This is a genomic window from Actinomadura flavalba DSM 45200 (assembly GCF_000374305.1).
GTDB lineage: Bacteria > Actinomycetota > Actinomycetes > Streptosporangiales > Streptosporangiaceae > Spirillospora > Spirillospora flavalba.
This window is the reverse complement of the sequence record NZ_KB894093.1, coordinates 226,792-688,164: the sequence shown is the minus strand read 5'-3', so window position 1 is coordinate 688,164 and position 461,373 is coordinate 226,792. Positions and strand designations below refer to the sequence as shown.

398 protein-coding genes, 3 tRNA genes, 1 other RNA gene, 4 pseudogenes, 1 CRISPR repeat array and 1 riboswitch (2 of these 408 cut by a window edge) are annotated in these 461,373 nt (G+C 73.4%); of the genes and pseudogenes, 255 read left to right on the top strand and 151 right to left on the bottom strand.

The window, feature by feature from the left end; all coding sequences use genetic code 11:
* Window positions 1-66, top strand: partial view of a TSUP family transporter gene (locus tag C229_RS0103090; RefSeq protein ID WP_018653615.1) — the end only. Its footprint begins 699 nt before the window's first position; the window shows 66 of its 765 coding nt (coding positions 700-765); its start codon lies off the left edge, out of view; its stop codon occupies window positions 64-66.
* Between the two features lie 2 nt (window positions 67-68).
* On the opposite strand, the gene C229_RS0103085 is transcribed toward C229_RS0103090, so the two are convergent.
* Window positions 69-1,526 (bottom strand): glycoside hydrolase family 15 protein, encoded by a 1,458-nt coding sequence (locus C229_RS0103085; RefSeq protein ID WP_018653614.1) that lies wholly within the window; start codon window positions 1,524-1,526, stop codon window positions 69-71.
* Between the two features lie 280 nt (window positions 1,527-1,806).
* Between C229_RS0103085 and sucC the strand changes: the two genes are divergently transcribed.
* The 5 genes from sucC to C229_RS0103060 all read left to right on the top strand — a co-directional run bounded on the left by sucC (window position 1,807) and on the right by C229_RS0103060 (window position 7,231).
* Complete coding sequence (gene sucC, locus C229_RS0103080; RefSeq protein ID WP_018653613.1) at window positions 1,807-2,985, top strand: ADP-forming succinate--CoA ligase subunit beta; 1,179 nt, start codon at window positions 1,807-1,809, stop codon at window positions 2,983-2,985.
* Between the two features lie 2 nt (window positions 2,986-2,987).
* Window positions 2,988-3,878, top strand: a complete 891-nt coding sequence (gene sucD / locus C229_RS0103075) for a succinate--CoA ligase subunit alpha (protein ID WP_018653612.1) — start codon at window positions 2,988-2,990, stop codon at window positions 3,876-3,878.
* 89 nt (window positions 3,879-3,967) lie between these two features.
* Window positions 3,968-4,495, top strand: a complete 528-nt coding sequence (locus C229_RS0103070; RefSeq protein WP_018653611.1) for a DUF4240 domain-containing protein — start codon at window positions 3,968-3,970, stop codon at window positions 4,493-4,495.
* A gap of 76 nt (window positions 4,496-4,571) precedes the next feature.
* Window positions 4,572-6,068, top strand: a complete 1,497-nt coding sequence (locus C229_RS0103065; protein WP_018653610.1) for a cell division protein PerM — start codon at window positions 4,572-4,574, stop codon at window positions 6,066-6,068.
* Between the two features lie 89 nt (window positions 6,069-6,157).
* Entirely contained in the window at window positions 6,158-7,231 is a 1,074-nt protein-coding gene (locus tag C229_RS0103060; protein WP_155884564.1) for a hypothetical protein, read from the top strand.
* Here C229_RS0103060 and C229_RS0103055 read toward each other — a convergent pair.
* Window positions 7,228-7,665, bottom strand: coding sequence for a hypothetical protein (locus C229_RS0103055; RefSeq protein WP_018653608.1), 438 nt, complete (start codon window positions 7,663-7,665; stop codon window positions 7,228-7,230). The genes C229_RS0103060 and C229_RS0103055 overlap by 4 nt on opposite strands.
* A 154-nt stretch (window positions 7,666-7,819) precedes the next feature.
* Here C229_RS0103055 and purN point away from each other — a divergent pair, with 154 nt between their 5' ends.
* From purN to C229_RS0103040, 3 genes are all read left to right on the top strand, one after another.
* Window positions 7,820-8,491 carry a phosphoribosylglycinamide formyltransferase gene (purN, locus tag C229_RS0103050; protein ID WP_018653607.1) on the top strand — a complete coding sequence of 224 codons (672 nt, stop codon included), beginning with the start codon at window positions 7,820-7,822 and terminating at the stop codon, window positions 8,489-8,491.
* Complete coding sequence (gene purH, locus C229_RS0103045; protein ID WP_018653606.1) at window positions 8,472-10,037, top strand: bifunctional phosphoribosylaminoimidazolecarboxamide formyltransferase/IMP cyclohydrolase; 1,566 nt, start codon at window positions 8,472-8,474, stop codon at window positions 10,035-10,037. Before purN ends, purH begins: the two co-directional genes overlap by 20 nt.
* 112 nt (window positions 10,038-10,149) lie before the next feature.
* On the top strand, window positions 10,150-10,359 hold the full coding sequence (locus tag C229_RS0103040) for a hypothetical protein (protein WP_155884563.1): 210 nt from the start codon (window positions 10,150-10,152) through the stop codon (window positions 10,357-10,359).
* Between the two features lie 13 nt (window positions 10,360-10,372).
* Here the strand turns inward: C229_RS0103040 and C229_RS0103035 are convergent, their stop codons facing one another.
* The 3 genes from C229_RS0103035 to C229_RS0103025 are packed head-to-tail and all read right to left on the bottom strand — an operon-like array spanning window position 10,373 to window position 12,665.
* The gene (locus C229_RS0103035; RefSeq protein WP_018653604.1) at window positions 10,373-11,392 is read right to left on the bottom strand and encodes an ABC-2 transporter permease; all 1,020 of its coding nucleotides are present in this window, start codon (window positions 11,390-11,392) and stop codon (window positions 10,373-10,375) included.
* A complete protein-coding gene (locus C229_RS0103030; protein ID WP_018653603.1) occupies window positions 11,389-12,276 on the bottom strand; it encodes an ABC transporter ATP-binding protein in 888 nt (295 codons plus the stop codon). The genes C229_RS0103035 and C229_RS0103030 overlap by 4 nt, the downstream gene beginning before the upstream one ends.
* Window positions 12,273-12,665, bottom strand: a complete 393-nt coding sequence (locus C229_RS0103025) for a GntR family transcriptional regulator (RefSeq protein WP_018653602.1) — start codon at window positions 12,663-12,665, stop codon at window positions 12,273-12,275. The genes C229_RS0103030 and C229_RS0103025 overlap by 4 nt, the downstream gene beginning before the upstream one ends.
* A gap of 80 nt (window positions 12,666-12,745) precedes the next feature.
* A riboswitch (ZMP/ZTP riboswitch) is annotated at window positions 12,746-12,828 on the top strand.
* A gap of 20 nt (window positions 12,829-12,848) precedes the next feature.
* Between C229_RS0103025 and C229_RS0103020 the strand changes: the two genes are divergently transcribed.
* A complete protein-coding gene (locus C229_RS0103020; RefSeq protein ID WP_018653601.1) occupies window positions 12,849-13,700 on the top strand; it encodes a bifunctional methylenetetrahydrofolate dehydrogenase/methenyltetrahydrofolate cyclohydrolase in 852 nt (283 codons plus the stop codon).
* A 114-nt stretch (window positions 13,701-13,814) separates the two neighbouring features.
* Here C229_RS0103020 and C229_RS0103015 read toward each other — a convergent pair whose 3' ends face one another.
* Window positions 13,815-14,543: an FHA domain-containing protein gene (locus C229_RS0103015; protein WP_018653600.1), complete on the bottom strand. Its 729-nt coding sequence runs from the start codon at window positions 14,541-14,543 to the stop codon at window positions 13,815-13,817.
* 350 nt (window positions 14,544-14,893) lie between these two features.
* Between C229_RS0103015 and C229_RS0103010 the strand changes: the two genes are divergently transcribed.
* The 7 genes from C229_RS0103010 to C229_RS32255 all read left to right on the top strand — a co-directional run bounded on the left by C229_RS0103010 (window position 14,894) and on the right by C229_RS32255 (window position 23,306).
* The gene (locus C229_RS0103010; RefSeq protein ID WP_018653599.1) at window positions 14,894-15,211 is read left to right on the top strand and encodes a DUF3017 domain-containing protein; all 318 of its coding nucleotides are present in this window, start codon (window positions 14,894-14,896) and stop codon (window positions 15,209-15,211) included.
* Window positions 15,212-15,345: 134 nt separating this feature from the next.
* Entirely contained in the window at window positions 15,346-16,563 is a 1,218-nt protein-coding gene (locus tag C229_RS0103005; RefSeq protein WP_018653598.1) for an NADP-dependent isocitrate dehydrogenase, read from the top strand.
* Window positions 16,564-16,747: 184 nt separating this feature from the next.
* Window positions 16,748-17,737 carry a malate dehydrogenase gene (locus tag C229_RS0103000; protein WP_018653597.1) on the top strand — a complete coding sequence of 330 codons (990 nt, stop codon included), beginning with the start codon at window positions 16,748-16,750 and terminating at the stop codon, window positions 17,735-17,737.
* Window positions 17,738-17,867: 130 nt separating this feature from the next.
* Window positions 17,868-19,631, top strand: coding sequence for an HSP90 family protein (locus C229_RS0102995; RefSeq protein ID WP_018653596.1), 1,764 nt, complete (start codon window positions 17,868-17,870; stop codon window positions 19,629-19,631).
* Window positions 19,628-22,333, top strand: coding sequence for a hypothetical protein (locus tag C229_RS0102990; RefSeq protein ID WP_018653595.1), 2,706 nt, complete (start codon window positions 19,628-19,630; stop codon window positions 22,331-22,333). Before C229_RS0102995 ends, C229_RS0102990 begins: the two co-directional genes overlap by 4 nt.
* On the top strand, window positions 22,330-22,809 hold the full coding sequence (locus tag C229_RS35690) for an ADP-ribosylglycohydrolase family protein (RefSeq protein WP_476691996.1): 480 nt from the start codon (window positions 22,330-22,332) through the stop codon (window positions 22,807-22,809). Before C229_RS0102990 ends, C229_RS35690 begins: the two co-directional genes overlap by 4 nt.
* On the top strand, window positions 22,797-23,306 hold the full coding sequence (locus tag C229_RS32255; protein ID WP_476692002.1) for an ADP-ribosylglycohydrolase family protein: 510 nt from the start codon (window positions 22,797-22,799) through the stop codon (window positions 23,304-23,306). Before C229_RS35690 ends, C229_RS32255 begins: the two co-directional genes overlap by 13 nt.
* 399 nt (window positions 23,307-23,705) lie before the next feature.
* On the opposite strand, the gene C229_RS33965 is transcribed toward C229_RS32255, so the two are convergent.
* Together C229_RS33965 and galE are read right to left on the bottom strand one after the other, a co-directional pair.
* Window positions 23,706-25,001, bottom strand: coding sequence for a galactokinase (locus C229_RS33965; RefSeq protein ID WP_155884562.1), 1,296 nt, complete (start codon window positions 24,999-25,001; stop codon window positions 23,706-23,708).
* Window positions 24,998-25,960, bottom strand: a complete 963-nt coding sequence (gene galE / locus C229_RS0102970) for a UDP-glucose 4-epimerase GalE (protein ID WP_018653592.1) — start codon at window positions 25,958-25,960, stop codon at window positions 24,998-25,000. Before galE ends, C229_RS33965 begins: the two co-directional genes overlap by 4 nt.
* A 296-nt stretch (window positions 25,961-26,256) precedes the next feature.
* On the opposite strand from galE, the gene trpS reads away from it, so the two are divergent.
* From trpS to C229_RS0102945, 5 genes are all read left to right on the top strand, one after another.
* Window positions 26,257-27,300: a tryptophan--tRNA ligase gene (gene trpS, locus C229_RS0102965; RefSeq protein WP_051108910.1), complete on the top strand. Its 1,044-nt coding sequence runs from the start codon at window positions 26,257-26,259 to the stop codon at window positions 27,298-27,300.
* A 145-nt stretch (window positions 27,301-27,445) separates the two neighbouring features.
* The gene (locus tag C229_RS0102960; protein WP_018653590.1) at window positions 27,446-27,949 is read left to right on the top strand and encodes a 2'-5' RNA ligase family protein; all 504 of its coding nucleotides are present in this window, start codon (window positions 27,446-27,448) and stop codon (window positions 27,947-27,949) included.
* Window positions 27,950-27,982: 33 nt separating this feature from the next.
* Window positions 27,983-28,996 carry a YihY/virulence factor BrkB family protein gene (locus C229_RS0102955; protein WP_018653589.1) on the top strand — a complete coding sequence of 338 codons (1,014 nt, stop codon included), beginning with the start codon at window positions 27,983-27,985 and terminating at the stop codon, window positions 28,994-28,996.
* A 59-nt stretch (window positions 28,997-29,055) separates the two neighbouring features.
* The gene (locus C229_RS0102950) at window positions 29,056-29,298 is read left to right on the top strand and encodes a hypothetical protein (RefSeq protein WP_018653588.1); all 243 of its coding nucleotides are present in this window, start codon (window positions 29,056-29,058) and stop codon (window positions 29,296-29,298) included.
* Window positions 29,295-29,708 (top strand): PIN domain-containing protein, encoded by a 414-nt coding sequence (locus C229_RS0102945; RefSeq protein WP_018653587.1) that lies wholly within the window; start codon window positions 29,295-29,297, stop codon window positions 29,706-29,708. The genes C229_RS0102950 and C229_RS0102945 overlap by 4 nt, the downstream gene beginning before the upstream one ends.
* Here the strand turns inward: C229_RS0102945 and C229_RS29195 are convergent.
* Window positions 29,705-30,871: a D-alanyl-D-alanine carboxypeptidase family protein gene (locus C229_RS29195; protein WP_018653586.1), complete on the bottom strand. Its 1,167-nt coding sequence runs from the start codon at window positions 30,869-30,871 to the stop codon at window positions 29,705-29,707. The two genes, C229_RS0102945 and C229_RS29195, sit on opposite strands and share 4 nt — an antisense overlap.
* 370 nt (window positions 30,872-31,241) lie before the next feature.
* Here C229_RS29195 and C229_RS0102935 point away from each other — a divergent pair, with 370 nt between their 5' ends.
* From C229_RS0102935 to C229_RS0102900, 8 genes are all read left to right on the top strand, one after another.
* Entirely contained in the window at window positions 31,242-32,408 is a 1,167-nt protein-coding gene (locus C229_RS0102935; RefSeq protein WP_018653585.1) for a glutamate--cysteine ligase, read from the top strand.
* A 112-nt stretch (window positions 32,409-32,520) separates the two neighbouring features.
* A complete protein-coding gene (locus tag C229_RS0102930) occupies window positions 32,521-33,789 on the top strand; it encodes an amidohydrolase (RefSeq protein ID WP_240487149.1) in 1,269 nt (422 codons plus the stop codon).
* Window positions 33,790-33,997: 208 nt separating this feature from the next.
* Window positions 33,998-35,053: a BMP family lipoprotein gene (locus tag C229_RS0102925; RefSeq protein ID WP_240487060.1), complete on the top strand. Its 1,056-nt coding sequence runs from the start codon at window positions 33,998-34,000 to the stop codon at window positions 35,051-35,053.
* An 82-nt stretch (window positions 35,054-35,135) separates the two neighbouring features.
* Complete coding sequence (locus tag C229_RS0102920) at window positions 35,136-36,665, top strand: ABC transporter ATP-binding protein (protein WP_018653582.1); 1,530 nt, start codon at window positions 35,136-35,138, stop codon at window positions 36,663-36,665.
* Window positions 36,662-37,843 (top strand): ABC transporter permease, encoded by a 1,182-nt coding sequence (locus tag C229_RS0102915; protein ID WP_018653581.1) that lies wholly within the window; start codon window positions 36,662-36,664, stop codon window positions 37,841-37,843. Before C229_RS0102920 ends, C229_RS0102915 begins: the two co-directional genes overlap by 4 nt.
* A complete protein-coding gene (locus tag C229_RS0102910) occupies window positions 37,840-39,168 on the top strand; it encodes an ABC transporter permease (RefSeq protein WP_018653580.1) in 1,329 nt (442 codons plus the stop codon). The genes C229_RS0102915 and C229_RS0102910 overlap by 4 nt, the downstream gene beginning before the upstream one ends.
* Window positions 39,169-39,172: 4 nt before the next feature.
* A complete protein-coding gene (locus tag C229_RS0102905) occupies window positions 39,173-39,580 on the top strand; it encodes a cytidine deaminase (protein WP_018653579.1) in 408 nt (135 codons plus the stop codon).
* Window positions 39,581-39,594: 14 nt separating this feature from the next.
* Window positions 39,595-40,872, top strand: coding sequence for a thymidine phosphorylase (locus C229_RS0102900; RefSeq protein ID WP_018653578.1), 1,278 nt, complete (start codon window positions 39,595-39,597; stop codon window positions 40,870-40,872).
* Between the two features lie 53 nt (window positions 40,873-40,925).
* On the opposite strand, the gene C229_RS0102895 is transcribed toward C229_RS0102900, so the two are convergent.
* On the bottom strand, window positions 40,926-41,306 hold the full coding sequence (locus C229_RS0102895; protein ID WP_018653577.1) for a VOC family protein: 381 nt from the start codon (window positions 41,304-41,306) through the stop codon (window positions 40,926-40,928).
* Between the two features lie 246 nt (window positions 41,307-41,552).
* On the opposite strand from C229_RS0102895, the gene C229_RS0102890 reads away from it, so the two are divergent.
* On the top strand, window positions 41,553-42,182 hold the full coding sequence (locus C229_RS0102890; RefSeq protein ID WP_018653576.1) for a TetR/AcrR family transcriptional regulator: 630 nt from the start codon (window positions 41,553-41,555) through the stop codon (window positions 42,180-42,182).
* A gap of 201 nt (window positions 42,183-42,383) precedes the next feature.
* Here C229_RS0102890 and C229_RS0102885 read toward each other — a convergent pair whose 3' ends face one another.
* Window positions 42,384-42,917: a ferritin-like domain-containing protein gene (locus C229_RS0102885; protein WP_018653575.1), complete on the bottom strand. Its 534-nt coding sequence runs from the start codon at window positions 42,915-42,917 to the stop codon at window positions 42,384-42,386.
* 170 nt (window positions 42,918-43,087) lie between these two features.
* Between C229_RS0102885 and C229_RS29190 the strand changes: the two genes are divergently transcribed.
* Together C229_RS29190 and C229_RS0102875 are read left to right on the top strand one after the other, a co-directional pair.
* Complete coding sequence (locus C229_RS29190; protein ID WP_018653574.1) at window positions 43,088-44,164, top strand: FUSC family protein; 1,077 nt, start codon at window positions 43,088-43,090, stop codon at window positions 44,162-44,164.
* A 59-nt stretch (window positions 44,165-44,223) separates the two neighbouring features.
* Window positions 44,224-45,270: a glucose 1-dehydrogenase gene (locus C229_RS0102875; RefSeq protein WP_018653573.1), complete on the top strand. Its 1,047-nt coding sequence runs from the start codon at window positions 44,224-44,226 to the stop codon at window positions 45,268-45,270.
* A gap of 249 nt (window positions 45,271-45,519) precedes the next feature.
* Here the strand turns inward: C229_RS0102875 and C229_RS0102870 are convergent, their stop codons facing one another.
* Both C229_RS0102870 and C229_RS0102865 read right to left on the bottom strand, forming a co-directional pair.
* Window positions 45,520-46,467, bottom strand: a complete 948-nt coding sequence (locus C229_RS0102870) for a lytic polysaccharide monooxygenase auxiliary activity family 9 protein (RefSeq protein ID WP_018653572.1) — start codon at window positions 46,465-46,467, stop codon at window positions 45,520-45,522.
* A gap of 126 nt (window positions 46,468-46,593) precedes the next feature.
* Window positions 46,594-47,913, bottom strand: coding sequence for a sensor histidine kinase (locus C229_RS0102865; RefSeq protein WP_026313398.1), 1,320 nt, complete (start codon window positions 47,911-47,913; stop codon window positions 46,594-46,596).
* Window positions 47,914-47,963: 50 nt separating this feature from the next.
* Between C229_RS0102865 and C229_RS0102860 the strand changes: the two genes are divergently transcribed.
* Complete coding sequence (locus tag C229_RS0102860) at window positions 47,964-48,476, top strand: hypothetical protein (RefSeq protein ID WP_018653570.1); 513 nt, start codon at window positions 47,964-47,966, stop codon at window positions 48,474-48,476.
* 377 nt (window positions 48,477-48,853) lie between these two features.
* Here C229_RS0102860 and C229_RS0102855 read toward each other — a convergent pair whose 3' ends face one another.
* Entirely contained in the window at window positions 48,854-49,531 is a 678-nt protein-coding gene (locus C229_RS0102855; protein ID WP_026313397.1) for a response regulator transcription factor, read from the bottom strand.
* 98 nt (window positions 49,532-49,629) lie between these two features.
* Between C229_RS0102855 and C229_RS0102850 the strand changes: the two genes are divergently transcribed.
* Window positions 49,630-50,724 carry an adenosine deaminase gene (locus tag C229_RS0102850; protein ID WP_018653568.1) on the top strand — a complete coding sequence of 365 codons (1,095 nt, stop codon included), beginning with the start codon at window positions 49,630-49,632 and terminating at the stop codon, window positions 50,722-50,724.
* Between the two features lie 7 nt (window positions 50,725-50,731).
* Window positions 50,732-51,370: a PH domain-containing protein gene (locus tag C229_RS0102845; RefSeq protein WP_018653567.1), complete on the top strand. Its 639-nt coding sequence runs from the start codon at window positions 50,732-50,734 to the stop codon at window positions 51,368-51,370.
* Between the two features lie 739 nt (window positions 51,371-52,109).
* Here the strand turns inward: C229_RS0102845 and C229_RS0102840 are convergent.
* Window positions 52,110-52,937: an enoyl-CoA hydratase/isomerase family protein gene (locus C229_RS0102840; RefSeq protein ID WP_018653566.1), complete on the bottom strand. Its 828-nt coding sequence runs from the start codon at window positions 52,935-52,937 to the stop codon at window positions 52,110-52,112.
* Window positions 52,938-53,003: 66 nt separating this feature from the next.
* Between C229_RS0102840 and C229_RS0102835 the strand changes: the two genes are divergently transcribed.
* Window positions 53,004-53,582, top strand: a complete 579-nt coding sequence (locus tag C229_RS0102835; protein ID WP_018653565.1) for a TetR/AcrR family transcriptional regulator — start codon at window positions 53,004-53,006, stop codon at window positions 53,580-53,582.
* A 34-nt stretch (window positions 53,583-53,616) separates the two neighbouring features.
* A complete protein-coding gene (locus tag C229_RS0102830) occupies window positions 53,617-54,126 on the top strand; it encodes a GNAT family N-acetyltransferase (protein ID WP_018653564.1) in 510 nt (169 codons plus the stop codon).
* A 13-nt stretch (window positions 54,127-54,139) separates the two neighbouring features.
* Here C229_RS0102830 and C229_RS0102825 read toward each other — a convergent pair whose 3' ends face one another.
* Genes C229_RS0102825 through C229_RS0102815 form a run of 3 tightly spaced genes read right to left on the bottom strand, consistent with a single transcriptional unit; the run spans window position 54,140 to window position 57,063 of the window.
* Window positions 54,140-55,777: a phospho-sugar mutase gene (locus C229_RS0102825; RefSeq protein ID WP_018653563.1), complete on the bottom strand. Its 1,638-nt coding sequence runs from the start codon at window positions 55,775-55,777 to the stop codon at window positions 54,140-54,142.
* A complete protein-coding gene (locus tag C229_RS0102820) occupies window positions 55,774-56,589 on the bottom strand; it encodes a purine-nucleoside phosphorylase (RefSeq protein ID WP_026313396.1) in 816 nt (271 codons plus the stop codon). Before C229_RS0102820 ends, C229_RS0102825 begins: the two co-directional genes overlap by 4 nt.
* A gap of 21 nt (window positions 56,590-56,610) precedes the next feature.
* Window positions 56,611-57,063, bottom strand: coding sequence for a gamma-glutamylcyclotransferase (locus tag C229_RS0102815; protein ID WP_018653561.1), 453 nt, complete (start codon window positions 57,061-57,063; stop codon window positions 56,611-56,613).
* Window positions 57,064-57,123: 60 nt separating this feature from the next.
* Between C229_RS0102815 and C229_RS0102810 the strand changes: the two genes are divergently transcribed.
* A complete protein-coding gene (locus C229_RS0102810; protein ID WP_026313395.1) occupies window positions 57,124-58,509 on the top strand; it encodes an NAD(P)H-quinone dehydrogenase in 1,386 nt (461 codons plus the stop codon).
* Between the two features lie 24 nt (window positions 58,510-58,533).
* Here C229_RS0102810 and C229_RS0102805 read toward each other — a convergent pair whose 3' ends face one another.
* The 4 genes from C229_RS0102805 to C229_RS0102790 all read right to left on the bottom strand — a co-directional run bounded on the left by C229_RS0102805 (window position 58,534) and on the right by C229_RS0102790 (window position 64,074).
* Window positions 58,534-59,634, bottom strand: coding sequence for a hypothetical protein (locus C229_RS0102805; RefSeq protein ID WP_018653559.1), 1,101 nt, complete (start codon window positions 59,632-59,634; stop codon window positions 58,534-58,536).
* A gap of 133 nt (window positions 59,635-59,767) precedes the next feature.
* Window positions 59,768-61,072 carry a hypothetical protein gene (locus tag C229_RS0102800; protein ID WP_018653558.1) on the bottom strand — a complete coding sequence of 435 codons (1,305 nt, stop codon included), beginning with the start codon at window positions 61,070-61,072 and terminating at the stop codon, window positions 59,768-59,770.
* Window positions 61,073-61,147: 75 nt separating this feature from the next.
* Window positions 61,148-62,239, bottom strand: coding sequence for an SUKH-4 family immunity protein (locus C229_RS0102795; protein ID WP_033423900.1), 1,092 nt, complete (start codon window positions 62,237-62,239; stop codon window positions 61,148-61,150).
* Between the two features lie 74 nt (window positions 62,240-62,313).
* Entirely contained in the window at window positions 62,314-64,074 is a 1,761-nt protein-coding gene (locus C229_RS0102790) for an acetyl/propionyl/methylcrotonyl-CoA carboxylase subunit alpha (RefSeq protein WP_018653556.1), read from the bottom strand.
* A gap of 184 nt (window positions 64,075-64,258) precedes the next feature.
* On the opposite strand from C229_RS0102790, the gene C229_RS0102785 reads away from it, so the two are divergent.
* Together C229_RS0102785 and C229_RS0102780 are read left to right on the top strand one after the other, a co-directional pair.
* Window positions 64,259-65,245, top strand: a complete 987-nt coding sequence (locus C229_RS0102785; RefSeq protein ID WP_033423899.1) for an SPFH domain-containing protein — start codon at window positions 64,259-64,261, stop codon at window positions 65,243-65,245.
* A gap of 10 nt (window positions 65,246-65,255) precedes the next feature.
* Window positions 65,256-65,543 (top strand): hypothetical protein, encoded by a 288-nt coding sequence (locus C229_RS0102780; RefSeq protein WP_018653554.1) that lies wholly within the window; start codon window positions 65,256-65,258, stop codon window positions 65,541-65,543.
* A 48-nt stretch (window positions 65,544-65,591) separates the two neighbouring features.
* Here the strand turns inward: C229_RS0102780 and C229_RS0102775 are convergent, their stop codons facing one another.
* Window positions 65,592-65,837, bottom strand: coding sequence for a type B 50S ribosomal protein L31 (locus tag C229_RS0102775; protein WP_018653553.1), 246 nt, complete (start codon window positions 65,835-65,837; stop codon window positions 65,592-65,594).
* A 162-nt stretch (window positions 65,838-65,999) separates the two neighbouring features.
* Between C229_RS0102775 and C229_RS0102770 the strand changes: the two genes are divergently transcribed.
* Entirely contained in the window at window positions 66,000-66,542 is a 543-nt protein-coding gene (locus tag C229_RS0102770; RefSeq protein WP_018653552.1) for a hypothetical protein, read from the top strand.
* A 180-nt stretch (window positions 66,543-66,722) separates the two neighbouring features.
* Window positions 66,723-66,992 (top strand): WXG100 family type VII secretion target, encoded by a 270-nt coding sequence (locus C229_RS0102765; RefSeq protein ID WP_018653551.1) that lies wholly within the window; start codon window positions 66,723-66,725, stop codon window positions 66,990-66,992.
* Between the two features lie 70 nt (window positions 66,993-67,062).
* On the opposite strand, the gene C229_RS29185 is transcribed toward C229_RS0102765, so the two are convergent.
* Window positions 67,063-67,767, bottom strand: a complete 705-nt coding sequence (locus tag C229_RS29185) for a hypothetical protein (protein ID WP_155884560.1) — start codon at window positions 67,765-67,767, stop codon at window positions 67,063-67,065.
* Between the two features lie 152 nt (window positions 67,768-67,919).
* Between C229_RS29185 and C229_RS0102755 the strand changes: the two genes are divergently transcribed.
* A complete protein-coding gene (locus C229_RS0102755) occupies window positions 67,920-68,288 on the top strand; it encodes a hypothetical protein (protein ID WP_026313392.1) in 369 nt (122 codons plus the stop codon).
* 29 nt (window positions 68,289-68,317) lie between these two features.
* A complete protein-coding gene (locus C229_RS0102750) occupies window positions 68,318-68,677 on the top strand; it encodes a roadblock/LC7 domain-containing protein (RefSeq protein WP_018653548.1) in 360 nt (119 codons plus the stop codon).
* On the opposite strand, the gene C229_RS0102745 is transcribed toward C229_RS0102750, so the two are convergent.
* Window positions 68,674-73,173: an FtsK/SpoIIIE domain-containing protein gene (locus C229_RS0102745; RefSeq protein WP_018653547.1), complete on the bottom strand. Its 4,500-nt coding sequence runs from the start codon at window positions 73,171-73,173 to the stop codon at window positions 68,674-68,676. The two genes, C229_RS0102750 and C229_RS0102745, sit on opposite strands and share 4 nt — an antisense overlap.
* A 331-nt stretch (window positions 73,174-73,504) precedes the next feature.
* On the opposite strand from C229_RS0102745, the gene C229_RS0102740 reads away from it, so the two are divergent.
* The 10 genes from C229_RS0102740 to C229_RS29180 all read left to right on the top strand — a co-directional run bounded on the left by C229_RS0102740 (window position 73,505) and on the right by C229_RS29180 (window position 82,922).
* Window positions 73,505-74,344, top strand: a complete 840-nt coding sequence (locus tag C229_RS0102740) for a hypothetical protein (protein WP_033423898.1) — start codon at window positions 73,505-73,507, stop codon at window positions 74,342-74,344.
* A 2-nt stretch (window positions 74,345-74,346) separates the two neighbouring features.
* On the top strand, window positions 74,347-75,204 hold the full coding sequence (locus C229_RS0102735) for a CpaE/TadZ family protein (RefSeq protein ID WP_018653545.1): 858 nt from the start codon (window positions 74,347-74,349) through the stop codon (window positions 75,202-75,204).
* On the top strand, window positions 75,205-76,503 hold the full coding sequence (locus C229_RS0102730) for a TadA family conjugal transfer-associated ATPase (protein ID WP_018653544.1): 1,299 nt from the start codon (window positions 75,205-75,207) through the stop codon (window positions 76,501-76,503). It abuts the gene before it with no gap.
* Window positions 76,504-76,510: 7 nt separating this feature from the next.
* Window positions 76,511-77,482, top strand: coding sequence for a type II secretion system F family protein (locus C229_RS0102725; protein WP_018653543.1), 972 nt, complete (start codon window positions 76,511-76,513; stop codon window positions 77,480-77,482).
* On the top strand, window positions 77,479-78,396 hold the full coding sequence (locus tag C229_RS0102720) for a type II secretion system F family protein (protein WP_018653542.1): 918 nt from the start codon (window positions 77,479-77,481) through the stop codon (window positions 78,394-78,396). Before C229_RS0102725 ends, C229_RS0102720 begins: the two co-directional genes overlap by 4 nt.
* Before the next feature lie 40 nt (window positions 78,397-78,436).
* A complete protein-coding gene (locus tag C229_RS0102715; protein ID WP_018653541.1) occupies window positions 78,437-78,649 on the top strand; it encodes a hypothetical protein in 213 nt (70 codons plus the stop codon).
* The gene (locus C229_RS0102710; protein ID WP_018653540.1) at window positions 78,646-79,086 is read left to right on the top strand and encodes a TadE family protein; all 441 of its coding nucleotides are present in this window, start codon (window positions 78,646-78,648) and stop codon (window positions 79,084-79,086) included. The genes C229_RS0102715 and C229_RS0102710 overlap by 4 nt, the downstream gene beginning before the upstream one ends.
* A complete protein-coding gene (locus C229_RS0102705; protein ID WP_240487058.1) occupies window positions 79,083-79,499 on the top strand; it encodes a TadE/TadG family type IV pilus assembly protein in 417 nt (138 codons plus the stop codon). The genes C229_RS0102710 and C229_RS0102705 overlap by 4 nt, the downstream gene beginning before the upstream one ends.
* A complete protein-coding gene (locus C229_RS0102700; protein WP_018653538.1) occupies window positions 79,496-79,930 on the top strand; it encodes a TadE/TadG family type IV pilus assembly protein in 435 nt (144 codons plus the stop codon). Before C229_RS0102705 ends, C229_RS0102700 begins: the two co-directional genes overlap by 4 nt.
* Before the next feature lie 100 nt (window positions 79,931-80,030).
* Window positions 80,031-82,922, top strand: coding sequence for an AfsR/SARP family transcriptional regulator (locus tag C229_RS29180; protein WP_155884559.1), 2,892 nt, complete (start codon window positions 80,031-80,033; stop codon window positions 82,920-82,922).
* A 386-nt stretch (window positions 82,923-83,308) separates the two neighbouring features.
* Here C229_RS29180 and C229_RS0102690 read toward each other — a convergent pair whose 3' ends face one another.
* The 4 genes from C229_RS0102690 to C229_RS0102675 form a co-directional block, all read right to left on the bottom strand.
* On the bottom strand, window positions 83,309-84,430 hold the full coding sequence (locus C229_RS0102690; protein WP_155884558.1) for a YncE family protein: 1,122 nt from the start codon (window positions 84,428-84,430) through the stop codon (window positions 83,309-83,311).
* A 64-nt stretch (window positions 84,431-84,494) separates the two neighbouring features.
* Window positions 84,495-85,532, bottom strand: a complete 1,038-nt coding sequence (locus C229_RS0102685) for an NYN domain-containing protein (protein ID WP_018653535.1) — start codon at window positions 85,530-85,532, stop codon at window positions 84,495-84,497.
* Between the two features lie 153 nt (window positions 85,533-85,685).
* Window positions 85,686-85,913 carry an acyl-CoA carboxylase subunit epsilon gene (locus tag C229_RS0102680; RefSeq protein WP_018653534.1) on the bottom strand — a complete coding sequence of 76 codons (228 nt, stop codon included), beginning with the start codon at window positions 85,911-85,913 and terminating at the stop codon, window positions 85,686-85,688.
* A 20-nt stretch (window positions 85,914-85,933) separates the two neighbouring features.
* A complete protein-coding gene (locus tag C229_RS0102675) occupies window positions 85,934-87,532 on the bottom strand; it encodes an acyl-CoA carboxylase subunit beta (protein WP_018653533.1) in 1,599 nt (532 codons plus the stop codon).
* Between the two features lie 119 nt (window positions 87,533-87,651).
* Here C229_RS0102675 and C229_RS0102670 point away from each other — a divergent pair, with 119 nt between their 5' ends.
* Window positions 87,652-90,276: a phosphoenolpyruvate carboxylase gene (locus C229_RS0102670; RefSeq protein WP_018653532.1), complete on the top strand. Its 2,625-nt coding sequence runs from the start codon at window positions 87,652-87,654 to the stop codon at window positions 90,274-90,276.
* Window positions 90,277-90,298: 22 nt separating this feature from the next.
* On the opposite strand, the gene C229_RS0102665 is transcribed toward C229_RS0102670, so the two are convergent.
* Together C229_RS0102665 and C229_RS35195 are read right to left on the bottom strand one after the other, a co-directional pair.
* Window positions 90,299-91,072, bottom strand: a complete 774-nt coding sequence (locus tag C229_RS0102665; RefSeq protein ID WP_026313391.1) for an enoyl-CoA hydratase/isomerase family protein — start codon at window positions 91,070-91,072, stop codon at window positions 90,299-90,301.
* Between the two features lie 85 nt (window positions 91,073-91,157).
* A complete protein-coding gene (locus C229_RS35195; RefSeq protein ID WP_018653530.1) occupies window positions 91,158-91,577 on the bottom strand; it encodes a hypothetical protein in 420 nt (139 codons plus the stop codon).
* 88 nt (window positions 91,578-91,665) lie between these two features.
* On the opposite strand from C229_RS35195, the gene C229_RS0102655 reads away from it, so the two are divergent.
* The gene (locus tag C229_RS0102655) at window positions 91,666-92,541 is read left to right on the top strand and encodes a biotin--[acetyl-CoA-carboxylase] ligase (RefSeq protein WP_026313390.1); all 876 of its coding nucleotides are present in this window, start codon (window positions 91,666-91,668) and stop codon (window positions 92,539-92,541) included.
* Between the two features lie 47 nt (window positions 92,542-92,588).
* Window positions 92,589-93,596 (top strand): adenylate/guanylate cyclase domain-containing protein, encoded by a 1,008-nt coding sequence (locus tag C229_RS0102650; RefSeq protein WP_033423897.1) that lies wholly within the window; start codon window positions 92,589-92,591, stop codon window positions 93,594-93,596.
* Here the strand turns inward: C229_RS0102650 and C229_RS29170 are convergent.
* On the bottom strand, window positions 93,560-94,459 hold the full coding sequence (locus C229_RS29170) for a LysR family transcriptional regulator (RefSeq protein ID WP_033424037.1): 900 nt from the start codon (window positions 94,457-94,459) through the stop codon (window positions 93,560-93,562). The two genes, C229_RS0102650 and C229_RS29170, sit on opposite strands and share 37 nt — an antisense overlap.
* A 92-nt stretch (window positions 94,460-94,551) precedes the next feature.
* Here C229_RS29170 and C229_RS0102640 point away from each other — a divergent pair, with 92 nt between their 5' ends.
* Window positions 94,552-95,757: an MFS transporter gene (locus C229_RS0102640; protein WP_018653526.1), complete on the top strand. Its 1,206-nt coding sequence runs from the start codon at window positions 94,552-94,554 to the stop codon at window positions 95,755-95,757.
* Here C229_RS0102640 and bfr read toward each other — a convergent pair.
* On the bottom strand, window positions 95,717-96,214 hold the full coding sequence (gene bfr, locus C229_RS0102635) for a bacterioferritin (RefSeq protein WP_018653525.1): 498 nt from the start codon (window positions 96,212-96,214) through the stop codon (window positions 95,717-95,719). The two genes, C229_RS0102640 and bfr, sit on opposite strands and share 41 nt — an antisense overlap.
* Before the next feature lie 109 nt (window positions 96,215-96,323).
* The gene (locus tag C229_RS33325; protein WP_018653524.1) at window positions 96,324-96,665 is read right to left on the bottom strand and encodes a (2Fe-2S)-binding protein; all 342 of its coding nucleotides are present in this window, start codon (window positions 96,663-96,665) and stop codon (window positions 96,324-96,326) included.
* 166 nt (window positions 96,666-96,831) lie between these two features.
* Between C229_RS33325 and glgX the strand changes: the two genes are divergently transcribed.
* The 5 genes from glgX to C229_RS0102605 all read left to right on the top strand — a co-directional run bounded on the left by glgX (window position 96,832) and on the right by C229_RS0102605 (window position 105,366).
* Entirely contained in the window at window positions 96,832-98,943 is a 2,112-nt protein-coding gene (gene glgX, locus C229_RS0102625; protein WP_018653523.1) for a glycogen debranching protein GlgX, read from the top strand.
* Window positions 98,936-101,146 carry a malto-oligosyltrehalose synthase gene (gene treY / locus C229_RS29160; RefSeq protein WP_018653522.1) on the top strand — a complete coding sequence of 737 codons (2,211 nt, stop codon included), beginning with the start codon at window positions 98,936-98,938 and terminating at the stop codon, window positions 101,144-101,146. Before glgX ends, treY begins: the two co-directional genes overlap by 8 nt.
* A complete protein-coding gene (treZ, locus tag C229_RS0102615; protein ID WP_018653521.1) occupies window positions 101,143-102,882 on the top strand; it encodes a malto-oligosyltrehalose trehalohydrolase in 1,740 nt (579 codons plus the stop codon). The genes treY and treZ overlap by 4 nt, the downstream gene beginning before the upstream one ends.
* A gap of 358 nt (window positions 102,883-103,240) precedes the next feature.
* Window positions 103,241-103,912 (top strand): response regulator transcription factor, encoded by a 672-nt coding sequence (locus C229_RS0102610; RefSeq protein WP_019629095.1) that lies wholly within the window; start codon window positions 103,241-103,243, stop codon window positions 103,910-103,912.
* Window positions 103,913-104,088: 176 nt separating this feature from the next.
* Complete coding sequence (locus C229_RS0102605; RefSeq protein ID WP_018653518.1) at window positions 104,089-105,366, top strand: ATP-binding protein; 1,278 nt, start codon at window positions 104,089-104,091, stop codon at window positions 105,364-105,366.
* On the opposite strand, the gene C229_RS29155 is transcribed toward C229_RS0102605, so the two are convergent.
* On the bottom strand, window positions 105,350-105,928 hold the full coding sequence (locus C229_RS29155; RefSeq protein ID WP_155884557.1) for a GtrA family protein: 579 nt from the start codon (window positions 105,926-105,928) through the stop codon (window positions 105,350-105,352). The two genes, C229_RS0102605 and C229_RS29155, sit on opposite strands and share 17 nt — an antisense overlap.
* 161 nt (window positions 105,929-106,089) lie before the next feature.
* Here C229_RS29155 and C229_RS0102595 point away from each other — a divergent pair, with 161 nt between their 5' ends.
* Together C229_RS0102595 and purE are read left to right on the top strand one after the other, a co-directional pair.
* The gene (locus C229_RS0102595) at window positions 106,090-107,268 is read left to right on the top strand and encodes a 5-(carboxyamino)imidazole ribonucleotide synthase (protein ID WP_276203296.1); all 1,179 of its coding nucleotides are present in this window, start codon (window positions 106,090-106,092) and stop codon (window positions 107,266-107,268) included.
* Window positions 107,265-107,759 carry a 5-(carboxyamino)imidazole ribonucleotide mutase gene (gene purE, locus C229_RS0102590; protein WP_018653515.1) on the top strand — a complete coding sequence of 165 codons (495 nt, stop codon included), beginning with the start codon at window positions 107,265-107,267 and terminating at the stop codon, window positions 107,757-107,759. The genes C229_RS0102595 and purE overlap by 4 nt, the downstream gene beginning before the upstream one ends.
* Here purE and C229_RS0102585 read toward each other — a convergent pair.
* The 4 genes from C229_RS0102585 to C229_RS0102570 form a co-directional block, all read right to left on the bottom strand.
* Entirely contained in the window at window positions 107,756-108,163 is a 408-nt protein-coding gene (locus C229_RS0102585; protein WP_018653514.1) for a CoA-binding protein, read from the bottom strand. The two genes, purE and C229_RS0102585, sit on opposite strands and share 4 nt — an antisense overlap.
* A 43-nt stretch (window positions 108,164-108,206) precedes the next feature.
* Window positions 108,207-108,458 carry a hypothetical protein gene (locus C229_RS0102580; protein ID WP_026313388.1) on the bottom strand — a complete coding sequence of 84 codons (252 nt, stop codon included), beginning with the start codon at window positions 108,456-108,458 and terminating at the stop codon, window positions 108,207-108,209.
* Between the two features lie 4 nt (window positions 108,459-108,462).
* Window positions 108,463-109,044: a Uma2 family endonuclease gene (locus C229_RS29150; RefSeq protein WP_018653513.1), complete on the bottom strand. Its 582-nt coding sequence runs from the start codon at window positions 109,042-109,044 to the stop codon at window positions 108,463-108,465.
* 121 nt (window positions 109,045-109,165) lie between these two features.
* The gene (locus C229_RS0102570) at window positions 109,166-110,500 is read right to left on the bottom strand and encodes a UDP-glucose dehydrogenase family protein (protein ID WP_018653512.1); all 1,335 of its coding nucleotides are present in this window, start codon (window positions 110,498-110,500) and stop codon (window positions 109,166-109,168) included.
* Window positions 110,501-110,575: 75 nt separating this feature from the next.
* Here C229_RS0102570 and C229_RS0102565 point away from each other — a divergent pair, with 75 nt between their 5' ends.
* Entirely contained in the window at window positions 110,576-111,745 is a 1,170-nt protein-coding gene (locus C229_RS0102565; RefSeq protein WP_026313387.1) for an acyl-CoA dehydrogenase, read from the top strand.
* A 90-nt stretch (window positions 111,746-111,835) separates the two neighbouring features.
* Here the strand turns inward: C229_RS0102565 and C229_RS0102560 are convergent, their stop codons facing one another.
* Window positions 111,836-112,135 (bottom strand): tyrosine-type recombinase/integrase, encoded by a 300-nt coding sequence (locus C229_RS0102560; RefSeq protein WP_018653510.1) that lies wholly within the window; start codon window positions 112,133-112,135, stop codon window positions 111,836-111,838.
* Between the two features lie 105 nt (window positions 112,136-112,240).
* Here C229_RS0102560 and C229_RS0102555 point away from each other — a divergent pair, with 105 nt between their 5' ends.
* Complete coding sequence (locus C229_RS0102555) at window positions 112,241-112,474, top strand: hypothetical protein (protein WP_018653509.1); 234 nt, start codon at window positions 112,241-112,243, stop codon at window positions 112,472-112,474.
* A gap of 1,022 nt (window positions 112,475-113,496) precedes the next feature.
* Here the strand turns inward: C229_RS0102555 and C229_RS0102545 are convergent.
* From C229_RS0102545 to C229_RS0102525, 4 genes and pseudogenes are all read right to left on the bottom strand, one after another.
* On the bottom strand, window positions 113,497-114,021 hold the full coding sequence (locus C229_RS0102545; RefSeq protein WP_018653507.1) for a type II toxin-antitoxin system VapC family toxin: 525 nt from the start codon (window positions 114,019-114,021) through the stop codon (window positions 113,497-113,499).
* On the bottom strand, window positions 114,014-114,913 hold the full coding sequence (locus C229_RS0102540; RefSeq protein WP_018653506.1) for a hypothetical protein: 900 nt from the start codon (window positions 114,911-114,913) through the stop codon (window positions 114,014-114,016). The genes C229_RS0102545 and C229_RS0102540 overlap by 8 nt, the downstream gene beginning before the upstream one ends.
* 594 nt (window positions 114,914-115,507) lie before the next feature.
* Window positions 115,508-116,092 (bottom strand): annotated as a pseudogene (locus C229_RS32525) (DUF2637 domain-containing protein); the annotation flags it as partial.
* A 230-nt stretch (window positions 116,093-116,322) separates the two neighbouring features.
* A complete protein-coding gene (locus C229_RS0102525) occupies window positions 116,323-117,006 on the bottom strand; it encodes a hypothetical protein (protein WP_018653503.1) in 684 nt (227 codons plus the stop codon).
* 127 nt (window positions 117,007-117,133) lie between these two features.
* On the opposite strand from C229_RS0102525, the gene C229_RS33960 reads away from it, so the two are divergent.
* The 3 genes and pseudogenes from C229_RS33960 (at window position 117,134) to C229_RS0102510 (ending at window position 119,840) form a co-directional block, all read left to right on the top strand.
* Window positions 117,134-117,307, top strand: a complete 174-nt coding sequence (locus C229_RS33960) for a CopG family transcriptional regulator (RefSeq protein WP_155884556.1) — start codon at window positions 117,134-117,136, stop codon at window positions 117,305-117,307.
* Between the two features lie 100 nt (window positions 117,308-117,407).
* A pseudogene (locus tag C229_RS36000) lies at window positions 117,408-117,479 on the top strand (acyl-CoA dehydrogenase family protein); the annotation flags it as partial.
* A 141-nt stretch (window positions 117,480-117,620) separates the two neighbouring features.
* Window positions 117,621-119,840, top strand: a complete 2,220-nt coding sequence (locus C229_RS0102510) for an ATP-binding protein (protein ID WP_155884555.1) — start codon at window positions 117,621-117,623, stop codon at window positions 119,838-119,840.
* Here the strand turns inward: C229_RS0102510 and C229_RS0102505 are convergent.
* A complete protein-coding gene (locus C229_RS0102505) occupies window positions 119,837-121,474 on the bottom strand; it encodes an LCP family protein (RefSeq protein ID WP_018653499.1) in 1,638 nt (545 codons plus the stop codon). The genes C229_RS0102510 and C229_RS0102505 overlap by 4 nt on opposite strands.
* A 327-nt stretch (window positions 121,475-121,801) precedes the next feature.
* On the opposite strand from C229_RS0102505, the gene C229_RS0102500 reads away from it, so the two are divergent.
* Entirely contained in the window at window positions 121,802-122,761 is a 960-nt protein-coding gene (locus C229_RS0102500; RefSeq protein WP_026313385.1) for a glycosyltransferase family 2 protein, read from the top strand.
* Window positions 122,762-122,835: 74 nt separating this feature from the next.
* On the top strand, window positions 122,836-123,519 hold the full coding sequence (locus C229_RS32520; protein ID WP_051108848.1) for a hypothetical protein: 684 nt from the start codon (window positions 122,836-122,838) through the stop codon (window positions 123,517-123,519).
* Here C229_RS32520 and C229_RS0102490 read toward each other — a convergent pair.
* Complete coding sequence (locus C229_RS0102490) at window positions 123,516-124,271, bottom strand: glycerophosphodiester phosphodiesterase (RefSeq protein ID WP_018653497.1); 756 nt, start codon at window positions 124,269-124,271, stop codon at window positions 123,516-123,518. The genes C229_RS32520 and C229_RS0102490 overlap by 4 nt on opposite strands.
* Window positions 124,268-124,975: a 2-C-methyl-D-erythritol 4-phosphate cytidylyltransferase gene (gene ispD / locus C229_RS0102485; RefSeq protein ID WP_018653496.1), complete on the bottom strand. Its 708-nt coding sequence runs from the start codon at window positions 124,973-124,975 to the stop codon at window positions 124,268-124,270. Before ispD ends, C229_RS0102490 begins: the two co-directional genes overlap by 4 nt.
* An 85-nt stretch (window positions 124,976-125,060) precedes the next feature.
* Between ispD and C229_RS35685 the strand changes: the two genes are divergently transcribed.
* The 7 genes from C229_RS35685 (at window position 125,061) to C229_RS0102450 (ending at window position 131,243) form a co-directional block, all read left to right on the top strand.
* Window positions 125,061-126,527 carry a CDP-alcohol phosphatidyltransferase family protein gene (locus C229_RS35685; RefSeq protein ID WP_051108847.1) on the top strand — a complete coding sequence of 489 codons (1,467 nt, stop codon included), beginning with the start codon at window positions 125,061-125,063 and terminating at the stop codon, window positions 126,525-126,527.
* A 71-nt stretch (window positions 126,528-126,598) separates the two neighbouring features.
* A complete protein-coding gene (locus tag C229_RS35680) occupies window positions 126,599-127,225 on the top strand; it encodes a DUF5941 domain-containing protein (protein WP_018653494.1) in 627 nt (208 codons plus the stop codon).
* Complete coding sequence (locus C229_RS0102470; protein ID WP_018653493.1) at window positions 127,222-127,953, top strand: phosphocholine cytidylyltransferase family protein; 732 nt, start codon at window positions 127,222-127,224, stop codon at window positions 127,951-127,953. The genes C229_RS35680 and C229_RS0102470 overlap by 4 nt, the downstream gene beginning before the upstream one ends.
* A gap of 84 nt (window positions 127,954-128,037) precedes the next feature.
* Window positions 128,038-129,093, top strand: a complete 1,056-nt coding sequence (locus C229_RS0102465) for an iron-containing alcohol dehydrogenase family protein (protein ID WP_026313384.1) — start codon at window positions 128,038-128,040, stop codon at window positions 129,091-129,093.
* Window positions 129,083-129,955 carry a CDP-alcohol phosphatidyltransferase family protein gene (locus C229_RS0102460; RefSeq protein WP_018653491.1) on the top strand — a complete coding sequence of 291 codons (873 nt, stop codon included), beginning with the start codon at window positions 129,083-129,085 and terminating at the stop codon, window positions 129,953-129,955. The genes C229_RS0102465 and C229_RS0102460 overlap by 11 nt, the downstream gene beginning before the upstream one ends.
* A gap of 23 nt (window positions 129,956-129,978) precedes the next feature.
* Window positions 129,979-130,815, top strand: a complete 837-nt coding sequence (locus C229_RS0102455) for a glycosyltransferase family 2 protein (protein ID WP_051108907.1) — start codon at window positions 129,979-129,981, stop codon at window positions 130,813-130,815.
* Between the two features lie 167 nt (window positions 130,816-130,982).
* Window positions 130,983-131,243: a hypothetical protein gene (locus tag C229_RS0102450; protein ID WP_018653489.1), complete on the top strand. Its 261-nt coding sequence runs from the start codon at window positions 130,983-130,985 to the stop codon at window positions 131,241-131,243.
* Window positions 131,244-131,271: 28 nt separating this feature from the next.
* Here C229_RS0102450 and C229_RS32515 read toward each other — a convergent pair whose 3' ends face one another.
* Complete coding sequence (locus C229_RS32515; protein WP_051108846.1) at window positions 131,272-134,670, bottom strand: hypothetical protein; 3,399 nt, start codon at window positions 134,668-134,670, stop codon at window positions 131,272-131,274.
* A gap of 28 nt (window positions 134,671-134,698) precedes the next feature.
* Window positions 134,699-135,775, bottom strand: a complete 1,077-nt coding sequence (locus tag C229_RS0102440; protein WP_018653488.1) for an epoxide hydrolase family protein — start codon at window positions 135,773-135,775, stop codon at window positions 134,699-134,701.
* 134 nt (window positions 135,776-135,909) lie between these two features.
* Here C229_RS0102440 and C229_RS29130 point away from each other — a divergent pair, with 134 nt between their 5' ends.
* Window positions 135,910-136,092, top strand: coding sequence for a hypothetical protein (locus tag C229_RS29130; protein ID WP_033423896.1), 183 nt, complete (start codon window positions 135,910-135,912; stop codon window positions 136,090-136,092).
* Here C229_RS29130 and C229_RS0102430 read toward each other — a convergent pair.
* The 5 genes from C229_RS0102430 to C229_RS29125 all read right to left on the bottom strand — a co-directional run bounded on the left by C229_RS0102430 (window position 136,083) and on the right by C229_RS29125 (window position 142,180).
* Window positions 136,083-138,497: a HelD family protein gene (locus C229_RS0102430; RefSeq protein ID WP_018653486.1), complete on the bottom strand. Its 2,415-nt coding sequence runs from the start codon at window positions 138,495-138,497 to the stop codon at window positions 136,083-136,085. The genes C229_RS29130 and C229_RS0102430 overlap by 10 nt on opposite strands.
* A 71-nt stretch (window positions 138,498-138,568) precedes the next feature.
* Window positions 138,569-139,060 (bottom strand): SRPBCC family protein, encoded by a 492-nt coding sequence (locus C229_RS0102425; RefSeq protein ID WP_018653485.1) that lies wholly within the window; start codon window positions 139,058-139,060, stop codon window positions 138,569-138,571.
* A gap of 9 nt (window positions 139,061-139,069) precedes the next feature.
* Window positions 139,070-139,645: an HD domain-containing protein gene (locus tag C229_RS0102420; RefSeq protein WP_018653484.1), complete on the bottom strand. Its 576-nt coding sequence runs from the start codon at window positions 139,643-139,645 to the stop codon at window positions 139,070-139,072.
* Between the two features lie 52 nt (window positions 139,646-139,697).
* A complete protein-coding gene (locus C229_RS0102415; RefSeq protein ID WP_026313382.1) occupies window positions 139,698-140,804 on the bottom strand; it encodes a glycosyltransferase family 4 protein in 1,107 nt (368 codons plus the stop codon).
* A 116-nt stretch (window positions 140,805-140,920) separates the two neighbouring features.
* The gene (locus C229_RS29125; protein WP_018653482.1) at window positions 140,921-142,180 is read right to left on the bottom strand and encodes a nucleotide sugar dehydrogenase; all 1,260 of its coding nucleotides are present in this window, start codon (window positions 142,178-142,180) and stop codon (window positions 140,921-140,923) included.
* Window positions 142,181-142,395: 215 nt separating this feature from the next.
* Here C229_RS29125 and wecB point away from each other — a divergent pair, with 215 nt between their 5' ends.
* From wecB to C229_RS0102390, 4 genes are read left to right on the top strand one after another with little or no spacing between them, the layout of a single operon-like run.
* A complete protein-coding gene (gene wecB / locus C229_RS0102405; protein ID WP_051108906.1) occupies window positions 142,396-143,466 on the top strand; it encodes a non-hydrolyzing UDP-N-acetylglucosamine 2-epimerase in 1,071 nt (356 codons plus the stop codon).
* Window positions 143,456-144,184, top strand: coding sequence for a hypothetical protein (locus tag C229_RS0102400; RefSeq protein ID WP_018653480.1), 729 nt, complete (start codon window positions 143,456-143,458; stop codon window positions 144,182-144,184). The genes wecB and C229_RS0102400 overlap by 11 nt, the downstream gene beginning before the upstream one ends.
* Entirely contained in the window at window positions 144,151-146,307 is a 2,157-nt protein-coding gene (locus tag C229_RS0102395) for a glycosyltransferase (RefSeq protein ID WP_018653479.1), read from the top strand. Before C229_RS0102400 ends, C229_RS0102395 begins: the two co-directional genes overlap by 34 nt.
* A 40-nt stretch (window positions 146,308-146,347) precedes the next feature.
* Window positions 146,348-147,877 (top strand): glycosyltransferase family protein, encoded by a 1,530-nt coding sequence (locus tag C229_RS0102390; protein WP_018653478.1) that lies wholly within the window; start codon window positions 146,348-146,350, stop codon window positions 147,875-147,877.
* A 7-nt stretch (window positions 147,878-147,884) separates the two neighbouring features.
* On the opposite strand, the gene C229_RS0102385 is transcribed toward C229_RS0102390, so the two are convergent.
* The 4 genes from C229_RS0102385 to C229_RS0102365 form a co-directional block, all read right to left on the bottom strand.
* On the bottom strand, window positions 147,885-148,889 hold the full coding sequence (locus C229_RS0102385) for a CDP-alcohol phosphatidyltransferase family protein (protein WP_018653477.1): 1,005 nt from the start codon (window positions 148,887-148,889) through the stop codon (window positions 147,885-147,887).
* 215 nt (window positions 148,890-149,104) lie between these two features.
* Entirely contained in the window at window positions 149,105-150,268 is a 1,164-nt protein-coding gene (locus C229_RS0102375; protein ID WP_018653475.1) for an acyltransferase family protein, read from the bottom strand.
* An 82-nt stretch (window positions 150,269-150,350) separates the two neighbouring features.
* Window positions 150,351-151,778: an LCP family protein gene (locus C229_RS0102370; RefSeq protein ID WP_018653474.1), complete on the bottom strand. Its 1,428-nt coding sequence runs from the start codon at window positions 151,776-151,778 to the stop codon at window positions 150,351-150,353.
* A 53-nt stretch (window positions 151,779-151,831) separates the two neighbouring features.
* The gene (locus C229_RS0102365; RefSeq protein WP_018653473.1) at window positions 151,832-152,695 is read right to left on the bottom strand and encodes a TIGR03089 family protein; all 864 of its coding nucleotides are present in this window, start codon (window positions 152,693-152,695) and stop codon (window positions 151,832-151,834) included.
* Window positions 152,696-152,940: 245 nt separating this feature from the next.
* Between C229_RS0102365 and C229_RS0102360 the strand changes: the two genes are divergently transcribed.
* From C229_RS0102360 to C229_RS0102350, 3 genes are read left to right on the top strand one after another with little or no spacing between them, the layout of a single operon-like run.
* Complete coding sequence (locus C229_RS0102360; protein WP_018653472.1) at window positions 152,941-154,965, top strand: hypothetical protein; 2,025 nt, start codon at window positions 152,941-152,943, stop codon at window positions 154,963-154,965.
* Window positions 154,966-155,013: 48 nt separating this feature from the next.
* Window positions 155,014-156,015, top strand: coding sequence for a glycosyltransferase family 2 protein (locus tag C229_RS0102355; protein WP_018653471.1), 1,002 nt, complete (start codon window positions 155,014-155,016; stop codon window positions 156,013-156,015).
* Between the two features lies 1 nt (window position 156,016).
* Window positions 156,017-157,105, top strand: coding sequence for a glycosyltransferase family 4 protein (locus C229_RS0102350; RefSeq protein ID WP_018653470.1), 1,089 nt, complete (start codon window positions 156,017-156,019; stop codon window positions 157,103-157,105).
* Between the two features lie 9 nt (window positions 157,106-157,114).
* Here the strand turns inward: C229_RS0102350 and C229_RS29120 are convergent, their stop codons facing one another.
* On the bottom strand, window positions 157,115-158,077 hold the full coding sequence (locus C229_RS29120; RefSeq protein ID WP_240487054.1) for a lysylphosphatidylglycerol synthase domain-containing protein: 963 nt from the start codon (window positions 158,075-158,077) through the stop codon (window positions 157,115-157,117).
* Between the two features lie 56 nt (window positions 158,078-158,133).
* Between C229_RS29120 and C229_RS0102340 the strand changes: the two genes are divergently transcribed.
* From C229_RS0102340 to C229_RS0102330, 3 genes are read left to right on the top strand one after another with little or no spacing between them, the layout of a single operon-like run.
* On the top strand, window positions 158,134-158,838 hold the full coding sequence (locus tag C229_RS0102340; RefSeq protein ID WP_155884552.1) for a class I SAM-dependent methyltransferase: 705 nt from the start codon (window positions 158,134-158,136) through the stop codon (window positions 158,836-158,838).
* A gap of 10 nt (window positions 158,839-158,848) precedes the next feature.
* Window positions 158,849-159,916 carry a mannose-1-phosphate guanylyltransferase gene (gene manB, locus C229_RS0102335; protein ID WP_018653467.1) on the top strand — a complete coding sequence of 356 codons (1,068 nt, stop codon included), beginning with the start codon at window positions 158,849-158,851 and terminating at the stop codon, window positions 159,914-159,916.
* 41 nt (window positions 159,917-159,957) lie between these two features.
* The gene (locus C229_RS0102330; RefSeq protein WP_018653466.1) at window positions 159,958-160,860 is read left to right on the top strand and encodes a DNA-3-methyladenine glycosylase family protein; all 903 of its coding nucleotides are present in this window, start codon (window positions 159,958-159,960) and stop codon (window positions 160,858-160,860) included.
* Between the two features lie 655 nt (window positions 160,861-161,515).
* Here C229_RS0102330 and C229_RS0102325 read toward each other — a convergent pair.
* Complete coding sequence (locus C229_RS0102325; RefSeq protein WP_018653465.1) at window positions 161,516-161,740, bottom strand: hypothetical protein; 225 nt, start codon at window positions 161,738-161,740, stop codon at window positions 161,516-161,518.
* A gap of 143 nt (window positions 161,741-161,883) precedes the next feature.
* Here C229_RS0102325 and C229_RS0102320 point away from each other — a divergent pair, with 143 nt between their 5' ends.
* Together C229_RS0102320 and C229_RS0102315 are read left to right on the top strand one after the other, a co-directional pair.
* The gene (locus C229_RS0102320) at window positions 161,884-162,831 is read left to right on the top strand and encodes a LysR family transcriptional regulator (protein ID WP_018653464.1); all 948 of its coding nucleotides are present in this window, start codon (window positions 161,884-161,886) and stop codon (window positions 162,829-162,831) included.
* Window positions 162,832-162,944: 113 nt separating this feature from the next.
* Window positions 162,945-165,527 (top strand): bifunctional FO biosynthesis protein CofGH, encoded by a 2,583-nt coding sequence (locus C229_RS0102315; RefSeq protein ID WP_018653463.1) that lies wholly within the window; start codon window positions 162,945-162,947, stop codon window positions 165,525-165,527.
* A 634-nt stretch (window positions 165,528-166,161) separates the two neighbouring features.
* Window positions 166,162-166,849: direct repeats of the CRISPR family, unit length 30 nt; unit sequence GTCCCCATCGCCCCTACGAGGGGTCGCAAC.
* A gap of 12 nt (window positions 166,850-166,861) precedes the next feature.
* Here C229_RS0102315 and C229_RS0102310 read toward each other — a convergent pair.
* Window positions 166,862-168,145 (bottom strand): coenzyme F420-0:L-glutamate ligase, encoded by a 1,284-nt coding sequence (locus tag C229_RS0102310; protein ID WP_018653462.1) that lies wholly within the window; start codon window positions 168,143-168,145, stop codon window positions 166,862-166,864.
* The gene (gene cofD / locus C229_RS0102305) at window positions 168,142-169,080 is read right to left on the bottom strand and encodes a 2-phospho-L-lactate transferase (protein ID WP_018653461.1); all 939 of its coding nucleotides are present in this window, start codon (window positions 169,078-169,080) and stop codon (window positions 168,142-168,144) included. Before cofD ends, C229_RS0102310 begins: the two co-directional genes overlap by 4 nt.
* A gap of 250 nt (window positions 169,081-169,330) precedes the next feature.
* Here cofD and C229_RS34810 point away from each other — a divergent pair, with 250 nt between their 5' ends.
* The 4 genes from C229_RS34810 to C229_RS32510 all read left to right on the top strand — a co-directional run bounded on the left by C229_RS34810 (window position 169,331) and on the right by C229_RS32510 (window position 175,451).
* Complete coding sequence (locus tag C229_RS34810) at window positions 169,331-170,308, top strand: hypothetical protein (RefSeq protein ID WP_026313379.1); 978 nt, start codon at window positions 169,331-169,333, stop codon at window positions 170,306-170,308.
* Between the two features lie 201 nt (window positions 170,309-170,509).
* Window positions 170,510-170,776: a WhiB family transcriptional regulator gene (locus tag C229_RS0102295; RefSeq protein WP_018653460.1), complete on the top strand. Its 267-nt coding sequence runs from the start codon at window positions 170,510-170,512 to the stop codon at window positions 170,774-170,776.
* Window positions 170,777-170,946: 170 nt separating this feature from the next.
* Window positions 170,947-174,063 (top strand): glycosyltransferase family 2 protein, encoded by a 3,117-nt coding sequence (locus C229_RS32245; RefSeq protein WP_018653459.1) that lies wholly within the window; start codon window positions 170,947-170,949, stop codon window positions 174,061-174,063.
* Window positions 174,060-175,451 (top strand): DUF5719 family protein, encoded by a 1,392-nt coding sequence (locus C229_RS32510; RefSeq protein ID WP_018653458.1) that lies wholly within the window; start codon window positions 174,060-174,062, stop codon window positions 175,449-175,451. The genes C229_RS32245 and C229_RS32510 overlap by 4 nt, the downstream gene beginning before the upstream one ends.
* Here the strand turns inward: C229_RS32510 and C229_RS0102280 are convergent.
* Window positions 175,448-175,864 carry a metallopeptidase family protein gene (locus C229_RS0102280; RefSeq protein WP_018653457.1) on the bottom strand — a complete coding sequence of 139 codons (417 nt, stop codon included), beginning with the start codon at window positions 175,862-175,864 and terminating at the stop codon, window positions 175,448-175,450. The genes C229_RS32510 and C229_RS0102280 overlap by 4 nt on opposite strands.
* A 196-nt stretch (window positions 175,865-176,060) precedes the next feature.
* Between C229_RS0102280 and C229_RS0102275 the strand changes: the two genes are divergently transcribed.
* The 7 genes from C229_RS0102275 (at window position 176,061) to C229_RS0102245 (ending at window position 182,843) form a co-directional block, all read left to right on the top strand.
* Window positions 176,061-176,414 (top strand): DUF3499 domain-containing protein, encoded by a 354-nt coding sequence (locus C229_RS0102275; RefSeq protein ID WP_026313378.1) that lies wholly within the window; start codon window positions 176,061-176,063, stop codon window positions 176,412-176,414.
* Window positions 176,415-176,568: 154 nt separating this feature from the next.
* On the top strand, window positions 176,569-177,918 hold the full coding sequence (locus C229_RS0102270) for a phosphomannomutase/phosphoglucomutase (RefSeq protein ID WP_018653455.1): 1,350 nt from the start codon (window positions 176,569-176,571) through the stop codon (window positions 177,916-177,918).
* Entirely contained in the window at window positions 177,915-178,097 is a 183-nt protein-coding gene (locus C229_RS0102265) for a Trm112 family protein (protein ID WP_018653454.1), read from the top strand. Before C229_RS0102270 ends, C229_RS0102265 begins: the two co-directional genes overlap by 4 nt.
* Entirely contained in the window at window positions 178,094-179,230 is a 1,137-nt protein-coding gene (locus C229_RS0102260) for a bifunctional phosphoglucose/phosphomannose isomerase (RefSeq protein ID WP_018653453.1), read from the top strand. The genes C229_RS0102265 and C229_RS0102260 overlap by 4 nt, the downstream gene beginning before the upstream one ends.
* Window positions 179,231-180,226, top strand: a complete 996-nt coding sequence (locus C229_RS0102255) for a cation diffusion facilitator family transporter (protein WP_018653452.1) — start codon at window positions 179,231-179,233, stop codon at window positions 180,224-180,226.
* A 379-nt stretch (window positions 180,227-180,605) separates the two neighbouring features.
* Entirely contained in the window at window positions 180,606-182,162 is a 1,557-nt protein-coding gene (locus tag C229_RS0102250) for a sensor histidine kinase (RefSeq protein ID WP_018653451.1), read from the top strand.
* Between the two features lie 12 nt (window positions 182,163-182,174).
* Window positions 182,175-182,843 (top strand): response regulator, encoded by a 669-nt coding sequence (locus tag C229_RS0102245; RefSeq protein WP_018653450.1) that lies wholly within the window; start codon window positions 182,175-182,177, stop codon window positions 182,841-182,843.
* Here the strand turns inward: C229_RS0102245 and C229_RS0102240 are convergent.
* Window positions 182,840-183,178, bottom strand: a complete 339-nt coding sequence (locus C229_RS0102240; protein WP_018653449.1) for a MerR family transcriptional regulator — start codon at window positions 183,176-183,178, stop codon at window positions 182,840-182,842. The two genes, C229_RS0102245 and C229_RS0102240, sit on opposite strands and share 4 nt — an antisense overlap.
* 113 nt (window positions 183,179-183,291) lie before the next feature.
* On the opposite strand from C229_RS0102240, the gene ahcY (C229_RS0102235) reads away from it, so the two are divergent.
* Together ahcY (C229_RS0102235) and ahcY (C229_RS0102230) are read left to right on the top strand one after the other, a co-directional pair.
* Window positions 183,292-184,722, top strand: coding sequence for an adenosylhomocysteinase (gene ahcY / locus C229_RS0102235; RefSeq protein WP_018653448.1), 1,431 nt, complete (start codon window positions 183,292-183,294; stop codon window positions 184,720-184,722).
* Window positions 184,723-184,792: 70 nt separating this feature from the next.
* Window positions 184,793-186,049: an adenosylhomocysteinase gene (gene ahcY, locus C229_RS0102230; protein WP_018653447.1), complete on the top strand. Its 1,257-nt coding sequence runs from the start codon at window positions 184,793-184,795 to the stop codon at window positions 186,047-186,049.
* A 19-nt stretch (window positions 186,050-186,068) separates the two neighbouring features.
* Here the strand turns inward: ahcY (C229_RS0102230) and C229_RS0102225 are convergent, their stop codons facing one another.
* Window positions 186,069-186,737 carry a hypothetical protein gene (locus C229_RS0102225; protein WP_155884550.1) on the bottom strand — a complete coding sequence of 223 codons (669 nt, stop codon included), beginning with the start codon at window positions 186,735-186,737 and terminating at the stop codon, window positions 186,069-186,071.
* Window positions 186,738-187,061: 324 nt separating this feature from the next.
* Window positions 187,062-188,210: a S8 family peptidase gene (locus C229_RS0102220; protein ID WP_018653445.1), complete on the bottom strand. Its 1,149-nt coding sequence runs from the start codon at window positions 188,208-188,210 to the stop codon at window positions 187,062-187,064.
* 203 nt (window positions 188,211-188,413) lie between these two features.
* On the opposite strand from C229_RS0102220, the gene C229_RS0102215 reads away from it, so the two are divergent.
* Window positions 188,414-188,989 carry a hypothetical protein gene (locus tag C229_RS0102215; protein ID WP_018653444.1) on the top strand — a complete coding sequence of 192 codons (576 nt, stop codon included), beginning with the start codon at window positions 188,414-188,416 and terminating at the stop codon, window positions 188,987-188,989.
* A gap of 4 nt (window positions 188,990-188,993) precedes the next feature.
* Here the strand turns inward: C229_RS0102215 and C229_RS0102210 are convergent, their stop codons facing one another.
* Entirely contained in the window at window positions 188,994-189,947 is a 954-nt protein-coding gene (locus tag C229_RS0102210) for an RDD family protein (protein ID WP_018653443.1), read from the bottom strand.
* Window positions 189,948-190,032: 85 nt separating this feature from the next.
* Between C229_RS0102210 and C229_RS0102205 the strand changes: the two genes are divergently transcribed.
* The gene (locus tag C229_RS0102205) at window positions 190,033-191,028 is read left to right on the top strand and encodes a stage II sporulation protein M (RefSeq protein WP_018653442.1); all 996 of its coding nucleotides are present in this window, start codon (window positions 190,033-190,035) and stop codon (window positions 191,026-191,028) included.
* Between the two features lie 38 nt (window positions 191,029-191,066).
* Here the strand turns inward: C229_RS0102205 and C229_RS0102200 are convergent, their stop codons facing one another.
* Window positions 191,067-191,633: a hypothetical protein gene (locus C229_RS0102200; RefSeq protein WP_018653441.1), complete on the bottom strand. Its 567-nt coding sequence runs from the start codon at window positions 191,631-191,633 to the stop codon at window positions 191,067-191,069.
* A 687-nt stretch (window positions 191,634-192,320) separates the two neighbouring features.
* Between C229_RS0102200 and C229_RS0102195 the strand changes: the two genes are divergently transcribed.
* Complete coding sequence (locus tag C229_RS0102195) at window positions 192,321-192,905, top strand: hypothetical protein (RefSeq protein WP_018653440.1); 585 nt, start codon at window positions 192,321-192,323, stop codon at window positions 192,903-192,905.
* 9 nt (window positions 192,906-192,914) lie between these two features.
* Here the strand turns inward: C229_RS0102195 and C229_RS0102190 are convergent, their stop codons facing one another.
* The 5 genes from C229_RS0102190 to C229_RS0102170 are packed head-to-tail and all read right to left on the bottom strand — an operon-like array spanning window position 192,915 to window position 198,001.
* Window positions 192,915-194,207: a DUF58 domain-containing protein gene (locus tag C229_RS0102190; RefSeq protein WP_018653439.1), complete on the bottom strand. Its 1,293-nt coding sequence runs from the start codon at window positions 194,205-194,207 to the stop codon at window positions 192,915-192,917.
* Complete coding sequence (locus tag C229_RS0102185) at window positions 194,207-195,196, bottom strand: AAA family ATPase (RefSeq protein ID WP_018653438.1); 990 nt, start codon at window positions 195,194-195,196, stop codon at window positions 194,207-194,209. The genes C229_RS0102190 and C229_RS0102185 overlap by 1 nt, the downstream gene beginning before the upstream one ends.
* On the bottom strand, window positions 195,193-196,362 hold the full coding sequence (locus C229_RS0102180; RefSeq protein ID WP_018653437.1) for a DUF4350 domain-containing protein: 1,170 nt from the start codon (window positions 196,360-196,362) through the stop codon (window positions 195,193-195,195). Before C229_RS0102180 ends, C229_RS0102185 begins: the two co-directional genes overlap by 4 nt.
* On the bottom strand, window positions 196,356-197,024 hold the full coding sequence (locus C229_RS0102175; RefSeq protein WP_018653436.1) for a DUF4129 domain-containing protein: 669 nt from the start codon (window positions 197,022-197,024) through the stop codon (window positions 196,356-196,358). Before C229_RS0102175 ends, C229_RS0102180 begins: the two co-directional genes overlap by 7 nt.
* Window positions 197,021-198,001, bottom strand: coding sequence for a hypothetical protein (locus C229_RS0102170; protein WP_033423894.1), 981 nt, complete (start codon window positions 197,999-198,001; stop codon window positions 197,021-197,023). Before C229_RS0102170 ends, C229_RS0102175 begins: the two co-directional genes overlap by 4 nt.
* A gap of 297 nt (window positions 198,002-198,298) precedes the next feature.
* Here C229_RS0102170 and mtrA point away from each other — a divergent pair, with 297 nt between their 5' ends.
* The 8 genes from mtrA (at window position 198,299) to C229_RS0102130 (ending at window position 207,945) form a co-directional block, all read left to right on the top strand.
* Entirely contained in the window at window positions 198,299-198,976 is a 678-nt protein-coding gene (mtrA, locus tag C229_RS0102165; RefSeq protein WP_018653434.1) for an MtrAB system response regulator MtrA, read from the top strand.
* Window positions 198,977-199,006: 30 nt separating this feature from the next.
* Entirely contained in the window at window positions 199,007-200,614 is a 1,608-nt protein-coding gene (mtrB, locus tag C229_RS0102160; RefSeq protein ID WP_018653433.1) for an MtrAB system histidine kinase MtrB, read from the top strand.
* Entirely contained in the window at window positions 200,611-202,395 is a 1,785-nt protein-coding gene (locus tag C229_RS0102155; protein WP_018653432.1) for an LpqB family beta-propeller domain-containing protein, read from the top strand. The genes mtrB and C229_RS0102155 overlap by 4 nt, the downstream gene beginning before the upstream one ends.
* A 290-nt stretch (window positions 202,396-202,685) precedes the next feature.
* A complete protein-coding gene (locus C229_RS0102150) occupies window positions 202,686-202,964 on the top strand; it encodes a ComF family protein (protein WP_018653431.1) in 279 nt (92 codons plus the stop codon).
* Between the two features lie 502 nt (window positions 202,965-203,466).
* The gene (locus C229_RS32240; RefSeq protein ID WP_081639698.1) at window positions 203,467-203,961 is read left to right on the top strand and encodes a ComF family protein; all 495 of its coding nucleotides are present in this window, start codon (window positions 203,467-203,469) and stop codon (window positions 203,959-203,961) included.
* 1,100 nt (window positions 203,962-205,061) lie between these two features.
* Window positions 205,062-205,733 carry a ribosome hibernation-promoting factor, HPF/YfiA family gene (gene hpf, locus C229_RS0102140; protein ID WP_018653430.1) on the top strand — a complete coding sequence of 224 codons (672 nt, stop codon included), beginning with the start codon at window positions 205,062-205,064 and terminating at the stop codon, window positions 205,731-205,733.
* Between the two features lie 227 nt (window positions 205,734-205,960).
* Window positions 205,961-206,713 carry a response regulator transcription factor gene (locus C229_RS0102135; protein ID WP_018653429.1) on the top strand — a complete coding sequence of 251 codons (753 nt, stop codon included), beginning with the start codon at window positions 205,961-205,963 and terminating at the stop codon, window positions 206,711-206,713.
* Between the two features lie 65 nt (window positions 206,714-206,778).
* The gene (locus C229_RS0102130) at window positions 206,779-207,945 is read left to right on the top strand and encodes a winged helix-turn-helix domain-containing protein (RefSeq protein ID WP_033423893.1); all 1,167 of its coding nucleotides are present in this window, start codon (window positions 206,779-206,781) and stop codon (window positions 207,943-207,945) included.
* 55 nt (window positions 207,946-208,000) lie between these two features.
* Here the strand turns inward: C229_RS0102130 and C229_RS29110 are convergent, their stop codons facing one another.
* On the bottom strand, window positions 208,001-208,339 hold the full coding sequence (locus C229_RS29110; protein ID WP_033423892.1) for an HGxxPAAW family protein: 339 nt from the start codon (window positions 208,337-208,339) through the stop codon (window positions 208,001-208,003).
* A gap of 182 nt (window positions 208,340-208,521) precedes the next feature.
* Between C229_RS29110 and secA the strand changes: the two genes are divergently transcribed.
* Window positions 208,522-211,380, top strand: a complete 2,859-nt coding sequence (gene secA / locus C229_RS0102120) for a preprotein translocase subunit SecA (RefSeq protein ID WP_018653426.1) — start codon at window positions 208,522-208,524, stop codon at window positions 211,378-211,380.
* Between the two features lie 153 nt (window positions 211,381-211,533).
* Entirely contained in the window at window positions 211,534-211,968 is a 435-nt protein-coding gene (locus C229_RS29105; protein ID WP_155884549.1) for an Rv3235 family protein, read from the top strand.
* 16 nt (window positions 211,969-211,984) lie between these two features.
* On the opposite strand, the gene C229_RS0102110 is transcribed toward C229_RS29105, so the two are convergent.
* Window positions 211,985-213,268 carry a PTS transporter subunit EIIC gene (locus C229_RS0102110; protein ID WP_018653424.1) on the bottom strand — a complete coding sequence of 428 codons (1,284 nt, stop codon included), beginning with the start codon at window positions 213,266-213,268 and terminating at the stop codon, window positions 211,985-211,987.
* 294 nt (window positions 213,269-213,562) lie between these two features.
* Between C229_RS0102110 and C229_RS0102105 the strand changes: the two genes are divergently transcribed.
* The 6 genes from C229_RS0102105 to C229_RS35185 all read left to right on the top strand — a co-directional run bounded on the left by C229_RS0102105 (window position 213,563) and on the right by C229_RS35185 (window position 219,346).
* The gene (locus tag C229_RS0102105; RefSeq protein WP_018653423.1) at window positions 213,563-214,606 is read left to right on the top strand and encodes an SIS domain-containing protein; all 1,044 of its coding nucleotides are present in this window, start codon (window positions 213,563-213,565) and stop codon (window positions 214,604-214,606) included.
* A 20-nt stretch (window positions 214,607-214,626) separates the two neighbouring features.
* Window positions 214,627-214,860 (top strand): PTS sugar transporter subunit IIB, encoded by a 234-nt coding sequence (locus C229_RS0102100; protein WP_018653422.1) that lies wholly within the window; start codon window positions 214,627-214,629, stop codon window positions 214,858-214,860.
* A gap of 1,143 nt (window positions 214,861-216,003) precedes the next feature.
* Complete coding sequence (locus C229_RS0102095) at window positions 216,004-216,453, top strand: PTS sugar transporter subunit IIA (RefSeq protein ID WP_018653421.1); 450 nt, start codon at window positions 216,004-216,006, stop codon at window positions 216,451-216,453.
* Window positions 216,444-217,106: an HAD family hydrolase gene (locus C229_RS0102090; RefSeq protein WP_033423891.1), complete on the top strand. Its 663-nt coding sequence runs from the start codon at window positions 216,444-216,446 to the stop codon at window positions 217,104-217,106. Before C229_RS0102095 ends, C229_RS0102090 begins: the two co-directional genes overlap by 10 nt.
* A gap of 13 nt (window positions 217,107-217,119) precedes the next feature.
* Complete coding sequence (locus C229_RS0102085) at window positions 217,120-217,392, top strand: HPr family phosphocarrier protein (protein WP_018653419.1); 273 nt, start codon at window positions 217,120-217,122, stop codon at window positions 217,390-217,392.
* Window positions 217,385-219,346: a phosphoenolpyruvate--protein phosphotransferase gene (locus C229_RS35185; protein WP_018653418.1), complete on the top strand. Its 1,962-nt coding sequence runs from the start codon at window positions 217,385-217,387 to the stop codon at window positions 219,344-219,346. Before C229_RS0102085 ends, C229_RS35185 begins: the two co-directional genes overlap by 8 nt.
* Window positions 219,347-219,574: 228 nt before the next feature.
* On the opposite strand, the gene C229_RS0102075 is transcribed toward C229_RS35185, so the two are convergent.
* Window positions 219,575-221,188 (bottom strand): glycoside hydrolase family 3 protein, encoded by a 1,614-nt coding sequence (locus C229_RS0102075; protein ID WP_018653417.1) that lies wholly within the window; start codon window positions 221,186-221,188, stop codon window positions 219,575-219,577.
* Between the two features lie 100 nt (window positions 221,189-221,288).
* On the bottom strand, window positions 221,289-222,362 hold the full coding sequence (locus tag C229_RS0102070) for an N-acetylglucosamine kinase (protein ID WP_240487049.1): 1,074 nt from the start codon (window positions 222,360-222,362) through the stop codon (window positions 221,289-221,291).
* A gap of 61 nt (window positions 222,363-222,423) precedes the next feature.
* Here C229_RS0102070 and C229_RS0102065 point away from each other — a divergent pair, with 61 nt between their 5' ends.
* The 7 genes from C229_RS0102065 (at window position 222,424) to C229_RS0102035 (ending at window position 230,199) form a co-directional block, all read left to right on the top strand.
* Window positions 222,424-223,389: a MurR/RpiR family transcriptional regulator gene (locus tag C229_RS0102065; RefSeq protein WP_420804627.1), complete on the top strand. Its 966-nt coding sequence runs from the start codon at window positions 222,424-222,426 to the stop codon at window positions 223,387-223,389.
* Window positions 223,386-224,282: an N-acetylmuramic acid 6-phosphate etherase gene (locus C229_RS0102060; protein WP_018653414.1), complete on the top strand. Its 897-nt coding sequence runs from the start codon at window positions 223,386-223,388 to the stop codon at window positions 224,280-224,282. The genes C229_RS0102065 and C229_RS0102060 overlap by 4 nt, the downstream gene beginning before the upstream one ends.
* 114 nt (window positions 224,283-224,396) lie before the next feature.
* Window positions 224,397-225,035 (top strand): HAD family hydrolase, encoded by a 639-nt coding sequence (locus tag C229_RS0102055; protein ID WP_033423890.1) that lies wholly within the window; start codon window positions 224,397-224,399, stop codon window positions 225,033-225,035.
* 13 nt (window positions 225,036-225,048) lie between these two features.
* Entirely contained in the window at window positions 225,049-225,561 is a 513-nt protein-coding gene (locus tag C229_RS0102050) for a DUF6912 family protein (protein WP_018653412.1), read from the top strand.
* An 83-nt stretch (window positions 225,562-225,644) separates the two neighbouring features.
* The gene (pruA, locus tag C229_RS0102045; protein WP_018653411.1) at window positions 225,645-227,273 is read left to right on the top strand and encodes an L-glutamate gamma-semialdehyde dehydrogenase; all 1,629 of its coding nucleotides are present in this window, start codon (window positions 225,645-225,647) and stop codon (window positions 227,271-227,273) included.
* Window positions 227,274-227,436: 163 nt separating this feature from the next.
* Window positions 227,437-228,147: an HAD family hydrolase gene (locus C229_RS0102040; RefSeq protein WP_018653410.1), complete on the top strand. Its 711-nt coding sequence runs from the start codon at window positions 227,437-227,439 to the stop codon at window positions 228,145-228,147.
* A 96-nt stretch (window positions 228,148-228,243) separates the two neighbouring features.
* On the top strand, window positions 228,244-230,199 hold the full coding sequence (locus C229_RS0102035; protein ID WP_018653409.1) for an acetoacetate--CoA ligase: 1,956 nt from the start codon (window positions 228,244-228,246) through the stop codon (window positions 230,197-230,199).
* Here the strand turns inward: C229_RS0102035 and C229_RS0102030 are convergent.
* On the bottom strand, window positions 230,183-230,782 hold the full coding sequence (locus C229_RS0102030; RefSeq protein WP_018653408.1) for a hypothetical protein: 600 nt from the start codon (window positions 230,780-230,782) through the stop codon (window positions 230,183-230,185). The genes C229_RS0102035 and C229_RS0102030 overlap by 17 nt on opposite strands.
* Before the next feature lie 17 nt (window positions 230,783-230,799).
* Window positions 230,800-231,456 carry a C40 family peptidase gene (locus C229_RS0102025; protein ID WP_018653407.1) on the bottom strand — a complete coding sequence of 219 codons (657 nt, stop codon included), beginning with the start codon at window positions 231,454-231,456 and terminating at the stop codon, window positions 230,800-230,802.
* Between the two features lie 393 nt (window positions 231,457-231,849).
* Between C229_RS0102025 and C229_RS32505 the strand changes: the two genes are divergently transcribed.
* Together C229_RS32505 and C229_RS0102015 are read left to right on the top strand one after the other, a co-directional pair.
* On the top strand, window positions 231,850-233,373 hold the full coding sequence (locus tag C229_RS32505) for a serine/threonine-protein kinase (protein WP_018653406.1): 1,524 nt from the start codon (window positions 231,850-231,852) through the stop codon (window positions 233,371-233,373).
* A gap of 407 nt (window positions 233,374-233,780) precedes the next feature.
* Window positions 233,781-238,631, top strand: a complete 4,851-nt coding sequence (locus tag C229_RS0102015) for an NAD-glutamate dehydrogenase (protein ID WP_018653405.1) — start codon at window positions 233,781-233,783, stop codon at window positions 238,629-238,631.
* Between the two features lie 164 nt (window positions 238,632-238,795).
* Here the strand turns inward: C229_RS0102015 and C229_RS0102010 are convergent, their stop codons facing one another.
* The 3 genes from C229_RS0102010 to prfB all read right to left on the bottom strand — a co-directional run bounded on the left by C229_RS0102010 (window position 238,796) and on the right by prfB (window position 241,268).
* Window positions 238,796-238,978 (bottom strand): hypothetical protein, encoded by a 183-nt coding sequence (locus C229_RS0102010; RefSeq protein WP_018653404.1) that lies wholly within the window; start codon window positions 238,976-238,978, stop codon window positions 238,796-238,798.
* Window positions 238,979-239,101: 123 nt separating this feature from the next.
* Window positions 239,102-240,049 carry a DUF8094 domain-containing protein gene (locus C229_RS0102005; protein ID WP_018653403.1) on the bottom strand — a complete coding sequence of 316 codons (948 nt, stop codon included), beginning with the start codon at window positions 240,047-240,049 and terminating at the stop codon, window positions 239,102-239,104.
* Between the two features lie 103 nt (window positions 240,050-240,152).
* A complete protein-coding gene (prfB, locus tag C229_RS0102000; RefSeq protein WP_018653402.1) occupies window positions 240,153-241,268 on the bottom strand; it encodes a peptide chain release factor 2 in 1,116 nt (371 codons plus the stop codon).
* 119 nt (window positions 241,269-241,387) lie between these two features.
* On the opposite strand from prfB, the gene C229_RS0101995 reads away from it, so the two are divergent.
* Window positions 241,388-242,461, top strand: a complete 1,074-nt coding sequence (locus C229_RS0101995; protein WP_018653401.1) for a DUF8094 domain-containing protein — start codon at window positions 241,388-241,390, stop codon at window positions 242,459-242,461.
* A gap of 3 nt (window positions 242,462-242,464) precedes the next feature.
* On the opposite strand, the gene C229_RS0101990 is transcribed toward C229_RS0101995, so the two are convergent.
* Complete coding sequence (locus tag C229_RS0101990; protein ID WP_018653400.1) at window positions 242,465-242,650, bottom strand: hypothetical protein; 186 nt, start codon at window positions 242,648-242,650, stop codon at window positions 242,465-242,467.
* A 561-nt stretch (window positions 242,651-243,211) separates the two neighbouring features.
* Here C229_RS0101990 and ftsE point away from each other — a divergent pair.
* The 5 genes from ftsE to ssrA all read left to right on the top strand — a co-directional run bounded on the left by ftsE (window position 243,212) and on the right by ssrA (window position 248,292).
* The gene (gene ftsE / locus C229_RS0101985) at window positions 243,212-243,901 is read left to right on the top strand and encodes a cell division ATP-binding protein FtsE (protein WP_018653399.1); all 690 of its coding nucleotides are present in this window, start codon (window positions 243,212-243,214) and stop codon (window positions 243,899-243,901) included.
* A gap of 123 nt (window positions 243,902-244,024) precedes the next feature.
* Entirely contained in the window at window positions 244,025-244,930 is a 906-nt protein-coding gene (ftsX, locus tag C229_RS0101980) for a permease-like cell division protein FtsX (protein WP_018653398.1), read from the top strand.
* 203 nt (window positions 244,931-245,133) lie between these two features.
* Window positions 245,134-245,607 carry an SsrA-binding protein SmpB gene (gene smpB, locus C229_RS0101975; protein ID WP_018653397.1) on the top strand — a complete coding sequence of 158 codons (474 nt, stop codon included), beginning with the start codon at window positions 245,134-245,136 and terminating at the stop codon, window positions 245,605-245,607.
* 9 nt (window positions 245,608-245,616) lie between these two features.
* Entirely contained in the window at window positions 245,617-247,557 is a 1,941-nt protein-coding gene (locus C229_RS0101970) for a penicillin-binding transpeptidase domain-containing protein (RefSeq protein WP_033424024.1), read from the top strand.
* Window positions 247,558-247,919: 362 nt separating this feature from the next.
* Window positions 247,920-248,292: a transfer-messenger RNA gene (gene ssrA / locus C229_RS33300) on the top strand.
* Window positions 248,293-248,421: 129 nt separating this feature from the next.
* Here the strand turns inward: ssrA and C229_RS29095 are convergent.
* The 6 genes from C229_RS29095 to C229_RS0101940 form a co-directional block, all read right to left on the bottom strand.
* A complete protein-coding gene (locus C229_RS29095) occupies window positions 248,422-249,303 on the bottom strand; it encodes an SAM-dependent methyltransferase (RefSeq protein WP_018653395.1) in 882 nt (293 codons plus the stop codon).
* A gap of 88 nt (window positions 249,304-249,391) precedes the next feature.
* Window positions 249,392-251,704, bottom strand: coding sequence for an arylsulfatase (locus C229_RS35675; protein ID WP_018653394.1), 2,313 nt, complete (start codon window positions 251,702-251,704; stop codon window positions 249,392-249,394).
* Window positions 251,701-253,302: a dipeptide ABC transporter ATP-binding protein gene (locus C229_RS0101955; protein WP_018653393.1), complete on the bottom strand. Its 1,602-nt coding sequence runs from the start codon at window positions 253,300-253,302 to the stop codon at window positions 251,701-251,703. Before C229_RS0101955 ends, C229_RS35675 begins: the two co-directional genes overlap by 4 nt.
* Window positions 253,299-254,153: an ABC transporter permease gene (locus C229_RS0101950; RefSeq protein WP_018653392.1), complete on the bottom strand. Its 855-nt coding sequence runs from the start codon at window positions 254,151-254,153 to the stop codon at window positions 253,299-253,301. Before C229_RS0101950 ends, C229_RS0101955 begins: the two co-directional genes overlap by 4 nt.
* Window positions 254,150-255,109 (bottom strand): ABC transporter permease, encoded by a 960-nt coding sequence (locus tag C229_RS0101945; RefSeq protein ID WP_018653391.1) that lies wholly within the window; start codon window positions 255,107-255,109, stop codon window positions 254,150-254,152. Before C229_RS0101945 ends, C229_RS0101950 begins: the two co-directional genes overlap by 4 nt.
* Window positions 255,110-255,116: 7 nt before the next feature.
* On the bottom strand, window positions 255,117-256,679 hold the full coding sequence (locus tag C229_RS0101940; protein ID WP_018653390.1) for an ABC transporter substrate-binding protein: 1,563 nt from the start codon (window positions 256,677-256,679) through the stop codon (window positions 255,117-255,119).
* A gap of 173 nt (window positions 256,680-256,852) precedes the next feature.
* Here C229_RS0101940 and C229_RS0101935 point away from each other — a divergent pair, with 173 nt between their 5' ends.
* Complete coding sequence (locus tag C229_RS0101935; RefSeq protein ID WP_018653389.1) at window positions 256,853-257,782, top strand: TauD/TfdA dioxygenase family protein; 930 nt, start codon at window positions 256,853-256,855, stop codon at window positions 257,780-257,782.
* Window positions 257,783-257,800: 18 nt separating this feature from the next.
* Here the strand turns inward: C229_RS0101935 and C229_RS32500 are convergent, their stop codons facing one another.
* Both C229_RS32500 and C229_RS0101925 read right to left on the bottom strand, forming a co-directional pair.
* Window positions 257,801-259,165 carry an extracellular solute-binding protein gene (locus tag C229_RS32500; protein ID WP_018653388.1) on the bottom strand — a complete coding sequence of 455 codons (1,365 nt, stop codon included), beginning with the start codon at window positions 259,163-259,165 and terminating at the stop codon, window positions 257,801-257,803.
* Window positions 259,162-261,135 (bottom strand): vWA domain-containing protein, encoded by a 1,974-nt coding sequence (locus tag C229_RS0101925; RefSeq protein WP_018653387.1) that lies wholly within the window; start codon window positions 261,133-261,135, stop codon window positions 259,162-259,164. Before C229_RS0101925 ends, C229_RS32500 begins: the two co-directional genes overlap by 4 nt.
* A 218-nt stretch (window positions 261,136-261,353) precedes the next feature.
* On the opposite strand from C229_RS0101925, the gene C229_RS0101920 reads away from it, so the two are divergent.
* The 4 genes from C229_RS0101920 to C229_RS0101905 all read left to right on the top strand — a co-directional run bounded on the left by C229_RS0101920 (window position 261,354) and on the right by C229_RS0101905 (window position 265,753).
* A complete protein-coding gene (locus C229_RS0101920; protein WP_155884548.1) occupies window positions 261,354-261,992 on the top strand; it encodes a Crp/Fnr family transcriptional regulator in 639 nt (212 codons plus the stop codon).
* A 67-nt stretch (window positions 261,993-262,059) separates the two neighbouring features.
* Complete coding sequence (locus C229_RS32495; protein WP_018653385.1) at window positions 262,060-262,806, top strand: hypothetical protein; 747 nt, start codon at window positions 262,060-262,062, stop codon at window positions 262,804-262,806.
* A complete protein-coding gene (locus C229_RS0101910; protein ID WP_018653384.1) occupies window positions 262,803-265,007 on the top strand; it encodes a hypothetical protein in 2,205 nt (734 codons plus the stop codon). The genes C229_RS32495 and C229_RS0101910 overlap by 4 nt, the downstream gene beginning before the upstream one ends.
* Window positions 265,004-265,753 (top strand): putative protein N(5)-glutamine methyltransferase, encoded by a 750-nt coding sequence (locus C229_RS0101905; protein ID WP_018653383.1) that lies wholly within the window; start codon window positions 265,004-265,006, stop codon window positions 265,751-265,753. The genes C229_RS0101910 and C229_RS0101905 overlap by 4 nt, the downstream gene beginning before the upstream one ends.
* Here C229_RS0101905 and C229_RS0101900 read toward each other — a convergent pair.
* Window positions 265,738-266,508 (bottom strand): AraC family transcriptional regulator, encoded by a 771-nt coding sequence (locus C229_RS0101900; protein ID WP_018653382.1) that lies wholly within the window; start codon window positions 266,506-266,508, stop codon window positions 265,738-265,740. The two genes, C229_RS0101905 and C229_RS0101900, sit on opposite strands and share 16 nt — an antisense overlap.
* A gap of 64 nt (window positions 266,509-266,572) precedes the next feature.
* Here C229_RS0101900 and C229_RS0101895 point away from each other — a divergent pair, with 64 nt between their 5' ends.
* The 10 genes from C229_RS0101895 (at window position 266,573) to C229_RS29075 (ending at window position 280,518) form a co-directional block, all read left to right on the top strand.
* Entirely contained in the window at window positions 266,573-267,151 is a 579-nt protein-coding gene (locus tag C229_RS0101895; protein ID WP_018653381.1) for a TIGR03086 family metal-binding protein, read from the top strand.
* Between the two features lie 45 nt (window positions 267,152-267,196).
* The gene (locus C229_RS0101890) at window positions 267,197-268,075 is read left to right on the top strand and encodes an SDR family NAD(P)-dependent oxidoreductase (RefSeq protein WP_018653380.1); all 879 of its coding nucleotides are present in this window, start codon (window positions 267,197-267,199) and stop codon (window positions 268,073-268,075) included.
* Window positions 268,072-268,881 (top strand): EI24 domain-containing protein, encoded by an 810-nt coding sequence (locus tag C229_RS0101885; RefSeq protein WP_018653379.1) that lies wholly within the window; start codon window positions 268,072-268,074, stop codon window positions 268,879-268,881. The genes C229_RS0101890 and C229_RS0101885 overlap by 4 nt, the downstream gene beginning before the upstream one ends.
* Window positions 268,882-268,956: 75 nt before the next feature.
* Window positions 268,957-270,201 (top strand): flagellar basal body-associated FliL family protein, encoded by a 1,245-nt coding sequence (locus tag C229_RS0101880; RefSeq protein ID WP_026313373.1) that lies wholly within the window; start codon window positions 268,957-268,959, stop codon window positions 270,199-270,201.
* Window positions 270,202-270,252: 51 nt separating this feature from the next.
* Window positions 270,253-272,316 carry an acyl-CoA dehydrogenase family protein gene (locus tag C229_RS0101875; protein ID WP_018653378.1) on the top strand — a complete coding sequence of 688 codons (2,064 nt, stop codon included), beginning with the start codon at window positions 270,253-270,255 and terminating at the stop codon, window positions 272,314-272,316.
* A 22-nt stretch (window positions 272,317-272,338) separates the two neighbouring features.
* A complete protein-coding gene (locus C229_RS0101870; RefSeq protein WP_026313372.1) occupies window positions 272,339-274,030 on the top strand; it encodes an MmpA family trehalose lipid delivery protein in 1,692 nt (563 codons plus the stop codon).
* Window positions 274,030-274,161: a hypothetical protein gene (locus C229_RS35670; protein ID WP_018653376.1), complete on the top strand. Its 132-nt coding sequence runs from the start codon at window positions 274,030-274,032 to the stop codon at window positions 274,159-274,161. The genes C229_RS0101870 and C229_RS35670 overlap by 1 nt, the downstream gene beginning before the upstream one ends.
* A 28-nt stretch (window positions 274,162-274,189) precedes the next feature.
* The gene (locus C229_RS0101860; RefSeq protein WP_018653375.1) at window positions 274,190-274,966 is read left to right on the top strand and encodes a glycosyltransferase; all 777 of its coding nucleotides are present in this window, start codon (window positions 274,190-274,192) and stop codon (window positions 274,964-274,966) included.
* Complete coding sequence (locus C229_RS0101855) at window positions 274,963-276,330, top strand: glycosyltransferase family 4 protein (protein WP_018653374.1); 1,368 nt, start codon at window positions 274,963-274,965, stop codon at window positions 276,328-276,330. The genes C229_RS0101860 and C229_RS0101855 overlap by 4 nt, the downstream gene beginning before the upstream one ends.
* A 15-nt stretch (window positions 276,331-276,345) precedes the next feature.
* Entirely contained in the window at window positions 276,346-280,518 is a 4,173-nt protein-coding gene (locus C229_RS29075) for an alpha-(1->3)-arabinofuranosyltransferase domain-containing protein (protein WP_051108844.1), read from the top strand.
* Here the strand turns inward: C229_RS29075 and C229_RS29070 are convergent.
* Genes C229_RS29070 through C229_RS29065 form a run of 3 tightly spaced genes read right to left on the bottom strand, consistent with a single transcriptional unit; the run spans window position 280,449 to window position 283,915 of the window.
* A complete protein-coding gene (locus tag C229_RS29070; protein ID WP_018653373.1) occupies window positions 280,449-281,693 on the bottom strand; it encodes an acyltransferase family protein in 1,245 nt (414 codons plus the stop codon). The two genes, C229_RS29075 and C229_RS29070, sit on opposite strands and share 70 nt — an antisense overlap.
* On the bottom strand, window positions 281,690-282,484 hold the full coding sequence (locus C229_RS0101840; RefSeq protein WP_018653372.1) for a glycosyltransferase family 2 protein: 795 nt from the start codon (window positions 282,482-282,484) through the stop codon (window positions 281,690-281,692). The genes C229_RS29070 and C229_RS0101840 overlap by 4 nt, the downstream gene beginning before the upstream one ends.
* Before the next feature lie 33 nt (window positions 282,485-282,517).
* Window positions 282,518-283,915, bottom strand: a complete 1,398-nt coding sequence (locus C229_RS29065; RefSeq protein WP_018653371.1) for an MFS transporter — start codon at window positions 283,913-283,915, stop codon at window positions 282,518-282,520.
* 116 nt (window positions 283,916-284,031) lie between these two features.
* On the opposite strand from C229_RS29065, the gene pgfA reads away from it, so the two are divergent.
* Window positions 284,032-285,141, top strand: coding sequence for a cell envelope lipid trafficking protein PgfA (gene pgfA / locus C229_RS0101830; RefSeq protein ID WP_018653370.1), 1,110 nt, complete (start codon window positions 284,032-284,034; stop codon window positions 285,139-285,141).
* Between the two features lie 41 nt (window positions 285,142-285,182).
* Window positions 285,183-286,292 carry an NAD(P)H-dependent flavin oxidoreductase gene (locus tag C229_RS0101825; protein ID WP_018653369.1) on the top strand — a complete coding sequence of 370 codons (1,110 nt, stop codon included), beginning with the start codon at window positions 285,183-285,185 and terminating at the stop codon, window positions 286,290-286,292.
* Between the two features lie 13 nt (window positions 286,293-286,305).
* Here C229_RS0101825 and C229_RS29060 read toward each other — a convergent pair whose 3' ends face one another.
* Together C229_RS29060 and C229_RS0101815 are read right to left on the bottom strand one after the other, a co-directional pair.
* Window positions 286,306-287,070: a TetR/AcrR family transcriptional regulator gene (locus tag C229_RS29060; RefSeq protein WP_018653368.1), complete on the bottom strand. Its 765-nt coding sequence runs from the start codon at window positions 287,068-287,070 to the stop codon at window positions 286,306-286,308.
* A 53-nt stretch (window positions 287,071-287,123) separates the two neighbouring features.
* A complete protein-coding gene (locus C229_RS0101815; RefSeq protein WP_018653367.1) occupies window positions 287,124-288,077 on the bottom strand; it encodes an acyl-CoA desaturase in 954 nt (317 codons plus the stop codon).
* Between the two features lie 410 nt (window positions 288,078-288,487).
* On the opposite strand from C229_RS0101815, the gene C229_RS32490 reads away from it, so the two are divergent.
* The 12 genes from C229_RS32490 to C229_RS0101755 all read left to right on the top strand — a co-directional run bounded on the left by C229_RS32490 (window position 288,488) and on the right by C229_RS0101755 (window position 300,934).
* Complete coding sequence (locus tag C229_RS32490; protein WP_018653366.1) at window positions 288,488-289,762, top strand: hypothetical protein; 1,275 nt, start codon at window positions 288,488-288,490, stop codon at window positions 289,760-289,762.
* Window positions 289,763-289,863: 101 nt separating this feature from the next.
* A tRNA-Gln gene (locus C229_RS0101805) sits at window positions 289,864-289,934 on the top strand.
* 218 nt (window positions 289,935-290,152) lie between these two features.
* Window positions 290,153-291,598 (top strand): bifunctional UDP-N-acetylglucosamine diphosphorylase/glucosamine-1-phosphate N-acetyltransferase GlmU, encoded by a 1,446-nt coding sequence (gene glmU, locus C229_RS0101800; protein WP_026313371.1) that lies wholly within the window; start codon window positions 290,153-290,155, stop codon window positions 291,596-291,598.
* Between the two features lie 52 nt (window positions 291,599-291,650).
* A complete protein-coding gene (locus tag C229_RS0101795) occupies window positions 291,651-292,631 on the top strand; it encodes a ribose-phosphate diphosphokinase (protein ID WP_026313370.1) in 981 nt (326 codons plus the stop codon).
* A 296-nt stretch (window positions 292,632-292,927) separates the two neighbouring features.
* Window positions 292,928-293,584: a 50S ribosomal protein L25/general stress protein Ctc gene (locus C229_RS0101790; protein ID WP_018653363.1), complete on the top strand. Its 657-nt coding sequence runs from the start codon at window positions 292,928-292,930 to the stop codon at window positions 293,582-293,584.
* Window positions 293,585-293,665: 81 nt separating this feature from the next.
* Window positions 293,666-294,259, top strand: coding sequence for an aminoacyl-tRNA hydrolase (gene pth / locus C229_RS0101785; protein WP_205624410.1), 594 nt, complete (start codon window positions 293,666-293,668; stop codon window positions 294,257-294,259).
* 182 nt (window positions 294,260-294,441) lie between these two features.
* Window positions 294,442-295,926, top strand: coding sequence for a sugar transferase (locus C229_RS0101780; RefSeq protein ID WP_018653361.1), 1,485 nt, complete (start codon window positions 294,442-294,444; stop codon window positions 295,924-295,926).
* A gap of 62 nt (window positions 295,927-295,988) precedes the next feature.
* A complete protein-coding gene (locus C229_RS0101775) occupies window positions 295,989-296,849 on the top strand; it encodes a 3'(2'),5'-bisphosphate nucleotidase CysQ (protein ID WP_033424013.1) in 861 nt (286 codons plus the stop codon).
* A 90-nt stretch (window positions 296,850-296,939) separates the two neighbouring features.
* Entirely contained in the window at window positions 296,940-297,854 is a 915-nt protein-coding gene (gene cysD, locus C229_RS0101770) for a sulfate adenylyltransferase subunit CysD (protein WP_018653359.1), read from the top strand.
* Window positions 297,854-299,146, top strand: coding sequence for a sulfate adenylyltransferase subunit 1 (locus C229_RS0101765; RefSeq protein ID WP_018653358.1), 1,293 nt, complete (start codon window positions 297,854-297,856; stop codon window positions 299,144-299,146). Before cysD ends, C229_RS0101765 begins: the two co-directional genes overlap by 1 nt.
* 86 nt (window positions 299,147-299,232) lie before the next feature.
* Window positions 299,233-300,129: a glycosyltransferase family 2 protein gene (locus C229_RS0101760; RefSeq protein ID WP_026313367.1), complete on the top strand. Its 897-nt coding sequence runs from the start codon at window positions 299,233-299,235 to the stop codon at window positions 300,127-300,129.
* A gap of 91 nt (window positions 300,130-300,220) precedes the next feature.
* Window positions 300,221-300,934 (top strand): hypothetical protein, encoded by a 714-nt coding sequence (locus C229_RS0101755; RefSeq protein ID WP_018653356.1) that lies wholly within the window; start codon window positions 300,221-300,223, stop codon window positions 300,932-300,934.
* Here C229_RS0101755 and C229_RS0101750 read toward each other — a convergent pair.
* The 8 genes from C229_RS0101750 to C229_RS0101715 form a co-directional block, all read right to left on the bottom strand.
* Complete coding sequence (locus tag C229_RS0101750) at window positions 300,931-302,244, bottom strand: RCC1 domain-containing protein (protein WP_018653355.1); 1,314 nt, start codon at window positions 302,242-302,244, stop codon at window positions 300,931-300,933. The genes C229_RS0101755 and C229_RS0101750 overlap by 4 nt on opposite strands.
* Window positions 302,241-303,557 carry a ParB N-terminal domain-containing protein gene (locus tag C229_RS0101745; protein WP_033423889.1) on the bottom strand — a complete coding sequence of 439 codons (1,317 nt, stop codon included), beginning with the start codon at window positions 303,555-303,557 and terminating at the stop codon, window positions 302,241-302,243. The genes C229_RS0101750 and C229_RS0101745 overlap by 4 nt, the downstream gene beginning before the upstream one ends.
* A complete protein-coding gene (locus C229_RS0101740; protein WP_018653353.1) occupies window positions 303,541-305,142 on the bottom strand; it encodes a polysaccharide biosynthesis C-terminal domain-containing protein in 1,602 nt (533 codons plus the stop codon). The genes C229_RS0101745 and C229_RS0101740 overlap by 17 nt, the downstream gene beginning before the upstream one ends.
* The gene (locus C229_RS0101735; RefSeq protein ID WP_018653352.1) at window positions 305,129-307,012 is read right to left on the bottom strand and encodes a polysaccharide biosynthesis tyrosine autokinase; all 1,884 of its coding nucleotides are present in this window, start codon (window positions 307,010-307,012) and stop codon (window positions 305,129-305,131) included. Before C229_RS0101735 ends, C229_RS0101740 begins: the two co-directional genes overlap by 14 nt.
* A gap of 137 nt (window positions 307,013-307,149) precedes the next feature.
* Window positions 307,150-308,553, bottom strand: a complete 1,404-nt coding sequence (locus C229_RS0101730) for a YveK family protein (RefSeq protein WP_155884544.1) — start codon at window positions 308,551-308,553, stop codon at window positions 307,150-307,152.
* Entirely contained in the window at window positions 308,550-309,413 is an 864-nt protein-coding gene (locus C229_RS0101725) for a sulfotransferase domain-containing protein (protein WP_018653350.1), read from the bottom strand. Before C229_RS0101725 ends, C229_RS0101730 begins: the two co-directional genes overlap by 4 nt.
* The gene (locus tag C229_RS0101720; protein ID WP_018653349.1) at window positions 309,410-310,606 is read right to left on the bottom strand and encodes a protein kinase family protein; all 1,197 of its coding nucleotides are present in this window, start codon (window positions 310,604-310,606) and stop codon (window positions 309,410-309,412) included. Before C229_RS0101720 ends, C229_RS0101725 begins: the two co-directional genes overlap by 4 nt.
* Window positions 310,606-312,003, bottom strand: coding sequence for a hypothetical protein (locus C229_RS0101715; protein WP_018653348.1), 1,398 nt, complete (start codon window positions 312,001-312,003; stop codon window positions 310,606-310,608). Before C229_RS0101715 ends, C229_RS0101720 begins: the two co-directional genes overlap by 1 nt.
* A gap of 386 nt (window positions 312,004-312,389) precedes the next feature.
* On the opposite strand from C229_RS0101715, the gene C229_RS0101710 reads away from it, so the two are divergent.
* Entirely contained in the window at window positions 312,390-315,236 is a 2,847-nt protein-coding gene (locus C229_RS0101710; protein ID WP_051108842.1) for a PKD domain-containing protein, read from the top strand.
* Window positions 315,237-315,340: 104 nt separating this feature from the next.
* Here C229_RS0101710 and C229_RS0101705 read toward each other — a convergent pair whose 3' ends face one another.
* The 9 genes from C229_RS0101705 to C229_RS0101665 all read right to left on the bottom strand — a co-directional run bounded on the left by C229_RS0101705 (window position 315,341) and on the right by C229_RS0101665 (window position 325,942).
* Window positions 315,341-316,168 (bottom strand): phosphatase PAP2 family protein, encoded by an 828-nt coding sequence (locus C229_RS0101705; protein WP_018653346.1) that lies wholly within the window; start codon window positions 316,166-316,168, stop codon window positions 315,341-315,343.
* 190 nt (window positions 316,169-316,358) lie between these two features.
* On the bottom strand, window positions 316,359-317,969 hold the full coding sequence (locus tag C229_RS32485) for a CBM96 family carbohydrate-binding protein (RefSeq protein WP_026313366.1): 1,611 nt from the start codon (window positions 317,967-317,969) through the stop codon (window positions 316,359-316,361).
* Between the two features lie 209 nt (window positions 317,970-318,178).
* Window positions 318,179-319,462 carry a hypothetical protein gene (locus C229_RS0101695; RefSeq protein WP_018653345.1) on the bottom strand — a complete coding sequence of 428 codons (1,284 nt, stop codon included), beginning with the start codon at window positions 319,460-319,462 and terminating at the stop codon, window positions 318,179-318,181.
* 113 nt (window positions 319,463-319,575) lie between these two features.
* A complete protein-coding gene (locus C229_RS0101690) occupies window positions 319,576-320,379 on the bottom strand; it encodes a WecB/TagA/CpsF family glycosyltransferase (protein WP_018653344.1) in 804 nt (267 codons plus the stop codon).
* 76 nt (window positions 320,380-320,455) lie between these two features.
* Complete coding sequence (locus C229_RS0101685; protein ID WP_033424009.1) at window positions 320,456-321,361, bottom strand: sulfite exporter TauE/SafE family protein; 906 nt, start codon at window positions 321,359-321,361, stop codon at window positions 320,456-320,458.
* A 77-nt stretch (window positions 321,362-321,438) separates the two neighbouring features.
* Window positions 321,439-322,977, bottom strand: a complete 1,539-nt coding sequence (cysC, locus tag C229_RS0101680) for an adenylyl-sulfate kinase (protein ID WP_018653342.1) — start codon at window positions 322,975-322,977, stop codon at window positions 321,439-321,441.
* 57 nt (window positions 322,978-323,034) lie between these two features.
* Window positions 323,035-323,727 carry a class I SAM-dependent methyltransferase gene (locus tag C229_RS0101675; RefSeq protein WP_018653341.1) on the bottom strand — a complete coding sequence of 231 codons (693 nt, stop codon included), beginning with the start codon at window positions 323,725-323,727 and terminating at the stop codon, window positions 323,035-323,037.
* A 74-nt stretch (window positions 323,728-323,801) separates the two neighbouring features.
* Window positions 323,802-325,361 (bottom strand): MFS transporter, encoded by a 1,560-nt coding sequence (locus C229_RS0101670; protein WP_018653340.1) that lies wholly within the window; start codon window positions 325,359-325,361, stop codon window positions 323,802-323,804.
* Window positions 325,358-325,942 carry a TetR/AcrR family transcriptional regulator gene (locus C229_RS0101665; RefSeq protein WP_018653339.1) on the bottom strand — a complete coding sequence of 195 codons (585 nt, stop codon included), beginning with the start codon at window positions 325,940-325,942 and terminating at the stop codon, window positions 325,358-325,360. The genes C229_RS0101670 and C229_RS0101665 overlap by 4 nt, the downstream gene beginning before the upstream one ends.
* Before the next feature lie 200 nt (window positions 325,943-326,142).
* Between C229_RS0101665 and mfd the strand changes: the two genes are divergently transcribed.
* The 7 genes from mfd to C229_RS0101630 all read left to right on the top strand — a co-directional run bounded on the left by mfd (window position 326,143) and on the right by C229_RS0101630 (window position 335,329).
* Window positions 326,143-329,652 carry a transcription-repair coupling factor gene (gene mfd, locus C229_RS0101660; protein ID WP_026313365.1) on the top strand — a complete coding sequence of 1,170 codons (3,510 nt, stop codon included), beginning with the start codon at window positions 326,143-326,145 and terminating at the stop codon, window positions 329,650-329,652.
* Between the two features lie 40 nt (window positions 329,653-329,692).
* The gene (locus C229_RS0101655) at window positions 329,693-330,346 is read left to right on the top strand and encodes a SurA N-terminal domain-containing protein (RefSeq protein WP_026313364.1); all 654 of its coding nucleotides are present in this window, start codon (window positions 329,693-329,695) and stop codon (window positions 330,344-330,346) included.
* A complete protein-coding gene (locus C229_RS0101650) occupies window positions 330,343-331,308 on the top strand; it encodes a nucleoside triphosphate pyrophosphohydrolase (RefSeq protein ID WP_018653336.1) in 966 nt (321 codons plus the stop codon). The genes C229_RS0101655 and C229_RS0101650 overlap by 4 nt, the downstream gene beginning before the upstream one ends.
* Window positions 331,309-331,444: 136 nt before the next feature.
* Window positions 331,445-333,664, top strand: coding sequence for a transglycosylase domain-containing protein (locus tag C229_RS0101645; protein WP_155884543.1), 2,220 nt, complete (start codon window positions 331,445-331,447; stop codon window positions 333,662-333,664).
* Between the two features lie 84 nt (window positions 333,665-333,748).
* Window positions 333,749-334,693 (top strand): NADP-dependent oxidoreductase, encoded by a 945-nt coding sequence (locus C229_RS0101640; protein ID WP_018653334.1) that lies wholly within the window; start codon window positions 333,749-333,751, stop codon window positions 334,691-334,693.
* A 16-nt stretch (window positions 334,694-334,709) separates the two neighbouring features.
* Window positions 334,710-334,913 (top strand): hypothetical protein, encoded by a 204-nt coding sequence (locus tag C229_RS0101635; RefSeq protein WP_018653333.1) that lies wholly within the window; start codon window positions 334,710-334,712, stop codon window positions 334,911-334,913.
* Window positions 334,914-334,972: 59 nt separating this feature from the next.
* On the top strand, window positions 334,973-335,329 hold the full coding sequence (locus C229_RS0101630) for a tetratricopeptide repeat protein (protein WP_018653332.1): 357 nt from the start codon (window positions 334,973-334,975) through the stop codon (window positions 335,327-335,329).
* Between the two features lie 49 nt (window positions 335,330-335,378).
* On the opposite strand, the gene C229_RS0101625 is transcribed toward C229_RS0101630, so the two are convergent.
* Window positions 335,379-336,044 carry a TetR/AcrR family transcriptional regulator gene (locus C229_RS0101625; RefSeq protein ID WP_018653331.1) on the bottom strand — a complete coding sequence of 222 codons (666 nt, stop codon included), beginning with the start codon at window positions 336,042-336,044 and terminating at the stop codon, window positions 335,379-335,381.
* A gap of 118 nt (window positions 336,045-336,162) precedes the next feature.
* Between C229_RS0101625 and C229_RS29045 the strand changes: the two genes are divergently transcribed.
* The 7 genes from C229_RS29045 to C229_RS0101590 all read left to right on the top strand — a co-directional run bounded on the left by C229_RS29045 (window position 336,163) and on the right by C229_RS0101590 (window position 343,817).
* A complete protein-coding gene (locus C229_RS29045; protein ID WP_081639695.1) occupies window positions 336,163-337,752 on the top strand; it encodes a carboxylesterase/lipase family protein in 1,590 nt (529 codons plus the stop codon).
* A gap of 65 nt (window positions 337,753-337,817) precedes the next feature.
* The gene (locus C229_RS0101615) at window positions 337,818-338,666 is read left to right on the top strand and encodes an oxygenase MpaB family protein (RefSeq protein WP_018653329.1); all 849 of its coding nucleotides are present in this window, start codon (window positions 337,818-337,820) and stop codon (window positions 338,664-338,666) included.
* A 287-nt stretch (window positions 338,667-338,953) separates the two neighbouring features.
* On the top strand, window positions 338,954-341,104 hold the full coding sequence (locus C229_RS29040) for a sensor histidine kinase (RefSeq protein WP_051108841.1): 2,151 nt from the start codon (window positions 338,954-338,956) through the stop codon (window positions 341,102-341,104).
* The gene (locus tag C229_RS0101605; RefSeq protein ID WP_018653328.1) at window positions 341,101-341,508 is read left to right on the top strand and encodes a roadblock/LC7 domain-containing protein; all 408 of its coding nucleotides are present in this window, start codon (window positions 341,101-341,103) and stop codon (window positions 341,506-341,508) included. The genes C229_RS29040 and C229_RS0101605 overlap by 4 nt, the downstream gene beginning before the upstream one ends.
* 6 nt (window positions 341,509-341,514) lie before the next feature.
* A complete protein-coding gene (locus C229_RS0101600; RefSeq protein ID WP_018653327.1) occupies window positions 341,515-341,910 on the top strand; it encodes a DUF742 domain-containing protein in 396 nt (131 codons plus the stop codon).
* Window positions 341,888-342,466 carry a GTP-binding protein gene (locus tag C229_RS0101595; protein ID WP_018653326.1) on the top strand — a complete coding sequence of 193 codons (579 nt, stop codon included), beginning with the start codon at window positions 341,888-341,890 and terminating at the stop codon, window positions 342,464-342,466. Before C229_RS0101600 ends, C229_RS0101595 begins: the two co-directional genes overlap by 23 nt.
* Window positions 342,467-342,560: 94 nt before the next feature.
* Window positions 342,561-343,817 (top strand): PucR family transcriptional regulator, encoded by a 1,257-nt coding sequence (locus C229_RS0101590; RefSeq protein WP_018653325.1) that lies wholly within the window; start codon window positions 342,561-342,563, stop codon window positions 343,815-343,817.
* 7 nt (window positions 343,818-343,824) lie between these two features.
* On the opposite strand, the gene C229_RS32480 is transcribed toward C229_RS0101590, so the two are convergent.
* A complete protein-coding gene (locus tag C229_RS32480; RefSeq protein ID WP_081639693.1) occupies window positions 343,825-345,285 on the bottom strand; it encodes an RNA polymerase sigma factor in 1,461 nt (486 codons plus the stop codon).
* A gap of 296 nt (window positions 345,286-345,581) precedes the next feature.
* Here C229_RS32480 and C229_RS0101580 point away from each other — a divergent pair, with 296 nt between their 5' ends.
* Window positions 345,582-346,394, top strand: coding sequence for an SAM-dependent methyltransferase (locus tag C229_RS0101580; protein WP_018653324.1), 813 nt, complete (start codon window positions 345,582-345,584; stop codon window positions 346,392-346,394).
* Between the two features lie 4 nt (window positions 346,395-346,398).
* Here C229_RS0101580 and C229_RS29030 read toward each other — a convergent pair whose 3' ends face one another.
* Both C229_RS29030 and C229_RS0101570 read right to left on the bottom strand, forming a co-directional pair.
* On the bottom strand, window positions 346,399-346,833 hold the full coding sequence (locus C229_RS29030) for a hypothetical protein (RefSeq protein WP_155884541.1): 435 nt from the start codon (window positions 346,831-346,833) through the stop codon (window positions 346,399-346,401).
* Window positions 346,834-346,868: 35 nt separating this feature from the next.
* Entirely contained in the window at window positions 346,869-347,996 is a 1,128-nt protein-coding gene (locus tag C229_RS0101570; protein ID WP_155884540.1) for a S1 family peptidase, read from the bottom strand.
* Window positions 347,997-348,741: 745 nt separating this feature from the next.
* Here C229_RS0101570 and C229_RS35995 point away from each other — a divergent pair.
* Both C229_RS35995 and C229_RS0101565 read left to right on the top strand, forming a co-directional pair.
* Window positions 348,742-349,203 carry an RHS repeat-associated core domain-containing protein gene (locus C229_RS35995; protein WP_081639692.1) on the top strand — a complete coding sequence of 154 codons (462 nt, stop codon included), beginning with the start codon at window positions 348,742-348,744 and terminating at the stop codon, window positions 349,201-349,203.
* 300 nt (window positions 349,204-349,503) lie between these two features.
* Window positions 349,504-349,932 (top strand): polymorphic toxin-type HINT domain-containing protein, encoded by a 429-nt coding sequence (locus tag C229_RS0101565; protein WP_155884539.1) that lies wholly within the window; start codon window positions 349,504-349,506, stop codon window positions 349,930-349,932.
* 969 nt (window positions 349,933-350,901) lie between these two features.
* Here the strand turns inward: C229_RS0101565 and C229_RS0101560 are convergent.
* Window positions 350,902-350,976: transfer RNA gene (locus C229_RS0101560), tRNA-Arg, on the bottom strand.
* Window positions 350,977-351,104: 128 nt separating this feature from the next.
* Here C229_RS0101560 and C229_RS0101555 point away from each other — a divergent pair.
* From C229_RS0101555 to C229_RS0101450, 22 genes are all read left to right on the top strand, one after another.
* On the top strand, window positions 351,105-351,467 hold the full coding sequence (locus C229_RS0101555) for a response regulator transcription factor (RefSeq protein ID WP_018653320.1): 363 nt from the start codon (window positions 351,105-351,107) through the stop codon (window positions 351,465-351,467).
* A gap of 21 nt (window positions 351,468-351,488) precedes the next feature.
* Window positions 351,489-352,115, top strand: coding sequence for a DALR anticodon-binding domain-containing protein (locus C229_RS32475; RefSeq protein ID WP_155884538.1), 627 nt, complete (start codon window positions 351,489-351,491; stop codon window positions 352,113-352,115).
* A gap of 25 nt (window positions 352,116-352,140) precedes the next feature.
* Window positions 352,141-353,532, top strand: coding sequence for a diaminopimelate decarboxylase (lysA, locus tag C229_RS0101545; protein WP_026313363.1), 1,392 nt, complete (start codon window positions 352,141-352,143; stop codon window positions 353,530-353,532).
* Complete coding sequence (locus tag C229_RS0101540; RefSeq protein WP_033423888.1) at window positions 353,529-354,830, top strand: homoserine dehydrogenase; 1,302 nt, start codon at window positions 353,529-353,531, stop codon at window positions 354,828-354,830. The genes lysA and C229_RS0101540 overlap by 4 nt, the downstream gene beginning before the upstream one ends.
* A 67-nt stretch (window positions 354,831-354,897) precedes the next feature.
* On the top strand, window positions 354,898-355,965 hold the full coding sequence (gene thrC / locus C229_RS0101535) for a threonine synthase (RefSeq protein ID WP_018653316.1): 1,068 nt from the start codon (window positions 354,898-354,900) through the stop codon (window positions 355,963-355,965).
* A gap of 173 nt (window positions 355,966-356,138) precedes the next feature.
* Window positions 356,139-357,062 carry a homoserine kinase gene (gene thrB, locus C229_RS0101530; RefSeq protein WP_018653315.1) on the top strand — a complete coding sequence of 308 codons (924 nt, stop codon included), beginning with the start codon at window positions 356,139-356,141 and terminating at the stop codon, window positions 357,060-357,062.
* Between the two features lie 440 nt (window positions 357,063-357,502).
* Complete coding sequence (gene rho / locus C229_RS0101525; RefSeq protein ID WP_018653314.1) at window positions 357,503-359,875, top strand: transcription termination factor Rho; 2,373 nt, start codon at window positions 357,503-357,505, stop codon at window positions 359,873-359,875.
* 252 nt (window positions 359,876-360,127) lie between these two features.
* Window positions 360,128-361,000, top strand: coding sequence for a nucleoside hydrolase (locus C229_RS0101520; protein WP_018653313.1), 873 nt, complete (start codon window positions 360,128-360,130; stop codon window positions 360,998-361,000).
* Window positions 361,001-361,137: 137 nt separating this feature from the next.
* On the top strand, window positions 361,138-362,427 hold the full coding sequence (locus C229_RS0101515) for a sensor histidine kinase (RefSeq protein ID WP_018653312.1): 1,290 nt from the start codon (window positions 361,138-361,140) through the stop codon (window positions 362,425-362,427).
* Window positions 362,428-362,436: 9 nt separating this feature from the next.
* Window positions 362,437-363,087 carry a response regulator transcription factor gene (locus C229_RS0101510; RefSeq protein ID WP_033423887.1) on the top strand — a complete coding sequence of 217 codons (651 nt, stop codon included), beginning with the start codon at window positions 362,437-362,439 and terminating at the stop codon, window positions 363,085-363,087.
* Between the two features lie 156 nt (window positions 363,088-363,243).
* Window positions 363,244-363,456 carry a 50S ribosomal protein L31 gene (gene rpmE, locus C229_RS0101505; protein WP_018653310.1) on the top strand — a complete coding sequence of 71 codons (213 nt, stop codon included), beginning with the start codon at window positions 363,244-363,246 and terminating at the stop codon, window positions 363,454-363,456.
* 98 nt (window positions 363,457-363,554) lie between these two features.
* Window positions 363,555-364,622: a peptide chain release factor 1 gene (gene prfA, locus C229_RS0101500; RefSeq protein ID WP_018653309.1), complete on the top strand. Its 1,068-nt coding sequence runs from the start codon at window positions 363,555-363,557 to the stop codon at window positions 364,620-364,622.
* Window positions 364,619-365,479 carry a peptide chain release factor N(5)-glutamine methyltransferase gene (gene prmC / locus C229_RS0101495; protein WP_018653308.1) on the top strand — a complete coding sequence of 287 codons (861 nt, stop codon included), beginning with the start codon at window positions 364,619-364,621 and terminating at the stop codon, window positions 365,477-365,479. The genes prfA and prmC overlap by 4 nt, the downstream gene beginning before the upstream one ends.
* A 12-nt stretch (window positions 365,480-365,491) precedes the next feature.
* The gene (locus C229_RS29015; RefSeq protein WP_155884537.1) at window positions 365,492-366,397 is read left to right on the top strand and encodes an L-threonylcarbamoyladenylate synthase; all 906 of its coding nucleotides are present in this window, start codon (window positions 365,492-365,494) and stop codon (window positions 366,395-366,397) included.
* An 82-nt stretch (window positions 366,398-366,479) separates the two neighbouring features.
* Entirely contained in the window at window positions 366,480-366,854 is a 375-nt protein-coding gene (locus tag C229_RS0101485; RefSeq protein WP_018653306.1) for a PadR family transcriptional regulator, read from the top strand.
* The gene (locus C229_RS0101480; protein WP_018653305.1) at window positions 366,851-367,579 is read left to right on the top strand and encodes a hypothetical protein; all 729 of its coding nucleotides are present in this window, start codon (window positions 366,851-366,853) and stop codon (window positions 367,577-367,579) included. The genes C229_RS0101485 and C229_RS0101480 overlap by 4 nt, the downstream gene beginning before the upstream one ends.
* Window positions 367,580-367,688: 109 nt before the next feature.
* Complete coding sequence (locus C229_RS0101475) at window positions 367,689-368,033, top strand: hypothetical protein (RefSeq protein ID WP_018653304.1); 345 nt, start codon at window positions 367,689-367,691, stop codon at window positions 368,031-368,033.
* A gap of 79 nt (window positions 368,034-368,112) precedes the next feature.
* Window positions 368,113-368,772, top strand: coding sequence for an ABC transporter ATP-binding protein (locus tag C229_RS0101470; protein WP_240487044.1), 660 nt, complete (start codon window positions 368,113-368,115; stop codon window positions 368,770-368,772).
* The gene (locus C229_RS0101465; protein WP_018653302.1) at window positions 368,769-370,916 is read left to right on the top strand and encodes a hypothetical protein; all 2,148 of its coding nucleotides are present in this window, start codon (window positions 368,769-368,771) and stop codon (window positions 370,914-370,916) included. Before C229_RS0101470 ends, C229_RS0101465 begins: the two co-directional genes overlap by 4 nt.
* A gap of 95 nt (window positions 370,917-371,011) precedes the next feature.
* Entirely contained in the window at window positions 371,012-371,746 is a 735-nt protein-coding gene (locus C229_RS0101460) for an AfsR/SARP family transcriptional regulator (protein ID WP_018653301.1), read from the top strand.
* Window positions 371,747-371,857: 111 nt separating this feature from the next.
* Window positions 371,858-372,340 (top strand): RNA polymerase sigma factor, encoded by a 483-nt coding sequence (locus tag C229_RS0101455; RefSeq protein WP_018653300.1) that lies wholly within the window; start codon window positions 371,858-371,860, stop codon window positions 372,338-372,340.
* 122 nt (window positions 372,341-372,462) lie between these two features.
* The gene (locus C229_RS0101450; protein WP_155884536.1) at window positions 372,463-373,500 is read left to right on the top strand and encodes a TolB-like translocation protein; all 1,038 of its coding nucleotides are present in this window, start codon (window positions 372,463-372,465) and stop codon (window positions 373,498-373,500) included.
* 70 nt (window positions 373,501-373,570) lie between these two features.
* On the opposite strand, the gene C229_RS0101445 is transcribed toward C229_RS0101450, so the two are convergent.
* Window positions 373,571-374,005, bottom strand: a complete 435-nt coding sequence (locus tag C229_RS0101445; protein ID WP_018653298.1) for a hypothetical protein — start codon at window positions 374,003-374,005, stop codon at window positions 373,571-373,573.
* A 170-nt stretch (window positions 374,006-374,175) separates the two neighbouring features.
* Here C229_RS0101445 and C229_RS0101440 point away from each other — a divergent pair, with 170 nt between their 5' ends.
* From C229_RS0101440 to C229_RS0101370, 15 genes are all read left to right on the top strand, one after another.
* Complete coding sequence (locus tag C229_RS0101440) at window positions 374,176-375,150, top strand: DUF2207 domain-containing protein (RefSeq protein WP_169513804.1); 975 nt, start codon at window positions 374,176-374,178, stop codon at window positions 375,148-375,150.
* Between the two features lie 124 nt (window positions 375,151-375,274).
* Window positions 375,275-376,432: a glycosyltransferase family 4 protein gene (locus C229_RS0101435; RefSeq protein WP_018653296.1), complete on the top strand. Its 1,158-nt coding sequence runs from the start codon at window positions 375,275-375,277 to the stop codon at window positions 376,430-376,432.
* 310 nt (window positions 376,433-376,742) lie between these two features.
* On the top strand, window positions 376,743-377,096 hold the full coding sequence (locus C229_RS0101430; RefSeq protein ID WP_155884535.1) for a Cg1360 family ATP-synthase-associated protein: 354 nt from the start codon (window positions 376,743-376,745) through the stop codon (window positions 377,094-377,096).
* 157 nt (window positions 377,097-377,253) lie between these two features.
* Window positions 377,254-377,406, top strand: coding sequence for an AtpZ/AtpI family protein (locus C229_RS35175; RefSeq protein WP_018653294.1), 153 nt, complete (start codon window positions 377,254-377,256; stop codon window positions 377,404-377,406).
* 99 nt (window positions 377,407-377,505) lie between these two features.
* Window positions 377,506-378,306, top strand: a complete 801-nt coding sequence (atpB, locus tag C229_RS0101420) for a F0F1 ATP synthase subunit A (RefSeq protein WP_026313358.1) — start codon at window positions 377,506-377,508, stop codon at window positions 378,304-378,306.
* A 67-nt stretch (window positions 378,307-378,373) separates the two neighbouring features.
* The gene (gene atpE / locus C229_RS0101415) at window positions 378,374-378,616 is read left to right on the top strand and encodes an ATP synthase F0 subunit C (RefSeq protein ID WP_018653292.1); all 243 of its coding nucleotides are present in this window, start codon (window positions 378,374-378,376) and stop codon (window positions 378,614-378,616) included.
* 38 nt (window positions 378,617-378,654) lie between these two features.
* Window positions 378,655-379,218: a F0F1 ATP synthase subunit B gene (locus tag C229_RS0101410; RefSeq protein WP_018653291.1), complete on the top strand. Its 564-nt coding sequence runs from the start codon at window positions 378,655-378,657 to the stop codon at window positions 379,216-379,218.
* Window positions 379,215-380,033: a F0F1 ATP synthase subunit delta gene (locus C229_RS0101405; protein ID WP_033423886.1), complete on the top strand. Its 819-nt coding sequence runs from the start codon at window positions 379,215-379,217 to the stop codon at window positions 380,031-380,033. The genes C229_RS0101410 and C229_RS0101405 overlap by 4 nt, the downstream gene beginning before the upstream one ends.
* A 42-nt stretch (window positions 380,034-380,075) precedes the next feature.
* Entirely contained in the window at window positions 380,076-381,710 is a 1,635-nt protein-coding gene (gene atpA / locus C229_RS0101400; protein WP_018653289.1) for a F0F1 ATP synthase subunit alpha, read from the top strand.
* Window positions 381,711-381,716: 6 nt separating this feature from the next.
* Window positions 381,717-382,610 carry a F0F1 ATP synthase subunit gamma gene (locus C229_RS0101395; RefSeq protein WP_018653288.1) on the top strand — a complete coding sequence of 298 codons (894 nt, stop codon included), beginning with the start codon at window positions 381,717-381,719 and terminating at the stop codon, window positions 382,608-382,610.
* Between the two features lie 2 nt (window positions 382,611-382,612).
* Window positions 382,613-384,043 (top strand): F0F1 ATP synthase subunit beta, encoded by a 1,431-nt coding sequence (gene atpD / locus C229_RS0101390; protein ID WP_018653287.1) that lies wholly within the window; start codon window positions 382,613-382,615, stop codon window positions 384,041-384,043.
* Between the two features lie 67 nt (window positions 384,044-384,110).
* Window positions 384,111-384,497: a F0F1 ATP synthase subunit epsilon gene (locus C229_RS0101385; protein ID WP_018653286.1), complete on the top strand. Its 387-nt coding sequence runs from the start codon at window positions 384,111-384,113 to the stop codon at window positions 384,495-384,497.
* Window positions 384,498-384,508: 11 nt separating this feature from the next.
* On the top strand, window positions 384,509-384,973 hold the full coding sequence (locus C229_RS0101380) for a DUF2550 domain-containing protein (protein ID WP_026313355.1): 465 nt from the start codon (window positions 384,509-384,511) through the stop codon (window positions 384,971-384,973).
* Window positions 384,974-385,106: 133 nt separating this feature from the next.
* Complete coding sequence (locus C229_RS0101375; RefSeq protein WP_018653284.1) at window positions 385,107-386,609, top strand: M28 family peptidase; 1,503 nt, start codon at window positions 385,107-385,109, stop codon at window positions 386,607-386,609.
* A 141-nt stretch (window positions 386,610-386,750) separates the two neighbouring features.
* Window positions 386,751-388,337 (top strand): serine/threonine protein kinase, encoded by a 1,587-nt coding sequence (locus C229_RS0101370; protein ID WP_018653283.1) that lies wholly within the window; start codon window positions 386,751-386,753, stop codon window positions 388,335-388,337.
* Here C229_RS0101370 and C229_RS0101365 read toward each other — a convergent pair.
* From C229_RS0101365 to C229_RS0101320, 10 genes are all read right to left on the bottom strand, one after another.
* Window positions 388,331-389,437 (bottom strand): TRAFAC clade GTPase domain-containing protein, encoded by a 1,107-nt coding sequence (locus tag C229_RS0101365; RefSeq protein ID WP_155884533.1) that lies wholly within the window; start codon window positions 389,435-389,437, stop codon window positions 388,331-388,333. The genes C229_RS0101370 and C229_RS0101365 overlap by 7 nt on opposite strands.
* Entirely contained in the window at window positions 389,434-390,543 is a 1,110-nt protein-coding gene (locus C229_RS0101360; RefSeq protein ID WP_155884532.1) for a hypothetical protein, read from the bottom strand. The genes C229_RS0101365 and C229_RS0101360 overlap by 4 nt, the downstream gene beginning before the upstream one ends.
* 14 nt (window positions 390,544-390,557) lie before the next feature.
* Entirely contained in the window at window positions 390,558-391,106 is a 549-nt protein-coding gene (locus tag C229_RS0101355) for a hypothetical protein (RefSeq protein ID WP_018653281.1), read from the bottom strand.
* The gene (locus C229_RS0101350; RefSeq protein ID WP_018653280.1) at window positions 391,103-392,221 is read right to left on the bottom strand and encodes a hypothetical protein; all 1,119 of its coding nucleotides are present in this window, start codon (window positions 392,219-392,221) and stop codon (window positions 391,103-391,105) included. Before C229_RS0101350 ends, C229_RS0101355 begins: the two co-directional genes overlap by 4 nt.
* Window positions 392,218-394,767: a hypothetical protein gene (locus C229_RS0101345; RefSeq protein WP_018653279.1), complete on the bottom strand. Its 2,550-nt coding sequence runs from the start codon at window positions 394,765-394,767 to the stop codon at window positions 392,218-392,220. The genes C229_RS0101350 and C229_RS0101345 overlap by 4 nt, the downstream gene beginning before the upstream one ends.
* Window positions 394,764-396,059 (bottom strand): ATP-binding protein, encoded by a 1,296-nt coding sequence (locus tag C229_RS0101340; RefSeq protein ID WP_155884531.1) that lies wholly within the window; start codon window positions 396,057-396,059, stop codon window positions 394,764-394,766. Before C229_RS0101340 ends, C229_RS0101345 begins: the two co-directional genes overlap by 4 nt.
* 2 nt (window positions 396,060-396,061) lie before the next feature.
* A complete protein-coding gene (locus tag C229_RS0101335; protein ID WP_026313352.1) occupies window positions 396,062-397,096 on the bottom strand; it encodes a hypothetical protein in 1,035 nt (344 codons plus the stop codon).
* Between the two features lie 192 nt (window positions 397,097-397,288).
* The gene (locus C229_RS0101330) at window positions 397,289-398,053 is read right to left on the bottom strand and encodes a DUF4097 family beta strand repeat-containing protein (RefSeq protein ID WP_018653278.1); all 765 of its coding nucleotides are present in this window, start codon (window positions 398,051-398,053) and stop codon (window positions 397,289-397,291) included.
* Window positions 398,053-398,964 (bottom strand): DUF4097 family beta strand repeat-containing protein, encoded by a 912-nt coding sequence (locus C229_RS32470; protein WP_018653277.1) that lies wholly within the window; start codon window positions 398,962-398,964, stop codon window positions 398,053-398,055. The genes C229_RS0101330 and C229_RS32470 overlap by 1 nt, the downstream gene beginning before the upstream one ends.
* Before the next feature lie 138 nt (window positions 398,965-399,102).
* Entirely contained in the window at window positions 399,103-399,708 is a 606-nt protein-coding gene (locus tag C229_RS0101320) for a cob(I)yrinic acid a,c-diamide adenosyltransferase (RefSeq protein WP_018653276.1), read from the bottom strand.
* A gap of 81 nt (window positions 399,709-399,789) precedes the next feature.
* On the opposite strand from C229_RS0101320, the gene C229_RS0101315 reads away from it, so the two are divergent.
* Window positions 399,790-401,379, top strand: a complete 1,590-nt coding sequence (locus tag C229_RS0101315; protein ID WP_018653275.1) for a GMC family oxidoreductase — start codon at window positions 399,790-399,792, stop codon at window positions 401,377-401,379.
* Between the two features lie 344 nt (window positions 401,380-401,723).
* On the opposite strand, the gene C229_RS0101305 is transcribed toward C229_RS0101315, so the two are convergent.
* The 4 genes from C229_RS0101305 to nucS all read right to left on the bottom strand — a co-directional run bounded on the left by C229_RS0101305 (window position 401,724) and on the right by nucS (window position 405,502).
* The gene (locus C229_RS0101305) at window positions 401,724-403,226 is read right to left on the bottom strand and encodes an aldehyde dehydrogenase family protein (RefSeq protein WP_018653273.1); all 1,503 of its coding nucleotides are present in this window, start codon (window positions 403,224-403,226) and stop codon (window positions 401,724-401,726) included.
* A 118-nt stretch (window positions 403,227-403,344) separates the two neighbouring features.
* Window positions 403,345-404,133, bottom strand: a complete 789-nt coding sequence (locus C229_RS0101300; RefSeq protein WP_026313351.1) for a site-2 protease family protein — start codon at window positions 404,131-404,133, stop codon at window positions 403,345-403,347.
* Window positions 404,134-404,208: 75 nt separating this feature from the next.
* The gene (locus C229_RS0101295; RefSeq protein WP_018653271.1) at window positions 404,209-404,793 is read right to left on the bottom strand and encodes a TetR/AcrR family transcriptional regulator; all 585 of its coding nucleotides are present in this window, start codon (window positions 404,791-404,793) and stop codon (window positions 404,209-404,211) included.
* A 19-nt stretch (window positions 404,794-404,812) separates the two neighbouring features.
* Entirely contained in the window at window positions 404,813-405,502 is a 690-nt protein-coding gene (gene nucS, locus C229_RS0101290) for an endonuclease NucS (protein ID WP_018653270.1), read from the bottom strand.
* A gap of 59 nt (window positions 405,503-405,561) precedes the next feature.
* Between nucS and C229_RS0101285 the strand changes: the two genes are divergently transcribed.
* Together C229_RS0101285 and C229_RS0101280 are read left to right on the top strand one after the other, a co-directional pair.
* Window positions 405,562-406,092: a GNAT family N-acetyltransferase gene (locus C229_RS0101285; protein WP_155884530.1), complete on the top strand. Its 531-nt coding sequence runs from the start codon at window positions 405,562-405,564 to the stop codon at window positions 406,090-406,092.
* Between the two features lie 51 nt (window positions 406,093-406,143).
* Window positions 406,144-406,530 carry an SCO5389 family protein gene (locus tag C229_RS0101280; RefSeq protein WP_018653268.1) on the top strand — a complete coding sequence of 129 codons (387 nt, stop codon included), beginning with the start codon at window positions 406,144-406,146 and terminating at the stop codon, window positions 406,528-406,530.
* A 44-nt stretch (window positions 406,531-406,574) separates the two neighbouring features.
* Here the strand turns inward: C229_RS0101280 and C229_RS0101275 are convergent, their stop codons facing one another.
* Complete coding sequence (locus tag C229_RS0101275; protein WP_018653267.1) at window positions 406,575-407,363, bottom strand: DeoR/GlpR family DNA-binding transcription regulator; 789 nt, start codon at window positions 407,361-407,363, stop codon at window positions 406,575-406,577.
* 73 nt (window positions 407,364-407,436) lie between these two features.
* Here C229_RS0101275 and C229_RS0101270 point away from each other — a divergent pair, with 73 nt between their 5' ends.
* From C229_RS0101270 to C229_RS35170, 15 genes and pseudogenes are all read left to right on the top strand, one after another.
* Window positions 407,437-408,324: an SIS domain-containing protein gene (locus tag C229_RS0101270; RefSeq protein WP_240487042.1), complete on the top strand. Its 888-nt coding sequence runs from the start codon at window positions 407,437-407,439 to the stop codon at window positions 408,322-408,324.
* Entirely contained in the window at window positions 408,317-409,432 is a 1,116-nt protein-coding gene (nagA, locus tag C229_RS0101265) for an N-acetylglucosamine-6-phosphate deacetylase (protein ID WP_018653265.1), read from the top strand. Before C229_RS0101270 ends, nagA begins: the two co-directional genes overlap by 8 nt.
* An 8-nt stretch (window positions 409,433-409,440) precedes the next feature.
* The gene (locus C229_RS0101260) at window positions 409,441-410,337 is read left to right on the top strand and encodes a 1-phosphofructokinase family hexose kinase (RefSeq protein ID WP_240487041.1); all 897 of its coding nucleotides are present in this window, start codon (window positions 409,441-409,443) and stop codon (window positions 410,335-410,337) included.
* Window positions 410,325-411,191: a class II fructose-bisphosphate aldolase gene (locus tag C229_RS0101255; protein WP_018653263.1), complete on the top strand. Its 867-nt coding sequence runs from the start codon at window positions 410,325-410,327 to the stop codon at window positions 411,189-411,191. The genes C229_RS0101260 and C229_RS0101255 overlap by 13 nt, the downstream gene beginning before the upstream one ends.
* A 36-nt stretch (window positions 411,192-411,227) precedes the next feature.
* Window positions 411,228-411,863, top strand: a complete 636-nt coding sequence (locus C229_RS0101250) for a GNAT family N-acetyltransferase (RefSeq protein ID WP_081639689.1) — start codon at window positions 411,228-411,230, stop codon at window positions 411,861-411,863.
* 238 nt (window positions 411,864-412,101) lie between these two features.
* Window positions 412,102-412,698: a divisome protein SepX/GlpR gene (sepX, locus tag C229_RS0101245; RefSeq protein WP_018653261.1), complete on the top strand. Its 597-nt coding sequence runs from the start codon at window positions 412,102-412,104 to the stop codon at window positions 412,696-412,698.
* 43 nt (window positions 412,699-412,741) lie between these two features.
* A tRNA-Ala gene (locus C229_RS0101240) sits at window positions 412,742-412,815 on the top strand.
* A gap of 177 nt (window positions 412,816-412,992) precedes the next feature.
* A complete protein-coding gene (locus tag C229_RS0101235; protein WP_155884529.1) occupies window positions 412,993-413,652 on the top strand; it encodes an alpha/beta hydrolase family protein in 660 nt (219 codons plus the stop codon).
* A gap of 126 nt (window positions 413,653-413,778) precedes the next feature.
* Entirely contained in the window at window positions 413,779-415,335 is a 1,557-nt protein-coding gene (locus C229_RS0101230) for an ABC transporter substrate-binding protein (RefSeq protein ID WP_018653259.1), read from the top strand.
* Window position 415,336: 1 nt separating this feature from the next.
* The gene (locus C229_RS0101225) at window positions 415,337-416,281 is read left to right on the top strand and encodes an ABC transporter permease (protein WP_018653258.1); all 945 of its coding nucleotides are present in this window, start codon (window positions 415,337-415,339) and stop codon (window positions 416,279-416,281) included.
* On the top strand, window positions 416,278-418,029 hold the full coding sequence (locus tag C229_RS0101220) for a dipeptide/oligopeptide/nickel ABC transporter permease/ATP-binding protein (RefSeq protein WP_018653257.1): 1,752 nt from the start codon (window positions 416,278-416,280) through the stop codon (window positions 418,027-418,029). Before C229_RS0101225 ends, C229_RS0101220 begins: the two co-directional genes overlap by 4 nt.
* Window positions 418,026-418,868: an ATP-binding cassette domain-containing protein gene (locus C229_RS0101215; protein WP_018653256.1), complete on the top strand. Its 843-nt coding sequence runs from the start codon at window positions 418,026-418,028 to the stop codon at window positions 418,866-418,868. The genes C229_RS0101220 and C229_RS0101215 overlap by 4 nt, the downstream gene beginning before the upstream one ends.
* Window positions 418,865-420,628 (top strand): sulfatase, encoded by a 1,764-nt coding sequence (locus C229_RS0101210; RefSeq protein ID WP_018653255.1) that lies wholly within the window; start codon window positions 418,865-418,867, stop codon window positions 420,626-420,628. Before C229_RS0101215 ends, C229_RS0101210 begins: the two co-directional genes overlap by 4 nt.
* Before the next feature lie 20 nt (window positions 420,629-420,648).
* Window positions 420,649-420,768, top strand: a pseudogene (locus tag C229_RS35990) (hypothetical protein); the annotation flags it as partial.
* Window positions 420,756-422,114 (top strand): sulfatase-like hydrolase/transferase, encoded by a 1,359-nt coding sequence (locus C229_RS35170; RefSeq protein WP_420804639.1) that lies wholly within the window; start codon window positions 420,756-420,758, stop codon window positions 422,112-422,114. The pseudogene C229_RS35990 and the gene C229_RS35170, both read left to right, overlap by 13 nt.
* Window positions 422,115-422,130: 16 nt before the next feature.
* Here the strand turns inward: C229_RS35170 and C229_RS0101200 are convergent, their stop codons facing one another.
* The 3 genes from C229_RS0101200 to C229_RS33950 form a co-directional block, all read right to left on the bottom strand.
* Window positions 422,131-423,702 (bottom strand): arylsulfatase, encoded by a 1,572-nt coding sequence (locus tag C229_RS0101200; protein ID WP_018653253.1) that lies wholly within the window; start codon window positions 423,700-423,702, stop codon window positions 422,131-422,133.
* Window positions 423,703-423,717: 15 nt separating this feature from the next.
* Entirely contained in the window at window positions 423,718-424,629 is a 912-nt protein-coding gene (locus C229_RS0101195) for a formylglycine-generating enzyme family protein (protein WP_026313349.1), read from the bottom strand.
* Between the two features lie 175 nt (window positions 424,630-424,804).
* On the bottom strand, window positions 424,805-425,176 hold the full coding sequence (locus tag C229_RS33950) for an SAVED domain-containing protein (RefSeq protein ID WP_240487141.1): 372 nt from the start codon (window positions 425,174-425,176) through the stop codon (window positions 424,805-424,807).
* A 308-nt stretch (window positions 425,177-425,484) separates the two neighbouring features.
* On the opposite strand from C229_RS33950, the gene C229_RS0101180 reads away from it, so the two are divergent.
* From C229_RS0101180 to C229_RS0101145, 8 genes are all read left to right on the top strand, one after another.
* Window positions 425,485-427,671, top strand: coding sequence for a TIGR03986 family type III CRISPR-associated RAMP protein (locus tag C229_RS0101180; protein WP_018653249.1), 2,187 nt, complete (start codon window positions 425,485-425,487; stop codon window positions 427,669-427,671).
* Between the two features lie 154 nt (window positions 427,672-427,825).
* Complete coding sequence (locus C229_RS0101175; protein ID WP_420804638.1) at window positions 427,826-429,436, top strand: Cas10/Cmr2 second palm domain-containing protein; 1,611 nt, start codon at window positions 427,826-427,828, stop codon at window positions 429,434-429,436.
* The gene (locus C229_RS0101170; protein ID WP_018653247.1) at window positions 429,433-431,766 is read left to right on the top strand and encodes an RAMP superfamily CRISPR-associated protein; all 2,334 of its coding nucleotides are present in this window, start codon (window positions 429,433-429,435) and stop codon (window positions 431,764-431,766) included. The genes C229_RS0101175 and C229_RS0101170 overlap by 4 nt, the downstream gene beginning before the upstream one ends.
* Window positions 431,763-433,358 carry an RAMP superfamily CRISPR-associated protein gene (locus C229_RS0101165; RefSeq protein ID WP_018653246.1) on the top strand — a complete coding sequence of 532 codons (1,596 nt, stop codon included), beginning with the start codon at window positions 431,763-431,765 and terminating at the stop codon, window positions 433,356-433,358. Before C229_RS0101170 ends, C229_RS0101165 begins: the two co-directional genes overlap by 4 nt.
* The gene (csx19, locus tag C229_RS0101160; RefSeq protein ID WP_018653245.1) at window positions 433,358-433,903 is read left to right on the top strand and encodes a type III-D CRISPR-associated protein Csx19; all 546 of its coding nucleotides are present in this window, start codon (window positions 433,358-433,360) and stop codon (window positions 433,901-433,903) included. Before C229_RS0101165 ends, csx19 begins: the two co-directional genes overlap by 1 nt.
* Window positions 433,900-436,047 carry a TIGR03986 family type III CRISPR-associated RAMP protein gene (locus C229_RS0101155; RefSeq protein WP_018653244.1) on the top strand — a complete coding sequence of 716 codons (2,148 nt, stop codon included), beginning with the start codon at window positions 433,900-433,902 and terminating at the stop codon, window positions 436,045-436,047. Before csx19 ends, C229_RS0101155 begins: the two co-directional genes overlap by 4 nt.
* Window positions 435,977-438,247 (top strand): hypothetical protein, encoded by a 2,271-nt coding sequence (locus C229_RS0101150; protein WP_155884525.1) that lies wholly within the window; start codon window positions 435,977-435,979, stop codon window positions 438,245-438,247. Before C229_RS0101155 ends, C229_RS0101150 begins: the two co-directional genes overlap by 71 nt.
* Before the next feature lie 189 nt (window positions 438,248-438,436).
* Window positions 438,437-439,483: a hypothetical protein gene (locus C229_RS0101145; RefSeq protein WP_018653242.1), complete on the top strand. Its 1,047-nt coding sequence runs from the start codon at window positions 438,437-438,439 to the stop codon at window positions 439,481-439,483.
* On the opposite strand, the gene C229_RS0101140 is transcribed toward C229_RS0101145, so the two are convergent.
* Complete coding sequence (locus C229_RS0101140) at window positions 439,416-439,700, bottom strand: hypothetical protein (RefSeq protein WP_155884524.1); 285 nt, start codon at window positions 439,698-439,700, stop codon at window positions 439,416-439,418. The two genes, C229_RS0101145 and C229_RS0101140, sit on opposite strands and share 68 nt — an antisense overlap.
* Window positions 439,701-440,748: 1,048 nt before the next feature.
* On the opposite strand from C229_RS0101140, the gene C229_RS0101135 reads away from it, so the two are divergent.
* Window positions 440,749-441,258 (top strand): CRISPR-associated endoribonuclease Cas6, encoded by a 510-nt coding sequence (locus C229_RS0101135; RefSeq protein ID WP_240487040.1) that lies wholly within the window; start codon window positions 440,749-440,751, stop codon window positions 441,256-441,258.
* 585 nt (window positions 441,259-441,843) lie between these two features.
* Here C229_RS0101135 and C229_RS33945 read toward each other — a convergent pair.
* Window positions 441,844-442,383: a hypothetical protein gene (locus C229_RS33945; protein WP_155884523.1), complete on the bottom strand. Its 540-nt coding sequence runs from the start codon at window positions 442,381-442,383 to the stop codon at window positions 441,844-441,846.
* Window positions 442,384-443,051: 668 nt separating this feature from the next.
* On the opposite strand from C229_RS33945, the gene C229_RS0101130 reads away from it, so the two are divergent.
* A complete protein-coding gene (locus tag C229_RS0101130) occupies window positions 443,052-443,867 on the top strand; it encodes a GNAT family N-acetyltransferase (RefSeq protein WP_018653239.1) in 816 nt (271 codons plus the stop codon).
* 140 nt (window positions 443,868-444,007) lie between these two features.
* On the opposite strand, the pseudogene C229_RS0101125 reads toward C229_RS0101130, so the two are convergent.
* The 4 genes and pseudogenes from C229_RS0101125 to C229_RS0101110 all read right to left on the bottom strand — a co-directional run.
* A pseudogene (locus C229_RS0101125) lies at window positions 444,008-444,139 on the bottom strand (IS5/IS1182 family transposase); the annotation flags it as partial.
* A gap of 112 nt (window positions 444,140-444,251) precedes the next feature.
* Window positions 444,252-444,917: a pentapeptide repeat-containing protein gene (locus C229_RS0101120; protein ID WP_018653237.1), complete on the bottom strand. Its 666-nt coding sequence runs from the start codon at window positions 444,915-444,917 to the stop codon at window positions 444,252-444,254.
* A gap of 721 nt (window positions 444,918-445,638) precedes the next feature.
* Entirely contained in the window at window positions 445,639-449,061 is a 3,423-nt protein-coding gene (locus C229_RS29000) for a bifunctional glycosyltransferase/CDP-glycerol:glycerophosphate glycerophosphotransferase (RefSeq protein ID WP_018653236.1), read from the bottom strand.
* Window positions 449,062-449,084: 23 nt separating this feature from the next.
* Window positions 449,085-450,224 carry a glycosyltransferase gene (locus C229_RS0101110; protein WP_018653235.1) on the bottom strand — a complete coding sequence of 380 codons (1,140 nt, stop codon included), beginning with the start codon at window positions 450,222-450,224 and terminating at the stop codon, window positions 449,085-449,087.
* A gap of 175 nt (window positions 450,225-450,399) precedes the next feature.
* Between C229_RS0101110 and C229_RS28995 the strand changes: the two genes are divergently transcribed.
* Complete coding sequence (locus C229_RS28995; RefSeq protein WP_169513802.1) at window positions 450,400-451,920, top strand: stealth family protein; 1,521 nt, start codon at window positions 450,400-450,402, stop codon at window positions 451,918-451,920.
* On the opposite strand, the gene C229_RS28990 is transcribed toward C229_RS28995, so the two are convergent.
* Window positions 451,908-453,386, bottom strand: coding sequence for a glycosyltransferase family 39 protein (locus C229_RS28990; RefSeq protein WP_018653233.1), 1,479 nt, complete (start codon window positions 453,384-453,386; stop codon window positions 451,908-451,910). The genes C229_RS28995 and C229_RS28990 overlap by 13 nt on opposite strands.
* The gene (locus C229_RS0101095) at window positions 453,383-454,918 is read right to left on the bottom strand and encodes a CDP-glycerol glycerophosphotransferase family protein (RefSeq protein WP_155884522.1); all 1,536 of its coding nucleotides are present in this window, start codon (window positions 454,916-454,918) and stop codon (window positions 453,383-453,385) included. Before C229_RS0101095 ends, C229_RS28990 begins: the two co-directional genes overlap by 4 nt.
* 140 nt (window positions 454,919-455,058) lie before the next feature.
* On the opposite strand from C229_RS0101095, the gene C229_RS28985 reads away from it, so the two are divergent.
* Complete coding sequence (locus C229_RS28985; RefSeq protein ID WP_018653232.1) at window positions 455,059-455,229, top strand: CsbD family protein; 171 nt, start codon at window positions 455,059-455,061, stop codon at window positions 455,227-455,229.
* Window positions 455,230-455,246: 17 nt separating this feature from the next.
* Here the strand turns inward: C229_RS28985 and C229_RS0101085 are convergent, their stop codons facing one another.
* The 4 genes from C229_RS0101085 to C229_RS0101070 form a co-directional block, all read right to left on the bottom strand.
* Window positions 455,247-456,479, bottom strand: coding sequence for an acetyl-CoA hydrolase/transferase family protein (locus C229_RS0101085; protein ID WP_018653231.1), 1,233 nt, complete (start codon window positions 456,477-456,479; stop codon window positions 455,247-455,249).
* Window positions 456,480-456,527: 48 nt separating this feature from the next.
* Window positions 456,528-456,923, bottom strand: a complete 396-nt coding sequence (locus tag C229_RS0101080) for a DUF779 domain-containing protein (protein ID WP_018653230.1) — start codon at window positions 456,921-456,923, stop codon at window positions 456,528-456,530.
* Window positions 456,923-458,440 carry an aldehyde dehydrogenase gene (adh, locus tag C229_RS0101075; RefSeq protein WP_018653229.1) on the bottom strand — a complete coding sequence of 506 codons (1,518 nt, stop codon included), beginning with the start codon at window positions 458,438-458,440 and terminating at the stop codon, window positions 456,923-456,925. Before adh ends, C229_RS0101080 begins: the two co-directional genes overlap by 1 nt.
* A 67-nt stretch (window positions 458,441-458,507) precedes the next feature.
* A complete protein-coding gene (locus C229_RS0101070) occupies window positions 458,508-459,707 on the bottom strand; it encodes a helix-turn-helix domain-containing protein (RefSeq protein WP_018653228.1) in 1,200 nt (399 codons plus the stop codon).
* Between the two features lie 252 nt (window positions 459,708-459,959).
* Between C229_RS0101070 and C229_RS0101065 the strand changes: the two genes are divergently transcribed.
* The gene (locus C229_RS0101065) at window positions 459,960-460,829 is read left to right on the top strand and encodes an alpha/beta hydrolase family protein (RefSeq protein ID WP_018653227.1); all 870 of its coding nucleotides are present in this window, start codon (window positions 459,960-459,962) and stop codon (window positions 460,827-460,829) included.
* 36 nt (window positions 460,830-460,865) lie between these two features.
* Here the strand turns inward: C229_RS0101065 and C229_RS28980 are convergent, their stop codons facing one another.
* Window positions 460,866-461,373, bottom strand: the 3' portion of a protein-coding gene (locus C229_RS28980) for a hypothetical protein (RefSeq protein WP_018653226.1). Its footprint extends 332 nt past the window's final position; only the last 508 of its 840 coding nucleotides appear in the window; the start codon falls outside the window, past its right edge; it ends in the stop codon at window positions 460,866-460,868.

Genomic DNA, 461,373 nt, shown 5'->3' with positions numbered 1-461,373 from the left:
CGGGCCGTCCTGCTCGTGGTGGTCACCGGCATGGTGATCCGCCTCGGCATCGAGCAGTTCGGCTGACGTCAGCGGTTCGGCACAGGGAGGGGTTCGGCGCCCGGAACCGGCAGCGGCTCCTCCAGCGCGCTGAGCGCCAGCACCACCAGCGACGCCGTCCAGCCGAGCGGCGCGACCGCCGCCGGATCGCCGTTGCCGTCCACCTTCTCGGGCAGCGCGCCGAGCGTCGTGCGGTGCCGGGCGAGCCAGTCCAGCCGCGCGACGGCGGCGGCGGAACGGCCCGACGCCGCGTCGGCGAGCGCGAACAGCGCGACCTCCGGCGTCCACGCGATCTTCTTGTTCCCGCGCCACTTCTCGCCCGGCAGGACGCCCCCGTTGGGCAGCGTCTGCTTCCGGACGGCGTCGGCCGTGGCCGCCGCGACACCGGGGTGCGGCGGCGCGAACGGCGGCGCGAGGAACGTCACGGACGTGTCCATCAGCCCGCCGCGCACGGGTGAGCGCGGGTAGCCGTGCGGCGCGAACCGCCTCTCGACGGCCGTGTGCATCCGGTCGGCGGCGCCCTGCCAGCGGGACGCCTCGTCGGTGCGCCCGGTCTCGCGCGCGAACGCGGCGGCCGACCGCAGCCCGGCCAGCACCGGCCCGGCGACGCCGAGCGTCGGGCTGTCCGGGTCCTCCTCGGAGCCGGGGTCGCGCTCGAAGTAGTCCGAGGACGGCGGCGGCAGCCCGTCGCGGCGCAGCGACGCGGCGAGCCGGTCGGCGGCGCGCCGCACCATCGGCCACAGCTCCCGCATCTGCGCGGCGGCCTCGGGGTTCTCGTGCCGGACGAGCCAGCTCGCCCACAGCACCCAGCCGAGCGAGTCGAGCTGCGGGTCACGGCCGTCCACGACGGGCGATCCGTCCGGCTTGTACCGGGCCGCCCACAGGCCGCCGTCGGTCTGCACCCGCGCCAGGAACCGCAGGACGCGCCGTGCCTCCTCCGGATGGCCCGTGCGCACGAACGCCGCCGCCGTGAACGCCGAGTCGCGCGGCCACGCGTACCGCCACGCCCCGTACCAGGACGCCAGCGACGCGCCGTTGGGCCGCGTCAGCAACCGCAGGTCGAGCAGCGCCCGCGCGGCCATGTCCCGGTAGACCGCGCCGGACGCGGGCGGCGCGACGCCCAGCCCGGGAACGGTCCCGCGGTTCAACCAGGCGTTGTCCGCCAGAACGGCCGCGTTGACGCGCGGATCATCGATCTCGACGGTGATGGCGGAGCGGCCGCCGAACGGGACCAGCCGGACGGTTCCGTCGGCGAGCCGCACGACGGAACTGTCCGGCAGGTAGACGGCGTCCTCGGCGTCCACGGGAGGCAGCGGCACCCCGGCGAACGGCCAGCCGCCACCGCCGACCAGGCCGGGGCTCGACCAGCGCGGCACGCCGGACTCGGGCCCGGCGGTGGCGCCGCAGGTGGCGACCAGCGCGGCGGCCAGCGTCAGCGCGGCGACGCGCCGCACCCGCCGCCAGCGCGCGGCACGGACCGTCGGCACCCGCCTCGTCACCGCTGTTCGTCCCCCTGTCAATTTCCGGCGTGACCAAGTACACCCAACATCATCAAATACCACCTCATTCCAAAGCATTTCAGCGGCCTCCGTCGTACCGCCCGGACGTCCGCGCCGACCTGCGGCCATGACGGGGACGTACCCGAAGGCGCGACCATGAAGGCAGGAGGACTAGGCTGCATCGACGGAGCGGACCGCGATGTGGCGACCGCACGGACACCGTGCACCACTCGTGGTCATTGGCTGTCGATCCGTATAAGGACGCCTCGTGGACCTGTTCGAACATCAGGCGAAGGAACTCTTCGCCGAGTACGGGGTACCGGTGCCTACCGGCAAGGTCGCCCGGACACCCCAGGAAGCGCGTGCCATCGCGGCGGAACTGTTCGCCGCGGGCAGCAAGAAGGTCGTCGTCAAGGCCCAGGTGAAGACCGGCGGCCGCGGCAAGGCCGGTGGCGTGAAGCTCGCCGACGACGCGGACGAGGCCGAATCCCTCGCCGGTCAGATCCTCGGCATGGACATCAAGGGCCACACGGTCCACAAGGTCCTGGTCGAAGAGGGCAGCGCGATCGCGGAGGAGTACTACTTCTCCTTCCTGCTCGACCGCGCGAACCGCACCTTCCTGTCCATCTGCTCCGTCGAGGGCGGCATGGAGATCGAGGAGGTGCCGCACGACCGGCTGGCGCTCGTCCCGGTCTCCCCGCTGACCGGCATCGACCGGGCCGCCGCCCGCGCCATCGCCGAGCAGGGCCGGCTGCCCGAGCAGGCGCTCGACGGCGCCGCCGAGCTCATCGAGAAGCTGTGGGCCGTCTTCACCGACGAGGACGCCACCCTCGTCGAGGTGAACCCGCTGATCCTGACGGCGTCGGGCGAGGTGAAGGCGCTCGACGGCAAGGTCACGCTGGACGACAACGCCGGGTTCCGCCAGGAGCACGCCAAGTTCGAGGACAAGGACGCCACCGACCCGCTGGAGGCGGCGGCGCAGGCCAAGGACCTCAACTACGTCAAGCTCGACGGCAGCGTCGGCATCATCGGCAACGGCGCGGGCCTGGTCATGTCCACGCTCGACGTCGTGTCCTACGCCGGTGAGGCGCACGGCGGGCAGAAGCCCGCCAACTTCCTCGACATCGGCGGCGGCGCGTCGGCCGAGGTCATGGCCGACAGCCTGGAGATCGTCCTGTCGGACCCGTCGGTGAAGTCGGTGTTCGTCAACGTCTTCGGCGGCATCACCGCCTGCGACGCGGTCGCCAACGGCATCGTCGCGGCCTACAAGCTGCTGGCCGACCGCGGCGAGACCGTGGACCGCCCGCTGGCCGTCCGGCTCGACGGCAACAACGCCGAGCTGGGCCGGCAGATCCTGACCGACGCGGCGCTGCCCGGCGTCCAGCAGGTCGACACCATGGACGACGCGGCCGAGCGCGCCGCCGAACTCGCCGCGGCAGGTGCATGAACATGGCCATCTGGCTGACCGAGAACAGCAAGATCATCGTCCAGGGCATGACCGGCTCGGAGGGCATGAAGCACTCCCGCCGCATGCTCGCCTCGGGCGCGCAGGTCGTCGGCGGTGTGAACGCCCGCAAGGCCGGGCAGAGCGTCGACTTCGACGGCACCGAGCTGCCGGTGTTCGGCACCGTCGCCGAGGCGATGGAGCGGACCGGCGCGGACGTCTCCGTCGTCTTCGTCCCGCCGAAGTTCACCAAGGACGCGGTCGTCGAGGCCGTCGACGCCGGCATCCCGCTGTGCGTCGTCATCACCGAGGGCATCCCGGTGCACGACACCGCCTACTTCTGGGCGTACGCCACGGAGAAGGGCAACGCGACCCGCATCATCGGGCCGAACTGCCCCGGCATCGCGTCCCCGGGCAAGTCGAACGCGGGCATCATCCCGGCCGACATCACGACGCCCGGCCGCATCGGCCTGGTGTCGAAGTCGGGCACGCTGACGTACCAGATGATGTACGAGCTGCGCGACATCGGCTTCTCCACCTGCGTCGGCATCGGCGGTGACCCGATCATCGGCACCACCCACATCGACGCGCTCCAGGCGTTCCAGGACGACCCGGAGACCGACGCCATCGTGATGATCGGCGAGATCGGCGGCGACGCCGAGGAGCGTGCCGCGGCCTACATCGCCGAGCACGTCACCAAGCCGGTCGTCGGCTACGTCGCGGGCTTCACCGCCCCCGAGGGCAAGACGATGGGCCACGCTGGCGCCATCGTCTCCGGCTCCGCCGGTACCGCCCAGGCCAAGAAGGAAGCGCTGGAGAAGGTCGGCGTCCGCGTCGGCAAGACTCCGAGCGAGACGGCCGTGCTGATGCGCGAGCTGATGCAGACGATCGGCTAGACCGGTCCGGACGCGCGGGACGCCCGCGCCGCCTCGGCGGCGCGGGCGTCCTTCCGTTTCTGTCGGAGGCGGCTGGCAGGCTGCGTGCCGTGGACGAGAACGAGTTCTGGAAGCTGATCGACGAGGCGCGGGCCGAGGGCGGGTCCGACGAGGCGACGGTCGAACGGGCCGTGACGCTGCTCGCCAGACGGACGCGCGCGGAGATCGTCGCCGCGCAGCAGGTGCTGTGGAACCTGCTCGCGGCCTCGTACCGGACGCCGCTGTGGGCCGCGGCGTACCTGATCAACGGCGGGTCGTCCGACGACGGGTTCGACTACTTCCGGGGCTGGCTGCTGCTCCAGGGCCGCGAGACCTACACCGCGGCCGTGGCCGATCCGGACGCGCTCGCGGTGCACCCCGCCGTCCGGGCCGCCGCCGAGACCGGCGAGGAACTGGAGTGGGAGCCCGCGCTCGGCATCGCGTGGGACGCGCACCGGCGCGCGTTCGGCGAGGTGATCCCCGCCGACGCGTGGACGATCGACTATCCGGCCCTCGAACCCTTCTGGGACTTCGACGACCGCGCCGAGAACGGCCGCCGCCTGCCGCTCCTCACCGGGATGTTCCTCACCGCCCCGTGACGGCCGCCGCGCCGACAAAGGCGACACGCCGGGCGCGCGGGCCGTCGCGGGGTCGCGACGGTGCCAGCATGGGACGGTGAGCGACGAGACGCGGGAGCAACGACCGGCCGACCCCGGCGAGGAGGACGAGCGCCCGGCCGCCGGACCGCCGCGCCCGCTGTTCGTCACGGGCCTGGTCGGCGCCGTGTGGTGCGCGGGCATCGGGCTCACCCTGCTGCTGACGATCACGCTGGTCGGCTGGATCGCCGCACCGCGCGCCGCCGTCGGCCACGGGCTGCCGGGCGTGTTCCGGACGGCGGTGAACTTCTGGCTCGTGGCGCACCACGCGGGGTTCTCGCTGCCCGGCGGGCGCGTGGGGCTGCTGCCGCTCGGCCTGCTCGTGCTGCCCGGCACGCTGCTGTACCGGTGCGGCGGGTGGATGATCCGCGCGTGCGGGCCGTCGCGCCGTCCGCGCCGGGGCGTGGCGCGGGTCGCGCTGGCGCTGGCCGTGCCGTACGCGGTGCTCGGGGCGCTGCTGGCGCTGGCCGCCGAGTCGCCGCGCATCCGGCCTTCGGCGTGGCAGGCGCTGACGGCGTGCTTCCTGGTGGCGCTGGCGGCGGGCGGGCTCGGTGCGGCGCGGGCGCTGGTCGCCGCGCGGGGGCACCGCGTCCGTTCGGGTCTGGGCGCGCTGCTGCGGCTGCTGCCCGGCCGCGCCCGGTCGCTGGTGGTGGGCGTCGCGGGGGCGCTGGCGGTGCTGCTCGGGACGGGGGCGCTGCTGGTCGGGGCGTCGCTGGCGATGCATCTGCCCGAAGCCGTCCGCGAGTACGACATCCTGGCGCCCGGCGTCATCGGCGGCGTGCTGCTCCTGCTGGTGGAGCTGGCGTTCCTGCCGAACGCGATCATCTGGGGCATGGCGTACGCGGTCGGTGCCGGGTTCTCGGTGGGGGCGGGCACGAGCGTGTCGGCGAGCGGCGTCTTCCTCGACATGGTCCCGGCGTTCCCGCCGCTGGCGGCGCTGCCGGAGCCGGGCCCGGCGCCGCTGGTGTCGCTGCCCGCGCTGGCGGCGCCGTTCCTGGCGGGCGCCGTCGGCGGGACGCTGACCGTCCGCGCGATGCCGACCCGCGCCTATGAGGTCGCGCCGCTGTGGGGTTTCCTGACGGGCGCGCTCACCGGCGTCGCGGCGGCGGTGCTGGCGGCGGCGTCCGGCGGGCCGCTGGGCGGCGGGCGCATGGCGACGGTCGGGCCCTCGGCGTGGCAGGTCGGTCTGCTGGCGGCGCTGGAGGTCGGCATCGCGGCGGCGATCGCGGCGTGGCTGGCGAACTGGCGGGCGCTGCGCCGTCCGGCCGAACCGAAGCGGAAGCCGCCCCGGCCGCACCGGCGTCCGCCCGAGCCCCGTCCGCCGCTGCCGCCGGTTCCGGAGCGGGGTCCGGCCGAGCCGGAGTCGTCGGGCAAGCCGACGCCGCACCGCCCCGATCCCGTGGAGTTCGAGGACGCCGACACCGTCCTGCCGTCTCGTCGCCGGGCCGCCCGGGACGACCGCACCGAGAACCGGGGCGGTGCCATCTACGTCCTGCGGGACGAGGACCAGCCTTAGACACGGTTGTCTTTTTGGGCCTTGCCGGGCCCGTCCTCCCTCTATACGTTGCCAGTGAACACTGGAACGTTGGAGGTCTCGTGCGTGGAGTGAAACGAGTTCTGTTGTCGGCCGTGCTGGCCGCCGGGGTCGTCGCCGTCCCGGCCCCCGCCCAGGCCGCGCCCCCGGCCGGGTGGCGGGAGGTCGAACCCCCGTTCCTGTGGCCGCGCCGGACGCTGGAGTTCGTCGAGGCGGCCGGGGCCGCCGACGTCTGGATCGCCGGAGCGCAGGGCAAGGTCGGCGTTCCGCTGCCGACCGGCGGATACCACTGGACGTTCGGCAACCCCGTCGTCCGCCGTCTCAAGGACGGCCGCTGGCACGAGTACCCGCTCGACGGCTGGCCCGGCGTCAGCTACCTGACCGGCCTCGCCCAGCACGGGGACGACGTGTTCGTCACCGGCGCCCCCGACCTGCCCTACGTCGCCAGATTCGACGGGACGCGGTTCAAGCGCGTCCCGCTGCCCGCCGACGTGCGGCGAGTGGACGTGCGGACCGGCCCCGGCGGCACCTGGGCGGTCGCGGGCCAGTGGCACGACCGGTCCCTCCTGCGGCTGGTCGGCGGAGCCTTCCAGAAGGTGCCGCTGCCCGCGGGCTACCTGCTGCACGACGTCGTGGCCGCCGGGCCGAACGACGTCTGGGCGGTCGGCCGCCGCGGCGAGGGCGACGCGACGGTCCCCGCCGCGGTCCGCTGGAACGGCAGCGCGTGGCGGGACGTCCCCGTCCCCGCGCTGCGGCTCAACGACTCGCTCTACCAGGTCTCCGTCACCACGTCCGGCGAGGTGTGGGCGACCGACGCGACCCGCGGCACGGGCAGCGTCGACAACCTGCTCCGTTGGACGGGCTCGGCCTGGGCCAAGGTGACGCCGCCGCAGGAGGGGTACGGCACGCTCACCTCCGACGGGTCCGGGCGGCTGGTCATCCGGGGCAACACCCCGTGGAACCCCGCCACGGGCGCGCGCAACGGCGCCGTGTTCCGCTGGACCGGCTCGGGCTGGCAGACCACCGAGTTCCCCTCGTCGCCCGACACCCGGCTGTCCGGCGTGGACGGCGCCCCAGGCACCGCCGCGCTGTGGGCGGTCGGCCACCGGGACCTGACGCCCGTCCTGCTGACCAGTGCTCCCTAGTTCTGCAACATCGGGAACGGGACGTCGCCGGGGATCTTGCGTTCGATCGCCTTGCGGAAGTCGTCGTTGCAGATCTTCTCGTCGGCGTGGGTGTTGGCCCGGTCCATGCAGTCGGAGTAGGCGGACTGCTCCGGGTTGAGCCAGACCGAGACGCCGACGGCGAGCGCCCCGAACAGCGTCGTCAGGACGCCGAGCGTGATCCCGGCCGTCGCGGCGGGGGACGGCACGGGGCGGGTGTCCCGCCGGGCGCGGACCCCGACGACGACGGCGGCGACGCCGAGCAGCAGGCCGAGCGGCCAGAACGGGAGGAGCATCAGCAGACCGCCGATCCCGAGCCACAGCGCGCGGCGCGGGGCGCCGGGGTCGGGGGTCTTCCCGGGGCCGGGAGAGGGCGGGGTTCCGAGGCTGCTCCCGGGGCCCGGCTGCTCACTCACGTCGTTCCTCCAGATGTCGTCAGATACCGCCACGAAGTGGACGGAGTCGCGGTCGGTGACCCGCGGCGGGCCGGATAGGCTGCGTGCGGCGGACCGGCGCGACGCGTGCCGTGACCCGCCACGACCCCACATGTCGAACGTTCAGCAGGGAGTCATGGTGCCCGCCCGCCTCGTCGTCCTCGTCTCCGGCGCGGGGACCAACCTACAGGCGCTCCTCGACGCGTGCGCCGATCCCGCCTACGGCGCCCGGGTCGTGGCGGTCGGCGCCGACCGGTCCGGCATCGCGGGCACCGAACGCGCCGAGAGGGCCGGGCTGCCCGCCTTCACCGTGCGCATCCCCGACTTCGCCGACCGCGCCGCCTGGGACGCCGCGCTCACCGACGCCGTCGCCGCCCACGACCCCGACCTCGTCGTGTCGGCCGGCTTCATGAAGATCCTCGGGCCGCGCTTCCTGGAGCGGTTCGGCGGGCGCACCGTCAACACCCACCCGGCGCTGCTGCCGTCCTTCCCGGGCGCGCACGCCGTCCGCGACGCCCTGGCGTACGGGGTGAAGGTCACGGGCTGTACCGTGCACTTCGTCGACGAAGGCGTGGACACCGGACCCGTCATCGCCCAGGAGACCGTCAAGGTCGGCTGGCATGACGACGAAGACTCCCTGCACGAGCGCATCAAGCAGGTGGAGCGCCGCCTCCTGGTCGACGTCGTCGGGCGGCTCGCCCGTGACGGCTGGACCGCCAAGGGGCGGCGGGTCTCCATGAAGTGCCGAACCTGTAACACGTCCGCGAACGACGAGGGGAGTCCGACCGGTGAGCCGGGTCGCGATTAAGCGTGCGCTGATCAGCGTGTACGACAAGACGGGGCTGGAGGAGCTGGCCCGCGGCCTGCACGCCGCCGGGGTGGAGATCGTCTCGACCGGCTCCACGGCGGCGCGGATCGCCGCCGCCGGCGTGCCGGTGATGAAGGTGGAGAAGCTGACCGGCTTCCCCGAGTGCCTGGACGGCCGCGTGAAGACGCTGCACCCGCGCGTCCACGCGGGCCTGCTCGCTGACCGCCGCAAGCCCGACCACCTCCAGCAGCTCGACGACCTGCACGTCGACCCGTTCGACCTCGCGGTGGTGAACCTGTACCCGTTCGCCGACACCGTCGACTCGGGCGCCCTTCCCGACGAGTGCGTCGAGCAGATCGACATCGGCGGGCCGACGATGGTGCGCGCCGCCGCGAAGAACCACGCGAGCGTCGCCGTCGTCGTCGATCCGGCCGCCTACGGGTCGGTGCTCGCGGCCGCCGCGCAGGGCGGGTTCACGCTGGAGGAGCGCCGCCGCCTGGCGGGGCTGGCGTTCGCGCACACCGCGTCCTACGACGTCGCGGTGGCCTCCTGGTTCGCGTCGGCCTACGCCAAGGACGAGCAGGCCGAGGAGAGCGGCTGGCCCGACTTCCTCGGCGCCACCTGGCAGCGCTCGGCCGTGCTGCGCTACGGCGAGAACCCGCACCAGAGGGCCGCGCTGTTCACCGACACCGGCCACACGCGCGGCCTCGCCGGAGCCGAGCAGCTCCACGGCAAGGAGATGTCCTACAACAACTACGTGGACGCCGACGCCGCGCGCCGCGCCGCCTACGACTTCACCGAGCCCGCCGTCGCGATCATCAAGCACGCCAACCCGTGCGGCATCGCCGTCGGCGCGGACGTGGCCGAGGCGCACCGCAAGGCGCACGCGTGCGACCCGCTGTCGGCGTTCGGCGGCGTGATCGCGGTGAACGCGCCGGTGACGGCGGCGATGGCCGAGCAGGTCGCCGAGGTGTTCACCGAGGTGCTGGTGGCGCCCGCGTTCGACGACGCGGCGCTGGAGATCCTGACGCGCAAGAAGAACATCCGGCTGCTGCGCTGCCCGGACGGCCCCGCGAACGCGGCGGAGTTCCGCCGGGTGGACGGCGGCGTGCTCGTCCAGCAGGTCGACCGCGTGGACGCCCCGGGCGACGACCCGTCGTCGTGGGAGCTGAAGACGGGCACGGCGGCCGACGAGGCGACGCTGCGCGACCTGGCGTTCGCGTGGCGGGCGTGCCGGTCGGTGAAGTCGAACGCGATCCTGCTGGCGGCCGACGGCGCGACGGTCGGCGTCGGCATGGGCCAGGTCAACCGGGTCGACTCGGCCAAGCTCGCGGTGACGCGGGCGGGGGCCGAGCGGGCGGCGGCGTCGGTGGGCGCGTCGGACGCGTTCTTCCCGTTCCCCGACGGACTCGAAGTGCTCGCGCAGGCGGGCGTCCGGGCCATCGTGGAGCCGGGCGGTTCGGTGCGGGACGCCGAGGTGATCGAGGCGGCGGAGAAGGCCGGGGTCGCGCTCTACTTCACCGGGGTCCGCCACTTCTTCCACTGAAGATCGTTAAACGTCCCCGGCCGATTTTTACCTTCGACCGGGGACGTTTTGCGTGAGTGCGTTGATAGCCTCGGCGTCGTTGCCACGCCTTGGTCCTGTGTTCACTCGTCGCGTGGCCGATCACTTTCACTCGGGAGGCACGATGGACGCGGTCACCGGCTACACCCTGAGCCTGCTCATGCAGACCAACCTGCTGCTGTCGGACGGACGCCAGATCATCGGCGTCGTCGCGGCCCTGCTCGCCGCGTTCATGGCCGCCACCATCGGCTGGCACGGCACCGACCGCATCATCGCCTGGCGCCAGCGCGCCGACGAGGAGTGATCCCCGCGCGGGGTCACGAGATCCGGCGGCGCAGCCAGAAGAACGTGAACCCCGCCAGCCCCGCCGACACCAGGAGATACAGCCCGGTCTCGATCCCCTGGAGGGGCCAGAACCGGTCGGCGGTCAGATAGGTCGTCCGCTGCCGGTAGCCCAACCGGTCGATCATCTCGAAGCACTGCGCCGACGGCGCGGGCGGACTGCCCTGCGGCGCGCACGGCCCCTCGTCCAGGGAGACGTCCACCCCCTTCACGACCGTCCCGGAGCCGTCGATCGTCTGCTCCGCGAGCGTCCACGCGCCCGCCGGCTTGCTCATCTCCAACTGGACGGGCTCGCCCGGTCCCTCGCTGAAGATGCCCCGCAGATTCCCCGGCGTGAACCGCGCCTCGACCGTCGTGGACGGCAGCAGGTGCGGGCGGACGACCAGCGGCACCGCGATCTGCACGGCGGTGAACACCGCGAGCGTCACGGCCATCGCGGGCAGCGGCCGCCGGAGCACCGTCCCGACCGCGACGCCGAGCAGGAACGCCAGCAGCGCGTACGCGAACGGGACGACCCCGCGCACCCCGAACAGCAGCGGTTCCATCCGCGCGTGCTGCGGCGCGGCCCGTTGCAGCGGCTCGGACCACCAGCTCACGAGCGCGACCGCGAGACCGCTGGTGAGCGCCGCCGCGACACCGCCGAGGGAGAGCCGCGTCGCCAGCCAGCGGCCCCGGGTGACGCTCTGGTTCCACACCAGCCGGTGCGTCCCGGCCTCCAGCTCGCGGCTGATCAGCGGCGCGCCCCAGAACAGCCCGATCACCCCGGGCAGCACCAGCACGAGGACGCTCAGCGCGGTGAACGAGAGCTGGTGGTCGAGGAAGAACGTCTGCGCGAACCGCACGCACGCCTCCTCGCCGCCGCACCCGGCGCTGCCGCGCGCGTAGGCGTCGGCGAGACCGGGGCCGGTGAGCGCGACGTAGAGCGCCAGCGCCGCGAGCGCGCCGGCGGTGAGCGCCGCGTGTACCCGGAACTGCCGCCAGGCCAGCCAGATCATCGCAGGACCTCCAGGGCCGGGCGGCCGGTCTGGCCGCCGGAATCGAGATAGGCCAGAACGAGGTCTTCCAGCGTGAGCCGGGCGACGGTCCAGGCGGGGTCGTGGATCGGGCCGTCCGCGCGGACGACCAGCGTGCTCTGCCGGTCGGTGTGGCTCGCGGTGACGACGTCCTGCCCGGACGGCAGCCGCGCCGGGTCGCGGCGCGGGCCGGTGAGACGGTGGTGGGCCGCGAGCAGGTCGTCGACCTCCCCGGCCACGCGGACGCGCGAGTCGACCAGGACGATCAGGTAGTCGCAGGCGCGCTCGACGTCGGACAGCAGGTGCGACGACAGCACGACGCTCAGGCCGTGCTCGGCGGTGGCCTCCAGCAGGCCCTGGAGGAACTCGCGGCGGGCCAGCGGGTCGAGCGCGGCGACGGGTTCGTCCAGGATGAGCAGTTCGGGGCGCTTGGCGATGCCGAGGGTCAGGGCGAGCTGCGCGCGCTGCCCGCCCGACAGCTTCCCGGCGCGGGCGCCCGGGTCCAGGCCGAGGCGGGCGATCCGGTCACGGGCGAGGGCGTCGTCCCAGCGGGGGTTGAGGCGCGCGCCGAGCCGCAGGTGCTCGGCGACGGTGAAGCCCGCATAGGTGGGGGTGTCCTGCGCGACGAAGCCGACCCGGGCGAGCTGCCCGGCGCCGGAGGCGGGACGGCCCCCGAGGACCTCGATGTCCCCGGTCGTGGGGGTGAGCTGACCGGCGGCCAGATTGAGGAGGGTCGTCTTCCCGGCGCCGTTCGGGCCGACGAGGCCGACGACGTGCCCGGCGGGGACGTCCAGCGTGCAGTCCGACAGCGCCCAGCGGCGGCCGTAGCGTTTGCCGAGGTCCCGCGCCCGGATGACCGCGCTCACGCTACGTCCTCCGCAGCGGCGGACCGAAAGGTCGTCCGGAACAGGGCCTCGATGCTCTCGTCGTCCAGCCCGGCGCGGCGCGCGCGGTCGAGCCAGCCGCGCAGCTCGCGGCGGAGCGGTTCGTGCGCGGCGAGCGAGCCGTCGGCGAGCGTCGCGGTGACGAACGTGCCGACGCCCGGGCGGGGGCTGACGATCCCGTCGCGCTCCAGCTCGCGGTACGCCTTCAGCACGGTGTTCGGGTTGATCGCCAGGTGGGCGACCACCTCCTTGACCGTGGGGAGCTGGTCGCCCTCGCGCAGCATCCCGAGGCGGCACGCCTGGCGCACCTGCCGGACGATCTGCTGGTAGGGCGAGACGCCGGACCCGGCGTCCAGATGGAACTCGATCATCCCTAAGTCCATTCAACTAGTGTCCTAGTACAATGGCTGTGGACGGTCTCCGCTGTCAAGGAACGGGTTGGCTAGCATGGGGCCTTCACGCGACTGGCGCGGTCAAGGTGGGGCACCACCGGGGAGCGACGATGGTCCGGCACCGCGCGCCTGGGTGGCCGGACTTCCTTCGCGGAGGTAGCTATGACGGCACAGGTTCTGGACGGCAAGGCCACGGCCGCCGAGATCCGCTCCGACCTCAAGGTCCGGGTCGAGGCGCTGCGCGAGCGCGGCGTCACCGTGGGGCTCGGCACCGTCCTCGTCGGCGACGATCCCGGCAGCCAGGCCTACGTCGGCATGAAGCACCGCGACTGCGCCGAGGTCGGCATCGAGAGCATCCGCCGCGACCTGCCCGCCGACGCCGCCCAGGACGACGTCGAACGCGCCGTCGCCGAGCTCAACGCCGACCCGTCCTGCACCGGCTACATCGTGCAGCTCCCGCTGCCCCGGGGCCTGGACGAGCAGCGCGTGCTGGAGCGCATCGACCCCCTCAAGGACGCCGACGGCCTGCACCCGATCAACCTCGGCCGCCTGGTCCTCATGCAGCCCGCGCCGCTGCCGTGCACGCCGAAGGGCATCGTGGCGCTGCTGCGCCGCTTCGACGTCCCGCTCAAGGGCGCCGAGGTGACGGTCGTCGGGCGCGGCCTCACCGTGGGCCGCTCGCTCGGCCTGCTGCTGACGCGCCGCAGCGAGAACGCCACCGTCACCCTGTGCCACACCGGCACCCGCGACCTGGCCGCCCACACCCGAAACGCCGACATCGTCGTCGCCGCCGCGGGCGTCCCCGGCCTCATCACCGGCGACATGGTCAAGCCGGGCGCCGCCGTCCTCGACGTCGGCGTCTCCCGCGTCGACGGCAGGCTCACCGGCGACGTCGCCGACGACGTCCGCGAGGTGGCGGGCTGGGTCGCCCCCAACCCCGGCGGCGTCGGCCCCATGACCCGCGCGATGCTGCTGGCCAACGTCGTCGAGGCCGCCGAGGCCACCCTGGCCTGAGCCCGGACGCGGTGGTGGGCGGGCCGCCACGCTCCCCGTACCGGGGGTGGCGGCCCGCCACGCGGGAGACGGCCGCCCTCACGCTGCCCGGGAGAGGACGGCCGCTCGTCTCGCTCAGCTCGCTCTGCGGCCCACCCCCGTCGCGGTGCGGCCGGTGCCCGGGAGGTGACCGGGACGGCCCTGTGCGGGGGCGGGCGCGCCGGGACGGCGCACCGGGCCCGGGGACGGACCGTCCACCGGGCGGTTCTGCTGCGGCACGTGCACCGGCGGCAGCGGGCGGACGAGCCCCATCGCGATGACCTCGTTGGCCAGCCGCGTACGGCGATTCGCCCCTTCGGGGATGCGGAACTTCTGGTAAAGGCGCAGCAGATGCTGCTTGACGGCGGCCTCGGTGACGACCAGCTCCTCGGCGATGTGGCGCGCCGTGGCCGGGGCCACGAACGCCTCGTCGGACAGGGCGGGACGGCACAGCGACGTCAGGACGTCCACCTCGCGGCGTGTGAGCTCGGGCGCCACCGCCCGGCGCAGCTCGACGTCGGGATCGACCTCCTCGCGGGGGATGCCCCCCATCCGGACGCGCGCCGTGCCGAAGCTGACGACGTCACCGTCCTCCAGCACCCGGCGCGCGATCGGCCGGCCGTTGACGCGCGTCCCGTTGCGGGACAGCCCCATGTCGACGACGTACACGTACGGGCCACGCCGAACGATCTCCGCGTGCAGTCGGGACACACTCGGGTCGTCGAGGCGGACGTCCACTCCTCTCCCTCGGCCGACCGTCGTGACGTCGGGGCGCAACGGCATCACCACGCCGCTGTCCTCGATCCGCATGAACGGCCCCTCCACGGCAGTCCTCCCAGCTAGTTAGCGACCCCTGTCCAGCGGGTTACCCGGCGGCGGCACCGTCACACCCTCCTACCCGCGAGTAGCCCCGATGGGACAAGGGATTTCATGCCCCGGGCATCCGCTGTGCCGTGCTTGTCCGGGAAGGTCCCCCTCCGCTGTCCACACATGACGGGCATGCTGCATGGGTAGGACGAGAGGTTGAATGTCCGTTCCGGGATGTCATGACAAGGGCTTTCACCCACTAACGTTGTGAGGTGGGCCGACACCGCCGCCGGCCGCGTCCGGCGAGCGGCGCGCCCGAACGGTTTTCGGCGGCGCGGGCCGGGCGGCCCCGGTCGAAGGGGTGAGGCATGAGCACGCAGGTGCACCGGCGGCGGCGACGCGCCCCGCGCGGCCGCGGCGCGACCCCGCACTGGCTCGGCCAGCTTCCTTATCTCATCGTGCTCGCCGGAGTCGCGGGCGGGCTCGCCCTGTGCGCGTTCGACTACTTCCGCAAGGGCTCGGGGCTCATGGCCGCCGCGGTGTTCTTCGGCGCGCTCGCCCGCCTCGTCCTGCCTCCGAGCCAGGTCGGGATGCTGGAGACCCGGAAGAAATGGGTCGACGTGCTGACGATGGCCGGGATCGCCGTCGCGATCGCCGTCGTCGCCTGGGTGGTGCCGCATAGCTAGGGGCACGTCACCGCCACGACATGCGGAAACATCTGAACGGACAGGGCGAGGTCTAGACCTCTGACCTCGCTCGGATAGCCTCCAGTTGAGCCTTACAAGGACTGCTGGCCGGTGTAGGAAAGGGACAGCAACACATGCCCAAGATCAAGGTAGCGGGCCCGGTCGTCGAACTCGACGGCGACGAAATGACCCGGATCATCTGGAAATTCATCAAGGACCAGTTGATCCTGCCCTACCTCGACGTCGATCTGAAGTACTACGACCTCGGGATGGAGCACCGCGACGCCACGGACGACCAGGTCACCGTGGACGCCGCCAACGCCATCAAGGAGCACGGCGTCGGCGTCAAGTGCGCGACCATCACCCCCGACGAGGCGCGCGTCGAAGAGTTCGGCCTGAAGAAGATGTGGCGGTCCCCCAACGGGACGATCCGCAACATCCTCGGCGGCGTCGTCTTCCGCGAGCCGATCATCGCCCGCAACATCCCGCGCCTGGTCCCGGGCTGGACGAAGCCGATCATCATCGGCCGCCACGCCCACGGCGACCAGTACCGCGCGACCGACTTCGTCGTGCCGGGCCCGGGCCAGGTGACGATCACCTACACGCCCGAGGACGGCTCCGAGCCGATGGAGTTCGAGATCGCGAACTTCCCCGGCGGCGGCGTCGCGATGGGGATGTACAACTACGACGACTCGATCCGCGACTTCGCCCGGACGACGATGCGGTACGCGCTCGACCGCGAGATGCCGCTGTACCTGTCCACGAAGAACACGATCATGAAGGCGTACGACGGCCGCTTCAAGGACATCTTCGCCGAGATCTTCGACGCCGAGTTCAAGGCCGACTTCGACGCCAAGGGCCTCACCTACGAGCACCGGCTGATCGACGACATGGTCGCCGCCGCGCTCAAGTGGGAGGGCGGCTTCGTCTGGGCGGCCAAGAACTACGACGGCGACGTCCAGTCCGACACCCTGGCGCAGGGCTTCGGCTCGCTGGGCCTGATGACGTCGGTCCTCATGACCCCCGACGGCAGGACCGTCGAGGCCGAGGCCGCGCACGGCACGGTGACCCGCCACTACCGGCAGCACCAGCAGGGCAAGCCCACCTCCACGAACCCCATCGCGTCGATCTTCGCGTGGACCCGGGGCCTGGAGCACCGCGGCAAGCTCGACAACACCCCCGAGCTGATCAACTTCGCCCGCACGCTGGAGAACGTCTGCGTCGAGACGGTCGAGGGCGGCCAGATGACCAAGGACCTCGCGCTGCTCGTCTCGCGGGACACCCCCTGGCTGACCACCCAGGAGTTCCTGGAGGCGCTGGACACCAACCTCCAGAAGAAGGTCAACGCCTAGCGGCACGTGTGCGCGGGCCGTCCCGGTGATCCCGGGGCGGCCTTCGTCGTTCCCGCGCGCACCTGGGCGCGAGCCCGGAGCCCGCGCGCGATAGCCTGGCCGCAGATATCTTGACGGCGAGAGACTCGATCTTCGCCGACACGAACCGCCGCATGCCCGCTCGGGCGAGGAGATGAAACAGGCAATGACGCGCACCCCAGTCAACGTCACCGTCACCGGCGCCGCGGGCCAGATCGGCTACGCGCTGCTGTTCCGCATCGCGTCCGGCGCCCTGCTCGGCCCGGACGTACCCGTGCGGCTGCGGCTGCTGGAGATCCCGCAGGCCGTCAAGGCCGCGCAGGGCACCGCGATGGAACTGGACGACTGCGCGTTCCCGCTGCTGTCCGGCATCGACATCTTCGACGACGCCGTCAAGGCGTTCGAGGGCACCAACGTCGCGCTGCTCGTCGGCGCCCGCCCGCGCACGAAGGGCATGGAGCGCGGCGACCTGCTGGAGGCCAACGGCGGCATCTTCAAGCCGCAGGGCGAGGCCATCAACGCGGGCGCGGCCGACGACGTCAAGATCCTCGTCGTCGGCAACCCGGCCAACACCAACGCGCTCATCGCGCAGCAGCACGCGCCGGACGTCCCGGCCGGGCGCTTCACCGCGATGACCCGCCTCGACCACAACCGCGCGCTCGCGCAGCTCTCGAAGAAGGCCGGCGTGTCCGTCTCGGACATCAAGAAGCTGACGATCTGGGGCAACCACTCCGCGACGCAGTACCCGGACATCTTCCACGCGGAGATCGCCGGCAAGAACGCCGCCGCGACGGTGAACGACCAGGCGTGGCTGGAGAACGACTTCATCCCGACCGTCGCCAAGCGCGGCGCCGCGATCATTGAGGCGCGGGGCGCGTCGTCGGCCGCCTCGGCCGCGTCCGCCGCGATCGACCACGTGCACACCTGGGTGAACGGCACGGCGGCGGACGACTGGACGTCGATGGCCGTGGTGTCCGACGGCTCCTACGGCGTGCCCGAGGGCCTCATCTCGTCCTTCCCGGTCACCACCCGGAACGGCGAGTGGGAGATCGTCCAGGGCCTGGACATCGACGACTTCTCGCGCGCCCGCATCGACGCGTCGGTGGCGGAGCTGTCCGAGGAGCGCGACGCGGTCCGCAAGCTCGGCCTGATCTGATCCGCACGCCAACGCCCCCGCCTGGTTCCTTCCAGCGCGGGGGCTTTGTCATGGCGGGTTGAATAACCTCGGCGGACTGTCGGTGGCCGTCGCTAGGCTGCCGCCGTCGGGTTTTCGGGGGAGGCGCGTGATGGAGGAACGGACGTTCCAGGTCGATCTGCGGGGCGTGGTCGACCTGCTCAGCCGTCACCTGTACTCCAGTCCGCGCGTCTACCTGCGCGAACTGCTCCAGAACGCCGTCGACGCGATCACCGCGCGCGGCGGCGACGGCCACGTCCGGGTGGAGACGTCCGGCGGGGTGCTGCGCGTCAGCGACGACGGCATCGGCCTCACCGAGGAGGAGGTGCACCGGCTGCTGGCGACGATCGGCCGCTCCGGCAAGCGCGACGAGCTGGGCTTCGCCCGGCACGACTTCCTCGGCCAGTTCGGCATCGGCCTGCTGTCGGCGTTCCTCGTGGCCGACGAGATCGAGGTCGTGACGCGTTCGGCGTCCGGCGCCCCGGCCGTCCGGTGGACGGGCCACGCCGACGGCGGCTACGCGGTCGAACCCGGCGAACGCGACGCTCCCGGCACCACGGTGACGCTGCGGGCGCGTCCCGGCTCGGGGGAACTGCTGTCGCCGCCGGTCGTGCGGGAACTGGCGGGCACGTTCGCGTCGCTGCTGCCCGTCGAGGTCACGGTGGACGGCGAACCCGTCACCGGGGGCGGGCCGCCGTGGCGGGCGTCCCACCCCGATCCGGCGCGGCGCCGCCGCGCGCTGGAGGAGTACTGCCGCGACGTGTACGGGTTCGCGCCGTTCGACGTGATCGACCTGGACGTCCCGGAGGCGGGGCTGAACGGCGTCGCGTTCGTCCTCCCCCGTGAGGTCACGCCGGGCGCGCGGCGGGCGCACCGCGTCTACCTCAAACGGATGCTGCTCGCCGAGAACGTCGAGGGGCTGCTGCCCGAGTGGGCGTTCTTCGTCCGGTGCGTGATCGACGCGGGCGAGCTGCGGCCGACCGCGTCCCGCGAGGCGCTCTACGAGGACGATCTGCTCGAAGCGACCCGGACGGCCCTCGGTGACCAGGTACGGCAGTGGCTGGTGCGCCTCGCCGAGACCGACCCGTCCCGCATGCGCGGGTTCCTGCGGCTGCACCACCTCGGCGTGAAGGCGATGGCCGTCACCGACGACGCGATGCTCGCCGTCGTCGACCGGCTCCTGGAGTACGAGACGTCCGCGGGCCCGATGCCGCTGAGCGAGTTCCGGCGGCGGCACCCCGGCGCCCGGTACACCGCGAGCGTGGAGGAGTTCCGGCGGCTGTCGGCGGTGTCGGCGGCGCAGGGCGTCGGGCTCGTCAACGGCGGCTACGTGCACGACGCCGAGATCCTGGAGCGGCTGCGCGCCACCGACCCCGACGCCCCGCGCCCGCTGGACGCGGCCGAGCTGTCCACCCGCCTCGGCGCGCTGCCCTCGTCGGACGAACTGGAGCTGCGGCCGTTCCTGGAGGCGGCGTCCCGCGTCCTGGAACCGCTCGCCTGCGAGGTCGTCGTCCGCTCGTTCGACCCGGCCTCGCTGCCCGCCCTGTACCTCACCAGCCGCGACGCGCAGCACCGCGCCGACCTGGAGGAGGCCCGCGACGGCGCCGACCCGCTCTGGGCCGACGTCCTCGGCGCGCTGCGCGGCGCCGTCCCCGACGAACGGCCCCAGCTCGTCCTGAACCACCGCAACCCGCTGACCCGGCGCATCACCGCCCTCACCCCGGACGGACCGCTCGAACCGGCCGTCCAAGCCCTCTATGGACAGGCGCTCCTCCTCGGCCACCACCCGCTGCGGCCCGCCGACACCGCCGTCCTGAACCGCGCGTTCCTCGGCCTGCTCGATTGGGCCGTCCACACCCCGGAGGATGAGCGATGAGTGTCGAGCACGTGTACGAGCTGATGGGGCGCGCCGGCGCGCTGGCGTACGGTGAGGCGCGCTCGCTGCTGGTCGAGGAGGCGTTGCGGCACGCCGAGCAGCACGGCGACGCCTCGCTGGCGTTCAACGTCCGGATGGAGCTGGGCACCGCGTACCAGTTCGGCGGCGAGCCGATCAAGACGTTCACCACGTTCAGCCGCGCCCTGGCCGACTTCGACCGGGCGCCCGGCGACCTCGACGGCGACGCCGAGCACCGGCTGCTGTGGCAGTTCAAGTGGATCTCCACGTCGCTGACGCTGTTCCCCGAGGTCCCGCTCGACCGCACGTACGCGGTCCTGGACGACATGGAGCGCCGCTATCGCGACGGCGGGCACGGCCTGCACGCGGTGTACTCGCGGCGCGCGCGCGTCGCCCGGCATCTCGGTGACGCCGACGCCGCCGACCACTGGTTCGGGCTGTGGAGCGCGGCGCCGCACGACGACCTGTCCGACTGCGCGGGCTGCGACCCGAGCGGCAAGGTCGCCCACCTGATCTGGCGCGGTCACGACCGGGAGGCGCTGGCGCTGGCCGCCCCCTACCTGGAGGACGAGCCGCCCTGCACGGAGCAGCCGCAGGGCCTGCTGACGGCGCTGCTGCCCGCGTACACGCGGCTGGGCCTCCGCGAGGAGGCGCGTAGCGCGCATCTGCGGGCGTACCGGGCGCTGCGCACGCAGTCGGGCGGTTTCTCCTCGATCGACGAGCACGTCCTGTTCTGCCTGCGCAGCGGGAACGAGGCGCGCGGCCTGGAGATCGTCGCCCGTCATCTGGACCGGCTGGAGCACCCGCCGAGCCCGCACGCCGAGATGTCCTTCTCCGCCGCGGCGGCGGCCCTGCTGCGCCGGATCGACGAGGCCGGGCACGGCGACCGCGAACTCGGCGGCACGACCGTGGCCGAACTGCACCCCGTCCTGGCCGAGCGGGCACTGGCGCTGGCGGCGCGGTTCGACGCCCGCAACGGCACCGGCGAACAGTCCGCCCGGACGCGGGCCCGGCTGGAGACCGCTCCCGGAGCGGAACACGTGCCGCTGACCGCGCCCGTGCGGCCCGCCCCGGTCGTCCCGCCCGCGCCTGAGCCGATCACCGACCCGGACGCGGCCCTCGACGGCGCCGAGCGGGCGTGGCGCGACGGCGACCCGGCGCGGGCCGTCGCCGCGTGGGCGCGGTTCGACGAGCTGACGGCCGGTACCGAACCGTCGCCGGTGCGGCGCGCGCGGCGCCTGGAGGGCACGGGCCTGGAACGGCTCATGGCCGGGCGGCCCGGCGAGACCGCCGAGATGTGGCGGCGCGCGGCGGACGAGCTGGACGGCTGCGACGAGCCCGAACGCGCCGCGACCGTCCGCAGCCGGCTCGGCCTGCTGCACGCGCGGTCCGGGCGTCCGGCCGAGGCCGAGACCCTGCTCACCGAGACGCTCGCCTGGCTCGACGCACACGCCGCCGACCGGCGCCGCGCCCTCACGGCCCGGCTGCGGCTGGCGGAGTTCCTGATCGAACAGGAGCGTGCCCCGGAGGCGTCGCTCGTGCTGGGGGCGGCCGTCCCCGCCGACGAACGCGACGTCGCCGCCGCCGAACTGCTGCGCGGGCGGCTGCTGCTCGGTGAGGGGCGCGTCGAGGACGGCGCGGCGGCGCTGCGCGCGTCGCTGACGGCGGCCCGCGCGTCCGGCGCCGAGCCGCTGCGCGCCGAACCCGGCCTGCTGCTCGCGCGGGCGCTCACGCACCTCGCGCAGGACGACCTCGGCCGCGCCGCGCACGGCGGCGAGGACGCGGACGACACCGACCCTCCGGACACCGAGCGCGCGGAAGCGCTGCTCGATGAGGCACTGGACGCGCTGGACGACGCGGTGACCTTCGGGCGGCACATCCTCGCCGGGTTCGCCGCCCTCGCGCACGCCGAACGCGGCGGCCTGCTGCTGCGCCGGGGCCGCCCGGCGGACGCCGCCGCCGACCTGGGGGAGGCCGTCGCCGCGTTCGCCGCGCTCGGTGACCCCTGGCAGGCCACCTACGCGCGGATCGACCTGGCCGCCGCCTACCTGGAGGCGGGCCGCGCGCTGGAAGCGGCCGAGGTCGCGGAAGAGGCCCTGGCCGGCGTCCCCGACCTGGACGATCCGGACGCCGACCGCCGCTGCCGCCTCGTCATCGCCTACGCGCGCAAGGAACTGCGCGAACGCGAGGCCGCCGAGGCGTTCGCCGACCTCGCAGAACTGGCCCGCGCGGCGGGTGACACGCTCCCGGCGGCGCACTTCCTGGAGGAGTCGGCCGAAGCCCTCACCGCACACGACCGCGACGAGGACGCCGCCGTCCGCTTCGTCGCCGCCGCCGAGACCTACGCCCTCGCCGGTGAGCCCTTCGCCGTCGTCCGCACCCGCCGCCAGGCGGCGCTGTGCCGCTGGTGGTCCGGCGACGAGGACGGCGCCGTCACCGGCCTGGACGACGCCCGCGCCGCCCTCGCAGACCTCCCCGACGACGACATCCGCGCCGTGACCTGGGAGACGGCCGTCCTCGACTTCGACACGGCGCGCCTCTTCTCCCGCGCCTCCCGCCCCGCCGAGGCCCTGGGCTTCGCGGAGTCCGCCGTCCGGGGCTTCCTCGCCCTGGACGACCAGCTCGCCGCCGCCGAGGCGACCACCCTCCGCGACGAGATCACCGCCGCACTGGACACCCGTTGACGTCCACCGGCCGCAGGTCGCGCGTCGTCGGGACGGTGCTCGGCGCGGCGGTCGGAGACGCGCTCGGAGCGCCGTTCGAGTTCGGCGCCGCGGGCGCCTTCTCCACGGGATACCCGCCCGGCCACGGGGACGAGATGCGCGCCGGCGGCGGCTGGGACACCGGCGAGGCCACCGACGACACGCAGATGGCGGTCCTGGTGGCGACGTCGCTGCTGGAGCGCGGCGGACTCGACCTGCCGGACATGTTCGCCCGGTTCCAGCGGTGGGCGGCGGCCGAGCCCAAGGACATCGGCATCCAGACCGAGACCGTCCTCAACAGCGGCGACCCGTGGGACCTGGCCGCGCCCCGGCACTTCCGGACGAGCGGGCGCGCTGCGGGAAACGGCTCCCTCATGCGGGCCTCGACGGCGGCGGTGTACTTCGCGCCCGGCGGCAGCCGGGCCACCAGCAGGCGGCGCACCGGATCGCCGCGCTGACGCACGGCGATCCGGCGGCGGGGGAGGGCACCGCGATCTTCCACGACCTGGTCCGGGTCGCCCTCGACGGCGCCGACCCGCTGGCGGCCCTCCCCGACGTGCTGACCCGCGTGCACCCCGCCCACCGCGCCAGGTACGCCGCGATCCTCGACCCGCGCTGGCATCCCGACGACGCGACGGAGTTCAACGGGGCCGTCTGGCCGTGCCTGGCGTCGGCCGTGTGGGCGGTCAGGACGACCCGCTCCTTCGAGGACGCCCTTCGCGCGGCCGTGGACCTCGGCGGCGACACCGACACCGTCGCGGCGGTGACCGGCGGGCTCGCCGGTGCGATCTACGGCGAGGCCGCGATCCCCGCGCGGTGGACCGCGCCACTGCACGTGCCGGTGCCGGGCTGCGCCCAGGTCCTCCGCCCACGCGACCTGCGCGAACTCGCACTCAACCTCGCGACGGCAGCCGCGGAGAACGGCGAACACGCGACGAACTCCCCCGGCTCCTGACGAGGAGGTCCCATTCCACGCCCCCGAACCGCCGCCGTCCGTGCGCAGCGGCCGGGCACGCACCGGGAACACCATCGCAGGCCCAGCACATCACTGACGTAGCGAGACCGCAGCGTGGCGGAGACGGTCACACGGGCGTCGGTGGCGGGCGTGAGGGAACGGCGAGGCGTAGCGATACTGCGGCGCGGCGGAGGCGGTCAGGCGGGCGTCGGTCGCGAGCGGGGGAACGGGCGAGGCGTAGCGACCTGCGGCGTCGCGGGGCGGTCACACGGGCGTCGGTGGCGGGCACGGGGAACGGCGAGGCGTAGCGACCTGCGGCGTCGCTGGGCGGTCACACGGGCGTCGGTGGCGGGCGCGGGGAACGGCGAGGCGTAGCGATACTGCGGCGTCGCGGAGCGGTCAGGCGGGCGTCGGTGGCCCGGTCGGTGTCAGGGGAGTGAGTGTCGCCCGGGGGACGGCGCGGGTGACGGTGTCTCGCACGGCGTCCGCGCGGGCGGCGGGGACGAGAAGCAGGACGCGGCCGTCGGTGATCCGGGCGCCGCGTGCGCCCGCGTGGACGGCGGCGTTGACGGCGGCGTCGGCGTCCGGCCAGGAGGCGCGTTCCTGGTCGCGCAGGGAGAGCTGCGACGCGTTGAGCATCGCGCCGAACTCGGCGAGCGCACCCGCTCGCAACAGCCCCGCCGCCGCCTCCACCCGATGCTTCTCGGTGACCGCGTGCTGAAGACGTCCGCGCAGCCGAGGCTCGCGCAACCGAGCCAGCGCCGCCGCAAGATCCTCCACATCACCAAGACGGGCCACCCCCAGAACCGCAGCAGCACGCTCGCGCTCAGCCCCGTCCCGCGCACCATCGCCCCCAGCCCGCCCACCCTGGAGCGGTGAGCCGGTGTCGACGAGCAGGGCGGTGAGGTCGGCGGTGGCGAGGTCGAAGGGGAGTGGGGGGCCGGTTGTTCGGCCCTCTCGCACGAGGCGGGCGTGTCCCTCGACGGCGTCCAGGACGGACGTGTCGGGCACGTGGCGTGCCAGTTCTGCTGTCGTCCAGTCGGGTCGATACAGATCGCGTAGTACGAGCGCCACTCCGGTCGTCAGCGCCGCGTCGGCGCCCACGCACTCGCCGCGCACCGTGATCGTCCCGCCGCCCGCTCCGAGCCGCCGGGCGATCTCGGCGACGTCCGCCGCCCACGGGACGATCACCGTTCCGGCGTCCCGGCGTCTCCGACGCCACCAGCCCAGTCGGCCACCGACGCGGCCTGCGGCCTGACCGCCGATGGCGGGTGTCTCGGTGCCGGTTGTGTGTGCGGTGCGCGGGGTGGGCCGGAGCCAGCGCCCCAGTCCGCCGCCGACGCGGCGTGCGTCCTGGCCTTTGGTTGTGCGCGGGGTGGGCCGGAGCCAGCGTCTCGGTCGGCTGCCGCTGCGGCGTGCGTTCTGGCCTTCGGTTGTGCGCGGGGTCGGCCGGAGTGGGCGTCCCGGTCGGCTGTCGGCGTTGCCCGTGTTCTGGCGGTCGGTGGTGGGTGTGTGCGCGTCGGGCGGGGTGAGGTCGATGGTGGTGACGGTGCCGTTGTGGTCGATCTCCAGGGCGTCGTCGGCTCGCGGCGTGGCCTCGACGGTGAGGGTGCCGGGGATCGTGACGGTGAGGGCGAGGGTGGACGGGTCGCCCAGGAGGGTGAGGCGGCCCGGGACGCGCCAGGCGGCGGTCATCGCGTGGCGAAGCTCCAGGCGTCGGCGACCATGCGGTGCAGGTCGCGTTCGGGCTTCCAGCCCAGGGCGGAGCGAATCCTGTCGGAGGAGGCGACGAGGACGGCCGGGTCGCCGGGGCGGCGGCCGCGCATCTCGGCGGGGATCGCGTGGCCGGTGACCTCGCGGCACACCGCGACGACCTCGTGCACCGAGTACCCGGTGCCGCTGCCCAGGTTGAAGATCTGGTGGGCGCCGGCCGCGCACGCGTCGAGCGCGAGCAGGTGCGCGTGCGCGAGGTCGACGACGTGGATGTAGTCGCGGACGCAGGTGCCGTCCGGGGTGGGGTAGTCGTCGCCGAAGAGCTGCACGGCCTCGCGCTCGCCGAGCGCGACCTTCAGCACGTTCGGGACGAGGTGCGTCTCCACGGTGTGCCGCTCGCCGAGGGCGATGCCCTCCTCCAGCAGCGCGCCCGCGACGTTGAAGTACCGCAGTGACACCGCGCCGAGCCCGTAAAGCCGGGCGAACTCGGTGAGCGCCGCGTCGATCGCGAGCTTGGACGCGCCGTAGGGGTTGGTGGGGCGCGTCGGGTCGGTCTCCAGGATGGGCGTGGACTCCGGCTCGCCGTAGGTGGCGGCGGTGGAGGAGAACACGATGCGGCCGACGCCCGCGCCGCGCATGGCGTCGAGCAGGGCGAGGGTCTCACCGAGGTTCTTGTCCCAGTACAGGCCGGGCTTCTCGACGGACTCGCCGACGAGCGACTTGGCGGCGAAGTGCAGCACCGCGTCGAATCCGGCGCCGGTGAGCACCTCGGCGGCGGCCTCGCGCAGCGTGCCGCGCACGAACGTCGCCCCGCCCGGCACGGCGTCGGCGTGGCCGGTGGACAGGTCGTCCAGTACGACGACCTCGTGCCCGGCCCCCAGCAACCGCGCCGCGACGACACTGCCGATGTATCCCGCTCCGCCCGTGACGAGCAGCTTCACGACCCGACCTCCCACCCCGACGCCTGCGAACGCCCCAGGCTAGCGCGGCACGCCCACCCCGCGCGGCGCACGCCGCAGCCTGTGGAAAACCGATCGGAGGGGCGCTGGGACGGTGAATAGGATGACCCGGAAGACGCGTGGCACCGCAGGGTCCGCCGGTCACCGCCTCGGCCGGGACGCGGGTCGCCACGTGCCGATCGCACGCCCACCGTCCTCGTGCGGCCGGTGTCGTCCGCCGTTCGCGGTCACGCGGCGGCGCCGTCCGGAACGGGGCCTGAGAGAATCGACCCGTGGACATGTCCGAAACACCGTCCGGAAGCACGCTACCGCGCGTCCTCTCCGGCATCCAGCCCACCGGCGACTCGTTCCACCTCGGGAACTACCTGGGCGCGGTCCGCCAGTGGGTGGCCATGCAGGAGACGCACGACGCCTTCTACTGCGTCGTCGACCTGCACGCGATCACGGTCGAGCACGACCCGAGGGCCCTGCGGCGGCGCAGCCGCGTCGCGGCGGCGCAGTGCCTGGCGATGGGCCTCGACCAGGACGTGTCGACGCTTTTCGTGCAGAGTCACGTGCCCGAGCACGCCGAGCTGGCGTGGGTGCTGGGCTGCCTCACCGGGTTCGGCGAGGCCGGACGGATGACGCAGTTCAAGGACAAGTCCACCAAGTACGGCTCGTCCGCCACGACGGTCGGGCTGTTCACCTATCCGGTGCTCATGGCCGCCGACATCCTGCTCTACACCCCCGGCCACGGCGGCGCGCTAGAGGTCCCCGTCGGGGAGGACCAGCGCCAGCACCTGGAGCTGACCCGCACGCTCGCGCAGCGCTTCAACCACCGGTTCGGCGAGACGTTCGCGGTACCGGAGGCGTTCATCCCGAAGGACGCGGCCAAGATCACCGACCTTCAGGAGCCGACGGCGAAGATGAGCAAGTCGTCCTCCTCGCCGCAGGGCATCGTGGAGGTCCTGGAGGAGCCCGGCCCGCTGCGCAAGAAGTTCATGCGCGCGGTCACCGACACGGGCTCCGACGTCCGCTACGACGAGACCGAAAAGCCCGGAATCTCCAACCTTGTCCGCATCTATGCGTCGTTGGAGGGCATCTCCTACGACGAGGTCGAGCGCAAATACGCCGGAAGCGGGTACGGCACCTTCAAGAAGGACCTCGCCGCGCTCGTCGCCGACACGTTCACGCCGATCCGGGAACGGACCCACCGGCTCCTGGCCGACGAGGAACAGCTCGACCGGCTGCTCGCCGTCGGCGCCGAGCGGGCGGGCGCCGTCGCGGCCCGGACGATGGAGGTCGTGCGCGACCGCGTCGGCTTCGTGGCGCGGGGCCGCTGAAAGGGCGGCGGGACGGGCGGCGCGGCCGGGCAGGTGAACGCTGAGGGGGGCGGACGTGACGGGGGGAGCACCATGCGAACCGGGATCGCCGCGCGCCGCGTCCACCCGCCCCGGCGGGCCGCCGCCCGGCTGCCGCACGATCGGCGTGGCGATCCCCATCCCCGACCCGTACGGGGGTTTCCTCCAGCGGGTCCGCTCGGCGCTCGGTGACCCGCTGGCGACGGCGATCCCCACGCACATCACGCTGCTGCCGCCGACGGAGGTGGCCGAGGCGTCCCTGCCGGACATCACCCGGCACCTGGCGGACGTCGCCGCGTCCGAGCGGCGGTTCGCCATCCGGCTGCGCGGCACCGGCACGTTCCGTCCGGTGTCGCCGGTGGTGTTCGTGGCGCTCGCCGACGGGATCGGGCACTGCGAGCGGCTTCAGCGCCGCGTCCTGGAGGGGCCGCTGGAGCGGGAGCTGTCGTTCCCCTACCACCCGCACGTGACGGTCGCGCACCATCTTCCCGACGACGTGATGGATCGTGCCTTCAAGGATCTCGCCGACTACCGCGCCGACTTCGAGGTCGGCGGCTACGCGCTCTACGAGCACGGCGCCGACGCGGTGTGGCGTCCGCGCGACCGTTTCGCGTTCGGCGATCCGCGCTGACATCGAGCGCTTTCAAGTGGGTACGCCGCGTACATGCCGCAGGTGATCGACAAAACGCGCGACAAGGCGCAGAGCATGACGCAGTCCGCGAAAGACCTGCTGGCGCGGGTCCGGGCGCGGTTCGGTCCCGTCGACCATCTCTTCCGCTCCTACACCCGTTACCAGGACAAACGCGGCGACCGGCTCGCCGCCGCCCTCACGAACTACGGCTTCCTCTCGTTCTTCCCGATCCTGGCGCTGGCGTACGCGCTGCTCGGCTACCTGGTCTTCGTCAGCCAGAGCGCCCGCGACCTCTTCCTCGACGCGATCAACTCGCTGCTGCCGGGACTGGCCGACCAGATCCAGGTCGAGCAGATCGCCCAGTCGCGGACGGCCGCCGGCCTCATCGGCCTCGCCGGTCTGCTGTTCACGGGCCTGGGCTGGGTGCAGGTGCTGCGCGAGTCGCTGCGTGAGATGTGGGGGAACCCCCCGAAGCCGGAGCGCAACTTCGTCGTCAACAAGCTGATCGACGCGGGCGTCCTGCTCTACCTCGGCGTCATGCTGATGCTGAGCGTCGCGGTGTCGGCGCTGGCGGGCACGGCGACGCACGCGGCGCTGTCGTTCGTCGGCCTTGACCACGTCACCGGCCTCGGCACGCTGCTGCGGGGCCTGTCGCTCGCGGTCGCGATCTTCTTCGACACGCTGATCTTCCTGATGTTCTTCGCCCGCCTCTCGGGCACCCGCGCGTCCTGGCGCAGCATTCTGCGCGGCGCGCTGTTCGGCGCGATCGGCTTCGAGATCCTGAAGCAGATCGCGTCGCTGCTGCTGGCGGGTACGACGGCCAATCCGGTCTACGCGGGCTTCGCGGTCCTGATCGGGCTCGTCGTCTGGATCAACTTCGTCTCCCGCTACATTTTGTACGCCGCCGCCTGGACCTCCACCCGCACCGAGGTCCTGCGCGCCGACACCGACCGCCCCGTCCCCCCGGAAACGGCCCAGGCGGTCAGCGCCCTCCCGGCCGAACCCCAACCGCAGGACGACACCAAACCCGCAACCGCCGGTTCCTGACCGCACTCCTTCGCGACACGTACCTCACCGTTTCATGCCACCTGCGGTAGCATAATCAGATGAGCGAACCGACGCGTAAGTACTCGGTCACCCTGCCGCGTGACATTGCCGAAGAGGCGCGGACGCGCGGCGGCGGGGCGGGTCTTTCCGCGTACGTGACGGCGGCCGTGAAGCGGCAGCTCGAACGGGACGCGTTGCGGGAGCTGGTCGAGGCGGCCGAGGCGGAGCACGGCCCGATCACCGAGGAGGAGGTCGCGGCGCGGCGTGCGGCGCTGGCCGCGGCGCGCACGGACGCGGCGTGACGCGTCGCGCGGCGGCGACCGGCGGCACCCTCGTCCTCGACTCGGAAGGGCTGGCCAAGGCGGTCGGGCGTGATCGCGAACTGACCGCGTGGCTCGCTCTGGCGCAAGCGGACGACTTGCGCGTCGTCACGAGTGCGGTGACCCTCGTCGAGGTCGTGCATCCCAAGCTCGACCGGGCGGCGCTGGAGTGGACGCTCTCCCGGCTCGTGGTCGAGCCGGTGGGCACGGAGATCGCGCGGCGGGCGTCGGCGCTGTTGCGGGACGCGCGCGTCCACGGTCACAGGCATGCGCTCGACGCGCTCGTGGCGGCGACCGCACTGGCGGCACCCGGACCCGTCACCGTGCTCACGTCCGATCCCGATGATCTGAGGATGCTGTGCGGGCCGCGGGTCGGGGTGGTGAAGGTCTAGGCGTCGTCGGTGGGGTTGCGGCGGCGGAGGACGAGGGTGAGGGCGCCGCCGGCCAGGGCCACGCCGGTGGCGCCGCCGCCGATGAGCCACCATTCGCGGGAGCCGTCGCGGGCGGCGAGGGCCGGGGGGAGGAGTCCGGCGGAGGGGTGGGAGACCTTGCGCTCCAGGGAGCCGGGCGGGACGAGGACGCCGACCGGCTTGGCCGTCCCGGCGGCGGCGAAGCCCCAGTTCAGGAGCTTGGCGGCGTAGGGCGACGGCGGCAGGTCCGCCTTCATCAGCGCGATGATGATCGTCTTGTCGCCGCGCTTGGCCGACGCGACGAACGTCTGCCCCGCCGCGATCGTGTATCCGTTCTTGCCGCCGAGCATCCCGTCGTACTCGTGCCGCTGGCCCGGCAGCATCCGGTTGTGCGTGTAGATCGGGTAGCCGCCGGTCTTCTTGCCCTTCTTGCGCTCCTTCTTCGTCGGCGGCGCGGGGAACGGGTGCGTCAGCTTGGACGTGTACGTGACGTACGCCGGGTTCCGCATCGCCTCGCGGTGGATGAGCGCCAGGTCGTACGACGACGTGTGCTGCGTCTTCACCGTCAGCCCGAGGTCGACGTCGAGCCCGTTCGGCGACCCGGCGAGCGTGTCGCGCGCGTTGATGCGCCGCGCCTCGCCGTTCATCAGGTCGAGCGCGGGCCGCATGCCCCCGGCCGCCTCGGCGAGCGTGACGGCCGCGTCGTTGGCCGACATCATCATCAGCGCGTGGAACAGGTCGGACACCTTGTACTGCATCTTCGGCGTCATGCCGACCTTGGTGCCCTCGACGTCGCACGCCGCCCGCGACGGCCGCACCAGGCGGTTCGCGTCCAGCTTGGGGATGAGGGCGAGGGCCGTCAGCGTCTTGAGCGTGCTGGCGGGCAGGTACTGCCCGTGCGGGTTCTTGGCGGCGAGGACGTCGCCGGTGTCACCGTCGGCGATCACCCACGACTTGGCGTTGATCTTGGGGAGGGGCTTGAGGCCGGGGACGGCCTCGACGATCGTCCCGGTCTCACCGAGCCGTCCGCCGCCGACGGGCTCCGCGGGCGCGGCGGACGCCGCGACGGCCCCGGGCCCTGCGGCGAGGCAGAAGGCGGCCAGCGGCGCGCCGAGTGCGGCGGCGCGGCGGCGAAGGTGTCCCATGGTTCCCCGAAACGGTTCAGTCGAGCGGTCCGGAGGAAACCGTACCCACGGAACAGACCGCCGATCTATCCCGCTTCGCACGAACACACCATGATCAGGTCGAGACGGGGCGGCGGAGGGCTAGTCACATAGGATGGCGTCGACCCCCGCCGACATGGCCGATCGCGGTGACGGGGCATGGCCCGCCGACGCCTGAGCGGACCAAATGACCGGTAAAGGCCGGGGTTTCCGTGGTCCCGGGCGTCCCTGCCGTCACAATGGTGGTGAGGGACGCGCCCGTACCCGCGTTTGTGCGGCCGGGAGATCCACTGACGGAATCACGTCACGTGCCACGCACCGGCCTGCGAGGATTGTGGACGGAGGTCGGACCGTGGCCATTGACTTCAGCCCGTCCCGTGGCGCGACGCTGGGCGTCGAGTGGGAGCTCCAGCTCGTCGACACCGGGACCAGGCACCTGCGGCAGGACGCGCGCGAGGTGCTGGCCGACCTGCCCGCCCTGGGGGAGGGTGCGCCGTTCGCCAGAGTGCGGCACGAGCTGATGGAGTCCACCGTCGAGATCGTCACCGGGATCAGCGACACGGTCGGCGAGGCCAAGAGCGACCTCGCCGCGACGCTCAGCGCCCTGCGCACGGTCGCGGGCGCCCGGGACATCGCGCTGGCCTGCACGGGCGCGCACCCCATCAGCGACTGGCGCGACGCGGTGATGGCGCCGATGCAGCGCTACGCCGACCTGGTCGAGAACATGCAGTGGCTGGCCCGCCGCATCCAGACGTTCGGCGTGCACGTCCACGTCGGGGTGACCGACGCGAACAAGGCGATCCCGATCGTCAACGCGCTGGCGGGGTATCTGCCGCACTTCCTGGCGCTGACGGCGTCCAGCCCGTACTGGAGCGGCGGCGACACGGGGCTCGCGTCGAGCCGGGCGGTGGTCTTCGGGCAGCTTCCGACCGCCGGTCCGCCGCACCTGCTCGACGACTGGCCCGCCTTCGAGGACTACATGGAGACGCTGCTGCGCGCGGGGACGATCCGCAGCATCAAGGAGGTCTGGTGGGACATCCGCCCCCATCCGGACTTCGGCACGGTCGAGATCCGCATGTTCGACGGGATTCCGACGTTGCGTGAGGTGGGGATGGCGGCGGCGCTCTGCCAGAGCCTCGTCACGCTCTTCGAGCAGCAGCTCGACCGCGGTTACACTCTGCCGCGACCGGCGGCGTGGGTCGTGCGCGACAACAAGTGGCGCGCCACCCGGTACGGGCTCGACGCGATCGTCATCACCGACGACTCGGGGAACACGGCCCCGCTGCGCGACGAGGTCTACGAACTCATCCGTGAGCTGGAACCGGTCGCCGACCGGCTCGGCTGCGCCGAGGAGCTGAAGATCGCGGGCGAGGTCCTCGACCAGGGGGCCTCCTACGAGCGGCAGCGCGCGATCCGGGCCGAGGGCGGCACGCTGGAACACGTGGTCGACGCGGCGATCCTGGAGCTCGCGCAGGACCGTTTCGTCACCTTCGGGGAGGTCGCGCATGCCGCGCCATGACGGCCCCGCCGAGCCGGACGAGGGGTCCGGTCCCGATCCGACCATCCGGCGGGCGCCGTGGGGGCCCGCACTCGCGCAGGGGGCGCACATGACCCATCCAGGACCCGGCGTCATGCCCGGTCTCGCACCGCACGCGGCGCCCGAGGCGCCTGCGGCGCTGGAACCGCAGCTCGACGTCTTCCTCGCCCGCCACGAGGACGAGCTGATCGGTTTCCGCCGGGATCTGCACATGCATCCCGAGCTGGGCTTCGCCGAGCACCGCACGACGGCGCGCATCGCCGAGCGGCTGCGCGCGGTGGGACTGCACCCGGTGATCCTGCCGGGCGGGACGGGCCTGTTCTGCGACATCGGCCCCGAGGACGGCTACACGGTCGCGCTCCGCGCCGACATCGACGCGCTGCCGCTCCAGGACGAGAAGGAGGACGTCCCGTACCGCTCGACGGTGCCGGGCGTCGCGCACGCGTGCGGCCACGACGTGCACACCACGATGGTGCTGGGCGCGGGCCTGTTCTTCGCGCAGCAGGCGGCGGCGGGGCTGCTGCCGGGCCGGGTGCGGCTGCTGTTCCAGCCCGCGGAGGAGACGCCGGGCGGCGCGCTGGACGTGATGGCGGCGGGCGGCATCGTCGGGGTCGACCGGGCGTTCGCGCTGCATTGCGACCCGCGCATCGAGGTGGGGCAGCTCGGGCTGCGCACGGGGGCGATCACGGCGGCGTGCGACAAGGTGTACGTGAAGGTGAAGGGGCCGGGCGGGCACACGGCGCGCCCGCATCTGACGGCCGATCTCGTCTATGCCCTCGCCAAGATCGTCACCGAGCTTCCGGCGGCGCTGTCGCGCCGGGTCGACCCGCGTTCCAGCCTGTCGCTGGTGTGGGGCCGGGTGTCGGCGGGGTCGGTGGCCAACGCGATCCCCGACGACGGCATCGCCGAGGGCACGGTCCGCTGCCTGGACGACGAGGCGTGGCACCGGGCGCCGGAGATGATGAAGTCGCTGCTGGCGTCGGTCGCCGCCGCCTACGACGTGGAGGCGTCGCTGGAGTACGCGCGCGGCGTCCCGCCGACGGTGAACGAGGCGACGAGCGTGCAGATGTTCCGCGACGCGGCGGCGCTGGTGCTGGGCGAGGAGGGCGCGGTGCCGACGCCGCAGAGCCTGGGCGGCGAGGACTTCGGCTGGTACCTGGAGTCGATTCCGGGCGCGCTGGCCCGGCTGGGCGTGAAGCGCCCGGGTTCGGCGGACGACTACGACCTGCACCGCGGCGACTTCGACGTGGACGAGGCGTGCATCGCGGTCGGCGTCCGCGTCCTGACCGCGACGGCCCTCACGGCCCTGTGGGACGGCAACCGCCCGGCCGCCGAGCCGGTGGAGGGCGCGCCGCTGGCCTGACCGCGCGGAACGCCCGGGATGAACCGTGGCAACACGTCCGAAACCCCTGCCTGACCTGTGTGGACGGGTTGGACACCACTCTGGTAACGGACGCGTTGCGTTTCGGTGCATCCTGGGCGTTTTTACTTTTTTGGCAAGGTAGCTTCTCTTCGATTCCAGTGGCCGGAATCGCCGCTGCCGCGTGGGCGGGGAACGAGAGGAGCGCAGAGTGCGCTTGGGAGTGAAGAGCACGCTCGTCGCTGTGACGGGTGCCGCGTTGATGCTCGGCGCGTCCGCGTGCGGAGGGGCCAAGACCACCTCCGGCGGGGACGACGGCGGGGACAAGAAGACGATCAAGGTCGGTCTGGCCTTCGACATCGGCGGGCGCGGCGACCAGTCGTTCAACGACTCGGCGGCGGCCGGACTGGACAAGGCGAAGGCCGACTTCAACGTCCAGACCGAGGACATCTCCGCCAAGCCCGACGAGCCGGACGCCGACAAGGAGGCCCGCCTCAAGCTGCTGGCCGGCAAGGGCTACCAGGTCGTCATCGGCGTCGGCTTCGCCTACACCAACGCGGTCAACAAGGTCGCCAAGGACTACCCGAACACCAAGTTCCTTGTGGTGGACGCCGACCAGTGCAAGGTCGAGGGCGCCAACGTTCTCGGCGCCTGCTTCGCCGAGGCCCAGGGCTCCTACCTGGTCGGCGCTGCGGCGGCGCTGAAGAGCAAGACCGGCACGGTCGGCTTCATCGGCGGCGTGAACGTCCCGCTGATCCACAAGTTCTACGCGGGCTACAAGGCCGGTGCGGAGAAGGCCAAGCCGGGCATCAAGGTGCTCCCGGCCAAGTACCTGACCCAGCCGCCGAACTTCGAGGGCTTCCAGAACCCCGCCCTCGGCACCGAGGCCGCCAAGGGCCAGCTCGACCAGAACGCCGACGTGATCTACCACGCGGCGGGTGGCGCGGGCATCGGCGTCATCAAGACCGTCGCCGCGGCCAAGAAGTGGGCCATCGGCGTCGACTCCGACCAGTACAACCAGCCCGCGGTGGCCGAGGCCAAGGAGCAGATCCTGACCTCCATGCTCAAGCGCGTGGACGTGGCCGTGTACGACTTCATCAAGTCGGTCGGCGACGGCACGTTCAAGTCGGGCACCAAGCAGTTCGACCTGAGCAACGACGGTGTCGGCTACGCCCCGACCGGCGGCAAGGTGGACGACATCAAGACCCAGCTCGACGACCTGAAGAAGCAGATCGTCGACGGCAAGATTCAGGTGCCGGCCAAGTAACCGGACCGTTGTCGCGCCCGTCCGCGCGCCCCGCAGGGGGACGCGGGCGGGCGCGACGCCCCTTCACCCCTGGAGCGTTTCCGTGCCTGACGAGGCGCCGGCCGTACGCCTGTCCGGGATCACCAAGCGGTTTCCGGGCGTTGTCGCCAACCGAGACATCAACCTGACCATCGAGCGCGGCGAAGTACACGCCCTGTGCGGCGAGAACGGCGCCGGCAAGTCCACGCTGATGAAGATCCTGTACGGGATGCAGCAGCCGGACGAGGGCTCGATCGAGATCGACGGCGCCGCCGTGTCGCTGCGCAGCCCGGCCGACGCGATCGGGCTCGGCATCGGCATGGTCCACCAGCACTTCAAGCTGGCCGACAACCTGACCGTGCTGGAGAACGTGATCCTGGGCGCCGAACCGCGCCGCCGCGGCCGGATCGACTTCGCCGCCGCCCGCGCGCGGATCGCCGAGATGTCGGCCCGGTACGGGCTGCACGTCGAGCCGGACGCGCTCGTGGAGACGCTCGGCGTCGGTGAGCGGCAGCGCGTCGAGATCCTCAAGGTGCTGTTCCGGGGGGCGCGCGTCCTCATCCTGGACGAGCCGACCGCCGTGCTCGTCCCGCAGGAGGTCGACGAGCTGTTCGGCAACCTGCGCGAGCTGCGCGCCGAGGGCCTGACCGTCCTGTTCATCTCGCACAAGCTGGACGAGGTGCTGTCGGTCGCCGACGCGATCTCGGTGATCCGGCGCGGGACGACGGTCGCGACGTGCCTCGACCCGGCGGAGGTGACGTCGCGGCGGCTGGCGGAGCTGATGGTCGGGTCGGAGCTGCCGACGCCGGAGCTGCGCGAGTCCACGGTCACCGACGAGGTGCAGTTGGAGATCGAGAAGCTGACGGTGCTGACCCCGAGCGGGCGTCCCGTCGTCGAGGACGTCTCGCTGCGCATCCACCGGGGCGAGATCGTCGGGCTGGCGGGCGTCGAGGGCAACGGGCAGAGCGAGCTGATCGAGACCGTGATGGGGCTCGTGTCGGCCGATGCCGGGTTCGTCCGGTTCGGCGGCGAGGACATCACCGACTGGACGACGCGGCGCCGCCGCGAGGCGGGCATCGCCTACATCCCCGAGGACCGCCACCGGCACGGGCTCGTGCTGGAGGGCTCGCTGTGGGAGAACCGGATGCTCGGCCACCAGACCGAGCGCCCGAACGTGCGCGGCCCGTGGGTCGACAAGCGCGGCGCCAAGCGCGACACCACCCGGATCGTCCAGGAGTACGACGTCCGCACCCCCGGCATCGACGTGCCCGCCTCGGCGCTGTCGGGCGGCAACCAGCAGAAGCTGATCGTCGGCCGGGAGATGTCGGGCGAGCCCAAGCTGCTCATCGCGGCGCACCCGACGCGCGGCATCGACGTCGGCGCGCAGGCGGCGATCTGGGAGTACCTGCGGCAGGCCCGGGCGGCCGGGCTCGCCGTGCTGCTGATCAGCGCGGACCTGGAAGAACTCATCGGCATGTCCGACACGCTGCACGTGATCCTGCGCGGCCGGCTCGTCGCCGAGGTCGATCCGGCGCGCGTCACCCCCGAGGAGCTGGGTTCGGCGATGACCGGCGCGACCGAGGACACCGCATGACCGACACCAAGGACACCTCCGCGCAGCCCCCGGCCTGGCAGGCGATCCTGCGCGGCCTCGGGCCGCGCGGCCTGCTGCCCAAGATCGGCGCGCCGCTGCTGGCGCTGGCGATCTCCCTGCTCATCACGATGGGCCTGCTGCGGCTCACCGGAGCCGACCCGATCAGCGCCATCCAGGGCATGATCGACTACGGCACGACCGAGAACTCGATCGTCGACATCCTCAACCGCGCGACCCGGTACTACCTGTCGGCGGTCGCGGTCGCCATCGGCTTCCGCATGGGGCTGCTGAACATCGGCGTGGACGGCCAGTACCGCCTCGCCGCGATGCTCGCCGCCGCGCTCGGCGGCGCCGTCGTGCTGCCCGCCCCGTTCGGGCAGATGCTCGTCATCGTCGCCGCGATGCTCGTCGGCGGCCTGTGGGCGGCCATCGCGGGCATCCTCAAGGTGACGCGCGGCGTCAGCGAGGTGCTGTCGACGATCATGCTGAACGCGATCGCGACCGGCCTCATCGCCTACCTGCTCAACGACCAGCGGCTCGCGGAGGAGCGTCCGGGCAGCAACAACGTCGCGACGGCGGCGATCCCCGAGTCGGGTCGCGTTGGGCCGCTCAACGGGTTCCTGTCGTCGCTCGGCATCGACCTGCCCGGTCAGGTGTACGGGCTGCTGCCCGTCGCGATCGTCGTCGGCGTCGTGTTCTGGGTCGTCATCAACCACACCCGGTTCGGGTTCGACCTGCGGATCTCGGGGCTGTCGCCGTCGGCGGCGCAGGCCAGCGGCGTCAGCGCCAAGCGGATGGTCGTCGTGACGATGATCGCGTCCGGCGCCGTCGCGGGCCTGATCGGGATGCCCGAGCTGCTCGGCGCGTCCTACGAGTACTCGCTGAACTTCCCGGCCGGGCTCGGCTTCACCGGCATCACGGTGGCGCTGCTCGGCCGCAACCACCCGCTCGGCATCGCGTTCGCCGCGCTGCTGTTCGCCTTCCTGGACCAGACCTCCGACGTGCTCCAGGAGGTCGACGTGCCCAAGGAGATCGTCGGTGTGATGCAGGGCATCGTCGTGCTCACCGTCGTCATCGTCTACGAGCTGGTGCGCCGCTGGGAGATCCGCTCCCAGCAGCGCGCGGTGGCGAGCGAGCTGGCCACCGGCCACGACCTCGCGAAGGAGGGGACCTCGTGAGCGCGGTCGCCAAGGTCACGCGCCGGCTGCGCTGGCCGCACTACCTGATCATCGCCGCCGGGCTGCTGGTGCTGCTGTCGCTCGTCCGGGTGATCGACGGGGCGAACGACGTCACGTCGTCCGGCACGACGAGCGCGGCGCTGCGGCTCGCGGTGCCGATCTTCCTGGCGGGGCTCGGCGGCCTGTGGGCCGAGCGGTCCGGGATCATCAACATCGGTCTTGAGGGCATGATGATCCTCGGGACGTGGACGGGCGCCTGGGCGGGCTACCAGTGGGGACCGTGGATCGGCGTCCTCGCGGGCATCATCGGCGGCGCCCTCGGCGGCCTGCTGCACGCCATCGCGACCGTGTCGTTCGGCGTCGACCACATCGTGTCCGGCGTCGCGATCAACATCCTCGGGCTCGGGCTCACGCAGTTCCTCGCCGGGCTGCTGTTCAACACCGGCGAGGCCAAGGCGCTGGGCGGCGGCCCCCGGCAGTCGCCGCCGATCGAGTCGATATCTACGGTCAGCCTGCCCGTGTTGTCAGGTGGTGAGATCTTCGGGTGGAAGAGTCCCGACCTGCTCGGTTCGCTGGAGAAGCACCACTGGTTCTTCGTGTCGGACGTCGCGGGCATTCTGCGCGGCCTCACGCACGGGCTGTCGCTGCTGACGGTCGTCGCGCTGCTGCTCGTCCCGGCGACGTACTACATCCTGTGGAAGACGCCGTTCGGGCTGCGGGTCCGGTCCGTCGGCGAGGACCCGTACGCGGCCGAATCGCTCGGCGTGTCCGTCTACCGGATGAAGTACGTGGCCGTCACCATCTCCGGCGCCCTCGCGGGGCTGGGAGGCGCGTTCCTGGTGACCGTCGCCGCCCCGCTCTACCAGGCGGGCCAGACCGGCGGGCGCGGGTTCATCGGCCTCGCCGCGATGATCTTCGGCAACTGGCGTCCCGGCGGCCTCGCGGCCGGGTCGCTGCTGTTCGGTTACACCGACGCGATGAACGTGCGCGGCGGCGGCGAGGCGGTGCACGCGCTGCTGCTGTTCCTGACGATCCTGCTCGCCGGTGTCGTCGTCTGGCAGCTCCGGCGCGGGACGAAGCTGCGCCCGCTGGTCACGACCGACCTGGACCGCCGCGCGGTGCGCAACGCGTTCGTGGGCGCCGCCCTGTCCGCCGTGGCGGCCGTGGGGTTGTTCGTCTGGTTCCTGATGAGCGACACCGTTCCGGGGGAACTGGTGTCGTTCACGCCGCACCTGACGACGCTGCTCGTGCTCGCGCTGGCGTCGCAGCGGCTGCGGATGCCCGCCGCGAACGGCATGGTCTACCGGCGCGGTGAGGCACGCTAGGCCCATGACGAACGAGATCGACTGGCCCGCGCTGCGCGACGCGGCGCGGGCCGCCATGGAACGCGCGTACGCCCCGTACTCGGACTTCCCGGTCGGCGCGGCGGCGCTGGTGGACGACGGCCGGATCATCACCGGCTGCAACGTCGAGAACGCCTCGTACGGCGTGGGGCTGTGCGCGGAGTGCTCGCTGACGTCCGCCCTGTACGGCCCGGACGTCGTGGGCCGCCCGCGCCTGGTCGCGGTGTCGGTGGTGGGCCGTGACGGCGCGCCGCTGATGCCGTGCGGGCGCTGCCGCCAGCTCCTGTGGGAGCACGGCGGCGCCCCGCTGCTCATCGAGACCGTTTCCGGCATCCGCCCCATGTCGGAGGTGCTGCCGGACGCGTTCGGCCCCGACGACCTGATCCAACGCTAGAGGGGAGTCCGCAGATGGATGCCATCGACGTCATCCGCGTGAAGCGGGACGGGGGCGCGCTCAGCCCCGGCCAGATCGACTGGGTGATCGACGCCTACACCCGCGAGGCCATCGCGGAGGAGCAGATGTCGGCGCTCGCCATGGCGATCCTGCTCAACGGCATGACGCGGGACGAGGTCGTCCGCTGGACCGACGCGATGCTCCGCTCCGGCGAGCGCATGGCGTGGTCGGCGCTGGACCGTCCGACGACCGACAAGCACTCCACCGGCGGCGTCGGAGACAAGATCACGTTGCCGCTGGCGCCGCTGGTCGCGGCCTGCGGCGCGGCCGTCCCGCAGCTCTCCGGGCGCGGCCTCGGCCACACCGGCGGCACGCTGGACAAGCTGGAGTCGATCCCCGGCTGGCGCGCGTCGCTGAGCAACGCCGAGATGCTGGACGTGCTGGCGTCGGCGGGCGCGGTGATCTGCGCGGCGGGGTCGGGCCTGGCGCCCGCCGACCGGAAGCTGTACGCGCTGCGCGACGTCACCGGCACCGTCGAGTCGATCCCGCTGATCGCGTCGTCGATCATGTCGAAGAAGATCGCCGAAGGCACCGGCGCGCTCGTCCTGGACGTGAAGGTCGGCTCGGGCGCCTTCATGAAGACGGCGGACACGGCGCGCGAACTGGCCGAGACGATGGTCGCGATCGGCACCGACCACGGCCTGCGCACGGTCGCGCTGCTGACGGCGATGGACCGTCCGCTGGGCCTCGCGGTCGGTAACGCGCTGGAGGTCGCGGAGTCGGTCGAGGTGCTGGCGGGCGGCGGTCCGTCCGACGTCGTGGAACTGACCCTCGCGCTGGCCCGCGAGATGCTCGACGGCGCGGGCATCACGGGCAAGGACCCGGCGGACGCGCTGCGCGACGGCTCGGCCATGGACGTCTGGCGCCGCATGATCACCGCCCAGGGCGGCGACCCCGACGCCGCCCTCCCCACGGCGGCGGAGACGCACGTGGTGAAGGCCGAGACGTCCGGCGTCCTGACCGGCCTCGACGCCTACGGCGTGGGCGTCGCCGCCTGGCGCCTGGGCGCCGGCCGCGCCCGCAAGGAGGACCCCGTCTCCTTCGGCGCGGGCGTCACCTGCCACGCCAAGCCCGGCGACAGCGTCCGCGCGGGCGACCCCGTTCTCACCCTCCACGCCGACGACCCGTCCCGCTTCGCCCGCGCCCTGGACTCCCTGGACGGCGCCGTCACCATCGAGGAATCCGGCACCCCGGACCTCCTCCCCCTCCTCATCGACCGCATCGCTCCGTGACCCGCGCCGCCGATCCACCGGCATGACGCGCGGGCCCGGTGCCGGTCGGTGGGTCAGGCGGCCGCCCACTCGACGAACTGGACGATGACGCCGTTGGGGTCGGTGACCTGGAAGAGGCGTTCGCCCCAGGGCTCCTCGCGCAGCGGCATCGTGATCGGGACGCCCGCCTCGCGCAGGCGCGTCTCCTCGTCCTGAAGCCCTTCGGCGACGGTGAAGGCCAGGATCAGCCCGGCGGCGTGCCGGTCGCGCTGGTCGGCCGGGAGAACCTCGATGCCGACGGCGAGCAGGACGATGTCCATCGCGTCGGGGCGGGTGAGCGAGGCGAAGCCGTCGGCGGACGCCTGCACCGTGTAGCCGAGGTGGGTGGTGAGGAACTTCTCCGACGCGGTGACGTCGGCGACGGTGAGGGAGACGGTGGAGGCGGTGAACTGCACGAAGTGCTCCTGTTTCGGTGGTGCGGACGGGCGGAGGGAGCGTCAGTAGGCGCGGCGGCGGGGGATGTTGCGCGGGACGGGCGGCGTCGACGTCGGGGCCACGGGGGCGGTGCGAGCGCTGGGGAGGTGGTGGATGCGCAGGGCGTGCTCCTTCGTTCGTCCGTCGCAAACTTGCGACGGACGTAAATTTAGCCGACGCACGACGGGGGTGTCAACGTAAAAATACGTTCGGGGTAAGATTCTTCTGTGACCACCGACACCAGCACGCCCCCCGGCCTCCGCGAGTCCAAGAAGCAGGAGACCCGGCAGGCCATCTCCGACCACGCCACCCGTCTCTTCGTCGAGCAGGGCTTCGAGGCGACGACCATCTCCGAGATCGCCGCCGCCGCACGCGTCGCCAAGAAGACCGTCACCAACTACTTCGCCCGCAAGGAAGACCTGGCGCTCGACCACCAGGACGCGTTCGCCGCCTCGCTCGCCCGCGTCGTCTCCGGGCGCGCGCCGGGCGAATCCGCGCCAGCCGCGCTGCGCCGCGCCTTCGCCGCCGCCGTCGAGGCCCGCGACCCGGTCGCCGGATTCGCCCCGGAGCCGTTCGCCCGCATGATCGCCGACAGCCCGACGCTCACCGCCGCACTGCGCGTCCTGCACGACCGCCGCGAGGCGGAACTCGCGCGCGCCCTGGCCGACGCCACCGGCGCCGCCCCCGACGACATCACCGTCCTGACCACCGCGACTTTGCTCGGCGGCGTGCACCGCGTCCTGTTCCAGCGCATCCAGGACCACATCCTGGCGGGCCGTTCCGCCGACGAGACCGCCCGCCTGGTCGCCGCCGACGCCGCCCGCGCGTTCGATCTCGTCGAACCCGCGCTCGCCTGACGCCCGGAGGCGTCCCCGAACGGCGCCATGCCGAAAGCCTGCTCGGTGTTCACCGCCGGGATGACCGGCGCTTTCAAGCCCGACTCGCGCGCCGGCTCGGCCTCGCACCCGCCGACGTCATGACGGTCGCGTCGCACACGTACGACCTGCGCGCGGCGGGGGCCCTCGGATTCCGCACGGCGTTCGCGGCCCGGCCGCTGATCAGATGCCGAGCAGGTCGACCAGGTCGTCGGCGTGGTCCTCTTCCTCCTCCAGGATCGACTCGATGAGCCGCCGGGTGGTGGGGTCGCCGTCGCCGAGCCAGCGGACGATCTCCTGGTAGATCGCGATGACGATGCGCTCGGCCTCCAGGTTGTCCCGGAGCATCTGGTCCAGGTCGTCGTCGGGCGGCGTCGTGTAGTCGGTGTGGGAGCGTTCGGCGAGCTTGCTCGGGTCGAGCGCGGGGGCCCCGCCGAGCTGGTTGACGCGTTCGGCGGCGCGCAGGGCGTGGTTCATCTCCTCCTTGGCGTGCTCGGTGAACTCGGCGGCGACCTGGGCGCGGTCGATGCCGGCGGCGACGATCGCGTGCCGCGTGTACCGCAGCCAGCACACGACCTCGGTCGCGACGACCTCGTTGAGCACGTCGATGACGCGCTGCACGTCGTGGCCGTAGGTCTCGGTGACGGGCCCCTCGTTCATCTTCTGGCGGACCTGGTCGCGGATGCGGCTGACGTCCAGCACGAAGTTGTCGGACACGGCGGAACACTCCTGACGCGAGCGAAGATGCGAACGCCTCGGTGATGCCCGCCCCCGTCCCAACGGACGGGCGACGTCGCGTAAAGCATGATCACGTTTCCGGGCCGGCGGCCGGTTCGCCACCCTTGACGCGGGCTTCACCAGGGCAGAGACCTGACCTGGGAGGGCCGATGCCGGACGGGCAGGACATCGCGGGACGTGCCGGACGCCGGGTGGCACGCGGCGTCCGGGCCGCGTGGCGGCGGGTGCGGGCGCAGGCGTGGCCGATCGTGCAGTCGACGGCGGCGGCGACGCTCGCGTGGTACGTCGCGGGCGGGTTCATCACGGGGCACGAGCCGTTCTTCGCGCCGATCTCCGCCGTCGTCGCGCTGAACGCCACCGGCGGCGAGCGCGGCGCCAACGCGCTGCGGCTGCTGCGCGGCGTCCTCATCGGCATCATCGTCGGCGAGTTCGCGACCACGCTGTTCAACGGCGGGAACGGGACGCTGGCGTTCGCCGTCGCCGTGGCGGCGACGGTCGCCGTGGCGATCGGCGCGCAGCGGATCGTCATCGCCCAGGCCGCCGCGGGCGCGATCCTGACCGTGACGACGGGGGGCCACAGCGTCGGCGCCGGGCGGCTCGTGGACGCGCTGATCGGCGCGGGCGTCGCGCTGGTGTTCAGCCAGATCCTGTTCCCGGTGCGGCTCGTGGCGCTGCTGCGCCGCGCGGAGGCGGCGGCGCTCGGGGAGATGACCACGATGCTGCGGCAGACCGCGCGGGAACTGGAACGCGACGGCGAGGTGGCCGCGCAGCGGACCGTCCGGCTGCTCGGCGACCTGTCCGCGCCGCTGGCCGAACTCGGTGACGTGCGCCGCGTCAGCCACCACGCGGTGCGCCGGACGATCAACCGGTGGGGCGATCGGGCGCCGCTGATGGCCGAGGACGAGAAGATCGACCGGCTGATCATGCTGGGGGAGAGCTGCCTGTCGCTGGTCCGCACGGCGACGGCGATGAGCCCGGAGGAACGGCACCACCTGGGCCCGGTCGTGCGGGAGATGGCCGAGGCGCTGGACGACCTGGCCCCGTCCCGGCCGGACCCGGCCCGCAACCGCGCCGCGTCCGCGCGGGCGCTGAAGGCCGCGCATCCGTTCGGCGAGCGCGACGCGGGCGGCACCGACTCGCTGACCGTCGCCGCGTACGTGTCGGTGCAGATGGTCGCGACCGACATCATGCTGTACGCCGGTATTGACCCTGATGACGACCCATGACGTGAAACACGTAGTAAGTCGCGTCACGGTGGGTAACCACCTGGAAAGGGGAGGCGATCATGCGTGCGTTGACGGTCACACCGGGGGAAGCGGGCTCGGTCCGCGTCGAGGACCGGCCCGAACCGCATAACGGGCCGGGAGAACTGCTCGTGGACGGCGTCGCGCTCGGCGTCTGCGGCACCGACAGGGAGATCGCCGACGCGGTCTACGGCACCGCCCCGCCGGGAGCCCGCGACCTCGTCCTCGGGCACGAGTCGCTCGGCCGCGTCCGCGAGGCGCCGCCCACCAGCGGATTCGCGCCCGGCGACCTGGTCGTCGGCGTCGTCCGGCGCCCCGACCCCGAACCGTGCGGGGCGTGCGAGCGGGGCGAGTTCGACATGTGCCGGAACGGGAAGTTCGTCGAGCGCGGCATCAAGGAACTCGACGGCTACGGCGCCGAGCAGTGGACGGTCGAGTCCGAGTACGCCGTCCGGCTGGACCCGTCGCTCGCCGACGTCGGCGTCCTCATGGAGCCGACCACCGTCGTCGCCAAGGCGTGGGACCAGATCGAGCGCATCGGGGCGCGCTCCTGGTTCGCGCCGCGCCGCGTGCTCGTCACCGGCGCCGGGCCGATCGGGCTGCTCGCCGCGCTGCTCGGCGTCCAGCGGGGGCTGGACGTGCACGTCATGGACCGCACCGACCAGGGCCCCAAGCCCGGGCTGGTGAAGGCGCTCGGCGCGACCTACCACTCCGGGACGGTCGGCGACGCCGTCAAGGGCGGGCTGCCCGACATCGTCGTCGAGACGACCGGCGCCGCGCCCGTCATCCACGACGTCGCGGCTGCGGGGGCCAACGCGGGCATCGTCTGCCTGACGGGGCTGCCCTCCGGTACGTCGGAGCTGGGCATCGACGTCGGCCGCTTCGGCGGCGACCTCGTCCTGCGCAACGGCCTGCTGTTCGGCTCGGTGAACGCGAACCTGCGGCACTACGAGCTCGCGGCCGACGCCCTGGCCAAGGCCGACGCGGACTGGCTGGCGCGTCTCATCACCCGCCGCCTGCCGCTGGAACGCGCGGCCGAGGCGTTCCAGGTCGAGCCCGACGACGTGAAGGTCGTCATCGACCTCTGACGGAGATCACCCGCCGAACTCATCCCTTCGGCGGACACGATCTGCCACCGGTGGCGGTGCGGGAAATCCTCCCCGCGACGGTGACAGAGAGTCGCGAGGCGGGTGCATTCTGAAGTCGTGCCTCTTCGACCGGGGAGGCGGGACTTCGAGGAGGCATCCATGAGCGCGGGCATCCTGACGTGGGCAATGGCGCGTGCGGGCCGTCGCCGCCGGGGCGGCCGGGTGGTCCGGCCGCCCCGGCGGGTGGCGTCAGCGACGGGTGTGCTGGCCCGCCGCGCGACGGCGGCGGCCGGTCAGCAGCAGCCCGCCGACGCCGCCCATGGCGAGCCCGGCGGTCGCGGTGATGAGGAACGTGCCGAACGGGTCGGCGCCCTGCTCGGCCGTGCTGCCCGCCGCCGGAGACGCGTTGAGCGTGACGTCGTCGTGGTGGGCGTGCGCGGCGGCGGGGGCGCAGGGCTCCTTCGTCGGCTCGGCGCTCGGCCTCGGCGCGGACGTCTTCGTCGCGACGGGCTTGGCGGGCGCGGGCTGCGCCGCACCGCCGCCGGTGGAGGCGCCGCCGAACGTCACGTCCGAGCAGGAGTAGAACGCCTCGGGGCTGTCGGTCCGCTGCCAGATCGCGTAGATCAGGTGGCGGCCCGTCTTCCCGGCGGGCACCGTGCCGGGCATCGTGTAGGCGCCGTTGACGACGGCCGGATCGGCCTTGGTGAGGAACGGCGTCGTCTCCAGGTCCGACCACGTGAGCGGCTTGGACGCGTCGTAGCCGTTCCTGGTGATGTAGAGCTGGAAGCCGCCCCGGTGCTGCGCGGTCGCCTTGAAGCGGAACGTCGTGCTCGCGCCGGAGGTCAGCGCCGTGGACGGCCAGTCGGCGCGGGCCAGGTCGAGCCCGCGGAAGGCGGGGTCGCCGGCGCTGCACAGCTTGCCGTCGGGGATGAGCTGCCGGTGCCGGCCGTCCGCGTTGCCGATCCGCACGCCGTTCCAGTCGTAGAACGCCTGGGTGCCGCCTGCGGCGACGGCGGCCTTGCAGGCGGCCGACGTCGGCGACTCGGGGTTCTCCAGGCGGCAGGCGAGCACGCGGCTCACCGGGTTCTCCATCGAGCCGTGCGCGTCGGCGGGTGCGGCGGCCAGGGCCAGGCCCCCGGCCGGAGCCAGGGCGAGAAGGCCGAAGCCGGTGCGGCGGAGGGCGGTGCGGGGTTTCATCGGACTCCCAGGTGGACGGGGGTGGTCGTTGGGAATGCCCGAACGGTAACCCGGAATTCGCGGCCGGAATGGGTTCTTAATCAGTCCATAAGGAGTCCATCAGCCCTTCATAACGGCTATTCGGCGTCATTTGCGGCGGGCGGCGCGGCGGCCCCCGGGTTTGGCGGCCGTCCGCAGCCAGAGTTCGATCTGCGCCCCGCCGAGCGGCGCCGCCCCGACCTTCAGCGACCCGCCCGTGACCTCCGCGAGGCGCCGCGCGATGTCCAGCCCGAGGCCGGTCGATCCGGCACCGGACGTCCCCCGCGCGAGCGCGGCCGGGACGTCGGCGATGCCCGGCCCGGCGTCACCGACGAGCAGGCCCGTCGAGTACTGGCCCCGGTGCACGGTCACCGTGAACGCCGTGCCGTGCGGGGTGTGGCGGAAGACGTTGCCGAGCAGCGCGTCCACGGCGGCGGCCAGCTCGTCCCCGGCCACCGGCACCGGCGCCGGACCGCCGGGCACGGCGAGGTCCCAGCGGCGGTCCTGGTCGTCTGCGAGCGCCGACCAGAACTCCAGCCGCTCCCGGACGACCCGCGCTGCGTCGCATCCGGCCCGCTCGGGTGGTCGGCGCGCCGCCTGGATGACCTCGTCCACCGCGTGTTCGAGCCGGTCCAGCGCGTCCTTGCTCTGGCCGAGCCGGGTCGGGTCGGACGGATCGGCGGCCAGCCCGTGCAGGTTCAGCCGCAGCGCGGTGAGCGGTGTGCGCAACCGGTGCGACAGGTCGGCGGCGGCCTCGCGCTCCGCCGCGAGCAGCCGGGCGAACCGGTCGGCCATCTGGTTGAACGCCTCCCCGGCGGCGCGCAGCTCCGCCGGGCCGCCCGGCCGGACGCGCGCCCCCAGCTCACCGCCGCCGACGCGGGTGACGGCGTGCGCGAGGCGGTCGGCGGCCCGGACGACGCGCAGCGCCAGCCGGTCGGCCATCGCCACCGACACCAGCACCAGCGCGAACGCGACCAGCGCGAGGATCGTCCACGACCGCGCCACGCCCCGCGTCAGCTCGGCGTCCGGCACGTGCACCTCCACGACGGCGACGCGGCCGCCCTCCAGCAGCACCGGGCGGAGCAGCACCGTCCCGTCGCCCGCCTCCACGGTGAAGGTGCGCCGCAGGTCGCGGGCGCGGTCCAGGTCGGCGGCGGTCGCGCGCGGGACGCCGATCGGCCCGCCGTCCGGCAGATGCAGCGCGAGCGTGCCCGCCGTGCCCGCCGGGACCGAGCCGACCGCGGCCTCCAGCGCGGCCGGGTCGGTCGTCACCGCGAGCGCCGGCACGAGCGACGCCGCCTGCCGCTCGGCGGCCGTCAGCGCGCGGTCCCGCGCGATCTGCCCGTTCAAGAGGCCGAGGGGGAGCACGAACGACAGCGCCACCATCGCCGTCACGGCCGTGGCGACCCGAGCCAGCGCGACTCTCATCGGAACTCCCACGCAATTGTCGGGGTGGAATGTGCGAAACTCGCCGCATTATGAAAACACGTCTGCTGTTCGCGGCGGTGTGGACGGCGACGACCGTCGCGGGCGCCACCGTGAGCTGGTTCGGCGTCGGCGACGCGCTGCGCGGCACCGCGCTCGCCGTCCCGGACGTCGCGGCGTCGGCACCGGTGCGGCAGGGCCGCCCGCCCGAGCCCGCACCGGCGGAGAGCGCGCCGCAGTCGGCGGAGAAGGTCCGCCCCGAACCGCCCGCCCGCTCTCCGCACCCCACCGCGACCCCGGCGGCGTCGCAGTCTCCTCCGTCCCGCGCCCCGTCCCGCCCGGGCGAGGAGATCCGCACCTACGTGGTGAAGTCGGGCCGCGTCGTCCTGGCCCTCACCCCGACCTCCGCCCGCCTGGTCTCGGCGACCCCCGACCCCGGCTCCCACGTCCGCCAGTGGCGCCGCGACGGCTGGCTCCGCATCGACCTCACCAACGACACCCACGGCTCCGCCGTAATAGCCGTCTGGCACGACCGCCCCACCAACGTAGAAATCTACGAGTACTAACCCCACGGCCTTGCGCGTCACGGCCTTGCGCGTCACGGCCTTGCGCGTCACGGCCTTGCGCGTCACGGCCTTGCGCGTCACGGCCTTGCGCGGTGCAGCCTCGCGTTCGCGGGGCGGCCTCGGGCGGGTGGCCCTGCGTCCAGTGCGGGGCGGCCTTGTGTGGCGCGCGCTGTGCGTGGCGGCATTTTGCTGGGTGGGCTGCGTGGCGCGATACGGGCGGTGCCTGGTGTGGGCTGCTTGGCGCGATACGTGCACGGCGTGGTGTGGGCTGCGTGGTGCGGGCGGTGCGGGCGGGTCGTGTGGGGCGGGTTGGTAAGAGGCCAGGGGAGTGGCTGGGTGGGGGGCAGGCTTGGTCTGGGAGAGGCGGTCGGGGGCGGTCAGGGTGGGGTGGTGAGCATTAGACCTACGCCTCGGATGGTGTGGAGGTAGCGGGGGGAGGCTGCGGATTCGCCTAGTTTGCGGCGTAGCCAGGAGAGGTGGACGTCGATGGTCTGGTCGTCGCCGTAGGACTGGTGCCAGACCTCGGCGAGGAGTTCCCTGCGGTGGACGACGCGGCCGGCGTTGGCGGCGAGGAAGGACAGGAGGTCGAACTCGCGGCGGGAGAGCTGGAGCGGGACGCCGTCCAGGGTGGCCTGGCGGCGGTCGGTGTCCACGTGGAGGCCGCCGACGACGAGCGGCTGCGGGCGCGGGTCCGTCCGGACGCGGCGGAGCAGGGCCTCGATGCGGGCGTGCAGGTGATCGGCGGAGAACGGCTTGACGACGTAGTCGTCGGCGCCCGAGCGCAGCAGGCGGATGATCTCGCGTTCGCCGTCGCGCGCCGACGCCACGATCACCGGCACCGCCGACACGGCACGCAGCATCTTCAGGGCCTCGCCGCCGTCGAGGTCGGGCAGCCCGAGGTCGAGGACGACGACGTCCGGGGCGCTCGCGGTCACCTCGCGCAGCGCGTCCAGCGCCCGTCCCACGCTCCGCACGCCGTGCCCGAGGTCCCCCAGTTCACGCACCAGCGCCTGCCGCACATGATCGTCGTCCTCGACGAGCAGAACCGTAGCCACACCGGGACACTAAGCCACAGACCCGCTGTTCGTGCCCCAAACGGGGCACCGGCTCGCGGGCCGTGCCGCTGAGGTGGGAAAAGAGCTAGATTCGTGAGATGAACGAGCGTCCCACACTCGCCGCGATCCGGCGGGCCCCCAAGGTGCTGCTGCACGATCATCTGGACGGTGGGCTGCGACCCGAGACCATCGTCGACCTCGCGCGCGAGGGCGGCTACGACGGGCTGCCGACGACCGATCCGTCCTCGCTCGGCGGCTGGTTCGCCGAGATGTCCAACTCCGGGTCGCTGGAGCGGTATCTGGAGACGTTCTCGCACACCGTGGGCGTGCTCCAGTCCGAGGAGGCGCTGACCCGCGTCGCCTACGAATGCGCCGAAGACCTCGCGCGCGACGGCGTCGTCTACGCCGAGGTGCGGTACGCGCCCGAGCTGCATACCGCCGAGGGCCTGAGCCTGGAGCAGGTCGTCGAGGCCGTCCTGGCCGGGTTCGAGCGGGGCGGGCGAGAGCACGGCATCCGCGTCGGCGCGCTGGTGACGGCGATGCGGCACCAGGCGCGCAGCATGGAGATCGCCGAGCTGGCCGTCCGCTACCGGGACGCGGGCGTCGCCGGGTTCGACATCGCCGGGGCCGAAGCCGGTTACCCGCCCACCCGGCACCTCGACGCGTTCGAGTACCTCCAGCGCGAGAACTCGCACTTCACGATCCACGCGGGCGAGGGGTTCGGCCTTCCCTCGATCTGGCAGGCGATCCAGTGGTGCGGCGCCGACCGGCTCGGGCACGGCGTCCGCATCATCGACGACATCGAGGTGGAGGACGGCCAGGCGCCCCAGCTCGGGCGGCTCGCCGCCTACGTCCGCGACAAGCGGATTCCGCTGGAGATGTGCCCGACGTCCAACATCCAGACGGGCGCCGCCAAGTCGATCGCCGAGCACCCGATCGGGCTGTTGCGCGCCCTCAACTTCCGCGTGACGGTCAACACCGACAACCGGCTCATGTCGGGTACGTCGCTGTCGGAGGAGTTCGCCAAGCTCGTCGAGGCGTTCGACTACACCTGGGACGACCTCCAGTGGTTCACGGTGAACGCCATGAAGTCGGCCTTCCTGGACTTCTCGCAGCGGCTCGAACTGATCAACGGCGTCATCAAGCCGGGTTTCGCGCAGCTCAAGTGGAGCGGCGCCCGTCCCCTGGCATGATCGGGGCATGACCCCGCAGCTCACGATCCGCTCCACCCCGGCCCGCGTCGTGGCGTGGGCATGGCTGGCGTTCGCCGTGCTCACGCTGCTCGACCTCGCGATCGGCATCACCGGCACGGCCGTGCACGACCGGACGTCCGGCGTGATCGCGCTCGCCGTGCTGTTCGGCTGCGGCCTGGCCTACGCGATCGGGTTGCGGCCCGCGATCCTCGCCGGGGACGAGGGCGTGACCGTCCGCAACCCGCTGCGCACCACGCACGTGCCATGGCGGGCCGTCCGTGAGATCAAGGGCGGCGCCGCGGTGACGGTGCGGTTCGCCGCCGCCGAGGGGGAGCGGCTGACGCGCGCCTGGGTGCACCAGACGTCGCCGCGCGCGCAGGCCCGCGCCGAGCGCCGCGCCGCGCACGATCCGTCGCGCGCGGCCGTCCACGCCAAGGGCCGCACCCCGGCGGGCTACGCCGCCGAACGCCTGAACGAGATCGGCGAACGGCACCGTCCCCGCACCCGCTCGGGCGCCCCCGACCGCGCGGCCGAGGCCGCCCGCGACGCGGCCGTGCCGGTGGCGGGCACGGTCACGTGGTCGTGGCCGACGCTGATCGCGCTCATCGTCCCGCCGGTGCTGATCCTGGTACTGGCACTGGCCTAGGCCCAACCGGCCGACCGGTGCTGCCGGAGCCGCGCCGTTGCGCTGATGCGCGCGGCCATCCGATGGCGTGGCTGGGGCCGTGCCGCCCGCTGATGCGCGTGGTCTTCTGACGGCGCGGCCGGGGTCCGTGCCGCTGTGCTGATGCGCGTGCCTTTTCGGCGGCGTGGCCGGGGCCGTGCTGATGCGCGCGGTCTTCTGGCGGTGTGGCGGGCGCCGTGCCGTTGCGCTGATGCGTGCGGCCTTTCGGCGGCGCGGCCGGGGCGTGCTGCTGTGCTGATGCGCGCGGGTTTCCGATGGCGCGGCCGGGGTCCGTGCCGCTGTGCTGATGTGCGCAGCCTTCTGGCGGTGTGGCCGGGGCCGTGCCGTTGCGCTGATGTGGGCGGCCGTTCGGCGGTGCGGTCGGCGCCGTGCCGTAGCGCTGATTCGCGCGATTCGCGCGACCTTCCGGTGGCATGGCCGGGGCGGCGCCGCTGCGCTGATGCGTGCGGCTTTCGGCAGCGCAGCCGGGGGCCGTGCTGTCGTGCTGATGTGGGCGTTCTTTTGGCAGCGCGGTCGGGGCCATGCCGTAGTGCTGATGTGCGCGGTCTTTCGGCGGCGTGGCCGGGGGCCGTGCTGTTCTGCTGATGCGTGCGGCCCTGTGGACCCGGGTGTGCCCATCGCCGTCTCGGAGATGTCCGTGCTGTTGTGCTGATGTGGGCGGCCTTTTGGCGGCTCGGGCGGGGGCGGGCTGTGGTGGGAGCTAGTGCAGTTTCTTTATGGCTTGGGCGAAGTCGCTTGTGGTGAAGCAGTTCGGTTCGGCGAACTCTTCCATTGTCAGTGCCTGCTCCCAGGTCATTCCGGCTGCCTGGCGCAGTAGGGGGAGGGTCATGAGCTGGGCGTGCTCGGGTGTGGCCATGGCGCGTTCGCACCACCGGCGGGCGCGGTCGAGCAGGGTTTCGTGCGGGACGACCTCGTTGACGAGTCCGAGGGCGAGCGCCGTGGCGGCGTCGATGTGCTCGCCGGACAGGTAGTACTGCACGGCCCGCTGGTAGCCGAGGCGGTGCGTGAGGTGCCAGCTCGTCCCGACCTCGGGCAGCAGCCCGAGCCGTCCGAACGCGGGCACGATCATCGCGCGCTCGGACGCCACGACGAGGTCGGACGCGAACGCCAGCGCCAGCCCCACCCCGGCCGCCGGGCCGTTCAGCGCCGACACCACGAGCGTGTCGGCGCCCGCGATGAGCCGGACGCAGGCGCCGAACTGGTACCGAATCCACCGCCAGGGGGTCGTGGAGCCCGCTTCGTCCTCGGGGTCGGCGAGCTGCTCGACCACCTCCGCCATGAGGCCGAGGTCGCCGCCCGCGCTGAACCCCGGGTCGGCGCCCGTCAGGACGATCGCGCGGATCTCCGGTTCGGCCGTCAGCCCGGCCAGATGGTCGTGGAGCTGGACCGTCAGCGCGGCGCTCAGGATGTTGAGCTTGGCCGGATCGGTCAGCGTGACGACGGCGTACCCGTCGTGGCGCTCCACCTGGACGAGCGTGCGGGTGTCCGCGCGGGCGCGGGCGACGAGGCCGTCGTAGGTCAGCGGCATGCCTGCCTCCTAGAACATTGTTCTGCTGTCCTCGATGAAGCTACTGCACTGACATACTTTCCGTCCATGGACGCCCGCTCCGGCCGCGACCGCATCCTGCGCGCGGCCCTCACCTGCTTCGCCCGCGACGGCGCCGCGACGACGACGCTGACCGCGCTGCGCGCGGAGGCGGGTGTCAGCGTCGGCAGCTTCTACCACCACTTCCAGAGCAAGGAGGAGGTCGTCGCGGCGCTGTTCACCGACGCCCTGGCGGGCTACCACCGGGCGTTCCTGGCCGAACTGCGCCGTCACCCGGCCCCCGGCGACGCGGTGGCGGCGGGCGTGGCCCTGCACGTCCGCTGGTGCCTGGACCATCCGCAGGAAGCCCGGTTCCTCCTGATGGAGCGGCCACCCCAGCGCGACGAACCGGGCGCCGAGGCCCTGGCCGCGCAGAACCGGGACTTCTTCACCGAGATCCGCGCCTGGTGGCGCATCCACGAACACCACGGCGCCCTGCGCCCCCTGGACCTGCCCACCGCCGCCGCCCTCTGGCTCGGCCCCGCCCAGGAACTCTGCCGCTCCTGGGCCACCGGCCGCCTCCCCGAACCCACCACGGCCCAGCTCGACGTCCTGGCCGACGCCGCCCGCCGCGCGCTGTGCCGCTGAGGCCGGGCCGACCGGCCGCGATACGGTGAACCGCATGACCGTCTGGACCACGCGACCCGAGACCGCCGACGACGTCGCGGCCGTGCGCGCCGTCAACCTCGCCGCCTTCCCCACGGCCGAGGAGGCCGATCTCGTCGACGCGCTGCGCGCGGACACCGGGGCGTGGCTCGACGGACTGTCCATGATCGCCCTCGACCCCGGGGGCACCGTGGCAGGACACGCGCTGCTCACGCGGTGCCACGTCGGCGGCGCTCCCGCGCTCGCGCTGGCGCCGACGGCCGTCCTGCCGTCGGTCCAGCGGACGGGCGCCGGATCGGCGGTCATCCGCGCCGTCCTGGACGCCGCCCGCGCCAGGGGCGAGCACCTGGTCGTCGTCCTCGGGCACGCGGACTACTACCCGAGGTTCGGGTTCTCCCGCGCCTCCCGGTTCGGCATCCGCGCCCCGTTCGAGGCCCCGGACGAGGCGCTGATGGCCCTCGCCCTGGACGACACCCGGCCCGTCCCCGGCGGCACCATCGCCTACGCCGCCGCCTTCGGCGTCTGATCCCGGCGACGCGTCAGGCGAGCGCCAGCAGGGCGGACAGGTCGTCGCGGAGGGCGGTGAGCGCGCGCTCGGCCTCCGTGCGGACCGGGGCGACGTCGCCCGCCACCGGGCGGACGACCTGGAGGTAGCACTTCAGTTTCGGTTCGGTGCCAGACGGGCGGATCACGACGCGGGTGCCGCCGTCCAGGCGGAGGCGCAGGCCGTCGGTCGGGGGGAGGCCGGCCGCGCCGGTGGACAGGTCGTCCAGGGCGGTGACGGCCAGCCCGGCCAGGCGGGCGGGGGGTGCGGCGCGGAGGCGGTCCATCGCCGCCGTGATCAGCGCGCGGTCGGTGACGCGGACGGAGAGCTGCGCGGTCGCGTGCAGGCCGTGGCGGCGGGCTTGGTCGTCCAGGACGTCCAGCAGCGTGCGCCCCTTCGCGCGTTCGGCGGCGGCCAGGGCCGCGACCGCCAGCGCCGCGCCGATGCCGTCCTTGTCCCGGACGGGCGGGCCCGCGTCGCCGCCCAGGCAGTAGCCGAGCGCCTCCTCGTAGCCGAGGACGAGCCGCCCTGCACCGGCCTTCACGATCCACTTGAAGCCCGTCAGCGACTCGGCGAACCGGACGCCGTGCTCGGCCGCCAGCCGCCCGGCCAGCGACGACGACACGATCGTCGTCACCACGAGCCGGTCGTCGCCGGACGTGTGCGCCAGCGCGTGCTCGGTGAGCAGCGCGCCCACCTCGTCGCCGGTGAGCGCGCGCCAGCCGTCGCCGGTGGGCACGGCGACGGCGCAGCGGTCGGCGTCCGGGTCGTTGGCGATCACCAGGTCGGCGCCGCGCTCGGCCGCCAGCGCGAGCGCCAGGTCCATCGCGCCCGGTTCCTCCGGGTTCGGAAAGGCGACGGTCGGGAAGTCCGGATCGGGCTCGGCCTGCTCGGGCACGACGGCGGGCTCGGCGAACCCGGCCCGCGCGAACGCCCGCAGCGCCACGTCCCGGCCGACGCCGTGCAGCGGCGTGTACACGACCGACAGCTCCCGCGCCCCGCCCAGCGGCAGGCCGGTGACGGCGTCGAGGTAGGCGTCCACCGCGTCGTCACCGAGGACGGTCCAGCCGGTGCCCAGCGGCAGTTCGTCCACGGGCCCCACGGCGTCGATGGCGGCGGAGATCTCCGCGTCCAGCGGTGGGACGATCTGCGCCCCGTCGCCCCAGTAGACCTTGTATCCGTTGTCCTGCGGCGGATTGTGGCTCGCCGTCACCATCACCCCGGCGGCGGCCCCCAGGTGCCGGACGAGGAACGCCAGCACCGGCGTCGGCAGTGCCCTCGGCAGCAGCCACGCCCGCAGCCCGGCCCCGGTCGCGACGGCCGCCGTGTCCCGCGCGAACCGCTCCGAACCGTGCCGCGCGTCGTAGCCGATGACGATCCCCGGTGCCTCCCCGCCGTCGGCCGCCACCCGCGCCGCCAGGCCCGCCGCCGCGCGCATGACCGTCACGCGGTTCATCCGGTTCGGCCCGGCGCCCAGTTCACCGCGCAGCCCCGCCGTGCCGAACTCCAGCCGCGCGCCGAAGCGGTCGGCCAGCGCGGCGGCGTCGCCCGCGTCCAGCAGGGCGCGAAGCTCCGCGCGGGTCGCCGGGTCGGGGTCCTGCGCGAGCCAGGCGCGCGCCGCCCGCTCGATCACAGCTTGGGCAGGATCGTGGCGAGCAGCGACCCCATCCGGTGCGCCGCCGCGCGGCCCGCCTCCAGCACCTCTTCGTGGTCGAGGTGGCGGTCCGACAGGCCCGCGCCCAGGTTCGTCACCAGCGAGAACGCCAGCACCTCGGCCGTCTCGCCGGACGGCAGGCCGCGCCGCGCCGCGATCGTCTCCAGCGCCGTGGACATGCCGACGAGGTCGGCGCCGAGCGTGCGCAGCATCCTGATCTCGGCCGGGGTCTCGTACGTGGGGCCGCGCAGCGCCGCGTAGACGCCCTGCTTGAGGCCCGGGTCGGTCTCCAGCGCCAGCGCGCGCAGCCGCGCCGAGTACGCCTCGGTCATGTCGACGAACGTCGCGCCGACCAGCGGCGTCGCCGCCGTGAGGTTCAGGTGGTCGGTGATCAGCACCGGGTCGCCGACCTGCTGCGTCTCCGGGCGCAGCCCGCCCGCCGCGTTCGTCAGCACCACCGCGCGGACGCCCGCCGCCAGCGCCGTCCGGACGCCGTGCGCGACCGCGTCGGCGCCGTGCCCCTCGTACAGGTGGGTGCGGCCCAGGAACACCAGAGCGCGCCGCCCGCCGACCTCCACCACGCGAATCCGGCCCGCGTGCCCCTCCACGGCGGGCGGGGCGAACCCCGGCAGATCGGTCACCGGGATCTCGGCGGCGGGTTCGCCGAGGACGTCCGCCGCGGGCACCCAGCCCGAGCCCATCACGAGGGCGACGTCGAAGGAGTCGAAACCGGTGCGGGCCTTCAGCCGGTCGGCGGCCTCGGCGGCAAGGGAGAAAGCGTCATCGCTCAGTGAACTACGCACGGATAGACATTAGCCGCCCAATGACGTGCACGGACGCTGCCGCAGCTCCTTGACGTAGTCGTCCGGGGCGCCGGCCGCCTCCGCCGCGTCGGCGAGGATGCCCACGTAGCGGGCCGACGGGAGGCCGCCCTCGTAGTCGTCCAGGACGTACAGCCAGCACAGCGCGTCGCCGTCGAGCGTCTGCACCCGCACCCGGATCTTGCGGTAGACGCCGAGCGCCGCGCCCTCCCAGGCGTCCAGCTCGGACTCGTCGAACGGGGGCACGTCGTACAGGACGACGAACACCTGCTCGCGCCGGTCCTCGACGACGGTCGCGAGCGCGCCGTCGAACCCCTTGTCCTGCCCGCCGAACGTCAGGCGCCAGCCGGTGAGCCAGCCCGTTCCGTGCACGGGGGAGTGGGGCGCCCGGGCCGCCATCTGCTCGGGGTCCATGTTGGAGGCGTACGCCGCGTACAGAGCCACGCGGGCCAGCGTAGCGGCCCGGCGGCCGGGTCACCCCCCGGCAGGGGACACAATGGAGGGGTGACGCGCATTGTGATCATCGGAGGAGGCCCGGGCGGCTACGAGGCCGCGCTCGTGGCGGCGCAGCTCGGCGCCGACGTGACGGTCGTCGAGCGCGACGGTCCCGGCGGGGCGTGCGTCCTCACCGACTGCGTGCCGTCCAAGACGCTGATCGCCACCTCCACCCGCGTCGCCGTCATGAAGGAGTCCGCCGCCCTCGGGCTCCGGTTCAACGGCGGGCCGGACGGCATCGTCGGCGCGCTGGAGGCCGACATGGCCAACGTGAACAAGCGCGTGAAGGAGCTGGCCCGCGCCCAGTCGTTCGACGTGGCCGAGCGGCTCGCCTACGAAGAGGTCAAGATCGTCCGGGGTGAGGCGCGGCTGACCGAGCCGCACGTCGTCTCCGTGGGCGACCGGCACATCCGCGCCGACATCGTGCTGCTCGCCACCGGCGCCACCCCGCGCGTCCTGCCCGGCTCCGAGCCGGACGGCGAGCGCATCCTGAACTGGCGCCAGCTCTACGACCTGCCCGCGCTGCCCGAGGAACTGATCGTCGTCGGGTCGGGCGTGACGGGCGCCGAGCTGGCCGGGGCGTACCTGTCGCTCGGCTCGAAGGTCACGCTGGTGTCCTCGCGCGACCGCATCCTGCCCACCGAGGACGCCGACGCCGCCGCCGTCCTCCAGGACGTCTTCCTGCGGCGCGGCATGAACGTCATGTCGCGGTCCCGGGCCGCCGGGGTGGAGCGCAGCGGCGACGGCGTGATCGTGTCCCTGGAGGACGGCCGCAAGGTCGAGGGCTCGCACTGCCTGATGACGGTCGGCATGGAGCCCAACACGCGCGGCATCGGGCTGGAGAAGGCCGGGGTGCGGCTGAGCGCGCGCGGGTTCGTCGACGTCGACAAGGTGTCGCGGACGAGCGTCCCGCACATCTACGCCGCCGGAGACTGCACGGGCATCTTCATGCTGGCGTCCGTCGCGGCGATGCAGGGCCGCATCGCGATGTGGCACGCGCTCGGCGAGGCGGTGCAGCCGCTCAAGCTCGGCTGGGTCGCGTCCAACATCTTCACCGACCCGGAGGTGGCGTCGGTGGGCGTCACGCAGCAGATGGTCGACTCCGGCGAGGTCAACGCCCGTACCGTGATGCTCCCGCTGTTCACCAACGCGCGCGCCAAGATGCAAGGCTTCGAGGACGGTTTCGTCAAGGTCTTCTGCCGTCCGTCCACGGGCATCGTGCTCGGCGGCGTCATCGTCGCGCCGCGCGCGTCCGAACTCATCCTCGGCGTCTCCATCGCCGTGCAGCAGCACCTCACGGTCGACCAGGTCGCCCACACCTTCTCGGTCTATCCGAGCCTGTCGGGCAGCATCACCGAGGCGGGCCGCCGCCTGATGACCGAGCACACCTACTGAGCGCCCGGCCCGCCCCGGCGGCGGTCAGGGCGTCGTGGTCACCGCGACCGGCTGCTCGCCGTTGCGCAGGCCCACGCCCCACAGGTGCGACGTCCCGGGGACGCCGGTGACGCCCGCGAGGAACGCGGGCGCGTCGGGCAGCCGCGTCCAGCCGGTCCCGGTGCGGCGGAACAGGGTGGTGGGGAAGTAGTTCGCCTGGCGTTCGGCGGTGAGGACCGGGACGCCGGTGCCGTCGGCGAGGAGGCGGAGCGGGCGGACGTCGGTGTCGGCGGGCGGCGTGACGCGCGTCCAGGCGTCGCCGGTGCGGCGCAGGACGGCGGTGACGCGCACGTTGGAGTCGGCCGGACCGGCCGTCGCCCACACCTCGCCGCCCGCCGTCGCCGCGAGGCTGGACAGGCCGCGTGCCCCGAGGTCGGCGGGCAGCGGGACCTCCGTCCAGGCGCCGTTGCGCCAGCGGAGCGCGAGCGGGACGCCGCCGACGCCGTCCACGAGCCGCGTTCCGCCCGTCCACGCCTCGGCCGCGCCGGTCGCGACGACGTCCGCGAGGGCGTGCACGCGCGGCGGGAGCTGCTGCCGGACGAACGCGCCGCCCTGCCACCGGTACAGGGCCGTGCCGCCGCCGTCGAGGCCGCCGGTGAGCCAGGTTCCCGCCGCGCCGGTGTGGACGCTCGGGACGGAGTCGTCCAGTTCGGCGGGGGCGGTGACGCGCTGGAACGCGGTGCCGTCGAAGCGGCCGACGTAGGGCGCGCCCTGCGCGGAGCCGGTCACCCACGCCTCCTGGCCGGAGGCGGCGACGTCGCGGATCGCGCCCGAGCCGCCGTAGCCGTTGAGGGCGTGTTCGCGCCAGCGGGAGCCGTCCCAGCGGCGGACGACGGGGTTGCCGTCCGTCCAGACGACGGTGTTCAGCGGGGGAGCGAAGATCGGCAGGCTGCCCTGCTGGCCGCCGATCCAGACGTTCGCCGGGGAGGCGGCGGCGACGTCGTTGAGGCGGAAGCGCGGCCAGAAGTACGGCAGCGGCACCTCCCGCCAGGTCTCCTCCGCCGCCGACGCGTCCCGCGTGACCGCGCCGGAACCCGCGACGACCACTCCCGCGACGACGACGGCGAACCACCGCACAGCGACCATGACGCCTCCTTCAGTAACAATGCCACTTTATGGTGGCAAGGTGGCGTCAAGGATACGCACGCGGCCCGGCCGGGGCCATGTGCGGGAACGACAAAGGGCGGGCACCCGAAGGTGCCCGCCCTGCGCCGTGGCGTCAGAAGCCGAAGTCGCCGAACCCGCCACCGCCGCCGAAGTCGCCGCCACCGGCGTCCCAGCCGCCCATGTCGCCGCCGCCCATGCCGCCCATGTCTCCGCCGGCGTAACCGCCGCCGAAGCCGCCCGACATCATCGAGCCGAGCATCGTGCCGATGAGCATGCCGGAGACGAGGTCCATGCCGCCGTACGAGCGGTAGTAGCCGCCCGCGTAGGGGCCGTAGGCGGGGCCCGCGTCCCAGTAGGGACGGCGGCTGTCGCCCGCCGGGACCATCCGGATGTCGGGGGCCTGGCCGTTGAGGACGCGGTGCGCGTCCGCCGCGCACGCCGGGACCGAGCGGGCCATGCCGCCCGGCGGCGCCCACACGACGTCCTGCGCGGACGGGCCGTGCTGCGGGTTGAAGAAGCACGGCGCGCGGCGCTCGGGCACCGGCTCGCCGGACAGGCGGGCCCGCGTCGCGAGCATGTGGTAGCGGCCGTCCTCCAGGGCGGTCGTCACCTTGGTCATGTCGTCGGGGCGCTGGGCGCGCTCGGTCGCCGTCTTGGCCTCGTCGTAGGAGTTCATGGCCCGCTCGTAGTCGGAGCGGATCTGCGGGTCGAGGTCGTGGTCGAGGACGGGCAGGTCGAGACGGGCGATGTCCTCGCCGAGCAGCGTGACGTCCTCCTCGACGCCCTGCTTCAGCTCGGCCATCTGCCGGGCGTCACGCTCGCGGCGGCGCTTGCGCACCACGAGGAACGCCCCGCCCGCGAACGCCGCGACGACGAACAGGAACCCGAGCGTCGCGTAGGCGCCGAGGGCGCTCTGCCGCTTCTCCTCCTCGGCCTTCTCCTCGGCGCGGTCGACGAACCCGACGAGCTGGTCGGCGGCGGACGCGCCCGGCGTGCCCCGCACCTGGAGCTGGTTGATCTCCGTGGCGGACAGCTTGCGCGAGACGGCGTACAGCTCGGAGCCGTCCGCGCTGACCGACACGTACGTGTCGCCCTTGCCGACGGCGTTGGCGACCTGCCGGAGCATGGCCTGCGTCTGCGCCGCCGGAACGTCGTTCTTGATCACGACGGCGCGGATGTCGGCGGCGTCGGCGCGGTCGAGCGCGGCCAGCATGCGGGCGCGGTCGGCGGCGGACACGTTCCCGGCGGCGTCGGTGACGTGCAGCCGCGAGTCGACCAGGGCGTTCGCGATCTGCGGCGGTGTCTCGTCGGCCTGGGCTGGGGTGGCGAGGCCGAACAGCAGCAAGGCGATGGCGGCGAGGACGCCCGCGAGCGCACCGCCTCGGGCCGCGCGACCGGAACGAAGGTCGGATCTCATGAGTTCTGTCTGCCCTCCTTACCAGGTAAGACGCTTATCGCCGCCGATCCGTTCCCGGCGTGTCGCCCGGACGCGTCACAGGACGCCGCCCGCCTCGTCGTGGAACGCCTCGGGCCAGTAGCGGAAGTCGTCCTCGTCGGCGGCGTGGCAGGCGACCGGATCGACGGCGCCGAGCACCCGCACCATCGCGTGGGCCGTGACCGTGTACCAGTCGTGGTTCAGGTGGTCGCGCAGCTCGGACTCCCGCTCGCGGTGGTGCATCCACACGGCGAAGACCAAAGTGGACACGTCCGCGTTGACTGCGCGGAGCACGCCCTCGGCGGCGTACCGGCCGTGCACGGCGCCGGTCTCGCCGTCCACGACCAGGGCGATGTCGTGGACGAGGTCACCGAGCCGGATCAACCGGCCGCCCGGCGACCCCGCGAGGACGGACGGCGGTTCGCCGCCGACGAGGAACATCGGGTTCGCGGCGGGCAGCCCGACGTCGCGCAGGAACCGGCGCGTCGGGGCGTGGACGAGCTGCGGCGGGAGGTCGGCGTCGTCCCAGCGGCGGACGTCGTCCGCGCCGAACTCGGCGTCGAGCGCGGCGGGCGCGATGTCCAGGACGAGGTCGGTGCCGCGCGGCGCCAGCAGCGCCAGCGGGCCCACCACGGCCTGCGCCGCCCAGAACGGGACGGCCGGGTCGTCGTCCTCGTCCGGATCGCCGAAGACGTCGAGCAGCAGCCGCGTCGCGGCGTCGACCGCCGCCACGCCCGACGCGCCGCGGAACGCCGAGAACGCCCCGGCGCGCCGCTCGAACGCCGACAGCGCCGCGAGGTTGCGCGCGAGCACGTCGAGCGACGCCGCGATCGGCAGCATCTCGCACAGCGCGGGGTCGAGCCCGAGGTAGACGTGCCCCACGGCGCCGGTGGCCCCGTCGAGCACGACCGCGTCGTCGTCATCGTCGCCCGCGAGGTGCCCGATGACGAGCAGGTCGCCGAGCCCGTCCGCCCGGCCTCCGGTTCCCGGGACGAGCCGCCCGACCGTGCGCACCGGCCCCCGCACCAGCGGCCCGAACCGCATCACCCGGCCGTCCACGGGCAACCGCCCGCCGGTCAGCACGTCGCGCGCCCCGGAGTCCGTCACCCCGGCGGGCACGTCCCCTGCGGCCATCCGGATCCTCTCCATGAGGCGACCCTAGACCGCGCGTCGGACACCCGCCGCCCCGGAGGATCAACGTTCCCGGGGCGGCGGGCGGGGGGTCAGGCGTCCTTGATCTCGCAGATCACGGCGCCGGAGGTGACGGTGGCGCCGACCTCGGCCGTGAGGCCGGTGACGGTGCCGCCCTTGTGGGCGGTGAGGGGCTGTTCCATCTTCATCGCCTCCAGGACGACGATCGTGTCGCCCGCGGCGACCGCCGCGCCGTCCTCGGCCACGAGCTTGACGATCGTGCCCTGCATCGGGCTGACGAGCGCGTCGCCGGACGTCTGGGCGCCGCCGCCCTTCTTGGCCGCGCGGCGCTTGGCGGGGGCGCCCGCCGCCGGGGCGGCCGACAGCGCGCCCAGGCCCGCCGGGAGGACGACCTCGATGCGGCGCCCGCCGACCTCGACCGTCACCGGCTCGCGGCCCGCGTCCTCGGACTCCTCGGCGGGCGCGCCCGCGTACGGCGGGATCGTGTTGTCGAACTCGGTCTCGATCCAGCGGGTGTGGACGGTGAACGCCGTGTCGTCGGCGGGCACGAACGCCGGATCGTCCAGGACGGTGCGGTGGAACGGCAGCACGGTCGGCATGCCGTCGAGCGTGAACTCGTCCAGCGCGCGCCGGGCACGTTCCACGGCCTCGCGGCGGGTGCGGCCGGTCACGATGAGCTTGGCGATGAGCGAGTCGAACTCCTGCGGGACGGTCTGCCCGGCGACGTAGCCGGAGTCCAGCCGGACGCCCGGCCCCGACGGCGGGTCGAACGCGGTCAGCGTGCCGACGGCGGGCAGGAAGCCGCGCCCCGCGTCCTCGGCGTTCAGCCGGAACTCGATCGAGTGCCCGCGCAGCGCCGGGTCGTCGTAGCCGATCGCCTCGCCCGCGGCGATCCGGAACATCTCCCGGACCAGGTCGACGCCCGCGACCTCCTCGGTGACCGGGTGCTCGACCTGGAGCCGGGTGTTGACCTCCAGGAACGAGATCGTGCCGTCCTGCCCGACCAGGAACTCGCACGTCCCCGCGCCCGCGTAGCCGGCCTCGCGCAGGATCGCCTTGGACGAGGTGTACAGCAGCTCGACCTGCGCGTCGGTCAGGAACGGCGCGGGCGCCTCCTCCACGAGCTTCTGGTGCCGCCGCTGCAACGAGCAGTCGCGGGTGGACACCACCACCACGTTGCCGTGGGTGTCGGCGAGGCACTGCGTCTCGACGTGGCGGGGCTTGTCCAGGTAGCGCTCGACGAAGCACTCCCCGCGTCCGAACGCGCCGACGGCCTCGCGGACCGCCGACTCGTACAGCTCGGGGATCTCCTCCAGCGTCCGCGCGACCTTCAGGCCGCGTCCGCCGCCGCCGTAGGCGGCCTTGATGGCGATCGGCAGCCCGTGTTCGCGGGCGAACGCGACGACCTCGTCGGCGCCCGACACCGGGTCCTTGGTGCCGGCGACGAGCGGCGCGCCGACCTTCTGCGCGATGTGGCGGGCCTGGACCTTGTCGCCCAGCGCCACGATCGCGGCGGGCGGCGGGCCGATCCAGGTCAGACCGGCGTCCTGGACGGCGGCCGCGAAATCCGCGTTCTCCGCCAGGAAGCCGTAGCCCGGGTGCACCGCGTCGGCGCCGGACTCGTTCGCGATCTTGAGTAGTTTGCCGATGTCCAGGTAGCTTTCGGCCGCCGAGCGGCCGCTGAGCGAGTACGCCTCGTCCGCGACCCGCACATGCAGCGCGTCCAGATCCGGCTCGGCGTACACCGCGACACTGGTGAGCCCGGCATCGCGACAGGCACGGGCGATTCGGACCGCGATCTCACCGCGGTTGGCGATCAGGACCTTGCGCACGTTGGGTCTCCTCCCTCAACCTCGCAGGCAGTCTAGATAATCGACGCTGCCCGGTTGCGTAAGCCCCTCTTTAAGTGCGGACGTCGCGATGCGCGGTTCCTCCGCGATGTGCGGAGCCTCCCGGCCACTCCCGCCGTCTGATCATCGAGGACCCGGAAGGCCGGGTCTCGGCGGAGGAGTGTGCATGGCTGAGAGGACGTCCCGTATCCGGGCTCCCAGGCGCGGGACGGCGATCGTGCTGGCCGTTCTGCTGGTCGTCGTCGGCATCCCGGTGCTGTCGGCGCTGTTCGGCGGATTCGAGCGGACGGGCGGCGGCGAGGTCGCGGTCGTCCGCAACGGCGGGTTCTTCGACAACAACCGCATCCGGCAGATCATCGACCCCGGTTCCAGCCGCACCTGGATCGGCTTCTACTCCAAGGTGCACAAGTACCCGGCGCAGCAGCGCTTCTACACGATCACCTCGCAGAAGGGCCGCAGCACCGGCGGCGGCGTGGACGCGGTGACCGTGCCCAGCTCGGACGGCGTCAACATGGGCATCGAGGGGACGCTGTACTTCACGCTCAACCTCGACCACGCGGCCCTGCGGGCGTTCGACGACAAGTACGGCACCCGCAAGTTCCGCGGCCCGGACGGCGGCTCCTACAACGTCTGGGAGGGCGACGAGGGCTGGACGGCGTTCCTCGACCAGATCATGCGGCCGGTGATCGACAACGCGCTGCGCAGCCAGGTCAACGGGTTCCGGTGCGCGCAGCTCGTCTCGTCGTGCGCGCTGGTGCAGAACACGTCGAACCCGGCGCAGGGCGCGCAGGCGCAGAGCAACAACGCCAACATCGCCAAGGTGCAGCAGGCGATCAACGCGAGCCTGGCGACCGACCTGGAGTCGACGCTGGGCGGCCGGTTCATCATGAACCTGCACTTCAACCTCGTGAAGATCAACCTGCCGCAGCGGGTGCAGGAGGCGGTGGACCGCGCGCAGGCCGCGTTCGCCCAGGTCAGCGAGGCGCAGGCGAAGGTGGCGGCGGCGCGGGCCGAGGCGGCGGCGAACAAGGCCCGGCAGGACGGCTACAACAAGTGCCCGACGTGCGCGAAGATCGAGGAGCTGAAGGCCCTGCCGCAGGGCATCACCGTCTACGCGCCCGGCAACCCCGGCGGGGCGCTGCTGAGGGACTGACGGAGGCCGCATGCGATTCGTGATCATCCTGGCGGCGCTGGCGCTGCTGGCCGTCGTCGTCGTGCTGATCGTCTACGCCGCGCGCGGGGCGGGGGCCGTGGCCCCGGCCGGGTGGCGGGCGGTCACCGAGTCGGACGACGGGCGCACCCGCGTCCTCGTCCGCGAGACCGGCGCCCGCGCCGGGGGCCAGCTCGTCGCGGAGATCCCCGACGACGCCCCCGACTGGGAGGACCGCCTGCACGCGGCCATGGCGCAGGCGCGCTCCCGCATCGCCGCCCTGGAGAGCCAGCGCGACTGAAACGCCGCCGCCTCGCGTGGGGCGAGGCGGCGGCGTTCTCCGTTCGGGCTACTTCTTGCCGAAGCGGCGGTTGAACTTCTCGACGGCGCCGGTGGTGTCGAGGACGCGGCCGCGGCCGGTGTAGAAGGGGTGGCTGGCCGACGAGACGTCGACGTCCACGACCGGGTAGGTGTTGCCGTCCTCCCACGCGATCGTCTGGTCCGACGTGGCGGTCGAGCGGGTCAGGAAGGCGAAGTCGGCGCTGCGGTCGCGGAACACCACGGCGTGGTAGTCGGGGTGCAGGTTCTTCTTCATCAGGTCCTCCCGGTGGGGCGTGGGGCGGCGGGCTCGAAGTGCCGTCACCCGCGTCCAACCAGGCGACAACCGTTTTCATTCCCACTCGGGGCAAAGCCCGTTCCCGCAGGCCGTCACGCCGGTGTACATTCGCGATTGCGGGAGATCGACGAGGGACGGGACATGGCGCGCTACCGGAGCATCCTCGCGCCGGCGATCGTGCTGGCCGGCTGCGCGGCGCTGGCGTCCGCGGCCTCGCCCCCGGCGGGCAGCCCCGTCCTCGACGCCGAGACCACCCGCCAGCTCACCGCCGCCGCGGGCACGCTGCTGGAGCAGCGCAGCGCGGCGCTCGTCCGCCAGTCCCGCCGCGACCGCCGCCCGCCCGCGCAGGTGCTCGGCGTGCGCATCTCCCCGGAGGTCGCGCGCGGCCAGGAACGCGCCGTGCGGGCGCTGGAGAACCGGGGCCGCGCCCCGGTCGAGGGCGGTCCCGCCTACACCGCCGCCAAGACGCGGCTGGAGCGGGCGCGGGCCGTGCGCGAGGGCGGGCTGATCGTGCTGGAGGCCGTCGAGAACACCGAGATGCGGTTCGGGGAGGGACGGCTCGTGCAGTCGGTCCGCCGCCGTTTCGAGTTCACGACGACGCGCGAGCGCATCGTCCTCGTCCGGGAGGGCCTGCTCGACCCGGGCGACCGTCCCCTCAACGATCCGCCGAACCCGTCCCGCTGACTCCCGTCCCTGACCGGTTCCGGACAGGAGAACCGGGGCGAAACGGACCGGTTCGGGTCCATTGAGCCCCCCGCACGTCTGGCTTTACGCGATCGGTGCGGCGTAGGCTGACGCCATTCTGCACACGGGCAAGACCTGAGAGAACGTTCCCGCGAAGAGGCGATCGAAAGGGTCGAGGCGATGAGCGACAGGCGCGGAGCCAGCATCGGTGAGCTGGAGGAGCTCTCCCGCATCTTCAGCAAGCACGCCAAGAACCTCGACGCGCTGATCAAGGACCTCAACGGCCGCACGGTCAGCAGCACGAACAGCTGGTGGGGCCCCGGCGCCGACCGCTTCCGCTCGACGTGGGCCGAGGCCAAGGCGTCCTTCGACAAGATGGCGGTCGCCCTGGAGCAGGGCAGCCAGGACATCAAGCGCTCCCAGCAGAACATCGAGGCGGCCACCCGCTAGACGCGAACCGCCCCACCGACGGCGGGTCCCGGCCCATCCCCCCGAGGCCGGGGCCCGCTTTTTTCGCGTCTCAGCGGCCGGGCGGGCCGTGGGCGACGAAGCCGTCCCGGGCGAGGTCGGCCAGGTCGGTGAGGACGGCGAACAGGCCCCGGCCGAGGGTGAAGGCCAGGTCGCGGGCGGTGCGGCGCCCGTTGAGCCGGTCCAGCAGCTCGCGCCGCTCCGGCCGCAGCGGACGGTCCGGCGGATCGGGCGCCGGGACGGGCCGGGCTCGCACCGTGAGACCCCGCGCGGCCCAGACGTCGGCGGCCTCCAGCCTCCGGACGGTCTCGCGGGCGAGGTGGTCGCCGTCCAGGCCCGGTTCGGCGGGCAGGACGAGGTCGGGTTCGCTGCCGTCGAACGGGCGCGCGGTGCAGGTGCGGACGCCGTAGAGGGCCATCGCGAACACGGCGTCGGCGGCGGCCGCGCGGGCGACCACCTGGACGCCCGCCGCTCCGACGAGCCCGCGCGCGACGAGTTCGGCGGCGAGCCGCCCGTCGGGCGCGCCGGCGGTGAAGGCGCGCGTCCAGTCCTCGGCGGTGACGTGTCCGGAGCGCAGCAGCAGGGATTCGGGGCCGGGGGAGACGGGCGTGGTGGCCGCGACGACGAGCCCGTCCCGCATGGTCACGGTTCCGCCGGGTTCGCCGTCCAGGTGGAGGGTGCCGTCGAAACGCTGCGCGGCGCGGCGGTGCAGGGCGGAGCCGAGCACGCCGTACACGGGCGGAAGAACGGCCGTCATGTCACCCCTGCGCCGAAGGAGGCCGATAAGTCCGAGAAAGGCACGATAGCGTGTCCCCGTCCCGACAGGACGGGCTTACCGGACGCCCTCGCAGGAGCGCATCCACCGCCGACCGAAGCATCTGTAGCCGCGTGAAGGGTGAACAGCGGAAGATGAACATCGAATCCGCCCTCAAGGAAGCCATGGCGATCGACGGAGCGCTGGGCGTCGCCCTCGTCGACTACGACAGCGGCATGTCGCTCGGCTCCCTCGGAGGCGGCGGCGGTGTCGACCTGGAGGTCGCCGCCGCGGGCAACACCGAGGTGGTCCGGGCCAAGGTCCGCACGCTGGAGTCGCTGAACATCGACGACGCGATCGAGGACATCCTCATCACCCTGCACCGGCAGTACCACCTGATCCGGCTCATGCAGCGCGGCGGCGTCCACCGCATCTTCCTCTACCTCGCACTGGACCGGGAACGCGCCAATCTGGCGCTCGCCCGTCACCACCTGCGCAGGATCGAGGGGGAACTGAGCATCTGACGGCGGACGGGGCGGACGAGGGGGGCACGATGCGGGAAGCGGTTCTGGACGAGCTGAAGACGCTCCGCGACCAGGTGGTCGGCGTGACCGACGCGGCGGTGGCGTCGGTCGACGGCCTGCTCATCGGCGCGGACACCGACGGGGTCCGCCCGGACGTGCTGGCGGCGCTCGCCGCCGCCGCGCTCGGGCTCGGCAAGAGCACCGGCGAGGAGGTCGGCATGGGCGAACTCCGCGAGGTCGTCACCCGCTGCGAACGCGGCCACATCGTCGTCTACGCCCTGGCCTCCAAGGCCCTCCTGGTCGTCCTCGGCGACGAGGGCCTCGACGTCCCCCGCCTCCACCTCCGCTCCCGCCCCACGGTGGAACGCCTGTCGCAACTCTTCGCCTAACCGTCGCGGTCGCCGCTGACGGGTGGGGGGAGGGCCACCTGGATCTGGGTGGTGGTGGCTGTGGCGACGAAGAGGCCGCGGCCGGTGGGGCCGCCCAGGGGGGCGTTGCGGGGGAGGCGGAGGCCGAAGAGGTCGCCGTCCTCGGGGGAGTCGACGGAGAGCAGGAGGCCCGAGCGGGAGCGGCGGGCGTCGGGGAGGAAGCCGCGGTAGCCGCGGGCCAGGTCGGCGGTGGTGCCGCCGAGGACGACGGCGTGCTCGCCGTCGCGGGCGGTGCGCAGGACGTCGCGCAGGGCGTCGTCGAAGTCGGTGTCCTCCAGCATCTCGGCGTCGTCCACGACGACGACGTACCGGTGCTCGGCGCGGACGGCCGCCTCCAGCTCCCCGGCGTCGGCGTCGGCGCCGAGGACGGCGAGGACGCCGGGCCGCCCGGCCAGCAGCCGCAGCGGCGAGCGGCGCGGCGTGACGAGCACGACGGGCACGAGCCCGCCCGCGACGGCCGGATCGAGCAGTGAGTGCACGATCGTCCGCAACGTGGTGGACCGTCCCGACCGGGGCGGTCCCGCGACGACGAAGCCCGGCCCCTCGTTGAGCAGGTCAATGCCGACGGGCGCGAGCGTGTCGCCGCCGACCCCGGCCAGCGCCCACAGCGCCGACGGCGCGAGGAAGTCGGGGTCGAGCGCCATCGCCTCGCGGTAGGTGACGCGGACGGGCAGCTCGTCCACGTGCAGCGGCCGCTGCCGCCGGGGCAGCTTGCCGTACCGGGCGACCGAGATCCGCGCGATCTCCTGCAACGCCGTGACCTGCGCGGTGCCGGACGCGTCGTCGCCGAGCAGCCCGATCTGCGACTCGCGCAGCGGGATGCCGGGCGCGACGGCCTCCAGCGCGCGCCCCGGCGGCATCGACGCCGGGATCTGCTTCTCCTGCAACCCGGCGTAGCCGTAGTCGTTGGGGTCGCCCATGCGCAGGATGAGCCGCCGGTCGAACACCGTCGACACCTGCCCGGACAGGCCGGTGCGGTCGCCGGTGAACACCGCCCGCAGCCCGACCGACGCGCCCTCGCGCAGCAGCCGGAGCGTCTGGTCGACCAGGCGCCCGTAGTCGTAGTGCTCGAACGCCGCGACGAATCCCTCCCACCGGTCCAGGAGCAGCACCATCCACGGCAGGCGGTCGGTGGTGGCGACGGCGGCGCGCTGCTCGGCCAGCGACGCGAACCCGGCCCCGGCCAGGAGCTGCTGCCGCCGCGCGACCTCGGCGGCCAGCGCCGACAGCAGCCGCTCGCACCGGTCGACCTGCTCGCGGGTGACGACGGCGCCGCAGTGCGGCAGCGCGACGAGCGGCCGCAGCGCGCCCGCGCCGCAGTCGATCGCGTACAGGTGGGCGTCGTAGGGCGAGCAGGCCCCGGCGAGCGATCCGGCCAGCGACCGCAGCGCCGTGGACCGCCCCGATCGTGCCGCCCCGGCGATATAGAGGTGTCCCCCCGAGGCCAGGTCGAGCAGCAGCGGTTCGCGCGACTGGACGGCGGGCAGGTCGGTGATGCCGAACGGGATCGGCGGGACGTCCACCACGGACCCGCCCGCCGCCGTGCGCGGCGTCAGCCGGATCTGCTCGGGCAGCGGCGTCAGCCACGGCGACGGCTGCCGCGCGATGCGCAGCCGCCGCGCGGCCTCGTCGACGGCCTGCACGAGGACGGCGAGGTCGGTGACCATCGTGCCGTCGTCGGCGGGCTCGGCGGGGCCGGGCAGCCCGCGTCCCAGCTCGTCCCACGGCACCGGCCGCACCGACGGGCCCGACGACGGCCCGGCCCCGGGCCGCCGCCCGCCGATCCGCGCCGACTGCACGAGCCGCACCTCACCGGCCCCGGACCGGACGTAGCAGCGCCCCGGCGTGGCCTTGGCGAGCGACGCCGCGTCGGGCGCGTCGATGACGTCGGTGGACTCCTCGGCGTCGGTGACGCGCAGCGCGATCCGCAGGTTGGTGTTGGCGCGGATGTCGGCGGTGACGACCCCGGCGGGCCGCTGCGTGGCCAGCAGCAGGTGGACGCCGAGCGACCGGCCGCGCCGCCCGATGTCCACGAGGCCGGTGACGAAGTCGGGCAGTTCGGTCACCATGGCGGCGAACTCGTCGATGACGAGCAGCAGCCGCGGCACCGAGGGCAGCGACGCGTCGGAGGCCCGCAGGTCGTTGTGGTCGTCGAGGTCCTTGGCGCCGGCCGCCAGGAAGATCTCCTCGCGCCGCCGCAGCTCGGCGGCCAGCGACTCCAGCGCGCGTTCGGTGGCGTGGCCGTCCAGGTCGGTGACCATGCCGACCGTGTGCGGGAGCTTGGCGCAGTCCTGGAAGGCGGCGCCGCCCTTGTAGTCGATGAGGACGAACGTCAGCTCGTCGGGCCGGTTCGCGACGGCCAGCGACGCGATGAGCGTCTGGAGCAGCTCGGACTTGCCCGCGCCGGTGGTGCCCGCGATGAGGCCGTGCGGCCCGTCGGCGCGCAGGTCGAGCCGGTGGACGCCGTCCAGCCCGGCGCCGATGGGGACGCGGGTGGTGCGCCCGCCCGTCGCCGACCAGGAGCGCAGCACGTGCTCGGCGGTCGGGTCGGGCATGTCGAGCAGGTCGAGCAGCCGGACGTCGGCGGGAATCGCCTCGGCGGCGTCCTCGCGGGACACGTCGCGGACGGGCGCCAGCGCCCGCGCGACCCGCTCGGCCCACGCGGGCGAGACGCGCTCGGCCAGCACCGGGCCGACGACGTCGAGGCCCTCGCCGCGCAGCCGCAGCGTCTCGGGGGCGTCGCCGTCCCAGGCGGCGACGGCGGCGCACTCCTCGGGCAGCAGCCGTTCCTCGTCGTCGACGCAGATCGCGTGGATGCCGAACTCGGGGCCGCGCGCCAGCAGCATCGGCATGCCGGGGACACGGCGCAGCGCCCGCGCGCCGTCCAGCACGAGCAGGACGTCGAACGGCGGCGGCGTGCCCTGCGGGGCGCGGCGCCGCTCGGTGAGGTGGATGGCCAGCTCGGTGACGCGGTGGGCGACGGACTCGGGGTCGGCGCCGACGAGCACCGTGCACTCCTCGCCCGCGCGGGGCACGGCGTGCGGCAGCCACCGCACCCAGTTCCACGCCTCGTCGGCGCCGGGCACCGACGACAGCACGACGATCTGGAGGTCGCGCGGGCTGTGCAGCGCCGCCGACTGCGCGACGAGCCACCGCGCCAGCCCCTGCGACGCCTCGCGCGGCCCGGTGACGCCGAGGACGCCCAGCTCCCGCAGCGGCAGCGCGACCGGCACCAGCCGCGACACCGGCACCCGCACGGCGCCCAGCTCGCCGTCGGGGACGTCGTTTCCCTTCAGCTCGATCCGCGCGGGCAGGTCGGCCAGGCCGAGCCGCAGGTGCAGGGCGTCGGGGTCGGTGGCGCGGCGCTCCCACAGGCGGCGGCGCGGCCCGGTGGCGGTGAGCAGCACGTCGGCGGGGTCGGGGTGGGCGGCGCGGCGGCCGGTCTCGTCGGCGGCGCGCAGCCGGTCCAGCTCGCCGCCGAACGCGGCGGCGCGGCGCTGGTACTCCTTGAGCGCCTTCTTGTACGACTTGCGGCCGTGCAGCCGGTCGCCGAGCCACTCGCCGATCGTCATCAGCGGCCACGCCAGCGCGAACAGCGCCCACCACCACTGCCCGAGCCCGAACGCCATGACGAGGCCGAACGCGGAGAACAGCAGCGCGCCGAGCAGCCGCAGCCGCTCGCGCGGGTTGCGCTCGGGACGGCGTGGGACGGCGAGCGTGCGGTCGTGCTCGGCGGGCCGCAGCCGGGGCGGCCGGTTGAACGCCAGCCCGCCGCCGGGCAGCGGCTCCAGGTGGGTGTCGGGCGCGGCGGACGGTGTCTGCGTCAGCACGGTGGCGCCGACGCTGAGCGGCGCCCCGGCGGGCCAGAGCGCCCGCGTGGTGAGGGGTTCGCCGTCGAGGAGGGCGCGGGTGCGCGACGACGGCTCGACCAGCACCTCCTCGCGTCCGACGGTGATGCGCAGCGACGCGGGCGGGATCGCGGGGTCGGCGACGGTGATGTCGACGGAGGTGCCCGAGCCGAGCGTGCCGATGCCGAGCCCGAGCCGGTGCACGCTCCCGGCGGCGGGTCCGCCGACGACGCGGATCTCGGCGAGGCCGGTGGGCTCGGTGAGGACGGTCGCGGCGGCGGTGCGCTCCTCGACGGTGACCACGGCGCCGTCGCGCAGTTCGCGGACGGCGAGGGCCTGCGGGTCGAGCATGCGCCCGTCGGTCCACAGGGTGACGCGCTCGGCGGTGACGGTGCCGCCGCCGGTGCGCGGGGAATCGGCGGTGAGCGCGTCCTTGGTGAAACGGGGCGCCGGAACGGTGCCGCCCGAAACCGGGGATTCGGCGGCCGGAACCGGTCCGAGTGCGCCGCGAAGTGATCGCGCGACGGCGTCGACCGTCATTTCGGCATCGACGGTGAGGACGACGTCGCGCGGTCCGCGGGCGGTGAGCGCCGTGAACGAGATCCGCATTCGAGCTCCTTCTGCGCGCGGTGGCCCAGGGCGGCCCGGCCAGCTTAATCGCCTACGGTGACAGTGGCGCGCGGTCGCGCGCGGCACCGGACACACCGGTACTTTTCACCGAAGATTAGTCCCGGATGTCAGTGGATCAAGTGACTTAGCGTCAGAACGTCAGTGATCAACAAATTTACTGGTCATAGCACTACGTAACGTCACATCCCGGCCTCACATTCGGCAATCCATTGACGCGACCTGACAGAGGCCGCGAGCATGGATCGCTCGACGGATGGGAGATCTCGCACGGCGGTGCGCCCGTCGCGCGTGAAGGAGCGGTGCCAGCGCGATGAAGTCCAATTCTGTGCCCGTCTCCGGTGAGACCGGAACCGGGCGGGGCGGCGCCGGAACCGCACCCGGAGGCGCGGCGCTCCGGCCGGGTCTCGGCGGTAACGGCGGCCAGCGCCTGCCCGTGGCGCCGCGCGAGCGCAAGCCCGCGCTCGCCGCGCTCGCGGTGCTGCTCATCCTGGGCGGCGCGCTCACCAGCGCGTACCTGGTGACGGCCAGCGGCCAGCGCGTCTCGGCGATCCGCATCGCCGAACCCGTCGCCGCCGGGCAGCGCATCCCCGCCTCCGCCCTGGAGGAGGTCCGCGTCGGCGACACCGGCGAGGGCTACTTCATCGCGTGGTCCGAGCGGGCCAAGGTCACCCGGGCGTTCGCGGCGGTGCCGCTCGTCAAGGGCGCACTGCTGAGCAACCAGATGGTCGCCGCGCAGGACGACGCCGCGCGCGGCCGCGTCGTCGTCGGCCTCGCCGTCAAGCCCGGCCAGTACCCGTCCGCCGACCTCACCACCGGACGGCACGTCGGCCTGTACGCGGTCACCGGCGGCAACCAGGGCGCGTCCGGCCGCGCGGGCACGCTGCTGTCCGGCGACGCGATCGTCGTGGCCGTCCGTGCGGACGGCGAGGAGGGCGTCCGCGCGCCCGGTGACGCCACCACCCTCGACGTCGCGGTCCCGCCGAACGAGGCGGCGCAGGTCGCGCAGGCCGCGGCGGCCGGGGCGGTCGCCGTCGTGCTGCTGCCCGAGGGCACCCGGCTGAGCAAGGGCGGCACCGAGCCGCCGCCCGTCCGGGAGAGCCCGGAGACCCCCACGTCGCCGCGCCAGCCGCAGACGCCGGGCGGTAACTGACCGTGGCCCTCATCGCTCTCGCCGCCGACAAGGGAGCGCCCGGCGTCACGACGGCCGCCGTGGCGCTCGGCGCCGTCTGGCCGCGCCCGGTGCTGGTCGCCGAGTGCGACCAGGCCGGCGGCGACCTGGTCTACCGGCTGCCCGCCGAGCAGGGCGGCGACGGCGGCACCGGCATGCTCAACCCGTCGCGGGGCCTGCTCAGCCTCGCCGCGACGGCCCGGCGCGGGCTGCGGCCCGAGCAGATCGGTGAACACAGCCAGCGGCTCACCGGCGGGCTGGACGTCCTCGTCGGCATCACCGGCGCCGAGCAGGCGCAGGGCATGACGTGGCTGTGGGGCCCGCTCGGCCGCGCGTTCGCCGGGCTCGGCGGCGTCGACGTCCTGGCCGACTGCGGACGGCTCGGCGCGGCGAGCCCGCTGACGGGCCTGCTGCGCGAGGCCGACATGGTCGTGCTCGTCACCCGCGCGACGCTGGAGCAGGTCGCGCACCTGCGCGAACGCGTCAGCGTGCTGGAGGACGAACTGCGCGGCGGCCCGCCGATCGGCGTCCTGGTGCTGGCCGACCCGCGCGACTTCCGCCCCTCGGTGAGCGAGGTCGAACGCATCCTGGCAACCCGCGACCGGCAGGCGGGCGACCGCGCGCCCGGCACCCCGCCCGTCGGCGTCCTCGGCGGGCTCGCGCTCGACCCGAAGGGGGCGGCGCTGCTGTCCGGCCAGTGGGGCGGGCGGCTCGACCGCTCGCTGCTCGTCCGGTCGGCGCGGGAGGTCGCGGGCGACCTGCTCCGGCGGCTGCCGCAGCGGCCCGCCGAACCCCCGGCGCCGCCGCGATCGGCGCCCCTGACGACCGAGCGGAGGCCGTAGATGGACCACTCGCTCGTCAAGCGGCTGCGCCAGGAGGTCGGCGACCGGCTCGCCCAGCAGCGCCGCCTGGACGCCGCCAACGGCCTGCCCGTCATGTCCGGCGAGGACGAGCGGCAGTTCGCCCGCGCCCTCATCGGCCAGGTGCTGGAGGAGTACGCGCGCGGCGAGCTGACCGCCGGGCGGCGCCCGCCCAACGCCGAGGAGGAAGAGGCCCTGGCCGCCGGGGTCCACGCCGCGCTGTTCGGCGTCGGACGGCTCCAGCCCCTGCTGGAGGACCCCGAGATCGAGAACATCGACATCAACGGCTGCGACCGCGTGTTCATCGGCTACGCCGACGGCCGCGAGGAGATGGGCGAGCCCGTCGCCGAGACCGACGAGGAACTGGTCGAGCTGATCCAGATCCTCGCCGCCTACAGCGGCCTGTCGTCGCGGCCGTTCGACACCGCCAACCCGCAGCTCGACCTGCGCCTGCCGGACGGGTCGCGGCTCTCGGCCGTCATGGACGTCACGCTGCGCCCCGCGCTGTCGATCCGCCGCGCCCGCCTCGGCAAGGTCTTCCTCGCAGATCTGGTCGGCACGGACACGTTCTCCCCGGAACTGGGCCGGTTCCTGCGCGCGGCGGTCCGCGCCCGCAAGAACATCATGATCGCCGGGGCGACGAACGCGGGCAAGACGACCCTGCTGCGCGCCATCGCCAACGAGATCGGCCCCGAGGAACGGCTGATCACCGTGGAGCGGGCGCTGGAACTCGGCCTGGACGCGTTCCCCGAGCTGCACCCCAACTGCGTCGCGTTCGAGCAGCGGCTCCCCAACTCCGAGGGCCAGGGCGAGATCACCATGGCCGAGCTGGTGCGCCGGTCGCTGCGCATGAACCCGTCCCGGGTGATCGTCGGCGAGGTGCTGGGCGACGAGATCGTCACGATGCTGAACGCGATGACGCAGGGCAACGACGGGTCGCTGTCGACGATCCACGCGAACTCGTCAATTGAGGTGTTCAACCGCATCGCCACGTACGCGATCCAGTCCGAGGAGCGGCTTCCCGTCGAGGCGACGCACATGCTCATCGCGGGCGCGATCGACTTCGTGGTGTTCATCGAGAAGCGCAACGAGTACGCCGGCGGTGGGCGGCTGCGCCGGTTCGTCGCCAGCGTCCGCGAGGTGACGGGCGTCGACCAGCGCGTGCTGTCGTCGGAGGTGTTCGCGCTCGGCCCCGACGGCGTCGCGCACCCGGCGGCGCCGATCGCGTGCGCGCAGGAACTGGCCGAGTACGGCTACGACCCGTCGCTGGCCGCGTGGTGAGGCCGCGATGATCCATCCGGACGTGCTGCTCGCCGTCGTCGCCGGCGCCCTGGTCGGCGGCGGGATTCTGCTGCTGGCCGCCGCGCTGCGCGGGATGCCGGTCCGGCGGGCGCCCGCCAAGCGCCGCGAGAACCTGCTGCGCACGCTCACCACCCGCACCGGCGTCGCGGTGATCGTCGGCGTGGTCGTGCTGGTCGTGACGCGCTGGCCCGTCGCGGCGCTCGGCGTCGGCGTGCTCGCGCTGGCCTGGCCGAGCCTGGCGGGCGGCGCCGCCGAGGAACGCGCCGCGATGGCGCGGCTGGAGGGCCTGGCGGGCTGGACCGAGTCGCTGCGCGACACGATCGCCGGGGCCGTCGGCCTCGAACAGGCCATCCCGGCGTCGCAGCGCGCCGCCGCCCCGGCGCTGCGGCTGCCGCTGCGCGAACTGGTCGACCGGATGCACACCCGCGTCCCGCTGCCCGACGCGCTGCGCCGCTTCGCCGACGACCTGGACGACCCGTCCGCCGACCTCGTCATCGCCGCGCTCATCCTCAACGCCAAGCTGCGCGGGCCGGGCCTGCGCGACATGCTGGGCGCGCTGTCGCGGTCGGCGCGGGAGGAACTGGACATGCGCCGCCGGGTCGAGGCCGACCGGCGCGCCACCCGCCGCAGCGTCCGCATCGTCGTCGGCGTCTCGGTGGGCACCGCGATCCTGCTGGCCGTCTTCAACCGCTCCTACGTCGAGCCCTACGACGACTTCCTCGGGCAGCTCGTCCTGTGCGTGATCGTCGGCCTGTACGCGGCGGGCTTCCTGTGGCTGCGGCGGCTGTCCCGGTACGAGCTGCCGGGCCGGTTCCTCACCCGCGCCAAGGAGCGGCCCGGCGTGCCCGAGCAGGTGCCGTCCACGGTCGCGTCCTGGCAGGGCACCGCGAACCGGCTCCCGCTGCGCGGCCGCCACGCCACCGACGCGGGCACCGGAACCGAGGGGGGCGCCTCGTGAACGCCGCGCTGCTCGCCGGGGCCGCCGCCGGACTGGGCCTGCTCGTCCTGCTGCGGGCGCTGTTCCCGCCGCGTCCGGGCCTGTCGGCGCGGCTGGCCGCGTTCGACGCGGCGCGGCGCCGGGACGCCGAGACCGCCCAGGCCGGGCGCACCGCCCAGGCGGGCGAGCGCGTCGGCGGCCTGCGCGCGCGGGTCGGCCGGGAGCTGGCCCGGACGGCCGACCGGCGCGGCTGGAAGCTGACGTCCGTCCGCGCCGACCTGGCGATCACCGACCGGTCGCTGGAGGCGTACCTGGCGACCAAGTTCCTGCTGCCGGTCGGCGCCCTGCTGTTCATCCCGGTGATCATCGCCTACTTCGCGCTGATCGGCGTCGGCGCCTCGCTCCAGGTCCCGGTCTGGGTGGGGCTGCTGTTCGCGGCCGTGTTCTTCTTCTTCCCCGACATCAACCTGCGGCAGGAGGCCGCCGCGCGGCGGCAGGACTTCCGGCACGTCGTCGGCGCCTTCCTCGACCTGGTGTCGATGAACCTGGCGGGCGGGCGCGGCGTCCCCGAGGCGCTGATGACGGCGTCGTCGGTGGGCGAGGGCTGGGCGATGCAGCGGCTGCGCGACGCGCTGTCCAACGCCCGCATCACCGGCCAGACGCCGTGGCAGGCGCTCGGCCGGCTCGGCGAGGAACTCGGCATCGCCGAACTGCGCGACCTGGCGGGCGCGCTGACGCTCGTCGCCGACGACGGCGCGCAGGTGCGCAAGTCGCTCGCCGCGCGGGCGGCGTCGATGCGCAGCCGCGAACTGTCGGAACTGGAGGGCAAGGCCGGTGAGCGGTCCCAGTCGATGCTGGTGGCGCAGCTCTTCCTGTGCGGCGCCTTCCTGATCTTCCTGTCCTATCCCGCGATGATGCGGGTGATGGGCGCATGAACGTTCCCCGCCGTTTCCACCGAATCCCTATGGAGCGGAAATGAATCTCTTCACCGAACCGACCGTGCTCTACCTGCGCACGCTGCTCGCCGTCCGGCTCGACCGGATGCGTTCGGAGGACGAGCGCAGCGCCGGCGCGTCCGCGATCGAATGGGCGATCATCACGGCGGTCCTGGCGGCCATCGCGCTCGCGATCGGCGTCATCATCCGCGACCGCATCGTGTCCAAGGCCGAGAGCATCAACACGGGGTGAACGCCAACGCCCCGCAGCGGGCGCGTCCGCGCGGCGACCGCGGCGCGTCCGCGATGGAACTGGCGATCCTCACGCCGGTCCTCATCCTCGTGCTGCTCGCGGCCGTGCAGTTCACGCTGGTCTACCACGCCCGGCACGTCGCCCTCGCGGCGGCGCAGTCCGGCGCGCGCGTGGCCCGCACCGACGCGGGCGGCGGCTGGCAGTCCGCCGCCGAGGCCAAGGCGGCGGCGAACGTCCGGCAGATCGGGCCGCGGCTCATCGAGGGCCTGAGCGTGCGGGCGGGGCAGAGCGGCGACGAACGCTGGGTCGAGGTGCGGGGCAAGGCCGTCCAGGTCATGCCCGGCATGAAGATCAACGTGACGCAGCGGTCGCAGGGGCCGATCGAGTGCTTCCGGCCCGACGTCGGCTCCGGCACGGGCTGCCAGGGGGCGCCATGAGACGCGACGACGGCTCGATGTCGCTGGAGATGGTGCTGGCCACGCCGCTGTTCGTCATGTTCCTGCTGCTCCTGGCGGGCGCCGGGCGGCTCGTGGACGCGCGCAGCCAGGTGGACGGCGCCGCCCGCGACGCGGCCCGCGCCGCGTCCGTCGCGCGCAGCGCGGGCGGGGCGCAGTCGATGGGACGGGCCGCCGCGAACGCGAACCTCGGCGCGAAGAACTGGTGCTCGGGCGGGCCGGGCGTCAGCATCGGCGGCGACTTCCGGGCGGGCGGCGAGGTCGTCGTCACGATCACCTGCGACGTCGACCTCGGCGAACTCGGCTTCGTCGGATTCCCCGGCACCAAGCGGATCGAGGGCCGCGCCGTCGCGCCCGTGGACGAGTACACCTACCGGGGCGGAGGCGAGCGGTGAGGACCTGGCACGGACCCGGCGGCGACCGCGGCACGGTGTCGCTGTACGTCGTCATGTTCGCGCCGATCGTCCTCATGCTGGCCGGGCTGCTCGTGGACGGCGGCCTCGCCATCCACGCCCGGCAGCGGGCCGCCGACGTCGCCGAGCAGGCGGCGCGGGCGGGCGCGAACCAGATCGACGAGGCCGCGCTGCGCCGCACCGGCGACCCCGTCCTCGACACAGGCCGGGCCCGGTCGGCGGCGTGCGCACTGGTCCGGCGCTACGACTCCGAGGCCGTGCCGGTCTCGTGCACGGCGACGACCGACCGGGTGGACGTGACCGTCCGGCTCACCGTGCGGTCCCAGATTCTCGGCATCATCCCCGGTCTCGGGCAGTTCACCATGACCTCGGCGGCGACCGCGCACCCGGTCACCGGGGAGGGGGCGCCATAATCCACGACTTGCCGTCATTGATCGGACGAGAACCGCGTTTACGATGGCGATGGGCTCGGGACCCGTCAGGCCGGAGGCGCGACCCTAGGGCAGGGGCAGGATGGCGACAGGGCAGACAGATCGGCGGACGGGCCACGGACAGGCCCACCGCCGGGTCAAGCGACGGCGGACGCCCGGCGACGTGCTGGCGGGCCTCGGCGCGCTCGCCGCGCTGGTGGCGGTGCTCGGCGGCGTCCCATGGGCGCTGCTGGCGTTCTTCGGGTCACCGTTCCCCGACCGCGCGCCGACCTTCGACGACCTGACCGGCACGCTCGGCGAGAGCGCGCTGCTGACCGTGCTCGTCGCCGTCGTGTGGCTCGCGTGGCTCCAGTTCGCCGTGTGCGTGCTGGTCGAGGTGTGGGCCGGGGTGCGCGGCGTCGGAGTGCCGCTGCGGGTGCCGCTCGCGGGCGGCACGCAGTCGCTCGTGCACAAGCTCGTCGTCGCGGTGCTGCTGCTGTTCACGGCGACGACGTCGGTGATGCCCGCGTTCGCGTCCACCGGCCTCAGCCGCACCGCGCCCGTCACCGCCGCGCAGCCGGTCGCCTACACCGCGCCGCTGGCCGCGCCCGAGCAGCCCGCCGCACCGCTCGCGGCCCCGGCCGCCGCCGCCGAGACCACCACCGGCGCCACCACGAAGATCTACCGGGTGCAGCCGCCCGAGGGACGCCACCACGAGTCCCTCTGGGAGATCGCCGAGAAGTGCCTGGGCGAGGGCCGCCGGTACAAGGAGATCTTCAAGCTCAACGAGGGGCACGTCCAGCCCGACGGCACCAAGCTCACCATCGCGAGCCTCATCCGGCCCGGCTGGGTGCTGGAGATGCCCGCGGACGCCAAGCACGCCAAGGTCATCGCCGTCTCCGACCTGGACGACTACTACGCCACCGGAAAGCCCGCGCCCGACCCCGAGCCCCCGGTGGAGAAGCCCGTCGAGAAGCCGCCGGAGCGGCCCGTCGAGCAGGCCCCCGAGCCGCCCGCCGAGACGCCGCCGCCCGCGCCCGTCGCGCCGCCCGTCCAGACGCCCGCGCCGACGCCGCAGGTCACCGCGCCCGGCAACGACGGGCACCGCAGCTCCGAGTCGCCGCTGTCGGTCGACCTGGAGTGGCCCGAGGGCCTGGCCGCCGCCGCGCTGCTGGCCGCCGGGCTGCTCGCCGCGCTCGGGCGCCGCCGCCGCGCCCAGATGTGGAACCGCGCGTTCGGGCACCGGATCGTCCGCCCGACCGGGCTCGCCGCGCATACCGAGGCCGCGCTGCGGTTCGGCGCCGACGACGACGCCGCGCGGCTCCTGGACGTCGGCCTGCGGCACCTGTCCAAGTCGATGGCGGCGGGCGGGCGGCCCCTCCCGACCGTCTACGGCGTCCACCTCGGGCACGGCAGCCTCGACCTGTGGATCGCCCCCGCCGACCGCAACCCGCCCGCCCCCTGGCAGACGTTCGACGACGGCCAGGTGTGGCGCCTCGGCGCCGCCGCCATCGCCTCCCTCGACGCCGCCGACCTGGACGACGTCCTCGCCCCCTACCCGGGCCTGGTGTCGCTCGGCACCAACCCCAACGGCCGCATCCTCGTCGACCTGGAGGCCGCGCACGGCCTCATCGCCGTGCGCGGACCCGACGAGCAGCGCCGCGCGATGCTCGCCGCGCTCGCCCTCGAACTCGCCACCAACCGCTGGTCGGACCACATGCGCGTCACGCTCGTCGGGTTCGGCGGCGAGATGGCCGAGAACATGACCGCCATCGCCCCCGACCGGATCCGCTCGGTGTCGTCGCTGGACGAGACCCTGCCCGAGCTGGAGGGCCGCAGCGAGGAGGTCCGGCAGGCGCTCGCCGCGTCCGGCGTCGACTCGGTGCTGACCGGGCGGTCCCGGGGGGTCTTCGGCGAGGCGTGGATGCCGCACTACCTGATCATGGCGGACGCGCCGACGCCCGAGGAGGCCGACCGGCTCGTCGCGCTGGCCCGCACCGGCACCCGCATGGCCGCCGGGTACATCGTCCCCGGCGACGTGCAGGGCGCGACCTGGGTGTGGGACCTGGACGAGGCCGGACGGCTCCAGGCGGGCGTCCTCGGGTTCGAGGTCGACGCGCAGCTCGTCCGCGAGGAGCAGTACCGGGGCGTCTTCGACCTGTTCCGCACCGCCGCCGAGGCCGAGTCGGTGCCGCTGCCCGAACCCGAGGGCGGCGCCGAACCGCCGCAGGCGCGGGAGTCCAGCGTCGACATCCGGCTGCTCGGCGGGCTGGAGGTGGACGCGCCCGGCCCGATGGACGAGTCGCGCCGCGACGTGTGCACCGAGGTGCTCGTCTACCTGGCGACCCACCCGAACGGCGTGCACCCGACCGTGCTCGGCGGGGCGGTGTGGCCGCGCGGCGTCACCACGGCCCTGCGGGACGCGACCGTCGCGCGCGTGTCGGACTGGCTCGGCCGCGACGCGCGGGGGCGCCCGCACCTCTACTACGACGACCGGGGGCGCATCCGGCTCGGGTCGGAGGTCCGCATCGACTGGGCGGTGTTCCGCTGGCTGCTGTGGCGGTCGGCGGCCGAGCCCGGGTCCGAGGCGGCGTACCTGTCGTACGCGCTCGACCTGGTGCGCGGGCCGCTGCTGGCGGGACGTCCGCGCGGCCGGTACGGCTGGCTCGCCGACGCCGACCTGGAGTACGAGGCGACGGCCCGCATCATCGACGTCGCGCACCGCCTCGTCACGCTCCGCCTGGACGACGGCGACGCGCCCGGCGCCGTCACCGCCGCCCGCGCCGGCCTCCGCTTCGCGCCCGACGAGGAGTCGCTGTGGCGTGACCTGCTCCGCGCCGCCCACGCCGAAGGCGACCACACCCACGTCCGCGCCGTCGTCGACGAACTCCGCCACCGCTTCGGCCGCGACCCCCGCTTCGACCAGCTCCACCCCGAAACCGACGCCCTGATGGAAGAACTCGTCCCCGAATACCACCACGTCCCCGCCCGCTAACCCAACTCAACGACGACCCGGACGATGCAATCCGGTCCCGAGTTTCAACGCGTGGCCCCCTGCTGACCCGGCTCAATGGCGGCCCGGATGACGGTGGTACTCAGTCGCGAGTATCAGCGCGAGGCTGCCCGCTGACGCAGGTCGGCGGTGGAGACCGGGGTTGCGGGAGTGGTGGCCCGCGTGATGGTGAAACTCGGTCCCGAGTATCAACGCGTGGCCCCCTGCTGAGCCGGGTCAGCGGCGGCCCGGATGATGGTGGAATCCGGTCGCGGGTATCAGCGCGTGGCCGCCTGTTGACCCGGGTCGGTGTTGGAGGCCGGGGTTGCGTGCGTGGCGGCCCGGGTGGTGGTGGCATTCGGTCCCGGGTATCAGCGCGTTGGCGCAGGTCAGCGGTAGAGGCCGGGGCCGAGGGAGTGGTGGCCCGGGTGGGGGTGGATGCGGGGGGCGCGGGGGTGGCCGCCGAGGGGGAGGCGGTGGATCTGTTCGCCGGTGGTGGTGTGCAGGGCGAAGACGGCGCCGGAGGTGGGGGAGGCGAGCCAGAGGAGGGAGCCGTCGGCGGTGACGTCGCCCGCCTCGGCGGGGAGGCCGCCGGGCAGGGGCCAGGGCGGGGCCGGGCGTCCGGTGGCGAGGTCCAGGGGGACGACCGAGCGGGCGCCGACGACGAAGACGCGGCGGGCGTCGCGGCTGAGCGTGAGGGAGCGGGCGCCGGGGCTCGTCGGGGTGAAGCGCGCCGGGCGGAGCGTCGCGGCGTCGAGCGTCCAGACGCCGCCCCTGGCGCGGTCGGCGACGAGGAACGCGCGGCCGTCCGGGGCGAGCCGCAGCGCGGCCGGGCGCGCACCGGGCAGGCGCTGCCGCGCCGTGACGGCCGAGCGCGCCGCGTCCACCCGGACGACCGCACCCGCCGGGCAGGCCAGCACGAGCCCGGCCCCGTCGGCGGTGAAATCGCCCGCGCGCGCCGCGCACGGCAACCGCACCGCGCCCCGGTAACGCAGCGTGCCCGGCTCGCGGATCTCGACGCGCCGCTCCGCCGGAACGGGCACCAGCGCCACCGACCCGTCCGGCGCGAAGTAGACGGTGTCGCCATCCGTCGGCACCGCTTGCCCGGCCCGCCCGGTACGCGGATCGACGGGCGTGAGCCCGGCGGCGTCGCGCGTCCACAGCCGCCGTAGATCGTGCCCGGCGACCACGGCGGCGGCGCCCGGCAGCGGCAACCACGCCACGGGCCGCAGCGTGCCCTGGTCGAGTACGCGCAGCGCGGACCCGTCGGGCACGTACAGCCGCGCGGGCGCCCGTCGCACGACCTTCCCCGCCCCCGCGTACACGTTCGGGGTCTGCACTGGATCGGCGTCGCGCGGCGACGCGACCGGCGTCACGCGCGGCCCCGGCCCGCCCAGCGACACCGGCGGCTCCACCCCGCCCTCGCCGGGCTTGTAGAAGGCCACCGGCGCCCCGCACGCCGTCACCGCCGCGACGACCAGCGCCGCCACGATCCCGAACCACATCCTCACGCCACGTGACCCTACCCGGACGTGACGTGACGCGCCGCCCTACTTCCGAGCCTGTGGATAACTCTCAGGCTTTGCCGTAGCCGATGCCGAACTCGCGGTAGACGCGTTCCCAGAAGCCGTCGCGGAGCCACGTCCGCGCCTCCTGGTACGGCCGCAGGGACGAGCCCAGTTCCTTCTCCGCCTCGATCAGCAGTTCCTTGTCGATGACGGGCGGCAGGATCGGCCCCGGCAGCAGGTCGCGGATGTTGTCGCTGCCGCGCTCGAAGATCCACTTCTGCGCGACGTGCTCACCGATCTCCAGCATGTGGTCGTGGTTGGGCCCGAGCCGCCCTTCGGCGGACGCGGACGCCGCCGCGTTGACCGCCGTCGCCACCGTCGCGGGCGTCGGCGTCCGCACCGAGTTCGCGGCGGCGGGCACCGCCCGCACCGACGGCACGCGCCCCGCGAACACCTCGGCGGGCGACGGCACGCCGCCGGGCCCGGGACGCGTGGCCGGCGCGTCCTGGACGGGCGGCGCGGCGGGCGGCACCGTCAGCACCTTCGTCTTCGTGAAGTACGGCCGCAGGAACTCGGCGTTCAGCACCTCGACCGTGTCGGACTCCCACACCAGCCACTCGGCCTGGTTCGACCCGTGCGTCGGCTCCACGCCCCACAGGTGCACCCGGACGCCGTACCGCTGCGCGGCCTCCACGGCGGGCAGCATGTCCTCGTCGCCCGCGAGCAGCACCGCGTCGGTGATCGCGCGGTGCCGGGCCAGCGCCTCCAGGTCGGCGCGCAACTGCGCGTCCACGCCCTTCTGCTGCCCCTGCGCGTTGAGGTTGCCGAGCCGCAGCTTCACCAGCGACAGGTTCGCGATGACGCGCTGGTCGACGGTCGGCTGCCGCTTGGGCGCCGCGTCGAACCAGTACAGCCGCAGCAGCTCACCGAGCAACTGCTCGTCGGCGTGGTCGGTGAGGGCCTTGATCAGCTTCTCGGCCGCGACGCGGTACTCCCGCCGCGATCCGCAACCGAGCAGCAGCGCGCCGGAGGCCGCGTAGAGGTACCCCGCGTCGACGAAAATCGCGAACCGCGCGGGCTGTGGGACGAACTCCGAAGTGGCCATGGCCTTTCACCTTATTCGTGCCAGGCCCTGTCAGGGCGCGAACCGCGGGTTGCCTACGCAGACAGCATCTCCCGCCGGACGCGCCCCACACCTTCGCCGTCAGCGGAAACAACGCCGGTCTCCACCCCGCCGCGCACCCCCGTGCGCGGCGTGTCAGCGGGGCTGCGCGGACGCCCGCCAGGCCCCCGGCCCGGACGGACGCGGCGCGGCCCCGCGCACCAGCCGGGACCGGTCGCTCCACCGCGACACCGGGCGTGGCGCGTCGTCGGCGCGCGCGGCGGCGGCCGCCCGCGCCCGGGCGGTCAGCACCGCGACGAGCGCAGCGACCTCCTCGGGCGTCGGGTCGCCCTTGACGATCCGCAGGAACGCTTCTCCGGCCACGGCCGTCCCTCCTCGTGCCGTCACAGCGGGATGTTGCCATGCTTCTTCGGCGGCAGCGTCGCGCGCTTCTCCCGCAGTGCCCGCAGTGCCTTGACGACCTGCCCGCGCGTCTCCGACGGCTTGATGACCGCGTCGACGTAGCCGCGCTCGGCCGCGATGTACGGGTTCGCCAGCGTGTCCTCGTACTCGGTGATCAGCTCGGCGCGGCGGGTGTCGGGGTCGTCGGAGGCGGCCAGCTCGCGGCGGTACAGGATGTTCACCGCGCCCTGCGCGCCCATGACCGCGATCTGCGCCGTCGGCCAGGCCAGGTTCACGTCGGCGCCGAGGTGCTTGGAGCCCATGACGTCGTACGCGCCGCCGTACGCCTTCCGCGTGATCACGGTGACGAGCGGCACCGTCGCCTCCGCGTACGCGTACAGCAGCTTGGCGCCGCGCCGGATGATGCCGTTCCACTCCTGGTCCGTTCCAGGCAGGAAGCCCGGAACGTCGACGAACGTCAGCACCGGCACGTTGAACGCGTCGCAGGTGCGGATGAACCGGGCGGCCTTCTCGGACGCGTGGATGTCGAGCGTCCCCGCGAACTGCATCGGCTGGTTCGCCACGATGCCGACCGGACGGCCCTCCACGCGCCCGAACCCGACGACGATGTTCGGCGCGAACAGCTCCTGGACCTCCAGGAAGTCGCCCTCGTCCACGACCGCCTCGATGACCCGGTGCATGTCGTAGGGCTGGTTCGGCGAGTCGGGGATGAGGGTGTCCAGCTCGGGCACCAGGTCGGCCGGGTCGGCGGGGGCGTCGAACGCGGGCGGGTCCGACAGGTTGTTGGACGGCAGGTACGACAGCAGCGACTTGACGTAGTCGATGGCGTCCTGCTCGTCGGAGCCCTGGTAGTGCGCCACGCCGGACCGGGTGTTGTGCGCGTTCGCGCCGCCCAGCTCCTCCATCGTGACCGACTCGCCGGTGACCGTCTTGATGACGTCCGGGCCGGTGATGAACATGTGCGACGTCTGGTCGACCATGACGACGAAGTCGGTCAGTGCCGGGGAGTACACGTGCCCGCCCGCCGCCGCGCCCATGATCAGCGAGATCTGCGGGATGACGCCGGACGCGTGCACGTTCCGCTTGAAGATCTCCGCGTACAGCCCGAGCGCGACCACGCCCTCCTGGATGCGCGCGCCGCCGCCCTCGTTGATGCCGACGATCGGGCAGCCGGTCTTCAGCGCCAGGTCGAGCATCTTGACGATCTTCTCGCCGTACACCTCGCCGAGCGACCCGCCGAACGCCATCACGTCCTGCGAGAACACGCACACCGGGCGCCCGTCCACCGTGCCGTGCCCGATGACGACGCCGTCGCTGTAGGGCCGCTTCTTCTCCAGCCCGAACATCGTCGACCGGTGCCGCGCGAACTCGTCGAACTCGGTGAACGAACCCTCGTCCAGCAGCGCGTCGACCCGCTCGCGCGCCGTCATCTTCCCCTTGGCGTGCTGCTTCTCGACCGCCGCCGCCGACCCCGCGTGCACGGCCTCGTACCGCCGCCGCTCCAGGTCCGCGATCTTGCCCGCGGTCGTGTGAATGTCGATCTCGCCGTCCGCCAGGGGTTCAGGAGCTTCCATCGCCATGCGGGCCAGCGTAGCCACCGGCCGATCCCCGCGTGACCCGCGGGGTCACGCCGATTCAGCGACGCGGCGGTGTGATCCCCGTGCTATTGCCGGGGGAGTGGAGTCAATACGCTTGGGGGGTGGCTACCAAGACGCGTGATCTGCTCCGGCACGACCTGCCCGATCCGCTGCGGCGGGACGTCCGGCTGCTCGGAGGGCTGCTCGGGGACGGGCTGGTCGAGTACGGCGGGCAGGGGTTGCTGGACGACGTCGAGCGGCTGCGGCACGCCGTCATCGCGGCGCGGCGCGGGGAGATCCCCGGCGAGGAGGTCACCGCGCTGGTGGACGGGTGGTCGCTGGAACGTGCCGGGCTCGTCGCGCGGGCGTTCACCGTCTACTTCCACCTGACGAACCTGGCCGAGGAGCACCACCGCATCCGGACGCTGCGCGAACGCGACACCGGCGAGGTCGTGCCGTCGTCGGTCGCCGCCGCCGTCGAGGAGATCCGCGCGTCCACCGGCGACCGGCTCGCCGAGGTCCTGGACGGGCTGGAGGTGCGGCCCGTGTTCACCGCGCACCCCACCGAGGCGCGGCGCCGCGCCGTCGTCACCGCCATCCAGCGCATCAGCGACCTGCTCACCGTCCTCGACCGCGGCCCCGGCGTCGCCGAGCGCGCCGACACCGAACGGCGGCTCCGCGAGGAGATCGACCTGCTGTGGCGCACCGCGCTGCGCCGCACGACCCAGATGGACCCGCTCGACGAGGTCCGCACCGCCATGGCCGCGTTCGACGAGACGATCTTCCGCGTCGTCCCGCGCATCTACCGGGCGCTCGACGCCGCGATCGACCCCGAGGGCACCGGCGCCGTCCCGCCGCACGTCCGCGCCTACCTGCGGTTCGGGAGCTGGATCGGCGGCGACCGCGACGGCAACCCGTTCGTCACCGCGCAGACCACCCGCGACGCCGTCGGCATCCAGGCCGAGCACGTGCTGCGCGCCCTGGAGAACACCTGCGCGCGGATCGGCCGCGAGCTGACCGTCCACGAGACGACCACGCCGCCGTCGGACGCCCTGCTCAACGCGCTCGCCGCCGCCCGTACCGCCCACCCCGAGCGGATGGCCGCCATCGACCGGCGCTCGCCGGGCGAGCCGCACCGGCGGCTGCTCATGCACGCCGCCGAGCGCATCGCCGCGACCCGCGAACGCAACGCCGACCTGGCCTACGCGTCGCCGGACGAACTGCTCACCGACCTGCGCACCGTCCAGGACTCCCTCGCCGCCGCCGGGGCCGCCCGGCAGGCTTGGGGACGCGTCCAGCACCTCGTCTGGCAGGTCGAGACGTTCGGGTTCCACCTCGCGGAGCTGGAGATCCGGCAGCACTCCGAGCTGCACGAGAAGGCCGTCGAGCAGGTCCGCGCGGGCGGTGAGCGCGACGAGATGACCGACGAGATCCTGGAGACGCTGCGGGTCGTGGCGTGGATTCAGCGGCGGTTCGGGGTGGCGGCCTGCTCCCGCTACGTCGTGTCGTTCACCCGGTCCGCGCAGGACATCGCGAACGTGCACGAACTGGCCGCCTCGCTCGGTGAGAACGCGCCCGTCCTGGACGTCATCCCGCTGTTCGAGACCGGCGAGGACCTGGAGCGCGCCCCGTCCGTCCTGGCCGGGATGCTGGAGCTGCCCGCAGTGCGGCGGCGGCTGGACGCGACCGGCCGCCGGCTGGAGGTCATGCTCGGCTACTCCGACTCGGCCAAGCAGCTCGGCCCCACCAGCGCCACCCTGCGCCTGTACGACACGCAGGAGGCGCTGGCCGAGTTCGCCGCCGCCCACGACATCGTCCTCACGCTGTTCCACGGCCGGGGCGGGTCGCTGGGACGCGGCGGCGGCCCGGCGAACCGGGCGATCCTCGCGCAGGCCCCCGGATCGGTCGCCGGACGGTTCAAGGTGACCGAGCAGGGCGAGGTCATCTTCGCCCGCTACGGGCACCCGGAGATCGCGCGACGGCACGTCGAGCAGGTGACGAACGCCGTGCTCATGGCGTCCACGGACGCCGTCCAGGACCGCGCCCGCGCCGCCGCCGCGCGGTTCCGCCCGCTCGCCGACAAGATCTCCGAGGCGGCCCGGTCGTCGTTCCGGTCGCTCATCGAGGCCGACGGCTTCGCCGCGTGGTTCGCGCAGGTCAGCCCGCTCGGCGAGATCGCCGACCTGCGCATCGGCTCCCGCCCGGCCCGCCGCAAGGCGGCGCGCGGCCTGGAGGACCTGCGGGCCATCCCGTGGGTGTTCGCCTGGACGCAGACCCGCGTGAACCTGCCCGGCTGGTACGGCCTCGGCAGCGGCCTGGCCGCCGTGTCGTCCGACGGCGCGGCCCTCACCGAACTCCAGGACGCCTACGCGTCGTGGCCGCTGTTCCAGACGCTGCTGGACAACGCGGAGATGAGCCTGGCCAAGTCCGACCGGTCGATCGCCGCGCGGTACCTGGAGCTGGGCGGCCGTCCCGAACTCACCGAGACCGTGCTGGCCGAGTACGACCGGACGCTGCGGCTCGTCCTGGCCGTCACCGGGCACGACCGGCTGCTGGAGAACCGCAAGGTGCTGTCGCGCGCCGTCGAACTCCGCAACCCGTACGTGGACGCGCTGTCGCACCTGCAACTCCGCGCGCTGACCGCGCTGCGCGCCGGCGTCGAGGACGAGACCGAGCGCGGCCACCTGGACGACCTGCTGCTGCTGTCCGTCAACGGCGTCGCGGCGGGCCTCCAGAACACCGGCTGACCCCGTCCCGCCGGGAAGCGCGTCAGGACGGCCAGTCCGGGTCGCGCTTCTCGGCGAACGCGGCGATGCCCTCGCGCCGGTCGGGGGAGAACGCGGCGGTGCGCCAGGCGGCGTCCTCGACGTCGAGGGCGGCGGCCAGGTCGAGCCCGTGCCCGTGGCGCAGGGCCCGCTTGGCGGCGCGGACGGCCGCGGGCGAGTTGCGGGCGATCGTGCGGGCGACGTCCATCGCCTCGTCCCGCGCGGACCCGGTGGCGACGAGCCGGTCGACGAGCCCGATCCGCGCCGCCTCGTCGGCGGGGACGCGGCGTCCCGTCAGGACCAGGTCGGCGGCCCGTCCGGCGCCGAGCCGCCGTAGCGCGAGCTGCGTCCCGCCCCCGCCCGGCACCAGCCCGACGGTCACCTCCGGCAGCCCGAACACGGCCGACTCGTCGGCCACGACGAGATCGCACGACAGCGCGAACTCGCACCCGCCCCCGAGCGCGAACCCGTGCACGGCCGCGACGGTCGGCTGCGGCAGGTCGAGCACGCCCCCGAACGCCGCCCGGAACAGGGGCCGCTGCGCGAAGATCTCCGCATCGCTCATGGCGTTGCGTTCCTTGAGATCGGCGCCAACGCAGAACGCCCGCTCCCCGGCGGCCGACACCACGACCGCCCGCACGGAGGCGTCCGCCGCGACCTCTCCGCACACCTCCGCCAGCCGCCGTGCCATCCCCGACGACAACGCGTTCATCGCCTCGGGCCGATCGAACACGACCTCCGCGACATGCCCCTCGCGCCGCAACACCACACCGTTCATGCGAGCACTCTAAGCACGACGCCCCTCCGAGCCTCCGGCCACCCTGACGATGACCGGAGACTCGGAGAGGCGTCTCAGGCGCGGTTCAGTGACGGGGCGCGAAGACGTCTTCGGCCGTGTGGGCGGTGAGCGCCCGCGCGAACCACGTGTCGAGCTGCTCCGGGTCGGTGGTGTCCAGCACCATCTGCCGCAGAGAGTCGGACAACTTGACGTTGCGGGTCTCGAGCACCTGGAGAAGGTACTGGACCTTGCCCATGGCCTGGCCCTCGGCCTGGGCGTTGCGGAGGACGGCGCTGTAGTAAGGCGTGTCGTTCATCAGGTTTGCCAGCCTTTCGCGGAAGAGCGTGCCCACGACCGCTACCACGTGGTCATAGTACCGCTTGCCGAGATCCTTGTTCTGGTCGTACAGGACGCCGGTGGCCTGGCACGCGGCGTCGAGGAAGGCGTCGGAGTCGGGGCCGTCGGCTAGGGATTTGACTGGCGTCCGAACTGGTGTTCGGAGCATTGTGGGCATAATTCCCGTTCGAGGCGGAGGAAATGTCGGGGAAGTGGGGCGGGGGCGCGGCGGGGCTCGGGTGGGGTTGGATGGAGGGGTGAGTGAGTCGGCGTATGGGGATCTGGAGCGGCCGCCGTTGAGTGAGCGGGGGCTGAGGCGGGTGCTGGTGGACGGGGAAGGGCTGTGGACCGACGTGCGCGTCGTCCGGGAGACCGGGTCGACCAACGCCGATCTCGCCGAGGCAGCGCGGGCGGGGGCGCCCGAGGGGGCGGTGCTCGTCACCGAGGAGCAGACGGCCGGGCGGGGACGGCTCGGACGGAGCTGGGCGGCGCCCGCGCGGTCGGGGCTGATGTTCTCGGTGCTGGTGCGTCCGCGCGTGCCGGTGGCGCGGCTCGGGTGGGCGCCGCTGCTCACGGGGGTCGCGGTCGCGACGGCCGTCCGGCGCGTGACCGCGTTCGGCCAGCAGGGCGAGCGGTTCTTCGAGGGCGCGGGCGGCGACGCGGCCGTGGACGCGCGCCTCAAGTGGCCCAACGACCTGCTCGCCGGTGACCGCAAGCTCGCCGGCATCCTGGTCGAGAAGGTCGAGGACGCGCTGGTCGTCGGCGTCGGGCTGAACGTGGGCCTGCGCGCGGACGAGCTGCCGGTGCCGACGGCGACGTCGCTGGCCGTCGAGGGCGCCCCGCTGACCGACCGGGCGCCGCTGCTGCGCGCGATCCTGCGCGAGTTCGCCACCTGGTACCACGCGTGGACGGCCCTGGACGGCGACCCCGAGCGGTCCGGGCTCCGCACGACCTACAAGGGCCTCTGCGACACCCTCGGCCGCCCGGTACGGGTGGAGATGCCCGGCGGCGGCACGTTGACGGGCACGGCCCGCGACGTGGACGCGTCGGGTCGTCTCGTCGTCGCGACGGCCACCGGGGACGAGGCGCTGAGTGCGGGCGATGTGGTGCATGTCCGCCGCACCGGGATGTGATCTGTCACGATATGTCCGCGCACGCACCGGGCGGAGGGGGCAGGGAGATGTCACCGGAGTTGCCGGACCCCCGGCAGGTCGAGGAGTTGCTTCTCGGCGGTGAGCTGCGCTACACCCGGGTGGACGCCGTCCGCCTGTCCGGTGTCGGCCGCGAGTTCGCCGGCCGGGTCTGGCGCGCCTTCGGCTACCCGACGATGCCGGACGACACCGTCGCCTACACCGCGGGCGACGTCGCCGCCCTCAGCCGCATCCGCAGCCTCATCGACGACGGCGTGCTGGACGAGAACAGCGCGATCCGTCTCGTCCGCGCCTTCGGCCAGACGATGGCGCGGCTGGCCGAGTGGCAGGTCAACCTGCTCGTCACCGTGATGGCCGCCGACCCCGAGGACCTGCCGACGGCCGAGTCCGTCGACCGCATCCTCACGATCGCGGAGAAGTACATCGGTGACTTCGAGCCCCTGGTCGTGCACGCCTGGCGCCGTCAGCTCGCGGCGGCGGGCACGCGCGGCATGGCCGCCGCGACGGCCGGCACGGGCGAAGGGGGGCCGCTGCGCCCCGACATCGTCGTCGGCTTCGCCGACATGGTGTCGTTCACGCAGATGAGCCGCGAGGTCGACGAGATGGAACTCGCCCGCGTCGTCGAGTGGTTCGAGGAGACGGCCGCCGACATCATCGCGGGCTGCGGCGGGCGCCTGGTCAAGACGCTCGGCGACGAGGTGCTGTTCAGCGCCGCGACGCCCCGCGTGGGCGCGGAGATCGCGCTGACGATCGCCGCCGAGATCAAGGACGAGACGGAGATTCCCGACGTCCGGGTCGGCGTCGCCTACGGCCCCGTCCTGGCCCTCATGGGCGACGTGTTCGGCAACACCGTCAACCTCGCCGCCCGCCTGACGTCGCTCGCCCGCCCGGGCGCCGTCGTCGTCGACGAACACCTCGCCGAGCACCTCGACGACGACCCGGCGTTCCGCACCACGAGCATCGTCCGTCGCCCGGTACGCGGCCTCGGCATCATCCAGCCCTACGTCCTGCGCCGCGCCGCCACGGCACCGGAGTGAGCCCCCAGGACGGCCGCGAAGGCGCGTAGCCGGGCGGTGACGGCGTCCGGGTGCCAGACGAGGGTGAGAGCGGAGTCGGGCATTCCAGTCACGGGTACGGCCGCGAGGTCGTCGCGGCGGTGGTGCCGGGCGGTCGCGGCGCACAGCAGCAGCCCGCCGTGGCCGAGGGCGGCGGAGGTCAGGGCCTCCTGGAGCGTGGCGGAAAGCGGGCCCCGGGGGATGGGGCGTCCGGCGGAGGTCGCGGTGGGCGCCTGCGCCTCGCGCCAGTAGCGGGGCGCCGGTTCGGTGACGCCGACGAGGGGCACCCCGGCCAGGTCGCCGGCGTCCAGCGAGCAGCGCGCGGCCAGGGGATGACCGGCCGCCAGCACCAGCACCGGCGGGTGCCGCGAGAAGACGGGCCCGCTCACCAGGTCGGGTTCCCGGACGGGCGTGAGGACGATCGCGCCGTCCACGTCCCCGCCACGGACCGCGCCGAACGGGTCGGACAGCGGCAGCTCGACGATGTGCGTCCGGCAGTCCGGATGGGCCTCGCCGAAGGACGCGACGACGCGCATCAGCTCCTCGTCGAGCGTCCCGGCGAAGCCGATGCGCAGCACGCCGGTGACGCCGCGCGCGTCGCTGCGGGCCCCGGCCACGGCCGCCGACAGAGCCGCGTAGGCGGGACGCAGCTCCGCGAGAAAGCGTTCGCCGAGCGGGGTCAGCGCCACCCGGCGGCTGGTGCGTTCCAGCAGCCGTCCTCCGATGCGCGTCTCCAGCGCGCGCAGGAGCTGGCTGACGCGTCCCTGCGAGAGGTAGAGCCGCTCGGCGGCGCGGCCGAAGTGCAGTTCCTCGCTGAGCACCAGGAAGCACTCCAGTTCCCGCATGTCCACGCCGCCTCCCGTCGATGAGTCCCGCTAATGCAAGCATGCGGACTTCGGCGTTGTTCCGGGCACCGTCGCGCCCGGAGGCTTGGGCCATGCCAAAGACGACATTCGGCGCGGGGCTGCCCGCCGTCCTCGCGGTGGCCGCCGCGACGTTCACCGTGGTCACGACCGAGATGGCGCCCGTGGGGCTGCTGAGCGGCGTGGCCGGAGAGTTCGAGGTGTCGGAGGGCGCCGCCGGGCTGACGATGACGGTCCCGGGCCTCGTCGCGGCGGTCGCCGCGCCGCTGGTGGCGTCACGCACCGCCGCGCGTGACCGCCGGACGGTCCTGCTCGCGCTCGCCGCCCTGCTGCCGGTCGCGAACCTGGTGACGGCGTGCGCGCCGTCGTTCGCCGTCCTGCTGGTCGCACGGACGCTGGTCGGCGTCGCGATCGGCGGCGTCTGGGCGCTGGCGGGCGGGCTGGCGGGACGGCTGGTGCCCGCCCCGGCCGTCCCCGCCGCCACCTCGACGATCTTCAGCGGTATCGCGGTCGCGTCCGTGCTCGGCGTCCCGGCGGCGACGCTGGCGGGCGAGCTGGCGGGGTGGCGGTGGGCGTTCGGCGCGCTGGCCCTGCTGTCGGCGGCCGTCCTCGCCGCGCTGGCGCTGCTGCTGCCGGCGCTGCCGCCGCGCCGGGAGCCGGGCGGCCCGGTCCGGGAGGTGCTGCGGCTGCCGGGCGTCCGGGCGGGGCTCGTGGTGACGGCTCTGCTGGTCCTCGGCCACTTCGCCGCCTACACCTACGTCCGTCCCGTGCTGGCCGGGCGCGTGGACGCGGAGATGGTCGGTGTCGTCCTGCTGGCGTTCGGCGTCGCGGGCGTCGCCGGGACGTTCGCGGCGGGACTCGCGGCGGGCCGCGATCCGGTGCGGACGGCGGCGGTGCTCGGCGTCGTGCTGGCCGGGGCGCTGGCGCTCGTCCCGTGGGCGGGCGGCTGGGCGCTCGTGCTCTGGGGGCTGGCCTACGGAGGCGTGTCGGTGACGATGCAGACGTGGCTCGTCCGGGCCGTGCCGCAGGCGCCGGAGGCCGGTTCGGCGCTGTTCGTGCTGGTCTTCAACGTCGCCATCGCGATCGGCGCGCTGGCGGGCGGACGCGTCGTGGACGCCGCCGGGACGCCGGCCTTGCTGGGCGTGGCGGGCGTCACCGTGCTCGCCGCCGCCGTGACGGCTGTGGCGAGCCGGCCCGGCGGCCGCGTGCGCGGGGCCGGGCCGGTGCGGCGGACGGGCGTCAGTTGGCGCTCGGAGGGTCCTCGCCGGGAGACGCGGTGAGGCGCAGGAGGTAGTTCTGCTCGCCGAGGGCCTCGACCAGGGAGAGTTCGGTCTCCAGGAAGTCGATGTGGTTCTCCTCGTCGGCCAGGATGTACTCGAAGAGGTTCGCGGACGTGATGTCGCCGCGCGAGCGCATCAGGTCGATGCCGGGCCGCAGCCGGGCGACCGCCTCCAGTTCGATGGCCAGGTCGGCCTTGAGCTGCTCGACGACCGTCTGCCCGATCCGCAGGGTGCCGATCTTCTGGTAGTTCGGCAGCCCGTCGAGGAACAGGATGCGGTTGGTGAGCCGCTCCGCGTGCTTCATCTCGTCGAAGGACTCGTCCCGGGTGTACTTCGCCAGCCGGGCGTAGCCCCAGTTCTCCTGCATCTTGGAGTGCAGGAAGTACTGGTTGATCGCGGTCAGTTCCGCGGTGAGCTGCTCGTTGAGCAGCGCGATGATGTCGGTGTCGCCTTCCATATCGGCCCATGCTCGCATGCCCGGCCGGTTTTGGACAGCACAAAGTCCCGCCTGGCGCGTGTCGTTCCCCACTCCGGGGTGCGCCGCGGGTCTCCGCGAGGTTCGGGTGTCAGGCGGCCGAGACGGACCCCCTCTCGGCGGGCGACGGCGTCAGCCAGCGTGAGACGGGCATCCGCGCCGGAGCCGGCATCGCCAGCGGGGCCGGAGCGGGGACGGCCGGAGCCGCGTCGGGCACGGCCGACGGCAGGATCGCCGGACCGGCGATCGCGTCGACCAGCTCGCTCGCCGTGCGCACCTCGCTGATCAGCCCGTACAGCCGCCGGGTGCACGAGCCGCAGCCCGGCTTCAGCCCGCACGCGGCCTTGACGTCCCGGGCCGAGACGGCGCCGCCGTGCGTCATGCAGGTGCGCACGTCGTCCTCGGTGACACCGTGGCAGACGCAGACGTACATGGGGCGGGGACCTCTCGTGGGGGCGGGACGCCGGGTTAGGCACGCCTCAATAAGGTAAGGCTCCCCTAACATAGCTGACGCGGCCGCGTTCTGGCCAGTGGCCCCGGTTCGGTGTGAGCGTCCCGCCACGGGGAAGCACTCCCGGCGACGACGGGAGGTCCGTACTGTGGTGCAGGTATGGCCGGGAGACGCCTATCCGCTGGGCGCGCACTTCGACGGTGCCGGAACGAACTTCGCCCTCTACGCCGAGGCGGCCGAGCGTGTGGAGCTCTGCCTCTTCGACGACTCCGGCGGTGAGGACCACATCGACCTGACCGAACGCGACGCGTTCGTGTGGCACGGCTACATCCCGAGCGTCATGCCGGGGCAGCGCTACGGGTTCCGGGTCCACGGCCCCTACGACCCGGCGCGCGGCCACCGCTGCAACCCGGCCAAGCTCCTGCTCGACCCGTACGCGCGGGCGGTCGAGGGCGAGATGGACTGGGATCCGGCGTGCTTCGGCTACCACTTCGGCGATCCGGAGTCCCGCAACGACGACGACTCGGCCCCGCACACGATGCGGTCGGTCGTCGTCAGCCCCTACTTCGACTGGGGCGACGACCGTCCGCCGCGCACCCCGTACGCCGACACGGTGATCTACGAGGCGCACGTGAAGGGCATGACGGCCCGGCACCCCGAGATCCCGGCGTCGCTGCGCGGCACGTACGCGGGGTTCGGGCATCCGGTCGTCATCGACCACCTGAAGGGGCTGGGCGTCACCGCCGTCGAGCTGATGCCGGTGCACCAGTTCGTCCACGACGACGTGCTCGTCCAGCGGGGCCTGCGCAACTACTGGGGCTACAACACGATCGGGTTCTTCGCGCCGCACAACGGCTACGCGTCCGGCGGCGGGCGCGGCGAGCAGGTGCTGGAGTTCAAGGCGATGGTCAAGAGCCTGCACGAGGCGGGCATCGAGGTCATCCTGGACGTCGTCTACAACCACACCGCCGAGGGCAACCACCTCGGGCCGACGCTGTCCTTCCGGGGCATCGACAACGCCCAGTACTACCGGCTCGTCGACGACGACCCGCGCTACTACATGGACACCACGGGCACCGGCAACAGCCTGCTCATGCGGTCCCCGCACGTGCTCCAGCTCATCATGGACTCGCTGCGCTACTGGGTCACCGAGATGCACGTGGACGGGTTCCGCTTCGACCTGGCCTCGACGCTGGCCCGCGAGCTGCACGCCGTCGACCGGCTGTCGGCGTTCTTCGACCTCGTCCAGCAGGACCCGGTGATCTCCCGCGCCAAGCTCATCGCCGAACCGTGGGACATCGGTGAGGGCGGCTACCAGGTGGGCAACTTCCCGCCGCTGTGGACGGAGTGGAACGGCAAGTACCGCGACACCGTCCGCGACTACTGGCGCGGCGAGCCGGGCCTGCTGCCGACGTTCGCGTCCCGGCTGACCGGTTCGGCCGACCTGTACGCCGACGACGGACGCCGCCCGCTGGCGTCGATCAACTTCCCGACCTGCCACGACGGCTTCACCCTCACCGACCTCGTCTCGTACAACGGCAAGCACAACGAGGCCAACGGCGAGGACAACCGCGACGGCAGCGACGACAACCGCTCGTGGAACTGCGGCACCGAGGGCGAGACGGACGATCTCGACATCCTGGCGCTGCGCGAGCGGCAGAAGCGCAACTTCCTCACCACGCTGTTCCTGTCGCAGGGCGTGCCGATGCTGTCGCACGGCGACGAGCTGGGCCGCACGCAGGGCGGCAACAACAACGGCTACTGCCAGGACGACGAGATCTCCTGGATCGACTGGGAGGCGGCGGCGCACGAGTTCCCGCTGCTGGAGTTCACCCGCAAGCTGGCCCGGCTCCGCAAGGACCATCCGGTCTTCCGCCGCCGCCGGTTCTTCAAGGGCGCGCGGCTGCGGCCGGACGACATGCCCGACCTGGTGTGGCTGACGCCGGGCGGCGACGAGATGGTCGAGGCCGACTGGAACGCCGGGTTCAGCAAGTCGGTCATGGTGTTCCTGAACGGCGACGCGATCGGTGAGCCCGACCCGCGCGGCCGCCGGCTCCGCGACGCCTCGTTCCTGCTGCTGTTCAACGCGCACGACGGCGACCTGGACTTCGAGCTGCCGTCCGACCGCTTCGGCGGAATGTGGCGGAAGGTCCTGGACACCGCCGATCCGCTGCTGGCCGAGGAGGAGTCCCCGGCGGTCAAGGCGAGCGCGACGGTGCCGTGCGAGGCCCGGTCGGTGCAGGTGCTGCGCCGTGTCTGACGCACCCTTCCCCGCCGGAACGTACCGGCTCCAGCTCAACGGCACCGACGAGGGCGACTTCGGGTTCGCGGAGGCGGCCCGGCTCGCGCCGTACCTGTCCGATCTCGGCGTCTCGCACGTGTACCTGTCACCGATCCTGCGGGCGGCGCCGGGGTCCACGCACGGCTACGACGTGATCGACCACGACCACATCGCGCCCGAACTGGGCGGCATGGACGGGTTCCGGGCGATGGCCGACGTGTTCGCGCGGCACGGGCTGCGCGTCCTGGTCGATCTCGTGCCGAACCACATGGCGGTGCCGTCGCCGGTGGCGCTGAACCGCCCGCTCGATTCGGTCGTCGCGGACGGTCCCCGCTCGGAGTACGCGTCCTGGTTCGACGTCGACTGGGAGCGCGGCGGCGGAAAGATCGTGCTGCCGGGCGAGGGCGAACCGAACTACCGGCGGTTCTTCGACATCTCCGGGCTGATCGCGCTGCGCCAGGAAGACCGGGACGTCTTCGAGCGCACGCACCGGCTCGTCCTCGACCTCGTCGCCGAGGGCCTGGTGCACGGGCTGCGCATCGACCACCCCGACGGGCTCACCGACCCGCGCGGCTACCTGGAGTGGCTGAGCGACGCGTCCGGCGGCGCCTGGACGCTCGTCGAGAAGATCACCACGGGCGAGGAGCAGGTGCCCGCCGACTGGCGCTGCGCGGGCACCACCGGCTACGACGCGCTCGGCATGGCGGGCGGCCTGTTCGTCGACCCCGCCGGGGAGGGGCCGCTCACCGAGGCGTACGCGGCGTTCACCGGCGGCCCAGCCGATTTCGGCCCGGTCGAGGACGCCGCGCGCCGCGACGCCGCGTCCGGCAGCCTGCGCCCGGAGGTCGAGCGGCTGCTGCGGTCGCTCACGCCCGAGCCGGAGCGCCGGGCGGCGTGGGCGCCGGTGCTGCTGGAACTGCTCGTCGCGGTGCGCGTCTACCGGGCGTACGTCGTGCCGGGGGAGGAGGCGCCGCCGCAGGCCGCGGCGGTGCTCGCGCAGGCCGCCGACCGGGCCCGCGCCGCGCTGCCCGCCGACCGGCACGACGCCCTCGCCGGGCTGGTGCGGCTGGCGCTCGGGCTGGACGCGGCGCCGCCGGAGTTCGTCGTCCGGTTCCAGCAGACGACGGCGCCGCTGGCCGCCAAGGGCGTCGAGGACACCGCGTTCTACCGGTGGAACCGGCTCGCCGCGCTGAACGAGGTCGGCGGCGACCCCGAGCGGTTCGGCGTCGAGCCGGACGACTTCCACGCGTACTGCGTGCGGTCGGCCGCCGAACGGCCCGCCACGATGACGACGCTGTCCACGCACGACACCAAGCGCCAGGAGGACGCCCGCGCCCGGCTCGCCGTCCTGGCCGAGCTGCCCGGCGCCTGGGCGGACGCGGCGGCGCGCTGGCAGGCGTGGTTCGGGCCGGGGGACTCCCCGCTGGAACCCGACCTGGCGTACCTGTTCTGGCAGACGCTCGTCGCGGCGTGGCCGCTCACCGGCGACCGCCTCACCGGGTTTCTGACGAAGGCGATGCGCGAGGCCAAGACCCGGACGAACTGGATCGAGCCGGACGCCGGTTACGAGGAGGCCGTGCTCCGGCACGCGCACCGCGTGCTGGCCGACGACGGCCTCACCGCCGACGTCGGCGCGTTCGTCGCCGCGCTCGACCCGCACGCGCGGGCGGTGACGCTCGGGCAGAAGCTCGTCCAGCTCACGATGCCGGGCGTGCCGGACGTCTACCAGGGCTGCGAGCTGGTCGGCCGGTCCCTCGTCGATCCGGACAACCGCCGCCGCGTCGACTACGACCTGCGCCGCACCCGGCTGGCCGCCCTGGACGGCGGCGCCCCGCCGGGCGACCTGGACGACGAGAAGCTCCTCGTCACCTCGCGCGCCCTGCGCCTGCGCCGCGAGCATCCCGAGTGGTACGGCGCCGAGGGCGGCTACACGCCGGTCGGCGCCACCGGCCCGGCGGCCGGGCACGCGGTCGCCTTCGCGCGCGGCCCGGCGATCACGGTCGCCACCCGTCTCCCGGCCGGGCTGGCCGGGTCCGGCGGCTGGCGCGACACGGCGCTGGTGCTGCCGCCGGGCCGCCGCCGGGACGTCCTCACCGGCCGCGTGGTCGAGTCCGCCGAGCTGTCGGCGCTGCTCGCTGAGCTGCCGGTCGCGCTGCTCGTCCCCGCCGAGGAGGGCGCATGACGGAGTTCGCGGTGTGGGCGCCGGACGCGGAGCGGGTCGAGGTCGCGCTCGGCGCCGCGCTGGACCGGTATCCGCTCGCGCCGGGCGAGGGCGGCTGGTGGTCGGCGGACGTGCCCGGCGCCGGGCACGGCACCGACTACGGATTCGCCGTGGACGGCGGCGACGTGCGGCCCGACCCCCGGTCGCCGTGGCAGCCCGCCGGGGTGCACGCGCCGAGCCGCGTCTACGAGCACGCGCGGTTCGCGTGGTCGGACGGCGGCTGGCACGGCCGCCCGCTCGCCGGAAGCGTGCTGTACGAGCTGCACGTCGGCACGTTCACGCCGCAGGGCACCTTCGACGCCGCCGCCGACCGGCTGCCGCACCTGGTCGACCTCGGCGTCACCACCGTCGAGATCATGCCCGTCGCGGCGTTCCCCGGGAAGCACGGCTGGGGCTACGACGGCGTCCACCTGTGGGCGCCGCACGAGCCCTACGGCGGCCCCGACGGCCTCAAGCGGTTCGTGGACGCCGCGCACGCGCACGGCGTCGCCGTCGTCCTCGACGTCGTCTACAACCACCTCGGCCCCAGCGGGAACTACCTCGGGCAGTACGGCCCGTACTTCACCGACACCCACACCACGCCGTGGGGACCGGCGGTGAACTTCGACGCGCCCGGCTCGGACGAGGTCCGCGCGTTCGTCGTCGGCAACGCGCTCATGTGGCTGCGCGACTACCACCTGGACGGCCTGCGGCTGGACGCCGTGCACGCCATTGCCGACGACCGCGCCGTGCACGTCCTGGAGGAGCTGGGCGTCGCCGTCGCGAACCTGTCGGCGCACCTGGGCCGCACGCTGACGCTGATCGCCGAGTCCGACCTGAACGACGCACGCATGGTCACCCCGCGCGAGGCGGGCGGCCTCGGCCTGGACGCCCAGTGGGACGACGACGTCCACCACGCGCTGCACGCCGCCCTCACCGGTGAGCGGCAGGGCTACTACGTCGACTTCGGCGCCACGGACACGCTCGCGCACGCCCTGACGCGCGTGTTCGTGCACGACGGTGCGTACTCGACGTACCGGGGCCGCCACCACGGCCGCCCGGTGGACGTCACGCGCGTCCCGGCGAGCCGTTTCGTCACGTTCCTCCAGAACCACGACCAGATCGGCAACCGAGCGTCCGGCGACCGGATCACCGCGACGCTGAGCCCCGGACTGCTCCGGGTCGGCGCGGCGCTGCTGCTGCTCGGCCCGTACACGCCGATGCTGTTCATGGGCGAGGAGTGGGGCGCCCGCACGCCCTGGCGCTACTTCACCGACCATCGGGAACCCGAGCTGGCGCGCGCCGTGAGCGAGGGGCGCCGCCGCGAGTTCGCCCGCTACGGCTGGGCCGACGAGGTCCCCGACCCGCAGGACCCCGAGACGTTCCGCAGCTCCGTCCTGGACTGGGACGAGGCGTCCCGGCCCGAGCACGACGCCCTGCTGGACTGGCACCGCACGCTGATCGCGCTGCGCGGCGCGCGGCCCGACCTGACCGACGGGCGGCTCACCGAGGCGCGGGTGGAGGCCGGGGACGGGTGGCTCGTCCTGGAGCGCGCCGCGACGGTCGTCGCCGCCAACCTCGGCGGCGCCCCGGCGACGGTTCCCGTGCGGGCGGCGGCGCTGCTGCTGTCGTCCGACGAGGGCATCACGTTCTCTCCAGAAGGACAGACTTCCCTTACCTTGCCGCCGGAGTCCGTCGCGGTGCTCACCCGCTGCTGACATGAAGGGTCATATCGCCCCAAAGTATGTCCCGGGCGCTCGGTGATCACGTGTCAGGAAACGGGCAGTACGCCGCATCCCTCCGGACGGACCGAATCGCGCCCATCGCCCGGCTGCTCCCCGCGCCATCTCCGGCGACTCGCCATCGTCCACCCGGTAAGGGGTGTGGCCGCCCGTGTCCGGAAATGGCGCCGGGCGGGCCGGGGCCCCGCAGCGCCGAGGGAAGCGCCCTCTTGTCGGCCCGTTTCCCCTTTAGTCGGCTATCAGCGTGTTCGGGGTTGTACTACGAGTGGCAAACCGCAGGTCAAAGGTGCGGGGGACGCCAGGAAACGTTCATGAATGGCCATACGATCGGTTCATGACCTCAGTACTGCTCGCCGAGGACGACACGTCCATCTCCGAGCCTCTCGCCCGTGCGCTGCGGCGCGAGGGGTACACCGTCGAAGTCAGCCCGGACGGGCCCCAGGCCCTGGAGCGGGCGCTCGGAGGCGGCGTGGATCTCATCGTCCTCGATCTCGGGCTGCCCGAACTCGACGGGCTGGAAGTGGCACGCAGGGTCCGTGCCGAGGGCCACGGTGTGCCCATCCTGATCCTCACCGCCCGCGCCGACGAGGTCGACACCGTCGTCGGGCTGGACGCCGGTGCCGACGACTACGTCACCAAGCCCTTCCGGCTCGCCGAACTGCTCGCCCGCGTCCGCGCCCTGCTGCGGCGCGGCAGCACCGAGACGCCCATCGTCCAGGGCGTCCGCATCGACGCCGAGTCGCGCCGCGCCTGGATGGGCGACCAGGAACTCCAGCTCACCACCAAGGAGTTCGACCTGCTGCGCGTCCTCGTCCGCGACGCGGGCAAGGTCGTCACCCGCGAGCAGATCATGCGCGAGGTGTGGGACACCAACTGGTGGGGTTCCACCAAGACGCTCGACATGCACATCTCCTGGCTGCGCCGCAAACTCGGCGACGACGCCGGCAGCCCCCGCTACATCACCACCGTGCGGGGCGTCGGCTTCCGGTTCGAACGCGGCGACTGACACGCGGGCTCCCGCCGCGGGCGCGCACCGCGCCCGCGGCGACGGCCGCGAAAACCTCAAAGGGCTACCCCCCGGCCATACGGACGAGCACTCCCCATCTGTACGCGCCCCCGAGCACGGCCGCCGCGCGGCGGCCTGCCGTGGCGGCGCGGCTCGAACGCGAAGGAGCCCCCTCGATGAGGCGCCGACTGCTGCTGTCGACGCTCGGCGTCGCGGTCGTGGCGACCCTGCTCCTCGGCGTCCCCCTCGCCTTCGCCGTCCACGGGCTCATCCACAAGGAGGCCCGCGAGTCCCTGGATCGGGAGGCCGCGTCGATCATCGGCGGCGTCGCGCTCAACCTCGACGCCGGTGACGAGCCCGCCCCCGACAAGATCGCCCGCGCCTTTCCCGGCCGCCACATCGTCATCACCCTCCCCGACGGCCGCGTCGTCACCGCCGGTCCCCGGCCCGCCCGCCGCGCCGCCGTGCTGGCGGCCGTGCAGGGCGGCGAGGGCGTCCGCGTCCGGATCGAGCAGCCCGCCGCCGACGTCCGCGCCGAGGCGCTGCGGCAGATCCTGCTCGTCGGCAGCCTCACCGCGCTCGGCGTCGCCGTCGCGATAGGGCTCGCCCTGCTCCAGTCGCGGCGGCTCACCCTGCCCCTGCTCGACCTCGCCGAGACCGCCGACCGGCTCGGCAGCGGCAACGCCCGGCCGCGCCGCCGCCGATACGGCGTCCCCGAGGTCGACCGCGTCGCCGAGGTGCTCGACCGCAGCGCCGTCCGCATCGCCGACCTGCTCGCCGCCAGCCGCGAGTTCGCCTCCGACGCCAGCCACCAGCTCCGCACGCCGCTCACCGCGCTCACGATGCGGCTGGAGGAGATGATCGAGGCCGCCGACTATCCCGATGTCGTCCGCGAGGAGGGCGCCGCCGCCATCGCCCAGGCCGAACGGCTCGTCGCCGTCGTCGAACAGCTCCTCGCCCGCGCCCGGCACGACCGCACCGGCGACGCCGTCGCCGCGCCCCTCGACCGCATCCTCGCCCAGCAGATCGAGGAATGGCGGCCCATCTTCCGCCGCTCCGGCCGCGACATCGAGATCACCGGGGAACCCGGCCTCGTCGGCATGACGAGCCCCGAAGGGCTCTCGCAGATCGTCGCGACGCTGCTCGACAACTCGCTCGTGCACGGCGCCGGAACCGTCACGATCGCCACCAAGATCGGCGCCGGATCGGTCGTCGTGGAGGTCGGTGACCAGGGCGGCGGCGTCCCGCCCGGCCTCGAAGCCCGCATCTTCGAACGCAGCGTCAGCGGCGGCCGGGGCACCGGTCTCGGCCTCTACCTCGCCCGGTCGCTCGCCATCGCCGACGGCGGACGGCTCGAACTGCTCACCGCCCGGCCCGCCGCGTTCGGCGTCTTCCTCCGCCCGGCGGCCGACGCGCGGCTCGCCGCCGCGCGCGTCGTCAGCGGCCCGGCGTGAGCGGCGAGGCCGTCCCGGACGGCGGCGCGGAAAACTCGGCCGTGCCCGGCGCCTGCCGTCCCTCGGCGAAGCCGCCGCGCGCCCGCGGCGCGTCCGGGCCCATCTCGCCCACCGCGGCTGGCTCGGGCGGCGGCAGCGGCAGGAACACCCACTTCTTGTACGACCAGTAGCGGAACAGCGTCGCCGCCGCCGTGCCCACGATCAGCGACGCGTTGTAGGCCAGCGGGCCGCGCAGCTCCAGCCCGAACTTCACGACGCCCTGCACCAGCCACGTGATCAGCAGGCCGACGCCGTTCAGCGCGAAGAACAGCACGTACTCGCGGCCCATGCCCGACTGGTCGCGGTTCCGGAACGTCCAGTACCGGTTGGCCAGATAGGCGAACGTCGCCGCGACGACCGTCGCGATGCCCGTGGACGTCAGCTCGCCCAGGTCCAGCCCGACGTGCAGCAGGTTGCCCGTGCCGATGGTGATCAGGAAGGCGATGGCGCCCACGCTGCCGAACTTCGCCAGCTCGTGCACGATGTGCGCGAAGCGTCGGTACAGCGAAACGAACAAGCTCACGAAGGGTGACCGTCCTTCCGGACCAGGTGATGCCACGGCACATCGAGGATAGACCTGCCCCGGGCGTGTGACGGGTTATCCGCGATTCCGCGCCGTTCGTGACTAAGACGGCGCCGGGCGGCCGTTCGTTCCCGGCCGCGCGGCCGATAACCTTGCTGACCGTGACAGACGGTGCAAGTGAGGGAACGCGCATGCCGGTCGTCGGCATGGTCGGCGGCGGGCAGCTCGCCCGCATGACGCAGCAGGCCGCGATCGCGCTCGGCGTGCCGCTGCGCGTCCTCGCCCGCGACCCCGGCGAGTCCGCCGCGCTCGTCGTCGCCGGAGCCACGCTCGGCGACGACCGGTCGGCCGCCGACCTCGCCGGATTCGCCAAGGGCTGCGACGTCGTCACCTTCGACCACGAGCACGTCCCCGGCGCGCACATCGCCGCCGTCGAGGTGTCCGGCACGCCGTGCCGTCCCGGCGCCGCCGCGCTCGCCTTCGCCCAGGACAAGCTGGCCATGCGCGAACGGCTCTCCGCGCTCGGCGCGCCCTGCCCCGCGTTCGCCGCCGTCCCCACCGACGACCCCGCCGCGTTCCTGGAGTCGTTCGCCGCCGAACACGGCGCCCGGTTCGTGCTCAAGGCGACGCGCGGCGGCTACGACGGCAAGGGCGTCTGGGTCACCGACGACGTGACGCTCGCGGCGCGGCTCCAGGCCGAGGGGCTGACGCTGCTCGTCGAGGAACTCGTCCCGTTTCGGCGCGAACTGGCGGCGCTGGTGGCGCGGTCGCCGTACGGGCAGGGGGCCGCGTACCCGATCGTCGAGACCGTCCAGGAGGGCGGCGTCTGCGTCGAGGTGCTCGCGCCCGCGCCCGGCCTCTCCGACGACCTGGCCGCCGAGGCGCAGCGGCTCGCCCTCGACATCGCCGACAGGCTCGGCGTCACGGGACTCCTCGCCGTCGAACTGTTCGAGACCGGGTCGGGCCTGCTGGTCAACGAACTCGCGATGCGTCCGCACAACTCGGGGCACTGGACGATCGACGGCGCCGTCACCTCGCAGTTCGAGCAGCACCTGCGGGCCGTCCTGGACCTGCCGCTCGGTTCCACCGAGCCGACCGCCGAGTGGACCGTCATGGCGAACGTGCTCGGCGGGTCGTCGCCGGAGATCTACCCCCGGTACGTGCACGTCATGGCGCACGATCCGGCGGTGAAGGTCCACTTCTACGGCAAGGACGTCCGGCCCGGCCGCAAGATCGGCCACGTCACCGCCACCGGCTCCGACCTTGCGGCCGTCCGCGAACGCGCCCGGCACGCCGCCGACTACCTCCGCTGGGGGCCCGACATGAAGGACATGCGATGACGTCTCCCCAGGTCGGCGTGGTCATGGGCAGCGACTCGGACTGGCCCGTCATGAAGGCCGCCGCCGAGGCCCTGGACGAGTTCGGCGTCCCCTACGAGGCCGACGTCGTCTCCGCGCACCGGATGCCGCACGACATGATCGCCTACGGCGCGGGCGCCGCCGCGCGCGGCCTCCGGGTGATCATCGCCGGGGCGGGCGGCGCCGCGCACCTGCCCGGCATGCTGGCGTCGGTGACGCCGCTGCCCGTGATCGGCGTGCCGGTGCCGTTGAAGTACCTGGACGGCATGGACAGCCTGCTGTCGATCGTGCAGATGCCCGCGGGCGTTCCCGTCGCGACGGTCGCGGTGGGCGCCGCCCGCAACGCGGGGCTGCTCGCCGTCCGCGTCCTCGCGGCGGCGGACGAGCCGCTGCGCGCCCGCATGGAGCTGTTCCAGAAGGACCTGTACGCCCAGGCGAAGGCCAAGGGCGAACGCCTGCGCGACTCCCGCTAGCGCCGCCGGGCCCACTCCACGGCCGGGCACCGATCCATCACCACGTCGACCCCGGCGTCCCGCGCCCGCCGGCCCGCGTCCTCGTCCACGACGCCGAGCGGCAGCCAGACCCCCTTGGCCCCCCGCGCGACGGCCTGATCCACGAACGCCCCGGCCGCCTCGGACCGCCGGTAGACCCCGACGACGTCGACGTCCCCCGGCACCTCGTCCAACGACGCGTAGGCGACCTGCCCGAACACGCTCTCCCGCTCGGGATGCACCGGCACGACGACCTTCCCGCGCTCATGCATCAACCGAGCCTGCCGCCACACCTCCCGCGACGAATCCCCACCCAACCCCACGAACACCCACACCCGAGCATCGAGCAACCGCCCGATCACGTCGTCCTCAGCGAACCCACCCATACACCAACCCTACGCACGAGAGCCGAGCACCGACCCGTCGGCGTCAGGGCATCAGCGAGGCAAGCGAAACCTTGATCGGAAACGGCGCCTCCACTTCGAGAACGCCGTCGCCGCGCGAGATCGTCAGATGTGCAGGTGTGTGAGGGGTCAGGACGCGGCGCAGGGCGTCGGTGACGAAGGCTCGGCGAGGGCTCGTCGGTCGTTCGATGAGGTGGCCGCTGACCAGCTCGACGCGTCCGCTCTCGCCTGTGAGCGCGTCCAGGTCGGCGATGTTGTGAGGGCCGCGGTGTGTCACGGGGTCAGGCGAGGAGGTCTGCGGGGGTGAGTGCGATCGGGAACGGGGCTTCTGTGGTGAGGGCTCGGTCGCCGGTGACGTGGTGGGTGAGGGTATAGGTGATGTCGCCTTCGTCCAGGTGGTAGACGGTGATGGACGGGACGTCCTCCAGGTCCACGATCCAGTAGTGGGGGACGCCGGCGGCGGCGTAGTCGCGGACCTTCTCGTGGTGGACCTTCTTCCAGCTTCCGCTGGACGGGCGCTGGACCTCGACGACGAGGAGGGCGTCCTCGCCGGTGAGGGCGCGGCGGTCCTCGTCCTTGGCGCGGCGCACGGCGGCGGCGTCGAGGATCGCGACGTCGGGGGAGTAGAGAGAGCCGTCCGGCATGCGGAGGTCGTACGGGCCCCGCAGCAGGTAGCCCGCGGGGAGGCCGGGACGCAGGGCCTCCTTCACCGCTTCGGCCACCTCGTCGTGCAGCACGCTAGGCGACATCTCGATCAGGTGCCCGTGCACGAGCTCGTACCGCTTGCCCTCCTCGGGCAGCGCATCCAGATCCGCGATCGTGTAGGGGCCATGCTCGGGACTGTAGCCACTTGTGACGCTCACGACCCGCCCTTTCGCAATCCGTGACCTTTGCCTGCTCACGCGGCGTTCACAGGTGTAAACGCAGTCTCCAGCGTAGGTGAGAGAGCGCCGGTGGGGGGTCGGTACGGGGTAAGGGTTCGGGTCAGGGGCGGCCCAGGGCTCGGTAGTTCCAGCCTGCGGTGCGCCAGGTTTCGGGGTCGAGGGCGTTGCGGCCGTCGACGATGTTGCGTTCGGCGACCGATTCGGCGAGGGCGTGGGGGTCCATTTCGCGGAACTCGGGCCACTCGGTGAGGAGGAGGACGACGTGGGCGTCGCGGACGGCGGTGAGGGTGTCGTCGGCGTAGCCGAGGTCGGGCTGGGCGCGGCGGGCGTTCGCGTTGGCCTGCGGGTCGTAGACGGTGACCTCGCCGCCCTGGGAGCGGATGGACGCGGCGACGTCGAGGGCGGGGGAGTCGCGGACGTCGTCGGAGTTCGGCTTGAACGCGGCGCCGAGGACGGCGACGGTGCGGCCGATGAAGGAGCCGCCGAGTTCGTGCCGGGCCAGGTCGACCATGCGGATGCGGCGCCGGATGTTGATCTCGTCGACCTCGCGCAGGAACGTCAGGGCCTGGTCGACGCCGAGTTCCCCGGCGCGGGCCATGAAGGCGCGGATGTCCTTGGGCAGGCAGCCGCCGCCGAAGCCGAGCCCGGGGCCGAGGAACTTGCCGCCGATGCGGTCGTCGTAGGACAGGGCCTGGGAGAGCTTGGTGACGTCGGCGCCCGCCGCCTCGCACACCTCGGCCATCGCGTTGATGAAGGAGATCTTGGTGGCCAGGAACGCGTTCGCCGACACCTTCACCAGCTCGGACGTCGCGTAGTCGGTGCACAGGAACGGGGTCTGGTCGGCGAGCATCACCGCGTACACCTCGCGCAGCACCTTCTCGGCGCGGTCGGCGGCGGCCTGCTCGGTGGGCAGCCCGACGACGATCCGGTCGGGGTGCAGCGTGTCCTGGACGGCGAAGCCCTCCCGCAGGAACTCGGGGTTCCACGCCAGCAGCGCGTCGCCGCCCGCGGGGGAGAGCCGCGCGAGCCGCCGCGCGAGCCGCGCCGCCGTGCCGACCGGCACCGTGGACTTGCCGACGACGACGCTCGGCCGCCGCAGCAGCGGGGCGAGCGCGTCGATGGCGTCGTCGACGTAGGTGAGGTCGGCGGCGTACTCCCCGGCCTTCTGCGGGGTGCCGACGCAGACGAAGTGGACGTCACCGAACTCTGCGACGTCCTCGAACGACGTCGTGAACCGGAGCCGTCCGCTCTCCAGCCCGCGCCGCAGGACGGGTTCGAGCCCGGGCTCGTAGAACGGCAGGTCGCCCGCGGCGAGCCGGGCGATCTTGCGCTGGTCGACGTCGAGGCCGAGGACCTCGAAGCCGAGGTCGGCCATGCACGCCGCATGGGTGGCGCCGAGGTACCCGGTGCCGATGACCGTCAGGCGGAGCGCCAACGCGTCGTTCCTTTCTCGATCCACGCCGGGACCTGCTCAGTTCCGCGCAGTCTACTGGCGGGTAGCATTCGTTCTATGAGTCCCGACTTTCCTGCCTACGCTCCGTCCGAGGACCACGAGCTCCTCCGGCAGACGGTGCGCGCGCTCGCCGACGCCAAGATCGCCCCGTACGCCGCGGAGGTGGACGAGGAGTCCCGCTTCCCCCAGGAGGCCCTGGACGCGCTGGTGCAGAACGATCTGCACGCGGTGCACGTCCCGGAACAGTACGGCGGCGCCGGGGCCGACGCCCTGGCGACCGTGATCGTCATCGAGGAGGTGGCCCGCGCGTGCGGTTCCTCGTCGCTGATCCCGGCGGTCAACAAGCTGGGCACCGTGCCGGTGCTGCTGTCCGGCTCGGATGAGCTGAAGAAAAAGTATCTGACTCCGGTGGCCCGCGGCGAGGCGATGTTCTCGTACGCGCTGTCGGAGGCGGAGGCGGGTTCGGACGCGGCGGGCATGAAGACCCGCGCGGTGCGCGACGGCGACTCCTGGGTGCTCAACGGCACCAAGATGTGGATCACCAACGCGGGCGTGTCGGAGTACTACACGGTCATGGCCGTGACCGACCCGGAGAAGGGCGCGAAGGGCATCTCGGCGTTCGTCGTGGAGAAGTCCGACCCGGGCGTGTCGTTCGGGGAGAAGGAGAAGAAGCTCGGCATCAAGGGCTCACCGACCCGCACGGTGATCCTGCAGGACGTCCGCATCCCCGCCGACCGGCTCATCGGCGCGGAGGGCTCGGGCTTCAAGACGGCGCTGGCCACCCTGGACCACACCCGCATCACGATCGCGGCGCAGGCCCTCGGCATCGCGCAGGGCGCGCTCGACTACGCGATCGGGTACGTCAAGGAGCGCAAGCAGTTCGGCAAGCCGATCAGCGACTTCCAGGGCGTCCAGTTCATGATCGCTGACATGGCGATGCGGCTGGAGGGCGCCCGCCAGCTCACCTACCACGCGGCGATCAAGTCCGAGCGCGCCTTCCACGGCGAGAAGGTCCCCGACCTCACGTTCGTCTCGTCGGCGTGCAAGGCGCTCGCGTCCGACGTCGCGATGGACGTCACGGTCGACGCCGTCCAGCTCCTCGGCGGCTACGGCTACACCCGCGAGTTCCCGGCCGAGCGCATGATGCGCGACGCCAAGATCACCCAGATCTACGAGGGCACCAACCAGATCCAGCGCATGGTCATCGCCCGCCAGCTCCTGAAGTAGGCCGCTGAGCTGGGATTCTCCAGCAACGAAGGGGCCGCCGCCGGTTCTTCCACGGACCGGCGGCGGCCCCTTCGGTATCCCGGTTCTGCCTCAGTTCTGGCCGACGACGAGCCGGGGCCGCCGCATCCTCCTGTCGATCGCCTCACGGGCGCGCTCGAACGAACCGACCTGCATGTGGGCGTAGTAGCGCAGCGTGAACGCCGGATCGGCGTGCCCGAGGTACTCCGCCAGTTCGTTGATGGAGACGCCGGCCGGGAGCGTGACACTTGCGAAGTAGTGGCGGAGCTGGTGCGTGCCCTCGCGGCGCGTGGTGGCGAACCGGAGCCGTGAGCGGCCCCGGGCGTCCTTCACCCTCACGGGCGGCGGGATGACGCCGACCTTGGCGAGCACCGGCTTTCACACCGTTTCGGTGCCGGGACTGCGGGCTCGCGCCCGCCGATAGGTGGCGACGGTTCGGGGTGTCGTACCTGCGAAACGAGCGGGGAGAACGGCGCGATGAACGACCGAACCGCCGTGCGCATCGACCCGGAGACGCTGGGCTACGTCTACCCCGTCGGCCACGACCGCCAGTTCTTCCCGGCCGAGATCAACACCTTGAACCTGCGCTGCCCGAGATGCCAGGCGCCCGCCAGCGTCGCCTCGGTCCCGGTCGAAAACCTCGCGCAGATGCACGCCGAGGTGTTTCAGCTCGGACGGTGGCGCCGCTCGAAGATTTGCAAGCCCTCGTGACCAACGAAGACGAGACGACCCGGACCGTCACCGCGTCTGCGCAGAACCTCAAGCGTGGCGGCGCCATAGGGGGCTTCGGGCTCGGCGTGAGGTCCATCCTCGCCGTCGCGGACAACGCCGACGAGCTGCGGGGGCGGGGCGCGTTCGGCCTACGAGGCGACCCGTCGAGAGCGGAGAGCGTCACCGTCCGGCACCGGCTCGTGGGGAGCGCACGCCTCCCGGTGTCGGTGGCGATCCACGTCGCGCCGCCCCCTCGGCCCCGGTTATGACGCGCCTCGTCAGCATCGACGAGGCCCTGAAGCACACCGCCACCGCACGCGTGTGGATCATCCACGCCCTGACCGACACCCGCACTCTCGCCCGCTGCGCCCCAGCACCACGGACGCGTGGTCGCCCCTTGACCCAGGACGCGACGTGGTGGAGCAACGCGCCCGCGAGCAGCGGCCCGCGAGCCCTCGCATGGTCAATCGCCCGCTGGTACGCCGCGCACCCCTCGACGCCCGTCACACCCGGTAACGTTCACCGTGGGTCACATCGAGGTTCGCGCGATGGTGGCCCCATCGTGACAACCGAGCCGGACCCTGGGCCGGCACCGCACGGAGTGACATCGAACCGCGTGAGCGATCCAGTGTCACAGACGGTGCCGAGCGGCCCGCAGAGCGCACTCAGTGCGGGGGTCATGGCCCCGGCCCGCGCATATGCGGGGAGGGCGGGGTGATTCGATCCCGCGCAGGTCAGGAGGCCACGTGACCACAAGCCTCCCGTTTCTTGTCCGTCACTCAAAGTGACGACCCCATTGGGCTTTAGGTGATTTAGCGACGAATGATCTTGCACAAGTGTGCAGTCCCATTCCGGCGCTTGTCTCTTCGACGATTTAGTGGGAGGTTGTGATCATGGGCTCGATCGTCGTGTGTCGGTCTACAGCACCCCCATGCCCGGACGTCCGGCGCATGCTGGCCCGGTAGCCGTCACGCACCTCGCGCGTCCAGCGCTCTCCTCGGAGGACGGCGGGGCGCTCTTCGTCATGTCGACGGCCTCGGGAATAGGGCCTGGTCCCACTCAGCGCGGGGGTAACACACCTTCAGCTTCTTGCCCACGGTATGACCAATGGGCAGGCCGCCGTCGTAGCTCATGAAGAAGTCACAGCCCAGTCGCACGGCTGCGGCAAGATGAACAGCATCGGCGCCGCCGAAAGGTCGTTTGCCGGGTCGATGAAGGTGGCCGTACTCATCGCGCAGTCTCGCCGCATCTCGTGAGATGAAGCGGTCGATGTCAGTCCACCGCATCTCCGGCGCCTGGAACCAGCTATGAAGCCGCTCTTCGGCGTGCGATGAGCGCTTCCGCTTGTCCGTGGACTTGCAGAACACCTCCGCCTCGACAAGCGGACTGGTCGCCAAGCGAATGCGGTTGTCGAGCCACGCCTCGAACAAGGCGGCGCCAGCCTTCCACCTCGGTTCGTTCGTCTCGGGGTGGGGAGTCTCGTCGCGGGTGATGACGTCGAGGTAGACGCAGGTGTCGGGGTAGATCAGGGGGGTCCGGTCAGGCACGCCGCGCCTCTCGCACGAACTCGTCGACGGTCATGTCCCCAGTCCAGTCAGGGTCGGCGCCGAGAACATCGGCTACGGACGCGCGCTTGTCTGCACCGCTGGGGAGACGCTCGATATGATCGATCTTTATTCTGATCACTTGGCCGCGATCGTTGCGCTTGAGTTCTCCGCGCGCGAGAACGTGTGCCTGCCAGAAATCGCCATGGACAGCGCTTGCGAGATCTTCGGGGATCTCTCCGACCACCGAGCTGCGAGTGTGGGGGTCGAAGATGCCGACGCGGAGATTGCCGCCGCGGGCGCTAACGGTGTCCAGTAAGCCGCTCACCGAGCCGAGCGATGTCTGGGTGCCCGTGAGCGCGCGACTGGCGTGCTGGCGCACGGGTTCGCTGATGACGCGGCGCGGTCCGGGCTTGCCGTTCACCGCGGCGAGCGACACCTCTTGGACGCCGCGGCCTGGCGTGCCGAGCTTCAGCAGCCGTTTGATGACGGCCTCTGTGTAGAAGTCGGGAACCTCGGGCTCCTCGGCGAGGTGAGCGACGCCGGCAACGAGGGCGTCGACTGGGGCGAGCAGCGAAGCTCGGGGGCGCTGCGTCGAGTCTGCGGCAGTAACGCGTACAACCAGCTCATGATCCTGCTGGTCAACGAGATCGACGACCCACCTGGCACGTGTGGTACCGCGCTCGATCAACAGGCGTTCGATGTCCGCGAGCGCTAGACGCAGTTCGTTCAACGCTGCGGTGAGACGTTGAAGTTCGACACGTTCGGCGCCTTGTTGGACTCGCACTTCCAACGCCGTGGTGCCCATGTACTCACCGTAGCCGCGTTGACCCCTCATGGGAAAGACGTTGCTGTCCGCCACGCCCACCTCCCAGATCGTCAGTTCGTTGACCATGACATGGCTCGCGCGTCGGCGTCATTGCGTTGGCCGGATCGGGTCACACCCCTACCCTGACCTGCATGCCCGCCGCGCCCCCGCCGAACGCGCTGCGAGCGAGGGCTTGCGTCCGGCCGCCTGCTGGATCGCGTCGTCGCGGGCGACGATCCCTCCAAACCCTCGGCGGGCTCGAAGCTCGCCTACGTAGCCGGACGGCAGCGGACTCGCCAACTCCCGTCGTCGAGCCGTACGCCGGACATGAGCACGCGCCCGGCCTCGGTGGCGATGAACGTCGTCCCGTCACCCTGAATGCGGTAGTCGGTCATGTCGGCCTCCCGCCCAAGACGCGGCGGCGCCACCTGGGGACGATAGGGGACGCCGCCGCACCTTCTCGGGTGCGCGGCCCGAGCGCCGTGGGGGCTCGGGCCGAGCGTGCCGGACGCCCCCGCATGGAGATCCCGGAAGGCCCTCAATCGGATCGGTACACCCGCGCGCGAGGCAGGCGCAGGTGAATACCCTCTCGCGGGGTATTGCCGTCCGGTGCGTGCGTGCGTGCGTGCGGGAGTGGGAGACCTGCGTTGCGATGAGCGCAACGCAGATCCCGTCAGCGTTTCACCCGACCCGGACGCGGTCCTCGGCAGCCGACTGCGTGAAATTACGCACCTCTTCGGCGAGCGCGTGGCGCATCCGGATGGCGCGCGGGTGCCCGATCCGCGATTCCGGCCGTAGCACCCGGATCGAGGGCGTGGCTCCGGTCGCAAGGAATTCGGCGAACCGGTCGCGGGCGGTCGCGGTCAGCGGGTCGGCGGGCTCGACCTTGAACAGGGCGTGGTCCTCGTTCGCGGGGTCCTTCGGGGGCGGCGCCCGGCGGGGCGTCCGGCTTGATGACGTCCCACACCTCGTACCCGACCGGGCGGTCAGGGGGATCGAATCGTCCGCCTCGGTGACGGCGCGCGGGTGCGTGCTCGCGACCGTGAGGGCCTGCGTGAGCGCCTCGTCGAGCGGGTCTGTAGTCACGACGTGGATACCCTTCGCCTGCCCGTGGGCACCGGTCGCGAGCAGCGCGAGACCCGCGACCACCATGAGCCCGTCGACCGCAAGCGGTCCGATCATGGTCGTGGTGCGGTCCTCGCCGAACGTCGTCAACAAGTCCGACATGTGTCGGTAGCTCACGACGGCCGCGACTACCGCGACGAGACCGGCGCCGGCGAACCGGACCGCTCCCCACGATGCCTAGCGCGGCCACCGCACCCGCGCGAGCACTAGACCGTGACGAGCAGGGCGACCGGGAAGAACACCGCGGCGAGCATCGCACCGACCGGCGCACGGCCGGTCGGAGCCAGGTCCTACCAGACGTGTCCGACGTTGCCCGTGACGGAGACCAGCACCCGAGGACGAACCGGCCATGGCCCACTCGGGTCCGGCGCTCACTGCTGCACTTGCGCGAGCCGGGCCAAGGCCGCCGAGTTGTCGCCGTCGTGGACGACCGGGCGGACGATGGCGCGAGTCTCGGCGTCGTCGAGCTGGCCCGCCACACGGGCTCGGATCACGCGGAGGAACACCTCGCCAGCGTCCTGCCCGTGCTTGCGGACGACGTGCTCGAAGCGGTCACGGACCTCGGCCATGACCGCCCGCGACAGGCCCGCCCGTTTCGCAGCGTCGGCCGTGGCGTCCACACGGGCCAGCCGCTCATGGACCAGGTCGAGTGAACCCGATCGGAGCGTGTCCATGAGCTTGTCGTACGCTTGCTCGTCCATGTTGCCGTCGAGCCGGTGGAACGCCATGCGCAGCAGCAGTGCGTGCCCGGCGGCGGCCCGGTTGCCGAGCAGCACGACGGCGATGCGGTTGAGGACCGGCAGCAGGGAACCGATGATCTCGGCGCCCTCGGAGTCGCCGTCGGTCAGGGCCTTGATGCGCTTCGTCTGCTCGGCGACGATGGCGCCCGCGTCCGCGCAGACGACGCACGCGAACACCTGGCCACCGTCAACGACGGCCACGGGCACGCTGCGGATCTCGAACTTGCCGTAGGCGACGCGGCAGATCACGCAGGCCGCGCCCTTGCGCTGCGCGGGCGACAGCCGCGACAGGTCGAGCTGTGTAGCGTCGTTCATGGGTCGGAGGTTCCTTCCGATCAAGGCCCCGGCCGGTGTTGCAGTCACCGCGTCCGGGGTCGTTTTATTGTATTACAGAAAATCATCCTCTCGGTGTCGAGACAAGGGCTCCGCTACGGTTTCTTGTATGACAGAAAAACGGAAGCGCGGACGGCCTGCGACCGGGCAGGTGCCGAACCGGTCGGTGCGTGTGCCGGACGAGGTGTGGGACGAGGCGAAGCGGCTTGCCGAGGTGGAAAACAAGACCGTCAGCGACGTCGTCAACGAGGCGCTACGGCGCCACGTCGTACGCCGACAGTAGGCCGCCTAGTTCTGCCTCAGTTCTGCCAGGGAGTCGGAAGGCGCGGGGAAGGATGGGAGCTGGTGGGGTATATCTGCCCAGGTGGGCGACTGGCGTACCGAAGATCACCCAGATCTACGAGGGCACCAACCAGATCCAGCGCATGGTCATCGCCCGCCAGCTCCTGAAGTAGGGGCGGGACGCGCAGGGGCCGTCCCCGTCCGGAAGCGGACGGGGGCGGCCCTTCGGCGTTCCCGGGGGCGGCGTTGAGCGGGGCTCGCTTTGGGTACTCGCGGGGGGAGTGGCCGGTGACCCGATGCGAGGAGTGAGGAGAGTGGGCGGGGACTCGTTCGTTGGGCGGGAGAGGGACGTCGCGGATGTGGTGCGGTTGTTGCGGCGGGCGCGGCTCGTGACGTTGCTGGGGCCCGGAGGGATCGGGAAGACGCGGCTGGCCGGGGAGGTCGCCGCGCGGATGCGGGACGTCGGTGACGTCCGGGTCGTGGAGCTGGCGGTGCTGCGGCAGGCCGACCTGCTGCCCGAGGCCGTCGTGGCGGGGCTCGGGCTGCCGGAGGTGACGGCGGGCGGCGACGCGGTCGGCCGGGTGGCCGAGCACCTGCGCGACCGGGAGATGCTGGTCGTGCTGGACACCTGCGAGCATCTCGCCGAGGCGTGCGCGGTGTTCGCGGAGCGGCTGCTCGCGGGCGCGCCCGGCGTGCGGGTGCTGACGACGAGCCGGGAGGCGCTGAACACCTCGGCCGAGCACGTGCGCGTCGTGCGTCCGCTGCCGGAGAGCGACGCCGTGCGGCTGTTCGAGGAGCGGGCCGCGGCCGCCCGGCCGGGGACGACGTTCCCGGACGGCGCCGTCGCCGCGATGTGCCGCAGGCTCGACGGCATTCCGCTGGCGATCGAGCTGGCCGCCGCGCGGCTGCGCGACCTGCCGCCGGACGAGCTGCCGCACCGGCTCGACGACCGGTTCCGCGTCCTGGCGGCCGGGCGCACGCCCGTCCCGCGCCACCGGGCGCTGCGCACCGCGCTGGACTGGAGCCACGATTTGCTGAGCCCGGCCGAGCGGCGGCTGTGGGCGGCGCTGTCGGTGTTCGCGGGCGGCTTCGACCTGGCCGCGATCCGGGACGTGTGCACCGGCGGCCCCGTCGCCGCCGACGACCTGGACGGGCTGCTCGCGGACCTGGTCGGCAAGTCGATCCTCCAGCACGACGACGGCCTGTACCGGATGCTCGACACGCTCCGGCAGTACGGCCACGAGCGCCTGGAGGCGTCCGGCGGGCGGGACGCCTGCCGCCGCCGCCACCGCGACCACTACCTGCGGGCCGCCGAGCGGTTCGCGGCACGCTGGACGACCGGCGAGCAGCGCGACGCGGTCGACGACCTCGACGCGCAGCGCGCGAACCTGTGGGCCGCGCTGGAGTACTCCTACGAGACGCCCGGCGAGGAGGCGGCGGGCCTGCGCATGGCGACGGCCCTGCGCGGGTTCTGGCTCTGCACGGCCCGCTTCGTCGAAGGCCGCTTCTTCCCCGACCTGACGCTGGAGCGTCACCCCGGCCCGTCCCGCGAGCGCGCCGAGGCGCTGCTGGTGACGCACTGGTTCGGCATGGGCCAGGGCGCGTACGGGCAGGCGGCGCAGGGGCTGGCCGAGGCGCGCGCGCTGGCCCGCGACCTGCGCGACGACCGGCTGTACGCGGCGGCGTCGCAGCTCCACGCCGCCGTCCTCACCTTCCGCGACGACACCGACGGGGCGCTGGACGTCTGGACGCGGACCCGCGAAGCCGCCCTGACCTGCGGCGACCCCGTCGTGGAGATCCACAGCCACGGCTACGGCGCGCTGCTGCACGCCGTGCGCGGCGACGACGCGACGGCGCTGGCGCTGAGCCGCCAGGCGGTCGGCGTGTTCGCGGGCACCGGGGAGCGCTACTTCCAGGGCTGGGCGCACTGCATGCGGGCGCTCACGCACTTCCTCGGCGGGCGCGGCGTCCGCGCGGCCGCGCACCTGCGCACGGCGGTGCGGCTCAAGCACGACGTGGAGGACCCGTCCGGGCTGGCGTCCTGCCTGGAGATGCTGGCGTGGGTCGCGGCCGGGGAGGGCGAGGCGCGCGGGACGGCGTGGCTGCTCGGCGCCGCCGAGGCGCAGTGGCGCCGCATCGGGGTGCCGCTGTTCGGCATGCGGGCGCTGCGCGACGTGCACGACCGGTCGGCCGCCGAGGCCCGCGCCGCGCTCGGCGGCGACCTGTTCGACGAGCTGTTCACGCGCGGCCTGCGCCTCCCGCAGGACCGCGTCGTCGCGGCGGCGGCCGTGGGCGCGTTCCCCGAGCCGGACGAGCGTCCGGGCTCGCGCGACGAGGCGCTGTCACGGCTGACGCCGCGCGAGCGGGAGGTCGCGAAGCTGGTCGCGGCCGGGCTCACGAACCGGGAGATCGCGGAACGGTTCACGCTCTCCAAACGCACCGTGGACGCGCACGTCGAGCACATCCTCGCCAAGCTCGGCGCCCCCGGACGCGAGGCCGTCACCGGCCTGGTCGAGGAGAGCCCCCTCGGTTAGGTGCAGAGCTTCCTGGTCGCGGTGTCGGTCTCGATGCCGTCCGGCTCGGTGGCCGGGGTCGCGGCGCCGGACGGCGTCACCTTGACCTTCTTGGCGCCGTCCCAGTCCTCCCCGACGAGGACCTGGACGGTCGAGCCGAGCGCGGCGACCTTCTTCAGCTTCGCGCCGGGGATCGCGGCGGCCAGGGTGCGGGCGGAGTCCTCGCGGTCGGGCCCGTACTGGATCAGCGTGGTCGCCAGCCCCCGGCGCGCGATGCCCGGCACGACCGACGAGCGGAACCCCGCGTCGGCCAGCTCGCCGCCCGCGCGCCGGGCCAGGCCGGGCGTGCCGACGGCGTTCAGCACCCGGACCGAGATGTCCGACGGCGGCACCGTCAGCGCGTCCTCGGGCGGCTGCGACGGCGACGGCTTGGGCGCGGGCGGCTTGTCGTCCTTGAGCGGGCGGTCCTCGCGCAGCCGCCCGAACAGGTCGGTGGTGCGCCGCTCGTCCCACAGGACGGTGGACTGCGGCGTCGGGGCGTTCCAGAGCATCACGTTGTGCGCCGGGTCCTTCAGGGGGACCTTCGCGAACGTGATCTGGTCGGTGGACAGGTCCTTCATCTGCTGGGCGAGGCCCGGCAGGTTCTTGGCGAGCTTGGAGTCGACGCGGAGCGACTTGAGCGCCGCGTTGAGGAACCGCGTCGACTTCACCGGGTCGCTGAGGGTGCGGCTGGACATGGCCTGCTTCATCATCGCGGCCATGAACTGCTGCTGCCGCTCGATGCGGCCGAGGTCGCTGCCGCCGGTGAGCGTGTACCGGGCGCGGGTGAACCCGAGCGCCTTGAGCCCGTCCAGCCGGTTCTTGCCCGCCGGGAGGTTCAGCCCGCTGCGGCGGTCGTTGATGGGCTGCTCGGTGCACACCTCGACGCCGCCGAGCGCGTCGACCATGCTCACGAACCCGTAGAAGTTGACCTCGACGTAGTGGTCGATGGAGACGCCCGTCGCCTCCTTGACGGTCTTGACCGTCAGCTCTGGCCCGCCGAACTGGTACGCCCACGTCAGCTTGCCCGGCCGGGCCCCGACGCGCTGCCCCTTGGCGCCCTCGGTGCCGTTGGAGCGGTGCGACGGGATCGTCACGTACGAGTCGCGCGGCAGGTTCACGATCGAGACGCGGTCGTGGTCCTTGGAGATCTGGACGAGCATCATCGTGTCCGACCGCTCGCCCGCCTCGTGCCCGAGCGCCGCCGCGCGCTGCTGCGCCTTGGTCAGCCCCTCGCGCCGGTCGACGCCCGCGACGAGGATCGTCATCGCGCCCGACGACCCCTCGCCGAGCCCGCCGATCGACACCGAGTCGATCGCGCCGGTGACGTAGCTCTGGAACGCCCACGCGCCGCCCGACGTCAGCAGCACCACCGCCGACGCCGCGCCGGTGACCATGAGCGCGCGGCGCTGCCGCCGCGCCGCGACGGCCGCGCGCGGGCTCAGCTCGGGCGACGGGCGGCGCGGCCCGCGCGGCGTCTCGACGCTGACGCGGGGCGCCGGGGCGCCCTCGACGGTGACGCCGTCCACCCCCGCGCCGGGGTCGCCCGCCGGCGCGCCGCCGGGGCGCGGCCGAAAGTAGCGCTCCAGGGGATCGGCGTCGTGCCCGTCCGTCATGGCGCCCCCGCCTCCAAAGATCGTCCGGCCTGGGTCCGTTCGCGAGTCTTCCCCACTCTAAAGTGGAGGACACCGGATGCTTCGCTACCTAGGGCTCGTGTCCTTGCAGTAACGTGGCGCCGTCTTGACCTCAGCCCCGGTGCCCCGCCTCCGGGCAGCGCCGCATTCCGTGAGCCGAGAGAGGAAATGGGCACCCGTCCGGCCGCCGCGCCGGGAGCGCCCGCGAGTATGAATCCGTCTCCCCATGCGCAGGGCGCGGGCACCGGCCGTGAGCCGGGCGCGCAGCCCGCGGCCACCGCGCGCACCTGGCCCGCCGTGTCCGTCGTCATGCCCGTCCTCAACGAGGAACGGCACCTGACCGACGCCGTCCGCGCCATCCTCACCCAGGACTATCCGGGCGAGCTGGAGCTGGTGCTGGCGATCGGCCCGTCCCGCGACCGCACCGAGGAGATCGCGGCGCGGCTCGCCACCGAGGACCCGCGCATCGTCGCCGTCGCCAACCCGACGGGACGCACGCCGCAGGGCCTCAACATCGCGATCGCCAAGTCGCAGTACTCCATCATCGTCCGCGTGGACGGGCACTCGCTGCTGCCCGCCGACTACGTGCGCGCCGCCGTGGAGACGATGGAGGAGACCGGCGCCGACAACGTCGGCGGCATCATGGCCGCCGAGGGCACGACGGCGTTCGAGAAGGCCGTGGCCCGCGCGATGACGTCGCGGCTCGGCGTCGGCAACGCCCGGTTCCACACCGGCGGCCAAGCGGGCGAGGTCGAGACCGTCTATCTCGGGACGTTCCGCCGCTCGGCGCTCGACCGCGTCGGCGGCTACGACGAGACGTTCGTCCGCGCGCAGGACTGGGAGATGAACCACCGCATCCGGCAGAGCGGCGGGCGGATCTTCTTCACGCCCCGGATGCGCGTCACGTACCGGCCCCGGCCGAACCTGCGGGCGCTGGCCAAGCAGTACTACCACACGGGCCGCTGGCGCCGGGTCGTCGGCCGCGAGCACCAGGGCACGCTGAACCTGCGCTACCTGGCGCCGCCGCTGGCCGTCGTCGGCATCCTCGCCGGGACGGTCGCGGGCGTGCTCGGGTTCTGGCCCGGCTGGGTCCTGCCCGGCGGGTACGCGGTCGCGATCCTCGCGGGCGGGCTGGTGGAGGGGCGCGGGCTGCCGTTCGGCGCGCTCGTGCGGTTCCCGCTGGTGCTGGCGACGATGCACCTGTCGTGGGGCGTGGGGTTCCTGACGAGCCCGCCCGGCCTCGGGCAGCCCGTTCCGCCGAAACCCTGAACCTTCGCGACCTTCCGGGCGTCTGACGGGTGGGCGGGCTCTCGTCCCGCCCACCCCGCCAAGGAGGTCCCGCCATGTCCAACGGAGCCCGGCACGGGATCGGCGCGCTCGCCGGACTGATCGCGTCCCCGGTGCTGTTCGCGCTGCTGCTGTTCGCGGGGAACCGCGCCGAACGCGTCTACCGGCAGGTCGCCATCCGGTACGCCGACTCCGACCCGGCGACGACGGCCCTCGCCCTCGGCGCGTTCGCCGCGCTGGGGATCATCGTCGCGCTGCTGGCCGGGTCGCGCGTGTCGCCGCTCGCGGCGCTGCTGCCCGGACTGGCGTTCACCCTTTTCGGCGGGCTGTTCCTGCTGTGGCCGGTGCGGTTCGGCCACGAGCTGATGGACGTGCTCGGCCACCGCCTCACCTCGCTGCTGACGATGGGCAGCCTCGGCGTCCCGTTCCTGCTCGGGGTGATCCTGGTGGTGTCGGCGCTGCCGCCGTCGCGGTGGCGGAGCCGTCGCCCCGCGGCCGTGCCGCCCGCCCCGATGCCGGGCGCCCCGCCCGGCCCGGTCGGGCCGCAGGCGCGGTTCGGCGCGCCGCAGTTCGGCGCGCCGCAGTTCGGCGAGCAGCGCCCGCCCGCGCGGCAGGAGCCGCCGCCCTACGCGCCCCCGCCCGCGCCGCCGCGCGAGCCGGAGCGCTCCCCGGACGCCTGGCGCCGCGACGACGACGAGCCCGGCGAGTGGACCCGCAAGTTCGGCGGCGAGGGCCGCTAGCGTCCCAGCGCGGCCAGCACGCCGGGGATCTCGTTGACGACCATCGCGTCCACGCCCGCGTCGGCGTAGGCGGCGGCGTCGTCGGCCTTCGGGCACCACACCATGAAGTCCAGCCCGGCCTTGTGCGCGACGTCCACGTTGTGGTCGATGGCGCGGAGCCGGGAGTCGCCGGGCTCGGACCGCACCGACGCGGTGTGCAGGCCGATGGCCTGGAGGCCGAGCCCGGCGGCGGCCGGGACGCCGTGCCACAGCGGGAAGCGCAGCCACGTCAGCAGCCCGGCCGGGACGCCCGGCAGCTCGTCGCGCAGGTGGACGAGCAGCGACGGGTCGAACGACGTCACCAGCAGTTCGCGCCGCCGGGCCTCGCGGCGCAGGATCGGGGTCAGCAGCGCGGCCGTGCGGCGGTCGGGAGGGTCGACGGCGTCCTCCAGGATCGTCTTGACGTCCACGTCCACCGCGACCTCGGGCGGCAGCGCGTCGAAGATCTCCTCCAGCAGCGGCAGGCCGCCCGCCGCCGCGTCGGTCTCGATGAGGTGGACGCCGTCCGGGCCGGTCGGGTCGTGCCGCAGGACGAGCCTGTCGTCGGCGGTGCGCGTCACGTCGATCTCGACCCACGACAGCCCGGCCGCGACGGCCGCCAGGATCGAGTCCAGGGTGTTCTCCGCGACGGTCCGTCCGGTGCCGGGGACGGGCAGGTCGCCCGAGCCGTAGCCGCGGTGCCCGATGACGACGGGCGTGTCGGTGAAGATCACGGTGCCTCCGGGGCGAGGAGTCCGGCCGCCAGGTGCTCGGCGACGACGATGTCCAGCGGGTGGGTGACCTTGAAGTTGTGCTCGCCGCCCTCGACCACCCGGATCGGGACGTCCGGCGCGTACCGGTGCACGATGCCGCAGTCGTCGGTGGCGCGCAGCGCGGGGTCGGCGAGGGCGCGGTCGTAGGCGGCGCGCAGGACGCCGAGCCGGAAACCCTGCGGGGTCTGGAAGCGGATCAGCGTCTCGCGGGGTGGCATGGCGGTGACGGTTCCGTTCCGCACCTCCACGATCGTGTCCGAGGCGGGCAGGCCGACGGCGACCGCGTCGGCGTCGTCCAGGGCGGCCAGCACGCGGTCGATGATCTCCGCGTCCACGAAGGGGCGGGCCGCGTCGTGGAACAGCACGCGCGTGTCGGCGGGCGCGGCGGCGAGGGCGTCCAGCGCGGCGACGGTCGAGGCCGTCCGCGTCGCGCCGCCCTCGATTACGCCGCCGACCTTGCCGAACGCGGCCGTGAGCGCGGCGGCGGCGCGCAGGTGCCCGGCGGCCATGACCACCAGGACCTCGTCCACGCCGGGGTGCGCGTCGAACGCGGCGACGGCCAGGGCCAGGATCGGCCGGCCGCCGACCTCGATGAGCTGCTTGGGCCGCCCGGCGCCGGCGCGCTGCCCGACGCCGCCCGCGAGCACCACCGCGACCGTCCGCATCCGACCTCCTCGATGTTCCGGTCCGGGCCAGGGAACCGTTACGCTTCGTGTACGACCAGTGACGTTCCGGACCGGGGAGGCGCCGATGACCGTCGCGGTGATCGTCGCGACCGCCGCCGGCCGGGGCGGGCCCGAGCCCGCGGCGGCGCTGCCCTACGGCGACGCCACCGTGCTCGACGGCCTGTGCGACCGGCTCGCCACGCTCAACGTACCGGACCTCCACGTCCTCGCCCGCCCCGAGTCGGCCACCGCGCTGCGCACCCCCGGCGCCGAGGTCACCGAGACGCCCGGCCCCGCCGACGAGCTGCGCGCCGTCGCCGCCGTCGCGCGCGAGGCGGCGCGGGCCGAGCGGCCCGTTCTCGTGCTCCCGGGCGATCTGGCCGTCGGGGAGGAGCTGCTGCGCCGCCTCGTGCACGACGGCGACTGCACCGCCGCGCTCGTCGCGCCGCCGGCCACCGCGCCGCCCTGCGGATACGCCGTCCGCACCCGGCACGGGCGGGTGGTCGCGGCGGCGTCCGCCACGCACCGCGTCAACGGGCCGGACGCGCAGTTCCCCGGCGCGCTGCGCGTCGCGGCGGGCGCCGTGCCGCTGCTGGCCGAGACGGCCGAGCGGCTGGCCGCCCTCATGGAAGACGACACCGCCCTGCTCCCCGCCCAGGACCCGCTTCCGCTGCTGCTCGTCGGGCTGGTGCGCGCCGGGGTGCCGGTGCTGGCGCGCGGCACCGGGCCGCTGCCCGTCCGGCGACCGGGGTCGGAGTTCGAGGCGCGCGTCGCGCACACCGCCGTCACCGGCGCCGACGAGGACTCCGCCCGCCTGGTCGCCGCCGTGAAGACCGGCGACGGCCCGTTCGCCACCTACGCCGTCAGCCGCTACTCGCTGCGGCTGGTGCGGTGGGCGCGGCGGCGCGGGCTCACCCCCAACATGGTCACGCTGATCTCGCTGGGGCTCGCGGCCGTCGCGGCGTTCTGGTTCGCGGCGGGCACCCGCGTCGGCATGGTCGCGGGCGCGGTGCTGTTCTTCCTGGCGTTCGCGCTCGACTGCGTGGACGGGCAGCTCGCCCGCTACACGCGCCGGTTCTCGGTGCTCGGGTCCTGGCTCGACGCCATGGCCGACCGGGTGAAGGAGTGGGGCGTCTATGCGGGGCTGGCCGTCGGGTCGCTCGCCGCCGCCGGGGCGAGCCTCGTCCACGCCGGGAACGTGTGGCCGCTCGCGGTCGCGGCGCTGGCCGTGCTGGCCGTCCGGCACATGATCGCCTTCGCGTGGGACGCGCGGGGCCGCACCGCGCCGCCGCCCCGCGCCTGCTCCCTCACCGACCCCGGCGACCTCGGCGTCTCCCTCCCCGAGCGCCGCACCCCGCGCGACCGCGCCGTCTACTGGGCGCACCGCCTCGCCGCCCTGCCGATCGGTGAGCGCACCGCGCTCATCGCCGTCACCGCCGCGCTCGCCAACGCCGCCGTGACGTTCTGGTCCCTCATCGGGTGGGGCTGCCTGGCCGCCGTCGTCACCCTCACCACCCGCCTCGCCCGCTCCGTCCGAACGGCCCGCCCATGAACCCCGCACCCCAGGCCCCGCCGCCCGCGCCGTCGCTCGCGGCGAGACCGGTGAGACAGCCGGACGAACCCGTGATCGACCGGCCCATCGACGCGGCCGAACCGACGATGCTCCAGGTCTACCGGGACGACGGCGCCCTCGGGCAGGCGCTCGGCCGGTTCACGCGCGGGCAGCTTCCGCCGCTGCCGGGGGCGCTGGTGGCGCTGGCCGTCACGACGGTTCTGCTGTTGACCGGCATGGGGGAGCAGCGGTCCCCGGCGATGTTCGCGCCGGTCGTCGCGCTGCTGCTGTCGGGGCCGACCGCTCTGCACCCGCACGGCGGCCGCTTTGACTGGCTTGTCCCGCCCATCATCCGCGCGATCGAGTATGGTTACCTCGCTGTCCTGGGGTTCGCGCAGGGCGTCGCGGAACCGCTGGTGTTCGTGCTGATCGCCGTGCTCGCGTTTCACCACTACGACACGGCGTACCGCACCCGGCAGGGCCTCCGGCCCCCGGAGTGGATCTTCCGTGCCGGGCTCGGCTGGGAAGGCCGGATGCTCATTGTGGCGTTCGCGGGTCTCTTGGGATTCCTCCCGCTCGCGTACGCTGCGCTCGCCGCCTACCTCGGCGTCTTGTTCGCCGGTGAGTGCGCCCGCACCTGGGCGCGGACCGAACGCGACAGCGGCATGATGGTCGATCTGGAGGAAGAGGAAGCATGATCGGGATGGTGCTGGCCGCCGGAGCGGGCCGGAGACTCCGGCCGTACACCGACACGCTGCCCAAGGCCCTGGTGCCCGTGGACGGCGACACGACCATCCTCGACATCGCCCTCGGCAACCTCGCCGAGGTCGGCCTGACCGACGTCGTCATCGTCGTCGGCTACTGCGCGAACGCCGTCGAGGAGCGCAAGGCGGCCCTGGAGGAGCGCTACGGCGTCTCCCTCACGCTCGTCCACAACGACAAGGCCGAGGAGTGGAACAACGCCTACTCCATGTGGCTCGCCCGCGAGTACTTCTCGCGCGGCGTCCTCATGGTCAACGGCGACACCGTCCACCCGGTCTCGGTCGAGAAGACCCTGCTGGCGAACCGTGGCCCGGACATCCTGCTCGCGGTCGACGACGTGAAGAAGCTCGCGGACGAGGAGATGAAGGTCATCCTCGACGACGACGGGCACCTGAGCCGCATCACCAAGCTCATGGACCCGGCCGACGCCGCGGGCGAGTACATCGGCGCCACGCTGATCGAGCCCGCCGCCGCCGAGGCCCTGGCAGACGCCCTGAAGGCGACGTGGGAGGCGAACCCCGACCAGTACTACGAGGACGGCTACCAGGAGTACGTCAACCGGGGCGCGAAGATCTCCGTCGCGCCGATCGGTGACGTGGCCTGGGTCGAGGTCGACAACCACGACGACCTGGAGAAGGCCCGCACGATCGCCACGACGTACTGACCGTCCGCCCGCAGATCTCCGGGTTCCCCGCCCCGGCAGGGCCGGACGACCTCGAAAGGGGGGCATATGCCCCTGCTGACCCGCATGCTGACCGCGCCGCTGTCGATCGACGTGCGCCGCGGCGCGGTGTCCGCCCTCGGTGAACTGCTCGCCGACCGGCGCATCGTCACCGAGGGCCGCGTCGCCATCGCCGTCGGCCCCGGCCAGGGCGAGAAGATCGCCGAGCACGCCCGCGAGTCGCTGACCGCGTGCGAGGTGTTCCAGGTCGAGGGCGGCACGGTCGACGCCGCCGTCGCGCTGGGCTCGCGACTGCGGGCCGGTTCGTACGAGGCCGTCGTCGGCATCGGCGGCGGCCGGACGATCGACGCCACCAAGTACGCGGCGACGCTGTCGGGCATCCCGATGGTGTCGGTCGCGACGAACCTCTCGCACGACGGCATCTGCTCGCCGGTCGCGTCCCTGACCCACGAGAAGGGCAAGGGCTCGTTCGGCGTCGTCATGCCGCTGGCGATGGTCGTCGACCTCGACTACGTGCGTGCGGCGCCGCCCCGGCTCGTCCGGGCCGGGGTGGGCGACGTCGTCAGCAACTTCTCCGCCGTGGAGGACTGGCTGCTGGCGTCCGAGCACGTCGGTGAGAAGGTCGACCGGATGGCGCTGACGGTCGCGCGCACCGCCGCCGAGGCGCTGCTGCACCAGCCGGGCAGCATCGACGACGACCGGTTCCTCACCGTGCTGGCCGAGGGCCTGGTGCTGTCGGGGCTGGCGATGTCGTTCGCGGGCGACTCGCGGCCCGCGTCCGGCGGCGACCACGAGATCCTGCACGCGATCGACCAGCTCTTCCCCGGCACCGCCAACCACGGCGAGCTGGCGGGCATCGGCGCCGCGTTCTGCTTCCACCTGCGGGCGCTGCACCTGAACGAGGGCACCGAGCGGCTGACCGAGATCCTGACCTGCCTGGACCGGCACGGGCTGCCGCGCTTCCCGGCGGACGTCGGCCTCACCGTGGAACAGTTCACGCAAGCCGTGCAATACGCCCCGCGCACCCGGCCCGGCCGCTATACGATCTTGGAGCACCTCGACCTCGACGAGGCTGCGACCCGCAAGGCGGTGGAGGAGTATGTCCAGGCCCATGGAGGCTGACCGGCCCGGAGACGCCCCGCCCCCCGGCGGCGGCGTCCGCCCCGGTGACGACGTGCGTCCCTCGCGCGGCAGCGCCAAGGTCGCCGACGTCCGCCGCCACGGGCAGCCGCCCGGCCTGAAGGACCGCCGCAACGAGGAGCACTGGGCGGGCCGCCTCTACATGCGGTCGCTGTCGCCGTACTTCTCGCTGGTGGCGCTGCGGCTCGGCTTCTCCCCGAACCAGCTCACCTACCTGATGATGATCAGCGGTGTGCTCGCGGGCGTCGTCGTCGCGCTGCCGGTGACGGGCACGGCGACGCTGTGGACGGCGCTCGGCGCCGCGTTCCTCATCCAGGTCTACCTGCTGCTCGACTGCGTGGACGGCGAGGTCGCCCGCTACCTGCGGCAGACGTCGGTCGCGGGCGTCTACCTCGACCGCATCGGCCACTACCTGTCGGAGGTCGCGCTGCTCGTCGGCCTCGGCTTCGCCGCGCAGGGCGGCTGGGAGACCGGCGGCTACGTCGAGCTGGGGCTGCTGGCCGCGCTCGGCGCCGCGCTGATCAAGGCCGAGACCGACAACGTCGTGGTGGCGCGTGCCAAGTCGGGCCTCGCGGCCGACCCGGCGGGCGGCGACCGCGCGCTGCGGCCCCGCTCGACGCGGATCGCGCTGGCGCGGCAGGCGGCGTCCATGCTCAAGCTCCACCGCATCATCGGCGCGGTGGAACTGTCGCTGCTGATCCTGGCCGCGACCGCGCTGGACGTCCTGCTGGGCACCGAGACGCCCGCCGCGATCCGCGTGCTGACCGTCGCGGTCGCGTTCGTCGCGGTCGTGCAGACGCTGCTGCACCTGATCAGCATCATCGCCTCGCGGAGGCTGAAGTGAAACTGTCCGTGATCGTCCTCACCATGGGCAACCGGCCCGTGGAGCTGGAGCGGGCGGTGCGCAGCGCGCTCGAACAGGAGCACGTGGACGTCGAGGTCGTGCTCGTCGGCAACGGGATCGACCCGTCGGCCGGGATCGACGACGAGCGGATCAAGGTGCTCGCGCTGCCGAAGAACCTCGGCATCCCGGGCGGGCGGAACGAGGGCGTCGCGGTGTCGTCCGGCGACGTGCTGCTGTTCCTGGACGACGACGGCTGGTACCGCTCGAACCGGCTGGGCGTGCACCTGCGCGACCGGTTCTCGGCCGACCCGAGGCTCGGCGTCGTGTCGTTCCGCGTCCGCGACCCCGAGGGCGGGCGCGGCGAACGCCGGCACGTCCCCCGGCTGCGCGCGGGCGACCCGGAGCGCTCGTCGGCGGTGACCACGTTCCTCGGCGGCGCCTGCGCGATCCGCCGGGCGGCGTGGGACGCGGCGGGCGGCCTGCCCGAGGACTTCTTCTACGCCCACGAGGAGACCGACCTCGCCTGGCAGATCCTCGACGCGGGGTACACGATCGTCTACGACGCGTCGGCCGTCATGTACCACCCGGCGGTGCTGCCGACGCGGCACTCCATGTTCTACCGGTACAACGCGCGCAACCGCGTCTGGCTGGCGCGCCGCAACCTGCCGTGGCCGATCGGGCTGACGTACCTGGCGGTCTGGGTGGGGATGACGCTGCTGCGCGAGCGCAAGCCGAGCGCGTTGAAGCCGTGGTTCAAGGGCTTCGCCGAGGGCTGGCGCAAGCCCGCCGGGCCGCGCCGTCCGATCTCGTACCGCACGGCCTGGCGGATGACGCGGACGGGCCGTCCGCCGATCATCTAGGGCGATCCGTTCCCGGCGGGCGTGACCATCCGTGCTCGTTCGTCTGCACCGCGTGGAGTGATCTTCCGAAATCTTTGTTTCGGCAAGGTCGAATCCACATCTCGGAGTACTTCCGCTTTATCCGGAAATGTACTTAGGCGAGATAGGTACAGTGAAAGGTGCAGAGCATGGGGATCATCGCAACGACCGTGGTGCTGGCCGGATTGCTGTTCCTGGCCGCACTCGTCTACGTCATCGCGTTCGGCATCGAGTCGCGGCGCGGCAAGCTGCGCGGCTCCAGCGGCCCGAGCGGCGTGCTGCGGCGCCGCTCCGTCGCGCTCTACTCCACCGCCCGGACGCACCGGCCCCGCCGCCGCCGGGCCGTCGCCGTCCCGGCCGCCGCCGGAACCCCGGCGCCTCCCGTCGACGACGTCCAGCCGCTGACCTGACCCTCTGATCGCCGGGCGGCGCGGGGCGTCAGCCCAGGTCGTCCCAGCCCCACGGCTCCGACGGGGTTCCGTCGGGTTCGCGGCCGTGGGGCGGGAGCGGGGGCGGTTCGCGGGCGTCGAGGATCTCCGCCGCGACGCCGAGGGCGGCGCAGCGGTCGCGGAGGCGGCCCAGGTCTTCGTCGTTATAGAACGTCGCGTCCCGGGCGGCGCGTTCCGCCAAGCGGCGGGCGGCGGCCTGGTCGCCCGCCGCCGCGAGGACGTCGATGAGCCGTCCCGCGTTGTCGGCGTTCGCCACGTCGGCGTGGGCGGCCGGGTCGCGGGCCAGCAGGACGGCGCGCGCGTCCGGGTCGTCCGCGAGCGCGTCGATCAGCGTGGCCACGCCCGGCCCCTCCCGCAGGGAGCAGTGCTCGGCGGCGCGGGCGCCCAGCAGAGCGGCCTGGTCGTCGCGTCCGGCCGCCCGCAGGGCCCCGCGCAGGTAGGCGGCTTCGGAGGAGTGGCGCGGGTCGGTGTGCGCGGCGGGCTCGCGGTCGAGCAGGACGGCGGCGTCGTCGGCGTCGTCGGCGTCCAGCGCGCGCAGCGCGGCCGTGACGTCGGACGGGTGGTCGAGCGGCAGCTCCGCCGCGAGCCGGGCGGCCAGCGCCGCCGCCAGGTCGTCGCGCGCGGAGAGCCGCATCTGCCGCAGCAGGTCCGCGACGCCGTGCGCGTGGCCGAGCCCGACGGTGGCGGCGACGTCGCGCGCCCACAGCACCGGAAGGTGCTCGTCCACCCCCTGGGCCCGCAGGATCTGGACGATCCGCGCGACGACGCCGGACCGATCGAGCGGCACGTGCCGCGCGAGCGCGGCGGCGATCGGCGCACGCCAGGCCGCCTCGAACACCAGGCGGTGGTCGGCGCGCTCCGCCGTGCGCCGCAGGAGCACGTCGATCGCCGCGTCCGCGCCCGCGCGGCGGAACGCGTCCAGCAGCTTCTCGTGCCCGGACCCCGGCACGGTGATCTGCGCCGCCGCCCGCTCCGCGAAGACGGCCGCCGCGTCGTGCGCCGCCGCGTCCCGCAGGGCGTCCAGCAGCGCGGCGGCGCCCTTGACGTCCGCGACGACGACCTGCCGTTCCGGGCGCCGGGCGAGCAGCCGCGCGAGGGCGCCCGGATGCTCGGCGCGCAGCACGCCGATCAGTTCGGCGACCCCGGCCGCGTCCCGCAGGGCGGTCACGTCGGCGGCCCGTTCCGCGACCGCCACCCCGCGCTCGGCGCCGAGCGCGGCGACGACGCCTGCGGCGGCGGCCGGGTCACCGACCGGAAGGCGGGCGACGTGCGCGCCGAACAGGTCGTCGGCGGGGGCGGGCGTCCTACCGCCGAACAGGTCCCCGGCGGGATCGGCGCTGCCCGCATCGCGGGCGCGCATGAGGAGCAGGGCGACGTCGAGTGCGTGGGCGGCGGTGAGCGGGGCCGTGCCGAGACGGCGGAGCAGCGTCGCGGCCGCGGCCTCGGCGCCGCGTAGTTTCGTCAGTTCGTGCAGGAGGTCGGCGGCGCCGCGCAGGTCGTCCAGCCGGACGCGGGCGGCCGGGTCGCGCGCGAGGAGCGCGCCGATGGCCGGGCCGGGGTCGATGTCGTGGAGCCGGACCCGGCGGTCACTCGCGATGTCGGCCGTGACCATCGCCTCGCCGTCGTGCCAGGCGTGGACGGACAGGTGCGAACGCTTCCGGCCGAGGGCGGCGGCGAGCCGTTCGCCGGGTCCGGTGGCAGTCCAGAGCGCCTTGATCAGTTCGGTGACCGCGCCGGGGTCGTCCAGGGGGCAGTCGCGGGCGGCGCGGGCCGCGAACGCCGCGACGGCCGCCGGGTCGGACGACGGGTACCCGACGCCGACGAGGAAGGCGATGTACCGCACGTCGTCCAGGGGCGCGTGCGCGGCGACCCAGCGGGCCGGGCGGGGGTCGGCGGGCGCGACGTGGGCCGTGACGCCCAGCAGGACGTCGCCGCTGTGGGCGTCGCGGGGCAGCGCGCGGCGGGCGAGCCGCGCGGCGTGCCGGAGCAGGCCGAGCCGCGCGGCCTCGCGGGCACCGGACCGGAGCGCGTGGACGTCGCCGGAGTTCTCCAGGGCCGTCCAGAACGTGGCCGGGGGGAGCGCGTCGGCGCGGGTCCTCCGGCCGGTCTGCGCGAGGTAGTCGGCCAGGCGGAGCCCGTCGCCGGGCGCGAGCGGCGCCGTCCGGCCGTGGACGGGTTCGGCCAGCTCGGCGAAGGCGGCGTCGAACCCGTCCGGCCGCCGCCGCTCCGGCGCCGTCAGGTAGCCCGGCGCGGCGTGTTCCAGGAAGGCGCGGGACGGGGCGTCGTGGTCGATGCGGGCGGCGTCCATGGCGGCGTGCAGCAGGGCGCGGGCGCGCGGCGTCGCGTTGCGGTGGCGGGCGAGGAGGGCGGGGGCGCCCGCGAGGTACTGGGCGATCTCGCCGTCCTCGGCGCGGTCGAGGGCGGTGGCCCAGCGGGGGTCGCCGCGGGCGGCGGCGCGGAGCCGGGCGCGGTCGGCGGTGACGTCGAACGCGTCGGGGACCGGGATGTCGTAACCGGTCAGGAGCTTGCGGGCCTGCTCGTGGGCGTCGTCGTCCGGTCGGGTGAGGGCGCGCCAGTGGTCGGGCCACAGGGTGCCCAGCACCAGCACCGGGCCGCGCGCGGGGTCGGCGAGGAGGGTGCGGAGTTCGGCGGCGGCCTGCGGCGTGTGCAGGTAGTGCTGCGCCTCGTTGAGCCACAGGACGGTGCGCGGCGCGACGGCGGGAAGCCCGTCCAGCAGCGCGTCCGGACGCGTCGGCGCATACGGGTGCCAGAGCCGCCACCCCCGGCCGCGCAGCGGGGCGAGGGCCTCCCAGCACGCGCGCGTCTTCCCGGTGGACGAACCGCCGACGAGCACGGCGAGGCGGCTCGTCCCGTCCCGGGCGGCGGCGACGATCCGCGCGAGGTCGGCGTCGTGGTCGCGGGGGACGTACCGGGGGAGCGCGTCGGCGCCGTCGAGGGGCGTGGCGGCGTGCACCTCCAGGTGCTCGACGGGGTCGCGGTAGTCGTCCAGCGGACGGCCCGGAGCGTCGGGGGCGAGCGCGGCCGTGGCGCGGGCGGCCTCGGCGGCGGTGGTGGCGGCGGCGATCCGGCCGTGCAGGACGGCGTCGTGGACCTGCGTCCAGCGGGCGGCGTCCAGGGCGGGCGCGACGCGCGGATCGTCGGCCAGCCCCGCCGCGCGCGCCTCGGCGGCGACCGCCGCGACGATCCTGAGCAGCCCGTCCGCCCGCTGCGGCACGACCGTCCCGCGCAGCCAGTTGCTCACCGTCGTCGGCGCCACCCCGGCGGCCCGCCCGAGCCGCCGCAACGACGGCCGTCCGTTCAGCATCGTCCGGTACACGTGCTCCAGCCGCTCCCGCTGAAGCCCATAAGCCTCCCGCGCGGTGTCCACCGCCCCATCATGGACCCCCGCGCCCGGTTCACTCCTCCGGCTCCAGGAAGAAGGCGCGGACGTCGGCGGACAGGAGGTCCGGGACCTCCAGGGCGGCGAAGTGGCCGCCGCGCGGGAACTCGGACCAGTGGCGGACGTCGTAGAGGCGTTCGGCCAGGGGGCGGACGGACTGGGTGATGTCGTGCGGGAGGACGGCGACGCCGACGGGCACCGGGCAGGGCTGGCCGCCCCGGGGGGCGTCGTGGTGGAGGCGGGCCGAGGAGGCGGCGGTGGCGGTGAGCCAGTAGAGGGAGACGCCGGTGAGCAGGCGGTCGTCGGTGATCGTGGAGGCGGGGTCGGTCCAGTGCGCGAAGCGTTCGGCGATCCAGACGAGCTGGCCCACGGGGGAGTCGGTGAGGGCGTAGCCGATGGTCTGCGGGGTGAGGGCCTGGAGTGTCTGGTACGGCGGGCGGTTCGCCATCAGGTGCTTGATCTTGTCGACGCGGGCCGCGTCCGTCGCGGACAGCTCGACGGCCGGGTCCGGGCGGGTCGGCAGGTAGTTGACGTGGACGCCGACGACGCGATCGGGGGCCGCCGCGCCGAGCGCGAGGGAGATGCCCGAGCCGAAGTCGCCGCCCTGCGCGCCGTAGCGGTCGTAGCCGAGGCGGTCCATCAGCTCGGCCCAGGCGCGCGCGATGCGGGGGACGTCCCAGCCGCGTTCGTGCGTCGGCCCGGAGAAACCGTAGCCGGGGATCGACGGGACGACCACGTGGAAGTCGCGCGACAGCGGCTCGATGACGTCGAGGAACTCCAGGAACGAGCCGGGCCAGCCGTGGGTGAGGATCAGCGCGAGCGCGTCCGGGTTCGCGGACCGGACGTGGACGAAGTGGATGTTCTGCCCGTCGATCTCGGTGGTGAAGTGCGGCAGCTCGTTCAGCTCGGCCTCGTGCGCGCGCCAGTCGTAGCCGGTGCGCCAGTACTCGGCCAGCTCCCTGAGCCGCGCCAGTGGGAACCCGTAGTCCCATCCGGCGTCGGTGACCTCGTTGGGCCAGCGGGTGCGGGCCAGGCGGTCGGTGAGGTCGTCGAGGTCGGCTCGCGGGACGGCGATGCGGAAGGGCTTGATCATGGTCGCGCTCCGGGGAATATTCGTTGGTGGAGCAAACGATACATGAAATCGTTGGTCGCGCCAACGATTAGGGACCGTCCAATTTGGGCGGCGAAGGTCGTTGGACGGGGCCTTGGACGGCGAACGTCGGGGGCATGACGACGACACAGGTGCTCAGCCTCCTGCTCGCCCTGTCCACCGCGCTCAACGTCGCCGGTGGAGCGGCGGCGGTGGCGCGGTGGAGCGGGCAGAGCGTGCCGAACGCGATCCTCACCGGCGGTGCGGCGGCCGGGGCCGTCGTGACGCTGTTCCTGGCCGCCGTCGGGGTCTACGGCTGACCGGACAGGGTCCGCCGCCACCCCTCGTCCGTGGTGAGGACGTGCAGGTGCTGCGTCGCCCGCGACACCGCGACGTACAGAACGCGCAGGCCGCGCGGCGACTGGGCCGCGACGGTCTCCGGGGCGACGATGACGGCGGCGTCGAACTCCAGGCCCTTGGCCTCCAGGACGTCGAGGACCTGCACCCGCTCCGGGAACCCCTCGGCCAGCGCGGCGCGGGCCTCGGCCGTCCAGGACGAGCCCTCCGGAAGCGGGACGATGACGCCGATCGTGCCGTCCACGGCGTCCAGCAGCTCCTCGACGGACGCCCGCGCGGCGGTGGCCGGGTCGGGCACGACGCGGATCTCCGGCTCGATGCCCGACGTGCGGACGGCCCGCGCCGGGCGCGCCTCGGGCAGCGCCTCGGCCAGGACGCGCGCCGACACGGCCGCGATCTCGGTCGAGTTGCGGTAGTTCGTCGTCAGCTCGTACTCGTGCCGGACGCGCCGCGCCGGTTCCCTGCGGGGCTTGCGGCCCCGCCGGGCGCGCGGCGGCGGGCCGTTCAGCGCCGCGTCCATGGCGGCGCGGGCGGCGGGCAGGTCCTCCCAGGCGCTCTGCGCCGGGTCCTCCACGATCGTCCACGACGCCTGGCGGCCCCGGCGGCCGAGCATGCGCCACTGGAGCGGGGAGAGGTCCTGCGCCTCGTCCACGACGATGTGGGCGTACTCGGGGTGTTCGTCCACGACGCCGTCGTCCACGCGGCGGGACCGTTCGATGCGCTCGATGGACGTGGTCAGCTCGCGCATCTCGGTGTCGGGGTCGTCGTCGTCCTCGACCTCCTGGCCGGTGAGGATGTTGACGCCGTCCACCACGTACGGGTCGTCGTCGGCGGGGCCGCGACGGCGGGCGGCGCGGGGGGCGGGGCCGAGCAGCGCGTCCAGTTCGTCCAGGAGGGCGACGTCCTGGTAGGACGCGCGGGCGGGCAGGTCGGCCCAGGACGCGGCCAGCTCGTCCACCGGGTCGGTGCGGCGGGCCGCGCGGCGCAGCCGGGCCGGGTCCGACAGGGCCGCCAGCACGTCGACCGGGCGGCGGATCGGCCACCACGCGACGAGGAAGTCGGTGAACGCGCGCTGTTCGCGGACCCGGGCGTCGAAGTCGGCGCGCGTGCCCGCGCCGGGGCCGTTCACGGGGGCGGGGCCGTCGATCTCACCGAGCCCCTCGGCGGCGAGCATCGCGCCCCACAGCGCGGAGCCGTCCTCCTCGGCGGCCTCGCGGGCGGCCTGCCGTCCGCCGGACTGGGAGAACACCGACCACAGGGCGTCCAGCAGCGCGTCCGCGACGCGGCCCCGGGCGTTGTTCACCGAGCCGCGGTTGCGGCGGTGCAGGTCGGCGCGGAGCCGTTCCACCCGGGCGCGGTCGAGGCGCACGACGATGCCCCGGTACACGACGCGCAGCTCGTCCGGCGCGCCCGGCGGATGGTCCGCGACGGCCCGGCGCAGGAGCTGGATCATGTCCTCCGCGCCCTTGACGGCGGCGAGCGCGGGCGTGTCGTGGACGGTCGCGGTGACGCCGGGGACGAGATCACCGAGCGACCGCAGCGCCGCCGACCCCTCCCCGAGCGACGGCAGCACGCGCTCGATGTAGGCGGTGAACCGCCGGTTCGGCCCGACGACGAGCACGCCCCGCGTCCCGAACCGGCGGCGGTGCCGGAACAGCAGGTACGCGACGCGGTGCAGCGCGACGGCCGTCTTGCCGGTGCCGGGGGCGCCGCGCACCAGGACGGTGCCGTCGGCGGGCGCGCGGATGACCTCGTCCTGCTCGCGCTGGATGGTGGCGACGATGTCGCGCATCGCGCCCTCGCGGGTGCGGGCGAGCGAGGCGATGAACGCGCCGTCGCCGACGATGGTGAGCCCGTCGGCGGCGTCGGGGTCGAGGAGGTCGTCCTCCAGGTCGATGACGGCGTGCCCGCGCGAGTGCAGGACGCGGCGCCGGATGACGCCGCGCGGGTCCTCGGGGGTGGCGCGGTAGAAGTCCTCGGCGGCGGGGGCCCGCCAGTCGATGACGAGCGAGTCGTGCTCGCTGGTCCGGACGCCGACGCGCCCGACGTACCGGACCTCGCGCCCGTTCTCGATGCGTCCCGGCGCGCCCTGCTCGCCGGGGACCGGCGCGGTGTCGCGCGGCACCAGGTCGAGCCGCCCGAACACCAGGCCGTCGTCAGCGACGTCCAGGGCCTGCGCCCGCAGCGCCGCCTGGTGCACCATCGCGTCCCGGTCGACCAGCGACGCCTTGGTGCCCGCGAGCGACTGCCGGAACCCCTCCTTCAGCAGCGCCTGGGCGTCCGCCCGCATCTCCTCCAGCCGCGCGTACGCCAGGTCGACATACCGCTGCTCGGCGGCGATCTCCTGCTCCTTGACCGGCGACGACATGCAGGCGGCTCCTCAACGAAAAAGGGAAGCGACCAGCTTATTCGCTGCCGGCGACGATCAGCGCGCGGCGGCTACTCGCGGCCGAGGGCGGTGCCCGCCTCGATGGTCGTCTTGATGCGGTGCAGGGTGGCGCGCATGCCCGCGCGGTTCAGGTCCGCGCGGTTCTGCGCGCGGACGCCGGTGAAGACGCGGCCGAGGACGGTGACGAGGCGGGAGCCGCGGTGGTCGCGGCGCAGGTCCTCCCAGTACTCCGCGAGCCGGACGGTGCCGTCGCCGATGTCCTCGATGCGGTAGCCCCAGACGGCGACGGGGATGCCGAAGCTCGTCACGCGGAACGCGAAGTTCCGGCCGGGGACCGCCGACGTCACCCGTCCCTCGGTGAACCACACGTACAGGCCGCGCCGGTTGAAGCCGACGAAGCGGCGGCCGTCCTTCCAGGCCAGGACGGCGAAGACCTCGGGGCTCCACTCCTTCATCCGGCGGGGGTCCGACAGCGCCGTGTAGACGGCGTCGGCGGGCGCCGCGACGACGACGCTCTCCTCGACGGTCCATTCGCGTTCCACGGGGGCTCCTTACGGCAGTGAGGCGTAGCGGGCGCTCCACTGCGCGAACCAGGGCTCGTAGAACGGATCCCCGGCCGCCAGCGGCACGATGTAGGTGACGGTCTCGGCGTGGTAGCGGCGCTGGAAGTCGGGGGGCATGACGTCCAGGGACTGCACGTTGCTGAGCCGGTCCGCGAGCTTGACCAGGATCGCGCGCGGCGGCGCGTCGCGCAGCCGCCGCAGGTAGGCGGCCTTGGCGGCGCGCTTGGCCTGCCGTCCGCCGTCGACGGGCGGTTTGGTCACCCAGTCGACGAGTTCTGCGACGTCCGCGCCGAAGTCGCGTTCGACGTCGGCCAGGGTCGCGGAGGTGTCCTCGACGACGTCGTGCAGCAGCGTCGCCGCGAGCACGCCGGTGTCGGTGACGCCCCGGCCCCGCACCTGGGCCTCCAGCGCCTCCAGCAGGTGGTGGGTGTAGGGGGCGCCGGTCGGGCGGGTCTGGTCGCCGTGCCAGCGGGCGGCGGCGTCGGCGGCGGGAGCGAGCGCGGCGCGCAGGTCGGGCGGGAGGTCGGCGTCCGCGAACGTCCGCCAGTGGTCGAACGTTTCCATGGGGCGGCTCCGGCGGTCACGGTGTCGGTCACCGCCACCGTAACGGTGCCGCTCAGTGCTCGGTGGCGGCGGGCACCCGTCCCGCCCAGCCTTCGAGCGCCGCGACGAACGCGGCGGCCTGCGCGGGCCAGTGGTAGCGGGCCCGCGCGACGGCGTGGCCGCGCTTGCCGCAGGACGTGCGGAACTCGGCGTCGTCGCGGAGCCGCCGGACGGCGGCGGCGACGGCCTCGGGGTCGCGGTAGGGGACGACGATGCCCGAACCGGCGTCGGTGACCAGCGCGGACGCGGCCGGGTTCGGCGTCGTGACGACGGGCAGCCCGCGCGCCATGTACTCGATGACCTTGGTCGGCATGGAGTGCCGGTGGTTGGGGCCGTCGTGCAGCAGCGACAGCCCGGCGGTGGCGCCCTCGGCGATGCGCAGCGCCCGGTCGTTGGGCACGAACCCGTACCAGCGCAGGATGCCCTCGCGCTGCGCGTCGCGCAGCGCGGGCCGGACGGCGGGGTCGGCGGCGCCGATCAGCTCGACGGTGACGCCCTCGGGCGCCAGCAGCCGCGCCGCCGCGATGATGTCGAACGCGCCGCGCGCCTGCGACAGGTGCCCGACGTAGACGACGCGGCGGTCGCCGGGCGGGGCGGGCGGCCCGTCGGGGACGGCGGTGGTGTTGGGCACGACGGGGTGCGCGTCGCGGAACCGCGCCTGATAGGAGTCCTCGGCGAGCAGCAGCCGGTGCCGCCGCTCGGCGCGGTCCTCGATGCGGCGGACGAGGGGCCGCAGCAGCGGCGCCAGCGGCGCGGGCAGCCAGCCCTTGGCGGCCAGCGCGGCGGCGGTGTCCTCGTGGACGTCCCACACGACGGTGCGGCGCCGCACCGAGCGCGGCAGCCGGACGAGCAGTTCGGGGTCGTGCAGCAGGACGACGTCGGCGTAGGGCGCGTGCTCCTCCAGCGCGCGGTGCGCGGCGCGGACGGCGGCGAGCCGGCGGCGGCCGGTGGCGCGCGGCACGTCCACCGGGCTGATCTCCCGCCACGGGGTCACGTTGCACGCGCGGAACGGCGCGATGTAGGTGATCTCGTGGCCCGCGTCGAGGAGGGCGCGGATCTGCCGGTGCAGAATCCGGGCGTCCTCGGGGTGGTGGACCACCGTGCACACACAAACGCGCATTCGCCGCACTCCGGATACGTCGTTCTCGACCGTCACCGGGGACTCTGCGCCCGGTGCGGAACGCCCGGGGAGCCGCGAGGTGTCCGCCCGGTGGACACGCCGGGAAACCCCCGCGCTCACAGCAGCTCCACCGTCGGACGCGGCAGGGCGCGGGTGCGGCCTCGGGTGTCGAACAGGAGGCGGGCGTGCCCGGTGAGCAGGGCGGGGTCGTAGTCGGCGTGGTCGGCCAGGACGATGGCCAGGTCGGCGTCCGCGAGCGCGGCGGCGAGATCGTCGGCGCGCGGGACGTCGGCGTCGTCCACGGTCCAGTACGGGACGTGCGGGTCGTGGTAGGTCAGCTCGGCGCCCAGGCGCCGCAGGCGGCGGGCGACGGGACGGGCCGGGGATTCGCGCTGGTCAGCGATGTCGGGCTTGTACGTCACGCCGAGCAGCAGCACGCGGGCGCCCTTCAACGCGCGGCCTTCGCGGTTCAGGAGTTGCTGGGCGCGTTCGGCCACATACCGGGGCATCCGGTCGTTGATCTCTTGGGCCAGTTCCACGAACCGGAACGGGTAGCCCAGGGAACGGACCTTGTACGACAGGTAGTTCGGGTCGATCGGAATGCAGTGCCCGCCCACCCCCGGACCCGGACGGAACGCCTGGAACCCGAACGGCTTGGTCGCCGCGCAGTCGATCGCGTCCCACAGGTCGATGCCGAGTTCGTTGCAGAAAACGGCCATCTCGTTGACCAATGCGATGTTCACATGCCGGTAGGTATTCTCCAGCAGCTTGGCCATCTCGGCCTCACGCGTGCCCTTCGCCTGCACCACCCGCTGGATGAACTTCCCGTAGAACGCCGACGCCGCCGACGCGCACGCCGGGGTCAGACCGCCGACGATCTTGGGCGTGTTCGCGACGCCGTACACGGGGTTGCCCGGGTCGATCCGCTCCGGCGAGAACGCCAGGTGGAAGTCGCGCCCCGCGACCAGCCCGCTCTCCTCCAGGATCGGCCGCACCACCTCCTCGGTCGTGCCGGGGTACGTCGTGGACTCCAGCACGACGAGCGTCCCCGGCGCCAGGTGCTCCGCCACCGCCCGCGACGCGCCGCGCACGGCCGACAGGTCCGGGCCGCCCTCGGGCGACAGCGGTGTCGGCACGCAGATCACGACCGTGCGGGCGCCGTCCAGCACGGACGCGTCCGTGCTCGGCGTGAAGCCCGCCGCGAGCATCGCGGCGACCTGCGCGGCGCTGACGTCGTCCACGTGCGAACGGCCCGCCGCCAGTCCGGCGACGACCTTCGCGTCCAGGTCCAGCCCGGCCGTGGCCAGTCCCGCCGAGCACGCCTCGCGCACCAGCGGAAGGCCGACGTAGCCGAGCCCGATGACCACCAGATCCACCCCGGTGGCTCCTTTCCGAAAGATGCTGTTGACCCCGGCAAGGAACCGGTGTCCTGTTCCGGACGTTAGATCACTCGGCGCCGGATTCAGGGCCCTGACCGGCGATTTCGGAAGCTGTTCACGCGCCCGCCACCTGCGGTTTCGCGACTTTCCCGGCTGTTCCTGGCACAAATGGCAGTGTGGAAAAGACCGCTCATCAGACCGGACCGGCCGTGCTGCACGTGCTCGGCGCGCGGCCGAACTTCGTCAAGGCCGCGCCCGTCGTGCGGGCCCTCCAGGCACGGGGGGCCGCGCAGACGGTCGTGCACACCGGCCAGCACTACGACGAGCGCATGTCGGCGGTGTTCTTCGACGAGCTCGGCCTGCCCGAGCCCGACGTCAACCTCGGCGTCGGCTCCGGCGGCCACGCCGCGCAGACGGCGGCGCTCCTCGTCGGCCTGGAACGCGAGTTCCTGGACCGCGCGCCCGCGCTCGTCGTCGTGTACGGCGACGTGAACTCCACGGTCGCCGCCGCGCTGGCCGCCGCCAAGATCGGCGTGCCCGTCGCGCACGTCGAGGCGGGGCTGCGCAGCTTCGACATGTCGATGCCCGAGGAGGTGAACCGGCGCCTCACCGACCAGCTCGCGGACCTGTGCCTGGTCACGAGCCCCGAGGCGGTCGGGCACCTGGCGAACGAGGGCGTGCCCGTCGAGCGCGTCCACCTCGTCGGCAACCCGATGATCGACACGCTGCTCGGCAACCTGGCCCGGTTCGACGTGGGCCGCGCCCGCGCCGCGCACGCGCTGCCGGACCGGTACGTCCTGGCGACGCTGCACCGGCCCGCCAACGTCGACGACCCCGCCACCGCCGCGACGCTCGTCGGCCACCTGCACGGCGTCGCCGACCTCGCCGACGTCGTCATCCCGGTGCACCCGCGCGGCCGGGCCGCGCTGCTCGCCGCCGGGCTGGACGACCACCCGGGCGTGCACGTCCGCGAACCGCTCGGCTACCTGGACTTCCTCGCCGCCGTGCGCGGCGCCGCCGCCGTCGTCACCGACTCCGGCGGCCTCCAGGAGGAGACGACGGTGCTCGGCGTGCCGTGCCTGACCGTGCGGCCCAACACCGAACGGCCGATCACGATCACGCACGGCACGAACCGGCTCGTCACCCCGGCCGACCTCGTCCCGGAGACCCGCAAGGCGCTCGCGGAGCCGCCGCCGCCCGCGTCCCGCCGCCCGCCGCTGTGGGACGGCCACGCCGGACCCCGCGGCGCCGACGTGATCATGGAGTTCCTGAATGGGCGCTGAACGCGACGACAGCTCGGTCGAGGCCGCCCGCGCCCAGCACCAGGCCGCCCGGCTCCGCGCCGCGCTGCGCGACCGCGAGAAGCGCCTGGAGGAGGCCGAACGCCGCCTGGTCGCGCTGGAGGCCAGCACCACCTACCGCTTCGGCCGCCTGGTCGCCTCGGCCGCCCGCCGCCCCGGACGGCGCGGCGCCCGGCTGCCGCGCGAGCTGTACCGGCTGTGGAAGGACCGGCACGCGCCCGCGTCCGCGCCGGACGGCAACGGCCGCACGGCCCGGTTCGACGAGCCCGAACGCACCGAGGACCGGCTGCTCGTCGCCGGACCCGGCCCCGGGCCGATCGTCGCGGGCGTCCTGTCCCGCGACACCGCCGCCCGGCTCGCCGGGCACGCACGTCTCGTCCCGGTCTATCCCCACGACGCGCGGACCGTCCTCTCGCACGCCGACCTGGACGTCCTGCTCGTGGACGCCCGCGCCGGCGACCCCGGCGGCCCCTGGGCCTACCTCGGCGTCCCCGGCCAGTTCGACCGGGACCGCGCCCTGCACGAACTGCGCCGCGCCGCCCGCGCGCGCGGCCTGCCCGTCGTGCTGTGGGGGGAGAACCCGCCGCCGTCCCTGGCCGCGCTGGACTGGGACGCCATCCTGACCGGCCCCGAGGGGCTCGCTGACTACGATCCGGAGGAGACCCGTTGCGCGCCCTCGTCTACGGCGACGTCGATCTGAACCTCATCGACGGTTCCGCCGTCTGGGCCCAGGGCATGGTGCAGGCGCTCGCCCGCGCCGGCTGCGCGGTCACGTTCGTCCTGAAGGCCCCGATCCGCACCGGACGGCTCGTCGACCCGCTGCGCGACCTGCCCGGCGTCACCGTGCACAGCCCGCACGCGACCGGCCGCATCGCCGCGCAGGTCCCGCTGCCGCCCCGGTGGGCCGCGACGGTCCTGTCCGAGCTGGACGAGGCCGAGCCGTTCGACCTCGTCGTCGTGCGGGGCCGCCGCCTGGCCGCCAAGCTCGCCGCCGGGCGCCTGGCCGGACGGCTCTGGACGTACCTCACCGACATCCCGCAGGCCGCCGGGGACATGACGCACCGCGACGCCGCCGAACTCGGACGCGTCGCGGACGCGTCCCGGCTGCTGCTCTGCCAGACCGAGGAACTGCGCGGCTTCCTGGAGGCGGCCGTCCCGGCGGCGTCCGGCAAGGCCGTGCTGTTCCCGCCCGTCGTCGCCGTCCCGGACGGAATCGAGCCCGCGCCGCGCGACGGTGGACCGCTCCGGCTCGTCTACACCGGCAAGTTCGCGCCGCGCTGGAACACCCTGGAGATGACGCGGCTCCCCGCGCGGCTCGCCGCGCGCGGCGTCGACGCCGAACTCCACATGGTCGGCGACAAGATCCACGACGATCCGGACGACGCGTCCTACGCGGGCCGGATGGGCGCCGCGCTGTCGGCGTCCGGCGTCGTCGCGCACGGCGGCCGGTCCCGCGCCGAGGCGATGGCGATCACGGCGGGCTGCGACGTCGGCGTCTCCTGGCGGCACCCGTCGCTGGACGCCAGCCTGGAACTGTCCACCAAACTGCTGGAGTGCGGGCTGCTCGGCGTGCCCGTCGTCCTCAACCGCACCCCGATGCACGAGCGGCTGTTCGGCGCCGACTACCCGCTGTTCGCCGCCACCGAGGACGACGTCGTGGACGTCCTGGCCGCGCTCGACCCGCCCCGGCTGGCCCGCGCCGCCGAACGCTGCCGCGCCGCCGCCGAGGGCTACACCCTCGACGCCGCCGCCGGGCGGCTGCGCCGCTACCTCGCGCAGGTCTTCCCCGCGCCCTCGCTCGGCCGCAAGATCAGGGTCGGCGTCGCGGGCCACGACCTGAAGTTCTTCACCCGCCTGCTCGACTACCTGAAGTCCCACCCCGACGTCGAGGTCCGCGTCGACCACTGGTCCGCGCTCAAGGCGCACGACCCCGCCAAGGGCGAGGCGCTGCTGGACTGGGCCGACGTGATCATCTGCGAGTGGTGCGGCCCCAACGCCCTCTGGTACGCCGAACGCAAGCGCCCCGGGCAGCGGCTCGTCGTCCGGCTGCACCGGTTCGAGCTGTACGCCGACTGGCCCAAGCGGCTCGACATCGACGCCGTCGACCAGGTCGTCTGCGTCAGCCCGCACTACCGCGACCTCACGCTGGAGAGGACCGGCTGGCCCGCCGAGAAGGTCACGGTCATCCCGAACTGGGTGGACGACGACCAGCTCGACCGCCCCAAGCTCGCCGGGGCCGAGCACCACCTCGGCATGATCGGCATCGCGCCGTCCCGCAAGCGCCTCGACCTCGCGCTGGACGTCGTCGCCGAACTCCGCCGCGACGACCCGCGCTTCACGCTGTTCGTCAAGTCCAAGCTGCCGTGGGACTACTGGTGGATCTGGCAGAAGGCCGACGAACGCGCCCACTACGAGAAGGCGTTCCGCCGCATCCGCCGCGACCCGCTGCTGTCCGGCGGCGTCGTCTTCGACCCCTACGGACGCGACGTCGCCGCCTGGCTGCGCCGCATCGGCTGGGTGCTGTCCACCAGCGACGACGAGAGCTTCCACCTCGCCCCCGCCGAGGGCATGGCGTCCGGCGCCGTCCCCGCCCTGCTCGACTGGCCCGGCGCCGACACGATCTACGACCGGCGCTGGATTCACGCGGGCCCCAAGGCGATGGCCGCCGAGATCGCCGCGTCGGTGAGCACCGGCCGGTGGGAGCACGACCGCCTCGACGCCCGCGACCAGGTGCGCGGCGCCTACGGCCTGGACGAGGTGTGCCACCGCTACCTCGACCTCGTCGCCGGCGCCCGGACCGTCGTCGCGCCGGGCATCGGGTAAAGCGGCCTTGGCCTGGCCTCCCGATCGGTAAAGTCGTGCCGTGCGGCTCCGTCTTCGGCGCCCGGTCTCCTGGAGCGCGGCGCCGCGTGGCGTCCTCCTGCGGCACGGGCCCTTCCTCCTCCTGCTCGTCCTCGCCGGGTCCGTTCGCGCGCTCGCCCTCGCCGGTTACCCCGGGCCGCTGTGGTTCGGGGACTCGCCCGGCTACCTGCGGTCCGGGATCGACCTGTCGCCGGGGGAGCTGCGGCCGAGCGGCTACCCGTTCCTGATCTGGCTGCTGCGGCCGTTCGAGAGCTTCACCGTGCTCGTCGCCGTCCAGCACCTCATGGGCCTGGCGACCGGCGCGCTCGTCTACGCGCTGGTGTACCGGGCGGGCCGCGCGGCGTGGCCGGGACGCGCGTGGGCGCCGGGGCTCGTCGCGACCGCGCTCACCATGCCGGTGCTGCTGCCGACGTTGCAGATCTCGCTGGAGCACATGCTCATGGCCGAGGCGCTGTTCACGTTCGTGCTGCTGGCCGCGTTCGCCGTCGTGCTGTGGTCGCCGGGGCGGATGCCGTGGTGGGCGGGCGTCCTGGCCGGGTTCCTGATGGGGTACGCCGCGCTGACGCGGTCGGCGGGGCTGCCGTTCATCGCGCTGCTGCTGCTGGCGATGCTGGTGCGCCGCGCCGGATGGCGGGCCGTCACCGCCGCCGTCGCGGCGTTCGCCGTCCCGGTCGTCGGCTACATGTTCTGGTTCCAGTCGGTGTACGGCCAGTTCGCGATGGCGTCGTCGAACAACATCTGGCTGTACGGGCGCGTCGCCGGCTTCGCCGACTGCTCGATCATCAAGCCGGACCCCGAGCTGGCGGTCATGTGCCCCAAGCGGACCGACCCGCGCTACTCCGCCGCCTTCGCCGCGATGTGGACGGCCGACTCCCCGTTCCGCGCGATGGACGGCTGGGTCTACGGCGCGGACGCCGACCGCCTCGCCGGGGAGTTCACGCGGGCCGCGATCCGCGCGCAGCCGGGCGACTACGCGGCCGTGATCGTCCGCGACACCGTCCGGTCGTTCGCGTGGGAGCGCGAGCTGTACCCCAACCCGTTCACGCAGCTCCAGTACTTCTTCCAGGACGGCGAGCGGTGGCCCGACGCCCGCCGCCTCCTGGCCGAGGACTACGCGCCCGACGGCAGCGGCGAACCGCTGATCGTCGACCCCTACGCGCGCTGGATGCGGGCGTACCAGGCGCACGCCGACATGCCCGGCACGATCCTCGGCGTGCTGCTGCTCGGCGGCCTGGCGGGCGGCGCCGTCGCCCTGGCCCGTCCGGGCCCGCGCCGGGTGCGGCGCGCGGTGCTGCACTGGGTCCGGTCGCCGATGGTGCCGTGGGGGGTGAGTCTCGCGCTGCTCGTCGTCCCGGCCGCCACCGCCGACTTCGACTACCGCTACATCCCCCCGGCGACGCCGTTCGCGTGCCTGGCGCTGGGGCTCGCGCTGCTCGTCCCGCGCCGCGCCGCCGCCGGGGAGACGGCGACGCCGCCTCCCGTGGACCTGGTGAAGGCCCCCCGGGAGACGGCGTCGGAACCCGCCGGGTGAGGCGGGGTCAGCTCGGGTGCGCGACCGGCTCGACCGCCGCGGCCGGAAGCTCGGCGCGGGCCGCTTCGACGCGGCGCTCCAGCTTGGCCATCGACCGGCTGTAGTCGCGGGTGGACAGCCAGAACTTGTAGATGATGATCAGTTCGAAGGCGAGCATCCCCGCCGCCGACAGCGCCACCACCGGGATGATCGCGCCGGGGATCGCGGCGGCGGCCACCGGCGCGACGATGAACACGCCCATCTGGAACTCGATGCCGCTGATCAGGTGCGGGCGGATGCGGCCGCGCAGCAGCGCGTTGCGGACGCGCGCGTACCAGGGGAACTTGCGGGTGAACTCCTGCTGGAGGGCGACGTTGGGGTTGTCGCCGACGACCTGTTCCTCCAGGTCGGCCTCCGGGTCGTGGCCGAGCGCGTCGCCCGCGGCGTCCGGCTCGACGGCCGGGGACGAGACGTCCTCGCCGCGGTGGCGGCGGGCGGCCAGCTCCAGTTCGGCGGCCTCGGCCTGCATGGCGCGCATCTTGCCGCGCATCTGGTTGCGGACCTTGTAGATCTCCAGCGCGTCCATGTACCGGAGCATGTCGAGGAAGACGACGGCGACGGCCGTCCACACGTACGCGACGTTGTCGGTCTTGACGTACATGCCGCCCATCAGCAGGACGGCGCAGGCCAGCACGCGCACGCGGTCGAAGATGTAGTCGAGCCAGGCGCCGAAGATCGAGCCCGTGCCCTTGAGGCGGGCGATCTTGCCGTCCATGCAGTCGAGCGTGAACGACAGGTGGTACAGCAGGGCGCCCAGCAGCAGGTACGGCCATGTCGCCACGGCGAAGCACGCGCCGGCCGCGAGCCCGAGGATCAGCGCGCCGACCGTGAGCTGGTTCGGGGTGATCCGGGTGCGGTTGGCGGTGAACCGGACGAGCCGCGAGGCGAGCGGATCGACCAGCAGCACCGTCCACCACGCGTCACGCGCCTTGTACGTCCGTTGCCGGACGTCCGTGAGCGTGAAGTCAGCCATGGAATAGTCGTCCTTTCTCTGTGCCGGAGGCATCCCCGGCCGCGCGATCGGCGAATCTCAAGATTGCGCACGGTCTCCGGCGTCCAGGGCCTCTCGTGCGCGCTCGCCTGCTCCAAGGCGCCCGCCGATGCTATCGGCTGGCCGGATCGCGCCATGGTCACCGACGCCGAGTTGTAACTAAACGAACAACTCGCGCGAAACGGGAGAACGGCCGATCAGGCGTTCACCCGCTCCTTGCCCGGCGCGTGCTTCCCGGTGACCTTCTGCGCGGGCCGCCGCAACCCCGTGAACGCCCACGGCACCCTCGGCTCCAGCGCCCAGCTCATCGACCGCACGACGATCCGCGAGCACAGGAACGTCGCGACGACCAGCGCCCCCGCCGACACCGCCAGCACGCCCGGCACCGTGTGCATCCAGTCGGCGCCCCACCAGCCGGTGAACTTCAGCAGCCGCGTCACGAACCCGTGCAGCAGGTACGCGTACAGCGTCGTCGCGCCGAGCGCGGTGAACCACGTGCGGCGCTTGGGCACCAGCGTCAGGAACGCCGCGACCAGCACCACCGCGCACACCATCATCCCGAGCCGCATCCCGGTGCCGGTCAGGTTGTCGACGTTGAAGTGCGAGTGCGGGTTCTTCCAGTAGATCCAGGCGCGGGACATGCGGTCCTTGGCGAACCACGCCACCGCGAACCCGGTGATCATCACCGCGATGCCGATCACCCGCGCCGACGGCCGCTTCAGCAGCTCGAAGTGGTCGGGCCGCAGCATCAGGCCGAGCACGTAGAACGGCAGCAGGCCGAGGACGCGGTGGATGTCGAACGTGCCGCCGAGCGGGCTCATGTACGACAGCAGCGAGAACACCAGCGCCACCGCCAGCGGCCACCGGATCTGCTGCCACACCGGCGTGGACAGCCGCCACATGAACAGCGCGCACAGGAACCAGGTGAGGAAGTACGGGTCGAGCAGGCTGATCTCCAGCGCGTTGCGCCCCGCCAGCCAGTCGAACAGCGAGTACGCCACCTCGAAGATCACGTACGGGACGCCGACGTTGGTGATGAGCTTGCGGGCCTTGCCGCCGGAGAACGTCCAGTTCCGCGAGAAGTAGCCGGTGACCACGATGAACATCGGCATGTGGAACATGTAGATGAACGTGTACATGCCGTTGGCGAGCGGGACGTCCAGCAGGTTCGCCAGCGAGTGCCCCACCACGACCAGCAGGATCGCCAGGAACTTCGCGTTGTCGAAGAACGGGTCGCGTTCGCGGCGCGGCGCGGGCTGCGGGGCCGGCTCGGGCTCGGCGGGCCGCGGCGCCGCGGCCGTCTCCCCGGGCCAGGACGGGCTGGGCTGCGGGACGGCCGGTGGCCTGATGTCGTAGCTCATGGCGCGGGGAGCCTGGTCTCCTGGTGCGTTACGGCCGTCGCCGCGCCGCCCTCCCCGGTGTCACCCCGGGACGCGCCGCGGGTCATGCCTCCTTGCAGATGTCGTCGTCGGCCCGGACCTCGCCCTTCTGCTTGGGAATCCCGGCCTGGCTGTTCTTCAGCCCCGGCCAGTCCCGGCCGATGACGAGGTCGACCTTTCCGGGAACGCCGTTGGCCCGCTCGACGGGCGGCTTGGCGTCCGGGATGATGCCGTTCAGCGTCAGCGCGTGCTGGTCCGCTCCAGCACCGTACATGACCTTCGTGGCCGGTGTGGCGGACGTCGCATTGCCGCCGAGTTCCACCTGGAAGCCGCGGGCCTCCAGCTCGCGCATGACCCGTCCCGCCTGGCCGTTGATGCCGCTGCCGTTGTAGACGCGGACGCGGACCTGCGTGGCGGGGATCTTCGGCGTGGTCTTGGAGCCGGGCTTGGTCTCGGCCGGCGGCGTCTTGTCGTTGCGCACCGAGCTGAAGAACGGATCGGCGTCCTGGGTGAGCGCGACGCGGTTGGTGTCCATCGGGTCGGGACCGGACGGCGCCGTCACGAACCGGATCTTGCCGGAGCTGATGCCCTGCATGCTGCCCGCGAGCTGCACCATCACGTCGGGCGTCAGCTCGGTGTCGGTCTTGATCGACTTGGACACGGCGTTGATCAGCGGGAGCATCTTGGACGGGTTGCTCAGCGTCCCCTTGCTCAGCGTCTTGTTGGCGAGCGCGCCGATGAACCGCTGCTGCCGCTTGATGCGGTCGGTGTCGGAGCCGTCGCCGAGGCCGTAGCGCAGCCGGACGTAGCCGAGCGCCTTCTCGCCCTTGAGCACCTGCTTGCCGGCCGGGAGCCGCAGCTTGGCCTTGGAGTCGTTGACGGGCTTGGGCAGGCAGACGGGCACGCCGCCGATGGCGCTGGTGATCTGCTTGACGCCGGTGAAGTTGATCTCGACGAAGTGGTCGATCTTGATCTGGCTGATCGACTCGATCGTGCGGATGACGCAGGACGCGCCGCCCGTGGTGAACGTGGAGTTGATCTGGCCGCGGGACTGCGGCGCGGACCGTCCGCCGTCACGGGTGCGGCAGGACGGCAGCGGGACCATCAGGTCGCGCGGGAACGTGATGCCGAGCGCCGAGCCGCCGCCGGGCGACAGGTGCAGCAGGATCATCGTGTCCGAGCGCGGCAGCTCGTTCTGCATCCGCCGCCCGTACTTGGCGTTGGAGCCCTCGCGCGTGTCCGATCCGATGATCAGGATGTTCATCGCGCTGTTGAGCTTCTTCGGGCGGTTCGGGCCGATGGCCGCGTTGACGTCCTCCTTGGCCATGTTGCTCAGGGCGTTGCGGTAGACGCCGTAGGACGTCAGCGCACCGGCGACCATCACGGCCGACACGCCGACGGACACCCAGCCGAGGACGCGCCAGCCACGTCGACGCGCCGGTTGTTCGTCGGCGTCGTCGACGTACTCCATGTACATCGGGTCGTTGTTCATCGGCTCCGAGAGGGACAGGCCCGCGTCCGGGGGTCGGGGAGTCTGAGCGTAGGTCAGGCGAGCCGCCGTACGGACCCGGATGCGTCATCGCGTCCGGGGAGTCCGGCGACCGCCGTCACATGCTCCAGGGCCAGGCGGCGCTCCATCTGCGTTTTGTCGAAGTTCCGTTGGATTATGACGGAAGCTCCTGAGACTAGTGGGGCCAGAAGGCCCGCAAGAACCCCGTCGAGTGTGGCGAAGGGCATGGCAACCAGCACCCGGTCAGAGGAGTCGAACCCCCATTTGTCAGCGGATTCCCCCGCCGCCCGGACCAGTCCGGCGAAGTTCAGTGTGACCTTTGTCACAGTAAGCGCGGGGTCGTCGGCGGCAACCCCGGGCGGTGGCGCGAACCGGTCCCCGTGCGAGCGGACCTCCAGCGCGTAGTCGGTGACGTCCGGCGGCGCGTCCGCCAGCGGGCCGCCGAGCGCGTGCAGCGACAGCCCCACGATCGCGTCGGCCTGCCGGGCCAGTTCCCCGCCGAGCACCACGTCCAGCACCTCCTCCGCCACCGCCAGCAGGTACGGCTCGGCGGACGGCCGCGGTTCGCCCGTGCCGTCCCCGGACCGGATCGCCGACGGGTCCACGACCTCGGTCTCGACCCCGGCCGCCCAGCACGCCATCAGCCACGCCGCCGTCTGCCAGTGCTGCGGCAGCACCAGCACCGCGCGGCGGACGCCGTCCGGGCCCGCGTCCAGCTCGTCCACCAGCAGGTTCGCGGTCTTGGCGACCCAGTTGTCGAACGTGCGCGCGGACAGCTCGACGCGCTCGCCGGTCGCGTCGTCGTAGAACGTCACCAGCGGCCGGGACGGATCGGCCGCGACCCGGGCGCGCAGCAGGTCGGCGGGCAGGCGGGACGCGTGCGTCGATGGGTCGGTCATGGCCGAAGCGTACGGGCCGCGGCCCCGCCCGCCGGTGATCTTCCGCGCTTGCGGCAGGTCACCGGCGCGAACTACGATCAGCAGCCGATCGAACGCCCGGTCGCCGGGCGACCCGTCCGACCTGCGCGGACGGCCTCGCCACCGGCGGCCGGACCCGCTCCCAGGCCGGGACGACGGGCCGGAAAAAGGGCGTCGCGGCGGCCCCGCCCCGCGCCCGAACACGACGCCAACCCCCGGGGGGAAATGTGAGCGCCGGACGGCTGCTCGCGCGGCTCACCATCGCCCCCGCGCTGCTCATCGTCGCCTGGTTCGCGGTCGCGCTGCCGCTGCTCTTCGCGGGGATGCTCCGGCCCGGACCCGCGATCATCCTGTTCGTCCCCGTCGCGGTGCTCGTCCTGTGGGTCGGCCTGCGCCGCGCCGCGCCGGACGAGGACGTGCGGCCCGTGCCGTGGTGGTCGGCGCTCGGCGTCCTCGGCGTCGCCCTGGTCTTCCTCGGCGTGCAGATCGCGATGGCGTCCGAGCAGCTCATGGTCAGGCGCGACCCGGCGTCGTACATGCAGTTCGGCATCTGGCTCGCCGACCACGGCTCGCTGCCCATCCCGCGCATGGAGTGGGCGTTCGGCGGCCCCGACCCGCACCTGCGGTTCAACAGCCCCGCCTTCTACTCCTACACCTCCGACGACGTCATCACGCCGCAGTTCATGGCCGGGCTGCCGCTGCTCATCACGCTCGGCGTCTGGATCGGCGGCGTCAAGGGCGGGCTGCTGATCGCGCCCGTCCTCGGCGCCTGCGCCGTGCTGGCGTTCGGCGGGCTCACCGCCCGGCTGATCGGCCCCCGCTGGGCACCCGCCGGGGCGCTCGCGCTCGCGCTGACACTGCCGATGATCTGGGCGTCCCGGTCCACCTACAGCGAACTTCCCGCGCTCGTGCTGCTGCTCGGCGGGCTCGCGCTGCTGCACGACGCCCGGCACGGACGCGCCGTCCCGCGCGCGTTCCTCGGCGGGCTCGCGCTCGGGCTCATCCTGCTCGTCCGCATCGACGCGCTGCGCGACCTGCTGCCCGTCATCGCCGTCGCGGGCCTGTACATCGGGCTGCGCCGCCCGTCCGGCGCGCCGCTGGCCGCCGGGCTCACCCTCGGCGCCGGAGCCGGGCTCGCCGAGGGCTTCCTGCTGTCGCGCCCCTACCTGCGCTACCTGAACGCCTCGCTCGACCCGCTGCTGCTGCTGGTCGCCGTCCTCATCGCCGCGACCGCGCTGCTCATCGCGCTGCTGCGATGGTCCCGCACCCGCGCCGGGCTGGGACGGGCCGGAGCGGCCGTCGCGCGCGGGCCGCTGCCCGCCGTCGCCGCGGCGCTGACGGTGCTCGCCGCCGCCGCGTTCGCCGCGCGCCCGCTGTTCCAGACCGTCCGGCGCGTCCCCCGCACCCCCGACGACCAGTCCAACGCCCAGTTCATCGAGCAGGTCCAGCGCTCCGAGGGCCTGCCGATCGACGGGGCGCGCCAGTACTCCGAACTGTCGCTGCACTGGGTCGTCTGGTACCTGGGCATTCCGCTCACGCTGCTCGCCGTCGTCGGCGCCGCGCTGCTCGCCCGGCGGCTGCTGCGCGGCGACGCCCCCGAATGGCTGCTGCCGTTCGCCCTCATCGCCTTCGTCACGTTCACGACCCTGCTGCGGCCCGCCATCACCCCCGACCATCCGTGGGCGTCGCGGCGGCTGCTCGGCGTCGTGATCCCCGGCGCGATCCTGCTCGGGCTGTGGGCGGCGGCGTGGGGGATGCGGCGCGTCCGGCGGGCCGGATACGGGCCGTGGACGGTCCGGGTCGTCGCCGTCGTCACCGCGCTCGTCCTGCTCGTCCCCCTCCCGCTCGCCTCCGCCGGTGTCGCCACGAAGACCACCGAGAAGGGGGAGCTGGCGGCACTGAACAGGATGTGCGCAGGGCTGGGCGGCGCGGGCCGGTCGGTCATCGTCGTCAGCGGCACCGCCGCCAACCGCTACCTCCAGGTCATCCGCGGCATGTGCGGCCTGCCCGCCGCCCGCGTCGCGGGCGGTCTCAGCTACGGCGACGTCCGCCTCCTCGCCGAGAGGGTCTGGGCGGCCGGGCGCCGTCCCGTCATCCTCGGCGAGGAGGCCCGGCAGGTCGCCCCGTACGGCACCCCGGTGCAGATCATGCGCCTGGACTCGCGCCAGGACGGCCGCACGCTGACCACCCCGCCGACGTCCACCTGGGGCCTCGGCGGCAACGTCTGGATCAGCGAGCCCGCGCGTCCCTGACCTGGCGGATCACCCGTAAGTAGAGCGGGACCGGTATCCTCGCGCTGCGTGAGCACCGAATCCGCGACCGAGACCGTGACCGCGCCCGCGACGGTCACCGAGACCGAACCCGTGCCCGAGATCACGCCCGACCCGTCGCCGGAGGGCTTCGCCGACGGTTCCGGCGTGCACGTGACGATCGTGCTGCCGTGCTACAACGAGCAGGACCACGTCATCGCCGAGGTCGAGCGCATCTGCGCCGCGATGGACGCCTCCGGCAAGACCTACGAGCTGCTCGCCGTCGACGACCGCTCCACCGACGAGACGCTCGCCCGCCTCCGCGAGGCCGCGCCGCGCTTCCCGAACATGCGCGTCGTCGCCTTCCAGCACAACAGCGGGTCGGGCACCGTCCGGCGCATCGGCAGCCAGCAGGCGCGCGGCGAGATCGTCGTGTGGACCGACGCCGACATGAGCTACCCCAACGAGCGCATCCCCGAGTTCGTGGAGATCCTCGACACCGACCCGTCCGTCGACCAGGTCGTCGGGGCGCGGCGCACCGAGGAGGGCACGCACAAGGTCCTGCGGGTGCCCGCCAAGTGGTTCATCCGCAAGACCGCCGAGCGGCTCACCAACTCCAAGATCCCCGACCTGAACTCGGGGCTGCGCGCGTTCCGCCGGTCGGTGTCGCTGCCGTACCTGCGGCTGCTGCCGCCCGGGTTCTCCTGCGTCACGACGATCACGATCGCGTTCCTGTCGAACCAGCACCCGGTCCGGTACGTGCCGATCGAGTACGCCAAGCGGGCGGGCAAGTCGAAGTTCCACTTCACCAAGGACGCCTACCGGTACATCCTCCAGGTGCTGCGCATGGTGATGTACTTCAACCCGCTCAAGGTGCTCATGCCGCTGGCGCTGACGCTGCTGCTCGTCGGGTTCGTGAAGGGCATCTACGACAACGTGATCAACTTCGCGTACTTCGCGAACAACACGATCATGATCTTCGTGTCTGGGTTGATCATCGCGTCGCTGGCGCTGCTCGCCGACCTCATCGTCCGATCACGCGGCGACGTCTAGCATGCGCGTCGCGATCGTCGGCCCGGCGTTCCCCTACAAGGGCGGCGGCGCCCACCACACCACCGAGCTGGCGCACCGGCTGGCGGCGGCGGGGCACTCCGTCGTCATCGAGTCGTGGCGCGCGCAGTACCCGTCGTTCCTGTACCCCGGGCAGCAGACGATCGACGCCCCCGAGGGCGAGCCGTTCGAGCCGACGCGGCGCGCGCTCGACTGGCGCCGCCCCGACGGCTGGTGGCGCACCGGCCGCGCGCTGCGCGCCGCCGACCTCGTCGTCCTCGCCGTGCTCAGCCCGGTGCAGGTGCCGTCCTACCTCGGCATCCTGCGCGGCCTCGGGCGGGCGACGCCTTCGGTGGCGCTGTGCCACAACGTCCTCCCGCACGAGAGCAAGCCCTACGACCGGCCGCTCATGCGGGCGCTGCTGCGCCGGACGGACGGCGTCCTCGTCCACTCCGAGCCCCAGGCCGAGCTGGCGCGGACGCTGACGGGGCGGCCGGTGCGGGTCGCGGAGATGCCCGCGCACCTGCCGTCGCCCAAGGCGTCGTCCGCCGGGGCGGACGGGGTGCGGCGGCGGCTGCTGTTCTTCGGGATCGTCCGGCCCTACAAGGGCCTGGACGTGCTGCTGCGGGCGCTGGCCGCCGGGCCGCCGGACGTCGCGCTCACCGTCGCGGGGGAGTTCTGGGGCGGGCTGGACGAGACGCGGGCGCTGATCGCGTCGCTCGGCCTGGCCGACCGGGTCGAGCTGCGGCCCGGGTACGTCCCGGCCGCCGACGTGCCGGAGCTGTTCGCCGCCGCCGACGCGCTGGTGCTTCCGTACCGCACCGCCACGGCGTCGCAGAACGTCTGGATGGCCCACGAGTACGGCATCCCGGTCATCGCCACGCGCGTCGGCGGGTTCCCCCGGCAGGTCCGCGACGGCGAGGACGGCCTGCTCTGCGAGCCGGACGACGTCGCGTCCCTCACCGCCGCCCTCGAACGCCTCTACGCGCCCGGCGAGGCCGAGCGGCTGCGGGCCGCGATCAAGCCCGTCGACCACGGTCCGCTCTGGGACGCCTACGTCGCCGCGCTCACAGATGCGGTTCGAGAACCTTGAGCATGCGTGTCACTCCTTGCCGGGGGGCGTACCGGTGACGAGTTCCGGTTCGGCGTCCGCGTTCCCGGCCGTCAGGGGCGGGCGGCCCAGCAGCAGCGTCGCGCCCGCGTAGGCGAGGTCGGCGAGCGTCAGCAGCACCCGCGACGCCAGCGCGATCACGATCGGGGCCCCCGCCGGGAGCACCGGCGTCAGCACCGCCACCATCACCGCCTCGCGGGCGCCGAGGCCGCCCGGCGCGATGAACACCAGCAGGCCCGCCACGAACGCCAGCGCGTACGCGCCGACCGCGACGAACACCAGGCGCGGCCCGCCGCCCACCGACAGGCACAGCAGCCACAGGTGCCCGCCGAACAGCAGCCAGCCGAGGACCGTCCACGCCACCGCGCGCGCCATCGCGCCGAACCCCACCGCGTGCTCCAGCGGACGCTGCCGCGCCAGCCGCAGCAGCGTGTTCAGGGCCCACGTCACGAACGGCGGATACAGCGAGCCGATCAGCACCGGCGCGAACAGGAACAGCCACCAGTACTCGGCGCGGGCCGCCGCCGACGTCAGCGGCAGCGTCACCGCCGCCACCGCCAGCCCGCACGCCGTGGACGTCGCCACCGCCAGCACCGACGCGCTGAAACTCCGCGCCCGCGGCACCTGGTGCGCGCGCGACAGCTCGACCTGGCTGACGACGACCCACACCATGCCCGGCACGTACTTGCCCAGCCCCGAGATCGCCGCGATGCGCAGCGCCGCCGGAATCGGCAGCCGCGAACCCAGGCCCGTCATGAACGCGCGCCAGCCGAACGTCCACGCGACCAGGCCCGCCACCCCGAACGCGAACGCGCCGACGAGCCCCGGCCAGGACAGTTCGCCGAACGCGCGCCGCGCCTCGTCCCACTGCGAGGCCAGGCTCCACACGCAGAACACCAGCGCGAGCACGATCAGCAGCAGGCGCAGCGCCCGCACGAGGGCGGCTCTCGACATCACCCGCACAGCGTAGGCGAACGCCGGGCGCGGGCGGCATCGGTAGGGTGTCGACGATGAAACTCTCGGATGTGGTCGCCTTCATGGGGCACCAGGTGCATGTCTGCCGGTACCGCGAGGCCGGGACGCTGCTCGACTGGATGGGCCGCGACCTGCGCGGGAAACGCGTCCTCGACGTCGCCGGCGGCGACGGCTACTGGGCCGGGCGCACCCGCAAACGCGGTGCCGACGCCGTCTCGATCGACCTGGCGCGCGGCAAGATGATCTACGGCGCGGGTCTCGCCCACGCGCCCGCGCTCATCGAGTGCGACGCGCTGCGGCTCCCGTTCGCCGACGCCGCGTTCGACGCGATCCTGTCGGTCTGCGCCATCGAGCACTTCGACGACGGCGGCAGGTCCCTCGACGAGATGGCGCGCGTCCTCGCGCCCGGCGGCGAGATCTTCATGTCCGCCGACGTGCTGTCCCGCGCCGACGCCTGGCCCAAACTGCGCGAAGCGCACAAGGCCAAGTACCACGTGCAGCACACCTACACGCACGAGTCGCTGCGCGCCCTGCTGGACGCCCGCGGCCTCGACCTCGTCCGCCACTCCTACCAGTTCCGCACCCCGGCGGCCGAGCGCCTCTACCTGTCGCTGTCCACCTACGGCGGCAAGGTCGGCTTCAACGCGGCGGCCCCGCTCGCCCCCCTCGTCGCCCTCACCGACCGCCGGGCCCCGAACGAGCGCGGCAGCATCGTGCTCGTCCACGCCCGCAAGCGCTAGGAACCCCCCGTTGGAAGCGATTCTCCTCGTCGGCGGCCGGGGCACCCGGCTGCGCCCGCTGACGATCTCCACCCCGAAGCCGCTGCTGCCGACCGCCGGGGTCGCGTTCCTCGCGCACCAGCTCGCGCGCGCCGGGGCGCTCGGCGTCGAGCGGATCGTGTTCGCCACGTCGTACCGGGCCGAGATGTTCGAGGCCGCGTTCGGGTCGCGCGCCTACGGCGTCGAACTCGCCTACGTCAGCGAGCGCGAGCCGCTCGGCACCGGCGGGGCGATCCGCAACGCGGCGACGGCGCTGCGGTCCGGCGGCGACGACCCCGTCCTCATCCTCAACGGCGACATCCTGTCCGGGCACGACGTGGCCGCGCAGGTGAGACTGCACGAGGACGCCGGGGCCGAGGTCACGCTGCACCTCACCGAGGTGCCCGACCCGTCCCGGTTCGGCGTCGTGCCGACGGACGAGCAGGGGCGCGTCACCGCGTTCCTGGAGAAGGCCGCGCGGCCCGTCACCAACCAGATCAACGCCGGATGCTACGTGTTCCGGCGCGCGGCGATCGACACGATCCCCGAGGGCGAGGTCGTGTCCGTCGAACGGGAGACGTTCCCCGGGCTGATCGCGTCCGGGGCGCTCGTGATGGGGCACGTCGAGTCGGCGTACTGGCTCGACGTCGGGACGCCCGAGGCGTTCGTGCAGGGCTCGCGCGACCTGGTGCTCGGGCGGCTGGAGTCCCCGGCGATGCCGGGGCCCGCCGGGGAGCGGCTCGTCCTGGAGCGTGCGGTCGTCGCGCCCGGCGCCGTGGTGCGCGGCGGCACGACGGTGGGGCGCGGCGCGGTCGTGGAGGCCGGGGCGACCGTCGTCGGGAGCGTCCTGCTCGACGACGCGTTCGTCGCGGAGGGCGCCACCGTCCGCGACTCGGTCCTGTCGCGCGGCGCCCGCGTCGGGCCCGGCGCCACCCTCGACGGCGTCATCCTCGGCGACGGCGCCATCGTCGGGCCCGGCAACGAACTCCGGGACGGCCTGCGCGTCTGGCCCGGCATCGACCTGCCCGCGACCGCCATCCGGTTCTCCACCGACGCCTGACGGCCGCCGGTCCCGAGCACGGGGCCGGGCGCCGTACGGTGATGCGCGTGCCGGGAGGTCAGAGCGCGGGGGAGCGGACGTGGGCGCCGCCGTGGCCGCTCGACGTCCGGCGGACGCTGTTCCCGCACCGGCGCGGCAAGGGCGATCCGGCGTTCCGCGTCGACGCGGACGGGTCGGTGTGGCGGGCGTCGTTCACGCCCGACGGGCCCGGGACGGTGCGGATCGCCCACGGCTCCGGGGTCGTCCGGACGTCGGCGTGGGGTCCGGGCGGCGCGTGGCTGCTGGACCGGGTTCCCGCGATGCTCGGCGCGGACGACGCCCCCGAAGGGCTCGTGACGTCCGACCCGATCGTGGCGGACGCGGTGCGGCGGTTGCCCGGCCTGCGGATCGGGCGGACCGACCGGGTGTTCGAGGCGCTCGTCCCGGCCGTCCTGGAGCAGAAGGTGCTCGGCCTGGAGGCGTTCCGCGCCTGGCGCTACCTGCTGCGCCGCTTCGGCGCGCCCGCGCCGGGCGCGCCCGGCATGCGCGTCCCGCCGCCGCCGGACGTCTGGGCCCGCATCCCGTCCTGGGAGTGGCACCGCTCCGGCGCCGAGGCGGTCCGCGCCCGGACGATCGTCCGCGCGGCCCGCGTCGCGTCCCGCCTGGAGGAGGACTGCGCCGACGAACGCCTGCGCTCCCTCCCCGGCATCGGCGTCTGGACGTCGGCCGAGATCCGCCAGCGCGCCGCAGGCGACCCCGACGCCCTCTCCCTGGGCGACTACAACCTCCCGTCCCTCGTCGGCTGGACCCTCCTGGGCCGCAAGATCGACGACACGGAGATGCTCACCCTCCTCGCGCCCTACACCGGCCACCGCCACCGCGTAACCCGCCTCCTGACCACCACCGGCCCCACCCCACCCCGCCACGGCCCCCGCCTCCCCCTCCGCGACTACCGCTCCTTCTAACACCGCCCGCCGAGATCCGACCGCACGAGGTCAGCGAAGGCGAGCGGCGACCGCCTCCGTCGACGGCGGGGCCGTGCGAACCGCCCGAGGAAGGCATTGCGGTGCTCGCCCACCGCCTCTTCGACGGCGAGGCCGCCGAACACCGGCTGCACGCTGTCGGCACCCGAGGCGAGCGGCTACCGCTCTGGACGGCGGGGCCGCCCAAGCCGGGCGTGAGATCGCTTTCGCGGTGAGCGGCTACCGCTTCTGTTGACGGTGAGGCCGCTCAGAGCGGGCTGCGCGAGGGTGGCGTCGCGGTGAGCGGCTGTCACGTCTCTTGGCGGCGGGGCCGCTGTGCGGGTTACCCGAGGTCGGCATTGGGTTGGGCGCCCATCGTCCCTCCGGACGGCGGGGCCACTGAGGATCGGCTGCACGATGTCGTCGTCGCGGTGAGCGGCTATCGCTCCGTCGGACGGCGGGGCCGCCCAGGCGGGCGTGGGGTCGGTTTCGCGGCAGGCGGCTACCGCCTCTGACGGAACGGCCCCGTCCCTGGGCTCGGGTGGGACGGGGCCGTTGGCGCCGGTGCGGGGAGTGGGTGGGCTTCGGGATAGTTGCCGGATCGGCGGGTGGGCCTTGTGGATGCGGCCCGGCAGGCGTTCGGTGTCACCTGGGCGGGTCAGCGGGCCGGGGCCATGGTGTGGCGGGGGCCGCGGGCGGGGGCGGGTTGGTCGGAGCGCGCCGGGGTGGTCTCGGGGGTGCGTTCGTCGCGCCAGGTGAGGTCGGGCGGGGTGGGGTGGTCGCTGGGGGTCCAGTCGCGGCCGTCCCGGGTGTCGGCGCCGAAGAAGTGGCCGAGGACACCGAAGAGGGCGATGGTGAGGAAGAGGGCGAGAAGGGTGAACATGGGGAACCGTCCTTGACCTGGTGAAGTCGGTGGGCCCTGGCCGGGGCCCGGGGTCGTTTCCCGCGGGTAAGTCCAGTGTGGGGCCCTCGACTCTTCAGGTCCAGCGACCTTTGCTGCACCGAATGTGTAAGGATCGCTTCACGATGTTGGATCTGGGTCGTCTCCGCGTCCTGCGGGAACTGAAGCAGCGCGGCACCGCCGGGGCGGTCGCCGAAGCGCTCGGCTACAGCCCCTCGGCGGTGTCGCAGCAGCTCGCGCAGTTGCAGCGCGAGGTCGGCGTGCCGCTCGTCGAGCGGGCCGGCCGCCGGTTGCGGCTCACCGAGGCCGGTGAGGTGCTGGCCGAGCGGGCGGGTGCCCTGCTGCTCGACGCCGAGCGCGCCGAGGAGGCCGCGCACGCGGCGAGCGGCCGGGTCGGCGGCGTCGTGCGCGTCGCCGGGTTCCAGACGGCGCTGCTGCACGTCCTCGCCCCGGCGCTGCCCGGACTGGCCCGGGAGTACCCCGACCTGACCGTGGAGATCGTGGACGAGGAGTTCAACCGCGTCCTGCGGGAGCTGGTCTCCCAGGAGATCGACGTGGTCATCACCGACGAGTACTCGCACCTGCCGCGTCCGGAGCGTCCCGAGCTGCACGCGGAGGTGCTGATCACCGAGCCGATGCGGGTCGCGTTCTCCGAGCGGCATCCGCTCGCGGCGAGCGGCGCGCCCGTCGCGATGGCGGAGCTGGCCGGGGAGAACTGGATCACCGGCCATGTCGGTACGAACCACACCGACCTGCTGGAACGCGCGGGCGTGGAGTTCGGCGGATTCCGGCCCCGCATCCGGCACCGGTCCAACGACCTGCTCGTCATCCTCGCGGTGGTCGCCCACGGCGGCGCGGTCTGCCTCGTCCCCGACCTGGCCCTCGCCGAACGCACGGACGGCGTCGTCGTCCGCGACCTGGCCGACGCGGCCCTGCACCGCCGCATGGTCCTCTGGCGCCGCTCCGGCTCCGACGTCCGCCCCTCCGTCCGCGTCCTCCTCGACGCCCTCCGCGCCCAGGCCGAGACCCTGCTCCACTCCCGCCCCGGCCTCCACCGCGACCCCACCCCCTGATCCGCCCCGCACCACGGGGCGGCGCGGGAATAAGCGAGGTCGCGCGGCGGCTGGGGAGGGTGGGAGTGACCCTGGGGCGGTCGTGAATATGACGATTGGCATAGGGTGCCCGCATGGATGACCTCGACCGACCGAACGGTGTGACGGAGTCCGCGATGCGTCGGGCGCTCGCCCGCGTGCGTGACGGTAAGACCCTGGACCGATCCGAGGCCACGACGCTGCTGCACGCCCGGGGCGAGCAGCTCGAACGACTGCTGACCTATGCCGCCCGGACGCGCGACGCCGGGCTGGAGGCCGCCGGGCGGCCGGGAATCATCACCTACAGCCGCAAGGTGTTCATCCCGCTGACGCGCCTGTGCCGGGACCGCTGCGGCTACTGCACGTTCGCGACCGTGCCGCACCGGCTCGAATCCCCCTACCTCTCCCCGGACGAGGTGCTGGAGATCGCCCGGCAGGGCGCCGCGATGGGCTGCAAGGAAGCGCTGTTCACCCTGGGCGACCGGCCCGAGGACCGGTGGAAGCCCGCGCGGGAATGGCTCGACGCGCACGGCTACGACGACACGCTCTCGTACGTGCGGGCGATGGCCGTCAGGGTGCTGGAGGAGACCGGGCTGCTGCCGCATCTGAACCCGGGCGTGCTGAGCTGGCGGGACTTCCAGCGGCTCAAGCCCGTCGCGCCGTCGATGGGCATGATGCTGGAGACGACCGCGACCCGGCTGTTCACCGAGAAGGGCGGCGCGCACTACGGCTCGCCCGACAAGGACCCGGCCGTCCGGCTGCGGGTGCTGGAGGACGCGGGCCGCACCAACGTCCCCTTCACGACGGGCATTCTCATCGGGATCGGGGAGAACGTCGCCGAACGCGCCGACGCGATCTTCGAGATCCGGCGGACGATGCGGGAGTACGGCGCGATCCAGGAGGTGATCGTGCAGAACTTCCGCGCCAAGCCCGACACCAAGATGCGGAACACGCCCGACGCCGAGCTGGCGGAGCTGGCCGCGACGATCGCCGTGACGCGCGTCGTGCTCGGCCCGAAGGCGCGCGTGCAGGCACCGCCGAACCTGGTGGCGGAGGAGTACGCGCTGATGCTGCGCGCCGGCATCGACGACTGGGGCGGCGTCTCGCCGCTGACACCCGACCACGTCAACCCCGAGCGGCCCTGGCCGCAGATCGACGAGCTGGCCGCGCGGACCGCCGAAGCGGGCTTCACGCTGCGCGAACGGTTGACGATCTACCCCGAGTACGTGCGGCGCGGCGAACCCTGGCTCGACCCCCGGCTGAACGCGCACGTCGCCGCGCTCGCCGACCCCCGCACCGGCCTGGCCCGCGAGGACGCGACGCCGCAGGGCCGCCCGTGGCAGGAGCCGGACGGCGGCTTCGCCGCGTCCGGACGGACGGACCTGCACGTGGAGATCGACACGTCCGGGCGCACGAGCGACCGCCGCGACGACTTCGACGAGGTGTACGGCGACTGGGACGCCCTCCGCGACCGGATGAGCGCCCCCGCGCGGTTCGACGCCGACGTCCGCACGGCGCTCGCGCACGCCGAACGCGACCCGGCGGGCCTGTCCGACGACGAGGCGCTGGCGCTGCTGCACGCCGACGGCCCCGAACTGGACGCGCTCACCCGCATCGCCGACGACCTGCGCCGCGACGCGGTCGGCGACGACGTCACCTACGTGGTGACGCGGAACATCAACTTCACCAACGTCTGCTACACCGGCTGCCGCTTCTGCGCGTTCGCGCAGCGCCGCACCGACGCCGACGCGTACACGCTGTCGCTGGAACAGGTGGGCGACCGCGTGGACGAGGCGTGGGCGGCGGGCGCGACCGAGGTGTGCATGCAGGGCGGCATCCACCCCGACCTGCCGGGCACGGCGTACTTCGACCTGGCGCGCGAGGTGAAGCGCCGCGCGCCGGACATCCACCTGCACTCCTACAGTCCGATGGAGGTGGTGAACGGCGTCGCGCGCGCGGACCTTTCGATCCGCGAGTGGTTGCAGGAGGCGAAGGCCACCGGCGTGGACTCGCTGCCGGGCACGGCGGCCGAGATCCTGGACGACGACGTGCGCTGGGTGCTGACGAAGGGGAAGCTGCCCGCCGACCAGTGGGTGGAGGTCGTCACGACGGCCCACGAACTGGGCATGCCGACGACCTCGACGATGATGTACGGCCATGTGGACACCCCGGCGCACTGGGTGGCGCACCTGAAGCTGCTGCGCTCGATCCAGGCGCGGACGGGCGGCTTCTCGGAGTTCGTGCTGCTGCCGTTCGTGCATCACAATTCCCCGATCTACCTGGCGGGCCTGGCGCGGCCGGGCCCGACGGTGCGCGAGAACCTCGCCGTCCACGCACTGGCGCGCATCCTGCTGCACGGCTCGATCTCCAACATCCAGACCTCGTGGGTGAAACTCGGCGACGAACTGTGCACGCGCGTGCTCCAGGGCGGTGTCAACGACCTGGGCGGCACGCTCATGGAGGAGACGATCAGCCGCATGGCCGGCTCCGACAACGGATCGTTCAAGCCCATCAGCTCCCTCGAGGCCATCGCCGCGGCGGCGGGCCGCCCGGCCCGCCAGCGCACGACGCTCTACGGCGAAGTCCCGGCGGAACGCCTGGAGGCGTCCCGCCGCACGGACGGCATCGGCCACTTCGGCCGCCCGACCCGACGGACGCTACCCCTGACCAACGCCTAACGAAGCACCCTGCCGAAGCCTGTGGATAACTTCTTCCGAAGGGCCTTGAGGCAACTCGACAAGGGGGTCCGCAACCCGCATGGGGACCCCCTTGACGTAATCCTCCCGCGTTAAGGGCATCGCGCGCGGCCGTCGCCGCTGCCTGTGGATAACACTCCTACCGAACTCGGAGGCAGCCCGAACAGGGGCGTCGCGGCTAGGCGCGCTTCTTCGGCTCGCCGCCGGTCTTGGTGTCCCCATCGCCCGTGGTTGCGGTCGGGGCGCGTCGCGCTGGGCGTGCGTGGTGCGGGCGTGAGTCTCGATCGAGGCTGTGGGTCGCGCGATGCGGGCTGGTGGTCTGCTGGGCAGTTGCGGGGTGTTCTCTGCGTTCGTGCTGGGGTCGTGTTGTGGTGGCCTTGCGCGTGGTTGACCGGCGCTGGACCAGGTGGTGTCGGCTGTGTTCTTTGGCCGGGAGTCGGTTCGGTCTGAGGCGTCCGGGTCGCTGCGGAACGCGCCGGGACCGGCGTACGCTGGGTACGGATTTGAGCCTTGGTTTCAGCGACACGCCGGGGTTGACGACACGACCGGAGGCTCGCTGAAGATCTCTTCAAAAACCGGGGGTTAGCGGTTGGCCGACCTGCGGCTTTACTGTGGGGTCCCCATCGCCCCTACGAGGGGTCGCAACCGGTCGCCCACGATCGGCGCCACGGCGCACCCGCACGTCCCCATCGCCCCTACGAGGGGTCGCAACTGGTGGACCAGATCGGGTGGGGCGGTGACGGCGAGGTCCCCATCGCCCCTACGAGGGGTCGCAACCGTCGCCGCAGTAGAGGGCCTGCTGCGGGGCGAGTCCCCATCGCCCCTACGAGGGGTCGCAACAGGCCCTCGCCAACGTGCGCCGCGTCGAGATGGCCGGGTCCCCATCGCCCCTACGAGGGGTCGCAACAGGCCCTCGCCAACGTGCGCCGCGTCGAGATGGCCGGGTCCCCATCGCCCCTACGAGGGGTCGCAACCGGCGGCGGCCAGCTCACGCACCCGCGCGGCAGCAGTCCCCATCGCCCCTACGAGGGGTCGCAACGTGCTCGGGCTTTTCACTGACTTGGACCCACCCGGTCCCCGTCGCCCCTACGAGGAGTCGCAACATCCCCAGCGGCGCCCGGTAGACCTGCACCTTCACCCGCGTCCCCATCGCCCCTACGAGAGGTCGCAACCGGTCCAGCAGTTCGGCCGCGCGCTCCCGCGTGAGGTCCCCATCGCCCCTACGAGGGGTCGCAACACGCCGCAGCGGCCGGACGACGCCGCGCGAACGCCACGTCCCCATCGTTCCTACGGGGGGTCGCGACGATGGGTGGTTCTCAGCGGGTGACTAGGAACGTTTCGGGGTCGCGTGGGGGGCGGTTGGGGGGTGGGGATGCTGCGTGGCCTATGCCTACTGTGCCCATCGGGTCCCAGTCGGGGGGGAGGGTGAGGGCGTCGCGGACGACGTCTCGGCAGAACATCGTGCTGGAGACCCAGCAGGAGCCGAGGCCCTGGACGGCGAGCTGGACCAGGAGGTTCTGGACGCCCGCGCCGGTGGCGACGACGAACATCTCGCGTTCGGCCGAGGCGCGGCGTTCGTCCGGATAGGGGTGCGAGCCGTCCATGACCAGGCACGGCACGACCAGGTACGGCGCGCGGCGCAGGACGTCGCCGCGGCGCAGGCGCTTGGCGATGGACTCGGCGGAGAAGCCGTCGCGGCGCAGGTCGGCCTCCCACGCGTCGCGCATGGCGTCGAGCAGGCGCACCCGCGACTCGGGGCTCTCCAGCAGGACGAACCGCCACGGCGTCGTGTGGTGCGGGGCGGGCGCGGTGATCGCGGCGGCGACGGCGCGGCGGACGGCCGCGCCGTCCACGGGCTCGTCGGTGAACTCGCGGACGGTGCGGCGCGCGTAGAGGACGTCGGCGGAGCCGTGGCGGAACATGTCCTCGTGCGGCGGCCGGATCAGCGCCCGCGCGCCCGGCCCGTCGGCGTCGGTGACGAGCGGCGCGAGGCCCCGCACGACCGCGACGGGAACCCCGGCGAGCTTGCCCTTGACCAGTTCGGCGGCGGCGGCGATCTCGTCGGCGACGGCGGTGACCGTCGCCTCCAGGACGTTGCCGCGCGCGTCGGCCCGGCCGCGCAGGTCGTCGAGCGGGTCGAGCCCGGCGACGCCGATGGCGGCGTCGGTGAGGCCGTTGCGCCACGGCCGCCCGAACGTGTCGGACACGATGACCGCGACGTCGCGGCCCCGGGCGCGCAGCCCGGTGCGCAGGGCGCGCGCGGACGCGTCGGGGTCTTCGGGGAGCAGCAGGACGGTGCCGGGCTCGGTGTTGGACGCGTCGACCCCGGCGGCGGCGAGCACGAGGCCCTGCCGCGTCTCCACGATGCGCGTCACGCCGCGGGCGTGCTCGCGCCGGGCGACGAGCCGGACCGTCTCGGCGTCGATGGCCTTCTCGCGGTCGGCGGCGGCCAGCACCCGCCCCTCGGCCTTGCTGACGATCTTGGACGTGACGACGAGCACGTCCCCGTCCTCGACGAGGTCGAGCGGGACGAGCGCCGCCAGATCGTCACCGGCGACGACCTCGGGCAGCCCGGGAATCCCGAAGATCTGGAGGTTCATGCCAGCTCGCGGGCGAGGTCGAGCGCGGCCCCGGCCAGCGCGGCGGTGCTCTCGGCGTCGGACATGAGCAGCGGGCGCGCCCGCACGGTGACGCCGGGGACGTCGGCGGCGGCGTCCTCCTCGGCGACGAGCCAGCCGTCGAGGAGGCCGGCGCCGTAGTGCCGCCCGACCGCCTCGGCGGTGGTCTCGACGCCGATCGCGGTGAGGCAGGCGTCGGCCATGCCGCGCACCGGCGCGGCGCCGATGATGGGGGAGACCCCGACGACCGTCTTGGCCGCGAACGCCTCGCGCAGTCCGGGGACGCCGAGGATCGTGCCGATGCTCACGACGGGGTTGGACGGCGGGAACAGCACGACGTCGGCGGTCTCGATGGCCTTGAGCACGCCGGGCGCGGGCTTGGCGTCGTCGGCGCCGATCGCGGTGATCGCGACGGCGGGCAGCGACGCGCGCAGCCGCACCCACCACTCCTGGAAGTGGATCGCGCGGCGCCCGTGCTCGGGGTCGTCGACGACGACGTGCGTCTCGACCTGGTCGTCGGTCATCGGCAGCAGCCGGACGCCCGGTTCCCACCGGTGGCACAGCGCCTCGGTGACGGCCGACAGCCGGTACCCGGCCGCGAGCATCTGCGTGCGGACGATGTGGGTGGCGAAGTCGCGGTCGCCGAGCCCGAACCAGCTCGGCCCGGCCCCGTAGGCGGCCAGCTCCTCCTTGACGGTGAAGGTCTCGGCGGCGCGGCCCCAGCCCTGTTCCTCGTTGATGCCGCCGCCGAGCGTGTACATCACCGTGTCGAGGTCGGGGCAGACGCGCAGCCCGAACAGGGAGATGTCGTCGCCGGTGTTGCCGATGACGGTGATCTCCGCCTCGGGTGCGGCCTGCCGCAACCCGCGCAGGAAGCGGGCCGCGCCGATTCCGCCCGCCGGCGCCACGATCTTCATGCGTCCACCCTAGAACGCCCGGAGAGCGCCCGTGGCCTGCGGGAGCCGGGTTTGGGGCGTCATGAGGGCCTGCGGGGGGAAGAGACGTCAGGGACCGCGATGTGCGAAGCTCTACGCAGTCATCCGGTCGCCGACGACGGAGATCGCTTCCGCCGGGACGGGGTGACGCCCGCCCGCGGGCGGGAACCGTCTGGAGTACTGGCGCCCTTCCGCCGGGACGGGCGAGACCGCAACGTCTGGAGAGATCGTCGTGAACAAGGAAGCCGTCCAGCGCCTGCGCGAGCCGGCCGCCTGGATTCTGCTGGGTGCCGCCGGACTGCAACTGCTGGCGGGTCTCATCGTCCTCGCGTTCGGGCGGGGGGACTTCACCATCCGGGCGTTCAGCGAGACGGGGGATGGCTTCTTCACGCAGGTCGTGACGGCCGGTCTGCTGGCGCTCGCGGTCACGCTGGTGACGTGGGGCGCGACGCCGACCAAGTCCGCGCGGATCATCGTCATGGGCGCGCTGGGCGTGCTGGGCGGCATCCTGCTGCTGGGCGCGCTGGCCTGGCTGGCGGGCATGTTCGCCGACATCGGCGTGCCGACGATCGGCGGCGGCAGCACCGGCGCGGGCGTGGCGAAGCTGAGCACGTTCCTGTACGGCGCGTCCAAGCTCGCCGTGGCCGCCGCGGCGGCCTGGTACGCGTTCTCGCTGTTCCAGGGTCTTCCGTCCGCGCCGAAGCCGGCGCCGCAGGGCCAGGTCGGCGGCTACCCCGACTACGGCTACCAGCAGGGCCAGCAGGGCTACGGCCAGCAGTACGGGCAGCAGCAGGGCTACGAGCAGCAGGGCCAGCAGGCGTACGGCCAGCAGTACGGCCAGCAGCAGTACGGTCAGCAGGCGGGCCAGGAGTACGGCCAGCAGGGCCAGCAGGCGTACGGGCAGCAGCCCGCGCAGCAGCAGGACTACGGCCAGCAGTACGGGCAGCAGCAGGGCCAGCAGGCCGACTACGGGCAGCAGCAGTACGGCCAGCAGGCGTACGGGCAGCAGGCGTACGGCCAGCAGGAGGGCCAGCAGGCCCAGCAGCCCGCCCAGCAGGCCGAGGACGAGAGCGCGGGCGAGTGGACGCGCGCCTACGGCGGCTCGGGCGAGCAGAACCAGGGCCAGCAGCAGTACGGGCAGCAGCAGGGCCAGCAGGGCGAGCGCCGTGACGAGAGCGACTGGTACCGGGACAACCGTCCGCCGCAGTGACGCCCCGTTTAACTGATCTCTTCGCCAAAGGCAGGCGCGGCTCGCGGAAAAGCTTCCGGTTCGTCCCGGCAGAAAGCCGTTCCGCTTGACGGAACGGGCACTACACGCGTGTAATTTCAGATGTGTAGTTCGCTGCCTTCTCAGGGGGACGGAGCTACAGGAAGGCATTGACCGGGGGCTCCATGGGCTAGGAGGTGCGCTGTGAGCGAGGTGGTCGTCCCGCTGGCGCACGGCACAGACGAGGGTGAAGAGCTGGGCTGGCAGGAGCGCGCGCTGTGCGCTCAGACCGACCCGGAGGCGTTTTTTCCGGAGAAGGGCGGCTCGACCCGCGAGGCCAAGAAGGTCTGCCGGGCATGCGAAGTGCGGGCGGAATGCCTGGAGTACGCGCTCCAGCATGACGAGCGCTTCGGCATCTGGGGCGGGCTGTCCGAGCGGGAGCGTCGCAAACTGAAGCGTCAGGCGGTCTAGAGGTCCGCCACGGCTCCGGTCCGCGGGTACGCGGGCCGGAGCCGTTCGCATGTCCGGGCGAGTCTGATATGCCGTGTTTGCGGGCGCTCGGGCGGGGACGTGCGTACAGTAAGCGCCGTGCCGATCGCGTCGGCGCACCCCCCAACCCCGCGACAGAACGAGCGGAAGCGTTGTCCCCCACAACCGATCCCCGCACGGCCGGACCGGCCGCCCGCCCGGCCGCGCCCGCGGGCGCCCCCGTCACCGACCGGCACGTCGTCACCGCCGTCCTGGTCGCGCACGACGGCGCCGCGTGGCTTCCCGCGACGCTCAAGGCGGTGCTGACGCAGACGCGTCCGGTGCAGCGCCTCGTCGCCGTGGACACCGGCAGCCGCGACCGGGGCCCGGCCGTGCTCCGCGAGGTCGTCGGCCCCGGCAACGTGCTGACGCTGCCCCGCACGACGGGCTTCGGCGAGGCGCTGGCCGAGGGCCTGCGGCATCCGGCGGCGACGCTGCCCGTGCCCGACGACGATCCGGGCGCCGGGGCTCGCAGCGAGTGGGTGTGGCTGCTGCACGACGACTCCGCGCCCGCCCCCACCGCACTGGACCGCCTGCTGCACGCCGCGACCCGCGACCCGGGCCTGACCGTCCTCGGCCCGAAGGTCCGCGACTGGGACGACCGCCGCGTCCTGCTGGAACTGGGCGTCACCGTGGACGGCGCGGGACGCCGCGACACCGGCATCGACCCCGGCGAGTTCGACCAGGGCCAGCACGACGGCGACCGCGAGGTCCTCGCGGTCGGCAGCGCCGGGATGCTCGTCCGCCGCGACGTGTGGGAGCGCCTGGGCGGCTTCGACCTGGCGTTCGGGCTGTTCCGCGACGATCTGGACTTCTGCTGGCGCGCGCACGCGGCGGGCGAGCGCGTCATGGCGGTGAGCGACGCCGTCGTCCACCACGCCGAGGCGGCCCGGCGCGGGCTGCGGCGCATCGGCATGGCGGCCGACTCGCCGCGCCGCCGCGACCGCCGCAACGCCCTCTACACGCTGTTCGGCAACCTGCCCGCCCGCGCGCTGCCCGCCGCGCTGCTGCGCAACGTGCAGGCGTCGGCGGTGCGCGCGGCGCGGCTCGTCGCGACGAAGCGGACGGCGGAGGCGCGCGCCGAGCTGGCCGCGCTCGCGGACGTGCTGCGCTCGCCGTGGCGGCTGCGCCGGATGCGCGCGGAGCGCTCGGGCGGCCGGATGCACGTGTACCGGACGGTCCGCCGCCACCTGGCCAGCGGCGTCGCGCGGCGGCGGCTCGCCGAGTCCCTGTCGGACCGGTTCGCGGCCCGCGACGCGCGCCGCCGCGCCGCCGCCGAGCGCCGCGCCGCGTCCGACGAACCGGGCTGGGCGCGCCGGACGCTGACGCGCCCGCCCGTCCTGCTCGGCCTCGGCCTGACGGCCGTGACGCTGGCCGCCGCCCGGTCCCTCCCGGCGGCCGGGACCGAGCTGGGCGGCGGCGCGCTCGTCCCCGCCCGGGGCGGGGCGTCCGACCTGTGGACCGCGTATCTGGCGGGCGAGCCGCCGTACGTGGGCTTTCTCGCGCTGCTGTCGACGGTCACGTTCGGCAAGCCGTGGCTGGCGGTCACGCTGCTGCTGTTCGCGGGCGTCCCGCTGGCCGGGCTCGCCGCGTACCGCGCGTCCCGGCTGCTGGGTTCGCCGCGCCGCCCGGCCCGGCCCGCCGAGCGCGCCTGGTTCGCGACCGCGTACGCGCTGCTGCCGACCGCGACGGGCGCCGTCGCGCAGGGCCGCGTCGGAACCGTGACGGTGCTCGTGGTGCTGCCGCTGTTCGCCGCGCGGGTCGCCCGCATGACGGGCCTGCCCCGGCACGGCGCGGTGCCCGAGCCGGTCCGGCGGGCGCGGGCGGCGTGGGGCGCGGCGCTGCTGCTGACGGTGGCGCTGGCGTTCGTGCCGCTGACGTGGGTGCTCGCGCTGCTGGCGGCGGGCGCGGCGTGGCTGCTGCTGGACCGGCCGGGCGGCGCGGCGCGCCGTCACCTGGTCCTGGTGGTCGCGGTGCCGCCGCTGCTCCTGCTGCCCTGGACGCTCGGCCTGCTGCGCCACCCGTCGCGGTTCCTGCTGGAGGCGGGCGTGCACGCCCCGGTCCGGGGCACGACGCCGGACGGGGTCCTGCTGCTCAACCCCGGCGGCCCCGGAACGCCCGCCGCGTGGGCGATGGCGGGCCTCGCCGCGGCCGCCGCGTCCGCGCTGCTGCTGCGGACGCGCCGCACGACGGTGCTGGCGGGCTGGCTGATCGCGCTCGGCGGGCTGCTCGTCGCCGTCCTGGCGGGCGCCCTCACCGTGACGAACGGCGCCGACCGGGCCGCCGTCTGGCCGGGCACGGCGCTCGCCGTCGCGGCGGCCGGGCTGCTGCTCGCGGCGGCGACGGCCGTGGCCCGCGCCGCCGACGCGCTGACCGGCCCGGGACGTCTCGCCCGCATCGGCGGTGCGCTCGTGGTCGCGGCGGCCGTCAGCGCACCGGCCGTCGCCGCCGTGACGTGGGTCGTGCGGGGCGTGGACGGCCCGCTGGGCCGCGTCCCCGCCGGGACGGTCCCCGACTTCCTCGCCGGACCGCACGCCCCCGGCACGCTCGTCCTGCGCACCCGCGACGGCCGCGTCGGCCACACCGTGCTGCGCGACGGCGCTCGCCCGGCGCTCGGCGACCCCGCGCCCGTGCCGGAAGCCGCCGCGCGCAGGCTGGACGGGCTCGTCGCCGCCCTCGCGGGCGCGCGGCCCGGCGACGACGCGGCGCCGCTCGCCCGGATGGGCATCGAGTACGTCCTGGTCCCCGACCCCGGCCGCGACCCGCTGACGGCCGTGCTGGACGCGTCGCCGGAGCTGACCCGGGAGAGCCGCGCGGCGGCGTTCGGCGTGTGGCGGCTGCCCGTCCCGGCGGGCCGCCTGATGCTGCTCGACGGGCCGTCCGCGACGCCGCTCCCGGCCCGCGACGCCGTCGCGGTCCCGCCGGGGGCGCCCGGCCGGACGCTGCTCGTCACCGACCCGTCCGGCGCGACCCACGCCACCCTCGGCGGCCGCGACGTCGAGGCCCGCACCGTGGACGGCTGGGCGCGCGGCTACCCGGTCCCGGCGGCGGGCGGCACGCTGCGCCTGTCCGGCGGCTCGGTCGTCCGGCAGGCGTGGACGGGCGCGCAGGCCGTCGCGCTCGCCGTCCTGCTCGTCCTCGCGCTGCCCGGCGCGCGCCCCGGCCCGGGCGCCGATCCGCGCCGGGGACGGCGCCGCCGCAGCCCCGCCCTCACCCCGGACGCCGCATGAGTCCGCGCAGCCGCCGCCGGACCCCGAACGCGCGCGTCGTCGGCCTCGCCGGGTCGCGCGGCGCGACCGCGCTGCTCGTCGGCGTCGCCGTGCTCGCCCTGGCGGGCGTCGCGCGGCTCGTGCCGCTCGGCGCGGCGCCGGAGGCGCGGGCCGGGACGCGCGTCCCGGTCACGTCCGCGCTGCTCGCCTGCCCCGCCGGGGACGTCGCCGTGCAGCCGTGGCCCGGCGCCCGCGACGGCCGGATCACCGTCGCCCCCGTGACCGGCGGCGCGCCGCTGTCGGACGGCGGCGCCGCCTGGTCGGCGAGCCCCCGCGCCGACGTCGCCGTCCGCGCGGCGGGCGGCGCCGCCGCCGGGCTCGCCGCCGAGCAGACCCGCGACGACGTCGGCCTGGCCGGGACGCGCTGCGCCGAACCCGCCGTCGAGCACTGGTTCACCGGCCCCGGACCCGGCGCCGCCGAACGCGTCGAGGTGCACCTGACCAACCTCGACCCCCGGCCCGCCTCGGTCGACCTGCACGCCTACTCCGGCGACGGCCCGCTGGACGGCACCGACGGACGCGGCATCACCGTCGAGCCCGCCACCACCCGCGTCGTGCGGCTCGGCGCGTCCGCCGAAGGGCTCGGCGACCTGGTGCGCACCGCGCGGGAACTGACGCTGCGCGTGGTCGCGACGACCGGCCGCGTCGCCGCCGCCGTCCACGTCCGCGCCGACGCGGGCGCCGACTGGCTGCCCCGCGCCGCCGCCCCCGCGCGGGAGATCATCGTGCCGGGCGTGCCCGGCGGCTCGGGGGAGCGGCGGCTGCTCGTCGCGGTCCCCGGCGGCGAGGACGCCCGGCTGAGGATCGAGACGATCACCGCGCAGGGCGTGGTGACCCCCGGCGGGCGGGGCACGCTGGAGGCGTTCGCGGGCACCGTCACCGCCGTGGACCTGCACCCCTCGCTCGCGGCCCGGCCCGCCGCCGTGCGCGTCACCGCCGACCGGCCGGTCGTCGCGGGCGTCGCGGTCCGGCGCGGCAGCGACGTCGCCTACGGCGCCTCCGCCGGGCCGGTCGGCGGCGGCGCGCTGCTGCCCGCCTCCCGCCGCGACGCGTGGCTGACGCTGACGGCCCCGCGCGCCGGGGCCACGGTCGTGCTCACCCCCGTCGGCGGCGGCGCGCCCCAGCGCCTCACGGTGGCCGCCGGGCGCACCGCCGAGACGCGGATCGCCGCCGGGACCGGGGCGCTGCTCGTCCAGCCCGAACGCGGCTCGGGGCCGGTGTACGCGGCGCGGCTGCTCACGGCGGGCGGCGGCTCGGACGTCCGCCTCACCCTGCTCCCGGTGCCCGAGGCGGCCCGCACGACGGCGCTCCCGCCGGTGGGCGGCACGCGGCGGGTGCTGATCCCCTAGTCGTCGGGCGAGTCGTAGCTCGGATCGACCGATTCGGGGGAGAGACCGAGCAGATCCGCGATCTCCTCGACCAGCAGATCGCGGACGAGGCGCGTGGTCTCGGCGTCGTCGTCGGCGCGGGCCTCCACGGGCCGCCGGTAGACGACGATGCGGACGGGCTCGCCGGGTTCGCCGGCCTCGGTGGCGCTGAGCGGGACGGGGCCCTCGTCGTCGTCACCGATGAGCGGGACGTCCTCGACGGCGAACTCCACCTGGGCGAGTTCGCGGTCCCACCGGCGGCCGAGGCGGCGGACCTCGTCGGCCACCAGGTCGTCGAAGCGCTCGGCGCGGGTGCGGCTGATCGGCGCCCGCGGGGGAGTCAGCGGGCCGCGCAGGCCCCTCCCCCGCCGGTCGCGGCGCCGGACGCCTGCCACACGGGATCGCACCCCCTCAGCTTACCGTCCGTCCTCCGGCATCGCCCCGGACCCGGGCACAAGCCTTCCGTCCGGTGACGGCTCGTGGTGCATACCTTCGGGTGCGTGACGAAAGACGGGGAATTTGTGCGGTAACGGCGACACGTACCTCAGGGGTGGTGGCGGACGGGGCGGCCGAGGGGTACGGTCGGCCATCGTGAGCCCCGTCCGGATCTGTTCCCGCACCGCCTGCAAGGCGCCTGCGGTGTTCACGCTCACGTACGTCTACCGAGACTCCACCGCGGTCCTCGGGCCGCTGGCCACGTACGCCGAGCCGCACTGCTACGACCTGTGCGCCGAGCACTCCGAGCGGCTCACCGCCCCGATGGGCTGGGAGCTGGTCCGCCTCCCCGTCGAGGACGACGCCGAACCGTCCTCCGACGACCTCGAAGCCCTCGCCGACGCCGTCCGCGAGGCCGCCCGCCCCGCCCCCGCCGGGCACGAACCGGTCGGCCAGGGCACCGAGGTCGGCCGCCGCGGCCACCTCCGCGTGCTGCGCTCCACCGACTGACCCGCCCCCTCCTTTCGCAGACATCGCGCACCGCCGCCCGCGACTCTGCATTCGGCTGAGCACTTCTGCCCGACCGCGCTCATCGCGCGTCGGGCGGGTGCCCCGGCGGCGGTAGGCTCGGGTGCCGCAAATCGCGACACCGATCGGAGCACGAGTGGGCGACCTCGCCAAGATCTTCAAGGCGTACGACATCCGCGGCGTGGTGCCCGCCGAACTGGACGCCGCGACGGCCGAGGCCATCGGCGCCGCCTTCGTCCGGGTGACCGGCGCGACCGCCGTCGTCACCGCCCACGACATGCGCCCGTCCTCCGGCCCGCTCGCCGCCGCGTTCGCGCGCGGCGCCGCCGCCCAGGGCGCCGACGTCGTCCAGGCCGGGCTCGGCTCCACCGACCTGCTGTACTACGCGAGCGGCATCCTCGACCTGCCCGGCGTCATGTTCACCGCCAGCCACAACCCCGCGCAGTACAACGGGATGAAGCTGTGCCGCGCCGGGGCCCGGCCGATCGGCCGCGACACCGGCCTCGCCGACATCCGCGCCCTCGTCGAGCAGGGCGTCCCCGCCTTCGACGGCGCCCCCGGCACCGTCACCGACCGCGACGTCCTCCAGGGCTACGCCGACCACCTCAAGACCCTCGTCGACCTGTCCGGCATCCGGCCCCTCAAGGTCGTCGTGGACGCGGGCAACGGCATGGCCGGGCACACCGTCCCGCCCGTGTTCGCGGGCCTGCCCCTCGACCTGGTGCCGCTCTACTTCGAGCTGGACGGAACGTTCCCCAACCACGAGGCCAACCCAATCGAGCCGGAGAACCTGCGCGACCTCCAGGCGAAGGTCCGCGCGACCGGCGCCGACCTCGGGCTCGCCTTCGACGGCGACGCCGACCGCTGCTTCGCCGTGGACGAACGCGGCGAGATCGTCTCCCCGTCCGCGATCACCGCGCTCGTCGCCGCCCGCGAACTGGCCAAGCACCCCGGCGCCCCGATCGTCTACAACCTCATCAGCTCCCGGGCCGTGCCCGAGGTCATCGCAGAGCACGGCGGCGACGGCGTCCGCACCCGCGTCGGGCACTCGTTCATCAAGCAGACGATGGCCGACACCGGCGCCGTCTTCGGCGGCGAGCACTCCGCGCACTTCTACTTCCGCGACTTCTGGTTCGCGGACTCGGGCATGCTCGCCGCGCTGCACGTGCTGGCCGCGCTCGGTGAGGGCGCCGCGCCGCTGTCGGAGCTGCTGGCCGCCTACGACCGCTACGCCGCGTCCGGCGAGATCAACAGCACCGTCGCCGACGCCGCCGCCGCGACCGAGCAGGTCCGCGCGGCGTTCGGCGCCCGTCCCGGCGTTACGATCGACGAACTGGACGGGCTCACCATCGCCACCGACGGCTGGTGGTTCAACCTGCGCCCGTCCAACACCGAACCGCTGCTGCGCCTGAACGCCGAGGCGTCCGACGCGGCCACCATGGCGGCGGTCCGCGACGAGGTCCTGAGCATTGTGAGGGAGAAGTGACCGTGAAGATCGACTCCTGGCTGCTGGAGGTCCTCGCCTGCCCGAACTGCGGCGGGCGGCTGGAGCCCGACGAGGCCGCCGCCGAGCTGGTGTGCACGGGCACGTGCCACTACGCCTACCCCGTGCGCGACGACATCCCGGTGCTCCTCGTGGACGAGGCCCGCACCCCGGCTCCGTGAAAGTCGCCGTCGACACCGGCCGCCTCGACGACGCCGCGCGCATCGAGGCCGCCGACCCCGGCGGGATGCTCCCGCAGGTCGCCTCGTCGGCGGCGCAGATCCGCGAGGCCGCCCGGCGCACCGCCGAGTCCGGCGCCGTCGAGCTGACCGCCCGCGACGGACGGCCCCGCGCGATCGTCGTCACCGGCATGGGCGGCTCGGGCATCTCCGGCGACGTCCTCGGCGCCGTGGCCGGGCTCGGCTGCCCCGTCCCGATCATGACCGTGCGCGGCTACCGGCTGCCCGGCTGGGTCGGCGCCGCCGACCTGGTGATCGCGGTGTCGTGCTCGGGCTCCACCGAGGAGACGATCGCCGTCGCGGCCGAGGCCGCCCGGCGCGGCTGCCGCCTGCTGTTCGTCGGCGGCGACGACTCGCCGCTGGCCGACCTCGGCGCGCGGACGCGGGCCGCGTTCGTGCCCGTCCGGTCGGTGGGGCAGCCCCGCTCGACGCTGTGGGGCCTGACGATCCCGCTCGTCCTGGCCGCGCGCGGCCTCGGGCTGCTCGACGCCCCCGACGCACTGCTGGAGGCCACCGCCGCCCGGCTGGAGGACGTCGCGCACCGCTGCCGCCCGTCCAGCGAGACGTTCCTGAACCCCGCCAAGCGGGTCGCCGCGTCGCTCGCCGGGGACGTCCCGATGGTGTGGGGCGGCTCGGAGATCGCCGCGACCGCCGCGTACCGGTTCTGCTGCCAGCTCAACGAGAACGCCAAGTACCCGGGCATCGCGGGCGCGCTCCCGGAGGCGAACCACAACCAGGTCGTCGCGTTCGACGGCCTGTTCGGGCGGCCCCCCGCCGACCCCGACGACTTCTTCCGCGACCGCCTCGACGACGCCGAGCACGGGCTGCACCTCGTCGTCCTCAGCGACACCGACGAGCATCCCCAGACGCGCAAGCGCCGCGAGGTCTCCGTCGAACTGGCCCGCGACCGGGGCGTCACCGTCACCGAGCTGGCCGCCGAGGGCGAGCATCCGCTGGAGAGAATCGCGACTTTGATCGCGCTCGCCGACTACGTCACGGTTTACTTGGCCATCGCGCTCGGCGTCGACCCGACGCCGGTCGCGACCATCCAGGAACTGAAGACGAGGATCTCGTAGATGAGTGCAGAAGCGGGGACGAAGGCGATCGTCGCGGCGCTCGCGGCGAACCTAGGCATCGCGGTGTCGAAGTTCGTCGCGTGGGTGTTCACCGGTTCGTCCTCCATGCTCGCCGAGTCGATCCACTCCGTGGCCGACTCGGGCAACCAGGCGCTGCTGCTGCTGGGCCGCAAGCGCTCGCAACGGGTGCGCACGCCGCAACACCCCTTCGGATACGGCCGCGAACGGTACTTCTACGCGTTCGTCGTCGCCGTCGTGCTGTTCACCGTGGGCGCGCTGTTCTCGCTGTACGAGGGCATCCACAAGATCCAGGACCCGCACGCGGTGAAGTCGCCGGCGTGGGCCTTCGCCGTGCTGAGCATCGCGATCGTGCTGGAGATCTTCTCGTTCCGCACCGCGATCGTCGAGTCGAACCAGGTGCGCGGCGACCGGTCCTGGTGGCAGTTCATCCGCCGGTCCAAGGCGCCCGAGCTGCCCGTCGTCCTCCTGGAGGACCTGGGCGCCCTCGTCGGCCTCATCCTGGCGCTCGGCGGCGTCACGCTCGCCGTGCTGACCGGCAACGGCGTCTGGGACGGCGTCGGCACGGTCGCGATCGGCGTCCTGCTCGGCCTCATCGCGGTCATCCTCGCGATCGAGACCAAGAGCCTGCTCATCGGCGAGGGCGCCGACCCCGAGCAGGAGACGAAGATCGTCGCGGCGCTGGAGTCCACCGAGGACGTCGAGCGCGTCATCCACATCCGCACCCAGTTCATCGGCCCGGAGGAGATGCTCGTCGCCGCCAAGATCGCGGTCGACCACGACGACACGGCCGAGCAGGTGGCCCGCGCCATCGACCGCGCCGAGGCCAACGTCCGGGCGGAGTTCCCCGAGGCCCGGATGATCTACCTGGAGCCCGCCCTGTTCGGCCGCGAGAACCTCGCCGAACGGCCCGAGGGCTCGGCCGCCACGTCGGCGGCCAAGGCGGCGCCCGCCGCCGAGGAGGAGCACGCGTCCTGAACGACGCCGAGGGGGCCGTCCGCACGCGGACGGCCCCCTTCGCCGTTCCCCGACGCTTCCTCGCGGGCCGCCGGTCACATCCGGTCGTACCCCAGCCCAGGCGTCGCCGAAGGGCGGCCCGCAAGGAGCGGTCGTGCACCGTCCGGCACCCCTGGGGCCGGACGGTCCCCGGTGCGGTCGCGGCGCCCTCCCGGAAAACCCCCTGATCCGGGCGGATCGCCGTTGTCGCGACCACGTTCTCAACGGTAGGCCGCCCGGACCGCGCCGCGCGTCGGCCAAAGGTAGGGAAACGGCGTCGTCCTCCAGAGGGATGCCGGGTCCTCCGAGAGGGCTCCGCACGGTGAGGTGAGGGACGGCCGTGAGCGGACAGTATGGAGGGGTGAGCAGCGACGACCGACCTCCCGCGCCCGCCCCGCCGTCCGGCCCGCCGGGCGGCGCGGCGCCCACCGCCTTCGGGCCCGCCGTGGCGCACCACGCGTGGCGCCTGTCCGGCCGGATCGTCGCCGGCGTCGGCCAGCTCCTGCTGTGGCTCCTCACCGGCGTCGGGACGCTGCTGCGGCCGGTCGGCCGCCGCGTCGCCGCCCGGCTGACGAGCCCGTCCCGCCAGGCCGCGCCCGGCGGCGACACCGCCACCGCGCCGCTGCCCCGCTGGATCAACCTGTGGGGCGAGGTGACCGGCGCCTGGTACTTCGCGCCGCTCACCGGGTTCTTGCTGGCGCTGGCCGCGCTGGCCGAGCTGGTGCCGCGCGTCCCGTCGCCGTTCGGCGTCGCCGGGGCGCTCGTCGTCGCGGCGACGCTGCCGCTGGTGTGGCGCCGCGAGTACCTGCGTCCCGTCGCGGCCGTCGCGCTCGGCGCGGTCGCGGCGAGCCTGCTCACCGGCCAGCCGCTCCTGGTCACCACCACGCTCGCCGCGTTCTACACGCTGTACGCGCTCGGGCGCGAGCTGCCCCGCCAGTCCACCGGCATCCTCGCCGTCGGCAGCGTCGTCACCGTCGTCGTCGTGTACGTCGCCACCGCCACCCTCGACGAGATCCCGTGGCCCGCCGCGATCGTCGCCGTGCTCGCCGCCATCGGCCTCGGTGACGCCCGCACCGTCGTGGAGAGCGCCGGGCGCACGCAGGCCGCCGCGCAGGAGCGCAACAACGAGACGCTCACCCGGCTGTCGGTCGCGCAGCGCGAGCAGGCCGTGATGCGCGAACGCGCCCGCATCGCCCGCGAGCTGCACGACGTCGTCGCGCACTCCGTCTCCATGATCGCCGTTCAGGCGGAGACCGCGCCGTACACGATGGACGCGCTGTCCCCGCAGGCCCGCGAGGGCTACGCCGAGATCGCCCGGACGGCCCGGGAGGCGCTGGTGGAGATGCGGCGGCTGCTCAGCGTGCTGCGCGCCGACGCCAGGCCCGACCAGTCCGACTCGTCCCCGCAGCCGCGCCTCGACCGGCTCCCCGAGCTGATCGACCAGCACCGCGGCGCGGGCGGCCGGGTCGAGATGGACGTCCGCGGCGACCCCCGCGCGCTGTCCACGACGGTCGAGCTGTCGGCCTACCGCATCGTGCAGGAGGCGCTGACGAACGCGCGCCGCCACGCGCCCGGCGCCGAGGTCCACGTCGACCTGGTCTACCTGCCCGACCGGCTCGCCGTCCGCGTCCGCGACGACGGCGCCGCCGCGCCCACGACCGTCCTGAACCCGGGCGCCGTCCCGTCCCGTACCGGGGGCGCGGACGCCACGGTCACCCTGCCGGACGGCCGGACCCGCGTCGAGCCGGGTCCGGGCGGACACGGTCTGGTCGGCATGCGCGAACGTGCGACCATGCTGGGCGGACGGTTCTCCGCCGGTCCCGCCGCGCACGGCGGGTTCCAGGTGGAGGCCGAGCTTCCGCTGACCAGGAGGGAGAACCCTGCCCGTGAGCCCGGTTCCGAGGTGCCGCCCCGCTGAGGCCGCCCCGCGATGATCAACGTGGTGATCGTCGACGACCAGACCATCGTCCGCGCGGGGTTCGCCGCGCTGCTGGGCGCGCAGCCCGACATCACGGTCGTGGGGGAGGGCGGCGACGGCCGGGAGGCGGTCGCGCTGGCCGAGCGGCACCGGCCCGACGTCGTCGTCATGGACATCCGGATGCCGCACATGGACGGCATCGAGGCCACCCGCCGCATCCTGGCCGAGCCGTGGGCGGCGGCGACGCGCGTGCTCGTCCTGACGACGTTCGACGTGGACGAGTACGTCTACGAGGCGCTGGCCGTCGGCGCGAGCGGCTTCCTGCTCAAGGACGCCACCGCCGACGAGCTGACGTCGGCCGTCCGCGTCGTGGCGCGCGGCGACGCGCTGCTCGCCCCGCAGGTGACCGGCCGCCTCATCCGCGAGTTCGGCCGCCAGCGCCGCACCCGCCCGCAGGCCCCGGCCGAGCTGGCGACGCTGACGGCCCGCGAGAGCGAGGTGCTGGTGCTCATCGCGGGCGGCCTGTCCAACGCCGAGATCGCCGCGCGCCTGTTCGTCAGCGAGCACACCGTCAAGACCCACGTCGCCCGCGTCTTCACCAAGCTCGGCCTGCGCGACCGCGCCCAGGCCGTCATGCTCGCCTACGAGGCGGGCGTCGTCGTCCCCGGCGGCGACGCCTAGCGGCGGCGCAGCAGGCGCAGGGCCTTCTCCTTCTCGAAGTCCAGGTAGCGGGCGGGCGGGGCGGACAGGCGGCCGATGCGCTCGCCGAACTCGCGGACGCGGGCCTGCACCTCGGGTTCGGCCAGGACGCGCAGGCCGAACGCCAGCTCGGCCGGGCCGATGTCGAAGCGGCGTTCCAGCGTCAGGCCGAGGGCGACGGCGCGCAGGTCGGCGTCGGTGAAGCGGCGGTGCCCGGGGCCGTCCTCGCGGGTGGCGGGCAGCAGCCCCAGGGCCTCCCGGTAGCGGAGCATCCGGGGCGAGGTGCCGAGCCGGCGGGCGGCCTCCGAGATACGCATGGCGGTAAATCTAACAAATCTGTGTCAGGAACAGCCGCTCGACCGTGCCCTGTGGCCCGTTCCGTGCCTAGACTCGCTCCCGAACCCACGCGGACCCAAGGAGCAAACCCAGCATGGACTACAAGGTCGCCGACCTTTCCCTGGCCGACTTCGGGCGCCGGGAGATCCGGCTCGCCGAGCACGAGATGCCCGGCCTCATGGCCACGCGCCGCGAGTACGCCGAGGCCAAGCCGCTGCGCGGCGCGAAGATCATGGGCTCCCTGCACATGACGATCCAGACCGCCGTGCTCATCGAGACGCTGGTCGAGCTCGGCGCCGACGTCCGCTGGGTGAGCTGCAACATCTTCTCCACCCAGGACCACGCCGCCGCCGCGGTCGTCGTCGGCCCGGAGGGCACGGTCGAGAACCCCGCCGGCGTCCCCGTCTTCGCCTGGAAGGGCGAGACGCTGGAGGAGTACTGGTGGTGCACCGACCAGGCCCTGCGCTGGCCCGACGGCAGCACCCCCAACATGATCCTCGACGACGGCGGTGACGCCACGCTGCTCGTCCACAAGGGCGCCGAGTACGAGAAGGCCGGGGCCGTCCCCGCCGCCACCGACGACGACCCCGACGAGTGGCACGTCATCATCGACACCCTCACCCGGACCATCGCCGACCAGCCCGGCCGCTGGACCGAGACGGCCGCGTCCGTCAAGGGCGTCACCGAGGAGACCACGACCGGCGTCCACCGCCTGTACGAGATGCACAAGGCGGGCACGCTCGCGTTCCCGGCGATCAACGTCAACGACTCGGTCACCAAGTCGAAGTTCGACAACAAGTACGGCTGCCGCCACTCGGTGCTGGACGGCCTGAACCGCGCCACCGACGTCCTCATCGGCGGCAAGGTCGCGCTCGTCGCCGGGTACGGCGACGTCGGCAAGGGCTGCGCCGACGCGCTGCGCGGCCAGGGCGCCCGCGTCATCGTCACCGAGGTCGACCCCATCTGCGCGCTCCAGGCCGCGATGGACGGCTACCAGGTCGCCACGCTCGACGACGTCGTCGGCCAGGTCGACATCTTCGTCACCACCACCGGCAACTTCAACATCATCACCGCCGACCACATGGCGCAGATGAAGCACCAGGCAATCGTGTCCAACATCGGGCACTTCGACAACGAGATCGACATCGCCGGGCTCGCCCGCGTCCCGGGCATCGAGAAGATCGAGATCAAGCCGCAGGTGCACGAGTGGCGCTTCCCCGACGGCCACTCCATCCTCCTGCTGGCCGAGGGCCGGCTGATGAACCTGGGCTGCGCCACCGGCCACCCCTCGTTCGTCATGTCGAACTCGTTCACCAACCAGGTGATCGCGCAGATCGAGCTGTTCACCAAGACCGAGGAGTACCCGCTCGGCGTCTACGTGCTGCCCAAGCACCTGGACGAGAAGGTCGCGCGCCTGCACCTGGACGCGCTGGGCGTCAAGCTCACGACGCTCACCAAGGAGCAGGCCGACTACATCGGCGTGCACGTGGAGGGCCCGTACAAGCCCGACCACTACCGCTACTGATCACCCGCTGATCGCACCGGCGCCGCCGCACGCAACCCGTGCGGCGGCGCCGCCGCCTCTGGAGGAGTCCGTGAGCGACATCGCCGACGCCGCGCTGGCCTACGACGGCGTCAAGCGGATCGAGTGGGCCGACCGGAGCATGCCGGTGCTCGGGCAGATCCGGGAGCGGTTCGCGCGGGACCGTCCGCTGGCCGGTCTCACGGTGGCGGCGTGCATGCACGTGACGACGGAGACGGCCGGGCTGATCCGGACGCTGCGGGCGGGCGGCGCGGAGGTGGCGCTGGCCGCGTCCAATCCGCTGTCCACGCAGGACGACGTCGCGGCGGCGCTCGTCCACGAGTACGGCGCGGCCGTGTTCGCGCGGGCCGGGATCGACCGCGAGGGCTACTACCGGCACATCCACCAGGCGCTGGAGATCGGCCCGGACCTGGTGCTGGACGACGGCTGCGACCTGGTCAACACGCTGCACCTGGAGCGCCGCGACCTGCTCGGCGGCGTCAAGGGCGGCTGCGAGCAGACGACGACGGGCGTGATCCGGCTGCACCAGATGGTGCGGGAAGGCGTGCTGGAGTTCCCGGTCGTGGCCGTCAACGACACCGACACCAAGCACATGTTCGACAACCGGTACGGCACCGGTCAGTCGACGCTCGACGGGATCATCCGGGCGACGAACACGCTGCTGGCGGGCAAGACGGTCGTCATCGCCGGATTCGGTTACTGCGGGCGCGGCCTGGCCGAGCGGGCGCGGGGGCTCGGGGCGCGCGTCGTCGTCACCGAGATCGACCCCGTCAAGGCGCTCGACGCCGTCCTCCAGGGGTTCGCCGTGCAGCCGATGGCCGAGGCGGCGCGGCACGGCGAGGTGTTCATCACCGTCACCGGCAACCGCGACGTGATCGCCGCCGAGCACCTGGCCGCGATGCCGGACGGCGCCATCCTCGCCAACTCCGGGCACTTCGACGTCGAGATCGACGTCCGCGCCCTCGACGAGCTGGCCGCGACGGTCCACCGGGGCGTCCGCCCGCACTGCGACGAGTACGTCCTGGCCGACGGCCGCCGCCTGCTGCTGCTGGCCGAGGGACGCCTGGTCAACCTGGCCGCCGCCGAGGGCCACCCGGCCGCCGTCATGGACATGTCCTTCGCCGACCAGGCCCTCACCTGCGCCTGGCTCGCCGCCTCGCACGCGTCGCTGCCCGCCGCCGTGCACGAGGTCCCGGCGGAGATCGACACCGAGGTGGCGGGGCTCAAGCTCGCGTCCATGAACGTCGGCATCGACACCCTCACCCGCGACCAGGCCGACTACCTGCGCTCCTGGCGGCTGGGCTCCTGACGCGTCCCGCGACGGCTCGTCACGGGACGGGGGTGCCCGCCGCCTGGCGGCACCGGTGGGCCGGGGTGCTGAGGCAGAGCAGCGGGCGCGCGCCGTCCACGCCGAGCGGGTGCAGGCTCGGGAACAGCGGGCCGGTGCGCAGCGCCAGCCGCAGGCGCGGCACCGGATGGACGCGGCGGCGGCCCCGGGTCTCGATGCGGGTGCGCAGCCGGACGCCGTCCAGGTCGGTGCAGGTGATGAGGTCGCGGGCGGCGGCGGGCAGGCCCGGACCGGGCACGCCGGTGAGGGCCAGGACGCGGCCGGCGGCGACGCGGACGGTCCCGCCCGTCCAGGACATCTCGACCGGAGCGGTGATCGCCGTCCGGCCCCAGACCTCCTCGGCGGCGGCGCGGGCCGCGTCCGTGCTGAACACCGAGACGAGCGGATGGACGGCCGTCACGCGGCGGTGCGCGCGGCGGCGGACCTCCGTCCAGACGCGGCCCGGATCGGGGTCGCGGACCACCACGCCGAGCGTCACCTCCCGGTGCCGCCCGTGCTCGGCGGCGTGCACGACGGCGAGGGCGCGGCGCCCGCCGGCCGTCCGGACGCCGGGCGGCAGCAGGGCGTCGGCGCCGCCGGGCGCCAGCGCGAAGTACGCGGTCAGCGCCGTCCCCCCGCCGCACACCACCGGCCCCTCATACGCGCGCAACCGTTCCTCCAGGGGCCGGGCGGGTCGTGGCCGAGGCTCGCGACGTGGCGTCACTCACCGTAGTGGACGGGATACCGACGAGGGTGTCGCCACCGAGCGCATGAGTATTGCCCCTCCGGGCCATGACGGGCTGACCCCCAGGTGACGGGCGCGGGCGGCAGAACGTCCCGTGGAGGACGGTCACCCGGATATCGCACCGGCTTCCCGCGCACGAAGACCGGCGCCCCGGTCCGCGTGATGCGGGCCGGGGCGCCGGTGGGAGCGACCCTCTGGTGGAGGACCTGGGTCCGGCCGCCCCGGCGGGGGAGGGGCGGCCGGAGCGGGTCAGAGGTTGCGCTTGTTGAGCAGGCGGTTCGGCGTCCCGGACGGGTTGCCGGTGATCACGTTCGGCGTGGCGTTGTTGATGATCCACGTCCGGATCGTGCTGAAGGACGCGTCGCCGTACGTGGCCTTGTACAGCGCGCCGACACCGGCGACGTGCGGGGACGCCATCGAGGTGCCGTTGATGGTGTTGGTCCCGCCGTTCAGCCAGGCGGAGGTGATCCCGGAGCCGGGCGCGTAGACGTCCACGCAGTTGCCCCAGTTGCTGTACGACGCCTTGGCGTCGGTGCTCGTGCTGGCCGCCGCCGTGGTGGCGTTCGCCGCGCTGGCGGGCGAGACGTTGCAGGCGTTCTGGTTCTCGTTGCCGGCCGCGACCGCGACGAACACGCCGCGCGAGGCGAGGTTGTTCACGGCGCTGTTGACGGAGGAGTTGAAGCCGCCGCCGAGCGACATGTTGGCGACGGCGGGCTTGACGTGGTTGGTCGCCACCCAGTTCATCCCGGCGATGATGCCGGAGAAGCTGCCGCTGCCGGAGCAGTTGAGGACGCGGACGCCGCGCAGGTTGACGCGCTTGGCGACGCCGTAGTTGTTGCCGCCGACGGTCCCGGCGACGTGCGTGCCGTGGCCCTGGCAGTCCTGTCCGTTGCCGCCGAACGAGTCGTAGACGTTGGTGGCGCGCCCGCCGAAGTCGGGGTGGGCCGTCGCGATGCCGGTGTCGATGATGTACGCGTTCACCCCGGCGCCGGTGGCGTTGTAGGTGTAGCTGCGCGACAGCGGCAGGTTGGTCTGGTCGATGCGGTCGAGCCCCCACGAGGGCGGGTTGCTCTGGGTGGCGCTGGCGTAGGCGATGCCGTCCTGCTCGATCGAGGCGACGCCGGGGGTGCGGCGAAGCTGCTTGAGCTGGCCGTCCGACAGTTTGGCGGCGAACCCGTTGAGGGCCTTGCCGTAGCGGTACTTGGTGCTGATACCGCGCTTGGCGACGGTGTCGCCGATCGAGACGCCGGCCTTCAGCGTCACGATGTACTCCCCGGCGATACCGGCTCCGGGTGCGGCCAGTGTCAGCGGGGCGGACGGGGTCGCGGCCTGGGCCGGGGTCGCCAGCACGCCCACGAGCGGGGCGGCGGCCAGGACCGCGAGCAGGGCTTTTCTCATCAGAACTCCGTTCGAGCGGGGGAGACGAAGCTGCTGAGAATGCTTGTGAAAAGCGGCAAATAGGTCAATGCCTTCGACAGTGACTGAAATCAACTGTGAACGCCCGGATAATTCGATAACGCACCGGAATGTTTCCCCCGTTACACCCCCGTAGCGCCACGGCGCGGGCGCAGCGCCGCGTCCGGCTGCGGTACCGTCCGGGCATGCCGCGCGGAACGTACCTGCATCTGGACGACGACCTCGAAGAACGCTTCCAGTGCGCGCCGGGGCCGGGCGGCTGGCGCTACGTCGGCGAGCGTTCCGACGGCCTGCGCACCGATCTCGTCGTCGACGCCCGCTGGCGGCAGATCCGCGTCGAGATCCGCACCGGCGATCTCTGGCTGCGCGGCGGTTTCTCCGGCACCGGACTGGCGTGGGTGCGCGGCGCGGACGACGACGCCGCCGAGCACGGCGAGCGCGCGGCGGGCTTCCTCGGCGACTCGCCGGGCTTCCTCGTCGCGGTGGCGCGCGCGCTGCGCCTGGCCGACGGGCAGCACACCGGGCTGCGGCTCGTCCACGTCGGCGGCCCGGCGCTGGCGGCGCTGACGGTGGGCCGCTCGTGGCGCCGCGCCGCGACGGACGAGCACGCCACCGACACCGGCCCGCTGCTGGTCGAGCGCTACGAGGTCACCGACCGCGACACCGCCGAGACCCACGTCGTCCACCTGGCCGGAGACGTCGTCCTGGACGCGCCCGGCATCGAGTTGACGTCCCTGGAGTCGCCGCCGAACCGGGCGTGACCGGTCACCGCCCGCCGAGCACGTCGCGGTACGGGCCCGCCGGGTAGTGCTGTGGCGGTAGGAACCGCGGCTGCCCCGGCCCGGGGTCGCTGAACGGCGGCGGCGCCGGCGGACGCGGCGGGGGAGGCGGCGGCCCGCCCGCGGGCGCCCACGGCGGCGCGGCGGGCGGCTCGGGCGGCAGCCCGCGCAGCCGCCGCAGGTAGGCGCGCTGCGCGGCGAGCCGCCGTTCCTCGCGCGTCCGCCGTTCGGCCAGCACCGCCGACAGCACCAGTTCCGGCCGCCACCCCGGCGGCGGAGGCGGGCTGATCACGGCGGCGACCTCGGCGACGATCCGGTCGCCCAGCTCGTCGCGGACCTCGGGCAGCAGCTCCCAGAACCGCGCGATGTACTGCCGCGCGGTCATCGCCAGCCCGTCGGACACACCGGACAGTTCGAGCCGCGACGCCCACCCGGCCAGCCCGGGCGGCATGACGGCGATCGGCCCGAAGTGGGCGGGGCCCGACGCGCGTTCCTGGATGACGATCGTCCCGGCGAAGACGTCCCCGAGCCGCTTGCCGCGCGAGCTGCACAGGGACGCGATCAGCGCGGGGATCGCGAGGAACGTCCAGAACTCCAGGAATCCGGCGAGGGCGCGCAGCAGCGTCTGCCGGAACCGGACGGGCCCGCCGTCGTCGGACACGACGCGCAGCCCCAGCAGCATCTTGCCGAGCGTGTGCCCGCGCGTCGCCGTCTCCATGACGCACGGGTAGCCGACGACGACCGCGACCAGGCTCAGCAGCGTCAGCCCGGCGACCCAGGCCGGATCGGCGACGGCGGCGATCGGCCCGATGACGTTGGTGACGATGCCGAAGAGCGTCATCTGGATCAGCAGGTCGACCAGGAGCGCGCAGCCCCGGCTGGCGAGCCGGGCGACCCGCAGGTCGAGCGCGACGGCCTCACCGCTGACGAGTTCGGCCATCGACGGGGGCTCCTCGGCGTTCGGGTGGTTCGGGCGGGGGCTCCCATCTTGCCCTGTCCGGACGCGGACGCGTTACGCTCCCCGGGTGGACGTCGACGCCTACGTGGCCGCGCATGACACCGAGTGGCGGCGTCTGGAGAAGCTGATCAACTCCAGCCGCAAGCTGACCGGGCCGCAGATCGACGAACTGGTCGAGCTGTACCAGCGCACGGCGACGCACCTGTCGGTGGTGCGGTCGAGTTCGCCCGACCCGCAGCTCGTCGCGCGGCTGTCCGCGCTGGTGGCGCGGGGCCGCGCCGCCGTCGCGGGCGCGCAGGCGCCGATGTGGCGCGACGCGCGCCGCTTCGCGACGGTGTCGTTCCCGGCGATCGCCTACCGGCTGCGCTGGTGGTGGCTGGGCGTGACGGTGCTCGGCAACGTGTTCGCGCTGGTGCTGGCGGTCTGGGTGGCGCGGAACCCGGAGGTGCAGGCGGCGATGGGGTCGCCGTACACGATCCGGCGCCTCGTCGAGGAGGACTTCGCGAACTACTACACCGACCATTCGGCGGCGTCGTTCGCGTTCCAGGTGTGGATCAACAACGCGTGGGTGTCGGCGGTCGCGTTGATCTTCGGCATCCTGCTCGGCATCCCGACGCTGTACGTGCTGCTGCTCAACCAGGCCAATCTGGGCCTGACGGCCGGGCTGATGTTCGCGCACGGCAAGGGCGACGTGTTCTTCGGCCTGATCCTGCCGCACGGCCTGCTGGAGCTGACGGCCGTCTACCTGGCGTGCGCGGCGGGCCTGCGGCTCGGCTGGACGGTCATCGACCCGGGCCGCCGCCCGCGCGGCCGCGCCCTGGCCGAGGAGGGCCGCGCGACGGTCGCCGTCGCCCTCGGCCTGATCGCCGTCCTGTTCGTCTCCGGCCTCATCGAGGGCTTCGTGACGGGCTGGGTCCACATCACCTGGCTCCGCGTAGGCATCGGCGTCGTCGCCGAGATCGCCTTCCTCACCTACGTCATCGTCCTGGGCCGCCGCGCCGTCCACGCCGGCGAAACAGGCGAATCCGACCTCCGCCCCGACACCCTCCCGGTGTCGGCCTAGAGGCGGCCCGCCCGAGCGCCCGGACGGAGACGCTCGCGTCAGGGCGCCTCGGACCGATCGCACAGCCGCAGCCCCGGCGGCGGTTCGTCCCCGGTCTTTCCCGGGAGGTCGGTGTAGACGTCGCTGATCCAGCTCCCGTTGCCGAGCCGGTTCCAAGCGTCCACCGTGCGCTGGGTGCGGCCCTCTCCCGGGTGCGTCACCGGCTCTCCGTCCCTGATCTGGCAGGTCAAGACGACGGTGTCGCCGTTGATGTAGTACGGGCGTTCAGTGAAGAGGGTGCCGCGCGCGGGCTGCCGGTACGCCTTGACCCGGTGCCCCTCGGAGCGCGCGGTGTTGGTGATCGTCACCGTCATCGGAGCGCGGTTGCCGGGCGAGGCCTTGCGGGTTCCGCTCAGCATGATCAGCGGTGCGATGAGGGGAGCCAGCGTGATGAGCGCAGACAGCAACGTCGCAAGCGCGGTGAGCAGGCCGATCCAGTCAACCGCGACCCTGGCGTTCGCGCGCAGGCCCGCGCCGCGACGGAAGACGAAGAGTCGGCGAATACGGCCGGGCGGGCGGGCGTGCCGCCGCGCGTCCTCATGGTGCTCGGGCGGCTCATTGCTCATGGAATTCCTAGAGGCGGTGGACGGAACCGTGATCGGTACCCGCAGCGGGGGGCCGCCGGGTGAGGTCGCCGTCTCGGTTAGAGGCCGACCGTGTAGTTGATCCTAATGGCGGAAACCTGTCGCTATCCGACGCCGTCTCGCCCACAACGACACATAAGTGTCATATAGGGCAGATCTTTACGGCTGTGCAAGCTGGAGGGAGTCCGTGGTGGCTCTGTAATTCCGAATGTTATTCTAGAATCGGACTCATGAACATTGCCATTCATGTGCCGACCTGCACCTTGATCGACCGGGTCCGGAGTAGGGGATGATTGCGGCAAGATCATCGCAAACGTTTCATTTGAATGTGATTTACGTCACGTAGCGACGTCGAGTTGCTGTTTTGACAGACTGGTTTGAGGTGTAAATAGGAGCGTCTGGACTCGACGCACGTGCATCTCCTGTGCTTTTGCGTCGCGAACCCCGCAGGGATGGGGGAAGGCGCGCCATGTCGACGAACGATCTTGGGGCAGACGGAGGGGTGGCGCGACGCGTATGGTCGGACTGTTCGGCGATGGTGTGTGATCTCTGGGCGCTATGTCTGATCTTCACGTATCGGAATCTTGCCGGTCGCCCTAGCTGACCAAGCGTGCGGAGGCGGGGACTGAGCGTTGTCGGTTCTAGTGCCCCGGATCGGAGGGAACCGACATGACCGCAGAGACTCCTGCTATCCCGCCCCGTCCCCCCTCCGGTATCGCCAACCTCCGCAAAACCGCGCTTCTGCTCGCCCTACTCGTGATCGCTTATCTCGGTATCAGCCTGACCCGAGGGGATTGGACGCCTCCGCTCTGGTTCGCGATCGGCGCGGCCGTCTTCGTGCTCTTCACCGCTCTCGACATCGCCGTCGGTGTGACCAGGGGCGTAACCGGCAGGATCAGGCCGGACAGCGAGTACATCGAGGCGATCACGAGAGCCGTCATCGTTCAGACGCGTGCGAATCCACGTCGCCCCGCCGCGGCCGTCGAGGTACGCGCGGTCGATCCCGCGCCCTTCGCTGGCTATGTGTACACGGCGCTCGTCGCCGAACCGCAGCCGACGGCCAAGGACGGCGGCTCGGTACACGTACGGCATGGGCAGGGATGGTCACTCGGCTACGGCGGCGCTTGGCGAAAGGCCTACCGGTTGGCAGGAGCGGGCGTCTCCACGGTGCGGGAGGCGATGCCCGAACTGGCCGTCAGCCCGCCGCGGCCCGGCCACGCGTCGTTTGCGCTCCTGATCCGCGATCACGGCTGAGCACGGCGCTCAGAGGCGGCCCGCCGCCTTGAGGGTGAGGTAGGCGTCGGCGAGGGCCGGGGCCAGGTCGGACGGGGGTGCGTCGACGACCTCGACGCCGAAGGCGCGGAGTTCGGCGGTGAGGCGGGTGCGGTCGGCGCGGGCGCGTTCGGCGGCGGCCGCGTCGTAGACGCCGACGAGGTCGTCGCGGGCGGCGGCCATCTCGGTGAGGCGCGGGTCGGTGACGGCCGCGACAAGGACGAGGTGCCGCGCCGTCAGTCGGGGCAGCAGCGGCAGCAGCCCCTCCTCGATCGCCGCCGGGTTGAGTTCCGTCAGCAGCACCACCAGGCACCGCTGCCGGACGCGCGACAGCAGCGCCGACACCATCCCGGCCGCGTCCGACTCGATCAGCTCGGGCTCCAGCGGCGCCATCGCCTCGACCATCGACGTCAGCAGGTCGGTCCGCGACGACCCCTCGACCCGGGCCCGGACGCGACGGTCGTAGGCGAGCAGGTCGACGCGGTCGCCCGCCCGGGACGCCAGCGCGCCGAGCAGTAGCGCCGCGTCCATCGAGCAGTCCAGCCGGGGCACGTCCCCGACGCGCCCCGCCGAGGTGCGGCCGGTGTCCAGGACGAGGTAGATGCGCCGGTCGCGTTCGGGACGCCACGTCCGCACGACGACGTCGCCGCGCCGCGCCGTGGCCCGCCAGTCGATCGACCGCACGTCGTCGCCCGCGACGTACTCGCGCAGCGAGTCGAACTCGGTGCCCTGCCCGCGCACCAGCGCGACGTTGGACCCGGTCATCTGCCGCAGCCGCGCCAGCTTGGCGGGCAGGTGCCGCCGCGACGGGAACGCGGGCAGCACCCGCACCCGCCACGGCGCCGGACGCGACAGTTGCCGCGCCGCGAGCCCGAGCGGCCCCCGCGACCGGACGACGACCGCGACGGCCTCCCGGTCGCCGCGCCGCGTCGGCGTCAGCGTGATCTCGACGCGGCGCCGCTCCCCGGCCGGGACGTCGACGCGGGTGAGGCGCGGCGCGGCGCCCGCGCTCGGCGGCCACGCGTCCCGCAGTAGCGCGCGGACGCGCCGCCGCCCGGTGTTCTCGACGGTCAGCACGACCGTCGCGGACTCACCGAGCCGGACCCGTGTGTCGCCGGACCGGTGCAGCGCCAGCGCCCGGACGTTCCCGGCGAACGCCAGGTCGACGGCGACCCCGAGCAGCAGCGCGCCCCAGACGAGCAGGAGCGTCAGCCCGCTCGGCAGCAGCAGCGGCAGCGCGGCGGCCAGCAGCGCCAGCAGGCCCAGCCGCCCGGTGAGCGCCATCAGCGGGGCGCGGGGACGTGGGCCAGGATGCCGTCCAGGACGCCGTCGGCCGTGGCGCCCTCCAGTTCGGCCTCGGGCCGGAGCTGGACGCGGTGCCGCAGCGTCGGCCGGGCGAGGGCCTTGACGTCGTCGGGGGAGACGTAGTCGCGTCCCGACATCCACGCCCACGCCCGCGACGTCGCCAGCAGCGCGGTCGCGCCGCGCGGCGACACCCCGAGCGCCAGCGACGGCGACTGCCGCGTGGCGCGGCACAGGTCGACGACGTAGGCGGCGATCTTGGCGTCGACGTGCACGGTGCGGACCTGCTCGTGGCCCTGCGCGAGGTCGCCGGGCCCGGCGACGGGCCGCACCTCCGACAGGTCGCGCGGGTCGAACCCGGCGGCGTGCCGCTGGAGCATGGAGATCTCGTCGTCGCGTCCCGGGACGGGCACGTTGAGCTTGAGCAGGAACCGGTCGAGCTGCGCCTCGGGCAGCGGATAGGTGCCCTCGTACTCGACGGGGTTCTGCGTCGCGCACACCACGAACGGCTCGGGCAGCGCCCGCGCGGTGCCGTCGACCGACACCTGCCGCTCCTCCATCGCCTCCAGCAGCGACGCCTGCGTCTTGGGCGGCGTCCGGTTGATCTCGTCGGCCAGGAGCAGGTTCGTGAAGACGGGCCCCCGCCGGAACTCGAACTCCGACGTGCGGTTGTCGTAGACGAGCGAGCCGGTGACGTCGCCCGGCATCAGGTCGGGTGTGAACTGGACGCGCTTGAACTCCAGGTCGAGCGCCCGCGCCAGCGTCTTGATCAGCAGCGTCTTGGCGGTGCCGGGCACGCCCTCCAGCAGGACGTGCCCCCGGCACAGCAGCGCGATGACGAGGCCGGTCACCACGGGCTCCTGCCCGACGACGGTCTTGGCGACCTCGCCGCGCAGCGCCGTCAGCGCGGAGCGCGCGCCGGACGCGGCCCCGGGGACGTCGTCCTTGTCGAGGTCGACGGGATGGTTCACGACTGGCGTACCTGCCTTTCCAGGTCGTTCAGGAGGTCGGAGAGCGCGACGAGCGCGGCGTCGCCGGCCGGTTCGGGACCGTACAGGGCGAAGCCCGCGGTGCCCTGGTCGAGGGTGGTGCGCGCGGCGACGGCCGCGACGACCTCCACGGAGAAGCGGGGATCGTCGGCGGCGGAGCGGGGCAGGCCGAGCAGCGGCATGAGGCGCGCCCGCGTCCCGGCGCGGAGCGCGTCGGCGGCGGTGCCGCGCGCGTGGTGCGCGCGGTAGAGGCGGGCGCGGCCCTCGGCGGTCTCGGCGGACCGGACGACGACGGGCAGCGGCTCGGTCACGACGGGCCCGAACCGGCGCCCCCGCCACAGCGCCACCAGCACGACCGCGACGACGAGTTGCAGCGCGAACAGCGTGACCCCCGGCGGCACGAGGTCGAGAAGGCCCTGGTCGCCGTCGTCGGCGCCGGGCGCGGGCAGGTCGGGGACGAGCCACACGACGGCGGACCGCGCGCCGATCAGGTTGAGCGCCAGCGCCGCGTTGCCCTGGTCGGCCAGGTACTCGTTGGTGAGCGGGGCGCCGCTGCCGAGGACCGTCACCGTGCGCCCGCCGACGGGGAGCTGCACGAGCCGCGCCGCCTCCTCCTCGCGGTAGCAGCCGGTGGCGCCGGACGGCACCGTGTACGTCGCGCCGCTCTGGAACCCGACGCGCCCCGCGAGCTGCGCGGCCGGGACGGCGCAGCCGGGCTCGACGGCGTCGCGGTAGGCGCCGCGCGCCTCCTCCACGCCGGGCGCCAGCGCGGTCAGGACCCGCTGCCCGGGCTCGACGAGCAGCACGTCGCCGGGCGCCGTGCGCAGCAGGTCGAGGTCGGCGCCGGTGAGGCGGTCGGTGCGGGTCACGACGAGGACGGTGTCGGACGTGCTGTGCTGCGCGGCGTCCCGCGCCGACCGCCGCACCGACGGCGGCGTCCCGCGCTGCGCGAGGAGCTGTGCGAGCGCCCGCGCGCCCTGCTGCGAGGCCGACGCCGGGTCGAGCCGCTGCGGCGAGGCCGCCGGGCGCAGCGCCGCCAGCGCGAGCGCGGCGATCAGCGCGACGAGCAGGAACGCCACGACGCCCCGCGCCGCGCGGAACCGGCGGCCCGCGACGTCGCGCGCGGTCGGCACGGCCCCGGTCACCATCGGCCGCTCCCACCGGACGGGACGTCCCCGGCGGCCTCCAGCCGCTTGGGGCGCGTCTTCTGCACGCGTTCGTCCAGCGCCTTGAGCTGCGCGTAGTGCTCGGCGCTGCCGGGACGGTCGCCGTACCAGACGTCGTCGAAGACCCGGACGCCCGCGCGCAGCGGCGCGGCCAGGTCGGGCAGCGCCGCGCCCGCCTCGGTGGCCAGCTCGTCGGCGGTGCGGCCGGGCCGCGGTTCCACGATCGCGCGTTCCTCCAGGTCGCGGGCGAGGGCGCGGAGCCGTTCGCGGATCGCGTCCCGCCAGCGTCCGGCGGCGGCGTGCCGCTCGGCCTCGACGCGGTGGTCGACGGCGGTCGCGGCGCGTCCGGCGTCGAGCAGGGCGTCCCGCTCGGACCGGACGTTGCGGCGCCCGCGCAGCAGCCACACGACGAGCACGACGACGATCGCGAGCACGACCAGGACCACGCCGAGCGAGAACCAGCCGCTGCCGTCCGACGGCGTGCCCGGCTCCTGCGCGCGCTGCATCAGGTCGCCCAGCCACTCGGAGAAGCGCCGGAACGTCCGCTCGGCCCACGACGGGTCGTCCTGGTGGTAGAGCGGCCTGTCCAGCTCGCGGCGGGCCAGCTCGGCGGCCTCGTCCCGGCCGATGGGGTCGACGGTCACGGAGCCCGCCCGGGGATGCCGAACCGCCAGAGCCGGAAGAAGCCGACGTCGTCGGCGTCGGGGCGGGTGCGCAGGTCGAGGTCGAACCCCTCGCGGCGCATCCGGCGGTCGAGGTAGAGCAGGACGACGACGGCGGCGTCGAACGGCAGCGCGACCGACCAGCCGACGATCCGCACCAGCGCCGCCACGACCAGGCCGATCCGCGTCGCGCCGTCCTGCGGATCGGCCGCCGCCCCCGCCACCTGCGAGATCAGGAACGGCAGGAACACCGCGACGAACAGGGTGAGCAGCGACGCCAGCAGCAGCGCGCCGAAGGTGCGCCACCAGCCGCGCCGCGTCAGCGTCCGCGCCCGGGCGAGCGCCGCGCCGAAGCCGCGCCGCTCCAGCACCAGCGCCGGAACGGCCTGCACCAGCAGCACGTACAGCCAGGTCATCGCGGCGAGCCCGAGCGGCACCCCGAGGATTCCGCACGCCACGATGAGCGGCGGTTCGCTCTCCGCGACCAGCGCGGCGACGAACGGCGCGGCGGGCACCAGCAGCCCGGCCAGCGCCGCGAGCACGACGACGGACGCGACGGCGAGCAGCGCGGGCGTCCGGCGGACGGTCGCGCTCCACGCCGGGCGCGGCCGTCCCGTCATCGCGCCGCCCAGCACGGGCGCGAGCAAGCCCGCAAGGATCAGCACCGCCAGCGCCGACAGCACCACCGTGAGCGTGCTGAGGACGAGCTGCGCCCCCGCCGACTCCAGGACCGCCGTGGCGGCCTCGCCGTCGTCGCGCAGCAGCAGGGCCGTGGCGACGGCGGCGGCGAGCTGCACGGCCGCGGCGGCCGGGACGGCGAAGCCGAGCGTCAGCCGGGGCGCCGTGCGCAGGACGGCGATCGCGTTGTCGAGGATCTCGGCGACCGACGCCGGGCGGAACGGGACGGCGCCGCGCAGCAGCGCGGCGGGATCGTCGTCCCGCCGGTCCGTTCGCGGCATGGTCACTGTGTCTTCCCCCTGGGGCGCCCGGGTCGCAGGGTCATCCTGTCACGCGTGCGGCGTCCCGATTGCCGTATGGCGTCCGGTGGGTCACGATGTGCCCGATGCCGGTTTTCGGGTCAAGTACTCGTGGCCGCCGCGCGACCGTGTCTAGAATCCCGCGTTCAGGCCGCGATCGGCGGGCGGGTCGAGGTTGGCCCGGAACCACGTAGAGTCATGTATCAGGTAAGCGCGGGTAACCTGGCATCCCAAGGTGCCCGTTCCATGCAGAACCCGAACTTTGTGACGATGAGGGCCATGAGAGGACGTGTACTGGTCGTCGACGACGACCTCGCACTCGCCGAGATGCTCGGCATCGTGCTGCGCGGCGAGGGCTTCGAGCCCTCCTTCGTGCACGACGGCGACAAGGCGCTCGAAGCGTTCCGGGAGACGCGGCCCGACCTGGTGCTGCTCGACCTGATGCTCCCCGGCGCCGACGGCATCGACGTCTGCCGGCAGATCCGCGCCGAGGCCGGCGTGCCGATCGTCATGCTCACCGCCAAGAGCGACACCGTGGACGTCGTCCTCGGCCTGGAGTCCGGCGCCGACGACTACATCGTCAAGCCGTTCAAGCCGAAGGAACTCGTCGCCCGCGTGCGCGCCCGGCTGCGCCGCACCGACGAGCCCGCCCCCGAGACGCTCCAGATCGGCGACATCACCATCGACGTCGCCGGGCACTCGGTCAAGCGCGCCGACCGCCACATCCCGCTCACACCCCTGGAGTTCGACCTGCTGGTCGCGCTCGCGCGCAAGCCGCGCCAGGTGTTCACCCGCGAGGTCCTGCTCGAACAGGTCTGGGGCTACCGGCACGCCGCCGACACCCGCCTGGTCAACGTGCACGTCCAGCGGCTGCGCGCCAAGATCGAGAAAGACCCGGAACGCCCCGAGATCGTGGTGACGGTCCGCGGCGTCGGCTACAAGGCGGGCCCGGCCTGAGCCGGGCGGTGAACCGCCCATGACGGTCCGATGAACGCGGCACGGCGCGCGGCCGGCGCGGTCCCCGCCGCGCTGCGCCGGCTCGTCCGCGGCGGCTACGCGCGGTGGCGGCGCTCCATCCAGGTGCGCGTCGTCACCTCGACGCTGTGCATCTCGGCGATCGTCGTCGCCATCCTCGGCGCGTTCCTCACCCAGCAGATGTCCAACGCGCTGATGGACGGCAAGGTCAAGGCCGCCCGGCTCCAGCTCGACGAGGGCCTGTCCCTCGTGCAGCGCGACCTCGGCAGCCAGCCCGACAACGGCAGCCGCCTCGACAACGTCATGGCCGGGCTCAAGGCGCGCAGCGGCCCGTCCGGACTGTACGAGGTGTACATCCGCGACACCCGCGACTCGTCCTTCGACGGCTACAGCACCAACGAACTGCGCGTCGAGTCGATCCCGCAGCGGCTCCGCCAGGAGCTGGGCGACGGCCCCGCCGACGCCACCGCCTACACGTTCGGCAAGCTCTCCTACGTCGGACGCCCCTCCGAACGCGGCCTCATCGTCGGCGGCAAGACCGGGCAGTTCGAGCTGTACTACCTGTTCCCCCTCACCCAGGACCAGCACACCCTGACCATCGTCAGCCGCGCCCTCGCCGGCGTCGGCGTCGTCCTGGTCCTGCTGCTGGCCGCCATCGCCTCGCTCGTCACCCGGCAGGTCGTCATCCCCGTCCGGCTCGCCGCCCAGGGCGCGCAGCGGCTGTCGGCGGGCAAACTGGAGGAGCGCATGCGCGTGCGCGGCGAGGACGACCTCGCCCGCCTCGCCCGCTCCTTCAACGAGATGGCCGCCAACCTCCAGGACAAGATCATGGAGCTGGAGGACCTCTCCCAGGTCCAGCGCCAGTTCGTCTCCGACGTCTCGCACGAGCTGCGCACCCCGCTCACCACCATCCGCATCGCCGCCGACATGCTCTACGAGCACCGCGACACCTTCGACGACCCCGCCGTCGGACGCTCCGCCGAACTGCTGCAAAGCCAGCTCGAACGGTTCGAGTCGCTGCTCGCGGACCTGCTGGAGATCAGCCGCCACGACGCCGGCGCCGCCACCCTCGACGCCGACCCGCTCGACATGCGCGACCTCGTGCTCCGCGCCGTCGGCGACATCCAGAACCTCGCCGAGCGCAAGGGCAGCAAGGTGCTGCTCCAGCTCCCCGGCGAACCCTGCATGGCCGAGGTCGACCGCCGCCGCGTCGAGCGGATCATGCGGAACCTGCTCGTCAACGCCGTCGAGCACGGCGAGGGCGAGGACATCGTCGTGTCCGTCGGCGCCGACCGCGACGCCGTCGCCGTCGCCGTCCGCGACCACGGCGTCGGGCTGCGGCCCGGCGAGGGCCAGATGGTCTTCGACCGGTTCTGGCGCGCCGACCCCGCCCGCGCCCGCACCACCGGCGGCACCGGGCTCGGCCTGTCCATCTCCCGCGAGGACGCCCAACTGCACGGCGGCTGGCTCCAGGCGTGGGGCGAACCCGGCGCGGGCTCGCAGTTCCGGCTGTCGCTGCCGCGCGTCGCGGGCAGCGAACTGCGCGGATCGCCGCTGCCGCTCGTCCCGCCGGGCGCCGGCGGGCGTCCGCTCTTCGCCGAGCTGGAGGTGAGCGAATGAGGTGCCGCCGCTCCCTGCTGGCGTCCGTCGCGCTGCTCGTCCTCGGCGTCACCGGCTGCGCCACCGTGCCTAGCGGCGGGCGCGTCATCAGCGGACGGCCCGCCGAGTCCGCCGAACAGGCCGACGACCCCTACGTCCGGCTCATCCCCGTCCGTCCCAAGGCCGAATGGGGGCCGGGGCAGCTCGTCGCCGGGTTCCTCGCCGCGTCCGCCGGGTTCGACGACGGGCACAAGGTCGCCCGCGAGTACCTGGCGGGCGGCGCCTCGTCGTGGAACCCCGGGCCGCGCCCGTCCGTCACGGTCTTCGACGACCGGCCCCGGCTGGAGGTCGCCGAGCAGGGCACCGGACGCGCCGTCGTCAGGGCGTCCGGATCGCGGCTCGGGTCCATCGGCGCCGACGGCCAGTACCTCGCCGACCCCGACGCCGTCGAGGTCACCTTCGAGCTGACCAAGACCGCCAGCGGGCCCTGGCGCATCACCGGCCTGCCCGACGCCGCGCACAACGGGCTGCTGCTCAGCAAGAGCGACGTCGAGCGCGCCTTCCGCACCGTCAACCTGTACTTCTTCGCCGCCGGGCGGCCCGCGCTCGTCCCCAACGGCGTGTTCCTGCCGCTCGTCAACCGGCAGAACCTGCCCGCGCAGCTCGTCCGGGCGCTGCTCGAAGGCCCGACGTCGTGGCTCGGCCCCGCCGTCGAGTCGGCGTTCCCGTCCGGGACGCGGCTGCGGCGCATCGGGCTGGAGAACGACGTCATCGTCGTCGACCTCACCGCCGAGGCGCGCGGCGGCAGCGCCGAGCGCATGTCGGCTCAGCTCTCCTGGACGCTGCGGCAGCTCTCCGAACTCGGCCGGTGGAAGCTCCAGATCGACGGCCGGACGGTCACACCGAACGGCTCCGGGTCCGTGCAGGCCGTGCGGTCGTGGTCGGCCAACGCCCCCGACGGCCCCGGCTCCGACGAGGGCCGCGGCGACCAGGCCGCCTACGTCGTCGGGTCGTCCGGGCACCTGTCGCGGCTCGCGGGCGACCAGCCCCAGCCGATCGACTCCGGCGAGCAGCGGCTCGCCCGCCCCGCCGTCTCCGGCGACTTCCAGGAGGTCGCCGGGCTCAGCTCCTCCGGCGACCGCGTGCTGGCCGGGCCGCTCACCGCCACCGGCGCGCAGGTCCGCGCGCTGCTGACCCGCCGCGACGACCGCACCCGCTTCACCGCCCCGCACTTCGACCGCGACGGCACCCTGTGGACCGTCGAGACGTCGCGCGACCGGTCCTGGCTGTGGATGCGGCCGCGCGGGCAGGCGCCCGTCCGCGTCTCGCAGTGGGGCCTGGCCGGGCGCGAGATCCTCGCGTTCCGGCTGTCCCGCGACGGCGCCCGCGCCGCCGTCATCGCGCGCGTCGACGGCAGCGCGCAGGTGCAGCTCGGCCGGATCGTCCGCGACAAGGGCGGCGGCACCGAGGCCGGGTCGTTCCTGCCGGTCAGCTCCGAACTCGTCGACGCGATCGACCTGTCGTGGCGCGACTACGGCACGCTGGCCGTGCTCGGCCGCAAGGGCAACGACACCCGCGTCCTGCCCTACCTCATCCCCGTCAGCGGCGGCGCGATCAGCTCCCTGGGCGTGGGCGCCCTCGGCGTCCCCCGCACGATCGCCGCCGCCCCCGGCGCCCCCGTCCTCATCGGCACCCGCGACAACGGCTCCGGCGGCCAGGTCTGCCGCCAACGCGCCCCCCGCGACCTCCTGAGCGAATGGATCTGCCCCATCCCCGGCTCAGACCCGACCTACCCGCACTGACCCGCGTCCCCGTCGGCGCCCAAGCCGCTTTTCGCCGCCGTCGTGCCAGCTTCCGGTGCCACGGCCGTCGCCGAGCCCGCTGAGCCGCAGGCCGCGATGCGGCGGAAGTTATCCACAGGTTGCAGCGGCGGCCACGCAGGCACTCCTTGACGCGGGAGAATTAATCAAGGGGGTCCCCAGGAGGGTTGCAGACCCCCTGGTCGAGCTGCCGTGAGACTCCGCCGAGAAAAGTTATCCACAGGTTCCGGCGCCGGGTGGCGGGGGTGTCGCCGGGGGGCGACGATCAGGGCATGGAACTCTTGCGTGAAGCCTTCGACCTCGTTCTGCCCCGGCACTGCGCGGGCTGCCGCGCGCCGGGCACCGACCTGTGCTCCGCCTGCGCGATGCCGCTGACGCTCCCGCCCCGGCCCGACCACCGCCGCGACGTGCCCCGCCTCTGGACGGTCGCGACCTACGACCATCCCGTCAGCGACATCGTCAACGCCTACAAGGAGCAGGCGCGCACGTCCCTCGCCATCCCGCTGGGCCACGCTCTCGCGGCAGGCGTCAGGTCGGCCCTCCCTCCCTGACCCCTCCTGCGCGCCCCTGAGCCCGCCCCAGCGCCCCCGCTGTGCTCTCATCCATCTCCCGGGCACCTCGCGCGGCGCCGGGTCGCTGCCGGGCCAACGAGAGCGGCGCCGCGCCGGTCGGGGACGGTGTGCGCGGTGGTCCGCATGGGTGAACGCGGACACGTCGGTGCAGGGGCCGCAGGCATGAACGGGCGCGTCGGTACAGGGATCGCGTGAGCTGGCGAAGTGCGGCGATGCGTGGGGTTTGCGTGAGGTGGCGACGTGTAGCGGTGCGTTGGGTTGCTTGAGGTGGCGACGTGTGGCGGTGCGTGAGTTGGCGAGGGGGCGGTGCGTGAGGTGGCGACGTGCGGCGGTGTGTGGCGGTGTGAGGTGGTGCGTGAGGTGGCGAAGAGGGGCGTGCGTGGGGTTTGCGTGAGGTGAGGTGCTGAGGGAGCGGCGGGGTTGCGATCGGTGCGCCGCATGCGGATCGGGGGAGCGGTGCGCGGAGTCGGGGGAGCGGTTGATGGGGGCGGGGCTGCGGTGGCCGCCGTCGCGGGAGCTGGTGCCGCGATGGCGGTGGGCGAGGACGGTGGCGGCGCCGGAGGTGCCGGACGGGTGGGTCGTGGTGGTGCCGATACCGTCGCACCGTCGGGCCGTCCGGCGGCGCGGCCACGACCCGCTCTGGGAGATCGTCCGCGTCGCGGTGCAGGAGTTGCGTGGCGCGGGGGAGCACGTGTTCGCCGTCGACGCGTTACGCCAGACCCGCCCCGTCGCCGATCAGGCGGGCCTCGGCCGCACGGCCCGCGCCGCCAACCTGCGCGGCGCGCTGGAGGCACGCTTCCCACTCCCGGGCTGGCGCGTCGTCCTCGTAGACGACGTCGTCACCACCGGCGCCACCCTCGCCGAAGCCACCCGCGCCCTCCACCACGCAGGCGCCACCGTCCAAGCCACCGCCACCATCGCCGCCACCCCCGCACCCCGAAGACCTGACGGGCCTAGCGAAGACCTGACGGGCTAACACAGGACCGCGACGCCGAAAACGCGCGCTGGCGAGCACGGCACCGGAGGGGGCGTTGGCCGGTAGGCGCCAGCGACGCGCGCGCCGCCGGAGAAACGCGCGCTGGCCAGCTCAGGCCCAGGCCCAGGCCCGGGCCGGGGCCGGGCCGGGGCCGGGGCCGGGGTCGGGGTCGGGGAAGAGCGTGGTGGCGGGCGCGGCGCCCGGTGACGCGCGAAGGCGAGCACGGAACCGAGAGATGAGCGTGGTAGCGGGCCGACGCTGGGAGGAGGAGGCCGTGGTGGCTGGGGGTGACAGCACCGGACGCGGTGAGAGGGCGCGCTGGTGACGCGCGTGCAGGCGGGCGCGGGGCCGGAGAAAGGCGTGGTGCCGCGGGCGCGGGGCCGGAGGGGGCGTGGTGGCTGGGTGGTGAGGAGCGTGGGTGGGTGGTGAGGGTGCGGTGTTGGGAGGCGTGGGGGGTGTTCGGAGGCTTGCGGGATTCGTTGGTGATGGGGCGGTGCCGGGGGCCACAGGGGGTGGCGGGGTCACGGGGTTGGTGGGGTTCGGTAGAGATTCTTTGCGGTGGGTGGGGGTGGCTGGGTGGTGGGGGCGGGGTGGTGTGGGGGCGGAAGGTCTTGTGGGGGTGGGGTTTGGAGGGGCGCTGGGGTGGAAGAGGGTGGGCACGGAAAGGGGGATGATGACACAACGTGACGAGTTCCTCGGCGTCACCCCCCTGACATTCGAGGATTTAAGGGTTAGCGTTCATGACATGGCACCCGCCCGGGTCCGTGGTTGCGTCGGATCGCCGTGCTCGTCAGGAGCACGAACGGTGATCCGGCTAGCCGATGCCAGGCGCAGGCGAAACGGCCCACGTAAGGCGACTTCTCGTCGACCGATCACGGTGCGCCTTAGAAGTAAGTCCTGCCCCGCCGAGGGATCAGATATCGCTCGTAGCGGGAGAAGGGCAGTAGTGGCGAGAGCGCCGCGAGCCCCTCAGCAGGCGAATGTGGGGACGAAGACCAGGTCGGCCGGGCGGGTGCGACCCACCGAGCTGTGGCGTCCTTCCGGGGCGTACCGGGCCCCGGAGCGGACCAACATCGCAACCGGGAGAAGGGGGGTCCCACGTGGACATCATCGTGCGGGGCCGGCACACCGAGGTCAACGAGCGGTTTCGGCGGCACGTCGACACCAAACTCGGCAAGATCGGCCGGCTGGATCAGAAGGTCATCCGCGTTGACGTGGAGGTGTCCGAGGATCAGAACCTGCGTGTCCCCGACGAGCGCGAGCGCGTCGAACTGACGATCCGCTCCCGCGGTCCCGTCATCCGGGCCGAGGCCGCCGCCGAGGACCGCTACGTCGCGCTCGACCTCGCGCTCGACAAGCTGGAGGGACGGCTGCGCCGCGGCGCCGACCGTCGCAAGCACCACCACAACGGCAAGGCCGGCGCGAAGCTGGCCACCATGGAGACCATCCCCGACGCCGAACTGCCCGAAGCGCTCCAGGTGCCCATCGGCGGCGCGGCGGCGAACGTCGCCACCGCGGAGCGCGCCGAGACCGAGACCGAGATCGGGACCGCCGAGAACCTCGTCCCGATCCCGATGGAGGGCGACGGCCCGGTCGTCGTCCGCGAGAAGCACCACATCGCCGAGCCGATGGGCATCGAGCAGGCCCTGTTCGAGATGGAGCTCGTCGGCCACGACTTCTTCCTCTACCGCGACAAGGAGACCGGCCGCCCGTCCGTCGTCTACCGCAGGCGCGGCTGGGACTACGGCGTCATCCGCCTCGTCGAGGAGTGATGCGCCGAAGAGTGATGCGGCACTTGCGTCACGTCACCGCCCGAAGCGTGTCATGATCTAAAAAGGCGTTTCCTGCAAGGCCGCGGACACGGTGGTCCGGGCCGGAGACGGCGTCCCTCGCGGGGCGCCGTCTCCGGCCCGTCCGCCCGTCGGCGGAACCTCCCCAGGACCTCGACATCACGAACAGTGAAGGGGGGAAGCGGCGTCTCCTCCGCGCCGCGACTCAGGTGAGCGAGAAACACCAGGCTCGCGGTCCCGCGCCGGTACCCCGCCAGGCCGCGCCCCCCGCGGCCGGCCGGGACGGTCCCGGCCCGGCCGACCCCATCCGTGTCCTCATCGTCGACGACCACGCCCTCTTCCGCCGCGGCTTGGAGATGGTCCTCCAGGACGAGGACGACATCGAGGTCGTCGGGGAGGGCGGCGACGGCCAGGAGGCCGTCGAGATGTCCCGCGACCTGCTGCCCGACATCGTCCTCATGGACGTGCGGATGCCCCGGCGCGGCGGCATCGAGGCGTGCACGGCCATCAAGGACGCCGCCCCCAGCGCCAAGATCGTCATGCTGACGATCAGCGACGAGGAGGAAGACCTCTTCGAGGCGATCAAGGCGGGCGCCAGCGGCTACCTGCTCAAGGAGATCTCGATCGACGAGGTCCCGCAGGCGGTGCGGGCGGTCCACGGCGGTCAGTCCCTGATCAGCCCGTCGATGGCCTCCAAGCTGATCACCGAGTTCGCGGCGCTGGCCAAGCGCAGCGAGGAGCGGACGCAGCAGGTCCCGGCGCCGCGGCTGACCGACCGGGAGATGGAGGTCCTGCGCCTGGTGGCGCGCGGCCTCGGCAACCGGGAGATCGCCCGGGAGCTGTTCATCTCCGAGAACACGGTGAAGAACCACGTCCGCAACATCCTGGAGAAGCTCCAGTTGCACTCGCGGATGGAGGCGGTCGTCTACGCCGTCCGCGAAAAGCTGCTGGAGATCACCTAGGGCCGCGACGGCGGCGCGACACCTTTCACTGCGTTTTGTCGGTGTCGTGTCGTAGCATCGCGGCCGTGACCGATGCAGCGCCGCGCGTGGAGACCGAACTGTCCGCCGACCAGGTGCGACGCCTGCAACTGCGGGCGCAGGGCCTGCTGGGCGCGGGCGCGCGCCGCGGCGGCGTGCCCGGGATGCTGCGCCGGCTCGGCGCGGTCCAGCTCGACACGATCTCGGTGCTGGCCCGCTCGCACGAGCTGATCGCCTACGCGCGCCTGGGCGCCGTCGGCCGCGACGCGGTCGAGGCGGGCTACTGGGGCGGCCACCGGACGTTCGAGTACTGGGCGCACGCGGCGTCGATCCTGCCCATGGAGGACTGGCCGCACTTCGCGTTCCGCCGCCGCGCGTTCCTGCGCCGGGGCTGGCGGTGGCACAAGGTCTCGCCGTCCGTCTGCGACGACGTGCGCGCCCTGCTGCGGTCGAGCGGGCCGCTGACCACCCGCGACCTGGGCGGCGCGAAGGCCGGCGGCGACTGGTGGCAGTGGAGCGACCACAAGATCGCGATCGAGTGGCTGCTGGACACCGGCGAGGTCGTCTGCACCGAGCGCACGGGCTGGCGCCGCCGCTACGACCTGGCCGAACGCGCCGTCCCCGGCCGTCTGCTCGCCCAGGACCCGGACGACACCGCCTGCCTGACGCATCTCGTCCGCGAGGCGGGCCGGGCGCTGGCCGTCGGCACCCGCGCCGACCTGGCCGACCACTACCGGCTGCGCGGCGACCAGGTCGACGCGGTGATCGGCGAGACGGGCCTGGTGCCGGTGGCCGTCCGGGGCTGGAAGCACCCCGCGTGGGCCGACCCGGAGGCGCTGGCGTCCGAGCCGCGCGGACGGCACGCGACGACGCTGCTGTCCCCGTTCGACTCCCTGGTGTGGGACCGCGCCCGCACCTCGCGGGTGTTTGGGTTCGACCACCGGCTGGAGGCGTACGTGCCGAAGGCCAAGCGCGTCCACGGCTACTTCGTGATGCCGCTGCTGGCGGGCGGACGGCTCATCGGCCGCGTCGACCCGGCCCGCGAGGGCCGCACGCTGGTCGCGAAGCAGGTCTCGTTCGAGCCGCACGCGGCGACGCCCGCCCGCGCCGAGCGGTCGATGGCGGCGCTGCGCGAGGCGCTGGAGACGGCTGCGGGCTGGGTCGGCTGCGACGACGTCCGCATCGAGCGGATCGTCGCGCCCGGGGACCTCTGACCACGGTGCGGGCGGGGGCGCCCGCCCCCGCCCCGCCACCGGCCGTCAGGGCACTTCAGCCGTGCGGCGTGTTCTGCGAGTCGGTCTTGACCGGCTTGTCCTGCGTCTCGCCGGAGGTGCCGCCACGCCGCTTGTCGGTCCGCTTGCCGAAGGCCGAGTAGTCGACGATCTCCGGGATGACGCGCGGGGCGTCCACGACGACGTCCGAGAAGACGTGCACGAGGCCCGACACGACGACGCCGACCAGCGTGATCGCCACGCCGATCCAGAACAGGAGCCAGGCAGGGCCGAGGCACAGCGCGACACCGCCGACGGCGAAGCCGACGAACACGATCGACACGGCCACCCAGCTACTGGGCCTCCCGGCGTGCTTGCCGAGCGATTCATCCGACATGGGGCTCCCCCTCAAGGTGCATCCAAGGATATTTCCGCGTCCCCGGGGCCGAAGCCGACCCGCGTGGATTGCGTCGCAGGGTGACCTAGACCATTCTGGGTCTCGCCTACGATGGCAATCGTACGTGTGGTGTGCGCGCCGCCCTCAGGCGGTGACCCACGATCTGCAAGGAGCCTCCTAGAGTGCCGCCAGTCATCGACAAGATCCTTCGTGCGGGCGAAGGCAAAATCCTGCGCAAGCTCAAGAAGCTCGCGGATCAGGTCAGCTCGATCGAGGAGGACTTCCTCGAGATGAGCGACGCCGAGCTGCGCGAGCTCACCGACAAGTACCGGGAGCGCTTCGCCGACGGCGAGAGCCTCGACGACCTGCTGCCGGAGGCGTTCGCGACCGTCCGCGAGGCCGCCAAGCGCGTCCTGGGCCAGCGCCACTACGACGTTCAGATCATGGGCGGCGCCGCCCTGCACCTCGGCAACATCGCCGAGATGAAGACCGGCGAGGGCAAGACGCTGACCTGTGTGCTCCCGGCGTACCTCAACGCGCTGTCGGGCGACGGCGTGCACGTCGTCACGGTCAACGACTACCTGGCCAAGCGCGACGCCGAGTGGATGGGCCGCGTGCACCAGTTCCTCGGCCTGGACGTCGGCGTCATCCTCCCGCAGATGACGCCCGAAGAGCGCCGTGCCGCGTACGCGTGCGACATCACCTACGGCACGAACAACGAGTTCGGCTTCGACTACCTGCGCGACAACATGGCCTGGAGCCTGGAGGAGTGCGTCCAGCGCGGCCACAACTTCGCCGTCGTCGACGAGGTCGACTCCATCCTGATCGACGAGGCCCGCACCCCGCTGATCATCTCCGGCCCGGCCGAGCAGAACTCCAAGTGGTACGGCGAGTTCGCCAAGATCGTCCCGCGGCTGAAGCGCGCCGAGCTGGTCAGCAACGCCGGCGCGGTGGACGAGTACGGCCCCGGCGACTACGAGGTCAACGAGAAGAAGCGCACGGTCGGCATCACCGAGTCCGGCGTCGAGAAGGTCGAGGACTGGCTCGGCATCGACAACCTGTACGACTCGGTCAACACGCCGCTGGTCAGCTTCCTCAACAACGCCCTCAAGGCGAAGGAACTGTACAAGCGCGACAAGGACTACGTCGTCATGAACGGCGAAGTGCTCATCGTGGACGAGTTCACCGGGCGCATCCTGCACGGCCGCCGCTACAACGAGGGCATGCACCAGGCGATCGAGGCCAAGGAGGGGGTGGCGATCAAGGACGAGAACCAGACGCTCGCCACGATCACCCTCCAGAACTACTTCCGCCTCTACAAGCGCCTGTCCGGCATGACCGGAACCGCCGACACCGAGGCGGCGGAGTTCAACAAGACCTACAAGATCGGCGTCGTGCCGATCCCGACGAACAAGCCGATGATCCGCAAGGACGTCGCCGACGTCGTCTACAAGACCGAGCAGGCCAAGTTCGAGGCCGTCGTCGACGACATCGCCGACCGCCACGAGAACGGCCAGCCGGTCCTGGTCGGCACCACGTCGGTCGAGAAGTCCGAGCGGCTGTCGCGGATGCTCAAGCGGCGCGGCGTCCCGCACCAGGTGCTGAACGCCAAGCACCACGAGCAGGAGTCGGCGATCATCGCGGAGGCGGGCCGTCGCGGCGCCGTCACGGTCGCGACGAACATGGCCGGTCGCGGCACCGACATCATGCTCGGCGGCAACCCCGACTTCCGCGCCGACCTGGAGCTGCACCAGCGCGGCCTGTCCCCGCTGGAGACGCCCGAGGAGTACGAGTCGGCGTGGCCGGAGGCGCTGGACAAGGCCAAGGAGGCCGTCAAGGGCGAGCACGAGGAGGTCGCGGACGCCGGCGGCCTGTACGTCCTGGCGACCGAGCGGCACGAGTCGCGGCGCATCGACAACCAGCTCCGGGGCCGGTCGGGCCGCCAGGGCGACCCGGGCGAGTCCCGCTTCTACCTGTCCCTTGAGGACGACCTGATGCGGCTGTTCAACTCCGCCCGCGTCGAGTCGATCATGACGCGGCTGAACATCCCGGACGACGAGCCCATCGAGTCCAAGATCGTCACCAGCGCGATCAAGTCGGCGCAGAGCCAGGTCGAGCAGCAGAACTTCGAGATGCGCAAGAACGTCTTGAAGTACGACGAGGTCCTGAACCGGCAGCGCAAGGTCATCTACGCCGAGCGCCGCAAGGTCCTGGAGGGCGCCGACCTTAAGGACCAGATCGCGGGCATGGTCGACGAAGTCGTCAACGGCTACGTCGCCGGCGCCACCGCCGAGGGCTACGCCGAGGAGTGGGACCTCGACAAGCTCTGGAAGGCGTTCAAGCAGCTCTACCCGATCTCGCTGACGGTCGACGGGCTGGTCGAGGAGGCGGGCGGCGACATCTCCGACCTCGACGCCGAGACCCTCGCCGAGAAGATCCGCGAGGACGTCCACGCGCAGTACGCCCAGCGCGAGGAGGAGCTCGGCGAGGAGGTCGTCCGCGAGCTGGAGCGCCGCGTCGTGCTGTCCGTCCTGGACCGCAAGTGGCGTGAGCACCTCTACGAGATGGACTACCTCCAGGAGGGCATCGGCCTGCGGGCCATGGCGCAGCGCGACCCGCTGGTCGAGTACCAGCGCGAGGGCTACGACATGTTCAACGCGATGCTCGACGGCATCAAGGAGGAGTCGGTCGGCTACCTGTTCAACCTCAAGGTCGAGGTCGAGGAGCAGCCGGCGGCCAAGGTCGGCGCGAACCCGGTGGCGCTCGGCAAGGTGAGCGACACCGCCGACGCCGACACCGACGACGTCGAGGAGCCCGCCGAGGCCGACGACACGCCGATCGTGCACGCGCCCGGCCTGGACGAGCCCAAGCGCCCGGCCAAGCTGGAGTACAGCGCCCGCACGGTCGACGGCGAGGGCGGCGTCGAGCGGCACAGCGAGGAGACGCCGGACGAGTACGCCGGGGTGTCCCGCAACGACCCGTGCCCCTGCGGTTCGGGCAAGAAGTTCAAGCGCTGCCACGGTGATCCGCGCAACCGCTGATCCAAGGCGTCGCACGCGGCCCCCCGAGCTACGGCTCGGGGGGCCGCGGCCTTTTACCGTTCCGTTCCCGCGCCGGGCGTATCCGTTGGCCGGGCGCGGCCCTCTGGTGGGTGAGTGGCGGGCGTGCCGCCTCCGGAGGCAGGGAAGTGCGCGGTGCGGGAGAGTTCAGGGCAGGTCGTCCGGGTGTCGTCGGGCGGCGCGGGGGCGGTGCGGGCCGTTCCCGAGGAGGGCCGGTCGGCCGACGACGTGGCGCGTATCGCGCGGAGCGTGCTCGTGCTGGTGGCCGAGGTGCTGGCGGGCGCGTGCCCGCCGTCGCGGGCGGACCGCCGCGTCCGGGCGGACGTGCGGCGGACGCTGGCCGAACAGGCGGGCGGACTGCGCGGGGAGGGCCCGTCGCTGCCGCCGCGCGTCCTCGCGACGTGGCTCCAGCAGCCCGCGCCGGGTGCGGCCGAGACGGGCGCCGTCCTGCGGCTGGGCGACCGCGTGCAGGCCGTCGCCCTCCGCTTGGAGTACGGCCGCGGGCGCTGGCGCTGCGTCGTCCTGGAGACGACCCGCGTGATCCGCGCGGCCCACCGCCGCGCGGCGTGAGCGCCGGGCGGGGGCGTCAGTCGTCCAGCAGCATGCGGCCGGGGGTCGCGATGTTGAAGCGACGGATGATCACGCTGAAGATCACGTAATACAGGACGAAGTAGACGATCCCGACGAGGATCACCAGGGGGAGCCCACGGGTGTTGCTCTTGGTCGCGTTGAGGACCATGTCGAAGAACCCGGCCGAGAACGTGAAGCCGAGCCGGGTGTCCAGGGCGGCGAGCAGCGACAGCGAGATGCCGGTGAGCACGACGTGGACGCCGTAGAGGACGGGCGCCACGAACATGAACGAGAACTCGATCGGCTCGGTGACCCCGGTGAGGAACGCCGTCAGCGCCGCCGAGATCATCAGCCCGCCGACTCCGGCGCGGTTGTCGGGCAGCGCCGACCGCCAGATCGCCAGCGCCGCGCCGGGCAGGCCGAACATCAGCACCGGGAAGAAGCCGGTGAGGAACGCGCCCGCGCCCGGTTCCCCGGCCAGGTAGCGGCCGATCTCGCCGTGCACGACGCCCCGGGGCCCGTCGTAGGTGCCGAACACGAACCAGACGAGCGAGTTGAGCAGGTGGTGCAGCCCGAACGGCAGCAGCAGCCGGTTCGCGACGCCGTACAGGCCCGCCCCGATCGTGCCGAGCCCGGTGAGCCAGTTGCCGAACGCGTCGAGCCAGCCGCCCGCCAGCGGCCAGACGACGCCGACCACCACGGCGAGTGCGAGCGCCGCGGCGGCCCCGGCGATCGGCACGAAACGCCGTCCACCGAAGAACGCCAGCCACGACGGCAGCCGGATGCGGTGGTAGCGGTCGAACAGCAGGGCGACGATGAGCCCGATGACGATCCCGCCGAGGACCTGCGTCGGGTTGCGCAGCCCGAGGTCGACGATTTCGCGCAGCGAGCCGTCGTCTTCGCGGACGGTGCGGACGACGTCGTCGTGCAGCACCTTGGAGTGGGCGAACAGCGTCCGGGTGACGCGGTCGAAGACCAGGTAGGAGACGACGGCGGCGAGCGCCGTGGAGCCGTCGGAGTCGCGGGCGAAGCCGATGGCGACGCCGACCGCGAACAGCATCGGCAGGTTGTCCAGCAGGGCGCCGCCGGCCGCGCCGCACACCTCCGCGACGCGCGACCAGCCGAGCCCGTCCGCGCCGAGCAGGTCGGGCTGGCCCAGCCGGAACAGGATGCCAGCCAGCGGCAGGATCGCGATCGGCAGCATGAGGCTGCGGCCGATGCGCTGGAGCACGCCGAACACCCGCGCCCAGGCGGCGCGCAGCGGGCCGGGGCCGGTGGCCTCTCCGGTGGCGGTCGTCATGGGCGCGTGGTCAGGGCCGGCATCTGTGCTCTCTCCAGGTCGGTGCAGTAGGGTCATACTGGTCTAGTCCGGACTAGACCAGAGGCGACTCATCGTCCGTGATCGACCACGAAGAGTGTGCGTGACATGGCAGCACGACCCGTCGCGGTGAACCGCAGAGATCGTTCCCCTGACGCACGTCGTACCCGCCACACCGGTCCGGGACTCGCGCGGACCGCTCGTCCGGCCGCGCCGCGTCCCGTCACCGGCGCGTACAGACCCGGAACAACGGGCAGAAACCACCCAAGGGGAATCATGACCACCAGCCGGATGCGCGCCGAGATCGGCGAGCAGCCCGCGGCGCTGCGCCGCACCATCGACGCCCTGCTGCCCCGCGTGCCCGATCTCGCGGCACTCGCGGCCGAGACGCGCCAGGTGCTGTTCATCGCGCGCGGATCGTCCGACAACGCCGCCGTCTACGGCCGCTACCTCGCCGAGGCCCGCGCCGGGCGGCTCGCGACGCTCGGCGCCCCGTCTATCGCGACCGCGTACCGGCGGCGCGTCGACCTGTCGGGCGTGCTCGCGGTCGCGATCAGCCAGTCGGGCAAGACCGAGGAGATCGTGCAGACGATGGACTGGGCGGCCGATTGCGGCGCCCGGACCGTCGCCGTCACCAACGGCGCGGGCTCGCCGCTCGCCGAGGCCGCCGAGGTCGCGCTCGTGACCGACGCCGGGGACGAACTGGCCGTTCCCGCCACCAAGACCTACACGACGCAGCTCGCCGCGCTCGCGGTGCTCGGCGTCGGCCTCGGCGCCGACGTGGACGCGGCCGAGCTGCGCCGCGTCCCCGACGAGGTCGAACGGCTGATCGCCCGCACCGAGGAGTCCGCTGCGCTGCCGGAGATCGTGGCGGCGCTCGCGGCGGTGCCGGGCGTCGTGGTGTCCGGCCGGGGGCTGGCGTTCGGCACCGCGCTGGAACTCGCGCTCAAGATCAAGGAGGCGTGCTACCTGCACGCGATGGGCCTGTCCTACGCGGACCTGCTGCACGGGCCGATCGCCGTCGTGGACGCCGAGACGCCCGCGCTGCTCGTCGCGGCCGACGACGGGCCCACGCTGCCGGGTACCGTCGCGTTGGCGGAACGGGTGCGGAGCGCGGGCGCGCAGGCGTTCACGGTCGGCGGCGGCGCGCGGCTGGCCGAGGCGGGCGACGCGGCGCTGCCCGGCCCGGCGCTGCCGGAGTGGGTCGCGCCGCTCGGGCTGATCGTCCCGGGGCAGATCCTGGTGGAGAATCTGGCCCGGAGGCTCGGGCTCGACCCGGACGTCCCGCGCGGACTGAACAAGGTGACCCAGACCGACTGAGACCGGAGGCGGGGACGGGCATGGACAAGGCCGAGGCGATCGTCGCGGCACTCGGCGGCGCTCGCAACATCATCGAGATCGCGCCGTGCCTCACCCGCCTGCGCTCGGAGGTCACCGACCCGTCCTTGGTCGACGAGCCCGCACTGATGGCGGCAGGCGCCTTCGGCGTCCTGACCGTGGGCGCCGCCGTCCAGATCGTCGTAGGGCTCGAAGCCGAACCCCTGTCCTCCGAAATCCAGGACCTCCTCCAATGACCCCGCCCCCGGGAACGCTCCAACCCACGACCAGCCCCGGCCCCACACCCTCCGACAAACCACACCACGACACACCTCCGACCCCCGCCCCCGAGCAAAACCCACACCCAACCAAGCCCCCACCCGCGCGCCCACCCGCACACCCCGCCACACGCCCACCCGCACCCCGACCGCGCGTCCGCTCGCGCAACTACGCATGCGCCCGTCCGCGCGCATGACCGCGCCCGACCGCGCGTCTGCTCGCGCCGTCGTGCGTGCACCTCGCCGCACGTCCGACCGCGCGCCCGACCGCACGTCCGACCGCACGTCCGACCGCACGTCCGACCGCACGTCCGACCGCGCGCCCGACCGCACGTCCGACCGCACGTCCGACCGCACGTCCGACCGCACGTCCGACCGCACGCCCGACGGCGCGTCTGCTCGCGCCGCCGTGTGCGCGCCTCGCGTTGCACACGGCCGTGCGTCTCGCCGCGTGCCCGCCCGCGCTCCGATCGCGCCACGCGTGCGCCTCACCGCGCGCACGACGGCGCCCGATCGTGTGTCCGCTCGCACCGTCGTGCGTGCGCCTCGCCCCACGCACGATCGCGCACCCAGCCGTACGTCCGACCGCGCGTCCGCTCGCACCGTCGCGCGTGCGCCTTGCCGCGTGCCCGCCCGCGCCCTGATCGCGTTACGCGTGCGCCTCACCACATGCCCGACGGCGCCCGATCGTGCGTCTACTCGCGCCGCCGTGCGTGCGCCTCGCCGCGCGCCCAGCCGCACGTCCGACTGCGCGTCTGCTCGCGCCGCCATGTGTGCGCCTCGCGTCGCACACGACCGCGCGTCTCGCCGCGCGCCCGCCCGCGCCCCGATCGTGCGTCTGCTCGCGCCGCCACGCGTTCCCATCCGCGCACATGGCCGTGCGCCCATCCGCACGCACGATCACGCGCCCCAGTGGGCGCCCGGTCGCGCCGGAATGCGTGCGCCTTGTCGCGCGCATGACCGCTCCCGCGACGGTGCGTCCGGCCGTGCGGCCATGCTTGCGCCCAGCCGGGTGCATGTCCGTGCCGACACGCGTGGGCCGGGTCGTGCGGGCGACTGCGCGCACGGTCGTGGTCCCAACGGGGCGCTCGGGCGTGCGTATGACCGGGCGGGTGGAAGTCGGTGAGCCGGGTTTTGTCGCCGGTGGCGGGGCGTGTGGTCGGGCTTGCGGGGGTGCCCGATCCGGTGTTCGCGCAGGCGCTCGTGGGGCCCGGTACGGCCGTCGATCCCGTGCGCGCGGCCGGGCGGGCGGTGGCGCCCGTGGCCGGGCGGGTCCTGCGGATGCAGCCGCACGCGTACGTCGTCGTCGATGACGAAGGTCACGGCGTGCTCGTGCATCTCGGGGTCGGGACCGTGGAACTCGAGGGGCACGGGTTCACGCCGCTGGTCGGGCAGGGGGACCGGGTGACGGCCGGCCAGCGGGTCGTGGCGTGGGACGCGCGGGGTGTCGAGGCGGGCGGGCGTTCACCCGTCTGTGCGATCGTCGCCCTGGACGCGTCACGCGACGCGTTGAGCCGCGTCCGTGCGGACGGAGTCGTCGAGCAGGGAACGGAGTTGTTCAGATGGGAGTGATCCCCGTCGCCGGGGTCGCCTTCGACCTCGACGGCACGCTCGTGAACACCGAACCGCGCAACCGGGCCATGTGGACGCGGCTGTTCCGCGATCACGACGCCCCGCACGACGATGCGCTCATCGCCTCGTTCGCGGGCCGCCGCGCCGTGGAGGTGCTCGGTGAGCACGTCCACCTGTTCCCCGGCCGCACCGCCGAGGACCTGTTCGCGCAGGCGGGCGCGTACGAGATCGAGGAGGCGGCCGGTCCGGTCGCGGGCGCGGCCGAGCTGGTGCGCGGACTGCATGCGCTGGGCGTCCCGCTCGCGGTCGTCACGTCCGGCGTGCGCGACTACGCCGAAGGGCTCCTGGCGGGCCTGGGCGTCCGCGACCTGCTCGCGCACGTGATCACCGCCGAGGACGTGACGGAGGGCAAACCGCACCCGGAGGGGTTCGCGGCTGCGGCGCGCCGACTCGGCGTGCCGCCGGGCGCGATGGTCGCGTTCGAGGACGCGCCCGCCGGAGTGGCCGCCGCCAAGGCGGCGGGTATGACCTGCGTGGGGGTGACCACGACGCAGCCCCCGGCGGCGCTCGTGGACGCCGACCGCGTGGTGGTGGATCTGACGGAGATCGAGTTGCTGCCGGGCCCCGCGCTGCGGGTGACCGGCGTCAGTTGAGGAGAGACCAGTAGTGACCGAGCGCACGGTGAAAGTCATGTCGAGGGCGGGCCTGCACGCGCGCCCGGCCGCGTTGTTCGTCCAGACGGCGGCGCGCGCCTCCCAGGACGTGACCGTGTCCAAGCGCGGCAAGGACCCGGTGAACGCCAAGAGCATCCTGGCGGTCCTCGGGCTGGACGCCCACCACGGCGAGGAGATCACGCTCGCCGCCCGGGGGGAGGGCGCGGACGACCTCCTCGACGAGCTGGAGCACATCCTGTCCCAGGAGGAGCCGCAGCGTGCGTGACACCGGCCCGTTGCGCGGCACCGGAGTGAGTCCGGGCGTCGCGTACGGGCCGGTCCGCCGGTTGTCGGGCACGGTGCCCGAACCCCCGGCCGGTGCCCGGCACGACGGCGACGGCGACGCCGAGACCGCCTTGGCGCTCGCCGCGCTGGAGGCGGTGGCGTCCCGGCTGGACGCGCTGTCCGAACGTGCCGCGACGGCCGAGGGCCGCGACGTGCTGGCCGCCCAGTCGCTCATGGCCCGCGACCCGGGCCTGTCCGACGACGTCGCGGCCCGCGTCGCCCTCGGCCTGGCGGCCCCGCGCGCCGTGTACGAGGCGTGCGGCGTGCACCGGGCGGTGTTCGCGTCGGGCGGGGCCTACCTGGCGGCCCGCGTCGCCGACCTGGACGACGTCCGTGACCGCGCCGTCGCCGAGCTGCTCGGCGTCGCCCTGCCGGGGCCGCCCGAGGAGGGCGAGCCGTTCGTGCTCGCCGCCCGCGACCTGGCCCCCGCCGACGCCGTGCTGCTCGACCCCGCCCGCGTGCTCGCGCTCGTCACGGCCGAGGGCGGCCCGACCAGCCACACGGCCATCGTCGCCCGCGCGCTGGGGGTGCCCGCCGTCGTGGCCCTGCCCGGGGCCGACGAGCTGGCCGAGGGTATCGCCGTGGTGGTGGACGGCACCGCGGGCACGCTCGTCGTCGACCCGCCCGACGCGGTGGTCGCCGCGGCGCGGGCATGGTCGGACTCACGTGCGCGGCACGTCGAGGCGGCCCCCGGCCCCGGCGCCACGGCCGATGGGCACCGGATTCCGCTGCTGGCCAACATCGCCGGCCCGGAAGACCTGCCCGCCGCCCGCGAGCACGGCGCGGAGGGCGTGGGCCTGTACCGCACGGAGCTGCTGTTCCTGGGCCGCGAGGAGGCTCCCTCCGAGGAAGAGCAGGCCGCCGCCTACCGCGAGGTGCTGGAGGCGTTCCCCGACGGAGAGGTGGTGATCCGCCTCCTGGACGGCGGCGCGGACAAACCCCTCCCGTTCCTGCCCGCACCCGCCCCCGAAGGCAACCCGGCCCTAGGCGAACGCGGCCTCCGCATGCTCCAGCACCACCCCACGGTCCTCGCCACCCAGCTACGCGCCCTGGCCCGCGCCTGCCACCCCGCACCCCCCTCCACCGAAGAACCACGACAGAACGACCCCCTCGCGAAGACCCACGACCCGCCCCACCCGGGAACCTCCACCGTGTCGCCTGTGACCCGGCTCGCGGAGAGCCAGAATCCGTCGCACCCGGCCCGCCCGGACGCACATCCCGAGGTGGCTGTGGCTCGGCTTGCGGAGGGAGGCGATCCTTCGCGTCCGGCTCGTCCGGATGCTCCCTCCGAGGCGGGCGCGGCTCGGCTTGTGGGGAGCCGGGATTCGTCTTCTCCGGCGGGGTCGGGTGCCGCCTCGGGGGCGGGTGTGGCTCGGCTTGGAGTGTTGGCGCCGATGGTGACGGGGGCGCAGGACGCGTGGGAGTTCGCTGAGGCGTGTCGTGCCGTCGGGCTGGTGCGTCCGGGGGTGATGGTGGAGATTCCGTCGGCGGCGCTGCGGGCGCGGGACGTCGCCGCGCAAGTGGAGTTTCTGAGTGTCGGCACCAACGATCTCGTCCAGTACGTGTGCGCCGCCGACCGGCAGTCGGGCGCGCTCGCCTCACTCCAGGACCCGTGGCTTCCGGCCGTCCTGGATCTGGTGCTGCTGGCGGCGCGGGCGGGCGTGCCGTGCGGAGTGTGCGGCGAAGCCGCCGCAGACCCCGATCTGGCGTGCGTCCTGACGGGACTGGGCGTGACGTCGCTGTCGATGGCCCCCGCCGCCCTCCCGGCCGTCCGCGCCGCGCTGGCGGCGCACACCCTGGCCCAGTGCCGCGCCGCCGCCGACGCGGCCCGCGCGGCCACCACCGCCACAGCGGCCCGCAAAGCAGCCCGCAAAGCGCTGGCCACACCCCGCTGATCGCCCACGTCCCCATCGTCGGCCCCCTCAGATCGCCTGGGCACCCAGTCTTCGCCGACGCGCAACCCAACGAGAGACCGAACGGGATTCTGTGGATAACTTTTCGGGCGGAGTCTCACGGCAGCTCGATCAGAGGGTCCGCAACCCCTCTGGGGACCCCCTTAACTAATTCTCTCGCGTTAAGGGGGTTCCGCGCGGGCGCCGCCGTGGCCTGTGGATAACTCCGGGTCAGCAGGTGAGGCCGTAGCCCGGCTTGTGGCCCGCGACGGGGACGGGGAGCTTCGCCGTGGGCTTCACCTTGCCCGCCAGGACGCGGGCCGCCGCGTGCAGCGCGACCGGACGCGGGGAGTACGTGGCCACCAGGGCCTTCGCCCCGGCGGCGCGGTTCAGGTCGTAGGGACGGCCGAGAGCCACGACGATCGCCGGACGGCCGGACGGGACGACCGGGGCCGAGTCCCGCGCGGTCACGACGGTGACGTCCGCCGCTGAAGCGGTCCCGACCGTCCGGACGCCCTGCGCCGTCAGCGCCTCGCGCAGCGCCGCGCTCAGCGGGCCGGTGACGAAGACCTTCCGGTCGCGCAACGGCAGCACGCCGCCGGTGTTGCGCACCAGCGTGACCGCGTTCTCCGCCACGGTTCGCGCGGCCCGCTTGTGCTCGGCGGTGCCCACGATCGACGCCGCCTTCGCCGGGTCCACCTGGGTGTTCCCGTACAAGCCGCGCCGCTGCTTCATCTTCAGGATGCGCGTCACGGACTCGTCCAGCCGCGCCTGGCTGATCCTGCCGTTCCGTACCGCCTTGAGCACCGCGTTGTACGCCTTCGGCAGGCTCGGCGGCATGAGGAGCTGGTCGGCGCCCGCCCGCACCGCGCGCACGGCCGTCTCGCCGTCGCCGTACTTGGCGCGCGCCCCGGCCATCTGGAGCGAGTCGGTGACGATCACGCCGGTGAACCCGAGACGTTCGCGCAGCAGCCCGGTCAGCACCTTCTTGGAGAGCGTGGACGGGTCGCCCGACCCGTCCAGCTTCGGCACCACGATGTGCGCCGACATGATCGCGTCGACGCCGGCGGCGATGGCCGCGCGGAACGGCGGCGCGTCGATCCGCTCCCACCGCTCGGGTGTGACGTTGATGACGGGGAGCCCGGTGTGGCTGTCCGTGGCGGTGTTGCCGTGGCCGGGGAAGTGCTTGGCCGTCGCCGCCACACCGCCCTCCTGGAACCCGGCGATGGCCGGGCCGAGCAGGGCCGACACGCGCGCGGGGTCGGCGCCGAACGAGCGCACGCCGATGACCGGGTTGGCCGGGTTGACGTTGACGTCCGCGACGGGCGCGTAGTCCTGGTTGATGCCGACCGCCCGCAGCTCGGTCGCGGTGACGCGGGCGGCGGTGCGGGCGTCGTCGGCGCGGCCGGACGCGCCCAGCGCCATGTTGCCCGGGAACCGCGTCAGGTAGGGGGCCCGCGTGACGATGCCCTGTTCCTCGTCGACGGCCAGCAGCAGCGGCGTCTTGGCGGCCTTCTGGAGCGTGTTGGACAGCCGCGCCGTCTGCTCGGGGGTCTTGAGGTCGCCCGGGAAGTAGATCAGCCCGCCGACGTGGTACTTGGTGATCTTGGCGCGGGCGTCGGCCGCGCCGGAGAACGTCGGGACGAACAGTTGCCCGACCTTCTCCCGGACGCTCATCTGCCGCACGTGCCCGGGAATCCACGCGTCGGGGGACGGCGTCGGCGAAGCGGACGGCGCGGGCGCCCCGGACGGCGCGGCGCCGCTCCCGCCCGCGCTGTCGCACGCGCTCAGCGGCAGCACGACGGCCGCCGCGGCGAGGAACGGCAGGGAGCGGGGTACACGCACGGTCCAGGCCCTCCGACATGGGCTTCGTTACGGGCTCGTGATCCGACGCCGCGACGGTAGCCGCTCGTTCCGCGCCTGTCGAACCGATCATCGGCGGTGGTCACGGGGGTACCGGATACCCCAGTCTGCGCAGCGCCATGCCGGCCGCGCCGACCGCTCCGTCGCCCGCGCTGCGCGGATCGGCGGCGAACCGGTCGCGCAGCCCGGCCCGTACCGCGTCGGCGACGGGGCCGTCCCGCAGCACCGAACCGTGCATCACGACCGGGGCCAGCAGGCCGCCGAGCGCCGGACGCACCGCGTCCACGTCGCGCAGCAGCACCTCGGCCGCCTCCGCCGTGATCCGCCGCGCCACCTGGTCTCCGGCGGTCGCGGCGGCGGCGACCACCGGCCCGAGCCGGCCGAGCGCCGCGACCGGCAGCCGGTAGACCTCCTTGACGATCGCCTGCGCGACGCGTGGATCAGGCTGGGCCTCGGCCAGGCGGTGTTCCAGGACGGCCGTCCCCCCGCGCAGTGCCGCCGGGGACGCGCCCGCCATCGCGAAGGTCCGCCGCTGGCGGTGTCGGCACCGGGACGCCTCCAGCTCGGCGGTGATGCCCGGCGGCAGCAGCGCCCGGGGGACCGACTCGGTGAGCACGGTGGGCGATCCCCGGCCGTCGTAGGCGGCCAGCGCCGCCCGCACGGCCTTCTGCCCGAGCCACACCGCCGAGCCCTCGTCGCCGACGAGCCAGCCGTAGCCGTCGGCGCGGCGTACGATGGCCCCGTCGTTGATGACGGCGGCGCCCGCGCCGGTACCGGAGAAGACGACGATGCCCTTGGGCGCCGACGTCCCGGCCGCGAACGCGACGGCGATGTCGGTGACCACCGCGGGGGAGCCGCGCAGTCCGGCGGCCTGCCACGCCTGCCGTGCGGCGGCGACTGCGGCGGGGCGTCCGGCCGATCCGGCTCCGGCGATTCCGAAGACGCCCCCGAGGACATGGTTACGGTCGAGGGTTCCGAGCGCCTCCCGCAGGGCCGTACCGAGGGCCCCCGCGGTGTCGCCCCCGGAGTTGGGGTTGGCCCCCGGACCGGTGCCGGTCCCGGCCAGGGCGCCTCCGAGCGTGAGTACGACACAGCGGGTCTTCGTGCCACCCGCGTCGATGCCGATCACGAAAGGACCGGCCAAATGGGTCAACACATGGCGACCGTAGCCTTTTCTACCGTTGACGTGACATCCGACAAGTAAGAAAATTTCTTCCATGAGGAAACCCACCGGCACAGAGCCGGGGAGTGCGACAGGGGAGGCGGGCGCGCCCGCAGGTGACGCGGTGGCCAAGGAGATGACACCGCTGAGCACTGTGGTGCGGGTGCGTTCTCTGCTGCCCTCGCTGCCCCCCGCCGAGCGACGCGTCGCTCAACGCGTGATCGACGACCCCGAGGGGGTCGCGAACTCGACCATCACCGAACTCGCCCAGACGTGCGGAACCTCGGAGACCACGGTCATCAGGTTCTGCCGGGCGATCGGCTTCCATGGTTACCCCGAGCTCCGGCTGACCCTCGCCACTGAGGCGGGCCGCGCGCAGAGCGCGAGCGGCGGACGGGTCATCGGCTCGGACATCAGTCCCGACGACTCCCTGGAACAGATCGTGGAGAAGGTCACCTTCGCCGACGCGCGCGCCGTCGAGGAGACCGCCTCCCAGCTCGACATCAAGATGCTGGAGCAGGTCGTCGACGCCATCGTCGGCGCCGACCGCGTCGACGTCTACGGCGTCGGGGCCAGCGCGTTCGTCGCGCTGGACTTCCAGCAGAAGCTGCACCGCATCGGACGGGTGTGCAGCGCCTGGTCCGACGCGCACATCATGCTGACCAGCGCCGCCGTGCTCGGGCCCGGCGACGTGGCGGTCGGCATCTCCCACACCGGTTCCACGGTGGAGACCATGGACGCCCTGGCGGTGGCGGCGCAGCGCGGCGTCACCACCGTCGCACTGACGAACTTCCCGAAGTCCCCGATCGCGGAGGCGGCCGATCTCGTGCTGACGACCGCCGCGCGTGAGACCACGTTCCGTTCGGGGGCGACCGCGAGCCGGCTGGCACAGCTCACCGTCGTCGACTGCGTTTTCGTCGGCGTCGCGCAGCGTACGTTCGGCTCGACCCGTGATGCCCTGGAGGCCACGTTCGAGGCGGTCCGCGGGCGGACCGTGAGACCTGACCGGAGGCGCCGGTGATCGACGTCGACCTGCCCACCGAGGGCCGCAACCCGCGGACCCTCGACCTCGACACTCTGCCCACACTCGACGTCCTACGCATGATCAACTCCGAGGACGTGACGGTGCCGCTCGTGGTGGCCGCCGTGCTGCCCCAGGTCGCCGAACTGGTCGATCTCGCCGTGGAGTCGCTGCGCCGGGGAGGGCGGGTGCACTACTTCGGCGCCGGCACGTCCGGTCGGCTCGCGGTCATCGACGCGGCCGAGCTCCCGCCGACCTTCGGCGTCTGGGGCCGGGTCGTCGCGCATCACGCGGGCGGCCCGGGCGCGCTCCAGCAGGCCGTCTCGGACGTGGAGGACGACGCCGACCTCGGCGCCCGCGACGCCGCCGACGTCGCGTGCGGCGACATCGCCATCGGCATCGCCGCCAGCGGCAGGACGCCGTACGTCCTCGGGGCGCTGCGCGCCTCGGCGGCGCGGGGCGCGCGCACGGCACTGATCAGCTGCAATCCGCACACGCCGCACGGCGGCGATGTGGACGTCCACATCGGACTCGCCACCGGACCGGAGGTGATCAGCGGTTCGACCCGGATGAAGGCGGGCACGGCGACGAAGCTGGTGCTCAACTCGTTCTCGACCACGTTGATGGTCCGCCTCGGGCGGACGTACTCCAACCTGATGGTCAGCGTGAACGCGCTGAACTCCAAGCTGCGGACGCGGCTCGTCCGCATCCTCACCGAGGCGACCGGCATGGACGCCGCGACCTGTGAGGCGGCGCTGAACGAAGCGGGGGGGAACACCCGCGTCGCGCTCGTCTCGCTGCTCGGTGAGGTGCCGGCGGCGCGCGCCACCACGGCCCTGGAGGAAGCCGACGGCGGAGTCCGCGAAGCCTTGCAGCGCCTCCGCACCGCCTGACGACGGCCCGGCCCCCGGAGCCCGCACCCGGGGTCCGGGCCCGTCTCTTCGCTCCTCCGGAACACCGGGCCCTCCGAGGCCGAACGGTGTTCGGGGCGGGGTTACCATCGTCGGATGACCCCCAAAGCCGTGATCACCGACTGGGGCGGGGTGCTCACGTCGCCGCTGCGCGACGCCGTGGCCCTGTGGCTGGAGCGGGACGGGATCGACGCCGTCCGGTACAAGGCCGTGATGCGGGCCTGGGTGGAACAGGCGTACGACGGCGGTGCCTTCAACCCCATCCACGGGCTGGAGGACGGCTCGCTCGCGACGGACGAGTTCGAGCGGCTGCTGGCGGCCGAACTGACGACCGTGGACGGCGGCCCGGTCGCCCCGGCGGGACTGATCTCCCGCATGTTCGCCGGGTTCGCGCCGGTGGAGCCGATGTACGCGACGCTGCGGCGGGCGCGTGCGCGCGGTGTGCGCACGGCGCTGCTCTCCAACTCGTGGGGCAACGACTACCCCCGGCACCTGTTCGCGGACCTGTTCGACGACGTGGTGATCTCGTGCGAGGTCGGGATGCGCAAACCCGACGCGGAGATCTTCCGGCTCGCGGTGGAGCGGCTGGGCCTGGAGCCGGGCGAGTGCGTGTTCATCGACGACATCGTCCACAACATCCGCGCCGCCGAGAGCGTGGGCCTGCACGGGGTGCACCACACCGAACCCGGCGCCACCGAGGCGGCGCTGCGCGACCTCGGCCTGCTCACCGCATAGGCTGCCGGACGACATGCGCGTATATCTTCCGTCCACGCTGACCGCCCTCGCCGCCGTCCACGCGGCCCGCGAGGCCGGCCCCGCCCCGCTCACCGCGTACGCGGTCACGCCCGACCTGCGCGAGTGGTACGCCGGGGGCGACGAGGAGGAGCTGGAGTACGCCGCCATGTCGGCGGCGGCCCGCGCCTCCCTGCGGCTGCTCGCGGCCGACCCGGCGGCGCCGCCGCGCCGCGTGGTGCTCGCCGCCGAGATGCCCGAGACCGACGTCGCCCGCCCGTCCGGCCACGCGGAACTGGACGGCCCCGGCCGCGCCGCGGTCGAGCTGACCGGCGCGGTTCCGTGGCGGCGGATCGCCTCGGGCCACGTCGACGAGGCCGCCGCCGAGGACGACGTCCGCGCGGCCGTGGCGGCCCTGCCCGCCGCCGACTCCGGCGACGACGACGCCGCGTTCACCGTCGACGGCGCGGAGGGCCACGACCTCCTCTGGTACGCCACCCAGGAACTCGCCCACCTGCTCGGCCCCTGATCGCGCGCACCGTGGCCGCGCCGCGCCGGAAGATCGCCGGGAAGCGGGTGTCTCGCCCCGGGGAAGGCGGGTAGGGGGCGGATATGGATGCCGTCACCGAAGTGCCGCCGCCCGTGAACGAGCCCGTGCTGGGGTACGCGCCGGGGAGCGCGGAGCGGCAGGCGTTGCGGGTGGAGATCGACCGGCTGGCCGGGCTCGGGCTCGACCTCACGATGGCGATCGGCGGGGAGCGGCGGCTGGGCGGCGGCGACCCCGTCGAGGTCGTGCAGCCGCACGCGCGCGCCAAGGTGCTCGGCACGCTCGGCAACGCCACCGATCGCGACGTGCGTGACGCGATCGACGCCGCGCTGGGCGCCGCCGCCGCGTGGCGCGCGCTCTCGCTGGACGACCGGGCCGCGATCTTCCTGCGCGCGGCCGACCTGCTGGCCGGGCCGTGGCGGCCGACGCTCAACGGCGCGACGATCCTCGGCCAGTCCAAGTCGGTGCAGCAGGCGGAGATCGACTCGGCCTGCGAGCTGATCGACTTCTGGCGCTTCAACGTGAGCTACGCCCGGCGCCTGTACCGCGAGCAGCCGATCTCCTCGCCCGGGGTGTGGAACCGGATGGAGTACCGGCCCCTGGAGGGCTTCATGCTCGCGATCACCCCGTTCAACTTCACCGCGATCGCCGGGAACCTGCCCACCGCGCCCGCGCTGATGGGCAACGTCGTGGTGTGGAAGCCGTCGCCGACGCAGCAGTTCGCGGCGCACCACATCATGCGCGTCCTGGAAGAGGCCGGGCTGCCCCCCGGCGTGATCAACATGGTGACCGGCGACGGGACGGCCGTCTCCGACGTCGCGCTCGGCCACCCGGCCCTCGCGGGCATCCACTTCACCGGCTCCACGCCCACGTTCCAGCACCTGTGGCGCACGGTCGGCGAGAACATCGGGGGCTACCACGGCTACCCCCGCGTGGTGGGGGAGACGGGCGGCAAGGACTTCGTCGTCGCGCACCCCTCGGCCGACGTGGACGTGCTGCGCACGGCGCTGATCCGCGGCGCGTTCGAGTACCAGGGCCAGAAGTGCTCGGCGGCCTCCCGCGCCTACGTTCCGCGCTCGCTGTGGTCGGTGATGCGCGACGACTTCCTCGCCGAGGTCGAGTCGCTGACGATGGACGACGTCGCCACCGACCTGTCGGCGTTCATGGGCGCCGTCATCGACGAGCGGGCCTTCGCCAAGCTCGGCGCCGCCCTGGACCGCGCCCGCGCCACCGACTCGATCACGGTGCTGGCCGGGGGCACCCGGGACGACTCCGCGGGGTGGTTCGTGCGGCCGACGGTGCTGGAGGGCCGCGACCCCGGCGATGAGATCTTCACCACCGAGTACTTCGGCCCGATCCTCGCCGTCCACGTCTACGACGACGGCGACTACCTCGCCATGCTCGACCAGATGGAGGGGGCTGCCCCGTACGGCCTGACGGGCGCCGTCATCGGGCGGGACCGCGCGGCGATCGCGCAGACGCAGGAGCGGCTGCGCTTCGCGGCCGGGAACTTCTACGTCAACGACAAGCCGACCGGTGCCGTGGTCGGCCAGCAGCCGTTCGGCGGCGCCCGCGCCAGCGGCACCAACGACAAGGCGGGCTCGCTGTTCAACCTGACCCGCTGGGTCAACGTGCGCGCCATCAAGGAGACACTCGTGCCACCGACGCATCACCGCTACCCCCACATGGGTTGAGACCCTGACCGCCCCATCCGGACCGGCTCCCGCCCATCCTGCGACACAGAACTCCCGCGTGCGCGACTCCGGCCGGGCCTGTGGATAACTCCGCTTGCGGTGCGCGCCGGAACCCACCACGATGAGCACGCCCGAGCCCCCTCCGACCGCGCTGGGATGTGGAATGACGACGCCGAACCGGCTGGTGCTGTGGAACGTCGACCACACGCTGGTGGACGTCGGGCGCGTGACCCGCGAGGCGTACGCGGACGCGTTCCGGGCCACGACCGGGCGGCAGCTCGTGCGGCTCGCCCCGACGCCCGGCCGCACCGAGTCGGAGATCATCTTCGAGACGCTCGCGTTCAACGACATCGTCACCACCGACGACCACCTGCCGGCGTTCATGGACGCGCTCGTCCGCGCGTTCGCCGCCCGCCGCGCGGAGCTGCGCGCGTACGGACGGGTGCTGGCCGGTGCGCGCGAGGCGCTGGACGCGCTGGCCCGCGAGCCCGGCACCGTCCAGTCGGTCCTGACCGGATCGCTCCAGCCGAACGCGGAACTGAAGCTCACCGAGCTGGGCCTGGCCGGTCCGCTCGACCTCGACACCGGCGGCTACGAGAACGGCGTCTACAGCAAGGCGTCGCTGCTGGAGGTCGCGCGCACGCGGACGGCCGCCAAGCACGGCGCCCGGTTCACCGAGGACGCCACCGTCTACATCGCCGACTCGCCCCGCGACGTGCAGGCCGCCAAGATCGCGCGGACGCCCGTCATCGCGGTCGCGACGGGCAGCGCCACCGCCGCCGAGCTGCGGGCCGCCGGCGCCGACGAGGTGCTGCCGACCCTGGCCGCCACCGACGCGCTGCTGACCGCCGTCCGGACCGTCACACGCCTCTGACGAGCGCTTCTGCATGATCGCCGGGTTGCGCCCGGCGGCCTCGGCGTTCGATATTGGACGGGTCGCGCGACGCAGCGCGCCGGGGAGGGGTGCACTATGTCCGAGGTGTCGCGGGAGACCCCGCTCTGGGAGCCGACCGACGCCGTCGTCGCCAACGCCCGCGCGACGCACTTCCAGCACTGGCTCTGGGATCGCGGCATCCTCACCGAGTCCTACGACGAGCTGTGGAGCTGGTCGGTCCGCGAGGTCGACGCGTTCTGGGACGCGATCTGGTCGTACTTCGACGTCGTGGGCCGCCGCGGCGACGGCCCCGTCCGCACGGGCGGCCCGATGCCGGTGGACGGCCTGCGCTGGTTCCCCGGCGCCACGCTGAACTACGCCGCGACGGCGCTGCGCCGCGCCGGCGAGCACCCGGACGAGACCGCCGTGGTCTTCCGGTCCGAGGCTGGCGGGCACCGCGTGCTGACCTGGGGCGAACTGGCCCTGCACGTCGCGGAGATCCGCGCGGGACTGCGCGCGCGGGGCGTCGGCGAGGGCGACCGGGTCGCCGGATACCTCCCGAACATCCCCGAGGCGCTGATCTGCTTCCTGGCCTGCGCGTCCCTCGGCGCGATCTGGACGTCGTGCTCGCCCGACTTCGGATCGTCCTCGGTGATCGACCGGTTCGCGCAGATCGAGCCCAAAGTCCTGATCGCGGTCGACGGATACGCCTACAACGGCAAGCGGTTCGACCGCCGCGCCACCGTAGCCGAGATCGAGGCCGCGCTGCCGTCCGTCGGCACGACCGTCCTCGTCCCCTACCTCGACCCGGCCGCCGCGCCGGACGGGCTGCGCGCGGGCCTGTCCTACGCCGACCTGCCCGTGCCCGGCGAAGACCTCGCGTTCGCGCGGGTCGCGTTCGACCATCCGCTCTGGGTCGTGTACTCCTCCGGCACCACGGGGCTGCCCAAGCCGATCGTGCACGGCCACGGCGGCATCGTCCTGGAACACCTCAAGGCGCTGTCCTTCCACCAGGACCTCGGCCCCGGCGACGTCTTCCTCTGGTACACCACGACCGGCTGGATGATGTGGAACTACCTGATGGGCGGCCTGCTCGTCGGCGCCACCGTCGTCCTGTACGACGGCGCCCCGCTCGACCTGTGGGCGCTGGCCGAACAGGAGGGCGTCACCTACCTCGGCGTCGGCGCGCCCTACCTGATGGCGTCGCGCAAGGAGGGCCGCCGCCCCGGCGAACAACACGACCTGTCGCGGCTGCGCGGCATCGGCTCGACCGGCTCCCCGCTGCCGCCCGAGGGCTTCGCCTGGGTGTACGACGCGGTCGGCTCGGACCTGCTGCTCGGCTCGTTCTCCGGTGGCACCGACCTGTGCACCGGCTTCGTCGGGCCCTCGCCGCTGCTGCCGCTGCGGGCGGGCGTCATCCAGTGCCGCGGCCTCGGCGCGCGCGTCGAGGCGTTCGACGACGCCGGGAACCCCGTCCTGGACGAGGTCGGCGAACTGGTCATCACCGAGCCGATGCCGTCGATGCCCGTCTCGTTCTGGAACGACCCGGACGACGCCCGGTACCGCGAGTCGTACTTCGACACCTATCCCGGCGTATGGCGGCACGGCGACTGGATCAAGGTGCTGCCCGACGGCGGCTGCGTCATCTACGGCCGCTCCGACTCGACGCTCAACCGCGGCGGCGTCCGGATGGGCACGGCCGACTTCTACCGCGTCGTCGAGGCGTTCGACGAGATCGCCGACAGCCTCGTCATCGACACCGGACGGCTGGGACAGGAAGGCCGCCTGCTGCTGTACGTGCAGCTCACGCCCGGCCGGGAGCTGACCGACGACCTGGCCGCCCGGCTGCGCCGCGCGCTGCGGGACGCGCTGTCGCCCCGGCACGTGCCCGACGCGATCCACGTCGTCCCGGGCGTCCCGCGCACGCTGTCGGGCAAGAAGCTGGAGGTGCCGGTGCGCAAGATCCTCCAGGGCACGCCCGTCGAGCGGGCCGCCAACCCCGACTCGATGGCGAACCCCGAGTCGCTGGCGTACTTCACGCCCGGCGTGTAGCGGCGTAGGCGTCGATGTCGCGGCGCCGGTAGAGGCGGCGGACGCGTCCGCCGCCGAGCGGCTCGACGCGCGCGGGCTCGGGCCAGCCGCGCGGCGGACGGCTCGGGTACACGGTGACGCTCGTCGGGGCGAGCCCGAGGATGCGGGCGGCCTCGGCGAGCGTCACGAGGTCGTCCGGTGCGGCGGGTGGCGCGTGCAGCGCCGTGTACCAGGTGTTCCATTCGGCTTCGTCCCAGTACAGGGCCTTGCCGTGCCGATGGGCGGGTTCGGGATGGCCGTTGCGGGCGCGGTCGGCCCACAGCTCCTTGAGCCGGTGCGTGCTTAAGCCGTGCCGGTCGGCGAGGTCCCGCCGGGCGGCGAGCCCCGGCGGGACGCCCGGGGAACGGGCGTCCCGCCGTGTCGCGTACCAGCCGTCCCACTCCGCGGCGTCCCAGACCAGGCGTCCGCCGGACGTCCCGGCGGCCGCCGGATGCCCGTTGCGGGCACGTTCGCGGTACCACTTCTCCAGCGTGCTGAGCCCGATGCCGTATACGGACATGAGGTCGGCGCGCGTGTAGACGTGGCGGCCGTCGAGCGTGGTCATGCCGCCATGATGGCGGATCAGCCGTCGAGCGAGGTGGGCACGGCCGGCAGTTTCGTCCAGGCGGGCCGTACGGCTCCCACGTAGTTGCGCGTGTAGTAGCCGGTCATCTTCTCCTTCGTGACCGTCCTGCCCGGGCGTGGCGAATGGATGAACGTGTTGTCGCCCAGGTAGAGTCCGACGTGACCGAGCCGGTTGAAGAACACCAGGTCACCCGCGCGCAGGTTCTTCTTCGCGACGCGGTCGCGGATCTTGGCGTACTGGTCGTTGGTGACGCGCGGAATGCCGACTCCGGCGCGTTTCCATGCCTGTTGCACCAGGCCCGAGCAGTCGAATCCGCCGCTGCCGGTACCACCCCATCGGTACGGTTTGCCGCGTTGTGCGAGTGCGAACGTCACCGCGCGTTGCGCGCGGCGATCCCATTTGGCCGTCATGGCCTTGCGTTTCTTGCGGACGGCCTGTTGCAGGGCCGCGAGGCGCTGCGCGTTGCGCGCCGACGTGCTCTTGGTCTTGGCGGTCTTGCTCTGTGCGGCCGGACGTGGAGTCTTCTGCTTCACCGCGTGCGCGGCGACCGGTCGCTCCGGCCGCTCCGGTGCGGCCTGTGCCGTGGCCGCGCCGGACGCGATCGCCAGCGTGACCGTCGCCGCACCGCAGGCGGCCTTTAAGGGGATGGACATACGCGTCGTACCTCCTTACAAGATCATCCACGTGACGATCTACCCGTGTCGTCGTCGTAACACTCGTCAATCGTCCGGAAAAGGCGTGTTGACCTGCAGAAATGTCGCATGTTGTCAGTAGTTGGGGGGTGTTGCACGCCGGGGTCGCGGCTACGATCGGACCGGACAAAGATCGCGAACGGCCACCGCCCGGCGAATCGACCGTTCCTCCCCGGACCGGGTCAACCATCCCCGTGAGGCCCGCGTCTCACAACGAGGGGGTCCATCGTTCCGGGCGGGCGCGCCACGCCCGGCGCGGCGAAATGCCGGGCGATCGACCCGACCGGGGCGACGGCGGCCGTCCGGCGTGACAGGCTGGTCACGTCACGACTCAGCGAAGGAGACGGTCGAAGCATGAAGCTTGGGGCGCTGCGATCGGGCGACCCTGACCGGCTGGGCCCGTACGTGCTGCTCGGCCGCGTCGGTGAGGGCGGGCAGGGCGCCGTGTTCCTCGGCGCCCCGGCCGACCCGGACGACGCCGAGCCCGCCGCCGACGCACCCCGCTACGCGGTGAAGCTGCTGCACGCCGACCTCACCGCCGACGACAAGGCCCGCGCGCGCTTCCTGCGCGAACTCGACGTCGCCAAGCGCGTCGCGTCCTTCTGCACCGCGCAGGTGATCGACGCCGACGTCGACGGCGACCGGCCCTACATCGTCAGCGAGTACGTGCCCGGCCCCTCCCTCAACCAGCTCGTGCAGGACGAGGGGCCGCTGTCGGGCGCCGCGCTGGAGCGGCTGGCGGTCGGCACCGCGACGGCGCTCGCCGCGATCCACCAGGGCCGCATCGTGCACCGCGACCTCAAGCCCCACAACGTGCTCATCGGCCCGGACGGGCCGCGCGTCATCGACTTCGGCGTCGCCCGCGCCATCAGCGGCACGACCACGCTCACCAGCCGCGTCATCGGCACGCCGTCCTACATGGCGCCCGAGCAGATCAAGGGCGAGGAGATCGGCACCGCCGCCGACGTCTTCTGCTGGGCGGCCACGCTCACCTACGCCGCGACGGGCGAACCGCCGTTCGGGCAGGACTCCATCCACGCCGTGATCAACCGGGTGCTGCACGAGGAGCCCGACCTGCACGGGCTCACCGGCCCGCTGCGCGACCTGCTCGCCGAGTGCCTCGACAAGGAGCCCGCCCGCCGGCCGAGTGCCGCGCAGGTCCTCATGCGGACGCTCGGCACCGGCGACGTTCCGGCCGTCCCGGACTACGCGGACGACGACGTGGCGATGCTCGCGGCGGGCAGCGCGCACGCCGCCGAGTGGACCGACCCCGGTTACACCGACGTCATGGACGGTCCCGGGGTCACCGGTGACCTCCTGCCGCTCGCGGGCGTCGCGGCGACCAGCACGGCGCCGTCCGCCGGGACGGGCGGAACGGCGGCGCGCCGGCGCCCGGCCCTGCTGCCCGCCGCGCTGAGCCGTTCCGGGCAGCGGATGGGTGCCGTCGCGGCGGCGGGCGCGCTCGTCCTCGCGGTGGGCGTCACGTTCGTGATCATGGCGCTCACCGGCCCGGAGAAGAGCGCCTCCTCGACCCGCGTCACCGACCCGGGCACGTCCGAGTCGCCGTCGAGCACCTACGAGCCCCGGCCCAGGCGCAGCGGCGTGGCGCCGGAGGCCACCGCCCCGCAGGCCCCGCCGGGCTACGGGCCGACGCCGTCCGACTCGCCCGCCCCGTCGGACTCGCCGACGGCGCCGCAGGAGACGAGCGCCCCTCCCAAGCCGCCCGCGACGCCCACGGCCCGGCCGACGACGCCCGGCCCGACCGCGCCGACCACGCCCCCTGCCGAACCCACGCCGCCCGGCAACACCGAACCGCCCCCCGACCCCGGCCCGGGCCCGGGCGAGCCGGGCTCGGGCACCGGCAACACGGGCGCCTGACCCCGCCGCGCGACGCCGCGGCAAGCACCGCGATCCGGCCGCCAGGCACCGGCATACGGGCGCCTGACCCCGCCGCGCGACGCCGCGGCCGCACCGCGATCCGGCCGCCAGGCACCACCAACACGGGCGCCCGACCCCGCTGCGCGACGCTGCGGCGGCACCGCGATCCGGTCGTCAGGCGCCGGGGACGGCTTTCCGGCGCCGCGCCTGGGGACCGGGCGGGTGCGGCCGTCGTCCGGGTAGTCGGGGTTGGCCGGTTCGGCGGTGGGAACGGTGGCGGGCTGGCAAGGTGGTAGGCGCCACGTCGGGCGGGGCGGGAGTCGGCTTTGGACCGGTTCCTGGCTACGCTGGCGGCGTGAGCGGCGTCACGACGGGGTGACGACGGTTCTGCGAGGAGTTGGGTGTTGATGGGCGGCGAGCTCGACCAGGCCAAGGACGATCTGCTCAGGAGGGCCGCGCAGGCGTACGTCGCGGCGCAGGGCGGCGACGGCGACCTGGCGGAGACCCTCGGATACCTGCGGCTCTACTACCGCAACGTCGCCCCCGACGACCTCACCCGCCGCACGCCCGAAGAGGTGTTCGGCCCGGCGATGGCGCACCGGCGGCTCGGCGCCGAGCGGCCGCAGGGCCGCGCGAAGGTCCGCGTGTTCAACCCGACCGTCGAGGAGGACGGCTGGGACCCGGGCCGCACCATCGTGCAGGTCGTCACCGACGACATGCCCTTCCTCGTCGACTCGGTCACGATGGAGCTGAGCCGGCACCGGCTCGTCAACCACCTGACCGTGCACCCCCTGCTCGGTGTGGACCGTGACATCGCCGGTCACCTGCGGGCCTTCCGCGGCAAGCTCGACAGCCCCACCGACCTCGACGAGTCGTGGATTCACGTCGAGGTGGGCCGAGTCCCCGACCGGGCCAAGATCGACGACCTCGAACGCGACCTGCGCCGCGTCCTGGGCGACGTCCGCGTCGCCTTCGAGGACGAGACCAAGATGCGCGAGCGCGCCCTGACGATCGCGCGGGGCATCCGGGACGAGCCCCCGCCGCTGCCCGACGGCGAACTGGCCGAGGGCGTCGAACTGCTCGACTGGCTCGGCGCGAGCCACTTCACCTTCCTCGGGGCCCGCGACTACCTGCTCTCGGACGACCAGACCGTCCTGCGGCCCGTCGCGGGCACCGGCCTGGGCATCCTGCGCGACGACAAGACCGAGTCGCGCAGCTTCGCGGCGCTGCCGCCCGAGGTGCGCAAGCGGGCGACCGAGAAGCACCTGCTCGTCATCACCAAGGCGAACTCGCGCTCGACCGTGCACAAGCCGGTCTACCTCGACTACATCGGCGTCAAGACCTTCGACGCGGACGGCGCCGTCATCGGTGAGCGGCGCTTCCTCGGCCTGTTCACCCACGTCGCGTACAGCGAGTCGATCGGGCACGTGCCGGTGCTCAAGCGCAAGCTCGACACCGTGCTGGAGAAGGCGGGCTTCACCGCCGACAGCTACGACGGCCAGGACCTCGTGGAGATCCTGGAGACCTACCCGCGCGACGAGCTGTTCCAGACCTCGGCCGACGACCTGCTGCACATCGCGCTCGGCGTGCTGCGGCTGCGCGAGCGCCGCCAGCTCAAACTGTTCCTGCGCAAGGACCTGTACGGCCGGTTCATGTCGTGCATGGTCTACCTGCCGCGCGACCGCTACACGACGAAGGTCAGGCTGCGCGTGCAGGACATCCTGCGCGCCGCGTTCGACGGCGTGAACGTCGACTACAGCGCCAACGTCAGCGAGTCGTTCGTGGCGCGGCTGCACGTGGTGGTGCGGGTGGAGCGCGGGCAGCCCCTGCCCGACGTCGACGCCGAGGCGCTGGAGCTGCGGCTGGCCAACGCCACCCGCTCCTGGGCCGACTTCCTCGCCGACGCGATCACGGACGAGTGCGACGAGGACCGCGCCGCCACGCTCATCGAGCGCTACGGCGACGCGTTCCCCGAGGGATACAAGGCCGACTTCACCGCCGCCGTCGCCGTCGGCGACCTGCTGCGCATCGACGCGCTCGCCGACGGCGCGGGCGAGGCCGACGACGACACCGCCATCGACCTGTGGGAGCCCGCCGGAGCCGAACCCGGCGTCCGCAGGCTGAAGATCTACCGGCTGGGCGAGCCGATCTACCTGTCGCGCATCCTGCCGCTGCTCCAGAACATGGGCGTCGAGGTCATCGACGAACGGCCCTACAAGATCCAGCCGCTCGAACGCGACCACGCCTGGATCTACGACCTGGGCCTGCGGTACGCGCCGCCCGAGGGCGTCCCGGAGGACTCGCTGAAGGGGCTCTTCCAGGACGCGTTCTCGGCGCTGTGGCGCGGTGACATCGAGAACGACGGCTTCAACGCCCTGGTGCTGCACACCGGCCTGGACTGGCGGCAGACGATGGTGCTGCGCGCCTACGCGCTGTACCTGCGGCAGACGGGCACGTCCTTCTCCAAGCGGTACATCGAGCAGGTGCTGCTGCGGAACGCGGGCATCACCCGGCTGCTGATCCGGCTCTGGGAGAGCCGCCTGGACCCGAAGCTGGCCGACGGCGAGGCCGAGCGCAGCCTCGGCATCTCCGAGGAGCTGACCGGCAAGCTGGACGAGGTCGCCAGCCTCGACGAGGACCGCATCCTGCGCGCCTACCTCGCGATGATCAAGGCGACCCTGCGCACCAACCACTACCAGCGCAAGCCGTACCTGTCGCTGAAGTTCGACCCGCAGGCCATCCCCGACCTGCCGCAGCCGCTGCCCCGCTACGAGGTGTACGTGTACTCCCCGAAGGTTGAGGGCGTGCACCTGCGGTACGGGTCGGTGGCGCGCGGCGGGCTGCGCTGGTCGGACCGGCTGGAGGACTTCCGCACCGAGATCCTCGGGCTGGTCAAGGCGCAGGCCGTCAAGAACACCGTGATCGTCCCGGCCGGGGCCAAGGGCGGGTTCGTCGGCAAGCAGCTTCCGCCCGCGAGCGACCGCGAGGCGTTCATGCAGGCCGGGATCGCCTGCTACACGGATTTCATCTCCGGCCTGCTGGACATCACCGACAACCTGGTGGACGGCAAGGTCGTGCCGCCCGCCGACGTCGTCCGTCACGACGGCGACGACACCTACCTCGTCGTCGCGGCCGACAAGGGCACCGCGACGTTCTCCGACATCGCGAACGGGGTGGCCGCCGAGTACGGCTTCTGGCTCGGCGACGCGTTCGCCTCCGGCGGCTCGGTCGGCTACGACCACAAGGCGATGGGCATCACGGCGCGCGGCGCCTGGGAGTCGGTGAAGTACCACTTCCGGTCGCTGGGCACCGACGTGCAGACCGAGGACTTCACCGTCGTCGGCATCGGGGACATGTCGGGCGACGTGTTCGGCAACGGGATGCTGCTGTCGGAGCACATCAGGCTCGTGGCAGCGTTCGACCACCGGCACGTCTTCCTCGACCCCGATCCCGACCCGGCCGCGTCGTTCGCCGAGCGACGGCGGATGTTCGCGCTGCCGCGTAGCTCGTGGGCCGACTACGACGCGTCGGTGATCTCCAAGGGCGGCGGCGTGTACCCGCGCGACGCCAAGTCGATCAGGATCACGCCCGAGGTGCGCGCCGCGCTCGGCCTGCCCGACGGCGTGCACGCCCTGACCCCGTTCGAGCTGATCCGGGCGGCGCTCACCGCCCCCGTGGACCTGCTCTGGAACGGCGGCATCGGCACGTACGTCAAGGCCGCCTCCGAGAACAACGCCGAGGTGGGCGACAAGGCGAACGACGCCGTCCGCGTGGACGGCGCCGAGCTGCGCTGCAAGGTCGTCGGTGAGGGCGGCAACCTCGGCCTGACGCAGCTCGGCCGGATCGAGTTCGCCCGCGACGGCGGGCTGATCAACACCGACTTCATCGACAACTCGGCGGGCGTGGACACCTCCGACCACGAGGTGAACATCAAGATCCTGCTCGACCAGGTGGTGCGCGACGGCGGCCTCGCCCGCGAACAGCGCGACGCCCTGCTCGACGCGATGACCGACGAGGTCGGCGCGCTCGTCCTGCGCGACAACTACGCGCAGAACGTGGTGCTCGCGGCGGCCCGCGAGCAGGCGCCCGCGATGCTGCACGTGCACACCCGCAAGATGCGCCGCCTGGAGCGCACCGGACGCCTGAAGCGGCGGCTGGAGTTCCTGCCCGACGACAAGGCCCTCTCCGAGCGCCGCCAGGCCGGACAGGGGCTCACCGGGCCGGAGTTCTCGGTGCTGCTCGCCTACGCCAAGCTCTCGCTGGACGGCGACCTCGGCCCCTCCGATCTGCCCGACGACCCGTACCTGGAGTCGTGGCTGGTGGACTACTTCCCGACGCCGCTGCGCGAGCGGTTCCGCGCGGCGATGGACCGCCACCCGCTGCGCCGCGAGATCATCACGACGGCCGTCGTGAACGACCTCGTGAACGCGTCCGGCATCACGTTCGTGTTCCGGATCAACGAGGAGACCGGGGCCTCGCCGTCGGACATCGCCCGCGCCTACCTGGTGGCCCGCGAGGTGTTCGAGATGCCGGAGCTGTGGCGGTCGATCGAGTCGCTGGACCACGAGGTCGACACCTCCACCCAGATCTCGATGCTGCTGGAGACGCGCAAGCTCACCGAGCGCGGTGCCCGCTGGCTGCTGCACAACCGCCGCACCCCGTTCGACATCCGGTCGACGATCGATTTCTTCGCCGCCGGGGCGGCGGAGCTGAGCGAGCACCTGCCGAGCGTGCTGCGCGGCCTCGACCTCAACGCCTACGAGCAGCGCCGCGACGCCTGGGCCGAGCGCGGCGTGCCCGAGCACCTGGCGGCGCGGGCCGCGATGCTGGTGCCCGCGTTCTCCACCCTCGACGTCGTCTCGATCGCCCACGACATGGACCGGCCGGTCGGGGAGGTGGCCGAGGTGTACTTCGACCTCGCCGACCGCCTCCAGCTCTCCCGCCTGCGCGAGCCGATCATCCGCCTCCCGCGCGACGACCGGTGGCGCTCGATGGCCCGTGCCGCCCTGCGCGACGACCTGTACGCCGCGCACGCCACGCTGACCCGCTCGGTGCTCGCCACGAGCGCGCCGGGTACTCCGGAGGAGGAGCGCCTGGCCCGCTGGGTGGCCAAGAACGAGACGGCGACCTCGCGCGCCGAGCAGACCCTCCAGGAGATCTGGGAGAGCGACAGCTTCGACCTGGCCACCCTCTCGGTCGCCCTCGGCGCCGTCCGCACCCTGGCGACGACGAGCACCCTCCCCAACACCCCTGCCTAGCCACCGCCCACCGAACCGAAGCGAACGCATCGTGACCTCCCCGTCACAGTTTCGACGTCCCCATCGTCGGCACTTCGCGTCCGCTCGGCAACCGGCCCCCGGAGCCTGTGGATAACTTTCTCGGCAGGCTCTGCGGCGGCACGATCGGGCGCGGCGTCGAGTGTTCAAGCGGCCAGCTCGGCGCGCACACGGTTCAGGCGCCGGTGAGCCCGCAGCGGGATGTAGACGAACAGGACCGCCGCGAGCGGCAACGCCCAGCGCAGCGCCGACTCCAAGGTCAGGAGCGCGAGAACGACGGTGCCGACGGCAAGGGCGATCGCGACCGCCACGGCGGTCGGCGTCGCCACGAGCGACTGAGCGTGGCGTTCGAAACAAGGGCGAGGTGGGGGAGGGCCGCCGGGTGCCGGTCGGTTTCCGCGCAGCGGTCGGGAAGTGCGGGAACGGGTCGGCACCCGGCGGAGTTCGCGGGGTCAGGAGCCCTGGGCGCTGACCGCTTTGCGGTAGATGCCGGAGACCGTCGCCGGTCCGCGGGGTGGCACGGTCGCGAGGTACTGGATGAGGACGGTGGAGTTCAGCCGCGTGCGGGGCGCGCGGGTCGGGGCGAGGCCCGTCAGGTCGCCGGAGACGGAGAGCTTCCCCGCCCGCGCGGCGGCGTACGCCTCGGTCTGGCGCAGGACGTACCAGACGAGCGCGCCGCCGTCCTCGGTGCGCAGCGCGTAGAACGGGGTCGTGTGCGGGGCGAACTCCGAACTGAGCAGGATGCCGCGCTTGCGGAGCTTCTTCGACCCGGCGCGCAGCGCGCGGTGGGCCCGCGTGGTGTGCGGACCCGGCGCGATCCCCTTCGCTCCGGGAGCCTCGGCGCCGCCCGTCAGCAGCGCGGCGTGCGCCGCCGCGACCCTCGCGGGCGCCATCGCCGGGCCGGTCGCCTCGGGCCCCGGCGCGGTGGCGAAGCCGTCGGTGTCGAGGGCGACGCGGTTGAGGGCGCCGTCCACCGGCAGCGGATCGGCGGCCAGCAGCCACGCCGCGCCCTCGGCGGACTGCGTGAACAGCAGCGCGTGCCGCACGGACTGCGTGCCCCCGCTGCTCATGGCGTCCACCGCGAACCAGCGCGGATAGCCGTGCAGGCGGGGGATGAGATAGGTGGTGCGGTCGAAGCGGAGCCCGCCCGCCGGGCTCTTCGTCGCACGGCGCAGCTTGAGCGACGCGAGGTCCATCGCGAGCTGCGGCCCCGTGGTCACCGACGCGAGGCGGGTGCCGTCCAGCGTGCGGCCCGCGGCGTCGGCCGCCAGCGTGTACCGCGCGAGGACCCGCTCGGCCTGCGCGCGGCCGATCGCCGGACCGGGCCGGGAATCGGCGCCGGAGCACGCCGCGGCGAGCAGCAGCGGCACGGGCAGCGCGAGGGCGAGACGAGCGGTCATGCGGACCCCAGGGGTGAGGGTCGGACGAGGACCCCCACACTATCGCAGCGTTACTGCGTGATTACCCAGAGAAATCGCAATGACCGCTATGTCGTACCGCAGGTCAGGCGTTCTCCTGCTCCTGCTGACGCATCCACCGGATCTCCGCCTCGATGAACTCGTCGAGATCACCGTCGAGCACCGAGGACGGGTTGCCGACCTCGACGCCCGTGCGCAGGTCCTTCACGATCTGGTACGGGTGCAGGACGTAGTTGCGGATCTGCGTGCCCCACGAACTGGTGCCCTCGCCCCGCAGCGCCGACATCGCCTCCTTCTCCTCCTGGCGCTTGCGCTCCAGCAGCTTGGCCTGGAGCACGTTCATCGCCGACGCCTTGTTCTGGAGCTGGCTGCGCTCGTTCTGGCAGGAGACCACGATGCCCGACGGCAGGTGCGTGATGCGGACGGCGGAGTCGGTGGTGTTGACGCCCTGGCCGCCGGGCCCCGACGAGCGGTACACGTCGACGCGCAGCTCGGACTCGTCGATCTCGACGTGGTCGCTCTGCTCGACGACGGGCACGACGTCGAGCCCGGCGAACGACGTCTGCCGGCGGGCCTGGCTGTCGAACGGGGAGATGCGCACGAGCCGGTGCGTGCCGTGCTCGCCGCGCAGCGTGCCGTAGGCGTAGGGGGCTTTGACCGAGAAGGTGGTGGACTTGATGCCCGCCTCCTCGGCGTAGGACGTTTCGTAGACCTCGGTGGGGTAGCCGTGCCGCTCGGCCCACCGCAGGTACATCCGCTGGAGCTGGAGGGCCCAGTCGGCGGCGTCGACGCCGCCCGCCTGGGCGTTGATGGTGACCAGCGCCTCGCGGGCGTCGTACTCGCCGCGCATCAGCGTGCGGACTTCGAGCTGCTGGACCGACTTGTGCAGGTTCTCCAGCTCGGTGTCGGCCTCGACGCGGGTGTCGGCGTCGTCCATCTCGTCGGCCATCTCGTACAGCGTGGTGACGTCCTCAAGGCGCTGGCGCAGCGACTCGACCCGGCCCACCTCGCTCTCCAGGTACGACAGCCGGCGGGTGACCGCCTGGGCACGCTCCTGGTCGCTCCACAGCTCGGGGTCGGCGGACTGCTCGCGCAGCTCGGCGATGTCACGGTGCATCGCGGGAAGGTCGAGCACCTGCTCGATGCCCTCCAGGGTCGAGCCGAGCTCCCTGAGCTGATCTTTCGCGTCGATGCCTGCCACGTCCCCGAGCCTATCGCCGTCGCGGGACTGCCCGAGCGACCGCAATACCCTGTGGATGGCAGAATGGCCGATCGGCGGTGCCGACAGGACCGACGCCGAACTGGAGCCGGGGGCGGGGCGTGCAGCAGACCTCACCGAAGCGGGCCGTGCTCGTCGCGGCGATGCTCGCGGTGCCCTTCGTGCTCGGCGCGTGCGCGGGGGAGACGCCGTCGCAGGCGCGGCCGGCGCCGCTGCCGTCCGTCCCCGAACCCGAGCCCGAGCCGCTCACCCCGCAGGTCGCCGAGCGGGAGTTCCGCACCTACACCGCCTCCGAGGACGTCGCGCGCGCCGCCGGCGACTCCCGTCTCGCGCTGAGCTGGGTGTCGGACGGGCAGGCCGTCCTCACCGCCGCCGAGTTCCGCCGGGCCGCGTTCGACGGCGACGCCGTGCGCCGCTACACCTACGGCAAGCCGCGGCTGTACGTGCCGAAGCTGCGCCCCGAGGGGGAGCAGTGGTTCGTGGCGGCGGTCCCGCGCACGGTCGAGGGGGAGCCCAAGAGCACCCGGACCGCGCTCATGGCGTTCATGAAGCGGGGCGTCCGCGACGACTGGCGGCTCAGCCTCACCACCGTGCTGGCGCCCAAGGCCAAGGCACCGAAGATCGTCGTCGACGACGAGGGCTACGCCGAGCCGCTGGCCACCACCGACAGCTCGGTGCTGATCCGGCCGCGCGAGGTGCCCGGCATCCAGGCGACGATGGCGTCCGAGGGCCCCGACAGCATCGCGGCCCGCGTCATGAAGCAGGGGCCCGTCACCAGCGGCTACTACAAGCAGACGACGCGCGAGGCCCGCAAGGCGCGCGAGAAGAAGCTCTCCCGGCAGGTCGTGTTCGTGGCGACGCCGTACCCCTACTTCTCGCTGCGCACCGAGCACGGCGGCGGGCTCGTCCTGTACTCGCTGATGCGCAACAGCGTCACCCGCGCCGAGGACGCGAACGCCCCCGAGCCCGTGCGCCCGCCCGTCACCCGCGAGATCGCGCACCTGCTGGACGACGAGGTCGAGGGCACGCAGATCAGCGTGACCGAGACGTTCCAGTACGCGGCGGCCGATCCCGGGCGCGCCAAGACGGGCCGGCCGCAGCCGAAGGCCGATGTGATCGCGCACACGGGCGCGCCGGTCAAGGCGCACATGCCGCGCCCCGCCAAGAACCCCTGACCGTCAGGCCGCGACCGCGCGCAGCACGAGGGCGGCCAGAAGCAGGACGAGCAGGACCCCGAGCACCAGCGCCGGAGGAAGCCCCGGTCCGTCGCCGTGCAGCTCCGCGCGGGCGTTTCGGCAGGTCGGACAGCGTCCGTCGCGCACCGGGTGGGAGCACTGGGCGCAGACCAGATGGTCGCAGCTCACGGGGTCACCCCTCTCGGCCGGGAACTATCTACCTCTCAGAACTTTAAGCTCCGTTTCGCGCCAATCGTCATGGGTGGGCGGTAAAGTCCTCCGGTAACGCTGGGGGGCGAAGAGCGGTCGAGGCGGTCGGAGCCCGCCCCTACACTGCTCGGGACGCCTCGGTTTGCCGAACCGGGACGCACAGGAGTCCCACCGGTGACCACGCTCTTCACGCCGGTCACCGGCACCGGGCTCCAGGCCCCCTAGAGTCGGCTGTCCGGGGCCGCACGGACCGGACCGCGTAGCTCGTGCCCGCCACTGGAGGTGACGTATCGGCCGCGATGTCGGCTGTATGATGCCGCCCCAGGGTAGGTCGACCGGCGCATGGGGCGGCCGTTCCGCCCTGCGGCGGCCGGACGCGTCCGGCCCGTGCCGCGCCGCCGTCCGCCCCAGCGGGCGACGGGCCGCCAACGCCGTGACATCGTCCACCCCAGGGGACGACCGACAGAACACGCGACTCCTCCCGCGGACGACCGCGCGGGTCCCTCGCAAGAATGGTGCTGAAACCGCCGTGATGCAGCCGTGATTCACTTCGACAACGTCACCAAGGTCTACAAGACCCAGAACCGGCCCGCCCTCCAGCACGTGAACGTCGCCATCGAGAAGGGCGAGTTCCTGTTCCTGGTGGGCCCCTCCGGCTCCGGGAAGTCGACGTTCCTGCGCCTGATCCTCAAGGAGGAGCGGCCGTCCCAGGGACACGTGCACGTGGCGGGCAAGGACCTCAGCCGCATCAGCAACTGGAAGGTCCCGCACCTGCGCCGCCGCATCGGCTGCGTGTTCCAGGACTTCCGGCTGCTGCCGAACAAGAACGTCTTCGAGAACGTCGCCTTCGCCCTCGAAGTGATCGGCAAGCCCCGGCGCTTCATCCAGAAGGTGGTGCCGGAGGTCATCGACCTGGTCGGCCTGGAGGGCAAGCAGCACCGCATGCCCGACGAGCTGTCCGGCGGCGAGCAGCAGCGCGTGGCGATCGCCCGCGCGTTCGTGAACCGGCCGATGATCCTGCTCGCCGACGAGCCCACCGGCAACATCGACCCGGCGACGTCGATCGGCATCATGAAGGTGCTCGACCGCATCAACCGGACCGGCACGACCGTCGTCATGGCCACCCACGACGCCGCGATCGTCGACGCGTTCCGCAAGCGCGTCGTCGAGCTGGAGGACGGCCGCGTCGTGCGCGACCAGTCCCGCGGCGTCTACGGACAGGCCTACTGACCTCCCCGCCCCGCCGTTGAACCGTCGGCGCGGGGCGGGTCGTACGACCACGAGCAGCCGGGCCCGTCCCGGTACCGACCCCACGAGCCCGCGGGGCCACAGGCGAAGCAAGGACAGCGAGGAATGCGCGCACAGTTCGTTTTCCAGGAGATCTGGATCGGTCTCCGCCGGAACCTGACGATGACCATCTCCCTCGTCATCACCGTCGCCATCGCCATGGCGCTCTTCGGCACCGGCCTGCTCATCCGCGGTCAGGTCAACGCGTCCAAGGACTACTGGTCGGACAAGATCGAGGTCTCGGTCTTCCTGTGTGCGAAGACCAGCTCGAACCAGCAGTGCCAGAAGAAGGACGCCACGCAGCCGCAGAAGGACGAGATCAACAAGCTGCTGAAGCAGATGCCGCAGGTCGCGGACGTCCATTACGAGAGCCGGGCGGACGCGTGGAAGCGGTTCAAGGACCGTTTCGCCAGCCAGCCCGGCTTCGTCAACAGCACCCGCGAGGGCGACATTCCGGACTCCTTCCGGATTCGGCTGAAGAATCCGCAGGAGTACAAGGCCGTCACCCAGGCCCTGCTCGGCCGCGCCGGGGTCGATCAGGTGATCAACGAGCAGGAGATCCTCAAGAGATTCTTCAGCATCCTCAACGGGCTCCAGGTGGCGGCGCTGCTCATCGCGCTGTTCCAGGTCGTGGCGGCGGTGCTGCTCGTCGGCAACACCGTCCGGCTGTCGGCGTTCAACCGGCGCCGCGAGACGGGGATCATGAGACTCGTCGGGGCGTCCAACACCTATATCCAGATGCCGTTCATCCTGGAAGGCGCCATCGCCGGTCTCATCGGCGGCCTCTTCTCCTCGGTGCTGCTGGTGATGAGCAAGACGTTCCTCATCGACCGTCTCGCCGGGGACATCCAGTTCGCGAGCCAGCTCGGCTGGGGCACGGTGATCTGGGTCATCATCGTGTCGATCTGCTTCGGCGTGCTGCTCTGCGCCGCCGCGTCGTTCCTCACCCTCCGCCGCTACCTGCGGATCTAGCCTCGCGGCCCGACGGGCCCCGGCGGGCGCCACCGCGCCCGGCCGGGGCCCGCCGCGCGTCCGGGGAACGCCGGTCCTGGCCGAAACGTTTTCACGCGGGAAGCGCGCGGATCATAGGATCGGTCCGGAGCGGAGGGACCACCGCCGACCGACGCCGCGCCGCCGCGCGGCCCGCCGCCGACCAGAACCGAGGCTGGATTTCCGTGGCACGTGAGACAGGGCGCAAGCTCATCGCCCAGAACAAACGGGCCCGCTACGACTACCACATCGACGACGAGTGGGAAGCGGGCATGGTGCTCATGGGCACCGAGGTGAAGGCGCTGCGCGCCGGGCGTGCCTCCCTCGCCGACGGGTACGCCCACGTCATGGACGGCGAGGTGTGGCTGGAGAACGTCCACATCCCCGAGTACACGCAGGGCACCTGGACCAACCACGCGCCGCGCCGCCGCCGCAAGCTGCTGCTGAACAAGCGCGAGATCCAGAAGATCATCGCCAAGTCGTCCGAGCCGGGGTGGACGCTCATCCCGCTCGCCCTGTACTTCAAGGACGGTAAGGCCAAGGTCGAGATCGGCCTGGCTCGTGGTAAGAAGTCGTACGACAAGCGCCAGGCGATCGCCAAGCGGGAGGCCGACCGCGAGATGGCCAAGGCCGCGGCGGCCCGGTTCAGGAGACGGTGAAGGGTGTCGATGAACAGGCGAGCGCGGCTGCGCCGCGTCCTTGCGATGGCGTCCTGCGGGCTGCTCGTCGCGGGCGGCGCGACGGGCTGTTTCACCGAGCCGTCGGCGCTGCCGACCGTCCGCGACTTCCTCATCGCCTGGCAGGTCGGCAAGTACGACGCGGCGGCCAAGCACACCACCGGCGCGTCCCGGGCCACCGTGGCGGCGGCGCTGCGGCAGGTCGGCGTCCAGCTCGACGCCGCGTCCATGAAGCTCTCGCTCGGACTGCGCGACGCCGCCGGACGCGCCGAGAACGCCTCGATCACCAAACGGGGCGACGAGGCCGACGTCCGGTTCTCCGTCAAGATCGACCTCGGTGAGAACGGCGAACCCTGGACGTACCCGAGCCTGATGCGGCTCAAGCGGGCCGACGGCGGCTGGAAGATCGTCTGGGACCCGTCGATCGTGCATCCGCGGCTCGGGCCGGGGCAGCGTCTCGCCGTCGTCAGCGAGCCCGCCGAACGGGCCAAGATCCTCGACACGTCCGGCAGATCGTTGCAGCGCCGCGTCTCCGCCGACGTCATCGGCGTCTATCCCGGGCAGCTCAAGGAGCCCCGCACGACGATCGAGCAGGTCGCCAAGGCCGCCCGCGAGCAGGCCGGGTTCGCGCTCGACGTCGAGCGGCTGCTCGGCCGGGTGGAGTCGGCGCCGCCGCAGCGGTTCATGCCGCTGCTCACCCTGGAACGGCACGAGCAGAGCGCGCTGATCTCGCGCCTCGCGCGCATCCCGCAGGTGCAGCGGCAGACCGGCACCCCCGAGATCGGCGCGCAGATGGCGCCCGAACTCGTCGGGCGGCTCGGCCCGGCCACGTCCGAGACGCTCCAGCAGGTCGGCGCCCCCTACCAGCCCGGCGACACGATCGGGGTGACGGGGCTCCAGCTCATGCTCCAGCGGCGGCTGGCCGGCATCCCGACCGTCCGCGTCGTCGCGCAGGACATGGCGGGCAAGCACGTCCAGGTCCTCGCGACCTGGCCCGAGACGGACGCACCCGGCAACGACCCGCAGGAAGTGCGGACGACGCTCCACCCGACCCTCCAGCCGCGCGCCGACAACGCCCTCGCCGGTCTGCGGGGCCCCGCGTCCCTGATCGCGCTCGAACCGAGCACCGGCGCGGTGCTGGCCGCCGCGAACCGGGGGTCGGGCGGCAAGAACCTCGCCATGCAGGGCAGCTACCCGCCCGGCCTGACGTTCGGGATCGTCTCGGCCGACGCGCTGCTGCACTCCGGGCTGACCCGCGCGACGGAGACCGAATGCCCCGGCAGCGTCACCGTCGCCGGCCGTACGTTCACCAACCGCGCGCAGGCCAAGCGCAGCCTCGAACGGAACTTCGCCGACGGGTGCGGCACGACGCTCGTCCAGCTCGGCTCGCGGCTCGACGGCAAGGCCATCACCGACGCCGCCGCCCGGTACGGGCTCGGGAAGGACTGGGGCCTCACCGTTCCCGCTTTCACCGGGACGATCCCGGCCCCGGCGAACGAGGCCGAGAAGGCCGCGATGATGGTCGGCGAGGGGCCGCTGCGCGTCAGCCCGCTCGCGATGGCCGTCGTGGCGTCGGCCGCGCAGAGCGCCACGTGGCGTCCGCCGTTCGTCCTCACCAACCCGCGCGACGCCGAGAGCCCGCCCGCGCAGCCGCTGGACGTCGCGCCGACGTCCGATCTCCAGAAGCTGCTGCGGCGGTCGGTGGCGAGCGGCGCGGCCAAGGCGGCGAACGTCGGCGGCAGCGTGTCGGGGGTCGGCGCCGTCGTCGACTACGAGGAGGACGGGAAGAAGAAGACCGTCTCGTGGTTCGTGGGGTCTCGTCCGAACCTGGCGTTCGCGATCGCCGTCGAGGGCCGTGTCGACGCCGCGCGGCTCGCGGCCCGGTTCCTCCAGGGCACGAGCGTCCAGACGCAGACGCCGACGACCCGCTGATCGACGCCGCCACGGTTTGACGACGTCTTTACCGGGACGGCGCAACCCGAAGTGCCCTCATGCGCGTCTTAGCGGGTGACCGGGACGCTGCTCGGGGGTTGCGGCCCCGGTCACCGTGATGAGTTCAGGGCCTCGGCTCGGGGGAGGCCCTGCCATCCGGACCGGCCCGACCCTGCCGGTCCCGGCCCCGGTGGGCGCGTCCTCGCGCCCACCGGGGCGTCACGCGCTCCGGGCCTCGGAATACACGTTGGCGTCACCGGTGTTCTGCCTATATCGTCTTCGTGCGGTGGTCCTCGTCTCCGTCAACGGGCGAGGATCGCGTCGTGTGGACGCCTCGGCGGCCCACGTTGACAACTCAACATGGGGGTGACCGGCTTCGACTTCGGTAGGTCGAGCCAGGGGAAGCGGGTCGAGGGTTGCTGTCGTGACCTCGTAAATCCTGTGACAGCAAACCAATAACTGCCAACAAGAAGCAGTCCGAGTTCGCTCTCGCCGCCTGAGGCGAGTAGCGACTCTGTCAGCCCGGGTGAGTCTCCGCCCCGGGACCTGACATCATCAGGAGACTCCACCTGCACACCCGGTCGCGGGGTATGTAGGAACACCTAACAGCGACTGAGTCCGTCGGCGACACGCCTGCGTGAGCACCGGGACTGAGAAAACGCCAAGCAGGCTGCACCCGGAGAAGCCCTGACTCATCACCGAAGGACGCGGGTTCGATTCCCGCCACCTCCACTCGATCGGCACTACTCGAACATCGGCTGAACAGGTCGGTGCGAGAGTGGGCCGATGTCGCATGACCAACGGCGCTGCCGCCCTTCGGGGTGGTGGCGCCGTTGGTGTTGGTGGGGTTCTTGCCGGTGTGGGTTAGGGCTTGGTGGCTACTCCGCCCAGGAACTGGGCGGTTGTGGGCTGGGTTTCTGTTGTCGGGCGCCAGGTGGAGACGTTGACGGGGCGGGGGGCGGCGGTGCCGGGGGTCGGGGGGAGGAGGGTCAGGCCCGTGAAGAGGGTGGTGATCTCCGTGGCTGATCTTGGGTGGATGGTGGCTGTGGCGTTTTTGTAGACGTTTTGGGCTGCTTCGCTTTTTGTGGTGGGGAGGGCGTCGTCGCAGGCGTGGGTGAGGGCCAGGTGGCTGCCCGGGGGTAGGGCCTTTACGTAGTGGTCCAGTAGGTGGGTCAGGGGTTTGCCTGCTGATCTGCCCTTGTCCACTGGGTCGGGGATGAAGTGGAGGACGGCGATCATGATCAGGCCCACGGGCTTCGTGAAGTCGATGAGGGTCTGGGTCTGGGGGGCGTTCAGGATGGTGTCGGGGTCGCGGAGGTCGGCGGTGATCATGGCCACGCCCTCCTCGGTGGCCAGGAGGGCGTGGCCGTGGGCTATGACGTTGGGGTCGTGGTCCACGTAGACGACGCGGGCTTCGGGGTTCACCTCGCGGGCGACCTCGTGGAGGTTGCGGGCGGTGGGGAGGCCCGAGCCGATGTCGAGGTACTGGGTGATGCCCGCCTCGGCCATGACCCTGACCGCGCGTTGCAGGAAGGCGCGGTTCGCTTTGACGGCTTCGGGGACGTCCGGCAGCAGGGTCGCGATCTTCTCGGCCGCCTGACGGTCGATCTCGTAGTGGTCCTTGCCGCCGAGGAAGAAATCGTAGATGCGAGCGGTATTCGGCTTATCCGGTGTGACCGGGATGGCGCCCACGGGATTCGTCGGCGTCTCGTCCGATGAGGTCTCCGGCGTGCTGCTGGAAGCCATGGCACTCCTCGGCTCTGAGGAAGACAGAAGTGCCCAGTATGCAAAAGGTGCGCACTCGTCGGTAGGCGTTGTGGGGTGCGCGCCGGCGTTATTCGTAGATCTCCGTTGCCGCGCGGGTGGCTTCGTGGACGCGGCCCTGCGCGTAGGGGGCCGGGGGGCCGGGGACGTAGCGGACGTGGTGCAGGGTGCCGGTGAAGGGGAAGGTGCGGTGGCGGGTGTGGAGGGGCCAGGAGACGGGGCCACCGGCGTCCCGCGCGATGGAGATGCCCGTCCAGGGGGCCATGCCGACGAGCATGGCGACGTCGGGCAGGGCGGCCCGTTCCGTGCCGTCCGCCTCCAGGGAGACGTGCCAGCGGAACTCGGGCAGCGCCTTCAGGCGCAGGAGCAGCGTCCTCGCGGCCGGGACGGGGCCCGCGTCGAGTTCGTGCAGGGTGCCGTACGCGTTCCAGTCCAGGCGCAGGCGGCCGTCCTCCACGTACAGGACGTAGCCGCCGCCCTGGTCGCCGTGGGAGACGAGGACGCCCTCGCCGGACGTCAGGTCGGCGTGGATCTCGATGTCCACGTCGCGGAGGGCGATGAGCTTGCTGGAGCGGTAGCGCTCCAGCGTCGGGGTGCCCGGATAGAGGGTCAGCGGCCGGGACAGGGCCGACTCCGCCGGACGCCGGACGTTCAGCCGCCCCGACGCGTCGGTCAGCGGGAAGACCGTGTTGTGCCAGGCCGCGTGCTCCCAGGCGGCGGCCAGGTCGCGCGTCAGCTCGGGGTGCGCCGCTGAGACGTCGTGAATCTCGGTCGGGTCGGCGGTGACGTCGAAGAGTTGCCATTCGCCGTCGTCGTACGGGGTGCCCGGTTCGTGGAGGGTGAGGAGTTTCCACCCGTCGCGGTAGTGGCCGCGCTGGCCGCCCCACTCGGCGTACTGCTCGGGGTGCGTGCTCGGGGCGTCGGCCGAGCGGGCGACCGAGGTGAAGGCGGCGCCGTCCAGGTCGAGGACGGGGACGCCCTGCCGGGCCGCCGGACGCTCCACTCCGGCCAGGTCGAGCAGCGTCGGGTACAGGTCGGTGACGTACTGGTACTGCGTGCGCAGGCCGGTGTCGTCCGCGCCGCGCGGCAGGCCCGCCGGCCAGGACAGGACGAACGGGACGCGCACCCCGCCCGCGAACGTGTTGCCCTTGTACAGCCGGAACGGGGTGTTGGACGCCATGCCCCACCCGCGCGGATAGTGCACCATCGCGCGGGGGCCTCCGATGAGGTCCGGGTCGAGCGGGGTGTCCCGTTCCCAGGTCCCGGGCAGGCCCGCGACGTGCACGAACTGGCTGAAGTAGCTGCGCGTTCCGGCGGGGCCGCCCTCGGCCGTGCCGCCGTTGTCGGAGGTGAACACGACGATCGTGTTGTCGAGTTCGCCGTAGGCGTCGATGGCGGCGAGGAGGCGGCCGAGGTTCTGGTCGACGTTCTCCACCATCGCGGCATAGACCTCCATGTACCGGGCGAGCAGGGACCGCTGCTCGGCCGGAAGGTCCGACCAGGCGGGCACGTCCAGGCCCGGCTCGGGGTTGCGCGGGGGCAGGCGGGTGCCGTCGGGGAAGAGGCCGGACGCGATCTGCCGGGCGAAGCGGGACTCGCGCAGGTGGTCCCAGCCCGCGTCGTAGCGGCCCCGGTGGCGGGCGAGGGTCGCGGCGGGGGCGCCGAGCGGGCCGTGCATGGCGTGGTGGGCGAAGTAGAGGAAGAACGGCCGGTCGTCGCTCGCCCGCAGCGAGCGGATCATGCCGATGGCCTCGTCGGTGAGGTCGTCGGTGAGGTAGTAGTCGTCCGGATAGTCGGTGAGGTCGACGGGGCTGTTGTCGCGGATGAGGCGGTTCGGGGCGAAGAAGCTGTTCAGGCCCTCCAGCGTGCCGTAGTAGCGGTCGAAGCCGCGCTGGACGGGCCAGGAGCGGCGGCGTCCGGCGTCGTTCATCTGGGCGTCGCGGGTGAGGTGCCACTTGCCGACCATGTACGTCGCGTAGCCCGCCTCGCGCAGCGCCTCGGGGAGGGTGACGACGTCGTCACCGAGTTCGAGGGTGAGGCCGGGGAAGCCGGGGTCGGAGTTCGCGACGCTGGCGAAGCCCGCGCGGTGCGGGTTGACGCCGGTCATGAGGGCGGCGCGGGCGGGTGAGCAGACGGGCGTCGTGTGGTAGTTCGAGAACCGGTAGCCGCGCGCGGCGAGCCGGTCGAGCGTCGGGGTGGGGACCTCCGCGCCGAACGGGCCGATGTCGGAGTAGCCGAGGTCGTCGGCGAGGACGACGACGATGTTCGGCGCTCCCCGGCGCGGCGCCGGGACGTCCGGCCACCACGGTTCGGACTCGCCCGCCGTCCGGCCGACGCGGCCGGGGAAGCCGTCGTAGCCGCGCGCGTGGGGAGGAACGGTCATGCGGAGATCTCCAGGTCCGGGGCATGTCGGGAGCGCTGGGCGACGGGGTCGGGCACCGGGACCGAGTCGACGAGCGTCCGCGTGTAGGGGGTCGAGGGGGTGGTCAGGACGTCGCGGGCCGTGCCGAGTTCGATCAGCCGGCCGCCGCGCAGGACGGCGACGCGGTCGGCGACCTGATTGACGACGGCGAGGTCGTGGCTGATGAACACGCAGGCGAAGCCGTGGCGTTCCTGGAGTTCGGTGAACAGGTCGAGGACGGCCGCCTGCACCGACACGTCGAGCGCGCTGGTGGGTTCGTCGGCCAGGAGAAGGTCGGGTTCCAGCGCGAGCGCGCGGGCGAGCGCGACCCGCTGCCGCTGCCCGCCGGACAGCTCGCGGGGCAGCCGCCGGGCGTGGTCGCGGTGCAGCGCGACCTGGTCGAGCAGGTCGTGCGCACGCGAGGCCCGCGCGGCGGGCGTGCCGATCCGGTGGACGTCGAGCGGTTCGGTGATCGACTCCAGGACGGTCCGGCGCGGGTCGAGCGAGGCGGCCGGGTCCTGGTGGACGACGCCGACGCGGCGCCGGAGCGCGCGCAGCTCGGACCGGGACAGTCCGGGCAGGTCCTGACCGAACAGCCGCACCGTGCCGGACGCGGGCCGCAGCCGCCCCACGGCGACGCGCCCCAGCGTCGTCTTCCCGGAACCGGACTCACCGACGAGCCCGAGCACCTCGCCGGGCGCCACCGCCAGCGTGATCCCGTCGAGCGTCGCGGGCCGCCCCGGATGGTCGACGCGAAGATCCTCGACGGCGAGCACGGGCTCCTTCGCCGGGGCGGGACGGGCCGGGCGATCGTGCGCCTCCAGCCGGGGCACGGCCGCCAGCAGGCGCCGCGCGTACTCGGTCGCGGGCGCGGCGAACAGCCCGCGCACGTCCTGGGTCTCCACGACGCGCCCGTCCCGCATGACCGCCACCCGGTCGGCGAGGTCGGCCACGACGCCGATGTTGTGCGTGATGAGCAGCACCGCGAGCCGCCGTTCGCGCCGCAGGTCGCGCAGCAGGGCGAGGATCTCGGCCTGGACGGTGACGTCGAGCGCCGTGGTCGGCTCGTCCGCGATGAGGACGTCCGGGTCCACGGCGAGCGCGAGGGCGAGGACGATCCGCTGCTTCTGCCCGCCGGAGAACCGGTGCGGGTAGTCGCGGGCCCGCTCGGGCGGGATGCCGACGCTCGTCAGCAGCTCGGCCACGCGCGCGGCGCGTTCGCGGCGGGGCGTGCCGTGCGCCCGCAGCACCTCCCCGATCTGCCATCCGACCCGCTCGACGGGGTTGAGCGCGGTCGAGGGTTCCTGGAAGACCAGGGCGATCCGGGCACCCCGGACGCGGCGCAGCTCCTCCTCGGGCGCGCCGAGCAGTTCGCGTCCGTCCAGGGTGACGCTGCCGGTCGCGGTCGCCCCGGCGGGCAGCAGGCCCATGACCGCCAGCGCGGTGACCGACTTGCCGGACCCGGACTCGCCCACGACGGCGAGCACCTCGTCTCGTTCCAGTTCGAGGTCGACGCCCTCGACGGCGGTCGTTCCGGGGAACCGGACGCCGAGATTCCCGATCCGCAGCAGCGCGGTCACCGCGCACCTCCTCGCCGCGAGGCCAGCAGGGCCTGCGCGATCAGTTGGAAGCCCAGCACGAGCACGACGATGACCAGCAGCGGGCCGACGGCGTACAGGTTGTTGGACCCGAGCTGGCCCATCGCGTCGGCGAGGACGCCGCCGAGCGACGGCGCGGGCGGCCGGACGCCGATCCCGATGAAGTTCATGGCGCTGACGATGAACACCGCGACCGACGCCGACAGCGCGAGCTGGACGATGACGGCGTCGAGGATGTTCGGGACGACGTGCTTGCGCAGCACCCACGTCCGGGACGCGCCCATCGTCTCGGCGGCGTCCACGTAGGGCAGTTCGCGCACCTTGAGGGTGGCGGTGCGGACGAGCCGTCCGAACAGCGGCACCTCGGCGGCGATCACGACGCAGACGACGGGCAGGACGCCGGGCCCGAGGACGGCCGTGACCGCGATCCCGAGGATGACCGGCGGGAACGCGAGGACGACGTCGAAGGCCCGCTGGGTGAACACGTCCGCGATGCCGGACCGGCCGGCCAGCAGCCCGGCCAGCCCGCCGAGCAGCGCCCCGAACGGCACGGCGAGCAGGCAGACGGCCAGGTCGACGCGGACGCCGTGCAGCACGCGGGTGAACACGTCGCGGTTGACCTCGTCGGTGCCGAACGGGTGGCCGCCGCTCGCGCCGAGCAGGTTGGCGCCGGGGATCTGCTGCTGCGGCGTGTACGGGGTGAGCAGCGGCGCGAGCAGCCCGGCGGCGACCACGACGCCGACGAGGACGAGCCCGGCCAGGCCGCGCCCGTGGGTGAGGGCGCCCCGGCGGACGCGCGGGGCCTTCCCGGCTTTCAGCGCGATGTCGGTCATCGGGTGCCTCCTAGCCGGATGCGGGGGTCGAGGAGGGCGTGCGCGGCGTCGGTGAGCAGTTGCAGCACGACGAAGATCGTCACCGAGAGCATGAGCAGCACCTGGACGACGGGGTAGTCGCGTCCGGTGATGGCGCGTTCGATGAGCATCCCGATGCCGGGCCAGGAGAACGTGAACTCGATGAGCACCGCGCCGCCGAGGACGGCGCCGGTCTGGAGGCCGAGGACGGTCAGGCTCGTCGGCAGGACGTTGCGCAGCGCGTGCCGGACCAGCACCCGCCGCCGGGAGATCCCGGCGGCGAGCGCGGTGACGACGTACGGCTGCGCCAGCTCGGTGCGCAGCGACTCGGCGAGGTAGCGGGTGAGGACGCCGCCGACGGGCAGCGCGAGGCAGATCGTCGGCAGCAGCAGGTACTGCGCGGTGATGCCGGGGTCGGCGAGCAGCCCTTCGCGCGGCACGCCGCCGGTGGGCAGGACGGGGAACACGACGCCGAACAGCAGCGCCAGCGCCACGCCGAGGACGAAGGTCGGCACGGCGATGGCGAGCGTGTTGGCGCCCGTCAGCAGGTGGTCGACCCAGGGCCGCCGGGTGCCCGCCCACAGCGTCCCGAGGACGAGCGCCGCGACGACCGCGAGCAGCAGGGCGCTCGCGGTGAGCAGCAGCGTGTAGCCGAGGGCGCTGCCGACGAGCGAGCCGATGCCGCCGCCGACGATGTGCGAGCGGCCGAGGTCGAGCGTGACCAGCCCGGCCAGCCAGTGGAGGTACTGGCCGGCGACGGGCCGGTCGAGCCCCAGCTCGTGCCGGATGGCGGCGACGGCGTCGGGTGTCGCGTTGGCCCCGGCGAGCGTGACGGCCGGGTCGCCGGGGACCAGCCGCAGCAACCCGAAGATCAGCACCGAGGACACCGCGAGGACGACGGCCAGCGACGGCAGCCGGCGCAGCAGGTAGGAGGTCACGGGACGCTCACCCGGTGAGCCGGGCGTCGGTCAGGACCAGCTCGGACCGCTTGGTGTAGCCGACGCCCTTGACCTTGTCGCTGACGGCCCAGCGCTGCTCGACGATGCCGATCTCGATGAGGAACAGCCCGTCGAGCAGGTCGCGGGAGAGCGCGGCGTACGCCTGCTTGGCCTCGGCGCTGTCGCCCTTGGTCTGCTTCCAGGCCGCCTCGGCGTTCTTGGTGTAGGCCGGGGAGGAGTAGTGCGAGGTGTTCTTGAGCGCGTTGAACGGATAGGCGCTGACGGTGAGCGTGGACGGCGTGTACTGCGCCCACGAGTGGTAGGTCGTCCACAGGCCCTTGAACTTGCCGCCGATGAGCTGGGCGACGAACGTCGGCGGGTCGAGCGGTTCCAGCTTCACCTCGATGCCGATCTCCTTGAGGTTGGCCTGGACGATCTGCGCGGTGGCCTCGTACTGCGGCACCGGGCTCGCGTAGCTGTAGGTGAGCGTCGGCACCTTCTTGCCGTAGTCGGCGAGCAGCGCCTTGGCCTTGGCGAGGTCGCGCCGGTAGGTCGTGTTGAGCTTCGCGTCGTAGGCGGGGGAGGTCTTGGGCCACGGCAGGTCGGCGGGGTAGCCGCTGCCCCGGAAGACCTCGGCGATGATGCGGTCGCGGTCGAGGGCGTGCGCGATGGCCTTGCGGACGCGGACGTCCGACAGGCCCTCGGCGGTGACGTTGGTGCCGACGTAGATCTGGTTCTCGGCGCCCGCGAGCTGGATCTTCCCGAACCTGCCGGTCTTCTCCAGGCGTTCGATGTCGTGGTAGCCGATGCCGTAGGCGTAGTCGATCTGGCCGCTGCGGAGCCGGTTGGTCAGCGCGGTCGCGTCCGTGACGACCGAGATGTCGACAGCGTCCAGGTACGGGCGTTCCGGTACCCAGTAGTCGGGGTTCTTCACGAACCTGAGCCGGGCGTTCGGTGTCCACTTCTCGAACTTGAACGGCCCGGTGCCGACGTACCGGCTGCCGTCGCCGACGCCGGAGAAGGTCTTCTCGTCCACGATCGGGACGATTTCGAGGAGGTCGAAGAGGTTGCCGAGCGGATGCTTGAGCTTCAGGACGGCGGTGTGCGGCTGGTCGGTGCCGATCGACTCGATGGCCTGCGCGGTGCTCTTGAGCTGGCCGTTCCACTTGGGGTCGGCGTAGGTCCGAAGGGAGAACGCGACGTCCTGCGAGGTGAACGGGCGGCCGGTGTGGAACTTGACGTCGTCGCGTAGCCGGAGGGTGACCGTGCGGCCGTCGGGGGAGACGGTCCAGCTCTCGGCGAGCTTCGGCTTGGGCTCCAGGCGGTCGACCGGGTAGCTGACCAGGCTCTCGTAGGTCAGGCCGATGACGGTGGTGACGCCGGCGTTGGAGTTGGTGAAGAAGTTGGCGGGCACGAGGTCGGTGGAGATGCCGCCGGTGAACGTGCCGCCCTTCTCGACCTCGCCGGAGCCCTGCTGCCCGACGGCGGACGAGCAGGCGGGCAGGCCCAGCAGGACGGTGCCGGCGATCGCCCCCGACAGCAGGGTGCGACGGGACAGGGACAACTTCATGGGTGCTCCGGTGGGGGGATGCGGGAGGTGAGCCGGGGCGGGGGCGCGTCCTGGCGGGCGGCACCCGGGTGATCCGGGTGGCTTCGTTGTATATTAACCCCACTTTCCCGATCAAGTTGGTCTGATTAGGCGGAACGTTCCCACGGGCCGTCCGCCGCCACCGGAGGATGACCATGACCCAGCTCCAGACCGCGAGCACGGCCCTCGACGTGACGCGCGTCGGCGGCAACATCGGCGCCGTCGTGTCCGGCCTGCGCATCGGCGCCGACCTCGACCCCGCCGTCCTGGCCGAGTTCCGCGCGGCGCTGCTCAAGCACCGCGTGGTGTTCCTGCGTGACCAGGATCACGCCACCGACACCGACCAGTACGACTTCGCCGCCCAGCTCGGCGAGGTCACCTCCCCGCACCCGACCGTCCGCGGCGACGGCAACGCGATCCTGCCGATCGACTCCGAGCAGGGCGCCGCCAACAGCTGGCACACCGACGTGACGTTCGTCGACCGCGTCCCCGCGATCAGCGTCCTGCGCGCCGTCACGCTCCCGCCCTACGGCGGCACGACCGTCTGGGCCAACACCGTCAACGCCTACGCCAGCCTGCACCCGGGGCTCCAGGCGCTCGCGGGACGGCTGCGCGCCCGGCACAGCAACCTGTTCGACTACGCCATCGAGCGGCCGGTGACCGGCGGCGTCGACGTCAAGCAGGAGCACTACCGGGCCGAGTTCCGGCACACCTCGTTCCTCACCGAGCACCCCCTCGTCCGCGTCCACCCCGAGACGGGGGAGCCCGCGCTGCTGCTCGGGCACTTCGCGCAGTCGATCCGCGACCTGTCCTCGTCCGACTTCCGCGACCTGTACGCGCTGCTCCAGCGGCACATCACCAAGCTGGAGAACACCGTGCGGTGGACGTGGCGGCCCGGCGACATCGCGATCTGGGACAACCGGTCGACGCAGCACTACGCCGTCGCGGACTACGACGAGCACGCCCGGCTGCTGCACCGGATCACGATCGCCGGAGACGTTCCGGTCGGCATCGGCGGGGACGTCAGCACCGTGCTGGAGGGCGACGCGTCCGGGTTCTCGTCCGTCCGGGCGCCCGCCGCGTGACCCGGCGGCCCCGCCCGGTCAGGGGCAGTCCGAGCGGGGCCGCCGCCAGCCCGAGCACGTCGTGAGGTAGGGCGACAGGGTGGACGGGTCGAAGGTGCGGGAGCGGGTCAGCGCGGTGTGCAGGCGTTCGTGCAGGGCGCGGCTGAAATCGGGGTAGCGCGGCACGCGCGGGCGGGGCTCGGCCGTGGCCAGGGCTCGCGTGAGGACGGCCGCCAGGGCGCGCAGCTCGTCGCGGGTGACCTGGTCGGTGTCCTCCTCCGGGGTCGTCGCGGTCTGGCCGGGGAGGTCGGAGCAGGCGCGGACGTCGGCGTAGACCTCCTTGCGGACCGGGACGTAGCCGCCGCACGCGTAGAGGCTCTGCTGCTGGGGCGGGGCCGTCATGAACGCGATGAAGTCGCGGGCCTGGCGCTTGTCGCGGGCGTGCTTGGAGACGGCGAGGTTCTGGCCGCCGAGCGCGCCGCGGTGCGGGCCCGGGCCGTCGGTGGGGAGTTCCGCGACGCCGAAGCGGTTCCGCAGGTGCGGGTCGGTCTTCAGGACGGGGAACGCGTACGGCCAGTTCCGCAGGAACAGCGCGTGGCCCTCGGCGAACGCCTGCATGCTCGTCGCCTCCTGGTACCGCGCCGACGCCCGCAGGATCACACCGGCGCGGGCGTCGTCCAGGAGGCGGGTCAGGCCGCGGGCGCCCGCGTCGTCCAGGTGCAGGCGCTCGCCCTGGACGGTCAGCGCGCCGCCCGCCGCCCAGATCGCCTCCATCGCGTTGACGGTCAGGCCCTCGTAGTCGTCGAGCTGGGTGACCAGCGGCGCGGCGCCGGCGGCGGGCAGCCGGTCCAGGTTCGCGCGCGACGCCAGGCGGCGCAGGTCGGCGTAGGTGCGCGGCGGGGCGTCGCCGACGATGTCCCTGCGGTAGTAGAGCAGGCCGACGTTGCTGGTGAACGGCACCGCGTACAGGCGGCCCCGGGCGTCCAGGCCGGTGCTCCACGCCTTGGGCAGGAAGACCGACGGGTCGAACGCGCCCGCCGGGATCGGCTCGACGAGCCCGGCGTCGATGAACTCCGGCACCCACACGACGTCGAGGCTCAGCACGTCGTAGGCGCAGCTTCCGGCCTGCTGCGCGGCGAGCATCTGCGCGTGCTCGGCGTTGGTGCCGCCGGGGATCTCGACCAGCCGGGCCTGCGGGCCGTCCGGGTGGCCCTCGTTCCAGCGGCGGACGAGTTCCTGGCGGCGGCGCCCGGGGTTGAGGTCCTCGCCGGTGGCCATGACGATCGTGTCGTCGCCGGACCGGGGGCAGCCCTGCCCGTACCGCCGCTGGTCGGGGACGACGACGAGCGCCGTCGCCGCGAGCACTCCGGCCAGCGCGGCGGCCAGGACGGCCCGGACGCTCATCGCCGTCCCCCGCGCAGGTCGGTGAACAGGCGGCCGATGAGCTGGTCGGCCTCGGGGAACGACGCGTCGAGGCAGGTGGCCCGCACGCGGGGTTCGCGGACGAGCGCCCGCACGTCGGGCTCGCCGCACTGGCGCCCGCCGATGGCGAGGAAGACGACGCGGGGCGTCCCGCCGTCCGGCGCGGCGATCCGGTCGCCGAGGGCGGCGGCGGACAGGCCGCCGGGCGCGCTGTCGTAGCCGTCGGTGAACACGATGATCGCCGGATTGACGCCCTTGCCGCGCAGTTCCTCGGCGGCCTGGCCGATCGCGGTGTAGAGCGGGGTGTGGCCGCCCTCGGCGCGGTCCAGCCCGGCGAGCGCGCGCCGGACCGACGAGCGGCGCGCGGCGTCGACCGGGCCGGGCTCGACGTGCCGGCGGGGTTCGGCCGACGACGCCGACCGGCCCCACGGGAACGACCAGAGCCCGACCGAGTCGGTGGTGCCGAGCAGGGACAGGGCCTGCGCGGCGAGTTCGCGGGCGCGGTCGAGCCGGGAGGAGCGTCCGATGACGGGTTTCTGCATCGAGCCGGACTGGTCGACGACGTACGCGGCCGTCACCGGGGGACGCGCGCGCGGGTAGTCGCGCAGCGCGGCGCGCAGCCCGGCCGCGTCGAGGCCGCGGACGCCGACCGTCGCCGCGATCCCGGTGGGGCGGCTGTCGGAGGTGCGGCCGTCGGTGTCGCGGAAGCCCTGCGCGCGGAGGCGGGCGTCGCCGAACCAGTCCCGCAGCCGGTCGATCATCGCGTCGCGGGCGCGGTCGACCTGGTCGCGCCAGGTGACCTGGACGAACCGGTAGTCGAGGCTGCCGCCGCGCGCGGGCCGCAGCGGGACGTAGGACCGGGCGGGCGCCGACACCGGGAACGCGCAGTCGGGGCCGAGCGGTTCCCCCTGCTCGTAGGCGCGCCAGGCGTTCTCGGGGACGACGACGGCGACGGCGGGGTCGCGGTCGCGGCGCAGCGAGCACAGCAGGTCGAGGACGTTCGCGCGGGGCGTCCCGGCGGATGCGATCTTCCCTTCGAGTGCGGCGCGGGCGCGCGGGTCGCGGGTCTCGCGGTACAGCTCGGCGGTGGCGAGCAGGCCCGTCTCCGACAGGTCGGGGTCGGGCCGGGCGACGGTCAGCCCGGCGCGTTCGGCGGCGTCGATGAGGGAGCCCCAGGTCGGCGCGGACGGGTCGGGCAGGGTGCCCTGGACGCGCGGCGTGAAGTTGGCGGGGACGGCGAAGACGAGCGGCGAGGCGGCGATGGCGCCGCGGTCGCGCAGGGCGACGTCCGGGGCGGGGTGCTCGGTGACGTGGTCGACCTCGGCCCGCGAAGCGGGTATCCACACGTCGGGCTGGGGGAGGAGCAGCGGCGTGACCTCGCCGGACGTGCCCTCGGCGGCGGGCCGCCGCCAGCCGTCGCGGAACGCGAGCCCGACGTCGGTGAACGACGCGGCGGGGAACACCGTGACGTTCACCGGGCGGCAGGCGCCGTCGGTCTCGCGGGCGGCGAACGCGGCGACGCTCTCCTGGACGGCGTCGCGGTTCTCCGGTCCGGTCAGGACGCGCAGCTCGATGGGCGGGCGGCAGGGGGCGCGGTCGTCGAAGGCGGGGGCGCGCACGGCCAGCGATGCCGCCGGGTAGGCGACGGCGGCGGCGACGGCGAAGGCGGCCACCGGGGCGAGGACGCGGCGTCCGGGGAGCGGCACGGCGGGCCTGCGGCGGGGGAGGCGGCGGGCGGCGGCCCGGAGCCGGGCGGCGGAGCCGCGCAGCGCCCGCGCGCCCGCGCCCGGTAACGCCCCGACCGCCCGCTCGAAGTCGTCGAGGAACAGCCCGACGAGCCCGGCGACGACGGAGACGACGATCAGCGCGAGGCTCGTCGGCAGATTCAGATCGAGAATGTTCGAGGCGATGGCGACCGTGGAGGCGGCGGTCAGGCTGACCGTCGCGGCCACATAGCGTGGCCATTTCGGACGTCCGGAATCCGCGTTTCTCCGCCGGTCGTCTGCCACTGGTCGCTCACACCCTCGGGGTCGTCCCTCGCGCCGCGCGCATTCGCGGGCGGTGAGACCATGGTCACCGTATACCGGAGTCATCTGTGTGACGAAAGACCCGCATCCGACGCCTTCTCGCGGTGCCTTTCTCGCCACACCCGGAGGTCGGAGCGGAAGACGTGGACGGTCTGCTTTCGGAGAAGTTCGTCCGAGAGGGCGTGGAATGCCGTTTCCGTCCGGGTGCGGTGCTGCTGCGCCAGGGCGATCCGCCGTCGCACGTCCTGCACCTGTCCGCCGGGCGGGTCAAGGTGACGCGGCTCAACAGCGACGGCTCCACGCTGCTGCTGGCGGTGCGCGGTCCGGGCGAGCTGCTCGGGGAGATCGCCGTCCTCGGCGGGACGGGCCGCTCGGCGACCGTCACCGCCGTCGATCCCTGCCGGGCGCGGACGCTCCCCGCCGACCGGTTCCGCGTGCTGGTGCGGGAGATCGGCGCGGAGGGCGAGCTGCTGGCGCGGGCGATGCGCCGGATGCTGGAGAGCGAGGCGTGGCGCGCCGAGACGGCCGCGCTCCCGGCGGGGCCGCGCGTCGTCCGGGCGCTGCTGCGCCTCGCCGGACCGGGCGACGGACGGCTGGAGGTCCCGCTCGGCCAGGCCGAACTGGGCCTGGCGGCCGGACTGGCGCGCGGGGTCGTGGCGGCGGAACTGGCCGTGCTGCGCAAAGCCGGGCTGGTCGTCACGGAACGGCGCCGCGTGCTCATCGCCGACGCGGCGCGACTGCGCGCATGGCCGAATCGGGACAGCTCGGTGTCTGATTTCTGACACAGCGGCGCGGACGCGGGGCGCATGGTGGTCGGACACCTTCGCCGACCTCCGAAAGGGGCCCGCCATGGGGACCTTCCGCGCCTTGCTCGTGATCGACACCGAAGGATACGGATCGCATCGCCAGGACCAGTTCCGCGCGCTGCGCGGCGAAATCCGCCGGGTGGTGCGCGAAGCCGCAGAGGCGAGCGGATTCGGCGCGGAACTGGCGTCCGTGCCGTTCCGCGAGGACACCGGCGACGGAATGCTCGCCGCGCTCCCGACCGACCTGATGCCGCTGCTCCTGGACCGTTTCCCGCAGCGGCTCCAGGAGGCGCTGGAGGCCGCCGCGCCCGCGCTGCGCGGACGCGGCTCGCGGCTGCGGCTCCGGGTGGCGCTGCACCACGGGCCGATGGACGACGCCGACCCCGAGGACGCGGGGGCGTCCTCGGCCGTCGTCGAGGTCAACCGGCTGCTGGGCGCGCGTCCGCTGAAGGACGCGCTGCTGCTGAGCGACCCCGAGGTCAGCCACGTCGCGTTCCTGCTGTCGGCCGAGACGTACCGGACGTACGTGGCGCTCGGCGAGGTGGCGCTGCGGCCGAGCCAGTGCACGCCGGTGGAGGTCGCGGTGAAGGAGTACGAGCGGCCCGGCTACCTCTACGTGCCCAAGCCGTCGAGGCGCCCGCTCGACCCCGAGCCCGCGCCCGCGCCCGCGCCCGCGCCCGCCGAGCGTCCGCCCGCGCCGGGCCTCGGCGCCGTCACGTTCAACGGCGACGGCACCCAGGCCGCCTTCGGCAACTCGGTCGGCGGCGACCTGCGTCAGGAGCGCCGATGACCACGATCGGCGACACCGAGGTCACCGGTGACGACGCCCAGGTCGCCTTCGGCAACACGGTGGACGGCGACCTGGTGCAGAACCAGATCCGCATCATGCGGGGCCGTCCGGCGATGCTGCTGTCGGACCGGCAGGTCACCGAGTGGGTGGACGGCTACGTGCCCGCGCTCAACCACGACCGCGTCGTCGCGACGGTGCGGGAGTACGGCGGCGCGCTGCTGGTGGGCCCGGCCGAGGCGGAGAACGAGCGGACGGCCGTGGCGGTCGCGCGCGCGATCGTCCCGGGCCTGCGCGTCCGCTGGTTCTCCCCGGGCCGGGACGACGCCGAGGAGATCGGCGTCGCGGGACGCTCGGGCTACCTGGTCCGCGCGTCGGACGAGGACCCGTCCCGGCTGCGCTACTGCTGGGAGGCGGTGCGCGACGCGGGCGGGCTGCTGCTGGCGATCGGCGGCGAGGACGAGCGCGTGCAGTTCGCGCACGTGCTGCCGTCGATCGTCGTGGAGCCGCCGCCCGCGCACGACGTGTACCGGCGGCGGCTCGCGCCCGCCGGGCTCGACGCGGCGCGGTGGCGGGACTGGCCGCGCGCGCGGGACCTGCTCAAGGCGGGGTCGGCGGCGGACGCCGAACGGCTGATCCGGCTCATCGCGGCGACCGGCGGTGACGAGTACCAGGTGGAGCGCGCCTATCTGGGCTGGCGCGACGAGCTGCGGTCGTGGTTCCGCGAGCACGACGGCAAGCAGGACCAGGTGCTGCTCATCGCGGCGGCGACGATCGCCCCGGCCGACGAGATGAGCGTGTACGAGGCGGCGCTGTCGCTGGCCGAGCGGCTGCGCATGTCGGTCGCCGGGGGCGGCCTGGCGTGGCGGCCGTCGGCGGAACTGGAGGACGTGCTCGGCGCCGATCGGCGCGCCGACCGCATCCTTTTCCGCCGCCAGCGGTTCGCCGCGTCGGTGATCGACCATGTCTGGGCGGCGTATCCGCTGCTGCGCCCGGACCTGCTGATGTGGCTGTCGGAGCTGCCCGCGCAGCCGTCGGTGACCCTCGGCGCCGAGCTGCGGCGCAAGATCGCGCGCGTCTTCGCGAACCTGGCCGCCGGGCACGACCGGCCCGAGCTGATCTGCGCGACGGCCCGCGAGTGGGCGGCCGGGGAGGAGGCGGCCCGGATCGGCGGCGTGGACCTGGCGTTCATCGTGCTGTCGGACACGTGCCTGCATCCCGTCGTGGGCGGCAAGGTCCGCCGCGAGCTGTACGAGTGGTCGCAGCAGCAGGCCGCGCCGCAGTCGCTGAAGCTGACGATCGTCCGGGTGTGCCAGGTGCTGGCCGGGACGCTGCCGACCGTCGCGCTGACCCGGCTCAAGCACCTGTCGGCCGGAGGCGACGCGGTCGTGCACGCCGAGGTGGCCGCGGTCGTCCGGGCGCTCGCGCAGGACGACCCGCTCCTGGTGTTCGGCGTGCTCATGGGCTGGTGCGACAGCGCGGCCGGGTACCGCTCGCCGCGCGCGGCCGAGCGGCTGGCGTCGGTCGCGCTGACGGCCGCGCTGGACCTGGTCGCGGCGGGCCTGCCCGCCGAGGCGGACGGCGCGCCGCGGCGGCGCGGGCCCGACGACGGCGAGGTCGAGGTGCGGGCGCTGGCCCGCGTGCTGGGGCGGCTCGCGGACGTGGACGACGAGGGCGTGCGGCGGCTCGTCCTGGCGGCGTGCCTGCGGCTGGCGACGGTGCGCCGCGCACGGGTGCAGGCGCTGGCGCTGGAGTGGCTGAACGGGCCGGACGGGTCGCGCGCGTCGGCCGGGGTGTGGCTGTTCCTCATGCTGGCCGGGGTGCGTGCGGCGGACGGGTCGGCGTCGATGCTGACCGATCCCGGGGCCGTCCCCGTGCCCGCGTCGGGGCGGGCGTGGTGGGACCTGGGCGGCGCACCGACGCCGGAGTACGCCGACGCCGTCCGGCTGTGGCTGGACACCGCGTTGCTGCACCCCCGGCTGCGCGCGGAGATCGTCGAGGTGTTCGTCCGGTCGACGGGTCATGATCCGGGGCGGCGGGCCCGGATGCTCGGCCTCGTGCGCGACTGGGCCGGAGGCGACCCGCGACGGCGGCGCGTCCGGGAGGATGTGGAGGTTCATCTGCTGACGCCGGAGTGGCGGCGGCTGCTGCTGGTCGTCCTGGTCCGGCTGCGGCGGACGCTCGCCAAGGAGGAGCCGGGTTGACGATCGTGGAGAGGCTGCGCGCCGCGGGGTGCGTGTTCGCCGAGGACGAGGCGGCGCTGCTGGAAGGGGCGGCCCCGGACGCGGGCGCGCTGGAGGCGATGGTCGGGCGGCGCGTCGCGGGGGAGCCGCTGGAGCAGGTCGTCGGGTTCGCGGAGTTCTGCGGGCTGCGGATCGTCGTGGAGCCGGGGGTGTTCGTGCCCCGGCGGCGCACGGAGTTCCTGGCCGGGGAGGCGGTGGCGCGGCTGCCGGAGGGCGGGGTCGCCGTCGACCTGTGCTGCGGGACGGGCGCGGCGGGCGCCGTCCTCGCCCGCGCGGGCGGCGACGTGTACGCGGCCGACGTCGACCCGGCGGCCGTCCGCTGCGCCCGCCGCAACCTCCCGCCCGGCCGGGTCTTCGCGGGCGACCTGTTCGCCGCGCTGCCGCCCCGCCTGAAGGGAGTCGTGACGGTGCTCGTCGCGAACGTCCCGTACGTCCCGACGGGCGACGTCCCCTTCCTGCCCGCCGAGGCCCGCGACCACGAGTCCCGCGTCGCCCTGGACGGCGGCCCCGACGGCCTGGACGTCCTGCGCCGCGTCGCCGCCGAGGCCCCGTCCTGGCTGGCCCCCGGCGGCGTCCTCCTCACAGAACTCAGCACCCGCCAACTCGACACCGCGACCGCAATCCTGCACAACGCGGGCCTCACCCCGGCCATCCTCACCGACGACGACCTCGGCGCCACCGTCGCGACGGGTCAGGTGGACGTGTAGTGGGTGGGGGGTTTGCCGATGGTGGTGGTGAAGTCGCGGGTCAGGTGGGACTGGTCGGCGTAGCCGAGGTCGGTGGCGAGGGCGGGCCAGTCGACGGGGGTGCCGGAGTCGGCGCGGGCGGCGGCCTCGTGCAGGCGGGCGCGGCGGATGACCCACTTGGGGGTGGCGCCGACGTACTCGGTGAAGAGGCGCTGGAGGGTGCGGACGGAGACGCCCGCTTTGGCCGCCAGGTCCTCGACGGTGAACAGGCCCGGGTTGTCGGTGATGTGGTGGACGATCTCGGCCGCGTGGACGGCGGACGGGTCCGGGTCGCCGGGCAGGAACGGCGTCAGGAAGTCGCGGGCCAGGTCCACCCGGTCGTCCGAGGCCAGGAGCGTCGCGTTCAGGGCGTCGATCCCGGGGCCGAAGATCTCGGCCGCCGGGGTGCGGCGGTCGGCCAGGGCGGAGACCGGGCCGTCGATCAGGCAGCGGAACCCGCCGGGACGGAAGCGCAGCCCGAGCACCTGGCCCGTGCCGGACAGGCGGCGCACGAACCGGGAACGCTCCACGCCGTAGACGAGCGGACGCGGCTCCTCGAACACCAGGTGCACGTTCGGGTGGTTGAGCACCTCGGTGTCGTACGGCTCGGCGACCGTCCAGCGGACGTGCCAGAAGTACTCCGCGAACGCCTCCAGACCCGCGCCGGGCGGATGCTGGGCGACCTGGACGTGCGGCTCCTGCCGCTTGGGGTACAGAACGCCGCGCGGAAACTGCATCCCTCCAGCCTAGTGACGTCTTTCTTCAAGACGTCCGGCCCCGCGCGTCCCTAGCGTGCCGGGCATGAACGCACTGCACCGACACCTGGCCGCGTGCGCCGCCGAGGCCGCCCGCGTCGCCGCGCGCGTGCCCGCCGGCGCGTGGGACGCCCCGACGCCCTGCGCCGGATTCGACCTGCGCGCCCTGGTCAACCACTGGGTCCTCTACACCGCCTACGGGCTGGAATTCCGCGCCCGCCGCGAACCGGTCCCGGACGAGCTGGCCGCCCGCGACTTCACCCGCGACCCCGACTGGGCCGCCCGCTACGAGGCGCAGCTCGGGCGGGCCGTCGCCGCCTGGGAGCCGGACGAGGTCTGGGAGGGCGACATCGACCTGGGCGGGATGTCCTTTCCGGCCGAGCAGGTCGCCGGGCTGATCATCAAGGAGATGGCCGTGCACGGCTGGGACGTCGCCCGGTCCACCGGCCAGGAGTTCCGCGTCGCGGACGACACCGGCGAGCTGCTGCTGCGCGTCGTCCAGGAGCACGCCGAGACCTACCGGCGGTACGACGGGTTCGCGGAGCCCGTCCCGATCGGCCCGGACGCGTCCGCGTTCGACCGGGCGCTCGCCGCGTCCGGACGTGACCCGCGTCGCAGGAGTTGACGCGGCGCCCTTCCGTGTGACGGGGGTCTCCGGCAGGGTGGGGGGATGCAGGAGCGGATCGCGATCGTCACGGGGGCCTCGTCCGGCATCGGGCTGGAGACGGCCCGGGAGCTGGCGCGGCGCGGGTTCCGCGTCGGGATGGTGTGCCGCAGCCAGGTCCGGGCGGACGCGGCGCTCGCGGACCTGCGCGGCAGCGTCCCGGACGCCCGCGCCGACACGTTCCTCGGTGACCTGTCGTCGCGGGCGGAGGTGCGGCGGCTGGCGGCGCGGCTGCGGGAGCGGTACGCGCGGCTGGACGTCCTGGTCAACAACGCCGGCGCGCACCTGCGGCGCGCGAAGGTCAGCGTGGACGGCTACGACCGCATGGTCGCGGGCAACCACCTCGGCCCGTTCCTGCTGACGAACCTGCTGCGCGGCCTGCTGCTGCGGTCGGCGCCCGCGCGGGTCGTCGTGGTGGCGAGCGAGGCGTACCGCCGGGCGGGCCCGCTGGACGCCGAGCGGTTCGCCGAGCCGCGCCACTACGGGCCGTCGGGGTCGCACCGCGTGTACGCGCGGACCAAGCTGCTGAACGTGCTGTTCGCGGCGGAGCTGGCCGAACGGCTCGACGGGACGGGCGTCGTGGCGAACTCGTGCTGCCCCGGCCCGACCGCGACGGGCCTCGGCCGCGACCTGCCGGAGGGCTCGCGCGGCGCGGCGCTGCTGAGCCGGACGCCGCTGCTGCGCACGCCCGCGCAGGGCGCGCGCCAGGTCGTCCGGCTGGCGGCCGACGCGGCGTTCGCGGAGCGGACGGGCGGCCACCACCCGTCGGTGCGGGTGCTGCGCCCGCCCCGCGACGGCGGCGACGACGGACGCGCGCTGCGCCGGGCGGTCTGGGCGCGTTCGGCCCATCTCGTCGGCCTTCCTGTCGATAACGTGGCTCCGTGACTTCTCCGCAGCGACCGTCCAAGCTCAAGGACCTGTTCACCGGCGTCGGCTACCTGTTCCGCGGCATCGGCTGGACGGCCCGCCACCCCGGGCAGTGGCTGTTCGGGCTCATCCCCGCCGTGATCGTGCTGGTGTTCTACGTCGCGGCGCTGGGGACGCTGGCGTTCAACCTGGACGGGCTGGCCGGATGGGTCACGCCGTTCGCGGACGACTGGGCCGAGGGCGCCCGCACGACGGTGCGCGTCGTCGCGGGTCTGGCGATCTTCGGCGCGTCGGTGTTCGTGGCGATCCTGCTGTTCACGGCGCTGACGCTGCTCGTCGGTGACCCCTTCTACAGCAAGATCGCTGAACGGGTGGAGGAGTCGCAGGGCGGCGCGCCGCCCGAGCCGGACGTGCCGCTGCTGACGTCGATCGGCCGCGCCGTCAAGGACTCGCTGCTGCTCGGTGTCATCGCGGTCGCGTTCGGCCTGGTGTTCTTCGTCCTGGGGTTCCTGCCGGTGGTGGGCCAGACGGTCGTGCCGGTGGTGGCGGCGTGCGTCTCGGGGTACTTCCTGGCGGGCGAGCTGACCGCGAACGCGATGGAGCGGCGCGGGCTGCTGCGCCGCGACCGGTTCGCGCTGCTGAAGCGGAACCGCCCGCTCGCCGTGGGGTTCGGCGCGGCGACGTTCGTCACCTTCCTCATCCCGCTGGGCGCCGTGCTGGCGATGCCGGGCGCCGTCGCGGGCGCCACCCTGATGACGCGGGAGCGGCTGGCGACGGGTTCGCAGGTCAAGGGCGGTGCCGTCGCGCCGCCGGGCCGTCACTGACCCGTCGGAAAGATGTATCCGGAGTGTGATTGGCGCCGGGGAATCGAGGCTTGATCTTCGCGTAACGTGTCCCGCATGTCCGATCAGGGGGAGCGCGGTCCGCGCTGGACCGACAGCAGCGACGACGGTGGCCGGGAGGACTCCCCGGCCGGTCCGCCGCCGGAGGGCGGGCACGACGTCTGGGGGAAGGTCGAGGCACCGGCGCAGCGGGTGGAGCCGAAGCAGCCGCTGCTGACGGCGCCGCACGAACCCGCCGAGCGGGCCGACGACGCCGCCGCCGAGCCGGTCGCGTCCGAGCCGGAGCCGGACGACGAGACGTCCGGCCCGGACCGCAAGGTCGCGCCCGTCCCCGAGCCGCGCGCCGACGAGGGCCGCGCCGCCTGGGAGGGGGAGCTGTTCGACGGCGAGCCCGGCGACCGCGAGTCCGACGACACCCGCTACGTCGCGCCGACGACCGGCGCGAACCACGGCCGGTCGGGCCGTCCGAGCAGCGGCAACTGGCAGATGCCCGAGTGGATGGCCGACGAGGACGCCGCCGACGCCAAGCTGGGCGAGTCCGCGTCGCGGACCGAGTTCGAGGAGCCCGCGGGCCGGTCGCGGGTGCTGCTGTACGGCGGTGTCGGCGTGCTGGTGGTCGCGCTGGCGGCGGCGGGCGGCGTCTACTACCTGAAGAACCGCGACACCCCGGTCCCCGAGGACAAGGCGACGCACCGCCCGGCCGCGGTCGCCGAGGACGAGCCGCAGGTCGAGCTGCCGCCGGACAAGCCGCTGCGCACGTTCGCGGGCGTGCCGTCCCGCGCGGCGGGACGCGTCGACGACGCGCACTCGGGCCTGTCGTACCCGCGCTTCGGCAAGCCGTGGCAGGTGCCGACCAAGCAGAACAAGCTGGGCGTCGCGGGCTGGTCGGGCCAGCAGATCGTCGTGACGGAGAAGCGCGGCGGCCAGCTCTGGTTCGGGCAGCTCCTCACCGGCACGCTGCACCCCACGCTGGGCGCGGCGTACAAGGGCCCCGAGAGCGTGAAGCCGGTGGCGGCGCTGGCGATGCGGAGCTTCGAGCAGACGCAGTACGCGTTCCCGCACAAGACGACGCCGCTGGCGTCGCAGGAGCTGACGGTCCAGGGCCGCGCCGGCTGGCTGATCGCGTCGTACCTGAACTACAAGCGCCCGCCGTTCAAGGCGACGGGCGAGGTGGTGCTGACGGCGGTGGTCGACACCGGCAAGGCGGCCCCGGCGGTGGTGTTCGCGTCGATGCCGAACACGCACCGCAAGCACTGGCCGGACCTCAACCGGTTCGTGAGCCAGCTCCGGCTGGCGTCCTAGCCGACCCGAACCCGGTTCGGTAAGCTGCGGCTTACCGGACCGGGAGGGCGCATGGGCATCGGGCTGACCGAGGAACACGCGGCGCTGGCCGCGTCCGTGCGGGGCTTCACCGCACGGCACTGCGGACGCGACGTCGTCCGCGCGGCGACCGGGGAGCGCCCGCCGTTCTGGGCCGATCTCGCCGCGCAGGGACTGCTCGGCCTGCACCTGCCCGAGGACGCGGGCGGCCAGGGGTTCGGCCTGCTCGACCAGGCCGTCGCCGTCGAGGAGTTCGGGCGCGCGCTCGTCCCCGGTCCGGTCGTCCCGACGATCGTGGCGGCGGCGGTCTTGCACGCCGCCGGAACCCCCGACCCGGGCCTGGCGGACGGCACCCGCACCGGCGCCGTCGGCCTCGTCCCGGACGCGCCCGTCGTCGGCGCCCCGCACGCCGACGTCGTCGTGCTGGCCGGGAGCGTGTACGAGGACGCGGCGGTCGAGCCGCTGGAGAGCCTGGACGCGACCCGCCCGGCGGGCGCCGTCACCCCCGGCACGGGCCGCCCGCTCGGCCCGGTGGACGCCCGTGCGTACGCCGTCGTGCTGTTCGGCGCCGAGGCGTGCGGCGTCGCGGGCCGCGCGCTGGACGACGCCGTCGCCTACGCGGGCCTGCGCGAGCAGTTCGGCCGCCCGATCGGGCAGTTCCAGGGCGTCAAGCACCGCTGCGCGCGGATGCTGATCGCGCTGGAACGCGCCCGCGCCGCCGTCTGGGACGCCGCCCGCGCCCTCACCGAGGACGACGCGGACCAGCGCGCCCACGCCGTCGAGGTCGCGGCGGCGCTCGCGGCCGACGCGGCGGTGACGTGCGCCGAGGGCAACATCCAGGTCCACGGCGGCATCGGCTACACCTTCGAGCACGACGCCCACCTGGTCTACCGCCGGGCGCTGTCGCTGCGGGCGCTGCTCGGCCCGGCGTCCCGCGCCCGCGCGGCCGTCGCGGACCTGGCGCTGGCCGGGACGCGGCGGCCGATGGACGTCGAGCTGCCGCCCGGGTCGGCCGGGCTGCGCGCGGAGATCCGCGCGCAGGTCGCCGCGCTGGCGGAGCTGGACGTGTTCGCGCAGCGGGCCCCGATGGCCGAGGGCGGCTGGGTGACGCCGCACCTGCCGCGCCCGTGGGGCCGCGACGCGGGGCCGGTCGAGCAGATCGTGATCCAGCAGGAGCTGAAGGCGGCCGGGGTGCGGCCGGTGCCGTTGATGATCGCGGCGTGGGTGGTGCCGTCGCTCGTCCAGTACGGGACGGACGCGCAGCGGGAGCGGTTCCTCCCGCCGACGCTGCGCGGCGAGATCATCTGGTGCCAGCTCTTCTCCGAGCCCGGCGCGGGCTCGGATCTGGCGAGCCTGACGACCCGCGCCGAGCGCGCCGAGGGCGGCTGGCGGCTCACCGGGCAGAAGATCTGGACGTCGCTGGCCCGGGACGCGCAGTGGGGCATCTGCCTGGCGCGCACGTCGCCGGACAGGGCCAAGCACGCGGGCATCACCTACTTCCTGGTGGACATGTCCGACCCGGGACTCGACGTCCGCCCGCTGCGCGAGGCCACCGGCGACGCGGTGTTCAACGAGGTGTACTTGGACGGCGTGTTCGTCCCCGACGACCTGGTCGTCGGCCCGGTGGACGACGGCTGGCGCGTCGCCCGCACGACCCTCGCCAACGAGCGCGTGGGCCTGACGTTGTCGTTCCAGCTCGGCGCGGACCTGCCGAAGCTGGTGAGGCTCGCGCACGATCTGGGCGTCGCCGACGATCCGGTCGTCCGCGACAACCTCGGCGCGCTGGCCGCCGACGAACACGCCTACCGCCTCCTCGGCCTCCGCGCCACCCTCAAGCAGGTCGGCGGCACCGACCCGGGCGCCACGGCCAACGTCCGCAAACTCGTCGCGATGGAACACGGCCAGCACGTCACCGAGTACGGCTTCACCCTCCTGGCCGAACACGGCGTCCTCACAGGCGACTGGAAGTCCGACCCCCGCCGCAAATGGACCCGCCACCTCCTGGCCTCCCGAGCCATGTCCATCGGCGGCGGCACCACCGAGGTCAACCTCAACGTGATAGCCGAACGCCTCCTCGGCCTGCCCAGAGACCCCTGATGATCGGGTAGCGTCCGACGCGATGGAGGCGCGTGGGCGGCAGCTTGTTGCTGCGGGGACTGGGTTGGTGTTGGGGGGGCTGGCCCTGGGGCCGGGGCTCGCGCCTGGGTTTCTGCTGTCGTTCGACATGGTGTTCGTGCCGTCGCTGGATCTTTCGCGGATGACGTTCGGGTTGACCGGGACGGTGCCGCGTCATGTGCCCAGTGACGCGTTCGCGGCCGTTCTGTCGCTGGTGTTGCCCGGGGACGTCGTGCAGAAGGTCGTGTTGCTCGGGATCTTCGTCATCGCGACGGTCGCGGGGGCTTCGATCGTTCCCTCCGAGCGGCTGCTGCCTCGGCTGGTGGCCGGGGTCGTCTACGCGTGGAATCCGTTCGTGGCCGAGCGGCTGTTGCTCGGGCACTGGGCCTTTCTGCTCGGATACGCCGCCTTGCCGTGGGTCGTGGGTGCCGCGTTGCGGGCGGGGGAGCCGGGTGGCGGATGGCGGCTGGTGCGGGCGCTCGTGCCCGCCGCGATCGGGGGGTTCGCCGCCATCGCGATCTCCGCGCTGGTCGCGCTGCCGATCGCCCTGTGCGCGGCGCGGCGGCGGCAGGCCGTGGGAAAGGCCGTCGCGGCGCTGACCGTGCTCAGCCTGCCGTGGCTGGTGACCGGGTGGCTGCGGCCGTCCGGGATGCCCGGACATACCGAGGGCGTCGCGGCGTTCGCGGCGCGCGCCGACACGCCGTTCGGGACGCTCGGCAGCCTGCTGTCCCTCGGCGGCGTCTGGAACGCCGGGACCGTCCCCGCCGGGTACGGTGTGCCGCTGTTCGCCGTGCTGTGGCTGCTCGTCGTCGTCGCGTCGATCGTCGCCGCCGTCCGGTTCGCCCCGAACCGGGGGCTGTTCGTCGCGGCGGGCGTCGGGTTCGTGCTTGCCGCGCTCGGCGCCGTCGCCGCGCCGCTGCTGCGCGGGCTGATCGAGCTGTGGGCCGGGTTCGCGGTGCTGCGCGACGGGCAGCAGTACGTCGCGCCGCTCGCCGTCGTCGTCGCGCTCGGGTTCGGCGCCCTCGTCGACCGGGTCGTGCGCACCGACCGGGCGGGCGTCGCGCTCGGCGTCTGCGCGCTCGCGCTGCCGGTCGTGCTGCTGCCCGGCCTGGCCTGGGGCGCGGCGGGGAAGCTGCGGCCCGTCCAGTACCCGGACGCGTGGGAGCGCGCCCGCGCGATCGTCGCCGCCGACCCCGTGCCCGGGGACGTCCTGGTGCTGCCGTGGGCGACGTACCGGTCCTATCCGTGGAACGGCGGGCGCACGTCGCTGGACGCGCTGCCCCGCTATCTCGACCGGCGCGGCATCGTCGCCGACGCTGTGATCGTCGACGGCGCGAGCATCCCCGCCGAGGACCCGCGCTCCCGGGGGCTGGACCCGATCGTCCGCGCGGACGGCCCCCTCACCGGCCCGCTGCGTGCCGCCGGTGTCCGGTATGTCGCGATCGACGCCGAGACCGGCCCCGAAAACCCGGTGCACGCGCGGCTCGCCGGGGCCGAGCGCGTCGTGGCGTCGCCCGACCTCGTCCTCTACCGGCTGGACGATCCCGCCGAACGGACGGAGCCGGGCCCGCCGCTGCTCCCCGCCGCTCTGGCCTGGTTCGTTACGGTCGTAGCGGTCATCTGGGCTTTCTGGCCTTTTGCGGCCCCAGGCATTACTCTGACCACTCGCCCATCCCGTCGAGGAAAGGCTCCCTGATGCGCATCGCGATCGCGGCCGTGTCCGGCGTGCTGCTCGCCGCACTCGCCTCGCTCGGCGTGGTCCAGCTCGCCAACGCCGACCAGGACGACCCGGTCATCAAGCCGCTCTACGAGTACGGCGGCCGGTGACCGCCGCCCGCACCGGGCCCACCGTCGGATGAGCACCCCCCTGCTGGAGATCGTCGTCCCCGCGTACAACGAGGCCGCCCGCCTGCCGGGCGGTCTCGACGCGCTGTGCCGGGCGCTGGCGGCGCTCGGCGTCCCGGCGGCGGTCCTCGTGGTGGACAACGGCAGCACCGACGGCACCGCCGACGTCGTCCGCGACCGCGCGCCCGGCCCCGTGCCGGTGCGGCTGCTGGACTGCCCGAGACGCGGCAAGGGCGCGGCGGTCCGCGCGGGCCTGCTCGCCACCCGCGCCCCCTACGCCGGGTTCTGCGACGCCGACATGGCGACCGGCCTGGACGCGCTCGGTGACGTCCTGGACCTGCTGCGCGCGGGGCACCGCGTCGTCGTCGGTGACCGGCGGCACGCCCGCTCGGTCGTCGAGGACTACAGCTCCCCGCTGCGCAAGCTCGGCGCGGTCGCGTTCAACCGGGCGATCCGCGACGTGGCGGGCGGCGTCACCGACACCCAGTGCGGGTTCAAGTTCTTCGCGGGCCCGCTGGCCCGCGCCGCCGCCGCCGACCTGCGCACCGACGGGTTCGCGTTCGACGTCGAGCTGCTCGTGCACTGCGTCCGGCGCGGCGCGCCGATCACCGCCGTCCCGGTCGAGTGGCGGGACGTGCCCGGCACGACGTTCTCGGTGCGGCGGCACTCCCTGGCCTGCCTGCGCGACCTGGCCCGCATCCGCCTCGCCGCGCCGCGCCCGGCGCCCGCGCCCGTTCCGGCGGCGCCGCTGGCGCTGGCCGAGTCCGGGGGGACCGGCGCGGGATGACCGAGGTGCGCGGTCTGCGGATCGCGATCGTCAACTGGCGCGACCCGTGGCATCCCGAGGCGGGCGGCGCCGAGGTGTACGCGTGGGAGCTGGCCCGCCGGTTCGCCGAGCGGGGCGCGGACGTCACGTACGTGACGAGCCGGGCGCCCGGCCAGGCGCGCGGCGGCACCGTGGACGGCGTCCGGTTCGCCCGGATGGGCGGGCGGTTCACCGTCTATCCCCGCGTGCTGGCGTGGCTGCTGGCGCGCCGCCGCCGCTTCGACGCGGCGATCGACTGCCAGAACGGCATCCCGTTCTTCACCCCGTGGGTGCTGCGCGCCCCGGTCTTCTGCTCGATCTTCCACGTGCACGACGGGCAGTTCGCGCTGTACTTCCCGGCCTGGCTCGCCTGGATCGGCCGGACGCTCGAAGGCCCGGTCGCCCGGTGGAGCTACCGGCGGCACGCCTGCACGGCCATCTCCACGACGACCGTGACGGCCCTGCGCGACCGGCTGCACTGGACCGGCCCGATCTACACGGTCCCCGTCGGCGTCACCGTGCCCACCGCGAGCCGGGAACACGGCGACCCCGCCGCCCCAGGACCCGCCGGGACGTCGGGCGGCGACCCCGCCACGGCGAGACGCGCCGACCCCGCCGGGGAGGGGCGCGGCGTCCCTGAGCTGGTGTGCGTGACGCGGCTCGTGCCGCACAAGCGGGTGGACCGTGTGCTGGACCTGGCCGCGCACCTGCGGGTGACGCGGCCGGGCGTCCGCGTGCACGTCGTGGGGCGCGGACCCGAGGAGGAGCGGCTGGCCGCGCTGGTCGTCGAACGCGGGCTCGGCGACGTCGTGACGCTGCACGGGTTCGTGGACGAGGACGTCAAGGCCGCGCTCGTCGCCCGCGCCGACCTGCACCTGAGCGCGTCGCGGGGCGAGGGCTGGGGGCTGTGCGTCGCGGAGGCCGCCGCGTCCGGCGTCCCGACCGTCGCCTACGACGTGGACGGGCTGCGCGACGCGGTCCGCGACGGCGTGACCGGCTGGCTCGTCCCCGGCGACGAACCCCTGGCCGCGACCGTCGAACGCGCGCTCAAGGAACTGGACGACGCAGCCCGCCGCGCCGAGATCGCCCGCGCCTGCCGCGCCTGGGCGGCCGAGTTCGACTGGTCCCGCAGCGCCGACCGGATGGCCGCCCTGGTCGCCGCCGCCGTCCGGCGCGGGACGAGCGGCACGACGGGCGCCGGGGCACAGCTCGTCCGGCGGTACGGTGACGGAGATAACGCCCCGATCGTGGTGGAAGGCCCCCTCCGTGACGAACTGCTCGGCCAGGGCGCGGTGGTCGTGCGGGACGCGACCCCGCACGAGACCCTGCTCGGCCGGGGACTGTGACCTGAGAGCCGCACCATGACCGGCCTCAAAGAGGGCTATTTCGGGCTGGCCGACCGGTTCGCCGTCGCCGACCGCGACGACCGGCCCGACCGCGCCGAGATCGACGACCGGCTCCGCGAGCGCCTGCGCGTCGTCGTCTGCTGCCTGGGCCTCCTGCTGCTGTCGCTGGCGACCCGTCCCGGCCGCATCCTGGCCGACACCAAGATCGACATGGCGGTGAACCCGGCCGGGTTCCTCGCCCGCGCCCTGCACCTGTGGGACGCCGCGCACTTCGGGCAGCTCCAGAACCAGGCCGTCGGCTACTTCTTCCCGATGGGCCCCTACTACGCCCTCACCCACGCGATCGGCCTGCCCGTGTGGGTCGCGCAGCGGTTCTGGTTCGCGCTGCTGCTCGTCGGCGCGTTCCTCGGCGCCCGCAAGCTCGCCGAACGCCTCGGCATCGGCGGCCCCATCAGCCGCCTCGCGGGCGGCCTGGCCTACGCCCTCGCCCCGCACGGGCTGTCGGCGCTCGGCCAGAACTCCTGGGAGTACCTGCCGCTGGCGGCGCTGCCGTGGATCGTGCTGCCGCTGGTGACGGCCGCGCGCGGCGAGACCGGACGCGTCCGCGCCGCCGCCCGCTCGGGCGTCGCCATCGCGCTGTGCGGCGGCATCAACGGCACCGCGACCGTCGCCGTCCTCGCCGTCCCGGCGCTGTACCTGCTGACCCGGCCGCGCGGCGTCCGCAAGTTCCGGCTGACGGCGTGGTGGACGCTCGCGACCGTCACGGCGGTCGGCTGGTGGCTGGTGCCGCTGGTGCTGACCGGCCGCTACGGCTTCTCCTGGCTCGGCTACACCGAGGACGCGGGCGTCACCACCGCCACGACCGGCCTGGTCAACACGCTGCGCGGCGCCGAACGCTGGGGCAACTACCTGGACGCGGGCTCGCTGCCGGTCGGGCACGCGCTGTCCACCGGTACCGCGCTGACCGTCGCGACCGTGCTGCTGGCCGCGCTCGGCCTGGCCGGGCTGCTCCGCCGCGACCTGCCCGACCGGGCGTTCTTCCTGCTGGTGCTGCTCGCGGGCGTCGCGATCATCGGCATGGGGCACGCCAGCACGGTCGAAGGCCCCCTCGCCGCGCCGCTGCGCGACCTGCTCGACGGGCCGCTCGCGCCGCTGCGCAACCTGTACAAGTTCGACGGGCTGGTGCGGCTGCCGCTCGCGCTCGGGCTCGTCCACCTGCTCGTCACCGTCCGCAAGCCGCGCGTGCGGCTCGGCGCGCTGCTGGTGTCGGCCGTGACGGTCGGCGCGGTCGCGCTGCCCGCCGCGACGACCGGGCTGGCCGGGCCGGGCGACTTCCCGGCCGTCCCCAAGTACTGGCACGACGCCGCCGGCTGGCTCAACGAGCGCGCCGGGGAACAGGCCGTGCTGGCGCTGCCGGGCGCCGCGTGGGGCGACTACACGTGGGGCCGTCCCACCGACGACATCGTGCAGCCGCTGCTGAAGACGCGGTGGGGCGCGCGGCAGCTCGTCCCGCAGGGGTCGCCCGGATACGCGCGGCTGATGGACGCGATCGACCAGCGCGTCGCGGCCGGGCGCGGCTCGGCCGGGCTCACCGAGGTGCTGGCCCGGATGGGCGTCCGGTACCTGCTGGTCCGCAACGACCTGTCCCGCGCCGACCTGCGCGGCGCCTGGCCCGGACGCGTCCACGAGGCGCTGGAGACGTCGCCGGGCATCAAGCGCGCCGCGTTCTTCGGCATCCTGCCCGCGGGCGTCGGCGGCGAGGAGTCCACCGGCTCGTTCGACCACCGGTATCCGCCCGTCGAGATCTACGAGGTCGCCGGGGCCGCCGCCGTCACCGGCCTCGTCGACGCCGCCGGTCCGCTGCGCCTCACCGGCGCGCCCGAGGGGCTGCTGGGGCTGGCCGACAACGGCGCGCTCAAGGGCCGCCCGGTGTTCGTCGGCGACGACGAGCCCGGCGCGAAGGCCGCGCCCGTCACCTCCGACGCGCTGCGCTGGCGCGAACGGAACCGCGCCGAGATCCGCGCGGGCATCGGCCCGACGCTCACCGCCCGCGAGGAACGCGACGGCACCCTCGGGCGCGGCACCGACCCCGAGGAACCGGGCTGGGACGGGGCCCGCACGACCGCCGCCTACACCGGCATCGCGGACGTCACCGCGTCCAGCTCCGCCGCCGACACCGACGCGCCGCCCGGCCTGGACGACCCGGCCGCGCTGCCGTTCGCGGCCGTGGACGGCGATCCGGCGACCCGCTGGATCTCCGGCGGCTGGCGCGGCGGCGCCGGGCAGTGGCTCCGCGTCGACCTCACCGGCGCCGTCGACCCCGGCCAGATCGAGGTGGCGTTCGCGCAGAACGCGTTCCTCGGCCCGCCGCCGTCGCGGGTCACCGTGGAGACCGAGCGGGGCACGCTGACGCATCCGGTCCGCCCGGCCGCCGACCCGCAGCCGCTCCCGCTGCCGCGCGGCCCGACCCGCTGGGTCAAGGTGCGGATCGCCTCGCTGGCGAGCGCGGCGCGGCCCGCGTCGCGGGTGGCGATCACCGAGCTGACGTTCCCCGGCCTGTCCGCGACGCGGCACCTGGTGCTGCCCGAGACGGCCGGCGCGCAGGTGATGCAGCGGGTGCTGCCGCCCGCGTCGGAGTGCATGCGCGCGTCCGAGCGGTGGGCGTGCTCGCCGTCGCTGGGCCGGGGCGACGAGGAGGGCGAGACGCTGCGCCGCGCGTTCACCGCCGCGCCCGGCGCCGCCCGCGTCACCGGCTCGGCCGTCGCGACCGACCCGGCGCTGATCGAGCGGCTGACCCGGGGCGGCTCGCCCGTCCGCGTCACCGGCACCTCGGCGTGGACGCCCGCGCCCGCGAGCCTGCCCCGCTCGGCGTTCGACGGCGACCCCGCCACCACGTGGGTTCCGGCCGCCGACGACCCGGACCCGGCGCTGACCGTCGCGTGGCGGGGCGCCCGCCGGATCGGGCAGATCTCCGTGGAGCGCCCGCCCGCCGCGCAGGGCGGGCTGCGCGTCAAGGTCGCCGGGGCGAACGGCGACGTCCGCGAGGGCATCGTGGACGGCACCGGCCGCTTCACCTTCCAGCCGCTGCGCACCGACCGGCTCACCGTGACGTTCACCAGCGCGGGCGGCCAGGTGCAGGTGACCGAGCTGCGGGTGCCGGGCGTGCCCGCGCTGCCCGCCGCCGGTCCGCGCGAGTTCACCACCCGCTGCGGCTACGGCCCCGACCTCGACGTCAACGGCAAGGCCGTCCCGACCCGCGTCACCGGCACGACCGCCGCCGTCCTCGGCGGGCGCGCGCTGCGGTTCGAGGCGTGCGCGAACCCGCGCCTCAAGGGCGGCGAGAACCTGCTGAACGCGGGCGGCGACTACCGCGTCGACTCCGTCGTCGTGGACCCGGGCGGACGGCTCGCGGCGGCCGACCCCGTCACACCCGGCAGCGTCGACGTCACCAAGTGGGGGCAGGGCGAGCGGACGGTCCAGGTGGACGCGGCGCGCGCGTCGTACCTGGTCGTGAACGAGAACTTCAACACCGGCTGGACCGCGACCGTCGGCGGCCGGGAGCTGCGGCCCGCGCGGCTGGACGGCTGGCGGCAGGCGTGGGAGGTGCCCGCCGGGACGTCCGGGTCCGTCCGGTTGCTGTACGAGCCGGACTATCCGTTCCGGTTGTCGCTGCTCGTCGGGCTCGACCTGCTCGTCCTGCTGCTGCTCGTGGCGTTCTGGCCCCGGTCCAGCGCCGCGCGCGGCGCGTTCACGGCGCCCGCGCCCGGACGCGGCTGGCCGCGCGTGGCGGCGCTGGCGCTGGCGGGCGGTCTCGGGTTCTGGATCGCCGGGTTCCCGGGGCTCGCGGTGACCGTCGCCGTCGGCGCCGCCGTGGACCTGGTGGAGCGGCGGCCGTCGGACCGGGCGCGGCGGCTGCGGTCGCCGTGGCCGTACGCGGGCGCGTTCGTCGCGGCGGGCCTCGCCTACGCGGCGGGGACGTGGCTGGCGACGCGCGGCGTGGGCGGCGCCGATGTGCTGCGCGACGCCGTCCCGCAGCTCCTCGCGCTCGCGGCCCTGGGCAGGCTGGCGATGCTGCTCGCCGCCCCCCGCGACCCCGACACCTGGCTCGCCGAGGGCGTTCAGCTCCGCTGGGAGCCCGCCCCGGCCGAGGAACCGAGCCTGCGGACGGGTTCCTCCACCAGGTGGTAGCTGGCGGTGGCGACGCCGACCGTCGCGGCCAGGCAGACCGGGAAGTCCAGGAACAGGTTCCCGGTCCACGGCGCGCGGCCGACCAGGTCGAACCACACGAAGATCACCACGAACTGCCAGAGGAAGATCCCGTAGGAGATCTTGCCGAGGTAGGCCATGACGCGGTTGCCGAGCACGGCGTTCAGCGTCGGCTGCGTCACCGGCGCCAGCGCGACCGGGGCGAGCAGGAACAGCGCGACGCCGCCGTACAGCAGCAGTTCGAACACCGACGTCCACGCGTTGACCTCGTACAGGCGCGAGATGCCGGTGATGCGGGTGGCGGCCAGGCCGTAGCACAGGGCGCAGATCGCCCAGCACAGGCCGGGGGAGGCGCCGACCGTCCGGCAGAACCGGCGGACGGGCCCGTCCGGCCCGGCCTCGGCGTGCGCCCACACCGACACCACCGCGAGCGCCATCCCGGCGCCGAACCAGAGGAAGTAGCGGGGCAGCCAGTTGCCGAGGAACGCGCGGTTCTCCGCGCCGGAGATCGCGACGACGTAGGCGATCGAGACGAGCCCGTAGGCGGCCAGGCCGTACAGCAGGCGGCGGGCGCGGGCGTCCACGGTGGCGGGACGTTTCGCCCAGGCGCCGAGCAGGAACGCGGTCAGCGGCAGCGCGACGTAGAACGCGGCCTCGACGGTGAGGCTCCAGATCTGCCCCATGCCCTTGGGGCCGAGGTGGTCGCCCCACCAGGGGGACGGGTCGTAGGCGTAGGTGAGCGTGAGCAGTTCGGCCCACGACCACGGGTCGGTGAGGCGGTCGCGCGAGTACAGCAGCAGCGACACCACGACCAGCAGCCAGTACGCGGGCAGCAGCCGCAGCGCCCGCTTGCGCAGGTAGGTCCCCGTACCGGGCGCCTTGCGCAGCCCGAGGACGGCCGCCGCCCACGGCCGGTACAGCAGCAGCCCCGACAGCGCGAAGAAGATCGGCACGCCGATCTCGCCGCGCGACAGCAGCGCCGCCGCGACGCTCGTCTCGCCGGTGCCGTCGTCGAGGAACATGCCGATGCTCGCCGCGACGTGGAACAGCAGCACGAGCAGCGCCGCGACGGCCCGCACGCCGTCCAGCGCCGGATGGTGCCCGCTGACGCGCGGCAGCCGGCGCAGCGCGTACTCGGGGCGGGGCGGGGCGGTCACGGGCGCAGGGTATCCGAGCGCCGGACGCCCGCCAGCAACCCCGCCGCCTCGACGGCCTTCAGCGTGACGATCCCCGGCAGCAGCCAGGGCCGCTGCGTCAGCAGCCGCCGCAGCGTCCGCGACCGGCCGAACGACCGGGCGTCCGGCCGCGCCCGGTAGGCGCGCAGCCAGCGCCCGTAGTAGCGGCGCTTGCGGTAGGCGCCGCGCAGCGTGATGCGGCCCTCGTCGTGCCAGACGCGGGCCGTGGTGCGTCCGACGCGGGCGCCGGTCGCGGCGGCGCGGTCGGCCAGGTCCCAGTCCTCGAAGGCGCTCAGCCCCTCGTCGAAGCCGCCGGTGGCCTCCAGGACCGTCCGCCGGTAGATCCGGGCGGCCTCGACGGCCGGATCGTCCAGGTAGCCGCGTTTCTCGGCGGCCTTGCAGCGGGCGAGGAACCCCTCCCCGAACGACAGTTCGGGAATGACGAGCGCCCCGATGCCGGGGTCGTCCAGCGCCGCGACGGCGTCCTCGATCACGCCGGGTTCCAGCACCATGTCCGAGTCGACGAACGCGACGACGTCGCCCCGCCCGGACCGCCACCCGTGGTTGCGCTGCGCGCTCCGCTCCGGCCCGGCGTCCAGCACGGCGTCGGCGTAGCCCGCCGCGATGCGCGGCGTCCCGTCGGTGGACCCGTTGTCCACGACGACCAGCTCGACCGGCACCGTCTGCTCCCGCACCGACGCCAGGCACCGCTCCAGCGTCCGCGCCGAGTCCCGCGTCGGCACGACGACGGTGACGCGCGCGGTCGTCGTCACGAGGTGCCTCCCGGGTCGTCGGGTCGAAGAAGGTTAGCGCTGCCCGGCGGTGCGCAGCACGGGTCCGGGCGGCGCGGACGCGGGCAGCGCGCGGGGCAGCAGCGCGGCGAGCGCGGCGGCGCCGCCGAACGCGGCGACGGCGAAGGCCAGCGCGCGGGGCGCCGAGCCGCCGAAGAACAGCAGGCCCGCGACCGCGACGCCGAGGACGCCGCCGAACTGCGTGACCGAGTTGAAGACGCCGGAGGCCGCGCCCGCGCTGTGCCCGGGGACGTCGGCGATGACCGCGTTGGCCAGGACGGGCAGCGTCAGCCCCATGCCGACCCCGCAGGCCAGCAGCCAGCCGACGAGCGAGGCCGGACGCACGGACCCCGCCATCACCACCGCGAGACCCGTCATGCCCACGGTCATCAAGACCAGGCCGGACGCCACGAACCGGCGGGCGCGCGGCGGCCCGAACCGGTGGGTGAGCTGCGCCGTGCAGGCGATCCCGGCGGGCCACGCCAGGCCGGTGAGCGCGACCTTCGTCGGGGACCAGCCCAGGTCGAACTGGAGGTGCCAGGTCAGCGTGATGAAGCAGGCCGCGACGCCCGCGAAGAGGGCCAGCGCCAGCACGAGCCCGGCCGTGAATGAGCGGCGGGCGAACAGCGCGGTCGGGACGAGCGGATCACGGCCCGCCCGCTCGACGCGCCGCTGCCAGACGGCGAACAGGACCAGCAGCGGCAGCGCCAGCAGGCTCCACGCCGTCCAGCCCCGGGCGCGGCCCTCGATGAGGGGGAGCGTCGCGGCCAGCGAGGCGGCGGCGATCAGCAGCACCCCGGCCGGGTCCAGCCGGGGCGCCGGGCGGGCGCGGGAGTCGTCCATCCAGCGCGCGGCGGCGGCGAGCGCGGCGATCCCGACCGGCAGGTTCACCAGGAAGACCGCCCGCCAGCCGAACGGGGCGTGCTCGGTCAGCAGCCCGCCCAGCAGCGGCCCGCCGACCTGCGCGACGCCGAGGACGCCGCCGTACAGCGTGAACGCCAGCGTCCGGTCGCGTCCGGGCGGGAACTGCACGCTGATCACCGAGAGCGCCTGCGGCACCATCAGCCCCGCGCACACGCCCTGCGCGGCGCGGGCCGCGACGAGCATCCCCGCGCTCCCCGCCAGCCCGGCCGCCAGCGACGCGACCGTGAACCCGGCGACGGCGACGAGGAAGACCCGGCGGCGGCCCGCGATGTCCCCCAGGCGTCCGCCGGTGATGAGGAACAGCGCGTAGGCGAGCGCGTACACCGACGCCGCCCACTGGCCCGCCGCGTTCCCCGCGTCCAGATCGCGCTGGATGCTCGGCAGCGCGACGTTCACGATCGTCACGTCCACCAGGTCCATGAACGTCGCCGTGAGGACCGCCGCGAGCGCGAGCCAGCGCCGGCTCGGAACACGGAAGCCGCTGATCACAGGGGGTGCCGCCGATCGGGACGGGGGAGAAGAACCGGTCCTGTAGGGTACTTCGGGCATGCCGGTGAACGGCCCCGAGGCCGTGGGAAGAACGGCGAGATCGCGGGGAGTTGGACATGCGTCGACCGCTCGGCCTCATCCTGGTCACGCTGGGCGCCTTCTGCCTCACGCTCGCGCCGCTCGTCCGGTTCTACGTCGCGGACAAGGTCGTCGTCGCGCCCCTCAACCGGTACCAGAAGACGGTGCTGGAGGCGCAGAACGCCGAGTACTTCGACACCGCCGCGTTCAAGTCCCGCAAGGGCGTCACGCTCGTCGCGACCAACACCGTGCGCGGCGACGTCCGCGCCAACAACGGCAACGACCGCATCGCCGTCTGGGACGCCTCCACCGAGCTGTACGACAAGGAGAGCCGCAAGCAGGTCGACATCCAGGGCTACCGGATCGCGTTCGACCGCCGCACCGGCGAACTGGTGAACTGCTGCGGCGTCCAGGTCAGCGGCGACACCAACGTGCAGATGTCCGGGTTCGGGCTGCTGTATCCGCTCGCGAACGTCCGCAAGCGCGACTACCCGTTCTACGACATGACGACCAAGCAGCCCGTCCCGATGCGCTTCGACGGCGAGGAGAGGCTCGGCGCGATGGACACCTACCGGTTCGTCCAGCGCATCCCGCTCACCAAGGCCGAGGCGATGGACCTCAAGGTCCCCGCGAACATGCTCGGCATGGAGAAGACCATGCCCGCGCAGAAGGTCGACCGCTACTTCATGGCCACGGTCACCCAGTGGGTCGATCCGCGCACGGGCATCCCGGTGCGGGTGCGGCAGAACATCAGCAGCACGCTCACCACCCCCGACGGCCAGGGGTCCATGGTCGTCGCCAAGGCCGACCTGATCACCACGCCCGCCAGCCAGCGCGGCCTGATGGACCTGTCGTCCGGGCAGGCGACGCGGATCGCCCTGGTGGAGACGTGGGTGCCGGTCGGCGGGCTGTTCGGCGGGCTCGTCCTGCTGCTCATCGGCAGCGTGATCGGCATGTCCGGCGCCAAGCGCAAGGAGGAGCCGCTCGCGCCGCGCCGCCCGGACGGCAAGTTCGGCGACGCCCGCACGGCCGCGCAGGAGTCCGAGGCGCCGGACGCCCCGCGCCGCGCGGACGGCAAGTTCGGCGGCGACTCCGTCCCGGCTGATACGCGTTCCACCGACGAGCCCGCGTGGAGCGAACAGAAGTAGAACCTGTTGCAGTTACGGGTCCGCCGTCCTACGCTCGGGGCGTGCGGACACGAGCGACGGACCTCTTCGGCATCGAATACCCGATCTTCGCCTTCAGCCACTGCCGCGACGTCGTCGCGGCCGTCAGCCGCGCGGGCGGCCTGGGCGTCCTCGGCGCCCTCTACTTCACCCCCGAGGAACTGGAGACCGAGCTGGCCTGGCTCGACGCGAACACCGGGGGACGCCCCTACGGTGTGGACGTCGTCATGCCCGCCACCTACGAGGGCGGGGGCCTCGGCGACGCCGACGACCTCGTCGGCCGCCTCCAGGGCATGATCCCCGCCGGGCACCGGACGTTCCTGGAGGACCTGCTGGCCGAACACGGCGTCGAGCCGTCCACCGAGAGCGCCGGACGCGTCCTGCTCGGCTGGACCGACCAGACCGCCCGGCCCCAGGTCGACGTCGCGCTCAAGCACCCGATCGCGCTGCTGGCCAACGCGCTCGGGCCGCCGCCCGCCGACGTCGTCGCGCTCGCCCACGAACACGGCGTCAAGGTCGCCGGGCTCGCCTCCAACGCCCGGCACGCCCGCAAACAGGTCGACGTCGGCGTCGACATCATCGTCGCGCAGGGCACCGAGGCGGGCGGCCACACCGGCGACGTCGCCACCATGGTCCTCATCCCCGAGGTCGTGGACGCCGTCGGCGCCGACACGATCGTCCTCGCCGCCGGCGGCATCGGCCGGGGCCGCCAGGTCGCCGCCGGGCTCGCCCTCGGCGCCGACGGCGCGTGGACCGGCTCGATCTGGCTCACCGTCGAGGAGGCCGACACCCCCGAACGGGCGCTGCCCAAGCTGCTCGCGGCCACCTCGCGCGACACCGTCCGGTCCCGCGCGTGGACCGGCAAACCCGCCCGGTTCCTCAAGACCGCCTGGACCGAGGCGTGGGAGAGCGAACGGTCGCCCGGCTACCTGCCGATGCCGTTGCAGTTCATGCTCGTCGCCGACGCGCTGCCGCGCATCGCCCGCTCCGGCGACGGCGAACTCGTCACGTTCCCGGTCGGGCAGATCGTCGGGTCGATGAAGGCCGTGCGGCCCGCCGCGCAGGTCGTCTACGACCTGATGTCGGAGTACGTCGAGGCGATCGAACGCCTCACCGCGATCACCGAGGGGTGAACGCGCCCGCGCGTCAGCGCGCGGACGCGTCGGGGAGGGTCGGCGCGGCGTCCGGCTGGTCCGGCTCGGGCTGGCGGCGCCGGTCCTTCCCGGCCTTGGCCGCCGCCCGCTCCTCGTCCTTGGCCGCCTTCGCCGCCGCCTTCTCGGCGCGCCGGTCGGCGCGCTCCTTCTCCTTGCGGCGGCGGCGCGGGTCGAGCGACGGACGCGGCTCCAGACCCGCCAGGCCGTTCCACGCCAGGTTCACGACGTGCGCCGCGACCTCCTCGCGCTTCGGCCTGCGCACGTCCAGCCACCACTGGCCGGTGAGCGCCACCATGCCGACGAGCATCTGCGCGTACATCGGCGCGAACTTGTCGTCGTAGTCGTGGCGGTCCAGCTCGGACGCCATCAGGTGCTCGACCTCGCTCGCGATCTCGCTGAGCAGGCTGGCGTACGAGCCGGTGCCGGTGCCGCCGTGCGAGTCGCGGACGAGGATGCGGAACCCGTCCGGGTTCTCCTCGATGTACTCCAGCAGCGCCAGCGCCGCGCTCTCCAGCTTGCGCCGGTAGTGGATCGCCGACGTCAGCGCCTCGGTGATGAGCGCCAGCAGCTTCTCGAACTCGCGGTCCACGACGACGGCGTACAGACCCTCCTTGCCGCCGAAGTGCTCGTACACGACGGGCTTGGAGACCCCGGCCGCGGCCGCGATCTCCTCCACCGACGTCGCTCCCAGACCGCGCTCGGCGAAGAGCGTCCGGCCGATGTCGAGGAGCTGTTCACGGCGTTCCTTGCCGGTCATCCGCTTTCGCCGGGACCGGGGGGCTGGTTCAGTCACAGGGGTGATTGTCGCAATCACTGCGGCTGCTTGGCGCGCTTGGAGTCGATGCGCTCCTGCGTCGGCCACCGCACGTCCCGCGCCCAGCCCGCCTTCTCGAACATCCAGATGATGCGCGCGCTGATGTCGACCTGGCCCTTGAGCACGCCGTGCCGGGCGCTCGTCGGGTCGCAGTGGTGCAGGTTGTGCCACGACTCGCCCAGCGACGGGATCGCCAGCCACCACACGTTGCGCGACTTGTCGCGCGACTCGAAGTGCTCGGTGCCGAACGTGTGGCAGATCGAGTTGATCGACCACGTGACGTGGTGCACCAGCGAGATCCGGACGAGCCCGGCCCAGAACAGCGCGGTGAGCGCCCCCGCCCACGACATCGTGAGCAGGCCGCCGAGGACGGCCGGAAGCAGGAACGACAGGGCGACCAGGCCGGGGAACCAGCGGTGCAGCCGGACGAGGTCGCGGTCGTTCAGCAGGTCCTTGGCGAACCGCTCCTTGCTGGTGCGGTCGCCGTTGAACAGCCACCCGTAGTGCGCCCAGACGAGACCCTTGGCCAGCGCCTTCCAGTCGTCGCCGAACCGCCACGGCGAGTGCGGGTCCATCTCCTTGTCGGAGTGCTTGTGGTGGCGCCGGTGGTCGGCGACCCATGTGATGAGCGGTCCCTGCATCGCCATGCCGCCGGCGACCGCCAGGAAGATCTTCAGCGGCCGGTTCGCCTTGAACGAGCCGTGCGTGAAGTACCGGTGGTAGCCGACGGTGATGCCCCCGGCGGAGATCAGGTAGAAGACGGCCGTGATGAGCACGTCCGTCCAGCCGAGGAAACGACCCCACGCCAGGGGGATCGCGGCGGCCAGTGCGAGGATCGGCACACCGGTGAACACACCGATCAGCCACTTCTCGGCGTTGGGCCTCGGGTCGGGGTCGATCTCGGGACGGGGCCGCCGGTTGGGCCGCTCGACGACGGGGGCTTCGGTCATGCGTCACCGCTTCCTGCGCTAGGAGCCATACCTACGCAACCGTAACCTACGGTGGCGTAGGTAGGACAGGGCCGACTCGTAAAATGCGTGCGAACACCGGCTACGCCACGGAAACCTGACGGTCCGGCAACACCCTCCGCGCTGAGGGCCCTCCCGTACTGAACGTCCCGCACCCGCCCACGACTCCCAGAACCACGACCCGACGAAACCAGCACCCGGCACCCGGCCCTACAACCGCACCGACCGCGACCTCACCGACCCACGGCCCTACCCCCTGGGGAAGAGGGACGCGGAGACGGCTTGCTCGATCCACAGCCCTCTAAACGAACCCCACCCGAGCACCACACGAAAACCACCGAGAGCAACAGGTCGACCGCGAACTGTCAGACCCGCAACCTACCGTCACCCCCATGACGAAGCCCCCACACCTCCGCACCCAGGCCCGAGCCCTCCGCACCGAGGGCAAGACCTACCCAGAGATAGCCGCCCTCCTGAACATCTCCAAGAGCACCTGCTCCCTCTGGCTCCGCGACCTCCCCCACCCGCAGGGGAGCCTGGCCACCGCTTCCAGGACGGCCCTCACGGAGGCCCGCCGCGTCCGGCACGAGCGGGTTTCGCGCGAACGGGCCGCGGCCAAGCAGGCCGCCGCCTCCCTGGTCGGGCCGCTGAGCTCGCGTGATCTCCTGCTCGCGGGAGCGATGCTCTACCGGTGCGAAGGCGCCAAGGAGAAGCCCGGCGGCCCGGCCCCGCGTGTCGACTTCATCAACTCCGACCCGGCGGTGATCGCGATCTTTCTTCGCTTCCTCGCCCGCCTCGGCGTACCGCGCGAGTCGCTGCGGTTCCAGCTCCAGGTTCACGAGACGGCGGACGAGGGCGGCGCCCGCGCCTTCTGGCGCGCCCTCGTGGACGTCGAGGACGACCAGTTCGGCACGTCGGTGATCAAACCGGCCAGGGCGGAGACGAACCGGCGCAACATCGGGCCTGGATACCGGGGGTGCCTGCGCGTACGTGTGGTGCGTTCCGCCGCGTTGTATCACCGCATCATGGGGCTGTCCCAGGGCATCGTCGAGCCCGGGGGCGATCCGGTTCCCTGCGGGGACCGTGTCGTGGACGGGAGGCGTGCCACTGCGTCACCGAGCGGACGTTCGGCGGCGATACGGCGCTCGTGGCGGGAGCGCAATGCGGCGACCGCTCGCGCTCATCGGAGCGTCGCGGCCGAAGCGGCCGGTTCGGTGGGTGAGTTGACACCGCGTGAGCTGCTGCTGCTCGGCGCGGTCGCCTACTGGTGCGAGGGCGCGAAGGACAAGCCTTACCAGCGGAGGGAGGCTGTGACGTTCGTCAACAGCGATCCCGCGCTCGTCGTGTTCTTCCTGCGCTTCCTGGCGGCTTCCGGGGTCTCGAAGGAGCGGCTCAGGTTCCGTGTGCAGATGCACGAGTCGGCCGACATCGGGGCGGCCCACCGCTTCTGGCGCGACGTCACGGGATCGGGGGACGATGCGTTCCGCAAGCCGGCGCTCAAACGTCATGTGCCGCGCACGACCCCCTCGCAGGGTGCCGCCTATCGAGGCTGTCTGCGTGTCGACGTCACGCGCGGAACGGAGATGTACCGCCGGATCGAGGGCTGGGCGCTCGCCGTCCTGCTCGGGGAAGCGGCGGCGGTCCGGCGCTGGCGCGAGAATGGCTGAACGCGACCGGTCGGCGCCCGATAACCGGACGGCGGGCGAGGGGCGAACCGGTATCGTGGTGGCTGGTTCGGGCCGTCGCACAAACGGGTCGAATCCGACCTTCCCGGGTCGTCTAAGGGCAGGACAGGTCTTTTTGGTGGATCTTATGGGGGTTCGAATCCTCCCCCGGGAGCACGTTTGTCTGGTTTGACCCGGCCCCTCCGGGTCGCGCGCGGTCGCCTGGTCCGGGCGGGTGCCGTGGGGTGACAGATGCGGGTAGGGCGGTATCCTTCGGGAGTCGGGTGGGTCTGGCCCTGGCATGCCCTGTTGGCGCAGGTCGCGCGGGGCGTGGGGGCGTAGGCCGTATCTTCAGCCCGTACCGATCTGTCCGCACTGCCGAGGAGCCTCTTCGTGAGCGCTAGCCGCCCGGCTGCCGTCATCGTCCTTGCCGCAGGCGAGGGCACCCGGATGAAGTCCCGTACCTCCAAGGTGCTCCACGAGATCGGTGGGCGCGCCATGGTCGGGCATGTGATCGCCGCCGCGCGGGCGCTGGAGCCCGGGCGGGTGTTCGTCGTCGTGGGGAGTCGCCGGGAGCAGGTCGAGGCGTATCTCGCCGAGCGTGAGCCCGGGGTCGAGGCCGTCGTGCAGGAGCGGCAGGGCGGCACCGGGCACGCCGTGCGGATGGTGCTGGAGCAGGTCGGTGCGCTCGACGGCACCGTCGTCGTCACCAACGGCGACCACCCGCTGCTGAGCGGGGAGACGCTGCGGGCGCTGGCCGCCGCCCACCGCGACGAGGGCAACGCCGTCACGGTCCTCACCACCGAGATGCCCGACGCGACCGGCTACGGCCGCGTCCTGCGCGACGCCGGCGGCGCCGTCACCGGCATCGTCGAGCACAAGGACGCCACCGCCGAGCAGCGCGCCGTCCACGAGATCAACGTCGGCATGTACGCGTTCGACGGCGCGCTCCTGGCCGACGCGCTCAAGCGCGTCACCACCGACAACGCGGGCGGCGAGGAGTACCTGACCGACGTCGTCGCCATCCTGCGCGGCGACGGCCACCGCGCCGGGGCGTTCCTCGCGCCCGACTGGGTCGAGACGCAGGGCGTCAACGACCGCGTCCAGCTCGCGCAGGCCCGCCGCCAGCTCAACGACCGCGTGCTGGAGGCGCACATGCGCGCGGGCGTCACGATCGTCGACCCGGCCTCCACGTGGATCGACGTCGAGGTGACCGCCGAGCCCGACGCGGTCGTCCACCCGAACACGCAGCTCCACGGCGCGACGCACCTGGGCGCGGGCGCGGAGGTGGGTCCGGGCTGCACGCTGACCGACACCCGCGTCGGCGCGGACGCGACGGTCGTCAACGCGGTGTGCGTGGGCGCGGAGATCGGCCCGCAGGCGTCGGTCGGCCCGTTCGCGTACCTGCGTCCGGGGGCGCGGCTGGCGCGCAAGGCCAAGGCGGGCACGTACGTCGAACTGAAGAACTCCGAGGTGGGCGAGGGCGCGAAGGTGCCGCATCTCACCTATGTGGGCGACGCGGAGATCGGGCCGGGCGCCAACATCGGCGCGGGGACGATCTTCGCGAACTATGACGGGGTCGGCAAGCACCGGACCGAGATCGGCGCCGCGGCGTTCGTCGGCAGCAACTCGGTCCTGGTCGCCCCGGTGACGGTGGCCGACGGCGCCTACACGGCGGCCGGCTCGACCGTCACCAGTGACGTTCCGCCCGGGGCGATCGGTGTCGCCCGGGGACGGCAGCGGAATATCGAGGGGTGGGTCGAGCGCAGCCGCGCCGGCACCCCGTCCGCCGAGGCGGCCCGCGCGGCCCGCGATGAGCGGGACCGGGACGGCGAGTGATCGCCGTGGGTGCGCGCCGGCGGGGAACGTCTACGAGGGGGAGTTGTTCGACGTGAGTGGGATCAAGGCGAACGGCCAGAAGAAGCTGATGCTCTTCACCGGCCGTGCCCACCCGGAGCTGGCGAAGGAGGTGGCCGACAACCTCCAGATCGAGCTCACGCCGACCTCGGCGTACGACTTCGCTAACGGTGAGACGTTCGTCCGGTTCCTGGAGTCGGTGCGCGGGTCCGACGCGTTCGTGATCCAGAGTCACACGGCGCCGATCAACCAGTGGATCATGGAGCAGTTGATCATGGTGGACGCGCTCAAGCGCGCGTCCGCCAAGCGCATCACCGTGGTGGCGCCGTTCTTCGGCTACGCGCGACAGGACAAGAAGCACCGCGGCCGCGAACCCATCTCCGCGCGGCTGGTGGCCGACCTGTTCAAGACGGCGGGCGCGCACCGGCTGATCACCGTCGATCTGCACACCGCGCAGATCCAGGGCTTCTTCGACGGCCCGGTCGACCACCTGTTCGCGCTGGACCTGCTCGCCGACCACTTCGAGGAGCGGCTGGACCTGACGCAGGTGACGGTCGTCGCGCCGGACGCGGGCCGCGTGCGGGTGACCGAGCGCTGGTCGGACCGGCTCGGCGGCGTCCCGATGGCGATCATCCACAAGAAGCGCGACCCGGAGGTCGCCAACGAGGTGAAGGTCTTCGACGTCGTCGGTGAGGTCGAGGGCCGCACCTGCGTCATCGTCGACGACATGATCGACACCGGCGGCACGATCGTGAAGGCGGCCGACGCGCTGTTCGAGAACGGCGCGACGAAGGTCGTGGTGGCGGCGACGCACGGGGTGCTGTCGGGCCCCGCCGTGGACCGGTTGAAGAACTCCCGGATCTCGGAGGTGATCCTGACGGACACCCTGCCGATCCCGGAGGAGAAGCAGTTCGACAAGCTGACGATCCTGTCGATCGCGCCGCTGGTGGCGCGGGCGATCAACGAGGTGTTCAGCGACGGTTCGGTGACGAGCCTGTTCGGCGGTCACAGCTAGCGGCGCGTCCTCCCGGACCGGTCGATCCGCACTCCGGATCGGCCGGCCCGGGGCGTGTCCGGGCGGCGGCGCCCGGTGGCGCTGGGTGTTGCCGGAATCGGCTAGACTTGGCCAATCGCGTATGCCCCGGGTCGTTTCAGTGCGGTCCCGGTACCCATCGGGTCACCCGTGCTCCCTGGGGAACGCCAGAGAATCTTTCGGCGCATGAACGCGCCGAGCATCGCCTGATTGAGTCAGTCCGGAGCGGACGTCCGTCGTGGACGGCCGTGGATCGCAACAAGCAAGGAGTTTCCGCCGTGTCCGAGGTACGCATCGCCGCCGAGCCGCGCACCGAGTTCGGTAAGGGTGCCGCGCGGCGCACCCGCCGGGCCGGCAAGGTTCCCGCCGTCCTCTATGGTCACGGCACCGACCCGCAGCACATCACGCTTCCCGGCCACGAGCTGATGCTGGCCCTGAAGACCGCGAACGTGCTGCTGACGATCGAGGGCCTGGGCAAGGGCACCGAGCTGGCGCTCCCGAAGGACGTCCAGCGCGACCCGATCAAGGGCTTCCTGGAGCACGTCGACCTCATCCTGGTCCGTCGCGGCGAGAAGGTGTCCGTCGAGATCGCCGTGAACGTCGTCGGTGACGTCGTGTCGGGCGCCCGGGTCGAGCAGCCGGTCGTGCAGATCGCGGTCGAGGCCGAGGCGACGCACATCCCCGAGTCGGCCGAGGTCTCGGTCGAGGGCCTGGAGATCGGCGCGCAGATCCTCGCGAAGGACGTCAAGCTCCCCTCGGGCGTGACGCTCACGCTCGACGAGGAGACGCTGATCGCGCAGGTCGTCGACGCGACGCTGTCCGCCGGTGACACCGAGGGCGAGGCCACCGAGGACGAGGCCGCCGAGGGTGAGGGCGGCGAGGACGAGGCCGCCGAGGGCGAGCAGGCGCAGGCCGAGGGCGAGTCCGCCGAGTGATCTGGGGCCGTCGCGTGACGGCCCGCGTGTTCTTCCTCGAACGGCCCCTGCCGGTGCGCGCACCGGCAGGGGCCGTTCGCCGTGCGAGAGGTGGTGGCCGTGGACGCCGAGCCGTGGCTGGTGGTGGGTCTGGGCAATCCCGGGCCGTCGTACGCGGGCAACCGGCACAACGCGGGCTTCCTGGTGCTGGACGTGCTGGCGGCGCGGGCGGGCGGGCGGTTCAAGGCGCACCGGTCGCGCGCGGACGTCGTGGAGGGCCGTCTGGCGGGGAACCGGGTGGTGCTGGCCAGGCCGCGTTCGTTCATGAACGAGTCGGGCGGGCCGGTGAAGGCGCTGGCCGGGTTCTTCAAGACGCCGGTGGAGCGGCTCGTCGTGGTGCACGATGAGCTGGACGTCCCGTTCGGCGCGGTCCGGCTGAAGCGGGGCGGGGGTGACAACGGCCACAACGGGCTGCGGTCGATCACGCGTTCGCTGGCGTCGAAGGAGTACCTGCGCGTACGGTTCGGCGTGGGCCGTCCGCCGGGGCGGATGGACGCGGCGGCGTTCGTGCTGAAGGACTTCTCGGCGGCCGAGCGGGGGGAGCTGGAGTTGAACGTCGAGCGTGCGGCGGACGCCGTGGAGCGTCTGATGTCCGCCGATCTGGCGGCGGCGCAGAACGAGTTCCACGCCCTGTAGTGACTTTGAACAGAATCTTCTGGCTACTCGGGCCTTAGCTCCCGGCTAGCGATAAAGCAACCGTAAGATGCGTCACTGACGGGATACACGTCACATGTGAACCTCGGACGTCTGTCGGCCGTCTTGCAGGTGAATCGTGCGTTTGGGGCGTGCGTGCGGATCAAGGGGCTGGGTGAGGCGTAGTGGCGGTCATCGACAAGACCCGTCAGCGGTCCGACCAGGCTGAACCCGGGGTGCAGCGCACCCGTCCGCCGGGTGCGAACTGGAGCGGCCGGTACCGCCGGGTGGCCGTCGCCGTCGACTACCTGAGCATGCTGACCGCCGGTCTCGTCGCGTACGTGCTGCGCTTCCCGGGCGTCCCGCACGACTCCACCGAGCCCTACATCGCGTTCACGGTCCTGCTGCCGCTGGCGTGGCTGCTGACGCTCGCGCTGTCGCGGGCGTACCAGCCGCGCTACGTCGGCGTCGGGTACGAGGAGTTCCACCGCGTGCTGCGGTCGGGGTTCGTCCTCATCGCGACGGTGGCGATCATCGCGTACGCGACCAAGACCGAGGTCGCGCGCGGCTACGTCGTGATGGCGCTGCCGTTCGGCACGTTCCTCAATCTGCTCGCCCGGTACCGGCTGCGCAAGTGGCTGCACAAGCGCCGCTGGAACGGCGAGTGCATGCGCCGCGTCGTCGCGGTCGGGCACCGCGCGGCCGTCGCTGACCTGATCCAGTTGCTACGGCAGAAGGCGTACCACGGCATGGACATCGTCGCGGTGTGCCTGCCGCCGATGCTGGCCTCCGGCGACGACGCGGTCCGCGAGGTCGAGGGCGTCCCGGTGCTCGGTGAGTTCGGTGACGCCGCCGCCGTGGTCGGGCAGGTCGGCGCCGACTCGGTGGCCGTGCTGTCGTGCCCGGAGATGGACGGGGTCGCGCTGCGCCGGCTGGCGTGGCAGATCGAGCGCGACGACGTGGAGCTGGTCGTCGCGCCCGCGCTGATGGACGTGGCGGGCCCGCGCATCTCGATCCGCCCGGTGTCGGGGCTGCCGCTGCTGCACGTGGAGCACCCCGAGCTGGAGGGCGGCCGGAAGGTCCTGAAGGGCCTGGTGGACCGCAGCGGCGCGCTGGCGGGGCTGCTGGCGCTGAGCCCGCTGCTGGCGCTGGTCGCGCTCGTCATCAAGGCGACGAGCCCCGGCCCGGTGATGTTCCGGCAGACGCGGGTGGGCCGCGAGGGCCGCGAGTTCACCGTCTTCAAGTTCCGGACGATGGTCGTGGACGCCGAGCACCGCAGGAGCGAGCTGCTGGAGGACAACGAGGGCGACGGCGTCCTGTTCAAGATCCGGGCCGATCCGCGGATCACCCGGGTGGGCCGCGTCTTGCGCCGCTACTCGCTGGACGAGCTGCCGCAGCTCATCAACGTCCTGCGCGGCGACATGTCGCTGGTCGGCCCGCGTCCGCCGCTGCCGGACGAGGTCGCCCGCTACGGCGACGACGTGTACCGGCGGCTGGTGGTGAAGCCGGGTCTGACGGGTCTGTGGCAGGTCAGCGGGCGCTCGGACCTGACGTGGGAGGAGTCGGTCCGGCTCGACCTGCGGTACGTGGACAACTGGTCGCTGGCGATGGACCTCCAGATCATGTGGAAGACGGGGTCGGCGGTCGTCCGGGGCTCGGGCGCGTACTGAGCCGCGCGGCGTGCAGAATGGGCACCGACCGAACTGACCTAGTCGGGATTGTGGGCGAACGGATGATGGGGCACACTCCGGCGGACGATCACGCGACGGCGGCCGAGCTGGCCGCCGAGGCGGGGCGGCTGCTGCTGCGCGTACGGGACGAGCTGGGCTTCGCCGACGCGAGGGCCCTGAAGGACACGGGCGACCTGCGGGCGCACGAGTACCTGATGGCCGAGCTGGCCGAGCGCTGTCCGGGCGACGCGGTGCTGTCGGAGGAGGGCCGCGCGTCCGTCGCGGGCAAGCGTTCGGCGGGCGACGACCGCGCCCCGACCGGCAACACCGCCGACGCCGACCGGCTGGCCGCCGACCGCGTCTGGATCGTCGATCCGCTCGACGGCACCCGCGAGTTCTCCGAGGAGGGCCGCTCGGACTGGGCCGTCCACGTGGCGCTGTGGGTGAAGGGCGAGCTGGCGGCCGGGGCGGTGGCGCTGCCCGCTCAGGGAGTGACGTTGCGCACGTCGCCGGACGGCGCGCTGGCCGGTGACGCGCCGCTGCGCGTCGGCCCGCCGGAGCCCGGACGGCTGCGCGTCGCCGTGAGCCGCACCCGCCCCCCGGAGTTCGTGCAGCGGCTGGCCGGCATCCTCGACGCGGACGTGGAACTGGTGCCGATCGGCTCGGCGGGCGCGAAGATCTCGGCGGTCCTCCAGGGCGTCGTGGACGCGTACGTGCACGCGGGCGGCCAGTACGAGTGGGACTCGGCCGCCCCGGCGGCGGTGGCGCTGGCGGCGGGCGCGCACGCGTCCCGGATCGACGGGTCGCCGCTGGTCTACAACCGCACCGACCCCCGGCTGCCGGATATCCTGGTGTGCCACCCTGTGTCGGCATCGACGCTGCTGTCCGGCATTCAGGCGGTGGGCGACGCCCTGCCGGGCTGAGCGCCGCCCGAGTTCCACAGACCGGCGGGCCGCCGTGCGGCGGCCCTCGTCGGTGCATCTGCCCCAAGAGCGTGGAGAGAGTCCCTAGACATGCAGCGTTCCGACTATCTGCTGTCCCAGCTCGACGTGCTGGAAGCCGAGTCGATCCAGATCATCCGGGAGGTCGCGGCCGAGTTCGAGCGGCCCGTCCTGCTGTTCTCCGGCGGCAAGGACAGCATCGTCATGCTGCGCCTGGCGCAGAAGGCGTTCGCGCCCGCGCCGATCCCGTTCCCGGTGATGCACGTCGACACCGGCCACAACTTCCCCGAGGTCATCGAGTACCGCGACCGCCGCGTCGCCGAACTGGGCCTGCGGCTGGTGGTGGCGTCGGTGCAGGAGTCGATCGACCAGGGCCGCGTCCAGGAGGAGACGGGACGGCGCGCGAGCCGCAACCGGCTCCAGACGGTGACGCTGCTCGACGCGATCGAGGAGCACCGGTTCGACGCCGCGTTCGGCGGTGCCCGCCGCGACGAGGAGAAGGCGCGCGCCAAGGAGCGCGTGGTGTCGTTCCGCGACGAGTTCGGCCAGTGGGACCCCAAGAACCAGCGGCCCGAGCTGTGGAACCTGTACAACACCCGCATCCGCCAGGGTGAGCACGTCCGGGTGTTCCCGCTGTCCAACTGGACCGAGCTGGACATCTGGGACTACATCCGGCGCGAGGAGCTGGAGCTGCCGCCGATCTACTTCGCGCACACGCGCCAGGTGTTCGAGCGCGACGGCATGCTGCTGGCCGACATCTCCTACGCCAACCGGGGCGACGACGAGCCCGCCTTCGAGGCGACCGTCCGGTACCGGACCGTCGGTGACGCGTCCTGCACGGGCGCGGTGAAGTCGGCGGCCGGGACGCTGGACGAGGTCATCGAGGAGATCGCGGCGACGCGCATCACCGAGCGCGGCCAGACCCGCGCCGACGACCGCGCCAGTGAGGCCGCCATGGAGGACCGCAAGAAGGAGGGGTACTTCTGATGTCCGCGCAGACTCAGACCGCCAAGCAGATGGACATCCTGCGGTTCGCGACGGCCGGGAGCGTGGACGACGGCAAGTCCACGCTGATCGGGCGGCTGCTGTTCGACTCCAAGTCGATCTTCGAGGACCAGCTCGAATCGGTCGAGCGCACCAGCGCCGACCGGGGCGAGGAGTACACCAACCTCGCGCTGCTCACCGACGGCCTGCGCGCCGAGCGGGAGCAGGGCATCACGATCGACGTGGCGTACCGGTACTTCGCGACGCCGCGCCGCAAGTTCATCATCGCGGACACCCCGGGCCACATCCAGTACACGCGGAACATGGTCACGGGCGCGTCCACGGCCGACCTGGCGATCATCCTGGTGGACGCCCGCAAGGGCATCCTGGAGCAGTCGCGGCGGCACGCGTTCCTGACGACGCTGCTGAAGGTGCCGCACCTGGTCGTCGCGGTGAACAAGATGGACCTGGTCGACTACGACCAGGGCGTCTACGAGCGCATCGTGGACGAGTTCACCGCGTTCGCCTCCAAGCTGGAGGTGAGCGACCTGACGTTCATTCCGCTGTCGGCGCTGCACGGCGACAACGTGGTGGAGCGGTCGGTGAACATGCCGTGGTTCGAGGGGCCGTCGCTGCTGCACCACCTGGAGCACGTGCACATCGCGTCCGACCGCAACCTCATCGACGTGCGGTTCCCGGTGCAGTACGTGATCCGCCCGCACGCCTCCACCGACCACGACCTGCACGACTACCGGGGCTACGCGGGCCAGGTGGCGGGCGGCGTGCTCAAGCCGGGCGACGAGGTCGTGCACCTGCCGTCCGGGCTGACCACAACGATCACCCACATCGACGGCCCGAACGGTCCCGTCGAGCAGGCGCATCCGCCGATGTCGGTGACGCTGCGGCTGGCCGACGAGATCGACATCTCGCGCGGCGACATGATCGCCCGGCCGAACAACCGGCCCGAGTCCGCGCAGGACATCGACGCGATGGTCTGCTGGATGACGCCCGACCGCAGGCTGACGCCGCGCATGCGGGTGGTACTCAAGCACACGACGCGCACGGCCAAGGCGATGGTGAAGTCGCTCAACTACCGGCTGGACGTCAACACCCTGCACCGCGACGAGGACGCCGACGGCCTCGACGTCAACGAGATCGGCCGCATCGCGCTGCGCGTCACCCAGCCGCTGTTCGTGGACGACTACGGCCGCAACCGGCTGACGGGCGGGTTCATCCTCATCGACGAGGCGACGAACAACACGGTCGCCGCCGGAATGATCATCGGCGCCCGCTAGGCGGCGAGGGCGGCGAGAACCGCCCTGATCAAGCCCCGCATACGCGACAATGGGGGCCACCCGTTCCGAACCCGTGAGGTCGCCCGATGTCACCTTCCGTCGGAGTCGTGCTGCCCACGCACGACCGGCCCGAGCTGATGCGCCGCGCGCTGGAGTCGGTGCTGGCGCAGGAGTACGACGGCGAGCTGCGGGTCGTCGTCGTGTTCGACCGCGCCGAGCCGGACGAGAGCCTCGTCTCCGACCGCGTCGCCGTCCTGCCGAACACGCGCACGCCCGGCCTCGCCGGTGCCCGCAACTCCGGCATCCAGGCGCTGGACACCGACCTGGTGGCGTTCTGCGACGACGACGACGCGTGGCTGCCCGGCAAGCTGGCCGCGCAGGTCGCCGCGCTGGAGGACGAGCCGGACGCCGTGCTGTGCAGCTCCGGCATCCTCATCGACTTCGACGGCCGCGAGCTGCCGCGCCTGGCCGGTACCGGCCGGGTCACCTACGACGCGCTGATCCGCGACCGCATGATGAGCGTGCACTCCTCGACGTACGTGGCCCGCCGGGCGGCGCTGGTCGAGATCGGCATGGTGGACGAGACGATCCCCGGCAGTCAGGGCGAGGACTGGGACCTGGCGCTGCGCGCCGCGCGCCGCTTCCCCATCGTGAACGTGGACCGCCCCCTGGTGCGGGTGCTCTGGGGCTTGAGTTCCTACTACGCGCACGCCTGGGAGGTGAAGGTCGCGGCCCTGGAGTGGTTCCTGGAGCGTTACCCGGAGATCGGCCGGGAGCCGGGCGCCGCCGGGCGCGTCTACGGGCAGCTCGCGTTCGGCTGCGCGACCGTGGGCCGCCGCCGGGACGCGCTGCGCTGGTCGGCGCGGGCGCTGCGGGCGAATCCGGCGGAGCGGCGCGTCCCGTTCGCGCTGGCCGTCGCGTCCGGTGCCGTGTCCGGCAAGCGGGTGCTGCTCGCGCTGCACACGCGCGGCAGGGGCATCTGACCCGATCAGGCCGTTATCCCGCTTTCCCTGCCTTTCCCGCGTCACGTCGGTACTGTCGGTGGCCGTACCGCGCTGTTAGGAGTAGCCCGAAATGGACACCACCCTCCGCCGCCTCGCCGTCACGGGAGCCCTGGCGGTGACCCCGGCGCTCGGCCTGGCCGTGCCCGCCTCCGCCGACGGGGTGGACCTCGAAGCCGTCACCGAGTCCATCATCGAGAGCGGCTACTACGTCGACTCCCGCGCCAAGTACTTCAAGAGCGACAAGGCGCAGGAACTGCTGCGCAGCGCGCAGGGCCGCGCCGTGCCGGTCTTCGTCGCCGTCGTCCCGGCCGGGAACCGGCCCGAGGCGCTGCTGGCGGCGCTGCCCGGCAAACTGGAGCGCAAGGGCACCTACGCCGTGCTGGCGGGCGACCAGTTGCGCGTGGCGTCCGACACCGAGCCCGCCGCCAAGGTGAAGGCCGTCTACGCCAAGGCCGTCAAGGCGTACCCGGCGCGCCCGGACGCGGCGCTGGTCTCGTTCGTCCGCGGCATGCCGGTCTCCAAGTACGCGCCCCCGGCGCCGGGCAAGCCCGGCAACGACGGCCGTCCCGCGCCCGAGCAGTCGGTGCCGCTGGAACGTACCCTGGCCGGATCGCAGCCGACGGCCCCCGCCGCGGGCTCGGCGGAGGCGCGCAAGGCGGAGGCGGGCGGCGTGCCCGTGCTGCCCCTGGCCGCCGGCGGCGTCGCCGTGCTGGCGGCCGCCGGCGGCGGGCTGCTGCTGTGGCGCCGCAAGCGCACGCCCGCCGCGCCCACGCCGGACGCCTAGGGCCGCATCACCAGCAGGAGATGGCGCTCGCCGACCCCCGCCGTCAGCACCGGGCGCAGCGGGGCGCCGTGCGCCATCACCAGCGTGCCCGGGCGGTTGCGGGGCTGCCGGTTGCCCGAGGCGAGCTGGCCCCGCCCGCCCGCGCCCCACGTCATCGGTGACCCGTCGCTGAGGACCGCGACGCCGTACGCCTCGCCCGCGAACACCTGCTGGACGTTGCGCAGCAGCGGGCCGTGCCCGGAGACGATCGGCACCGGGATCGTGCGGAGCTTCGCCGAGCCGTCACCGAGCTGCCCGGCGGAGTTGTTGCCCCACGCGACGGCCGAGCCGTCCTTGAGCAGCGCGTAGTTGTGCTTCTCGGCGGCGCTGATCGACGCGACGCCGCCGAGCTGGCCGTTGCCGCCGACGCCGGTGACGACGTCGGGCACGGGCCGGTCCCTGCGGGTGCCGTCACCGAGCTGCCCCAGGTCGTTGCGGCCCCACGCCGCGAGCCGCCCGTCGCGCAGCACGGCCAGGCCGTGCTGGCCGCCCATCGCGATGCGGGTGACGCCGGTGAGGGCGCCCTCGCCCTCCAGGCCCTTGACCGGCCCCGGCAGCGCGCGCGGGCGCCGGGTGCCGTCACCGAGCATGCCGAAGGTGTTGGCGCCCCACGACAGGACCCGGCCGGACCGGGTCAGCGCCAGCTCGGTGCGGCCGTCGGCGGCGATGGCCGTGATGCCGCGCAGCGGCCCCCGGCGGTCGGCCGCGCGGACGGTCGTCGGGATCAGCGGAGCCGCGCGGGTGCCGGTGCCGCGCTGCCCGGCGTCGCCCTTCCCGAACGTGACGACGGTGCCGTCCGAGCGCAGGGCCATGGAGAAGTCGCTGTTGGCGCTGACGGCGACGACGCCCGTCAGCGCGCCGGGCCTGCCGTCCGCCGCGCGGACCTTGACCGGCGTCGGCCGGTCGACGGTGGTGCCGTCGCCGAGCTGCCCGTGGTCGTTGGCGCCCCAGGCGACGACGGTGCCGCCCTCCAGGACGGCCAGCGAGTGCCGGCCGCCGCCCGCGACCGCGCGGACCCCGGTCAGGCGGTCGCTGCGGCGGGTGGTGACCGGCGCGAGCGACGGGTCCAGCTCGGCGACCTCGCGGCCGAGCTGCCCGTCGCTGTTCATGCCGCTGGTCCAGACGACGCCGGCCTGCTCCGCGGCCGTCCCCTCGGGGGGACCGGCCGGCGGAGCGGGCGCGGCGGAGGTGGCGGGTTCGTTCGTGCACGCCGCTACCGCGAGGGCCAGAGCGAGCCCGAGCAGTGCGGGGGAGCCGCGGCGTGCGGTCATGCCGTTCTGACGCAGGCGAACAGGTGGCGCCGGTAGTTGTCCTCGTAGGGCGGGCGGGCGTCGTCGTCCGGGCCGAGATCGACGATCTCGTCGAACGTGGTGTTCTCCTCCAAGAAGCGCCGCACGCGCTCGGGGTTCCAGCCGCGCAGCGACTCGGCGAACCACGCCTCGTTGTCCTGCCCGGTGTCGAAGAACAGGACGCGGCCGGTCGCGCGGTCGAGCTGCCGGATCAGCTCTTCGGCGCCGACGTCGGCGCGGCCGAGCACGAAGTGGTGCAGCAGGCTGAAGCAGGACACGACGTCCCACGTGCCCGGCTCGTGCCCGCGCAGGAACTCCACGGCGTCGCCGGTGGCGATGGCGCCCTCCGGGAGCCCGTAGACGGCGCGGCCGAGCGGGACGGCGAGCGGGTCGCGCTCGATGCCCTGCGCGGCGAACCCGGCCTCGGCCATCCGCGCGACGAACCAGCCGTAGCAGCTCGCCACGTCGAGGTAGCGGCCGGTCACGCCGCGCTCGGCGAGGAACGCGGTCATCTTGTCGAGCCGGTCGGTGCACTGCCGGACGGTCGTCCAGCCGTCCCGCAGCTCGGGGGCGTCGATCGGCTGGTACAGCTCGTGGGTGCCGTCCAGCCAGCTCATGCGCAGCAGGAGGTCCTGGAGGGGCGTGGTGACCGGCAGCCACTTGGCGACGACGTGGGCGCCGGTGGCGCCGCTCATCGCGGCGATGGCGAGGCGGTGGTGGCCGTCGAGGATCTGGTAGTGGTCCGAGCCGCGCACGGGCGCGACGAGCACCGGGTCCTGCGCGCCGCTCTGCTGCGGGCGCGGGCCGTCCTGCGGGAGGTCCTCGCCGCGGTAGCGGGCGATGAAGTGCCGGGCCGCCGCGACGACGCCGGTCTCGTCGGTGCCGCCGAAGTAGTTCCCGCCCGCCTTGACGCAGCGCAGGCCGAGCTGCCCGTAGCCGCTGTCCAGGATGTCGGTGTCGGTCAGCTCGCCGCGCTCGTCCGCGAGGCGCAGCAGGCCGACGTGCGGGCCGTCCAGGAACGGGGTGGACGGCCACAGCAGGTCGTCGGTGCGTTCCGCGAACTCGCGGGCGGTCCAGCCGCCCTGCGCGCCGACGAGGAGCTTGTCGAGCCGGACCGGCACCCGCCACGGACGGCGCAGCACCGCGGTCGAGACGGCGACGCGCGCGGCGGGCGGGATCGGCAGGGACCGGCCCGCGTCGACGAGACGGCCGTACACCGGCCCGCTCGGCGCGAGCCCGCTCTTGCGCAGCACGGCGCGCGACTTGCGCCGCACCTGGTCAATTCCCGGGGACATGGACGCTCCTCGCAGGTTCTTCGTCGGGCACGGCCGCGACGGACGATGTGCCGCGGCCTCGCCGGCCCGGCAGAAGGGTGGCGAACGCGGTGAGATTCAACCGCTCACGGCCGCCCCAGAGTAGGGCAAAGTACAACAGCGCGCCGGGGATCAGCCCGCACAGCAGCGCCACGACGCCGTCCCCGGCGACGAGCCGCACGGCCAGCGGCACCGCGCCGAACGACAGCAGCGCCGCGCCCGCCGCCCACGCCAGCCCCGAACTCGCCGGGCTCATGCCGAGGATGCGGCGGACCTGCACGAGCGCGAGCCCCGTCCGCACCAGCAGCCCGGCGGCGCGCGCCAGCGCGGCGCCCGCGATGCCGAACACCGGGATCAGCGCCACGTTCAGCGCGAGGTTCACGGCCAGGGCGGCGCTCTGGTTGGCCAGGCTGAGCCCGCTGCGACCGGCCATCAGGAGCATGACGTCGCGGGCGCCGGTGGCCGTCGCGACGAGCATCGCCAGCGCCAGCACGACGGTCACGACCTCGCCCGACCCGGCGTAGCCGGACCCGAACGACGCCACGTAGACGGGGGCGCCGACCGCGATGGCCAGGTGCACCGGCCAGCACAGCGCGAGGTTCCACGCCGCCGACACCGCGAAGATCTTCTGCGCGCCCGCGCGGTCGGACAGCGCCATCAACCGGCTCACCGCGGGCTGCATGACGTTCTGCACGGCCTGCGTGGCGAGCTGGCTGATCACGATGAACCGCGTCGCGGCCGTGTAGATCGCGGCCTCGCGCGGCGAGGCGAGCGCGGCGACGAGCACGATGTCGACGCGCTGGAAGGCGGTCTGGCAGACCTGCGCCACCGAGCGCGGCGCGGTGAACCGCCAGAAGTCCCCCGCGAGCGGACGCGCCGCTTCCCCGGCCGGTGTCGCGGCGAGCCTGCGGCGGCTGATCCGCCGGTACCAGACGGCCGCGACGAGCAGGCACGGCAGGTACGGGGCGACCCAGGCCAGCGCGAGCGCCGCCGGATGGTCGGACACCAGCGCCGCCACCACCACGAACACGACCTGGAGACCCTGCCGGAGGATCTTGTCGACGAGCACCGTCGGACGCATCGACCCGTACCCGCGCGTCGCGGCCAGCAGCACGTCGTGCGCGGCGGCCAGCGGCAGGAACAGCGCCAGCACGCGGACCATCTCGGCGACCTGGCCGGGCGCGCCCGACCCGATGCGCGCCGCCGTCCACGACGCGGTCAGCGCCAGGACGGCGCCCGCGAGCGCCGCCGTCACCACGACCGGCACGAGCGCGACCGGGACGGTGCGGCGCGCGGACGTCCCCTCGCCGAGCGCCAGGTGCCGGGGCAGCCAGCGCAGCAGCCCCGCGTCGGTGCCGAGCCCGGCGACGGCCGCCAGGATGAGGAACAGCGACGTCGCCGCGAAGAACGAGCCCGCCACCTGCTGCGAGTACAGGTGGGCGATCAGGAAGACGATCGCCAGGCCCTGCACCCCGGCGACACCGGCGCCGACGAGGTTGAGCGCCCCGCCGCGCGCCAGCTTGTTCAGGTTCGCGCCCCCGGCCGCCGCCGGGTCAGGACCCGCCACGTCGTCCGGCCCGCGAGGTGTGCTTGCCGTACCGGGGGACGATGTCGCCGTCGGAGGACGGCTCGGCGGGCCCCTCCAGCAGGGCGCCGACGTCCTCGTGGGTGCGGGCGGCGGGGGAGTCGCCGTCGTCGTCGGCGGGCTCGGCGCCGCCGGACTTGACGTCGCTGACCCGCAGCCGCCCGTCGCGCGCGCCGGACGCGACCGGGCGGTCGCCGGGCTCGGCCGGGGCCGGCTCCTCGTCGGGCTGGAACTTCGGCAGCGCCTGCGTGGTGAGCGTGGACGGCTCGGCGGGCTCCTCGTCGCCGCGCGGGCCCGGCCAGTAGTGCTCGTCCTCGGCGTCGGCGGGCTCGTCCTGGACGGGGGGACGCGGCCGGGCGGCGGCGGGACGCGGCGCGGCGTTGCGGCGGCGCTGGTCGCGCGGCTCCAGCAGGGCGCCGAGCACGGTCGCGCCCGCGCGCTCGGCCTCCACGTACGCCTGCCGCAGTTCCTGGCGGGTCGTCACGCCCTGGTCGACGACGAGGACGACGGCGTCGGCGAAGGTGCAGAGCGCCTGCGCGTCGGCGTCGTGCAGGCTCGGCGCGTTGACGATCAGGTATTCGCTGCGGCGGCGCAGCACCTTGACGGTCTCGCGCATCCGGGGCCCGGAGAAGCGGTGCGCGGCCTCGCGGGCGCGGGCGCCGCGCGGCAGCAGCCGGAGCTGGGAGTCGGTGTGGATGAGGAGCGTCGCGGGGTCGGTGCCGGACAGCAGCGTGTCCGACAGGCCCTTGCCGGGCCGGGCGCCGAACAGGCCGGTGGTGTCGGCGTCGTCGGTGGTGGCGTCGATCATGATGGTCTTGGCTCCGGCGAACGCCAGCGCGACGGCCAGGTTGGAGGCGGCCAGGCGGGAGCTGCCGCCCGGCGTCGCGCTCGACACCAGCAGCGCGACGGGCGTCTGCGGCGCGGTCGCGACGACGGCGGCGCGCAGCCTGCGGTACGCCTCGCCCGCGGCGCTGCGGGGCGCGGAGACGAGCGCGAGGGTGTCCTCGGTGGGACCGTCGGCGGGCACGGTGCTGAGGGCGCGGATGCCGAGGCCCTCGATCGTCTCGGCGTCGCGGATGCGCTGGTTCAGCCGCTCGCGCAGCAGCAGGATGAGGAACGCGAACAGGGCGCCGCCGAAGAGGCCGCCCGCGCCGTAGACCAGGACGCGCATCTGCCCGGGGCCGCTGGGGGCACCGGCGGGGGTGATGACCTGGCCGGGGCTGATCGGGGTGCTGCCGATGTCGTTGGACTGCTCGTCGATGACGCCGAGCTGGTTGGTGTAGGCGGTGATGCGCTGGCCGAGGTAGGCGCGCTGGGAGCCGGACGACGCGGCCAGGTCGCGGTTGGCCTGGCGCAGCTCGCGCTCGACCCGGATCGCCTGCTGCTTGAGCTTGGCGAGGCGTCCGTCGACGACGGCCTGGGCGCGCTGCCGCCGGTACTCCAGGTAGGCGTCGGCGTAGGACTGGGCGCCCGCGCGGGCGGCGGCGGAGTCCGCGGCGGTGCAGGTGAGGTTGAGGACCTGCGTGTTGGGCGGCACCGAGACCTCGATGTCGTCCGGCAGCTCCTGCTTGGCCCGCTGCGTGGCGATCTTGCGGACCGTGTCGGTGCTGACGAGCTGCGCCTCGGTCTCCAGGTTGATCAGGTCGTCGCCGCGCCCCTGCGGGGAGTAGGGGTTGCCCTCCAGCGGGCTCACCAGGACGGTCGCGGTGGCCTTGAACGGCTGCGGGAGCAGGAGGCCGGCGGCGGCGCCGAGGGCGCCGCCGGCCACGGCCAGCACGATCAGCAGGACGAGGTAGCGCCGCAGAAGCGCCAGGAAGCGCCCCTGTGGCTCGGCCGTCTGGTCAGCACTCACGACGTGTCCCCTCAGCGATCGATGACGTGCTTGCCGCATCGTTGGCCTTGACTGTATCCGCGCTTTGCGGTGTGAGCGTTTCCTTCATGTCAACCTTGTTCGGGAACCGGAACGGGCTCGGCCGACGCGCCGGGCGGTCAACCGGACGCCTGCGCGGTCAGGACGATGCCGCGCGCGGGGGTGGCGGCCTGGTCGAGGGCGAGGACGCCGCGGGCGACGTCCCGGTCCAGCGCGCTGCCGCGCTCCACGACCACGATCGTGAGGTCGCTGGCCACGGCGGCGCTGGTGGTGTCGGCGGCGGTGAGGTCGGGGGTGGTGATGACGACGATGCGCGACTCGCGGGCCGCGCGCGCGATGCCGCGGGCGAGCTGGCGGTCGTCGTCGCTGCGGATGAACCGTACCTGGAACGCGCGGGCGGGTACGTCGCCCGTCGTGGACGTCTCGGGCGGCGCGCTGCCGTCGTGGACGCGCAGCACGGTCGTCGGGGAGCCGCCCTCCGCGCACAGTTGCGCCAGCTCGTAGGCGATGGCGGTGCCCGCGCGGGCCGGGACGCCGGTCACCAGGACGCGGTCGGCCTCGGCGTCGAACACCAGGTTGCGCAGGCGGCGGCAGACCTCGCGGTGCCCGCCGTCGTAGGCGGGCGACTCCACCATGATCGGCAGCCGGCTGTGCAGCCGGACGTCGGCGGGGCGCCGGATGCGGCGCGGCCGGGCGGCCAGCACGAGCACCCAGCCGAGCCAGCCGAGCAGGCCGAGCCCGGCGCCGGAGGCGAGCGCGACGTCGAAGCCGAGGTCGTCGCGGGACGCGGGCCGCTGCGCGCCGCGCAGCACCTCGCCGGGCTGCACGGCCTTGCTGTCCAGCCCGGAGATCTGCTTCTCCACCGCCTGGATGCGCTTCATGAGGGCCTGGCGGCGGGTGCGGGCCGTGAGCCGGGTGAGCTGGCTGTCGTCGCCGGGCAGCGCTTCGAGCTGCTTGTTCAGCAGGGAGACGTTCCGCTGCAACGACTCGCGGTTGCGCTGCTGGACCGAACCCATGATCTGCTGCCGCAGGTTCAGGTACGCCTCGGCGACGGCCTCCGCGCCGGACACGGCGATCTCGGCGGACGGCGCCCGCACCTGGATCGTCAGCACGTGCGTGTTCGCCGGGACCGTGAGCATGATGCGCTCGCGGAGCCGTTCGCGCGGCATCTGGAAGCCGGGGAACGTCGCGAGCCGCCGCATCACCTCGTCCGACCACACGAGCTGCGCCTCGGTGTCCATCGTGGTGTCGCGCGGGGTGCGCGACCCGGCCGTCAGGCCGCGCCCGGCGCCGAAACCGGGGTGCAGCGTGACCGGCGGGGCCAGCACCGCGACGGACGCGGTGTACGTCGGCGGAGTGAGGACGATCTTCGCGACGCCGCATCCCACGCCGAGGACGAGCGCGATCACCAGCGCCGTCAGATGCCGCCGCACCGCGCCCGGGTACCGGGTGAGCGGCACCGAGTCGGGCGCGAGCGGCGGCTCGGCCTGCACGCTGGACGGGCCGAGCGGCTTCCTGCTCATCGCCGCCAGGCCGGTTCCGCGCCGAGCAGCTCGGCCAGCGCGTCGTCGTGCGGGGCGTAGTGGTCGCGCAGCCGCGTCAGCAGGCGGTCCGGCAGCGGCGAGCCGGGCCGCGCGTTGTGCCGCTCGAACGACGCCGGGCGCCAGGCGGGCAGCCCGAGGAAGTCCAGGATGCGGTCGTAGCAGGGCTCGGGGTCGCCGAAGAAGTCCTCGGCGTACAGGACGAGCACCCGGTCCCGGCCGAACAGGCCGAACAGCCGCTCGATCTGCTCGGCGTACTGGCCCCGGTCCAGGTAGGAGTGGTGCCGGTGGGCGTGGCTGAGGTAGCCGGGGTCGGCGCGCAGCCGCTCGACCTCCCCGGCGAGCCGTTCGGGTTCCAGGTCGAGGGCCCGCTCGAACGGCTCGGTCTCGAAGCCCCGCGCCAGCTCGTGCTTGTGCGCCGAGTACGCCCGCTCGACGGGGTCGCGCAGCAGCGCGATCAGCTTGACGCCGGGCAGGTCGCGGGCGATCCGCTCGGCGGCGCACGGGTGGTGCATGTAGTACCCGGCGGACTCGAAGGCCAGCGGGCGCGCCCCGGCGGCGCGCCGCTCGGCGAGCGCCCGCACCGGGAAGTGCCCCCGGTACCAGGAGAGCCCGCGCGGGTAGTTGACGTCGAAGTAGTGGACGCCCTTGTGGAGGTTCGGCCCGGTCACGGACGGGTGCGCGGCCAGCGCGCGGAACAGCGAGGTCGTCCCGCCGCGCTGGGTGCCGACCATGAGGAAGTCGGGCAGCATCCGCGCCCCGGCGGTGAGGCGCCCGCCGGTGCGGGTCGCGGCGCGGCCCGCGTCCTTGACCCACTGCGGGGCGTCGCTGCGTGAGATCACGGGTTCCTCCGGAGGTCGGCGTGCAGCAGGTCGAGCAGCCGGGCGGTGTCCGCGCGCAGCGGCCCGCCGATCGGCTCCTGCGCGGCCAGCAGGTAGCGGCGGCAGAGTTCCAGCAGGTACAGCCGGACGGTCGCGGCGGCGTCGGCGCCGGTGAGGCCGAGCGGGGCGAGCGCGGCGTCGGCGCCGTCCGGCCAGGTCGCGTAGGCGGGGCCGGTGGCGGTGCGCATCGCCTCCTGGAGGCGGTAGTGCAGCAGGTCGAACCCGGCGGGGACGTCGCGGGCGAACCGCTCCCAGTCCCAGACGCGCAGGACGCCCCGGTGCCACGCCATGTTCCACGGCGTCCAGTCGCCGTGCCAGGCGCCGAACTCCAGCTCGGCGCCGCCGTGGGCGGCGCCCAGGCCGTCGACGACGGCGGTGAACCGCTCCCGCTGGGCGGCGTCGCGGACGTCGGCGGGCGCGGCGGTCATCGCCTTCCAGAAGCGCGAGTCGCGCAGCGCGGCGCGCTCGGTGCCGCCGGTCTCGAACAGCGCGCGCATCCCGGCGACGGGGGCGCGGTCGCGCGGCCTGCGGCCCCGCGCGCTCGTCGGCAGCGGCTCCAGGACGAGCAGGTCGTGGCCCTGCCACGGCCCGTGGTGCAGCAGCGCGGGCACGTGCAGTCCCGCCGGCGGGTGCTCGGCGAGGTAGCGCAGGGCGGCGGCCTCGCCGGAGGTGAGGTCGCGGGCGGTCCCGGTGTCGCCGACCTTCACGAACGCCAGCGGTTCGCCGCGCGGCGACAGTGCGTGCAGGACGGGCTTGCGGTTGGCGCGGGCGCTGCCGAGCCCGATGCTGACGACCACGGGGCGGCCGAGGATCTCGGCGAGCCGGTCCTCGATCGAGGCGTCCCCGCCGGTGATCGCGAGCCGGTCGCGGAGCGTCCGTTCGGGCAGGCCGGTGCGCACGGCCGCCGCCGTCAGCGCGCGGGTGGCGCGCTGCTTGACGCCGAGGTCGTGGCTGTAGCGGCGCAGGGACGCCGCGGCGACGGCGGGCAGCCCGGCCGGGACGAGCAGCCGGGGATGCTCGGCGTCCGGCAGGAACGCCAGCTCGCGGCGGGCTCCGGCGGCGGCGCCGGGGCCGACGGCGGTGACGGTCGCGCCGGGCCACAGGCTCCGCACGGCGTCGGTCCACGCCTCCCGTACCGGCTCTGCGGCGGTCATCAGCGCCTCCAGCCGAGGGTCAGCATGTGCAGCCGCGCGGGACCGCCGATCTCGTCCCGCTTGGCGCGCCACATCAGCGCCACCGCGATCATCACCGTGTACAGGGGGACCTCCACCAGGTCGTAGGTGATCAGGAACAGTCCGCAGGAGATGAGGACGCTGCACCCGGCCAGCGAGTAGGCGCCGCGGTCCTTCCAGTGCGCGGCGAACCGGCGCAGGAAGAAGGCGCAGAACAGGATCGTCCCGACGATGCCGTTGGCGAAGATCAGCAGCCAGAGGTGGCCCTGGGTGCCGAGCGGCGGGGAGCCGCACGCCTTGCAGCCCGGCTTGTTCCCGCCGCCGACCTGCCCGAGGTCGCCCTGCACGTCGCGGGTCGTGCCGAACCCGACGAGCGGTGACCCCGCCAGGGCGCTGCGCGTGGTCTCCTCGGCGAGCAGCGTGCGGCGGTTGTTGCTGTGCGGGTTGTCCAGGCGGTCCTGGACGAGGCCGGGCAGCGGCGACAGCGCGATGAGGACGGCGCCCGCGGCGAGCGCGACCGTCGCCCGGGCGATGACGCGGGGACCGCCGACCTGCGCGAGCTTGACGACGCCGAAGACGAGCATGCCGCCCAGCGCCACCCACAGCATCCGGTTGAGGGAGTACACGACCGGCCACAGGGAGGCGACGAGCACCAGGATCGCGAAGACGCGCCGCGTCCGCTTGGCGCGGACGATCCAGGTGAGGACGAAGTAGGGGAGGAAGAACGCGTACGCCGACCCCCACGTGTTGGCGTAGGCGAACGGGGCCATCGGCCGGGACTGCTCGAAGCCGAGGATCGTGGAGATCTCGGCGGTCTTCGGATGGATGATGTCGCGGATGAAGCCGATCTGGCGGACCCCGCCGGGCAGCAGCATCTCCATCAGCGAGGTGAGCTGGATGCCGGGGAAGAAGGAGCCGAGCAGGCCGCCGAACGTCGTCACGACGAACATCCAGCCGAGCAGCCGCCCGATCCTGCCGGAGGGCAGTTCGCGTTCGCTCAGGTTGCCGATGTAGAGCAGCACGATGGTGAAGGCGCTGTACCAGGCGAACCGCCAGCCCCACACCAGGTAGCGGCTGGCCCCGCCGCCGGGGACGGCGCCGGGAGCGTCGGCGAAGAGGGTCAGCAGGCCGAGCACGACCCAGGCGAGGAAGACGAGCCAGACGCCGAAGCCGCTGGGGGCGACGAGCCGTCCGCGCCGCCGCCAGAGCGTGAGCCCCATCGGGACGGCGGTGAGGACGAGCATGATGTTGGCGAGGCCGAGGAGCCACCAGACGGGGAAGCCGCCCAGCGCGACGGTGAGCGGCCAGCCCGGGCGCAGCCGCCAGGGGAGGAGCCGTGGCGACTCGGCGAGCGGCGCCCCGCCCGCGATCGCTCGCATCCCGGTCAATCCCGCTCCGTTCCGTGGCCGCGTGGTCCGTTCCGGCCGTCTTTACCCGTGGACGTGCCGGGGTCCGGGGTGGATGGCACGTGGTGGCGTCCGCATGCGGTCAGGCCCGCCCGTCCGCGTCCGGAACGGTCCCGCAACCCCGGCGCGGTGGCTGTTTCCGGTGCGTAAGAGTACCTTGCGCACCCCGGCGACGGGTCCTTGATCAGCGGCTTCGGTGTGACATGGGTGCCCAAAAGGTGCTATTTAGCAGGGAAGCCAAAACATTTCAGCACATCCAGCTCAGCCGAAGGACGCGCCCCCGTTACGCTGTCCCGGCGCCGAGGCACTTGGAGTGCAGTTGGCGCTTCTTTTACTTCTACTTTGCCCGGAGGGGCTGCATGGGGAGACGCAGGCTCGGAGCCCTCGTCGCGGGAGCGGCGCTGGTGCTCGGAACGGTGACGGGCATCGCCGTCACCGGCCCCGCGACCGCGGAACAGCGCGGATCGGACTACGCCCACGGGAAGGTCGTCAACGCCGACCCGGTGGACTACACGCCGCACGCGCAGGACGGCGACATCAAGTCGCTCGTCAAGCTCAACGGCAAGATCTACGCCGGCGGCTCGTTCACCAAGGTGAAGGAGCAGGGCGGCGGCAAGCCCGTCCTCACCCGTAACCGGCTGTTCGCCTTCGACGCCGAGACCGGCGCCATCGACCCGACGTTCGCCCCGGACGTCGACAAGAACGAAGTCAGCGTCGTGCTGCCCGCCCCCGACGGCCAGTCCCTGTACGTCGGCGGCAACTTCGGCTACATCAACGGCGTCCGCACCTTCGTGCTGGCCCGCATCGACGCCCAGACCGGCGCCCCCATCACCTCCTTCCAGCCCCAGTTCGACGCCCGCGTCCGTGACCTGCGCTTCGCGGGCGGACGGCTCTACGTCGCTGGAACGTTCTCCACGGTCGGCGGCCAGCCCCGCCAGGGAATCGCGACGATCGACCCGCAGACCGGCGCCCGCGACGACTTCCTGAACATCAACCTCGCGGGCACGCAGACCGGCACCGGCGTCACGCAGGTCTACAAGATGGACGTGACCCCCGACGGCTCCAAGCTCGTCGGCGTCGGCAACTTCAGCTCGGCGTTCGGCGTGACCCGGCGCCAGATCGTCATGCTCGACCTGACCGGCGCCTCGGCGACGCTGGCGAACTGGGACACCAACCGGTACGCCGACCAGTGCTCGCAGTCGTTCGACACCTACATGCGCGACATCGACTTCTCGCCCGACGGGTCGTTCTTCGTCGTGACCACCACCGGTGCGTACGGCGCCCCGCCCAAGCTGTGCGACACCCACGCGCGCTGGGAGACGGCCGCCACCGGCGCCGGGCAGCAGCCGACCTGGATCAACACCACCGGCGGCGACACCAGCTACGCCGTCGAGATCACCGACACCGTCGTGTACGCGGGCGGCCACTTCCGCTGGGCGAACAACCCGTTCGCCGCCGACAACCCCGGCCAGGGCGCCGTCTCGCGTCGCGGCATCGTGGCGCTCGACCCCGTGAACGGCATCCCGTACTCCTGGAATCCCGGCCGCACCCTCGGCGTCGGCGTCTTCGACCTCCTCGCCACCAGCGAGGGCCTGTGGATGGGCAGCGACACCGACGAGGCCGGCGGCGAGTGGCACCAGAAGCTCGCGATGTTCCCGCTCGCGGGCGGCACCACCGTCCCGCGCAACGACACCGGCGCGCTGCCCGGCAACGTCTACTCCGGCGGCGGCATCGCCACGCTGTTCGCGCAGAACTACCTGCGCCACCGCTCGTTCAACGGCAGCACCACGGGCGGTGAGGTGACCGACGGCACCGCCGGGTTCGACTGGCGGACGGTGCGCGGCTCGTTCATGGTCAACGGCGAGCTGTTCTACGGCCACTCCGACAACAAGTTCTACCGCCGCACCTTCAACGGCACGACGCTCGGCGCGGCCACCGCGATCGACGCCGCCGACCAGCTCACCAACATGAGTAGCTGGCACAACTCGGTGCCGAACATCAAGGGCATGTTCTACGCCAACGGCCGCATCTACTACACGCGCGGCCAGTCGTCGCTGTACTACCGGGGCTTCACGCCGGAGAGCAACATCGTCGGCGCCCAGGAGAACACGGCCACCGGCAACCTGCCCGGGATGAACTGGAACGCCGTGGGCGGCATGTTCGTCAACGACGGCAAGCTGTACTACGTCAACAACGACAACGGCCGCCTGTTCCGGGTGGACTTCTCCGCCGCCGGGGTGCCGAGCGGCACGCCCGTCCAGGTGAGCACCGCCGACTGGCGGGGCCGCGCCGTGTTCCTGTACGCGGGCGTCCCCAACCAGGACCCGCTCGCGTCGTTCACCACCAACTGCACCGAGCTGGAGTGCACGTTCAACGGGTCGGCCTCCGAGGACCCCGACGGCACCATCGCGTCGTACGCGTGGGACTTCGGCGACGGCGAGAACGGCACCGGCGCCACCGCGTCGCACACCTACGACGAGGCGGGCACCTACACCGTCAAGCTGACCGTGACCGACAACCAGGGCGGCACGGGCACCCGCACCCAGCAGGTGACCGTCACCGAGACCCAGACGGGCGTCTCCTTCCGGGGCGTCACCGGGGCCAACGGCAACGGGTCGAGCATCAGCGCGCAGATCCCGACCAGTGTCCAGCCCGGCGACGGCCTGCTGCTGATCACGACCTACAACAGCTCGGGCGCGGCGGTGACGACGCCGCCGGCCGGATGGACCGAGGTGGACACCCAGAACGCCGGAGCGGGCGTGACGTCCACGGTCTGGAAGCGCGTCGCGCAGGCGGGCGACGCGGGATCGGCGGCCGGGCTGACCTTCAGCGCCATCACCAAGGCCGACGTGCGCGTGCTCGCCTACCAGGGCACCCACGCCACGGACCCGATCGCTTCCGTCGCCAAGGCGACCGACGCGACGGCGGTCACCGCGCACGCGGCCCCCGCGGCGACGGTCCCGGCCGGTGGCGGCTGGGTCGTCTCCTACTGGGGCGACAAGTCGTCCAGCACGACGGCGTGGACGGCCCCGTCCGGCGTCGAGACCCGCGCGACGGGGATCGGCTCGGCGAGCGGTCGCATCACCACGCTCGTCGCGGACAGCGGCGGCGCCGCACCGGCGGGAGCGTACCCGGCCCGGACGGCGGAGACGGACGCGGCCAGCCGGGCGCTGATGTGGACGATCGTCCTGGCGCGCAAGCCCTGACACCGGACGGTCCCCGGCGGAGCGATCCGGCCGGGGACCGTACCGGGGTCCGGACACGATGAGGCCCCGGCGGGTTCGCCCGCCGGGGCCTCGCCATGTCCGGCTCAGACGACCTCGGGGGTGCGCCCGGCGGCGTTCCCGTCCGGCGTCCGGGCGCGGCCGTCCGGGCGGTCCAGCAGCGCCCGCGCGGCGAAGACGGTCACGACCAGCATCATGCCGCCGACGGCCCAGCCGCCCCACACGTCGGTCAGCCAGTGCTTGTTGAGGTACATCCGGGTGTATCCCTCGGCGAAGGCGAGGGTCACGATCAGCGCCCATCCGGCCGAGCGCAGCAGCCGCCCGGCGCGGGCGTAGGCCAGGACGAGGAACATGATCGTCCCGTAGATGGCCAGGATGCGCGCGCAGCCACCGGACGGATAGGTGCCTAGCGTGGTCGGCGGGTGGCCCCGGTCGACGATCTTCGCCAGCGCCGCCTGGCCGAACTTCTGCGTGAGGACCGTGCAGGAGATGAGCGCGGCGGGCACCCACGGCCGTTCACGGCGCAGCAGCGCGACCGCCGTGAGGACGACGATGGAGACGACCGCGACGACGCGGGTCTCGTCGATGTTGCCCATCTGCCCGACGGTGTTCATCACCGAGGCCCAGCCGGTGTCCTGAACGTCCTCGACATAACGGAAGGTCGGCCAGTCCACCGGGTCCTCGATGCGCTGGAGGAACTCGCCGAGAAGCAGGCCGACGGCAGTGATCGCGTAGATTCCCGCGCCGTAGAGCATGACAAAGGCCCCGATGGGACCGACATTGTCGAGAAGCTGCTCCCGTGCCGTCAGCAACCGCGCGGGCACGGGGCGTTCCGGCAGCCGCCGGGCGACGGCCAGGGAGGCGAGGAAGACCAGGGGCGTGCCGATCACGCCGAAGAGGATCGCTGCGAGCATTGCTGTACTTTAGCGCTCTCAACAGGCTATGCCCTACATTGCGTAAGATTGGCTGTTATGTGCGGCGTATGACGTTCGTCAATCCGTCGAAATGGTGGCAGAACGTGCCGATTTCCCGGCGTGAACCGGCCGCGAACGCGCGAAGGCTCCGGCGGTGGGACCGCCGGAGCCTTCGGACGACACGAGCCGGTCAGCAGGAGTCGCGCCACGCCTTCTGACCCGCCGGGTCCAGGAGGCGGAAGTCGCCCGTGGGCCAGTCGAGGTCGAAGTACGCCGACCACAGGGCGCCGTGCTTCTGGAGGTAGGCGTTGGACTCGCGCAGCCACCCGGCGCGCTGCCCGCCGCGGTCACCGGCGATCAGGTAGCTGCCGGTCTCGGCGATGCCGAACGGCAGACCCTCGTCGTTGCTGACCGCGATCACCTTGTCGAACATCACCGACGGGCTGTCGTAGCGGCCCTTGTGGTGCGACAGGTTGTACACGTCCCAGCCGAGGACCTGGACGACGTCCTTACCGGCGTAGTAGTCGCGCCAGTTGCGCCGCGACTCGGCGGTCAGACTCCAGCCCATGAGCACCAGCGTGGCCTTGAGCCGGGGGTTGTCGGCCCGGTCGGCCAGCGACCGCAGGCGACGCCACGCCGCCCGGTAGTCGGCGGCGGTGAACTCGCCCTTCGCGACGTTGTCCTCGGGCTCGTGGTAGTACACCCAGTACACGTCGCGGTCGCGCGGCGCGGTGGCGAACCACTTGGCCATCGCGGCGTCGTGCCTGCCCGCCAGGACGTCCTTCGGCGCGAACTTGAACGAGATGATCGGCGGGCGCTTGCCGAGGTCCGGCTTGCCCGGCCACGCCGGCGGCACGCCCCGGTAGAACAGCCGCACGGTCTCCAGCCCGCCGTAGTCGCTGTCGGCGCGCCGCAGCGCCGACTCGTACGACTCGCCGTTGCGCAGCTCCAGCGAGACGCCGCACATGGTCTTGCCGCCGGGCTTGGGCGGCGCGGACGGGCGCGGGCTCACGGACGGCGGCGCCGACGGGGACGTCGTGGGCCGCGGCGTCCGCGTGCGCGTCGGAGCGGGCCGGGGCGAGACGGGGGCCGCGGTCGCGACCGGCGCCTCCGGCTCCTCGGGCAGGGTGACCACCGGCGGCGTCGGCGGCGGCGTCGGCCGCGCGGGCGGACGGAACCGGAACCGGCCCCGGGTGTCCAGGATCAGCCGCGGGCCCTTGCGCCCGGACTCGCGCGCGTGCAGGGACGCCGCCGACCGGCTGCCGGGGTTGGTGATCGCGAACGCGTACCGGCCGGGGCCGTCGATGACCGACCCGACGTCGAAGACGACGCGGTCGCCCCGCGCGGTGACGGTCGCGACGACGCGGCCCTTCTCCGGCCGGTTCTGCCAGGAGGTCTCGCGCTCGTCCCAGCTCGTCGGCAGCGTCCGCAGCTCGATCTTCTCCGGCCGGTGCACGGCCTGCTCGAACGTCACGACGACGCGGGCGCCCCGGATGCGCGGCGCGCCCTCCGGCACGTCGAACGCGACGTACGCCTCGGTGTTCCACTCCGGCCAGACCGAGGCGGTGATCTTCCGGGCGTCCCCGTGGCCCTGCGTGGGGCGTTCCCGCACGACGTAGGTGTCGGCCACGGAGGTCAGGACCGTGGACCGTCCGCCGCCCGTCGTGCGCGCGTCGGCGTCGCGTCCGCCGTCGCTGAGGGCGACGGCGACGAGCGAGCCGCCGACGACGGCGGCGGAGCCGATCGCGACGGTGGGCAGGAGCCGTCCGCCGGTTCGGGGGCGCCTGCGCCGGTGCCGCATGGGCGGCACCGGCTGCGAATGGCGCGGGTCGGGTCGGTGATGGCCCGCTGGACGAGCGTCGCGGGCGTCACGAGGGTCGCGGTTCGGCACGGCCGCCCCTTCTGTGTCGCGCCGGGGGACGTGACCCCGGTGGGTTGGCGCGTCAGCCTAGACGTTTCCCTCTCGAAGGGATACTCAACTCACCAAGAACGGCATAGGCCACATCCGGCTCAACCAAGCGGGAACATCCCGATCCGGCCGTGGTACTCCTTGCCGAGCTGGTCGGTGTCGCTGCCGACGAGCAGCCCCTTCGGCGTCGCGACCAGGGCCTCCACGCCGTGCCCGAGCGTGCGGGTCGGGTTCCACGACAGCGCCTTGCCGGTCGCCGGGTCGATCGCCGCGATGCCGGGCCGCGACACCGCGCCCGGACCGGCGAAGTCGCGCCCGTACGGGTTGTTCAGCCAGCGCTGGTGGCCGCCGACGTACACCGCCGCGCCCGTCACCGACGTGGACAGCAGCGTGTCGCCGCCCGTCCAGTTCACCCAGGTCGGCTTCTGGCCCGAGCCGGTGCGCGCGGTCTCCCAGCGCGCGGCGGAGTCGCAGAGCTGCGAGGTGCCGTAGCCGCCGCCCGTCGTCACCACGACGAAGTACTTGCCGTCGGGGGAGAAGTCCATGCCGCGCATGTAGGTGTCGAACGCGTCGAGGTTGCAGGACGTCGCGTAGCGCTCGGTGGCCCAAGTGGACAGCTTCGCCGTGCCGCTGCCGGTGTCGATCATCGCGATCTGGTAGCGGCGCTTCTTGTTCACCTCGGTGAACGTGCCGTTGACGACGAGCTTGGTGTCCTTGGCGTCCACCGCCATCCGGTACACCTTCAGCGCGCCCTTGCGCGGCTTGGCGACCGTGAACGCGAACGACTTGTCCGCCGCGCCCGTGGTGGCGTTCAGCCGGGAGAGCCCGCTGCTGGCCGCGCCCCCGGCCAGCGTGAACGAGCCCCCGGCGTAGAGCCGGCTGCCGCGCAGCACGATCGTGTTGACGCGGTAGTTCACCGCGGGCTTGAACGCGGCGACGGGCGCGCCGCCCGCGACCTTGAGCCGGGTGAGGGTGCCGGTCTTCACCGATCCCACGTTCTTGAACGTCCCGCCCGCGTACACGGTGCCGTCCGCCCCCGCCTGGAGCGTGTGGACGACGCCGTCCACCTTCGGCACGAACCCCGTCTCGATCTTGCCGGTGGTGAGGTCGAACGCGAACAGGTTGTGCCGGTTGAGCACCGGCTTGCTCTTCCCGGCCTCGCGGACCTGCTCGAAGGTGCCGCCGACGACGACCTTCGTGCCGACCACCGCGAGCGCCCGGACCGTGCCGTCCAGCACGTGCGGCGTCGTGTCGGCCGGGTTCGTCGAGACGATCTTGGAGTGCGCGAGGTCGGCGGCGGCGCCGTTCGCCGGCAGGAGGACGGTGAGGGCGGCGAGCGACGTCGCCGTGACGGACGCGAGGGCGGTGCGCGCGAGGGGGGACATGGGACGGCTCCGGAGACGGCCGGGTAACGGGGACGTCCCCTGCCTACCACAGGATCGAATCTCGGTCAGGACTTCCCGGGGAAGCGGTGCGCGACCGAGATCGGCGCGGGCGGTCAGCCGTCCGCGGGCTGCTTGCCGTGCCGGAGCCGGTGCAGGACGACCCGCGCCAGGTAGGAGCCCAGCTCGACGGTGTAGCGGCGCCACAGGCGGCGGGGCTCGCGGGCCAGCCGGTACAGGAACCCGACGCGCAGCCGCAGCACCCACGCCGGGTAGTACTCCCGGCGTTCGGCGAGATGCTCGAAGTAGGCGCCGCAGGTGAAGATCACGGGGGCGTCGATGCGGTCGCGGTGGGCGGCGACGAACTCCTGCTGGAGCGGGGTGCCGAGGCCCACGTGCAGGATGTCGGGGGCGGCGGCGTTGATCTCCTTGACGAGCCGTTCGGCGGTGTCGCCGGGGATGCGGCCGTCCCGCGCCCAGTGCCCGTGCTGCGTGCCCGCGACGGTGAGGCCGGGATACCAGCGCGTGAGGTTGGCGGCGGCCTCGTCGGCGACGCCGGGGGCGTTGCCGAACAGGTACACCGACCAGCCCTCGGCGGCGGGCTGCCCGAACAGGTCGTCGGTGAGGTCGTCGTTGGCCATCCGGCCCGGCACCGGCCGCCCGAACAGCCGGGCGGCGAGCACGACGCCCCAGCCGTCGGGCAGGTTCAGGTCGAAGCCGTTCATGAGCGCCTGGAGCCCGGCGTCGCGCCGCGCCCGGCGCACGTAGTCGGGGTTGGCGAACGTCACCGTGAGCTTGCGGCGCTCGGTGACGGCGCGTTCGACGCGGTCGCGCAGCGCGGCGGCGTCCAGGCGGCTGACGCGGACGCCGAGGACGTCCACGGTGGGGTGCGGCCAGCGCTGGGGGGTCGGGGTGCTCAATGCTCTCCTCGCGGCGGCGTTCTCGGGGGATCACACCGGGCAGCAGCGTATCCGGCGCGGGGCGGCCGGTGGCGGGTCAGCGAAGTTCGGCGGGCTCCGGCACGGGTGTCTCCGCGCGGGACCGGCGGTGGCGGCGGATGACGGTCCAGGTTCCGGCGATGGCGGCGATCGTGAGCATCGTCCAGGCGAGGGGGGTGACGCCCAGGCCGAGCATCTTCAGGGCCGAGGCGATGAGGACGAAGACCAGGGCGCGGCGGATGAGGTCGGCGGGGGCGACCGACGAGATCCGCGAGCCGAGGTAGACGCCGGGGATGGAGCCGACGAGGAGGGCGGCGGTGACCTCCAGCCGGAAGTCGCCGAAGAGCAGGTGGCCGAGGGCGGCGGCCATGACGAGCGGGACCGCCTGGAGCAGGTCGGTGCCGACGAGGTGGTTGGCGCGCAGCGTCGGGTAGAGGGCCAGCAGCGCGACGATGATCAGCGAGCCGGAGCCGACCGAGGTGATGCCGACGACCAGCCCGCCGACCGCGCCGACGGCGACCGTCGCGACGGGCCGGATCGTGACCGGCCGGGGCGGCCCGGTGTCGTCGGCCCCGGCCCGGCGCGCCTGGACGCCGCGCAGCACGAGCCCGAGCGCCGCGAGCAGCAGCGCGACGCCCATCGCCACCGAGATGAAGTGCTGCACGGCGTCCCCGTCGCCCATCGCGCGGGCGACCAGGACGCCGCCGAACGCGGCGGGCACCGACCCGGCGCACAGCCAGCCGACCAGGCGCAGGTCGATCGTGCCGCGCCGGTAGTGCACGGCGCTGCCGACCGGCTTCATGACGGCGGCGGCGACGAGGTCGCTGGACACGGCGGCGAGCGGGCTCACGCCGAAGAACGTGACGAGCATCGGCGTCATGAGCGCGCCGCCGCCCATGCCGGTGAGCCCGACGACGATGGCGACCAGGAACGAGCCGAGCGCCAGGGTCGGATCGAAGTCCATCGGCATGGCCTATCGGTTGAGTGGAGAATGCCGAGGCCAGGGTAGGGGACGCCGCCGGGTGCGCCGCCGCCGGGGTTTCAGTCGCCGGTGATGTAGCCGCCCTCGACGAGGAGGGTGAGGACGCGGTCGACGGCCTCGTCGGTGGAGAGTTCGGTGGTGTCGAGGGTGAGGGCGGCGTCGTCCGGGGTCTCGTAGGGGTCGGAGATGCCGGTGAACTCGGGGATCTGCCCGGCGCGGGCCTTGGCGTACAGGCCCTTGCGGTCGCGGCGCTCGCACTCCTCCAGCGGCGTCGCGACGTGGACGAGCAGGAAGTCCCCGACGGCCTCGACCATCGCGCGGACCTCCGCGCGGGTCGCCGCGTACGGGGCGATCGGGGCGCAGACGGCGACGCCGCCGTGCCGGGTGACCTCGGCGGCGACGTAGCCGATGCGGCGGATGTTCAGCTCGCGGTCGGCCTTGGAGAACGTCAGGCCCGCCGACAGCATCCGGCGGACGACGTCGCCGTCGAGCAGCGTCACGTTGCGTCCCTGGCGTTCCACCAGGGCGTCGGTCAGGCCGCGCGCGACCGTGGACTTGCCCGAACCGGACAGGCCGGTGAAGAACACCGTGAACCCGCGCGACAGCTTGGGCGGCCGGGCGACGGCGAGTTCGGTGGCGACGGCGGGCGGGGTGAACCAGTCCGGGACGGGCTCGCCCCGGTCGAGCAGTTCACCGAGCCGTTCGGCGGTCAGTTCGGCCTGGACGTGGTCGGGGTCGATGCGGGCGACGGGCCGCCACACCTCGACGTCGGCGTCGTAGCCCCACGGCTCGGGGACGACGACGGGGATCGCGGTGCCCTCGGCGCCGCCGTCGGCGAGCAGGTGCGAGGCGCCGTAGGCGGCGGCGACGTGCGAGCGGAGCAGCAGGTCGCGTTCGGCGGTGACGGTGCCGTCGGCGTCGCGGACGGGCAGCGGCACCGGCACGATCTGGGCGCCTTCGGGCAGTTCGCGGCGGACGGCGAGCAGCGCGCGCACCAGGGCCTCGTCGTGCCGTCCGCCGAGCAGCGGCAGCACCAGGACCCGCGCGGAGAGCTGTTCGGCGACCTGGCGGAGCTGGCCGAGCCGCTTGCGGTGCAGCGGCTCGCGGGTGGCGACGGCCAGCACGTTGCCGTCGCCGTCGAACGTGACCTCGTCGGGGCGGCGGCGCAGCCGGTGGAACGGTCCGTGCGCGGGGGCGCGGAGCGCCTGCACCGGCCCGGCGAGCCGGTGCCCGCCGCTCGTCGGCTCGCGCCAGGACTCGGTGACGGTGAGGACGCCGAGCGGGACGCCCTCGGGGTCCTGGAGGACGACCTTCTCGGCGCCGGTCAGCTCGGCGGGGACGGTCAGCGTGACCGGGACCGGCCACGGCGTGCCGTCGGCCAGCCGCCCGCCCGCGATGACCATCGCGGTGTCGAACGAGCCGAGGAAACCGGGCAGCGGGGCGTAGACCCCCGCCAGCAGCAGTTCCAGGTCGGCCAGCTCGACCGGGTCCGGGGCCCAGGTGGGCAGGTCGCGCAGCACTTCGTCCAGGCCGGCTTCGGCGGTCACCGCGGTCTCCGATCCCGCCCGGCGCGGGCCGGTGCGGATGATCCAGGTCATCAGGGGGTTCGCTGAGAAAAATACCGACCCGGCGCCGCGCACCGCACCTCCGGGACGTCAGATGACACGGGCGAACCGGTTCTCGGGCTTGCGGATGATGAGCGCGACGTCGCTGTGGGCGGCGCTGAAGCGGTTGCGGGACGCGGCGGCCAGGGTGCGGCACAGCGCCCGCGTGACCGGCGACACGGCGCTCTGCGCGTCGTGCGACAGGTGCTCCTCGGCGATCACGAGGCCCCGCATGACGCAGTACCACTGCATGCCGCGCCGCGAGGCGACCCGGTCGTAGTGGCTCGCGGGCGGCGGGGCGGCGGCGTCGACGGGCGAGCGCAGCGGCAGCGTCCGGTCGAGCACGCCGTAGGCGCTGTCGCGGTCGCGCAGCCGCAGGAGCAGCAGCCCGCCCGGTTTGAGCGCCGCGACGAACCGGTCCAGCACGAGTTCGGCGTGCGGGACGCGTTCGACGAGGTAGGGCGCGTGCACGATGTCGTAGGCGCGCGGCGGCATCGGCACGGTCCGCAGGTCGCCCAGGTGCCGGGCACCGAGGTCGTCGCGGGACCGGGCGTGCTCGCGCAGCCCGGGGACGTCGAGTTCGACGCCGGTCACGCGGTGGTCGAGGTCACCGAGGTCGAGCCCGGGGCCCCAGCCGCACCCCGCCTCCAGGACGTGGATGGGATACAGGGGCCGCTCGGCGGCATACCGCCGTGCCCGCTCGGAGAACATCTCCCCGGCCGGTGAGGTGCGCAGGTCCGTCACAACCTCGCAGCGTAATCACCCGCATGCGTACTGTCTGTTATTTGCCGGTTCTTGGTGGAGCCCCTTCCGTGCCTTCAGTGTTCGGCGTCCGCGATGCTGAGTTCGCGGGGGGTGAGGAACCAGACGAGTGCCGCGGCGGCGAGCATGAGCAGGCCGCCTGCGAGGCCGGCGGTCTCCAGTGAGTCGGTGAAGGCGGCGCGGGCGGTGGCGGCGAGGCCGGACCCGGCGTCCCCGAGGCGGTGCGCGACCTCCAGCGCCCCGGCCAGCGACTCGCGGGCGGCGTCGACGGCGGGGCCGTGGACGCCGTCGGCGGTCAGCTCGCCGGGGTTCAGGGCGGAGCGGAACTGGGCGGCGGCGATGCTGCCGAGGACGGCGACGCCGAGCGTGGCGCCGACCTCGTAGCTGGTCTCCTCGATCGCGGCGGCGCTGCCGGACTTGGCCGCCGGGGCGCCCGCCATGATGACCGCCGAGGCGATGGCCAGCGAGCCCAGGCCCGCGCCGACCAGCACCAGCGACACCGCGACGAGCGGATAGTCCAGCGGCTGCGGGCCGAGGAAGAGCACCATGAAGCCGACGCCGCTGACGGCCAGGCCGCCCGCCAGGACCGTCCGGGCGCCGACGCGCATCGCCAGGGCGGGCGACAGCGGCGAGACGATCGCCGCCGCGACCGCCATGGGCAGCAGCCGGACGCCGGTGGCCAGCGGCGAGTAGCCCTGGACGAGCTGCATCCACTGCGCGAGCAGCAGCAGCGTCGCCGCGATGGCGAGGCTCGCGGTGAGCGCGCCGACCGTCCCGGCGGTGAACGCCCGCCCCTTGAACAGCCGGACCTCCAGCATCGGGTCGCGCTGGGTGAGCGACCGCCGGACGAACCACGTCAGCGTCACCGCCGCGACGATCCCGGGCACCCACGTCTCGGGGTGGGCGAGGCCGTCCTTACCGAAGTGCTTGATCGCGTAGACGAGCGTGACCATCCCGACGATGATCAGCGCGGTGGAGAGCAGGTCGCGGCGGCCCGGCCGGGGGCTGCGGCTCTCCGGCAGCAGGAACAGCGCCGCGACGACGGCGACCACCATGACCGGCACGTTGAACAGGAACGCCGAGTGCCAGGAGAACGCCTCCAGCAGGGCGCCGCCGACGACGGGCCCGAGCGCGCTGCCGAGCGCGGCCATCGTCGCCCAGACGCCGAGCGCGGTGGCGCGCTCGCGCGGCTCGGTGAACAGGTGCCGGATCATCGACAGCGTCGACGGCATGATCATCGCGCCGCCGACGCCGAGCAGCGCCCGGATCGCGATGACGCCGCCGGGGCTGTCCACGAACAGCACGCCGACCGACGCCAGCCCGAAGATCGAGAAGCCGAGCACGAGCATGCGCTTGCGCCCCCACCGGTCGCCGAGGGCGGCGACGGTGACGAGCAGGCCCGCCACGACGAGCGAGTAGACGTCCACCATCCACAGGAGCTGCACCGAGGACGGCCGCAGGTCGGCCGAGATCTCGGGCAGCGCCACGTTGAGGATCGTCATGTCCATGGTGACGATGAGCAGGCTGGCGCACAGCACCGCCAGGCCCGCCCAGCGGCGCGGATGCGGCGGCGGCACCGCCGGGGTCGCCCCCGGGGCCGGGTGGCCGAGCGTCATGGCGTGTCCTCTCGTGCGGCCGGACGCGCCCCCGCGCCGGTCAGGAAGGTGTCGACGACGAGTCCCGGCAGGTCGCGCGGCGCGACGTCGCCGTTGCGGGCGCCGTCGCGGGCGGTGACGAGCAGCCCGTAGACGGCGCCGGCGATCCAGCGCACCGGCAGGTCGGCGCGCAGGACGCCCGCCCGCTGGCACGCCGTGTAGAACGCGACCTCGCGGTCCTCCAGGACGGTCGCGCGCGCGACGAGGTCGGGCAGCGCGAGCACGAAGTGGTCGGTGAGCGCGAAGCCGTGCTCCTCGGCGTCGGCGGTGTAGGCGTGCAGCAGGGCGCGCAGCGTCGCGGCGAGCCGGGCGGGGTCGCCGGTGGCGGCGGCGGTCTCGACGCCGGCGGCGTCCAGGGAGCGTTCCCAGCGGGTGACGGCCCGGTCTCCGAGGGCGTGCAGCAGGGCCTCGCGGGTGGCGAAGTACCGGTGCAGGGTGGCGCGGCTGATGCCGATCAGTTCCGCGATGCGGCCGGTGGAGGCCGCGGGCTCCGCGTTCAGCGCCCGGGTGGCGTCGATGAGGATGCGCTCGGCGCGGTCCACGTCCGCCTCCTTCCACGTCTGCGACAGTTCTGTCCAAGATGCTACATTCCTGTCTCAACCCCGCGTGCACGCGGGGGCGGGTGGGGCGCGTAGGCTGGACGGTGGCACCGGGCCCCTCGAAGGGGTTTCCGGTTTTTTCGGGTTGCCCCTCGTGCGGGGCCGATGCGGGCGCGGGGGCCGCGTGCCCCGAAAGGGCGATGATGACGCTTTCCGGACTGGTCGACCTGGCGTGTACCGATGCCGCGCTGAAGGCCGCGCTCCAGCAGGCGCGCACCGACCACGAGATCGTGGCGCCCGCGCCGCTGTGGCCGCTGCTGGCCGCCGCGCTCGCCCGCACCACCGGTGACGGCGCCGTCCTCGCCGTCACCGCCACCGCCCGCGAGGCCGAAGACCTCGCCGCCGCGCTCACCAGCCTGCTCGACCCGGCCCGCGTCGCGCACTTCCCCGCCTGGGAGACGTTGCCGCACGAGAAGCTGTCGCCCCGCTCGGACACCGTCGGCCAGCGGCTCGCCGTGCTGCGCCGCCTCGCCCACCCCGGCGCCGCCGACGTCATCGGCACCGAGGACGGCAAGGGCGGCGGGCTCGACGTCGTCGTCACGCCCGTCCGCGCCGTGCTCCAGCCCATCGTCGCCGGGCTCGGGGATCTGGAGCCCGTCCGGCTGCGCGGCGGCGACGACGCCGACCTCGACGACACCGTCCGCCGCCTCGTCGGGGCCGGGTACCACCGCGTCGACCTGGTCGAGAAGCGCGGCGAGATCGCCGTGCGCGGCGGCATCCTCGACGTCTTCCCGCCGACCGAGGAGCACCCGCTCCGCGTCGAGTTCTGGGGCGACACCGTCGAGGAGGTCCGCTACTTCAAGGCCGCCGACCAGCGCTCCCTGGAGATCGCGCCGGGCGGGCTGTGGGCGCCGCCGTGCCGCGAGCTGCCGCTGACCCCGCAGGTCCGCGAGCGCGCCCGGCTGCTCGCCGCCGAGCACCCGGCCCTGGAGGACGTGCTGCTCCGCATCGCCGACGGCGACACCGTCGAGGGCATGGAGGCGTTCTCGCCCGTGCTGGCCGAGCGGATGGAACTGCTCACCGACCTGCTGCCCGCCGGGTCGTCGCTGCTCGTCTGCGAGCCCGAGCGCATCCGCACCCGCTCGGTCGAGCTGGTCCGCACCAGCCAGGAGTTCCTGGACGCGAGCTGGGTCAACGCCGCCGCCGGCGGCGCCGCCCCCATCGACCTCGGCGCCGCCGCGTTCCGCTCCCTGGAGGAGGTCCGGCAGCACAGCCGCGACCTCGGCCTGCCCCGCTGGACCGTCACCGCCCTCAACCCCGAGGGCGACGCCGTCCAGCTCGGCGCGCACGCCGCCGAGGCGTACCGGGGCGACACGACCCGCGTCGTCGGCGACCTCAAGGGCTGGGTGGACGGCGGCTGGCGCATCGTCCTGGTCACCGCCGGGCACGGCCCCGCCGAACGGCTCGTGCAGCTCATGGGGGAGGAGGGCCTGGGCGCCGCCCTCACCGAGGTCACCGGCGAACCGCGCCCCTCGATCGTCAACGTCACGACCGGCCTGCTGGAGAACGGGTTCGTCTGGGACGCGCTCAAGCTCGCCGTCCTCACCGAGACCGACCTGTCCGGGCAGAAGTCGTCCACCAAGGACGCCCGGCGGATGCCGTCCCGGCGGCGCGGCGGCATCGACCCGCTCCAGCTCACCGCCGGCGACTACGTCGTGCACGAGCAGCACGGCGTCGGCCGGTACGTGGAGATGGTGTCGCGCACCGTGCAGGGCGCCACCCGCGAGTACCTGATCCTGGAGTACGCGCGCGGCGACCGGCTGTTCGTCCCCACCGACCAGCTCGACGAGCTGACCCGCTACGTCGGCGGCGAGGCGCCCAGCCTGCACCGGCTCGGCGGCGCCGACTGGCAGAAGGCCAAGTCCAAGGCGCGCAAGGCCGTCCGGCAGATCGCCGGGGAGCTGATCCGGCTCTACTCGGCGCGGATGGCCAGCCCCGGCCACCCCTTCGGCCCCGACACGCCCTGGCAGCGCGAGCTGGAGGACGCCTTCCCCTACGTGGAGACGCCCGACCAGCTCGCCGCCATCGACGAGGTCAAGCAGGACATGGAGAAGCCCGTCCCGATGGACCGGCTGATCTGCGGCGACGTCGGCTACGGCAAGACCGAGATCGCGGTCCGGGCGGCGTTCAAGGCCGTGCAGGACGGCAAGCAGGTCGCGGTGCTGGTCCCGACGACGCTGCTCGTCCAGCAGCACCTGTCCACGTTCGCCGAGCGGTTCGGCGCCTTCCCGGTCACGGTCAAGCCGATCAGCCGGTTCCAGACCGACGCCGAGATCACCGAGACGACGCGCGGCATCGCGGACGGCACCGTGGACGTCGTCGTCGGCACGCACCGCATCCTGTCGTCCAAGACGAAGTTCAAGAACCTCGGCCTGGTCGTCATCGACGAGGAGCAGCGGTTCGGCGTCGAGCACAAGGAGGAGCTGAAGCGGCTCCGCACCCAGGTGGACGTGCTCGCCATGTCCGCGACGCCGATCCCGCGCACGCTGGAGATGGGCCTGACGGGCATCCGCGAGATGTCCACGATCCTCACCCCGCCCGAGGAGCGGCACCCGATCCTGACGTTCGTCGGCCCCTACGAGGAGAAGCAGATCGCCGCCGCGATCCGCCGCGAGCTGCTGCGCGAGGGCCAGGTGTTCTTCGTGCACAACCGCGTCCGGTCGATCGACCGGGTGGCGGCGAACCTGTCCCGGCTCGTCCCCGAGGCGCGGATCGCGACCGCGCACGGGCAGATGAACGAGACCGAGCTGGAACGCGTCATGGTCGACTTCTGGGAGAAGAACTTCGACGTGCTGGTCGCGACGACGATCGTGGAGTCGGGCCTGGACGTGCCCAACGCGAACACGCTCATCGTCGACCGCGCCGACATGTACGGGCTGTCGCAGCTCCACCAGCTCCGCGGCCGGGTCGGGCGCGGCCGCGAGCGCGCCTACTCCTACTTCCTGTACCCGCCCGAGACGCCGCTCACCGAGACCGCGCACGAGCGGCTGGCGACGCTGGCGCAGCACACCGAGATCGGCGCGGGCATGTACGTCGCGATGAAGGACCTGGAGATCCGCGGCGCGGGCAACATCCTCGGCGCCGAGCAGTCCGGGCACGTGGCCGGCGTCGGGTTCGACCTTTACGTCCGGATGGTCGGTGAGGCCGTCCGCGACCTCAAGGACGACGGCGGCGTCCAGGAGACCCCCGACACCAAGGTCGAACTGCCCGTCGACGCCCACCTGCCGCACGAGTACGTCCCCGGCGAACGGCTCCGCCTCGACGCCTACCGCCGCATCGCCGCCATCACCTCCGACGCCGAGATCGCCGAGGTGCACGAGGAGCTGAAGGACCGGTTCGGGCCGCTGCCCGTCCCCGTCCTCAACCTGCTGGAGGTCGCGCGGTTCCGCGCCAAGGCGCGCGCCGCCGGGCTCACCGACGTCGCCCTCCAGGGCACGTTCGTCAAGTTCGCGCCCGCCGACCTGCCCGAGTCGCGGCAGGTCCGGCTCCAGCGGCTCTACCCCAAGAGCCTGCTCAAGCCCGCGACGGGCACGCTGCTCGTCCCGGCGCCGAAGACGGCGGCGCTCGGCGGGCGCCCGCTGCGCGACCAGGAACTGCTCACGTGGGCGACCGACCTGGTCGAGGCGCTGTTCCTGGAAACCCCGCGCCCCTAAGCTGCCCACGATCAACTTTCCCGACGGAATCGGAGCTCCCGTGCCGAGGACCAAGCTCAGGGCCGCCGCCGTGGCCGCCCTCGCCGCCGCGACGCTCGCCGGATGCGGCGGGTCGCCGGTGAAGGCGGGCAGCGCCGCCATCGTGGACGACGAGCGCATCACCGTGTCCACGCTCGACCGGGCCGTCCAGGAGTGGCAGCGGCAGTTCCCCGGCAACCCCCTCGCCAACGAGATCATGACGCGCGGCGGCCGCATCGGCCCCGACACGATCAGCGAGCAGCGGATGCGGCTGGCGCTCAACACGCTCGTCACGCTCAAGGTCGGGCAGGAGACGGCGCGCCGCGCGGGCGTCGAGATCACGCCGGGCGCGATCGACCGGCAGCTCGCCGGGGTCGAGCCGTCCCGCGCGCAGGCCGTGGCGCTCGGCAACGGGCTGCCCGTCCGGTACGTCCGCGACCTGGCCCGCTACAGCGCCGAGCAGGACGCGCTGATCCGGCGCGGCGCGGGCGACGCCGACCCGCAGAGCCCGCAGGCGATGGCCGCCGCGCAGGACGTGCAGCGGCGCATGCAGGACACCGCCCGCTCGATGCGCGTCACGATCAACCCGCGCTTCGGCGGCGCGTTCGACCCGTCGCAGCTCACGATCACCCAGCCGCGCACCCGGTTGTCGGCCACCGAGACCGGCATCCGATGACCGCGCCGCTGACGCTGCTCGGCTCCAGCCCGCGCGTCGCGCCCGGTCTGCTGTCGTGGCGCGGCTGGGACGCGCTGCGGTCGGCCGCGCGCGTCCTGGCCCGGCACGACCACCCGCTGCTGCCCTACCTGGACGAGGCGGGGGTGCGCGCCGAGCAGGTCACCGACCCCGATCCGGCCGCGCTGATCGCCGCCGCGCGGCGCGAGCCGGTGCTGTTCCTGGCTGCGCAGGACGGCGACGAACGCCTGCTGCGCGACCTCGGCACGCTCATCCTGGACGACCCGCTCGACATCGAGGTGATCCACGGTTCCTGGGACGTGCCCGGCGCCCGGCTGCTCGACCTGGTCACCGTCATGGACACGCTGCGCCGCGAGTGCCCGTGGGACCGCGAGCAGACGCACGAGACCCTCGTCCCGTACCTGCTGGAGGAGTCCTACGAGGTCGCGGACACGGTGGCCGACGGCGACCTGGACGCGCTGCGCGAGGAACTGGGCGACGTCCTCATGCAGGTCGCGTTCCACGCCGTCGTCGCCGCCGAGCGCGACGACGCGACGGCGTTCGACATCGACGACGTGGCGGGCGGCATCGTCGACAAGCTGATCCGCCGCCACCCGCACGTGTTCGCGGACGTCGCGGTGTCGGGCGCCGAGGAGGTCAACGCGAACTGGGAGGAGATCAAGAAGGCCGAGCGCGCCGAGCGCGACGGCGACGACGCGTCCGTGCTGGACGGCGTCCCGATGGCGCAGCCCGCGCTGTCCCTGGCGGCCCAGCTCCAGCGCCGCGCCCGCCGCGCCGACGTCCCCGACGCGGCCTACGACGTCCCCGGCCCCGAGTACGGCGCCCGCCTGTTCGCGCTCGTCCGCGAGGCCCAGGCCGCCGGTCACGACCCCGAGGCCGAGCTGCGCGCGACGTCCCGCGCGTTCGCGCAGACCGTCCGCGACCACGAGAAGCGGCTACGCTGACCACGACCACAGGACCCCCGGATCGGCATGGACACCCTCGGACAGGCGCGAACGTCCTCGGATAGCCCCGCACCGCCCGCAGGCGGGGTCGCGCCGCATCCGCGGCATGATCATCCGGAGCGAAGCGAGGATGATCATGCCCTCTGGAGCGGCGCTGCACCGGCTCCGCCCCCGTCGCGGGGTCGAGCGAAAGCTCACCGCGCTGCGCGACCTGGGCGGGCTCGGGCTGCTCGCCGGGGTGCTCGTCGCGATGCTGCTCGCGCCGACCGCGTGCACGGCGGGCGTCGGCGCGCGGGACGCGGCCCGGTGGTTCGAGGACGACCCCGACGAGCTGAGCACCGACGGCGTCCCGCAGCGGTCCACGGTGCTCGCCGCCGACGGGTCGCACCTGGCCACGTTCTACTTCGAGAACCGGGTGGACGTCGCGCTCGCGAAGGTCGCGCCGATCGCCCGGCACGCCGTCCTCGCCATCGAGGACGACCGCTTCTACGACCACGGCGCCCTGGACTCCAAGGGCACGCTGCGCGCCCTGGTCAGCAACATGGGCTCGGGCGAGGTGCAGCAGGGCGGGTCGGGCATCACCCAGCAGTACGTGAAGAACCTGCTCATCTCGCAGGCGGAGAACGCGCGGGAACGGCGTGAGGCACAGGAGGTCACCCCGGCCCGCAAGATCCGCGAACTGAAGTACGCGGTCGCGATCGAGAAGCGGTTCAGCAAGGACCAGATCCTGGAGCGCTACCTCAACATCGCCTACTTCGGCGACGGCGCCTACGGCATCGAGGCCGCCGCCCGGCACTTCTTCGGCAAGCCCGCCGCGAAGCTGAACCTGGGCGAGTCCGCGCTGCTGGCGGGCGTCATCCGCTACCCCTACGCCTACGACCCGGTCCGGCATCCCGGCGCGGCCCGCGAGCGCCGCGACATCGTCCTGACGCGGATGGAGACGCTCGGCTGGATCACCCCCCGGCAGGCCGCCGACACCCGCGCCCAGCCGCTGCGGCTGCGCGTCACCAAGACGCCCAACGGCTGCGTGACGAGCCGGGCGCCGTTCTTCTGCGACTACGTCCAGCGCGAGATCCTCACCGATCCCGCGTTCGGCAAGTCCCCCAAGGAGCGGGAGAAACTGCTCAAGCAGGGCGGGCTGACGATCCGGACCACGCTCGACCCCAAGACGCAGAAGGCCGCGCAGCGCGCCGTGAACCGGCACGTCCCGCCCCGCAACTCGGCCCGCAAGGCCGCCGCGCAGGCGCTCGTCGAGCCCGGCACCGGCGCGATCCGCGGCATGGCCGTCGACCGCGCGCTCGGGCCCGACCGCGAACGCGGCAAGACGTGGATCAACTTCGCCGCCGACGCCAGCCACGGGTCCAGCATCGGCATGCAGGCCGGATCGACGTTCAAGGCGTTCACGCTGGCCGCCGCGCTGGAGAAGGGCCGCGTCTTCGGCGACAAGCTGATGGCGCCGCGCGGCTACGAGGCCGTCGGCTTCCGCGACTGCTCCGGGCGCCGCGTCGGTGACCCGGGCACGGTGCTGCGCAACTCGGCCGACGGTGAGGGCGGCAAGTCCTTCAGTCTCGTCACCGGCACCCACCATTCGGTCAACACCTACTTCCTCGCCCTCCAGAAGGACGTCGGGCTCTGCGAGACGGTCCAGATGGCCGAACGGCTCGGGATGCGGCAGGGCAACGGCCGCAAGCTCCAGCAGTACCCGTCGTTCACGCTCGGCTTCAACCCGGTGTCGCCGCTGCGGCTCGCCGCCGCCTACGCCGCGTTCGGCGCGCGCGGCGTGTACTGCGAGCCGGTCGCGATCGCGAAGGTGACGCGGCGCAACGGCAAGGCGCTGCCGGTGCCCAAGCCGCGCTGCCGCCGGGCGATGCTCAAGTCCACCGCCGACGGCGTGAACCACGTCCTGTCCGGCGTCCTGACCAAGGGCACCGCCGCCGGGATGGGCCTCGGGCGTCCCGCCGCCGGCAAGACCGGCACCGTCGACAACTTCTCCGCCGCCTGGTTCGCCGGATACACGCCCGACCTGGCGTCGGCGGTGTGGGTGGGCGACCCGCGCGGCGGCTACCGGCATCCGATGACGTCGCTGTGCATGGACGGCCGCTGCTACGGCGCCGTCTACGGCGCGACGATCCCGGCGCCGATCTGGCGCGACACGATGACGCGGGCGCTGTCGGGCCGCGCGGCGACGCCGTTCCACCGGCCCGCGGGCAACCTGTACGCCAAGGGCACGGGCGAGGAGCGGCCGAAGCCGAAGAAGAAGCCCGGCGACGACCGGAAGAAGAAAAAGGAGGAGGGCGACAAGCCGCGCGAACGCGACCCGAAGCCGCGCCGGTCGCCGCAGGAACGTCCCGGCTGACCGGCGCCCTCCCCGGTGTGGCGCGCGGAGCCGCAGGGTATGCCCCGGCCAGGTAGATCATCGCCTGTGGATCGGGGGACCACCATGCGAGCCATCGCCGTCGAGGGCTACGGCGCCCCGCCGCTCGCCGTCACGCTGCCGCGTCCCGAGCCGGGGCCGGGGGAGATCCTGGTCAAGCTCGTCGCGGCGGGCGTCAACCCCGTCGACTGGAAGATCGCGGACGGGGCCTTCAAGGACGCGATGCCCGCGTCGTTCCCGCTCGTCCTCGGCACCGACGGCGCCGGTGTCGTCGCCGGTATCGGCCCGGGCGTGACGCGCTTCGCCGTCGGTGAGCAGATCTTCGGCCGGTTCGGTGACGCGGAGCGCGGCGTCGGCAGCTACGCCGAATACGCCGTCGTCCGCGAGGACGCGCCGCTGGCGGCCATGCCCGCGGGCATGATCTACACGCAGGCGGCGGCGGTGCCGACCGCGACGGGGACGGCGTTCGCCCTCGTCGACACCGCCCGCGTGGACGCCGGGCAGGTCGTCCTGGTCGTCGGCGCGACCGGCGGCGTCGGCCAGGCCGCCGTCCAGTACGCGGCCGACATGGGCGCGCACGTGATCGCCACCGCCCGCGACGACATGATCGACGAGATGAAGCGGCTCGGCGCCGCCGAGACGATCGACCACACGGCGGGCGACCTGAGCGCCCGGCTGCTCGCCGATCATCCGGACGGCATCGACGCGATCCTCGACGTGGTCGGCTCCCGCGACGAGGTCACGGAGCTGGCGGGCCTGCTCAAGACCGGCGGCGTCTACCTCAGCACCATCGGGTCCGTCCCGGACGACCTGACCGCCGAACGCGAGCTGCGCGGCGAGAACGTCCACGCCGAGATCACCTCGGAGCTGCTGGAGCGCATCGCGGAGATGATCGACGCGGCACGGATACGCGTCGCCGTGCATCGCGAGGTCGCTTTGGGGGAGGCTCCGGTCGCGATCGCCGCCGCCCGGCTCGGCGGCTCGCGCGGCAAGACCGTCATCCGTATCTGACCCGAGGGGAACACCGTTGAGCGAGGACGAGAAGCGCGCCCGGCTCACCGAGATCGAGAAGACGCTGCGCTCGCTGCGCGGCGAACTCGGTGACAACGACGACGAGCCCGCCGACTTCGGGGATTCCGGCCAGGATCTCCAGGCCCGCGCCGAGCGCGACGGGCAGATGGAGGTGCTGGAGCAGGAGCGCGACCGGCTCCGCGCCGAACTGGGGGAATGAACGGGGGCCGGGCGCGGTTGGGCGGGGTGCCCGACCACGACGGCCCCGGAAGGAGTTCCATGACGACCTATGAGGAGTTCGGCCGCGCGGCGGAGTTCTTCGACGCACGGGACTTCGCCACCGCCGCCCGGCTGCTCGCGCCGATCGTCGCCGCCGACCCCGGCAACCGCGCCGCCGTCGAGCTGCTGGCCCGCGCCTACTTCCACAGCGCGCAGCTCTCCCGCGCCGAGCGGGCCTTCCGCGACCTGCTCGACCTCGACCCCGGCAACGGCTGGGCCTACGAGGCACTGGCCCGGACGCTGGAGCGTTCCGGCCGCGCGGCGGAGGCCGCCGGGCCGCGCCGCATGGCCTCGGCCATGGGCGTCGGTCCCACCGAGGAGATCGAGGTCGCGGTGACCGCCGCCGACCTGGCCTGACCCGGCACGACCCCGCAGGCCCCGCCCGTCCGGCGGGGCCTGCGGCGTGTCACGGGTCCAGCGGGAGCACCGGCGGCGGGTCGGCCATCAGGCCGGGCAGCACGAACGAGACGACGTAGCGCCGCACCTGCTCGGGGCCGCGCACGCCGGGGACGGCGTCCAGCAGGAAGGCCAGGGCGGTGCTGACGATGAAGCGGGCGCCGTCGTGGGCGTCCAGGCCGGGGCGCAGGCCGCGCCGGCCGAAGCGCTTGAGCCCCGCCGCGTACATGCTGAGGACCAGCTCACCGATCTCCGGCGAGCTCTCGATGAGGTGCACGACGGTGTGCCGCCCGCGATGCTCGGACAGCAGGGCGAGCAGCGGGTCGGTGCCGACCTCGGTCGCGATGAAGACCAGCGACCCGACGATGATCTCGGCGGGGTCGTCGAGTTCCGCGAACCGGACGGCGATCGTCGCCAGGTGACGGTCCAGCGTGCGCCGGGTCAGGGCGTCCACCACGTCGTCGCGGCCGCTGAAGTGCCGGTAGATCACGGCGCGGGTGAATCCGGCCCGCCGGGCGATGCCGGTCATCGTGGTGGCGGTGATCCCGGCGGTGCGGAAGCTCTCGGCGGCGGCGTCCAGCAGCTTGTCGCGGGCCTGCACGGGGGTGTGCCCGCCGCCGGGCGGACGGCCGCGCGGCCTGCGCGGGGCCGGGCCGGGATCGTCGTGACTGGTCATGCCGCGTCCGAGCGTACGGGATGGGACGGCCGGACGTTGTCACCGCGCTATATAGACAGTTCAATGGTTGTGTCTATTTAATGCTCTCGTCCCGGAGGCGAACGAGAGCGGGTGCGGCATGAGACGTGTGGTCCGGATACTGGTCGCGGCGGCGCTGCTGCTGACCCCGGGGGCGGTGACGGCGCGGGCGGACGGGGGCGTCCCCGTCGTGGAGTCGCCGCAGGGCGCGGTGCGCGGGATCGCCGCCGACGGAACATGGGCGTACCGGGGCCTCCCGTACGCGTCGGCGGGCCGGTGGGAGCCGCCCCGCGACGACGGCGGCTGGACCGGCGTCCGGGACGCGGGCCGGTTCGGACCGGCCTGCGTGCCGTTCGTCAAGGGCTCGGGCTCGGGTCCGGGATTCAGCGAGGACTGCCTGTCCGTCAACGTGACCAAGCCCGCCGGAGCGTCGGCGGCGCCGCGTCCCGTCCTGTTCTGGATCTACGGCGGGGGCTTCTACGAGGGCCGGGGCGACATCCCCGACCCGACGCGGCTCGCCCGGTCCACGAACACCGTCGTGGTCACGTTCAACTACCGGCTCGGCCCGCTGGGCTTCTTCGCGCCGCCCGGCGGCACCGACCGGCGGGTCAACCTCGCGCTGCTCGACCAGCAGGCGGCGCTGCGCTGGACCGCCCGCAACATCGCCGCGTACGGCGGCGACCCGGCGCGGGTGGCGATCGTCGGCCAGTCGGCCGGAGGGATCTCGGTGTGCGCGCACATGGTCTCCCCGGCGTCGGCGGGCCTGTTCTCCCGCGCCGTCGCGCAGAGCGCGGGATGCGACGCCCTGGTGGCGCCGGACGCCGCGCGGATGCGGGCGGCGGCGCGGGAACTGGGACGGGGGCTCGGCTGCCCGGACGGCGCCGGGCAGCTCGCCTGCATGAAGGCCCGTCCCGTGGCGGAGATCCGGAAGCGGACGGAGTGGGACGTCAACGTCATCGCGACCGAGCAGCCGCCCCCGTGGACGCCGACCGTGGACGGCGTCACGCTGCCCGACCTGCCGTCGCGGCTCGTCGACCGGGGCCTGGTGCGGCGGGTTCCGTTCCTGTCGGGCAACACCCGGCACGAGGGCCGTCTCATGGTCGCGGGCCTGTACCACTGGCGCCACTTCCGGCGGGTGACCGCCGAGGACCTGGACCGTCTCCTCGTCGTGGAGGCGCGCGGCGGCGCGGCCCGGCTCGCCGGGATGCGCGCCGCGTACACCGCGGCCCGCCACGGCACCCGCGACAAGGCGTACGCGGCCGTGATCACCGACGGCATGGCCTGCCCGATCGACGCGGACCGCCGCCGGTTCGCCGCTCAGGGCGTGCCGGTCGGCGGCTACGAGTTCAACGGCACGGTGCCGTTCGGGGACCTCATCGACGGCTGGTGGGGGATGCCGCTCGGCTCCTTCCACGGCACCGACCAGTCGTACCTGTTCCAGCGCCCGCTCGGCCCCCTCCCGGACGTGCCGCTGTCGGGCGACCGGCGCCGCCTGGCCGAGGCGATGGGCCGCTACTGGGGCGCCTTCGCCGCGCACGGCACGCCCCGCGCGCCGGGGCTGCCGGACTGGCCGTCGTACGCGGCGGGCGGTTTGCAGCGGCTGGAGCCGGGAGCGATCGGCCCGCTGACGCGGGAGCGGTTCCGCGCCGATCACCACTGCGCCGTCTGGGACGCCCCGACGGCCGGTTGACAGCCGGGGGCGCGGCCCTGCATCGTGACCCCTGATGCAAGTAACCACTTACTCGGAGGTCTCGCATGGGCCGTGCCCCAGCCCGGACGCGCGCCCGCGACGCGGAGATCCCGCGCGCCGCCCGCAACGCCCTGTCCGGCTTCGCGCTCGGCGCGGCGGGCGCCAACGTGGTCATGCAGCTCTCCCGGCTGCCCGTCGGACACGGCGTGGCCCGCAGCACGGTGGAGAGCGGGCGGATCGACCGGCACCCCCTGAAACGGGCGCGGACGACGCTGACGTACCTCGCCGTCGCCTACCTCGGCACCGAGGACGAACGCGCCCACCTCCGCGAAGAGGTGAACCGCTCGCACCGGCCGGTGCGCTCGCGGCCCGGCGACCCCGTCCGGTACAACGCGTTCGACCGCGACCTCCAGCTCTGGGTCGCGGCCTGCCTCTACAAGGGCACCGAGGACGTCTACCGGATGCTCTACCCGGGCGCCTCCGCCGCCGACCTCGACGCCCTCTACCGGCACGGCGCCCGGCTAGGCACCACGCTCCAGATGGCGGCCGGCCAGTGGCCCGCCGACCGGGAGGCGTTCGCCGCCTACTGGGACGCCTCGCTCGACCGCGTCTCCACCGACGCGCTCACCCGCGACTACCTGACGTCCTTCGCCCGCCTCGGCTTCCTGCCCGGCCCCGTCGCCGCACCGCTCGGCCGGACGCACCAGTTCTTCGTCACCGGCTTCCTCCCGCAGCGCTTCCGCGACGAGTTCGGCTTCGGCTGGGGCCCGCGCCGCCAGGCCGCCTTCACCGCCTTCGGCCGCTCGGCCGCCGTCGTCCACCGGCTGCTCCCGCCCGTCCTGGCCGGTTTCCCCTTCACCTACCACCTGTGGGACTTCCGCCGCCGCATGCGCACCGGACGCCCGATCGTCTGAGGCCGCCGCCTTCCTTTTCTGGCCGGATGAGGCCGCCGGACGCTCCGATCGGCGGCGGTGGCCCGATCCCCCTTGCGCGTTCACCGCACGCCCGGTCATCATGACGCAGGCGCGATCGACGCAATGACCCAAAAGGGCATATTGCGGTTGCCGGAACACGGCCACGTTCACCGGTCCTCAGGCTCCGACCCTGCCTGAACCACCCCGTGACACGACCGGTCACCCGGTGCCGGGCGCGCCGCCGGTGCGCATCGGACTCCACCCGCCCCTGGAGGATGACCGCGGCGATGACCCCACCCCCCACCTCGCCCCGCCTGCGCTCCATCCGGACGCGGCTCCTCATCCTGCTGATCGTCCCGCTCGTGTCGCTCGTCGCGCTGTGGGCGTTCGCGGCCAGCGTCACGGTCGGTTCCGCGCTCGACCGGAACAAGGTCCGCGCGGCCTACGACGGCATCGGCGTCCCCGTCGGCGACCTCTCCGTCCAGCTCCAGACCGAGCGCGGCGTCTCGCTGGCGTCGCTGACGACCGGCGGACGCCAGGCCGCCGCCGTCGCCGAGCAGCGCGCCCGCACCGACGCCCTGCTCGCCCGGTACCGGGGGACGGCCCTGCGCGCCGACGCCGAGCCCGAGACCCGCGAACGCCTGGCCGACCTCACCCGCCACCTCGACGGCCTGCCCGCCCTGCGCGCCGCCGTGGACCGGGGCGCGATGACGCGCGTGGACGCCGTCGAGGGCTACTCCGGCATGGTCGACGCGACGCTCCGCGTGATCAGCAGCCTGATCATCATCAGCGACATCCAGCTCTACAAGTCCGGCCGCGCCCTCACCGAGATGATCCGCTCGCTGGAGTTCACGCTGCGCGCCGACGCCCTCGTCGGCTCCGCCGCGGCGGCCGGGCGGCGGCTCGGCGGCCCGGAACTCCTCGCGGTGACGCGCTGGGCGGCGTCGGGCCGCAGCACGTTCGACGCGACGCTGGGCGAACTGGCCGGCGCGACCCGCGCCGACCTGGAGCGCGTCGCCGCGTCGCCCGAATACCGCCGCCTGCGCGCCGCCGAGGACGCGCTGGCCACGGCCCGGCCGAGCACGTCGCAGGCCCCCGCCGGGGAGTGGGCCCAGGCCGTCCGGCCGGTCACGGCCGCGTTCGCGCGGGCCCTGCACCTGGGCGGCAAGCGCCTCACCGAGGACGCCCGCCCGATCGCCGAGCGCATCGTGCTCCGCCTCGTCGTCGCGGGCGGCCTCGGCCTGCTCGCCGTGGCGCTCTCGATCCTGCTGTCGATCGTCGTCGGGCGCCGGCTCGGCCGCGAGCTGCGCGACCTCCAGGACGGCGCCCGGAATCTGGCGCAGGAGCGGCTGCCCGGCGTCGTGGCGCGGTTGCGGCGCGGCGAACGCGTCGACGCCGCCGCCGAGACGCCGCCGCTCACCGGCGCCCGCACCACCGAGGTCGCCCGCGTCGCGGACGCGCTCACCCAGGTGCAGCGCACCGCGATCGAGAGCGCCATCGGCGAGGCGGCGCTGCGCGACGGCGTCAACCGCGTGTTCCTCAACCTGGCGTTCCGCAACCAGTCGCTGCTGCACCGCCAGCTCCGCCTGCTCGACGCCATGGAACGCCGCGCCACCGACCCCGAGGTGCTGGACGACCTGTTCCGCCTCGACCACCTCACCACCCGCATGCGCCGGCACGCCGAGGGCCTGGTGATCCTGTCCGGCGCCGCGCCCGGCCGCGAGTGGAGCCGTCCCGCGCCGATGGCCGACGTGCTGCGCGCCGCCGTCGCCGAGGTCGAGGACTACGCGCGGGTGGACGTCGCCGCGTCCGGCGACGAGGCGCTGATCGGCGGCGTCGTCGCCGACGTCGTCCACCTGCTCGCCGAACTGGTCGAGAACGCCACCGTGTTCTCCCCGCCGAACACCGAGGTGACGGTCCGCGGCGAGGCGGTCGGCCGCGGCTACGCCATCGAGATCATCGACCGCGGCATCGGCATCGACGCCGCCGAACGCGCCCGGCTCAACGACCTGCTGGCCCGGCCGCCGGAGTTCGACCTGGCCGACTCCGACCGGCTCGGCCTGTTCGTCGTGACGCGGCTCGCCGCCCGGCACCGCGTCCGGGTGGCGCTCCAGGAGTCGCCGTACGGCGGGACGACCGCGATCGTGCTCGTCCCGAACGCGCTGGTCGCGGACCCCGCCGACCGGGAGCCGGACGCACCGCGCCGCACGGCCGAGGTCCCGCCCGCGCCCGCCGTGGCGGCCGCGCCCGACCCGGGCGGCGGCGACCGGCCGGAGCTGCCGCGCCGCCGCCGGATGGCGAGCCTGGCACCGCAGCTCCGCGCCGAACCGGAGGACGCGGACGATCCGGGCGACCGTCCGGCCGAGGCGTCCCGTGACCTGTGGGACGCGATGCAGAGCGGCTGGCAGCGCGGCCGCGACGACGAGGGGACACCATGACCGCGCAGGACATCGGCGGAGAACTCGGCTGGATGCTGGACGACCTCCTCGACCGGGTCGGGGCGGTGCGCAAGGCGCTCGTGCTGTCCCGCGACGGGCTGGTGATGGGCGCCTCGCGCACCCTGGCCCGCGACGACGCCGAGTACCTGGCCGCCCTCGCCGCCGGGTTCTTCAGCCTCGCGGTCGGCGCCCGCCCCCACCTGGACTCCGGCGAGGTGCGGCAGACGGTCGTCGAACTGGAGGACGGGCTGTTCTTCGTCGTCCCGGCGGGCTCGGGAAGCTGCCTGGCCGTGCTCAGCGAGGCGGGCGCCAACGCGGGCCTGGTGACCTACGAGATGACGATGCTCGTCAAGCGGGTCCGCTCGCACCTGACGGCGCCACCCCGCGCGGATCGCACGGGGTGACCGGCGGTGGACACGGGCCGGGACCGGGGCGGGGACGCCCGCAGGGAACGCTGGGTCGACGAGGCCGCCGGGCCGCTCGTGCGCCCCTACGCCCTCACCCGCGGCCGCACCCGGGCGCGCGGCGGCGCGCTCGACCTCGTCACGATCCTGCGGGCGACCGGGGCGCGCCTCCCCGACGGCGCCCGGCTCGCGTCCGAGCAGCGGCGCCTGCTGGCGCTGTGCGCGCGCCCCTGCACGGTCGCGGACCTGGCGTCGGACGTGGCGCTGCCCCTCGGCGTCGTGCAGGTCCTGATCGGCGACCTGCTCGACCAGGGCCTCGTCGAGGTGGCCCGCCGGGCGCCGACCGACCGGCTCGACCCCGCGATTCTGAGGAAGATCCGTGACGAACTCCGCGCGCTCTGACGGCGCGGCACCCGCCGCCTACAAGATCCTCGTCGCCGGGGGGTTCGGCGTCGGCAAGACCACGCTGGTCGGGTCCGTCAGCGAGATCCGCCCGCTGTCCACCGAGGAGGACCTGAGCGAGGCGGGCGCCGCCGTGGACGACCTGCGCGCCATCGAGGCCAAGCGCCGCACGACCGTCGCGATGGACTTCGGCCGCATCACGCTCGGCGGCGGCGTCGTCCTCTACCTGTTCGGCACGCCCGGCCAGGAGCGGTTCTGGTTCATGTGGGAGCAGCTCGCGCGCGGCGCCGTCGGCGCCGTCGTCCTCGTCGACACCCGCCGCCTCACCGCCAGCTTCGCGTCCATCGACTACTTCGAGCAGCGCTCCGCCCCGTTCGTCATCGCCGTCAACCAGTTCGAGGACGCCGCCTCCTACACCGAGGACGAGATCCGCGTCGCGCTCGACCTCGACCCGCACGTCCCCGTCGTCCTCTGCGACGCCCGCCGTCCCGATTCGGCCCGTACCGTCCTCGTCGCCCTGATCGACCACGCGCTGCGCGTGGGCGAATCCGTCTGATCCGGGTCCGCCGAAGAAATTCTCGCGAGACCCCGTAATCGAATGCTTGCCACGGCGTCTCTCCTGCACGTCGTTCCCCGCGAAGGAGAGCTCAATGCCTGATCTGAGTCTGGCGGTCCCCCTTCCCGAGCGGCGCGTCGAGATCGGGGTCTCGCTCGAATGTGCCCCCTCGATCGCCGTCGCGCTGCGTCCGTTCGTGCCGGACATCGCCGCCCAGGCGGCGCGCCGCATCGAGGTCGAGCTGCCCGAACTGGCCCGTCCCGGCGACCCCGAGCGCACCGCGCTCATCGCCCGGGGCGTCGGCGACGGCATCGGCCACTTCCTCGACCTGCTCGCCGAACCCGGCATCGGGGCGGGGGAGATGGTCGCGTTCTGGCGGCGCGTCGGCGCGCAGGAGGCCGAGGCGGGCCGCACCCTGGACGCCTGGCACGCCGCCGCCCGCATCGCCGCGGGCGTCGCCCTCGAAGGGCTCACCGCCGCCGCGCAGGGGCTCGGGCACCGCGTCAGCGCCGCGACCGTCGCGAGCTTCGCGCACGCCGTGTTCGACTACCTCAACCAGCTCTCCACCCTGCTGACCGAGGGCCACAACGAGGCCAAGGCCCAGGCCGCGGGCTCCCTCCAGGACCGGCGCCGGCACCTGCTGGACCTGCTGCTCGCCCGGTCCGGGCCCGGCGTCACCGAGCTGCGCGAGGCCGCCCGCGACGCGTCCTGGGCGCTGCCGCGCACCGCCGCCGTCGTCGCACTGAGCCCGCGCGGCCCCGGCACCCGCCCGCCGACGCTGTCCGCCGACATCCTGCCCGGCCTGCACCTGCCCGAGCCGTGCCTGATCGTCCCCGACCCCGACGGCCCCGGCCGCCACCAGCTCTGGGAACGCCGGCTGCGCGGCTGGAGCGCCGCCGTCGGCCCGACCGTCGAGGTCACCGAGCTGGCCAAGTCGCTGCGGCTGTCCCGCGACGCGCTCGAACTCGCCGCGCAGGGCCTCATCGACGACTCCGCGCCCATCGCCGTCGAGATGCACATGCCGATCATCGTCATGATGCGCGAACGCGAACTCGTCGAACGCGTCATCGAGCGGCGGCTCGCGCCGCTGCTCGGCGTCCGCCCGCCGCACCGGCACCGGCTCGCCGAGACGCTGCTCGTCTCGCTCGAATGCGGCTTCAACGCCACCGAGGTCGCCGGGCGGCTGCACCTGCACGCGCAGACCGTCCGCTACCGGCTGCGGCGCCTGTCGGACCTGTTCGGCGAGACGATGTACGCGACGACCGGACGCCTCGAACTGCACATGGCGCTCCAGGCGTGGCTCGCGCTCAACGCCGAGCCCGCCGACGACCGGCGGCTGCGCACCGGGTGACCCCCGGTCAGCCGGTGGCGTTCACCGACCAGCCCTGCGCCGCCATCCCGGCGAACGACGACGGCTTCAGCGTCACCGCGCGCAGCCCCGACCAGCTCGCCTGGAGGTACCAGCCGTCGCCGTTGGCCAGCCGCTGCACCCCGGGGCTGAACTGCACCAGCTTCCACACCTGGTCGGCGCCGCCGCACGGCGCCGTCGTCACCGTGTACTGCGCGCCGCCCTCCCACGGGACGCCCGCCGTGCGGGTGCCGCGCGTCATGCAGCGCCCGGTCGCGGAACTCCGCAGCGTGAAGCCGCCCGCGGTGTCGCGGCGGCGCCACGTCGTGTTCGCGCCCGAGCAGGCGCGCTGCACGACCGAGCCGCCGTCGGGCGCCAGGCAGGACTGGAGCGTGGTGTTGCGGATGCGCGACGGCGTCCCCGCCGCGTTCCGCGCCGGGGCCGAGACGCGGGCCGTTCCGCCGCCGCCGTTGCGCGGCGCGCGCGGGGCGGGCTGCTCGGCGCGGACGGCCTCGGGCGCGCGCGTCGCCGGACGCGGGCCGGGCGACGGCTCGGCGGGCGCGGCCGGAACCGTCGCCGGGGGAGGCGCCGCGCGCGGCGGACCGTCGGGGTCGCCGCCGCCGAGCGTCGTGATCACGATCGTCAGGACGAGCGCGCCCGCGCCCGCCATCGCCGCCTTCGCGGGCCACCCCGCCAGCGCCGCGACCGGCAGGTGGTCGCCGAGCGAGCCCGACGACGGCTCCAGCACGACGAGCCCGATCGGCAGCGCCATCCGCAACCGGCCGTTGAGGTCGACCATCTCCGCCGACGCCCGGCGGCACCGCTCGCACACGTCCATGTGCCGCCGCAGCGCCCGGCTGCGGCGCCGCGCCGGGTGACGGACCGTCGCCGCGAGCTGCCCGGTGTACTCGGCGCACTCGGGCCGGTCACCGACGCTGGCCGCCAGGAACGCCTTGCGCAGCCCCTCCCGCGCCCGGAACGACAGTTGCGCGACCGCCCCGGCGCGCAGCCCGAGCAGATCCGCGACGCGCTGCACGGGCTCGTCCTCGACGACCGTGTACCACAGGACGGTCTGCCACCGTTCGGGCAGCGACCGGAACGCGCGCACGAGCGCGTCCTTCTCGTCCACGTCGGGCGGCTCGTCGGCGGGCCGGTCGGCCCACTGCGCGACCTCGTCGGTGACGACGGTCCGCCGCCCGGCCCGCGCCCAGTCCACGGCGGTGTTCCGCACGACCGCGTACAGGTACGGGCGGCACGCCTCGCGCGGCCCGAGCCCGTCGCGCAGCGCCGCGAACGTTCGCGCGAACGCCTCGCTGGCCAGGTCCTCGGCGGTGTGCTGATCGCGCACCAGCCCCCGGGCATACCCCATGACAGCACCGTGGTGCCGCTGGAAAAGCTCTCCCGATGCCTGCTCGTCACCGGATCGCGCCGCCGCCACGAGAACGGCGTCCGACTCCGTCGCCACGCCCATCACCACCACGCAATCCAACCCGACAGCCGCATTGCCCACAACCCTCCTGAACCCCCCGACACGACCGCCCTCGCATTTAACCCCCTAAAAACCACAGAACCACTCAGTTCGGTACGGGTTTCTCCGGCCTTTTTGTCCACGGGGGTCCACCTCGCCTGACCAGGCCGCCGACGCGTGCGCGGCCACGGTCGGCCACGATTCGCCGCCGCGTGAAGTTCTGAGACTTGCGTCCCGCCGCGGGCCGGTGGATCTACCATGATCGCAATTCTCGGGACGACGGTGACGGGTGGTAGCTCATGGGCGACGGGGCGCAGTGGCCTCCGCGGGACCTGGACTTCGGCAGGCCGACGATCGCGCGCGCCTACGACGCGCTCCTGGGCGGCAAGGACAACTTCGCCGCCGACCGCGCCCTGGCCGACCACGCGGCACAGAACATCCCCGGGCTGCGCGACTCGGCCGTCGAGAACCGGCGCGTGCTGGCGCGCGGCATCCGCTACCTGGCGGGCGAGGCCGGGATGGACCAGTTCCTCGACCTCGGCAGCGGGCTGCCGACCGTGGAGAACACCCACGAGGTCGCACAGCGGGAGAACCCCGGCGCCCGCGTCGTCTACGTCGACATCGACGAGCTGGTCGCCGTCCACGGCCGGGCCCTGCTGGCGGGCAACGGCGTCACGCGGGTCACCGTCGGCGACGTCCGCGACCCCGCCGCGATCCTGGCGGACCCGGCCGTCGACGGCTTCCTCGACTTCACCCGGCCCGCCGTCATCATGCTGGTCGGGATGCTCCACTACCTCTCACCGGACGTCGTGGACGACGTCGTCGCCGCCTACCGCGACGTCCTGGCCCCCGGCAGCCACCTGTTCATGACGTCCCTGGTCGACACCGGCGTCCCCGCCCAGCAGGAACTCGCCCGCATCACCCGCGAGAACCTGGAGGAGGGCTGGGCCCGCACCCCCGCCGAGATCGAGGCCCAGTTCGGCGACTTCGAACTCGTCGCCCCCGGCGTCACCTACACGGCCCTCTGGCGCCCCGACGCCCCCAAGGACCCCGCCGCCCTCACCCCCGGCGAACAGCTCGGCATGGCCGGTATCGCCCGCAAGGTCAGCTGACGCGTCAGCGCCGGGACGGCGTGATCGTCGTCAGCTCCCGGCCGCGCGGGGCGCACGCCGCCGGAATCCGCGCCCTCGTGACCGCCTTGGACTTCGCCGAGTAGGTGCCGCTCGCCACCACCCGGTCGCCCACCAGGACGCGCCCGGAGCCCGGGACGTGCACGCCCGGCCGTCCCGCGTGCCGCACCGGCCGCGTCCCGGCCGGCCACAGCGGCGTCGTGCGTCCCAGGCCCGGGTGGGCGAGGAACAGGCACCGCGCCGACCGGTCGTAGACCAGCCGGCCCGGCATCCGCATGGCCGTCCGCGACGAGATCGCCGCGACGATGATGCGCGGGTCCTTCCCCACGACGCTCACCCGGTCGGGCCGCGCGGCGGCCGCGCCGCCCGTGGCCCCGATGGCGAGCATCGTCGCCACCGCGACCGTCACTGTCCTCTTCATGCTGATCCCCGTGTCGACCGTTCCCCTGGACGCCGTCACCGCTGGTACACGTCCACCCCGAGCTTGCGCAGCGAGACCGCGGGCGTGAACACCGACCGTTTCGTCCCCTCGAAGTACCCGTGCGTGATCCCGTACGCCGTGCCCCCGTAATACCAGGGCCCGCCGCTGTCGCCCGGCCGCACGCCGCCGCCGTTCGTCGTCACCATGCGCCGGTAGGTGCGCCCGCCCGTGGAGATCGTGGCGTTGGAAGCCCGCACGGTCGTGCACGACGCGCCGGACGTGACGCCGAACTTGCAGATCCGCGTGCCCTTTCGGGGCGTACCCGCGCGACGGTCGGCGTACCGCTTCTTGTTCCACGCGTAGTAGAACGTCCGCGCGACCTTGAAGCGGCCCCGCGAGTACCAGGACACGTCGCCCGACGCCCCCTGGTGGCGGCGCTTGCGGACGATCGTGGTCCGCGTCCCGCCGTCCTTCTTGTGCAGCCGGTAGGTGAGGCGCTTCGCCACGGCGCAGTGCCCCGCCGTCGAGATCCCCTTGGCCTTGCCCCGGATCTTCTTCACCGTGAACCCGGCGGTGCAGTACGTCATCCGGCCGCCGCCGCGCATCGCCCGGTCCGCCGGACGCACGTCGGGGTGGTTCCCGAGGATGAGCCGGACCTTGATCCGCGGGTTGGCGGGCGTCGCGGGCCGCATCGCGGGCTGCGCCTCCTCCGGCGCGTCGGGGTCGGCCGCGAGCTCGACCCGCCGCGCCTCCACGACGACGACACCGGTGCTCGCGTCGTAGGCGCTCTGCACGTGGGCGACGTCCTTGCGCCGGGCGACGCTGTCGTGGGCGGTGTTCATGGCGCGTTCGAGTTCGGCGGCCGAGTACCCGGTGCCGCCCTTCAGCTCGACCTTGGCGGGCAGGGTCCGGGCCAGCTTCACCGCCTGGGCGGGAACGTCGCCCTTGAAGCTGAACCGCGCCCCCTTCCCGTCCTCGTCGAGCGCGGCCTCGGCCAGCTCCGCCGGATAGTCCCGCTCCAGCCGGTCCGCGACCTGCTCGAACCGCGTCTGCCACCCGTACCGGTCGATCGCCTCGCCGTACGAGATCTTCTCCGCCACGGCGATCCGCCGCAGATCGACCAGCTCGACCATCGGCAGATCATCGACCCTGACATCGGGCACCGACGCGTCCCCCCGAGCCCGAAGCCCAGGCCGAGCCGCAACGACCTCGTCGGCATACCGCGCGACGACCCGCTCCAACGGAACCCCCTCGACCAACGCAGCCCCCCGCAACCCCTCCAACACGGGCCGCTCGACCCCCCGCCCGACCACGACCCGCGCCCCGTCCCCCCACCCGGCATCGGCGGCCACCCCCGCAGTACCGACCATGGACGCCACCACCATCAGCCCGGCCCCCGCCACAACGACGGTCCCCTTCCCCAGCAACCCCCACCACCCCATACCTCGCGCAGCACCGCATGATCACCCCACGTCCTTCCCACCCCCACCCAAATGATCTTGCGCTTGCCATCCCCTGCCCCCACCTCGAACCCCCGATTGCCTCTCACCCCACACCCCGCGCAGAACCGCCCCCAGGTAAGAAAACCGACCATCACCGCAGGTCGTCGCCCCACCACCACAGCCCAACCCACCAGAAACCGAAGAACAACCCACCACCGATAACGCATCAAGCCAGACATGAACGACTCAAACGACCAAGGAAAAAACCCAACAACCTCTTGAACCCCACCCAAGTTTCAACGCGCCCAACAGCACCAACGACCACGACACCCGCCGTCGTGCGCGAGGGTTCGTCCCCCGGCGAGCACGAGGATCCAACGCCGTCGACCGAAACACCTGGAGCCTGCGCCGCTTCGCCCCCCTCGGCACCGAACGCTCCACGCCGATCAACGCCTGGCCGCTGGCCATGGACAAGGGCTACGTAGGCGGCACCAAGGACACCAGCACGGGCCTCACCCACCTGGGCGCCCGCCAATACGACCCCACCATCGGCCGCTTCACCAGCGTCGACCCCGTCACCTGGAACGGCTTCGGCTACGCCAGCAACAGCCCATCTCCAGCTCCGACCCCGACGGCACCATGTGCCGCCATCTACCCGACGGCGCCCGTGAACGCTTCGGCCACCCCGGCAAGGGCAAGGACACCGACCGAGGCGAACGCGGCAGCGGAGGCCCCAGTCGCGGCGGCCGCCCGCCGGGCTACCCCCCGCCCAGCAGCCCGGCGCCGAGCACGGAAGCCGGTCCCGGCAATGTCGCACCTTCCGCTCCGCCCGCACCCCCGCCGTGCAACCGGAAGTGCAAGGCCATGGGCGGCCTCAAGACCGCAGACGGCTTCCTCAGCAAGCCCCGCGCCACCATCGCCTCCCTGACCGTCGGCGTCGCCTGCGCCGCCGCGGCAGGAGCGGTCTACGGCGTCGTCTCGCACGCCCAGAACACAAGGGACGGCAGGAGGCTTCTTCAAAGCCAGCAAGGGCGGCGGCGGAGGCGGCGGCAGGGGCGGCAGCCCCACCAAGGGCAACGGCGCCGCAAAACTACGCACCAACGCGGGTACCAAGAAAACCACCAACGCAGGCGGCGGCGCCAAAGCCGGTGGCGGCAAGAAGTCCGGCGGCGGCTCCGCGGGAGGAAGCTGCAAGGCCAACAGCTTCGTGCCGGGCACCAAGGTCCTCATGGCGGACGGCACCCACAAGCCCATCGACGCCATGAAGGTCGGCGACAAAGTCACCGCGACCAACCCCGAAACCGGCGCAGCCCAGACCCGGGCGGTGACGACCACCTTCTCCAGCACCGGCACCAAGGACCTCGTCCAAATCACCGTCAACGGTGCAAAGAAGCGCACCGATGTCCTCACGGCGACAGCAAACCACCCCTTCTGCCTACCTGAGCAGAGCCGATGGGCCGACGTCGGCGAACTCAAGCCCGGCATGTGGCTCCGCACCGGCGCAGGCACCCACGTCCAGATCACGACCCTTGGTCTGGTCAAGCGTTACCGACGCGCCCATAACTTCACCGTCGAAGCCTTGAGACATTTCGCTGAGTCCAAGGGTTTGACTCACTTCTTGGACAGCACTAGGGATGAGGCGCTTGGAGCTGTGTGAGATGTTGCATTTCATAAGCCGACGACAACCTTGCACATCGTCCTCGACGGTTTCGACCACGTCGACGACGCAGGCTCAGCTTTCAAGACGGCCTTCGACAGGGGAGGTGGTAAGAATTGGTTCACCACCGAACGAGAAATGAAGATTGTCGGGGATTCGATCTGGCGAGGCTATCGGGAGTGGAGTAGCATCACCTTCTACAGGGGGGCGTATTGTAGACGTCCCCTTGCCGGCGTTTCTTGGAGCGTGAGATATCAGATGATCGCTGGCTGGGAGAGGCCATTCCGTCTATGGCATTATTCCGTAAGTTACTCACAGTTGCTCTTTAGGAGCCTGGAGGACGCACGGTGGCCGCCTAGGGTAGATGTGCTCTTTAGTAATGTGGTGCGCATGCACTTGGGTCATGAATACGACGAGCTTAGGATTGATGCGATCGAGTCGCCGAAAGACGAACGGCTTGTGCAGTTCGGGATTGGATTCCCAAATCGGGGTATTATCTATCTCGTCAATGACGGTCCGGATTATGTCTCGGCCACTCATTGTCAATGGAATGAAGATTCTGGCGGTGCCCATTCCCCCTCTAAATTCGGTCCGCTGCGCGGCACTGAATAATACGCAAGAACGAGAACCTTTTTACTGTCCGGTTTTTGGAGGTGTGGAATTCCTGGGTGATTGACTTGCCAACAGCAGGCTTCCTTCGGCGCAGTGAATCTGGGGTGCCGCGTTTGCGCTGTCCGATCCGGCGGCCAGGCAGACGCTGGACGATGCTAATCGGTCGCGCTTACTCGCCCATAAAAGAAATCGCGTCCGCCGATTTATCATTTGCTGGCCGGATGTTCAACTTGGCAGATGGCGGATATGTGGCATGCCGCCGCATCATGGAATGAGGCTTGAGCGCGTTACACTGCGCTGCTAGGACGTTGCAGAGAAAACGCCAGCCGATGGCCCGCCATCGACTGGCATTTGGTTTGGTGCCCCCTGCAGGATTCGAACCTGCGCACACGGCTCCGGAGGCCGTTGCTCTATCCCCTGAGCTAAGGGGGCGGGCCGCCTTGTGGCGGCGTTGATGGAAGGTTACCAGGGTCGGCGGGGTGTGCGTACCTGGTTTGTTCTCCGTGCGCCGGGGGTGTGGGTGGGCTAAGTTCGGGACGGTGACCAAGCCACTGGGGCGCGTGCTGGTCGTCGATGACGATGAGGTCATCCGGCAGCTCATCGCCGTGAACCTCCAGCTCGAAGGGTTCGAGGTCGAGACCGCCGTGGACGGGCAGGACTGCCTGGATCGGGTGCTCGACGTCCGGCCGGACGTCATCACGCTCGACGTCATGATGCCGCGCCTGGACGGGTGGGTGACGGCGGGCCGGCTGCGGGAGGGCGAGGGGACGGCGCACATCCGCGTCGTCATGATCACTGCGCGGGCGCAGGAGCACGACATCCGGCGCGGCCACGAGATCGGCGTCGACGCCTACGTGACCAAACCGTTCGACCCGAACCAGCTCATCCAGACCGTCCGGAAACTCGCGGCGGTGTCCAGATAGTGGTCAGATAGTCTCACCAGGGTGACTCCTGCCGAGGTGGGCGCACTGCTCTCCGCCGCCGTGCGGGGCGCCGTCGCGCCCGCGGACGTGCCGCTCGCCTACCGGGAACCCGGAAGGTACGTGAGCGCCGTCGCCCTGCGCGCCGGGCAGCGGCCGGACGAGGTCGCCGCCCGCGTGCCGTCGGGACTCGGGCGGGCGGAACGCGGCATGATCGTCATCGAGGTCCCCCCGGAGAGCGTGACCCGCGGCATCCTGCGGGAGGGCGTCCGGTACGGGATCGTCGAGCGCGTCCCCGGCGGCGGCTGGCCCGAACGGCCACGCACGTTCGCCAATCCCGGCTTCGCCGTCCGCTACGCCTACGCGCGCGCGGGCTGGGCGGAGGCGGCCGACGGCCGGGTCACCGGGAACTTCGACGCGGCGGAACGCCGGCTCGCCGGCGCGCTGCCCGAACTCCCCGGACGTGCCGCCCAGGCCGTCCGGGAGGCGGACGCCACGCCCTTGATCGCCTATTTGGAGCGGCTGGCGTGCGTCTACCACGATGTGCACGAACGACCGGGCCCGATCCGCGGCGTGCTCGCGCGCGCCGCGCGGATCGCGCTCGGCAACGGACTGACCATGATCGGCGAAACCCCCCGGGAACGGATATGACGGGGCGAAGGAGCAGGCGGAACGCATGAGCAGGGTGCACCCGGCGGGGCCGCGGCACGAGAACGTCCTGTCGGAGGACAATCCGCTGCCGCCGCCGCCCGACCTCAACGCGCTGGACCAGGACGTCTGGCCGAAGTCGGCGCGCCGCGCCGAAGGCGCGCTGACGATCGGCGGCGTCGACGTGCGCGACCTCGCCCGGCAGTACGGCACGCCGCTGTACGTGTACGACGAGGTGGACGTGCGCAGCCGCGCCCGCGAGTACGCCGAGGCGTTCGCGGCGGGCAGCGTCCACTACGCGGGCAAGGCGTTCCTGTGCACGGCCGTGGCGCGGTGGGTGCACGAGGAGGGCCTGGGCCTGGACGTGTGCACCGGCGGCGAGCTGGCGATCGCGCTGCACGCGGGGTTCCCGCCGGAGCGGATCACGCTGCACGGCAACAACAAGTCGGTCGCCGAGCTGGACGCGGCGCTGGAGGCCGGCGTCGGGCACATCGTGCTCGACTCGTTCGAGGAGATCGCCCGGCTCGGCTACCTGGCGCGCGAGCGCGGGGTCCGCCCGAAGGTGATGGTCCGGGTCACGACGGGTGTGGAGGCGCACACCCACGAGTTCATCGCGACGGCGCACGACGACCAGAAGTTCGGCTTCTCCCGCAGTTCGGGCGCGGCGCTGGAGGCGGTTCGCCGCGTCGTCGCGCTGCCCGAACTCGACCTGGTCGGGCTGCACTCGCACATCGGGTCGCAGATCTTCGACGCGGAGGGGTTCGGCGTCGCCGCGCACCGGCTCGCCGAACTGCTCGTCGCGATCCGCGACGAGCACGGCCTGGAACTGCCCGAACTCGACCTCGGCGGCGGCTACGGCATCGCGTACCTGCCGGGCGACGAGCCGATCGTCGCGAAGGAGATGGCCGACCGGCTGCACGACATCGTCGCGCGCGAGTGCCGCTCCTACGGGCTGGAGACGCCGCGCCTGACGGTCGAGCCGGGCCGCGCCATCGTTGGGCCGGGCGGCGTCACACTGTACGAGGTCGGCACCGTCAAGGACGTCGAGGGACTGCGGACGTACGTGTCCGTCGACGGCGGCATGAGCGACAACATGCGCACCGCCCTGTACGGCGCCGACTACTCGTGCGCGCTGGCGAGCCGGGAGTCCGAGGGCGGGCCGATGCTCAGCAGGCTCGTCGGCAAGCACTGCGAGAGCGGGGATATCGTCGTGCGTGACCTGTGGTTGCCCGAAGATCTTGCGGCGGGCGACCTGGTGGCCGTCGCGGCGACCGGTGCCTACTGCCGGTCGATGGCCAGCAACTACAACCACGTCCCGAAGCCCGCCGTGGTGGCGGTGAAGGACGGCAGGTCCCGGGTGATCGTCCGCCGGGAGACCGCGGACGACCTGTTGCGGCTCGATGCGGAGGTCGGAGCGTGAAACCGTTGCGGGTGGCACTGCTGGGGTGCGGAGTCGTCGGGACGGAGGTCGTCCGGTTGCTGCGCGAGCAGGCCGACGACCTCGCGGCGCGGGTCGGCGCGCCGCTGGAACTGGCCGGGATCGCGGTGCGCCGCCCCGACCGGGTCCGGGCGGGCGTCGATCCGGAGCTGCTGACGACGGACGCCGAGACGCTCGTCACCCGCGACGACGTCGACATCGTCATCGAGGTGATCGGCGGGATCGAACCGGCGCGGTCGCTGATGCTCGGCGCGATGAAGAACGGCAAGTCGGTCATCACGGCGAACAAGGCGCTGCTCGCGGAGGACGGCGCGACACTGTTCGCGGCGGCCCGCGAGTACGGCACCGACCTGTACTACGAGGCGAGCGTGGCGGGCGCGATCCCGCTGCTGCGGCCGTTGCGCGAGTCGCTGGTCGGTGACCACGTGCAGCGGGTGCTCGGCATCGTCAACGGCACCACGAACTACATCCTCGACCAGATGGACACGCACGGCGCCGGGTTCCACGAAGCGCTGGAGGAGGCCCAGGAGCTGGGCTACGCCGAGGCCGACCCGACGGCCGACGTCGAAGGCTTCGACGCCGCCGCCAAGGCCGCGATCCTCGCGCAGCTCGCGTTCCACACGCCGGTCACGGCGGCGGACGTGCACCGCGAGGGCATCACCGAGGTGACCGCCGCCGACGTGGCGGGCGCGCAGGAGATGGGCAGCGTCGTGAAGCTGCTGGCGATCTGCGAGCGCGTTCCGTCCGACGACGGCCGCAACGGGCGGGGCGTGTCGGTGCGCGTCTATCCGGCGATGATCCCGCGCACGCATCCGCTGGCGAGCGTCCGCGAGGCGTACAACGCGGTGTTCGTGGAGGCCGAGTCGGCGGGGTCACTGATGTTCTACGGCGCGGGCGCGGGCGGCGCCCCGACCGCGTCGGCCATCCTCGGTGACCTGGTCGCCGTGGCGCGCAACCGGGTGGGCGGCACGTCCGGCCCGGTCGAGGTGACGTACGCGTCGCTGCCGGTGCTGCCGATGGGGGAGACCGTCACGCGGTACTACCTCCAGCTCGACGTAGCCGATGAGGCGGGCGTCCTCGCGACGGTCGCGGAGGCGTTCGCGCAGAGCGGCGTGTCGATCCAGGCGGTGCGCCAGGAGGGGCTCGGTGACGACGCCCAGCTCGTCATCGTGACGCACCGCGCGCCGGACGCGGCGCTGTCCGCGACGGTGGAGCGGCTGCGCGGGCTCGACAGCGTCCGCGAGGTCGCCAGCGTGATGCGCGTCGAAGGTGACGAGTAACCCGACCGAAAACCCCCTTTGCGCCGTACACTCGTGCGCAAGTCCGCAGGTCATCCGAGGAGATCGAGTGAACCCGACCGCCCGCGCCTGGCGTGGCCTCATCCAGGAGTACCGTGACCGGCTGCCGGTGACGGCGAAGACGCCGGTCGTCACGCTGCTGGAGGGCGGGACGCCGCTGGTGCCGGCCAACCGGGTGTCGCAGCTCACCGGCTGCGAGGTGTACCTCAAGGTCGAGGGCGCCAACCCCACCGGTTCCTTCAAGGACCGGGGCATGACGATGGCCATCAGCAAGGCCGCCGAGGACGGCGCCAAGGCCGTCATCTGCGCGTCCACCGGCAACACCTCGGCGTCGGCCGCCGCGTACGCGGTGCGCGCCGGGATGACGTGCGCGGTGCTGGTCCCGCAGGGCAAGATCGCGATGGGCAAGCTGGCGCAGGCACTGGTGCACGGCGCGCGGCTGCTCCAGGTCGACGGCAACTTCGACGACTGCCTGGAGCTGGCCCGCAAGCTGTCGGTCGACTACCCGGTCGCGCTGGTCAACTCGGTCAACAAGTACCGGCTCCAGGGGCAGAAGACGGCCGCGTTCGAGATCGTCGACACGCTCGGCGATGCCCCGGACGTGCACTGCCTGCCGGTCGGCAACGCCGGCAACATCTCGGCCTACTGGATGGGCTACCAGGAGTACGCGGCCGACGGCATCGCCACCCGCGCACCCCGGATGCTGGGGTTCCAGGCGTCGGGCGCGGCCCCGTTCGTCAAGGGCGAGCCCGTGCTGAAGCCGCAGACGATCGCGACGGCGATCCGCATCGGCAACCCCGCCTCGTGGGACCTCGCCATCGCCGCCCGCGACGACTCCGGCGGCGCGATCGACTCGGTCACCGACCGGCAGATCCTCGCGGCGTACCGGCTGCTGGCCGCCGAGGAGGGCGTGTTCGTCGAGCCCGCGTCGGCGGCGAGCGTCGCGGGGCTGCTCCAGGCGTCCGAGCAGGGTCTGATCGAGCGCGGCTCGAAGATCGTCTGCACCGTGACCGGAAACGGCCTCAAGGACCCGGACTGGGCCATCTCGGGCGCCCCCGCCCCGACGACCGTCAAGGTCGACGCGCACGCCGCAGCCTCCGCCCTGGGCCTCACGTGAGCACACCCGACCCCACCGGCACCGACCCGAACGCGCCGTCACGCCATGAGACGGCTCCGCACCGCCCGCCCGTGACGGGCGCGGTCACCGGCGACGTGTCCGGTCCGGTGGCTGGTCGCGCCGACGCGTCCGAGTCGCGCGCGGGCCGGGCGCCTGGGCCGGTGACGGTGCGAGTGCCGGCGACCAGTGCCAATCTCGGGCCGGGGTTCGACTCGCTCGGCCTCGCGCTCGGGCTGTACGACGAGGTCACGGTCGAGGTCGACCCGGCCGGGGACCGTTTCACCGGGCTGTCCATCGACGTGGACGGGGAAGGCGCCGAGGTCGCCGATCGCGGTGAGCGGCACCTGATCGTGTCGGTGCTCAGGCGCGCGTTCGGCGTGATCGACGCGCTGGCGCCCGTCGCGCTCGGCACTCGCTGGGCCGGGCTGCGGCTGACGTGCGTGAACCGCATCCCGCACAGCCGGGGGCTCGGCTCGTCGTCGGCGGCGATCATCGCGGGCGTCCTCGCGGCGCGCGCCCTGCACCCGCACGGCGCGCTGCTGGACGACGACGCCGTGCTGCGGCTGGCCACCGACATCGAGGGTCATCCCGACAACGTCGCGCCGTGCCTGGCGGGCGGCCTGACCATCGCTTGGACGGGGCCCGCCGGGCCGCGTCTCGTCCGGCTCGACCCGGCGGTCGAGCAGGTCACCGTGTACGTGCCCGACCAGCGGCTCGCGACCGAGCGGGCGCGCGGGCTGCTGCCGCCGACCGTCCCGCACGCGGACGCGGCCCACACCGCCGGCCGCGCCGCGCTGCTGATCGCCGCGCTCACGCAGGGCCTCACGGGCGACGTCCTGCTGGACGCCACCGAAGACCGGCTCCACCAGGACCACCGCGCCCCCGCGATGCCGGAGTCGGCGGCGCTCGTCGCGCGGCTGCGCGAGGCGGGCGTGCCCGCCGTGATTTCCGGTGCCGGGCCTACTGTCCTCGCCTTCACAACGGCATCACGAGTTGATTCGATAGGCGCCGGAGTGGGTAATGGCTGGCACGAACACACTCTGGACGTCGCCACCCGGGGCGCGCACGTCCGCTCCGGCGCCACCGCCCGGACCTGACGTAACGCGGCCGGAGCCGGGGTGAGCGCGGCGTCGGTACGTGTCAATGATCCGTCTTGGTAAAGAGCGAAGACATCGACCTCTGGGGAATAGCAGTGCGCCCTGGTGATGTTAGGCTGAATGCCGCACCAGATGCCCCGTTCGGGGCTGCGTGCTCGTCAGCCGTGCGTCATCTGTCCGACCTCCGGGTCGTGCCGGTCCCGCGCACTCGGCTTCCCGTCACCGTGACATCCCGTTGTCCGGGCTTCCACCGAACCTTCGGACGTAGCGGCGCCGGGGACCCGCGCGAGCGTTTCGTCCCGATCCATCATCTGGCATGCCCACGCCGACCGTGGACCCACCGCGATCGGCCGAGCCCGACTCGGCGCCCCCGCCGGGCCGCACCACCGGGTTGACTGGTCGATCGCCGGCCAACACCCGCTCCCTGGGAAGGACCCTTAGTGAGCGAATCCAGCGAACTCCTGACGGACGCCACCGGCACGGCGCCCGCCGCCGGTGAGACCGGCGCCGCGGCCCCCCGTCGCCGCCGCGGCACCGGCCTGTCGGCCATGGTGCTGCCCGAACTCAAGCAGCTCGCGTCCAGCCTCGGCATCACCGGCACGACCGGGATGCGCAAGAGCCAGCTCATCGCCGCCATCCAGGAGAAGCAGGGCGGGCAGGGGCAGGGCGCCGAGCAGGGTTCCGCTGAGTCCGCCCCGGCCGCCGAGCGTCCCCGCCGGGGGCGCACGGCCGCGGCCAAGAAGGACACCACCGACACCCAGGTGACCACCGAGGCCCGCGCGACCGCGCAGAGCGAGCTGCCCACGGCCGCCCAGGACGCCCAGCAGGCGGCCCAGCCGACGCGAGGCCGCGCGAACCAGGGCCAGCCGGCGCCGACCCAGACGGACCAGGGCAACGCAGGTCAGGGCCAGTCCGCGCAGGGCCAGCCCGCGCAGGGCCAGGCGGACCGGGGTCAGGCCGCCCAGGGTCAGGCGGACCGGGGTCAGCAGGCCCAGGGTCAAGGCGAGCAGGCGTCCGCCGCGCAGGGTGACACCGCGCGGGGCGGGCGAGTGGAACGCGGCGACCGGAACGACCGTGCCGAGCGCGGCGACCGTGCCGAGCAGGGTGAGCGCGGGGACCGGTCCGGCGAGCAGGGCGGCGCGCGCGGCGACCGTGGCGACAAGGGCTCCGCCGACCGTCAGTCCGAGCGCGGCGAGCGTCGCGGCGGACGGGGGGAGACCTCCGGCGACGACGCCGAGTCGCAGAACCAGCAGAACCAGGGCGGTCAAGGCGGCGGACGCGAGGGCGGCCGTGAAGGCGGCCGTCAGCGTCAGCGCGGCCGTGACCGCGACCGCGGCGAGCGCGGTGACCGCGACAACCGGAACGACCGTGCCGAGCGCGGCGACCGGAACGAGCGCGGCGACCGGGACGGACGCGGCGACCGCGACAACCGGAACGAGCGCGGAGACCGCGACAACCGGAACGACCGGGGCGAGCGCGGCCAGCGCGGCGACCGTGACCGCGACGAGCAGGGCGGCGGTCGCCAGCGCGGCGGCCAGGGCTCCGGCGGCGGTGGCCAGAACCAGGACGACGACGGCGACGGCACCGGCCGCAACCGGCGGGGCCGCCGGTTCCGCGAGCGGAACCGGGGCGGTCGCGGCGGTCGCGAGCGTTACGAGGAGCCGGTGCTGTCGGAGGACGACGTCCTCATCCCGGTGGCGGGCATCCTCGACATCCTCGACAACTACGCGTTCGTCCGCACGACGGGCTACCTGCCCGGCCCGAACGACGTCTACGTCTCGCTCGCGCAGGTCCGCAAGAACGGGCTGCGCAAGGGCGACGTGATCACCGGCGCCGTCCGGCAGGCGCGGGACGGCGAGCGGCGCGAGAAGTTCAACGCGCTGGTCCGCCTGGACACCGTCAACGGCATGGAGCCCGACCAGGCCAAGGGCCGGGTCGACTTCTCCAAGCTGACGCCGCTGTACCCGCAGGAGCGGCTGCGCCTGGAGTCGGACTCCAACGTGCTGACCACGCGGATCATCGACCTGGTGTCGCCGATCGGCAAGGGCCAGCGCGGCCTGATCGTCTCGCCGCCGAAGGCCGGCAAGACGATGGTGCTCCAGTCGATCGCGAACGCGATCACGAAGAACAACCCCGAGTGCCACCTGATGGTCGTGCTCGTGGACGAGCGTCCCGAAGAGGTCACCGACATGCAGCGGTCGGTGAAGGGCGAGGTCATCCACTCGACCTTCGACCGTCCGGCCGAGGACCACACCACGGTCGCGGAACTGGCGATCGAGCGGGCCAAGCGCCTGGTCGAGCTGGGGCACGACGTCGTGGTGCTGCTGGACTCGATCACCCGTCTGGGCCGTGCCTACAACCTGGCGGCACCGGCCTCGGGCCGGATTCTGTCCGGTGGTGTCGACTCGACGGCGCTCTACCCGCCGAAGCGGTTCTTCGGCGCCGCGCGCAACATCGAGAACGGCGGTTCGCTGACGATCCTCGCGACGGCGCTCGTGGAGACCGGCTCCCGCATGGACGAGGTCATCTTCGAGGAGTTCAAGGGCACCGGCAACATGGAGCTGAAGCTCAACCGCTCCCTGGCCGACAAGCGGATCTTCCCCGCCGTCGACGTGGACGCCTCCGGCACGCGCAAGGAGGAGATCCTGATGGCGCCGGATGAGCTGCGCATCGTCTGGCAGCTCCGCCGGGTGCTGCACGCGCTCGACACCCAGCAGGCGCTGGAGCTTCTCATCGAGAAGATGAAGGAGACGAAGTCGAACGCGGAGTTCCTGCTCCAGGTGCAGAAGACGACGGTCAACAACAACGACTGACGCGGCCTTCTCCCCGACGCCCTCGCCCCTCCCGGGGCGGGGGCGTCGCGCTTTCAGCAGCTTCCCGACGAGTCCTCGCATGACTGCTCCCTTCCGTGACGAAGTCATCACGCACAGCATGGAGCACCCCCGCGCCCCTTCGCCGCCCCCGCCCGACCCTGTGGATAACTTTTTCCGGGCCTCGCACGGGACGGCGGTCACTGGCGCCCGGGACGGGCGGAGCGCCAGCTTCTCCGGCGGAGGTGGTCGACGATGGACCTCGCTTTCGACCTGGAGACCCAGGACCCCGACGACCTGCTCGCCCTGTGCCTGGTCGCGGGCCATCCGGCCGTCCGGCTGCGTGCGGTGACGGTGACCCCGGGGTCGGCCGAACAGGTGGCGTTCGTGCGGCGCGTCCTCACCCGCGTCGGACGCGCGGACGTGCCCGTCGGCGCGACCGACCCCGGCACCGGCACCTCCCACGTGTCGGGGTTCCACCACCGCTGGCTCGGCGACCCCGGACGGGCGGCCCCCGACGGCCCGGCGGCGCGCGTACTGGCGGACGCGGTGACCGGCCACCCGGAACTCACCCTGCTGACCGGGGCCGCGCTGCACAACCTCCGCGCCCTCCTGGAGGGTCACCCCGGCGTACGGCTGGCCCGCTGGGTCGCCCAGGGCGGTTTCGCGGGCGACAACGTGGTCCCGCCCGAGGACCGGCTGCCCAAGTTCGCGGGGCGCCTGACGTGCCCGACGTTCAACTTCAACGGCGAACGCACCGCCGCGCGCCTGGCGCTCGCCACCGGGCGCATCACGCGGCGCGAACTCGTCTCCAAGAACGTGACCCACGGCGTCCGGTACGACCGCGCCCTGCACGAGAGGCTGCGGCCCGTCCGCGACCGCAACCCCGGCCTGGCGCTGCTCCACGAGGGGATGGAGGTCTACCTGCGCAAGCGGCGTGACGGCAAGCTGTTCCACGACCCGGCGGCGGCCTGCGCCGCGATCGACCCGTCCATCATGCGCTGGGCCGAGGTCGAGGCGTATCTGGAGGCAGGGGAGTGGGGAGCCCGGCCCGCGCCGGGCAGCGGGACGTTCATCAGCGTGGCCGTGGACCGCGAACGTCTGGTGCGGATTCTCGCCGGTGCCTGAGGTGGGGTTAGCCCCACCTCGGCTCGGGCGGGCCGCCGCATGGTGGGCGGCGGCGCGTTTCGTCAGGGTGGAGACGTAACGTGGCAGAGGCGTGGGAGGGAACCGTGGGCGAGCTGAGCAGGAGCGGGGAGGGGACCGTGGCCATCAGCGACGGCGGCTGGAGGCCGCTGGCGATGGCGCGGTCGTCGGTGAACTGGCGGTCGGCGGTGTATCTGGCGGCGTCGCTGTGGCTGGGGCTCGCGTGGTTCATCGCGCTCACCGTCGGCATCGCGGTGTCGGGCGCCCTGACGATCATCTGGGTCGGGGTGCCGATGCTGGCGGCCGTCATGGTGCTGTGGCGCGGTGCCGCGATGCTGGAGCGGCGGCTGGCGTGGCTCGGCTTCGGCATCCGCATCGCCGACCCGTACCGGCCGATGCCGAAGGGCAGGAACCCGTTCACCAAGCTGAAGGCGATGGTGCTCGACCCCGCCACCTGGCGCGACCTGCTCTACCTCGCGCTGCGGTTCCCGCTCGGCATCGCCGAGTTCGTCCTCATGGCGGTGCTGTGGTCAGCGACGGGTGTGCTCGTCGCGATGCCGGTCGTGGTCGCGCTCAGCGGCTCGGCGGAGGTGAACCTCGGCGTCTTCTCCTACTGGATGGACAATCCGGTCGCGGCGCTCCCGGTGACCGCGCTCGGCCTCGTCGTCGCGCTGCTCGCCCTCTACGTGACGCGCACCGTCGCGCTCGGTCACGCCCTGCTCGCCGCCGTGCTGCTCGGCCCGAGCGCGGCCCGCGCCGAGAACAAGGAACTGCGCCAGAAGACCGAGCAGTTGCAGGCCAGCCGGGCGCGCGGCGTGGACGCCGTCGAGTTCGAGCGGCGCCGCATCGAGCGCGACCTGCACGACGGCGCGCAGCAGCGCCTGCTCGCCGTCGCGATGGACATCGGCCGCGCCCGCGCCAAGCTCGCGGACGACCCGGAGGCCGCCCGCGCGCTCATCGAGCAGGCGCACACCGGCACCCGTGAGGCGATCACCGAGCTGCGCGACCTGGCCCGCGGCATCTACCCGGCCATCCTCACCGACCGCGGCCTGGACCCGGCGCTGTCGGGCCTGGCGGGACGCGCCCCGGTGCCGGTCGAGGTCGACGTGGACCTGCCCGAGCGGCCCCCGGCCGCCGTCGAGAGCATCGCCTACTTCATCGTCGCGGAGGCGCTGGCCAACGTCGCCAAGTACGCGCGGGCCACGCGCGCCACGATCCGCGTCGCGCGCGAGGGCCACTGGGTCGTGGTGGAGGTCGCCGACGACGGCGTGGGCGGCGCGCAGGTGCGCCCGGGCGGCGGCCTGGCGGGCCTGGCCGACCGCGCCGCCACCATCGACGGGATGGTCACCGTGGACAGCCCGCCCGGCGGCCCGACGGTGCTGCGGGCCGACCTACCGTGCTCGTGGTGAAATGAGCCCATGCGGGTAGTGATCGCCGAAGACTCGGTGCTGTTGCGGGAGGGCCTGGTCCGGCTGCTGGAGGACGCGGGCATCGAGACGGTCGCGACGGTCGGGGACGGGACGGGCCTGCCGGGCGCCGTCGAGGAACACCGTCCCGACCTCGCGATCGTGGACGTGCGGATGCCGCCGTCCTTCACCGACGAGGGCCTGCGCGCCGCCCTCGCGGCCCGCGAACGCGTCCCGGGCACGCCGATCCTGGTGCTGTCGCAGTACGTCGAGGAGCGCTACGCCACCGACCTCATCGGCGGCGGTGCCGAGGGCGTCGGCTACCTGCTGAAGGAACGCGTCGCGGAGATCGCCGAGTTCATCGACGCGGTGCGGCGCATCGCGGCGGGCGGCACCGTCATCGACCCCGAGGTGATCGGGCAGCTCCTCGGCCGCCGCCGCACCGGCGACCCGCTGGACGCGCTGACCCCGCGCGAGCGGGAGGTCCTGGCGCTGATGGCCGAGGGACGGGCCAACGGCGCGATCGCCAGGGAACTGGTCGTCACCGACGGCGCGGTCGAGAAGCACATCTCGAACATCTTCGCCAAGCTCGATCTGCAACCGGCGCAGGGCGACCACCGCCGCGTCATGGCCGTCCTCGCCTACCTGGGGCGGACCGCCTAGGCGGGTGCCGGGAATGCCCGATGACCTCGGCACGTTCGGGTATCTGGCACACTTGGTGTGCAACCGCTGCGGTACCGGTTCACGACTCCCCATCTTCCACGGCACCGGCCGTGTGAGCGGAGCGCCCGGCGACCGCCCCGAAGCGAGGAGAGACCCATGAAGCCCGAGATCCACCCGAACTATGTCGTCACGACGGTGACGTGCACGTGCGGGAACACCTTCGAGACCCGCAGCACCGCCGAGAACGGCCAGATCCGCGCGGACGTCTGCTCCGCCTGCCACCCGTTCTACACGGGCAAGCAGAAGATCCTGGACACCGGCGGCCGGGTGGCGCGCTTCGAGCAGCGCTTCGGCAAGCGGGCCAAGTAGGGCGTTCGACCCCACAGCCCACCAGGAGCGGCCCGGCACCCGACCGGGGTTCCGGGCCGCTCGAAACCGGCCGTCAGGCCAGTGCCCAGGACGCAACCGTGAATCTCGACGATCTCATCAGCGAAAACGCCGATATCGAGGAACGTCTCGCCGACCCCGCCGTGCACGCCGACCAGGCGCTGGCCCGTCGGCTCGGCAAGCGGTACGCGCAGCTCCGCCCGATCGTCGAGGCGTACCGGGAGCTGAAGGGCACACTGGACGACCTGGCCACGGCGCGCGAGCTGGCCGGCGAGGACTCCGCGTTCGCGGCCGAGGCCGCCGACCTGGAGAAGCGCCAGGGCGAGCTGGAGGAGCGGCTGCGGCACCTGCTGGTGCCCCGCGACCCCAACGACGACAAGGACACGATCCTTGAGATCAAGGCGGGCGAGGGCGGCGAGGAGTCCGCGCTGTTCGCCGGCGACCTGTTGCGCATGTACCTGCGGTACGCCGAGCGGTCCGGCTGGAAGACCGAGATCATCGACGCCCACCCGTCCGACCTCGGCGGCTACAAGGACGTCACCGTCGGCGTGAAGGCGCGCGGCGGCCCCGACGAGGAGGGCGTCTGGACGCGCCTGAAGTTCGAGGGCGGTGTGCACCGCGTGCAGCGCGTCCCGGCCACCGAGTCGCAGGGCCGCATCCACACCAGCGCGGTCGGCGTCCTGGTGACGCCCGAGGCCGAGGACGTCGACGTCCAGATCGACCCGAACGACCTGCGCATCGACGTGTACCGCTCGTCCGGGCCGGGCGGGCAGAGCGTCAACACCACCGACTCGGCCGTGCGCGTCACGCACGTGCCGACGGGCGTGGTGGCGTCGTGCCAGAACGAGAAGAGCCAGCTCCAGAACAAGGAGCAGGCGCTGCGCATCCTGCGGTCGCGGCTGCTGGCCATCGCGCAGGAGGAGGCGGACGCCGCCGCGTCGGCGGAGCGGCGCAGCCAGGTCCGCACGGTCGACCGGTCCGAGCGGGTCCGCACCTACAACTATCCGGAGAACCGCATCTCCGACCACCGCGTCGGCTACAAGGCGTACAACCTCGACCAGGTTCTCGACGGCGACCTGCACAACGTCACGCAGGCGCTGGTCGACGCCGACATGGAACGCCGGCTGGCCGAAGCCCAAGCGTCATGAAGCTCCTGCTCGACGAGATCGCCCGCGCGACCGCGCGGCTGGCCGACGCGGGCGCCGCGTCGCCGCGCGCCGACGCCGAGGAACTGGCCGCCGCGCTGCACGGCGTGCGGCGCGGCGAGCTGCACACCGTGCCCGACAGCGCTTTCGACGCGCGGTTCTGGGAGTACGTGGCGCGGCGCGAGGCGGGCGAGCCGCTCCAGCACATCACCGGACGGGCGTTCTTCCGGTATCTGGAGCTGAAGGTCGGTCCGGGGGTGTTCGTGCCCCGTCCGGAGACCGAGGTGATGGTCGGCTGGGCGCTGGAGACGCTGCGCGACATGGACGTGCGCGACCCGCTCGTCGTCGACCTCGGCACGGGCTCGGGCGCGATCGCGCTGTCGATCGCGCTGGAGGCGCCGCGGGCGCGGGTGCACGCGGTCGAGCGCGACCCGAAGGCGTTCGTGCACGCGTCCCGCAACGTGGAGGAACTGGACGAGCGCGGGCGCGTCCGCGTCCATCTGGACGACTTCGCGACGGCGCTGGGGGAGCTGGACGGCACCGTCGACCTGGTGATCAGCAACCCGCCCTACATTCCGATGAGCGAGTGGGAGTACGTCCCGCAGGACGTCCGCGACCACGATCCCGCCGACGCCCTCTGGGGTGGCGGTGACGACGGCCTGGACGCGATCCGGGTGGTCGAGCGGACCGCGCGGCGGCTGCTGCGGCCGGGCGGGATCGTCGCCGTCGAGCACAGCGACCTCCAGGGCAACGGCGTGTACTGGACGTTCGCCGAGGAGAACGGCTGGCGGGACGTCCGCAACCGCCGCGATCTGACCGACCGGGACAGGTTCGTCACGGCCCGCCTCGGTACCGACTGACTGGAGACCCTCGTGAGCCGACGCTATGACTGCTCCGACCCGGTGGAACGCGCCCGGGGGATCGGCGAGGCCGTCTCCGCGGTGCGCCGGGGCGAGCTGGTGGTGCTGCCGACCGACACCGTGTACGGGCTCGCGACCGACGCGTTCCTGCCCGCGGGCGTGACGTCGTTGCTGGCGGCCAAGGGCCGGGGCCGGGAGATGCCGCCGCCGGTGCTGGTGGGGTCGGTGCGGGCCGCGACGGCGCTCGTGGAGGACCTCGGCACCTACGGCCAGGACCTCATCGACGAGTTCTGGCCCGGCGCGCTGACGCTGGTGTGCCGCGCGAACCGCAACCTGGTGTGGGACCTCGGCGAGACCAAGGGCACGGTCGCGGTGCGGATGCCGATGCACGAGCTGGCGGTGGAGGTGCTCAAGGAGACCGGGCCGCTCGCGGTGAGCAGCGCGAACCTGAGCGGCAAGCCGGCCGCCCGCACGGCCGATGAGGCGCGGGAGATGCTCGGCGACCACGTCGCGGTGTACCTGGACGGCGGCGCGTCCGGCCAGGGCGAGGCGTCCACGATCGTCGACCTGACGGGCGCGGTTCCGCGCCTTCTGCGCGCGGGCGCCATCCCGGAGTACAAGATCCGCGCCATCGTCGGCGTCCTGCTGACCGACGAGGACGACGACCTCACCGACGACCCGGTAAGCCCCGACGAGCCCGCGAAGCCGTCCCTCGTCAAGGAAGCTCCGGAGGAGCCTGCGAAGCCCTCGCTCACCAAGGACGCACCTGACGAGCCCACGCCCCCGTCGCTCGCCGAAGACGCCCCCGTTGAACCTGCGAAGCCCTCACTCGCCAAGGACGATTCCGGCGCAGAGCGGGACGAGGCGTCCGAGAGCCCGGCCAAGCCGTCCCTGACCAAGGACGACGGCGACTCCTGACGCCCCACCGGCCCACCACCGCCCAGGCGTTCATCCGCGCTACTCTTGCTCCGCAAGGTAGTCGCGAACTACCATGCGGTGCATGACAGCACCGGATTCGGGTCGGCGTCGCAGTCAGTGGCTGCGCGGCGTCCTCGACCTCTGCCTGCTCGCCGTCGTCGCGGACGAGCCCGCCTACGGCTACGAGATGGTGCGGCGCCTCGCCGCCGCCGGGCTCGACGCCGTCGCCGAGGGCTCGATCTATCCCGCGCTGGGGCGGCTCGAACGCGAGGGGCTGCTGGAGTCCTACCTCGGTGAGAGCGCGGGCGGCCCGCCCCGCAAGTACTACCGGCCGACCCCCGAGGGCGCGGAGGCGCTGACGGCGTGGTCGGGCGAGTGGGAGCGGCTGGTCGGCGGCGTCGCGGCCGTCCTGGCGGGCCACGGCGACCGCGAGACGGCCGAGCGGACGTCGCGGTGACCGACCGGACCGTCCGCCGCTGCGCCCGCACCTGGGCCCGGATCGGCGTCGCCGCCGAGGACGTCGCCGACATGGCCGGTGAACTGGCGGACGACCTGGCGGCGGCGGTCCAGGACGGCCGCGACCCGGAGTCGTACGTCGGCGGCGACCCCGACGGGTTCGCGCGGGCCTGGGCCGCCGAGCGCGGAGTCGTCCCGCTGCGTCCGCGCGCGGGCCGCGTCGCCGTGGCGGCGCTCGCGGGCGCGCTGCCGGGCGGATTCGCGGGCCTGTTCCCCGTCTTCGGCCTCCAGGGCGACCTGTTCGCCCAGGTGCTCGGCCGCGACCGCCCGCTGGAGACCCCGGCGGCGGTCCTGTACGGCGGATACGCGCTCTGCGCGCTGTTCGCCTGGGCGGGCGCGCTCGCCGCCGTCTCGGCGGTCCTGCGCTTCCACGCCGACGCCGTCCGCCGCCCGACGATCCGCGCCTTGGCGGTGACCCTCCCGGTGGCGGGTGCCGCCGTGGCCCTCCTCGTCGGCATGACCTCGGCGGCCCTCGGCCACCGCTACGGCACCCCGTACGTCCTGGTGGAGATGGCCGCCCCCGCCCTAGCGGTGGCGGCCACGGCGGCACTGACACGCCTCACGGTCCTGCGCGCCGCGACGACCCCCGTGGCCTCCTCCGGCCACGCCCCCTCGACCGCCGACCTCGGCGCGAGACGCCCCGAAGACGGCGAAGCGACGCCCTGACGACCGTCCGGCGACGGTCCGGAGACGCCGCCCCGATGACGTGGACCCCGTCGCCCCGACCGGGCGGCGGGCCGGCGCGACCGGCCCGGGATTTGCGGAGAGGACTGGGATGTCACGAAGGGTCACGATCGTCGGCGGCGGGATGCTCGCGCTGAGCCTGCTGTTCCCGGCCGCGCAGGCGTCCGCGCTGTACGGCGAGGTCAAGCACCTGGTCAGCGGGTGGAACACCACCGGCAAGGCCAACGACACGATCAAGGTCAAGGACTGGGCCGCGAAGAACTGGGTGAAGGGCGAGTACAAGCGGACGGCGTCGTCCAACACCAAGCGGACGCTGTGGAACAAGTCCGGTAAGGGGCGGACGGTCGAGTCCGGCCCCGGCTCCAAGATCTACACGCTCCAGGTGTGCGAGGAGCGGAACGCCCAGCCGGACAAGTGCTCCGGCTGGAAGGGCTGAGATCCGGCGCCCGCCCCGCGACCGGCGGGGCGGGCGTCCATCACCGAGTGACGACGGAGGGTGAGGCGTGGACGGAGCGGTGCTGGATGTGACGGACCTGCATCACACGGCCGGTGTGCGGCCGATTCTGCGGGGGCTGAGTCTGCGGCTCGGGGCCGGGGAGTCGCTGGCGGTGTGCGGTCCGAGCGGGTGCGGCAAGACGACGTTGCTCATGGTGCTGCTCGGGCTCGTCAAGCCCGCGTCCGGGGCCGTGCTCGTCGCCGGTACCGACATCACGCGGCTGAAGGGGCGGAAGCTCGCCGCGCATCGGCGCGCGCACCTCGGCGTCGTGTTCCAGTTCGGGGAACTGCTGCCGGAGCTGTCCCCGGTGGAGAACGTCGCCCTGCCCGCGCTGCTGGCGGGGACGCCGCGCCGCGACGCCTACCGCGACGCCGGGCGGCTGCTGGACGACCTGGGCGTCCCCGCCGACGGCACGTCCACGGCGCTGCTCTCCGGGGGCGAGCGCCAGCGGACGGCCGTCGCGCGCGCCCTCGTCACGAAGCCCGCCCTCGTGCTCGCCGACGAACCCACGGGCGCGCTGGACGGCGTCGCCCGCGACGTCGTCGCCGACCTGCTGTTCGCGCAGTCCGCGCAGCGCGGGTGCGCGCTCCTGGTCGTGACCCACGACACGGCCGTCGCGGACCGCGCCGACGCCCGCCTGCGGCTGGACCGCGGCGTCCTCGCCCGGACCGGCGCGTGAGCCCGGCGGGGCTGACCGGCCGGCTGCTGCGCGTCGGCTGGGCGGCGGGCCGGGGCTCGCGCGGCGACCGGGTCCGCTTCGTGGCGCTGCTGGCCGCGGCGTTCGTCCTGGCCGGGAGCGTCCTGGCCGGGCTCGCCGCGACAGCGACGTACGCGGGCCGCGACGCCCGGGACCGGGCGCGCTCCATCGACGCCGCCACCGGCGGGCGGCCCGCGACGTCCCTGTGGCGCCCCCGGTACGACGCCGTCGGCGAGCGGCAGCACCAGGTGGTGTACATCGCGCCGCTCACCGCGTCGGCGCAGCCCCCGCCGGGACTGCCGCGCTGGCCCGCGCCCGGCGAGGCGTACCTGTCGCCGGAACTGACGCGCGCCGGAGCGGGCGAGCACATCGCGACGCGCTACGGGCGGACGGCCGGGACCATCGCGCCGGACGGGCTGGCGTCGCCGGCCGAACGGTTCGCCTACGTGCGGCCCCTCCGGGTGGACCCCGGCGACGAGGGGTGGTTCCGTGTCGCGGGGTTCGGCCATGCCGCGCCGACGCTGGTCGGTGAGTCCGCCGACGTCCGTCCGCTCGGTCAGTTCCTGCTCGCGCTCGGCGGGCTCGTGGTGCTGCCCGCGCTGGCCCTGGTGGTGATCGCGGCGCGCTGCGGGTCGGCGAGCCGCGACCGGCGCACGGCGCTGCTCCAGGCTCTCGGCGGCGGGTGGCGGCACCGCGCGCTGGTGAACTGCGGCGAGGCGATGGTCCCGCTGACGCTGGGCACCGCGCTGGCGGCGATGGCGTGGGGCGTGCTGATGGTCCGGGACGTCCGGCTTCCGGTCACCGGATACGTCCTGGCGGCGGCCGACCTGCGCGCCTTCGCGCCCTGGGTTCCCGTCACGGCGGCGGCGTGCGCGGCGGTGACGCTGCTGACGGTGGTGCTCCTGCACCGGGCCGACCGGACGGGCCGCGCGACCCGCCCGCGATCCTTCACCGGGACGGTGCCGCGCTGGCGGCTGTGGGCGTGCGCGGGCACGGCCGTGCTGTTCCTGGCGGGCGGGCAGGTGCGGGGCGTGACCGGCACGGTGCTGTACGCGGCGGGCACGGCGGGGCTGTGGGCGACCGTGCCGTCGGTCGCGGCCGTCGCCGGGCGGCGGCTGGGCGTCCGGCTCGCGCGGTACGCGCGCCGCGGCGGGCTGGTCTCCCCGCTGGTCGCGGGCCGCTGGATGGTCGCGCATCCGGGCGTCATGGTGCGGCTGGCCACGGCCGTCGTGATCGGCGCGGGCCTGGTGTCGCAGACGCAGACGTGGGTCAGCAGGCTCAACGAACCGGCGCTGGAGGCACGGGCGAGCACCGCGCGAGTGGGCGACACGATCGTCCACGTGCAGGCCACCGCCCTGGACGACCGGAGCGTGGCGGCGTTCACCACAGCACTGCCACCCGGCTTCACGGTCCTGGGCCTTCGGGAGACGCCGCAGGGTCCGCTGCTGACGGGCGCGTGCCCGTCGCTGCGCGCGCTGCGGCTGACCTGCGGCACCGTTCCGGCCCCAGTGACGACGGACGACGCGCGCGTGCGCGAGCTGACCCGGTGGCGGAGTTCGCCGTCCGAACCCCTGCGGGTCGCCACGACGGGGACCGGGCGTCCCTCGGAACTCGTCGTGCTCGCCGATCCGGTGCGGCGCGGGCAGAGCGGACGCGTCGAGCAGGCCGCCTACGCCACCCTGTCCTGGCCGGACGTCGAACGACCGGGGGAGAACTGGCTGGTGGGCATGGCCAGGAATGTCGCGCTGGGCCACTGGGTCCTGCTCTTCGGCTCGGCCGGGCTGGCGATCCTCATGCTGGCGGCGGCCCTCGCCGCGGCGGCGGAGTTCCTCCGCTTCGGCCCGGCACTGGCGCCCCTGTCGGCCTGCGGCGCCCGATCCCGCATCTACCACACCGTCGCCTGGTGGAACCTGACATTCCCGATGGCGCTCGCGACCGTCGTCGGCGTTACCGTCGCCTCCTGGCACGGCCTCTACTTCATCGCGACGAGCGGCGACGGCCAATTCTCCTGGACCGTCATGGGAACGGCCGCCCTCGCGGGCCTCACGCTCTCGGCACTGGTAGGCGCGGCGGGCGGCGCAGTGGCGTCCCGCACGGCCGCCCACTGGCGCCCCACCGGCGACTGATCATGTGGCGTGGATCACCCTTCACGGAAGCAGCGGATGCGCCGCCCCGCGCATCTCCTGTGCGGACCTGCCGCTATCCGCCGAGGAGACGATCCATGCCGCGTGGCCAGAGCGAGAACCAACCGACGTGGCGTGTCGGCCTGCTACCGGCCTTCCGCTGCGTCCGGGACGAACGCACGGTGCCGCTGCCGGCGGCGCCGTCCGCGCTCATCGTCGCGGTCGCGATCGCCGAGCCGGGCGTCGCCCGCCGCGCGTTGCAGGCGCGCCTGTGGCCGGACCTGCCGCCGGAGGCGGCGGCGCGGCGGCTGCGCCAGCTCCTGTGGCGCGCCCGGCGGGCGACCGGCACCGGCCTGTTCGAGGTCACCCCGGACGCGGTGCGTCTGGCCGCCGACGTCGCCGTCGACCTGCGCGAGGGCACGGCGCTGGCCCGCCGCGTCCTGTCCGGCGAGCGCCCGCCGCCCGCGTCCTGCGCGCTGCTCGGACGGAGTCTGCTGCGCGAGGGCCCCGACTGCGGCACCGTCCAGGCCGAGCGGGACCGCTGGGACCGGCTGCGGATCGTGGCGCTGGAACGGCTCGCCGAACATCGCCTCGGCGCGGGGGACGCACTGGGCGCGCTGGAACTGGCCGGGCGGGCCGCGGAGGTGGACGAGCTCGCCGAGGCCCCGCACCGGATCATGGCGCTGGCGCATCTGGCCCGTAACGACGACGCGAGCGCCTGCCGCCTGTACGTCGACTACCGGCGGCGGGTCGCTCGCGAGCTGCACATCCAGCCGAGCGGCGCGTTCCGCGACCTGCTCTATCCGTCCGGCATCGGCCGTTCCGGGGGATAGTGCCTCTTCCGGGCGAGTTGATCTAGGCTGTACCGCCATGACGGGGCGAGTCAAGCTCGCGGTGTCCTGTGTGCGGCGCCGGTGCGGGAGACGCTGAGCGGACGGGGACCGGTGCCCCTGGCCGCGCTCTACCGCGACCACCGGAACGGCTTGGTGCGCATGGCGCTGCTCCTCGTCGGCGACCAGGCCACCGCCGAGGACACCGTGCAGGACGTCTTCCTGCGGCTCCAGGACCGGGCGCCCGCGCTGGACGACGACACCAAGCTCCTCGCCTACGTCCGCTCGTGCGTGCTGAACGGGTGCCGGATGGCGCTGCGCCGCCGCCGTCTGGCGTGGACCCACACCGAGCCGCCCCGTCCGCCGGTGTGGTCGGCGGAGTCGGCGGTGCTCCTGAGCGAGGAACGCCGGGAGGTCCTCCGGGCCCTGCGGCGGCTGCCGCGCAGGCAGCGGGAGGCGCTGGTGCTGCGGTACTACCTTGAGCTGAGCGACGACGAGGTGTCCGCCGCCATGGGCATCAGGCCGGGGACCGTCCGCTCCACCATCGCCCGCGGCCTCGCCGCGCTGGAGCGCGAGATGGGGGAGGAGGACGGATGAGCGACATCGAGAACCGCCTGCGCGACGCGCTGCACGCGGCGGCGGACACCGTGCCCGACCGCACTCCGCCGCTGCCTGTGGCGCGCCCGTCACGGCCTCGGTGGGCGTTGCCTCGGTTCGCCGTGCCGATCGCGGCGACGCTGGCGCTCCTCGTGGTCCTGACCGGTGTGCTGGCCGTCGAGCGGCTGCGTGAGCGGCCTCCACGGCTGACCGAAAGGTCCGGCGCGATGCCCGCGTATCTGTTCGTGAGCCTTCCCGCCGACAGGAGCGGACCGGCGCGGCTCCAGATCCGAGCCACCGCGACCGGCCGGGTCGTTGACGAGGTCGCGGCACCTACGGGGAGCGAGTACCTCGACGTCGCCGTGACCGCGGACAACCGGACCGCCTTCGTCGTCGTCCAGCCCAGACGAGCGACGGCCTGCACCTTCGGCATCGAGAGGATCACCCTCGGGATCGACGGCCGGATCGCGGCGCGGTCGGCTCTGCCGGGTGGGCCGCTCATGGGTGTGATCCGGGAGGACGGTACCCTTGCCGTCACGCCGGACGGGCGGCGGCTGGTCTACAGTGCGGCACGATGCGTCGGCGGCCGACCCGTGGACGGCGGCATGACCCTGGGCGTCCTGGACACCGGCGGCGGGACCGGCAGTACGCGCTCGTTCGCGCGCGGCGCTGCGCGGTCGTTCTCCTGGCGCGCGGACGGCCGCGGCTTCGCCTTCGTTTGGATCACGGGCGCTTCGCCGTCCACCGGCCGTGTCGAGATCCGGACGTTCGCGGTGGGGGAGGACGGGACGATCGGGGCTGGGCGCATGATCCGGCGGCTCCGAGCCGACAGCGTGCTCACGCTCGCGGCACTCCTCCCGGCCGGAGATCGGATCGTGGTGTCGGAGTCGAAGCCGGCGGCCGCGATCGCCCCACCGCCCGGCACGGGCAATGCACCCGCCAGACCGCCCGTGGCGACGGAACTGAGCGTCATCCGTGCCGCCGACGGCGCGCGTGTGGACACGGTCCGGCTGCCGGGCGGTAGCGCCATCGCACCGTCTCTGCTGAAGCTCGACGCGTCCGGACGTCACCTGCTGACGGCTACCGGCGCCTACGACCTGCGGACCGGTCGGGCCCGCCCCGTCGGCGGCGGCAGCACGGCGCTCGACGCGGACTGGTGACGCGGAAACGGCGCGGTCCCGGTCGCAGCCGCTGCGGGGGACCGCGCCGTTCGACGACGCGGGAGCGTTGTTACTTCAGCTTGCTCCAAGGGCCGGCGACGGTCTGGCCGTTGCTGACCTTGACGCCGATCTCACGCACGTAGACGTGGCCGGTGTAGCCCTTGGTGTAGGCGCCGCGGTAGGCGCTGAACACGCGGTCCGCGGGCTTCTTCGTGCTCTTGTCCACGAAATAGTAGACCGCGGAGTTCTTCCACTTGGTCTTCTTGGCGTCCGCAGTGCGGAACTGGACGCCGGGCGACCAACCGTTGTAGGCCTTGCCGTCCGCCAGCCACACCTTGATGGTGAGCTTCTTCGACGTCTTGGTGTAGTTGCCGTACGCCTTGAGGGTTCCCCAGCCGTTCTTGGTGGTGAAGCTCTTGGCGGCAGCCTGGGCGGGGGCGGCAGCGACCACCGTGCCCGCCAGGGCGGTGCCGACGGCCAGGGCCGCAGCAGCGAGACGCCGCATTCGTACCTCCGTGCTCAGTCATCTCAGGAATTAGCCCGGCAAATCTAGCAGGGCGTACCGACACACTTCCGGCGGACGGTCAACCGGGACGGAATCGTGGTGGAGGCCACGGGACACGGTCGCGTCCGGCGAGACGACAGTACGCCGCGGGCGGTGCGACCATGCGGGACATGAGCAAGTCACGGCGCCGGGCGGCGGTGGTCCTAGCGGGCTGCCTGGCGGGCACGGCCGCGGGCGGCGCGGCGGCCCGCGCGGACGCGGGCGAGCGCATGCCGACGTTCGACGCCGTGCTCACCGTGCGCTCCGACGGCGTCGTGCACGTGCGCGAGACCGTCAGCTACGACTTCGCGGGCGGCGACGACCGGGGGATCACCCGCAGCGTCCCGTACCGGCGCGGCGACCGGCTGTACGGGGTGCGCGCCGTCCGCACGAGTTCCTCCACGGGCGCGCCCGCCCGCGCGCGCGTGCGCGCGTTCCTGCACCACGTCCGGATCACGGTCGGGGAGCGCGGCGCGGGGACGGTCAGCGGCCGCCAGGCGTACGTCATCGAGTACGACCTGCACGGGGTCCTCACGCCCCGGGAGCGCTACGACGAGTTCGTCTGGGACGTCCTCGGCACCGGCTGGACGGTCCCGGTGGGCGAGGCGGCGGTGCGCGTGCGGGCCCCGGCGCCGGTGCGGGCGGGCTGCCGCGCGGGCCGTCCGCCGGCGCTCACCCGGTGCCTGCGCGACCGGCCGGGTCCGCGCACGGTCGGGTTCACGCAGCGCGGGCTGGCGCCGGGGGAGGGCATGACGGTCAAGGTGCGGCTGCCGAAGGGGGCGGTCGAGGTGCCGCCGCCGCGCTACGCCCCGCCGCACTGGCGGGCGGGGGCGGCGGGCGCGGCGGGCGCGGCGGTCCTCGTGCTGGGCGCCGCGCTGCTGACGCGGCGCCGCGCCGCGCCGCACCCGCTCGCGGGCCGGGGCCTGCTGGCGTCCGGGCTCACGGTGATGCTCGCCGACGTCGCCGACGACATCGCCCGGCACGGCGTGTGGGCCGTGTCGGTGGGCGATCCGCTGGTGCTCGGGTTCGGCCTGGCCCTCACCGGCGCCGCCGTGATGATCTCGGAACGCGAAGATCGGGTCGCGCACGGCACGCCGCCGCCGTGACGGGCATAGAGTTGGGCGACGCGTCCCGTCCGGGACGCACGGGGCCGTGCGCGCGAACGTTCCGCCGCCCGCGCGCGTCCCACGGGCGGACGCCCTGGACGAGCCACGGGAGGAGGGGACGCGCGTGCGGGAGTACCTGCTGACGATCCTGGTCGCCGCGCTCGTCGCGTACCTGCTCACCCCGACCGTCCGCCGGTTCGCGATCTGGTTCGGCGCGCAGGCCGCGCCCCGCGAGCGCGACGTGCACGTCATCCCGACGCCGCGCCTGGGCGGCCTGGCGATGTTCGGCGGCATGGCGGCGGCGCTCGTCGTGGCGACGGGCCTGCCGGAGATGCGCAAGGTGCTGGCGGGCGGCGACGTCGACGTCGCCCGCGCGTTACTCCTGTCCGGCGGGCTCATCGTGCTCGTCGGAATCTTCGACGACCGCTGGGGCGTCGATCCGCTGACCAAGTTCGCGGGCCAGGTCGCCGCCGCCGGCATCTTCATCATGCAGGGCATCCAGCTCTACGTGATCCCGCTGCCCAACGGCGAGGCGGTGTCGCTGCCGCCGACGTACGGGGTGCCGCTGACGGTCCTCATCGTGGTCGCGACGATCAACGCGGTGAACTTCATCGACGGCCTGGACGGGCTCGCGGCGGGCGTCGTCGGCATCGCCGCGACGGCGCTGTTCTCCTACGCCTACCTGCTGTCGAAGACCAACGGGCTGACGACGCTGACCGGCGCGACGCTGACGGCGGCGGTGCTCGTCGGCATCTGCCTCGGTTTCCTGCCGCACAACTTCAATCCCGCGCGCATTTTCATGGGCGACACGGGTTCGATGCTGATCGGGCTGCTGCTGAGCGCGTCGACGATCATGCTGACGGGTCAGTTCGACCCGGCCTTCCTCGGCACGTACGGCCTTTTCCCGTTCTGGGTGCCGTTGCTGCTGGTGCCCGCCGTGGCGGCGGTGCCGTTCATCGACATGTTGCTGGCGGTGTGGCGGCGCACCAATGAGGGCCGTTCCCCGTTCGCGCCCGACAAGCGTCATCTGCACCACCGGCTGCTGGAACTCGGCCATTCGCACCGGCGCGCCGTGCTGATCATGTATTTCTGGGTCGGGCTGCTCGCGGCGGGCCTGGTGGGCCTTTCGGTGACGAACCAGCAGGTCGTCGTGATGTCGGTCACCGGAGTGATCGCCATCGCCGGAATGGTGCTGATGATCGCCGTTCCCCGGCTGGCGCGCCGCCGCGCCGTCCGGGCTCCCGAGCCCGCGCGGACCGGTCGGACGCGCGAGTCGGTCTGATCGCGGGCGCGGGCACGGACGCTCCGCGCGCCGGGTACTCTTCGAGTGGCGTCGCGGACTCGCGCGCCCCGCTCCCACTTTCCGGATCTGTCGTCTGACCTGGGCTACAGTCCTGGATGCCACGGTGTCGACCGGGACGTTAGCGAGCCGTTAACCCGTTACATCTAGGGTAATTGCGGACGTTCCGGACGCTTGTGATACCTTTCACGAACAGCCAGGCGACCACTGACCGTGACCACCCGGAGCCCTCATGTATTCCTCCGACGCCCGGATTCTCCGCGGCGCCGTGATACCCACTGCGATCGCCGGTGTGCTGGCCGTGATCGTCGGCCTGCTCGTCGCGGGCGGTAAGGGGGCGCTGGGCGCCGCCGTCGGCGCGCTGATCACCATCGCGTTCTTCGCCATCAGCAAGCTGGTCGTCGGCTACGTCGCGACGATCTCCGAGCACCTGATCACCGGTGCCGCGATGCTCAGCTACCTGATCAAGATCGTCGGCCTCTTCGGCTTGATCCTGCTCTTCAAGGACGCCGATCTCTGGAACGACCTGGTGTTCGGTTACACGATCATCGCGCTGATCATCGTGTGGATCACCGCCGAGGCGCGGCTCGTCCTGCGCACGCGGACCCTGGAACTGAACGACACCACGCCGAACCGGACCCCGTGATGACCGTCCGGGGCCGTCGCGGACTACTCCGATATGACCATGCGAAGGGTGGCCTGCTATGGTCCGTCCTGCGAGGAGCGAGGACGGGCACCAACGGCCCGATCCCGACCCTTTCAACGACAGGGACCACCGGGCGTTCGCCAGTGCGGTCTGGTCGGTGCCCAGCTACCTCCTGTCCGGGATGGCGGTGTACGGCGGCCTCGGCTGGCTCCTGGACCGCTGGCTCGGCCTCTCGGTGTTCTTCCCGATCGGGATCCTGGTCGGCCTCGGCCTCGCGATCTACCTGGTCTATCTCCGCATCGGCCGCTGACCACGGGTCGCACGGTACGGAGCGGGCCACCCAGAACTACAGAACGCGCCCCCGGCGCGAACGTGAGCATCGCAAGAGCTATGACGAAGGGACTGCCGCGTGAGCGACATCCTCGCCGCCGAGGGAAAAGAGTTCCATGCCCCGGGCATGGAACTGTTCGACTGGGGGCCGTTGTTCCCGGGCGGCCCCGAGTGGCTGACCTGGTTGACCAAGCCCGTCCTGATCGTCGCGCTCGCGGTGGCCGTCACGGCGGTCTTCCTGGTGATGGCCTTCCGGCGCCCGCAGCTCGTGCCGCGCGGCGCGCAGAACGTCGGTGAGGCGGCCTACGTCTTCGTGCGCGACCAGATGGCGCGCCCGGCGCTCGGCAAGGACGCGGAGCGGTTCATGCCGTTCCTCTTCACGACCTTCCTCTTCATCCTCTTCATGAACTACGCCGGCGTCATCCCGGTGCTCCAGCTCCCGGCGCCGTCGCACATCGCGTTCGCGATCGTCCCGGCGGCCGTGGTCTACGTGATGATGCTCGTGCTCGGCATCAAGCACCAGGGCCTGGGCGGCTACTTCAAGGGCGTGCTGTTCCCGCCCGGCCTGCCCAAGGGCATCTACGTCATCCTGACGCCGATCGAGCTGATCTCCACGTTCGTGCTGCGGCCGTTCACGCACGCGGTGCGACTGTTCGCCAACATGTTCGCCGGACACATCCTGCTCGCGTTCTTCGCGACGGTGGGCTACTGGTTCCTCATCGAGAAGCTCACTCCGGCGGGCTTCGGCGTGGGCGTGCTCGGCTTCCTGATGACGATCGTCATGACCGGCTTCGAACTGTTCATCCAGAGCCTCCAGGCGTTCATCTTCACGGTGCTCACCGCCTCGTACATCGCGGGCTCACTGCACGCCGAGCACTGACCCGGACCCTTACCCCAACCACAAGCCTCCGGCGGGATCGACGACCCCGCCGGTCGAACGAAAAGGAATGGACATGAGCTTCATCCTCGCCGCTGAGAACGCTGTCTCCGGCAACATCGGCACCGTCGGCTACGGCCTGGCCGCCCTCGGCCCCGGCATCGGCGTCGGCATCATCTTCGGCATGGGCGTGCAGGCCATGGCCCGCCAGCCCGAGCTGGTCAACGTGATCCGCACCAACATGCTGCTCGGCTTCGCGGTCGTCGAGGCGCTCGCCCTCATCGGCTTCGTCGTCCCGTTCGTCCACTCCTGACCCACGGTCGCGACGTCTGACAGGAAGGCGGAACGCTCATGAGTAACCTGCTGGCCGCCGCCACCGTGGCCGCGGAAGGCGCGAACAACCCGCTGCTCCCGCACACCAGCGAACTGGTCGTCGGCGGCATCGCCTTCGCCATCGTGCTGTTCTTCGGACTGCGCTTCATCCCCAAGATCCAGAAGACGCTCGCCGAGCGGACCGAGGCGATCGAGGGCGGCCTGAACAAGGCCGAAGAGGCGCAGAAGCAGGCCCAGGCGGCTCTCGCGAGCTACCAGGCCCAGCTCGCCGAGGCGCGGCAGGAGGCGTCGCGGCAGCGTGAGAAGGCCAAGGAAGAGGGCGCGGTCATCGCCGCCCAGATCAAGGAAGAGGCGCAGGCCGAGGCCCGGCGCATCGTCGAGCAGGCCCACGCGCAGATCGAGGCCGACCGCCAGCAGGCGCTCGCCTCGCTGCGGGCCGAGATCGGCACCCTCTCCGTCGATCTGGCCGGTCGTGTCATCGGTGAGTCGCTGGAGGACAGCGCCCGCCAGAGCCGCGTGGTCGACCGGTTCCTGGAGGAACTCGAAGGCCGCGCGGGACGCCAGGAGCAGATCACATCATGACCATCACAGGAGCGGTGGGCAGGGTCTCGCTGGCCGAGTCGCGGGAACGGCTGGAGGCGGTCATCCCGTCGGCCGACCTCGCGGTCCTCGGCGGCGACCTGTTCGCGGTGCTCAACCTGATCGACCGTGAACACGGCCTGCGCCGCGCGGTGTCCGACCCCGCGCGGGACGGCTCGGCCAAGGCGCAGCTCGTCCGGGCGCTGCTGGAAGGCCAGGTCTCACCGGCCGCTCTTGAGCTGGTCGCCGACGTGGTCCGGCTGCGCTGGTCCAAGCCGTCGGAGCTGTCGGACGCGCTGGAGACCCTCGCGGTCACCGCCGAGTCCGCCCGCGCCGAGGCCGACGGGCACATCGACGACCTGGAGGACGAGCTGTTCCGGTTCTCCCGCGTCGTCGACCGCGAGCCCGAGCTGCGCGGCGCCCTCGCCGCGCGGGGCCTGCCCGGCGAGCGCAAGTCCGGCGTGCTGGACGCCCTCCTGGAGGGCAAGGCCACCCCGTCGGCCGTGCGGCTCATCACCGAGCTGGTGCTGCGCCCGCGAGGACGTAGCCTGGAGACGGGTCTGGCCGAGTACGGCAAGCTCGTCGCGCAGCGGCGGCAGCGCCTGGTGGCGCTGGTCCGCACCCCGGTGGACCTGTCGGCCGCCCAGCGGACCAGGCTCGCCGCGGTGCTCGCCGCCGCGTACGGCCACGACGTACACCTGAACATCGAGATCGACCCCGGCACCCTGGGCGGACTGTCCATCCAGATCGGGGACGAGATCATCGACGGCACGATCGCCGGCCGGCTGGACGAGGTCCGCCGACGGCTCGCGAGCTGACGAAGCCACCGTGCTGACCCCTAAGGGAGCAAGAGAGGAATCATGGCGGAGCTGACGATCCGTCCGGATGAGATCCGGACCGCGCTGGAGCGCTTCGTCCAGTCGTACGAGCCCGAGGCCGCCGCGCGCGAAGAGGTCGGCACCGTCGTCGATTCCGGCGACGGTATCGCCCACGTCGAGGGGCTTCCCTCCGCGATGGCCAACGAACTCCTGGAGTTCGAGGACGGCACGCGTGGCCTGGCTCTGAACCTGGACGTCCGTGAGATCGGTGCCGTCGTCCTGGGTGACTTCAGCAAGATCGAGGAGGGCCAGAAGGTCCGCCGTACGGGCGAGGTCCTCTCGGTCCCGGTCGGCGACGGCTTCCTCGGTCGCGTCGTGGACGCGCTGGGCAACCCGCTGGACGGCAAGGGCGCGATCGAGACCACCGAGCGCCGCGCGCTCGAACTGCAGGCCCCCTCGGTCGTGCAGCGGCAGTCGGTCGGTGAGCCGCTGCAGACCGGCATCAAGGCCATCGACGCGATGACGCCGATCGGCCGCGGCCAGCGGCAGCTCATCATCGGCGACCGGCAGACCGGCAAGACGACGGTCGCGATCGACACGATCATCAACCAGAAGCAGGCCTGGGCGAGCGGTGACGAGAAGCAGCAGGTCCGCTGCATCTATGTCGCGATCGGCCAGAAGGGCTCCACGATCGCCAACGTCCGGCGTTCGCTGGAGGAGGCCGGTGCCCTGGAGTACACGACGATCGTGGCCGCTCCGGCCTCGGACCCGTCGGGCTACAAGTACATCGCCCCCTACACCGGGTCCGCGATCGGCCAGCACTGGATGTACCAGGGCAAGCACGTCCTGATCGTCTTCGACGACCTGTCCAAGCAGGCCGACGCCTACCGCGCCGTGTCGCTGCTGCTGCGCCGTCCGCCGGGCCGCGAGGCGTACCCCGGTGACGTCTTCTACCTGCACTCGCGTCTGCTGGAGCGCTGCGCGAAGCTGTCGGACGACATGGGCGCCGGTTCGATGACGGGTCTGCCGATCATCGAGACCAAGGGCAACGACGTGTCGGCGTTCATCCCGACGAACGTCATCTCGATCACCGACGGCCAGTGCTTCCTGGAGACCGACCTGTTCAACCAGGGCGTCCGCCCGGCGATCAACGTCGGTGTCTCGGTCTCCCGCGTCGGCGGCTCCGCGCAGATCAAGGCGATGAAGCAGGTCTCCGGCACACTGCGGCTCGCGCTGTCGCAGTACCGCGACCTGGAGGCGTTCGCCGCCTTCGCCTCCGACCTGGACGCCGCCTCGCGCGCCCAGCTCGACCGCGGCGCGCGCCTGGTGGAGCTGCTCAAGCAGCCGCAGGGCTCGCCGTACCCGGTCGAGAAGGAGGTCGTCTCGGTGTGGGCGGGCACGTCCGGCGAGCTGGACGACGTCCCCGTCGAGGACATCGCGCGCTTCGAGCGCGACTTCCTCGACCACCTCGACCGCAACAACGCGTCGCTGCTCACCGGCATCCGGGAGACCGGCAAGCTCACCGACGACGGTCTGACCACCCTGAAGGACGCCATCACGGAGTTCAAGAAGGGCTTCGAGACCAGCGAGGGCAACCTGCTGGGCTCCGAGCAGGTCGCACCGATCGACGAGGAGTCCGTCGGCCAGGAGACGATCACGCGCGTCAAGAAGGGCTGATCCGGTATGGCTCAGCTCAGGCAACTGCGGCAGCGGATCAAGTCGGTCAAGTCGACCGCCAAGATCACGCGCGCCCAGGAGATGATCGCGACCTCGCGCATCGTCAAGGCTCAGCACGCCGTCGCCGCGTCCAAGCCCTACGCCGACCAGATCGTGCACGCGCTCACCGCGCTGGTCACGCACCACGTCGGCATCAAGCACCCGCTGCTCATCGAGCAGCCGGAGGACAAGCGCTCGGCGGTGCTGGTCATCACCAGCGACCGCGGGTTCTGCGGCGGCTACAACGCCAACGCGATCCGCGAGGCCGAGGCCCTGATGGCGGCCCTGCGCGAGCAGGGCCGCGAGCCGGTCCCCTACATCATCGGCAACAAGGGCCTCACCTGGTACAAGTTCCGGAACCGCGACTTCGCGGACTCCTGGACGGGTTTCAGCGACCGGCCCGACTTCCCCAGTGCGGAGAAGATCGGCCGGCGGCTCGCGGCGGACTTCCTCAAGACCGACGCCGAGGGCGGGGTCGGCGAGATCCACGTGGTCTACACCGAGTTCGTCTCGATGCTGACGCAGAACGTGCAGGTCCGCCGCCTCATCCCGCTGGAGATCGAAGAGGCCGAGGGCGATCGCATCCCCCCGTCGTACGAGTTCGAACCCTCCCCGGCGGCGGTGCTGGACGCGCTGCTGCCGAACTACATCGAGAGCCGCATCTTCCACATGCTGCTCCAGTCGGCCGCATCCGAGCACGCCGCCCGGCGTCGCGCGATGAAGTCGGCGACCGACAATGCCAACGATTTGATCGACGTCTACACGCGCCAGATGAACCAGGTGCGGCAGGCGGCGATCACCCAGGAAATCAGCGAGATCGTCGGTGGCGCTGACGCGCTCGCCGATTCTGGCGGGGAGTGAGAATGACTGCTCAGGTAGAGACGGCGGCGGCCACCGGCCGTGTCGCCCGGGTCATCGGGCCGGTCGTCGACGTGGAGTTTCCCGCCGACGCCATCCCGGAGATCTACAACGCGCTGCACATCGAGGTGAGCCTCGGCGGCGAGACCCGTCTGCTGACCCTGGAGGTCGCCCAGCACCTGGGTGACAGCATGGTCCGCGCGATCTCGATGCAGCCGACCGACGGCATGGTCCGCGGCGCGTCCGTCACCGACACCGGCGAGCCGATCTCGGTGCCGGTCGGCGACGTGACCAAGGGGCACGTGTGGAACGCGCTGGGCGACGCCCTCGACGTTCCGACGGCGTCCCTGGAGATCAACGAGCGCTGGGGCATCCACCGGACGGCTCCGCCGTTCGACCAGCTAGAGAGCAAGACCGAGATGCTGGAGACCGGCATCAAGGTGATCGACCTGCTGTGCCCGTACGTGCGCGGCGGCAAGATCGGCCTGTTCGGCGGCGCGGGTGTGGGCAAGACCGTCCTCATCCAGGAGATGATCCGCCGCGTCGCGCGCAACTTCGGCGGTACGTCGGTGTTCGCGGGCGTCGGTGAGCGCACCCGTGAGGGCAACGACCTGTGGGTCGAGATGGACGAGGCGGACGTCCTGAAGGACACCGCCCTGGTCTTCGGCCAGATGGACGAGCCCCCGGGCACGCGTCTGCGGGTGGCCCTGTCCGGTCTGACGATGGCGGAGTACTTCCGCGACGTCCAGAACCAGGACGTGATGCTGTTCATCGACAACATCTTCCGGTTCACGCAGGCCGGGTCCGAGGTGTCCACGCTGCTCGGCCGCATGCCGTCGGCGGTGGGCTACCAGCCGACCCTGGCCGACGAGATGGGCGTGCTCCAGGAGCGGATCACCTCGACCCGCGGTCACTCGATCACCTCGATGCAGGCGATCTACGTGCCCGCGGACGACATCACCGACCCGGCGCCGCACACCACGTTCGCGCACCTGGACGCCACGACGGAGCTGTCGCGCGACATCTCCTCCAAGGGCATCTTCCCCGCCGTGGACCCGCTGGCGTCCACGTCGCGGATCATGGACCCGCAGATCCTGGGCAACGAGCACTACTCGGTCGCCCAGGAGGTGAAGCGGATTCTCCAGAAGTACAAGGAGCTCCAGGACATCATCGCCATCCTCGGCATCGACGAGCTGTCCGAAGAGGACAAGGTCACGGTGAACCGGGCGCGGCGCATCGAGCGGTTCCTGTCGCACCCCATGTACGTGGCCGAGCAGTTCACCGGCCAGCCCGGTGAGACGGTGCCCAAGGACGAGACGGTCGCGTCCTTCAAGGCACTGGCCGAGGGCAAGTACGACCACATCCCCGAGCAGGCGTTCTTCATGTGCGGCGGCATCGAGGACGTCGAGAAGAAGGCCAAGGAGCTGGAGAAGTGATCCGTCCCGGCGGGCCGCCGCTGCGGCGGCCCGCCGGGTGGCTCCTTGCAGGCGGGAGGATGGACACGTGGCAACCCTGAAGGTCGGGCTGGTCTCGCCGGAGCGCGAGGTGTGGTCCGGCGAGGCGAAGATGGTGGTCGCGCAGACCACCGAGGGCCAGCTCGGTGTGCTGGCCCAGCACGCGCCCGTGCTCGGCGTGCTGGAGGACGACAGCGTCGTCAAGATCGAGCCCGCGGACGGCGGCGAGATGGTCCTCGCGGTCGTCGGCAGCGGGTTCCTGTCGGTCGCCGACGACGAGGTGTCGGTGCTGGCGGAGTTCGCCGAGCTGGGCACCGAGGTCGATCGCGACGCGGCGCAGCGCGCGCTGACCGAGGCCACCTCCGGCGACGCGCCGGACGAGGCCGGGGCGCGGCGTGCCCGCGCGCGGCTGCGCGCGGCCGGCGTCGAGCTGTAACGCGCGGCGTCATGGGGGAGCACCTGGCACGGAACGCGGGCTGGGTGCTCGCCGTCGTCGTCGTAGCGGCCGTCCTGCTGTACGCGGGGGCGGCGGTGCGGCGGTGGCTGTTCGTGCGCGGCGGCGGGACGGTGGAGTGCAGTCTCCGGGTGATCCCGGGGGAGGGCGCCCCGGCCGGGCCGTGGCGGCTCGGCTTCGGCCGTTACGTCGGCGACATGCTGCAATGGCACGGTGTTTTCGGTTTCCGGACCAGGCCCCGGCAGGTGATTCACCGCCGGGGCCTCGTCGTGTCCGGGCGCCGCGACCCCGAGCCGGGGGAGGCGGACGGGCTGCTGCCGGAGGTGACGGTGATCGCCGTCCGGGACGGCGCGCGGACGATGGAGCTGGCGATGGGCGACGCGGCGCTGACCGGTTTCCTGTCGTGGCTGGAGGCGGCTCCGCCCGGATCTCCGGTGGATCTTCCGCAAGCCGAGTGAAGTCCCGTGACTGTTGCCGTCCGGTGTGGTTTCGGGCGGTATCAAGTGGGTGACGGCTCTGTGTGGGTCTTGTCGGGCCCGGGACGGCCGTGGATGATCGGCGCGTTCGCTCCCCTTTGACACAGGAGTGCATGTGCGCAGACTCGCTCTCGGCGCCGCCGCCGCGCTGATCGCCTCGCTGGTGGCCGTTCCCCAGGCCCAGGCGGCGGGGCCCGATCTGGCCGGGCTCGTGAAGCCCAAGGACGTCAAGGCCCACCTCAAGGCGTTCCAGGAGATCGCCGACTACAACGGCGGGAGCCGCGCGACCGGCACGGCCGGGTTCGAGCTGTCCGTCAAGTACGTGGTGAGCCAGCTCAAGCGGGCGGGTTTCACGCCCTCGGTGCAGAAGTTCGACTTCGACTTCTGGGAGGAGCGGGGCGCGCCGGAGTTCGCGCAGCTCGCGCCCGACGCCCGGACGTACGCGGTCGGCACCGACTTCAACACGATGGCGTACTCGGGCAACGGCGAGGCGTCGGCGACGGCCGTCGCCGTGGACGTCCCGGCCGCCGGGCAGGCGGGCGACGCGGGCTGTGAGGCGTCGGACTTCGCGGGCTTCACGTCCGGGTCGATCGCGCTCATCCAGCGCGGCACCTGCGACTTCGTCGTCAAGGCGCGCAACGCCGAGGCGGCGGGCGCGTCGGCGGTCGTGATCTACAACCGGCCCGACCAGGAGGGCATCGTCGCGGGCACGCTCGGCGCGCCGGTGGGCATCCCGGTCGTGACGACGCCGTACCAGCTCGGCGAGGACCTCGTGGAGGCGTCCGACGGCGGTGACCTGCGGCTGCGCGTCAAGGCCGTGACGTACACCGAGAAGCGCACGGCGTCCAACGTGATCGCGGAGACCAAGCAGGGCCGCGCGGACAACGTCGTGGTCGTCGGCGCGCACCTGGACAGCGTGAACGAGGGTCCGGGCATCAACGACAACGGCACCGGTTCGGCGGCGATCCTGGCGATCGCCCAGAAGATCGGCCAGTTGCCGAAGAAGGACGTGCGCAACAAGGTCCGCTTCGCCTGGTGGGGCGCCGAGGAGGAGGGCCTGCTCGGCTCGGAGCACTACGTGGCCCAGCTCAGCGAGGCCGAGGCCGCCAAGATCGCGCTGAACCTGAACTTCGACATGCTCGGCTCGATCAACGGCATCACCGGCGTCTACGACGGCGACGACTCGCTCGGCAGCGGCACCAACCCGCCGCTGGGCTCGGGCGCGATCGAGAAGGCGTTCAAGAACTACTACGCCAAGCGCAAGCTGCCCACGGTCGAGAGCCCCTTCACCGGACGCTCGGACTACGGGCCGTTCATCGCGGTCGGCATCCCGGCGGGCGGCCTGTTCTCCGGCGCCGAGGGCATCAAGACGGCCGAGGAGGCCCGCCTGTTCGGCGGGACCGCCGGTCAGCCCTACGACCCGTGCTACCACGCGGCGTGCGACACGCTGAAGAACATCGACTGGAAGCTGCTGGAGAAGAACACCGACGGCGCTGCGGCGGCGACGCAGCAGTTCGCCGGCAGCACGCTCCCGGTCAACGGCGAGGCTCCGCGCAAGGCGCTGCGCGCCCTGAAGCCGGCCAAGCCCGAGTTCCGCGGCCACCACGCGGTCCGCTGATCACGGCCTGAACCGGACGCCGGTGCTCTTGTCCGCGCATGCGGGCGGGAGCACCGGCGTCGTCGCTGTCCGCATGCGGCCGGGACCGATAGGTCCGATCCGTGCCGGTGCGGCGGGTGCGCCGGGCTACGATCGGCGCCGGTGAACGAACTGACGCAGGAGACGGCGCCGTCCGACCAGGCCGGGTTCCCTCCGGGCCTGCGGCGGCGTTTCGCCGCGCCCCGCCTCCTGGCCGAGGGGGGCGAGGCGCGGGTCTACCTCGTCCGCCGCGCCGGTGACGGCCCCGGCGGGCAGCCGGTCGTGGTGAAGGTCGACAAGCGCGCTCCGGTCCAGGCGGACCGGCTCGTCCTGCTGGCACGGCCCGACGCGACCCGGCACGTGCCGAAGATCCACGGCTACGGCAACGTGACCGTGGACGGGCGCAGCGTCGGCTGGGTCGAGCAGGAGTACTGCCCGCACGGATCGCTGCGGAGCCTGCTCACCGGTCCGGGCCGTCCCGCCGGCGACGGCGAGCTGCGCCGGATCGTCGCGGCCCTGGCCGAATGCCTCGACTTCTGGGTGAACGACCTGGGTCTCGCCCACTCCGACGTGAAGCCCGCCAACATCCTGGTGCGCTCCCGCGACCCCTACCGGCTGCTGATCGGGGACTTCGGCGGCACCGCGCGCGACGTCCCCGGCATCGCCGCCCGCGAGGACTTGCTGCTCACCCCCGCGTACGCCGCTCCCGAGTCCGTCCGCGGCGACCACGGCGGCCCGGCGGCGTGGTGGGCGCTCGGCGTCATCGCCTACGAGATGCTGCTGCACCGCACCCCGTACGGGGCCCTGCCGGTGGACGGCATCCGCGCGATGCTGCGGGCGGGCGAGCGGCCCTCGCTGACGGACGTGCGCGACCGGGCCTGGCGGACCCTCATCGAGGGGCTGCTGACCGTCGGCAAGGAGTCGCGCTGGGGCTACGACGACGTGGTCGCCTGGGCCACCGGCAGCCCGCCCCGTCCCCGCTTCCAGGGCCGCAGCCATCGCACCGTCGAGGATCTCGTCGACGACCTGGACCGCAACTGGCGCGCGGGCGCCGCCTGGCTCGCCGGGAACGGCGCGGCGGTCGCCGACCGGATGGTCCGCGACGGCGCCGAACCGGCGTCGGTCGCCTATCTGCGCGGTGTCCCGCCCGACCGCGCACCGGCCGTGCTCGCCCGCCTCACCGCGCGGGTCATCCCGCAGACCATGCCGCACTACCGGGGCCGCGCGATGGACGAGACGGGGCTGCTCGCCCTCGCCCGTGGCGGCCCCGACGACCAGCGGCTGCTCCGCGAGGCGGTGCGCGCGGGCGTCGTGGAGCACGCGGCCCGGCACCGCTGCGCCCATCCGGGGTGCGGTGACGGCTGCGCCGTCCTGGCCCGCGTCGCCGCGCGCGTCCCGGCGGTCGTGCGGCGGGCCCGCGACCGGCTCGGCTGGTCGCGGCACCCGGTGGTGAACGGCTACCGGGGCGACCCGCCGGTGGAGCTGCCGTCCGCCCGGGAGCGGACGCTGCTGTGGGCGTGGGCGACCGAGGCGGAGCTGGTGCCGGAGGCGGCGGAGCGGATGCGGGCGCTCGTCGCCGCCGTGCCGCTCGGCGCCCAGTGGTGGGCGGAGGTGCGCGCCGCCGCCGTCTCGGCGGGCGCGGACCGCCGCGGCGACCTGGTCGCGGCGCGGCTGCTGGCCCGGCACGCCCTGGTGATCGCCGATCAGTAGCCGCGCGGCTCGTCCATCTCGACGCGCGGCACGAGCCCGGTCATGCTGAACAGCGACATCAGCGGGCGCAGCACCCGCCGCGGCCCGAAGTCCTCCTCGGGGAAGCGGCCCTTGTCCTCGCCGCGCACCCGGTCGACGCCGGACGCGGAGGCGAAGTGGATCGTCGTCTCGGCCTGGCCCCAGGGTTCCAGCCACAGTTCGGCGCCGTGGTCGCTGAGGAACCGGTAGGCGTCGCGGCTCTCGCGCTTGGCGCTGCGCAGGTCCGCCAGGCTGTTCTCGTCGCGCTGCGCGAGCCAGTGACCGGCGGCCCGGTGCACGGGGGCCAGCAGGTCGGACTTGGCGACCACGATCACCGCCGGGGGGAGCTTCCGCCGGTCGCGGGCGGCGCCGCGCAGTTGTGCGATCGCGTGCGTGAACCCCGGGTCGGGGACGTGGCGCGCCCAGCGGTCGCCCGATCGCAGCTTCGCGGCGTCCGCCACGTAGATCACCGCGTCGGCGACGCTCATGAACGGGGTGCGCTCGTAGTCGCGGTCGCGGAAGTGCTCTCCGGCGACGTCGAAGAAGCCGACCGCGTGGGTGCGCCCGGTGTACTCGCTGTGCACGCGCAGCGCGTAGGCGAACTCGGGGCGCTGGGTGGGGCGGGTGCCGTCCAGGACCCGGTGCTCTTCCAGGAAGGGCTGGATGCGGTCGTAGTAGAAGTTCCGCTCCAGCTTGCCGTCCAGGGCCTCGATCCGCAGATCCTCGAAGACGGCGCGGCGGCGGCGCAGTTGCTCGATCATCGCGGTGAGCAGGTGCGTCTTGCCCGCCGCCGAGTTCCCGATCAGACCGATGATCAGCGGTTCGAAGTCGCCGTAGTCGGGGGGAAGCGTGTGCGGGTGGCCGTCGCCGGCGCACTGCCGCATGGCGCTCATCGTCCGGTACCGCCAGCGATCCTCCGACTCGCCCGGCGCGCGCATCAGCACCTCGGCGCCCTCGGCCGTCTCCTTCACCAGCGGGATGGCGCCGAAGTCGGACCAGTCCAGCGTGCTGAGGCAGTACGGGCACACCCGCTGGACGGGCGCGGGAGGAGGGGCGTTCCAGCCCGTTCCGTCGAAGGTCACAGTGCCACCAGGAGGATGAGGACGACGAGGACGAACAGGGCGGGCCACAGGACGGCCGGGTGCGGACGCCGGTTGCCGCGCTCGTCGATGAGGAACGGGAAGCCGTCCGGGAGCCGTGGGCGGCCCCCGGCGGGCGCGGGCGGCTGACGGGCCGGTTCGGGGGGCCGCGACCGCGCCAGGGGCCGTCGTCCCGTCGCCCAGCCGTCCTCGAAGTGCCGGTCGACGTGGTCGGGGACACCGGGGGCGGGCGAGGACGCGGGCGCGTCGGGGCGCCGCGGAGCCTGCGGCGGACGCGGGGACGGCGCGGTGGGCCGGGGTGCGTAGTCGGGGAGGGTGACCGGGCCGCCGTCGGGGTCGTGCTCCGGCCACGCGCCCAGCCGCAGGAGGAGATCGCCGGTGGTGGGCGTGGCCGGGGCGCGGTAGACGGGTTCGAGCAGCATCGCCAGATCGCGGTGGTGGGTGGCGAGCCAGTCCAGTTCCGGGCGTGGATCGGCGCGCGGGTCGTCGGAGCCGAGCAGCGACCGCTGCCCGGAGGCGAGTGTGAAGAGCAGCCCGGCGGCGGCGCGGACGTCGGCCGCGAGCTGGTCCGGCTCGGCCTTGACGGCGACGGTGCTCAGGTCCGCGAGCTGGAGCCGCCCGCCGTCCAGGAACACCGTCTCGGCCGTCAGGCGCCGCAGCGCGTAGCCGTTGCTGGCCAGCGCGTGCAGCGCGGTGAACAGGTCCTCGGCGGGCTGCCGGAGCCGCGCGGAGGTGAGCGCCTTGCGGTGCGGTTCGGGGAACTGGCCGTCGCGGGTGCGCAGGAGACGGGCGGTGCGGTCCTCGCGCAGGTCGAATCCGATCAGCTCGCCGAACCGGCCCGTGTCGCGGTCGGCGAGCCGGAGCCCGCTGTACACGGCGACCTCGGTGCTGAGCGCCCGGACGCCGTACGTCCCGGCGGCCGACTTGAAGAAGCAGGGGAACCAGGGGCCGCCGGACCGGCGCGCCTTCCCGTACCACGCTTCGTAGCGGTCGCGGACGAACCGCCCGTCCTCCAGCAGCACGGTGAACTCGACCGGATCGCTCTCCGCCCCGAACGGCGTGAGGACCACGGTGCGCTGTGTGCTCACGGTCGCACCCCTCGTCAGTTCCGGTAGAAGAAGACGATGAGCTGCACGGCGCCGTCGCCCTGCCCGCCGGTCCACGCGGCGCGGTGGATCGCCTCGCGGAAGAGCCGGTTGCCCGCCGTGATGGCCTTGGCCGCGTTGCGGCCGAGCACGACGCCGCTGTTGGTGTCGCTCATCGCCCCGTAGGCGAGGAAGAACCCCACCGTCCGCCGCGCGGTCAGGTGCCGCTGGCATTCGTCCCGGCCGGTCCGGCGGCCCATCTCGGGGCCGTGGAACCAGGACGGATGTTCGCCGCGCAGCGTCTCGTCCAGCTTCCGCAGCAGGTCGGCGCGGGCGGACCGGCCGGCGAGCAGGCCGTCCGCGCGGACCGGGATCAGGAACTCGCAGAAGTCCCGGCTGAGGACGCGGGCGGTGCGCGCGGGCTCGGTCCGTTCGGCCGTGGGACGGTCCTTCGCCTTCTCGTGCGGCTGCACCGCCATCGCGATCAGGAACAGCACGAGCATCAGGTCGGCGAACAGCCAGCCCGCCAGCGTCGCGGTCCCCGGCCGCCGCACGCGCCGGTTCATCGGATCGCGCCGTCGTCGAGGCGGCGCACGTAGTCCACGAACTCGCGGCTGTCGGCGACCAGGTAGCCGAGCTGGTCGAGCGCCCGCCCGAGCTGGTCGGCCCCCGTCGCGAGCCGCGCCACCGAGTCGGCCAGCAGGGTGCTGCCCTCCTCCTGGTAGGCGCGGACGGTCGCGGCCTGGTCGCCTGCCGCCTGCCCGGCGCGCTCGACCTGCCGGACGAGCCCGGACAGTTCGCCGCGCAGTTCGCGCTGGCTCGCGGCCAGGTCGGCGTGCAGCTCGCGGAACGCCTCCAGCGTGCCCGCCGGGGCCTGGAGCGCGGCCAGCGCGCGGTCCAGGGCGGCGGCCTGCGCGGTCCACTGCCGGATGGCCTCCTCCAGCCGCTTGCCGCCCGAGTGCTCCAGCGCCTCGCGCACCTCGTCGGCGGCCGCGGCGAGCCGTTCGATCAGCGAGCCGACCGACGACTCCATCGTCTGGACGAGCATCCGCAGGTCGCGCTGGGACACGCGGTCGTCCACGGACTGGGCCAGCAGGTACGACGCGTACGCCAGGTCCTGGGCGATCTCGTCGCGCTCGGCCGCGTACCGGGGGGCGTCCAGCCTGCCCTCGAACAGCGCGACCAGGCCGGTCAGCGCGATCGCCGCGATGACGGCGCCGACGACCCACAGGGCCGTGTCCCCCAGCGGGGGGAAGTCGTGGACGCCGCGCGCGGCGCGCTCCGGGTCGAACGAACCGGCCTGCCAGCCGAGCAGGAACGACACGTCGTCGCGGTCGCTGCGCCCGTACGCCTCCAGGGCCTCGCGCAGTTTCCACCAGGTGACCAGGATCGGCAGCAGGAACGTCGCGTCGCGCAGTACGCGCAGCAGCGCGGCGGTCCGCGCGAGCGCCCGCGACGGCGGCGGGTCGGGCAGCAGCGCCTCGGCGGGATAGGCGGTGGCCAGGTCGGTGGCGGCGGGGGAGCCGGGCGTCGCGGGGTCGAGGTCGTTCGCCAGCGTGCGCAGCAGGGCGGCCGACGAACCTCGCGGGTTCTGGCGCGCCGCCGTGTCGGCGTGCCCGCCCAGGCGTGCGCTGACGGCGGACAGCGCCGCGTCGCGGTCCGGCGGTGCGGGTGCGGTCACTCGGTGTCTCCGGGGGGTGTCCGGTCGGGTCGTGTGGGGGTCGTTGTCACGGTGACGGCGGGCCCGGGTTCGGCGTCGTCCGGGGCCTGGCAGGCCCGGACGGTGGTCGCGAGCAGCAGCACGGTCAGCACCGCGATGATCAGCACGAGCACGCTCCGCCGGACCTCGGGCGGCCGGGGCAGGCGCGCCTTCCAGCCCGGCGCCTGCGCCGGTTCGCCGGAGCGCGGGACCGGCTCGAAGGAGTCCTCGCCGTCCTGCCCGGCCCCTGGTTCGGGTCCGCCTGCGTCCGCCCGCGTGTTCTCGGGCGGCAGGTTGAACAGCAGCGGCGGGATCGCGTTCTGCGGCGGAACGGGCGGAGCGGTCGGCGCCGCGACGACGGGTTCGCGCGTCCGGACGGCGGGCGCGCGCAGGACGCGGTCCGCGTGCGGGCCGGACACCCCGTGGTCGTGCATGGACAGCCGGGCGTCGGTGCACAGGATGTGGAGCATGGCGTCGGCCGACGCCAGGTCCAGCACCGCCCAGACGAACGACGCCGAGGGGACGCCGCCGAGGATCGAGCGGGCGTCGGTCTCGGTGATCCCGGCGGCGGCATCGGCCGCCCGGTCGCCCGGCGCGAAGGCGAGCCGGAGCAGGACCTCGTAGGCCGACATGCGGTCCGGAATCCGGGGATAGGACGCTTCGACCGCACTGGACAGGAAGCCGCGCCCGCGCAGGATCTCGCGGAGGTCGCCGCGTTCGGCGGCCGTGCCCGGCTCGTACGCGTGCAGCGCCCGCAGCGCGAAGTCCAGGAGGGCGGGCGGATGGACGCCCCGGTCCAGCTCGATGATCAGGTCGGCCGGCGCGACGGTCCGGACCAGCGCGACGGTCAGTCCCTGCGGCGCGTGGCGCGCGGCGGACGCGGCGGCCAGCGCGAGACGCTCGCGCGGTCCCGCCGTCAGCTCCGCCAGCGCCGTCCACAGCGGTTCGGCGGTGGCACCGGCCCCCAGCTCGCTCACCACGCCCACCGGGTCGCTGATCACGCGGCCGTATCCGAGGATCAGGACGTACCGGTACAGATCCTTGGGCGGGTCGGCTTCGGGCAGTCGCGCCAGGCGGTCGATCGTCGGCTGGAACGCGTGGTTCGCGGCGAGGTGGTCGCGGACGTCCCGGTCGCCTCCGGGGGTCGCCTGCCTGACGGCCACGTGCAGGAAGTGCAGCGCTCCGGCCAGATCGTCGTGCTCGGCCAGGAGCGCGCACCAGCCCAGGAGTTCCGCCGACGGCATCGTGGTGATGATCTCGGCGATGGTCGGGTCGGTCGTCACGTCGATTCTGGACCGGAGCGCCGTGTACACGGCGCCGTAGCGATGCGCGTCGGTGATCTCAGCCAGCCCGGCGTGCCATGTGCGGATCACCCGTTCGGCCTCGCCCGGCGCGACGTCCAGCCAGAGCGTGTCCGAGTCGGCGTCGATCCGCGCCTGAACCCACGGGAAGTCGGTGAGGTTGCGCAGGACCGCCGCCCGGCCGAGCGCGCGCCGCGTCCGCTCCAGCCGGGGCGGTTCCACGTCCCGCCAGCGGGCGAGGAGCGCGGCCAGCTCGGCGGTGTCGACCTCGGCCAGCTCCCGCTCCAGCCGGGCGGAGCCCTCGGCGCCGTCCAGGTACTCGCGGGCGGCGGCGTCGGCGGTGCCGTCGAGGATCTGGCGCAGGTGCGCGAGCATCGTGAAGCGCCGCTGGTGCTCGTGCTCGATCCACGCGAGCAGGGTGGAGCGATCGCGGGCGGGCCGTGCGGGCCGGGTCAGCGACCCGGCGGGCATCGCGGCGAGCAGACCGGCGGCGCGCTCCACCTCGGGGGCGGCACCGGCCGCGCCCAGGTGCGTGCGGCCCCGGCGGTTCTCCCGGACGTCGGAGACCACCAGCCGCACCCGGGTCTCACGCGCCGTGGGACCGGCCCCCCACAGGAAGGTCCACGGGTCGTCGCCCGCGGCACCGTCGACGCGTTCGATGAGCGCCTCCAGCAGGCCGCCGTCGACGCTGCCGGGTTCACCGGCGTACGCCTCGTTCGGGTTGGCCAGTACGCACGCCAGCAGACCCGCCAGCCGCGCGGTGTCGACGGGCGCGCTCGGCGCGGGACGCCGCGCGGCGAGGTCGCCCGCGTGCAGCCCGGCCAGTTCCGGGCCGCGTCCGGCCAGGCTCTGCGGGGTGACCCAGCCGGGCCAGTCGTGCAGGCGCAGGGCGAGCTGCGGCGATACCGCCGCCGACGGTCCCACCAGCGCGTGGACGAGCTGGGTGGCGCGGCCGTTGGCGTCCTGGGCCGGGGTGAGCCGCAGGACCGCGCCGTGGTCGCCGCGCGCCCCGAACCGCAGGGCGCCGAACGCGACGCACTCGGGCGCCTTGTCGAGCCACTGACCGACGGCGATGTCCCCTCCGTGCAGCCAGCCGCTCCAGACGCGCAGATCGTCGGACGGCAGCGAGGTCGCGACCGGGCCCAGGCCGCTGCCGCCCAGGAGCAGGCGGTCCGACCAGGCGAACACGATCTGGTCCACGCGATCGGTGGCCGTGCCGACGGTCATGACGCGTCTCCGGCGGTGCCGAGCAGGGCGCGGGGTATGACGCCGTGCATGGCCAGCAGCGACAGCAGCGGCCGGAGCACGCGCTGCCGCTGGTAGGACGCCTCGGCGTACTCGCCGTCGTGGGCGTTCCCGCCGGTGGCCGACGCGAAGTGCAGGGTCACGTCCTGGAACTTGCGGACCGGCGCGAGCCACGAGCCCGCCTGCCGCCGCCCGAGGAAGGCGAAGACGTCCTCGGACTCCTGCTCGACCGTGGCCAGGTCCATGTCGTCCTTGCGGGTGATCCAGCGGTCCACCTCGGGGAACACGCGCAGCGTGTCGGACTTGGCGACGACCAGGGCCGCGACCATCGGCAGGAACGGCCGCCCGGCGACGCCCCGGATGTGGTCGATCTGGCTGAGCACGGCGGTGAAGCCCGGGTCGCCGGGTTGGCGGCCGGGCTTGACGTCGATCTCCGAGCCGTCCGCGACGAAGATCAGCGCGTCGGCGATGCCCATGAACGGCGTCTGGTCGCGGACCGTGGCGCGGGTGAAGATCTCTCCCGCGACGTCGAAGATCAGCAGGGCGTACTTGCGGCCGTCGTCGTGGCTGCTGACGCGGTAGGCGCACGCGAAGCGGAGTTCCGGACGGGCCCGCGTGGCGGGCAGGACCTTGTGGTCGCGCAGCAGGCCGAGCCGGTTCTGCTCGAACAGCTCCTGCTGGAGCTGGGGATTCAGCGGGAGCACGTCCAGGTTCTGCGGCAGCAGCGTCGTCTGGAGCAGTTCCTCCATCATCGCCGCGACCAGATGGGACTTGCCCGCGCCGGACTTGCCGACGACCCCCACGATCAGCGTCGTCATCTCGCCCAGTGAGGCGGGCAGGAAATGCGGCTCGCCGGTGGCCTGGCAGACGCGCCAGGCGTTCACGGTGCGGTTCCGCCAGCGGTAGGGGTTCTCGTCGGGCTCCGGACGCAGCGGGACCTCCGTGCCGTCGGGCAGCCGGTCCACCAGCGGGGCGCGGTTCCAGTCGAAATGCGACAGGCAGTACGGGCACGTCATCGTCTTGGGGTCCGGCCCGTCGGGCGGACCGGGCTCGAACCGTTCCCGCGCCGGCGGCGGCTCGGGCAGCGGCAGCGGCTGCGGCGGCGTGGTCCATGCCGGGGCCGGAGCCTCCGGTTCGGCGGCGGGCTCGGTCGGCCACGCCGGTTCGGCGTCGTCGTGCGCCGCCGTCCCGCCGCCGACGGGCGGCAGCGGGACGGCGCGCTTGGGCGGCGTGGGCCGGGGCGGCATCTTCGGCTCCCGGGGGGAATCAGCCATGTTCACCTCAGCAGAAGGGCGGCGGCGAGCAGCGCCAGCACGACGATGAGCCCGGTCAGCACGGGCACGGGGACGGACCGCCCGCTCCGCGGCGGCATGGGCCGGGGCGGTGTCCGCTCTCCGGCGGGCGCCGTCTGCGCCGTGGCGGCGGCGGGCGTCGCGACGGCGTCGCGGGCCTCCCGCTGGCGGCGGCGCAGCTCGCGGAACGCGGCGCGGTGGACGGCGTCGTCGCGGTGCTCGGCCGTGGCCGCGCGCGGCGCCGTGCCGGGGCCGGACGGTCGCGCGTCCGGCCGCGCCGGAGGTTGCGCGGGACGGCTGCGCCGCAGTTCCGCCGCGACCTCGTGCGCCGGGATCGACTGGCCGGGTTCGGCGTGGAAGGCCGGTTCGAGCGCCCGTGCCAGCCCCGGATCGACGCGTTCCAGGTCGGCCAGCATCGCCGCGGGCGGCTTCCCGCCGCCCTGGCCGGTGGCGAGCCGGTGGACCAGGCGCGCGGCGGCGAGGACGTCGGGCGCCGGGTCGACCGGCAGGCCGGTGGGCGTGGACAGCGCGGAGCCCTGCAACGGCTCGGCCCGGCCGTTCGGCTGGACGTGCCCGAGTTCCTGCATCTCGATGTTGAGCCCGTCGAACGACACTCCGGCGGCGGAGACCGCGCAGTGCCGGAAGCCGAGCCGGTCCAGGACGTCCAGGGCGTCGAACAGGTCGCGCGCGACCAGGTTGAGCCGTGGCGGCACCAGCACGAGGTCGGGCGAGCGGTCGATGGGCGCGCCGCGCCGGGTGACGAGCAGGCAGGACGGGCCGCGCGCGCTCTGGAACCCGAGCAGCCGCCCGAAGCCCGGGCGGCCCTCGCCGAGCCGGTCGTACACCTCCGCCTCGCGCCGCAGGACGCGGGCGCCCTCGGGGGTCAGGGCGGTCTTGAGCAGGCAGTCGCGCCCCTCGACGCGTCCGTGCCGGTAGGAGAACAGGTCGTTCCCGTACGCGTCCCCGGCGCCGTCGAACTGCAACGCGACGGTGCCGGATCGGCTGAACGTCCGCTGCAATACGAGATTTTCTTCCACTGGCGCTCCCGGCCACGTGCTTCGCGCATGAATGCTGGGAGCCATCCTTGCGGCTTTGCGCCCGGTCTGTTCGACTTGCCGCCGCTATCGCGGCGGCCGGAATCGGCCGCGTAGGTGATTGGATTTCGTCCACGACAAGGAGAATTGCCGGTTTAGTAGTTATATGCGGCTTTCTTAGCGCGGGGTGATCGTGATGTCGCCGCTGCCGGTCTTGGCGGTGACGGTGTGGGCGGCGGAGTCCTTGCGGGTGACCTTGACGTCGATCGAGCCGGACCCGGCCTCGGTGGCGACGCGGTACGGCCGGTCGCCGGGGAGCCCGACGCGGACGTCGCCGCTGCCCGCCTCGACGTCGAGCGCGGCCGGGGGCGCGGTGAACACCAGGTCGACGTCGCCGCTGCCCGCCCGCGCCCGGTAGGGGCCGGTGCCGCCGGTGAGGTTCCGGCCCGTGACGGTCCCGCTGCCGGTGCGCAGCGTGGCCGCGCCGCGCAGGTCGCCGACCCGGACGTCGCCCGATCCGGCCCGGGCGTCCACCGGGCCGGTCAGGCCGGTGAGCCGCACGTCGCCGCTGCCCGCCCGGACCCGCACGGCGAGCGCGCGCGGGACCTCGACGCGGTAGTTCACCTCGCAGGTGTTCACCCCGATCGAGAACCCCGACGGGCACGAGTGCCGCAGCCGCAGCACGCCGCCGGACACCTCGCGGCGCGTCGTCGGGCGGCGCCGCTCGGAGAACCGCAGCCGCTCGGTGACCTTGACGGCCCGCACGTCGGCGGCGACGACGTCCACGTGCCCGGAGCCGGTCTCGGCGTCCAGCCGGGTCAGCGGCTGGGTGAACTCGTAGGTGCGGCTCTCCTCGGCGCGGGTGGCGCCGAAGCTGACGCCGCAGCCGGTGAGCGGGAGGGCCAGGACGGCGGCCAGCGCCGCCGCGGTCGTCGGGCGCATCAGGTCGCCTTCACGTGGATGCCACCGTTGTCGGTGGAGAGCTGGATCTTGCGCGCCGAAGAACCGTCACGGCGCAGCGCGCGGTCGATGTGCCGCCCGCCGGTGTCGGTGGAGACGCGCAGCGCGTACGCGGCGTCGGCGGGGACGGCGAGGTGGATCGAGCCGGAGTCGGTGTTCGCGGTGACCGCGTCGGGCGGCTCGGGCAGCGTGAGGCGCACGCCGCCGTTGTCGGTGCGCGCGGTCACGCGCTTGGCCCGCAGCGAGTCCGCGTTGATCGACCCCGACTGGGTGCGCAGGTCGGCGCGGTCGGCCCGGCCGCTGACGCGCACGCCGCCGTTGTCGGTGCTGATCTTCAGGTCGCGGGTGTCCAGCGCGTCGGCGGTGACGCCGCCGGAGTCGGTGTGCAGGTCGAGGGCGCCCGCCCGGCCGGAGACGCGGACGCGGCCGTTGTCGGTGCGGGCCGTCAGCGAGGCGGCCGACAGGTTCTCGGCGGTGATCGAGCCGCTGCCGGTGACGAGGCGCACGGCGCCGGACAGCCCGCTCGCCGTGACGGAGCCCTCGTCGGTCTCGACGGTGACGGCCAGGCCGCGCGGCACGCTGATCCGGTACGTGACGCCGCAACCGCTGCCGATGACCACGACGGGCGCGCACGACGAGGTGAGCCGCAGCGTCCCGTTCTCCACGGTGTGCCGCGGCTCGGGCTTGTTGCGGCCGTTCGTCCAGGTCTCCCGCTCGCGGACCGACACCTCCCTCGCGTCGGTCCCGACGAGTTCCACCCGTCCCTTGGCCTTCACCCGCAGTGCCTGCGACACCTCCGCCACCCGGTACGTGCGCTCACTGTGCCGCGTCTTCCCGACGTCGATCGCGCCGCACCCGCCGAGCACGACCGTCCCGGCGACTGCGGCGGCCACCGCCGCGGCCCCTCTGCGCCTGTTCACCTGGTTCTCCCGCCACGTTCGATCGTCCCCGTGCACGCTCCACCCTGCCGCGCGGCGCGGGGCGCCTGCCAGGTGGCGGACCAGCGTCCTCGGGGTGGGGCTAACCCCACCTCAGCGGTCGCCGCCCGGGCGCCACAGGACGTCGCCGTGGTCGGCGTTGGCGGCGCGGCAGAGGATGAACAGCAGGTCGGACAGGCGGTTGAGGTAGCGGGCGGTGAGCGGGTTGACGCCGCCCTCGGTGCCGTCGCCGTGGGCCTCCAGCGCCGACCAGGTGGTGCGCTCGGCGCGGCGGGTGACGGTGCGGGCGACGTGCAGCAGCGCCGCGCCGGGGGAGCCGCCGGGGAGGATGAAGCTGCGCAGCGGCGGCAGCGCCTCGTTGTGCTCGTCGCAGGCGGCCTCCAGGCGCTCGACGTAGGAGGCGTCCACGCGCAGCGGCGGGTACTCGGGGTCCGGGACGACGGGCGCGCACAGGTCGGCGCCGACGTCGAACAGGTCGTTCTGCACGGTGCCGAGCAGTGCGGCGATCTCCGCCGGGAGCGCGCCGAGCGCCAGCGCGGCGCCGATCGCGGCGTTGGCCTCCTCGACGTCGGCGTAGGCGGCGAGGCGCGGGTCGGTCTTGGAGGTGCGGGACGCGTCGCCGAGCGCGGTCGTGCCGTCGTCGCCGGTTCGGGTGTAGATCCGGGACAGGACGACCGGGTTCTCCCTGTTCTTGGCCATGTTCGCAGCCTAGCCTCCGTGGGTCCGCGAACCCTGTTCGGTAAGGTTCCGGGTACTTCGTCGAGGTTTCGGAGGCGGACCGTGTACGACCACATCATCGTGGGTGCGGGAAGCGCGGGCTGCGTGCTCGCCTCCCGCCTGACCGAGGACCCCTCCACCAGGGTGCTGCTGCTGGAGGCGGGGCCGCCCGACGACGCCGCCGAGATCCACATTCCGGCCGCCGTCGCGTCGCTGATCCGCGGGCCCTACGACTGGAACCACTCCACGGTGCCGCAGGAGAACGCCGACGGGCGCAGCGTCTACTGGCCGCGCGGCCGGACGCTCGGCGGCAGCTCTTCCACCAACGCGATGATCTACATCCGGGGAGCCCGGCACGACTACGACACCTGGCGCGACGCCCACGGCTGCGAGGGCTGGGGCTACGCCGACCTGCTGCCCTACTTCCGCCGCGCCGAGGACCAGCAGCGCGGCGAGTCCGCCTACCACGGCGTCGGCGGGCCGCTGCGCGTCGAGGACCTGCGCTTCAAGCACCCCCTCACCCGCGCCTGGGTGCAGTCGGCGCGGGCGCACGGCCTGGCCGCCAACGACGACTTCAACGGCGCCGAGCAGGACGGCGTCGGCTTCTACCAGGTGACGCACAAGCGCGGGAAGCGCTGGTCGACCGCGTCGGCGTACCTGCGGCCCGCGCTGGAGCGGCCGAACCTGACCGTCGTCACCGACGCCCTCGCCACCGGCGTGATCATCGAGTCGGGGCGGGCCGTCGGCGTCCGCTACGAGGCGCGCGGCCTGCCCGTCGAGGCGCGCGCCGAGGGCGAGGTGATCCTGGCTGGCGGGGCGGTGAACAGCCCGCAGCTCCTCATGCTGTCGGGCGTCGGGCCCGCCGCCCACCTCGCCGCGCACGGCATCGACGTCGTCGTCGACTCCCCGGTCGGGCAGGGTCTCCAGGACCACCCGTACGTCAACGTCATGGCCGCCACGCCCCGGACCAAGAACCTGTGGGAGATGGCGGGCGTGCGCTCGCTCGGCGTCTACCAGGCGCTCGGGCGCGGACCGTTCGCGTCCAACGTCGCCGAGGCGGGCGGGTTCGTCCGGACCTCGCCCGACCTGCCCGCCCCCGACCTCCAGTACCACGTGCTGCCCACGGGGTTCCTCAAGCAGGGGCTCGTCGAGCCGACGCAGCGCCTGCTGTCGGTGCTCGTGACGGCCGTCGACATCGCGAGCCGGGGGGCGCTGACGCTGCGGTCGGCCAGCCCGTACGCCAAGCCGCTCATCGACCCGAACTACCTGGGCGAGAAGTCCGACCTGGACATCCTCGTCGCGGGCGTCCGGCAGACCCGGGAGATCCTCGCGGCCGGGCCGCTCGCGCGGCTCGTCGCGGGCGAGTTCGCGCCCGGTGAGCAGGCCGCCGACGACGCCGCGCTGCACGCGTTCGTCCGGCGCGAGGTGGCCACCCTGTTCCACCCGACGAGCACGTGCGCGATGGGCGGCGACGGCTCGGTCTGCGACCCGGAGCTGCGGGTGCGCGGCGTGGACGGCCTGCGCGTCGTGGACGCCTCGGTCATGCCCGCGGTGCCGCGCGGCAACACCAACGCCCCGACGATCGCCATCGCCGAACGCGCCGCCGACCTGATCCGGGGCCGCACCGCCCTCCCGGCGATCACGCTGGCCTGAGACGCGAAAGCGCCCCCGTCCCGGGAGGACGGGGGCGCCGGCAGCCACAGGGCGCCGGATCGGGCCGGCGGCTCACCGCTTGGCGGCCTTGGCCTTGGCCTTGGCGGCCAGCCGGGCGGCCTTGGCCTCGGCGCGCATCCGGCGGGTGCGGTCCTTGACGATCTCCTGGGTGAACTCGGGACGGAACATGTGCGTTCTCCTTGATCCTGCCCGGCCCCTTCGGCCTGACATTCTCAAGATTCGCCCTAAGACCCACCCGCCCACATCGGGACGACGCCCTATCTACGGGCGCCGGGACGTCTTAGACGCCGCCCGCCCCGCCTAGGCACGCCTAGGCGGCGCGCTCAGCGCTTGTACCGGCGGCCGTGCAGCAGGTTGACGAGCTGGAGGACGCGCGCCATCTCCTTCTCGGTGCGCTCGAACGACGTCAGGTTCAGCGGCAGCGCGAACCGCTGGCGGGTGATCGCCTTGGGCCGGGTGAACTCGCGCAGCCCGTCCGCGCCGTGGATGCGGCCGAAGCCCGACTCGCCCACGCCGCCGAACGGCAGCGCGGCGACCATCGCGAACGCGGCGAACGCGTTGATCGACGTCATGCCGGACCGGATGCGGCGGGCGGCGTCCATCGCGCGGGAGCGGTCGCCGGAGAACACCGTGCCGGCCAGCCCGTAGGAGGTGGCGTTGGCGCGCTCGATCGCCTCGTCCAGGTCGCGGACGCGGTGCACGGTGATCGTCGGGCCGAACGTCTCCTCGCAGACGGCCGCCGACGACTCGGGCACGTCGGTCAGCACGACCGGCTCCACGTACGGCTTGCGCACCGACTCGACGCCGCCGACGACGGCGGTGCCGCCGTTGTCGAGCGCGTCCTTGATGTGCCGTTCGATGATGTCGAGCTGCCCCGGCATCGTGATGGGGCCGTAGGCGGCCTCGCGGTCGAAGCCGGGCCGCAGGTCGCGGGCCTTCTCGGTGAGCTTGGCCAGGAACGCGTCGTAGGACTCGTCCACGACGTAGATGCGCTCGACGCCGATGCACGTCTGGCCCGCGTTGGACATCGCGCCCCACAGCGCCGAGTCGGCGGCGGCGTCCAGGTTCGCGCCCGCGTCGACGATCGCGACGTCCTTGCCGCCGCACTCGGCGATGAGCGGCGTGAGGTTCTGCGCGCAGGCCGCCATGACCTTCTTCGCGGTCGGGCCGGACCCGGTGAACGCGATCTTGTCGACGTCCGGGGACGAGGCGAGCGCCGCGCCGGTCGCGCCGAGGCCGGTGACGGTCTGGAGGACGGGGTGCTCGGGCACGACCGCGTCCACGATCTCGGCGAGGAAGACGCCGACGCCCGGGGTGAACTCCGACGGCTTGAACACCACGGTGTTCCCGGCGGCGAGCGCGTAGGCGATGGAGCCCATCGGGGTGAAGATCGGGTAGTTCCACGGGCCGATGACGCCGACGACGCCGAGCGGCTGGTACTCCAGGACGGCCTTCTGGTTGAGCGACATGATGCCCGGGTAGACGCTGCGCGGGCCGAGGACCTTGCGCGCGTGCCGGGCGGCCCAGTCCAGGTGCTCGATCGCCATGATCGTTTCGAGCTGGGCGTCCTGGAGGGTCTTGCCGGTCTCCTCGTGGATGAGCTCGGCCATCCGGTTGAGGTTGCGGGTGAGGGAGCCCTTGATGTTGAGCAGCCGGACCCGGCGCTCCTTCCAGCTCAGGCCGCGCCACCACCCGGCGGCCTCGCGGGCGCGGGTGAGCGCCTTGGCGACGGCGTCCGCGCCGAGCACGGGATGCTCGGCGACGACCTCGCCGGTGGCGGGGTTCAACGACGTGAAGCTGGTGGGGCTCTCGGCGGTCACGGTCATGGGACCCTCCCCGGAGTAAGTGAGTACTTGCACAAGATACCGGCTAGTAAGGGCACTGTACGCCCGTTATTAGGGGCTTTGTCAGCAGCCGAGTGCTCAAGTCTCCGGAAAAACCTGCTCACTCCTCCCAGAAACGGAAGAGCGCGTGCCCGACCCGGACCGACAGCTCGCTCAGCCCGAGCGCGTTCGCGACCCCGTACGTCAGCCCGAAGAACGCCTCGTTCAGCGGCGGGATCAGCCACAGCGCCACGATCAGCGCGAAGAACGCGTAACCGCCGTAGTCACCGACCGCCTGGACGAACCGCCGGGGCAGATACGGCTCGATGATCCCGAAACCGTCCAGGCCGGGGATCGGCAGCAGGTTGAGCAGCGCCGCCGTCACCTGGAGGAACCCCAGGAACGCGATCCCCGCCCAGAACAGCGCGTGCTCCTGCGACGCGAAGTTCTTGAAGATGACGCCCAGCATGATCGCGAACAGCACGTTCGACAGCGGCCCCGCCGCCGACACCAGGCTGTGCCGCAGCCGCCCCCGGATCGCGCCCCGGTCGAGCCAGACCGCGCCGCCCGGCAGCCCGATGCCGCCGAGCAGGATGAACAGCACCGGGATCGCGAAACTGAGGATCGTGTCGGCGTACTTGAACGGGTTGAGCGTCAGGTAACCGCGCACCGCGACGCTGTGGTCGCCCGACCGGAAGGCCAGGTAGGCGTGCGCGAACTCGTGCACGCACAGTGTCACGATCCACGCCGCGAGGACGAAGCCCAGCAGCGCCACCCGCGCCTGCGTCTCGATGATCAGGCCGTAGCGCCAGCACATCAGCCCGAGCAGCACGGTGATCGCCACGAGCGCGAGGAAGACCGGGCTCGGCGCGATCGCCGAACGACCCCGCCTCTCGTGCACCACACCCATGGACGCGCCCCTCGTCTCTGCCCCTCGACGGCCTGCCCCGACGCTACCGGAACCCGCGGACGGGCCCGACCTGCGTCAGCGCCCGGTGATCACCGGGACCACGTAGGTGCGCAGGAACGCGCGCTCGGCGTCGGCGCCGCGCGCCCGGTCCAGGACGATCAGCGAGGTGATCATGCGGAACAGGAACTCGACCGTGCCCTCCACCGCGATGTCGGGACGCAGCATCCCGCGCGCCTGCGCCAGCGCGAAGTACGGCCGCACGTACTCCGAGCAGACCCGCAGCACCTCCTCGGACGCGCCCGCCACCGCCGCCTGCATGTGCCCGGCCGCCTCCGGCACCAGGAACCGGGAGATCGTCGGATCGGCGCGGACGAACGCGACCGCGTCCAGCACGCCCTCCACGATCGCGTCCGGCACCGACGGCTCGGTGCTCAGCCGCTCCGACAGCGCGTCCAGGAAGCGGTGCAGGTCGCGCAGCACGACGGCGAGGATCAGCTCGTCCCGGCCGCCGGTCACCGCCCGGTAGACGGTCGCGCGCGACAGGCCCGCCGCCGCCGCGATGTCCTCCACGGTCGTCTTGGCGACCCCGAACCGGGTGAAGCACTCCTGCGCGGCGTCGATGATCCGCGCCCGCGTGGCGTCGGCCGTCGTGGGAGGCATGACCGAAGCGTACGACGCCTCAGAACAGCCGGTCCTCCGCGTTGTCGATGCCGCGCAGCGCGTCGTAGTCGAGGGTGACGCAGTCGATGCCGCGATCGACGGCCAGGACGCGCGCCTGCGGCTTGATCTCCTGCGCCGCGAACACGCCCCGCACCGGCGCCAGCAGCGGATCGCGGTTGAGCAGTTCGAGGTAGCGGGTGAGCTGCTCGACGCCGTCGATCTCGCCGCGCCGCTTGATCTCGACGGCGACCGTCGTGCTGGTGCTGTCGCGGCAGAGGATGTCGACCGGGCCGATCGCCGTCGGGTACTCGCGGCGGATGAGCTGGTAGCCGGTGCCGAGCGTGGTGATGTGCTCGGCCAGCAGTTCCTGGAGGTGCGCCTCCACACCGTCCTTCTGGAGGCCCGGGTCGAGGCCGAGTTCGTGGCTGGAGTCGTGCAGGACCTCGTGGATCGTGAGGATCAGCCGTTCGCCCGACTTGCCGTGCGTGACCGTCCAGCGGGCGGTCGCGCCGGACTCGTCGTCGGTGAGCGGTTCCTCCCGCAGCGAGCAGGGCGGGTTCATCCAGTTCAGCGGCTTGTAGGCGCGGTCGTCGGCGTGGATGCTGACGCTGCCGTCGGCCTTGATCAGGACGAGCCGCAGGGCGAGGGGCAGATGGGCGGTGAGCTTGCCGGCGTAGTCCACGGCGCAGCGGGTGATGACGAGACGCACGTCGACCGAGCTTAGTGAGCCTCCGGCGCCCGCGTGCCCGTCCCGGCACAATGCCCGTCATGACCGATCTCGTCATCCGTCCCGCGACCCTGGACGACGGCACCGCGCTCGCCGGCCTGGACCGGCGCACCTGGTCGCCCGTCAGCGCCGTGCTGCCCCGCCCCGAGGAGGGTTCGGCGTTCTTCGACGCCGGGCACTCGCCGGACGACGTCATCGTCGCCGTGCTCGGCGGCGCCGTCGTCGGCTACATCCGGATCGTCCCCGCCTACCGCGACCTGGCGTCGGGGGCGCACGTCCGGGCCGTCCAGGGCCTGGCCGTGGACGAGTCCGCGCGCGGGCGCGGCGTCGCCCGCGCGCTCGTCGAGGCGGCCTGCGAGCGGGCGGCGGCCGAGGGGGCGCGGCGGCTTACGCTGCGGGTCCTCGGCGGCAACACCCCGGCACGACGGCTGTACGAGTCGGCCGGCTTCACCGTCGAGGGCGTCTTCCCCGGCGAGTTCCTCCTGGACGGCGTCTACACCGACGACGTCGCCATGGGACGGACCCTCCGTCAGGACGGTCTGTCAACCCCTGGAATTTCGCCCGGTTCCTGATCTAGCGTCTAGGCGTGGGTGCTCGATCACGACGTGTGAGAGGAAGCTCCGATGTCCCTTGACGTTTCTCCCGACCTCCTCCGGAAGGCCCAGCAGGGCGAGGTGGACGACGCCGCGTTCGTCGAGTGCGTGCGCGAGTCCCTGCCGTACGCCTGGGAGATGATCAGCGGCCTCGTGGCCCGGCTCCAGGTGGACGGCGGCGAGTTCGCCGACAACCTCACCCCGCCCCCGGACGAGGCCGCGCGCGGCCAGCTCCTGCGCGTCCTGGCCAGCGACGCCATGCGCGGCGCGCTGGAACGCTACTTCGGCATGAAGCTCGCCTTCCAGAACTGCCACCGCGTCGCGGTCTTCCCCACGTCCGAGTCCGACACCTACCGCCGCTTCGTCACGGCGCGCGAGCAGATCCTCAACCAGTCGCCGGAACTCCGCGACTGCTGACCCTGACCGGAACGCGGCCCCTCCGGGGGCCGCGTTCCGCGTTCTCACACCCGGACGACCTCGATGCCCGCCTCGGTGAACGGGCGGACGGCCTCGTCCGGAACGGCGGTGCTCGTGACGAGGACGTCGATCGACGACGGGTCGCAGATGCGGGCGAAGGCGCGGTGGCCGACCTTGGAGGCGTCGGCGGCGACGATGACGCGGTCGGCGCGGTCGGCCATGCGGCGGTTGACGTCGGCCTCGTCCTCGTCGTCGCAGGTCGCGCCGTGCTCGACGGTCACGCCCGCGACGCCGATGACGGCGACGTCCAGGCTGACCTGGTCGAACAGCGCGTTGGCGAGCGGCCCGGTCAGCTCGTAGGACTGCGGGCGCGGCACCCCTCCGGTCAGCACGATCTTGATGTGCGGGCGGACGGCGAGTTCGCTGCCGATGTTGAGCGCGTTGGTGACGATCGTGATGGACGGGCGCCCGTCGCGGGCGTGCAGGTCGGCGCGGGTGGCGACGGCGCGGGCGACCTCGGTCGTCGTCGTGCCGCCGTTGAGGCCGAGGACGGCGCCGGGCCGGGCGGCCAGGTCGGCGGCGGCGGACGCGATGCGCCGCTTCTCCGGGACGTCGCGGGCGCTCTTGTACCGCAGCGGCAGGTCGTAGCTGACGCTGTGCGCGACGGCGCCGCCGCGGGTACGGGTCAGCATGCGCTGCTCGGCGAGCCGGTCGAAGTCGCGGCGGATCGTCGCCGCGGACACCCGCATGCGCGCGGCGGCGTCGTCGACCGAGAGCCGTCCGGCGTCCGCGAGCAGGGCGAGCAGCGCGTTCCAGCGCTCGGGACGGGTCACACGGCGCAGTCTAGCGACGACGCGACATTGCGCGTGAATGATCGGTTCTGTTAGATAGCGCGTGATAACGAGCATGAATGAACGTAGAGGACATATGGGCGGGCACACCGAGACCGAGATCGCCGACCAGCCGACCTGCTGGCGCCGGGCCGCCGCCGAGGACACCTCGGCGCTGCCGCGCCCGGGGGAGCGGGTCGCGGTGCTGGGCTGCGGAACGTCCTGGTTCATGGCGCAGGCGTACGCCGCGCTCCGCGAGACCGCCGGGCAGGGCGAGACGGACGCGTTCACCGCGTCCGAGGCCCCGCTGCACCGCGCCTACGACCGCGTGCTCGTCCTCACCCGTTCGGGCACGACCACCGAGATCCTCGACGCGCTCGCCGCGCTGCGCGGACGCGTCCCGACCGTGGCGATCACGGCGGACGCGGCCTCGCCCGTCCGCGACGCGGCCGACGACGTCGTCGTGCTCGGCTACGCCGACGAACGCTCGGTCGTCCAGACCCGCTACGCGACCACGCAGCTCGTCCTGCTCCGCGCCCACCTCGGCGAGGACGTCACCGCCGCGATCGACGACGCCCGCCGCGCCCTGGACGCGCCCACGCCCGCGCCCGCCGGGCAGTACACGTTCCTCGGCCAGGGCTGGACGACCGGGCTGGCGCACGAGGCCGCGCTGAAGATGCGCGAGGCGGCGGGCGCGTGGACCGAGTCCTATCCCGCGACCGAGTACCGGCACGGGCCGATCAGCATCGCCGCGCCCGGCCGCGTCGTGTGGTCGTTCGGGCCGCCGCCCGCCGGGCTGGCCGAGCAGGTCGCCGCCGCCGGGGCCACCCTGGTCGCCGGGACGCTCGACCCGCTCGCCGAACTCGTCCGCGTCCAGCGGCACGCGGTGGAGCTGGCCCGCGCGGCCGGGCTCGACCCCGACGCGCCCCGCAACCTCACCCGGTCGGTGATCCTCGATGCCTGAAACGCTGGCGAACGCCCGCCTCGTCCTCCCCGACGGCGAGGTGCACGGCTGGCTCCGGGTGCACGACGGCCGGATCACCGACCTCGGCCCCGGCGCCGCGCCCGATCGCGGCGACGACCTGGGCGGGGCGCTGGTCGTGCCCGGGTTCGTCGATCTGCACGTGCACGGCGGGGCCGGGGCCTCGTTCCAGGACGCGGACGCCGCGCGGGCCGTCGCGTTCCACCGGGCGCACGGCACGACGACGATGCTGGCGAGCCTCGTCACCGCCGCGCCGGACGACCTGCTCCGCGCCACCGGCGCCCTCGCCGATCTCGCCGCCGACGACCTCATCGCCGGAATCCACCTCGAAGGCCCCTATCTCGCCGAGGCGCGCTGCGGCGCGCACGACCCGGCCCTGCTGCGCGCGCCCGACCCGGCCGAGTTCGACCGGTTGTCCGCCGCCGCGCGCGGCGCGCTGCGCATGATCACCATCGCGCCGGAACTGCCCGGCGCGCTCGCGCTGATCAAAACGGCCGCCGGGGCGGGCGTCCTCGCGGCCGTCGGGCACACCGACGCGTCCGGCGCGGTCTGCCGCGAGGCGTTCGACGCGGGCGCCCGCGTCGCCACCCACCTGTTCAACGCGATGCGCCCGCTGCACCACCGCGAGGGCGGGCCGATCACCGCCGCGCTCACCGACCCGCGCGTCACCGTCGAGCTGATCAACGACGGCGTGCACGTCGCGCCCGACGTCGTCCGGCTGGCGTTCGACGCCGCCGGGGCCGACCGCGTCGCGCTCATCACCGACGCGATGGGCGCCGCCGGGATGGGCGACGGCCGCTACCGGCTCGGCGCGCTGGACGTCGAGGTCCGCGCCGGGCGCGCGACGCTCGCCGGGGGGACGTCCATCGCGGGCAGCACCATCACGATGGCCGACGCGTTCCGCCGCACCGTCCTCGACGTCGGCCTCCCGCCCGCCCAGGCCGCGCGGGCCGCGTCGCTGACGCCCGCGCGCGCCCTCGGCCTCGCCGGCCGGATCGGCTCCCTCGAACCCGCGAAGCGCGCCGACCTCGTCGTGCTCACCGACGACCTCGCGGTGGCGCGGGTGATGCGGAACGGCCGCTGGCTGTGATCCTCACCGTGACGCTCAACGCCGCGCTGGACGTCACGTACACGCTCCCGCGCGTCGCGTGGGGCGAGGTGAACCGCGTGGCGTCGGTGGCCGAGCGGGCCGGGGGCAAGGGCGTCAACGCGGCGCGGGTCGCGGCGTCGCTGGGGAGCGCGGTGCTGGTCACCGGATTCGCCGGGGGAGCGACCGGCGGGCGCATCCGCGCCGACCTCGACGCCGCCGGGCTGCCGCACGACTTCGTCCCGGTCCGGGGTGAATCACGGCGGACGATGACGGTCGTGGACGGCACGGCGACCGTCTTCAACGAACCGGGCCCGGTGGTGACCGGCGCCGAATGGTCCGCCTTCACCGGCCGTTTCGCCCGCCTCGCCGCCGACGCGGAGATCGTCGTCCTCGCCGGGAGCCTCCCGCCGGGCGTCCCGCCGGACGCCCTCGCCCTCCTGACCCGCGCCACCGGCCGCCCCGTCGTCCTCGACGCGGACGGCGACGCCCTCCGCCGAGGCGTCGGCGGCCGCCCGGCGGTCGTGAAGCCGAACGCCGAGGAACTGCGCCGGGCCACGGGCGAGGCGGCGCCGCTCGACGGAGCGCGGCGGCTGCTGGACGCGGGCTGCGGCGCGGTCGTCGTCTCGCTCGGCGCGGACGGCGTGCTGGCCGTGACGCCCGAGGGGACGTGGCGGGCGGCGCCGCCCGCGCCCGTCCCGGGCAACCCGACCGGCGCCGGGGACGCCGCCGTCGCCGCGATGGCGCGGTCGCTGGCGCGCGGCGACGCGTGGCCCGAGCTGCTGCGGCACGCCGTCGCGCTCTCGGCCGCCGCCGTGGCGTCCCCCGTCGCCGGAGACGCCGACCTCGACCTGTATGCCCGCCTCCTTCCCCAGATCCGTGTGCAGGGAGACCCATGCCCCTCGTGACGACCGGCGCGCTGCTCGCCGCGCACTGGGCCGTCGGCGCCTTCAACGCCGTGCAGCTCGACCACCTCACCGCGATCATCGACGGCGCGGCGCGGGCCGGGCGGCCCGTCGTCGTGCAGATCAGCGAGAACACCGTCCGCTACCACGGCGGCGTCGCGCCGCTGCTCGCCGCCGCCGTGGCCGCCGCGAGCGCCGCACCGGTGCCGGTCGCGGTGCACCTCGACCACGTGACGTCGGCCGACCTCGTCCGCGCGGCCGTCGAGCTGGGGGCGGGGTCGGTGATGTTCGACGCGTCCACGCTGCCGTACGGGGAGAACGTCGCCGCCACCGCCGAGGTCGCGGCCTGGTGCCACGAGCGCGGCGTGTGGGTCGAGGCCGAACTGGGCGAGGTCGGCGGGAAGGACGGCGTCCACGCGCCCGGCGCGCGCACGCGGCCCGCCGAGGCCGTCGCCTACGTCGCCGCGACGGGCGTGGACGCGCTCGCCGTCGCCGTCGGCACCTCCCACGCGATGCTGACCCGCGACGCCGTCCTGGACCTCGGTCTCATCGCCGCGCTGGCGGCGGACGTGCCCGTCCCGCTCGTGCTGCACGGGTCGTCCGGCGTGCCCGACCGGCTGCTCACCGCCGCCGTCGCCGCCGGAATGCGCAAGATCAACATCGCGACGCAGCTCAACAAGGTGTTCACCGCCGCCGTCCGCGACGCGCTCGCCGCCGATCCCGCGCTCGTCGACACGCGCGGCTATCTGCGTCCCGCGCGCGCCGCCATGGCCGCCGAAGCGGCCCGCCTGCTCGGCGTGCTGGCCGACGGCGAGGACGCGCGCACGGCGCCCGGCGCGAAAGTGCGCGAGAATTGATGGCGTCCGAGGCTCCGACCAGGGAATCATGGGACCGTGGAACGCTTGCGGGGTTGGCCGGTCACCCTGACCGAGGGGCCGGTGGGGCTGCGCCCGCTGAAACACCGTGATTCGGCCGTATGGCGCGATCTTCGCGTGCGGAACGCCGACTGGCTCCGGCCCTGGGAGCCCACCAACCCCGAGACGCCGCTGTTCCGCAGCGGCCTCGGCCCCTACTTCAGCATGGTCCACACGATGCGGCGCGAGGCGCGGCAGGGGCTCGCGCTGCCCTGGGTCGTCACCTACGAAGGCCGTTTCGCCGGGCAGCTCACGATCGGCGCGATCGTGTGGGGTTCGGCGCGTTCCGCGCAGATCGGCTACTGGGTGGACCGCCAGGTCGCCGGACGCGGCGTCATCCCGATGGCCGTCGCGCTCGCCGCCGACCACTGCTTCTTCGCCGTCGGGCTGCACCGCCTGGAGGCCAACATCCGGCCCGAGAACACCGCCAGCCGACGCGTCGTGGAGAAACTCGGGTTCAGGGAAGAGGGAATTCGACGTCGGCATCTGCACATCGACGGCGCGTGGCGCGATCACATCTGCTACGCGCTGACCGTCGAGGACGTGCCGGGCGGCCTGCGGGCCCGGTGGCTCGCCGAACGCAAGCGGGCTTACCCTCGCTCGTCGTCGCCCTGACCACCCGTTCGGTTTACCGGCGAGTCCATGTAACTTTCCTGCGGTCGAGAAGACTCGGCAAACGGAGAGTAACCGAAAGATCTATCTCGCGACACACCGCCCTTTATGCTCGTCAACCTCTGACACCGGCTCGTACCGTGCGGGGCGTGACCTCGCTCCCAATGCACGTGCGCGCGCCGAAAGTCGGCCTGTCGTCTCAGTGCGCCCGGGGGCGCCTCCACCGAGGGGTGGTGAGAGCGTGAGCAGCGCCGTGCTGTACCTGGCGATCGTCGCCGTCTGGGCGATCGTCCTCGTGCCGATGTGGCTCCGGCGCGACACCGACTCCTCCGCAGTATCGCGCTTCCGGCCCCGGCGCGGGGCCGAAACCGACGAAGTCGACGCGCCGGAAATGCCGCTGGCGGCTCCCGTCCCGGCGGACGTCCCGCCCGCCCCGGAGGTCGTCGAGGAACCGCTCGACGTCCCCGTGCCCGAGCTGCGCCGCCCGGTGACCCGCGCGACCGTGATCGCCCGCCGCCGGCGCCGCACGGCGGGGCTGTCGCTGCTGTGCCTGACGTCGGTCGTCCTCACGGCGGCCGGTGTCGCGCCCTGGTGGTCGATCGCGCCGACCGTCCTCCCGCTGGCGGGCCACCTCGCGCTCCTGCGCGTCGCCGTCGGCATGGACGCCGCCCGCCACCGCGAGTACCTCGCGGCCCGCGCCCGCGCCCGCGAGGCCGCCGCCGAGGCCCGCCGCATCGCCGCCGAGGCCCCCGAAGCCGAGATCATCGAACTCGTCCGGCACGACGAGGAAGAGGTCTTCGACCAGTACGCCGCCGACCGCCGTGCCGTGGGCGAATGATTCCCGACCACCCGCGAAACCCTGCTAACCTAATCGAGTCCGCGGGGCTGTAGCGCAGTCCGGTAGCGCACCTCGTTCGCATCGAGGGGGTCAGGGGTTCAAATCCCCTCAGCTCCACCGCAGATCAAAGGGCCGGTTCTCTGAAGAGAGACCGGCCTTTTTCGTGTTCTCGCGAGAGTCCTGGTGCCGTCCGGCTCTGCGGTGGAGATCACAGGTGGGGTGGTGCTGGGGCGTTGACGGGGGTGCCTTCGTGAAACAGGATTATTTCCGTCTCTTCCTACTTGAAATGTGAAGATGGGAGTCCGCTACCCCGAGCAGGGCGGGTTCGGCGGCGTCGCCGCCGTCCCGGGCTACAACAGTGCGGAGAAGGCGGTCGCCTGGCTGGGGCCGCGCCTGGCCTCGCAGGGGTTCGTCGTCATCACCATCGCCACCAAGGGCCGCTCCGACCAGCCCACCGCGCGCGGCAAGCAGCTCCTGGCGGCGCTGGACTACCTGACCGCCAAGTCGCCCGCCGCCGTCCGGCAGCGTCTCGACCCGCAGCGCCTCGCTGTGACCGGGCACTCGATGGGCGGCGGCGGGTCGCTGTACGCCGCGTGGACGCGGCCGGGCCTCAAGGCCGCCGTCCCGCTCGCGCCCTGGCACTCGATCAAGAACTGGTCGGGCATCACCGTGCCCACCCTCGTCCAGGGCGGAACGTCGGACGACGTCGCCCCGGTCGGCACGCACGCCGAACCGATCTACCGGAGCCTCACCGGCGCCCGCGAGCGCGCGTACGCCGAGAGCGCCGGCGCCGACCACGGGACGTTCGTCCGTGAGGACCCGCTCATCGGCGCGCTGACGGTCGCCTGGCTGAAGCGGTTCGTCGACGACGACGCGCGCTACGAGCAGTTCCTCTGCCCGGCTCCCGCCGACCCGGGACTGACCGAGTACCGGCACTCCTGCCCGTCGTCCTGAACCGGGGTCTTGTGCGCGTGCCCAGCCCGGCAGCCGTTTGTTGTGACGAATGCCCACCCGGGCACCTCTCTTGTCTATATGTCATACCGATATGGTTCGGTATCTCATGGAACGAGAGGAAGACCCGTGTTTTCGGTAGGCAAGCTCCTGTCAGGTGGTCTGGTCGTCGGCTCGGTCCTGGCCCTGGCGGGCTGTGGCGGCGCGGACACCGCCGGGGGAGGCGAGGGCGCCACCGGGGCGCGGGCCACCGGCACCCTCAAGCTGGGTTCGCTGGTCGTCCCCGCGTCGCTGGCGGCGGGCAAGGCGGCCTGGGCCAACGAGGCGCCCTTCCACCAGGCCGTCTACGACACCCTGCTCCGGCAGGACCCGGACCTGAAGATCGAGCCCGGCCTGGCGACGGCGTGGTCGTACAACGCGGACAAGACCGTGCTGACGTTGAAGCTGCGCACGGGCGTGAAGTTCAGTGACGGCACGTTGTTCGACGCGGGTGTGGCCGCTCGGAACATCACCCGGTTCCGGGACGGCAGCTCCACCCTGCGCTCCTACCTGCGTGAGGTGCGTTCGGCCGAGGCGGTGGACGGCTCGACCCTGCGCATCACGCTGACCGCGCCGAACCCGGCGCTGCTCTCCTACCTGGCCGGGGTGGCCGGATTGCAGGCGAGCCCGAAGACGTTCGACGCCCCGGACGCCGACACCCGGCCGGTCGGCACGGGCCCCTACGTGCTGGACACCGCGAAGACCGTCATCGGCTCGACGTACGTGTACAAGCGGAACCCGGACTACTGGAAGCCCGCCGACCAGCACTACGCCTCCATCGCGCTCAACGTGTACCAGACCCCCACCGCGACCGTGAACGCCGTGCGCGGCGGGCAGGTCGACGGCGCTCCGGTCCCGGACGCGAGCGTGCAGCAGCAGGTCAAGGCGGCCGGGTTCGAGGTCAAGACCTCGGAGATCAACTTCCTCGGCCTGCTGCTGTTCGACCGCGCGGGCAAGATCACGCCCGCGCTCAAGGACGTCCGGGTCCGGCAGGCGATCAACCACGCGATGGACCGCCCGACGCTGGTGAAGGCCATCGGCAAGGGGCTCGGCACCCCGACCACGCAGATCTTCAAGGTCATCGACAAGGACTCCTACGACCCGGCGCTGGACGACCGGTACCCCTACGACCCCGCCAAGGCCCGGCAACTGCTCACGGACGCCGGCCACGCGAACGGGTTCACGCTGACGATCCCGCAGGTGCCGAGCGTGAGCACGGTGCTGTACGACCTGACCAAGCAGCAGCTCGGCGCGGTGGGCATCACCGTGAAGTACGTGAACGAGCCGCAGAACAGCTTTCTCGGGAACGTCGCCAAGGCGAAGTACTCGGTGGTGGCCGGCCTTCCGCTCCAGGCGGACCCGACGGCCTGGCACGTCGCCAACTTCAAGCTGCTGCCGCACGCCACCTGGAACCCGTTCCGCACCGAGGACGCGACCGTCGCCGCGCTCTCCCGCAAGATCCAGACCGGCTCGCCCGCCGAGGCGGCGGCGGCCGGGAAGGAGTTGAACGCGTACATCGTCGAGCAGGCGTGGTTCGCGCCCTGGTACCGGCCGCACATGGGCTTCGCCGTGGACCGGAACACCACCGCCGTACCGCAGCAGAACAACGCCTACCCGTACCTGTGGAACATCACCCCCAGGCCCTGACATGTACCGGTTCATCGCGCGCAGGCTCGGTTCGGGCGTCGTCCTCGTGGCGGCGCTCACCACCCTGACCTTCTTCCTGCTCTACCTCGGCGCGGGCGACGACATCGCCCGGCAACTGCTCGGCGAGGAGGCCGACGAGGCCGCGGTCCGGGCCAAGGAACGGGAGCTGGGGCTGGACCGGCCGATCGTGACCCAGTTCGCGCACTGGCTGTCTGGAGCGGTCCACGGCGACCTCGGCACCTCGTGGTTCAACGGACAGGACGTCGGCGCGGCGATCCTGAGCAGGCTGTCGGTGACCGTCAGCCTGGTGATCGGCTCCACACTGCTCACCGTCGTCTTCGCCACCGTGCTCGGTGTCGTGGCGGCGACGCGCGGCGGCTGGGTGGACCGGGTCGTGCAGGTCGCGGGGGTGCTGGGGCACGCCGTCCCGAACTTCCTGATCTCGCTCGGCCTGGTGCTGGTCTTCGCGATCTCGCTGCACTGGTTCCGGCCGACCGGGTACACCCGGTTCGCCGAGTCGCCGGGACTGTGGCTGTCGTCCATCACCCTGCCGGTGCTGGCGCTGGCCGTGCACGGCGTCTCCGGCGTCGTCCAGCAGGTGCGCGGCGCCGTCGTCGACGAGCTCGGCCGGGACTACGTCCGCACCCTGCGCAGCCGTGGCCTCTCCGAGGCCCGGGTCGTCTACCGGCACGCGCTGCGCAACGCCGCCGGGCCCGCGCTGTCGTTCCTGGGCGTGCAGGTGGTCGGGCTGCTCGGCGGCGCGGTGATCATCGAACAGGTCTTCGCCATCCCGGGCCTGGGGCAGGTCGCCGTCACCGCTACCGGGCAGGGGGACGTCCCGCTGGTGATGGGGCTGGTGGTGGTCTCCGCCGTGCTGGTGGTCGTGCTGAACCTGCTGATCGACCTGCTCCAGGGCTGGCTGAACCCGAAGGTGCGTCTCGGATGAGTGAACCCGCCCTCGTGGCCCCGGCCGCGGTGCCTCCCGCCGCGCTGTCCGGCGGTCTGCGCCGTCTCCTGCGCGACCCGCTCGGCGTGGTCGCGCTCGGGTGGCTCGCGCTCGTGATCGTGGCCGCCGCGCTCGCCCGGTGGATCTCCCCGCACGACCCCGACGAGCCCTCGGCCGGGGACATCCTGGCCGGACCGTCCGCGTCGCACCTGCTCGGCGCGGACGGTTCGGGCCGCGACATCCTGTCCCGGCTGCTGCACGCCTCGCAGATCTCGCTGGCGGGCGCCGCGCTGACCCTGCTCGTCGCGGCCGTGCTCGGGATCGGCGCCGGGCTCGTGGCCGGGTACTACGGCGGCTGGACCGAGACCGCCGGCACCTGGGCCGCGAGCCTGATCATGGCGCTGCCGGGCATCGTCGCGCTGCTGGCGCTGCGGGCCGTCGTCGGGCCGTCGCCGTGGACGACCATGGCGATCTTCGGAGTGCTGCTGTCCCCGGCCTTCTACCGCGTCGTCTACGCGGCCGTGTCGGGGGTGCGGCACGAACTGTACATCGACGCCGCGCGGGTGGCGGGCCTGAGCGACGCGCGGATCATCGGCCGGCACGTGCTCACCGTCGTGCGGGCACCGGCGATCATCGTGGCGGCGGCCGTCGGCAGCGGCGCGATCGCGTTGCAGTCCGGGATCACGTTCCTCGGGCTGGGCGATCCGTCGGTGGCGACGTGGGGCGGGATGCTCAACGACGCGTTCGCCAACATCTACGTCGCGCCGCTCGCGGTGGCCTGGCCGAGCCTGGCGATCGGGACGACGTGCGTCGCGCTGACGCTGCTGTCCAACGCGCTGCGCGACGCCCTGGAGCGCACCGGGCGGCCCCGCCGCAGGACCGCCCGCGCCGAGGACGCCGCCGACGCCGCGGCGAAGGAGCCGGTCCTGACGCACGACGAGCCCCCCGGCGGCGCGGCGCTGCTGGACGTCCGCGACCTGGTGGTCGCCTATCCGCGCCCCGACGGCCCGGCCCGGCGGGTCGTGGACGAGGTGTCGCTGTCGGTCCGCGCAGGCGAGGTGCACGGCCTGATCGGTGAGTCCGGTTCCGGCAAGACGCAGACGGCCTTCTCGATCCTGCGCCTGCTGCCCGCCGGAGCCCGGACGTCCGGCGCGATCGTGTTCGACGGGACCGAGCTGTCCGGGCTGCCCGCCGCGCGGCTGACCCGGCTGCGCGGCGGCGCGATCGGGTACGTCCCGCAGGAGCCGATGAGCAACCTGGACCCGAGCTTCACGGTCGGGAGCCAGCTCGTCGAGCCGATCCGGGCGCACCTGGGGCACGGCCGGGCCAAGGCCCGCACGCGGGCGCTGGAACTGCTGGAACGCGTCGGCATCGCGGACCCGGCGCGGACGTTCGACGCCTACCCGCACGAGATCTCCGGGGGCATGGCGCAGCGGGTGCTGATCGCGGGCGCGGTCGCCTGCGAACCGCGACTGCTCATCGCCGACGAGCCCACCACCGCCCTGGACGTCACCGTCCAGGCCGAGGTGCTCGACCTGCTGCGCGACCTGCGCGACGACCTCGGAATGGGGGTGCTGCTGGTGACCCACGACTTCGGTGTGGTGGCGGACCTGTGCGACCGGGTGTCGGTCATGCGGCACGGCCGCGTCGTGGAGACCGGCCCCGTCGACGCGATCTTCGCGGAGCCGCGGCACGCGTACACGCGCGCGCTGTTCGACGCCGTCGTGGCGACGGGGGAGCGGGCATGACCGAATCGCTGCTGCGCGTCCGGGACCTCGTCGTGGAGTACCCGGTCAAGGGCCTGCGCCGGGCGCCGTTCCGGGCGCTGCACGGCGTCGGCCTGGACGTCGACGCCGGAGAGACCGTCGGCCTGGTCGGGGAGTCCGGGTCGGGCAAGACGACGTTCGGCCGTGCGGTGCTCGGCCTGGCGCCGGTGACGTCCGGCTCGGTCCGCTTCCGGGGACGGGAGATCGGCCGGCTGTCGCGGTCCGCGCGGCGGGCGCTCGCCACGCAGATCCAGGTCGTCTTCCAAGATCCGTACACGTCGCTGAACCCGTCCCTGGTGATCGAACGCATCCTGGTCGAACCGCTGCTGGCGCAACGCGTCCCGCCCGACGAAGCGCGCCGCCGCGTTCGGGACCTGCTGGACCAAGTCCACCTTCCCGCCGACGCCGGACGGCGGCTGCCCCGCGAGTTCTCCGGCGGCCAGCGGCAGCGCGTCGCGATCGCGCGGGCGCTGGCGCTCGATCCGGCGCTGATCGTGTGCGACGAGCCCGTCTCGGCGCTGGACCTGTCCACCCAGGCGCGGGTGCTCGGCCTGTTCCGGGAGATCCAGGAGCGCACCGGGGTCGCCTACCTGTTCGTCTCGCACGACCTGGCGGTCGTCCGACACCTCAGCCACCGCGTCGCGGTGATGCGGGCCGGGGAGATCGTGGAGTCCGGCGAGACGCGCCGGGTGGCCGACGACCCGCAACATCCGTACACGCAGAAGCTGTTCCTGGCGGCACCGCTGCCCGACCCGCAGGCCCAGCGCGAACGCCGCGAGGCGCGGCGGCGGCTGCGCTCGACCGAGGGAGCCCGGCCGTGAAGGCGATCATCGTCATGTTCGACAGCCTGAACCGGCACCTGCTGTCGCCGTACGCGCGGGACACGTTCGTCGACGCGCCCAACTTCGCCCGGCTCGCGCGGCGGGCCGTGACGTTCGACAACTTCTACGCCGGGTCGATGCCGTGCATGCCCGCCCGGCGCGAGCTGCACACCGGCCGGTACAACTTCCTGCACCGAAGCTGGGGACCGCTGGAGCCGTTCGACGACTCGATGCCGCAACTGCTGCGCGACGCCGGGGTGCACACCCACCTGGCGTCCGACCATCCGCACTACTGGGAGGACGGCGGCGCGACCTACCACACCCGCTACTCGACCTGGGAGTTCTTCCGCGGCCAGGAGGGCGACCCGTGGAAGGGCGTGGTCACCGACCGGCCGCCCGCCGGTCAGCGGGCGCGGATGGAGAGCCAGGACGAGGTCAACCGCCGGTACATGCCCACCGAGGCCGAGCACTCCCAGACGCTCACCGTCGACGCGGGCGTGCACTTCATCGACACCAACGCCGACGCCGACCGGTGGCTGGTGCAGATCGAGATGTTCGACCCGCACGAGCCGTTCTTCACCAACAACGACGACTACCGCAAGAAGTACGGCGACGACCCCGGCCCCCGGTTCGACTGGCCGCCCTACGCCAGGACCGTCGAGCCCGCCGGCACCGTCCGGCGGGCGCGCAACGAGTACGCCGCGCTGGTGTCGATGTGCGACCGCTCGCTGGGGCGGGTGCTGGACGCCATGGACCGGCACGGGCTGTGGGACGACACCCTGCTGATCGTCAACACCGACCACGGTTTCCTGCTCGGTGAGCACGGCTGGTGGGCCAAGTCGGTGATGCCGTGGTTCAACGAACTCGTGCACCTGCCGATGTTCGTCTGGGACCCGCGCACCGCCGGACGCGACGTCCGGCGCGGCGCGCTCGCGCAGACCATCGACATCGCCCCGACCGTCCTCGGTTTCTTCGGCCTGGAACCGACGCCCGACATGCAGGGCCGCGACCTCGCGGACGTGCTGGAGAGCGACCGGACCGTCCACGACGGCGCGCTGTTCGGCATCCACGGCGGGCACGTGAACGTCACCGACGGCCGGTACGTGTACATGCGCGCCGCCGCCGACCGCGCGAACGCGCCGCTGGAGGAGTACACGCTGATGCCGACGCACATGCGGTCCCGCTTCGCGGTCCGCGAACTGGCCGGGTGGGAGCCGTCCGCGCCGCTGGCGTTCACCAAGGGGCTGCGGACGATGCGCGTCGCGGCGGCCGGGTCGGCGCAGATGTCGAACCCGTGGCTGCACGGGACGCTGCTGTTCGACCTGGCGGACGATCCCGGCCAGGAGCGCCCGCTGGTGGACGAGGAGGTCGAGCTGCGGATGCTGGCGCTGCTCCAGCGCCTGCTGCGCGAGAGCGACGCCCCGGCCTCGCAGTACCGGCGGCTCGGCCTGCCCCGCGACGAGCCCGTCACCCGCGCGCACCTGCTCGTCGCCGCGCAGCGCGAACGGGCCGAGGCTCTCGCCGAACCGCTGCCCGCCGTCGAGGAACTGCCCGCCGCCCGGCTGCTGACCGGGCCGCTGCCGCATCTGGCCCGGACGGCGCTGCGGCCCGTCCTGGAGAGGCACGTCCCGTTCGTCCTGGACAGCGAGCTGGTGGCGGCGATGCCGGGGCTGTCGCTGTACGACCTGGCCCGCTCGGGCCACCTGACCGCGCGGCAGCTACGCGACCTGGCCACCGACCTGGAGACCTCGGACCGGTGAGACCCAACATCCTCTGGCTGATGAGCGAGGACTGCTCCCCGCACGGCGCCGCGTACGGGGACGTCCTGGCGCGGACGCCCGCGATCGACCGGCTCGCCCGCGAGGGCGTGCTGTTCGAGCAGGCGTTCTGCACCGCCCCGGTCTGCGCGCCGTCCCGGTTCAGCCTGATCACCGGCGTGTACGCCGCCGGTCACGGCCCGGCGACCTGGCCCGCTACCACACCGCGATCGAGAAGGCCGACCGCGTCTTCGCCGGGCTCCTCGCCGAGCTGGAGGAGGACGGGCTCTGGGAGGACACGATCGTGCTGTACTCCTCCGACCACGGCGGCGTCGGCCCCCGCTCGAAACGGTTCTGCTACGACGACGGACTGCGGGTGCCGCTCGTCGTCCGGGTGCCCGCCCGGTTCGCGCACCTGTCCCCGTGGCGGCCCGGCGAGCGGGTCGCCGCCGCCGTGAGCCACATCGACCTCGCGCCGACGCTGCTGTCGCTCGCGGACGTCCCGGTGCCCGCCAGCATGCAGGGCCGGCCGCTGTTCGGCCGCGCCGCCGCGCCGCCCGCCGGTGTCGCGTTCGGGGGCCGCGACCGGATGGGCGAGCGGTACGACTTCGTCCGCACCGTACGGGACGGGCGCTACCGCTACCTGCGCAACTACGCCCCGCACCGCCCGCACGGGCAGCACGTGGCGTACATGTGGCAGGCGCGCGGCTACCAGGCGTGGGAGGCCGCGCACCTGGCCGGGACGCTGGACGGCCCGGCCGCCCGGTTCTTTGCGCCCAAGCCCGCCGAGGAGCTGTACGACCTGGCCGCCGACCCCGACGAGGTGCACGACCTGGCCGCCGACCCCGCCCACGCCGGGCGGCTCGCGGCGCTGCGCGGCCTGCTCGACGCGCACCTTCTCCGGGTCAACGACAACGGCTTCATCCCCGAGGGGTCACCGCTCCAGGGGTACGCGCCGAGCCGGGAGCCGGGCGCGTACCCGCTGCCGGAGGTCATGGCCCTCGCGGGGACGGCGATCGCGCGCGACCCGGCGAACCTGGACGTCTTCGTCGCGGCGCTCGCCGACGCCCGCGAGGTGATCCGGTACTGGGCGGCGCAGGGCCTGCTGATGCTCGGCCCGGACGCCGCCCCGGCCGCCGCCGCGCTGGAGGCGGCGCTGGCCGACCCGTCGGCGCACGTCCGGATCGCGGCGGCCGAGGCGTACGGGCGCGCGGTGGACGGCCCGCGCGGCGCCGCCGTCCTGGCGCGGGCCCTCGGGGCGGAGCACCCCGCGCCGGTCCGCCTGCAAGCCCTCAACGCGCTGGTGTACCTGGGCGGGGACGCCGCCTTCGCGGAGGACGGGCTCGTCGCGGCGGCGGACGCCGCGCACCCCGGCGTCCGGTCGGCGGCGCGGTACCTGCTGCTCCGGCTGCGCGGCGAGTACACGCCGGAGGCCGTCGTGTTCGACCTCGACCACTTCCGCGCTTCGAGCGACGGACGGCACCGGTGAGCGCGCCGCCCGCCCCTCACTCCCGCTCGTACAGCGGCCGCCACACCTCGGGCGGGATCACCCCGACCCGGACGCTCCACGCCTGGTAAGCGTCCGCGAGCTCCCGGACGATCTCCCGCCGCTCCAGCGCGAGGTCGCGCAGTTCGGCGCGGTCGGTGCGCAGGTCGTACAGCTCCCAGGCACCGGGATACCGCTTGACCAGCTTCCAGTCGTCGCGGCGGCAGGCGGCGTTGCCCTCGTGCTCCCAGAACAGGTACCGGCCTGCGGCGGCGGCCTGTCCCGTCCAGCCGCCGAGCATGCTCGCGCCCTCCGGAGCCTGCACGGGCGTTCCCGCCCGGGTGAGCGGATAGTGCGCGCCCGTGACCTCCAGGACGGTGGCCATGATGTCCGGCAGTTGGTGCGCATCGTGGACCAGACGGCCGGGGGGCAGGCGAGCGGGCCACCGCGCCACCAGGGGCGTCGCGATGCCGCCTTCGTGGACCCAGTGCTTGTACTCGCGGAACGGCGTGTTGGAGACGTTGGCCCACGCCTTTCCGTAACTGACGAACGTCTCCTCGGCGCCCGGCCGGGTCTGCGGCGTGTTGCCGATCTCGATCGGCCGCCCGTCCGGGGTCCGCCGGGGGAACGGCAGCCGGTTCCGCCCGACCGGGATGACCTCCGCGCTCCCGCCGTTGTCGGACAGGAACAGCACGAGCGTGTTCTCCTCGGTGCCGGTCTCCCGCAGCGTCTCCAGGATGTGGCCGATGCCCTCGTCCATGCGCGCGACCTGCGCCGCGTAGACCTCCATGCACCGCGCCTGCCACTCCCGGTCCGGGGCCTCGTCCCACGGCGGCACCTCCGGATCGCGCGGGGCGGCCTCGAACGACGTGCCGAACCAGCCGCCCTCCCGCTGGCGTTCCCGGCGCCGCTCGCGCACCACGTCCCAGCCCTCGTCGTAGCGGCCCGCCTGAGCCGCGACCAGTTCCTCCGGCGCGTGCAGGGGCCAGTGCGGCGCCGTATAGGCGACGTAGCAGAAGAACGGGTCGTGCGGCCGGTCGCGGACGTGCTCGCGGACGTACCGCTGCGTCCTCGCGGTGATCGCGTCGGTGAAGTAGAAGTCGTCCGGCCGGTCGTCGTAGGAGAGGAACGCGTCGTCCTCGGCGAGGGTGGCGGGCCAGTAGTAGCTGCCGCCGCCGTTGCACGTGCCGAAGAACCGCTCGAACCCGCGCCCGAGCGGCCAGGTCTCGTCGATGCGGCCGGTATGACCGGAGACGTGCCACTTGCCGGCCATGTAGGTGCCGTAACCGGCGTCCCGCAGCACCTCCGCGATCGTGACGCAGTCCTCCGACAACGTGCCCGCGTAGCCCGCCGGTCTGTCGTCGGCGGTCAGGATGCCGATGCCCGTCTGGTGCGGGTGCAGGCCCGTCAGCAGCGACGCGCGCGACGGCGAGCAGCGGGCGGTGTTGTAGAACTGCGTCATCCGGACGCCGCGCTCGGCCAGCCCGTCCACGGCGGGCGTCGGGATCTCGCCGCCGAAGCAGCCGATGTCGGAGAAGCCCAGGTCATCGCAGAGGATCACCATGACGTTGGGGCGTTCGGACGAGGGCATCGGCGTCCCTTCCGGTCAGTCGGCGGCGCAGCGGAAGCCGGTGTTGCCGCTGGAGGAGTCCGGCGTGTTGGCGGTCCGGGCGGACACGCGGTAGCGGTTGCAGTACGAGTCGTGGCAGAGGTACGAACCGCCGCGCATCACCCGCGTCTCGCCCTCCGTCCACCAGTCGCCGCCCCACTCCCAGACGTTCCCGACCGTGTTGTAGAGGCCGTAGGCGTTGGGGCGGTACGCGTCCACGGGGGCGGTGCCCGCGTGGCCGTCCTCGGCGGTGTCGACGTGCGGGAACTCGCCCTGCCAGATGTTGCACCGCCAGTGGCCGCGCGGCGTCAGCTCGTCGCCCCACGGGTAGCGGGCCTGGTCGAGGCCGCCGCGCGCCGCGTACTCCCACTCGGCCTCGGTGGGCAGGCGGCGTCCGGCCCACGCTGCGTACGCGGCGGCGTCGTGCCAGGACACGTGGACGACCGGATGCCGCTCGCGTCCCCGGACCGTGCTGTCCGGCCCCTCGGGGGAGCGCCAGGTCGCGCCCGGGACGCCGCGCCACCACGGTGTGCCCGCCGGGGCCGGGAGGGCGCGGGCCGTGCCGGGCGGCAGGAGGCCCGCGAAGACGTAGGACCAGCCGAACTTCTCGGCGTCGGTGACATGACCGGTGGCCTTGACGAAGGCGGCGAAGCGGGCGTTGGACACCGCGTGCGCGTCGATGTGGAACGGTCCGACGGTGACGCTCCGGACCGGCCCCTCACCGTCCCCCGGGTTGGCCGTTTCGTCGTCGTTGCCCATCCGGAACGTGCCACCGGGCAACCGGATCATCCCCTTGCGGCCCGGCGGCGCACCGCCCGGAGCACGGCTCGGCGGGGCGATCGGCACCGGCGGCGCGGCGGGCACGGCGGCCGGACGCGCCGCCGCACAGCAGGGAGACTCGGGCCTCAAGACCTATTCCTACCGGGATGGTTAACAAGACGTCCGAAATCTACCCGATCACAGAGGATGTTCCCCGATCCGGGGTGGGCCAGGGGTTGAGGTGGCCGACTCGGCCCGAACCGGGACGTGCACGCCCGCTGCGGGTTCCCATGGGGCGTTCAGCGCCTCCTGACGGGCCTGGAAGCTAGAGCTGTCGCGAGCGGGGGAAGGGCTCGTACGTGCTGGAGGCGCCGTCGTAGTTGTAGATCGTCCAGCGGTCGGGCTGGACGTTGGCCAGGCGGGCGCCGAGGGCCAGCGCGATGGCGGTGGGGCCGGAGAGGAACAGCGCGTGGTGGCCGGTTCGCGCCGGTTCGGGGAGGCGGGCGTCGAGCCAGGCGCGGCAGATCTGGTCGACGGCGGCGGTGAACGTCGCCGTGTTCTCCGGGAGTCTGCCGTCGGCGGCCCGCCGGATGTGCAGGAGGCTGCCGATGCCCGCGGCGCGGCACGCCGCGCGGACGGGTCCGGTGAACGTCTCCTCGCGGCCCTGGAGGTCCACCGCGAGGGCCGCGCGGGACAGGTCGCCTGTGCCGAAGACGTGGAGGGCCTCGACGGTCAGGGCCGGGTGATCCAGAACGTCCCGTCGGTGACGATCCGCCGCCCCGCCGACGTCGGCCCGGACGGCCCGCCCTCGACCGTCAGGGCCGGGGTCGCCGTTACGTCCGCGCTCATGGGTCCTCCGCTGTGCCGTCGTCTCGCGCTGCACAACGTACTGATGGACGGCGCCCGGGCCGTCACTCGTCCGCTTCCGGTCACCGGCTCCGCCGCGAGGCCGGGGCTGCTTGGGTCGTCCATCGGTACAGGGCAACCGCACCCGAGGAGGACGCTTTGCCGCCACGCCGCAACCAGCCCCGCCGCCCGGCGCCGCTGGAGCCGTTCCTGAACCCGTACACGTTCGTCCCGGCGGCCGCGCGCGACCGGCTGCCGAAGGCACTGGCCGACGGCGCCCCCACCGGCCACGACCGGCTGCGCCCCGACCGCTGGACGGGCACGATCGGCGTCCGCCTCACCGTCCGGACACCGCTGCTGCTGCTCGACACGGCCCGCAAGTACGAGGCGGAGAGCGGCACCGAGGGTCACCTGGCGTATCCGGTGCTGGCCCGCGACGGGCGGCCGCATATGCCCGCGACGTCGGTGAAGGGGATGCTGCGGTCGGCGTACGAGGCGGTCACCGGGTCGCGGTTCGGGGTGTTCACCGGGCACGACGAGCCGCTGGGCTGGCGCCGCGTGGCCGACGACGCCCCGGACATGCGACCCGTGCGCGTGCGCTCGGTCAGCGAGAAGCCCGACCGCGTGGAGATCCAGTACTGCGAGCAGGCGCGGCTGCCCGCGTTCGTGGACGACCCCGTCCGCTACCCGTCGGGCGGTACGCCCCGGCACGGCGATCTCGTGAAGGCGTACATCGGGCGCCGATGGATGGAGAGCAAGAACGGTAAGCCCTTCCCCGGACCGTGGACGGTGCGCGCGCTCGTGCCGCTGGGCGAGGGCACCCCACCACAGGACGACTTCGGGGACGACGCGACGGCCGTCGTCGCGGGCATCGTGTTCAGCACGGGCCGCAACGCGATCGGCAAGCGGCACGAGCGCGTCTTCTTCAACCAGGAGGACCCACGCACCGAGACGCTGCACGGCCATTTCGCGCGCTGGAACACCCTCATGCGAAGCTACCGAGCCGCGCATTCCGACGACGAGCTGTTCAAGCGCCGGAACGACGCGAAGCCGGGCGACCACATCTCCGACACCATCGGTGAACTGGCGTGGAGCCCGCACCTGTGGGACCCCGCGCGCCGCGTCCTCAAGAAGGGCGCCCTGTGCTACGCCCACGTGCGGAACGGAAAGGTGTCCGGCCTCTACCCGGTCGCCATTCCCCGCGACGTGACGAACGAGGCCCCGTCCCGCGCGCTGCCCAAGAGCCTGCACCCGGCGTCGCGTCTGGACGAACTGTCCCCGGCCGACCGCGTGTTCGGCTGGGTCGCCCCGGACGGCTCGGGCACCCGCCCCGCCGCCTACCGTGGCCGCCTGCGCGTCGGCGCGGTGACGTGCGGGGACGACGCGTCCGTCACCCGCTTCGCCGGCGACGGCCTGCCGCTGGCAATCCTCGGTGAGCCGAAGAAGTCCCAGGCCCGCTTCTACGTCGGGACCGACGAGGGCCGCCCCCTGCGCGACGGCATCGGCAAGAAGGACGCCTACCTCGGCGGCAAGCCCGTCCCGCGCGGCCGCAAGGTCTACTGGCACCACGCCCGCGTCGCCGACGACCCCGCGTACTGGTCCGAGCCGGACGGCCCCGACGACCCCACCCAACGTCCCGTCAACGGCCGCGACTACCGCGAGTTCCGCCGCCCCCGCGAGGCCGCGAACGGCAACGACGCCGACCCCCGCCTCACCCCCGACCGCCGCGCCTTCGCCACCAAGCGGAACGTCGAACAGCGCGACAACCAGAACCGCTCCGTCCACGGCTGGGTCGACGCGGGCACCGAGTTCACGTTCACCCTGGACGTCCGCGACCTGGACGCCACCGAACTCGGCGCCCTCCTGTGGCTCCTGGAACTCCCCGACCACCACTACCACCGCCTCGGCCTCGGCAAGCCCCTGGGCTTCGGCAGCGTCCGCCTCACCCTCGACCCGGACACGACGTCCCTGCACACCGGCGAGCAGTGGGCCGCCTACTACGGTTCCCTGACGGCGGACCTTCCCGCTTCGGCGCCCCTGGACGAGCCCCGCACGACGTTCGCCGCGCTGCTCCGCGACGTCCCCATGCTGGCGCAGGCGACGACGGCCTTCCTGACGGCCGCCGCCGGGCTCGACCTCCCGGTCCGCTACCCGCGCGTCCGCGTCGCCGGGATGCGCGGCGCCCCCACGACGCCGCCCGACCCGCGCGGCCAGTCCTACGCCTGGTTCACCGCCAACGAGAAGACCGCGCGGCGCGCGGTCGAGGAGGGCCGGGGCCGTGCGCTGCCCACCGCTGCCGACGCGGCGGATCGCGCCCTGGACACCTATCCCGGTGAACGCGGATGACCGGCGGCCGTTTTCGGACACCGGCTCTGCCGTGGAGCGACCGGCCGGGGCCGTCGAGCGCCCGTAATGTGCCGCTGAATCGAGTCCGGCGGGTTCGTCCATCAGGAACCGGGTGGACATCGTCGTCGCAGACGGGAGGGGACCCGGCTTGGACGTGTACGTGGTCGTGCTGAGCACGGCGGGGAACCAGAACTACATCTTCGGCTCGAACAAGCGCCGCGAGAACGTCGGCGCCTCGCACCTGATCACCTGTGTCGAGGGCCGCTGGCTGGACGCCGCGCTCGCGGCCCTCGACGGGCCGGGCGACCCGCGTCGCGACTGGCGTGTGGAGGCGCAGGGTGCGGAGGTGGTGACGGCCAATGCGGGCGGCGTGACGCTCCTCGTGCGGGCCGACGAGCCGGGTCGGGAGGCCGCCGTCAAGCTCGTCGGTGACATCACCGAGGCGGCGCTGCGCGAGGCGCCCGGCCTGGACGTGTGCGGCGTCGTCGGCACCGAGCCGGTGCCGTGGGGCACGGGGGAGGCCCTCGATCGGGGCATCGCGGCGGCGCGGGAACTGCTGGCGGTGGCGCGGATGCGGCGGCGCGGGCCCAGGCTCCGGTTCCCCGGCGTGCCGATCGCGGCGCGGTGCGGGTCCAGCGGGCTGCCCGCGCACCGCGCCGTCCGATTCGGCCCCGACCGGGCGCCGGAGGCGCGGTCGGCGCCGAGCGTGGCGAAGCTGCGGGCGTTCGACGCCGCGCTGTCCCGCCTCACCGACAAGATGGGCCTGGCCGACACCGAGGCGGCCCGGAACGACCTGGTGAGCGTCGTCGACCACCTGAACTTCACGGCGGACTGGGTCGCCGTCGTCCACGCCGACGGCAACGGCATGGGCAAGGTCTTCCAGGGCTTCGCCGACATCATGGCGGGTGCGACCGCCCGCGAGTATGTGGACGCCCTGCGCGGCCTGTCCGAAGGGGTGGACGAGTGCGCCCGCGACGCGTTCCGCAGCGCGGTGGACCGGCTGCGCGGTGACCGGTTCCCCGTCCTGACGAAGGTGCCGCCGGTGCTCCCGCTCGTCCTCGGCGGCGACGACCTCACGGTGGTGTGCGACGGCCGGGTCGCCCTGAACTTCGCCCACCGGTACCTGACGGAGTTCACGCGTCGGGCCGCGGAGAAAGCCGGTGTCGGCGGGCTACTGGAGGCCGCGGGACGTCAGGGACTGGGCGCGTGCGCGGGCGTCGCCGTCGTGAAGCGCCAGTACCCGTTCCACAGCGCCGTCCACCTCGCGGAGGAGCTGACGGCCGAGGCCAAGTCCGTGAAACGGGAGCTGGACCAGAGCCGCAGCGCGCTGTCGTTCCACGTCCTCAACGAGAGCGCCCACGCCGACCTGGCCCGGCTGCGCGAGAACCAGAACCCGCTGGAAGAGGGCACCCACCTCACCGCGATGCCTTACGTCGTCGGCGCGGCCGAGGGCGAAGGCTGGGCGCGGCGCCGCCACTGGAGCGACCTCGAACGGCGCGTCACGGCGCTGACGAGCGAACGCGAGGACGGCAGCAAGGCCATCTCGGCCGGGCAGGCGCACGACCTGCGCTCCGGACTGTTCCGGGGACGCGCCGCCGCCGACGCCCGGCTGGCCGCCCTCACCGTCTGGTCCGGCGACGCCCCCGAGGTCCGCGCCCTCACCGAGGACGGGTCGCTCTTCTGGCGGGACGGCGACGAGCACCGCACCGGCCTGCTCGACGCCCTGAACGCCGCCCCCTTCCTCACGCCGGGAGACCGCGCATGACCCATCAGATCTCCCTCACCCTGCGCCTGCTCAGCGACTGGCACATCGGCGCGGGAACCGGGCAGCACGGCAGGCTCAGCCGCCAGGTGCAGCGCGACGACGACGGCCTTCCGTTCGTCCCGGCCAAGACGCTGAACGGCCTGTGGCGCGACGGCTGCGAGATCGCCGCCCGCGCCCTCGACGGCGGCGGCACGGGCGTCTGGCACGACTGGGTCGAGTACGTCTTCGGTTCCGAACGGTCCAACCCGTCGAAGGAGGCGAACGAACCGCCCCGCCGCGCGTCCGCGCCCCCGCGCCCCGCCGTTCTCGGCTACGAGGGCCCGCTGCGTTTCCCCGAGGAGTTCCGCGCGCTGCTGTCCACGGCCGACCCCCGGCTCCGCGAGGCGGTGACGTTCGTCAAGCCGGGCATCGCCCACGACCCGCGTACGGGCGCCGCCCAGGACGACATGCTCCGCTTCGACGAGATGGCGCGCGGCGGCGTCGCCCTCACCGGCACCGCGTACCTGCCCGCCGCCCTCACCGGCGACCGGCTGGCCTGCGCGTTCGCGCTGCTGTGGGCGGGCGCCCGGCTGGTGGAGGGCATCGGCGGCAAGCGGCGGCGCGGCGCGGGCCGCTGCCGCCTGGACCTGACGGCGCCCGGCATGCCGCAGACGCCGGAGGACCTGGAGCGCTGGGCGACGAACCCGGCGGAACCGCCCGCGCCCGAGGCCCCGCCGGAGCCCGACGGCGACGTGCGCGCCGAGGCCGGTGACGGCTGGGAACGCGTCGTGTTGCGGCTGACGCTCGTCACGCCGCTGCTCGCCCACGACCGCACGGTCGGCAACCTGGTGCGGGGCCGCGACCACGCACCCGGCTGGATGCTGCTGCGCGAGGTGTTGCGCAGGCTCGCCCCGGCGGGCCCGGCCGCGGCGGCGGCGCGCTACGGGGATCTGGTCGTCTCGGCGGCGACGCCCGCGGTCGACGGGCTGCCGGGCCTGCCCGTCCCGCGCGTCCTCGAACGCGGCAAGGACGACGGCGCCAGGCACCTCAACCGCATGGTGCAGCCGCTCCCGAAGGACGAGGTCTACAAGCGTCTGCGGCGCGGCTACGTGTCCGGCACCGGTGCCCTGGACGTGCGGACGCCTGGCTTCACGCTGCGGATGCACAACACCGTCGACGACGCCACGCAGCGGCCCGACGAACGGCACGGCGGCGTCTACGTCTACGAGGCGATCGAGGCCGGGACCGAGCTGGCGGCGGAGATCCGCGTCCGCACCGGCGTCCTCGCCCCCGGCTGGCACGAGAGGCTGAACGGCGACTGGCGTCTCGGCCGGTCCCGCAAGGACGACTACGGGTTCGCGAAGGCCGCCGCCGAGCCGCTGGACGCCGCGCCCGGTACCGCCGCCCCGTTGGAGGAGGGCCAGAAGCTGCGCGTCTGGCTGGTGTCGGACGTCCTGGTGCGCAACGCCCGCCTCGCCCCCAGCGACGACCCGGACGACTTCGCCCGCCTCCTCACCGACGCGCTGAACACGGCGGGCGCCCGGGGACTGCGTCTCACGCCGCTTCCCGCCGAACCCGGCCTGGTCCCGACCGGCTATGACACGGCCCGCACCGACTCCTGGCACACCGGCTGGCGGCTGCCGAGGCCGGTTCTGCTGGGCTTCGCGGCGGGCGGCTGCCTCACCTTCACCGTGGCGGAAGGGCGGGCCGACGCGGCGGTGCTGACCGCCGTCGAGCGTTCCGGCATCGGTGAGCGGCGCGGCGAGGGCTTCGGGCAGATCCGTCTCAACGACCCGTTCCTCAGCGGACCGGCACCTGTGGCGGCGGCCGCGCCCCCGCCGGTCCCGCGACCGGCCCCTAGGCGGCTGCGCCCAGGCGCGGCGGGCCACGCCGAGGCCCGCGTCATCGAACGCGCGGCGTGGCGGGCCGAGATCTGGCGCCGCGCCGAGGCGCGCGCCGCCGACGCCGGCGGCCCCCTGAAGGATCTCGCCGCCTGGACCCCGACCCGCCTCAACGCGCTCCGCCGCCTCTTCGACCACCTGGACGACGACCCGGACCTGCTGGGCCGCCGCATCGACGCCCTCACCGAGCGCTGGGGGAAGGACGACGCGAGGAGGGTCCGCGCCCTGCTCATCGACGGGCCACCGGAACGGGCCGTCGAGGGTGCGCCGGACGGGCAGGACGCCTGGGACCAGCTCGGCTTCACCGACCGCGCCGACCTCTGCCTGACCAAGGACGGCCACGACACCCTGACCGACGAACTGCGAGCCGAGGCGCGCCGCACCCTGCTCACCGCCTGCATCGCCGCCCGCACCCGCCGGGAGGCCCACGGCAAGGAGGTCCGCTCATGAAGGGACGCCCGATGCAGCACCGGCTCCGCCTGCGGGGCTGGCTGCGGACCGAGACGCCGCTGCACGTCGGCGGCGTCGCCCTCGACCCCGCCGAGGCGCTGCCGGTGGCGGTGGACGGGCAGGACCACGTCTACGTGCCCGGGACCGCCCTCGCCGGGGCACTGCGCGCCTGGATGCGCGGCGCCGACCCCTCCGGCCCCGCGAACGACAAGATCAACGACATGTGGGGCTTCACTGTCGACGGGGAGCCGAACAGCGGCCGGGCCAGCCGCGTCGTCGTCCGCGACGCGATCATCGCCGCGTCCACGCGGACCGACGCCGACGGGCTGCCGAGCGAACCGATCTCCCGGAACGGCCTGCCCGTCCGGCACGGCGTGGGCATCGACCGCGTCACCGGTGCCGCCGCCTCGGCGATCCTGTACGCGCGCACCGTCGTGCCGCCCGGCCGCTACCTGTCGTTCGACCTGGACATCGAGACGACGGAACGGGATCTCGACCGGGACCGCGCCCGGCTGCGCCTGCTGCTGGCGGCGCTGCGGGCCGAGGAGATCACCCTGGGCGCGGCCGGGAGCAAGGGGCTCGGCGTGGTGACGCTGCTGCCGTCGCCGCTCGACGTCCACGAGCACGACTTCACCGGCGTCGCGGGCCTGCTGGCGTTCCTCGGCGGCACGCCGGCGACGTTCGCCGACGTCCCGGGCGACGCCGGGGTCGCGGCCCTGCCCGAACGGCGGGAGCTGCTGACCGTGACGCTGGGCTGGCGCCCGCTGTCGCCGGTGATGGTCCGCGCGTCCGGCGAGGGCGCCATGGTCAAGACGCTGCCGCTGACGACGACGTCGGGACGCGACTCGCTCGTCCTGACGCTCAGCGGCAGTTCCATCAAGGGCGCGCTGCGCAGCCACGGCGAGTTCATCGAACGCACCGTCCGGGGCGACAACGCGCCGGTCCCGGAGGCCGCTGCGGCCACCGCACAGGCCCACTCCGACGCGTTCTCCCGGCAGTTCGACGAGCTGGACGCCGTCCGCGCCCTGTTCGGCGCGCCCCACGGGAAGCCCGACAAAGACTGCTTCCCGTGGGGCGCGGGCGCGCTGACCGCGCACGAGTGCGTCAGCGAGACCACGATCCCGGCCGAGACGTGGAACGTGGTCGTGGACGGGCCGCTGGACGGTGCGCCCGTCCCCGACGGCAAGCGGCCCCTGCCGGACGCGGTCCGGGACGAGCTGAGCGGACGTGGCCTCGACCAGGCCGACCATGTCGCCATCGACCGCTGGACCGGCGGCGCCGCCGACAGCCTGCTGTTCAGCGTCCTCGAACCGCACGGCGTGGACTGGGAGCCGATCCGCCTCACGGTCGATCTCACCCGGCTGGGGTGTTACCGCGACAGCGCCGTGGCGCTGCTGATGCTCGTGCTACGCGACCTGGAGAACCGCCGGTTGCCGCTCGGCGGCATGGTGAACCGCGGGTTCGGAGACGTCGAGATCACCTCGGTGGACATCTCGGGCGGCGGCTGGGCGGCCGGAACGTCCCTCGCGACCGCGCTCGGCACACCGCGCCTGGTGCGGGCCTGGCGCGACTACCTCGGGGAGGACGAATGATGAGCACGAGGCTGTACAGCGCCCACCGGCAGGGACTGACCTTCACCGAGGCGCTGGCCGCGGCGCCGGGCGGGTTCGCGCTCCTGACGACCCCGTGGCGGTATGTCGTGACGACGACGGCGGAGGCACGCGCTGCCGTGCCCGACGGCGTCTTCGAGGCGCGGCTGTTCGACGCGCGCTGCGAACTGCGCTGGAAGGAGACCGACGACGAACGCGGCACGGCGGTGGCGCTCACCGAGGACCCGGCGGGGCTCCCGCCCGGCTTCGATCCGCTGCCCGAGCTCGACGTCTCCGGCGTCGTGGACGGCGAGTACCTGCTGTGGGGCAGGGCCGTCACCGAGTCCGGCGGCTGGACGACGCTCACCACCGAGCGCATCGGCAGCCTGCGCGTCCCGGCGGTCATCGCCGCCGGGGGACACGCTGCCCTGACGACCCGCGAGTACATCGAACGCGACCCGCTCTACGGCAACGCCGCCGTCGTCGAGGAACGGCTGCTCGGCCTCGCGCCGTCCGAACCGGTGGACCTGCGCCGGGAGACGGCATGAGCGAACCGACGAAGGCGACGCCCAACGACATGGCCGGTCTCCTCCGGCGCCCGAAGCCGCCACCGCCGGGTGCGAAGAAGGGGCCGGGTGGAGCCGAGGCGCGCGCTCCGCAGCACCGGACCGGGCCGCCGGAGACGTTCCTCAACCCGTACACGTTCGTGCCCGCCTTCCCGCGCACGGACGCCACCGGAGCGTTCGGGGACGCCGCACCGCCGTCCGGCAGCCGCCTGCACGACGACCACTGGACCGGCGAGATCGACGTCTCGCTCACCGTCCGGACGCCGCTGCTGCTGCTCGACACGGCTGCGGCCACCCCCGTCAACCCCGACGGGCACCGGACGTACCCGGTGCTCCTGCGCGACGGCCGCCCCCACCTGCCCGCCACCGCGTTGAAGGGCATGCTCCGCGCGGCGTACGAGACCATCACCAACTCCCGCTTCGGGATCTTCACCGGGCACGAGGAACGGCCCGCCTGGCGGCGCGCCGCCGCCGACGCCGCGCACATGTACCCCATCCGGGTCATCGACAAGGGCCGGCGGCTCGAAGTCTGGGAGTCGCACTGGATGCCCTTCTACCTGCCGGGCGGGGGTCCGGGTGACATCAGGTGGCCCCACCCGCCCGAACACGGCGCCAGGGTGTGGATCGAGCTGAAGCAGGGTGAGGTCGCCGACGTCGAGCCGCACACGGTGAGGAGGCCAGGCGGCCACTGGACGGAGGCGTACGTCTTCCGCACCGGCCGCAACGTGGAGGGCAAGACCAAGGAACGCGCCTTCGTCCGGCCCGAGAAGCCGAGGACGGTCAAGCTGACCGACGAACTGCGCCGTCAATGGGACGATCTCATGCGGTACCACGCGGCGGAGCGGGCCGTGGCGGTCGACGACGCACTGGACGTCAGCGCGCACCGGACGGAGGGCGGCGACGACCGGCGCACCCTCGCCCCGGACAGTTTCTGCTGGGGGTACTTGCCGGACAAGAGGACGGTCGAGGCCCTGTATCCCGTTCTCGTCCCCCGCGAGCTGGCCGCCGCCGCACCGGCGGCCCAGGTACCCGAGGGCGTCGAGCCCGCGATCCGCTACGACGGCCTGTCCCCGGCCGACCGCGTGTTCGGCTGGGTCGCGGGCGACGGGTCGGGCACGCGTCCCGCCGCGCACCGGGGGCGGCTGCGCGTCCGCGACGTCACCTGCCGCGCCGACCCCGCCGACGCCGTGGTCCGCTTCGGGAGGCCGGGCCTGCCGCTGGCGATCCTCGCGCAGCCGAAACCCGCGCAGGCGCGCTTCTACCTGGCGGACAACGAGGCTAAACCCGACCGCCCGATCACGCCGGGCACCGAGAAGAAGGACGTCTACTTGACGCCCGGCCGGACGCTGCGCGGCCGCAAGGTCTACTGGCACCACCGGCTCGCCGCCCAGAACGCGGAGTACTGGAACGCGGACGGCTCCACCCAGGAACGCGTCGGCGGCGTCCTCTACCGGGAGTACCGTCGCCCCCGCGAACCCGTTCTCGACGACGCGGGCAGGCCGAAGGCGAACCGCGACGGTACGGCGTTCCAGACGACCGGCGCCGAACAGCGCGACAAGCAGAACCGCTCGATCCAGGGCTGGATCGCCCAGGACACCGAGTTCACCCTCACCCTCGACGTCCGCGACCTGCACCCCGTCGAACTCGGCGCCCTGATCTGGCTGCTCACCCTCCCCGAGGACGAGCACCACCGGCTCGGCCTCGGCAAGTCCCTGGGCTTCGGCAGCGTCCATCTGAAGATCACCGGAACACGCCTCGGCACGCGCCGCGAATGGGCCGAGTACTACCGGCTCCTCACACCGCCACCGGCGGTCGACGCCGCCGACCACTGCCTGAACGCCTTCCTGGCCGAGGCCCGCGACCAGCCCGGCTTCACGGTGATCGAGGCGGCCTTCCGCGCCGCCGCCCGGGGCCGCGAACTCCCCGTCCACTACCCGCGTACCCGCACCAAGGCCATGCACGGCGACGCCCGCACGCCCCCGAGCCCGGCGGGCGAGTCCTACGCCTGGTTCACCGCCAACGAGAAGATGAAGGACGGCGCCATGGCCCGTGGCCGTGGCCGTTCCCTCCCGCGCCCCCACGTCCCGGAGGACGACGATCTCCCCGTCTACCGCGCCGACGACTGACACGCTGCTGATCCACCCGATCGGCGGCGGCGACCTCGGCATGCCACCCCGATCACGCGCCCCCGCGCCCGTCGACCTGCACGGCGGCCCGGGGGACCGCCGACCGCTGGACAAGGTCTTCGCCGGTCTCGGCGACACCGACGTCGGCGGGCTGCTGCTGCTCGCCACCACCAACACGCACGGCCCCACCGTCCGCCCGTTCGCCGAGCACGGGCGGCGCATGCGCGACCTGCTCTGCGGCCCGGACGGCCTGTGCGGCCGGCGGTTCCCCGCCGACCGCGTCCACGTCCTGGAGGTCGCGCAGCCGACCGTGCACGCCGCCCTCGAACCGACCCGGGCGCTGCTGACCGCGCTGGCACCCGGCGCGTGCCTGGTCACGACCGGCACCGGCTCCTACGCGCTCGGCGCCGGAGCCCTGCTCGCCGCCATCGAGACGGGCGTTCCGTCGGGCCTGCTGCCGGTGGACGATCCGGCCGCCGTCTACCGGCTGTCCGACCTCGTCCGCCCGGACGCGACGCTGCACGCCTGGCTGCTGCGGCACCGGTTCTGGGCCGAACTCGCCGCCGTCGATCCTCCGAACGCCGACCTGTGGCGGCTGCTCGCGGCCCGGCAGCGCGCCGACACCGGCCCGGCGAAGGCCGCCCGGCCCGGCCCTGAACTCACCGCCGGGGATCTCGGCAAGCTGGGCGAGCTGTGGCCGACCGTCCAGGCCGCGTTCTTCGAACGGCTCGCGCGCGGCGAAGCCCTCGACCACTCGCTGCTGCGCGCCTGGTTCACCCACCGGATCGCCAAGCTGTCCAAGCGCGAGGCGGAGCTGATCGGCGCGTCGGCGCGCGCCGTCCTCGACGAACTGGCGGACCGGCTCAGCGACGGCGGCGAACGCGGCGACGCCGCCCTGATCAGGGCGGCACGGCTCCGGCTGGCGCCCGCGCCCGCCGCCACGTCCGTGGAACTCGTCCGCGACACCGAGTTCGTCGGCTTCTACGCCGACGCCACCACCCACGCCGCGCATCTCGCGCCGCCCGAGGCGCACCGCCGGCCGCTGCCCGGCCCGCTGCTGCGGGCCGCCGACCAGTGGGAGCAGAGCGATCTCCTGCCGCGTCTGCTCCGGCACAGGGGGCTCCGGCCGTGGCCCGTCCTCGGCAGCGGTGACGTGCTCGTCCTGCTCGGCGTCGGGCTCACGCCCGAGCACGACACGGCCGACGAAGGCGGGCTGGCCGCCGTGCGCGAGGTGCTCGACTGGGCGGCCCGGCAGCGCGCCGGACTCGCCCGGCCCGGCCGCGTCCGGCTGCGCCTGCTGGCCAGCGACGAGACCCTGGACCGTGCCGGACGCTGGGTGACGTTCGCGCGGGCGACCGCCCCGGCGGGCACCCTCGACGCCGAGACGCTCGGCCCCTACCCCACCGGCCCCGCAGACGCGGCGGGCATCACCTCGGCGCTCCTGACGGACCTGCGCGACGGCGGCCTGCGGGACGTGGACGAGGTGCTGCTCGTCGTCAACACCGGCAAGCCCGTCATGGTGAACGCCATGGTCGCGGCGGGCGTGCAGTGGTCGCTGGAGGCCGCCTGCACGCTGCGCGTCTCCGAACTCGGCCTCGACCGTGCCCTGCACTCGGTGATCCGCGACGGCGGGCGCGGCCTGTGCCGCCTCGGCATGGACGCGCGGCTGGCCAGCCTGGCGTCGGCGGCGATGCGGCGCCTCGACACGCGGACGGCGTGGCAGCTCCTCGCCAACGGCTCGCCCGCCCTGACCGCCGTCCGCGACGCCGCCGCCCGGCTGCACGGCGACCTGTACGGCGCGGTGGGTCCGGCGACCGGTCCGTCCGCCCGTCGGGCGCTGGCCCGGGAACGCCTCACGCTGATCGCCGAGGTGCTGGCCGACGAACCCTGGCCCGCCTGCTACACGGCCGTCGAAGCGCTGCGCCCCGGCCTGTTCGGCTGGCGGCAGTGGGACGACCTGCGCCGTGGTCATTGGGCCCTGCACGCGCTGAACGGCCTCCGCAACGAGACGCCCTACGCCCACCTGCTCGACCGGCTCCGGGTGGAGAAACGGTCGCCGCGGCCACCGGCTCCCGCGCGGGTGGTGGCGCTCCTGCACCGGGCGATCGGTGAGCTGGGCGCCGCCGGACCCGGCGACCGGGGGCTTCTCGTCCGCTTCGAGGAACTGCGCGTCCGGCTCGACCGGCTGGCGGCCGAGTAACACGGCGCGGATCTTCGGCTTTTCGGTCATTACCGTGGCGCGGGGCTGGGGGCCGTGGGATGCTGGAGGTCCGTTCGACGGCCTCGGCCCGAGAGCGTTTCCGAGGGCTCCGCGCCCTCCTGAGGTAGGCCCGTTTCGCGACGTCGTCCGAAGCGCGGCCTGTTCTTCGTGCCCCTCAGGAGGAACAGCATGCGGGCTGTCGCCCATCTGGCCGATCTCGACGACGCGATCGCGTTCCCGGCCTTCTACGTCCTGGTCGGCCCGGCCCTGCGCGCCGCCGCGCGTCCCGCGCTGTGCCGCGCCCGGCATCCGGTCCGGCCCTGCCGGGGTCCGGGCGGCGGATGGTGCGACGAGTGCGACGCCACCGCCGACGACCTGCTGATGAAATCGTTCTCGCGGTTGCGGGCGGCGCTCGCCGGGAACCCTCCGCGCACCGGGCAGGGCGCGGCCGTGCGGGAGATGGCCGTCGTCTGCGCGCACCTGACCGCGCCGGAGGCCGCCGACGAGAACGCCGACGCGTTCGCATCGGTGCTGCGGACGGAGACCGGGGAAGAACCGGCGTGGGTGCGCGCCGCCCGGTTCCAGCTCGTCCACTATCCGCTGCTGCACCTGGAGGAGCGGGTCCGACGGGCGGACGCGGTCGCGCGCGGCGCGGCGGCCCGCCCGGACCGCGACCTGCGGACGGCCGGCTGGGCGGCGCCGCTGCGCACCGACCCGGTCGCGGTCGACCTGCTGGTCGCGACCGTGTTCCGCGTCCGGCGCGGCGCTGCCGACCTGGACGTTCCGGACGACCTGCGCGAGCGCCACGGCCTCACCCGGCGCGATGCCGCCCGGATGCAGGGAGCCGCGCTCTCGCGCCTGCACGCGGTGAACCCGGGCTTCCACGCGGCCAACATCGGCGTCGTCCCGGCGGCACCGAGCGACCCGGGGGAGTGGGAGACGGTGTCCGCCGACCGGGACGACGCCCGCGCGACGCTCCGCCGCCTCGTCGTCCGGCCCGCCTATCGCGCGGTCGTCGCGGAGGTGTGCGCGGCCGGGATCGAGGGGCACGGCGACCCCGTCGCGGCGGCCGTCCACCGGTTGCGCCTCGGGGATCGGGCGGCGCGGCGGTTCGTCCGCAGGCTGGCCGGCCTCGTCGCGGCGGCGGGCCTGGAGTGGACGGCACGCCTCACGGCGACGTCGCCGCCGCCCAGCGCCGTGCCGCCGCCGCGAGCCGCCCGGCTTCGGCGAGGCTGACCACGACCGTCGCCCCACGCCCGACGACCCGGACGTCGAACGCGACACCCTCCCCGCACGGACCACATCCCAACCGGACCGGCACCGCGCCGCCGTCCGCCGCGAGCCGATCGGGCCGCTCCAGCTCGGCGGCCTCCCCTCGGGCGGCGGCGCTCAGCACCGCGACAAGGCCGGACGCGCCCCCGTCACCGACGTCGGCGGCGGCACGCACCGTCACCGCACCCCCGCCCCCGTCGAAGGTCAGCACCGCGAAAGGCCCATGAAAGAACGCCAGCACGCCTCCCGCCGTGACGTCCCGAGGACCGTACGGCCGCGCGCGAACCCGTCGCGCGTAGTCGCTCATCCGCCCGAACCGAGCGTGACCCGCCCCATGCCGAGACTCCGTCCTTCAACCCCCAAGCCGACACCCCACCCAGATGGACGACCCCCACCGCCTCCACCGTCCCCGCCCACGATAAGAAGCACGGCGCCCTCCAGAAAGCGAGACTTTGCGGCCCCTCGAAGGGGTGATGGGGACGCGGGCTACATCCGCATCAACCGGGCACTGCGCGCGTTGCGGCCTTCGAAGGGGGTGATGGGCACGCGGGGATACATCCGCACGGCGCTCACCACAGCGTGCTGCGACCCCTCGAAGGGGTGATGGGGACCCCAGGGTAAAGCACCAGCTCGCGCGTGGAGTGAGGTGGGCGGATCTTGGCCGGATTTCGGCGGGCCTCTGGTCGTGTCGTGGACCCCGGCGTGTCGCTGAAACCGTTCGTCCATCTGTACATGGCGAGCGCGGAGGCCGGTCGCGCTGTACGCGGGTGAATGCCGCTGGGAGGGGGCGTGGTGCGTTGGGCTCGGAACGGTATATCGCCCGACATCTCGGTCCGTAGTATCCAGTTTTTCGTTGAAGTAGACCGACAAGTCGCCCCTGGGCGCTAGCTTCGGCCCGTGCGTGGACGTGAGTGGTGGCCGCGTCCACGCGGCGCGTAACGAGAGAACTGATCGAAGCGTCGTCGCACGTCCGGACATAGAGAGGAATGAGTCAGATGCGATTGCGAGTGTCTTTCCACACGAGTGCGCGTGAGCTGCCCTGGGACGACGTCCTGGCGCCCGGTCGTCCCCTCTGTTACGCGCTGCTGGAGCGGGGTGCGCCTGAGCTGGGAAGTGTGATTCACGAGAAGGGCTGGGGTCCGCACGGGATGGTGCCGTTCGGGTACGGCGCCCCGGTGTTCCCGGCCGCGCGGAAGCGCCGGGGCGCTTATCCCTCGGAGGGGCCGGGGGTGCTCGAACTGGGCAGTCCGTTGCTCGCCGTCGTTGAGGCGTGGGCGGCTGCCCTCGCGTCGATGCCGGTGATCGCGTGGGGCGCGACGGCGTTCATCGTGGACGACATTCAGCCCGTCGACGCGCCGGCGTTTCCGTCCGGGCGGGCGACGTTCCGCACCGAGACGCCGGTGGTGATGAAGGGTTCGGGCCGGGACGAGCACGGAACGCGCACGACGCGGCAGGCATGGTGCCTTCCAAGCGATCCCGAATGGGAAGTGTTCGTGCAGAACAATCTGCGCCGCAAGGCCGAGACCGTGAATCTCGATCCGGACGTCAGCGTCGAGGGCGTCGGATGGGTCGGGGCGAAGCGGTCGTTCGCGGTGGGGAGCAGTCGCGGCGCCGGGGGCAGGAAGCCGGGCGCGTGCGTCGAGATCACGGTGTCGGGGCCGCCGGAGACGTTGTCGGCGCTCCATTCCTGGGGGCTCGGCCAGGCGAACAGCACGGGAATGGGCTGGATCGGTGCCTGACCTCACAACCGGCGGCTCGCTGAAGAACACACCGAGAATCCACGACTCTAATCCTGGGCTGAGCTGCGCCTTTACCGTGGAGTCCCCATCGCCCCTACGAGGGGTCGTAACGCGAACCGGAACAGCGCTGCCCCCCCATTGCCCTGGGAGGGGTCGCAGCCGGGCGATTCGCACCGACTACGAGTACGATCTCCGGGTCCCCATCGCCCTGGGAGGGTCGCGTCACGGCACAGAGGCGGCAGTGAGGCGTCCTACGCTGTCCCGATCACCCTGCGGGGGATGGAGCGTCGCGGCAGCGATGGTCCCGTCCTGATTGCTAGAGGAGAACCGCACAGCGGAAGGCGGCGCAACGCGGGCAATCTGGAGTTGCGCATCATCGCCTTAAAGGGCCTGTGGCCATCGCGAGTCTTATTGGTGAACATGGTGCCGGGCATGATGGCAACTTCTGGCGGCCCCGGGCAGGTTGACCAGGAGAATGCATGGCCGCATTGGATTAGCGCGGGTATTCACTTCGATTAGTGATCTTGGCGGGATGGTATCCCAAATTGAGCTTGCCTCTCGCCTGTCGGGTCTCGGTCAGGCGGATCAGGTGCGGGGCGGGAGGTCGAGAACGCGGGCGTGGTCGGGTGAGAGGATGACGGGTCCCCTCCAGCCACGGACCACTGCGGTGATGTGTGCGGGGTCGGGTGCTGTCGGGTTGGTGCTGATGCCGCGGGACCAGTTCTCCAAGAGTCCTTCGGTGGTGGCGATTCGATTGGTAACGAGGGTGTGGGCTCGTTGTCGGTTGTCCCACGAGTACCAAAGTGCCCATCCCTCGGAACGTGGTGCAACTCCCAAGAGCTGGCAGAGTTGCTCGTAGATGGGGCCGAGCAATGATTCAGGTCTGATCAGCGCGGCACCTCCGAGGCTGATGAATGGTCGGTCTTCGTCGAGGCAGCCGTCGCCTTCGAAGTGGTAGTGCCGCGCCGACTTGGCGATCTTGCTAATGGTGCGTTGGAGCGGTGTGGCGTCGTCGGGTCCGGGCTCGTAGCTGAGCCAGCCTTCATCGTCTGCTCGAGCGACGAGTTCGCGTGCGAGTAGCTCAAGGCCTCGCAGGTAGTCCCATTCGTCGGGATCGGCGGTCATCCGGGGAGTGTCGCATCACCGGGCGTGAGACCGCTCTTGAATATCGGTGCGCCGTGGGTCGGCAGGGTTCTGGGCTCGGCGGGCGTAGGTGTGGACGAGCCGATAGGACTCGGTGCCGGTCTCGATGATCACGCAGTGTGAAGATGCTGCGGTCGACCGTCACGGTGCAGAGTTGTCGTTCGGTCGATGCCTAGCCGGACCGCCGAACCAATCGTCGGAAGCGACGGCGATGCACGTTTTCTCCTCGCGTTGGGTGAGGATTCGTAAGAGCAGCAGTTCGGCGCCGCGTTCGTCAGGACGCGAACGCCTCTGCGTCGGCTTCCGTTGCGCTGAGGACAGAGCTTCACACGCGAGGAATAGCCATCCGGCTTCGCAGTGTGGCTGGTTTGGGCTCGTCGACCCTAGGGGTCGTCCCGAAACCATGCCCGGTCTGTCAGAGCTGATCCGACGGGCAGCGGGGAACTGGCTGGGTGGTTGTGTGGGCACTGTGGCGTCCTGGGTGAGCCTCGTCCGAGGCGTGAGCCACGAGGCTCGCGCGCTAGCCGCGCGACCCGTTACACCGTGCCTGTGCTGTCGGCATGGTTCAGCGGACAGCTCCTGGTCAGCCCGTTCGCAGGCCCGGAAAAGCACCTGCGAGCCTCCCAGACGGCACGCTGGGATGATTCATCATGAGGTCCGTGCACATCCTGTCCGTCAACGAATCCGAACTTCCGCTCGCGATGGAGCAGAATCTCGCCGAGCACGCCTGCCACCTGCATCGAACCCTGAAGGGCGCGTCCGTCACCGAGACCGGCGACCTGCTCATAGCCGACAGTGGTCTCGACGACGACACCTTCAACATCGTCGCGACGGCCCGCTTCACGCCGGGCACAGCCCCGGCAGGCGCTGCGGAGACGGCCCGAACCCTGGCCGCCACCGGCCGCCCCTTCTCCTGGTGGGTGGGCCCCGCCTCCACGCCGGACGATCTCGCCGAGCACCTTCGGGCCGCCGGCCTGGAGGCGTCGGAAACGGAGGCGGGCATGTGGAAGGACCTGCGCGACCCCCTCCCCGACGCACACGTCGACGGCCTGGAGATCCGTCCGGCCATCACTCCGGAACAGCTTGCCGACTACGCCACGGTCCTCGCCGCGAACTGGAACCCGCCCGCCGCCACGGTGCGCCAGTTCTTCGCCGACGCCGCCGATTCGGCTCTCACCGCCGACTGTCCCGCTCGCTATCTGGTCGGCTACGTCGATGGCCGTCCCGTCTGCTCGGCCGAGGTCTTCCTGCACGCGGGCGTCGTCGGCATCTACAACATCGCCACACTCGCCACCGACCGCCGCCGCGGCTATGGCGGCACCATCACCGCGGCCGCTTTGCACACCGCCCGGGACGCGGGCTACGAGACCGTGGTGCTACAGGCATCCGCCGACGGGGAACCTGTCTACCGCCGCCTCGGTTTCACCGTCTGCGGCCACTTCATCGAGTACGCCCTCACCCCCTGACCCGTCATGGCAACCGCTCCGCTCCTCACCAACGCCTGGTAGTCCATCGGCAACGCTTTACGCTCGGGGCATCGCCCCGATGGGACTCATGCCTGACAAGCGAAAACCGCACATGGTGGTCGGAGCGAGAGAATGCCCTCTCAGCCCACCAGGGCCGAGTTGTGCAGGCGCGCGATGCCGAGCAGCGCGTGGTGCACGCCGTCGCCTCTCAGGCGGCAGTCGCGCAAGAAGGCGTGCTCGACACAGGCCCTGACCTGTTTATAGGAGCGGTTGGTCGTCGTCGGAGTCGTCCGCAGCGGCGCTGCCGGGGTCCTACGGTAGGCCGTCATGCGGCCCATCCCTAAGACGCTGGGCTTCGCGGTGGTGGAACCGGGAGACGGTGGGTTAGTTCTCGATTGTTATGCCCAGGGCTGATGCCATCGCGTCCAGTAGGCCCATGGCGTCGTTGTTGGAGACGGTTGCGCCTGCGAAGCTGGTGATGCCTCGTACGCCGTTGAGGTCGCAGGCGGAGAAGTGCACGTTGTTCATGCGGGCGTTGCTGAATTGGGTCGCTGTGAGCTTGCAGCGCTCGAATCGGACGTGGGTTAGTTCGGCGTTCTGGAAGCCGGCCTCGGACAGGTTGCAGTCGCGGAAGACCACGTCGCGCAGGTGGGCGAAGCGGAAGTTGGCCAGGTCGGCGCGGCAGCCCTCGAAGGTGACGTCGCGCAGTCCGGCCTCGGTGAGCTGGAGGCCGGTCATCCGGCAGGTGGTGACGGCAGCGTTGAACATCCGTGAGTTGAACAGGCGGGCGTTCGCCATGTCGCATCCGGTGAATTCCACGTCGGCGAACCCGGCACGGTGCAGGACGATCGCGGGCAGGTAGGTCTGTTCGAACCGGCAGCGCTCGAAGTCGGGGTCCTCCACGTCTTCGGCGGTGATCGTCACCGGGCCGTAGGCGAGCGAGAGGTACTTCCCGTCGTGGACCAGCTCGGTGTCGGCGGCGGTCGCCGGTGTCAGGGACGTGGGGATCTCGGGTGCTTTCGGCTCTCGGAGGGGGCGACCAGTCTGCATGGCGCGACCTTACAAGTCAGTCGCGTGGATGCTGGCTCGTCGGTGATGCTTGTGGCGGACGGGTCGTCGGACTGTCGGGTGCGCGTCGGCGCCTGGGTGGCGCTTCAGGCGAGGCCCCATTGCGGACATGGTGACCCGAAGCCATCCTGACCGGCGTACGCTGAGCACGGACTTGAGCTCCGGATTTCAGCGACACACCGGGGTTTGCGACACGACCGGAGGGTCGCTGAAAACTGCCACGAGAACTTGCGGTTTCGCGGGTGGTTGAGCTGCGACTTTACCGTGGGGTCCCCATCGCCCCTACGAGGGGTCGCAACTGGTGGACGCCGCGGGCGATGTGGCGGATGAGTCGGTCCCCATCGCCCCTACGAGGGGTCGCAACTGATCACGCACGCGTAGGTTCCCGGCGCGATGGCCATGTCCCCATCGCCCCTACGAGGGGTCGCAACACGCTCGACGTGCTGGCGCCCGGCCGGGAGGCCGAAGTCCCCATCGCCCCTACGAGGGGTCGCAACGCAAGGGCGCCGGCGGTCTGTAGCCCGCGCCGCTCGCGTCCCCATCGCCCCTGAGAGGGGTCGCAACGTCATCTTCGCCAGGGTTCGCCCGGCGCCGCTGGCGTCCCCATCGCCCCTGAGAGGGGCAACGTTTTGGGTGGGTGTGGCATGGGGCTTTGTGTGGTGTGGGGTTGTTGGTTTGTGCGTTGAAGGGGGTGCTGGGGGTCTTAGGTGAGTAGGTGGTTCACGACGCGGGTGGTGGCTTGGCCGTCGTCGTGGGGGGCGTAGGTGGTGGCGAAGGTGTGGAGGCGGTGTTTGGAGGAGGTCGCTACGGCGTCTAGGTCGGTTAGGGCTTCGATTAGGTCGTCTCCCTTGGTGTAGAGGGGGCCGGGGGCTTGTTCGGTCAGGTTCAGGGTCAGGCCGCGGACGGACGTCTGGTAGTCGGTGATGTCCGGGGTGTACAGGAGGATCGGGCGGCGTAGGCCCGCGAAGTCGCACATCGCGGATGAGTAGTCGGTGATCAGGGCGTCCGAGGCCGCGTAGAGGGCGGTGATGTCGGGGTGGTCCGAGACGTCTACCAGGAAGCCCGGCAGGGACGGTAGCGGCTCGGTGTTCAGCAGGTGGTGGGAGCGGAGCAGCAGGACGGTGTCGTGGGCCAGGGCCGACGCCGCTCGTTCCAGGTCCAGGCCCAGGTGGTGGACGGCGAGGCCGTGGCGGTCGGTCTGGAGGTGGTCGCGCCAGGTCGGGGCGAACAGGACGGCGCGTTTGCCGTCCGGGATGCCGAGGCGGCGGCGGACGTCGGCGCGGAGCGCGTCGCGGGTGTCGGGGTGGTGGGCGGCGTCGTTGCGCGGGTAGCCGCTCTCCAGGATCTCGCCGTCGTAGCGGAACGCGCGGGCCAGTTCCCGGGTGCTGAACGGGTTCTGGGTGATGAGCAGGTCCCAGCGGGCGACGTCGTGCGCCAGCTCGCGGTAGCGCTGGTCGCGGCGTTCGCCGCGCGTCCAGTCGGTGTCGAAGCCGACCTTCTTCAGCGGCGTCCCGTGCCAGGTCTGCACGTAGCGCTGGCCGTCGCGGGGACGGTAGCAGGGCGGCTGCGCGACGTTGTTGACGATGAGGCGGGCCGTCGCGGTCAGCTCGTAGTACTCGGCGGAGAACCGCTGCACGGTCCGCGTGCCGGGCGGGGCGGGGAACGGGCGGTCGCCGCGCACCCAGACGAGGTCGTGGCCGGTGTCGCGGCGGCGGAACTCGTCGCAGATCGCGCGCGGGTTGCAGGACGCCTGCCAGCCGAAGTAGCTCTCGAACAGGACGAGGTCGCGCAGCGGGCGGCGCCGCCACACCGGGTAGCGGTGCTCGCGCAGCACCCGCCGCCCGTACGGGCCGCGTTCCTCGGGCTGGAAGGCGGGCGCGGCGGCGATGTGCAGGCCCTCGTCGCCGCGCGTCGGCCGGACGCGGTACGCCATCGGCCCGACGGTGCGTTCGGGCGGCAGGACGGTGAGCAGGTCGCGCGCCACGGTCAGGTCGAGCGGGGCGCCGGACGTGTCGCGCGCGCCGATCTCCCAGGTGCCGGTGAACAGCGGCAGGACGCCCTCGGCGGCGGGCAGCGCGGCCAGCGGCATCCGGACGGCGAACCGGTCGCCGTCGAGGGCGGCGGCGAACGTGTGGCGGTGGCCGGAGCGGCGGCGGGCGAGGGTGAGCGCGGCGGGCGGCACGCCGGTGCCGGTGACGACGAGGTCGCCGCCGTCCCACGCGACGCCGGTCACCAGGACGCGGCGCGGGTTCTGCGCGAGGACGAGGTTCCCGTACCGGGTCCGCGTGACCGTCGTGGGGCCGTGGACGGTGTCGGCGAACGCGTCCCCGACGCCGATCCGTACCGCTTTGCCCGCGATGACGAGCGAGACGTCGCAGCGCACGGACGCGTCGCCGTCCAGGTCGGGCAGGACGAACCGGAACGGGGTGCGCCCGTCGTCCGGCGTCCCGTACGCGACGGGCACGGTGCGGGTCGCGTCGCGCTCGCGGCAGCGGATCGTCACGGCGTCGTCGTCGCCGGTCGCGCCGCGCACGTAGCCGGTGACCGCGTCGCCGGACACGCCGGTCGCGACGGCGCGCGGGTGGCGGAGCCGGACGACGGCCCGCCCGTCGTCGGCCGGGACGACCTGGACGCGGACGCCGTCCGCCAGGTGCCGCGCGCGGGTCCAGGTGGCGGCGGGGCCGAAGCGGCGCAGCGTCGCGGCCCGGCGGACGCGGGACCGGCCGCGTCCGGCGCGGACGGCGACGACGACGCGCCAGTCCGCCGACCGCCACTTGGGGACGCGGCGCAGCGCGGCCGGGTCGACGGTGGCGACGAATCCGGCATGGTCGCAGGGCAGGGACGGCTGGCCCGCGTCGGGCGTCCGGATGCGCCGGATCGGCAGCGCGACGCGGCGTTTGGACGAGCCGTGCCGGAGCCACACGTCGATGCGGTCGTCGGCGGTCATGGGGAGCCCGGCGATGTGCGCATGGCCGGTGATCTCCAGCCGGTCGCCGGTCCACGCGACGGCGTCGATCCCGGCGCGCACGGTCAGTTCGCCGGTGACGTCGTGGACGGCGGCGGGGATCGCCGGGTCGTCGCGGAACGGCAGGCCCGCGTACCAGCGGCGGCGCAGCAGGCCGCGCGGCCGGGCGGGGGCGAGCGGGAGGCCGCAGCGTTCCAGCTCGCGGACGGTGACGAGGTCGGCGGCGCGCCCGGCGCACGCCAGGTGGTACTTCAGCCGTGGCAGTGCGGGCAGTTCGCGGAGCAGGCCGGGGCGCACGCCGCGCAGGTAGCCGTCGATGCGGCGGCACAGCTCGGCGCGGTAGGCGTCGTCGGCCTCCTCGACGACGTTGACGTACAGCATGAGGTCGTCGTTGAGGACGGTCCGGTCGTACTCGTCCTTGAGGTCGGGGGCGTGCGCGCGCAGGAACGCCGACACGGCCGACACCGACGCGACGCGGTCGCGCAGGTTGGAGATCTCGGTGCGGCGCTGGGTGATGGACGGGCCGCCGCCGGTCCGCACCCGGTACCGGTAGACGGGGTCGGCGAGGACGTCGACGGCGTCCGCGCGGACGTGGGCGGGGATGGTGACGGGGGCGTCCTCGTAGGCGCCGGTCGGGAACGCGAAGCCGTGCTCGTCCCAGAAGGAGCGGCGGAACACCTTGTTCCACGCGGTGCGGTCGTGCAGGAGGGCGCGGTCGGCGGAGACGTGGGTGCGGGTGCGGGCGCGGCGGAACGCGTCGCCGTAGAAGGACGCGCGGGTGACGCGGTCGGCGTCGAAGCGTTCGACGGCGCCGGTGCACAGGTCCGAGCCGGTGCGTTCCAGGGTGCCGACCATGCGTTCGTAGGCGTGCGGGAGCAGCATGTCGTCGCTGTCGGCGAACGCCAGGTACGTCCCGGTCGCGTGGGCCGCGCCGGTGTTGCGGGCCGGGCCGAGGCCGGCGTTGTCCTGCTGGACCAGGACGAAGCGGTCGTCGCGGGACGCGTACTCCTTGGCGGTGACGACGCTGTCGTCGGTGGAGCCGTCGTCCACCATGATCACCTGGAGGTCGGTGAGGGTCTGGCGGGCCAGCGACGCCAGGCAGTCGTCGATGTACCCGGCGACGTCGTAGAACGGGACCACGACACTGAGCGTCGGCTGCATAGGGCCTTTCCTTTCCGTGCGGGTCACCGGTGGACGAGGTCGAACTCGCGGTCCCAGCGGGCGGCGATGGCGTCGGGGTCGAACCGCCGCACGGACGTGCGGGCGGCGGCGCCGAGGGAGCGGCGCAGGGCGGGATCGTCGATGAGGGCGCGCAGGGCGGCGGCGAAGGCGGGGACGTCGCCCGCCGGGGTGACCAGGCCGTCGACGCCGTCGGTGATCAGCTCGCGGACGCCGGGGGCGCAGTCGAAGGCGACGCAGGGCAGGCCGTGCGCCATCGCCTCCATGATCGCCAGCGGGAAGCCCTCCTCGCGGGAGGTGAGCGCGAAGACCGAACCGGCGCGCAGCGCGGGCCCGATCGCGGTGGTGCGGCCGGGCCACTCGACGCTGTCGGCGATGCCGAGGTCGCGGGCCAGCTCGTGCAGGCGGCGTTCCTCGCGTCCGCCGGACTTGTCGGCGCCGTGGACGCGGAGCGTCCACGCGGGCGCGGCCGGGGCGACGAGCGACCACGCCTCCAGCAGCAGGTCCTGGCCCTTGTCGTAGTCGAGGCGGCCGAGGCGGACGACGACGGGGGCGTCCAGGCGGGCCCGGCCGTCGGGGACGATGTGCAGCGGGTTCGGCAGGTGGCCGGTGTTGGTGAGGCCGTCGCGGGCGAAGGCGTCGGCGTCCGCGCAGGTCAGGGCGAGGAGGCGGTCGGCGTCGGCGAAGTGGCGCAGGATGCGGCCGTGGCGGCGGGCCAGCTTGGACGCGGCGTGCGACTCGTGCACCATTCCGATCACCGGCATTCCGGGCGGCGCGGCGCGTTGCACCCACTCCATCGACCAGACCTCGGCGACGACGGCGACGGCGCCCGGCCGCGCGTTCCGCAGGATCGCGGCGAGGCGTGCGACGCCGCGCCACCGCTCCGCGCGGCGGGCGCGGCGGTCGGGGTGGAAGCGGTCGCGCAGGCCCTGCGGCTCCCAGGTGCCGCCGGGCGCCTCGGCGTGCAGGACGGTCGTCGCGTACGGGGCGGGGCCGTGGTCGTGCGTCCAGGCCGGGCGGACCATGCCGATGAGGTGGACGCGGTGGCCGCGCTCGGTGAACAGCCGTCCCATGAAATGCGCCCATGTCTGGACGCCGCCCATGATCTCGATGTTGTTGCAGATGAGGAAGATGTCGCGTCCCACCCGCCGCTCCCTTCCTGTGGGCATCTGGACGGGGTTATGAGCGCATGTCGGACACGTGTAACGCGAGTTGAACAAGGCCGACCGGAACCTTGGCACGACACGGATGATCAAGCCTCGGGTTGCGGCAAGAAGGGAAGGGAGGTCGTTTTCGGGGGGTTCGGTGGTGGCCGGGCGGATGCGCGGGTTGATGGGGCGGGCGGTGCGGTCGGTACGGGCCGCTCCGGTCGTGAAGGCCGCTCCGGCGCGGACGCGGACGGATCTCGGGCCGCACGACGTGGCGCGGCTGAACCTCGAAGTCGTCGCGGACGCGCTGGAGGCGGCCGGTGTGCCGTACCTCGTGCTGCGCGTGCCGGGGGTGCGGCACCGGGTCGTGGTGCGCGAGCCGTCGCGGCGCGCGGCGCTGGCGGCCGTGGCGGGGTGCCCGGAGGCCGCGTCGATGCGGGCGCGGCTGCTGGGGACCGACGGGGCGCGGGCCGTCCCGGCCGCCGACCTCACCGACCCGGACGGGTACGGGGTGCGGCTGTTCCGGCGGGTGGCGGCCTCGGCGGAGCTGGCGTTCGGGGCGGACTGCGGCTGCGACCTGGAGTTCTGGTCCGTCGCCGGGGACGGAGCGCTGCGGGCGCCGTGCGGGACGCCGATCGGACGCGACGTCCCGGCCGCCGCGCAGGTGCCCGCCGCGCTGCCCGTGGGGGATCGGCGGTATCCGTCGCTGGAGGCGTTCGTGCGGCCGCGCAGTGACGAGGTCGGGTTCGCGGTGGACGCCGTGTACACCTGGGTGGACGGCGCCGACCCGGCCTGGCTGTCGCGGCGGGCGGCGGCGCTGGGCGAGCGGCGTCCGCACCGCGCCGACGGCGGCCCGGCCCGCTACCTCAGCCGCGACGAGCTGCGGTACTCGCTGCGGTCGCTGGCGATGTTCGCGCCGTGGATCGGGCGCGTGTGGATCGTCACGGACGCGCAGGTGCCCGCGTGGCTGGACACCGCGCATCCGCGCGTCCGCGTCGTCGACCATCGCGACGTGTTCACCGACCCGTCCGCGCTGCCCACCTACAACTCGCACGCGATCGAGACGCGGCTGCACCACATCGACGGGCTCGCCGAGCACTTCCTGTACCTGAACGACGACTTCTTCCTCGGGCGCCCGTTGCGTCCCGAACGGTTCTTCACACCGGCGGGGGTGGCGCGCTGCTTCCCGTCACCGACGACGATTCCCCCCGGACCCGTGGCCGAGGGCGATCCGACGTGGATCGCGGCGGCGAAGAACGCGCGGGCACTGGTGGAGTCGGAGTTCGGCAGCACGACGACGTGCGCGTTCAAGCACGCGCCCTACGCGCTGCGCCGGAGCGTCCTGGCCGACCTGGAGGCGCGCTTCCCGGCGGCCTTCGCGGCGACGGCGGCCAGCCGCGTCCGCTCCCGCCACGACATCGCGCCGGTGTCGTCCCTCTACCAGCACCACGGCCGCCGCACGGGCGCCGCCGTGGACGGCTCGCTGTCCTGCGACACGATCCCGCTGGGCCGCGCCGACGCCCTGCCCACGCTGGAACGCCTTCTGACGGCCCGCGACCGCGACGCGTTCTGCCTCAACGACCTGGCGACCGGCGACCTGACCGAAGACGAGAAGACGGCCGCCGTGGCGTCCTTTCTGCCCCGCTACTTCCCGATCCCCGCCCCCTGGGAACGCGGCTCTCACCCGACGTGAGGCACCCGCGCGGCGTGGGCGGGGCGTTCGTAGAGGGTCAGGCGCATGCGTTTGGCGGTCCAGCGGGCCTTGCGGGTGGTCAGGCCCGCGCGGCGGACGGCCTGCTCGCGCCGGGCCGCCGCGGCGGCGGTGCGGGGGTCGCCGTTGAGGCGGCGGATGAGCCAGACGCGGTCGGCCGAGCGGAGGCGGCGGGCCAGCTCGGACGCGCGGACGTCGCGGGCGCGCAGGGACGCGCGGCGGGCGGCGGGGGTGCGCAGGGCCAGGTCGGTGAGCGGGGCGAACACGTTCGGGTAGGCGGCGGCCAGACCCCGGGTGACCGACGGCGTGAGGAGGAAGCCGTCGCCGGGACGGGAGTGCGCCGACAGGGCCCGCACGACCGGCGTCACGTCGTGCCACTTGCTGTCGGGGCGGCGGACGGCGGGCTGCGCCACGGCGCACGCCAGCAGGAGCGCGACCGCCGCCGGGACCGTCACCGCGCGCGGACGGGACACCGCGCCCGCCGCGATGAGCAGCGCCAGCGCGGGCACGGCGTACAGCACGTAGCGGCCGACGAACATCGGCTCGCGCAGCGACAGGCCCAGCAGCGCGACCGGCGGCACCACCAGCCACGGCACCGCGACCCACAGCAGCCGCCCCGCCCCCGACCGCGCCAGCGCCCACCCGCACAGCGCCGCCGCGAGCGCGGTCGCGGCGACGCCCCCGGTCACCCCCGTGACGACCCGCACGAGCATGGCGGCGTCCGGCGGCCGGATCCACTCGACGGCCCCGCGCTGCCCGGCCGCGACCAGCGCGAGCGGCGTCAGCGCGAGCCCCGCCGCCCCGGTCGCCGCGACCCACGCGAGGAACACCGCGCCGCGCCCCTTCCCGGCGGGCCGGAGGCCCAGGACGATGACCAGGTGGGCCGGGACGAGGAGGACCGCGAACAGGTGCAGGGCGCCCACGACGGTCAGTCCCAGGGCGTAGGCCGCGAACCACGCGGGGCGGCTCAGGGCGTGGACGAGGACGAGCGTCGTGACCGTCGCGGCGGCGGCGACCAGCGCGTAGGAGCGGGCCTCCAGGGCGTACTGGCTCGTCACGGGCAGGGCGGCGAAGACGAGACCGGCGACCAGGCCCGTCACGGGACCGGACAGGGCCCGGCCGAGAAGGCCCACGGCGGCGGCCGTCAGCACCGTGGCCAGCACCGACGGCAGGCGCAGCGCGGTGGGCGACGTTCCGGCGAGGTTCGTCCACTCGTGCATCAGCAGGTAGTACAGGCCGTGGACGGCGTCCACGTTGCCGAGCAGCGCCCAGATCTGCTCCCGGGAGCGGCGCGCGACGTCCACCGTGACGATCTCGTCCGTCCACAGCGACGGGCGGCCCGTGCTCCACAGCCCGAGCAGCAGCGCGATCAGCGCGGGGACGGCCGCGACCGTGACGGCGTCGAGGCGGGCGCGGACGGCGGGCAGCGGCAGGGCGGAGGCCGTCATGGCTCCGGCGGGGTGGGTTCGTGGGCGAAGACGCGGCGGGCGAGTTCGGCGGCGGCGTCGCCGCGCTCGTAGGTGGCGTGCTTGGCGGCGAAGGCGTGCCGGGCCTCGCGGTGGCGGGCGTGGTCGCGGTCGCGGACGGCGCCGGTCAGCGCGTCGAGGTCGCGGACGACGGGGCCCGGGACCTCGTCGGACAGGTCGAGGTAGACGCCGGTGCGCCGGGCGGGCGGGCCGGGGTCGAGCAGGACCATCGGGCGGTCGAGCAGGAGGTGCCGGAACACCAGCGGCGAGGCGTCGGTGACCAGGACGTCGCCGAGCGCGAGAGCCGTGGTGGCGTCGGTGGCGCGGACGGCGTCCTCCCACGGCAGGACGGCGAACTCCGCGCCGAGCCGGGCGGCGAGCGCGGCCGGGCCGAGATCGGGGACGGCCGGGGCCGCCCACAGGACGCGGACCTTCTCGTGGACGCCGAGGGCGCGGGCGGCGGTGGCGGCGCGTTCGGCGGCGCGGCCGTCCAGGAGCGCGTCGTTGCCGGGGCGGCCGGTGCGCAGCACCTCGGCGGACGAGCCCAGCGCGGGGACGAGCGTCTCCTCGTCGTGCGCGGACCCGACGGCCACCAGGTCGATGCGGGCCGCCGCCCGCCGCAGGCGCCGCCGCTCGGCCCGCGACGCCAGCTTCACCGCCGGGTCGTCCAGGCCGGTGTACGCGACGGGGGACTCGGGCGGCAGGTGCAGGTAGGCGGTCTCGGGCCGCTTGCGCAGGTGCGCGGGCAGCGGGTGGTCGGTCACCCAGTACCGGGCCCGGGCCAGCGCGAGGTAGTGCGCGAGGGACAGCCGCCGCACGACCCGCACCCCCGCCGGGAAGCCGGACGCGCCGTCCCGCGCGGCCCACACCATCCGCCCCCGGTAGCCGCTCGCCCGCAGCACCTCGTAGACCTCGCGCGGCCCGCCCTCGTACGCGCGCCCGCCCCGGCTCTCGAACACGACGCTGCCCCGCCGCACGGGCAGCCGCCGCAACACGCGCCGATACAGTGCGCGCCCCACCCCGGCGAGCCGGATGCCGCGCCGCACGCGCGGGTGGAGCCGCTGGCCGGGCCGTTCGGGCGGTGCGGCGGCGGGACGGACGAGGCGGTGGGGCAGCAGGACGACGCGGTCCGGCCCGGCGGCGCGGAGGGCGGCGGAGCCCGCGTCGTCGGCGGGCCAGGTGCCGGTCTCCTCCAGGAACGAGCGGCGGTACAGGCGGGCGGACGGATCGCGGGAGGCCGCGTCGTCGCCGGGGCCGTGGGCGCAGGCGACGGCGGCCGGGGTGCCGTCCAGGGCGGCGAGGAGGGTGCGGCAGGCGTGGCGGTCGAGTTCGCGGCCCGCGTCGAGGAACAGGACGTACTCGCCGGTGCCGCGGCCGTCGCCGGTGACGACCTCCACCGCGCGCAGCGCCTGGGCGCGCACCGAGGCGACGGAGCGGTCGAGCGCCGCGCCCGGACGGCCCCGCACGACGACCGTCACGGCGGGGCGGGCGGCGGCATCGCTGGAAGCACTCACCCCACCAGCATCAACCGGCCCGCCGGGCACTTGATCACGTCTGGGGCGTTCCCGGGCCGAGATTTGACCCCGCATCTGACCGGTGTCGATGCCGCCGTTCGGGGCACGTAGGAGACCGACCACGCGACCGGGGGAGAACGATGAGTCTTGAGGACAAGGCCAGCAACAAGCTGCGGGAGCTGAAGGGCAAGGCCATGGAGGTCACCGGGAAGACCGTCGGCAGCGGCCGCATGGAGGCCGACGGCCGCGCCGAGCAGGCCCGCGCCGACGTCGGCCAGAACGGGGACCGCGTGAAGGACCTCTTCGACTGACCGCCCGCGCGCCCCCGTCAGTCCAGCGGCAGCCCGAGTGTCCGGGCCTGCTCGCGGAGACGGGGGCGCGCGTCGGGGTGGGCGACCTGCTCCACGAGCTGCGCGGCCTGGGAGAGGGTGTCCTGCCCCCAGACGGCGGCGGTGCCCTGCTCGCTGACGATGTAGCTGTGCTGGAAGGACGTCGCCGGGCCGTCGAGGCGCGCGACGATGGTGGAGACGTCGGCGCGCGGATGCCACGACGGCAGCGCGATGATCGCCCGGCCGCCGCGCGAGTGCAGCGCGCCCACCACGAAGTCGCTCTGCCCGCCGAATCCGGAATGGACGGCGCCCCGGACGCGGGCGGCGTTGGCCTGCGCGAACAGGTCCACCTGGACGGCGCTGTTGACGGAGACGAGCCGGGGATGGCGCGCGATGAGCGCCGGGTCGTTGGTCTTCTCGGTGCGGAGCATCCGGACGCGGTCGCTGCGGTCCATCCACGCGTACAGCTCGGCGGTGCCGAACGCGAACGACGCCACGATCGGGGTGCCGGGGTCGAGCGTGCCGGACTTCTCCAGCGCCAGCACGCCGTCGCTGAACATCTCCGACCAGACCGCGAGCCCGCGCCGGTCGGCGAGGGACGCCAGGACGGCGTCGGGGATCGCGCCGATGCCGATCTGGAGCGTCGCCGCCTCGGGGACGAGCCCCGCGACGCGCTCCCCGATGCGGTGCGCGACGGCGCCGGGCTCGCGCGGCGCCGGGGACGGCAGCGGGTCGCCGCCCTCGATCGCGTAGTCGATGTCGTCCACCGGAAGGACCGCGTCGCCGTAGGTGTACGGCATGTGCGGGTTCGTCTCGGCGATGACGACGCCGCCGCGCGCCCGCACCGCCTCGATCGCGGCGGGCAGGATGTTCACTTCGACGCCGAGCGACACCGTCCCGTCCACGGGCGGCGAGGTCTGGACGACGACCACGTCCGGCGGCAGCGTCCCGGTGAGCAGCAGCGGCACGAGCGACAGCCGGCACGGCAGGTACCGCAGCCGCTTCCGCCGCCGCATCCCCGGCCCGACGAACGGCGTCTCCAGCACGACGCCGTCCCGGTCGGGCACGCCGTCCTGCGCGTTCAGCATGAACAGCCGGTACTCGGCCACGGTCGCGTCGAGCAGCCCGAGCGTCCGCCACGGCGTCCCGAAGTTGCCTCCGGCGACGACGCGCGGGTTCCCCGGCAGTCCCGCGAGCACGGCGGCCAGCCGCGCCTCGGTGACGACCCGCATGCCGCACCTCCCCTTGATCGTCGGCCCGACGATCAAGATACGCGCCGCTCAGGCGTCGCCGGTGGGCAGTGGGGGTTCGGCGTCGATGCGGGCGGACTCGGCGTCGGTGAGGAGGCGGGAGCGCAGCAGGAAGCGGACGCCCTCGGGGGCCTCCAGGGAGAAGCCGCTTCCCCGGCCCGGGACGACGTCGACCGTGAGGTGGGTGTGCTTCCAGTACGCGTACTGGCTCGTGCTCATCCAGAACGGGGTGCCGTCGTGGACGTGGCCGAGCAGCACGTCGGCAGCGCCGACCTGGAACTCGCCGCGCGGGAAGCACATCGGGGAACTGCCGTCGCAGCAGCCGCCCGACTGGTGGAACATCACCGGTCCGTGCGCGGCGATCAGCGTCTCCAGGAGGGAGCGGGCCGCCTCGGTGAGGGCGACCCGCTCCGCCCGGCCGGTCATCAGAAGAACCCGAGCCGCTTCGGCGAGTAGCTGACCAGCAGGTTCTTGGTCTGCTGGTAGTGGTCGAGCATCATCGCGTGGTTCTCGCGGCCGATGCCCGACGCCTTGTAGCCGCCGAACGCGGCGTGCGCGGGGTAGGCGTGGTAGCAGTTCGTCCAGACGCGGCCCGCCTTGATCGCGCGGCCGAAGCGGTAGGCGGCCGAGCCGTCGCGGGTCCAGACGCCGGCGCCGAGGCCGTAGAGCGTGTCGTTGGCGAGCTTCAGCGCCTCCTCGGGGGAGTCGAACGTCGTCACCGACACGACCGGGCCGAAGATCTCCTCCTGGAAGATCCGCATGTCGTTGGTGCCCTTGAAGATCGTCGGCTCCACGTAGAAGCCGCCCTCCAGGCCCTCGACCGTGCGGGGGCCGCCGCCGGTCAGGACCTCGGCGCCCTCCTTCTTCCCGATGTCCAGGTAGGACAGGATCTTCTCGTACTGGTCGTTGGACGCCTGCGCGCCGATCATCGTCGCGGGGTCGAGCGGGTTCCCGGTGACGATGGCCTTCGTCCGCTCCAGGCAGCGCGCCATGAACTCGTCGTAGATCGACGAGGCGATGAGCGCCCGCGACGGGCACGTGCACACCTCGCCCTGGTTGAGCGCGAACATCACGAACCCCTCGACGGCCTTGTCCAGGAAGTCGTCGTCGGCGGCGGTGACGTCCGGCAGGAAGATGTTCGGGCTCTTGCCGCCCAGCTCCAGCGTCACCGGGATGATGTTCTGCGACGCGTACTGCATGATCAGGCGGCCGGTCGTCGTCTCGCCGGTGAACGCGACCTTGGCGACGCGCGGGCTGGACGCCAGCGGCTTGCCCGCCTCGACGCCGAACCCGTTGACGACGTTGACGACGCCGGGCGGCAGCAGGTCCGCGATCAGCTCCATCAGCAGCAGGATGCTCGCGGGCGTCTGCTCGGCGGGCTTGATGACGGTGCAGTTCCCGGCGGCGAGGGCGGGCGCGAGCTTCCACACCGCCATCAGGATCGGGAAGTTCCACGGGATGATCTGCCCGACGACGCCCAGCGGCTCCTGGAAGTGGTAGGCGACGGTGTCGTCGTCGATCTGGCTGATGCCGCCCTCCTGCGCGCGGATCGCGCCCGCGAAGTAGCGGAAGTGGTCCACGGCGAGCGGCAGGTCGGCGGCGCGCGTCTCGCGGACCGGCTTGCCGTTCTCCCACGCCTCGGCGACGGCGAGCCGCTCCAGGTTCTCCTCGATCCGGTCGGCGATCCGGTTGAGGACGAGGGCGCGTTCGGCGGCCGGGGTGCGGCCCCACTTCTCGGCGGCGGCGTGCGCGGCGTCGAGCGCCAGGTCGACGTCGGCGGCGGTGGAGCGGGCGACGCGGGTGAAGACCAGGCCGTCCACCGGGGACGGGTCGTCGAAGTACCGGCCGTCCACCGGCGGCGTCCACTCGCCGCCGATGAAATTGTCGTACTGCTCGCGGAACTGCACGATGCTGCCGTCGGTGCCCGGCTTGGCGTAGACCATGACGCCTCCTCGCTCACTGGGGTGGGAGGGCCACGATGCGCCGCGCAGGTTGCCGGAAGGTTGCCGCTCAGGTCCGCGCGGCGGCGAGGCGGGCGGCGACCAGGCCGCGCCGGGCGTCGCCGGGCGGCAGCAGGCGGCGGGCGTGCTCGTGGACGGCGGCGTCGAACGGGCTGCGCTCGCCGTACGCCAGCGCGACGGACGCGTCCCGCGACGCGAGCACCGCCGCACGGACGGCGACCTCCAGGTGGTCGCGCCACTCGGCCAGGCCGGGCGCGTCCGACTCGGGCAGCAGCGGCCCGGTGTACCGGGCGACGGCGGTGGCGGCGTCACCGGCCGCGAGGGCTTCCAGGACGGCGGCGGCGTCGCAGGCGACGGGCTCGGTGAGCGCGTAGCGGCGGGTCGCGAGGGTGCCGCCGAGGGTGGCGCGGAGCCGGGACACGTGGGCTTTCAGCGTGGCGTCGCTCACCGGGCGGTCGCCGTAGAGCGCGTGCCGGAGGCGGGCGGGGGAGAAGCCGTCCGGTTCGAGGGCGAGCAGGGTGAGGATCTCGATCTGCCGGGGACGCAGCGGCAGCGGACGTCCGTCGCGGACGGCGCGGGCGGTGCCGAGGCAGTCGAGCCGGACGCGTCCGGCGGGGGCGGCGGGTCCGAGCCGGGCCTGGATCGCGGTGGCGAGGCTGCGGACGGTCGCCATCGCCAGCGGGTGCGAGCGGTCCCACGTGGTGGACAGGTCGAGGACGCCGAGGGTGCGGCCCTGCGCGGTGCGGATCGGCGCGCAGTAGCAGACCCAGCCGTGCAGCGCGGCGACCAGGTGCTCGGCGGAGAAGACGCGGGCGGGCCGCCCGTCGCGCAGCGCCAGCGACAGCGCGTTGGTGCCCATGCCGGTCTCGTCCCAGCGCCCGCCGGGGGCGAAGTTGACGCGTTCGGCGCGGTTGCGCATGACGCGGCCGCCGCACGTCCACAGGATGGTGCCGGACTCGTCGGTGACGGCGGCGACGAACCCGGCGTCGTCGGCGATGGCGCGCAGTTCGGCGGCCAGCTCCTCGACGGGGGTGCGCAGCGGCGATCCGCGCCAGCGGGCGGTGACGTCGTCCTCGCCGGGCGCGCTGGTGCGCGCGGGATCGACCTGCGCGAGCGACCGCGCCCACGACTGGGCGATCTCGGTCCGCACGAGGCGTCCGTCGGCGAGCGGCCGTCCGGTCGGCACGCGCCGCGACCACTCCCGTTCCAGCTCCGCCCTGCGCAGGTCGAGGGCGCCGTCGTCACCCATCCGCCGTGCTCCTCCGGGCCGCCGCGAACCGGCCCTGCGCCCATCATGCCCCGATGTGACCCAGATCGCACGCGCGGTGGACGTACTCGTGGGGTGACAAACGCGGTTCCGGATTCTTCGCGTGGGCGCAAATCTCATTCTCAAACGACAGAGCGGCCGGAAATTGCATCGCCGCAGGTGATGCGGACCGGCGTGCGGAGATTCACACTGCTCACGCGCCCCACCCCGGGGGTATCCGAGAGAGGACTCCGCGTGAACTCCACCTTCGTGAAACGGCTCCGGCTGCTGCCCGCCGGAACCGCCCTGGTCTGCGCGTCGCTCGGGTTCGGCGTCGCCCCCGCGCACGCGGACCCGTCCCACCAGCGCGGACCCGACCCGACCGAGGCGAGCGTCAAGGCGGAGCGCGGCACTTACGCCGTCGGGGAGACCAAGGTCAACCGGGGCACCGGCTTCAACCGGGGGACGATCTACTACCCCGACACCAAGACCGACGGCACGTTCGGCGCCATCGCAGTGATGCCCGGCTTCGTGTCGCCGCAGTCGACGATCCAGTGGTTCGGGCCGCGGCTCGCGTCGTACGGGTTCGTCGTCATCACGCTGGACAGCGCCATGCCGATGAACTTCCCGACCGCGCGCTCGAACCAGCAGCTCGCCGCGCTGGACTACCTCGTCAAGTCCAGCCCGGTGCGCGACCGCATCGACGCGTCCCGCCTCGCGGTCATCGGGCACTCGATGGGCGGCGGCGGCAGCCTGTGGTCGGCGCAGAAGCGGACATCGCTGAAGGCCGCGATCCCGCTCGCGCCGTGGGAGTACAACAGCGCGTGGGACGGCGTCCGCACCCCGACCCTGGTGATCGGCGGCGAGGACGACAAGATCGCCCCGGTCGGCGGCATGGCCAGCAACTTCTTCACCAAGCTGACCAACGCCCCCGAGAAGGCGTACCTGGAACTGCGCGGCGGCAACCACTGGGCCCCGACCCAGCAGAGCCCGGTCGTGAACAAGTACACGCTCTCCTGGCTCAAGCGCTACGTGGACGGCGACGAGCGCTACAGCAAGTTCCTCTGCCCGGCCCCGGCCACCGACACGGCCATCAGCGAGTACCGCGACACCTGCCCGGCCTGACCGGAGCACGCACGGCGGCGGCCCCCGTGCCGCCGCCTACCGCGCGGCGCGGGGCAGCGGGGCCGTTAGCGCCCGCGCCGCGCGGGCCAGGGGACGCCGCCGGGCGAACAGCCCGGGCGCGACGGACAGGTCCGCGTAACGGAACGTCCCGTCGGGACGGACGAGGGACAGCACGCGCGGCTCGGGCAGGGAAGCCGCCGCGAACGACAGCAGCGCGGGCAGCCGCGGCAGGATGACGCCGAAGTCCAGGGCGTGCGGCAGCGCCCCTTCGAGGCGGATCAGGTCGTCGAAGGTCAGGCCCGTCAGTGGGTACTCCTCGGGGAAGGCGTCGCGCAGGTCGAGGAAGAAGCCGACCGACGCGCCGCGCGGATCGCCCACGACGCCGCCGAGCGGGGCGAGCAGCCCGAGCGCGAGCCGGGGCGCGGTGGCGAGGGCGTGCGTGTACAGGACGCGCAGCAGCGCCACGTTGATCATGAAGCGTTCGGCGGGTGTCTCCCGCCGCGCGAGGTCCTCGTGCGCGAGGTATCCGGCGACGACGCTGGCG

Excerpts from the sequence above, each read along its gene's own strand:
- sucD (WP_018653612.1), top strand. The coding sequence starts at position 2,988 with ATGGCCATCTGGCTGACCGAGAACAGCAAGATCATCGTCCAGGGCATG.
- purN (WP_018653607.1), top strand. The coding sequence starts at position 7,820 with ATGGTGCCCGCCCGCCTCGTCGTCCTCGTCTCCGGCGCGGGGACCAAC.
- C229_RS0103035 (WP_018653604.1), bottom strand. The coding sequence starts at position 11,392 with ATGATCTGGCTGGCCTGGCGGCAGTTCCGGGTACACGCGGCGCTCACC.
- C229_RS0103025 (WP_018653602.1), bottom strand. The coding sequence starts at position 12,665 with ATGATCGAGTTCCATCTGGACGCCGGGTCCGGCGTCTCGCCCTACCAG.
- C229_RS0103020 (WP_018653601.1), top strand. The coding sequence starts at position 12,849 with ATGACGGCACAGGTTCTGGACGGCAAGGCCACGGCCGCCGAGATCCGC.
- C229_RS0103010 (WP_018653599.1), top strand. The coding sequence starts at position 14,894 with ATGAGCACGCAGGTGCACCGGCGGCGGCGACGCGCCCCGCGCGGCCGC.
- C229_RS0103005 (WP_018653598.1), top strand. The coding sequence starts at position 15,346 with ATGCCCAAGATCAAGGTAGCGGGCCCGGTCGTCGAACTCGACGGCGAC.
- C229_RS0103000 (WP_018653597.1), top strand. The coding sequence starts at position 16,748 with ATGACGCGCACCCCAGTCAACGTCACCGTCACCGGCGCCGCGGGCCAG.
- C229_RS0102995 (WP_018653596.1), top strand. The coding sequence starts at position 17,868 with ATGGAGGAACGGACGTTCCAGGTCGATCTGCGGGGCGTGGTCGACCTG.
- C229_RS0102990 (WP_018653595.1), top strand. The coding sequence starts at position 19,628 with ATGAGTGTCGAGCACGTGTACGAGCTGATGGGGCGCGCCGGCGCGCTG.
- C229_RS33965 (WP_155884562.1), bottom strand. The coding sequence starts at position 25,001 with ATGACCGCCGCCTGGCGCGTCCCGGGCCGCCTCACCCTCCTGGGCGAC.
- trpS (WP_051108910.1), top strand. The coding sequence starts at position 26,257 with ATGTCCGAAACACCGTCCGGAAGCACGCTACCGCGCGTCCTCTCCGGC.
- C229_RS0102955 (WP_018653589.1), top strand. The coding sequence starts at position 27,983 with ATGCCGCAGGTGATCGACAAAACGCGCGACAAGGCGCAGAGCATGACG.
- C229_RS0102950 (WP_018653588.1), top strand. The coding sequence starts at position 29,056 with ATGAGCGAACCGACGCGTAAGTACTCGGTCACCCTGCCGCGTGACATT.
- C229_RS29195 (WP_018653586.1), bottom strand. The coding sequence starts at position 30,871 with ATGGGACACCTTCGCCGCCGCGCCGCCGCACTCGGCGCGCCGCTGGCC.
- C229_RS0102930 (WP_240487149.1), top strand. The coding sequence starts at position 32,521 with ATGCCCGGTCTCGCACCGCACGCGGCGCCCGAGGCGCCTGCGGCGCTG.
- C229_RS0102915 (WP_018653581.1), top strand. The coding sequence starts at position 36,662 with ATGACCGACACCAAGGACACCTCCGCGCAGCCCCCGGCCTGGCAGGCG.
- C229_RS0102905 (WP_018653579.1), top strand. The coding sequence starts at position 39,173 with ATGACGAACGAGATCGACTGGCCCGCGCTGCGCGACGCGGCGCGGGCC.
- C229_RS0102900 (WP_018653578.1), top strand. The coding sequence starts at position 39,595 with ATGGATGCCATCGACGTCATCCGCGTGAAGCGGGACGGGGGCGCGCTC.
- C229_RS29190 (WP_018653574.1), top strand. The coding sequence starts at position 43,088 with ATGCCGGACGGGCAGGACATCGCGGGACGTGCCGGACGCCGGGTGGCA.
- C229_RS0102875 (WP_018653573.1), top strand. The coding sequence starts at position 44,224 with ATGCGTGCGTTGACGGTCACACCGGGGGAAGCGGGCTCGGTCCGCGTC.
- C229_RS0102870 (WP_018653572.1), bottom strand. The coding sequence starts at position 46,467 with ATGAAACCCCGCACCGCCCTCCGCCGCACCGGCTTCGGCCTTCTCGCC.
- C229_RS0102865 (WP_026313398.1), bottom strand. The coding sequence starts at position 47,913 with ATGAGAGTCGCGCTGGCTCGGGTCGCCACGGCCGTGACGGCGATGGTG.
- C229_RS0102860 (WP_018653570.1), top strand. The coding sequence starts at position 47,964 with ATGAAAACACGTCTGCTGTTCGCGGCGGTGTGGACGGCGACGACCGTC.
- C229_RS0102850 (WP_018653568.1), top strand. The coding sequence starts at position 49,630 with ATGAACGAGCGTCCCACACTCGCCGCGATCCGGCGGGCCCCCAAGGTG.
- C229_RS0102845 (WP_018653567.1), top strand. The coding sequence starts at position 50,732 with ATGACCCCGCAGCTCACGATCCGCTCCACCCCGGCCCGCGTCGTGGCG.
- C229_RS0102840 (WP_018653566.1), bottom strand. The coding sequence starts at position 52,937 with ATGCCGCTGACCTACGACGGCCTCGTCGCCCGCGCCCGCGCGGACACC.
- C229_RS0102835 (WP_018653565.1), top strand. The coding sequence starts at position 53,004 with ATGGACGCCCGCTCCGGCCGCGACCGCATCCTGCGCGCGGCCCTCACC.
- C229_RS0102830 (WP_018653564.1), top strand. The coding sequence starts at position 53,617 with ATGACCGTCTGGACCACGCGACCCGAGACCGCCGACGACGTCGCGGCC.
- C229_RS0102805 (WP_018653559.1), bottom strand. The coding sequence starts at position 59,634 with ATGGTCGCTGTGCGGTGGTTCGCCGTCGTCGTCGCGGGAGTGGTCGTC.
- C229_RS0102800 (WP_018653558.1), bottom strand. The coding sequence starts at position 61,072 with ATGAGATCCGACCTTCGTTCCGGTCGCGCGGCCCGAGGCGGTGCGCTC.
- C229_RS0102795 (WP_033423900.1), bottom strand. The coding sequence starts at position 62,239 with ATGGAGAGGATCCGGATGGCCGCAGGGGACGTGCCCGCCGGGGTGACG.
- C229_RS0102785 (WP_033423899.1), top strand. The coding sequence starts at position 64,259 with ATGGCTGAGAGGACGTCCCGTATCCGGGCTCCCAGGCGCGGGACGGCG.
- C229_RS0102780 (WP_018653554.1), top strand. The coding sequence starts at position 65,256 with ATGCGATTCGTGATCATCCTGGCGGCGCTGGCGCTGCTGGCCGTCGTC.
- C229_RS0102775 (WP_018653553.1), bottom strand. The coding sequence starts at position 65,837 with ATGAAGAAGAACCTGCACCCCGACTACCACGCCGTGGTGTTCCGCGAC.
- C229_RS0102770 (WP_018653552.1), top strand. The coding sequence starts at position 66,000 with ATGGCGCGCTACCGGAGCATCCTCGCGCCGGCGATCGTGCTGGCCGGC.
- C229_RS0102765 (WP_018653551.1), top strand. The coding sequence starts at position 66,723 with ATGAGCGACAGGCGCGGAGCCAGCATCGGTGAGCTGGAGGAGCTCTCC.
- C229_RS29185 (WP_155884560.1), bottom strand. The coding sequence starts at position 67,767 with ATGACGGCCGTTCTTCCGCCCGTGTACGGCGTGCTCGGCTCCGCCCTG.
- C229_RS0102755 (WP_026313392.1), top strand. The coding sequence starts at position 67,920 with ATGAACATCGAATCCGCCCTCAAGGAAGCCATGGCGATCGACGGAGCG.
- C229_RS0102750 (WP_018653548.1), top strand. The coding sequence starts at position 68,318 with ATGCGGGAAGCGGTTCTGGACGAGCTGAAGACGCTCCGCGACCAGGTG.
- C229_RS0102745 (WP_018653547.1), bottom strand. The coding sequence starts at position 73,173 with ATGCGGATCTCGTTCACGGCGCTCACCGCCCGCGGACCGCGCGACGTC.
- C229_RS0102740 (WP_033423898.1), top strand. The coding sequence starts at position 73,505 with ATGAAGTCCAATTCTGTGCCCGTCTCCGGTGAGACCGGAACCGGGCGG.
- C229_RS0102730 (WP_018653544.1), top strand. The coding sequence starts at position 75,205 with ATGGACCACTCGCTCGTCAAGCGGCTGCGCCAGGAGGTCGGCGACCGG.
- C229_RS0102725 (WP_018653543.1), top strand. The coding sequence starts at position 76,511 with ATGATCCATCCGGACGTGCTGCTCGCCGTCGTCGCCGGCGCCCTGGTC.
- C229_RS0102715 (WP_018653541.1), top strand. The coding sequence starts at position 78,437 with ATGAATCTCTTCACCGAACCGACCGTGCTCTACCTGCGCACGCTGCTC.
- C229_RS0102705 (WP_240487058.1), top strand. The coding sequence starts at position 79,083 with ATGAGACGCGACGACGGCTCGATGTCGCTGGAGATGGTGCTGGCCACG.
- C229_RS29180 (WP_155884559.1), top strand. The coding sequence starts at position 80,031 with ATGGCGACAGGGCAGACAGATCGGCGGACGGGCCACGGACAGGCCCAC.
- C229_RS0102685 (WP_018653535.1), bottom strand. The coding sequence starts at position 85,532 with ATGGCCACTTCGGAGTTCGTCCCACAGCCCGCGCGGTTCGCGATTTTC.
- C229_RS0102675 (WP_018653533.1), bottom strand. The coding sequence starts at position 87,532 with ATGGCGATGGAAGCTCCTGAACCCCTGGCGGACGGCGAGATCGACATT.
- C229_RS0102665 (WP_026313391.1), bottom strand. The coding sequence starts at position 91,072 with ATGAACGGTGTGGTGTTGCGGCGCGAGGGGCATGTCGCGGAGGTCGTG.
- C229_RS35195 (WP_018653530.1), bottom strand. The coding sequence starts at position 91,577 with ATGCTCCGAACACCAGTTCGGACGCCAGTCAAATCCCTAGCCGACGGC.
- C229_RS0102650 (WP_033423897.1), top strand. The coding sequence starts at position 92,589 with ATGTCACCGGAGTTGCCGGACCCCCGGCAGGTCGAGGAGTTGCTTCTC.
- C229_RS29170 (WP_033424037.1), bottom strand. The coding sequence starts at position 94,459 with ATGCGGGAACTGGAGTGCTTCCTGGTGCTCAGCGAGGAACTGCACTTC.
- C229_RS0102640 (WP_018653526.1), top strand. The coding sequence starts at position 94,552 with ATGCCAAAGACGACATTCGGCGCGGGGCTGCCCGCCGTCCTCGCGGTG.
- bfr (WP_018653525.1), bottom strand. The coding sequence starts at position 96,214 with ATGGAAGGCGACACCGACATCATCGCGCTGCTCAACGAGCAGCTCACC.
- C229_RS33325 (WP_018653524.1), bottom strand. The coding sequence starts at position 96,665 with ATGTACGTCTGCGTCTGCCACGGTGTCACCGAGGACGACGTGCGCACC.
- treZ (WP_018653521.1), top strand. The coding sequence starts at position 101,143 with ATGACGGAGTTCGCGGTGTGGGCGCCGGACGCGGAGCGGGTCGAGGTC.
- C229_RS0102610 (WP_019629095.1), top strand. The coding sequence starts at position 103,241 with ATGACCTCAGTACTGCTCGCCGAGGACGACACGTCCATCTCCGAGCCT.
- C229_RS0102605 (WP_018653518.1), top strand. The coding sequence starts at position 104,089 with ATGAGGCGCCGACTGCTGCTGTCGACGCTCGGCGTCGCGGTCGTGGCG.
- purE (WP_018653515.1), top strand. The coding sequence starts at position 107,265 with ATGACGTCTCCCCAGGTCGGCGTGGTCATGGGCAGCGACTCGGACTGG.
- C229_RS0102585 (WP_018653514.1), bottom strand. The coding sequence starts at position 108,163 with ATGGGTGGGTTCGCTGAGGACGACGTGATCGGGCGGTTGCTCGATGCT.
- C229_RS0102565 (WP_026313387.1), top strand. The coding sequence starts at position 110,576 with ATGAGTCCCGACTTTCCTGCCTACGCTCCGTCCGAGGACCACGAGCTC.
- C229_RS0102555 (WP_018653509.1), top strand. The coding sequence starts at position 112,241 with ATGAACGACCGAACCGCCGTGCGCATCGACCCGGAGACGCTGGGCTAC.
- C229_RS0102540 (WP_018653506.1), bottom strand. The coding sequence starts at position 114,913 with ATGGTCAACGAACTGACGATCTGGGAGGTGGGCGTGGCGGACAGCAAC.
- C229_RS0102525 (WP_018653503.1), bottom strand. The coding sequence starts at position 117,006 with ATGAACGACGCTACACAGCTCGACCTGTCGCGGCTGTCGCCCGCGCAG.
- C229_RS33960 (WP_155884556.1), top strand. The coding sequence starts at position 117,134 with ATGACAGAAAAACGGAAGCGCGGACGGCCTGCGACCGGGCAGGTGCCG.
- C229_RS0102505 (WP_018653499.1), bottom strand. The coding sequence starts at position 121,474 with ATGACGGACGGGCACGACGCCGATCCCCTGGAGCGCTACTTTCGGCCG.
- C229_RS0102500 (WP_026313385.1), top strand. The coding sequence starts at position 121,802 with ATGCCCGTCCTCAACGAGGAACGGCACCTGACCGACGCCGTCCGCGCC.
- C229_RS32520 (WP_051108848.1), top strand. The coding sequence starts at position 122,836 with ATGTCCAACGGAGCCCGGCACGGGATCGGCGCGCTCGCCGGACTGATC.
- ispD (WP_018653496.1), bottom strand. The coding sequence starts at position 124,975 with ATGCGGACGGTCGCGGTGGTGCTCGCGGGCGGCGTCGGGCAGCGCGCC.
- C229_RS35685 (WP_051108847.1), top strand. The coding sequence starts at position 125,061 with ATGACCGTCGCGGTGATCGTCGCGACCGCCGCCGGCCGGGGCGGGCCC.
- C229_RS0102470 (WP_018653493.1), top strand. The coding sequence starts at position 127,222 with ATGATCGGGATGGTGCTGGCCGCCGGAGCGGGCCGGAGACTCCGGCCG.
- C229_RS0102465 (WP_026313384.1), top strand. The coding sequence starts at position 128,038 with ATGCTGACCGCGCCGCTGTCGATCGACGTGCGCCGCGGCGCGGTGTCC.
- C229_RS0102460 (WP_018653491.1), top strand. The coding sequence starts at position 129,083 with ATGGAGGCTGACCGGCCCGGAGACGCCCCGCCCCCCGGCGGCGGCGTC.
- C229_RS0102455 (WP_051108907.1), top strand. The coding sequence starts at position 129,979 with ATGGGCAACCGGCCCGTGGAGCTGGAGCGGGCGGTGCGCAGCGCGCTC.
- C229_RS0102450 (WP_018653489.1), top strand. The coding sequence starts at position 130,983 with ATGGGGATCATCGCAACGACCGTGGTGCTGGCCGGATTGCTGTTCCTG.
- C229_RS0102440 (WP_018653488.1), bottom strand. The coding sequence starts at position 135,775 with ATGATCAAGCCCTTCCGCATCGCCGTCCCGCGAGCCGACCTCGACGAC.
- C229_RS29130 (WP_033423896.1), top strand. The coding sequence starts at position 135,910 with ATGACGACGACACAGGTGCTCAGCCTCCTGCTCGCCCTGTCCACCGCG.
- C229_RS0102430 (WP_018653486.1), bottom strand. The coding sequence starts at position 138,497 with ATGTCGTCGCCGGTCAAGGAGCAGGAGATCGCCGCCGAGCAGCGGTAT.
- C229_RS0102420 (WP_018653484.1), bottom strand. The coding sequence starts at position 139,645 with ATGGAAACGTTCGACCACTGGCGGACGTTCGCGGACGCCGACCTCCCG.
- C229_RS0102415 (WP_026313382.1), bottom strand. The coding sequence starts at position 140,804 with ATGCGCGTTTGTGTGTGCACGGTGGTCCACCACCCCGAGGACGCCCGG.
- C229_RS0102400 (WP_018653480.1), top strand. The coding sequence starts at position 143,456 with ATGGGCGCTGAACGCGACGACAGCTCGGTCGAGGCCGCCCGCGCCCAG.
- C229_RS0102385 (WP_018653477.1), bottom strand. The coding sequence starts at position 148,889 with ATGGCTGACTTCACGCTCACGGACGTCCGGCAACGGACGTACAAGGCG.
- C229_RS0102375 (WP_018653475.1), bottom strand. The coding sequence starts at position 150,268 with ATGAGCTACGACATCAGGCCACCGGCCGTCCCGCAGCCCAGCCCGTCC.
- C229_RS0102370 (WP_018653474.1), bottom strand. The coding sequence starts at position 151,778 with ATGAACAACGACCCGATGTACATGGAGTACGTCGACGACGCCGACGAA.
- C229_RS0102365 (WP_018653473.1), bottom strand. The coding sequence starts at position 152,695 with ATGACCGACCCATCGACGCACGCGTCCCGCCTGCCCGCCGACCTGCTG.
- C229_RS0102350 (WP_018653470.1), top strand. The coding sequence starts at position 156,017 with ATGCGCGTCGCGATCGTCGGCCCGGCGTTCCCCTACAAGGGCGGCGGC.
- C229_RS29120 (WP_240487054.1), bottom strand. The coding sequence starts at position 158,077 with ATGTCGAGAGCCGCCCTCGTGCGGGCGCTGCGCCTGCTGCTGATCGTG.
- C229_RS0102340 (WP_155884552.1), top strand. The coding sequence starts at position 158,134 with ATGAAACTCTCGGATGTGGTCGCCTTCATGGGGCACCAGGTGCATGTC.
- C229_RS0102330 (WP_018653466.1), top strand. The coding sequence starts at position 159,958 with ATGCGCGTGCCGGGAGGTCAGAGCGCGGGGGAGCGGACGTGGGCGCCG.
- C229_RS0102325 (WP_018653465.1), bottom strand. The coding sequence starts at position 161,740 with ATGTTCACCCTTCTCGCCCTCTTCCTCACCATCGCCCTCTTCGGTGTC.
- C229_RS0102320 (WP_018653464.1), top strand. The coding sequence starts at position 161,884 with ATGTTGGATCTGGGTCGTCTCCGCGTCCTGCGGGAACTGAAGCAGCGC.
- C229_RS0102315 (WP_018653463.1), top strand. The coding sequence starts at position 162,945 with ATGGATGACCTCGACCGACCGAACGGTGTGACGGAGTCCGCGATGCGT.
- C229_RS0102310 (WP_018653462.1), bottom strand. The coding sequence starts at position 168,145 with ATGAACCTCCAGATCTTCGGGATTCCCGGGCTGCCCGAGGTCGTCGCC.
- cofD (WP_018653461.1), bottom strand. The coding sequence starts at position 169,080 with ATGAAGATCGTGGCGCCGGCGGGCGGAATCGGCGCGGCCCGCTTCCTG.
- C229_RS32510 (WP_018653458.1), top strand. The coding sequence starts at position 174,060 with ATGAGTCCGCGCAGCCGCCGCCGGACCCCGAACGCGCGCGTCGTCGGC.
- C229_RS0102255 (WP_018653452.1), top strand. The coding sequence starts at position 179,231 with ATGAGTGCAGAAGCGGGGACGAAGGCGATCGTCGCGGCGCTCGCGGCG.
- C229_RS0102245 (WP_018653450.1), top strand. The coding sequence starts at position 182,175 with ATGATCAACGTGGTGATCGTCGACGACCAGACCATCGTCCGCGCGGGG.
- C229_RS0102240 (WP_018653449.1), bottom strand. The coding sequence starts at position 183,178 with ATGCGTATCTCGGAGGCCGCCCGCCGGCTCGGCACCTCGCCCCGGATG.
- ahcY (WP_018653448.1), top strand. The coding sequence starts at position 183,292 with ATGGACTACAAGGTCGCCGACCTTTCCCTGGCCGACTTCGGGCGCCGG.
- C229_RS0102220 (WP_018653445.1), bottom strand. The coding sequence starts at position 188,210 with ATGAGAAAAGCCCTGCTCGCGGTCCTGGCCGCCGCCCCGCTCGTGGGC.
- C229_RS0102215 (WP_018653444.1), top strand. The coding sequence starts at position 188,414 with ATGCCGCGCGGAACGTACCTGCATCTGGACGACGACCTCGAAGAACGC.
- C229_RS0102210 (WP_018653443.1), bottom strand. The coding sequence starts at position 189,947 with ATGGCCGAACTCGTCAGCGGTGAGGCCGTCGCGCTCGACCTGCGGGTC.
- C229_RS0102200 (WP_018653441.1), bottom strand. The coding sequence starts at position 191,633 with ATGAGCAATGAGCCGCCCGAGCACCATGAGGACGCGCGGCGGCACGCC.
- C229_RS0102195 (WP_018653440.1), top strand. The coding sequence starts at position 192,321 with ATGACCGCAGAGACTCCTGCTATCCCGCCCCGTCCCCCCTCCGGTATC.
- C229_RS0102190 (WP_018653439.1), bottom strand. The coding sequence starts at position 194,207 with ATGGCGCTCACCGGGCGGCTGGGCCTGCTGGCGCTGCTGGCCGCCGCG.
- C229_RS0102180 (WP_018653437.1), bottom strand. The coding sequence starts at position 196,362 with ATGGTGACCGGGGCCGTGCCGACCGCGCGCGACGTCGCGGGCCGCCGG.
- C229_RS0102170 (WP_033423894.1), bottom strand. The coding sequence starts at position 198,001 with ATGCCGCGAACGGACCGGCGGGACGACGATCCCGCCGCGCTGCTGCGC.
- mtrA (WP_018653434.1), top strand. The coding sequence starts at position 198,299 with ATGAGAGGACGTGTACTGGTCGTCGACGACGACCTCGCACTCGCCGAG.
- mtrB (WP_018653433.1), top strand. The coding sequence starts at position 199,007 with ATGAACGCGGCACGGCGCGCGGCCGGCGCGGTCCCCGCCGCGCTGCGC.
- C229_RS0102155 (WP_018653432.1), top strand. The coding sequence starts at position 200,611 with ATGAGGTGCCGCCGCTCCCTGCTGGCGTCCGTCGCGCTGCTCGTCCTC.
- C229_RS0102150 (WP_018653431.1), top strand. The coding sequence starts at position 202,686 with ATGGAACTCTTGCGTGAAGCCTTCGACCTCGTTCTGCCCCGGCACTGC.
- C229_RS32240 (WP_081639698.1), top strand. The coding sequence starts at position 203,467 with ATGGGGGCGGGGCTGCGGTGGCCGCCGTCGCGGGAGCTGGTGCCGCGA.
- C229_RS29110 (WP_033423892.1), bottom strand. The coding sequence starts at position 208,339 with ATGTCGGATGAATCGCTCGGCAAGCACGCCGGGAGGCCCAGTAGCTGG.
- C229_RS0102110 (WP_018653424.1), bottom strand. The coding sequence starts at position 213,268 with ATGACGACCGCCACCGGAGAGGCCACCGGCCCCGGCCCGCTGCGCGCC.
- C229_RS0102105 (WP_018653423.1), top strand. The coding sequence starts at position 213,563 with ATGACCACCAGCCGGATGCGCGCCGAGATCGGCGAGCAGCCCGCGGCG.
- C229_RS0102100 (WP_018653422.1), top strand. The coding sequence starts at position 214,627 with ATGGACAAGGCCGAGGCGATCGTCGCGGCACTCGGCGGCGCTCGCAAC.
- C229_RS0102090 (WP_033423891.1), top strand. The coding sequence starts at position 216,444 with ATGGGAGTGATCCCCGTCGCCGGGGTCGCCTTCGACCTCGACGGCACG.
- C229_RS0102065 (WP_420804627.1), top strand. The coding sequence starts at position 222,424 with ATGAGGAAACCCACCGGCACAGAGCCGGGGAGTGCGACAGGGGAGGCG.
- C229_RS0102055 (WP_033423890.1), top strand. The coding sequence starts at position 224,397 with ATGACCCCCAAAGCCGTGATCACCGACTGGGGCGGGGTGCTCACGTCG.
- C229_RS0102050 (WP_018653412.1), top strand. The coding sequence starts at position 225,049 with ATGCGCGTATATCTTCCGTCCACGCTGACCGCCCTCGCCGCCGTCCAC.
- pruA (WP_018653411.1), top strand. The coding sequence starts at position 225,645 with ATGGATGCCGTCACCGAAGTGCCGCCGCCCGTGAACGAGCCCGTGCTG.
- C229_RS0102040 (WP_018653410.1), top strand. The coding sequence starts at position 227,437 with ATGACGACGCCGAACCGGCTGGTGCTGTGGAACGTCGACCACACGCTG.
- C229_RS0102035 (WP_018653409.1), top strand. The coding sequence starts at position 228,244 with ATGTCCGAGGTGTCGCGGGAGACCCCGCTCTGGGAGCCGACCGACGCC.
- C229_RS0102030 (WP_018653408.1), bottom strand. The coding sequence starts at position 230,782 with ATGACCACGCTCGACGGCCGCCACGTCTACACGCGCGCCGACCTCATG.
- C229_RS0102025 (WP_018653407.1), bottom strand. The coding sequence starts at position 231,456 with ATGTCCATCCCCTTAAAGGCCGCCTGCGGTGCGGCGACGGTCACGCTG.
- C229_RS32505 (WP_018653406.1), top strand. The coding sequence starts at position 231,850 with ATGAAGCTTGGGGCGCTGCGATCGGGCGACCCTGACCGGCTGGGCCCG.
- C229_RS0102015 (WP_018653405.1), top strand. The coding sequence starts at position 233,781 with ATGGGCGGCGAGCTCGACCAGGCCAAGGACGATCTGCTCAGGAGGGCC.
- C229_RS0102005 (WP_018653403.1), bottom strand. The coding sequence starts at position 240,049 with ATGACCGCTCGTCTCGCCCTCGCGCTGCCCGTGCCGCTGCTGCTCGCC.
- ftsX (WP_018653398.1), top strand. The coding sequence starts at position 244,025 with ATGCGCGCACAGTTCGTTTTCCAGGAGATCTGGATCGGTCTCCGCCGG.
- C229_RS0101970 (WP_033424024.1), top strand. The coding sequence starts at position 245,617 with ATGAACAGGCGAGCGCGGCTGCGCCGCGTCCTTGCGATGGCGTCCTGC.
- C229_RS29095 (WP_018653395.1), bottom strand. The coding sequence starts at position 249,303 with ATGGCTTCCAGCAGCACGCCGGAGACCTCATCGGACGAGACGCCGACG.
- C229_RS35675 (WP_018653394.1), bottom strand. The coding sequence starts at position 251,704 with ATGACCGTTCCTCCCCACGCGCGCGGCTACGACGGCTTCCCCGGCCGC.
- C229_RS0101950 (WP_018653392.1), bottom strand. The coding sequence starts at position 254,153 with ATGACCGACATCGCGCTGAAAGCCGGGAAGGCCCCGCGCGTCCGCCGG.
- C229_RS0101940 (WP_018653390.1), bottom strand. The coding sequence starts at position 256,679 with ATGAAGTTGTCCCTGTCCCGTCGCACCCTGCTGTCGGGGGCGATCGCC.
- C229_RS0101935 (WP_018653389.1), top strand. The coding sequence starts at position 256,853 with ATGACCCAGCTCCAGACCGCGAGCACGGCCCTCGACGTGACGCGCGTC.
- C229_RS32500 (WP_018653388.1), bottom strand. The coding sequence starts at position 259,165 with ATGAGCGTCCGGGCCGTCCTGGCCGCCGCGCTGGCCGGAGTGCTCGCG.
- C229_RS32495 (WP_018653385.1), top strand. The coding sequence starts at position 262,060 with ATGGGGACCTTCCGCGCCTTGCTCGTGATCGACACCGAAGGATACGGA.
- C229_RS0101910 (WP_018653384.1), top strand. The coding sequence starts at position 262,803 with ATGACCACGATCGGCGACACCGAGGTCACCGGTGACGACGCCCAGGTC.
- C229_RS0101900 (WP_018653382.1), bottom strand. The coding sequence starts at position 266,508 with ATGCAGTTTCCGCGCGGCGTTCTGTACCCCAAGCGGCAGGAGCCGCAC.
- C229_RS0101895 (WP_018653381.1), top strand. The coding sequence starts at position 266,573 with ATGAACGCACTGCACCGACACCTGGCCGCGTGCGCCGCCGAGGCCGCC.
- C229_RS0101890 (WP_018653380.1), top strand. The coding sequence starts at position 267,197 with ATGCAGGAGCGGATCGCGATCGTCACGGGGGCCTCGTCCGGCATCGGG.
- C229_RS0101880 (WP_026313373.1), top strand. The coding sequence starts at position 268,957 with ATGTCCGATCAGGGGGAGCGCGGTCCGCGCTGGACCGACAGCAGCGAC.
- C229_RS0101875 (WP_018653378.1), top strand. The coding sequence starts at position 270,253 with ATGGGCATCGGGCTGACCGAGGAACACGCGGCGCTGGCCGCGTCCGTG.
- C229_RS0101870 (WP_026313372.1), top strand. The coding sequence starts at position 272,339 with ATGGAGGCGCGTGGGCGGCAGCTTGTTGCTGCGGGGACTGGGTTGGTG.
- C229_RS35670 (WP_018653376.1), top strand. The coding sequence starts at position 274,030 with ATGCGCATCGCGATCGCGGCCGTGTCCGGCGTGCTGCTCGCCGCACTC.
- C229_RS0101860 (WP_018653375.1), top strand. The coding sequence starts at position 274,190 with ATGAGCACCCCCCTGCTGGAGATCGTCGTCCCCGCGTACAACGAGGCC.
- C229_RS0101855 (WP_018653374.1), top strand. The coding sequence starts at position 274,963 with ATGACCGAGGTGCGCGGTCTGCGGATCGCGATCGTCAACTGGCGCGAC.
- C229_RS29075 (WP_051108844.1), top strand. The coding sequence starts at position 276,346 with ATGACCGGCCTCAAAGAGGGCTATTTCGGGCTGGCCGACCGGTTCGCC.
- pgfA (WP_018653370.1), top strand. The coding sequence starts at position 284,032 with ATGCGTCGACCGCTCGGCCTCATCCTGGTCACGCTGGGCGCCTTCTGC.
- C229_RS29060 (WP_018653368.1), bottom strand. The coding sequence starts at position 287,070 with ATGACCGGCAAGGAACGCCGTGAACAGCTCCTCGACATCGGCCGGACG.
- C229_RS0101815 (WP_018653367.1), bottom strand. The coding sequence starts at position 288,077 with ATGACCGAAGCCCCCGTCGTCGAGCGGCCCAACCGGCGGCCCCGTCCC.
- C229_RS32490 (WP_018653366.1), top strand. The coding sequence starts at position 288,488 with ATGACGAAGCCCCCACACCTCCGCACCCAGGCCCGAGCCCTCCGCACC.
- C229_RS0101775 (WP_033424013.1), top strand. The coding sequence starts at position 295,989 with ATGATGGGGCACACTCCGGCGGACGATCACGCGACGGCGGCCGAGCTG.
- cysD (WP_018653359.1), top strand. The coding sequence starts at position 296,940 with ATGCAGCGTTCCGACTATCTGCTGTCCCAGCTCGACGTGCTGGAAGCC.
- C229_RS0101765 (WP_018653358.1), top strand. The coding sequence starts at position 297,854 with ATGTCCGCGCAGACTCAGACCGCCAAGCAGATGGACATCCTGCGGTTC.
- C229_RS0101760 (WP_026313367.1), top strand. The coding sequence starts at position 299,233 with ATGTCACCTTCCGTCGGAGTCGTGCTGCCCACGCACGACCGGCCCGAG.
- C229_RS0101755 (WP_018653356.1), top strand. The coding sequence starts at position 300,221 with ATGGACACCACCCTCCGCCGCCTCGCCGTCACGGGAGCCCTGGCGGTG.
- C229_RS0101750 (WP_018653355.1), bottom strand. The coding sequence starts at position 302,244 with ATGACCGCACGCCGCGGCTCCCCCGCACTGCTCGGGCTCGCTCTGGCC.
- C229_RS0101745 (WP_033423889.1), bottom strand. The coding sequence starts at position 303,557 with ATGTCCCCGGGAATTGACCAGGTGCGGCGCAAGTCGCGCGCCGTGCTG.
- C229_RS0101730 (WP_155884544.1), bottom strand. The coding sequence starts at position 308,553 with ATGAGCAGGAAGCCGCTCGGCCCGTCCAGCGTGCAGGCCGAGCCGCCG.
- C229_RS0101720 (WP_018653349.1), bottom strand. The coding sequence starts at position 310,606 with ATGACCGCCGCAGAGCCGGTACGGGAGGCGTGGACCGACGCCGTGCGG.
- C229_RS0101715 (WP_018653348.1), bottom strand. The coding sequence starts at position 312,003 with ATGCGAGCGATCGCGGGCGGGGCGCCGCTCGCCGAGTCGCCACGGCTC.
- C229_RS0101710 (WP_051108842.1), top strand. The coding sequence starts at position 312,390 with ATGGGGAGACGCAGGCTCGGAGCCCTCGTCGCGGGAGCGGCGCTGGTG.
- C229_RS0101705 (WP_018653346.1), bottom strand. The coding sequence starts at position 316,168 with ATGCTCGCAGCGATCCTCTTCGGCGTGATCGGCACGCCCCTGGTCTTC.
- C229_RS32485 (WP_026313366.1), bottom strand. The coding sequence starts at position 317,969 with ATGCGGCACCGGCGCAGGCGCCCCCGAACCGGCGGACGGCTCCTGCCC.
- C229_RS0101695 (WP_018653345.1), bottom strand. The coding sequence starts at position 319,462 with ATGTCCCCCCTCGCGCGCACCGCCCTCGCGTCCGTCACGGCGACGTCG.
- C229_RS0101685 (WP_033424009.1), bottom strand. The coding sequence starts at position 321,361 with ATGGACTTCGATCCGACCCTGGCGCTCGGCTCGTTCCTGGTCGCCATC.
- cysC (WP_018653342.1), bottom strand. The coding sequence starts at position 322,977 with ATGACCTGGATCATCCGCACCGGCCCGCGCCGGGCGGGATCGGAGACC.
- C229_RS0101670 (WP_018653340.1), bottom strand. The coding sequence starts at position 325,361 with ATGACGCTCGGCCACCCGGCCCCGGGGGCGACCCCGGCGGTGCCGCCG.
- mfd (WP_026313365.1), top strand. The coding sequence starts at position 326,143 with ATGACGCTTTCCGGACTGGTCGACCTGGCGTGTACCGATGCCGCGCTG.
- C229_RS0101650 (WP_018653336.1), top strand. The coding sequence starts at position 330,343 with ATGACCGCGCCGCTGACGCTGCTCGGCTCCAGCCCGCGCGTCGCGCCC.
- C229_RS0101645 (WP_155884543.1), top strand. The coding sequence starts at position 331,445 with ATGCCCTCTGGAGCGGCGCTGCACCGGCTCCGCCCCCGTCGCGGGGTC.
- C229_RS0101640 (WP_018653334.1), top strand. The coding sequence starts at position 333,749 with ATGCGAGCCATCGCCGTCGAGGGCTACGGCGCCCCGCCGCTCGCCGTC.
- C229_RS0101630 (WP_018653332.1), top strand. The coding sequence starts at position 334,973 with ATGACGACCTATGAGGAGTTCGGCCGCGCGGCGGAGTTCTTCGACGCA.
- C229_RS0101625 (WP_018653331.1), bottom strand. The coding sequence starts at position 336,044 with ATGACCAGTCACGACGATCCCGGCCCGGCCCCGCGCAGGCCGCGCGGC.
- C229_RS29045 (WP_081639695.1), top strand. The coding sequence starts at position 336,163 with ATGAGACGTGTGGTCCGGATACTGGTCGCGGCGGCGCTGCTGCTGACC.
- C229_RS0101615 (WP_018653329.1), top strand. The coding sequence starts at position 337,818 with ATGGGCCGTGCCCCAGCCCGGACGCGCGCCCGCGACGCGGAGATCCCG.
- C229_RS29040 (WP_051108841.1), top strand. The coding sequence starts at position 338,954 with ATGACCCCACCCCCCACCTCGCCCCGCCTGCGCTCCATCCGGACGCGG.
- C229_RS0101605 (WP_018653328.1), top strand. The coding sequence starts at position 341,101 with ATGACCGCGCAGGACATCGGCGGAGAACTCGGCTGGATGCTGGACGAC.
- C229_RS0101590 (WP_018653325.1), top strand. The coding sequence starts at position 342,561 with ATGCCTGATCTGAGTCTGGCGGTCCCCCTTCCCGAGCGGCGCGTCGAG.
- C229_RS32480 (WP_081639693.1), bottom strand. The coding sequence starts at position 345,285 with ATGGGCGTGGCGACGGAGTCGGACGCCGTTCTCGTGGCGGCGGCGCGA.
- C229_RS0101580 (WP_018653324.1), top strand. The coding sequence starts at position 345,582 with ATGGGCGACGGGGCGCAGTGGCCTCCGCGGGACCTGGACTTCGGCAGG.
- C229_RS29030 (WP_155884541.1), bottom strand. The coding sequence starts at position 346,833 with ATGAAGAGGACAGTGACGGTCGCGGTGGCGACGATGCTCGCCATCGGG.
- C229_RS35995 (WP_081639692.1), top strand. The coding sequence starts at position 348,742 with ATGGACAAGGGCTACGTAGGCGGCACCAAGGACACCAGCACGGGCCTC.
- C229_RS0101565 (WP_155884539.1), top strand. The coding sequence starts at position 349,504 with ATGGCGGACGGCACCCACAAGCCCATCGACGCCATGAAGGTCGGCGAC.
- lysA (WP_026313363.1), top strand. The coding sequence starts at position 352,141 with ATGAGCAGGGTGCACCCGGCGGGGCCGCGGCACGAGAACGTCCTGTCG.
- C229_RS0101520 (WP_018653313.1), top strand. The coding sequence starts at position 360,128 with ATGGACCTCGCTTTCGACCTGGAGACCCAGGACCCCGACGACCTGCTC.
- C229_RS0101510 (WP_033423887.1), top strand. The coding sequence starts at position 362,437 with ATGCGGGTAGTGATCGCCGAAGACTCGGTGCTGTTGCGGGAGGGCCTG.
- rpmE (WP_018653310.1), top strand. The coding sequence starts at position 363,244 with ATGAAGCCCGAGATCCACCCGAACTATGTCGTCACGACGGTGACGTGC.
- prmC (WP_018653308.1), top strand. The coding sequence starts at position 364,619 with ATGAAGCTCCTGCTCGACGAGATCGCCCGCGCGACCGCGCGGCTGGCC.
- C229_RS0101485 (WP_018653306.1), top strand. The coding sequence starts at position 366,480 with ATGACAGCACCGGATTCGGGTCGGCGTCGCAGTCAGTGGCTGCGCGGC.
- C229_RS0101475 (WP_018653304.1), top strand. The coding sequence starts at position 367,689 with ATGTCACGAAGGGTCACGATCGTCGGCGGCGGGATGCTCGCGCTGAGC.
- C229_RS0101460 (WP_018653301.1), top strand. The coding sequence starts at position 371,012 with ATGCCGCGTGGCCAGAGCGAGAACCAACCGACGTGGCGTGTCGGCCTG.
- C229_RS0101445 (WP_018653298.1), bottom strand. The coding sequence starts at position 374,005 with ATGCGGCGTCTCGCTGCTGCGGCCCTGGCCGTCGGCACCGCCCTGGCG.
- C229_RS0101440 (WP_169513804.1), top strand. The coding sequence starts at position 374,176 with ATGAGCAAGTCACGGCGCCGGGCGGCGGTGGTCCTAGCGGGCTGCCTG.
- atpE (WP_018653292.1), top strand. The coding sequence starts at position 378,374 with ATGGACATGAGCTTCATCCTCGCCGCTGAGAACGCTGTCTCCGGCAAC.
- C229_RS0101410 (WP_018653291.1), top strand. The coding sequence starts at position 378,655 with ATGAGTAACCTGCTGGCCGCCGCCACCGTGGCCGCGGAAGGCGCGAAC.
- C229_RS0101405 (WP_033423886.1), top strand. The coding sequence starts at position 379,215 with ATGACCATCACAGGAGCGGTGGGCAGGGTCTCGCTGGCCGAGTCGCGG.
- atpA (WP_018653289.1), top strand. The coding sequence starts at position 380,076 with ATGGCGGAGCTGACGATCCGTCCGGATGAGATCCGGACCGCGCTGGAG.
- C229_RS0101395 (WP_018653288.1), top strand. The coding sequence starts at position 381,717 with ATGGCTCAGCTCAGGCAACTGCGGCAGCGGATCAAGTCGGTCAAGTCG.
- atpD (WP_018653287.1), top strand. The coding sequence starts at position 382,613 with ATGACTGCTCAGGTAGAGACGGCGGCGGCCACCGGCCGTGTCGCCCGG.
- C229_RS0101380 (WP_026313355.1), top strand. The coding sequence starts at position 384,509 with ATGGGGGAGCACCTGGCACGGAACGCGGGCTGGGTGCTCGCCGTCGTC.
- C229_RS0101355 (WP_018653281.1), bottom strand. The coding sequence starts at position 391,106 with ATGAACCGGCGCGTGCGGCGGCCGGGGACCGCGACGCTGGCGGGCTGG.
- C229_RS0101345 (WP_018653279.1), bottom strand. The coding sequence starts at position 394,767 with ATGACCGTCGGCACGGCCACCGATCGCGTGGACCAGATCGTGTTCGCC.
- C229_RS0101340 (WP_155884531.1), bottom strand. The coding sequence starts at position 396,059 with ATGGCTGATTCCCCCCGGGAGCCGAAGATGCCGCCCCGGCCCACGCCG.
- C229_RS0101330 (WP_018653278.1), bottom strand. The coding sequence starts at position 398,053 with ATGCGCCCGACGACCGCGGCGGCGCTGGCCGCCGTCCTGGCCCTCCCG.
- C229_RS0101320 (WP_018653276.1), bottom strand. The coding sequence starts at position 399,708 with ATGGCCAAGAACAGGGAGAACCCGGTCGTCCTGTCCCGGATCTACACC.
- C229_RS0101305 (WP_018653273.1), bottom strand. The coding sequence starts at position 403,226 with ATGACCGTGACCGCCGAGAGCCCCACCAGCTTCACGTCGTTGAACCCC.
- C229_RS0101300 (WP_026313351.1), bottom strand. The coding sequence starts at position 404,133 with ATGGGTGTGGTGCACGAGAGGCGGGGTCGTTCGGCGATCGCGCCGAGC.
- C229_RS0101295 (WP_018653271.1), bottom strand. The coding sequence starts at position 404,793 with ATGCCTCCCACGACGGCCGACGCCACGCGGGCGCGGATCATCGACGCC.
- C229_RS0101285 (WP_155884530.1), top strand. The coding sequence starts at position 405,562 with ATGACCGATCTCGTCATCCGTCCCGCGACCCTGGACGACGGCACCGCG.
- C229_RS0101280 (WP_018653268.1), top strand. The coding sequence starts at position 406,144 with ATGTCCCTTGACGTTTCTCCCGACCTCCTCCGGAAGGCCCAGCAGGGC.
- C229_RS0101270 (WP_240487042.1), top strand. The coding sequence starts at position 407,437 with ATGAATGAACGTAGAGGACATATGGGCGGGCACACCGAGACCGAGATC.
- nagA (WP_018653265.1), top strand. The coding sequence starts at position 408,317 with ATGCCTGAAACGCTGGCGAACGCCCGCCTCGTCCTCCCCGACGGCGAG.
- C229_RS0101255 (WP_018653263.1), top strand. The coding sequence starts at position 410,325 with ATGCCCCTCGTGACGACCGGCGCGCTGCTCGCCGCGCACTGGGCCGTC.
- C229_RS0101235 (WP_155884529.1), top strand. The coding sequence starts at position 412,993 with ATGGGAGTCCGCTACCCCGAGCAGGGCGGGTTCGGCGGCGTCGCCGCC.
- C229_RS0101225 (WP_018653258.1), top strand. The coding sequence starts at position 415,337 with ATGTACCGGTTCATCGCGCGCAGGCTCGGTTCGGGCGTCGTCCTCGTG.
- C229_RS0101220 (WP_018653257.1), top strand. The coding sequence starts at position 416,278 with ATGAGTGAACCCGCCCTCGTGGCCCCGGCCGCGGTGCCTCCCGCCGCG.
- C229_RS0101215 (WP_018653256.1), top strand. The coding sequence starts at position 418,026 with ATGACCGAATCGCTGCTGCGCGTCCGGGACCTCGTCGTGGAGTACCCG.
- C229_RS0101200 (WP_018653253.1), bottom strand. The coding sequence starts at position 423,702 with ATGCCCTCGTCCGAACGCCCCAACGTCATGGTGATCCTCTGCGATGAC.
- C229_RS0101170 (WP_018653247.1), top strand. The coding sequence starts at position 429,433 with ATGACCCATCAGATCTCCCTCACCCTGCGCCTGCTCAGCGACTGGCAC.
- C229_RS0101165 (WP_018653246.1), top strand. The coding sequence starts at position 431,763 with ATGAAGGGACGCCCGATGCAGCACCGGCTCCGCCTGCGGGGCTGGCTG.
- csx19 (WP_018653245.1), top strand. The coding sequence starts at position 433,358 with ATGAGCACGAGGCTGTACAGCGCCCACCGGCAGGGACTGACCTTCACC.
- C229_RS0101155 (WP_018653244.1), top strand. The coding sequence starts at position 433,900 with ATGAGCGAACCGACGAAGGCGACGCCCAACGACATGGCCGGTCTCCTC.
- C229_RS0101145 (WP_018653242.1), top strand. The coding sequence starts at position 438,437 with ATGCGGGCTGTCGCCCATCTGGCCGATCTCGACGACGCGATCGCGTTC.
- C229_RS33945 (WP_155884523.1), bottom strand. The coding sequence starts at position 442,383 with ATGACCGCCGATCCCGACGAATGGGACTACCTGCGAGGCCTTGAGCTA.
- C229_RS0101130 (WP_018653239.1), top strand. The coding sequence starts at position 443,052 with ATGAGGTCCGTGCACATCCTGTCCGTCAACGAATCCGAACTTCCGCTC.
- C229_RS0101120 (WP_018653237.1), bottom strand. The coding sequence starts at position 444,917 with ATGCAGACTGGTCGCCCCCTCCGAGAGCCGAAAGCACCCGAGATCCCC.
- C229_RS29000 (WP_018653236.1), bottom strand. The coding sequence starts at position 449,061 with ATGCAGCCGACGCTCAGTGTCGTGGTCCCGTTCTACGACGTCGCCGGG.
- C229_RS28995 (WP_169513802.1), top strand. The coding sequence starts at position 450,400 with ATGCGCGGGTTGATGGGGCGGGCGGTGCGGTCGGTACGGGCCGCTCCG.
- C229_RS28990 (WP_018653233.1), bottom strand. The coding sequence starts at position 453,386 with ATGACGGCCTCCGCCCTGCCGCTGCCCGCCGTCCGCGCCCGCCTCGAC.
- C229_RS28985 (WP_018653232.1), top strand. The coding sequence starts at position 455,059 with ATGAGTCTTGAGGACAAGGCCAGCAACAAGCTGCGGGAGCTGAAGGGC.
- C229_RS0101085 (WP_018653231.1), bottom strand. The coding sequence starts at position 456,479 with ATGCGGGTCGTCACCGAGGCGCGGCTGGCCGCCGTGCTCGCGGGACTG.
- C229_RS0101080 (WP_018653230.1), bottom strand. The coding sequence starts at position 456,923 with ATGACCGGCCGGGCGGAGCGGGTCGCCCTCACCGAGGCGGCCCGCTCC.
- adh (WP_018653229.1), bottom strand. The coding sequence starts at position 458,440 with ATGGTCTACGCCAAGCCGGGCACCGACGGCAGCATCGTGCAGTTCCGC.
- C229_RS0101070 (WP_018653228.1), bottom strand. The coding sequence starts at position 459,707 with ATGGGTGACGACGGCGCCCTCGACCTGCGCAGGGCGGAGCTGGAACGG.